We start from the raw sequence: 432150 nt of genomic DNA, 5'->3' as shown, positions 1-432150 counted from the left end.
GTTCCAGCGCTGCCGCGCCGAGCGGCCGTAGCGCGTCGTGCATCCGCAGCTGGGCGAACGCCTTGAGCAGCACACCCACGCTGCGGCCATCGGCGCTGTCGAAGCGTTCCGGGCGCGGCGCCAGGTGCGCCGCGCCCCCCATCAGTACACTGCGTGCGAGCCGGGCGTCCCCGTCTTCGTCCCCGCCCAGCCGCGCCAGCGCGTTGGCAATCTGCGCGACATGGTCGAAACCGAACGCATTCCACGCGAGCGGAGGCCGGCCCAGGCGTGCCGCCAGCAGCCTGGCCGCCTCCCGCAGGCCGGTCTCCTGCGGCCATCTGGACAGCGCATGCAGCGCCATCGCCACGGCCTGTGCGGTCATCAAATCGCGCAGCTTCTTGTCGGTGGCGACCCGTTGCGCCAGGGCCAGCACCGCGGTCCACGCATCGGGCCCCTCCGGCCACTTCGACAGCGCATTCAGGGCCTCGGCCACATGCTGCGCGCTCATCTCCTTGCGCAGCACCTCGTCGGTGGCGACGCGCTGCGCCAGGGCCAGCACCGCGGCCCGCGCTTCAGGCGCCTCCGGCCATCTGGACAGCGCATGCAGCGCCATCGCCACGGCCTGCGCGGTCATTGCCCTGCGCAGCACCTCGTCGGTGGCGACGCGTTGCGCCAGGGCCAGCACCGCGGTCCACGCATCGGGCTCGTCCGGCCATCTGGACAGCCCATTCAGCGCCATCGCCACTTCCTGTGCGGTCATCTCCATGCATAGCACCTCGCCGTCGGTGGCGACCCGTTGCGCCAGCACCCGCACCGCGTCCCGCGCATCGGGCGCCTCCGGCCACTTTGACAGCGCATGCAGGACCTCGGCCACATGCTGCGCGCTCATCGCCCTGCGCAGCACCTCGTCGGTGGCGACCCGTTGTGCCAGGGCCAGCACCGCGTCCCGTGCTTCGGGCGCCTCCGGCCACTTTGACAGCCCATTCACGACCATCGCCACTGCCTGTGCGTTCATCGCCCTGCACAGCGCCTCGTCGGTGGTGACCCGTTGCGCCAGGGCCAGCACCGCGTCCCGCGCTTCGGGCGCCTCCGGCCACTTTGACAGCCCATTCACCGCCATCGCCACTGCCTGTGCGTTCATCGACCGGCGCAGCCGCGCGTCGTTTGCGACCCGCCTGGCCAGGGGCTGCGCACCGTCGCGCGCGGCTGCCTCCTGCGGCCACTTCGAGAGGGCATTAAGCAGGGTTGAGATGCCCTGCCCGTTCAGCCTGTCGATCTGGCGGTCCGCTCGAAGATGCCCGACAAGACGCACCACCGCTTCGCAGCACATCCCGTGTTGCGCCGCCTTGGACAGCGCATTGCCCAGAAGGGCCGCCTCCTTGGCTCGGAGCCCGTTCGCCGCGTCCGGCCTCAGCACGTGCGCTGCGATACGTTCCAGCGCCAGCCGGCAGATTTCACTGTCAGCATGCTTGCTCAGCTTGTTGGCAAGATGGGCGTAATGTGCAGCCGGCAGGTCCTCGCACCAGTCGGTGTCCACGACATAGTGCGCCGCCAGTTCGACAGCCGCACGGACTTTTCCGGAGCCTGCAAACCCGTTCGGCAGTTTCTGCAGATACCGATCCAGGAAGTACACGTTGTCGTCGGCGTGCTCCGGGCGCAGAAAGACCAGCGCGCGCCCGTGGCCATTACGCTGCGCCAGCACGTTCTCCGCCGCCATCCGAACGCCATCAATCCGCCCGCCGCTGGAAAGCAGCTGTTGCTGCTCGTGCCGTTGCTCAACGAGCTGCCGGCTGAAGTCGCGTTCCCGATATTTCAGGTGTATCGCCAGACACGGGCTGCTGCGCTGTGATTCATACGGATCGATGCGTGGTCTTGTACGCTCCCTGTCATCCAGCGCATCCCCCGGATCGCGCGCCGTTCGCTTGCGCGATGGACCTGCTGCCTGAGCCTGGGACTCCTGCGCACCGCTTCCCGTCAGGACCGGCCGATGCTGATAACCTGACCGGTGGTGCGTGCCCTGAGGCCATGACGACGGGCCAGGCTGGCTCTGGCCGCGGGCCATCTTGCGCTCGTTGTCCTCTTCGGACCTCTCGCGCCGGTGCAAGTCGCGCAAGGGATACCCGGCGTTCGCTTCCCCGCCATGCGGCCGGGAGGAGAATGCCCGCTGCCGCTGGGCACCCGGATAAGGCTGCATCCTGCGCGCCTGACGACGTACGGCCAGCGGCGCCAGCCGCATGTCAACGGCCGCACCTGTGTGCCGATCCGCGCCCCCCCTTCGCCCCGCCCCGGATCGCCTGGGTGCCGACTCCTCAAGCCTTTCATTGGCACCGGCATCATATGGACTATATGGACTTGTTGGCCTGTCGGTTTTCATTGCGGCATCCGCAAGGCTTGGCAGAGCGTTGTCACGTTGGCGGTCAATGTGGTTCTGTGACCTCGATGCCGCCGAGAATGACCCTCGCACGGTGGAAGTTCTTGAATCCCAGCATCGGCCGGGTCCGGCGTTTGATAGCCCGATGGTCCTGTTCGACAATGTTGTTCAGGTACTTGATCTGACGGACCTTGATCGGCGTCTCGCGATCGGCATTCACCGCATCCAGTGCGGCCAGATTGGAGCCGCTTTTGTCGATGGTCACGGTCTCTGGCGTACCATTATGGGCGATCGCCTTTTCAAAGAACCGCCGGGCAGCGACCTTGTCCCGCCTGGCCCTGAGCAGGAATTCGACCGTGTCGCCCGCCTTGTCCACTGCCCGGTAAAGATATTTCCACTCGCCTTTCGAGGCGCTTCAGCACCTTCGCTACAGCCGGATTCAGGCTCTGCTTCATCGATCAGACCGTTCGTCCTCGGGACTTCAGCTTAGCAGATTCCGTATTGCGACAAAGCCCTTAACGTGACAATGCCCTGCAACGCCCTGGATATGCCGCAATGAAAATCGAAAGGTCAGTAAGTCTGGATGATGGTGGTGACAATGAAAGGGTTGAGGAGTCGGCACCCGGGCGCTCCCTGGCGTCGCGGCCGGAATCTGCGGATCGAGGCGCCGGTGCAGCGCCTGACATGCGGTTGGCGCCGCTGGCCGTACGTCGCCAGGCGCGCAGGATGCAGCCTGACCCGGGCACTCAGCGGCAGCGGACGTTCTCCTCCCGGCCTCATGGCGGGGAAGAGAGCGCGGGGTATCCCTTGCGCGACTTGTTCCGGCGCGAGAGGCCCGAGTCGGACAAGGAGGGGGAGATGGCCCGCGGCCGGAGCCAGCCTGGCTCGTCGTCATCGCGTCAGGGCACGCACCACCGGCCAGGTTATGAGCATCGGCCGGTCCTGGCGGGAAGCGGGGCGCAGGAGTCCCAGGCTCAGGCAGCAGGTCCATCGCGCCAGCGAACCGTGCGAGATCCGGGCGATGCGCTGGATGACAGGATGCGTACCAGGGCACGCGTCGGCCCGCATGAATTACGGCGCCGCAGCCCGTGTCTGGCGGAATACCTGACATATCCGGAACACGGATTGGGCCAGCAGGTTGTGGAGCAACGGCGCGAGCAGCAACAGCTGCTTTTCCGGGACAGGCGGGATGATGGCTTTCCGCAACGATGTTTCCGCATGGCAGCGGATAACGTGCTGGCGCGGCGTAATGGCTACGGGCGCGCGCTGGTCTTTCTGCGCCCGGAGTACGCCGACGAGAACGTGCGTTTTCTGGATCGCTATCTGCAGAAACTGCAGATAGCGCAAGGCCGCTTTGGAGGCGGCGGAAAAGTCCGTGAGGCAGTCGAACTGGCGGCGCACTATGTCGCGGACACCGACTGGTGCGAGGACCTGCCGGCTGCACATTACGCCTATCTCGCCAACAAGCTGAGCAAGCATGCTGACAGTGAAATCTGCCGGCTGGCGCTGGAACGTATCGCAACGCACGTGCTGAGGCCGGACGCGGCGAACGGGCTCCGGGCCAGGGAGGCGGCCCTTCTGGGCAATGCGCTGTCCAAGGCGGCGCAATACGGGAGGTGCTGCGAAGCGGTGCTGCGTCTTGTCGCACATCTTCAGGCTTATGGCCAGATCGATACGCTGAACAGCCAGGGCATCTCAACCCTGCTCAATGCCCTCTCGAAGTGGCCGCAGGAGCGGAGAACCTGCAGCGCAGCGCTGGCCCTGGCCAGGCGGGTCGCAAACGACGCGCGGCTGCGCCGGTCGATGAACGCACAGGAAGTGGCGATGGCGGTGAATGCGCTGTCCAAGTGGCCGGAGGAGCCCGATGCGTGGGCCGCGGTGCGGGTGCTGGCGCAACGGGTCGCCACCGACGACGAGGTGCTATGCAGGGAGATGACCGCACAGGAAGTGGCGATGGCGCTGAATGGGCTGTCCAGATGGCCGGACGAGCCCGATGCGTGGACCGCGGTGCGGGCCCTGGCGCAACGCGTCGCCACCGACGAGGTGCTGCGCAGGGCAATGACCGCGCAGGCCGTGGCGATGGCCCTGCATGCGCTGTCCAGATGGCCGGAGGCGCCTGAAGCGCGGGCCGCGGTGCTGGCCCTGGCGCAGCGGGTCGCCACCGACAAGAAGCTGCGCAAGGAGATGAGCGCGCAGCATGTGGCCGAGGCCCTGAATGCGCTGTCGAAGTGGCCGGAGGAGCCCGATGCGTGGACCGCGGTGCGGGCCCTGGCGCAGCGGGTCGCCACCGACGATGCGCTGTGCAGGTCGATGAACGCACAGGACGTGGCGATGGCCGGGAATGGGCTGTCAAAGTGGCCGGAGGCGCCTGAAGCGCGGGCCGCGGTGCGGGTGCTGGCGCAGCGCGTCGCCACCGACGAGGTGCTGCGCCAGGCGATGAGCGCGCAGCATGTGGCCGAGGTCCTGAATGCGCTGTCAAAGTGGCCGGAGGCGCCCGATGCGCGGGACGCGGTGCGGGTGCTGGCGCAACGGGTCGCCACCGACGAGGGGCTGCGCAGGTCGATGACCGCACAGGCAGTGGCGATGGCCCTGCATGCGCTGTCAAAGTGGCCCGAGGAGCCCGAAGCACGGGACGCGGTGCGGGTGCTGACGCAACGGATCGCCACCGAGGAGACGCTGTGCCAGTCGTTGAACCCACAGGACGTGGCGATGGCCGTGAATGGGCTGTCAAAGTGGCCGGAGGAGCCTGAAGCGCGGGCCGCGGTGCTGGCCCTGGCGCAGCGGGTCGTCACCGAGGAGGCGCTGTGCCAGTCGTTGAACCCACAGAAAGTGGCGATGGCGCTGAATGCGCTGTCCAGATGGCCGCAGGAGACCGGCCTGCGGGAGGCGGCCAGGCTGCTGGCCGCACGCCTGGGCCGGCCCCCGCTCGCGTGGAATGCGTTCGGTTTCGGCCATCTCGCGCAGATTGCCAACGCGCTGGCGCGGCCGGGCGGGGACGAAGACGGGGACGCCGGGCTCGCACGCAGTGTACTGATGGGGGTCGCGGCGCACCTGGCGCTGCGCCCGGAACGCTTCGACAGCGCCGAGGGCCGCGGCGTGGGTGTGCTGCTCAAGGCGTTCGCCCAGCTGCGGATGCACGACGCGCTACGGCCGCTCGGCGCGGCAGCGCTGGAACGGGTCCGGGCGCTGTGCGGTGCCGGGGGCCTGCGCGATGAACCGCTGGAGTGCGTAGGCAACCTGTGCATGGGGCTGCTGCCGCTGGCGCGCAGCGCGCAGCTGAAGCGCCACCGGGTGGGCGCGCTGCAGACCTTCGAGGCGCTGCAGCCGGTCGTGGCACGCAAGATCGACGCGTATCTGCGCCAGGCCCGCGGGGGGGCGGGCGCCCGTGCCGGGCTGCGCCTGAAGGATGGCGACGAAGCGTGCGGTACGCGCTGTGCGGCCCTGTCCCTGTATCAGGTGCTCAAGGCATACAGTCTGGTGGCCCGCCAGTGGAAGGTGAGCTACATCGGCGGCGGGCACGAGCTGGTGAAGGCGCGACGGGAGACCCTGAAGCAGTGGGTGCGACAGACGCTGGACAGGACGCGCGAGCTCATCGAGGCGGACCTGCAGGAAATGAGCTGGAACCTGATTGCGCAGATCGAGGCGGATGAGGCGATCCTGGACGCACTGGATCTGCGGCTGGCCAGCGAGGCGCATCTGGCGGACCTCACGGGGCGTTACCCCCCTCGCCGGTTCGATCTGGCAGCGTGCCACGCGAGCCTGCGCACAGCGGCGGGAAACGTGGAGCGACCCGGACCGGGTGTGGGCGACACCCGGCATGTGACGGTCGACCTGCAGGGACGGGAGCTGGAGCCCGCCGCGTCGTCCGGCGGGGAGCGGCGTGACTACTCCTTTTATGCCCGTCTGACGGGCGAGCCCCTGGTGGAGGTGCGGCTGCCGGGCGCGTTAAGCGGCTTCATGCTGGCGCGCACGTTCCAGTATAACGGCGAGCCCTGGCGCTTCGACATGTTCGGCGGCAGCCGCCTGACACGGGGGCGGCAGACGTCAGCCCGGGACCTCGCCGAGGGCCGCAGCGCGTCGGCTTCGGTGCTGCCGGCGGTGCGGTATGCCGACAGCGTCCCCGGCAGCGCCTTCATGGAGCTGGCACAGAAGCTGGCGCCGCAGCGCGAGGACTGGTCGCGCATGCAACGGGCGCTCATGGAGATGGTGCCGCATGACCATGTGGTGGAGGGCACGTTGCGGCTGGGCTGGTTTGAGGACGTGTCCGGGGCGCAGCACCCGTTCAGGCTGCAGGGGCCGCAGGGCGAGCGCATCGCGCTGTGTCCGAATGACGGCTGCGGGTTTCTGGGATGGAATGTGGCGATGCGCATTCCGGTGGTGCGCGACCATATCGAGGCATGGCAGGCAGTCCGGCAGGAACGGGGCAGCGAGGCACAGTGCAAGCTGGTGGAGGGCCAGGAGCCGGAGTTCAACGCGATGCCGCCGCAGGCGCTGATGCATTTCCCGCGGGACGAGGCGGCGCTGGGGGAAGCGCGCGAGGCGATGCAGCGCAGGCTGGACGGGTTGGACAGGCAGGTATCGCCGGAGGTGGGCCGCCTGACGCTGTACCAGCTGGCCGTCAGCGGGGGTTATCAGGGGCGGCGCATCCGCGCGGTGCCCTCGGCTGACGACAGGCTGTACCTGCCGTCGATTCCCCTGCCGGGCTTCGAGGAATTGCAGGGCGATGTGCTGGTGGGCAAGCCGCCCTACGACAAGGAGAACCTGTTGCCCATTGGGGCCGCGCAGGTCGTTACGCCCGGCCAGGGGGACGTGACGGCCCGGTTTCTGGAGCAGTGCTTCGCCATCCAGTACAGCTATACGGGATTCAATGAGGATTCGGCGGAGGGCGCCGAGATGCTGCACAGCAAGGGCATGCTGATCATTGTGCCGCCGGAATACTGGCCCAAGGAGCATGCGGGGCTGCACCTGGCCTGTTCGCGGGAGGACCTGAAGACGCTGTCGCGCTGGACGGGCGGGCGCGGGCGCGAGCGCGACGCGCTGCCGCGGCAGATGCTCAGCACGGGCAGCCTGCGGGTCAAGGACGTGCTGCTGCCGGGGCGGCTTGGGGCGCTGCCGATTGCGGAGCTGCGCAAGCGGAACATGGACACGGACGGGGACGATGCGTTCGTCTATGCGGGCTATCCGGCGCTGGCGGCCCACATCCGTCGCGTCATGGAGGCGCGCCAGGCGCGGCGGGGCGAGGAGCGCTCGTTCAAGCCGCCGAAGACGGCCCATCCGGCTCTCGATGAGCAGGGCCGCTACCACGCAGGACGGGCACGCGAAATCCTGGCCGAGCAGCGCGGGGGGGCGCTGCTGGGGAAAGCCGCCACGCTGGCGATGCGCTTTCTTGCGCAACCGGACGAGCAGCGCGAGGCCATGGCGCGACGCATGATGTTCGGCACCTACGACGGGGTGGAGCGCGAGCTGCGCAACGGGCTGCGCAAGCGGTTGCGGGGGGACGGGGATGCACCAGCGCTGGAGTGGTTGCAGGCGCAGGCAGGTGAGGCGATGGAGCGGGCCCATGAGCCGGAAGCGCACGAGGCGGCGAAACTGCTGTACGAGCTGGGCATGCAGCTGGGCGGCGACAGCGTTCAGGCACCGCCGCTTGCGCCGGCGCTGGCGCAGTGGTTCCCGGCACTGGCGAGCGCCTACGGGCAGGCACACGACACGGCCGGGCGTGTGCACGCGGTGCTGGACAACTATCCGGTGTGCCGGCTCTCGCGTACGGCGTTCCCCGGCGGGCAGCCGGGGCTGGTGCCGGGCGAGCCGGAGCTGTCCATGCGCAATCTTTTTACGATAGCGATCAAGGTGGGCACGGACGCGCTGAAGTCGGACACGGGCACCGATCTGTTTACGGGTGTCATCGAGTGCTGCGAACGGGTGGAAAGCCTCTACCCGGAGCGTCTGCGGCGGGTCCCGTACAGCAAGCAGACGGCGGCAGAAATACGCGATGGGCGTTTCGATCCACAGTGGGCGCAGACGGTGCTGCCGCACATGCCCACGATGGCAGCGGGGGTCATGCAGGACGCGGTCCACGCGCTGCAGCAGGCAAAGCTGCTCAGCGTACCGGCTACGCCGGCCGAACGGGCGCAAGAGGTTTCCCCGCAGGCGCTGCAGCGGCAGGCGCAGGCGTTGCATGAGCGCGCCCGCCAGGCCGAGCCGCAGATCACGCCGCTGCTGAAGGACATCCTGGGCCATGGCGGGGTGCCGGGGCGTGAAGGGGGGCGGCCGCATCTGGCGGGCGAACAGAAAAAGCTGAAGTCGCCGCTCTCGCTACAGGACAAGCTGGCCCGGCTGATTGGCGGCATGCCGCCGCTGGATCTGGCCCAGGCCAGCGCGCGGGTCAACGATGCGCTGCGCTACAGTGTGGTGCTGTCCCCGGATACGTTTATGGCGGACTATCGCCGGATCCTTCTGCAGCTCGAAGGGAAGGCGCATGCCCTGATGCGGTGTCAAAATCACTTCAGCCGGGAACGCAGCCCTTTCCGGGCGGTGAGCGTCACGCTGGAGGATCCGGAGGGCTTCCCATGGGAAATCCAGTTTCATACGGAGCACACGTTCAGGTGCAAGGAGCACTACCACCACCTGTACAAGCAGGCGCAACGATGTGGATTCGGTGGCGCTCACCGGGACGAGATCTGGAAGCTGCTCGGGCCGGCGCGCGAGGCCTTCCAGGCATCAGCCGTCCCGCCGGGGGTGGAGGATATCGTGGACTGGGATCCGGATCCGGATCCGGTATTGACGGTTCCGCCGCGGCCCCAGCCCCAGGCGCCAGTTGCACGGGGCATGCCGTCCCCGCTTGCGGGGCTGGCCCGTCAGATCAGAAGCCAGGCTGAACGTCTGGAGGGTACGGTCTGGCCTGTGCTGCGGCAGGCGCTGGAGGACCACGGCGCGAAGTTGCGCAAGGACCGGGACGGTGACGACTGGCGCAGCTTCATCTTCAAGAAGGAGAAAAGCATTAAAGAGAAGCTGGCCCGGATACAGCGCGAGCAGGGTCTGCAAACACCGCAGGAGGCCGCCGGGCGGGTACGCGACGGGCTGCGCTACGAGGTACTGCTCGACCCGGAGGGCTTTGCCAGAGGCGCCCAGGGCATTCTCGCCCGTCTGGAGCAGGCCGGCATGACGGTCATGCGCGTGAACAACGGCTTTACCCGTGAGGGCACCGGCTATGCGGGCCTGAATGTGAACGTGCGCACCCGCGTCCAGGGCGAAGACGCCGACTGGGAAATCCAGTTCCACACCCCTGAGAGCCTGCGGGTCAAGCAGAAGAGTCACCGGACCTACGAAAAGCTGCGCCAGCTCTCGCCTGATGCGGAGTCGCGCGAGAAGCTGGAGAAGGAACTGCGCGAGGCGGCAGCGCGCGTGGCGCGCCCGCAGGACATCGGGACGATCGGGTCCTTCGATCACTATGCGGAACCCGCCACTGCCGGTGAAGGGCCCGCTGGCCCGATGAACCCGCCATACCGCGGCGCAGCCCCGGATCAGGCACGCAATCGCGGCCTGAACACCCCGCCGCAGCCGTCCGGGCCGCACCACGCCACGCGAAGCGCGCCTGCGGTAGCGCCGCGGGCCCAGGATTCCGGCCATGCGGTTCGCAGCAGCTGGCCCCCCCGCCCCCCTGCGCGCACCACACGTGTCCAGCCGCCTGCCCGCCCCCTGGCGGGTGCCTCGCCCGCCCAGGCGTCCGTCCGCCGATCCCTGAAGGAGTTCGATTCTGCTAGCCACTATCGCAGTCTTGGCGCGTTTCTGGCGGAAGCGGACGCGGAGATGGGGGTGGCCAGCGGACTGGGAAACAATTGCCTGCTCGACACAGTTCTTCAGTTCGTGCGCAACATCAGGCGACGGCCCGGGGTGGAAACGGAGCAGACGAGGGAACTCGAGGCGGCAGCGCAGGCATTGCGAAGCGTGCTGAATAAGCAGGGCCTGGCCGATGCGCGTGACTTCATCGACATGTACACGGCTGGGGCGAGACTCGCGCACAGCCTTGACATCCGCATCCAGACCATTGAGCTCGAGCAGCGCGGGCGGGTCACAGTGCATCCGGTTGTTGGTCAGCAAGGCCCGCTTGTGCATATCCTCCACACGCACATGCCGGGTCACTTTCAGCCATTGTGGCCGCGCCCACCACGATCATAAGCGATCTGGGCTTTGTCACGTTAGAGGGTTCTGTTGCAGTAAGGGTGTCGGGACGAGAAATGTCGATATGGTAAGTATTGCTTATGACACAAGGGAGTAAAACTGCTGGGAAGCAGACGACGGGTCTTTGCCCGCACATTTCATCTGTCCTTTCCTGATCATGTGGACCTCGATGCCGCCGAGAATGACCCTCGCACGGTGGAAGTTCTTGAATCCCAGCATCGGCCGGGTCCGGCGTTTGATAGCCCGATGGTCCTGTTCGACAATGTTGTTCAGGTACCTGATCTGACGGACCTTGATCGGCGTCTCGCGATCGGCATTTATCGCATCCAGTGCGGCCAGATTGGAGCCGCTTTTGTCGATGGTTACCGCATAGCCCGGCTTCGCTCGTTTGCGCGGTTCGCCCGTCTTCAGTCTTGCCTTGTAAGGCATGAAAGCTCGCTCGTCGGATAGATCACCGGACTCTTTCTACCCGACCCACGGCCGCCGCGCAAGCGGCCCTCTTGAACAAAGCCGGGTCAGTACAGCTTCGTCAGACACGCATTCTAGCGTCCCCGCACTTATGCGACAGAACCGGTCAATCTCAGTTCATGCCTTCGCTATCCAGTCAGCCACTTCGCGTTATGTGCCGGTGGCAGGAGTGAATCATGCCAACAATAACTTGGTCTTTAACGCAACCGGAACTTGCCCATGGTCCCCCCTGTTCGCGGGATGAGCCCTGCCACGTCAGCCTTCCAGACCTCTACGGAAGAAAGCGGCAATCCCAGCAATCCCACCAGCCGGCCCACTTCGAATCCATCTCCGCAGGCAAGTGCGCCTGGTGCCTTGACCGGTTTGTTACGACTGCCGCCTGGAATAACCCAGGATATTGCAGGGCGGATCGATCCTCGCAGCCGTATCGTGCTGGCAGGCACCAACCGACAGTTGCGCTCGCAACTCAGGGATGAGCGGCAAGCTGTAAGGATTATCGTCCGGGATGCGCCGCGCGTGAGAACGAATCAGGGGTTCGATGCCGTGTTGCAGCGCATCGGGGAACTTCCGGTGTATCTACGAGGTGAGGCGCTGGAGGCACTCGGCGACCGTATCTGGTCCTTGCCGCAAGCGGCCCAGGCAACGCAGTTCGACAGGGTGTTCGGCGCCATCGGGCAACTGCCTGACCAACACCGCAGCGACCCGCTGGCCGCACTCGGTCGCCAGATCCATGCCTTGCGGCAAGCGGCGTGGTTCAAAAAGCGCGATTTTTGCGTTACACAGACGAGCGGAAGCAGCCTGCGTAAGAAAGCAGGAATAGTAAGGATTGCGGTTCAAATGGAGGCCGGCGACGACCTGCCGATATCAGGTTCGCGGCGAGGTTCAAAGCTGCGTTACACATTGGGAGGCACCTTGAGTAGAGAGCGTCAAGCAGCGTGGCCGGTCAGCGACAACTATTTTGGCCGGTCAACGGGGTAGTTGTCGGTGGTTATCAGGTCATATTTGACGTTGCTCCTTCGTAGTTGTCGTTGCGTGATAGCGTAGTTGACGCTCATCGCTACTGCGTAACGTTGCCGTCGTCGGGCAACCGGTCGCTAAACGGGTTAGCAGGGTTGTCGTCGTGTAATTGACGCCGCCGTGCATTCTGTTTGTCGCCGGCCTTGCGGCGGCGGTAACTCTCGACGTTGAGCTCGAAGATCGTCGAGTGATGCACAAGCCGGTCGATGGCGGCGACCGTCATGCCGGGGTCGGGGAACACGTCATTCCAGCCCGAGAACGGTTGGTTTGCAGTTATCAGAAGGCTTTTACGCTCATACCTCTCGGCAATCAGCTCGAACAGCACGCTGGTCTCGGCCTGGTCCTTACGCGCGTACGACAGGTCGTCAAGGATGATCAAATCGAAGCGGTCAAGCTTGGCCAGCGCAGAAGGCAACTGCAGGCTCTGGCGTGCGGCCTGCAGCTTCTGGACGAGTTCGCTGGTGCGCGTGAACAGCACGCGGTATCCGGCGTCGATCAATGCATGGCCGATAGCCGATCCCAGGTGACTTTTCCCGACCCCGGGCGGGCCGAACAGGAGAACCGTGGCGCCTTTCTCCAGCCATGATTCGCCGGTAGCCTGAGATTGACCCGCAAAAACGGACACCTATCCTTTTGATCAGGAGGTGTCGAAATGGGCAGGCATCGTACCCCGTACCCGGTGGAATTCCGGGCCCACATGGTCGAGCTGGTGAACGCAGGAAGAACGCCAGAGGAGCTGGCGCACGAGTTCGAACCGACCGCACAGACGATCATCAACTGGGTCGCGCAGGCCGATCGCGACGCCGGTGTGCGCCATGACGGGCTGACCACGGCCGAGCGGCAGGAACTCACGCGGCTGCGTCGCGAGAACCGGCAACTGAAGATGGAGCGAGACATTCTCTCGCAGGCCGCGGCCTGGTTCGCGAGGGAGACGGGAGCCGTTCCACCGAAGAGCGGTACGGATTCATGAGAGCGAACCGGGCCCGCTGGCCCGTGGCGAGGATGGCGCGGCTGCTCAGGGTCTCCACGAGCGGCTACTACGCATGGCTGATGCGTGAGCCATCGAAACGCTCGTGCAGCGATGCGCAACTGCTCGAGCGCATCCGCACACTGCATGCGAGTTCGCGCGGCACATATGGGGCGCCACGTATCCATGCGCAGCTCGCGCGCGATGGCGTGCATGTGGGACGCAAGCGGGTCGCACGCCTGATGCGCCTGGCCGGCCTGCATGGTGCGAGCCGGCGGCTCTGGCCACACACCACGCGGCAACGCGCGGGGGCACGGCGTGCTCCGGATCTGGTGCGCCGGCACTTCTGTGCCGAGGCGGTGAACGTGCTGTGGGTGGCGGACGCCACCTACATCCCGACTGACGAAGGGTTTCTGTATCTCGCTGTGGTCCTGGACGTGTTCAGCCGCCGCATCGTCGGGTGGGCGATGTCCAGCCATCTGTACACCGAACTGATGTTGCGGGCGTTGAACATGGCGTTGCAGCAGCGACGCCATGACGGTGTAATTCTACATTCCGATCAAGGCTGTCAATACACCTCCATTGCCTTCGGACGGCGCTGCCGCGAAGCCGACGTGCAACCGTCGATGGGCACGGCCGGCGACGCGTACGACAATGCGATGTGCGAATCGTTCTTCGGCACGCTCGAAGCGGAGCTGCTGTTGCGCGAACACTTTGCGACCCATGAACAGGCCCGGCAGCGCATCTTCTGGTTCCTTGAGGGGTGGTACAACGTACGCCGCCTGCACAGCAGCATTGGCTATCGTTCGCCGCTTGAATTCGAAAACATCAACGTTGAAAGGCAAACCGTGTCGCCTTGCGAGTTGCCCACCGGCGGGCAGCGTCATGGTCGTGAGATGCGACCCGCCGCCCGCCCGTGGACAACTCGCGACTCAACGCTTAACGGAGGTTAGATCACATCAAATCTCTGGCTGCAAATCCGTCCGTCGAACCGGGTCAATCTCAGCCAGCGCCGTGACATGCGCTTTTGAGACCATCGGCACGGCGCCGAAGTCGAAGGCGGCGAGCGTCTTGGTCGGGTCCAGATGCGATTCGGTGCGGTGCCGCTCGATGCGTCGTTTGGCGCGTTCGGCCAGCTCGTGCTCAAGCAGTGCGCCGAGCAGGCGTGTGGCCGGCCAGCCTTCCTTGTCCGAGCGCTCGGCGAACTCGGGCCACAACCTGCTGATCGTTGGCAAACGCAGCTCGTTGAGCATCAGGGCCAGGCGGCCACCATCATGCGCGGGCGCGTTCATGCGGCCATCTCCTCGAGCAGTTCGTCATAGACGGCAACGGGCGGCATCTGAACCTCCACCTCGGGGCACTGGGCCTCACGGGGTGCGTACTGCTCACGCAGCGCCTTGAGATCGGGAAGCTCGCCGGCTTCGAGCAACGCATCAAGCTGCCCGGCCAGTACGGCCTCCACGCCGTGCAGGCCTGCGAGCTCAAGCAGGCCGACCATCGTCTTGCATGCGTCGCGTTGTGACAGGCGGGCATCGAGTTGTTCCCAGATTCTGCGGTACGCCTCGCGCGGGAACAGCGCGTCGCGAAACGCGAGCCCCTTGAATGCCTGGGGTTTGCGCTTCAGGGACTCAATGAAGTGGCGGTAATCGAGCGCGTGGCGGTTGTCGTGCGCACGCGAGCCCCGGGCGGTGCTGTGGACCAGCACGCCGGACAGGTAACAGTCGAGCCGGTCGCCGTAGATGCGCACCTTCAGCCGGTGGCCGATCAGGCGCGACGGCGCACTGTAGAGGATGCCTCGCACCGTAAACGTGCTGCAGCGGGTCACAGGGGCCTCTTCCTCGACGAAGTCAGTGGTACGGTACTCCGGCAGATCCTGAAGCTGCTGGCGCTCGATACGGAACGCGGCGGCGCAGCGCCGGTTTCGGCGCATCACCTGTTCGCGGATGAATTCGTCGTAGGCGGCACGGTCACCGAAGTCGCGATGGCCACGCAGCATCAGGGCTTGATCGACTGCGTCCTTGAGATACCGGTGCGAGGATTCGACGCTCCCGTTCTCGTGACCCAGTCCGCGATTGTTGCGCGTGCCCTGCATCTCGTAGTGATCGAGCAGCGCCTTGTAACGGGTCGTGAAGTCCTCCTTCTCACTCAGGTTCTTGAAGGCGGCAGAGAGGCTGTCGGTGCGATGCTCGCGCGGGCAACCTCCCGCCTGCCACAGAGCATTCTGCAAGCCGTTGGCGAGCGCTTCGAAGCTCTCGCCGCCCTCGACCACGCAGGCGTACTCCCAGCGCGAGAATGCCAGTACGAAGTGATACAGCCGGTGCTCGAACGGTGCGCCGCCGATCGTCACGCACAGCTTGCTCATATCGGTGAAGTCGGACAGCCCGCGCACGCCGGGTTGATGCTCCTGGGGGAAGAAGATCTCCTGGCTGGGACCTTCGAGCGCCCGCCATTGAGAAATGCGTCGTTCCAGCGTGCGACGCATGCCGTCGGGATAGCAGCCCGGGTGATCATCCTGCAGCTTGCGCAGGATCGTGATGCCCATCAGATGTGGAGCGTTGCGCAGCAACGGCACGACCTCACTGTCCCAGACATCGGCGAACGGATCGGGACGGGTGCGCCAGGAGCGCCGCGGCTTCTGGGATGGCAACGTCGCGTCACGCTCGATGCGGCGTGCGCTGCGCACGCTTATTCCTGCCTTGGCGGCCGCGACTTCCTGCGGATGGTGTTTGCGCTTGTTCATGTAGAGGCGAACCTGTTGGTCGGTGATGCGGGTTCCAGACATGTGCTGACCGCTTCTTCTTTAAGAATCGATCAGCCATCCTATTGCCCCGCCGACGCGGCGCCGCCGGTGGTTCGTCGTCTCCGGCGGCTACGCCGCCTCCGACTCCTCACCACCGGCCAAAACAAACGTCAACGACCGGCCAAGCTAATTGTCGCCGCCCAATTGCACTTCAGGCCCTCACGCGCACCGAACCCATCAGTGTGCTGGCTGAGCGTAACGGCGTGAGCCGCCCGACGGTCTACCGACAGATCGGCACGGCCAGTGTAGCGCTGGATGAAGCCTTTGATACCACGCGGGCAGCCGACGCAGATCAGGTGCTTTTCATGCTGCCGGTCACCCGCCAATGGCTCGATCAGGTCATCGTGGCGCTCACGATGGTGGGCCACGTTTCGTTTCGCAGTACCCTTGAACTCATGCACGACCTGCTCGGCGTCTCGACCAGCCTGGGCACGATTCACACCGTTCTTCAGCGGGCCGCAAAGCAGGCCATCGCCATCAACGCCGGTATCGATCTCTCACCCATCCGGGTCGGTCTGCACGACGAACTCTTTCAGGGTTCCCAACCCGTGCTCGCCGGTATCGATGTCGCCTCGACCTATTGCTATCTGCTCGCCCCCGAAGCCCATCGCGACGGCGACACCTGGGCCATCCATCTGCTGGACCTGCAGGCACAGGGCCTCGATCCTGAGCACACGATCGCCGATGCGGGAACCGGTCTGCGTGCCGGGCAAAAAATGGCCTGGCCCGATACGCCGTGTCACGGCGACGTATTCCACATCATCCAGCAGGGTAAATCACTAGCGACGCTCTGGCATCGTGTCGCCAGTGGCGCTCGCACCGGGCGCGAGCAGCTCGAAGCGCGTCTGGCCAATCCCCGTCGACGTGGTGAGGATAGCCTCCTCGAAGCCGCGCTGGAAACGCTTCGGCGCAATGAAGCCCATGCGCACGAGCTGGCTGCCGACCTGCGCACCCTGGTTCAGTGGCTCGACGTGACATCCTGTCACTGGCTGGGCCGGACCTCGCGACGCGTCAACGGCTGTTCGATTTCGTGGTTGCCGAACTGCAGCAACGTGAAGCACGGGACCTGTCACGTACAGGGGCATACCGGCGTGCCCTTCAGAACCAGCGCGACGGCCTGCTCGCTTTCGCGGGCCTGCTCGACACAAAGAGCTATTGTCGAATCTGGTGTACAGCGGGAGCGGCGGGAATTTGAGAAGGCGGTGGCGGTCTAGCGAGAATGTTGCTTGTCAAAGGCACAACCAGCGAACCCGAGAAGGCCGGACCCGACCACCATGAAGAAGATTACGCAAGAAGCGAACAGCAGTAAAGCGCAAACGAAAAGCGTGCTAGATGAGCTGATCCAGCAAGGCGCGCGGCAGATCATTCAGCAGGCAGTCGAGGTGGAACTGGCGACCATGCTCGAACAGTACAGCAACGTGAAGTCGATCGACGGCCGGCGTGCCGTGGTGCGCAACGGCTACCTGCCCGAGCGCGAGGTCGTCACAGCGATCGGTCCGGTGACGGTTCAGGTGCCGAAGGTGCGGGATCGTTCGGGCTCGGGCATCCGGTTCAATTCGACGATCGTGCCGCCGTACGTGCGCAAGTCCGCGCGCGTGTCGGCAGCGCTGCCGTGGCTGTACCTGCGAGGCATCTCGACGGGCGACATGAGCGAAGCCATGGGCATCATGCTGGGCGGCCAGGTCAGCGGCATGTCGCCGAACGTCGTGAGCCGGCTGAAGGCCCAATGGGCCGATGAGCATGAGCAGTGGAATCGGCGTGAGCTGTCGTCGGCGCGCTGGGTCTACTGGTGGGCCGACGGCATTCACACCGGTGTGCGCAGCGACGATTCCGACGGCCAGTGCCTGCTGGTGATCGTTGGCGTCAAACCGGACGGGACGAAGGAACGTGTGGCCATCGGTGACGGCTACCGGGAATCGAAGGCATCGTGGAGCGAACTGCTGCTCGATCTGAAGAAGCGCGGCCTGCCGTCGGGGCCACTGCTGGCCTGCGGCGATGGCGCGATGGGATTCTGGGCCGCGATGGAGGAAGTGTTCCCGCAGACGAAGCATCAGCGCTGCTGGTTTCACAAGATGGGTAACGTGCTCAATGCGCTGCCGAAATCGCAGCAGGCTCGAGGCAAGAAGGCGATGCAGGACATCTGGATGGCGGCCACGCGCGCTGATGCACTGGCCGCATTCAATCACTTCGTCGACGCGTACTCGGCAAAGTACCCGAAGGTCGCCGAAAAGCTGACGGAAGATCGTGACGAGCTGCTCGCGTTTTACGATTTCCCGGCTGAACACTGGCAGCATCTGCGCACCACGAACCCGATTGAATCGACCTTTGCGACGGTGCGCCATCGCACGAAACGCACGCGCAACTGTGTATCGCGCGCGACGTTCCTCGGGCTGGCGTTCAAGCTGATCGAGTCGGCCGAAGAATCGTGGCGGCGCATCCGCGCCCCGGAAAAGCTCACTTCGATGCTTGACGGGATGACGTTCAAGGATGGAGAACCGGTGACCGACAGCACACCGGCTCAGCAATCGCTAGCCGCCTGATTACGCCGAGACCGCATACACCAGATTTGACTTTAACTCCGACACAAAACTCGACGCCATTGCACGAACGCACAACGTGGCGCGCCATCTCGTGCGCGAGGTCTGCATGCTGCATCGCAAGTCCGAAACGTCGAGTGCGTTCTGGCAAGGGTGGAATCGCCTGCTAGCCCGCATCGGCCGCCCGTTTCACGGCGTCTACGCCGCCGTATCCGGGGCGCTGCATAGCACACCACGCAGCAGCTCGCTGGTCGAAAATCTCAACTCGCGACTGCGCGTCTACCTGACCAACCGGCGTCATCTGAAGGGCGGGCGGGCCTGGCTTGGTCTGCTGCAGTTTGTCTTCAACCATCGCCGCTTTGCCCGCAGCCGATGCCCTGAGCGAACTGGAAAGAGCCCGAGGGAACTGATGAGCCGCAAGCCTCACGATCACTGGCTGACGCTGCTCGGATTCGGCCCACTCCAGCCTCAGCGAACCTGATATCGGCAGGTCGTCGCCGGCCTCCATTTGAGAGCTATTGTCGAATCTGGTGTACAGCGGGAGCGGCGGGAATTTGAGAAGGCGGTGGCGGTCTAGCGAGAATGTTGCTTGTCAAAGGCACAACCAGCGAACCCGAGAAGGCCGGACCCGACCACCATGAAGAAGATTACGCAAGAAGCGAACAGCAGTAAAGCGCAAACGAAAAGCGTGCTAGATGAGCTGATCCAGCAAGGCGCGCGGCAGATCATTCAGCAGGCAGTCGAGGTGGAACTGGCGACCATGCTCGAACAGTACAGCAACGTGAAGTCGATCGACGGCCGGCGTGCCGTGGTGCGCAACGGCTACCTGCCCGAGCGCGAGGTCGTCACAGCGATCGGTCCGGTGACGGTTCAGGTGCCGAAGGTGCGGGATCGTTCGGGCTCGGGCATCCGGTTCAATTCGACGATCGTGCCGCCGTACGTGCGCAAGTCCGCGCGCGTGTCGGCAGCGCTGCCGTGGCTGTACCTGCGAGGCATCTCGACGGGCGACATGAGCGAAGCCATGGGCATCATGCTGGGCGGCCAGGTCAGCGGCATGTCGCCGAACGTCGTGAGCCGGCTGAAGGCCCAATGGGCCGATGAGCATGAGCAGTGGAATCGGCGTGAGCTGTCGTCGGCGCGCTGGGTCTACTGGTGGGCCGACGGCATTCACACCGGTGTGCGCAGCGACGATTCCGACGGCCAGTGCCTGCTGGTGATCGTTGGCGTCAAACCGGACGGGACGAAGGAACGTGTGGCCATCGGTGACGGCTACCGGGAATCGAAGGCATCGTGGAGCGAACTGCTGCTCGATCTGAAGAAGCGCGGCCTGCCGTCGGGGCCACTGCTGGCCTGCGGCGATGGCGCGATGGGATTCTGGGCCGCGATGGAGGAAGTGTTCCCGCAGACGAAGCATCAGCGCTGCTGGTTTCACAAGATGGGTAACGTGCTCAATGCGCTGCCGAAATCGCAGCAGGCTCGAGGCAAGAAGGCGATGCAGGACATCTGGATGGCGGCCACGCGCGCTGATGCACTGGCCGCATTCAATCACTTCGTCGACGCGTACTCGGCAAAGTACCCGAAGGTCGCCGAAAAGCTGACGGAAGATCGTGACGAGCTGCTCGCGTTTTACGATTTCCCGGCTGAACACTGGCAGCATCTGCGCACCACGAACCCGATTGAATCGACCTTTGCGACGGTGCGCCATCGCACGAAACGCACGCGCAACTGTGTATCGCGCGCGACGTTCCTCGGGCTGGCGTTCAAGCTGATCGAGTCGGCCGAAGAATCGTGGCGGCGCATCCGCGCCCCGGAAAAGCTCACTTCGATGCTTGACGGGATGACGTTCAAGGATGGAGAACCGGTGACCGACAGCACACCGGCTCAGCAATCGCTAGCCGCCTGATTACGCCGAGACCGCATACACCAGATTTGACTTTAACTCTCCATTTGAACCGCATTCCTTACTATTCCTGCTTTCTTACGCAGGCTGCTTCCGCTCGTCTGTGTAACGCAAAAATCGCGCTTTTTGAACCACGCCCGCCCGCGCGTTCGTCACCCGGTACCCCGGCTTCTTGCGCTTGCGCGCTTCACCCGTCTTTAGGTGCCTCCCAATGTGTAACTCAGCTTTGAACCTCGCCAGAAATTCCTTTGGGCACCGACTTATTGACGGTACAATAATTGCAATCTATGCGGGGTTGTCAATGCCTGTCGTCTTTCGATACAACGGTATCCGGTTCTTCTTCTATTCGAACGAAGGCGACCCGCGCGAGCCGGTTCACATTCACGCCCAGCTGGGCTCAAGTGTGGCGAAGATCTGGCTCTATCCCGACGTGCGTGTGGCCAGCAGTTCAGGGTTTTCGGCGAAGGAGCAGGCGCTGCTGATGGATGCGGTGGAGCAGAACCGCGAACTGATCGAAAGGAGGTGGAATGAGCACTTCAGCTAGAGAGCTGCGGTTCGACGATTTCGCAATGTGGGTGGAGCTGGAGGACGGGCGTACGCTCGGCGTTCCGCTTGTCTGGTTTCCGAGACTGTTGCACGCAACGCCCGAGCAGCGGCTGCATTACGAAATCAGCGCAGGGGGGCTGCATTGGGACGAGATCGACGAGGACATCTCAGTTGACGGTCTGCTTGCGGGCCGTGGCGACATGACGCATCGTCACGCCGACGCGGCCTGATGCGATGGTCTTTGTCCGGATGGGTACAAGTTCCCGTGCCATGGACGCGACTATGCATTTTTGACGCAAACCGGTTTGCCGGCGTGGTTCAAAAAGCGCGATTTTTGCGTTACACAGACGAGCGGAAGCAGCCTGCGTAAGAAAGCAGGAATAGTAAGGAGTGCGGTTCAAATGGAGGCCGGCGACGACCTGCCGATATCAGGTTCGCTGAGGCTGGAGTGGGCCGAATCCGAGCAGCGTCAGCCAGTGATCGTGAGGCTTGCGGCTCATCAGTTCCCTCGGGCTCTTTCCAGTTCGCTCAGGGCATCGGCTGCGGGCAAAGCGGCGATGGTTGAAGACAAACTGCAGCAGACCAAGCCAGGCCCGCCCTTCAGATGACGCCGGTTGGTCAGGTAGACGCGCAGTCGCGAGTTGAGATTTTCGACCAGCGAGCTGCTGCGTGGTGTGCTATGCAGCGCCCCGGATACGGCGGCGTAGACGCCGTGAAACGGGCGGCCGATGCGGGCTAGCAGGCGATTCCACCCTTGCCAGAACGCACTCGACGTTTCGGACTTGCGATGCAGCATGCAGACCTCGCGCACGAGATGGCGCGCCACGTTGTGCGTTCGTGCAATGGCGTCGAGTTTTGTGTCGAGCAGGCCCGCGAAAGCGAGCAGGCCGTCGCGCTGGTTCTGAAGGGCACGCCGGTATGCCCCTGTACGTGACAGGTCCCGTGCTTCACGTTGCTGCAGTTCGGCAACCACGAAATCGAACAGCCGTTGACGCGTCGCGAGGTCCGGCCCAGCCAGTGACAGGATGTCACGTTCGAGCCACTGAACCAGGGTGCGCAGGTCGGCAGCCAGCTCGTGCGCATGGGCTTCATTGCGCCGAAGCGTTTCCAGCGCGGCTTCGAGGAGGCTATCCTCACCACGTCGACGGGGATTGGCCAGACGCGCTTCGAGCTGCTCGCGCCCGGTGCGAGCGCCACTGGCGACACGATGCCAGAGCGTCGCTAGTGATTTACCCTGCTGGATGATGTGGAATACGTCGCCGTGACACGGCGTATCGGGCCAGGCCATTTTTTGCCCGGCACGCAGACCGGTTCCCGCATCGGCGATCGTGTGCTCAGGATCGAGGCCCTGTGCCTGCAGATCCAGCAGATGGATGGCCCAGGTGTCGCCGTCGCGATGGGCTTCGGGGGCGAGCAGATAGCAATAGGTCGAGGCGACATCGATACCGGCGAGCACGGGTTGGGAACCCTGAAAGAGTTCGTCGTGCAGACCGACCCGGATGGGTGAGAGATCGATACCGGCGTTGATGGCGATGGCCTGCTTTGCGGCCCGCTGAAGAACGGTGTGAATCGTGCCCAGGCTGGTCGAGACGCCGAGCAGGTCGTGCATGAGTTCAAGGGTACTGCGAAACGAAACGTGGCCCACCATCGTGAGCGCCACGATGACCTGATCGAGCCATTGGCGGGTGACCGGCAGCATGAAAAGCACCTGATCTGCGTCGGCTGCCCGCGTGGTATCAAAGGCTTCATCCAGCGCTACACTGGCCGTGCCGATCTGTCGGTAGACCGTCGGGCGGCTCACGCCGTTACGCTCAGCCAGCACACTGATGGGTTCGGTGCGCGTGAGGGCCTGAAGTGCAATCGCTTTGCGTTTGTCGTCGTCGCTCAGTCTGCCGACGCCAGATCGGGTGTTTTGAGTCATGGATGCCGCAGAGGAAAAATGGGGGCACCATTATCGCCTGGCACTCAAGGTGCCTCCCAATGTGTAACGCAGCTTTGAACCTCGCCCGCGAGAGCGTCGCAAGCGGCGACAGTTCATATCGATGCCGGACCAGTTCCTCGATGAGGACGTTGACGATATCGGGCAGTTCAGTTTTGGTGCGGGCGGCGTCGTCCGCCACGGTATCCAGCCAGCTGTATGTCTGCGCACTGGCGGGACGGATGTTGACGAACTCACGAAGGACTTTCTGATGACCTGACTTGCTGCCCGAGCGGTCATAGCGCACGAGCGTGGCGCGCGGGACTGGGCGCACCCCGAGTACCGCGCAGACGTGGTGAAGGATGGCGGCCGGAATGTCCGATACGGGTGGCAGATAGCCAAGCCGCTGCAACAGCTTGAGCTGCGCGAGGATCAGCACGCGTATCGGTGCCTGCCGGAACTGGCCGTACACGAAACGGATTTCGGTGGCGCTGGGCGTGAAGGCGGCACGGAGTTCGCCTTCACTGATTTCGGCAGGCAGCGCCGGATAGGCGGTTTCATGGACGTGATTCATGCGCGCATAAATTGGGGCGGAATGCGGGAGTCTGCCATCTCACGCATTCCCTGGGCGAAACCCCGCTATCCGGCGGGCTTGCCCCAGCCCAGCCGGTGACGCGTCTGGGTGGCCTGATGGCGCGCATCGTCTTCCGCGTGCAGATAGACGCTGGTGGTGGCGAGCGACGTGTGCCCAAGGTTGTCGCGCACGAAGCGCAGGTCGACCTGCTGGTCGGTCATGTGGGAGCCGGCGGTGTGTCTCACCCAGTGCGCCGAGGCGGCGGCCAGCACATCCGCGCGGGCGTGCCACTCGGGTCCACGGGCCCGCAGCCGCCCGGCAGCCAGCCGGAATACCTGCTTGACGATCAGGTGGATGGCGCCGCGCGACAGGGGCTTGTCATGACCGATCAGCGGCAACAGCAGCGGACGCGTTTCACCTGGCTGCGGCGACGGCGGCAGTCCGTGTGCACGCCGGTAGCGTGCCAGTTCGGCAATCAGTTCATCCGAAGCCGGCACCAGGCGGGTCTTGCTGCCCTTGCCGCACACCTCGATCCACCACCGTTCGACGCCGGCGGCGTCGCGCCGGCAGAATGCCGCGCCCATCGGGGTGCTGGCGATCTCCGCAGCACGCAGGCCGCCGAGATACAGGGTCGTGAAGAGCCAGCGACAGCGTGCCGCGTGCAACCGCTCGCGTTCGGTGCCCACCGGCAGGTTCTCGATAGTGATCCTCACCACATCCCACAACTCGTGCGTCAGATAACGCGTGACACGGGGGCTGGCTTTGACGCCGCGGCGTCGCGCGAGCGACAGGGGATTGCCGGCGAGATAGCCGGCGTCGACCAGCCACGCGAACATCGCGTTGAGAATTGTCATCGCATGGCGCACGCTCGTGGGCGACAGCGGTCCCGCGAAGGGCCTCCAGTCGGCAGACTTGCGGCCGGGCTTCTTGCGCGAAGTCATGATCCAGCGCCACGCCGGTTGCGGATCGGCGAGGAAATGCTGATAGACGAGCAGGTCCTCGTGCGTTAGCGATGACAGGGGTTTGCCGCGCTGCATGACGGCCCATAGCAGCAGGCGTTCGGCCTCCTTGCGGTAGGTCGCCAGTGTGCCGGGCACATCGGCGTAGCGGGCCAGCCACGCGGCGCTCGCGGCCAGATCGTCCTCGGCACTGATTTGCGCGATTGAGTTGTGAGCGCGATTGGTGCCGGCAACGCCGGACAGCTCCGGCGGGATGCGCAGGCGTTCAAGCGGCGGCGCCGGGGCATCCGGCACGAGGGGGGCGAGAGGGCTGACGGGGCGGTTCATGGTGTGACGCGTTTTGCGGCGGAAGTCCGCAGTATAGTTTAGACAGAAGCAGACTTATGTCTAAACTATGCGTTTGTAATCAATATATTTTACGTATTACGTAGTAATATTTTTTGAATCGGAATCCAGAACACACCCTGCCATGACGACACACCCCGACTCCGCGCTGGATGACCAGCGCCTGCAGGCCGATATCGCAGCGTTGCGCACACGCTTTGCAGACACGCGCGAGCTCTACCGCGAAGTCTGCGCGCTGCTGTTCTTCCGCTATTGCATCACGCCCACGGCGAACAAGCTCTACAGCCTGGTGCGCAAGGGCAGCATGACGACGCCCGCCGACGTGCTGAACCGGTTCTGGCAGGATCTGCGCGACAAGACCCGTGTGAAGATCCACCATCCGGACCTGCCCGACGCCATGAAGCAGGTCGCAGCCGACGCCGTGCTCAGCATCTGGCAGGCGGCATCGGAAGCGGCGACCGGCCAGTTGGCCACACTGCGCGCCGAGGCGCGTCATCAGGCCCACGAAGCCGAAGCAGTACGCGATCAGGTCGTCGCAGAACTCGAGCTCGCCCGGCAGGCGACGGCGGCGACACAGGCTGAACTCGAAGCGACGCGCGCGCAACTCGCCAGCATGCGCGATGCGCTAGCCACCGAACGCGAGGCGCATGCGGCAACCGAGGCCCGCCTGCAGGAAATCCGCCGGCAAGTTGACGAAGCCGCCCCTCAGTTCGCGCAGGTCAAGGCCGAATTCACCGCTGAACTGGAGCGCGCACGCGACCGTGTCACCACCGCCGAGGAGCGGGCCGTCAGTCATGAGAAGCGCGCTCTGCGAGAAATTGACCAGGAACGCACCGCTCGCCAGAAAAGCGAAAAGACCGCTGAAGAGCTGCGCGTTCAATTGGGCGGTGCACGCGCTGAACTGAAGGACACAGCGCTCCAGCATGCCGACGCGCTTGCCTCCTTGCGTACCGAGCTCCGGCTTTTACAGCAGCGGGATGAAAGCGCAACGCAACAGCACCTCGCCACCATGGATGAACTGAACAGCACGCGATCGCTGCTGCAGGACGCGCTGCAACGGGCTGAGCGCGCTGATGCCGAGGTTCAGGTCACGCGCCGATTGCTAGACGCGCTGAAAAGAACGCCGTCGGCCCGGACGGTGCCGAAACCGAAAGGGGGATAACAGCACCGGCTGTAACCGGTGTGCCTGGGCAGATCCCAAAGGCCACCTTCCCGCAAACGTTGGCGCGTAAAATAGGCAGCCGTCGCGGACAACGGATGCCGGGAGGTCATGACAGGGACAGGAAGTCAACGTCTTACTCATCTCTGCCTGCCCACACGTTGCCGTCATGGCGGGTTGAACATGCATGGATGGGTCACTGATGTCGTCAGTTTTTTATGACCAGGCGCAGATCGCGCACTGGCTGGATTCCCGCACCGTCGCCCGGGCGCGTGATTACGTCCACGCGGTGTCGAAGCTGCGCTGGCAGGACAACGTACTCAGCGGCGAGGTGCAGGGGACCGCGCGTCGCCCCTATACGGTGGATGTACAGTTTTACGACACAGCGGATGGCCTGTGGGCCGAAAGTGAATGCTCCTGCCCGGTTGGATACGACTGCAAGCACGCCGCGGCGCTGCTGATCGCAGGCCTCGAAAGAATGCCGAAGCCCCAGCCAGGCCTCTGACCACGATTCGGCCGAATTGCTATCATAAGCCTCATGGTTATGAAATAACGATTCTTTATGCAAATTCGCACATAAAGAACTCGGGCCGCGAATACGCCCAAACCGCTGCGTCCACTTGACGTCCAGTGCCGGCGATTGCAAGTAAATGGACCGTGGTCGAGGCTGATACGTGAGGCAGGTTGAGTTCCGCACGGCCCTCAGTTCGATGTCCCCGGCAATCGCGCAGATTGTTGGGCTGCCCGCTTCTGGCACGCCGTAACCCAACGGAGCTTCCCAGCTAGCGCGGGATGGTCGCGTCCGTCACCGACTGGTCTGAATGCGCGCACGCTTACCCGGTCATCGTTCGCAGCAAGCTCCGCATGACATCGTCCAATGTGTCATGCCGGGGACCATCATCTGACGCCGCGATGACCCGGAGCATGTCGCCCTCGAGCCTTACCTCCCACGAGACGATGCGGCGGCGGTCATGAGGAAACCGGGTCAGCTTTTCGCCAATCAGGCGTTCGATGCCCTGCATAACCTCACGTTGTTTTGCAAGAGGCACGCTTTTGTGGAAGGTGATCTGTTCACGCAGCGCCTGGCCGCGCTCGCCCTCGGGCAGGAGGCTGGTGTTCCATGCCGCCACAATCCCCGTCAGCGCGCTTTGACATTCCTCAAGAGTCGGGTTGCCGGATACCTCCCATCCGGGCCAGGGGCCATGAGATTTTCTGCTCCGGCGGTAAATCGTTACGATCGAGAACGATCGCGTCAGGCATACCCGACTGAGCCGCTCCCTGTCGTATCATCTCCAGATCACGCGCTCCCAGCTTGCGGGCACGCGAGGATTTTTTGGGCTGGCTGGTTTTGCCCATTTTTCTGCTCCCTTCGCTGCGTTCTGCATTTGCAAATTATGGCGGTCAGATGGTTGCGCGGATTGGCGCAGGCGCAACCGTTTTGCCAGACTTCTTGCGCTACACTGGCCGCCCCATTCGAGATCTGGAATCCGGCATGGCAACCGTCGAACGTACCGCGTATCCGCGCTTTCCCAAGGGTTTTTCGTCAGCGGAGCTGCAGGCGTTCTATACACCGGACGTTGAAGAGCTGGAATGGGCACGCCGCAGCGCGCGTGGCCAGTCTTCGAGACTGGGTATGCTCGTTCTGCTGAAGGTCTTTCAGCAGATGCACTACTTTCCCTTCGTTGATGCCATTCCCGCCGTTGTCATCGAGCACATCCGGACAAGCGCGAACATCGCTGCGGGGACGGCATTCGACTACAACAGGGCAAGATCGCCCGCCTTGTTTCGGCACTATGCGGCAATCCGGGAATTTCTCGGCGTCCAGTCCTACTACGGCACCGACGCCAACGAAATTGCGGTGCGTGCCGCGCACGAAGCCGCTGAGACGATGGATCAGCCGGTGGACATCATCAACGCAACCATCGACAGCCTGATCCAGCAGCAGGTCGAACTGCCAGCGTTCTCGACTCTCGATGCCATTGTAGAACAGGTCCACGCACGAGCTCAAACGACGCTGTTCCGACGCGTCTCGCGCCGCCTTTCCGAGGAGGACAAAGCCCAGCTGGACAGGCTGATCAAGCGCGAATTCAACCAGCGTCAGAGCGCGTACAACACCATGAAGCGATACGCGCTGCGACCATCGCGCAAGCATATCTCCCTGCTCGTCGACCATCTTACCTGGCTCGATGGTTTTGGCGACTTCGCCCATGCACTGGAAGGGGTTCCCGCGACAAAACTGCGTTCCCTGTCGACGCAGGCGATGAGTCTGGATGCGGCGAATCTGAAGGAAACCCTGCCAGAACGGCGATATACCCTCATCGTCGCATTGTTGCATCAGATGCGCGTGCGCGCCCGCGACGATCTCGCCGAGATGTTCATCCGCCGTATGGGCGCGATGGCGTGGTTCAAAAAGCGCGATTTTTGCGTTACACAGACGAGCGGAAGCAGCCTGCGTAAGAAAGCAGGAATAATAAGGAGTGCGGTTCAAATGGAGGCCGGCGACGACCTGCCGATATCAGGTTCGCTGAGGCTGGAGTGGGCCGAATCCGAGCAGCGTCAGCCAGTGATCGTGAGGCTTGCGGCTCATCAGTTCCCTCGGGCTCTTTCCAGTTCGCTCAGGGCATCGGCTGCGGGCAAAGCGGCGATGGTTGAAGACAAACTGCAGCAGACCAAGCCAGGCCCGCCCGCCCTTCAGATGACGCCGGTTGGTCAGGTAGACGCGCAGTCGCGAGTTGAGATTTTCGACCAGCGAGCTGCTGCGTGGTGTGCTATGCAGCGCCCCGGATACGGCGGCGTAGACGCCGTGAAACGGGCGGCCGATGCGGGCTAGCAGGCGAGAGCTATTGTCGAATCTGGTGTACAGCGGGAGCGGCGGGAATTTGAGAAGGCGGTGGCGGTCTAGCGAGAATGTTGCTTGTCAAAGGCACAACCAGCGAACCCGAGAAGGCCGGACCCGACCACCATGAAGAAGATTACGCAAGAAGCGAACAGCAGTAAAGCGCAAACGAAAAGCGTGCTAGATGAGCTGATCCAGCAAGGCGCGCGGCAGATCATTCAGCAGGCAGTCGAGGTGGAACTGGCGACCATGCTCGAACAGTACAGCAACGTGAAGTCGATCGACGGCCGGCGTGCCGTGGTGCGCAACGGCTACCTGCCCGAGCGCGAGGTCGTCACAGCGATCGGTCCGGTGACGGTTCAGGTGCCGAAGGTGCGGGATCGTTCGGGCTCGGGCATCCGGTTCAATTCGACGATCGTGCCGCCGTACGTGCGCAAGTCCGCGCGCGTGTCGGCAGCGCTGCCGTGGCTGTACCTGCGAGGCATCTCGACGGGCGACATGAGCGAAGCCATGGGCATCATGCTGGGCGGCCAGGTCAGCGGCATGTCGCCGAACGTCGTGAGCCGGCTGAAGGCCCAATGGGCCGATGAGCATGAGCAGTGGAATCGGCGTGAGCTGTCGTCGGCGCGCTGGGTCTACTGGTGGGCCGACGGCATTCACACCGGTGTGCGCAGCGACGATTCCGACGGCCAGTGCCTGCTGGTGATCGTTGGCGTCAAACCGGACGGGACGAAGGAACGTGTGGCCATCGGTGACGGCTACCGGGAATCGAAGGCATCGTGGAGCGAACTGCTGCTCGATCTGAAGAAGCGCGGCCTGCCGTCGGGGCCACTGCTGGCCTGCGGCGATGGCGCGATGGGATTCTGGGCCGCGATGGAGGAAGTGTTCCCGCAGACGAAGCATCAGCGCTGCTGGTTTCACAAGATGGGTAACGTGCTCAATGCGCTGCCGAAATCGCAGCAGGCTCGAGGCAAGAAGGCGATGCAGGACATCTGGATGGCGGCCACGCGCGCTGATGCACTGGCCGCATTCAATCACTTCGTCGACGCGTACTCGGCAAAGTACCCGAAGGTCGCCGAAAAGCTGACGGAAGATCGTGACGAGCTGCTCGCGTTTTACGATTTCCCGGCTGAACACTGGCAGCATCTGCGCACCACGAACCCGATTGAATCGACCTTTGCGACGGTGCGCCATCGCACGAAACGCACGCGCAACTGTGTATCGCGCGCGACGTTCCTCGGGCTGGCGTTCAAGCTGATCGAGTCGGCCGAAGAATCGTGGCGGCGCATCCGCGCCCCGGAAAAGCTCACTTCGATGCTTGACGGGATGACGTTCAAGGATGGAGAACCGGTGACCGACAGCACACCGGCTCAGCAATCGCTAGCCGCCTGATTACGCCGAGACCGCATACACCAGATTTGACTTTAACTCAGCAGGCGATTCCACCCTTGCCAGAACGCACTCGACGTTTCGGACTTGCGATGCAGCATGCAGACCTCGCGCACGAGATGGCGCGCCACGTTGTGCGTTCGTGCAATGGCGTCGAGTTTTGTGTCGAGCAGGCCCGCGAAAGCGAGCAGGCCGTCGCGCTGGTTCTGAAGGGCACGCCGGTATGCCCCTGTACGTGACAGGTCCCGTGCTTCACGTTGCTGCAGTTCGGCAACCACGAAATCGAACAGCCGTTGACGCGTCGCGAGGTCCGGCCCAGCCAGTGACAGGATGTCACGTTCGAGCCACTGAACCAGGGTGCGCAGGTCGGCAGCCAGCTCGTGCGCATGGGCTTCATTGCGCCGAAGCGTTTCCAGCGCGGCTTCGAGGAGGCTATCCTCACCACGTCGACGGGGATTGGCCAGACGCGCTTCGAGCTGCTCGCGCCCGGTGCGAGCGCCACTGGCGACACGATGCCAGAGCGTCGCTAGTGATTTACCCTGCTGGATGATGTGGAATACGTCGCCGTGACACGGCGTATCGGGCCAGGCCATTTTTTGCCCGGCACGCAGACCGGTTCCCGCATCGGCGATCGTGTGCTCAGGATCGAGGCCCTGTGCCTGCAGGTCCAGCAGATGGATGGCCCAGGTGTCGCCGTCGCGATGGGCTTCGGGGGCGAGCAGATAGCAATAGGTCGAGGCGACATCGATACCGGCGAGCACGGGTTGGGAACCCTGAAAGAGTTCGTCGTGCAGACCGACCCGGATGGGTGAGAGATCGATACCGGCGTTGATGGCGATGGCCTGCTTTGCGGCCCGCTGAAGAACGGTGTGAATCGTGCCCAGGCTGGTCGAGACGCCGAGCAGGTCGTGCATGAGTTCAAGGGTACTGCGAAACGAAACGTGGCCCACCATCGTGAGCGCCACGATGACCTGATCGAGCCATTGGCGGGTGACCGGCAGCATGAAAAGCACCTGATCTGCGTCGGCTGCCCGCGTGGTATCAAAGGCTTCATCCAGCGCTACACTGGCCGTGCCGATCTGTCGGTAGACCGTCGGGCGGCTCACGCCGTTACGCTCAGCCAGCACACTGATGGGTTCGGTGCGCGTGAGGGCCTGAAGTGCAATCGCTTTGCGTTTGTCGTCGCTCAGTCTGCCGACGCCAGATCGGGTGTTTTGAGTCATGGATGCCGCAGAGGAAAAATGGGGGCACCATTATCGCCTGGCACTCAAGGTGCCTCCCAATGTGTAACGCAGCTTTGAACCTCGCCCATTTTTCTCATGTGTGCTTGCGTGGCTCCGTCCAACTTTCGAGCATCATTTTTCGTCTTCATACTCGTATAACGCATCACGCACTATTTGGCGCACATGTCAGTAACTGGACCAAATCTGCCGACGACATCCTCGTTAACGTCGAGCGATCGTGTCTACGAATTTCTAACTCGGGACACTAGTTGCACGTCAACGATAGTTCGGAGCGCTACTCAGCATTGGTGCGTGACCTGTGCGCGACGGTCGGCCTTGCGGATGCCGACAATGTGCTGCGCACTCGCTCGATCGAGGTCGAAGGCTTTGACGTCCGGCTCGAACACTTCGAGAACGATCTGGACGCGCTGTACGTGAATTTTCATTACGGCACGGTGACGTCCGGCCGCACGCTCGTCGTATTCCGGCTGATGCTTGAGGCCAACCTCCTGATCTACGCCCAGGACCAAGCACAACTCGGACTCGATACGGACACTGGAAGTATCGTGCTCGTGCTGCGCGTGCCCATGAGCGACGACGTCGACGGCGCCGCACTCGCTGATCTGCTCTCGCACTATGCCGAGCATGGCCGCTATTGGCGCAAGAGCATCATCGAATCGACGGAAGAGATGTTCGAAGGGATCGTCGCGGGAGAGTTCTCGTGGCTGCGCGCATAGTGGAGCCTCCTCAGAAAAAAAGATGAATCAAATAGGCGTTGTCACGGCCCTTGTGGTGCAAATAGCGCTCAAGGATCGGTTAGAGTGTCGCCCTGACCGATTTGAGAAGGCGCGATGAAAAAGCTGAAGAGTCTGGACGGGCTATTCGCCGGCCGTCATTTTGACCGTGAGGTGATCATTCTTGCTTTGTCACGTTAGAGAGGAGAGAAGGCAATGCTGGCAGGGGCGATCAGTTGCTCAAAAAGCGATAGACGGATTTTGGGTGAATTCGGTGAAGCGATGCCACGCAGCAAATCGCAAGGCGAGTTGTTGGCGATAGCGTGAAGCCCGTAGCCGATGTCGCTTGAGGGCAAAGTGCTGTCGGATCGGGCCGAAGTTCGACAGGAAAGCTTGAGTGCGCTCGGGCAGGCGGAAGCCCCGCATACGCCGTTCGGGCACTGTCACGTTGGCGAGGTAGTCACGTAAGATGTCACGATGAACAAAAGAAAATCGCTTTATCACGGGCACCGGTTCCCGGCGGCAATCATTAGTCTCGCGGTTCGGTGGTATTTCCGGGCGAGGTTCAAAGCTGCGTTACACATTGGGAGGCACCTTGAGTGCCAGGCGATAATGGTGCCCCCATTTTTCCTCTGCGGCATCCATGACTCAAAACACCCGATCTGGCGTCGGCAGACTGAGCGACGACAAACGCAAAGCGATTGCACTTCAGGCCCTCACGCGCACCGAACCCATCAGTGTGCTGGCTGAGCGTAACGGCGTGAGCCGCCCGACGGTCTACCGACAGATCGGCACGGCCAGTGTAGCGCTGGATGAAGCCTTTGATACCACGCGGGCAGCCGACGCAGATCAGGTGCTTTTCATGCTGCCGGTCACCCGCCAATGGCTCGATCAGGTCATCGTGGCGCTCACGATGGTGGGCCACGTTTCGTTTCGCAGTACCCTTGAACTCATGCACGACCTGCTCGGCGTCTCGACCAGCCTGGGCACGATTCACACCGTTCTTCAGCGGGCCGCAAAGCAGGCCATCGCCATCAACGCCGGTATCGATCTCTCACCCATCCGGGTCGGTCTGCACGACGAACTCTTTCAGGGTTCCCAACCCGTGCTCGCCGGTATCGATGTCGCCTCGACCTATTGCTATCTGCTCGCCCCCGAAGCCCATCGCGACGGCGACACCTGGGCCATCCATCTGCTGGACCTGCAGGCACAGGGCCTCGCGATCCTGAGCACACGATCACCGATGCGGGAACCGGTCTGCGTGCCGGGCAAAAAATGGCCGGGCCCGATACGCCGTGTCACGGCGACGTATTCCACATCATCCAGCACGGTAAATCACTAGCGACGCTCTGGCATCGTGTCGCCAGTGGCGCTCGCACCGGGCGCGAGCAGCTCGAAGCGCGTCTGGCCAATCCCCGTCGACGTGGTGAGGATAGCCTCCTCGAAGCCGCGCTGGAAACGCTTCGGCGCAATGAAGCCCATGCGCACGAGCTGGCTGCCGACCTGCGCACCCTGGTTCAGTGGCTCGAACGTGACATCCTGTCACTGGCTGGGCCGGACCTCGCGACGCGTCAACGGCTGTTCGATTTCGTGGTTGCCGAACTGCAGCAACGTGAAGCACGGGACCTGTCACGTACAGGGGCATACCGGCGTGCCCTTCAGAACCAGCGCGACGGCCTGCTCGCTTTCGCGGGCCTGCTCGACACAAAACTCGACGCCATTGCACGAACGCACAACGTGGCGCGCCATCTCGTGCGCGAGGTCTGCATGCTGCATCGCAAGTCCGAAACGTCGAGTGCGTTCTGGCAAGGGTGGAATCGCCTGCTAGCCCGCATCGGCCGCCCGTTTCACGGCGTCTACGCCGCCGTATCCGGGGCGCTGCATAGCACACCACGCAGCAGCTCGCTGGTCGAAAATCTCAACTCGCGACTGCGCGTCTACCTGACCAACCGGCGTCATCTGAAGGGCGGGCGGGCCTGGCTTGGTCTGCTGCACTTTGTCTTCAACCATCGCCGCTTTGCCCGCAGCCGATGCCCTGAGCGAACTGGAAAGAGCCCGAGGGAACTGATGAGCCGCAAGCCTCACGATCACTGGCTGACGCTGCTCGGATTCGGCCCACTCCAGCCTCAGCGAACCTGATATCGGCAGGTCGTCGCCGGCCTCCATTTGAACCGCATTCCTTACTATTCCTGCTTTCTTACGCAGGCTGCTTCCGCTCGTCTGTGTAACGCAAAAATCGCGCTTTTTGAACCACGCCCGCGAACTCAACTCGGGCGATGTCTACGTTGAGCAGAGTGATCAGTATGACGACCCTCGCGAGCATCAGGTGTCGTGGGACGAATTCCACGAGGAACTGCCTCGCTATGGCGAACTCGTCGGGCTGCCAGCCCGGTCGACGCGCGCGCCTTCGTCAACGGCCTGCGCGACCAACTCAGCACGCTGGCCGACGAAGTCGACGCGGGTTTTCCGGCGAACGACTACGTCGAGATCACCGAGCAGGGCCTCATCCTTCACAAGCTCGAGACGGAACCCGAACCGCCGAACAAGAAACTTATCGATCAGGCCATCACGGCCGCGATGCGCCCCATCAGTATTCTCGACATCCTCACCGAAACCGAGCAGCGGCTCGATCTGCATACACTGTTCGGCCCGCTGTCGGGCTTCGAGACCAAGATCGACGACCCGCGCAAGCGCTTCATTACGACGCTGTTCTGCTACGGCTGCAATCTCGGGCCCAGCCAGACCGCACGCTGTGTCAAGAATCTGAGCCGCAAGCAGGTCGCGTGGCTGAACCTGCGATACGTCACCGAAGAGCGGCTCGACAAGGCGATCGTCAGGGTCATCAATGCGTACAACCAGTTTGCGCTGCCGAAATTCTGGGGCTCCGGCAAACAGGTGTCGGCCGACGGCACGAAGTGGAATCTTTACGAGCAGAACCTGCTGTCCGAATGCCATATCCGGTACGAAGGATACGGCGGGATCGGCTACTATCACGTGTCGGACATGTACATCGCGCTGTTCAGCCACTTCATTCCGTGCGGTGTACACGAGGCTGTCTATATTCTCGACGGGTTGATCAGGAATACGTCCGATGTGCAGCCCGACACCGTTCATGGCGACACGCAGGCGCAAAGCGCACCGGTGTTCGGGCTCGCGTACCTGCTTGGAATCAAGCTGATGCCGCGCATCCGCAACGTCAAGGGCCTGAAGTTCTTCAAGGCCGACCGGAACCGAAGCTACAAAAACATCGACTCCCTGTTTCGCGCGACCGTCGACTGGGCCTTGATCGAGCGGCATGTTCCCGACATGCTACGCGTGGCCGTCTCGATCAAGGCGGGTAAAATGACGCCGTCGACGATCCTGCGACGCCTGGGGTCGGAGAGCCTCAAGAACAAGCTGTACTTTGCGTTTCGTGAGCTCGGCCGTGTGATCCGTACGCTGTTTCTGCTCAAATACATCAACGATCCCGAATTGCGTCGCACGATTCACGCGGCGACCAACAAGAGCGAACAGTTCAACGGCTTCGCGCAGTGGCTGATGTTTGGCGGCGAGGGCGTCATCGCTGAAAACCTCCGCCACGAGCAGCGCAAGGTCATCAAGTACAACCAGCTCGTCGCGAACATGGTGATCCTCTACAACGTCCAGTGGATGTCGCGCGTGCTCAAGGAGTTGCAGGCAAAAGGGCATCCGGTCGACGCCGACGTGCTCAAGGCGCTCCGCCATACCGGTTGGATCACATCAACCGGTTCGGCGACTACCTGCTGGACCTGATGAAGAAAATCCTCCCGCTCGACCCAACGATAGATTTCGCTTTCAGATCAGCCGCTTAAGGCACTTTTGGCGAAATATTAACGAATCCCGGGCGACCCTCACATACAGGCTGATCATGCCGCGCTTTCTCAGGCTCTGGTTATATGCCCGCGCGTTCGTCACCCGGTACCCCGGCTTCTTGCGCTTGCGCGCTTCACCCGTCTTTAGTCTGGCTTTATATGGCATTATTCAAGCTGGCTTCATGATGTTGCGCTTTTACACAACCCGTAGCATCTTTGCAATACCCCCATCCGGACAAAGCCATCGGGATCGACAGCCGGCGTGCCGCTTCCGATACGCCAACGCCCTGCGTCAGCGCGAGCTTGACTGCCTCTTCGCGAAATTCTTTTGTGTAGACCGCTTTCGGGATCCGATTCATCTATGCCTCCGTTCCTCTATTTTACGAAACGTTGGCATCCACTTTTTTCGGCCGCCCTCACCAAAATCCGTCTGTCGCTTTTTGAGCAACTGATCGCCCCTGCCAGCATTGCCTTCTCTCCTCTCTAACGTGACAAAGCCATCGAGACAATGCCATTGACGACTGCTCCCAACTTGATGACAACGCTCTGCAAAGCCCTGGATATGCCGCAATGAAAATCGACAGGTCAGTAAGTCCAGGTGATGGCGGTGGCAATGAAAGGGTTGAGGAATCGGCGCCCGGGCGCTCCCTGGCGTCGCGGCCGGAATCTGCGGATCGAGGCGCCGGTGTAGCGCCTGACATGCTGTTGGCGCCGCTGGCCGTACGTCGTCAGGCGCGCAGGATGCAGCCTTATCCGGGTGCCCAGCGGCAGCGGGCATTCTCCTCCCGGCCGCATGGCGGGGAAGCGAACGCCGGGTATCCCTTGCGCGACTTGCACCGGCGCGAGAGGTCCGAAGAGGACAACGAGCGCAAGATGGCCCGCGGCCAGAGCCAGCCTAGCCCGTCGTCATGGCCTCAGGGCACGCACCACCGGTCAGGTTATCAGCATCGGCCGGTCCTGACGGGAAGCGGTGCGCAGGAGTCCCGGGCTCAGGCAGCAGGTCCATCGCGCAAGCGAACGGCGCGCGATCCGGGGGATGCGCTGGATGACAGGGAGCGTACAAGACCACGCATCGATCCGTATGAATCACAGCGCAGCAGCCCGTGTCTGGCGATACACCTGAAATATCGGGAACGCGACTTCAGCCGGCAGCTCGTTGAGCAACGGCACGAGCAGCAACGGCTGCTTTCCAGCGGCGGGCGGATTGATGGCGTTCGGATGGCGGCGGAGAACGTGCTGGCGCAGCGTAATGGCCACGGGCGCGCGCTGGTCTTTCTGCGCCCGGAGCACGCCGACGACAACGTGTACTTCCTGGATCGGTATCTGCAGAAACTGCCGAACGGGTTTGCAGGCTCCGGAAAAGTCCGTGCGGCTGTCGAACTGGCGGCGCACTATGTCGTGGACACCGACTGGTGCGAGGACCTGCCGGCTGCACATTACGCCCATCTTGCCAACAAGCTGAGCAAGCATGCTGACAGTGAAATCTGCCGGCTGGCGCTGGAACGTATCGCAGCGCACGTGCTGAGGCCGGACGCGGCGAACGGGCTCCGAGCCAAGGAGGCGGCCCTTCTGGGCAATGCGCTGTCCAAGGCGGCGCAACACGGGATGTGCTGCGAAGCGGTGGTGCGTCTTGTCGGGCATCTTCGAGCGGACCGCCAGATCGACAGGCTGAACGGGCAGGGCATCTCAACCCTGCTTAATGCCCTCTCGAAGTGGCCGCAGGAGGCAGCCGCGCGCGACGGTGCGCAGCCCCTGGCCAGGCGGGTCGCAAACGACGCGCGGCTGCGCCGGTCGATGAACGCACAGGAAGTGGCGATGGCGGTGAATGGGCTGTCAAAGTGGCCGGAGGCGCCCGAAGCGCGGGATGCGGTGCTGGCCTTGGCGCAACGGGTCGCCACCGACGAGGCGCTGTGCAGGGCGATGAACGCACAGGACGTGGCCCAGCTCCTGAATGGGCTGTCAAAGTGGCCGGAGGAGCCCGAAGCACGGGACGCGGTGCGGGTGCTGGCGCAACGGGTCGCCACCGACGAGGCGCTATGCCGGTTGTTGAACCCACAGGAAGTGGCGATGGTCGTGAATGCGCTGTCAAAGTGGCCGGAGGAGCCCGACGCGTGGGACGCGGTGCGGGTGCTGGCGCAGCGGGTCGCCACCGACGAGGGGCTGCGCCAGTCGTTGAGCGCGCGGGATGTGGCCGAGGCCCTGAATGCGCTGTCGAAGTGGCCGGAGGCGCCCGAAGCGCGGGAGGCGGTGCTGGCCCTGGCGCAGCGGGTCGCCACCGACGATGCGCTGTGCAGGTCGATGAACGCGCAGGCCGTGGCGATGGCCGTGAATGGGCTGTCAAAGTGGCCGGAGGAGCCTGAAGCGCGGGATGCGGTGCTGGCCCTGGCGCAGCGCGTCGCCACCGACGAGGTGCTGCGCCAGGCGATGAGCGCGCAGCATGTGGCCGAGGTCCTGAATGCGCTGTCAAAGTGGCCGGAGGCGCCCGATGCGTGGGCCGCGGTGCGGGTGCTGGCGCAGCGCGTCGTCACCGACGAGACGCTGTGCCAGTCGTTGAACCCACAGGAAGTGGCGATGGCGGTGAATGGGCTGTCAAAGTGGCCGGAGGCGGCCGAAGCGCGGGACGCGGTGCTGGCCCTGGCGCAGCGGGTCGTCACCGAGGAGACGCTGTGCCAGTCGTTGAACCCACAGGAAGTGGCGATGGCGCTGCATGCGCTGTCCACATGGCCGGACGAGCCTGAAGCGCGGGCCGCGGTGCTGGCCCTGGCGCAGCGGGTCGTCACCGAGGAGACGCTGTGCCAGTCGTTGAACCCACAGGAGGTGGCGATGGCGCTGAATGCGCTGTCCACATGGCCGCAGGAGACCGGTCTGCGGGAGGCGGCCAGGCTGCTGGCCGCACGCCTGGGCCGGCCTCCGCTCGCGTGGAATGCGTTCGGTTTCGGCCATCTCGCGCAGATTGCCAACGCGCTGGCGCGGCCGGGTGGGGACGAAGACGGAGACGCCCGGCTCGCACGCGGTGTACTGATGGGGGTCGCGGCGCACCTGGCGCTTCGCCCGGAACGCTTCGACAGCGCCGATGGCCGCAACGTGGGTGTGCTGCTCAAGGCGTTCGCCCAGCTGCGGATGCACGCCGCGCTGCGGCCGCTTGGCGCGGCAGCGCTGGAACGTGTCCGGGCGCTGTGCGGTGCCGGGGGCCTGCGCGATGAACCGCTGGAAAGCGTAGGCAACCTGTGCATGGGGCTGCTGCCGCTGGCGCGCAGCGCGCAGCTGAAGCGCCACCGGGTGGGCGCGCTGCAGACCTTCGAGGCGCTGCACCCGGTCGTGGCACGCAAGATCGACGCGTATCTGCGCCAGGCCCGCGGGGGGGCGGGCGCCCGTGCCGGGCTGCGCCTGAAGGATGGCGACGAAGCGTGCGGTACGCGCTGTGCGGCCCTGTCACTGTATCAGGTGCTCAAGGCATACAGTCTGGTGGCCCGCCAGTGGAAGGTGAGCTACATCGGCGGCGGGCACGAGCTGGTGAAGGCGCGACGGGAGACCCTGAAGCAGTGGGTGCGACAGACGCTGGACAGGACGCGCGAGCTCATCGAGGCGGACCAGCAGGAAATGAGCTGGAACCTGATTGCGCAGATCGAGGCGGATGAGGCGATCCTGGACGCACTGGATCTGCGGCTGGCCAGCGAGGCGCATCTGGCGGACCTCACGGGGCGTTACCCCCCTCGCCGGTTCGATCTGGCAGCGTGCCACGCGAGCCTGCGCACAGCGGCGGGAAACGTGGAGCGACCCGGACCGGGTGTGGGCGACACCCGGCATGTGACGGTCGACCTGCAGGGACGGGAGCTGGAGCCCGCCGCGTCGTCCGGCGGGGAGCGGCGTGACTACTCCTTTTATGCCCGTCTGACGGGCGAGCCCCTGGTGGAGGTGCGGCTGCCGGGCGCGTTAAGCGGCTTCATGCTGGCGCGCACGTTCCAGTATAACGGCGAGCCCTGGCGCTTCGACATGTTCGGCGGCAGCCGCCTGACACGGGGGCGGCAGACGTCAGCCCGGGACCTCGCCGAGGGCCGCAGCGCGTCGGCTTCGGTGCTGCCGGCGGTGCGGTATGCCGACAGCGTCCCCGGCAGCGCCTTCATGGAGCTGGCACAGAAGCTGGCGCCGCAGCGCGAGGACTGGTCGCGCATGCAACGGGCGCTCATGGAGATGGTGCCGCATGACCATGTGGTGGAGGGCACGTTGCGGCTGGGCTGGTTTGAGGACGTGTCCGGGGCGCAGCACCCGTTCAGGCTGCAGGGGCCGCAGGGCGAGCGCATCGCGCTGTGTCCGAATGACGGCTGCGGGTTTCTGGGATGGGATGTGGCGATGCGCATTCCGGTGGTGCGCGACCATATCGAGGCATGGCAGGCAGTCCGGCAGGAACGGGGCAGCGAGGCACAGCGCAAGCTGGTGGAGGGCCAGGAGCCCGGGTTCAACGCGATGCCGCCGCAGGCGCTGATGCATTTCCCGCGGGACGAGGCGGCGCTGGGGGAAGCGCGCGAGGCGATGCAGCGCAGGCTGGACGGGTTGGACAGGCAGGTATCGCCGGAGGTGGGCCGCCTGACGCTGTACCAGCTGGCCGTCAGCGGGGGTTATCAGGGGCGGCGCATCCGCGCGGTGCCCTCGGCTGACGACAGGCTGTACCTGCCGTCGATTCCCCTGCCGGGCTTCGAGGAATTGCAGGGCGATGTGCTGGTGGGCAAGCCGCCCTACGACAAGGAGAACCTGTTGCCCATTGGGGCCGCGCAGGTCGTTACGCCCGGCCAGGGGGACGTGACGGCCCGGTTTCTGGAGCAGTGCTTCGCCATCCAGTACAGCTATACGGGATTCAATGAGGATTCGGCGGAGGGCGCCGAGATGCTGCACAGCAAGGGCATGCTGATCATTGTGCCGCCGGAATACTGGCCCAAGGAGCATGCGGGGCTGCACCTGGCCTGTTCGCGGGAGGACCTGAAGACGCTGTCGCGCTGGACGGGCGGGCGCGGGCGCGAGCGCGACGCGCTGCCGCGGCAGATGCTCAGCACGGGCAGCCTGCGGGTCAAGGACGTGCTGCTGCCGGGGCGGCTTGGGGCGCTGCCGATTGCGGAGCTGCGCAAGCGGAACATGGACACGGACGGGGACGATGCGTTCGTCTATGCGGGCTATCCGGCGCTGGCGGCCCACATCCGTCGCGTCATGGAGGCGCGCCAGGCGCGGCGGGGCGAGGAGCGCTCGTTCAAGCCGCCGAAGACGGCCCATCCGGCTCTCGATGAGCAGGGCCGCTACCACGCAGGACGGGCACGCGAAATCCTGGCCGAGCAGCGCGGGGGGGCGCTGCTGGGGAAAGCCGCCACGCTGGCGATGCGCTTTCTTGCGCAACCGGACGAGCAGCGCGAGGCCATGGCGCGACGCATGATGTTCGGCACCTACGACGGGGTGGAGCGCGAGCTGCGCAACGGGCTGCGCAAGCGGTTGCGGGGGGACGGGGATGCACCAGCGCTGGAGTGGTTGCAGGCGCAGGCAGGTGAGGCGATGGAGCGGGCCCATGAGCCGGAAGCGCACGAGGCGGCGAAACTGCTGTACGAGCTGGGCATGCAGCTGGGCGGCGACAGCGTTCAGGCACCGCCGCTTGCGCCGGCGCTGGCGCAGTGGTTCCCGGCACTGGCGAGCGCCTACGGGCAGGCGCACGACACGGCCGGGCGTGTGCACGCGGTGCTGGACAACTATCCGGTGTGCCGGCTCTCGCGTACGGCGTTCCCCGGCGGGCAGCCGGGGCTGGTGCCGGGCGAGCCGGAGCTGTCCATGCGCAATCTTTTTACGATAGCGATCAAGGTGGGCACGGACGCGCTGAAGTCGGACACGGGCACCGATCTGTTTACGGGTGTCATCGAGTGCTGCGAACGGGTGGAAAGCCTCTACCCGGAGCGTCTGCGGCGGGTCCCGTACAGCAAGCAGACGGCGGCAGAAATACGCGATGGGCGTTTCGATCCACAGTGGGCGCAGACGGTGCTGCCGCACATGCCCACGATGGCAGCGGGGGTCATGCAGGACGCGGTCCACGCGCTGCAGCAGGCAAAGCTGCTCAGCGTACCGGCTACGCCGGCCGAACGGGCGCAAGAGGTTTCCCCGCAGGCGCTGCAGCGGCAGGCGCAGGCATTGCATGAGCGCGCCCGCCAGGCCGAGCCGCAGATCACGCCGCTGCTGAAGGACATCCTGGGCCATGGCGGGGTGCCGGGGCGTGAAGGGGGGCGGCCGCATCTGGCGGGCGAACAGAAAAAGCTGAAATCGCCAGGATCACTGCAGGACAAGCTGGCCGAGCTGATTGGCGGCATGCCGCCGCTGGATCTGGCCCAGGCCAGCGCGCGGGTCAACGATGCGCTGCGCTACAGTGTGGTGCTGTCCCCGGATACGTTTATGGCGGACTATCGCCGGATCCTTCTGCAGCTCGAAGGGAAGGCGCATGCCCTGATGCGGTGTCACAATCACTTCAGCCGGGAACGCAGCCCTTTCCGGGCGGTGAGCGTCACGCTGGAGGATCCGGAGGGCTTCCCATGGGAAATCCAGTTTCATACGGAGCACACGTTCAGGTGCAAGGAGCACTACCACCACCTGTACAAGCAGGCGCAACGATGTGGATTCGGTGGCGCTCACCGGGACGAGATCTGGAAGCTGCTCGGGCCGGCGCGCGAGGCCTTCCAGGCATCAGCCGTCCCGCCGGGGGTGGAGGATATCGTGGACTGGGATCCGGATCCGGATCCGGTATTGACGGTTCCGCCGCGGCCCCAGCCCCAGGCGCCAGTTGCACGGGGCATGCCGTCCCCGCTTGCGGGGCTGGCCCGTCAGATCAGAAGCCAGGCTGAACGTCTGGAGGGTACGGTCTGGCCTGTGCTGCGGCAGGCGCTGGAGGACCACGGCGCGAAGTTGCGCAAGGACCGGGACGGTGACGACTGGCGCAGCTTCATCTTCAAGAAGGAGAAAAGCATTAAAGAGAAGCTGGCCCGGATACAGCGCGAGCAGGGTCTGCAAACACCGCAGGAGGCCGCCGGGCGGGTACGCGACGGGCTGCGCTACGAGGTACTGCTCGACCCGGAGGGCTTTGCCAGAGGCGCCCAGGGCATTCTCGCCCGTCTGGAGCAGGCCGGCATGACGGTCATGCGCGTGAACAACGGCTTTACCCGTGAGGGCACCGGCTATGCGGGCCTGAATGTGAACGTGCGCACCCGCGTCCAGGGCGAAGACGCCGACTGGGAAATCCAGTTCCACACCCCTGAGAGCCTGCGGGTCAAGCAGAAGAGTCACCGGACCTACGAAAAGCTGCGCCAGCTCTCGCCTGATGCGGAGTCGCGCGAGAAGCTGGAGAAGGAACTGCGCGAGGCGGCAGCGCGCGTGGCGCGCCCGCAGGACATCGGGACGATCGGGTCCTTCGATCACTATGCGGAACCCGCCACTGCCGGTGAAGGGCCCGCTGGCCCGATGAACCCGCCATACCGCGGCGCAGCCCCGGATCAGGCACGCAATCGCGGCCTGAACACCCCGCCGCAGCCGTCCGGGCCGCACCACGCCACGCGAAGCGCGCCTGCGGTAGCGCCGCGGGCCCAGGATTCCGGCCATGCGGTTCGCAGCAGCTGGCCCCCCCGCCCCCCTGCGCGCACCACACGTGTCCAGCCGCCTGCCCGCCCCCTGGCGGGTGCCTCGCCCGCCCAGGCGTCCGTCCGCCGATCCCTGAAGGAGTTCGATTCTGCTAGCCACTATCGCAGTCTTGGCGCGTTTCTGGCGGAAGCGGACGCGGAGATGGGGGTGGCCAGCGGACTGGGAAACAATTGCCTGCTCGACACAGTTCTTCAGTTCGTGCGCAACATCAGGCGACGGCCCGGGGTGGAAACGGAGCAGACGAGGGAACTCGAGGCGGCAGCGCAGGCATTGCGAAGCGTGCTGGATGAGCAGGGCCTGGCCGATGCGCGTGACTTCATCGACATGTACACGGCTGGGGCGAGACTCGCGCACAGCCTTGACATCCGCATCCAGACCATTGAGCTCGAGCAGCGCGGGCGGGTCACAGTGCATCCGGTTGTTGGTCAGCAAGGCCCGCTTGTGCATATCCTCCACACGCACATGCCGGGTCACTTTCAGCCATTGTGGCCGCGCCCACCACGATCATAAGCGATCTGGGCTTTGTCACGTTAGAGGGTTCTGTTGCAGTAAGGGTGTCGGGACGAGAAATGTCGATATGGTAAGTATTGCTTATGACACAAGGGAGTAAAACTGCTGGGAAGCAGACGACGGGTCTTTGCCCGCACATTTCATCTGTCCTTTCCTGATCATGTGGACCTCGATGCCGCCGAGAATGACCCTCGCACGGTGGAAGTTCTTGAATCCCAGCATCGGCCGGGTCCGGCGTTTGATAGCCCGATGGTCCTGTTCGACAATGTTGTTCAGGTACCTGATCTGACGGACCTTGATCGGCGTCTCGCGATCGGCATTTATCGCATCCAGTGCGGCCAGATTGGAGCCGCTTTTGTCGATGGTTACCGCATAGCCCGGCTTCGCTCGTTTGCGCGGTTCGCCCGTCTTCAGTCTTGCCTTGTAAGGCATGAAAGCTCGCTCGTCGGATAGATCACCGGACTCTTTCTACCCGACCCACGGCCGCCGCGCAAGCGGCCCTCTTGAACAAAGCCGGGTCAGTACAGCTTCGTCAGACACGCATTCTAGCGTCCCCGCACTTATGCGACAGAACCGGTCAATCTCAGTTCATGCCTTCGCTATCCAGTCAGCCACTTCGCGTTATGTGCCGGTGGCAGGAGTGAATCATGCCAACAATAACTTGGTCTTTAACGCAACCGGAACTTGCCCATGGTCCCCCCTGTTCGCGGGATGAGCCCTGCCACGTCAGCCTTCCAGACCTCTACGGAAGAAAGCGGCAATCCCAGCAATCCCACCAGCCGGCCCACTTCGAATCCATCTCCGCAGGCAAGTGCGCCTGGTGCCTTGACCGGTTTGTTACGACTGCCGCCTGGAATAACCCAGGATATTGCAGGGCGGATCGATCCTCGCAGCCGTATCGTGCTGGCAGGCACCAACCGACAGTTGCGCTCGCAACTCAGGGATGAGCGGCAAGCTGTAAGGATTATCGTCCGGGATGCGCCGCGCGTGAGAACGAATCAGGGGTTCGATGCCGTGTTGCAGCGCATCGGGGAACTTCCGGTGTATCTACGAGGTGAGGCGCTGGAGGCACTCGGCGACCGTATCTGGTCCTTGCCGCAAGCGGCCCAGGCAACGCAGTTCGACAGGGTGTTCGGCGCCATCGGGCAACTGCCTGACCAACACCGCCCCGCCCCGCTGGCCGCGCTCGGCCGCCAGATTGATGCCCTGCCGCAAGCGGCCCGGACCGCGCAGTTCGACAGAGTACTTAGCGCCATCGGGCAGCTGCCTGACCAACACCGCCCCGCCCCGCTGGCCGCGCTCGGCCGCCAGATTGATGCCCTGCCGCAAGCGGCCCGGACCGCGCAGTTCGACAGAGCACTTAGCGCCATCGGGCAACTGCCTGACCAACACCGCAGCGACCCGCTGGCCGCACTCGGTGACCGTATCTGGTCCCTGCCCCAGGCAGCCCGGATAGCGCAGTTCGACAGCGCGCTCGACGCCATCGGGCAGCTGCCTGCCCAACACCGCAGCGTCCCGCTGGCCGCACTCGGTCGCCAGATTCATGCCCTGCCGCAAGCGGCCCAGACAGCGCAGTTCGACAGAGTACTTAGCGCCATCGGGCAACTGCCTGACCAACACCGCAGCGACCCGCTGGCCGCACTCGGTCGCCAGATCCATGCCTTGCGGCAAGCAGGCCCGACAGCGCAGTTCGACAGTGTGCTCGACGCCATCGGGCAGCTGCCTGCTCAACACCGCAGCGACCCGCTGGCCGCACTCGGTGACCGTATCTGGTCCCTGCCCCAGGCAGCCCGGATAGCGCAGTTCGACAGCGCGCTCGGCGCCATCGGGCAGCTGCCTGCCCAACACCGCAGCGTCCCGCTGGCCGCACTCGGTCGCCAGATTCATGCCCTGCCGCAAGCGGCCCAGACAGCGCAGTTCGACAGAGTACTTAGCGCCATCGGGCAACTGCCTGACCAACACCGCAGCGACCCGCTGGCCGCACTCGGTCGCCAGATCGATGCCCTGCCGCAAGCGGCCCGGACAGCGCGGTTTGACAGCGTGTTCGGCGCCATCGGACAACTGCCTCCCGAACACCGCAGCGTCTCGCTGGCCGCATTGGGTGACGGAATCCCGGCCCTGCCTGAAGCGGCCCAGACAGAGCAGATCAACAACTTGCTCGACGCCATCAGGCAACTGCCTCCCGAACACCGCAGCGCCGTTCTGGCGGTGCTCGCTCGGGGGCGAATCGGTTAAGCGATCGCGCGGTTGGGCTTTGTCCGGATGGGGGTATTGCAAAGATGCTGCGGGTTGTGTAAAAGCGCAACATCATGAAGCCAGCTTGAATAATGCCATATAAAGCCAGACTAAAGACGGGTGAAGCGCGCAAGCGCAAGAAACCGGGGTACCGGGTGACGAACGCGCGGGCGTATAACCAGAGCCTGAGAAAGCGCGGCATGATCAGCCTGGCGAGGTTCAAAAAGCGCGATTTTTGCGTTACACAGACGAGCGGAATCAGCCTGCGTAAGAAAGCAGGAATAATAAGGAGTGCGGTTCAAATGGAGGCCGGCGACGACCTGCCGATATCAGGTTCGCTGAGGCTGGAGTGGGCCGAATCCGAGCAGCGTCAGCCAGTGATCGTGAGGCTTGCGGCTCATCAGTTCCCTCGGGCTCTTTCCAGTTCGCTCAGGGCATCGGCTGCGGGCAAAGCGGCGATGGTTGAAGACAAAGTGCAGCAGACCAAGCCAGGCCCGCCCGCCCTTCAGATGACGCCGGTTGGTCAGGTAGACGCGCAGTCGCGAGTTGAGATTTTCGACCAGCGAGCTGCTGCGTGGTGTGCTATGCAGCGCCCCGGATACGGCGGCGTAGACGCCGTGAAACGGGCGGCCGATGCGGGCTAGCAGGCGATTCCACCCTTGCCAGAACGCACTCGACGTTTCGGACTTGCGATGCAGCATGCAGACCTCGCGCACGAGATGGCGCGCCACGTTGTGCGTTCGTGCAATGGCGTCGAGTTTTGTGTCGAGCAGGCCCGCGAAAGCGAGCAGGCCGTCGCGCTGGTTCTGAAGGGCACGCCGGTATGCCCCTGTACGTGACAGGTCCCGTGCTTCACGTTGCTGCAGTTCGGCAACCACGAAATCGAACAGCCGTTGACGCGTCGCGAGGTCCGGCCCAGCCAGTGACAGGATGTCACGTTCGAGCCACTGAACCAGGGTGCGCAGGTCGGCAGCCAGCTCGTGCGCATGGGCTTCATTGCGCCGAAGCGTTTCCAGCGCGGCTTCGAGGAGGCTATCCTCACCACGTCGACGGGGATTGGCCAGACGCGCTTCGAGCTGCTCGCGCCCGGTGCGAGCGCCACTGGCGACACGATGCCAGAGCGTCGCTAGTGATTTACCCTGCTGGATGATGTGGAATACGTCGCCGTGACACGGCGTATCGGGCCAGGCCATTTTTTGCCCGGCACGCAGACCGGTTCCCGCATCGGCGATCGTGTGCTCAGGATCGAGGCCCTGTGCCTGCAGGTCCAGCAGATGGATGGCCCAGGTGTCGCCGTCGCGATGGGCTTCGGGGGCGAGCAGATAGCAATAGGTCGAGGCGACATCGATACCGGCGAGCACGGGTTGGGAACCCTGAAAGAGTTCGTCGTGCAGACCGACCCGGATGGGTGAGAGATCGATACCGGCGTTGATGGCGATGGCCTGCTTTGCGGCCCGCTGAAGAACGGTGTGAATCGTGCCCAGGCTGGTCGAGACGCCGAGCAGGTCGTGCATGAGTTCAAGGGTACTGCGAAACGAAACGTGGCCCACCATCGTGAGCGCCACGATGACCTGATCGAGCCATTGGCGGGTGACCGGCAGCATGAAAAGCACCTGATCTGCGTCGGCTGCCCGCGTGGTATCAAAGGCTTCATCCAGCGCTACACTGGCCGTGCCGATCTGTCGGTAGACCGTCGGGCGGCTCACGCCGTTACGCTCAGCCAGCACACTGATGGGTTCGGTGCGCGTGAGGGCCTGAAGTGCAATCGCTTTGCGTTTGTCGTCGCTCAGTCTGCCGACGCCAGATCGGGTGTTTTGAGTCATGGATGCCGCAGAGGAAAAATGGGGGCACCATTATCGCCTGGCACTCAAGGTGCCTCCCAATGTGTAACGCAGCTTTGAACCTCGCCCGCAAGCGCCTTTCGAAGAGCGGCAGCAGCTTGATGACCCAGCGGTACACCGTCGAATGATCCACCGCGATACCACGCTCGTCCATCATTTCCGCAAGATTGCGCAAACTCAGCGAATAGGCCACGTACCATCGCACGCACAGCAAAATCACTTCAAGCGGGTAGTGAAGGCGCTTCAGGACCTTGGCCAGGCCCGGCGCGAGTGTGGTTCGCGGTGTCTCCGTCTTCTTCATCGCACAGCTCAAAAATTCGCTACCCAATTTTAACGTGGGCCTTACTGCAACAGAACCACTGATCGCCCCTGCCAGCATTGCCTTCTCTCCTCTCTAACGTGACAAAGCCATCGAGACAATGCCATTGACGATTGCTCCCAACTTGATGACAACGCTCTGCAAAGCCTTGGAGATGCCGCAATGAAAATCGACAGGTCAGTAAGTCCAGGTGATGGCGGTGGCAATGAAAGGGTTGAGGAATCGGCGCCCGGGCGCTCCCTGGCGTCGCGGCCGGAATCTGCGGATCGAGGCGCCGGTGTAGCGCCTGACATGCTGTTGGCGCCGCTGGCCGTACGTCGTCAGGCGCGCAGGATGCAGCCTTATCCGGGTGCCCAGCGGCAGCGGGCATTCTCCTCCCGGCCGCATGGCGGGGAAGCGAACGCCGGGTATCCCTTGCGCGACTTGCACCGGCGCGAGAGGTCCGAAGAGGACAACGAGCGCAAGATGGCCCGCGGCCAGAGCCAGCCTAGCCCGTCGTCATGGCCTCAGGGCACGCACCACCGGTCAGGTTATCAGCATCGGCCGGTCCTGACGGGAAGCGGTGCGCAGGAGTCCCGGGCTCAGGCAGCAGGTCCATCGCGCAAGCGAACGGCGCGCGATCCGGGGGATGCGCTGGATGACAGGGAGCGTACAAGACCACGCATCGATCCGTATGAATCACAGCGCAGCAGCCCGTGTCTGGCGATACACCTGAAATATCGGGAACGCGACTTCAGCCGGCAGCTCGTTGAGCAACGGCACGAGCAGCAACGGCTGCTTTCCAGCGGCGGGCGGATTGATGGCGTTCGGATGGCGGCGGAGAACGTGCTGGCGCAGCGTAATGGCCACGGGCGCGCGCTGGTCTTTCTGCGCCCGGAGCACGCCGACGACAACGTGTACTTCCTGGATCGGTATCTGCAGAAACTGCCGAACGGGTTTGCAGGCTCCGGAAAAGTCCGTGCGGCTGTCGAACTGGCGGCGCACTATGTCGTGGACACCGACTGGTGCGAGGACCTGCCGGCTGCACATTACGCCCATCTTGCCAACAAGCTGAGCAAGCATGCTGACAGTGAAATCTGCCGGCTGGCGCTGGAACGTATCGCAGCGCACGTGCTGAGGCCGGACGCGGCGAACGGGCTCCGAGCCAAGGAGGCGGCCCTTCTGGGCAATGCGCTGTCCAAGGCGGCGCAACACGGGATGTGCTGCGAAGCGGTGGTGCGTCTTGTCGGGCATCTTCGAGCGGACCGCCAGATCGACAGGCTGAACGGGCAGGGCATCTCAACCCTGCTTAATGCCCTCTCGAAGTGGCCGCAGGAGGCAGCCGCGCGCGACGGTGCGCAGCCCCTGGCCAGGCGGGTCGCAAACGACGCGCGGCTGCGCCGGTCGATGAACGCACAGGAAGTGGCGATGGCGGTGAATGGGCTGTCAAAGTGGCCGGAGGCGCCCGAAGCGCGGGACGCGGTGCTGGCCCTGGCGCAACGGGTCGCCACCGACGAGGCGCTGTGCAGGGCGATGAACGCACAGGCAGTGGCGATGGTCGTGAATGGGCTGTCAAAGTGGCCGGAGGCGCCCGAAGCACGGGACGCGGTGCTGGCCCTGGCACAGCGGGTCGCTACCGACGAGGTGCTGCGCAGGGCGATGAACGCGCAGCATGTGGCCGAGGTCCTGAATGGGCTGTCAAAGTGGTCGGAGGCGCCCGAAGCGCGGGACGCGGTGCGGGTGCTGGCGCAACGGGTCGCCACCGACGAGGTGCTGCGCAGGGCAATGACCGCGCAGGCCGTGGCGATGGCGCTGCATGCGCTGTCCAGATGGCCGGAGGCGCCTGAAGCGCGGGCCGCGGTGCTGGCCCTGGCGCAGCGCGTCGCCACCGACAAGAAGCTGCGCAAGGAGATGAGCGCGCAGCATGTGGCCGAGGCCCTGAATGCGCTGTCGAAGTGGCCGGAGGCGCCCGAAGCGCGGGAGGCGGTGCTGGCCCTGGCGCAGCGGGTCGCCACCGACGATGCGCTGTGCAGGTCGATGAACGCGCAGGCCGTGGCGATGGCCGTGAATGGGCTGTCAAAGTGGCCGGAGGAGCCTGAAGCGCGGGAGGCGGTGCTGGCCCTGGCGCAACGGGTCGCCACCGACAAGAAGCTGCGCGATTTGATGACCGCACAGGCCGTGGCGATGGCCGCGAATGGGCTGTCAAAGTGGCCGGAGGAGCCTGAAGCGCGGGAGGTGGTGCTGGCCCTGGCGCAACGGATCGCCACCGACCAGGTGCTGTGCACGTCGATGAACGCACAGGACGTGGCGATGGCCGGGAATGGGCTGTCAAAGTGGCCGGAGGCGCCCGATGCGTGGGCCGCGGTGCGGGTGCTGGCGCAGCGCGTCGCCACCGACGAGGTGCTGCGCCAGGCGATGAGCGAGCAGCATGTGGCCGAGGTCCTGAATGCGCTGTCAAAGTGGCCGGAGGCGCCCGATGCGTGGGCCGCGGTGCGGGTGCTGGCGCAGCGCGTCGCCACCGACGAGGCGCTGTGCCAGTCGTTGAACCCACAGGAAGTGGCGCTGGCGGTGAATGGGCTGTCAAAGTGGCCGGAGGCGCCCGAAGCGCGGGACGCGGTGCTGGCCCTGGCGCAGCGGGTCGTCACCGAGGAGACGCTGTGCCGGTCGTTGAACCCACAGGACGTGGCGATGGCCGGGAATGGGCTGTCAAAGTGGCCGGAGGCGCCCGAAGCGCGGGCCGCGGTGCGGGTGCTGGCGCAGCGGGTCGTCACCGAGGAGGCGCTGTGCCAGTCGTTGAACCCACAGGAGGTGGCGCTGGCGCTGAATGCGCTGTCCACATGGCCGCAGGAGACCGGTCTGCGGGAGGCGGCCAGGCTGCTGGCGGCACGCCTGGGCCGGCCTCCGCTCGCGTGGAATGCGTTCGGTTTCGGCCATCTCGCGCAGATTGCCAACGCACTGGCGCGGCCGGGTGGGGACGAAGACGGGGACGCCGGGCTCGCACGCAGTGTACTGATGGGGGTCGCGGTGCACCTGGCGCCGCGCCCGGAACGCTTCGACAGCGCCGATGGCCGCAGCGTGGGTGTGCTGCTCAAGGCGTTCGCCCAGCTGCGGATGCACGACGCGCTGCGGCCGCTTGGCGCGGCAGCGCTGGAACGTGTCCGGGCGCTGTGCGGTGCCGGGGGCCTGCGCGATGAACCGCTGGAAAGCGTAGGCAACCTGTGCATGGGGCTGCTGCCGCTGGCGCGCAGCGCGCAGCTGAAGCGCCACCGGGTGGGCGCGCTGCAGACCTTCGAGGCGCTGCACCCGGTCGTGGCACGCAAGATCGACGCGTATCTGCGCCAGGCCCGCGGGGGGGCGGGCGCCCGTGCCGGGCTGCGCCTGAAGGATGGCGACGAAGCGTGCGGTACGCGCTGTGCGGCCCTGTCACTGTATCAGGTGCTCAAGGCATACAGTCTGGTGGCCCGCCAGTGGAAGGTGAGCTACATCGGCGGCGGGCACGAGCTGGTGAAGGCGCGACGGGAGACCCTGAAGCAGTGGGTGCGACAGACGCTGGACAGGACGCGCGAGCTCATCGAGGCGGACCTGCAGGAAATGAGCTGGAACCTGATTGCGCAGATCGAGGCGGATGAGGCGATCCTGGACGCACTGGATCTGCGGCTGGCCAGCGAGGCGCATCTGGCGGACCTCACGGGGCGTTACCCCCCTCGCCGGTTCGATCTGGCAGCGTGCCACGCGAGCCTGCGCACAGCGGCGGGAAACGTGGAGCGACCCGGACCGGGTGTGGGCGACACCCGGCATGTGACGGTCGACCTGCAGGGACGGGAGCTGGAGCCCGCCGCGTCGTCCGGCGGGGAGCGGCGTGACTACTCCTTTTATGCCCGTCTGACGGGCGAGCCCCTGGTGGAGGTGCGGCTGCCGGGCGCGTTAAGCGGCTTCATGCTGGCGCGCACGTTCCAGTATAACGGCGAGCCCTGGCGCTTCGACATGTTCGGCGGCAGCCGCCTGACACGGGGGCGGCAGACGTCAGCCCGGGACCTCGCCGAGGGCCGCAGCGCGTCGGCTTCGGTGCTGCCGGCGGTGCGGTATGCCGACAGCGTCCCCGGCAGCGCCTTCATGGAGCTGGCACAGAAGCTGGCGCCGCAGCGCGAGGACTGGTCGCGCATGCAACGGGCGCTCATGGAGATGGTGCCGCATGACCATGTGGTGGAGGGCACGTTGCGGCTGGGCTGGTTTGAGGACGTGTCCGGGGCGCAGCACCCGTTCAGGCTGCAGGGGCCGCAGGGCGAGCGCATCGCGCTGTGTCCGAATGACGGCTGCGGGTTTCTGGGATGGGATGTGGCGATGCGCATTCCGGTGGTGCGCGACCATATCGAGGCATGGCAGGCAGTCCGGCAGGAACGGGGCAGCGAGGCACAGCGCAAGCTGGTGGAGGGCCAGGAGCCCGGGTTCAACGCGATGCCGCCGCAGGCGCTGATGCATTTCCCGCGGGACGAGGCGGCGCTGGGGGAAGCGCGCGAGGCGATGCAGCGCAGGCTGGACGGGTTGGACAGGCAGGTATCGCCGGAGGTGGGCCGCCTGACGCTGTACCAGCTGGCCGTCAGCGGGGGTTATCAGGGGCGGCGCATCCGCGCGGTGCCCTCGGCTGACGACAGGCTGTACCTGCCGTCGATTCCCCTGCCGGGCTTCGAGGAATTGCAGGGCGATGTGCTGGTGGGCAAGCCGCCCTACGACAAGGAGAACCTGTTGCCCATTGGGGCCGCGCAGGTCGTTACGCCCGGCCAGGGGGACGTGACGGCCCGGTTTCTGGAGCAGTGCTTCGCCATCCAGTACAGCTATACGGGATTCAATGAGGATTCGGCGGAGGGCGCCGAGATGCTGCACAGCAAGGGCATGCTGATCATTGTGCCGCCGGAATACTGGCCCAAGGAGCATGCGGGGCTGCACCTGGCCTGTTCGCGGGAGGACCTGAAGACGCTGTCGCGCTGGACGGGCGGGCGCGGGCGCGAGCGCGACGCGCTGCCGCGGCAGATGCTCAGCACGGGCAGCCTGCGGGTCAAGGACGTGCTGCTGCCGGGGCGGCTTGGGGCGCTGCCGATTGCGGAGCTGCGCAAGCGGAACATGGACACGGACGGGGACGATGCGTTCGTCTATGCGGGCTATCCGGCGCTGGCGGCCCACATCCGTCGCGTCATGGAGGCGCGCCAGGCGCGGCGGGGCGAGGAGCGCTCGTTCAAGCCGCCGAAGACGGCCCATCCGGCTCTCGATGAGCAGGGCCGCTACCACGCAGGACGGGCACGCGAAATCCTGGCCGAGCAGCGCGGGGGGGCGCTGCTGGGGAAAGCCGCCACGCTGGCGATGCGCTTTCTTGCGCAACCGGACGAGCAGCGCGAGGCCATGGCGCGACGCATGATGTTCGGCACCTACGACGGGGTGGAGCGCGAGCTGCGCAACGGGCTGCGCAAGCGGTTGCGGGGGGACGGGGATGCACCAGCGCTGGAGTGGTTGCAGGCGCAGGCAGGTGAGGCGATGGAGCGGGCCCATGAGCCGGAAGCGCACGAGGCGGCGAAACTGCTGTACGAGCTGGGCATGCAGCTGGGCGGCGACAGCGTTCAGGCACCGCCGCTTGCGCCGGCGCTGGCGCAGTGGTTCCCGGCACTGGCGAGCGCCTACGGGCAGGCGCACGACACGGCCGGGCGTGTGCACGCGGTGCTGGACAACTATCCGGTGTGCCGGCTCTCGCGTACGGCGTTCCCCGGCGGGCAGCCGGGGCTGGTGCCGGGCGAGCCGGAGCTGTCCATGCGCAATCTTTTTACGATAGCGATCAAGGTGGGCACGGACGCGCTGAAGTCGGACACGGGCACCGATCTGTTTACGGGTGTCATCGAGTGCTGCGAACGGGTGGAAAGCCTCTACCCGGAGCGTCTGCGGCGGGTCCCGTACAGCAAGCAGACGGCGGCAGAAATACGCGATGGGCGTTTCGATCCACAGTGGGCGCAGACGGTGCTGCCGCACATGCCCACGATGGCAGCGGGGGTCATGCAGGACGCGGTCCACGCGCTGCAGCAGGCAAAGCTGCTCAGCGTACCGGCTACGCCGGCCGAACGGGCGCAAGAGGTTTCCCCGCAGGCGCTGCAGCGGCAGGCGCAGGCGTTGCATGAGCGCGCCCGCCAGGCCGAGCCGCAGATCACGCCGCTGCTGAAGGACATCCTGGGCCATGGCGGGGTGCCGGGGCGTGAAGGGGGGCGGCCGCATCTGGCGGGCGAACAGAAAAAGCTGAAGTCGCCGCTCTCGCTACAGGACAAGCTGGCCCGGCTGATTGGCGGCATGCCGCCGCTGGATCTGGCCCAGGCCAGCGCGCGGGTCAACGATGCGCTGCGCTACAGTGTGGTGCTGTCCCCGGATACGTTTATGGCGGACTATCGCCGGATCCTTCTGCAGCTCGAAGGGAAGGCGCATGCCCTGATGCGGTGTCACAATCACTTCAGCCGGGAACGCAGCCCTTTCCGGGCGGTGAGCGTCACGCTGGAGGATCCGGAGGGCTTCCCATGGGAAATCCAGTTTCATACGGAGCACACGTTCAGGTGCAAGGAGCACTACCACCACCTGTACAAGCAGGCGCAACGATGTGGATTCGGTGGCGCTCACCGGGACGAGATCTGGAAGCTGCTCGGGCCGGCGCGCGAGGCCTTCCAGGCATCAGCCGTCCCGCCGGGGGTGGAGGATATCGTGGACTGGGATCCGGATCCGGATCCGGTATTGACGGTTCCGCCGCGGCCCCAGCCCCAGGCGCCAGTTGCACGGGGCATGCCGTCCCCGCTTGCGGGGCTGGCCCGTCAGATCAGAAGCCAGGCTGAACGTCTGGAGGGTACGGTCTGGCCTGTGCTGCGGCAGGCGCTGGAGGACCACGGCGCGAAGTTGCGCAAGGACCGGGACGGTGACGACTGGCGCAGCTTCATCTTCAAGAAGGAGAAAAGCATTAAAGAGAAGCTGGCCCGGATACAGCGCGAGCAGGGTCTGCAAACACCGCAGGAGGCCGCCGGGCGGGTACGCGACGGGCTGCGCTACGAGGTACTGCTCGACCCGGAGGGCTTTGCCAGAGGCGCCCAGGGCATTCTCGCCCGTCTGGAGCAGGCCGGCATGACGGTCATGCGCGTGAACAACGGCTTTACCCGTGAGGGCACCGGCTATGCGGGCCTGAATGTGAACGTGCGCACCCGCGTCCAGGGCGAAGACGCCGACTGGGAAATCCAGTTCCACACCCCTGAGAGCCTGCGGGTCAAGCAGAAGAGTCACCGGACCTACGAAAAGCTGCGCCAGCTCTCGCCTGATGCGGAGTCGCGCGAGAAGCTGGAGAAGGAACTGCGCGAGGCGGCAGCGCGCGTGGCGCGCCCGCAGGACATCGGGACGATCGGGTCCTTCGATCACTATGCGGAACCCGCCACTGCCGGTGAAGGGCCCGCTGGCCCGATGAACCCGCCATACCGCGGCGCAGCCCCGGATCAGGCACGCAATCGCGGCCTGAACACCCCGCCGCAGCCGTCCGGGCCGCACCACGCCACGCGAAGCGCGCCTGCGGTAGCGCCGCGGGCCCAGGATTCCGGCCATGCGGTTCGCAGCAGCTGGCCCCCCCGCCCCCCTGCGCGCACCACACGTGTCCAGCCGCCTGCCCGCCCCCTGGCGGGTGCCTCGCCCGCCCAGGCGTCCGTCCGCCGATCCCTGAAGGAGTTCGATTCTGCTAGCCACTATCGCAGTCTTGGCGCGTTTCTGGCGGAAGCGGACGCGGAGATGGGGGTGGCCAGCGGACTGGGAAACAATTGCCTGCTCGACACAGTTCTTCAGTTCGTGTGCAACATCAGGCGACGGCCCGGGGTGGAAACGGAGCAGACGAGGGAACTCGAGGTGGCAGCGCAGGCATTGCGAAGCGTGCTGGATGAGCAGGGCCTGGCCGATGCGCGTGACTTCATCGACATGTACACGGCTGGGGCGAGACTCGCGCACAGCCTTGACATCCGCATCCAGACCATTGAGCTCGAGCAGCGCGGGCGGGTCACAGTGCATCCGGTTGTTGGTCAGCAAGGCCCGCTTGTGCATATCCTCCACACGCACATGCCGGGTCACTTTCAGCCATTGTGGCCGCGCCCACCACGATCATAAGCGATCTGGGCGTGGTTCAAAAAGCGCGATTTTTGCGTTACACAGACGAGCGGAAGCAGCCTGCGTAAGAAAGCAGGAATAATAAGGATTGCGGTTCAAATGGAGGCCGGCGACGACCTGCCGATATCAGGTTCGCTGAGGCTGGAGTGGGCCGAATCCGAGCAGCGTCAGCCAGTGATCGTGAGGCTTGCGGCTCATCAGTTCCCTCGGGCTCTTTCCAGTTCGCTCAGGGCATCGGCTGCGGGCAAAGCGGCGATGGTTGAAGACAAACTGCAGCAGACCAAGCCAGGCCCGCCCGCCCTTCAGATGACGCCGGTTGGTCAGGTAGACGCGCAGTCGCGAGTTGAGATTTTCGACCAGCGAGCTGCTGCGTGGTGTGCTATGCAGCGCCCCGGATACGGCGGCGTAGACGCCGTGAAACGGGCGGCCGATGCGGGCTAGCAGGCGATTCCACCCTTGCCAGAACGCACTCGACGTTTCGGACTTGCGATGCAGCATGCAGACCTCGCGCACGAGATGGCGCGCCACGTTGTGCGTTCGTGCAATGGCGTCGAGTTTTGTGTCGAGCAGGCCCGCGAAAGCGAGCAGGCCGTCGCGCTGGTTCTGAAGGGCACGCCGGTATGCCCCTGTACGTGACAGGTCCCGTGCTTCACGTTGCTGCAGTTCGGCAACCACGAAATCGAACAGCCGTTGACGCGTCGCGAGGTCCGGCCCAGCCAGTGACAGGATGTCACGTTCGAGCCACTGAACCAGGGTGCGCAGGTCGGCAGCCAGCTCGTGCGCATGGGCTTCATTGCGCCGAAGCGTTTCCAGCGCGGCTTCGAGGAGGCTATCCTCACCACGTCGACGGGGATTGGCCAGACGCGCTTCGAGCTGCTCGCGCCCGGTGCGAGCGCCACTGGCGACACGATGCCAGAGCGTCGCTAGTGATTTACCCTGCTGGATGATGTGGAATACGTCGCCGTGACACGGCGTATCGGGCCAGGCCATTTTTTGCCCGGCACGCAGACCGGTTCCCGCATCGGCGATCGTGTGCTCAGGATCGAGGCCCTGTGCCTGCAGGTCCAGCAGATGGATGGCCCAGGTGTCGCCGTCGCGATGGGCTTCGGGGGCGAGCAGATAGCAATAGGTCGAGGCGACATCGATACCGGCGAGCACGGGTTGGGAACCCTGAAAGAGTTCGTCGTGCAGACCGACCCGGATGGGTGAGAGATCGATACCGGCGTTGATGGCGATGGCCTGCTTTGCGGCCCGCTGAAGAACGGTGTGAATCGTGCCCAGGCTGGTCGAGACGCCGAGCAGGTCGTGCATGAGTTCAAGGGTACTGCGAAACGAAACGTGAGTTAAAGTCAAATCTGGTGTATGCGGTCTCGGCGTAATCAGGCGGCTAGCGATTGCTGAGCCGGTGTGCTGTCGGTCACCGGTTCTCCATCCTTGAACGTCATCCCGTCAAGCATCGAAGTGAGCTTTTCCGGGGCGCGGATGCGCCGCCACGATTCTTCGGCCGACTCGATCAGCTTGAACGCCAGCCCGAGGAACGTCGCGCGCGATACACAGTTGCGCGTGCGTTTCGTGCGATGGCGCACCGTCGCAAAGGTCGATTCAATCGGGTTCGTGGTGCGCAGATGCTGCCAGTGTTCAGCCGGGAAATCGTAAAACGCGAGCAGCTCGTCACGATCTTCCGTCAGCTTTTCGGCGACCTTCGGGTACTTTGCCGAGTACGCGTCGACGAAGTGATTGAATGCGGCCAGTGCATCAGCGCGCGTGGCCGCCATCCAGATGTCCTGCATCGCCTTCTTGCCTCGAGCCTGCTGCGATTTCGGCAGCGCATTGAGCACGTTACCCATCTTGTGAAACCAGCAGCGCTGATGCTTCGTCTGCGGGAACACTTCCTCCATCGCGGCCCAGAATCCCATCGCGCCATCGCCGCAGGCCAGCAGTGGCCCCGACGGCAGGCCGCGCTTCTTCAGATCGAGCAGCAGTTCGCTCCACGATGCCTTCGATTCCCGGTAGCCGTCACCGATGGCCACACGTTCCTTCGTCCCGTCCGGTTTGACGCCAATGATCACCAGCAGGCACTGGCCGTCGGAATCGTCGCTGCGCACACCGGTGTGAATGCCGTCGGCCCACCAGTAGACCCAGCGCGCCGACGACAGCTCACGCCGATTCCACTGCTCATGCTCATCGGCCCATTGGGCCTTCAGCCGGCTCACGACGTTCGGCGACATGCCGCTGACCTGGCCGCCCAGCATGATGCCCATAGCTTCGCTCATGTCGCCCGTCGAGATGCCTCGCAGGTACAGCCACGGCAGCGCTGCCGACACGCGCGCGGACTTGCGCACGTACGGCGGCACGATCGTCGAATTGAACCGGATGCCCGAGCCCGAACGATCCCGCACCTTCGGCACCTGAACCGTCACCGGACCGATCGCTGTGACGACCTCGCGCTCGGGCAGGTAGCCGTTGCGCACCACGGCACGCCGGCCGTCGATCGACTTCACGTTGCTGTACTGTTCGAGCATGGTCGCCAGTTCCACCTCGACTGCCTGCTGAATGATCTGCCGCGCGCCTTGCTGGATCAGCTCATCTAGCACGCTTTTCGTTTGCGCTTTACTGCTGTTCGATTCTTGCGTAATCTTCTTCATGGTGGTCGGGTCCGGCCTTCTCGGGTTCGCTGGTTGTGCCTTTGACAAGCAACATTCTCGCTAGACCGCCACCGCCTTCTCAAATTCCCGCCGCTCCCGCTGTACACCAGATTCGACAATAGCTCACGAAACGTGGCCCACCATCGTGAGCGCCACGATGACCTGATCGAGCCATTGGCGGGTGACCGGCAGCATGAAAAGCACCTGATCTGCGTCGGCTGCCCGCGTGGTATCAAAGGCTTCATCCAGCGCTACACTGGCCGTGCCGATCTGTCGGTAGACCGTCGGGCGGCTCACGCCGTTACGCTCAGCCAGCACACTGATGGGTTCGGTGCGCGTGAGGGCCTGAAGTGCAATCGCTTTGCGTTTGTCGTCGCTCAGTCTGCCGACGCCAGATCGGGTGTTTTGAGTCATGGATGCCGCAGAGGAAAAATGGGGGCACCATTATCGCCTGGCACTCAAGGTGCCTCCCAATGTGTAACGCAGCTTTGAACCTCGCCCGCCGATTCCACTGCTCATGCTCATCGGCCCATTGGGCCTTCAGCCGGCTCACGACGTTCGGCGACATGCCGCTGACCTGGCCGCCCAGCATGATGCCCATGGCTTCGCTCATGTCGCCCGTCGAGATGCCTCGCAGGTACAGCCACGGCAGCGCTGCCGACACGCGCGCGGACTTGCGCACGTACGGCGGCACGATCGTCGAATTGAACCGGATGCCCGAGCCCGAACGATCCCGCACCTTCGGCACCTGAACCGTCACCGGACCGATCGCTGTGACGACCTCGCGCTCGGGCAGGTAGCCGTTGCGCACCACGGCACGCCGGCCGTCGATCGACTTCACGTTGCTGTACTGTTCGAGCATGGTCGCCAGTTCCACCTCGACTGCCTGCTGAATGATCTGCCGCGCGCCTTGCTGGATCAGCTCATCTAGCACGCTTTTCGTTTGCGCTTTACTGCTGTTCGCTTCTTGCGTAATCTTCTTCATGGTGGTCGGGTCCGGCCTTCTCGGGTTCGCTGGTTGTGCCTTTGACAAGCAACATTCTCGCTAGACCGCCACCGCCTTCTCAAATTCCCGCCGCTCCCGCTGTACACCAGATTCGACAATAGCTCCGGGCGACACGGTCATCTGCAAACAGCGGGGGCGCAAGAGGATGACCCAATCAGAACCATGGCTTCGCACCAGTCGCAATACTGGGCTCGGTCCCCTCGCACCACCTTTAACCAAAGCAGCGGTCTATCTCAAATGGCTTGTGCTCCCGAAGCATGTGATAGCAGGCGCGCGCCAGTTTGTGCGCCAGCGCCTTGATCGCGACAATCCTGTTTCGTGTGTGTTTCTTGCGCTCGTAAAAGCGCCGGGCTTGTGGACATGAACGAATGGCGAAGTTGGCGGCCTCGACAAATGCCCACGCCAGATACTTGTTGCCGTTCTTCGTATTGCCTTCGCCTTTCTTCCTGCTGTTGCTTTCACGCCGGCTATCCACGCAGCGGCAGTACGAACTGAAATTGCCAACCCTGGTGAAGCGCGAGATGGTTCCGGTCTCCAGCATGATGGTGGTAGCGAGAACCGGACCAATACCCGGCACTGAGTTCAGTAATGCATAATCCGGGTCCAACTTCACCTGTTCCATGAGTCGCTTCTCGATGACCCGAATCTCCTTCTGCAAGGTCAGCATGATCGTCAGATTGGCTTGCATCGCAAGCGTCACATCGGGAGCAAAACCAAATTCGTTGACCTGCGCCTCATCCAGTTGCTTGACCCGCTCACTCTCGATCTGTCCACCACTATGACGTGCGAACAGGTTTTCAATCGCGAGGATCTGCGCCGTACGGCACTGAACCAGTTGCATCCGTTTGCGCGCAAGGTCGCGCAGCGGACGTTGCTCCACCGGATAGATGTACCCTTCGGGCAAAAGCCCGAGACGAAGCAGTTGCGCGAGATGGATCGCATCGGTGAAGTCACCGCTGTATTTCAGGCCATCATACTGCCGGATCGCTGCAGGGTTGGCCAGATGCACCCGGTAGCCGTCGCTCATCAACTCATCCACAACCCAGTACCAGTTGAACGTTGCTTCAATAACCACTCCCACGAGATCTGCACGGTGGGGTGCCAGTGCTGCGCGAATCTGGACGGGATCGTTCGGTAACCTCCGCTGGTAGAGAACACGGTCAGTTTCGTCGCTGACCACAACCACGCTGTTATTCGAGTGCAGGTCGATTCCGCTAAACTTGTCCATGCCGGCCTCCTGTGGTCAAGTGGGTCTCGCAACCTCAACTCTACGCCCGCCGCTTCACCACAACGGCGTGGGGCCGGCTATATGATTATCAGATCCCATCGGTCTGCCAGCGCCGCATGATCCGGTAGACGCGCGTGTAATTGATTTCAGGCAGGCCCTTTGCATTGTTTTCGATCGGCAGCATCTTCCACTGACAGCCGATATAGAGCGCCTTCAGGGCGTAGTTGAACATCTTGTGCAACGGTAGCGTGGGGGGGCGGTCCACGTCGGCCGCGGCCCAGGTGAGGCCAGACAAACTGCTCGAACTGCTCGACGCTCAATTTCGTGGGAATCGCCTGCCAGCATGGGTTTGTAGCCATTTTCAATCCCCAAACCCTTGACTTTAATCGATCCGTCCGCGACGAGCCCGCAACCCACTCCTGATGCGGCTCGCAGACAAATTCGGGCGCCTCGAAAAACCCGCAACCACTTGAACGTGACAATGCCTTTCTGAACCAATTCAAGTTGCCTTCGCTATCCTCGTCAACCCTTCGCATCTCTAGGGTCTTAGAGTCTCCCTGCCCTTACTATCAACGCGCGAGTGGAAATATCTTTACCGGGCAGTGGACAAGGCGGGCGACACGGTCGAATTCCTGCTCAGGGCCAGGCGGGACAAGGTCGCTGCCCGGCGGTTCTTTGAAAAGGCGATCGCCCATAATGGTACGCCAGAGACCGTGACCATCGACAAAAGCGGCTCCAATCTGGCCGCACTGGATGCGGTGAATGCCGATCGCGAGACGCCGATCAAGGTCCGTCAGATCAAGTACCTGAACAACATTGTCGAACAGGACCATCGGGCTATCAAACGCCGGACCCGGCCGATGCTGGGATTCAAGAACTTCCACCGTGCGAGGGTCATTCTCGGCGGCATCGAGGTCACAGAACCACATTGACCGCCAACGTGACAACGCTCTGCCAAGCCTTGCGGATGCCGCAATGAAAACCGACAGGCCAACAAGTCCATATAGTCCATATGATGCCGGTGCCAATGAAAGGCTTGAGGAGTCGGCACCCAGGCGATCCGGGGCGGGGCGAAGGGGGGGCGCGGATCGGCACACAGGTGCGGCCGTTGACATGCGGCTGGCGCCGCTGGCCGTACGTCGTCAGGCGCGCAGGATGCAGCCTTATCCGGGTGCCCAGCGGCAGCGGGCATTCTCCTCCCGGCCGCATGGCGGGGAAGCGAACGCCGGGTATCCCTTGCGCGACTTGCACCGGCGCGAGAGGTCCGAAGAGGACAACGAGCGCAAGATGGCCCGCGGCCAGAGCCAGCCTGGCCCGTCGTCATGGCCTCAGGGCACGCACCACCGGTCAGGTTATCAGCATCGGCCGGTCCTGACGGGAAGCGGTGCGCAGGAGTCCCGGGCTCAGGCAGCAGGTCCATCGCGCAAGCGAACGGCGCGCGATCCGGGGGATGCGCTGGATGACAGGGAGCGTACAAGACCACGCATCGATCCGTATGAATCACAGCGCAGCAGCCCGTGTCTGGCGATACACCTGAAATATCGGGAACGCGACTTCAGCCGGCAGCTCGTTGAGCAACGGCACGAGCAGCAACGGCTGCTTTCCAGCGGCGGGCGGATTGATGGCGTTCGGATGGCGGCGGAGAACGTGCTGGCGCAGCGTAATGGCCACGGGCGCGCGCTGGTCTTTCTGCGCCCGGAGCACGCCGACGACAACGTGTACTTCCTGGATCGGTATCTGCAGAAACTGCCGAACGGGTTTGCAGGCTCCGGAAAAGTCCGTGCGGCTGTCGAACTGGCGGCGCACTATGTCGTGGACACCGACTGGTGCGAGGACCTGCCGGCTGCACATTACGCCCATCTTGCCAACAAGCTGAGCAAGCATGCTGACAGTGAAATCTGCCGGCTGGCGCTGGAACGTATCGCAGCGCACGTGCTGAGGCCGGACGCGGCGAACGGGCTCCGAGCCAAGGAGGCGGCCCTTCTGGGCAATGCGCTGTCCAAGGCGGCGCAACACGGGATGTGCTGCGAAGCGGTGGTGCGTCTTGTCGGGCATCTTCGAGCGGACCGCCAGATCGACAGGCTGAACGGGCAGGGCATCTCAACCCTGCTTAATGCCCTCTCGAAGTGGCCGCAGGAGGCAGCCGCGCGCGACGGTGCGCAGCCCCTGGCCAGGCGGGTCGCAAACGACGCGCGGCTGCGCCGGTCGATGAACGCACGGGCAGTGGCGATGGCCGTGAATGGGCTGTCAAAGTGGCCGGAGGCGCCCGAAGCGCGGGATGCGGTGCTGGCCTTGGCGCAACGGGTCGCCACCGACGAGGCGCTGTGCAGGGCGATGAACGCACAGGACGTGGCCCAGCTCCTGAATGGGCTGTCAAAGTGGCCGGAGGCGCCCGAAGCGCGGGATGCGGTGCTGGCCTTGGCGCAACGGGTCGCCACCGACGAGGCGCTGTGCAGGGCGATGAACGCACAGGACGTGGCCCAGCTCCTGAATGGGCTGTCAAAGTGGCCGGAGGAGCCCGAAGCACGGGACGCGGTGCGGGTGCTGGCGCAACGGGTCGCCACCGACGAGGCGCTATGCCGGTTGTTGAACCCACAGGAAGTGGCGATGGTCGTGAATGCGCTGTCAAAGTGGCCGGAGGAGCCCGACGCGTGGGACGCGGTGCGGGTGCTGGCGCAGCGGGTCGCCACCGACGAGGGGCTGCGCCAGTCGTTGAGCGCGCGGGATGTGGCCGAGGCCCTGAATGCGCTGTCAAAGTGGCCGGAGGAGCCCGATGCGTGGAACGCGGTGCGGGTGCTGGCGCAACGGGTCGCCACCGATAAGGCACTGCGCAGGGCAATGACCGCGCAGGCAGTGGCGATGGCGCTGAATGGGCTGTCAAAGTGGCCGGAGGAGCCCGAAGCGCGGGATGCGGTGCTGGCCCTGGCGCAGCGCGTCGCCACCGACGAGGTGCTGCGCCAGGCGATGAGCGCGCAGCATGTGGCCGAGGTCCTGAATGCGCTGTCAAAGTGGCCGGAGGCGCCCGATGCGCGGGACGCGGTGCGGGTGCTGGCGCAACGGGTCGCCACCGACGGCGAGGTGCTATGCATGGAGATGACCGCACAGGAAGTGGCGATGGCGCTGAATGGGCTGTCCAGATGGCCGGACGAGCCCGATGCGTGGACCGCGGTGCTGGCCCTGGCGCAACGCGTCGCCACCGACGAGGTGCTGCGCAGGGCAATGACCGCGCAGGCCGTGGCGATGGCGCTGCATGCGCTGTCCAGATGGCCGGAGGCGCCTGAAGCGCGGGCCGCGGTGCTGGCCCTGGCGCAGCGGGTCGTCACCGAGGAGGCGCTGTGCCAGTAGATGAGCGTTGAACCCACAGGCCGTGGCGATGGTGCTGCATGCGCTGTCCACATGGCCGCAGGAGACCGGCCTGCGGGAGGCGGCCAGGCTGCTGGCGGCACGCCTGGGCCGGCCTCCGCTCGCGTGGAATGCGTTCGGTTTCGGCCATCTCGCGCAGATTGCCAACGCACTGGCGCGGCCGGGTGGGGACGAAGACGGGGACGCCGGGCTCGCACGCAGTGTACTGATGGGGGTCGCGGTGCACCTGGCGCCGCGCCCGGAACGCTTCGACAGCGCCGATGGCCGCAGCGTGGGTGTGCTGCTCAAGGCGTTCGCCCAGCTGCGGATGCACGACGCGCTGCGGCCGCTTGGCGCGGCAGCGCTGGAACGTGTCCGGGCGCTGTGCGGTGCCGGGGGCCTGCGCGATGAACCGCTGGAAAGCGTAGGCAACCTGTGCATGGGGCTGCTGCCGCTGGCGCGCAGCGCGCAGCTGAAGCGCCACCGGGTGGGCGCGCTGCAGACCTTCGAGGCGCTGCACCCGGTCGTGGCACGCAAGATCGACGCGTATCTGCGCCAGGCCCGCGGGGGGGCGGGCGCCCGTGCCGGGCTGCGCCTGAAGGATGGCGACGAAGCGTGCGGTACGCGCTGTGCGGCCCTGTCACTGTATCAGGTGCTCAAGGCATACAGTCTGGTGGCCCGCCAGTGGAAGGTGAGCTACATCGGCGGCGGGCACGAGCTGGTGAAGGCGCGACGGGAGACCCTGAAGCAGTGGGTGCGACAGACGCTGGACAGGACGCGCGAGCTCATCGAGGCGGACCTGCAGGAAATGAGCTGGAACCTGATTGCGCAGATCGAGGCGGATGAGGCGATCCTGGACGCACTGGATCTGCGGCTGGCCAGCGAGGCGCATCTGGCGGACCTCACGGGGCGTTACCCCCCTCGCCGGTTCGATCTGGCAGCGTGCCACGCGAGCCTGCGCACAGCGGCGGGAAACGTGGAGCGACCCGGACCGGGTGTGGGCGACACCCGGCATGTGACGGTCGACCTGCAGGGACGGGAGCTGGAGCCCGCCGCGTCGTCCGGCGGGGAGCGGCGTGACTACTCCTTTTATGCCCGTCTGACGGGCGAGCCCCTGGTGGAGGTGCGGCTGCCGGGCGCGTTAAGCGGCTTCATGCTGGCGCGCACGTTCCAGTATAACGGCGAGCCCTGGCGCTTCGACATGTTCGGCGGCAGCCGCCTGACACGGGGGCGGCAGACGTCAGCCCGGGACCTCGCCGAGGGCCGCAGCGCGTCGGCTTCGGTGCTGCCGGCGGTGCGGTATGCCGACAGCGTCCCCGGCAGCGCCTTCATGGAGCTGGCACAGAAGCTGGCGCCGCAGCGCGAGGACTGGTCGCGCATGCAACGGGCGCTCATGGAGATGGTGCCGCATGACCATGTGGTGGAGGGCACGTTGCAGCTGGGCTGGTTTGAGGACGTGTCCGGGGCGCAGCACCCGTTCAGGCTGCAGGGGCCGCAGGGCGAGCGCATCGCGCTGTGTCCGAATGACGGCTGCGGGTTTCTGGGATGGGATGTGGCGATGCGCATTCCGGTGGTGCGCGACCATATCGAGGCATGGCAGGCAGTCCGGCAGGAACGGGGCAGCGAGGCACAGCGCAAGCTGGTGGAGGGCCAGGAGCCGGAGTTCAACGCGATGCCGCCGCAGGCGCTGATGCATTTCCCGCGGGACGAGGCGGCGCTGGGGGAAGCGCGCGAGGCGATGCAGCGCAGGCTGGACGGGTTGGACAGGCAGGTATCGCCGGAGGTGGGCCGCCTGACGCTGTACCAGCTGGCCGTCAGCGGGGGTTATCAGGGGCGGCGCATCCGCGCGGTGCCCTCGGCTGACGACAGGCTGTACCTGCCGTCGATTCCCCTGCCGGGCTTCGAGGAATTGCAGGGCGATGTGCTGGTGGGCAAGCCGCCCTACGACAAGGAGAACCTGTTGCCCATTGGGGCCGCGCAGGTCGTTACGCCCGGCCAGGGGGACGTGACGGCCCGGTTTCTGGAGCAGTGCTTCGCCATCCAGTACAGCTATACGGGATTCAATGAGGATTCGGCGGAGGGCGCCGAGATGCTGCACAGCAAGGGCATGCTGATCATTGTGCCGCCGGAATACTGGCCCAAGGAGCATGCGGGGCTGCACCTGGCCTGTTCGCGGGAGGACCTGAAGACGCTGTCGCGCTGGACGGGCGGGCGCGGGCGCGAGCGCGACGCGCTGCCGCGGCAGATGCTCAGCACGGGCAGCCTGCGGGTCAAGGACGTGCTGCTGCCGGGGCGGCTTGGGGCGCTGCCGATTGCGGAGCTGCGCAAGCGGAACATGGACACGGACGGGGACGATGCGTTCGTCTATGCGGGCTATCCGGCGCTGGCGGCCCACATCCGTCGCGTCATGGAGGCGCGCCAGGCGCGGCGGGGCGAGGAGCGCTCGTTCAAGCCGCCGAAGACGGCCCATCCGGCTCTCGATGAGCAGGGCCGCTACCACGCAGGACGGGCACGCGAAATCCTGGCCGAGCAGCGCGGGGGGGCGCTGCTGGGGAAAGCCGCCACGCTGGCGATGCGCTTTCTTGCGCAACCGGACGAGCAGCGCGAGGCCATGGCGCGACGCATGATGTTCGGCACCTACGACGGGGTGGAGCGCGAGCTGCGCAACGGGCTGCGCAAGCGGTTGCGGGGGGACGGGGATGCACCAGCGCTGGAGTGGTTGCAGGCGCAGGCAGGTGAGGCGATGGAGCGGGCCCATGAGCCGGAAGCGCACGAGGCGGCGAAACTGCTGTACGAGCTGGGCATGCAGCTGGGCGGCGACAGCGTTCAGGCACCGCCGCTTGCGCCGGCGCTGGCGCAGTGGTTCCCGGCACTGGCGAGCGCCTACGGGCAGGCACACGACACGGCCGGGCGTGTGCACGCGGTGCTGGACAACTATCCGGTGTGCCGGCTCTCGCGTACGGCGTTCCCCGGCGGGCAGCCGGGGCTGGTGCCGGGCGAGCCGGAGCTGTCCATGCGCAATCTTTTTACGATAGCGATCAAGGTGGGCACGGACGCGCTGAAGTCGGACACGGGCACCGATCTGTTTACGGGTGTCATCGAGTGCTGCGAACGGGTGGAAAGCCTCTACCCGGAGCGTCTGCGGCGGGTCCCGTACAGCAAGCAGACGGCGGCAGAAATACGCGATGGGCGTTTCGATCCACAGTGGGCGCAGACGGTGCTGCCGCACATGCCCACGATGGCAGCGGGGGTCATGCAGGACGCGGTCCACGCGCTGCAGCAGGCAAAGCTGCTCAGCGTACCGGCTACGCCGGCCGAACGGGCGCAAGAGGTTTCCCCGCAGGCGCTGCAGCGGCAGGCGCAGGCGTTGCATGAGCGCGCCCGCCAGGCCGAGCCGCAGATCACGCCGCTGCTGAAGGACATCCTGGGCCATGGCGGGGTGCCGGGGCGTGAAGGGGGGCGGCCGCATCTGGCGGGCGAACAGAAAAAGCTGAAGTCGCCGCTCTCGCTACAGGACAAGCTGGCCCGGCTGATTGGCGGCATGCCGCCGCTGGATCTGGCCCAGGCCAGCGCGCGGGTCAACGATGCGCTGCGCTACAGTGTGGTGCTGTCCCCGGATACGTTTATGGCGGACTATCGCCGGATCCTTCTGCAGCTCGAAGGGAAGGCGCATGCCCTGATGCGGTGTCAAAATCACTTCAGCCGGGAACGCAGCCCTTTCCGGGCGGTGAGCGTCACGCTGGAGGATCCGGAGGGCTTCCCATGGGAAATCCAGTTTCATACGGAGCACACGTTCAGGTGCAAGGAGCACTACCACCACCTGTACAAGCAGGCGCAACGATGTGGATTCGGTGGCGCTCACCGGGACGAGATCTGGAAGCTGCTCGGGCCGGCGCGCGAGGCCTTCCAGGCATCAGCCGTCCCGCCGGGGGTGGAGGATATCGTGGACTGGGATCCGGATCCGGATCCGGTATTGACGGTTCCGCCGCGGCCCCAGCCCCAGGCGCCAGTTGCACGGGGCATGCCGTCCCCGCTTGCGGGGCTGGCCCGTCAGATCAGAAGCCAGGCTGAACGTCTGGAGGGTACGGTCTGGCCTGTGCTGCGGCAGGCGCTGGAGGACCACGGCGCGAAGTTGCGCAAGGACCGGGACGGTGACGACTGGCGCAGCTTCATCTTCAAGAAGGAGAAAAGCATTAAAGAGAAGCTGGCCCGGATACAGCGCGAGCAGGGTCTGCAAACACCGCAGGAGGCCGCCGGGCGGGTACGCGACGGGCTGCGCTACGAGGTACTGCTCGACCCGGAGGGCTTTGCCAGAGGCGCCCAGGGCATTCTCGCCCGTCTGGAGCAGGCCGGCATGACGGTCATGCGCGTGAACAACGGCTTTACCCGTGAGGGCACCGGCTATGCGGGCCTGAATGTGAACGTGCGCACCCGCGTCCAGGGCGAAGACGCCGACTGGGAAATCCAGTTCCACACCCCTGAGAGCCTGCGGGTCAAGCAGAAGAGTCACCGGACCTACGAAAAGCTGCGCCAGCTCTCGCCTGATGCGGAGTCGCGCGAGAAGCTGGAGAAGGAACTGCGCGAGGCGGCAGCGCGCGTGGCGCGCCCGCAGGACATCGGGACGATCGGGTCCTTCGATCACTATGCGGAACCCGCCACTGCCGGTGAAGGGCCCGCTGGCCCGATGAACCCGCCATACCGCGGCGCAGCCCCGGATCAGGCACGCAATCGCGGCCTGAACACCCCGCCGCAGCCGTCCGGGCCGCACCACGCCACGCGAAGCGCGCCTGCGGTAGCGCCGCGGGCCCAGGATTCCGGCCATGCGGTTCGCAGCAGCTGGCCCCCCCGCCCCCCTGCGCGCACCACACGTGTCCAGCCGCCTGCCCGCCCCCTGGCGGGTGCCTCGCCCGCCCAGGCGTCCGTCCGCCGATCCCTGAAGGAGTTCGATTCTGCTAGCCACTATCGCAGTCTTGGCGCGTTTCTGGCGGAAGCGGACGCGGAGATGGGGGTGGCCAGCGGACTGGGAAACAATTGCCTGCTCGACACAGTTCTTCAGTTCGTGCGCAACATCAGGCGACGGCCCGGGGTGGAAACGGAGCAGACGAGGGAACTCGAGGCGGCAGCGCAGGCATTGCGAAGCGTGCTGAATAAGCAGGGCCTGGCCGATGCGCGTGACTTCATCGACATGTACACGGCTGGGGCGAGACTCGCGCACAGCCTTGACATCCGCATCCAGACCATTGAGCTCGAGCAGCGCGGGCGGGTCACAGTGCATCCGGTTGTTGGTCAGCAAGGCCCGCTTGTGCATATCCTCCACACGCACATGCCGGGTCACTTTCAGCCATTGTGGCCGCGCCCACCACGATCATAAGCGATCTGTCGCAATAAGGCAGTCTGCTATGCTGACGGGCCTTAATGGGTGACTTGATCGATGACCGAGAAGCTTTGTCCGGGTGTGGCAAAAGTACTCAACCGGTTGCATTACCGTAAGCGGCTCGTGCCGCTCGTGCCGGCCGTTATAGACAGTGGCTGAGGGCGAGATAAGAGTGATGCACATCATTTCCAGTCTGATGGGCACCACTTAGACACACGGCGTCCATTCCTTCGCGGTCCGATACTGCTGTAGTGGTGATGCGGATCGCGTGTACGTTCATGTCAGCGTCGATCGACAGATGCATCTTGCGCCACGGCGTGCGCGCGGCCTTCTGACCGTACTTTTCCTCGTACCACTGGCTCGCCCGCCCAAAGCTCAATCCCGTGCTGTCGACGATGAGACTGATCGTCCCGCCGCGCGCGAGACGTCGGGCCAGCTGTTCGCAACGCTGCGTGACGCTCACCTCCAGTGAAGCGAACCGTTCGCCCAACTGACTGGCGCTGGGCACCGGGATGTCCAGCCCGCGAGTCTCCCAGTAGTCCTCCATATAGCCGGTGATCTGCCGCATCCCCCAACCGAACAGCCGGTAGAAGGTCAAGATCAGCTCGATGTACGCCGTGGTGTAGGTCGGCTCACGCCCCGACACGCCCGGCGTACGGATCTTTGCGTTGATAAGCTGCGCCTTCAGTGCGTATTCCACGCAAATCGAGCAGCCGTACCGCGGCAAAGCGAGCAGACATTCCACGCGAAGCCGAGCGGGGATTCCACAGCAAAGCGAGCGCTGCGGACGTGGCGACGCGGGGTGAGTTCTTTTACTCCTTCTCGTCTTCGATGGTCAAACCATTTCGGCGCTTGCGCATCGACTCGCCCGATAGTGTGAGCCGATGCGCGTTGTGAACCAGCCGGTCGAGGATCGCGTCTGCAAGCGTTGGATCGCCGATGGCGGCATGCCAGCTGTCGACTGGAATCTGGCTGGTTACGATTGTCGAACGCCGGCCGTGCCGGTCGTCGAGCACCTCGAGCAGATCACGCCGCGCCGAATCCGACAGCGGCGCCATGGCGAGGTCGTCCATGACGAGGATGTCGGTTTTCGCCCATTGCGCGAGCAGCTTCGCGTAACCGCCGCTACCGTGCGCGATGGCCATCTCCTCATTGAACTTCGGCATGCGTAGATAGCGGGCCGAGAAGCCCTGACGGCATGCCTGGTTGACCAGCGCGCATGCGAGCCAGCTTTTGCCAAGGCCGGTCGAAGCAGAGACATACTGCCCGCGAACAGCTCCCTGAGCTGGTTCGCATCTACTATCCGTTCCATCCGCGTGCCGGCGGTGAGGTCGAGGTGCTGGGGCGCTCGACGCTAGGCGCGGAAGACTTTCTCATCGTTCGCCAGCCCGACGGCACCCGCGCTTATCTTCCGCGGTGGATGACACTGCCGTCGGCGGGGAACGTGCCTACCCACTTACCGGCTCGCCTGCCGATGGCGGCGCTGCTGGCGCTGCGTCAGGAGCTCGACGTTGTTCTATCTTCTTCGGCAGGTATCCAGCCAATCGGAGGCGCCGATGAAGTCTCTTCCGCTGCGCACGCGGCAACCCGCCCCAACGGATCTGTTCGACAGTGTTCAACCGCCGCTGCCCCAGGCACGCCTGGAGCAGGTTCACGATCAACTCGTCGCGCTGCTAAGCCAACTGTTGTGGGAAGTGGTCGACAACGCCGACGCAACACGAAGCCCGGAGAACAGCGATGAGCAAGATTAGCTGTTACGTCGCAGGCTGAACGAGACTCGGCATCGCGAGATATTCGAGGCGAGACGACGCTGTTTGTCGCGAGCTGATCGGGGAGAACGCGTGTCCGGTCGAACGCGAGACGCAGCGAAGGTAGATTTGCGGGCGTGGTTCAAAAAGCGCGATTTTTGCGTTACACAGACGAGCGGAAGCAGCCTGCGTAAGAAAGCAGGAATAATAAGGATTGCGGTTCAAATGGAGGCCGGCGACGACCTGCCGATATCAGGTTCGCTGAGGCTGGAGTGGGCCGAATCCGAGCAGCGTCAGCCAGTGATCGTGAGGCTTGCGGCTCATCAGTTCCCTCGGGCTCTTTCCAGTTCGCTCAGGGCATCGGCTGCGGGCAAAGCGGCGATGGTTGAAGACAAACTGCAGCAGACCAAGCCAGGCCCGCCCGCCCTTCAGATGACGCCGGTTGGTCAGGTAGACGCGCAGTCGCGAGTTGAGATTTTCGACCAGCGAGCTGCTGCGTGGTGTGCTATGCAGCGCCCCGGATACGGCGGCGTAGACGCCGTGAAACGGGCGGCCGATGCGGGCTAGCAGGCGATTCCACCCTTGCCAGAACGCACTCGACGTTTCGGACTTGCGATGCAGCATGCAGACCTCGCGCACGAGATGGCGCGCCACGTTGTGCGTTCGTGCAATGGCGTCGAGTTTTGTGTCGAGCAGGCCCGCGAAAGCGAGCAGGCCGTCGCGCTGGTTCTGAAGGGCACGCCGGTATGCCCCTGTACGTGACAGGTCCCGTGCTTCACGTTGCTGCAGTTCGGCAACCACGAAATCGAACAGCCGTTGACGCGTCGCGAGGTCCGGCCCAGCCAGTGACAGGATGTCACGTTCGAGCCACTGAACCAGGGTGCGCAGGTCGGCAGCCAGCTCGTGCGCATGGGCTTCATTGCGCCGAAGCGTTTCCAGCGCGGCTTCGAGGAGGCTATCCTCACCACGTCGACGGGGATTGGCCAGACGCGCTTCGAGCTGCTCGCGCCCGGTGCGAGCGCCACTGGCGACACGATGCCAGAGCGTCGCTAGTGATTTACCCTGCTGGATGATGTGGAATACGTCGCCGTGACACGGCGTATCGGGCCAGGCCATTTTTTGCCCGGCACGCAGACCGGTTCCCGCATCGGCGATCGTGTGCTCAGGATCGAGGCCCTGTGCCTGCAGGTCCAGCAGATGGATGGCCCAGGTGTCGCCGTCGCGATGGGCTTCGGGGGCGAGCAGATAGCAATAGGTCGAGGCGACATCGATACCGGCGAGCACGGGTTGGGAACCCTGAAAGAGTTCGTCGTGCAGACCGACCCGGATGGGTGAGAGATCGATACCGGCGTTGATGGCGATGGCCTGCTTTGCGGCCCGCTGAAGAACGGTGTGAATCGTGCCCAGGCTGGTCGAGACGCCGAGCAGGTCGTGCATGAGTTCAAGGGTACTGCGAAACGAAACGTGGCCCACCATCGTGAGCGCCACGATGACCTGATCGAGCCATTGGCGGGTGACCGGCAGCATGAAAAGCACCTGATCTGCGTCGGCTGCCCGCGTGGTATCAAAGGCTTCATCCAGCGCTACACTGGCCGTGCCGATCTGTCGGTAGACCGTCGGGCGGCTCACGCCGTTACGCTCAGCCAGCACACTGATGGGTTCGGTGCGCGTGAGGGCCTGAAGTGCAATCGCTTTGCGTTTGTCGTCGCTCAGTCTGCCGACGCCAGATCGGGTGTTTTGAGTCATGGATGCCGCAGAGGAAAAATGGGGGCACCATTATCGCCTGGCACTCAAGGTGCCTCCCAATGTGTAACGCAGCTTTGAACCTCGCCCTATCCTGCCATTGCGCAGCGGGCCCAGGCTGAAGGAGCCGAAGTCCACTGGGGCGATGAAACCGGACTGCGCTCCGACGATGTTCGGGGCCGCGGTTACGCGCCCACGGGAAAGACACCGGTGCTCAAGGTCAACGCGAAGCGTGCCGGCCTGTCGGTCATCTCCACCGTGACGAATAAAGGACAGATGCGCTGGAAGATCTTCGACGGTGCGCTGAACACCGGCATCCTGATCGACTTCATGCGACGGCTGATCACCGGGGCGAAGAAAAAGATCTTCCTGATCCTGGACAATCTGCGTGCCCATCACGGCAAGGCCGTGATGGCCTGGCTGGACAGGCACCGCGACCGGATCGAGGTGTTCTATCTGCCCAGCTACAGCCCTGAGCTCAATCCCAACGAGATGGCCAACGCCGACCTCAAGCAAAGCGTCACACGGCGGGCGCCAACGCGTACCAGGCTGCAACTGGTCAAGGCCACCGCGCACCATTACAGGGTTGTGCAGAAGCAACCCGAACGCATCCGGCGATACTTCCAGCACGATCCTGTCCGTTATGCGGCTTGATTTCAACATTTTATTGCCGGATCAATAAAATTAGGTAGCGAATTTTTGAGCTGTGCGATGAAGAAGACGAAGACACCGCGAACCACACTCGCGCCGGGCCTGGCCAAGGTCCTGAAGCGCCTTCACTACCCGCTTGAAGTGATTTTGCTGTGCGTGCGATGGTACGTGGCCTATTCGCTGAGTTTGCGCAATCTTGCGGAAATGATGGACGAGCGTGGTATCGCGGTGGATCATTCGACGGTGTACCGCTGGGTCATCAAACTGCTGCCGCTCTTCGAAAGGAGCTTGCGCAAGCACAAGCGTCCGGTTGGGAAAAGCTGGCGAATGGACGAGAGCTATATCAAGATCAAAGGTGAGTGGAAATATCTTTACCGGGCAGTGGACAAGGCGGGCGACACGGTCGACTTCCTGCTCAGGGCCAGGCGGGACAAGGTCGCTGCCCGGCGGTTCTTTGAAAAGGCGATCGCCCATAATGGTACGCCAGAGACCGTGACCATCGACAAAAGCGGCTCCAATCTGGCCGCACTGGATCCGGTGAATGCCGATCGCGAGACGCCGATCAAGGTCCGTCAGATCAGGTACCTGAACAACATTGTCGAACAGGACCATCGGGCTATCAAATGCCGGACCCGGCCGATGCTGGGATTCAAGAACTTCCACCGTGCGAGGGTCATTCTCGGCGGCATCGAGGTCAATGGAATGAACGCCTCCCAACCGTGAACGGTGGAACTAAGGATGAGGATGGACCCTTCACGGGCCGACGGCATCACTGTGCCAATATGGAAGATCATGCAGGTCTTCACAGGCAAAACCGGAGGGATCCGAAATGAAGCTTACGCCAGTTGGGATCGACATTGCCAAGCGCGTGTTTCAGGTGCATTACGTGGACGCGGAAACTGGAGAGATTGTGAACCGGCAGATCAAGCGCGCCAAGTTTCTCGAGCACTTCGTGAACCGGGCGCCGTGCCTGATCGGGATGGAAGCTGAGTTAAAGTCAAATCTGGTGTGTGCGGTCTCGGCGTAATCAGGCGGCTAGCGATTGCTGAGCCGGTGTGCTGTCGGTCACCGGTTCTCCATCCTTGAACGTCATCCCGTCAAGCATCGAAGTGAGCTTTTCCGGGGCGCGGATGCGCCGCCACGATTCTTCGGCCGACTCGATCAGCTTGAACGCCAGCCCGAGGAACGTCGCGCGCGATACACAGTTGCGCGTGCGTTTCGTGCGATGGCGCACCGTCGCAAAGGTCGATTCAATCGGGTTCGTGGTGCGCAGATGCTGCCAGTGTTCAGCCGGGAAATCGTAAAACGCGAGCAGCTCGTCACGATCTTCCGTCAGCTTTTCGGCGACCTTCGGGTACTTTGCCGAGTACGCGTCGACGAAGTGATTGAATGCGGCCAGTGCATCAGCGCGCGTGGCCGCCATCCAGATGTCCTGCATCGCCTTCTTGCCTCGAGCCTGCTGCGATTTCGGCAGCGCATTGAGCACGTTACCCATCTTGTGAAACCAGCAGCGCTGATGCTTCGTCTGCGGGAACACTTCCTCCATCGCGGCCCAGAATCCCATCGCGCCATCGCCGCAGGCCAGCAGTGGCCCCGACGGCAGGCCGCGCTTCTTCAGATCGAGCAGCAGTTCGCTCCACGATGCCTTCGATTCCCGGTAGCCGTCACCGATGGCCACACGTTCCTTCGTCCCGTCCGGTTTGACGCCAACGATCACCAGCAGGCACTGGCCGTCGGAATCGTCGCTGCGCACACCGGTGTGAATGCCGTCGGCCCACCAGTAGACCCAGCGCGCCGACGACAGCTCACGCCGATTCCACTGCTCATGCTCATCGGCCCATTGGGCCTTCAGCCGGCTCACGACGTTCGGCGACATGCCGCTGACCTGGCCGCCCAGCATGATGCCCATGGCTTCGCTCATGTCGCCCGTCGAGATGCCTCGCAGGTACAGCCACGGCAGCGCTGCCGACACGCGCGCGGACTTGCGCACGTACGGCGGCACGATCGTCGAATTGAACCGGATGCCCGAGCCCGAACGATCCCGCACCTTCGGCACCTGAACCGTCACCGGACCGATCGCTGTGACGACCTCGCGCTCGGGCAGGTAGCCGTTGCGCACCACGGCACGCCGGCCGTCGATCGACTTCACGTTGCTGTACTGTTCGAGCATGGTCGCCAGTTCCACCTCGACTGCCTGCTGAATGATCTGCCGCGCGCCTTGCTGGATCAGCTCATCTAGCACGCTTTTCGTTTGCGCTTTACTGCTGTTCGCTTCTTGCGTAATCTTCTTCATGGTGGTCGGGTCCGGCCTTCTCGGGTTCGCTGGTTGTGCCTTTGACAAGCAACATTCTCGCTAGACCGCCACCGCCTTCTCAAATTCCCGCCGCTCCCGCTGTACACCAGATTCGACAATAGCTCATGGAAGCTTGCGGTGGTTCACAGCATTGGGCACGACAACTCACGAAACTGGGGCACGAGGTGAAGCTCATGCCGGCCGGGTTCCAACATCCGCAACAAGAGCGATGCAGCAGACGCCCGGGCGATCTGGCTGGCCGTGCAGCAGCCAGGCAAGGCCGTGGCGGTAAAAAGCGAAGCCCAGCAAGCGGTGCTGGCGCTGCACAGGATGCGCCAGCAACTGGTCAAGTTTCGTACGATGCAGATCAACAGCTTGCGCGGACTGCTGGCCGAATACGGCGAGGTGATGGGTAAGGGCCGGGCTGCGCTCGATAAGGCGATACCGGCGGTGCTTGCCGGCATAACGGATCGACTGCCGATGGTGTTGATCGACACATTGCGCGAGCAGTGGAACGGGTTGACGAAGCTCGATGACCAGATCGCCGTGATCGAACGGCGGCTGCGTCAGTGGATGCTGGAGGACAAGGCGGTCAAAGCGATTACCGCGATCCCCGGCGTTGGTGTGCTGACGGCGACTGCCGCAGTGGCGACAACGGGCGACGCGAAGTCGTTCAGGTCGGGGCGCGAGTTCGCAGCCTGGATCGGTCTCGTACCAAAGCAGACTGGCTCGGGCGGAAAGGTGACGTTGCTGGGGATCAGCAGGCGCGGCGACACGTATCTGCGCACGCTGTTGATACACGGTGCCCGTAGCGTGTTGTATCACGCGAAGGAGCCCGGCTCGTGGGTCGAGCAGATCAGCAAGCGCAGGCCACCGAACGTGGTAATCGTCGCGCTGGCCAACAAGATGGCACGAACAATCTGGGCAATCCTCGCCCACGAGCGGTCGTATCAGATGGGGCACGTGAGCGCGAAGCCGGTCTGAATAGCCAGCCTTCACGCAGAAGACTAACTTCACACAGGATGACGCGTCGAAGGTTGCGCTGGCAATCGAATGTGATGACAGAACAGGTTGGACCGGAACTCGCTAAACCTGAATGTGCATAAGAGCCTTGAGCTCGTGAGGTCAATGAGGTGCGAGTCAGCGGATTTCATAGAGGCCCGCAGCGTATGTACCCGCTGCAGCAAGGCCGTATATACAGCGGCAACCCATCCTGCCCGTTGATGATCGCCGTCGCACCCGACTGCTCAAGCAGGCGCGCCTCAAGTATCCGCAGGCCGCCATTGAAGATCTCGACACTCGCGCTGGCCGAGGCGTGGACCCGCGTTCGCTCACGAGCCTGGCACTTGGCGACTGGGTCGAAGCCGGATACAGCCTGCTCATCGGTTCAGTTCGTCGATGTGTTTCGCATCGCCGGCCACCCGCGCTTCGAGGGCGTGGATATAGCCCTGGACAGCCTGGGGTACGCGCTTGAGGTCGGATGCATTCTTCATGCGCTCCAGGATAGCGAAGCGCGGTGCACCGTGGGTTTACGTCAATTTGTAAAAGGCGCCCGGCCGTTGTTTACGTGCAACGTACCGGGCTAGCTGGCGTGTTCGTAATGGCGTGCAGGATGACGGCGAAGCGCGTCGATGTCGATGCCATCGAGCAGCCAGTGGAGTTGCTGCGTCGTCAGCTCGATCACTTCCTGATCACGTCGCGGCCACACGAAGCGGTCTTCCTCGAGCCGGCGCAACAACAGCCAGAAGCCGGTGCGCTCGTACAGCAGGAGCTTGATCCGGTTGCATTTACGGTTGCGAAACGCGTACACGGCGCGCGCGAGCGGATCCAGTCGCATCGAATTCTCAACCACGGCGGCAAGGGTATTGATACCGCACCGGAAGTCGACCGGCTCGCGATGCAGATAGACCCGCAGGTCGTCAGCGAAGCGCAGCATCACCGGCTCCTCAATGCGTCGATCATCGCTGTGAGCAGCGGCGTGTCCTGTTGCGTACATTCAAGTTCAAGACTCACCCCGTTGGGCAACTGCGCCACCAGGCGTGACGGCAACGGCGGCCGTTGTGAGGGGCGCGTCACTTCACGCGCCCGGGGCATGGGCGTCACAGCCCCGGACGCGGGCGGTCTTGAATTTGCGCGCACCGCGCGGATCGGCTACTTCTACTACGGGTACGAATTCCGCCGTGCCCGTGCCGGGCAACTCCACGCAGTCGCTGCGCACCGCCCGCCTGCGCTCCAGCAGGATCCACTTGCGCAGCTGGTTGGCATTCACGCCAGCCTTGAGCGCCAGCCCGGCCACCGACGCGCCAGGCTGCTCGCACGCCTCAATCAGTCGCCGCTTGCCATCGGGATCAAAGCAGCGCCGACCGCCTTCGTCGACGTGCGTGACTTTAAGGGGAAGGAAATCAAGTTCGTCTGAGGTCATGTTGCGTCCGCAAGTTGAGGGCGGATTCAACCGGTCGATGCAATAGTTTGGTTAAACCGCTCGGGCGAGGTTCAAAGCTGCGTTACACATTGGGAGGCACCTTGAGTGCCAGGCGATAATGGTGCCCCCATTTTTCCTCTGCGGCATCCATGACTCAAAACACCCGATCTGGCGTCGGCAGACTGAGCGACGACAAACGCAAAGCGATTGCACTTCAGGCCCTCACGCGCACCGAACCCATCAGTGTGCTGGCTGAGCGTAACGGCGTGAGCCGCCCGACGGTCTACCGACAGATCGGCACGGCCAGTGTAGCGCTGGATGAAGCCTTTGATACCACGCGGGCAGCCGACGCAGATCAGGTGCTTTTCATGCTGCCGGTCACCCGCCAATGGCTCGATCAGGTCATCGTGGCGCTCACGATGGTGGGCCACGTTTCGTTTCGCAGTACCCTTGAACTCATGCACGACCTGCTCGGCGTCTCGACCAGCCTGGGCACGATTCACACCGTTCTTCAGCGGGCCGCAAAGCAGGCCATCGCCATCAACGCCGGTATCGATCTCTCACCCATCCGGGTCGGTCTGCACGACGAACTCTTTCAGGGTTCCCAACCCGTGCTCGCCGGTATCGATGTCGCCTCGACCTATTGCTATCTGCTCGCCCCCGAAGCCCATCGCGACGGCGACACCTGGGCCATCCATCTGCTGGACCTGCAGGCACAGGGCCTCGATCCTGAGCACACGATCGCCGATGCGGGAACCGGTCTGCGTGCCGGGCAAAAAATGGCCTGGCCCGATACGCCGTGTCACGGCGACGTATTCCACATCATCCAGCAGGGTAAATCACTAGCGACGCTCTGGCATCGTGTCGCCAGTGGCGCTCGCACCGGGCGCGAGCAGCTCGAAGCGCGTCTGGCCAATCCCCGTCGACGTGGTGAGGATAGCCTCCTCGAAGCCGCGCTGGAAACGCTTCGGCGCAATGAAGCCCATGCGCACGAGCTGGCTGCCGACCTGCGCACCCTGGTTCAGTGGCTCGAACGTGACATCCTGTCACTGGCTGGGCCGGACCTCGCGACGCGTCAACGGCTGTTCGATTTCGTGGTTGCCGAACTGCAGCAACGTGAAGCACGGGACCTGTCACGTACAGGGGCATACCGGCGTGCCCTTCAGAACCAGCGCGACGGCCTGCTCGCTTTCGCGGGCCTGCTCGACACAAAACTCGACGCCATTGCACGAACGCACAACGTGGCGCGCCATCTCGTGCGCGAGGTCTGCATGCTGCATCGCAAGTCCGAAACGTCGAGTGCGTTCTGGCAAGGGTGGAATCGCCTGCTAGCCCGCATCGGCCGCCCGTTTCACGGCGTCTACGCCGCCGTATCCGGGGCGCTGCATAGCACACCACGCAGCAGCTCGCTGGTCGAAAATCTCAACTCGCGACTGCGCGTCTACCTGACCAACCGGCGTCATCTGAAGGGCGGGCGGGCCTGGCTTGGTCTGCTGCAGTTTGTCTTCAACCATCGCCGCTTTGCCCGCAGCCGATGCCCTGAGCGAACTGGAAAGAGCCCGAGGGAACTGATGAGCCGCAAGCCTCACGATCACTGGCTGACGCTGCTCGGATTCGGCCCACTCCAGCCTCAGCGAACCTGATATCGGCAGGTCGTCGCCGGCCTCCATTTGAACCGCAATCCTTATTATTCCTGCTTTCTTACGCAGGCTGCTTCCGCTCGTCTGTGTAACGCAAAAATCGCGCTTTTTGAACCACGCCAATCGGCGTGAGCTGTCGTCGGCGCGCTGGGTCTACTGGTGGGCCGACGGCATTCACACCGGTGTGCGCAGCGACGATTCCGACGGCCAGTGCCTGCTGGTGATCGTTGGCGTCAAACCGGACGGGACGAAGGAACGTGTGGCCATCGGTGACGGCTACCGGGAATCGAAGGCATCGTGGAGCGAACTGCTGCTCGATCTGAAGAAGCGCGGCCTGCCGTCGGGGCCACTGCTGGCCTGCGGCGATGGCGCGATGGGATTCTGGGCCGCGATGGAGGAAGTGTTCCCGCAGACGAAGCATCAGCGCTGCTGGTTTCACAAGATGGGTAACGTGCTCAATGCGCTGCCGAAATCGCAGCAGGCTCGAGGCAAGAAGGCGATGCAGGACATCTGGATGGCGGCCACGCGCGCTGATGCACTGGCCGCATTCAATCACTTCGTCGACGCGTACTCGGCAAAGTACCCGAAGGTCGCCGAAAAGCTGACGGAAGATCGTGACGAGCTGCTCGCGTTTTACGATTTCCCGGCTGAACACTGGCAGCATCTGCGCACCACGAACCCGATTGAATCGACCTTTGCGACGGTGCGCCATCGCACGAAACGCACGCGCAACTGTGTATCGCGCGCGACGTTCCTCGGGCTGGCGTTCAAGCTGATCGAGTCGGCCGAAGAATCGTGGCGGCGCATCCGCGCCCCGGAAAAGCTCACTTCGATGCTTGACGGGATGACGTTCAAGGATGGAGAACCGGTGACCGACAGCACACCGGCTCAGCAATCGCTAGCCGCCTGATTACGCCGAGACCGCATACACCAGATTTGACTTTAACTCTGTCGCCCGGACAACGAGCCATTCCTGACTGGCGTTGCGCACGCAACAGCCATGGTTCTGCAAAAACCCTCTGGACCTTGTCCGGCACCAACGTTTCTCTGGGGCGGCTAACCGCCAGGGCAGGCGTGAGTTCCATCACCGCATGCTTGAACCGGATGGGTGTCTGGTGCGATCCGGTTCGCAACCAGCTCGAGAAAACGGATGCGATACCCAACCTTGCAGGCGGCCGTGAAGATGACGGAAGCAATTTCGGTGAATGGTCATGACGATGAAAATGCCCATCATCATGACCATTCACCGATGGGCAGAGATTTGTGCCTTGACTTCGGCCGGCTAATGGGTGTCGCAATAAGGCAGTCTGCTAGGTTCTGTTGCAGTAAGGCCCACGTTAAAATTGGGTAGCGAATTTTTGAGCTGTGCGATGAAGAAGACGAAGACACCGCGAACCACACTCGCGCCGGGCCTGGCCAAGGTCCTGAAGCGCCTTCACTACCCGCTTGAAGTGATTTTGCTGTGCGTGCGTTGGTACGTGGCTTATTCGCTGAGTTTGCGCAATCTTGCGGAAATGATGGACGAGCGTGGTATCGCGGTGGATCATTCGACGGTGTGCAGCGTCTGATCGTTACGACCCAAGGCAGGAGCCGTATGCGGTAGTTCCGCACGTACGGATCTGTGGAGGGGGTGCTGGGTGACCGTCATTCCTACTCCGACTTGTGTCATAAGCAATACTTACCATATCGACATTTCTCGTCCCGACACCCTTACTGCCACAGAACCGGCAGCAATACCGCAAGGAACTGGAGTCGCTAGCCGTGCAGGGTGATGTGCCAGACCGGGCAGGCACGGCATTGTTGCCGGTGAATTTTATGCTTCAGCGGTAATCCCGCGACCTCCTGCGGCTAATCGACATGCGTTGGTGAAAGCGATCCAACATTCGCGTCCAAAAACTTGCCGGAGCGGCACGTCCATTAGCGCCTATTGCGGTCGCGTCTGCAACGAAACGAGCAATGTCCTCTGGATTAGTAATCCCGTGTCTCGCAATCGCGTCGTAGGGCGGCATTCCATGGCGTATGTCTTCATAGGCGCGTCTCCATACACGATACGCAGTGGGTGGTACTGTTTCCTCTGGTGCCAAACGGACCTCATTCGATGAAGTGCTATCCAAAATTACACTTCTGCCCAAGCTCTCGGCTTGCTGTCGGTAGCAGGCTTCATTAATTTTGCCGGCCTTAACTTGTTGATCTAGTGCTTCGAGGCGTTCGTAGGCCACCTCCAGCCCTACTCTTTGTGGTGATGGCGAACGGTTTGCACGCCCGCGAACAGAAGCTAGTTCAGCAAACTGCTCTGACCCGCCGCGACGACGGGGCGCGCGTGGAGACGAAGAAGCACTGGAATCCTGTAAGCTGTCGACATGCTGACTTACAGTTAGAAACGCTGAGCCTACGCTGCTATTGCGATCGATCATTTCTCACTCATGTTCTTGCGTGCTGCAATTGGCCGGGGGTTCATTCAGTGCCGCCATCGGCAAGGTTCGGGAGTCGATCTTTTCCATACTACTTCCGACCATGTGCTGCGCTCAAAGTTTCAACATTTTATTGCCGGATCAATATTCAATGCTGGCTTCATGATGTTGCGCTTTTACACAACCCGCAGAATCTTTGCAATACCCCCATCCGGACAGAGCCCTGTGCGTTGACGAGAAGAGCCAGTGCCAAGCACTCGAACGAACGCAGCCGGTGCAGCCGATGGGTCTGGGCTACCTCGAACGGGTTACGCACGACTATATCCGGCACGGCACGACAACCTTGTTTGCCGCGCTCAATGCAGCGACGGGCGAGGTCATCACGCAATGCAGGTCGCGTCACCGGCATCAGGAGTTTCTGGCCTTTCTGAAGCACGTTGATCAGGCAGTTCCGGAGGACCTCGACGTGCATCTCGTTGTCGATAATTACGCTACGCACAAGCACCCGAAGGTCAAGGCATGGCTGGCGAAGCACACGCGTTATCACATGCACTTCACGCCGACGTATTCGAGTTGGCTCAATCAGGTGGAGCGCTGGTTTGGCCTGATCACGCGGCAGGCCATCCGGTGCGGCTCCTTCAAAAATGTGCGTCAACTGATCGCCAGCATTGAGCGCTATGTTGCGCAGTACAACCAGCACAACGGCCCGTTCGTCTGGACGGCAACCGCCGATTCCATTCCTCAGAAAGTGGCGCGTCTATGTAAAGTTATTTCTGGGACGGAACACTAGGCCGCATCGCCTTCGGGAGGTGACCGACGTTGCTCGCGTACGGTGCACACGCGCCTGCTGGCGGGCATCTCAGTGCCTCTGCCTCTATCTAATGACCCAGTTCACCGTCGACCCACTGTTCTCCGGCATTTTGAAGTAGGCCGTTCGCACGGCGTAGCCACCGCAAATCTTGCCGAAAACAGATGCAGTGAAGGACCTGCCCCACCCTTCCTTGCCCAGCCGCTCACTACCGCGGGCCGGGATGTCGTGCTGCTTCCCGTCGGCATACACCCGAACGCAGCCGTTCGTCGTGTTAATGACGAGTAAGTCAGACAGGGGGCCAACGCCCCCCGTAGTGATACCGGGGAGTGGTTTCATAGAGTCACCAGAGGCGAGGGCGCTGGACGAACTGGCAGCAAAGACAGTGGCTGCGCCGATGCCGACGAGAACGGATTTCTTTGCGGCGATGGGACCGATTTTCATTTCCAAGCTCCTTGATTTTAAGGGGTGTCGAATTGCGAAGGCAAGAACTTACGGGCATCAAGCATCAAGATCGAAGGGGCAGTAGTACCGCGCGTTGATAGTAAGGGCAGGGAGACTCTAAGACCCTAGAGATGCGAAGGGTTGACGAGGATAGCGAAGGCAACTTGAATTGGTTCAGAAAGGCATTGTCACGTTCAAGGGTTCTGTTGCAGTAAGGGTGTCGGGCGAGGTTCAAAGCTGCGTTACACATTGGGAGGCACCTTGAGTGCCAGGCGATAATGGTGCCCCCATTTTTCCTCTGCGGCATCCATGACTCAAAACACCCGATCTGGCGTCGGCAGACTGAGCGACGACAAACGCAAAGCGATTGCACTTCAGGCCCTCACGCGCACCGAACCCATCAGTGTGCTGGCTGAGCGTAACGGCGTGAGCCGCCCGACGGTCTACCGACAGATCGGCACGGCCAGTGTAGCGCTGGATGAAGCCTTTGATACCACGCGGGCAGCCGACGCAGATCAGGTGCTTTTCATGCTGCCGGTCACCCGCCAATGGCTCGATCAGGTCATCGTGGCGCTCACGATGGTGGGCCACGTTTCGTTTCGCAGTACCCTTGAACTCATGCACGACCTGCTCGGCGTCTCGACCAGCCTGGGCACGATTCACACCGTTCTTCAGCGGGCCGCAAAGCAGGCCATCGCCATCAACGCCGGTATCGATCTCTCACCCATCCGGGTCGGTCTGCACGACGAACTCTTTCAGGGTTCCCAACCCGTGCTCGCCGGTATCGATGTCGCCTCGACCTATTGCTATCTGCTCGCCCCCGAAGCCCATCGCGACGGCGACACCTGGGCCATCCATCTGCTGGACCTGCAGGCACAGGGCCTCGATCCTGAGCACACGATCGCCGATGCGGGAACCGGTCTGCGTGCCGGGCAAAAAATGGCCTGGCCCGATACGCCGTGTCACGGCGACGTATTCCACATCATCCAGCACGGTAAATCACTAGCGACGCTCTGGCATCGTGTCGCCAGTGGCGCTCGCACCGGGCGCGAGCAGCTCGAAGCGCGTCTGGCCAATCCCCGTCGACGTGGTGAGGATAGCCTCCTCGAAGCCGCGCTGGAAACGCTTCGGCGCAATGAAGCCCATGCGCACGAGCTGGCTGCCGACCTGCGCACCCTGGTTCAGTGGCTCGACGTGACATCCTGTCACTGGCTGGGCCGGACCTCGCGACGCGTCAACGGCTGTTCGATTTCGTGGTTGCCGAACTGCAGCAACGTGAAGCACGGGACCTGTCACGTACAGGGGCATACCGGCGTGCCCTTCAGAACCAGCGCGACGGCCTGCTCGCTTTCGCGGGCCTGCTCGACACAAAACTCGACGCCATTGCACGAACGCACAACGTGGCGCGCCATCTCGTGCGCGAGGTCTGCATGCTGCATCGCAAGTCCGAAACGTCGAGTGCGTTCTGGCAAGGGTGGAATCGCCTGCTAGCCCGCATCGGCCGCCCGTTTCACGGCGTCTACGCCGCCGTATCCGGGGCGCTGCATAGCACACCACGCAGCAGCTCGCTGGTCGAAAATCTCAACTCGCGACTGCGCGTCTACCTGACCAACCGGCGTCATCTGAAGGGCGGGCGGGCCTGGCTTGGTCTGCTGCAGTTTGTCTTCAACCATCGCCGCTTTGCCCGCAGCCGATGCCCTGAGCGAACTGGAAAGAGCCCGAGGGAACTGATGAGCCGCAAGCCTCACGATCACTGGCTGACGCTGCTCGGATTCGGCCCACTCCAGCCTCAGCGAACCTGATATCGGCAGGTCGTCGCCGGCCTCCATTTGAACCGCATTCCTTACTATTCCTGCTTTCTTACGCAGGCTGCTTCCGCTCGTCTGTGTAACGCAAAAATCGCGCTTTTTGAACCACGCCCCGCCGTATCCGGGGCGCTGCATAGCACACCACGCAGCAGCTCGCTGGTCGAAAATCTCAACTCGCGACTGCGCGTCTACCTGACCAACCGGCGTCATCTGAAGGGCGGGCGGGCCTGGCTTGGTCTGCTGCAGTTTGTCTTCAACCATCGCCGCTTTGCCCGCAGCCGATGCCCTGAGCGAACTGGAAAGAGCCCGAGGGAACTGATGAGCCGCAAGCCTCACGATCACTGGCTGACGCTGCTCGGATTCGGCCCACTCCAGCCTCAGCGAACCTGATATCGGCAGGTCGTCGCCGGCCTCCATTTGAACCGCACTCCTTATTATTCCTGCTTTCTTACGCAGGCTGATTCCGCTCGTCTGTGTAACGCAAAAATCGCGCTTTTTGAACCACGCCCACCGCCGGCATCGCCTTATCGAGCGCAGCCCGGCCCTTACCCATCACCTCGCCGTATTCGGCCAGCAGTCCGCGCAAGCTGTTGATCTGCATCGTACGAAACTTGACCAGTTGCTGGCGCATCCTGTGCAGCGCCAGCACCGCTTGCTGGGCTTCGCTTTTTACCGCCACGGCCTTGCCTGGCTGCTGCACGGCCAGCCAGATCGCCCGGGCGTCTGCTGCATCGCTCTTGTTGCGGATGTTGGAACCCGGCCGGCATGAGCTTCACCTCGTGCCCCAGTTTCGTGAGTTGTCGTGCCCAATGCTGTGAACCACCGCAAGCTTCCATCCCGATCAGGCACGGCGCCCGGTTCACGAAGTGCTCGAGAAACTTGGCGCGCTTGATCTGCCGGTTCACAATCTCTCCAGTTTCCGCGTCCACGTAATGCACCTGAAACACGCGCTTGGCAATGTCGATCCCAACTGGCGTAAGCTTCATTTCGGATCCCTCCGGTTTTGCCTGTGAAGACCTGCGTGATCTTCCATATTGGCACAGTGATGCCGTCGGCCCGTGAAGGGTCCATCCTCATCCTTAGTTCCACCGTTCACGGTTGGGAGGCGTTCATTCCATTGACCTCGATGCCGCCGAGAATGACCCTCGCACGGTGGAAGTTCTTGAATCCCAGCATCGGCCGGGTCCGGCGTTTGATAGCCCGATGGTCCTGTTCGACAATGTTGTTCAGGTACCTGATCTGACGGACCTTGATCGGCGTCTCGCGATCGGCATTTATCGCATCCCCATTCGGTGTGCTAGAAATCGCGCTTACGAATGATCGACCGCAATCCCGCGCTCGGCCATCATCTGTTCGAGATGACGCAGGCTCAGCGGATAGGCCACGTACCACCGAACGCACAGCAACATCACGTCCAGCGGCTATTGATCCGGCAATAAAATGTTGAAATCAAGCCGCATAACGGACAGGATCGTGCTGGAAGTATCGCCGGATGCGTTCGGGTTGCTTCTGCACAACCCTGTAATGGTGCGCGGTGGCCTTGACCAGTTGCAGCCTGGTACGCGTTGGCGCCCGCCGTGTGACGCTTTGCTTGAGGTCGGCGTTGGCCAGCTCGTTGGGATTGAGCTCAGGGCTGTAGCAGGGCAGATAGAACACCTCGATCCGGTCGCGGTGCCTGTCCAGCCAGGCCATCACGGCCTTGCCGTGATGGACACGCAGATTGCCCAGGATCAGGAAGAGCTTTTTCTTCGCCCCGGTAATCAGTCGTCGCATGAAGTCAATCAGGATGCCGGTGTTCAGCGCACCGTCGAAGATCTTCCAGCGCATCTGTCCTTTGTTCGTCACGGTGGAAATCACCGACAGGCCGGCTCGCTTTGCGTTGACCTTGAGCACCGGCGTCTTGCCCGCGGGCGCGTAACCGCGGAGTTAAAGTCAAATCTGGTGTATGCGGTCTCGGCGTAATCAGGCGGCTAGCGATTGCTGAGCCGGTGTGCTGTCGGTCACCGGTTCTCCATCCTTGAACGTCATCCCGTCAAGCATCGAAGTGAGCTTTTCCGGGGCGCGGATGCGCCGCCACGATTCTTCGGCCGACTCGATCAGCTTGAACGCCAGCCCGAGGAACGTCGCGCGCGATACACAGTTGCGCGTGCGTTTCGTGCGATGGCGCACCGTCGCAAAGGTCGATTCAATCGGGTTCGTGGTGCGCAGATGCTGCCAGTGTTCAGCCGGGAAATCGTAAAACGCGAGCAGCTCGTCACGATCTTCCGTCAGCTTTTCGGCGACCTTCGGGTACTTTGCCGAGTACGCGTCGACGAAGTGATTGAATGCGGCCAGTGCATCAGCGCGCGTGGCCGCCATCCAGATGTCCTGCATCGCCTTCTTGCCTCGAGCCTGCTGCGATTTCGGCAGCGCATTGAGCACGTTACCCATCTTGTGAAACCAGCAGCGCTGATGCTTCGTCTGCGGGAACACTTCCTCCATCGCGGCCCAGAATCCCATCGCGCCATCGCCGCAGGCCAGCAGTGGCCCCGACGGCAGGCCGCGCTTCTTCAGATCGAGCAGCAGTTCGCTCCACGATGCCTTCGATTCCCGGTAGCCGTCACCGATGGCCACACGTTCCTTCGTCCCGTCCGGTTTGACGCCAACGATCACCAGCAGGCACTGGCCGTCGGAATCGTCGCTGCGCACACCGGTGTGAATGCCGTCGGCCCACCAGTAGACCCAGCGCGCCGACGACAGCTCACGCCGATTCCACTGCTCATGCTCATCGGCCCATTGGGCCTTCAGCCGGCTCACGACGTTCGGCGACATGCCGCTGACCTGGCCGCCCAGCATGATGCCCATGGCTTCGCTCATGTCGCCCGTCGAGATGCCTCGCAGGTACAGCCACGGCAGCGCTGCCGACACGCGCGCGGACTTGCGCACGTACGGCGGCACGATCGTCGAATTGAACCGGATGCCCGAGCCCGAACGATCCCGCACCTTCGGCACCTGAACCGTCACCGGACCGATCGCTGTGACGACCTCGCGCTCGGGCAGGTAGCCGTTGCGCACCACGGCACGCCGGCCGTCGATCGACTTCACGTTGCTGTACTGTTCGAGCATGGTCGCCAGTTCCACCTCGACTGCCTGCTGAATGATCTGCCGCGCGCCTTGCTGGATCAGCTCATCTAGCACGCTTTTCGTTTGCGCTTTACTGCTGTTCGCTTCTTGCGTAATCTTCTTCATGGTGGTCGGGTCCGGCCTTCTCGGGTTCGCTGGTTGTGCCTTTGACAAGCAACATTCTCGCTAGACCGCCACCGCCTTCTCAAATTCCCGCCGCTCCCGCTGTACACCAGATTCGACAATAGCTCTAACCGCGGCCCCGAACATCGTCGGAGCGCAGTCCGGTTTCATCGCCCCAGTGGACTTCGGCTCCTTCAGCCTGGGCCCGCTGCGCAATGGCAGGATAGTCTTCATCGAGCCACTTCCTGATCGCCGCCGGCGATTGCTCATAAGCCTTCTTCAATGGCTTTTGCGGGGTGAAGCCCCAGCGCGACAGATACAGCCCCATCGTACGAACCGGCACACGGATGCCGAACCGTTGTTCGATCACTTCGGCCACGCTCTGACGGGTCCACAGGGCATAAGGCATTTTCAACTGGTCAGGTGTGCGGTCCTGGATGATTTTCTGCACGACCCGCTCCTGATCTGCGCTCAGGCTGCGTCCGGTACCCGACGGACGACCGCGAGGCCCGACATCCACGGCACGCCAGCCGCCCGCCTCGTACGCCTTGCAGGCCGCAATCACCGTCGTGGGCGACATCTCGCAACGCAGCGCCACTTCTTTCAACGCTACGCCTTCGATGCGCATCTTCACCGCGCGGCGACGGCGTTCATTCAGTGCCGCCATCGGCAAGGTTCGGGAGTCGATTTTTTCCATACTACTTCCGACCATGTGCTGCGCTCAAAGTTTCAACATTTTATTGCCGGATCAATAATGCAAGCGTTTGAGTACTTTTCCCACACCCGGACTCAGCTTCTCGGTCATCGATCACGCCACGCATTAAGGCCCGTCAGCATAGCAGACCGCCTTATTGCAACAGATCCCAGAGGCATGCTGCGGTGTTCGGGAGGCAGTTGCCCGGTGGCGTCGAGCACGCTGTCAAACCGCGCTGTCTGGGCCGCTTGCGGCAGGGCATCGATCTGGCGACCGAGTGCGGCCAGCGAGGCGCTGCGGTGTTCGGGAGGCAGTTGCCCGGTGGCGTCGAGCACGCTGTCAAAGCGCGCTCTCCGGAGCGCGCGCGGCAGGGTCTCGATCTGGCGACCGAGTGCGGCCAGCGGGTCGCTGCGGTGTTCGGGAGGCAGTCGCCCGATGGCGTCGAGCACGCTGTCAAACCGCGCTCTCCGGGCCGCTTGCGGCAGGGCATTGATCTGGCGGCCGAGTGTGGTCAGCGGGTCGCTGCGGTGTTCGGGAGGCAGTTGCCCGCTGGCTCCGAGCACGCTATCGAACTGCGCTGTCTGGCCTGCTTGCGGCAGGGCATTGATCTGGCGACCGAGCGTGGCCAGCGGGTCGCTGCGATGTTCGGGAGGCAGTTGCCCGATGGCGCCGAACACGCTATCGAACTGCGCTGTCTGGGCTGCTTGCGGCAGGGCATTGATCTGGCGACCGAGTGCGGCCAGCGGGGCGCTGCGGTGCTCGGCTGGCAGTTGCCCAATGGTGCCGAACACGCTGTCGAACTGCGCTGTTCGGGCCGCTTGCGGCAGGGACCAGATACGGTCGCCGAGTGCCTCCAGCGCCTCACCTCGCAGAGACAGCGGAAGCTCCCCGATGCGCTGCAACACGACATCGAACCCCTGATTCGTTCTCCCGGGCGGCGCATCCCGGACAATAATCCTTACAGCTTGCCGTTCATCCGTAAGTTGCGCACGCAACTGTCGGTTGGTGGCTGCCAGCGCAATACGGCTGCGAGGATCGATCCGCCCTGCAATATCCTGGGTTATTCCCGGCGGCAGTCGCAACAAACCAGTCAAGGCACCAGGCGCACTTGCCTGCGGAGATGGATTCGAAGTGGGCCGGCTAGTGAGATTGCCGCTTTCTTCCGTAGAGGTCTGGAAGGCTGACGTGGCAGGGCTCGTCCCACGAACAGGGGTGACCATGGGCAAGTTCCGGTTGCGTTAAAGAAAGTCAGATACCACCGGCAAAGCCGGTGGCTTGAAATTGTGAGCCAACTGATTGCGGGTTTCAAGCGGACTGAAGTTGCATTTGATCAGTAGGACATATGTTTCATGAAATGCAGGAGTTGGCAAGACGGGCGGCGCGAAGCGGTAGTCGGATTTGCGAGGTGATCGACATGGCATCGACGCGCGGAGCCGCGACGCAATGCGCCGGCGACGTGACGACAGGCGGCCCAGAGGGGCGCGGTCAGCTGCGGCAGTAGTGCCGCAGGTTGATCATCGTATAGGCTTTGTCCGGATGGGGGTATTGCAAAGATGCTACGGGTTGTGTAAAAGCGCAACATCATGAAGCCAGCTTGAATAATGCCATATAAAGCCAGACTAAAGACGGGTGAACAACACGTGTCGATGGCGGGGCGAGGTTCAAAGCTGCGTTACACATTGGGAGGCACCTTGAGTGCCAGGCGATAATGGTGCCCCCATTTTTCCTCTGCGGCATCCATGACTCAAAACACCCGATCTGGCGTCGGCAGACTGAGCGACGACAAACGCAAAGCGATTGCACTTCAGGCCCTCACGCGCACCGAACCCATCAGTGTGCTGGCTGAGCGTAACGGCGTGAGCCGCCCGACGGTCTACCGACAGATCGGCACGGCCAGTGTAGCGCTGGATGAAGCCTTTGATACCACGCGGGCAGCCGACGCAGATCAGGTGCTTTTCATGCTGCCGGTCACCCGCCAATGGCTCGATCAGGTCATCGTGGCGCTCACGATGGTGGGCCACGTTTCGTTTCGCAGTACCCTTGAACTCATGCACGACCTGCTCGGCGTCTCGACCAGCCTGGGCACGATTCACACCGTTCTTCAGCGGGCCGCAAAGCAGGCCATCGCCATCAACGCCGGTATCGATCTCTCACCCATCCGGGTCGGTCTGCACGACGAACTCTTTCAGGGTTCCCAACCCGTGCTCGCCGGTATCGATGTCGCCTCGACCTATTGCTATCTGCTCGCCCCCGAAGCCCATCGCGACGGCGACACCTGGGCCATCCATCTGCTGGACCTGCAGGCACAGGGCCTCGATCCTGAGCACACGATCGCCGATGCGGGAACCGGTCTGCGTGCCGGGCAAAAAATGGCCTGGCCCGATACGCCGTGTCACGGCGACGTATTCCACATCATCCAGCACGGTAAATCACTAGCGACGCTCTGGCATCGTGTCGCCAGTGGCGCTCGCACCGGGCGCGAGCAGCTCGAAGCGCGTCTGGCCAATCCCCGTCGACGTGGTGAGGATAGCCTCCTCGAAGCCGCGCTGGAAACGCTTCGGCGCAATGAAGCCCATGCGCACGAGCTGGCTGCCGACCTGCGCACCCTGGTTCAGTGGCTCGAACGTGACATCCTGTCACTGGCTGGGCCGGACCTCGCGACGCGTCAACGGCTGTTCGATTTCGTGGTTGCCGAACTGCAGCAACGTGAAGCACGGGACCTGTCACGTACAGGGGCATACCGGCGTGCCCTTCAGAACCAGCGCGACGGCCTGCTCGCTTTCGCGGGCCTGCTCGACACAAAACTCGACGCCATTGCACGAACGCACAACGTGGCGCGCCATCTCGTGCGCGAGGTCTGCATGCTGCATCGCAAGTCCGAAACGTCGAGTGCGTTCTGGCAAGGGTGGAATCGCCTGCTAGCCCGCATCGGCCGCCCGTTTCACGGCGTCTACGCCGCCGTATCCGGGGCGCTGCATAGCACACCACGCAGCAGCTCGCTGGTCGAAAATCTCAACTCGCGACTGCGCGTCTACCTGACCAACCGGCGTCATCTGAAGGGCGGGCGGGCCTGGCTTGGTCTGCTGCAGTTTGTCTTCAACCATCGCCGCTTTGCCCGCAGCCGATGCCCTGAGCGAACTGGAAAGAGCCCGAGGGAACTGATGAGCCGCAAGCCTCACGATCACTGGCTGACGCTGCTCGGATTCGGCCCACTCCAGCCTCAGCGAACCTGATATCGGCAGGTCGTCGCCGGCCTCCATTTGAACCGCATTCCTTACTATTCCTGCTTTCTTACGCAGGCTGATTCCGCTCGTCTGTGTAACGCAAAAATCGCGCTTTTTGAACCTCGCCGAGGAGTCCATCGGGTTCAGGCGCATCGACTGCTCAACGAGAATCGACAGGCTGTTCATGCCGTACCGGAAATCGACGGCATCGCGGTGCAGGTACACCTTCAGATTCGCGTCGAACCGGAACACGGCATTCTCCCAAGCATCTGGACCACGGTGGCCAGTTCGTCGATGGTCGCGTCCGCGATGTCGAACTCGACACCGTTCGACAGACGCACGTGCAGGGCAAGCGTCATGGACGGCGGTGAGGGTATCGGCGTTCTCGCCGAGGCGCTTTCTTCGGGGAGCAACGCCGGCGGAACCGAAACGACAGGGACGAATGCAGATGACGTTCTCGTGGGTGATGCGGCCTTGCGCGGAACCAGAAGGTCGATGGCCACGCCATCGACCACTTCTGCCACAGGCGCCGTCTCGTGATGCTCAGCAACAGGCTCCTGTGATGCAGGCGAGATGCTTTTCTCCCGCTCCAGCAGGTATTTTGTGATCCATTTACGTAGCAGATTGGCATTGATCCCGTGTTTCTGAGCCATGCGCGCGACGGAAACGCCGGGTTGCAGCGCGGCCTCGACCAGCGTGCGCTTACCTTGCTCGTCGTAGCGACGCCGGCCATCACGGCTCTGTCGTACGACTCTTATTGATCCGGCAATAAAATGTTGAAATCAAGCCGCATAACGGACAGGATCGTGCTGGAAGTATCGCCGGATGCGTTCGGGTTGCTTCTGCACAACCCTGTAATGGTGCGCGGTGGCCTTGACCAGTTGCAGCCTGGTACGCGTTGGCGCCCGCCGTGTGACGCTTTGCTTGAGGTCGGCGTTGGCCAGCTCGTTGGGATTGAGCTCAGGGCTGTAGCAGGGCAGATAGAACACCTCGATCCGGTCGCGGTGCCTGTCCAGCCAGGCCATCACGGCCTTGCCGTGATGGACACGCAGATTGCCCAGGATCAGGAAGAGCTTTTTCTTCGCCCCGGTAATCAGTCGTCGCATGAAGTCAATCAGGATGCCGGTGTTCAGCGCACCGTCGAAGATCTTCCAGCGCATCTGTCCTTTGTTCGTCACGGTGGAAATCACCGACAGGCCGGCTCGCTTTGCGTTGACCTTGAGCACCGGCGTCTTGCCCGCGGGCGCGTAACCGCGGCCCCGAACATCGTCGGAGCGCAGTCCGGTTTCATCGCCCCAGTGGACTTCGGCTCCTTCAGCCTGGGCCCGCTGCGCAATGGCAGGATAGTCTTCATCGAGCCACTTCCTGATCGCCGCCGGCGATTGCTCATAAGCCTTCTTCAATGGCTTTTGCGGGGTGAAGCCCCAGCGCGACAGATACAGCCCCATCGTACGAACCGGCACACGGATGCCGAACCGTTGTTCGATCACTTCGGCCACGCTCTGACGGGTCCACAGGGCATAAGGCATTTTCAACTGGTCAGGTGTGCGGTCCTGGATGATTTTCTGCACGACCCGCTCCTGATCTGCGCTCAGGCTGCGTCCGGTACCCGACGGACGACCGCGAGGCCCGACATCCACGGCACGCCAGCCGCCCGCCTCGTACGCCTTGCAGGCCGCAATCACCGTCGTGGGCGACATCTCGCAACGCAGCGCCACTTCTTTCAACGCTACGCCTTCGATGCGCATCTTCACCGCGCGGCGACGGCGTTCATTCAGTGCCGCCATCGGCAAGGTTCGGGAGTCGATTTTTTCCATACTACTTCCGACCATGTGCTGCGCTCAAAGTTTCAACATTTTATTGCCGGATCAATAACTCTGAGTCTTTGTCAGCCATAGGTGTCCACCTCGAATTGAACTGACCCCGAGAAGTTGGACACTTCTGCAGGGAGTCTTGTGGGCAAGTATTCGGAAGAGACCAAGCTCGCGGTCGTCAAGGATTATTGTTCGGGAACGGCGGGGCTCAAAGTCGTTGCTCGCCGCCATGATGTGGATGTTACGTCGCTACGCAAATGGGTGGCAGGTTATCGTTCGCATGGTGCTGCTGGCGTAAGGGAAAAGGCGCGGGCCACCTATAGCTTAAAATTCAAGCTGTCGGTGTTGCGACGCATGCGTGACGAGAGCCTCTCCTATCGGCAAACGGCCGCGCTGTTTGATATTCGCAACTTCAATATTATCGCTACGTGGGAGCGCAACTACGATCAAGGCGGACTGGAGGCCTTGTGAGCTATTGTCGAATCTGGTGTACAGCGGGAGCGGCGGGAATTTGAGAAGGCGGTGGCGGTCTAGCGAGAATGTTGCTTGTCAAAGGCACAACCAGCGAACCCGAGAAGGCCGGACCCGACCACCATGAAGAAGATTACGCAAGAAGCGAACAGCAGTAAAGCGCAAACGAAAAGCGTGCTAGATGAGCTGATCCAGCAAGGCGCGCGGCAGATCATTCAGCAGGCAGTCGAGGTGGAACTGGCGACCATGCTCGAACAGTACAGCAACGTGAAGTCGATCGACGGCCGGCGTGCCGTGGTGCGCAACGGCTACCTGCCCGAGCGCGAGGTCGTCACAGCGATCGGTCCGGTGACGGTTCAGGTGCCGAAGGTGCGGGATCGTTCGGGCTCGGGCATCCGGTTCAATTCGACGATCGTGCCGCCGTACGTGCGCAAGTCCGCGCGCGTGTCGGCAGCGCTGCCGTGGCTGTACCTGCGAGGCATCTCGACGGGCGACATGAGCGAAGCCATGGGCATCATGCTGGGCGGCCAGGTCAGCGGCATGTCGCCGAACGTCGTGAGCCGGCTGAAGGCCCAATGGGCCGATGAGCATGAGCAGTGGAATCGGCGTGAGCTGTCGTCGGCGCGCTGGGTCTACTGGTGGGCCGACGGCATTCACACCGGTGTGCGCAGCGACGATTCCGACGGCCAGTGCCTGCTGGTGATCGTTGGCGTCAAACCGGACGGGACGAAGGAACGTGTGGCCATCGGTGACGGCTACCGGGAATCGAAGGCATCGTGGAGCGAACTGCTGCTCGATCTGAAGAAGCGCGGCCTGCCGTCGGGGCCACTGCTGGCCTGCGGCGATGGCGCGATGGGATTCTGGGCCGCGATGGAGGAAGTGTTCCCGCAGACGAAGCATCAGCGCTGCTGGTTTCACAAGATGGGTAACGTGCTCGGCGTGGTTCAAAAAGCGCGATTTTTGCGTTACACAGACGAGCGGAATCAGCCTGCGTAAGAAAGCAGGAATAATAAGGAGTGCGGTTCAAATGGAGGCCGGCGACGACCTGCCGATATCAGGTTCGCTGAGGCTGGAGTGGGCCGAATCCGAGCAGCGTCAGCCAGTGATCGTGAGGCTTGCGGCTCATCAGTTCCCTCGGGCTCTTTCCAGTTCGCTCAGGGCATCGGCTGCGGGCAAAGCGGCGATGGTTGAAGACAAACTGCAGCAGACCAAGCCAAGCCCGCCCGCCCTTCAGATGACGCCGGTTGGTCAGGTAGACGCGCAGTCGCGAGTTGAGATTTTCGACCAGCGAGCTGCTGCGTGGTGTGCTATGCAGCGCCCCGGATACGGCGGCGTAGACGCCGTGAAACGGGCGGCCGATGCGGGCTAGCAGGCGATTCCACCCTTGCCAGAACGCACTCGACGTTTCGGACTTGCGATGCAGCATGCAGACCTCGCGCACGAGATGGCGCGCCACGTTGTGCGTTCGTGCAATGGCGTCGAGTTTTGTGTCGAGCAGGCCCGCGAAAGCGAGCAGGCCGTCGCGCTGGTTCTGAAGGGCACGCCGGTATGCCCCTGTACGTGACAGGTCCCGTGCTTCACGTTGCTGCAGTTCGGCAACCACGAAATCGAACAGCCGTTGACGCGTCGCGAGGTCCGGCCCAGCCAGTGACAGGATGTCACGTTCGAGCCACTGAACCAGGGTGCGCAGGTCGGCAGCCAGCTCGTGCGCATGGGCTTCATTGCGCCGAAGCGTTTCCAGCGCGGCTTCGAGGAGGCTATCCTCACCACGTCGACGGGGATTGGCCAGACGCGCTTCGAGCTGCTCGCGCCCGGTGCGAGCGCCACTGGCGACACGATGCCAGAGCGTCGCTAGTGATTTACCGTGCTGGATGATGTGGAATACGTCGCCGTGACACGGCGTATCGGGCCAGGCCATTTTTTGCCCGGCACGCAGACCGGTTCCCGCATCGGCGATCGTGTGCTCAGGATCGAGGCCCTGTGCCTGCAGGTCCAGCAGATGGATGGCCCAGGTGTCGCCGTCGCGATGGGCTTCGGGGGCGAGCAGATAGCAATAGGTCGAGGCGACATCGATACCGGCGAGCACGGGTTGGGAACCCTGAAAGAGTTCGTCGTGCAGACCGACCCGGATGGGTGAGAGATCGATACCGGCGTTGATGGCGATGGCCTGCTTTGCGGCCCGCTGAAGAACGGTGTGAATCGTGCCCAGGCTGGTCGAGACGCCGAGCAGGTCGTGCATGAGTTCAAGGGTACTGCGAAACGAAACGTGGCCCACCATCGTGAGCGCCACGATGACCTGATCGAGCCATTGGCGGGTGACCGGCAGCATGAAAAGCACCTGATCTGCGTCGGCTGCCCGCGTGGTATCAAAGGCTTCATCCAGCGCTACACTGGCCGTGCCGATCTGTCGGTAGACCGTCGGGCGGCTCACGCCGTTACGCTCAGCCAGCACACTGATGGGTTCGGTGCGCGTGAGGGCCTGAAGTGCAATCGCTTTGCGTTTGTCGTCGCTCAGTCTGCCGACGCCAGATCGGGTGTTTTGAGTCATGGATGCCGCAGAGGAAAAATGGGGGCACCATTATCGCCTGGCACTCAAGGTGCCTCCCAATGTGTAACGCAGCTTTGAACCTCGCCCTGGTGCGCATATTTGCGCGCCAGGCGGTCTGGCGCGAGGATGTACAGCCGATCGACCGTCCCGAGCGCGGCGGCGTCGCGCAGGCGCTCCAATTGCGGCCTGACCAGCGTTGCACCGCTCACCCCGGCATCGACGAAGCACATGTCCTCCACAATCTGCGCCCCGTCGGCCTGAATTCGTTCTTTCAATGCAGCGATCTGGCTGTCTATCGTGCCGCGTTTGCTTTGCTGCTCGGATGACACTCGCGCGTAAAGCGCGACCATGGCAACGTTGCTCATCGTTTCCCTCGCTTCATCGCTTTCGCCGTTGCTGGCCTTGCATCCGATGCGCGCCTCGTGCTTCGGGCATCAATCGGACTGAGCTGGTCATAGGCCTTCTCCAGTTGTTCGCTGGAATAGCGGTTCGGCTCGAAAGCGAGACGCACTCGCCAGTGTTTGCGTCGTCCCCGTGTCATCGACTGGGCTCCCGGTTAGCGGGAGCAACGGCCTCAAGCACGAGAACCGCATTACTGGCAGGACATTCTCTGGACCATGGCGCCAGACACTCCCTCGATATGCGAAGGCCCCATCTTACCCGCGAGTTTGCTATGTTGTTGCCGGGGCTATCTCGCCGGTGATCGCGAATATGGCGTTGGATGGGCTTGAGGCAGCAGTCTATGCAAGCGTGGGAAGGTCCAAACTTGCTCGCAGCAACGCCCAACTCAACGTCGTCCGCTATGCCGATGACTTTATTGTCACCGGCGTGTCGAAAGAAGTGCTCGAATGCAAGGTGCTTCCGGCGGTCAGGCGGTTTATGGCTGCTCGGGGTCTGGAACTCTCGGAAGAGAAGACCAGGATCACGAACATTGCGGAGGGTTTCGATTTCCTTGGCCAGAACGTACGCAAGTACGACGGCAAGCTGCTGATCAAGCCGGCAAAGAAGAGCGTCAAATCGCTCCTCGACAAGGTCAGGGAAATCATCAAAGGCAACGCGAGCGTCACGCAAGAAGCGTTGATACAGAAACTGAACCCGGTCATCCGGGGATGGGCGATGTATCACCGTCACGTCGTGGCGAAAGCGAGCTTCTCATCGATAGACTCGCACATCTGGCAACTGCTCTGGAAATGGGCAAAGCGTCGACATCCCATGAAAGGAGCACGGTGGGTGAGGAACCGGTACTTCCAGGTCGATGGGCACCGGTCCTGGGACTTTGCTACGAAGGGTCCCGCTGATGGCAGCACCAGCGGGTTTCGGCTCTTCCGCGCAATGACGATCCCGATTACGAGACACGTCAAGGTTCGGGAACTGGCTAATCCATTTGATCCGGTGTGGACCACGTACTTCGCTCGCCGTCGAACTGCGAAGCGTTCCGTCAAGTTGTTCGGTGCCACAACGTGGTGCTGAAGAATGGCTTGAGCCGGATGCGGGGTGACTCGCCCGTCCGGTTCGGCGTGGTTCAAAAAGCGCGATTTTTGCGTTACACAGACGAGCGGAAGCAGCCTGCGTAAGAAAGCAGGAATAATAAGGATTGCGGTTCAAATGGAGGCCGGCGACGACCTGCCGATATCAGGTTCGCTGAGGCTGGAGTGGGCCGAATCCGAGCAGCGTCAGCCAGTGATCGTGAGGCTTGCGGCTCATCAGTTCCCTCGGGCTCTTTCCAGTTCGCTCAGGGCATCGGCTGCGGGCAAAGCGGCGATGGTTGAAGACAAAGTGCAGCAGACCAAGCCAGGCCCGCCCGCCCTTCAGATGACGCCGGTTGGTCAGGTAGACGCGCAGTCGCGAGTTGAGATTTTCGACCAGCGAGCTGCTGCGTGGTGTGCTATGCAGCGCCCCGGATACGGCGGCGTAGACGCCGTGAAACGGGCGGCCGATGCGGGCTAGCAGGCGATTCCACCCTTGCCAGAACGCACTCGACGTTTCGGACTTGCGATGCAGCATGCAGACCTCGCGCACGAGATGGCGCGCCACGTTGTGCGTTCGTGCAATGGCGTCGAGTTTTGTGTCGAGCAGGCCCGCGAAAGCGAGCAGGCCGTCGCGCTGGTTCTGAAGGGCACGCCGGTATGCCCCTGTACGTGACAGGTCCCGTGCTTCACGTTGCTGCAGTTCGGCAACCACGAAATCGAACAGCCGTTGACGCGTCGCGAGGTCCGGCCCAGCCAGTGACAGGATGTCACGTTCGAGCCACTGAACCAGGGTGCGCAGGTCGGCAGCCAGCTCGTGCGCATGGGCTTCATTGCGCCGAAGCGTTTCCAGCGCGGCTTCGAGGAGGCTATCCTCACCACGTCGACGGGGATTGGCCAGACGCGCTTCGAGCTGCTCGCGCCCGGTGCGAGCGCCACTGGCGACACGATGCCAGAGCGTCGCTAGTGATTTACCCTGCTGGATGATGTGGAATACGTCGCCGTGACACGGCGTATCGGGCCAGGCCATTTTTTGCCCGGCACGCAGACCGGTTCCCGCATCGGCGATCGTGTGCTCAGGATCGAGGCCCTGTGCCTGCAGATCCAGCAGATGGATGGCCCAGGTGTCGCCGTCGCGATGGGCTTCGGGGGCGAGCAGATAGCAATAGGTCGAGGCGACATCGATACCGGCGAGCACGGGTTGGGAACCCTGAAAGAGTTCGTCGTGCAGACCGACCCGGATGGGTGAGAGATCGATACCGGCGTTGATGGCGATGGCCTGCTTTGCGGCCCGCTGAAGAACGGTGTGAATCGTGCCCAGGCTGGTCGAGACGCCGAGCAGGTCGTGCATGAGTTCAAGGGTACTGCGAAACGAAACGTGGCCCACCATCGTGAGCGCCACGATGACCTGATCGAGCCATTGGCGGGTGACCGGCAGCATGAAAAGCACCTGATCTGCGTCGGCTGCCCGCGTGGTATCAAAGGCTTCATCCAGCGCTACACTGGCCGTGCCGATCTGTCGGTAGACCGTCGGGCGGCTCACGCCGTTACGCTCAGCCAGCACACTGATGGGTTCGGTGCGCGTGAGGGCCTGAAGTGCAATCGCTTTGCGTTTGTCGTCGCTCAGTCTGCCGACGCCAGATCGGGTGTTTTGAGTCATGGATGCCGCAGAGGAAAAATGGGGGCACCATTATCGCCTGGCACTCAAGGTGCCTCCCAATGTGTAACGCAGCTTTGAACCTCGCCCTGCTTTCTTACGCAGGCTGCTTCCGCTCGTCTGTGTAACGCAAAAATCGCGCTTTTTGAACCACGCCCCAACCGGCGTCATCTGAAGGGCGGGCGGGCCTGGCTTGGTCTGCTGCAGTTTGTCTTCAACCATCGCCGCTTTGCCCGCAGCCGATGCCCTGAGCGAACTGGAAAGAGCCCGAGGGAACTGATGAGCCGCAAGCCTCACGATCACTGGCTGACGCTGCTCGGATTCGGCCCACTCCAGCCTCAGCGAACCTGATATCGGCAGGTCGTCGCCGGCCTCCATTTGAACCGCATTCCTTACTATTCCTGCTTTCTTACGCAGGCTGCTTCCGCTCGTCTGTGTAACGCAAAAATCGCGCTTTTTGAACCACGCCGAAAATTCCATCATGCCGATCGAGTCAAAACCTGCAATCAGTAGCAGGAACTATCTTTTCCCACTGTGGCGTTATTCAGACGGTGAACTGTTGGCGGCAAGCGGCGACAGCCGTCTTTCAGTTCGATCGCCCGACCGGTCTTCCGGTAGCACCTGCCAGCGGCGCAGGATGCCGGCGATCTGCCGAGCGTATTCGTCTCGCAGAGCGGGCGTCGCCGAATGATAGGCGCCGACTGCGGCCCATGTATTGCCATATTTGAGCACCTGGCGACGCAACTGCCATGCCGCGATGTACACATTCTTGCAGGGCGACATCAACGCGTCCTTGCCGATGCCATAGCGCGCGAGTGCGGGAAGATGAATCGTATTGATCTGCATCAGCCCATAGTCGATCGAGCCATTTGCATTGACGTGCACTGCATCGGGATGGTTGTGCGACTCCTGCCACGCAATGGCGCGCAGGATGAGCGGGTTGACATGCTGGTACGCGGCGGCGTCATCGAAGCAGTTGGCGTGCGCCACTGGCACCGCAGCCAGACCACAAACGAACATGATGCAGCCCGTGCCTATGTGCGAGACTTTCATCGGCGAATCAGGGGAAAAGAAAAGAGCGTCATACGGTCTCACGGGGCCTAGAAATCACTCCATCCACAATATGGAATTTGCTCGCGCAGAGCGTGTCAATTAGCGAAACGTTGTCTGTGTTTGCGAATGCGTGTTATGGCTTTGTCACGTTAGAGAGGAGAGAAGGCAATGCTGGCAGGGGCGATCAGTTGCTCAAAAAGCGATAGACGGATTTTGGGTGAGTTCGGTGAAGCGATGCCACGCAGCAAATCGCAAGGCGAGTTGTTGGCGATAGCGTGAAGCCCGTAGCCGATGTCGCTTGAGGGCAAAGTGCTGTCGGATCGGGCCGAAGTTCGACAGGAAAGCTTGAGTGCGCTCGGGCAGGCGGAAGCCCCGCATACGCCGTTCGCGTTCCCGGGTTGGCTGATAACTATTCTCGGCGCGGTTGTTGACGCGGGCGCTGGCTTTGACGAACACATGCTTGACGTTCGCCAGTTCGGGGATCTCCGCTTTCGCGGCCGGATAGCTGCGCAACTGATCGGTGACAATCCTTCGTGGCGCGTCGGCACAGGCGGCCAGCACCCGGTTGAAGAAGCGCTTTGCTGCGGCCTTGTCGCGATGTTTCTGCAGCAGGATGTCGAGTTCGGCGCCGTGCTGCTCGACTGCCCGCCAGAGCAGATAAGGCTCACCGCGCAACGTAACGAAGACTTCGTCCAGATGCCATGTGCGCCCAGGCTTGCGGCGAGCAGCTTTGACGCGATGGGCGAAGCCCGCGCCGAATTTGTCGCACCAGCGGGGCTTTGTCCGGATGGGTACGAGTTCCCGTGCCATGGACGCGACTATGCATTTTTGACGCAAACCGGTTTGCCGAAGGCGTTCCACCGGTTCAGCAGGTTGGCGATGATTACGCCTTCGCCTTCCTGCGACGCAAGCTCCTGCGTCAGCAGGCGCTCGCCGATGCAGCGCTTGATGCGCGAGATCTGTGCCTCGACCAGCGAGCGCACACCGTAGCCGTATTTCTTCTGAAATGCATAGATGCCTTTGTCCTCGATGTATCCGACGATCTGGTCATGCCGGCGGGTTCGCTGCTCGCCGTGTACGACAGCGTGAGCTGGCGGTGGGATGACGGGCGTCACGCCCGCGCCTGAAAGCGCTTCGGTACGCTCGATGCTGTAGTACGCGCCATCGGCAATCACCCGGTCCATCGGCACATCAGCGGGCAGCACGGCGTCCATTCCTTCGCGGTCCGATACTGCTGTAGTGGTGATGCGGATCGCGTGTACGTTCATGTCTGCGTCGATCGACAGATGCATCTTGCGCCACGGCGTGCGCGCGGCCTTCTGGGCGTACTTTTCCTCGTACCACTGGCTCGCCCGCCCAAAGCTCAATCCCGTGCTGTCGACGATGAGACTGATCGCCCCGCCGCGCGCGAGACGTCGGGCCAGCTGTTCGCAACGCTGCGTGACGCTCACCTCCAGTGAAGCGAACCGTTCGCCCAGCTGACTGGCGCTGGGCACCGGGATGTCCAGCCCGCGAGTCTCCCAGTAGTCCTCCATATAGCCGGTGATCTGCCGCATCCCCCAACCGAACAGCCGGTAGAAGGTAAAGATCAGCTCGATGTACGCCGTGGTGTAGGTCGGCTCACGCCCCGACACGCCCGGCGTACGGATCTTTGCGTTGATAAGCTGCGCCTTCAGGCGAGGTTCAAAGCTGCGTTACACATTGGGAGGCACCTTGAGTGCCAGGCGATAATGGTGCCCCCATTTTTCCTCTGCGGCATCCATGACTCAAAACACCCGATCTGGCGTCGGCAGACTGAGCGACGACAAACGCAAAGCGATTGCACTTCAGGCCCTCACGCGCACCGAACCCATCAGTGTGCTGGCTGAGCGTAACGGCGTGAGCCGCCCGACGGTCTACCGACAGATCGGCACGGCCAGTGTAGCGCTGGATGAAGCCTTTGATACCACGCGGGCAGCCGACGCAGATCAGGTGCTTTTCATGCTGCCGGTCACCCGCCAATGGCTCGATCAGGTCATCGTGGCGCTCACGATGGTGGGCCACGTTTCGTTTCGCAGTACCCTTGAACTCATGCACGACCTGCTCGGCGTCTCGACCAGCCTGGGCACGATTCACACCGTTCTTCAGCGGGCCGCAAAGCAGGCCATCGCCATCAACGCCGGTATCGATCTCTCACCCATCCGGGTCGGTCTGCACGACGAACTCTTTCAGGGTTCCCAACCCGTGCTCGCCGGTATCGATGTCGCCTCGACCTATTGCTATCTGCTCGCCCCCGAAGCCCATCGCGACGGCGACACCTGGGCCATCCATCTGCTGGACCTGCAGGCACAGGGCCTCGATCCTGAGCACACGATCGCCGATGCGGGAACCGGTCTGCGTGCCGGGCAAAAAATGGCCTGGCCCGATACGCCGTGTCACGGCGACGTATTCCACATCATCCAGCACGGTAAATCACTAGCGACGCTCTGGCATCGTGTCGCCAGTGGCGCTCGCACCGGGCGCGAGCAGCTCGAAGCGCGTCTGGCCAATCCCCGTCGACGTGGTGAGGATAGCCTCCTCGAAGCCGCGCTGGAAACGCTTCGGCGCAATGAAGCCCATGCGCACGAGCTGGCTGCCGACCTGCGCACCCTGGTTCAGTGGCTCGAACGTGACATCCTGTCACTGGCTGGGCCGGACCTCGCGACGCGTCAACGGCTGTTCGATTTCGTGGTTGCCGAACTGCAGCAACGTGAAGCACGGGACCTGTCACGTACAGGGGCATACCGGCGTGCCCTTCAGAACCAGCGCGACGGCCTGCTCGCTTTCGCGGGCCTGCTCGACACAAAACTCGACGCCATTGCACGAACGCACAACGTGGCGCGCCATCTCGTGCGCGAGGTCTGCATGCTGCATCGCAAGTCCGAAACGTCGAGTGCGTTCTGGCAAGGGTGGAATCGCCTGCTAGCCCGCATCGGCCGCCCGTTTCACGGCGTCTACGCCGCCGTATCCGGGGCGCTGCATAGCACACCACGCAGCAGCTCGCTGGTCGAAAATCTCAACTCGCGACTGCGCGTCTACCTGACCAACCGGCGTCATCTGAAGGGCGGGCGGGCCTGGCTTGGTCTGCTGCAGTTTGTCTTCAACCATCGCCGCTTTGCCCGCAGCCGATGCCCTGAGCGAACTGGAAAGAGCCCGAGGGAACTGATGAGCCGCAAGCCTCACGATCACTGGCTGACGCTGCTCGGATTCGGCCCACTCCAGCCCCAGCGAACCTGATATCGGCAGGTCGTCGCCGGCCTCCATTTGAACCGCACTCCTTATTATTCCTGCTTTCTTACGCAGGCTGATTCCGCTCGTCTGTGTAACGCAAAAATCGCGCTTTTTGAACCACGCCCGCACCAGGCCCTGTTGATGGAGGAATTCTCCTCGTGCGGCGTACAGGTCGTGTTTCTCAATCATGCAATTGGCACGACGCCGGAAGAATCACTGCTGCTGCAGATGCAGGGCATGATAGCGGAGTACGAGCGGGCAAAAATCGCAGAGCGTCACCGCCGCGGCAAGCTTCACGGCGCGAAACGCGGTACCGTCAACGTGCTATCAGGGGCGCCTTACGGCTACCGCTATATCGGCGAGGTTCAAAGCTGCGTTACACATTGGGAGGCACCTTGAGTGCCAGGCGATAATGGTGCCCCCATTTTTCCTCTGCGGCATCCATGACTCAAAACACCCGATCTGGCGTCGGCAGACTGAGCGACGACAAACGCAAAGCGATTGCACTTCAGGCCCTCACGCGCACCGAACCCATCAGTGTGCTGGCTGAGCGTAACGGCGTGAGCCGCCCGACGGTCTACCGACAGATCGGCACGGCCAGTGTAGCGCTGGATGAAGCCTTTGATACCACGCGGGCAGCCGACGCAGATCAGGTGCTTTTCATGCTGCCGGTCACCCGCCAATGGCTCGATCAGGTCATCGTGGCGCTCACGATGGTGGGCCACGTTTCGTTTCGCAGTACCCTTGAACTCATGCACGACCTGCTCGGCGTCTCGACCAGCCTGGGCACGATTCACACCGTTCTTCAGCGGGCCGCAAAGCAGGCCATCGCCATCAACGCCGGTATCGATCTCTCACCCATCCGGGTCGGTCTGCACGACGAACTCTTTCAGGGTTCCCAACCCGTGCTCGCCGGTATCGATGTCGCCTCGACCTATTGCTATCTGCTCGCCCCCGAAGCCCATCGCGACGGCGACACCTGGGCCATCCATCTGCTGGACCTGCAGGCACAGGGCCTCGATCCTGAGCACACGATCGCCGATGCGGGAACCGGTCTGCGTGCCGGGCAAAAAATGGCCTGGCCCGATACGCCGTGTCACGGCGACGTATTCCACATCATCCAGCACGGTAAATCACTAGCGACGCTCTGGCATCGTGTCGCCAGTGGCGCTCGCACCGGGCGCGAGCAGCTCGAAGCGCGTCTGGCCAATCCCCGTCGACGTGGTGAGGATAGCCTCCTCGAAGCCGCGCTGGAAACGCTTCGGCGCAATGAAGCCCATGCGCACGAGCTGGCTGCCGACCTGCGCACCCTGGTTCAGTGGCTCGAACGTGACATCCTGTCACTGGCTGGGCCGGACCTCGCGACGCGTCAACGGCTGTTCGATTTCGTGGTTGCCGAACTGCAGCAACGTGAAGCACGGGACCTGTCACGTACAGGGGCATACCGGCGTGCCCTTCAGAACCAGCGCGACGGCCTGCTCGCTTTCGCGGGCCTGCTCGACACAAAACTCGACGCCATTGCACGAACGCACAACGTGGCGCGCCATCTCGTGCGCGAGGTCTGCATGCTGCATCGCAAGTCCGAAACGTCGAGTGCGTTCTGGCAAGGGTGGAATCGCCTGCTAGCCCGCATCGGCCGCCCGTTTCACGGCGTCTACGCCGCCGTATCCGGGGCGCTGCATAGCACACCACGCAGCAGCTCGCTGGTCGAAAATCTCAACTCGCGACTGCGCGTCTACCTGACCAACCGGCGTCATCTGAAGGGCGGGCGGGCCTGGCTTGGTCTGCTGCAGTTTGTCTTCAACCATCGCCGCTTTGCCCGCAGCCGATGCCCTGAGCGAACTGGAAAGAGCCCGAGGGAACTGATGAGCCGCAAGCCTCACGATCACTGGCTGACGCTGCTCGGATTCGGCCCACTCCAGCCCCAGCGAACCTGATATCGGCAGGTCGTCGCCGGCCTCCATTTGAACCGCACTCCTTATTATTCCTGCTTTCTTACGCAGGCTGATTCCGCTCGTCTGTGTAACGCAAAAATCGCGCTTTTTGAACCACGCCGATCGGCTCGATGTACGCCGTGGTGTAGGTCGGCTCACGCCCCGACACGCCCGGCGTACGGATCTTTGCGTTGATAAGCTGCGCCTTCAGATCGCCGCCCGGGAGTTAAAGTCAAATCTGGTGTATGCGGTCTCGGCGTAATCAGGCGGCTAGCGATTGCTGAGCCGGTGTGCTGTCGGTCACCGGTTCTCCATCCTTGAACGTCATCCCGTCAAGCATCGAAGTGAGCTTTTCCGGGGCGCGGATGCGCCGCCACGATTCTTCGGCCGACTCGATCAGCTTGAACGCCAGCCCGAGGAACGTCGCGCGCGATACACAGTTGCGCGTGCGTTTCGTGCGATGGCGCACCGTCGCAAAGGTCGATTCAATCGGGTTCGTGGTGCGCAGATGCTGCCAGTGTTCAGCCGGGAAATCGTAAAACGCGAGCAGCTCGTCACGATCTTCCGTCAGCTTTTCGGCGACCTTCGGGTACTTTGCCGAGTACGCGTCGACGAAGTGATTGAATGCGGCCAGTGCATCAGCGCGCGTGGCCGCCATCCAGATGTCCTGCATCGCCTTCTTGCCTCGAGCCTGCTGCGATTTCGGCAGCGCATTGAGCACGTTACCCATCTTGTGAAACCAGCAGCGCTGATGCTTCGTCTGCGGGAACACTTCCTCCATCGCGGCCCAGAATCCCATCGCGCCATCGCCGCAGGCCAGCAGTGGCCCCGACGGCAGGCCGCGCTTCTTCAGATCGAGCAGCAGTTCGCTCCACGATGCCTTCGATTCCCGGTAGCCGTCACCGATGGCCACACGTTCCTTCGTCCCGTCCGGTTTGACGCCAATGATCACCAGCAGGCACTGGCCGTCGGAATCGTCGCTGCGCACACCGGTGTGAATGCCGTCGGCCCACCAGTAGACCCAGCGCGCCGACGACAGCTCACGCCGATTCCACTGCTCATGCTCATCGGCCCATTGGGCCTTCAGCCGGCTCACGACGTTCGGCGACATGCCGCTGACCTGGCCGCCCAGCATGATGCCCATAGCTTCGCTCATGTCGCCCGTCGAGATGCCTCGCAGGTACAGCCACGGCAGCGCTGCCGACACGCGCGCGGACTTGCGCACGTACGGCGGCACGATCGTCGAATTGAACCGGATGCCCGAGCCCGAACGATCCCGCACCTTCGGCACCTGAACCGTCACCGGACCGATCGCTGTGACGACCTCGCGCTCGGGCAGGTAGCCGTTGCGCACCACGGCACGCCGGCCGTCGATCGACTTCACGTTGCTGTACTGTTCGAGCATGGTCGCCAGTTCCACCTCGACTGCCTGCTGAATGATCTGCCGCGCGCCTTGCTGGATCAGCTCATCTAGCACGCTTTTCGTTTGCGCTTTACTGCTGTTCGATTCTTGCGTAATCTTCTTCATGGTGGTCGGGTCCGGCCTTCTCGGGTTCGCTGGTTGTGCCTTTGACAAGCAACATTCTCGCTAGACCGCCACCGCCTTCTCAAATTCCCGCCGCTCCCGCTGTACACCAGATTCGACAATAGCTCGCCGCCCGGCACATACAGGCTGATCATGCCGCGCTTTCTCGGGTCTGTCAATTTGGCAGACTGCGTCGATGACAATTCATAACGCACAGGGGCTCAGAAGGGTACTGTCGCAATAAGGAAGCTGACCGGCGAGAGCGCCGAAATATAGAGGACTTCTCATGCAAAGAGCGAGTAAAATTGCCGACAGGCCAAACTCCCGCGCAGCAATTCTATTCACTGACTGGATAAGGAATCCATACCATATCGGACTTGGCCGACCTCTCGCTCTTACTGCGACAGAACCTCGCAAAACCCTCAATCAGTCGGTTGCTTAACTCCTCAGTCCGCCCATTGCAGCCCAGTTGAGCTCCCCACCACTAGCTACGCCATCGATGGTTCCTCGTGCGTGCGTTTCGATCTGTCGAAAGACGTCTGGGTTTTGCATCATGAATTTCGCGGCCTTTGATACATCTGGCGGCACGTTACCGTCGGTGTTTTCTGCGAGCCAATATAAACCGCCAACGTCCATTCGCTCCCAGCCGTTATTCCCCATATAAGAACTGAGCGTGCCTGCCGCGTGCTCCGAGGTCATCTTTTCTTCTCCTGATGCTGCAGCCTTACCACCGCCCGAGCCTTCTCCTGATGCTGCGCCTATGTCATCCAACAATCGCAGTATGTCTGCCGCAATCCGGTCCTGACTGGCATTGACACTCCCGGAGTCCGACTGTGTGTAGGGATCAGTAAACGTCAACTGAGCGTTTTCTCGGGGATTGGTCTCGATAGTCGCCATTGTTTTTTCTCTCTCAACTGGTTGTGGTTTCCGGGAGATTTCAGCGGATATCCGTTGAAGGTACCAATGATGCATGAAGGGCCCTGCATGGAAAGATGCGCAGGGCGAAGTGATGGTCCGAGGGGCGAAGTGCTCGAGATGGTGTCGGCACGCGTGGCCGCGGCGCAATGCGCCGGTGACGTGGCTTTGTTCAAGAGGGCCGCTTGCGCGGCGGCCGTGGGTCGGGTAGAAAGAGTCCGGTGATCTATCCGACGAGCGAGCTTTCATGCCTTACAAGGCAAGACTGAAGACGGGCGAACCGCGCAAACGAGCGAAGCCGGGCTATGCGGTAACAAACGCGCACGAGTACAACGAAAGCCTGAAGCGGCGCGGGCAACTCAGCCTGTATTGTCCCGACGGAGACCTGAAGGCCTCTGACCACGATTCGGCCGAATTGCTATCATAAGCCTCATGGTTATGAAATAACGATTCTTTATGCAAATTCGCACATAAAGAACTCGGGCCGCGAATACGCCCAAACCGCTGCGTCCACTTGACGTCCAGTGCCGGCGATTGCAAGTAAATGGACCGTGGTCGAGGCTGATACGTGAGGCAGGTTGAGTTCCGCACGGCCCTCAGTTCGATGTCCCCGGCAATCGCGCAGATTGTTGGGCTGCCCGCTTCTGGCACGCCGTAACCCAACGGAGCTTCCCAGCTAGCGCGGGATGGTCGCGTCCGTCACCGACTGGTCTGAATGCGCGCACGCTTACCCGGTCATCGTTCGCAGCAAGCTCCGCATGACATCGTCCAATGTGTCATGCCGGGGACCATCATCTGACGCCGCGATGACCCGGAGCATGTCGCCCTCGAGCCTTACCTCCCACGAGACGATGCGGCGGCGGTCATGAGGAAACCGGGTCAGCTTTTCGCCAATCAGGCGTTCGATGCCCTGCATAACCTCACGTTGTTTTGCAAGAGGCACGCTTTTGTGGAAGGTGATCTGTTCACGCAGCGCCTGGCCGCGCTCGCCCTCGGGCAGGAGGCTGGTGTTCCATGCCGCCACAATCCCCGTCAGCGCGCTTTGACATTCCTCAAGAGTCGGGTTGCCGGATACCTCCCATCCGGGCCAGGGGCCATGAGATTTTCTGCTCCGGCGGTAAATCGTTACGATCGAGAACGATCGCGTCAGGCATACCCGACTGAGCCGCTCCCTGTCGTATCATCTCCAGATCACGCGCTCCCAGCTTGCGGGCACGCGAGGATTTTTTGGGCTGGCTGGTTTTGCCCATTTTTCTGCTCCCTTCGCTGCGTTCTGCATTTGCAAATTATGGCGGTCAGATGGTTGCGCGGATTGGCGCAGGCGCAACCGTTTTGCCAGACTTCTTGCGCTACACTGGCCGCCCCATTCGAGATCTGGAATCCGGCATGGCAACCGTCGAACGTACCGCGTATCCGCGCTTTCCCAAGGGTTTTTCGTCAGCGGAGCTGCAGGCGTTCTATACACCGGACGTTGAAGAGCTGGAATGGGCACGCCGCAGCGCGCGTGGCCAGTCTTCGAGACTGGGTATGCTCGTTCTGCTGAAGGTCTTTCAGCAGATGCACTACTTTCCCTTCGTTGATGCCATTCCCGCCGTTGTCATCGAGCACATCCGGACAAGCGCGAACATCGCTGCGGGGACGGCATTCGACTACAACAGGGCAAGATCGCCCGCCTTGTTTCGGCACTATGCGGCAATCCGGGAATTTCTCGGCGTCCAGTCCTACTACGGCACCGACGCCAACGAAATTGCGGTGCGTGCCGCGCACGAAGCCGCTGAGACGATGGATCAGCCGGTGGACATCATCAACGCAACCATCGACAGCCTGATCCAGCAGCAGGTCGAACTGCCAGCGTTCTCGACTCTCGATGCCATTGTAGAACAGGTCCACGCACGAGCTCAAACGACGCTGTTCCGACGCGTCTCGCGCCGCCTTTCCGAGGAGGACAAAGCCCAGCTGGACAGGCTGATCAAGCGCGAATTCAACCAGCGTCAGAGCGCGTACAACACCATGAAGCGATACGCGCTGCGACCATCGCGCAAGCATATCTCCCTGCTCGTCGACCATCTTACCTGGCTCGATGGTTTTGGCGACTTCGCCCATGCACTGGAAGGGGTTCCCGCGACAAAACTGCGTTCCCTGTCGACGCAGGCGATGAGTCTGGATGCGGCGAATCTGAAGGAAACCCTGCCAGAACGGCGATATACCCTCATCGTCGCATTGTTGCATCAGATGCGCGTGCGCGCCCGCGACGATCTCGCCGAGATGTTCATCCGCCGTATGGGCGCGATCCACAAGCGGGCCAGGGAAGAACTCGACCAGATCCAGGCACGTCAGCGCGAGCAGATGGAAAGCCTGGTTGATACGCTTGACGGGGTCGTCAATATTGTCGATGACCACACGGACGACACCGAGCTTGGTGCGCGCGTTCGCCAGTATCTGGCCCCGTCTGGCGACCTCGAACCATTGCGCGAAAGCTGTGCCGAGGTCCGGGCCTACAGTGGCAGAAACTACCTGCCATTGCTGTGGCGACATTTCAAGGCACATCGATCAGTACTGCTACGTCTGGTGCACGCACTGGCATGGAGCTCGACCACCCAGTCCGAGGCCTTGCTTCAGGCGATGGAGGTCGTTTTCAGGAACGAATCGCTTCATCGGGAATGGATCAACGTCGAGGTCGACCTCAGCTTTGCTTCCGAGCGCTGGCGCAAGCTCGTTTGCCGCCCGCCCGGGAAGGGCGCGCCGACCAACCGGCGTTATCTGGAACTGTGCGTACTGTCGAGCATGACGAGGGAACTACGTAGCGGAGACCTGTGCGTAGACGGCTCGGATGCCTTCGCTGACTATCGCGATTACCTGTTGCCCTGGCATGAATGTGAGAAACGTCTTCCAGGATACAGCGAGAGGCTTGGCATCGCAGACAGCGGAGCCGGCTTCGTGGCCCAGCTGCGCGAATGGCTCTCGGATGCAGCGCGTCAGCTGGATGACCGATTTCCTGAGAAGTCCGAACATGTAACCATCAACAAGGCGGGCGAGTTTGTTGTCCGTCGCACCACAGCGACCGTCATTCCGGAAAGCGCGGTGGCCCTGCAGAAGGCCATCATCAAGCGCATGCCCGTGCGCAATCTGCTGGACGTTCTCACCAATATCGAGCACTGGACACATTTCACGCGACACTTTGGTCCGTTAAGCGGCAACGATCCCAGAATCCGCGATGCCGAACAGCGGTACCTGCTGACCATCTTCGCAATGGGATGCAATCTGGGGCCCGCCCAGGCCGCACGCCACATGGGTGACAGGATCACGCCGCACATGATGTCGTTCGTCAACCGCCGGCACCTGAGCCTGGAGCGACTCGAGACCGCCCAACGTGAGCTGATCGAACTTTATCTTCGACTTGACTTGCCGAAACACTGGGGCGACGGCAAAACAGTTGCAGCCGACGGCACACAGTACGACTTCTACGACAATAACCTGCTGGCCGGCTATCACCACCGCTATCGCAAGATGGGCGCGGTCGCATACCGCCACGTCGCCGATAACTATATCGCGGTGTTCCGGCATTTCATCCCGCCTGGCATATGGGAAGCCATCTACGTGATCGAAGGGCTGCTCAAGGCCGGCCTGAGCGTCCAGGCCGATACGGTGCATGCCGATACCCAGGGGCAATCGGCTGCGGTGTTTGCTTTCACCTACCTGCTGGGCATCAAGCTGATGCCGCGGATTCGCAACTGGCAGGACCTCAAGCTGTACCGTGTGGATGCAGCGACACAATACAAACATATCGATGGCCTGTTTACGGAAACGGTTGACTGGGGACTCATCGGGCGTCACTGGAAGGACCTGATGCAGCTCGCGCTGTCGATCCAGTCCGGAGCAATATCATCGCCCCTGTTGCTGCGCCGTTTCGGCGCGGCCAGTCCGAAGAATCGCCTGTCCCTGGCGGCCGAGGAGCTTGGCAAGGTGGTTCGCACGGTATTCCTGCTTGAGTGGCTCGGCAGTAACGAGTTGCGGCAGGAGATCACCGCCACGACCAACAAGGTCGAGTCCTATAATGGCTTCGCCAAGTGGTTTTCGTTCGGCGGAGATGTGTTGCCGGTCAATGACCCGGACGAGCAGCAGAAACGTCTGCGTTACAACGACCTGATGGCTTCCGCCGCAATCCTGCAAAACACGGTGGACATGATGCAGGCGTTGCGCTCGATGGTGAATGAGGGCATTGAAGTCAATCCCGACGACATTGCATTCCTGAGTCCCTACCTCACCAGCAACCTGAAACGTTTTGGCAGGTACGAACTGGATTTTGGACACGTCGAGGGCTGGATACACGATCACCTGTTCGCCGGCCCGGTCCGCTCCCTGCGGAGAAACCGATCCCATGCCCGACATTGAGACCCCCTATGGCATCGTCGATGCCAACGCGCTGCAGTCATTGCAGCATCGATACGATACGACTGTCATCCAGCAGGCCGTGGACCTTTTCGACACGATCCGTGCGCGCTGCGAGCCCGATGGGCTGCGTGACGATCTGTTGCGCCTGCACGGCATGGCACATACGGTGATCAACGGCGCGAGCCTGTCGGTCCCCGCGGACGATCTCACGCTGGTGGAACAAACCGATTGCATCCTCGATGAGCTGGAAGACTGGCAGCTTGTGCTCGACCGGATGATTCTCGCCCTGCGCCCCCTGCAGGATTTGCGATCCGAGACGGACGAATCACTGTGAAGGCAGCCTCGCACAAGTGGCAGTTCACCCAACGTTTTCGCCGTAATGCTTTCGGATGGCGCTCGGACATACCGATCCAGCGTATCAAGGAAGCGCTTACGGAGATTCGGCAGATGGCGCGCAGCGATGCAGTGCTCGCGGCCGACGGCGCCGTAAAATTCCTGGAGAAAGTTTCGCCCGCGCTGGAACACGTCGACAGTTCGTCAGGCGCCATCGGCACCGCCGTGAACCGGGCGATCGAAGCGCTGGTTCCGGTCATTGCTGGCGCATCGGTCGACACCATCACGCGCCAACGCTGGCTCGAGCGGCTATGGGAGGCCATTCAGGATCAGGGCGGCCCCTATATCGAGGGCCTGTCGGACGAATGGGGCAAACTCTGCGTGACAGCGGAGATCGCCAATACGTGGGCCGACAGGTTCGTTGATCTGGTCGAGCACGTCTGGTCCGAGGGGCCCGGCGGATATTTTGCGGGAACAACGATCTGTCTGGCCTCGCTATATGCGGCTGGACGACATGCGCAGTTGCTCGCACTGGTGGAGCACGCGCCTTTCAAGCAGTGGCACTACCGGTGCTGGGGCGTCAAGGCGCTGCTTGCGATGGGCCGGAAGGCAGAAGCCCTGGCCTATGCGGAAGACACGCGCGGTCTCAACAGCCCGGATGGTCAGATCGCGCAGGCGTGCGAAGCGATCCTGCTGTCATCGGGTCTTGCCGACGAGGCATACCAGCGCTATGCGCGCGAAGCCAACCAGGGCACCACCTACCTGGCGACGTTCCGTGCCATCGCGAAGAAGTACCCGCACATCGCGCCGGAGACCATTCTGCGAGATCTGGTTGCTGCGTCGCCGGGTGAGCCGGGGAAGTGGTTCGCAGCGGCCAAGGACGCGGGCCTGTTCAACCAGGCCATTGAACTGGCCAATGCCAGCCCAACTGATCCCCGGACGCTGACGCGTGCCGCCAGAGATTTCGCTCAGAAGCAGCCAGCATTCGCCATGGCCGCGGGTCTTGCGGCATTGCGCTGGATGTCGCAAGGCTACGGCTATGAGATCACCGGGATCGATGTGCTCGATGCAAGCCGCGCGACGCTGCAGGCAGCGGTGCACGCTGGCGCCGATGCTGAATCTGTCAGGGAGCAGATTCGCCTGTCGATTTCCGGCACCTCCCCGCACGCCGACTTCGTGAGTCGGGCCCTGCAGGCGATCTAGCCCAAAGAATTGTCGTGAAAAATCCAGACAGTCGGTGTTTTGCAATTGATACAGAGATAACCTTTATTATCTCTGTGGCATTGTCTTTGTACTAAACTCAATTGCATGAAAACGCGCCTCACGATCCCGGCTACTGCCGACATCCCGACTGACTTTCCCGACGCCGGCGCGCTGGCAGCACTGCGTGTCTGGTATGAGGGCGCATCCTCGCGTGAGGCCGCGCAGCGGTACCTGCGCGATCAACTCAGCCGCGGCCAGTCTGCTCGCGGCGTCATCGGCCAGATCCGCCGGCAACTTGCACTTCACGCCCGCAGCCGGCAGCGGGCAGATCTGGCCACGCTGTTCGAATGCCCGGCCCATAAGCGCAGGCGTCATGCCCGCGCCATCGCACAGGCTGTCGAAGCGCTGCGCAAGCTGCCTTTGCCGCCCCCGCAGATCGGCGACGACATTGCGCATTGGCTGCCGGATCGTGCTGTGCGTGCCCTGTACGCGGCCGATATCCGGACCTTGGCCGATCTCACGGTACGGATTCCGCGTCGCCGGCAGTGGTGGACCGCCATTCCGGGTCTCGGCCCGGCCAGCGCCAGAAGGATCGAGGCCTTCTTTGCCGCGCACCCGGCGCTCACCGAGCGGGCGCGCGCACTGATCGTCGCGGACCGGCAGTCCGTCGTCACCCCTTGGGAACAGCTACGGCTACCGCACGAGGTTGACGGATCGGCTGGTGCCTTCCGCGCGCCAGCGTCGAGTTGCATCCTCGGCGCGGACAACGATTACGACGCCGTCCAGGCGTGGCTTGCATTGCATGAATCCCCGGCCACTCAGCGCGCCTACCGCAAGGAAGCCGAACGCCTGATCCTGTGGGCCATCGTCGCTCGCGACAAGGCGTTGTCTTCCCTGAGCACCCGCGATGCAACTGACTACCGGGCGTTTCTGCGCAGACCGACACCGCGCGAACGCTGGGTCGGACCACCTCGACCGCGCACCTCGCCGGACTGGCGCCCGTTCGTCGATAACCTCTCGGCCCGTTCGATCGCCCATGCGCTTGCGGTGCTCAGCGCCATGTTCCGCTGGCTGGTCGAGCAGCGCTATGTCGTGGCCAACCCCTTTGCCGGCATCAAGGTGCGCGGCAGCAAACGTGCGATGGAGCTCGAGACCACGCACGCCTTTACCGAAGGCGAATGGCTGCTGGTACGCGCCATTGCAAACGGGCTCGAGTGGTCGTACGGCTGGCAGGCCGCCGCCGCGCACCGGCTTCGGTTCATGCTGGATTTTGGTTACGCGACGGGACTGCGGATCAGCGAACTGGCCGATGCCGCCTTGCGCAGTGTCGAGGCAGACGCCGCCGGCGATCACTGGCTGCACGTGACCGGAAAAGGTGGCAAGCCAGCACGGGTGACCTTGACGCCCCTGGCACGCAGCGCGCTGGACCGGTATCTGCAGGAACGGGGGCTACCTGTCAGCCGCGCGCACTGGAACCCCGCCACACCGGTGATCGGCAGCCTGGACGTCGATGCGGACGGCATCAAGCCCCTGCGTCTATGGGAAGTCATGCGACGGTTTTTCCGGAGCGCTGCGCGAATCATTGAAAGCGATCACCCGGCACTGGCTGAGAAACTCCGTCAGGCGACGCCGCACTGGATGCGGCATACCCATGCGACCCACGCGCTTGCGAAGGGTGTGGAGTTGAGCGCTGTACGGGACAACCTTCGTCACGCCTCGATTTCGACCACGTCCATCTACTTGCACGCCGACGACGTCAAGCGGGCACGACAGTTCGGTGAGGCGTTCACGGCTTGATTGGCTTATGCTGCTATTGAATAAGGAGAGGCGACTTCATAACCGCTGGGCTTATGATAGCAATTCGACCGAATCTTGGTCGTACCCCCTGAAGGCGCTGTTCATCAACGACACGCCCTACCAGAAGGGCGTGTCGGGTCAGTCTCGGACGTACAGCGATGCGTACCTCGAAGCGAACAGCAGTAAAGCGCAAACGAAAAGCGTGCTAGATGAGCTGATCCAGCAAGGCGCGCGGCAGATCATTCAGCAGGCAGTCGAGGTGGAACTGGCGACCATGCTCGAACAGTACAGCAACGTGAAGTCGATCGACGGCCGGCGTGCCGTGGTGCGCAACGGCTACCTGCCCGAGCGCGAGGTCGTCACAGCGATCGGTCCGGTGACGGTTCAGGTGCCGAAGGTGCGGGATCGTTCGGGCTCGGGCATCCGGTTCAATTCGACGATCGTGCCGCCGTACGTGCGCAAGTCCGCGCGCGTGTCGGCAGCGCTGCCGTCCCCGATGGGCGGGCAAATTCCCCCACCTGTGGGCACCTAAAATCCCCCACCTAGAGACACGCGGAGCATGACGCTGGCGCGGTCTGGCAGGACGTTACCTTACACCCCTCGAATGAAGAAAAAGAGGGGTTGTTGGAGTGAATGTCTTGAAGCCGCATCTGCAAACAACCATCGCCACGCTCATCGCCGCGGGCAAACGTCAGCGGGAGATTGCCCGGATTACGGGAGTCGACCGTAAGACGATCCGCAAGTACCAGGAGCAATTCGCGGCGGCGCAGGCAAATTCCCCCACGGTGCCCACCGGCTCCGGGCTGCAAATTCCTCCACCCTGCCCACCGGCAAAGAGCAACCAGATATCGGCCTGCGAGTCACACCGGGAGTTCATAGAGGCCCAGTTGCGGCTGCGGCGCAACGCCATGGCCATCTACCAGGATCTGGTGGACCGGTTTGGCTTTGCTGCCGGATACGACAGCGTCAAGCGGTTGGTGCGGACATTGCGCCAGCATGAACCGGCCCAGTTTGACCGGCTGGATTTCCAGCCTGGCGAAGAAGCCCAGGTTGATTATGGCGAGGGGGCCCTGACCAGGGTGCCGGGCACAAACCGTTACCGCAAGCCGCGGTTGTTCGTCATGACGCTTCGGTACTCGCGACGCAGCTTCCGCCGCGTTGTGTGGAAGTCCAGCAAACAGGTCTGGGCCGAGTTGCACGAGCAGGCCTGGCGCCAGCTGGGTGGTGTAACGCAATACGTCGTCCTCGACAATCTGAAGGAAGGCGTGATCAAACCGGACCTGTACGAGCCGGAGCTCAATCCGGTGTATGCAGCCATGCTCGCTCACTACGGCGTGGTGGCGGACCCAGCCCGCGTACGAGATCCGAATCGCAAGGGCACCGTCGAGAACGCTATCCAGCATACCCAAGGCACGGCCCTGAAGGGGCGCCGGTTCGAGTCGATCGAGGAGCAAAACGCCTTCCTTGATCAATGGGAATCGAACTGGGCGGCCAGAAGGATCCACGGCAGTACCCGTCGCCAGGTTCAGGCGATGTTCGAGGAAGAGCGCCCCCATCTGCGTGCCTTGCCGGCGCGCAACTTCGAATACTTCACCGACAAGGTCTACACGGTCTGCGACGACACGTGCGTACGGGTCGACCACAGCAGTTACGCTGCCCAACCGGCTCCCATTGGCAGCAAGGTGCTGGTGCGTAAATTTGCCCGTCACCTGGAAATCCGCAACCTCCAGACACAGACATTGCTGCGCACCCACATTCTGGCCGACAGGCCGGGAACAGTGATCCTGCCGCACGACGAGCGACCGTTCAATCCCTCCCGGGAAACGCGCCGCATCCTCGCGCAGGCCAGGACGATCGGGCCATCGGCCGAACGCCTGTGCCAGCATCTGTTCGACACCGAAGGGCGAGTCGGTCAGCGCAAGCTCTGGGGCATCGTCGGCCTGGTCCGGCGCTATCCCCGCCGCCTGATCGAATCGGCCTGCGAGATCGCAATGAGAGAAGGCATGCCCAGCTACAAACAGGTCAAGGCGCTGACCGAGCGTCTGCTGGAGCAGGCGCTGGCCGAACTGGACGCGCCCGTCCAGGGCGAACTGCCCTTGACTCAGGAACATCACCTCATCCGGGACGGCGACGACTACGCCGACCTGTTCACCCTCGGCGCCAAGCATAGCGCCGCCATGCCATCACCCAACGGAGATCTCTCTTGAGCATGAGCCTTGCCGAAATCGACCGCGCCCTGCGCGAACTGCGCCTGTCCGGCATCAGCGCGACACTGGAAACCCGGGTGCTGCAAGCCCAGGCCAGCCAGCAGCCATTCCTTGAAACCTTCTCCATGATTCTGCAGGACGAGCTCGATCGACGACAGTCCCGGCTTCTCGAACGACGCTTCCAGCAGTCCGGCCTGGACGAGCGCAAAACCCTGAGCGACTTCGACTGGTCCTTCAACACGAAAGTCCCCCGGCAGGCCTGCTTCGAGCTACACACGCTGAAGTTCGTCGCCGACAGCGACAACGCGCTGCTGATCGGCAAACCCGGCACCGGCAAAAGTCATATCGCCAAGGCTATCGCCTACAACGCCACCCTGCAGGGGATGAAGGTGCGATACGTCGAGTCCGACACCGTGTTCGCCGGCTATGCCGTGGAAACACGTGCCGATCAGGACCGGCTGCTCAAGGCCCTGGTCGAGCCCGAACTCCTCGTGCTTGACGATCTGTTCCTCGCCAAACGCATTCCCGATGCCGCGGCCGAATTGCTGCAGACACTGGTCCATCAACGCTACAAGCAACGTCGCAGCATCCTCGTCACGTCCAACCGTGTCGTCCAGGACTGGGGGCGCTACCTTCGCGACAGCACCATGGCCTCGACGATCCTTGATCGTCTGCTGCATCGCTCCAAACTCCTCGAGTTTGAAGGGAGCTATTGTCGAATCTGGTGTACAGCGGGAGCGGCGGGAATTTGAGAAGGCGGTGGCGGTCTAGCGAGAATGTTGCTTGTCAAAGGCACAACCAGCGAACCCGAGAAGGCCGGACCCGACCACCATGAAGAAGATTACGCAAGAAGCGAACAGCAGTAAAGCGCAAACGAAAAGCGTGCTAGATGAGCTGATCCAGCAAGGCGCGCGGCAGATCATTCAGCAGGCAGTCGAGGTGGAACTGGCGACCATGCTCGAACAGTACAGCAACGTGAAGTCGATCGACGGCCGGCGTGCCGTGGTGCGCAACGGCTACCTGCCCGAGCGCGAGGTCGTCACAGCGATCGGTCCGGTGACGGTTCAGGTGCCGAAGGTGCGGGATCGTTCGGGCTCGGGCATCCGGTTCAATTCGACGATCGTGCCGCCGTACGTGCGCAAGTCCGCGCGCGTGTCGGCAGCGCTGCCGTGGCTGTACCTGCGAGGCATCTCGACGGGCGACATGAGCGAAGCCATGGGCATCATGCTGGGCGGCCAGGTCAGCGGCATGTCGCCGAACGTCGTGAGCCGGCTGAAGGCCCAATGGGCCGATGAGCATGAGCAGTGGAATCGGCGTGAGCTGTCGTCGGCGCGCTGGGTCTACTGGTGGGCCGACGGCATTCACACCGGTGTGCGCAGCGACGATTCCGACGGCCAGTGCCTGCTGGTGATCGTTGGCGTCAAACCGGACGGGACGAAGGAACGTGTGGCCATCGGTGACGGCTACCGGGAATCGAAGGCATCGTGGAGCGAACTGCTGCTCGATCTGAAGAAGCGCGGCCTGCCGTCGGGGCCACTGCTGGCCTGCGGCGATGGCGCGATGGGATTCTGGGCCGCGATGGAGGAAGTGTTCCCGCAGACGAAGCATCAGCGCTGCTGGTTTCACAAGATGGGTAACGTGCTCAATGCGCTGCCGAAATCGCAGCAGGCTCGAGGCAAGAAGGCGATGCAGGACATCTGGATGGCGGCCACGCGCGCTGATGCACTGGCCGCATTCAATCACTTCGTCGACGCGTACTCGGCAAAGTACCCGAAGGTCGCCGAAAAGCTGACGGAAGATCGTGACGAGCTGCTCGCGTTTTACGATTTCCCGGCTGAACACTGGCAGCATCTGCGCACCACGAACCCGATTGAATCGACCTTTGCGACGGTGCGCCATCGCACGAAACGCACGCGCAACTGTGTATCGCGCGCGACGTTCCTCGGGCTGGCGTTCAAGCTGATCGAGTCGGCCGAAGAATCGTGGCGGCGCATCCGCGCCCCGGAAAAGCTCACTTCGATGCTTGACGGGATGACGTTCAAGGATGGAGAACCGGTGACCGACAGCACACCGGCTCAGCAATCGCTAGCCGCCTGATTACGCCGAGACCGCATACACCAGATTTGACTTTAACTCTTTGAAGGCAAGAGCTATCGACTCCGGGAAGCTGCTGCCAGGCTTGCCGTCACTGAGGAATCCGACGCATAATCCGCTCGTCCTGCCTGGGGGAATTTAGCCGCCCACAAGTGGAGGAGTTTGAACTGCCCATCGGGGCTGCCGTGGCTGTACCTGCGAGGCATCTCGACGGGCGACATGAGCGAAGCTATGGGCATCATGCTGGGCGGCCAGGTCAGCGGCATGTCGCCGAACGTCGTGAGCCGGCTGAAGGCCCAATGGGCCGATGAGCATGAGCAGTGGAATCGGCGTGAGCTGTCGTCGGCGCGCTGGGTCTACTGGTGGGCCGACGGCATTCACACCGGTGTGCGCAGCGACGATTCCGACGGCCAGTGCCTGCTGGTGATCGTTGGCGTCAAACCGGACGGGACGAAGGAACGTGTGGCCATCGGTGACGGCTACCGGGAATCGAAGGCATCGTGGAGCGAACTGCTGCTCGATCTGAAGAAGCGCGGCCTGCCGTCGGGGCCACTGCTGGCCTGCGGCGATGGCGCGATGGGATTCTGGGCCGCGATGGAGGAAGTGTTCCCGCAGACGAAGCATCAGCGCTGCTGGTTTCACAAGATGGGTAACGTGCTCAATGCGCTGCCGAAATCGCAGCAGGCTCGAGGCAAGAAGGCGATGCAGGACATCTGGATGGCGGCCACGCGCGCTGATGCACTGGCCGCATTCAATCACTTCGTCGACGCGTACTCGGCAAAGTACCCGAAGGTCGCCGAAAAGCTGACGGAAGATCGTGACGAGCTGCTCGCGTTTTACGATTTCCCGGCTGAACACTGGCAGCATCTGCGCACCACGAACCCGATTGAATCGACCTTTGCGACGGTGCGCCATCGCACGAAACGCACGCGCAACTGTGTATCGCGCGCGACGTTCCTCGGGCTGGCGTTCAAGCTGATCGAGTCGGCCGAAGAATCGTGGCGGCGCATCCGCGCCCCGGAAAAGCTCACTTCGATGCTTGACGGGATGACGTTCAAGGATGGAGAACCGGTGACCGACAGCACACCGGCTCAGCAATCGCTAGCCGCCTGATTACGCCGAGACCGCATACACCAGATTTGACTTTAACTCCGTGGCATCGAAATCATGATCGTCAAGGGGCAATTGAACGACGGCGGCGTTGGTCAAACTCCCGCGCAGCAGTTCTATTCACTGGCTGGATAAGGAATCCATACCATATCCGAGTTGGCCGACCTCTCGCTCTTACTGCGACAGAACCCACAATTTTGCGCGCAGGGCTTCGGCAACACCCGCGGAGCCCGCGCCTTCGATACCTAAGAACTTTGCGACAACAGCGAGCGCCGCAGTATCGTTGCTGTGCAGCACCTCAAGCGCGCAACGTTTCCAATCTTGATCGGCTAACCGGTAGAGACACCAACTCTGCAGCGCTGCAATTACGGGCGAACCGTAACCTTGCGCATCGATCTGCCGCAATAAGCGCAATGCGTCGAGCCAGCGCTGCGATTTGATGAGCATCCGCACCTCGCAAGTATCGACAATCATGCGACGTGGATGAATCTGACGCAGCAATAATAGTAGGTCTTCCAGATCGGTGCGCGCATCGAGATGCAGACCCTCTGAAAAAATCCACAGCAGCATGTCGAGCACTACACAGCTATGTCGACCTCTTGTCACTGCTGATGCCGCAACGAGGGACTTATCTCGTCCGTGAGGAAAAGGAGCAATCGTCAAGAGTGACGTATGCAGATCGTTCGGCATAGTCAGGCGACCAGTGCGTGAGGGCGCGGTGTACTTTCAATCACCGGAGATCTGCGTTCGAAGGAAATGCCCTTCAGAAGGGCCTCTATCTTGTCTATGCTACGGATCTTTCTCCGCGCGACCTCTTCCGTTTCGATCCGCTTGACCACCATGCCTACGCAAGTCGCGCGCGACGGGCAGTTGCTCGTGCGGCGCGTGCGATGACACGCCATCGCGAACGTCGATGCAATCGGATTTGTGGTCCGAACAGGCTGCCAGTGCACGACCGGAAAGTCATAAAATTGGAGCAACGCATCGCGATCTTTCGGGATTTTCCCAGTCGTTTTTGGATAGTTGGCCTCATACGAGTCGACGAGCGATTCTGCCGCGATAAGGTGAAGACGACCAGTTAGCCATATGATTAGATGAGGACTAGCTATGCTTTCAGCTGAGTAACATTGCGCGACTTCGGTCATTCCGATGTCGCCGTCGTTCATCTGCCATTTGGTGATCATGTGCATTTATATGAACGCCTCCCGTTTGCCAAGGCTTTCGTTTGTTGTGACGGGCAGGATGGGTTGCCGCTGTATATACGGCCTTGCTGCAGCCGGTACATACGCTGCGGGCCTCTATGAAATCCGCTGACTCGCACCTCATTGACCTCACGAGCTCAAGGCTCTTATGCACATTCAGGTTTAGCGAGTTCCGGTCCAACCTGTTCTGTCATCACATTCGATTGCCAGCGCAACCTTCGACGCGTCATCCTGTGTGAAGTTAGTCTTCTGCGTGAACGCTGGCTATTCAGACCGGCTTCGCGCTCACGTGCCCCATCTGATACGACCGCTCGTGGGCGAGGATTGCCCAGATCGTTCGTGCCATCTTGTTGGCCAGCGCGACGATTACCACGTTCGGTGGCCTGCGCTTGCTGATCTGCTCGACCCACGAGCCGGGCTCCTTCGCGTGATACAACACGCTACGGGCACCGTGTATCAACAGCGTGCGCAGATACGTGTCGCCGCGCCTGCTGATCCCCAGCAACGTCACCTTTCCGCCCGAGCCAGTCTGCTTTGGTACGAGACCGATCCAGGCTGCGAACTCGCGCCCCGACCTGAACGACTTCGCGTCGCCCGTTGTCGCCACTGCGGCAGTCGCCGTCAGCACACCAACGCCGGGGATCGCGGTAATCGCTTTGACCGCCTTGTCCTCCAGCATCCACTGACGCAGCCGCCGTTCGATCACGGCGATCTGGTCATCGAGCTTCGTCAACCCGTTCCACTGCTCGCGCAATGTGTCGATCAACACCATCGGCAGTCGATCCGTTATGCCGGCAAGCACCGCCGGTATCGCCTTATCGAGCGCAGCCCGGCCCTTACCCATCACCTCGCCGTATTCGGCCAGCAGTCCGCGCAAGCTGTTGATCTGCATCGTACGAAACTTGACCAGTTGCTGGCGCATCCTGTGCAGCGCCAGCACCGCTTGCTGGGCTTCGCTTTTTACCGCCACGGCCTTGCCTGGCTGCTGCACGGCCAGCCAGATCGCCCGGGCGTCTGCTGCATCGCTCTTGTTGCGGATGTTGGAACCCGGCCGGCATGAGCTTCACCTCGTGCCCCAGTTTCGTGAGTTGTCGTGCCCAATGCTGTGAACCACCGCAAGCTTCCATCCCGATCAGGCACGGCGCCCGGTTCACGAAGTGCTCGAGAAACTTGGCGCGCTTGATCTGCCGGTTCACAATCTCTCCAGTTTCCGCGTCCACGTAATGCACCTGAAACACGCGCTTGGCAATGTCGATCCCAACTGGCGTAAGCTTCATTTCGGATCCCTCCGGTTTTGCCTGTGAAGACCTGCATGATCTTCCATATTGGCACAGTGATGCCGTCGGCCCGTGAAGGGTCCATCCTCATCCTTAGTTCCACCGTTCACGGTTGGGAGGCGTTCATTCCATTGACCTCGATGCCTGAGAGGATGATGCGCGCGCAGCGGAAATTCTCGAAGCGCATCATCGCCCGAATGATGCGCTTGATGGCGCGATGGTCCTGTTGGCACTTAACTTTCACGTTATCGAGTTAAAGTCAAATCTGGTGTATGCGGTCTCGGCGTAATCAGGCGGCTAGCGATTGCTGAGCCGGTGTGCTGTCGGTCACCGGTTCTCCATCCTTGAACGTCATCCCGTCAAGCATCGAAGTGAGCTTTTCCGGGGCGCGGATGCGCCGCCACGATTCTTCGGCCGACTCGATCAGCTTGAACGCCAGCCCGAGGAACGTCGCGCGCGATACACAGTTGCGCGTGCGTTTCGTGCGATGGCGCACCGTCGCAAAGGTCGATTCAATCGGGTTCGTGGTGCGCAGATGCTGCCAGTGTTCAGCCGGGAAATCGTAAAACGCGAGCAGCTCGTCACGATCTTCCGTCAGCTTTTCGGCGACCTTCGGGTACTTTGCCGAGTACGCGTCGACGAAGTGATTGAATGCGGCCAGTGCATCAGCGCGCGTGGCCGCCATCCAGATGTCCTGCATCGCCTTCTTGCCTCGAGCCTGCTGCGATTTCGGCAGCGCATTGAGCACGTTACCCATCTTGTGAAACCAGCAGCGCTGATGCTTCGTCTGCGGGAACACTTCCTCCATCGCGGCCCAGAATCCCATCGCGCCATCGCCGCAGGCCAGCAGTGGCCCCGACGGCAGGCCGCGCTTCTTCAGATCGAGCAGCAGTTCGCTCCACGATGCCTTCGATTCCCGGTAGCCGTCACCGATGGCCACACGTTCCTTCGTCCCGTCCGGTTTGACGCCAACGATCACCAGCAGGCACTGGCCGTCGGAATCGTCGCTGCGCACACCGGTGTGAATGCCGTCGGCCCACCAGTAGACCCAGCGCGCCGACGACAGCTCACGCCGATTCCACTGCTCATGCTCATCGGCCCATTGGGCCTTCAGCCGGCTCACGACGTTCGGCGACATGCCGCTGACCTGGCCGCCCAGCATGATGCCCATGGCTTCGCTCATGTCGCCCGTCGAGATGCCTCGCAGGTACAGCCACGGCAGCGCTGCCGACACGCGCGCGGACTTGCGCACGTACGGCGGCACGATCGTCGAATTGAACCGGATGCCCGAGCCCGAACGATCCCGCACCTTCGGCACCTGAACCGTCACCGGACCGATCGCTGTGACGACCTCGCGCTCGGGCAGGTAGCCGTTGCGCACCACGGCACGCCGGCCGTCGATCGACTTCACGTTGCTGTACTGTTCGAGCATGGTCGCCAGTTCCACCTCGACTGCCTGCTGAATGATCTGCCGCGCGCCTTGCTGGATCAGCTCATCTAGCACGCTTTTCGTTTGCGCTTTACTGCTGTTCGCTTCTTGCGTAATCTTCTTCATGGTGGTCGGGTCCGGCCTTCTCGGGTTCGCTGGTTGTGCCTTTGACAAGCAACATTCTCGCTAGACCGCCACCGCCTTCTCAAATTCCCGCCGCTCCCGCTGTACACCAGATTCGACAATAGCTCCACGTTATCGCGACGGTCGAGTAAGATCGCGCCATCAAAAATGAGAAATCGCAGCACCACGGTCGCTTTGCACAACGAGTGGAAGCGACGCGTCGCAAGCCCGGCACCACATGGCACCTCGACGAAGTATTTGTGACGTTACACGGCAAGCTGTACATCAGCGTTTCCCTAGCAAATGCGAATTGCGCGAGACGTTCGCTGCGTTGCGCTGGATTCAGGCGGGTTGTATCGAGGCTATGGTGAGCGATTCGCGCTCGGTTATCCGGGTCGTGCAGGGCCGGAAGGTGCAGTCCAACGCAGTCTTTCTCGATGGGCGCACGTTGCAGTCGACCTGCGACAGTGGACCTCGCGCCGGTTACGACGGCTATAAACGCAAGCGCGGCAGCAAGGTCCACATGGAGGTAGATACATTGGCGCAGTTGCTTGCAGTGCATATTACGCCGGCCAACGAGCAGGAGCGTGCCCAGGTCGGCGGGCTTGCGCGTCCGGTCCAAGAGGCCACAGGCTAGACGGTCAAGGTAGCGTTTGCCGATCAGTGCTATACCGGCGAGGAGCCCGCGCAGGCAGCGCTGGATGAAGGAATCGAGCTTGAGGTGATCAAGTTGCCGGAAGCGAAAAAGGGCTTTGTGTTGTTGCCCCGTCGCTGGGTGGTGGAACGTAGCTTCGGCTGGTTGAACCGCTTTCGTCGACTCGCGCGAGATTACGAGCGCTTGCCTGAGACACTCGCTGGAATCGACTTTGTAACCCTCTCCGTTCTGATGCTCGTTCATTTCGCAAACCTAACGCTAGGTTCCTAACGCGCTCATCTAGAGAAGGGCCGCGACAGGCTGCAATGAAGCGTTTTTTCAAACTCGTGCTTGCTGCATGCTCTGAGACGCCGCGCAAAATCGTTACGGATCAGTTGCGCAGCTACCAGCGGCGAAAGCCGAGATTCCCGAACTGCCGTACGTCAGGCACGCCCTAAGCCACCGCGTGCGTCATTAACCGGGCCGACAACAGTCATCAGTCGACCTGTTACTGACTGGTGCATCAAATAGTGCCTCTTCTCAGGCTGCGTACCGGACATGTTTTTCTTTAAAGAGGTTGCGAATCATGTGAGGCTCCTTCTGTCGGCGATGCAGGTGTCGCCGGATCGCGCCGATCAGTTCCGCCTTGGTCGCCGGTCGGCTTTTGCCAAGCGCGTTGGTTTTGACGTCCTGGTTGAGCAGCTCGTCAGGATTGAGCTCGGGGCAATACCCCGGCAACCGGATCAGGCGCAGATGTGCAGCGTTATCGGCGACGTACCGCTTGACTGCTTTGGACCGGTGCACAGGATGCCCATCGACGATCAGGTAGATCATGCGCGTGGCCTGCTTGAGCAGGCGTTTCAGGAAATCGATGAAGGTCGCGTTTTTGAACGTCCCTTCGAAGACCATAAAGCTCAGTTCTTCACGATTCGTGATCGCAGAAATCATGTTGCAGCCGAAGCGCTTTCCGGTCGCCCTGACGACCGGCGTTTCGCCCTTCAGGGCAAAGCTGGTACCGCTCACGTGGTCGCTGCGCAAGCCCATTTCGTCGCCCCAATAGATGGTTGCCCCTTCCTGCTTCGCCTCTTTCGCAATGCCCGGATAGTCCTCGTTCAGCCAGCGCTCGATTTCCTCAAGCTCCGCCCGTTTTTCTGAACAAGCGTTTTCCCTGCTCCGCTATTACATCGCGAAGAAAGCTAATGTGACAGTACCGCGCCGCCCCAGGTAATTCATGCGTCGATGCACCAACCTGAAAACCAATGTCGTGATAGACACGCATTCATATCAGTACCAGCGGACGTCCGGCCTGATGGCGATAGCATGGGAACAGTGGTCGTGATAAGGCAATTCCATCTTCTTCGTCGCTTCATTCTACCCCCATATCTCCTGCAACAGACAACGCCCTTAGCGCGATAGAAGCAAGTTACTGACGAGTGCATCAAATATGGTGGTTTTTATTAGGCTGCGTAGCTGACATGTTTTTTTTGTTGAACAGATTGCGAATCACGTGCGGTTCCTTTTGTCGTCGATGCAAATGCCGGCGGACTGTGCCGATCATTTCCGCCTTGCTGGTCGGTGGCTCTTGCCGAGCGCATTGGTCTTCACATCCTGATTGAGGAGTTCGTCCGGGTTCAGCTCGGGACAGTATCCCGGCAGCCGGATCAGGCGCAGACGCTCAGCGTTATTGGCGACGAACTGCCTGATGGCAACAGATCGGTGCACTGCGTGTCCATCGACGATCAGGTAGATCTTGCGCGTGGCCTGCTTGAGCATGCGCTTCATGAATTCGATGAACGTGGCGTTCCTGAACGTTTCCTCAAAGACCATGAAGCTCAACTCCCCGCGGTTCGTAATAGCCGAGACCATTGCAGCCGAAGCGTTGTCCTGTTGCGCGCACCACCGGCGTTTGGCCCTTGAGCGCGAAGCTCGTGCCGCTGATGTGATCACTACGCAAGCCCATTTCGTCCCCCCAGTAGATCGTCGCTTTCTCACTCTTCGCCTCTTTCGCGATCTGCGGATAGTCTTCGTTCAGCCAGCGTTCGAACACCGCATCGTTACGTTCGTGCGCTCGCCGTACAGACCTCTGGGCACTCATACCCCACGCCTTCAGGTATCGACCCGCCGTCCACTTCGACACCTTGATGCCGCACTGCCTTTCGATCAGTTGCGCGACCGATCCGCGGGTCCACAGGTAGAACGGCATCGACAGTTGATCCGGCATCCGCGCGATGATCAGCTTGCGGATTCTTACGGCTTGCCGATGAGTCAGGTGGCCGCTTCCCGATCGACGGCCCCGCTCGCCCGACCTCAGCGCCCGCAGGCCGCCTTCCCGCGCAGTCTTCATCCACCTGCTTATCGCGCGCAAACTCACACGGTACGTTCGAGCGGCCTCGACTTGCGTCATCCCGTCGCGCACCGCCTGCACCACCATCTTTCTCAGGTGCGCTTGCGTCGACTGGTCCAATTTTCGAGCATCGGTTTCCCCTATAGCGAATCACGCCTTATTTGGTGCACCTGTCAGTATTTGCTGAGAGCGCTGACGATCATGCGAAACTGTTCGCCGAGACCCGACAGCACGAGCTGATCGCGAACCTCGTCAACGAAAATGCCGACAAACAGCGCAAGCATCATCACTGTGAGCGCGCCCTTCACCGGCTGGCTGAGCATCATAAGCTCGAGTTTCTGCGCCGACTTCGCCGCAAAGCCGAACGCGAAATCTGCGAGCAGCAGCATCAGCAACATCGGCGCGGCAAGCTTCGCGGTGGTCTGCATCAGTGAGTCCGTCTGTTGCAGCACAAAGCTTTCCAGCACGTTGGCGGGCACCGGCGTCGCAGCGCTGAGCGGCCACCAGTGATACGACTGGTAAAGCGCGCCGAGCAGGAATGTCATGCCGCCAAAGGTCCAGAACGCGACGCCCGCCACCTGCAGGAGAAGTGTTCCAGTGGGCGTGGACTGCCCCTCGTGCAGAGGGTTGGTGATCTGCACGTTGTTGTAGCCGGCCAGATCGTCGACGTAGATACCGGCTCCTTCCGCCACCCAGAATACTGTGGAGGCAGCAAAACCCAGCACCAAGCCGATGACCGCTTCGCGCAGGCCAATGACGAAGAACGACGTGCCGGTCAGCGACGAATACAGCGAAACGGGCTGGGCATAAGCAATAAACGAGCTGAACAGCAGCACCATGCCATTACGCACCATGCCTGGCAGGATGCCCTCTGCGGTAGGCGGAAACAGGTAGAGCATCACGAAGAGCCGCACCGAGCACACACCGAGCACCGTCAGCGAACGAATCAGCGTAGCGCCGAACTGCGGCAGCGTCGTAAGGGTCTCGTACATTATGGAATCGCTAATCACTAGAAAACCGCTGCGTCGACGCGGTCATACCACCGCGTCCTGCCCACGTGAAGAAGAACACAGACGGGCCAGCGCGGCTTCTTCGGCTTCCTCGTCGCCGGCATCCGCTGCGACGCGATCTAGCGCGACGCGCAAACCGGCAATGCGCTCTCTGCATACATCAACCCGGTTGCGATTTCGCGTGATCGCGCGCATGGCCGCAGCGAGGTCATCGGCCTTGCTGCGCAACAGCGTGTCGAGCGCGGCAAGTTCGCCTTCCATCTGCTGGACACGCACGGCGACGACGTCTGCATAGCGCATCGTCGCATTGAGATCGGCCAACTGGAACGCGTCGCCGCCTGTCATCATGTGCGCCAGCCTTGTCTGGAAACTGCGCAACTGCTCGCGTTCCGTTTCGGTGTGCGCGAATTGCGCGTCACGCTGCGCGAGTGCCTCGGCATGCGCTTCGCGCGCGGCCATCACGCCTGCCTGCAGGCGACGCTCGAGCCGCTCGTGGCGGCCGCATGTCACTTGCAGCGCGGCCACGCGACGACGTGTCTGCCCGGGATTTTGCGGCGCGCTCATTGGATCAGCCGTTCGCCAGTTGGAACAGCCGCGCCTCAGTGTCCTGCGGCGCGGCGAATTCGTGGGTCGCCTGATTGAAGAAGGTGCGGATCGCGTCGATCTTGCGAATTGCCTCGTCGGCAAGCGGGTTGCCGCCCTCCTGATATTCGCCTATCTGCAACAGCACCTCGACCTCGCGATGCCTGAACAGCAGTTCGCGCAGCCGACCCGCCGCGCGCACATAGTCGCCGGTCATGACTTGCGGCATCACCCGCGAGAGACTAGCGAGCACGTCGATTGCGGGGTACTGGTTTTTTTCGGCGATTTCGCGCGACAAAATCATGTGTCCGTCGACGATCCCGCGCACTTCCTCGGCGATCGGATCGTTGCCCGACTCGTCCTCGGTGAGCACCGTGTAGAGCGCCGTGATCGAGCCCTTCTCGCCCATGCCGGCGCGTTCAAGTAACCGCGGCAGCTCGGCGAAGATCGATGGCGGGAAGCCGCGCCTGGCGGGCGGCTCCCCGGCTGCCAGGCCGATTTCGCGCTGCGCGCGCGCAAAACGCGTGAGCGAATCCATCATCAGCAGCACGCGCTGCCCGCGGTCGCGAAAGTGCTCGGCAATCGCGGTCGCCACGTACGCGGCCTTCGCACGCTCGATCGACGAGCGGTCCGACGTCGCGCAGACAATGACAGACCGCGCCATGCCCTCGGCACCGAGAATCAGTTCAACGAACTCTCGCACTTCGCGGCCCCGCTCGCCGATCAGCGCGACCACGGTCACGTCGCATTGCGCCCCGCGCGCGAACATGCCGAGCAACGTGCTCTTGCCCACGCCCGCCGGCGCAAAAATGCCCATGCGCTGCCCTTCAGCGAGCGTCATCATGCTGTCGATGACGCGCACGCCGGTGGCAAGCGGCGTGTCGATCATGCGGCGGCTCATCGGGGAAGGCGGATTCGCGAACACCGAGCGGTCTTCGCTGGTGTGAAGCGGCCCGAGTCCGTCGATCGGCTCGCCGAGGCTATCGATTACGCGCCCCAGTAACGCGTCCCCAACCGGCACCATCAGCGAACGGCCGAGTCCCACAACGCGCGTCGAGCGCGAAATGTCGGCGAGACGCGAGAACGGCGACAGAAGTGCGACATCGCGTGTGAAGCCGATTACCTCGCCATGCTGAAGTAATTGTCCGTTCGGCGTGCGCAACTCGCACAGCTCCCCAAGCGTCACATCGAGCCCGGCTACCTTGACGAGCGTGCCGATAACCTCGAGCACCTTGCCGGTCCGCGCGATGCCCTCTGTCGACAAGATTTCCTGTTCGATCGCATTGGCGAGGCGCTGCGCGTCGGAGTGTGTGAGCAGAACGTCGTCGGGGTCGTCGACGTCGTACTTATGGCCGGTGCGGACTATGCCGGCCGCGCGCAGCGAGGTCATCGCCAACCCTCGTCGTTGTCGCCGTCCCCCGTATCGGCGAGTTCAGCGATGTGGTGACCCGCCCTTGCTTCTTCTGTTACCGGTGCATTGGCCACTGCTGTGGCCCCATACGGCAAGAGTCCGTCCAGTTCCCTTGCCGTCTGCTTTAGTGCGCGCGAGACCGCAAGCCGCATCGCCCGCATTTGCGTCGCGAGGCCTGCGTCGATTGCACCGAAATCAGACTCGCACAGGCAACTGCCGGGTGCAAGCCGCTTGTCCGCGATAACCGACAGCGGAAACGGCCTGCCGAGATCGCGCCAGCGCGCGCAGAGCCGTTCGAACGCAACACAAGCCTTGTCGTAGTCGACCGGGCTCACCGCAACGCGCAGCCAGGTCGCGCCCCCGACGATGCGGTCAACCGTCGATAGCGCCCGCTCGAATAGCTGATCGGCGTGCTGCACGTGGACGATCTGCTCGACGGCCACGGTAATGATGCTCGCGAGCCGCTCGCGCATTTTCAGTTGCGCACGGCGTTGTGCGGCACCGGCTTCCGCGAGCCGCTCAATCCAGTCTGCCAGCGCACGCTGCTCGCCGTCGCGGTAACCGCGCCTGCCGGCGAGTTCATGCTCGTCGCGCGCGACATCGCGAATCGTTTCAGCTTCTGCATGAGCCGCAGCGACGATCGCCGCTGCCTCGTCGCGCGCGGCGGCGATCGTCGCCGTGCGATCGTCGGCGAGCTGCGCGTAGGCGGCGTCCAAGTCCATCAACACCCCGAAGGCGGCGGGCGGCACGACATCCGCATGTGCGCCGACATGCCCGCCGCCGTCCGCCCGCAGCAGCCGGTCCGATCTCAACCAAATAGCCATGCCCACTCCGGAACCAGTTCGGGAAGATGCGCAAAGAAAAGCGCGGTGCCACTCCCGTCGAATTCAAGTACACCCGCGCCTGGCCATGGCGGCATGTCGCGCGGCAACGCAAGACGCAATAATGAGCATGGGCGAGGCTCGCGAGCAGGCATGGCGGACTGTGCCGCCTCATGCATGTTCCGCGCGATCAGCGCATAGCCCTCACAGGCGAGCCCTTCTTCGTCGATCTCTTCGAGCGCAGGCACCTGTCCACGCGCGACGAGGCGCGCCATATCCGTCTCGGTGGCTAAAACATGAGCCACCGGGGCGTGAGCGGTGCCTTGCCGCGGCGCCGCGCTCAGCCGCTCCAGCGGCACGCCAACCCATTGCGCGAGACGCAGGCGGCTCTGTTTGTCTATCAGACGCCGCACTTCGGCGCGACGCCAAAACAGCGCGCGCATGCGCAACACACGCAGGCCGTCACCCACCGGCAATGCGTCGAGTACGGCGGGATCCGGCGCACGCAAGCCGTCGAACTTTGGCGTGGCCGCGCCCACTGCGTGCAGCAGCGCCCATGAACAAGCGGCAAGCGAGTCGGCTTGCGCGCCCGCCAGCGCTTCACGCAATGCGTCAAATGACGCGGATATAACGGCGGCGGGCAGATCGAGCGCGGGCCCCCACCACGACGGATGCGCCCAGTGCGCGGCCTCGCTTGCATTTCGCTGCCACGCGCCGAGCGCGGCAGCGATGCGTGCGGCAGCGACACAAGAGACGGCACTAGGCGCCGCTAGCGCCACGCGCCCCGAGGCCGAAGTCGCGGACAAAGAAACCGTGGATGCCGCCATCACGCAGCCGAAGACCGCTTTGCTCGCCGCCATTTGCCGGCGAGCGCCTTGATACGGGCGTGAATCCGCGAATCAAGCGGCGCGCTTGCGCGCCCGGCCGGCATGCCACGCCGCAGCCACAGAAAGAGACTCGCGGTGCCAACGAGAAATACCAGCACCGCCGTGACCAGCGTGGGCAAGCGCAATACCTGCGCCGGCGCGGGCATTGGCAAATCGACCGGATCGGCGACTACCGCGGTCACGCTGACCGCGTCGTAGGTCAGCCCCTCGACGCTGTGCATCACGAGCGTCTTGATCTGCGACACGAGCGTGTTCACGTCGGAATCGCGCCGGTACTTGATGAATACCGATGCCGTCGAAGGCTTCATCTGCTGCGCCAGCGGATCGTTGTCCGGCAGCACAATCTGCACGCGCGCGACGATCACGCCGTCGATCTTCGAGAGCGTCGCCGATAGTTCCTGCGACAAGCCGTAAATGAACCGCACGCGCTCCTCTGTCGGCGTCGAAATGAGGCCATCCTTCTTGAATAGACTGCCCAGATCGTCGTATCGACTATGCGGCAGGCCGCGCTCGCGCAGCACCTGCATCGCGCGAACCAGTTGCCTGTCATCGACCTCGAGCACCCAAGTCTTGCCGTTGTCGGTTGTGCTTTTGGATGCGTCGACGCCCTGCTCAAGCATCGCCACCATCATTTCGTTCGCATCCAGTTCTGTAAGGTTACGATACAGCTCCTTCTGGCAACCGGCCAGTGCGATGCAGCCGACCAGCGCAGCCGCGCGGACAGAACGGGCGGCGCGCATTGTGCGAACTTCGTCCATGAGCGGCCCGACTGCCGCATTCGCCGCTTGCGTGGCCTCTGACATGACCTATTGATTCTTCATCAACGTTTCGATTGACGACCTCGACGATTTGACCACACCCATCCTGGCCTCCATGTCAAGCTGCGTGCTGGCGAGTTCCAGCGCCACCTTCATCGAGGCGGCAGTCATTTCCTGCACCGACATGCTGCTTGCCTGACTGGACAGTGCGAGCACGTCGTTCACCGACTTCTGGATCTCCGCGTCCTGCGATGCCGTCATCTTCGCGATCACATTGGCGCTCATATCGCCGCGATGATCTGGCGGCGCCATGCGCATGTTCCGCATCAGCGCCTTGAAGCGGTCGCCGGCCTGCTGCAGCGACGCATCGCGGCTGGTTGCATGCGACGCGGGCGCAGCCGCTAGCAGTGCGGCCGCGATCTGCTGGTTCGTGACAGAAAGTACCATGGTCAGCCTTTTGCGATGAGTGGTGCCTAACGACGCAGCCGTCCCGGCGGACTCAGATGCGCAGGTAGCCTTGTTGCGCGAGCCCCTGGTCCTCACTGTAGGCGGCCACGGGCGGCGGCACCACGGCGGGAGGCTCCTGCGGCAGCTCGTCGTTGAGCCTGGCGATAGACGGTGGCATCTTGAAAGCGCCGCCATTACTGCAGACCCGAATCGCCTCGCGCAGCTCGTCCCGGGCTTCGAGCGCGCGCACGAGCTGCCGCGTGTCGCGATCTGGATTCTGCGCGAGCGCCTCACTCGCACAGCGGCGCCAGCCGGCATCACCCTTCACGGACAGGCAGAGCGCGAGCAGCGCCTTCGCATACGAGAAATGTGGCGCGCCCTCGATCACTCGCGAGCACACGTGAATCGCGCCATCCCAGTGGCCGCGCTGCATATAGAACACGGCTTCCATCATGTCCAGCCCAGCAATACGCGGGCGTAACAGGCGCAACGTGTCGAGCGTCAATTCGATGTCGTACGGATCCACTTCAAGCGACGAACAATTACTTAGTAGCGCACACGATAGCGTCTCTGTCAAGCCGCCCACTATGGCCTGACTGCAGTTGAGGTAATCCGGTGTGGCGATGGCACTCATGGCGAGAACTCCTGCTGCTGGTAGTGGCGCAGTCGCGACCATGCGCGCGACTGAAACGTGGCGAACCGGATGCACGACTTTGCACGGAAGCACTATAGTACACACGATACCCGCGCACATCGGGCGCCACACACGAAACACGAAGCAATATGGATCTACGCGAAGCGCCGGCATCATTCGCAGCCAGTTCGCTTGCCCGCTGCCTGCTTCGCGCCAGTGCCTCGCAGCCCGTAGTCAGCTGCTATCGTAAGGCATGCAGCATAGAAGCTGCGCAACGATATCGGCTACCCACTATTGATCCGGCAATAAAATGTTGAAACTTTGAGCGCAGCACATGGTCGGAAGTAGTATGGAAAAAATCGACTCCCGAACCTTGCCGATGGCGGCACTGAATGAACGCCGTCGCCGCGCGGTGAAGATGCGCATCGAAGGCGTAGCGTTGAAAGAAGTGGCTCTGCGTTGCGAGATGTCGCCCACGACGGTGATTGCGGCCTGCAAGGCGTACGAGGCGGGCGGCTGGCGTGCCGTGGATGTCGGACCTCGCGGTCGTCCGTCGGGTACCGGACGCAGCCTGAGCGCAGATCAGGAGCGGGTCGTGCAGAAAATCATCCGGGACCGCACACCTGACCAGTTGAAAATGCCTTATGCCCTGTGGACCCGTCAGAGCGTGGCCGAAGTGATCGAACAACGGTTCGGCATCCGTGTGCCGGTTCGTACGATGGGGCTGTATCTGTCGCGCTGGGGCTTCACCCCGCAAAAGCCATTGAAGAAGGCTTATGAGCAATCGCCGGCGGCGATCAGGAAGTGGCTCGATGAAGACTATCCTGCCATTGCGCAGCGGGCCCAGGCTGAAGGAGCCGAAGTCCACTGGGGCGATGAAACCGGACTGCGCTCCGACGATGTTCGGGGCCGCGGTTACGCGCCCACGGGAAAGACACCGGTGCTCAAGGTCAACGCGAAGCGTGCCGGCCTGTCGGTCATCTCCACCGTGACGAATAAAGGACAGATGCGCTGGAAGATCTTCGACGGTGCGCTGAACACCGGCATCCTGATCGACTTCATGCGACGGCTGATCACCGGGGCGAAGAAAAAGATCTTCCTGATCCTGGACAATCTGCGTGCCCATCACGGCAAGGCCGTGATGGCCTGGCTGGACAGGCACCGCGACCGGATCGAGGTGTTCTATCTGCCCAGCTACAGCCCTGAGCTCAATCCCAACGAGATGGCCAACGCCGACCTCAAGCAAAGCGTCACACGGCGGGCGCCAACGCGTACCAGGCTGCAACTGGTCAAGGCCACCGCGCACCATTACAGGGTTGTGCAGAAGCAACCCGAACGCATCCGGCGATACTTCCAGCACGATCCTGTCCGTTATGCGGCTTGATTTCAACATTTTATTGCCGGATCAAATAAACTGAGATCTGCAAGAGGGCCGGTCGCGAAAGACATGAGCGAAGAAAAAACTGAACAGCCCACCGTCAAACGGTTGCGCGACGCGCGCAAGGACGGCGAAACGTCGAAGAGCGCCGACTTGGTCGACGCCGCGACAATGGGCGCTGTTGTCGGCGTGATTGCGTTTGCGGCGGCGAGCTTCAGTGGCGCGTTGCGAGCGATCGTCAGTACCGCGATCCAATTCTCATCGGGCAGCCGCGGCTCGTCGGTCATGTTCGACGCTCTGTTTGAGCTCGGCAAGCAGGCGTTGACCGTGATCGCGCCGTGCGTGGGCGCGGCGACCCTTGCGGCAGTGGTCGCGCTGGTGTCGCAAGTCGGTTTTCAGGTCGCGACCAAACCGGTCGTGCCCGATCTCAAGCACGTGAGTGCCGTCGACGGCGTGAAGCGTATTTTCTCTTGGCGCACGGTGATCGACCTCGTGAAGGCGGTGGTCAAGGCGAGCGTTATCGGCGCGGTGATGGGGTTCACGATCAGGTCGATTTTGCCGCTGATCGCGATTTCGCTGTATCAGTCGCCGGCCGGCTTGTCGAAGGTCTTCTGGTCGCTGCTGATCAAACTTTTTGCCGTCGCGGTGGCAGTGTTTATCGTGTTCGGCCTCGCCGACGCCAAGCTGCAACGCGTGCTGTTCCTGCGCAAACTGAAGATGTCGAAAGACGAAGTCAAGCGGGAACACAAGCAGACGGATGGCGCCCCGGAGATCAAGGCGGAACGCAAAAAACGGGCGCGCGAGCTCGCGACTTCGGCGGCACCCGCGCAGCGCGTGGGCCTCGCGAACGCGTTGATCGTCAACCCGACGCACTATGCGGTCGCCATCCGCTACGCGCCGTCAGAGCACCCGCTGCCGCTCGTGATCGCGCGCGGCATGGACGAGCGCGCGGCGCAATTGCGGGGCTTCGCGCGCGATGCGAATGTGCCAATCGTCGGCAATCCGTCGATCGCGCGCGCGCTCTACAAGGTCGGGATAGACGAACCCATTCCGGAGAAATTGTTCGAGACCGTCGCCGCGATACTGCGCTGGGTCGACGCAATCGGCCCACGGCGCATTGAGGACCAGGCCGGCCAGCACAACTGCGACAACCTCGGGAGCTGCCATGTTCAAGACACGTAAGCTACCCGCTGGCGGCGAAATCGGCATCGCGATGCTGGTGGTCGCTATCATTTCGCTGATGATCCTGCCGCTGCCGCCGTTTCTGATCGACGTCCTGCTCGCCGTCAACATCACGATCAGTGTGACCCTGCTCATGGTGACCATGTATGTGCCGAACGTGGTGTCGCTTTCCGTATTTCCGTCACTGCTGCTTTTCACCACGTTGTACCGGCTGTCACTCAATATTGCGTCGACCAAATCGATTCTGCTGCACGCGGATGCAGGCAACATCATCGAAAGTTTCGGCGAGCTCGTGGTGGGCGGCAACCTTGTGGTCGGCATGGTGGTGTTCGTAATAATAACGACCGTGCAGTTCATTGTGATCGCGAAAGGCTCGGAGCGTGTGGCGGAAGTCGGCGCGCGTTTTACACTCGACGCGTTACCCGGTAAGCAGATGAGCATCGACGCAGATCTGCGCGCCCATCTGCTCACGCCCGAAGAGGCGCGCCGCAAACGCGCGACGCTTGCTGTGGAGAGCCAGTTGCACGGTGGCATGGATGGCGCGATGAAGTTCGTCAAGGGCGACGCGGTGGCCGGCCTCATCATCACGCTGATCAACATAATCGCGGGCATTGCAGTTGGCGTTGCATATCACGAGATGACGGCAGGCGAAGCGGCGAACCGCTTTTCGGTTTTGTCAGTCGGTGACGCAATGGTCTCGCAAATTCCGTCGCTGCTGCTTTCGGTCGCCGCGGGCGTAATGATTACGCGCGTCTCCGACGAGAGCGACGCGCGGCCGCTGTCGCTCGGCGACGAAATCGGCCAGCAGCTTTCGGCCAGCGCCCGCGCACTTTACTTCGCGTCCCTACTGTTGCTTGGCTTCGCTGCCGTGCCGGGTTTTCCGACTTGGCTTTTCGTCCTGTTGGCGGCGATCCTCGCCTCCTGCGGTTACGAGCTCGACAGGCGCAAGCCCGCCGAAACCACGAATGCGTGCGAAGCCGTCAACGCGATGCGGCGCGCCGGCTCGAAAGCCACGACGCCGCCAATCCTTACTCGCGCGCCGCAATTCACCTGCCCGCTCGGCGTGCGCATTTCGCCCGACCTCGTCGGGCGTCTGTCGACTACGGCGCTCGACCGTTCGTTCGAAACGGAACGCGCGCGGCTGCAGGAATGTCTCGGCTTACCGTTTCCCGGCATCACCATGTGGACGGGCGACGACTTGCCCGCCTCGAGCTGCGAACTGCTGATGCATGACGTGCCACATTGCAGGATTGAATTGCCCCTCGGAAAGGTGATGCTGCCGGAGGCGGCGCTCACCGGCATGCGCGGGCCGCTTTCCGCCGATGCTGAAACGCTCGCCGCACGTGCCGGCATTCGCGGAGCAGAAAAGCGTCGCGGGCTCGACGGCGGCCCGGGCCCCACATGGTGGATAGACGAAAAGAGCCTGTCGCCCAAAGCACCAGCATGGCGCGCCGAGCAGGTGATTGCGCATGCGTCGGTGGCGTTGCTGCGCAAGCACGCGTCGCTCTTTCTCGGCATTCAGGAAGTGCAATGGATGCTTGATCAGCAGAACGCCGAATATCCGGGCCTAGTTGCCGAGGTGCAGAAGGTGCTGCCGCCGCAGCGCATCGCGGACGTGCTACGACGGCTGCTGGAAGAACAGATCCCGATCCGCAACGTGCGCAATATTCTGGAGAGCCTCGTCGTGTGGGGCACGAAGGAAAAGGACATGTTGATGCTGACCGAATATGTGCGCGGCGATCTCGCTCCATTTCTCGCGCATCGCGCGGCAGGCGCCGGCCGGCAGTTGCCCGCAGTACTGTTCGATCTGCCCGTCGAGCAGCATATCCGCCAAGCGATCAAGCAGACGCCGACCGGCAACTTCCTTGCATTGCCGCCTGACGAAATGGGCTCTCTTATCGACCAGATCCAGTCTTGTGTTGGAGATACGCCGCGTGACAGCGTCGCGCTCGTTACCTCCATGGACATTCGCCGCTACGTGCGTCGCATGATCGAGGCGCGGCTAGACTGGCTCGCCGTCTACTCGTATCAGGAACTGGGCGAGCACGTCGAATTGCAGCCGCTCGGTCGCGTGACGATCTAGTCGCGCGCGCTTACGTCACATTCACGCTCATGACTCTCATCGAACCCCGGCCGCTCCACATCATTACATCCGACCCTGACCAACGTTCCGCCGCCTGTCCGGCGCGGGCGTGGTGTCGCGATTGTGTGGTGCTTGTGCGACGCACGTGCTCGCGTGGCAGTCCCGTCTCCTTCGAAGAAGTGGCGCCGGAAGCGCAAGCGGACCGTGCATGTCAAACAAGCGCCCTGACCGAAGACGGCGTTCACGCCATTCCCTTCGATGACGGACAGGCGCGCGATTCGAGCGGCGAAACTGAAGCCGCGGCGGCGGGCAAAGCCGAGTGCGCATCCGCAGCCGCACTCGGCGCGCACAAGGCGCCGCTGCAGTGCCTGCCCGCCGCGACGATGCCCGCCGTCGACGCCCTTTTTCGCACGCAAGGCAAGTTTCTCGAACTTGCGCGCGACGTCGCAGCCTTCTGCGTCGACCCCGCGATTAGCGATGCCGGCAGTTGGGAAGTGCGGATTCCGCTCGACGCGCGCATTCTGCCGGACACAACGCTCCATCTCTCTCTTTCGCGTTTCTGGTTGTCACTTCGGTTTGACGCGCGGAGCATCGAAACGCGGCAGTTACTCTGCGACCACAGTGCGATGCTCGAACGCGAAGTCGCTGCGCTGCTGGACGCGTGGGCCACGCCACGCGACATCGAACTGACGGTGTGGTGAACCGGCCGCCTGTCGTTAATCTCGGCCGACACAGGCCGCAACCTTGAATCGAAGGCACATGAGTTATTCGATTGACGAAATGCGTAGGCCGTCTGCGGCCCAGCAGGCGGCGGATTGCTCGTGCGCCCCCGCAAAACTCTCGCCCATCGGCGTGCTGCCCGTTCCCGCCGTGCCGCCGCTCGTGGCGCGCGTAGCGCGGCTCGTCTGCCATGCCGGCGCCGCGCAATGCATCGAGCGGGAAACCCCGATCGCCCAATGGCAAGCGACGCCCGAAGCCGCCGCCGAAGGCACGTCAGGTTTTGCGCAGCCGGGCGTACTCGATCTCGCGCATCCGTCAGGTGCCATTCGCGTGCTGTTCGACCTCGGCGCGTACCCTGCTCTGGACATCGCTGTGCTGCCCGGCGGTTCGCGCGCGCCACTGCCCGGAGACGCGGCGCGCGCGTTGCGCATCGCGGTCGCCAGCGAGCTGCTTGAGCCGCTGCTCAAGCAGCTCGCTGCACTCGGCCTTGCCGGCGTGCATGTTACGCATCTCGCGCGGGACGTGACGCGCGCGTCGAATGAGCCCGATATGCTGGACGTGCGGGATGGCGCGGCATTCAGCATGACTTTTTCGGTCAACGGAACCCGGCACAGCGCGCGCGTGCTCCCAGCGGCGCCCGTGGTGGACGCGCTCGAAGCTTGGCACGCGGCGCGCACGGTCCGTCTTCCTGCCGACGCGCTCTCCCGGCACGGCTCGTCGCAGACGCAGGGCCGCGCATGGCCGTTGGGCGGCTGCAGGGTGCCGGGCCGCCTGATACTCGGCTCGCGGCGTCTGCCCGTCGACACGCTGCGAGCGCTTCAACCGGGCGCCGTCCTGCTGCGCTCGCTGCCGGACCAGCTGCGCGCGCTGCTGCCGCAAAGTGGTGCGGCCCATGTCGTCGAGGCCTGTGCAATCCACGCCGCCAACGCCTCTGCCGCGGATCCCGCCCCGGGCGCCACTGCGGCTTGGGGCTCTCCCGGGCTGATGCGCCTTCACGCGCCAGTCAACATCGAAGGCCGCAGGCTTTCACTCACGAAGGAGATCATCATGGCCGATGAGCTGGATCCCGTTCGCCCGGACGACCTACTCGCGTCAGATCAACATTCAAATCCGGTTGACATCGGCGCGCTCGATCTGCCTGTCCAGTTCGAAGTGGACACCGTCGCGCTGCCGCTCTCAGAATTGTATGCGCTGCGTCACGGCTATGTGCTCGAACTGCCGACGCCGGTTGCCGAAGCACAGATCAAGCTGGTCACGCATGGCCAGACTATCGGCTACGGCGAGCTCGGCGAGGTTCAAAGCTGCGTTACACATTGGGAGGCACCTTGAGTGCCAGGCGATAATGGTGCCCCCATTTTTCCTCTGCGGCATCCATGACTCAAAACACCCGATCTGGCGTCGGCAGACTGAGCGACGACAAACGCAAAGCGATTGCACTTCAGGCCCTCACGCGCACCGAACCCATCAGTGTGCTGGCTGAGCGTAACGGCGTGAGCCGCCCGACGGTCTACCGACAGATCGGCACGGCCAGTGTAGCGCTGGATGAAGCCTTTGATACCACGCGGGCAGCCGACGCAGATCAGGTGCTTTTCATGCTGCCGGTCACCCGCCAATGGCTCGATCAGGTCATCGTGGCGCTCACGATGGTGGGCCACGTTTCGTTTCGCAGTACCCTTGAACTCATGCACGACCTGCTCGGCGTCTCGACCAGCCTGGGCACGATTCACACCGTTCTTCAGCGGGCCGCAAAGCAGGCCATCGCCATCAACGCCGGTATCGATCTCTCACCCATCCGGGTCGGTCTGCACGACGAACTCTTTCAGGGTTCCCAACCCGTGCTCGCCGGTATCGATGTCGCCTCGACCTATTGCTATCTGCTCGCCCCCGAAGCCCATCGCGACGGCGACACCTGGGCCATCCATCTGCTGGATCTGCAGGCACAGGGCCTCGATCCTGAGCACACGATCGCCGATGCGGGAACCGGTCTGCGTGCCGGGCAAAAAATGGCCTGGCCCGATACGCCGTGTCACGGCGACGTATTCCACATCATCCAGCACGGTAAATCACTAGCGACGCTCTGGCATCGTGTCGCCAGTGGCGCTCGCACCGGGCGCGAGCAGCTCGAAGCGCGTCTGGCCAATCCCCGTCGACGTGGTGAGGATAGCCTCCTCGAAGCCGCGCTGGAAACGCTTCGGCGCAATGAAGCCCATGCGCACGAGCTGGCTGCCGACCTGCGCACCCTGGTTCAGTGGCTCGAACGTGACATCCTGTCACTGGCTGGGCCGGACCTCGCGACGCGTCAACGGCTGTTCGATTTCGTGGTTGCCGAACTGCAGCAACGTGAAGCACGGGACCTGTCACGTACAGGGGCATACCGGCGTGCCCTTCAGAACCAGCGCGACGGCCTGCTCGCTTTCGCGGGCCTGCTCGACACAAAACTCGACGCCATTGCACGAACGCACAACGTGGCGCGCCATCTCGTGCGCGAGGTCTGCATGCTGCATCGCAAGTCCGAAACGTCGAGTGCGTTCTGGCAAGGGTGGAATCGCCTGCTAGCCCGCATCGGCCGCCCGTTTCACGGCGTCTACGCCGCCGTATCCGGGGCGCTGCATAGCACACCACGCAGCAGCTCGCTGGTCGAAAATCTCAACTCGCGACTGCGCGTCTACCTGACCAACCGGCGTCATCTGAAGGGCGGGCGGGCCTGGCTTGGTCTGCTGCAGTTTGTCTTCAACCATCGCCGCTTTGCCCGCAGCCGATGCCCTGAGCGAACTGGAAAGAGCCCGAGGGAACTGATGAGCCGCAAGCCTCACGATCACTGGCTGACGCTGCTCGGATTCGGCCCACTCCAGCCTCAGCGAACCTGATATCGGCAGGTCGTCGCCGGCCTCCATTTGAACCGCACTCCTTATTATTCCTGCTTTCTTACGCAGGCTGCTTCCGCTCGTCTGTGTAACGCAAAAATCGCGCTTTTTGAACCACGCCCCTGATCGAGCCATTGGCGGGTGACCGGCAGCATGAAAAGCACCTGATCTGCGTCGGCTGCCCGCGTGGTATCAAAGGCTTCATCCAGCGCTACACTGGCCGTGCCGATCTGTCGGTAGACCGTCGGGCGGCTCACGCCGTTACGCTCAGCCAGCACACTGATGGGTTCGGTGCGCGTGAGGGCCTGAAGTGCAATCGCTTTGCGTTTGTCGTCGCTCAGTCTGCCGACGCCAGATCGGGTGTTTTGAGTCATGGATGCCGCAGAGGAAAAATGGGGGCACCATTATCGCCTGACACTCAAGGTGCCTCCCAATGTGTAACGCAGCTTTGAACCTCGCCCGCTGCCCAACCGGCTCCCATTGGCAGCAAGGTGCTGGTGCGTAAATTTGCCCGTCACCTGGAAATCCGCAACCTCCAGACACAGACATTGCTGCGCACCCACATTCTGGCCGACAGGCCGGGAACAGTGATCCTGCCGCACGACGAGCGACCGTTCAATCCCTCCCGGGAAACGCGCCGCATCCTCGCGCAGGCCAGGACGATCGGGCCATCGGCCGAACGCCTGTGCCAGCATCTGTTCGACACCGAAGGGCGAGTCGGTCAGCGCAAGCTCTGGGGCATCGTCGGCCTGGTCCGGCGCTATCCCCGCCGCCTGATCGAATCGGCCTGCGAGATCGCAATGAGAGAAGGCATGCCCAGCTACAAACAGGTCAAGGCGCTGACCGAGCGTCTGCTGGAGCAGGCGCTGGCCGAACTGGACGCGCCCGTCCAGGGCGAACTGCCCTTGACTCAGGAACATCACCTCATCCGGGACGGCGACGACTACGCCGACCTGTTCACCCTCGGCGCCAAGCATAGCGCCGCCATGCCATCACCCAACGGAGATCTCTCTTGAGCATGAGCCTTGCCGAAATCGACCGCGCCCTGCGCGAACTGCGCCTGTCCGGCATCAGCGCGACACTGGAAACCCGGGTGCTGCAAGCCCAGGCCAGCCAGCAGCCATTCCTTGAAACCTTCTCCATGATTCTGCAGGACGAGCTCGATCGACGACAGTCCCGGCTTCTCGAACGACGCTTCCAGCAGTCCGGCCTGGACGAGCGCAAAACCCTGAGCGACTTCGACTGGTCCTTCAACACGAAAGTCCCCCGGCAGGCCTGCTTCGAGCTACACACGCTGAAGTTCGTCGCCGACAGCGACAACGCGCTGCTGATCGGCAAACCCGGCACCGGCAAAAGTCATATCGCCAAGGCTATCGCCTACAACGCCACCCTGCAGGGGATGAAGGTGCGATACGTCGAGTCCGACACCGTGTTCGCCGGCTATGCCGTGGAAACACGTGCCGATCAGGACCGGCTGCTCAAGGCCCTGGTCGAGCCCGAACTCCTCGTGCTTGACGATCTGTTCCTCGCCAAACGCATTCCCGATGCCGCGGCCGAATTGCTGCAGACACTGGTCCATCAACGCTACAAGCAACGTCGCAGCATCCTCGTCACGTCCAACCGTGTCGTCCAGGACTGGGGGCGCTACCTTCGCGACAGCACCATGGCCTCGACGATCCTTGATCGTCTGCTGCATCGCTCCAAACTCCTCGAGTTTGAAGGCAAGAGCTATCGACTCCGGGAAGCTGCTGCCAGGCTTGCCGTCACTGAGGAATCCGACGCATAATCCGCTCGTCCTGCCTGGGGGAATTTAGCCGCCCACAAGTGGAGGAGTTTGAACTGCCCATCGGGGTCTACGCCGCCGTATCCGGGGCGCTGCATAGCACACCACGCAGCAGCTCGCTGGTCGAAAATCTCAACTCGCGACTGCGCGTCTACCTGACCAACTGGCGTCATCTGAAGGGCGGGCGGGCCTGGCTTGGTCTGCTGCAGTTTGTCTTCAACCATCGCCGCTTTGCCCGCAGCCGATGCCCTGAGCGAACTGGAAAGAGCCCGAGGGAACTGATGAGCCGCAAGCCTCACGATCACTGGCTGACGCTGCTCGGATTCGGCCCACTCCAGCCTCAGCGAACCTGATATCGGCAGGTCGTCGCCGGCCTCCATTTGAACCGCATTCCTTACTATTCCTGCTTTCTTACGCAGGCTGCTTCCGCTCGTCTGTGTAACGCAAAAATCGCGCTTTTTGAACCACGCCGCACAGCTCAAAAATTCGCTACCCAATCTTAACGTGGGCCTTACTGCAACAGAACCCGCTGAACAACCCGTTGAGCCGCTTCAATGCTTCATTCACCAGCTGCCGGATTGGTCGCAATGGGTGATCAGCAGGGACGAAGTCGTCCAGCTTGACCGTCGTAAACAGCGGCTCCTGCATCTCATCAATCCCGCGCATCGCACTCATCGCCCAATCTCATGAACACGATATCCATAACGGCTGTCCTTCCAACCCCGTTTACACGGGACCCAAATTCAACAGCCCGCTATGGAGCTGGTATGTCGGGGTCAAACATCGGTTCGATTACTTTGCGCCGTCTCTTCCATGCGTGGACGCCTGGCTGTCACAGCTTCGTAGTGTCCCTGCTGGTCCCAGATAACGACATGGTGCGTGAACGGGGCACTCGCGCCAGAAGCGGAAATGGTTTCCTTGCTCGTCACGGGGTATTGCGCGTCTAGGCCCGCTTCGACTACCCCGACCTGTATGTTTACGTTGTAGCGCTCATTGACAAGCCTCGTGAGGGTCTTGGCCGCTCCACCAACGCCGGTATCCAGATGCAGCATACTGTCGTTGCTGTCGGACGGATTTTTCACGTCGTACTCGCGGCGCAACTCGTTAACTTCGTTGTCGAGATTGCTGTCCTTCAAATCCGGCCTGAGGTGTTGCACCAACGCATAGATCGCGCAGTTGCTCCCCGTTCCCGGGTTGGAAATGACCTGCAGGTCATGTTTGGTCAAGTGTGCCCTAAAAGCGTTGTTGAGGTCGGCGAATCCCAACATCTGCTGCTCCCGGTTATCGTTGGAGACTTCAGACGGTTCTTCGTTCCTGTCAGCCTGAGTGACCACGGCGTTATTCGTGGGATTCAAAGTATGAGTCGTGTTGCTTTGAATGGCTTGCGGTTCAGGTTTGACCAGTATCCCGAAAGCCTTCTCCTGCAGGCTGCGTGCGATGGCTTCCTCCACCGCAGCTGCGTCGGCACTATCCATTTCGTCGGCAGTGCGGGCCTTCTTTTGTCCGACCGTGCCGTACTTAGCCAAAAGTGTTTTCTGGTCAGGGACTGCTGAGCGAACCTTTTCCATCGCTGAAGTCCCTTGGCTCGAACTCAAGTCGCGATGGGCATTAGCGCCAATATTATTAGGGGCTCTTGTCTTTAACCCTGCCAATTGACCGCTCGCGCACAAGGTGGATGCGGAATTAGGATTAGTGGGCGATTCTTCATCCGTACTCGTTGCCGTGAGATCGGTGGAAATGTTACTTGAGCTAGATACGCTGGAGATTGGCATGTCTGTTCTCCGATGATTATTGCTGTAACCTTTCTTGGCTATGTGCTGCTTCTGGGAGGCGTCCCGCGAAGAATCCTGGCCTTCATGACGAGGGACGTTGGCTTTCGGTATCTCAACCTGCTTCACTGGTGGCGGGAAATACGAGCCCGACGCCATCCGGTTCCACAACTTGTACAGATTGCCCGACAGGTTCTGCTCGAACATGGCGATCGTTTCATCGTCCACGCCTGCAGCACCCCGCTTGGCCCTCACCAGCTGATACGCTTCCCACACCGTGCGCTTCGCAATGCAAAAAGGTTTTGTTGATGTCACGTCACTCATCCCCGCAAAGCAGGTTGGCGACTTTCGTCAACGGGATAACGCTACCCCTTCGCTCCACCGTCATTACAACGGCTTCAACACTACTACGGGCAGCTCCGCCCCTCACTGTGGCATCGGTACTCTTCCTCATGGTGTCTGCCACTTGTCATTTCCCTTTACATCGACAGCAAGGTTCTCACGTTCCATATCAAAGCCTGTGCTGAGCTCATGCCGCCTTTACGCCGGCTGCCGTCAGGTCCGTAAGCAGGTCCCCTCCTGACTGATCCCGGAGCGACGAGATGGCCCCGGTTTTGACAGCGCTTTATTGATCCGGCAATAAAATGTTGAAACTTTGAGCGCAACACATGGTCGGAAGTAGTATGGAAAAAATCGACTCCCGAACCTTGCCGATGGCGGCACTGAATGAACGCCGTCGCCGCGCGGTGAAGATGCGCATCGAAGGCGTAGCGTTGAAAGAAGTGGCGCTGCGTTGCGAGATGTCGCCCACGACGGTGATTGCGGCCTGCAAGGCGTACGAGGCGGGCGGCTGGCGTGCCGTGGATGTCGGGCCTCGCGGTCGTCCGTCGGGTACCGGACGCAGCCTGAGCGCAGATCAGGAGCGGGTCGTGCAGAAAATCATCCAGGACCGCACACCTGACCAGTTGAAAATGCCTTACTGACTGGTGCATCAAATAGTGCCTCTTCTCAGGCTGCGTACCGGACATGTTTTTCTTTAAAGAGGTTGCGAATCATGTGAGGCTCCTTCTGTCGGCGATGCAGGTGTCGCCGGATCGCGCCGATCAGTTCCGCCTTGGTCGCCGGTCGGCTTTTGCCGAGCGCGTTGGTTTTGACGTCCTGGTTGAGCAGCTCGTCAGGATTGAGCTCGGGGCAATACCCCGGCAACCGGATCAGGCGCAGATGTGCAGCGTTATCGGCGACGTACCGCTTGACTGCTTTGGACCGGTGCACAGGATGCCCATCGACGATCAGGTAGATCATGCGCGTGGCCTGCTTGAGCAGGCGTTTCAGGAAATCGATGAAGGTCGCGTTTTTGAACGTCCCTTCGAAGACCATAAAGCTCAGTTCTCCACGATTCGTGATCGCAGAAATCATGTTGCAGCCGAAGCGCTTTCCGGTCGCCCTGACGACCGGCGTTTCGCCCTTCAGGGCAAAGCTGGTACCGCTCACGTGGTCGCTGCGCAAGCCCATTTCGTCGCCCCAATAGATGGTTGCCCCTTCCTGCTTCGCCTCTTTCGCAATGCCCGGATAGTCCTCGTTCAGCCAGCGCTCGATTTCCTCGTCCTTTCTCTCGTACGCGCGTCGAACAGGTTTCTGGGCGGTCATGCCCCATGCCTTGAGGTATCGGCCCGCCGTCCACTTCGACACTTTCACGCCGCACTCGCGCTCAATCAGCTTTGCCACCGATTCGCGGGTCCACAGGTAGAACGGCAGCGCAAGCTGGTCGGGCATGCGCTCGATGATAAGCTTGCGCATTTTCACGGCTTGTGGATGAGTCAGGTGGCCGCTTCCGTGCCGACGGCCACGCTTGCCGGACCTCAGTGCCCTCAAGCCACCCTCTCGTGCCAACTTCATCCAGTTGCCCACCGCACGCAGGCTAACGCCATACGTTCGAGCCGCTTCCACTCGCGTCATGCCGCTACGCACCGCTTGCACCACCATCTTCCTCAGGTGCGCCTGCGTTGCCTCGCCCAGCTTCCTTGCATCAGTTTGCGTATTCATACCTCTCTAACGCACAGGGCAGTATTTGGTGCACCGGTCAGTAACTCCAAGTGGTTGCGGGTTTCCAGGTGCTTTCAGCGGTTGTCCGCTGAAGGGAACGGATGATGCATGAAGTGCCTAGCATCGCTAGATGTGCCCTGCGAAGCAATAATCTGATTGGCGAAGCGATTGGCGGGGATCGCAGGCGCGGACCTGCAGGGTTCAACGATCAGTCTGGATGGAGGCTATGACTGCCGCGAAAACTGCAAGGCAATCTTCAACCGCGGGATGAGGCCCAACATTCCCGGGGGCTTTGTCAAGTTGACGAACGCAGCCTGTAAGCGCACCCGGTAACAGTAGTCATCCTTATTAAATAGCCTTGTGCCGATTTAGGCGGTTCCAGTCCAACCGTACCATGTGGCGAAGCGTTGCGGGAGTGCAGCCGATGACTTGCCGCTTTCATTCGATGTCTGGACAAAGCAAAGTACTGCTGGCTCGGGCCGAGCCGTGAGAGAAATGCCTGAGCGCGACGCGCATCGCGAAAGCCGAACCTCTAGCGTTCGAGTCTACGGGTCGGCTGGTGGCTGTTCTCGGCGCGGCTATTCACGCGCGCAACCGCCTTGCCGAAAACCTGCTTCACGTGAGCGATCTCTGGAATCTCGGACTTTGCTGCCGGATAGCTGCGTAGCTGGTCAGTGACGATCCTGCGCGGCACCGGGTTTGATCGCAGCACCCGCTGGAAGAAGCGCTTGGCTGCGGCCTTGTCGCGTCGTTTTTGCACCAGAACGTCAGAATGCATCGTCGCGTCCATGCACGGGAACTTGTACCCATCCGGACAAAGCCCAATTGCTTCGCCCTTCAGCTCATCACCTCGCAGTGCACATCTTGCCATGTCGGGCACTTCATGCATCATCAGCCGTTGCGCACTCAACCACGGAGCTATTGTCGAATCTGGTGTACAGCGGGAGCGGCGGGAATTTGAGAAGGCGGTGGCGGTCTAGCGAGAATGTTGCTTGTCAAAGGCACAACCAGCGAACCCGAGAAGACCGGACCCGACCACCATGAAGAAGATTACGCAAGAAGCGAACAGCAGTAAAGCGCAAACGAAAAGCGTGCTAGATGAGCTGATCCAGCAAGGCGCGCGGCAGATCATTCAGCAGGCAGTCGAGGTGGAACTGGCGACCATGCTCGAACAGTACAGCAACGTGAAGTCGATCGACGGCCGGCGTGCCGTGGTGCGCAACGGCTACCTGCCCGAGCGCGAGGTCGTCACAGCGATCGGTCCGGTGACGGTTCAGGTGCCGAAGGTGCGGGATCGTTCGGGCTCGGGCATCCGGTTCAATTCGACGATCGTGCCGCCGTACGTGCGCAAGTCCGCGCGCGTGTCGGCAGCGCTGCCGTGGCTGTACCTGCGAGGCATCTCGACGGGCGACATGAGCGAAGCTATGGGCATCATGCTGGGCGGCCAGGTCAGCGGCATGTCGCCGAACGTCGTGAGCCGGCTGAAGGCCCAATGGGTCGATGAGCATGAGCAGTGGAATCGGCGTGAGCTGTCGTCGGCGCGCTGGGTCTACTGGTGGGCCGACGGCATTCACACCGGTGTGCGCAGCGACGATTCCGACGGCCAGTGCCTGCTGGTGATCATTGGCGTCAAACCGGACGGGACGAAGGAACGTGTGGCCATCGGTGACGGCTACCGGGAATCGAAGGCATCGTGGAGCGAACTGCTGCTCGATCTGAAGAAGCGCGGCCTGCCGTCGGGGCCACTGCTGGCCTGCGGCGATGGCGCGATGGGATTCTGGGCCGCGATGGAGGAAGTGTTCCCGCAGACGAAGCATCAGCGCTGCTGGTTTCACAAGATGGGTAACGTGCTCAATGCGCTGCCGAAATCGCAGCAGGCTCGAGGCAAGAAGGCGATGCAGGACATCTGGATGGCGGCCACGCGCGCTGATGCACTGGCCGCATTCAATCACTTCGTCGACGCGTACTCGGCAAAGTACCCGAAGGTCGCCGAAAAGCTGACGGAAGATCGTGACGAGCTGCTCGCGTTTTACGATTTCCCGGCTGAACACTGGCAGCATCTGCGCACCACGAACCCGATTGAATCGACCTTTGCGACGGTGCGCCATCGCACGAAACGCACGCGCAACTGTGTATCGCGCGCGACGTTCCTCGGGCTGGCGTTCAAGCTGATCGAGTCGGCCGAAGAATCGTGGCGGCGCATCCGCGCCCCGGAAAAGCTCACTTCGATGCTTGACGGGATGACGTTCAAGGATGGAGAACCGGTGACCGACAGCACACCGGCTCAGCAATCGCTAGCCGCCTGATTACGCCGAGACCGCATACACCAGATTTGACTTTAACTCCTCAACTCGATCCACTTCGAAAACCCGCAACCAGTTGTACGCGCAACCCTCGCTGAATCTGGCGAGCCCAATGCCTGCATTGGGACGAGATCGACGAGGACATCTCAGTTGACGGTCTGCTCGCGGGCCGTGGCGACATGACGCATCGTCACGCCGACGCGGCGTGATGCGATGGGCTTTGTCCGGATGGGTACAAGTTCCTGTGCTATGGACGCGACTATGCATTTTTGACGCAAACCGGTTTGCCGAAGGCGTTCCACCGGTTCAGCAGGTTGGCGATGATTGTGCCTTCGCCTTCCTGCGACGCAAGCTCCTGCGCGGGCACTGTCACGTTGGCGAGGTAGTCACGTAAGATGTCACGATGAAGAAAAGAAAATCGCTTTATCACGGCCACCGGTTCCCGGCGGCAATCATTAGTCTCGCGGTTCGGTGGTATTTCCGGTTCCAGCTTAGCCTGCGTGATATTGAAGAACTGCTGTTCGAGCGCGGCGTCGTTGTCCGTTACGAGACGATCCGCCGCTGGTGCGACAAATTCGGCGCGGGCTTCGCACATCGCGTCAAAGCTGCTCGCCACAAGCCTGGGCGCACATGGAATCTGGACGAAGTCTTCGTTACGTTGCGCGGTGAGCCTTATCTGCTCTGGCGGGCAGTCGACCAGCACCACGCCGGACTCGACATCCTGCTGCAGAAACATCGCGATAAGCCCGCAGCAAAGCGCTTCTTCAACCGCGTGCTGGCCGCCTGTGTCGACGCGCCACGAAGGATTGTCACCGATCAGCTTCGCAGCTACCCGGCAGCCGAGGCCGACATCCCCGAACTGGCAAACATCAAACACGTCTTCGTCAAGGCTGCGGCCCGGGTGAACAACCGGGCAGAGAACAGTCATCAGCCTACGCGTGAACGTGAGCGGCGCATGCGCGGATTTCGTGACCCGAAGCGCACGCAGGCTTTTCTCTCCAGCTTCGGCCTGATCCGGCAGCACTTCGCGCTCAAGCGACACCTGCTACGGGCTTCACGCTATCGCAAACAACTCGCATCCCGATTCGCTGCGTGGCGCGAATTCACCGACATCGCTCAAAATCCGTCGACTGTCTCCTGAGCGATTGACTCTTCGCAGTAGTCCGTGCCACTGCCGACAAGTTGACAATGCCCCGATCTGGCCTTCGACCCTGAGAAAGGCAAGCCGGACGAGCGTCCTGCGGCTATTTTTCTCTTCGACGACGTGCTCACGCGTGGCGCCCACTTCGCTGCAGCAGCCCGAAAACTTCGCGAAGTATTCGGCGACGTGCCGGTGATTGGCTGCTTCATCGCGCGCACCGTCAAGACTCAAATTCGTGGGAATCGCTTGCCTGTATTGACTTCCGGTCATCCGTTACATCCGCAAATCCGGACTTTCACCGATCTGACCATGCGGACCTTTAAAAGTCAGTCCCCATGCGGCATGCAGACAAATTTACGCACTTCAGAAAACCCGCAACCAGTTGAGAGGGCGACTTTCCGGCATTGGCAATGGATTGCCCGTTTCAACCCCTTGCCCCGCGCCTAGCGGCAGCGGCCCACCGGCCGGCTGCTTTCGACGCTTCGCATTCGTCGCCCCGGCTTCGGAATGCGCGCAGCCGGTGAGAGGCTTCGGTGCAAGCATTGTCCACGTGGTGCGCGACGGCCACACGCCGCCGCCGCGCACGCGACGGGACGCCTGTCTTGAATCCATCGTCACCCTCATCGATTCATCGCGTTCGAAGAAGCTGCCATCGTGACCCCGTTCCCTGCTCCGTCTCGCGGCTGTCGCTGATGTCGATCCGCATCCAGCCCCGCTACTTGCGCGCCGCGAGCTCGCCGGGCACTGACACGCCGGCGGCGGCGGCATCGCCGGTCGCTCCCCGGCCAGCCGACGCTCGCCTGCAGGCGTTGCCCTCGCGCACGAGCCTAGCCTCGAAGGGCCTCGCGCCGCGCGGGCGCGCGCCGGGAGCCGGGCTCGGCACCCCGGCCCCGCTGGCGGCGATCGACGAAGCCCCCGAGCACGCGCCGGCGCCGGCCAAGGAGCCGGAGCCCCGCATGACGCCGGAAGGGCTGGCCGGCACGGTGCCCCGCCGTTCCCGTGATCGACTTCTGCCCGAGGAGCTGCCACATGCGGGCTACCTCCTGGCGCGCGCTGCCGTGGGGCGCAAGATCACGGGCGACGAGCGGAAACGACTGCGTCGCGCCGACATGAGCGTGCGCGAAACCCGGGCCCTGATGCCGGCCGGCCGAGGCAACGTGCGCGAGGACATCCGCGACAGCCTCGCAGAGGCGACCCGGCGATCCATGGGCGGACGGGCGAGGTTCAAAAAGCGCGATTTTTGCGTTACACAGACGAGCGGAATCAGCCTGCGTAAGAAAGCAGGAATAATAAGGAGTGCGGTTCAAATGGAGGCCGGCGACGACCTGCCGATATCAGGTTCGCTGAGGCTGGAGTGGGCCGAATCCGAGCAGCGTCAGCCAGTGATCGTGAGGCTTGCGGCTCATCAGTTCCCTCGGGCTCTTTCCAGTTCGCTCAGGGCATCGGCTGCGGGCAAAGCGGCGATGGTTGAAGACAAACTGCAGCAGACCAAGCCAGGCCCGCCCGCCCTTCAGATGACGCCGGTTGGTCAGGTAGACGCGCAGTCGCGAGTTGAGATTTTCGACCAGCGAGCTGCTGCGTGGTGTGCTATGCAGCGCCCCGGATACGGCGGCGTAGACGCCGTGAAACGGGCGGCCGATGCGGGCTAGCAGGCGATTCCACCCTTGCCAGAACGCACTCGACGTTTCGGACTTGCGATGCAGCATGCAGACCTCGCGCACGAGATGGCGCGCCACGTTGTGCGTTCGTGCAATGGCGTCGAGTTTTGTGTCGAGCAGGCCCGCGAAAGCGAGCAGGCCGTCGCGCTGGTTCTGAAGGGCACGCCGGTATGCCCCTGTACGTGACAGGTCCCGTGCTTCACGTTGCTGCAGTTCGGCAACCACGAAATCGAACAGCCGTTGACGCGTCGCGAGGTCCGGCCCAGCCAGTGACAGGATGTCACGTTCGAGCCACTGAACCAGGGTGCGCAGGTCGGCAGCCAGCTCGTGCGCATGGGCTTCATTGCGCCGAAGCGTTTCCAGCGCGGCTTCGAGGAGGCTATCCTCACCACGTCGACGGGGATTGGCCAGACGCGCTTCGAGCTGCTCGCGCCCGGTGCGAGCGCCACTGGCGACACGATGCCAGAGCGTCGCTAGTGATTTACCCTGCTGGATGATGTGGAATACGTCGCCGTGACACGGCGTATCGGGCCAGGCCATTTTTTGCCCGGCACGCAGACCGGTTCCCGCATCGGCGATCGTGTGCTCAGGATCGAGGCCCTGTGCCTGCAGATCCAGCAGATGGATGGCCCAGGTGTCGCCGTCGCGATGGGCTTCGGGGGCGAGCAGATAGCAATAGGTCGAGGCGACATCGATACCGGCGAGCACGGGTTGGGAACCCTGAAAGAGTTCGTCGTGCAGACCGACCCGGATGGGTGAGAGATCGATACCGGCGTTGATGGCGATGGCCTGCTTTGCGGCCCGCTGAAGAACGGTGTGAATCGTGCCCAGGCTGGTCGAGACGCCGAGCAGGTCGTGCATGAGTTCAAGGGTACTGCGAAACGAAACGTGGCCCACCATCGTGAGCGCCACGATGACCTGATCGAGCCATTGGCGGGTGACCGGCAGCATGAAAAGCACCTGATCTGCGTCGGCTGCCCGCGTGGTATCAAAGGCTTCATCCAGCGCTACACTGGCCGTGCCGATCTGTCGGTAGACCGTCGGGCGGCTCACGCCGTTACGCTCAGCCAGCACACTGATGGGTTCGGTGCGCGTGAGGGCCTGAAGTGCAATCGCTTTGCGTTTGTCGTCGCTCAGTCTGCCGACGCCAGATCGGGTGTTTTGAGTCATGGATGCCGCAGAGGAAAAATGGGGGCACCATTATCGCCTGGCACTCAAGGTGCCTCCCAATGTGTAACGCAGCTTTGAACCTCGCCGCGAACCTGATATCGGCAGGTCGTCGCCGGCCTCCATTTGAACCGCACTCCTTATTATTCCTGCTTTCTTACGCAGGCTGATTCCGCTCGTCTGTGTAACGCAAAAATCGCGCTTTTTGAACCACGCCCAATATTCTCAGCTAGACCGCCACCGCCTTCTCAAACTCCCCCCGCTCCCGCTGTACACCAGATTCGACAATAGCTCGCCGCCCGGCACATACAGGCTGATCATGCCGCGCTTTCTCAGGCTCTGGTTATACGCCCGCGCGTTCGTCACCCGGTACCCCGGCTTCTTGCGCTTGCGCGCTTCACCCGTCTTTAGTCTGGCTTTATATGGCATTATTCAAGCTGGCTTCAGAGCTATTGTCGAATCTGGTGTACAGCGGGAGCGGCGGGAATTTGAGAAGGCGGTGGCGGTCTAGCGAGAATGTTGCTTGTCAAAGGCACAACCAGCGAACCCGAGAAGGCCGGACCCGACCACCATGAAGAAGATTACGCAAGAAGCGAACAGCAGTAAAGCGCAAACGAAAAGCGTGCTAGATGAGCTGATCCAGCAAGGCGCGCGGCAGATCATTCAGCAGGCAGTCGAGGTGGAACTGGCGACCATGCTCGAACAGTACAGCAACGTGAAGTCGATCGACGGCCGGCGTGCCGTGGTGCGCAACGGCTACCTGCCCGAGCGCGAGGTCGTCACAGCGATCGGTCCGGTGACGGTTCAGGTGCCGAAGGTGCGGGATCGTTCGGGCTCGGGCATCCGGTTCAATTCGACGATCGTGCCGCCGTACGTGCGCAAGTCCGCGCGCGTGTCGGCAGCGCTGCCGTGGCTGTACCTGCGAGGCATCTCGACGGGCGACATGAGCGAAGCCATGGGCATCATGCTGGGCGGCCAGGTCAGCGGCATGTCGCCGAACGTCGTGAGCCGGCTGAAGGCGGCGAGGTTCAAAGCTGCGTTACACATTGGGAGGCACCTTGAGTGCCAGGCGATAATGGTGCCCCCATTTTTCCTCTGCGGCATCCATGACTCAAAACACCCGATCTGGCGTCGGCAGACTGAGCGACGACAAACGCAAAGCGATTGCACTTCAGGCCCTCACGCGCACCGAACCCATCAGTGTGCTGGCTGAGCGTAACGGCGTGAGCCGCCCGACGGTCTACCGACAGATCGGCACGGCCAGTGTAGCGCTGGATGAAGCCTTTGATACCACGCGGGCAGCCGACGCAGATCAGGTGCTTTTCATGCTGCCGGTCACCCGCCAATGGCTCGATCAGGTCATCGTGGCGCTCACGATGGTGGGCCACGTTTCGTTTCGCAGTACCCTTGAACTCATGCACGACCTGCTCGGCGTCTCGACCAGCCTGGGCACGATTCACACCGTTCTTCAGCGGGCCGCAAAGCAGGCCATCGCCATCAACGCCGGTATCGATCTCTCACCCATCCGGGTCGGTCTGCACGACGAACTCTTTCAGGGTTCCCAACCCGTGCTCGCCGGTATCGATGTCGCCTCGACCTATTGCTATCTGCTCGCCCCCGAAGCCCATCGCGACGGCGACACCTGGGCCATCCATCTGCTGGATCTGCAGGCACAGGGCCTCGATCCTGAGCACACGATCGCCGATGCGGGAACCGGTCTGCGTGCCGGGCAAAAAATGGCCTGGCCCGATACGCCGTGTCACGGCGACGTATTCCACATCATCCAGCACGGTAAATCACTAGCGACGCTCTGGCATCGTGTCGCCAGTGGCGCTCGCACCGGGCGCGAGCAGCTCGAAGCGCGTCTGGCCAATCCCCGTCGACGTGGTGAGGATAGCCTCCTCGAAGCCGCGCTGGAAACGCTTCGGCGCAATGAAGCCCATGCGCACGAGCTGGCTGCCGACCTGCGCACCCTGGTTCAGTGGCTCGAACGTGACATCCTGTCACTGGCTGGGCCGGACCTCGCGACGCGTCAACGGCTGTTCGATTTCGTGGTTGCCGAACTGCAGCAACGTGAAGCACGGGACCTGTCACGTACAGGGGCATACCGGCGTGCCCTTCAGAACCAGCGCGACGGCCTGCTCGCTTTCGCGGGCCTGCTCGACACAAAACTCGACGCCATTGCACGAACGCACAACGTGGCGCGCCATCTCGTGCGCGAGGTCTGCATGCTGCATCGCAAGTCCGAAACGTCGAGTGCGTTCTGGCAAGGGTGGAATCGCCTGCTAGCCCGCATCGGCCGCCCGTTTCACGGCGTCTACGCCGCCGTATCCGGGGCGCTGCATAGCACACCACGCAGCAGCTCGCTGGTCGAAAATCTCAACTCGCGACTGCGCGTCTACCTGACCAACCGGCGTCATCTGAAGGGCGGGCGGGCCTGGCTTGGTCTGCTGCAGTTTGTCTTCAACCATCGCCGCTTTGCCCGCAGCCGATGCCCTGAGCGAACTGGAAAGAGCCCGAGGGAACTGATGAGCCGCAAGCCTCACGATCACTGGCTGACGCTGCTCGGATTCGGCCCACTCCAGCCTCAGCGAACCTGATATCGGCAGGTCGTCGCCGGCCTCCATTTGAACCGCACTCCTTATTATTCCTGCTTTCTTACGCAGGCTGCTTCCGCTCGTCTGTGTAACGCAAAAATCGCGCTTTTTGAACCACGCCGCGAGCTCGTTACTGTAGGCGATCATCTCGGCATCCGCATCCTGCGCATGGCGCACGGCGATGGTCCAGTTCAGTGACATCACGGGACTGCTGATCGTCATTGTTGCGATCAGCCTTGTCCCTTTCGTTGCGATGGTCGTCACCTCGTACGCCAAATTGGTGGTCGTGCTCGGCCTGCTGCGCAACGCGCTCGGCGTGCAGCAGGTACCGCCCAACATGGTCCTGAATGGTATAGCTATCTTGGTGTCGTTCTACGTCATGGCGCCGGTTGGCATGCAGGCCATGCAGTCGATGCAGGGGCAGCCGATTGCCGACCAGTCCACCCAGGCTCTCATCCAACTCTTCAGCGCCGCGCGCGAACCGGTCCGCGCGTTTTTGCAGAAGCACACGAACGAACGTGAAAAACGCTTTTTCATCCGCTCAGCGAATGCGATATGGCCGAAAGACGCCGCGTCCAGTCTGCAAGAGAACGACTTTGTCGTGCTTGCGCCCGCCTTCGCGCTGACCGAGCTGACCGATGCCTTCAAGATCGGCTTCCTCCTCTATATCGCCTTTATTGTCATCGATTTGATTATCGCCAATGTGCTGATGGCGATGGGATTGAACCAGGTGACTCCGACCAACGTGGCCATTCCGTTCAAACTGCTGCTGTTCGTCGTGATGGACGGCTGGTCCACCCTCATTCACGGCCTTGTGATGACGTATCGCTAGGGCGGCCTTCCGCACGAAAAAATCGGAGAAGTCGTCAATGGATACTGATACGCTCCTTCGCTTCACAACCCAGGGCTTGCTGCTCTGCCTGTGTATCTCGCTGCCGATTGTGATCGTGGCTGCGCTCGTGGGGCTGGGCGTGTCGTTCCTGCAGGCAATCACGTCGATGCAGGATCAGACGCTCTCGCACGGCGTAAAGCTGATTTCGGTGACCGTCGCAATTGTGATCGCCGCGCCGTTTTCGGCAGCTGCGCTGCTGCAATTCGCGAACGAGATCATGCACACGGCGATGCGGCAATGACGCGCGTCAGCCGCCCCCCCACCATTGTTTCGCCGGCCATGCAGGCGGACGCGTGTCGCGAACGTTGGTCGCAGACCGACGTCGCGCGCGTCGCGGTGCTGTATCGCGGCGCGATCATGTTCAGCTATGCCCGCACGCAACATACGGACATACGCGGTTCGCTGCTCGCCCGCAAGCTCGCGGCGCTCAGCGCCAGGAGGCGCAATGCCGTGCGCCGCGCAGGCGCGAGGCAGTCCTCTAACACTGCCTGCAACCAGCCGAGCGAGCATGCGCCAGATTTCGGCAACACCGGTCGTGTCACGCGCGACGGGGACGGTGGCCGCGGCGGTGGACAGCCGCGTGACGGACGCCACGGCGATGACGGCGCGCAGCCCCCGATGCGCGTAGGACAAACGACAATCTCACGCCCCGGGCCTGGCGCGCTACAGGAATTCGTCGCTGCACAAACGCCATGCACGACTCTCGCCGATAAGCTGCCACGCCTTTGGCTTGGCGCGCTGCTTGTATTGCGCGACGAGGCCGCCGCGCGGCCGCACGCGCGGCTCGATGCGCTGCTGCACGAGCGTTTCATCGATCTGCTGACCGTCCAGTTGCAAACAGGTGCGCCCGGCGATGCCAGCATCCGCGCATGGCGGCAGCTCCTGACCGATGTCTCCGGAGCGCGAGGCATAGCGACTCATAACGCGTCCCTGGAAGCCGACGCGTCGGCGGAAATCAGCCGCGCCGGGCGTTTGAATCTGCTGATGCCCCTGTTGCTGCTTGCCTACGGCCGGCCCTCGACACCGTCCATGCGCGGGCGCGCACTGAACGTGCGCATCGTGCAGCGCGGCGCCGCGCTTATGGCTGCCGAACGTGGCTAACGCTTCGCGTGTTTGTCTGGTTTCTGTCACGCTTTCCTCGCAATTTCGCTTTCCCCGCACAGACTTCGCATTGTGTGCCGGACCGTCACCCCCCGGGGGCTAGAGTGAGGCGAGTATCGAAGGCGTGCGCGCTGCGCGCCGCATCATTCTTCAATGGATTCTCCATGACGAAGCTGCTACGTATCCTGACCGGCGTGCACGCCGGCGCGGAACTGCGTCTGAGCGTCGGCGCGCACCGGATCGCCGCGAACGACGCCGCCGACATCTGCATCACCGACTGGCGCGGCGACGACGTGTCGCTCGTCGTCGAGTCAGGCGGTGTGGTAAGCGCCCGGCGTGTGGCCGAGGGTCGTGCGGCCGCGAAGGATGGTAGCAAGAAACGTAGTAACAAGAGCCAAGGCGACGACGCCTCTCAGGGGGGCATCCATCCATGGCAAAGTGACAACGAGCCGGGCACTGTCCTACTGCTTGACTTCACGCCGATGCAGTTCGGCGAAACGGTTATTTGCATCGGGCCGGTCGACGCGCCGTGGCCGAGCGATCTCGAGTTGCTTTCCACGCTGCTCGTGAAGCCGGAGGAAACGCGGTGCGCACCCAAGCCCTTGCGCCGCCGCAGAACCACGGGCATTGTTTGCGCGTGCGCGATGCTCGGCGCTGTGTTCGTAATAGGTGCTGTGATGCTGACGACGGCCGTCAGCGGTCCCGCGTTGCCACGTGATGCCGACGATCTCGCACAACGCCTGAACCTCGAACTGGCCGCCGCGCACACGAAGGAACTGCATGTGCAGGTACGTGGTTCGACGGTGACGCTAAGCGGCATGGTCGCAACCGCCGACGAAGACGCGCAGGTACGGAAGATACTGAAGCGGATTTCGGGCGTGGTTCAAAAAGCGCGATTTTTGCGTTACACAGACGAGCGGAAGCAGGGCGAGGTTCAAAGCTGCGTTACACATTGGGAGGCACCTTGAGTGTCAGGCGATAATGGTGCCCCCATTTTTCCTCTGCGGCATCCATGACTCAAAACACCCGATCTGGCGTCGGCAGACTGAGCGACGACAAACGCAAAGCGATTGCACTTCAGGCCCTCACGCGCACCGAACCCATCAGTGTGCTGGCTGAGCGTAACGGCGTGAGCCGCCCGACGGTCTACCGACAGATCGGCACGGCCAGTGTAGCGCTGGATGAAGCCTTTGATACCACGCGGGCAGCCGACGCAGATCAGGTGCTTTTCATGCTGCCGGTCACCCGCCAATGGCTCGATCAGGTCATCGTGGCGCTCACGATGGTGGGCCACGTTTCGTTTCGCAGTACCCTTGAACTCATGCACGACCTGCTCGGCGTCTCGACCAGCCTGGGCACGATTCACACCGTTCTTCAGCGGGCCGCAAAGCAGGCCATCGCCATCAACGCCGGTATCGATCTCTCACCCATCCGGGTCGGTCTGCACGACGAACTCTTTCAGGGTTCCCAACCCGTGCTCGCCGGTATCGATGTCGCCTCGACCTATTGCTATCTGCTCGCCCCCGAAGCCCATCGCGACGGCGACACCTGGGCCATCCATCTGCTGGATCTGCAGGCACAGGGCCTCGATCCTGAGCACACGATCGCCGATGCGGGAACCGGTCTGCGTGCCGGGCAAAAAATGGCCTGGCCCGATACGCCGTGTCACGGCGACGTATTCCACATCATCCAGCAGGGTAAATCACTAGCGACGCTCTGGCATCGTGTCGCCAGTGGCGCTCGCACCGGGCGCGAGCAGCTCGAAGCGCGTCTGGCCAATCCCCGTCGACGTGGTGAGGATAGCCTCCTCGAAGCCGCGCTGGAAACGCTTCGGCGCAATGAAGCCCATGCGCACGAGCTGGCTGCCGACCTGCGCACCCTGGTTCAGTGGCTCGAACGTGACATCCTGTCACTGGCTGGGCCGGACCTCGCGACGCGTCAACGGCTGTTCGATTTCGTGGTTGCCGAACTGCAGCAACGTGAAGCACGGGACCTGTCACGTACAGGGGCATACCGGCGTGCCCTTCAGAACCAGCGCGACGGCCTGCTCGCTTTCGCGGGCCTGCTCGACACAAAACTCGACGCCATTGCACGAACGCACAACGTGGCGCGCCATCTCGTGCGCGAGGTCTGCATGCTGCATCGCAAGTCCGAAACGTCGAGTGCGTTCTGGCAAGGGTGGAATCGCCTGCTAGCCCGCATCGGCCGCCCGTTTCACGGCGTCTACGCCGCCGTATCCGGGGCGCTGCATAGCACACCACGCAGCAGCTCGCTGGTCGAAAATCTCAACTCGCGACTGCGCGTCTACCTGACCAACCGGCGTCATCTGAAGGGCGGGCGGGCCTGGCTTGGTCTGCTGCAGTTTGTCTTCAACCATCGCCGCTTTGCCCGCAGCCGATGCCCTGAGCGAACTGGAAAGAGCCCGAGGGAACTGATGAGCCGCAAGCCTCACGATCACTGGCTGACGCTGCTCGGATTCGGCCCACTCCAGCCTCAGCGAACCTGATATCGGCAGGTCGTCGCCGGCCTCCATTTGAACCGCATTCCTTACTATTCCTGCTTTCTTACGCAGGCTGCTTCCGCTCGTCTGTGTAACGCAAAAATCGCGCTTTTTGAACCACGCCGAGTATCAGAACCATAGTTTCTGCCGGCTTACGTGAAAACGCACCTAACTTCGCGTAACGCGCAGGTCGGGTAGCGCGGGCCGATAAGCTGTGCATCGGGTTCAGTTGATCAGGAGGAAGATAAAGTGGGCGGCAAGTGGTGGAATCCATGGAACATCAAACCGTTCACGCGGGACTCTGCGGAGCTTCGCGAACAGCAGGTACGACAGGAGTCGCCCCCCGTCAACTCTCGGTCAGGGTCGCCAGCGCACGGATCCGCGCAGCTGGCGGGAGTGATGCAGGGCTTGAATGACTTGCAGCTTGAGGGGGGAAGCAGGACAGCCGAACCGGTCGTCTACCGCATCTCTTATGCAAAAAAAACAGTTATTTACAATCAGGAAGACGAGGAATTCGTTGCAAACTTTATTGCCTTTATGAAGGGCCGAGAGAAAACGAATGTTGGGGTTATTGCGGTGTATGCTGACGCGCTGGCAAGATTGAGTCACGCATGCCCCGGTTTCTCGGGCCGACTTGACGCCCCCCAACTTGACGAGGTAGCCCTGCGTATCGACCCGAGAGGATTGGTACATGGCGCCTTGGTACGAGCGCGTCAATTTCGAGCCGATGCTCCACACCATGAAGATCAGGCTATTATTGACTTCATTGCAAATTCGCACGTGTCTCGTTGTACATCTGCCGTTCGCAAGTTTAGCGCGTGGCTGAGATGCAATGACTTGCCGCCAATCAGTGGGCGCATAGCCGCGTTGGATAACGACATGGGTAGGTACCTTGCTGACGCGCGCTTGAAGGGGGAGAGGCTGGAGAGAGGAATCCGCGCACTGCGGAATGCGATGAAATCGTCAGAGTCACTGCGGAATGCGATGAAATCGTCAGAGTCACTGCGGAATGCGATGAAATCGTCAGAGTTATACGAAGAAGATGCGGCACTTGCGAGCACCTTTGCGGACCACGCGCGCCTGGACTATGCGGAGCGAACGACTTACATTTACAAAGGTGCCATTGAGGCGTTCAGTAGATGGCTAAAAAAGAACAACCTGCCGCCAATTTACGGGCGCTTGGGGCCCGACGAAATTGATAGGTTGCGCAAGGATCTCGAGCGGTGCCGCTGGGAGGGAGTCAAGTCGACGCAGCGTTCCAAACAGGCAATTGATGCACTAGTGCGCATGGGTCTCGGACAGCAGGAGAAATCCGTTCAGCGTGCAGGAAGCCCGCCCCCCTTCTCGAATGCGTCATCGCGTTCGTGGCCCGATTGGGACGAAGGAGGCCCGCCCTCAACAAACCAGCCGTATGGCCATGGAGGTTTCGGCACTCCCGAATCCGACTTTTTTACGGGTCTTCCTTGGGAGCAGCCGCAGACGCCAGGCCGGGGAGCCGGAGTGTGGGAGGCGTACAACCGCCCCCAGGAGTCCGGTTCCACCTATGCCGGTCTTTCGTCGCTCCGCTACGCGGGACCTTATGGCAACCGCGAGTTCGATCCGAATACCCCGCAGTCGGTCGTCGGACCCGCGCAACCGTCTGGCTGGGGAGCAGGGGTGGAGGAGGCGTACAACCGCCCCCAGGAGTCCAGTTCCACCTATGCCGGTCTTTCGTCGCTCGTCTACGGGGTGGCTTACGGCAACCGCGAGTTCGATCCGGATACCCCGCAGTCGGTCGTCGGACCCTCGCACGTAGCAGATCCGGAAATTGTCGAGGTGGATAACTATCCGTCTCCCCAGGCTCCCATCAGCGGCGTCGCCCAGAGACTGGCGGAGGAAGACTCCTGGTTGCACGACATCGACTTCTACCATTATAGCCAGGTGCTTGCCCAGGAACTGCACGGACAACACAATGCGCACCTGCTCGGCTTTATCGACCCGCAGCAGGTCCGTCTGCTGACCGAGGGGACTCCGCGGCAGCAAGAGGCGGTTCGGGAGCGTATTGCTGGCCCGCAGATTCTGTTCCTGCCCGTGAACGTGGGCGACCTCCACTGGTCACTGCTCGTGGTGAACCGGGGGACAAGGCAGGCCTTCCACTACGATTCGGCGGTGCCACCGCAGCACGCCCATCGCGCCACCAATACACCCCAATTCCAGCAGGCAGCGCGGGTGGCTACGGCCCTGGGAGTCGGGACACCCATGGGCATGCCCACCGCGCTGCAGCCGGACAACAATACCTGTGGCGACCATGTGCTGTACGGAATGGAGACGCTGGCGCGCAGGGTCATCAGTGAGGAGGTATTCCGGCACCCGGGCATGGATCTGAGCACTATCGAGCCGGACCGGCAACATGTCATCAATGTATTGACGCAGGCCGAGCGATTCAGGGCTGAAATCGCGCAGCCGCGACAGGTGCCTGGCGGCAGCGACCTGCCGGCACCTGGCGCTTACCCGGATCTCAGCTATCACGTTGGCGGCAACTGGCAACACGGCAATCAGCGCGCCTCGCCCTTGGTCATGAATATAATGGAGAACCACGGGTTGATGCCAAGCCCTTACGTGCCCCAGACATACATGCTTATTCACGATCAGCGCTATATGGCCACCTTGCACGGAAACGAGGTCTGGCTCACCCAGACCTTGAACCTCGGCTGAGGGTTTTGTGGTTCTGGTGAAAATAGGTAAGCGGGGCTTTGTCCGGATGGGGGTATTGCAAAGATGCTACGGGTTGTGTAAAAGCGCAACATCATGAAGCCAGGAGTTAAAGTCAAATCTGGTGTATGCGGTCTCGGCGTAATCAGGCGGCTAGCGATTGCTGAGCCGGTGTGCTGTCGGTCACCGGTTCTCCATCCTTGAACGTCATCCCGTCAAGCATCGAAGTGAGCTTTTCCGGGGCGCGGATGCGCCGCCACGATTCTTCGGCCGACTCGATCAGCTTGAACGCCAGCCCGAGGAACGTCGCGCGCGATACACAGTTGCGCGTGCGTTTCGTGCGATGGCGCACCGTCGCAAAGGTCGATTCAATCGGGTTCGTGGTGCGCAGATGCTGCCAGTGTTCAGCCGGGAAATCGTAAAACGCGAGCAGCTCGTCACGATCTTCCGTCAGCTTTTCGGCGACCTTCGGGTACTTTGCCGAGTACGCGTCGACGAAGTGATTGAATGCGGCCAGTGCATCAGCGCGCGTGGCCGCCATCCAGATGTCCTGCATCGCCTTCTTGCCTCGAGCCTGCTGCGATTTCGGCAGCGCATTGAGCACGTTACCCATCTTGTGAAACCAGCAGCGCTGATGCTTCGTCTGCGGGAACACTTCCTCCATCGCGGCCCAGAATCCCATCGCGCCATCGCCGCAGGCCAGCAGTGGCCCCGACGGCAGGCCGCGCTTCTTCAGATCGAGCAGCAGTTCGCTCCACGATGCCTTCGATTCCCGGTAGCCGTCACCGATGGCCACACGTTCCTTCGTCCCGTCCGGTTTGACGCCAACGATCACCAGCAGGCACTGGCCGTCGGAATCGTCGCTGCGCACACCGGTGTGAATGCCGTCGGCCCACCAGTAGACCCAGCGCGCCGACGACAGCTCACGCCGATTCCACTGCTCATGCTCATCGGCCCATTGGGCCTTCAGGGCGTGGTTCAAAAAGCGCGATTTTTGCGTTACACAGACGAGCGGAAGCAGCCTGCGTAAGAAAGCAGGAATAATAAGGAGTGCGGTTCAAATGGAGGCCGGCGACGACCTGCCGATATCAGGTTCGCTGAGGCTGGAGTGGGCCGAATCCGAGCAGCGTCAGCCAGTGATCGTGAGGCTTGCGGCTCATCAGTTCCCTCGGGCTCTTTCCAGTTCGCTCAGGGCATCGGCTGCGGGCAAAGCGGCGATGGTTGAAGACAAACTGCAGCAGACCAAGCCAGGCCCGCCCGCCCTTCAGATGACGCCGGTTGGTCAGGTAGACGCGCAGTCGCGAGTTGAGATTTTCGACCAGCGAGCTGCTGCGTGGTGTGCTATGCAGCGCCCCGGATACGGCGGCGTAGACGCCGTGAAACGGGCGGCCGATGCGGGCTAGCAGGCGATTCCACCCTTGCCAGAACGCACTCGACGTTTCGGACTTGCGATGCAGCATGCAGACCTCGCGCACGAGATGGCGCGCCACGTTGTGCGTTCGTGCAATGGCGTCGAGTTTTGTGTCGAGCAGGCCCGCGAAAGCGAGCAGGCCGTCGCGCTGGTTCTGAAGGGCACGCCGGTATGCCCCTGTACGTGACAGGTCCCGTGCTTCACGTTGCTGCAGTTCGGCAACCACGAAATCGAACAGCCGTTGACGCGTCGCGAGGTCCGGCCCAGCCAGTGACAGGATGTCACGTTCGAGCCACTGAACCAGGGTGCGCAGGTCGGCAGCCAGCTCGTGCGCATGGGCTTCATTGCGCCGAAGCGTTTCCAGCGCGGCTTCGAGGAGGCTATCCTCACCACGTCGACGGGGATTGGCCAGACGCGCTTCGAGCTGCTCGCGCCCGGTGCGAGCGCCACTGGCGACACGATGCCAGAGCGTCGCTAGTGATTTACCGTGCTGGATGATGTGGAATACGTCGCCGTGACACGGCGTATCGGGCCAGGCCATTTTTTGCCCGGCACGCAGACCGGTTCCCGCATCGGCGATCGTGTGCTCAGGATCGAGGCCCTGTGCCTGCAGATCCAGCAGATGGATGGCCCAGGTGTCGCCGTCGCGATGGGCTTCGGGGGCGAGCAGATAGCAATAGGTCGAGGCGACATCGATACCGGCGAGCACGGGTTGGGAACCCTGAAAGAGTTCGTCGTGCAGACCGACCCGGATGGGTGAGAGATCGATACCGGCGTTGATGGCGATGGCCTGCTTTGCGGCCCGCTGAAGAACGGTGTGAATCGTGCCCAGGCTGGTCGAGACGCCGAGCAGGTCGTGCATGAGTTCAAGGGTACTGCGAAACGAAACGTGGCCCACCATCGTGAGCGCCACGATGACCTGATCGAGCCATTGGCGGGTGACCGGCAGCATGAAAAGCACCTGATCTGCGTCGGCTGCCCGCGTGGTATCAAAGGCTTCATCCAGCGCTACACTGGCCGTGCCGATCTGTCGGTAGACCGTCGGGCGGCTCACGCCGTTACGCTCAGCCAGCACACTGATGGGTTCGGTGCGCGTGAGGGCCTGAAGTGCAATCGCTTTGCGTTTGTCGTCGCTCAGTCTGCCGACGCCAGATCGGGTGTTTTGAGTCATGGATGCCGCAGAGGAAAAATGGGGGCACCATTATCGCCTGGCACTCAAGGTGCCTCCCAATGTGTAACGCAGCTTTGAACCTCGCCCGTTCGAGCATGCCCAGGTCGGTGAACGTCTTCTGCACAACCGGTTTCAGCCCGTACCCTGCAATCTCGTACAGCGCCATGTTCCCCCCTCCCCTTTTTTGACTGCTCGGTGCGGGCCGCTCACTTCCTGACGCCGGAGTTGCCCGGACTGTTCGCCACGCTGCGCCGGGCCGGCTGCTGGGGCTGGATAGCCACGACCGGGCTCAGAGCCAGTCATCTTCGCGCTGGTGTCGCACCGCGAGAATGCTGACGTACCGCACAGGTTCATCCTGCTCGTCCGCCTCGTCCTGTACCGCCGCGCCCTCCTGCTCACCCTCGATCTCGAACAGCGCGACATAACCGGAATTGCCAAACGAGATGACTAGCTCGCGCAGGAACGGATTCGCGTCGTCCACCTTGCGGCACGTGAACGGAAAATCACGCAGCACCTCGACTGCCCGGCGGATCGCCTCGAGGGCGCGTTCAGCGGCCGCAACATCGCGCCTGACCAGAAAGCCGTACAGCCGCTTCAGGTCGTCGCGCGCCGACGCGGCATAGCGCACGCGAAAGCTCACTGCGCGCGCCTCGCGGCATCAAGCATGCCCTGCAGCTCGGCATGGACGTCGTCCGCATCGATCCAGTCGTTCTCTGCGTGCGCCCGTGTGCGCGCTTCGAGCCCGCGCGCGATGAACTCGCACTGCAGGCGCCGGCGCGCGACGCTCTCGCGCAGGGCGGCTTCCATGAACGCCGACAGCGACTCGTTTTCGAGCAGTACGGCCTCCGCGGCCTGACGCAGTTCAGGATCGACCCGCAGGGGCGGCATGGTGGCGGTTTTCATGAGATTCTCCGTGCATCGCAAATGTAATACGCATGATAGCACGCGCCGGTGTGCGACGGGCATCCGTGTCGCCTGAGCCCATTGAGTGCGGGTTAACCCCATTCCCTTATACAGAAGTGTCATAACCGTCGCGCAAGATCTGGATGGTGATCACCGCATCCATGACCCGCTGCATGCCTATCCACAGCGTCTTCGCCCCCGGTTCACCGTCGCTTCTACGCCCGAGGAAACCGCCCAGTGACGCGATCATCCGTATCGTCTGGTTGAGCGTTGGTGGGCGAGGTTCAAAGCTGCGTTACACATTGGGAGGCACCTTGAGTGCCAGGCGATAATGGTGCCCCCATTTTTCCTCTGCGGCATCCATGACTCAAAACACCCGATCTGGCGTCGGCAGACTGAGCGACGACAAACGCAAAGCGATTGCACTTCAGGCCCTCACGCGCACCGAACCCATCAGTGTGCTGGCTGAGCGTAACGGCGTGAGCCGCCCGACGGTCTACCGACAGATCGGCACGGCCAGTGTAGCGCTGGATGAAGCCTTTGATACCACGCGGGCAGCCGACGCAGATCAGGTGCTTTTCATGCTGCCGGTCACCCGCCAATGGCTCGATCAGGTCATCGTGGCGCTCACGATGGCGGGCCACGTTTCGTTTCGCAGTACCCTTGAACTCATGCACGACCTGCTCGGCGTCTCGACCAGCCTGGGCACGATTCACACCGTTCTTCAGCGGGCCGCAAAGCAGGCCATCGCCATCAACGCCGGTATCGATCTCTCACCCATCCGGGTCGGTCTGCACGACGAACTCTTTCAGGGTTCCCAACCCGTGCTCGCCGGTATCGATGTCGCCTCGACCTATTGCTATCTGCTCGCCCCCGAAGCCCATCGCGACGGCGACACCTGGGCCATCCATCTGCTGGACCTGCAGGCACAGGGCCTCGATCCTGAGCATACGATCGCCGATGCGGGAACCGGTCTGCGTGCCGGGCAAAAAATGGCCTGGCCCGATACGCCGTGTCACGGCGACGTATTCCACATCATCCAGCACGGTAAATCACTAGCGACGCTCTGGCATCGTGTCGCCAGTGGCGCTCGCACCGGGCGCGAGCAGCTCGAAGCGCGTCTGGCCAATCCCCGTCGACGTGGTGAGGATAGCCTCCTCGAAGCCGCGCTGGAAACGCTTCGGCGCAATGAAGCCTAGAGAGCGTCAAGCAGCGTGGCCGGCGTGTTGCCTCACGGGATGATGTTACTCCCGGGTAATTGTCAGTCTCTGGTTGTTTTGCGATGACGGCTGGCGCTGCGTAGCGGCGCCAGCCGTCATCGCGTCGGCATCGCCGAGTATCCGCGTCACCAGTTCTCTGGCACGGTTCGATCGCCATGCCTTCACGCGGCGCTGCAAGGTGCGCAGCTGCGCGCCGGAATACATGGTGGGAGCCGGCGTGGTTCAAAAAGCGCGATTTTTGCGTTACACAGACGAGCGGAAGCAGCCTGCGTAAGAAAGCAGGAATAATAAGGAGTGCGGTTCAAATGGAGGCCGGCGACGACCTGCCGATATCAGGTTCGCTGAGGCTGGAGTGGGCCGAATCCGAGCAGCGTCAGCCAGTGATCGTGAGGCTTGCGGCTCATCAGTTCCCTCGGGCTCTTTCCAGTTCGCTCAGGGCATCGGCTGCGGGCAAAGCGGCGATGGTTGAAGACAAACTGCAGCAGACCAAGCCAGGCCCGCCCGCCCTTCAGATGACGCCGGTTGGTCAGGTAGACGCGCAGTCGCGAGTTGAGATTTTCGACCAGCGAGCTGCTGCGTGGTGTGCTATGCAGCGCCCCGGATACGGCGGCGTAGACGCCGTGAAACGGGCGGCCGATGCGGGCTAGCAGGCGATTCCACCCTTGCCAGAACGCACTCGACGTTTCGGACTTGCGATGCAGCATGCAGACCTCGCGCACGAGATGGCGCGCCACGTTGTGCGTTCGTGCAATGGCGTCGAGTTTTGTGTCGAGCAGGCCCGCGAAAGCGAGCAGGCCGTCGCGCTGGTTCTGAAGGGCACGCCGGTATGCCCCTGTACGTGACAGGTCCCGTGCTTCACGTTGCTGCAGTTCGGCAACCACGAAATCGAACAGCCGTTGACGCGTCGCGAGGTCCGGCCCAGCCAGTGACAGGATGTCACGTTCGAGCCACTGAACCAGGGTGCGCAGGTCGGCAGCCAGCTCGTGCGCATGGGCTTCATTGCGCCGAAGCGTTTCCAGCGCGGCTTCGAGGAGGCTATCCTCACCACGTCGACGGGGATTGGCCAGACGCGCGTCGAGCTGCTCGCGCCCGGTGCGAGCGCCACTGGCGACACGATGCCAGAGCGTCGCTAGTGATTTACCCTGCTGGATGATGTGGAATACGTCGCCGTGACACGGCGTATCGGGCCAGGCCATTTTTTGCCCGGCACGCAGACCGGTTCCCGCATCGGCGATCGTGTGCTCAGGATCGAGGCCCTGTGCCTGCAGATCCAGCAGATGGATGGCCCAGGTGTCGCCGTCGCGATGGGCTTCGGGGGCGAGCAGGCGAGGTTCAAAAAGCGCGATTTTTGCGTTACACAGACGAGCGGAATCAGCCTGCGTAAGAAAGCAGGAATAATAAGGAGTGCGGTTCAAATGGAGGCCGGCGACGACCTGCCGATATCAGGTTCGCTGAGGCTGGAGTGGGCCGAATCCGAGCAGCGTCAGCCAGTGATCGTGAGGCTTGCGGCTCATCAGTTCCCTCGGGCTCTTTCCAGTTCGCTCAGGGCATCGGCTGCGGGCAAAGCGGCGATGGTTGAAGACAAACTGCAGCAGACCAAGCCAGGCCCGCCCGCCCTTCAGATGACGCCGGTTGGTCAGGTAGACGCGCAGTCGCGAGTTGAGATTTTCGACCAGCGAGCTGCTGCGTGGTGTGCTATGCAGCGCCCCGGATACGGCGGCGTAGACGCCGTGAAACGGGCGGCCGATGCGGGCTAGCAGGCGATTCCACCCTTGCCAGAACGCACTCGACGTTTCGGACTTGCGATGCAGCATGCAGACCTCGCGCACGAGATGGCGCGCCACGTTGTGCGTTCGTGCAATGGCGTCGAGTTTTGTGTCGAGCAGGCCCGCGAAAGCGAGCAGGCCGTCGCGCTGGTTCTGAAGGGCACGCCGGTATGCCCCTGTACGTGACAGGTCCCGTGCTTCACGTTGCTGCAGTTCGGCAACCACGAAATCGAACAGCCGTTGACGCGTCGCGAGGTCCGGCCCAGCCAGTGACAGGATGTCACGTTCGAGCCACTGAACCAGGGTGCGCAGGTCGGCAGCCAGCTCGTGCGCATGGGCTTCATTGCGCCGAAGCGTTTCCAGCGCGGCTTCGAGGAGGCTATCCTCACCACGTCGACGGGGATTGGCCAGACGCGCTTCGAGCTGCTCGCGCCCGGTGCGAGCGCCACTGGCGACACGATGCCAGAGCGTCGCTAGTGATTTACCCTGCTGGATGATGTGGAATACGTCGCCGTGACACGGCGTATCGGGCCAGGCCATTTTTTGCCCGGCACGCAGACCGGTTCCCGCATCGGCGATCGTGTGCTCAGGATCGAGGCCCTGTGCCTGCAGATCCAGCAGATGGATGGCCCAGGTGTCGCCGTCGCGATGGGCTTCGGGGGCGAGCAGATAGCAATAGGTCGAGGCGACATCGATACCGGCGAGCACGGGTTGGGAACCCTGAAAGAGTTCGTCGTGCAGACCGACCCGGATGGGTGAGAGATCGATACCGGCGTTGATGGCGATGGCCTGCTTTGCGGCCCGCTGAAGAACGGTGTGAATCGTGCCCAGGCTGGTCGAGACGCCGAGCAGGTCGTGCATGAGTTCAAGGGTACTGCGAAACGAAACGTGGCCCACCATCGTGAGCGCCACGATGACCTGATCGAGCCATTGGCGGGTGACCGGCAGCATGAAAAGCACCTGATCTGCGTCGGCTGCCCGCGTGGTATCAAAGGCTTCATCCAGCGCTACACTGGCCGTGCCGATCTGTCGGTAGACCGTCGGGCGGCTCACGCCGTTACGCTCAGCCAGCACACTGATGGGTTCGGTGCGCGTGAGGGCCTGAAGTGCAATCGCTTTGCGTTTGTCGTCGCTCAGTCTGCCGACGCCAGATCGGGTGTTTTGAGTCATGGATGCCGCAGAGGAAAAATGGGGGCACCATTATCGCCTGGCACTCAAGGTGCCTCCCAATGTGTAACGCAGCTTTGAACCTCGCCACTTCGTTCATAGGTGTTCCCCGTAAAAATGAAGGAACCCATATGAAACCGCCAATGCGCGAGCTCGGGCAGTGAGCAAAGTGTGTGGGGTACCCGTTGCAGCGCAGACTTCGTCGTCGCGCAGCGAACGGGATTCCCCCGATCATGGGACAGCGACGCCGTCGTGATCGAGCCAGGCCATCGCTTCGCACAGTGGCATCAACTGAAGACAGGCGAGCCAGAAAGCGGCGAAGCCGACGCTGCGTCCGAGCGTTGCGAACCGGCTGCGCAGGTGGAAAGAGAAGTCACCGGAGACCGTTGACAACCATCGCCACCAGCGCCGCACGGTGTGATAGCCGAGCACCAGGATCGTGGCGGTACGACGCAGCGAAGCGCCCGCGATCAACAACTGCAGCACCTGCTGCTGCAGCGCCCAGCCATACCAGCGGCGTGGGCAGATGCACAATGGCAGGCGTGAGCACGTGCGTCGACACGACGAACATTGGAAACGCGGCACCGCAACAGGATTGAGGTCGCCATCGGCGTGACGATCGGCCTTGCGCGCGTAACAGCCGTGCCCCCAGAGGCAACTGAAGCCGCAATGCGGACAATGATCGGGGCGGTATGACTGAGGTGTGGTAACGACAGCGCGAAGATGCTGTTCGAGCGTGAGGAACGCAAATACAATTCGGTGCATGGCCAGTTTGTTCTTGATGTTCGTGCGGCGTCCGGAAAACATCGCACGATATCAGAGCAACACTGGCCATCCTCACATCCGCTGTGTCTCGCGCTACGCGCGGTGGTGTTCTGAAACTCCGCCTCGCCGATCACGCGACAAACTCATCTGCTACACCTCGAATTGTTCGCGACGTAACACCGTCGTTGAAGAGGTGGGCCTGCTCCAGCGTTCGACAGGTCTGGGCAATGCGGCGCAACTTGCCGTCGTCGGTCTTCTCGCTGCGCATGGGCTTTGTCCGGATGGGTACGAGTTCCCGTGCCATGGACGCGACTATGCATTTTTGACGCAAACCCGTTTGCCGAAGGCGTTCCACCGGTTCAGCAGGTTGGCGATGATGATGCCTTCGCCTTCCTGCGACGCAAGCTCCTGCGTCAGCAGGCGCTCGCCGATGCAGCGCTTGATGCGCGAGATCTGCGCCTCGACCAGCGAGCGCACACCGTAGCCGTATTTCTTGTGAAATGCATAGATGCCTTTGTCCTCGACGTATCTGACGATCTGGTCATGCCGGCGGGTTCGCTCCTCGCCGTGTACGACAGCGTGAGCTGGCGGTGGGATGACGGGCGTCACGCCCGCGCCTGAAAGCGCTTCGGTACGCTCGATGCTCTAGTACGCGCCATCGGCAATCACCCGATCCATCGGCACGTCAGCGGGCAGCACGGCGTCCATTCGTTCGCTGTCCGATACTTCTGTAGTGGTGATGCGGATCGCGTGTACGTTCATGTCAGCGTCGATCGACAGATGCATCTTGCGCCACGGCGTGCGCGCGGCCTTCTGGGCGTACTTTTCCTCATACCACTGGCTCGCCCGCCCAAAGCTCAATCCCGTGCTGTCGACGATGAGACTGATCGTCCCGCCGCGCGCGAGACGCCGGGCCAGCTGTTCGCAACGCAGCGTGACGCTCACCTCCAGTGAAGCGAACCGTTCGCCCAGCTGACTGGCGCTGGGCACCGGGATGTCCAGCCCGCGAGTCTCCCGGTAGTCCTCCATATAGCCGGTGATCTGCCGCATCCCCCAGCCGAACAGCCGGTAGAAGGTAAAGATCAGCTCGATGTACGTCGTGGTATAGGTCGGCTCACGCCCCGACACGCCCGGCGTACGGATCTTTGCGTTGATAAGCTGCGCCTTCAGATCGCCGCCCGGCACATACAGGCTGATCATGCCGCGCTTTCTCAGGCTCTGGTTATACGCCCGCGCGTTCGTCACCCGGTACCCCGGCTTCTTGCGCTTGCGCGCTTCACCCGTCTTTAGTCTGGCTTTATATGGCATTATTCAATGCTGGCTTCATGATGTTGCGCCTTTACACAACCCGCAGCATCTTTGCAATACCCCATCCGGACAAAGCCCATTCGAATGTAGGTCTCGTCCATCCTCCAGCTCCTGCCGACTGTCCGTTTGCACCGTCGAAACGCCTTCTCCAGGACCGGCAACAGTTTCTGCGCTATGTGGCGAACGATTCGTAAATTGCTCGATAGGTTCGCTCATGGTCGTGTGGATCGGCGCGGCGCGGTTCAAAATATGAAATTTTGGAGGAGTCCTATGTCAACGCCGATCCGTGGTTCGGGTTCGATAACGCCAGCGGAATACGTTCCACCGGCAGAGGGTGACGCATCCGCCGCACGTTCACTGTCGACCAACCGTGCTGCGGGGCTTGCAACAACCTGGCCCGCTGGCTGCGCTACAACGCCCATCTACTGGCCCCAGACAGCCCTCAAGCGACATCGGCTACGGGCTTCACGCTATCGCCAACAACTCGCCTTGCGATTTGCTGCGTGGCATCGCTTCACCGAACTCACCCAAACTCCGTCTATCGCTTTTTGAGCAACTGATCGCCCCTGCCAGCATTGCCTTCTCTCCTCTCTAACGTGACAGAGCCGTTCAACGGACTAGGCGTTCTCAACATCGGCTCGGATCCAGACTCGGCAAAACCAGAGCTGCTCGCTTCCTGGCCGTCATGTATTTTGACACCCGCTCGGTCTCGACGTCGAGACCTGCCTGGGCAAACATCCCGGCCACCTCGTTGAGACCCGCTTCGGTGCGATCTTCGTAGCGAGAGTACCGGCCCGACTGATTCGATACCACAAACTTGTCGGTGGCCGAGTTGAACTCCAATTCGCCGCAGATCCTCGCGGTGCCGCCACCGACAAGCAGGGGATGCCCCCGGTATCGCTCCCTCTGGGTCTCGGGGTCTTTGCCGGCCGGCTCGCATTCGCCGATGAACAGGCGGCCCAGCGCGCTGACGGCCCACATGTACTTCTTCTCGCCTCGCTTAAGGGCGTCGATGTCGATTGTCCCCTTGACATCCAGGCTCGTCAGGCTCGGGACGTTGCCTTGGCCGTCCGGCACGATGAGGCGCCTGGAGTGCTGCAGCGGGGCACCTGTCGGTACCCCCCCTTCCCGCTCCCATTGCTTGATGCCATCGGTGGCAAGGTTGAACGGCGGTTGAAGGCTGCCGAACAGGGCGTCAAGCGCGCCGGCCCGTCCTCGACCGATCAATTCGTGTAAAGCGGGTGCAGCGCCTTCGGGTGCAGCCATTGTTTCGGCAAAACTCGCTCGACGCCGATGCGCGGCCTGCTCTTGGTGTTCCCGCAATCGAGCGGCATTGAGTTCACCGAGTTCCTGCAGCACACCGGCGGAACTTGTCCTCCGCACCTTGACGGCCGGAGGCGCGTCGCCGGCCGCCTCGGTGGCAGACGCGTCGACATACGTATTGGTGTGGCCCTCGATCTTCATTTTCTTCCTCGATTTGCAACTGGACGCTCGCGCGTAGCAAGCGACACCGGCTTTCCCTTGAGTGGGCCATGACGATCATATGGCCGGGGCACGGCGTTCGGAATGCTTGAGGACGAACCCGCGAATCGCAATACGAAGGCAGTCGTCCTTCACACTCCGTAATCCGTCGCGTATCGATCAGGCCCTGCGCATTGCAGGGCATTGTCAGGTTAGCGAGGTGATCAGTTACTACTGATTGCAGGTTTTGATTTGATCGGCCATGATCGAATTTTCTTCATGTCGTAGGGAATGCAAATTGATTCTACAAGGCTGACGTGAGCTGGATCATGGCGCACTGCGCCGGATCTGAGAGCTGCGGCGACGCCGTTCGATTAGCTGCGACAGTAGTGCCGCAGGTTGATCATCGTGTAGGCGAGTGTCTACACAAAAGAATTTCGGGCGTGGTTCAAAAAGCGCGATTTTTGCGTTACACAGACGAGCGGAAGCAGCCTGCGTAAGAAAGCAGGAATAGTAAGGAATGCGGTTCAAATGGAGGCCGGCGACGACCTGCCGATATCAGGTTCGCTGAGGCTGGAGTGGGCCGAATCCGAGCAGCGTCAGCCAGTGATCGTGAGGCTTGCGGCTCATCAGTTCCCTCGGGCTCTTTCCAGTTCGCTCAGGGCATCGGCTGCGGGCAAAGCGGCGATGGTTGAAGACAAACTGCAGCAGACCAAGCCAGGCCCGCCCGCCCTTCAGATGACGCCGGTTGGTCAGGTAGACGCGCAGTCGCGAGTTGAGATTTTCGACCAGCGAGCTGCTGCGTGGTGTGCTATGCAGCGCCCCGGATACGGCGGCGTAGACGCCGTGAAACGGGCGGCCGATGCGGGCTAGCAGGCGATTCCACCCTTGCCAGAACGCACTCGACGTTTCGGACTTGCGATGCAGCATGCAGACCTCGCGCACGAGATGGCGCGCCACGTTGTGCGTTCGTGCAATGGCGTCGAGTTTTGTGTCGAGCAGGCCCGCGAAAGCGAGCAGGCCGTCGCGCTGGTTCTGAAGGGCACGCCGGTATGCCCCTGTACGTGACAGGTCCCGTGCTTCACGTTGCTGCAGTTCGGCAACCACGAAATCGAACAGCCGTTGACGCGTCGCGAGGTCCGGCCCAGCCAGTGACAGGATGTCACGTCGAGCCACTGAACCAGGGTGCGCAGGTCGGCAGCCAGCTCGTGCGCATGGGCTTCATTGCGCCGAAGCGTTTCCAGCGCGGCTTCGAGGAGGCTATCCTCACCACGTCGACGGGGATTGGCCAGACGCGCTTCGAGCTGCTCGCGCCCGGTGCGAGCGCCACTGGCGACACGATGCCAGAGCGTCGCTAGTGATTTACCGTGCTGGATGATGTGGAATACGTCGCCGTGACACGGCGTATCGGGCCAGGCCATTTTTTGCCCGGCACGCAGACCGGTTCCCGCATCGGCGATCGTGTGCTCAGGATCGAGGCCCTGTGCCTGCAGATCCAGCAGATGGATGGCCCAGGTGTCGCCGTCGCGATGGGCTTCGGGGGCGAGCAGATAGCAATAGGTCGAGGCGACATCGATACCGGCGAGCACGGGTTGGGAACCCTGAAAGAGTTCGTCGTGCAGACCGACCCGGATGGGTGAGAGATCGATACCGGCGTTGATGGCGATGGCCTGCTTTGCGGCCCGCTGAAGAACGGTGTGAATCGTGCCCAGGCTGGTCGAGACGCCGAGCAGGTCGTGCATGAGTTCAAGGGTACTGCGAAACGAAACGTGGCCCACCATCGTGAGCGCCACGATGACCTGATCGAGCCATTGGCGGGTGACCGGCAGCATGAAAAGCACCTGATCTGCGTCGGCTGCCCGCGTGGTATCAAAGGCTTCATCCAGCGCTACACTGGCCGTGCCGATCTGTCGGTAGACCGTCGGGCGGCTCACGCCGTTACGCTCAGCCAGCACACTGATGGGTTCGGTGCGCGTGAGGGCCTGAAGTGCAATCGCTTTGCGTTTGTCGTCGCTCAGTCTGCCGACGCCAGATCGGGTGTTTTGAGTCATGGATGCCGCAGAGGAAAAATGGGGGCACCATTATCGCCTGGCACTCAAGGTGCCTCCCAATGTGTAACGCAGCTTTGAACCTCGCCCGTGGGCCTTACTGCAACAGAACCCAGCTTACTCACTGTCGTCCGACGCCCCCCTCGAGGGTATGCGCCCGTACATGGATGGCGACGCAAATCGTGCCGATTGGTCGAATGGCTGTGAATAGTTGTCGGGGTTGGCTTCAAACTCGAACACGCGCCCGACCTGTTCACGCTGCCGCATAAGCTGCTGGTTTTCCTCCGCACGTTGACCATCAGCCCGCCCCATCATCGCATCGTAACGACCAACCGATGCCGTGATTGTATCGATGCGACCGCGGAAGTCATCCGCCCCCTCTTGCACGATACCTGCGAGTTGACTTTGAATTTGAAGTTGCAACGTACGCGCTGCCGCGTTCTGGATGCGCAGGCCTCGCGTAGATGTCTGCTGAATCAGGCGGTCAATTTCCCTGTTCATGCTGATCAGGGCGCTACTACCGATCTGTTGTTCGGCGCGCTGTGGCAACGGCGAGCGTGGAGCCGCGGGTGTCGGAGAATGCGTGCGAGGTGTACGGCGTTGCAGATGCGCCAGAGGCGATTGGCCAAATGTTTCCGCTCTGGTCGGGCCGTGGCGGATAGGCGTCGCCGATGGCGCGCCCTCGGAAGTGACATCATTATGGGACGTATTGCTAGAAAAAATACTCAAACCTCCAGAACATTGACATCCCATGGTCTTCTCCAAAGTAAATGGACCTTCATATTAGGGAAAGCGCCTACTTCACCGCGTGCGCGTATGCGAAAGCATTTGCACTTGTGCGTATTTCGGCGAGTTAAAGTCAAATCTGGTGTATGCGGTCTCGGCGTAATCAGGCGGCTAGCGATTGCTGAGCCGGTGTGCTGTCGGTCACCGGTTCTCCATCCTTGAACGTCATCCCGTCAAGCATCGAAGTGAGCTTTTCCGGGGCGCGGATGCGCCGCCAAGATTCTTCGGCGTGGTTCAAAAAGCGCGATTTTTGCGTTACACAGACGAGCGGAAGCAGCCTGCGTAAGAAAGCAGGAATAGTAAGGAATGCGGTTCAAATGGAGGCCGGCGACGACCTGCCGATATCAGGTTCGCTGAGGCTGGAGTGGGCCGAATCCGAGCAGCGTCAGCCAGTGATCGTGAGGCTTGCGGCTCATCAGTTCCCTCGGGCTCTTTCCAGGGCGAGGTTCAAAGCTGCGTTACACATTGGGAGGCACCTTGAGTGCCAGGCGATAATGGTGCCCCCATTTTTCCTCTGCGGCATCCATGACTCAAAACACCCGATCTGGCGTCGGCAGACTGAGCGACGACAAACGCAAAGCGATTGCACTTCAGGCCCTCACGCGCACCGAACCCATCAGTGTGCTGGCTGAGCGTAACGGCGTGAGCCGCCCGACGGTCTACCGACAGATCGGCACGGCCAGTGTAGCGCTGGATGAAGCCTTTGATACCACGCGGGCAGCCGACGCAGATCAGGTGCTTTTCATGCTGCCGGTCACCCGCCAATGGCTCGATCAGGTCATCGTGGCGCTCACGATGGTGGGCCACGTTTCGTTTCGCAGTACCCTTGAACTCATGCACGACCTGCTCGGCGTCTCGACCAGCCTGGGCACGATTCACACCGTTCTTCAGCGGGCCGCAAAGCAGGCCATCGCCATCAACGCCGGTATCGATCTCTCACCCATCCGGGTCGGTCTGCACGACGAACTCTTTCAGGGTTCCCAACCCGTGCTCGCCGGTATCGATGTCGCCTCGACCTATTGCTATCTGCTCGCCCCCGAAGCCCATCGCGACGGCGACACCTGGGCCATCCATCTGCTGGACCTGCAGGCACAGGGCCTCGATCCTGAGCACACGATCGCCGATGCGGGAACCGGTCTGCGTGCCGGGCAAAAAATGGCCTGGCCCGATACGCCGTGTCACGGCGACGTATTCCACATCATCCAGCAGGGTAAATCACTAGCGACGCTCTGGCATCGTGTCGCCAGTGGCGCTCGCACCGGGCGCGAGCAGCTCGAAGCGCGTCTGGCCAATCCCCGTCGACGTGGTGAGGATAGCCTCCTCGAAGCCGCGCTGGAAACGCTTCGGCGCAATGAAGCCCATGCGCACGAGCTGGCTGCCGACCTGCGCACCCTGGTTCAGTGGCTCGAACGTGACATCCTGTCACTGGCTGGGCCGGACCTCGCGACGCGTCAACGGCTGTTCGATTTCGTGGTTGCCGAACTGCAGCAACGTGAAGCACGGGACCTGTCACGTACAGGGGCATACCGGCGTGCCCTTCAGAACCAGCGCGACGGCCTGCTCGCTTTCGCGGGCCTGCTCGACACAAAACTCGACGCCATTGCACGAACGCACAACGTGGCGCGCCATCTCGTGCGCGAGGTCTGCATGCTGCATCGCAAGTCCGAAACGTCGAGTGCGTTCTGGCAAGGGTGGAATCGCCTGCTAGCCCGCATCGGCCGCCCGTTTCACGGCGTCTACGCCGCCGTATCCGGGGCGCTGCATAGCACACCACGCAGCAGCTCGCTGGTCGAAAATCTCAACTCGCGACTGCGCGTCTACCTGACCAACCGGCGTCATCTGAAGGGCGGGCGGGCCTGGCTTGGTCTGCTGCAGTTTGTCTTCAACCATCGCCGCTTTGCCCGCAGCCGATGCCCTGAGCGAACTGGAAAGAGCCCGAGGGAACTGATGAGCCGCAAGCCTCACGATCACTGGCTGACGCTGCTCGGATTCGGCCCACTCCAGCCTCAGCGAACCTGATATCGGCAGGTCGTCGCCGGCCTCCATTTGAACCGCACTCCTTATTATTCCTGCTTTCTTACGCAGGCTGCTTCCGCTCGTCTGTGTAACGCAAAAATCGCGCTTTTTGAACCACGCCCTACATTCCATAACCTAACCCTCTGTTTTCAGAAGCATTCCAAAATCATTGGGGTTTGGGCTTGGAACCCCAAAATCACTTCAAGCGGGTAGTGAAGGCGCTTCAGGACCTTGGCCAGGCCCGGGGTACCCATCCGGACAAAGCGCTACAAACTGCGGTACTACTGCCGTAGCGGATCGCGACCCGAAGGGCGGCCTGCTCTCACCTTGCCGGAGCATTGCGCCGTGGCCACGCGCGCCGATACCATCTTGATCACTTCGCCCCTCGGGGCATGACTTCGCCGTGCGCATCTTGCCATCCAGGGCCCTTCATGCATCATTGGTACCTTCAACGGAGAATCGCTGAAATCCTCCGAAACCCGTTGGTAGAAAATCTGTAAGCAGTGGGCACAGTGGCACTAGCGCGTGGCCACATTTCGGTTCGCATTGCTTGTTCGGCACGTGCCGCACCGTATCAAAATCGGTCTTACCGTGCTGCGCTTTCAATCGGCTGCATCGCCGTTCGCTGGTGAAGCTGTTTTTTCGTTCGTTTGTAGGGAGATTGGCATGGGAATCGTTGCTGATGTCGAGAAGGTTGGGGGAGCTGTATTGAAGGTGGGGGAAGATGTATTGGCAGCGCCGTTTAAAGTGGCCGCATTGCCGTTCAAAGCGTTTGGCGCAATTGGCGAGCTGCTGGACGGCGGCGCAAATGCGATTTCAGGGGGCTGGTCCGCCCAAGGCGGTAGTCCATCGGACAAAGAAGCGACTGGATTGGAAAGTGAGTTCTAATCGAAGCGCTTTCATGTCCGGGAGCATCCCCGACTCGCCAGACAGTGCTTCGCTCGCACGGGCCGTTGTCGACGCCATCAAAAGCGATCGGCTCGACGACGCGGAGGCCCGGCTTGCGCAGTTGTACGAAGTCCAACCCGCCGCACGGGAGGCGCTCGTCTTTCCAACTGTCCTCGCGATTCGGCGGGGCCATACACTGGATGCACTCCGCCACCTTAACGGCTTGCCTGAGGGCAGGCATTCGGAGTTGAAGGCGCTTTGTTTGTATTTGCTCGGGGACCAGACTTGGCATCGCTATGCAGAGGAAAAATTAGAGGACCCCGATCCGTATGTGCGCAACTCTATGCTGCGATTGCTCGGCCGTATCAACGAGAAGGACGAGCCGGTTTGAGCGCTCCAGGCCCCGCAGGCTCGGGTGGTTTAGCCGCAGTTCCGATCCATCAGTCGGTTCTGTCGCAGTAAGAGCGAGAGGTCAGCCGGCGTGGTTCAAAAAGCGCGATTTTTGCGTTACACAGACGAGCGGAAGCAGCCTGCGTAAGAAAGCAGGAATAATAAGGAGTGCGGTTCAAATGGAGGCCGGCGACGACCTGCCGATATCAGGTTCGCTGAGGCTGGAGTGGGCCGAATCCGAGCAGCGTCAGCCAGTGATCGTGAGGCTTGCGGCTCATCAGTTCCCTCGGGCTCTTTCCAGTTCGCTCAGGGCATCGGCTGCAGGCAAAGCGGCGATGGTTGAAGACAAACTGCAGCAGACCAAGCCAGGCCCGCCCGCCCTTCAGATGACGCCGGTTGGTCAGGTAGACGCGCAGTCGCGAGTTGAGATTTTCGACCAGCGAGCTGCTGCGTGGTGTGCTATGCAGCGCCCCGGATACGGCGGCGTAGACGCCGTGAAACGGGCGGCCGATGCGGGCTAGCAGGCGATTCCACCCTTGCCAGAACGCACTCGACGTTTCGGACTTGCGATGCAGCATGCAGACCTCGCGCACGAGATGGCGCGCCACGTTGTGCGTTCGTGCAATGGCGTCGAGTTTTGTGTCGAGCAGGCCCGCGAAAGCGAGCAGGCCGTCGCGCTGGTTCTGAAGGGCACGCCGGTATGCCCCTGTACGTGACAGGTCCCGTGCTTCACGTTGCTGCAGTTCGGCAACCACGAAATCGAACAGCCGTTGACGCGTCGCGAGGTCCGGCCCAGCCAGTGACAGGATGTCACGTTCGAGCCACTGAACCAGGGTGCGCAGGTCGGCAGCCAGCTCGTGCGCATGGGCTTCATTGCGCCGAAGCGTTTCCAGCGCGGCTTCGAGGAGGCTATCCTCACCACGTCGACGGGGATTGGCCAGACGCGCTTCGAGCTGCTCGCGCCCGGTGCGAGCGCCACTGGCGACACGATGCCAGAGCGTCGCTAGTGATTTACCCTGCTGGATGATGTGGAATACGTCGCCGTGACACGGCGTATCGGGCCAGGCCATTTTTTGCCCGGCACGCAGACCGGTTCCCGCATCGGCGATCGTGTGCTCAGGATCGAGGCCCTGTGCCTGCAGGTCCAGCAGATGGATGGCCCAGGTGTCGCCGTCGCGATGGGCTTCGGGGGCGAGCAGATAGCAATAGGTCGAGGCGACATCGATACCGGCGAGCACGGGTTGGGAACCCTGAAAGAGTTCGTCGTGCAGACCGACCCGGATGGGTGAGAGATCGATACCGGCGTTGATGGCGATGGCCTGCTTTGCGGCCCGCTGAAGAACGGTGTGAATCGTGCCCAGGCTGGTCGAGACGCCGAGCAGGTCGTGCATGAGTTCAAGGGTACTGCGAAACGAAACGTGGCCCACCATCGTGAGCGCCACGATGACCTGATCGAGCCATTGGCGGGTGACCGGCAGCATGAAAAGCACCTGATCTGCGTCGGCTGCCCGCGTGGTATCAAAGGCTTCATCCAGCGCTACACTGGCCGTGCCGATCTGTCGGTAGACCGTCGGGCGGCTCACGCCGTTACGCTCAGCCAGCACACTGATGGGTTCGGTGCGCGTGAGGGCCTGAAGTGCAATCGCTTTGCGTTTGTCGTCGCTCAGTCTGCCGACGCCAGATCGGGTGTTTTGAGTCATGGATGCCGCAGAGGAAAAATGGGGGCACCATATCGCCTGGCACTCAAGGTGCCTCCCAATGTGTAACGCAGCTTTGAACCTCGCCGGAAGCAGCCTGCGTAAGAAAGCAGGAATAGTAAGGAATGCGGTTCAAATGGAGGCCGGCGACGACCTGCCGATATCAGGTTCGCTGAGGCTGGAGTGGGCCGAATCCGAGCAGCGTCAGCCAGTGATCGTGAGGCTTGCGGCTCATCAGTTCCCTCGGGCTCTTTCCAGTTCGCTCAGGGCATCGGCTGCGGGCAAAGCGGCGATGGTTGAAGACAAACTGCAGCAGACCAAGCCAGGCCCGCCCGCCCTTCAGATGACGCCGGTTGGTCAGGTAGACGCGCAGTCGCGAGTTGAGATTTTCGACCAGCGAGCTGCTGCGTGGTGTGCTATGCAGCGCCCCGGATACGGCGGCGTAGACGCCGTGAAACGGGCGGCCGATGCGGGCTAGCAGGCGATTCCACCCTTGCCAGAACGCACTCGACGTTTCGGACTTGCGATGCAGCATGCAGACCTCGCGCACGAGATGGCGCGCCACGTTGTGCGTTCGTGCAATGGCGTCGAGTTTTGTGTCGAGCAGGCCCGCGAAAGCGAGCAGGCCGTCGCGCTGGTTCTGAAGGGCACGCCGGTATGCCCCTGTACGTGACAGGTCCCGTGCTTCACGTTGCTGCAGTTCGGCAACCACGAAATCGAACAGCCGTTGACGCGTCGCGAGGTCCGGCCCAGCCAGTGACAGGATGTCACGTCGAGCCACTGAACCAGGGTGCGCAGGTCGGCAGCCAGCTCGTGCGCATGGGCTTCATTGCGCCGAAGCGTTTCCAGCGCGGCTTCGAGGAGGCTATCCTCACCACGTCGACGGGGATTGGCCAGACGCGCTTCGAGCTGCTCGCGCCCGGTGCGAGCGCCACTGGCGACACGATGCCAGAGCGTCGCTAGTGATTTACCCTGCTGGATGATGTGGAATACGTCGCCGTGACACGGCGTATCGGGCCAGGCCATTTTTTGCCCGGCACGCAGACCGGTTCCCGCATCGGCGATCGTGTGCTCAGGATCGAGGCCCTGTGCCTGCAGGTCCAGCAGATGGATGGCCCAGGTGTCGCCGTCGCGATGGGCTTCGGGGGCGAGCAGATAGCAATAGGTCGAGGCGACATCGATACCGGCGAGCACGGGTTGGGAACCCTGAAAGAGTTCGTCGTGCAGACCGACCCGGATGGGTGAGAGATCGATACCGGCGTTGATGGCGATGGCCTGCTTTGCGGCCCGCTGAAGAACGGTGTGAATCGTGCCTAGGCTGGTCGAGACGCCGAGCAGGTCGTGCATGAGTTCAAGGGTACTGCGAAACGAAACGTGGCCCACCATCGTGAGCGCCACGATGACCTGATCGAGCCATTGGCGGGTGACCGGCAGCATGAAAAGCACCTGATCTGCGTCGGCTGCCCGCGTGGTATCAAAGGCTTCATCCAGCGCGGCACTACTGCCGCAGCTGATCGCGCCCCTCTGGGCCGCCTGTCGTCACGTCGCCGGCGCATTGCGTCGCGGCCCCGCGCGTCGATGCCATGTCGATCACCTCGCAAATCCGACTACCGCTTCGCGCCGCCCGTCTTGCCAACTCCTGCATTTCATGAAACATATGTCCTACTGATCAAATGCAACTTCAGTCCGCTTGAAACCCGCAATCAGTTGTGGTTACCAATCAGGCCATCCGTCGCGGCTCGTTTACCAGCGTCAAGCAGTTGGTCCAACGCATCGACCATTTCGTCACCGCGTACAACACGAACTGCCAGCCGTTTCGCTGGACTGCCACTGCGGACTCGATTCTCGAGAAGTTGCATCGACTTTGTTCACGTATTAGCGGGACAGGACACTATTGATCCGGCAATAAAATGTTGAAACTTTGAGCGCAGCACATGGTCGGAAGTAGTATGGAAAAAATCGACTCCCGAACCTTGCCGATGGCGGCACTGAATGAACGCCGTCGCCGCGCGGTGAAGATGCGCATCGAAGGCGTAGCGTTGAAAGAAGTGGCGCTGCGTTGCGAGATGTCGCCCACGACGGTGATTGCGGCCTGCAAGGCGTACGAGGCGGGCGGCTGGCGTGCCGTGGATGTCGGGCCTCGCGGTCGTCCGTCGGGTACCGGACGCAGCCTGAGCGCAGATCAGGAGCGGGTCGTGCAGAAAATCATCCGGGACCGCACACCTGACCAGTTGAAAATGCCTTATGCCCTGTGGACCCGTCAGAGCGTGGCCGAAGTGATCGAACAACGGTTCGGCATCCGTGTGCCGGTTCGTACGATGGGGCTGTATCTGTCGCGCTGGGGCTTCACCCCGCAAAAGCCATTGAAGAAGGCTTATGAGCAATCGCCGGCGGCGATCAGGAAGTGGCTCGATGAAGACTATCCTGCCATTGCGCAGCGGGCCCAGGCTGAAGGAGCCGAAGTCCACTGGGGCGATGAAACCGGACTGCGCTCCGACGATGTTCGGGGCCGCAGTTACGCGCCCACGGGAAAGACACCGGTGCTCAAGGTGGCGAGGTTCAAAGCTGCGTTACACATTGGGAGGCACCTTGAGTGCCAGGCGATAATGGTGCCCCCATTTTTCCTCTGCGGCATCCATGACTCAAAACACCCGATCTGGCGTCGGCAGACTGAGCGACGACAAACGCAAAGCGATTGCACTTCAGGCCCTCACGCGCACCGAACCCATCAGTGTGCTGGCTGAGCGTAACGGCGTGAGCCGCCCGACGGTCTACCGACAGATCGGCACGGCCAGTGTAGCGCTGGATGAAGCCTTTGATACCACGCGGGCAGCCGACGCAGATCAGGTGCTTTTCATGCTGCCGGTCACCCGCCAATGGCTCGATCAGGTCATCGTGGCGCTCACGATGGTGGGCCACGTTTCGTTTCGCAGTACCCTTGAACTCATGCACGACCTGCTCGGCGTCTCGACCAGCCTGGGCACGATTCACACCGTTCTTCAGCGGGCCGCAAAGCAGGCCATCGCCATCAACGCCGGTATCGATCTCTCACCCATCCGGGTCGGTCTGCACGACGAACTCTTTCAGGGTTCCCAACCCGTGCTCGCCGGTATCGATGTCGCCTCGACCTATTGCTATCTGCTCGCCCCCGAAGCCCATCGCGACGGCGACACCTGGGCCATCCATCTGCTGGACCTGCAGGCACAGGGCCTCGATCCTGAGCACACGATCGCCGATGCGGGAACCGGTCTGCGTGCCGGGCAAAAAATGGCCTGGCCCGATACGCCGTGTCACGGCGACGTATTCCACATCATCCAGCACGGTAAATCACTAGCGACGCTCTGGCATCGTGTCGCCAGTGGCGCTCGCACCGGGCGCGAGCAGCTCGAAGCGCGTCTGGCCAATCCCCGTCGACGTGGTGAGGATAGCCTCCTCGAAGCCGCGCTGGAAACGCTTCGGCGCAATGAAGCCCATGCGCACGAGCTGGCTGCCGACCTGCGCACCCTGGTTCAGTGGCTCGAACGTGACATCCTGTCACTGGCTGGGCCGGACCTCGCGACGCGTCAACGGCTGTTCGATTTCGTGGTTGCCGAACTGCAGCAACGTGAAGCACGGGACCTGTCACGTACAGGGGCATACCGGCGTGCCCTTCAGAACCAGCGCGACGGCCTGCTCGCTTTCGCGGGCCTGCTCGACACAAAACTCGACGCCATTGCACGAACGCACAACGTGGCGCGCCATCTCGTGCGCGAGGTCTGCATGCTGCATCGCAAGTCCGAAACGTCGAGTGCGTTCTGGCAAGGGTGGAATCGCCTGCTAGCCCGCATCGGCCGCCCGTTTCACGGCGTCTACGCCGCCGTATCCGGGGCGCTGCATAGCACACCACGCAGCAGCTCGCTGGTCGAAAATCTCAACTCGCGACTGCGCGTCTACCTGACCAACCGGCGTCATCTGAAGGGCGGGCGGGCCTGGCTTGGTCTGCTGCAGTTTGTCTTCAACCATCGCCGCTTTGCCCGCAGCCGATGCCCTGAGCGAACTGGAAAGAGCCCGAGGGAACTGATGAGCCGCAAGCCTCACGATCACTGGCTGACGCTGCTCGGATTCGGCCCACTCCAGCCTCAGCGAACCTGATATCGGCAGGTCGTCGCCGGCCTCCATTTGAACCGCACTCCTTATTATTCCTGCTTTCTTACGCAGGCTGCTTCCGCTCGTCTGTGTAACGCAAAAATCGCGCTTTTTGAACCACGCCAAAATTCGCTACCCAATTTTAACGTGGGCCTTACTGCAACAGAACCCCATACCACGCTGCGGTCCCAGTATGGCTTGCCCGATGCCGTCACGGCACCGGCCTCGCCAAGCCGACGTATCACTTCTCCGAGGCTCAGGCGCTCCAGCCCGACCCACTCGAAGATCGCTTTCACAGTGGCTGCTTGCGGCAGTTCGATAACGTACCGGGCTGGCGTCCCGTCGAGCTGTCTTCGGATATAGCGGTAGCCGTAAGGCGTCCCTGATAGCACATTGACGGTACCGCTTTCGCGCCGTGAAGCTTGCCGCGGCGGTGACGCTCTGCGATTTTTGCCCGCTCGTACTCCGCTATCATGCCCTGCATCTGCAGCAGCAGTGATTCTTCCGGCGTCGTGCCAATTGCATGATTGAGAAACACGATCTGTACGCCGCACGAGGAGAATTCCTCCATCAACAGGGCCTGGTGCGCATATTTGCGCGCCAGGCGGTCTGGCGCGAGGATGTACAGCCGATCGACCGTCCCGAGCGCGGCAGCGTCGCGCAGGCGCTCCAATTGCGGCCTGACCAACGACACCGCGCTCGAACAGCAGTTCTTCAATATCACGCCGGCTAAGCTGGAACCGGAAATACCACCGAACCGCGAGACTAATGATTGCCGCCGGGAACCGGTGGCCGTGATAAAGCGATTTTCCTTTCTTCATCGTGACATCTTACGTGACTACCTCGCCAACGTGACAGTGCCCCGTCCTGTTCAATCGATAAGGTATCGAAATCTATAAGGATTTTTTCGACCACGCTACCTATTTGCACCGGAGCCAGTTCACACACGACCTGCTGGAAAACGAAATTTCAGGGGAAGCTCACTCTGCAATTCCAAATAATGGGGCGCACCGACGCAACTTTAGTCAAGGTATGCAATGCCTCAAATAAATTTGATAGAGAAACAGGATGGATCGATGGCATCATGTTGTCGACCGTGATTGAATGAGAACATTTAGAGAAATGCTGTTTATACGTCCCGGGGGTGGTCGCTGACATCGGCGAGGACGTTGTGAAGAATAGTTCACGGGCGACCCGAAAGACCTCCGCTCTTTGCAGCATTTTGGAAATCCTAAGTACGAGTACAGGGAGTACGAGTAAGAAAGCGCAGCGCCATCAAAAACAGACACGTTCGCCGATTAGCATCACCGCGAGGAGATCGATGCACTGGGCGCCCCGCTGAGCAAGCTCGAGTGCACATCGAGTTCGCGGCGCTGGCATCGACGGTCGATACGATTGCGCCGCGACCGGTGAGCACCTAGATCCTATGTGCAGGGGGCGATAGGCTGATCGGTAGAATCAGCCTGTCGGGATGGAGCTGCTTATGGGAGAGCGTCATGCGCACACACGGAACGGATTGGGTCAACGCGACGGACGCGGTGCTGGCTGTATCGGTTGAACTGGCGGCGGCCAAGTGGAAGGTCGCGCTGCATGACGGATGTCGCGAGAGTCCGTCGATTCACGCGGTCGCGCAAACGGACCCGGCTGCCCGCCTGCAGGCGGTGCTGACGCTGATTGCAACACAAAGGCAGGCATGGCACTGCCGCACAATACACGGGTCGTCGTGAGCTACGAAGCCGGCCAGGACGCATTCTGGATCTGCCGGGTCCTGCAGGCTGTTGATTTTGCGTCCCGTGTAAAAGGGGGGGAAGGCGTTATGGATATCGTGTTCATGAGATGGGGCGATGAGTGCGATGCGCGGGATTGATGAGATGCAGGACTCGCTGTTTACGACGGTCAAACTGGAAGACTTCGTCCCTGCTGATCACCCGTTGCGACCGATCCGGCTGTTGGTGAATGACGCATTGAAGCGGCTCAACGGGTTTTTGTTCAGCGTGATCTATGCGGACAGAGGCCGGGCGTCGATTGCACCCGAGAAACTGCTGCGTGCGCTGCTGTTGCAAGTGTTACTCGGTGCGCAGCGAGCGCATGCTGATGGAACAGATGCGTTACAACCTGCTGTTCCGCTGGTTCATCGGGCTGGCGATCGAGCCCCGTGTGGGGCCACTCGGTGTTCTCGAAGAAACCGCGACCGGCTGCTGGAGCATGAAGTCGTGGAAGCGTTTTTCACTGAAGTCATGAGTCTGACCGACCAACGTGGCCTGCTTTCCAGGGAGCATTTCTCGGTGGACGGCACGCTGATTCAGGCACGGGCCAGTCACAAGAGCTCCCGTGCAAAGGACGGTTCGGACAATGGGCCGCCAGCAAGCGGCGGAGGCAATGCCGACACGGACTGGAAAGGCAAGCGGCGCAGCAACGATACGCATGAGTCGAGCAGGGATACGGACGGACGTCTGTTCAAGAGAACGAGTCCAGTCACCCTGTGCTACCACGGCCACATCCTGATGGCGAACCGCTCCGGGCTGTCGATCGTCGCTATGGTCAGTCATGCGCGCGCGGTCGCCCGGGGCGCGCTTCGTCATGCAGACCAGCAAGACCCTGCACGACAAAACGCTTTTTCCGTACATCAGGGCCTCGGCCAGCGATCGACGGTGGTAGCCGGTTGCCTGCTTCCATTCACGTTTGCTGCGTTGTGCGAGCGAATCGATGGCGGCATTGCGCCATGCCGCGCCGGGCGTGCTCTCTGGCTACCGCGTCGCGCCCTCATGCGGCGGGACAGACGGGGCAGCGCCGCGCGCCGCAATCCGTGCATGGCACGCCTTCGTGTCGTAAGCGCCGTCGCCACCGATGGTGTCGGTTGCCGCGTCAGCGGGAATCTGGTCGAGCAAATCAGGCAACACTTCGCCATCGCCTTCGTCTTGATGAGTCATCAGTGCGGCGCAGATTTGTCCAGTGTTCGGGTCCATCGCCCTATGCACCTTGCGCCAGGTGCGACGCTTGGACCGGCCATGCTTGCGCACCTTCCACTCGCCTTCGCCATAGACCTTCAGTACGGTGCTGTCGAACACGAGGTGCAAAGGTTCTTTGGGACGTTGCGCCGGCGGCGCTACCTTGAGGGTCTGCGCGCGACGGCTCAACGTTGTGTAGCTCGGCACGGGCAGGCTTGGGAAGGCAAGTTTGCGCAGACTCTGAGCGAAGCCTTGCAGTGCGCGCAGCGGCAGATGAAAGACCTGCTTGAGTTCGAGCAGCCTCTGCACGAGCGCATCCGCATAGACGGACGGTCGGCCCCGGGTGCGTACCTCGAATTTCGGTCCTGCAGCGAAAAGATCGGAGTCAATCCACATCGTTACATCCCCTCGAGCGATGAGCCCCGCGTTGCATTGCGCCCGGTTCTTGACGCGGCACTTGCCCTTGAGCTCGCCTTGCGAGTTGGCAGTATCCCTGCGAATCTTCCCGGCAAAAATCGAGAATGTACGCAGGAACCCGAATCGTTAACAGAGGCACGGCAGCCGATGCTGCGCGTATACGTCAGCACATGCACAGTGGCCCGGATTTATGCAACAACGCCCATGAGGCCGCGACCGGCTCATCGACAGCAATTGCTCCCGTGGGCGGATCGAGACCGATACGGTCAGCACGCACGGCAGTCAGCACTTCGAGAATTTCTTCGATTCGTGCACGATCGTCCAAGCCCGGGCGAGTTTTGCGATGACGTTGATGGCGGTCAGCTACGACCTATTGATTCGGCAATAAAATGTTGAAACTTTGAGCGCAGCACATGGTCGGAAGTAATGTGGAAAAAATCGACTCCCGAACCTTGCCGATGGCGGCACTGAATGAACGCCGTCGCCGCGCGGTGAAGATGCGCATCGAAGGCGTAGCGTTGAAAGAAGTGGCGCTGCGTTGCGAGATGTCGCCCACGACGGTGATTGCGGCCTGCAAGGCGTACGAGGCGGGCGGCTGGCGTGCCGTGGATGTCGGACCTCGCGGTCGTCCGTCGGGGACCGGACGCAGCCTGAGCGCAGATCAGGAGCGGGTCGTGCAGAAAATCATCCAGGACGCACACCTGACCAGTTGAAAATGCCTTATGCCCTGTGGACCCGTCAGAGCGTGGCCGAAGTGATCGAACAACGGTTCGGCATCCGTGTGCCGGTTCGTACGATGGGGCTGTATCTGTCGCGCTGGGGCTTCACCCCGCAAAAGCCATTGAAGAAGGCTTATGAGCAATCGCCGGCGGCGATCAGGAAGTGGCTCGATGAAGACTATCCTGCCATTGCGCAGCGGGCCCAGGCTGAAGGAGCCGAAGTCCACTGGGGCGATGAAACCGGACTGCGCTCCGACGATGTTCGGGGCCGCGGTTACGCGCCCGCGGGCAAGACGCCGGTGCTCAAGGTCAACGCAAAGCGAGCCGGCCTGTCGGTGATTTCCACCGTGACGAACAAAGGACAGATGCGCTGGAAGATCTTCGACGGTGCGCTGAACACCGGCATCCTGATTGACTTCATGCGACGACTGATTACCGGGGCGAAGAAAAAGCTCTTCCTGATCCTGGGCAATCTGCGTGTCCATCACGGCAAGGCCGTGATGGCCTGGCTGGACAGGCACCGCGACCGGATCGAGGTGTTCTATCTGCCCTGCTACAGCCCTGAGCTCAATCCCAACGAGCTGGCCAACGCCGACCTCAAGCAAAGCGTCACACCGCGGGCGCCAACGCGTACCAGGCTGCAACTGGTCAAGGCCACCGCGCACCATTACAGGGTTGTGCAGAAGCAACCCGAACGCATCCGGCGATACTTCCAGCATGATCCTGTCCGTTATGCGGCTTGATTTCAACATTTTATTGCCGGATCAATAAGCGGAAGAATTCACTGAAAACCGCGGGTTATTCGAAGTCCCCGATGGTGGCACTTGCAATGATCAGTGTGTAGTGGACGTGTGTGCCGACGCCCGGAGCTGCATGCGCATCAACGAGGAGGAGCGCAATGTTTTTGACATATTACTTTCCTTTGGTCGCGTCGTCGTCCGTGCAGGATCTGCCGGACGGTTTTCTCAGCAAGGTGCGCGACGGGGATATTCAACGGGCGGTCGCGCAGGCGAGCCGCTGGCGGGAGATAGCGCGAGGTCTCGAAGACTCGCCCGAGCTGCTGCGCCTGCATGCCGACATGCAGATCACTCTCGGCGTCTTCGAGGAGGCTGAAGAGCAATATCACTACGCGCAGAAGGCAATCCGCTCGTCGCGCCAGGCGATCCGCGTGGCGTCGTGCCGCAACGCTGGCTGGCAGGCGCTGTTCCGTCACCGGCCTGCTACGGCGCTGACATGCTTCGCACGACTCCTCGAGGAACCGCACGTTAGCGCGGCGCAACAGGTTGAGGCGCAGCTCGGCATCGTGGGCACGTTGCAGGAGTTCGGCCGCTCGCGAGATTCGAGCGATGCACTCGACAAACTCGCAGCCGCTATTAGGGAACCATTGCTTGGTCACTGGCGCGAGATTGTTGTCACTTTGCGTTTCGACCTCGCCGTGCAGCGCGAACTACGCGGCGCCGCATTGCTGAGCGACCACGCGTACTGGCAATCGGGCCTCGGCGCCCACCCGCTGCGCGCTGAGGACGTAGCCGGTGGTTTCGGCCTGGAAGCGTCGGCGAGCAACGAGGCCGATCTTCATGAGGTCGAGGCATTGGACGTCTGTACGCCGCTGTTGAGGCAACGTGTCGACTATTTGCGTCGGTTGCGCGCGCTTGCGGGTGGGGAACGCGCAGCGCTCGACGCCATTTTCGCGCATCTTAAATGGGCCCAGCAGCGCGGTTTCGACGGCTATCTGCGCACCACGCGGCTCGAAGCGGTACTGGCCGCGCTCACGTCCGACGCGCCGCAGTCAGCCGAGATGCTGCTCGAACCGTTGCGTCAAATCGACCATGCGACGTCGACTGGACGTCGGCAGCTTGAGTATTTGTACGCAGTTGCGAAGACGCATCAGTCGCTCGGGCGCAGCCGCGAAGCAATGCGGAACTTCGGCCGTTACGCGCTGATCGCCGCGCAGTGCCTGCGCGACGATGCGCAAGCGTTGGTATGGTACGCGGGCAACGCGGCACGGCAGGCGCCACAACTGGATGATGTCGCCACGCGCCTGCCCGCGCGTTATCGGCGCGCGTATCGCTATTTGCAGGAAAACCTCGACAGACGCGATCTCTCGGTGCGTGAAGTGGCGGCGGAGATCGGCGTGACTCAGCGTGCGTTGCAAAGCGCTTTCAGGCATTCGCTGGGCCTTTCGCCAACCGAGCTGATTCGCCGACTGCGGATGGAACGGATTCGCGGGGAACTGCTCGACGATTCTCTCAATGGCGAGCGGACGGTATTGGCCACGGCCAACAAGTGGGGTGTGCAGAATCGCTCAACGCTCCTGAACAACTATCGCAAGCAGTTCCATGAGGCGCCTTCGGAGACGCTCCGGCGCTGACGAGGCTTCGCCGCAAACGGAGATGGTGTCGCTGGGCTCTGACGTGATGGATGACTCCGGCCCTTAGGGGTATCGCATATGTCAAAGGGAGAAGTCGTGTGACTTCCACGGCAATAAGCACTAGTCATGAAGATAGCGTGTAGTTCGATGCGCCGAGCGTCGCGACGAACAGCTCCGCCTCGCGGATCTCGCCGGTGTGCGGATCAACGATACCGAGCCTGTTACCCGAGTAGTCGATGAACGGATCTGATAATCATATAGCCGGCCCCACGCCGTTGTGGTGAAGCGGCGGGCGTAGAGTTGAGGTTGCGAGACCCACTTGACCACAGGAGGCCGGCATGGACAAGTTTAGCGGAATCGACCTGCACTCGAATAACAGCGTGGTTGTGGTCAGCGACGAAACTGACCGTGTTCTCTACCAGCGGAGGTTACCGAACGATCCCGTCCAGATTCGCGCAGCACTGGCACCCCACCGTGCAGATCTCGTGGGAGTGGTTATTGAAGCAACGTTCAACTGGTACTGGGTTGTGGATGAGTTGATGAGCGACGGCTACCGGGTGCATCTGGCCAACCCTGCAGCGATCCGGCAGTATGATGGCCTGAAATACAGCGGTGACTTCACCGATGCGATCCATCTCGCGCAACTGCTTCGTCTCGGGCTTTTGCCCGAAGGGTACATCTATCCGGTGGAGCAACGTCCGCTGCGCGACCTTGCGCGCAAACGGATGCAACTGGTTCAGTGCCGTACGGCGCAGATCCTCGCGATTGAAAACCTGTTCGCACGTCATAGTGGTGGACAGATCGAGAGTGAGCGGGTCAAGCAACTGGATGAGGCGCAGGTCAACGAATTTGGTTCCCGATGTGACGCTTGCGATGCAAGCCAATCTGACGATCATGCTGACCTTGCAGAAGGAGATTCGGGTCATCGAGAAGCGACTCATGGAACAGGTGAAGTTGGACCCGGATTATGCATTACTGAACTCAGTGCCGGGTATTGGTCCGGTTCTCGCTACCACCATCATGCTGGAGACCGGAACCATCTCGCGCTTCAATGATCTTCCTTTTGGGCACTTTGATGCCGTCGGCCCGCGAGGGTCCGCCTTCTTTAGCGTGTCCCACCCGATAGGTGGGGGCGTTCATTCCATTTGTCGCTACACCGGACGCAATCATTGTCGCCCCCCATCCATGCCGGCCTCCTGTGCATCAAGTGGGTCTCGCAACCTCAACTCTACGCCCGCCGCTTCACCACAACGGCGTGGGGTCGGCTATATGATTACCAGAACCGAAAACAGTTCGCTTGCGCTGCCGTCATTTCGCTATGCGCGAGACAGGTCCTGTGACTGTGGGTCAGCATGATTTTGTCCGAGTGATCTCGCTGACACACAGCGCGCTTCTGACGGCGCGCCGCTGCGGGTCGCCCTGCCTTCGGGTAGCGGGAGAGGAAGACATGAGAATCGACAGTACAAACGGCACATCCAACGACGCGTCCTTTTCGCCTGAACAGGACAATGAGGCTACTACTGCCCAGGAGGGCGTAGCCCGGCGCCGGGCACACTCAGCTGGCGACGACGTGCTTGCCCCGTTGCGCCGCCGGACCGATTTCGGCCACGTGGAGGGCGTATTGAGACCTGTGCAGTCTTGGGTGCCTGGTCAGTCACGTCCTACGACGCCACCTGCCCAGCCTCCCAGCCCCGGACTTGCTTTGCCGTCCAGGCTGCAGCACAGTCCGGGACTGGACGCGCTCACCCATGAGCAGGAGAGGACGTTGGTTGCCGCCTGGCAGGCTCCTGTGCCGTCACATGCCGGGTTGCGTCGGGAGCCGCAATCCGACCGCTTGTCCACCGGGGCCACGTCACCATCTTTGCCCCCTAACACATCAAGCCCCGATGCGGCCGCGCAAACTTCCGCAACTGCGCACGCCCCGACCGGCTCGGCTGGTCTGCTAGCCCTAGGCTATACCAAGGAGCAGCTTCGAAAGCTCAAACCGGAAAATTCCAGTGAAATTGCGAAGTATCACGATCAGCTGACGGAACATGGGTTCACCCATGCCGAAATCTGCCAGATCAGTAACCGGCGGCAGTCGCTGAAGGTCGTGGCCCGAGACTACCAAGCCCTAGTTGCTGCGCTCCCCGGCTTGGAACGCAGTCACATCGTGACCATCGCCCGGCAGAGGTCGGGAAACCTTGCGCTGGAGGCACTGCTGTGGACAGCAGCAGATCTGGCGGCGGAGCCCCTTAGGCTGGATGTCTCGCAGATTGCAGGAATTGCTCAATACGGCGAGCGACCCGCCATCCTGCTGGTACATAAGCTGCGGGAGGAGTTCACGCGTCCGCCGCTGAATCTTACGCCGCAGCAAGTGGTGGCGATCGCCAGCAACGGGGGTGGCAAACAGGCGCTGGAGGCGGTCAAGGCGCTCCTCCCCAGGTTGGGTAAGCCACCCTATGGCCTAGGCACAGAACAGGTGGTGGCGATCGCCAGCAACAATGGTGGCAAGCAGGCGCTGGAGGCGGTCAAGGTGCTGCTCCCGGAATTGTGCCAGCCGCCCTACAACCTGAGCGCCGGGCAGGTGGTGGCGATCGCCAGCAACAATGGTGGCAAGCAGGCGCTGGAGGCGGTCAAGGCGCTGCTCCCCCAGTTGCGTGAGCAACCCTATGGCCTGAGCACCGCACAGACGGTGGCGGCCGCCAGCAACATTGGTGGCAAACAGGCGCTGGAGGCGGTCAAGGCGCTCCTCCCCAGGTTGGGTAAGCCACCCTATGGCCTAGGCACAGAACAGGTGGTGGCGATCGCCAGCAACGGAGGTGGCAAGCAGGCGCTGGAGGCAGTCAAGGCGCTGCTCCCGGAATTGTGCCAGCCGCCCTACAACCTGAGCGCCGGGCAGGTGGTGGCGATCGCCAGCAACATCGGTGGCAAGCAGGCCATGGAGGCAGTCAAGGCGCTGCTCCCCCAGTTGCGTGAGCCACCCTATGGCTTGGGCACAGAACAGGTGGTGGCGATCGCCAGCAACGGGGGCGGCAAGCAGGCGCTGGAGGCGGTCAAGGCGCTCCTCCCCAGGTTGGATAAGCCACCCTATGGCCTAGGCACAGAACAGGTGGTGGCGATCGCCAGCAACAATGGTGGCAAGCAGGCGCTGGAGGCGGTCAAGGTGCTGCTCCCGGAATTGTGCCAGCCGCCCTACAACCTGAGCGCCGGGCAGGTGGTGGCGATCGCCAGCAACAATGGTGGCAAGCAGGCGCTGGAGGCGGTCAAGGTGCTGCTCCCGGAATTGTGCCAGCCGCCCTACAACCTGAGCGCCGCACAGGTGGTGGCGATCGCCAGCAATGATGGCGGCAAGCAGGCGCTGGAGGCGGTCAAGGTGCTGCTCCCGGAATTGTGCCAGCCGCCCTACAACCTGAGCGCCGCACAGGTGGTGGCGATCGCCAGCAATGATGGCGGCAAGCAGGCGCTGGAGGCGGTCAAGGTGCTGCTCCCGGAATTGTGCCAGCCGCCCTGCAACCTGAGCGCCGGGCAGGTGGTGGCGATCGCCAGCAACGGGGGCGGCAAGCAGGCGCTGGAGGCGGTCAAGGCGCTCCTCCCCAGGTTGGATAAGCCACCCTATGGCCTAGGCACAGAACAGGTGGTGGCGATCGCCAGCAACAATGGTGGCAAGCAGGCGCTGGAGGCGGTCAAGGTGCTGCTCCCGGAATTGTGCCAGCCGCCCTACAACCTGAGCGCCGGGCAGGTGGTGGCGATCGCCAGCAACAATGGTGGCAAGCAGGCGCTGGAGGCGGTCAAGGTGCTGCTCCCGGAATTGTGCCAGCCGCCCTACAACCTGAGCGCCGCACAGGTGGTGGCGATCGCCAGCAATGATGGCGGCAAGCAGGCGCTGGAGGCGGTCAAGGTGCTGCTCCCGGAATTGTGCCAGCCGCCCTACAACCTGAGCGCCGCACAGGTGGTGGCGATCGCCAGCAATGATGGCGGCAAGCAGGCGCTGGAGGCGGTCAAGGTGCTGCTCCCGGAATTGTGCCAGCCGCCCTGCAACCTGAGCGCCGGGCAGGTGGTGGCGATCGCCAGCAACATTGGTGGCAAGCAGGCGCTGGAGGCAGTCAAGGCGCTGCACCCCCAGTTGCGTGAGCCACCCTATGGCCTAGGCACAGAACAGGTGGTGGCGATCGCCAGTAACGGAGGTGGCAAGCAGGCGCTGGAGGCGGTCAAGGCGCTGCTCCCCCAGTTGCGTGAGCCACCCTATGGCCTAAGCACAGAACAGGTGGTGGCGATCGCCAGTAACGGAGGTGGCAGGCAGGCGCTGGAGGCGGTCAAGGTGCTGCTACCGGAATTGTGCCAGCGGCCCCATGGTCTGAGCACCGGGCAGGCCGTCGCCCTAGCCTGCATCGGTGGTCGACCTGCGCTGGAGACAGCACGGCACACACAAGCGCCGATTCGGCGAATGCAAATCAGCCCGGCTTCCAACCCAGCACCCACGCCCACCAGGTATGGGCCAACGCCCGCGCAATGCGTAGCAGTCCTGCAGTTCTTCCACGACTATCTTCCACCTAGGTCATCGGCCTTCGCCGACGCCAAAGCCAAATTCCAAGTGTCAAGAGTCGATTTGCTCAGGCTGCTTGCCAGTCTCGGCGTGACCGAGGCTGAAGCGCTCAGCGGTACGCTGCCCGACGCAGGGCTGCGCTGGCAGCGTTTGCTCAACCGCCTGAACCTGCCGCCGCGGGCAGCTGCTGCGCAGCCTTCATCTGCCGGGGCCATGCAAGGTTTCGCCGAATCATTAGAGCGCTCGCTGGAATCCCCAAGCCCCGTTCGAAACTCTGCCTTGGCGCACCACGCAGCATCGACCGGGCCCGAAAACGCTGAAGGTTTCGACTTAGGCGGCTCAGGTACGCTCGAGGAGCTTTCAGCAGCGGACTTGAACTGGCTACTGGAGCTGCTGGAGCGCCCTGCATATCCGCCTAGCGGCGGTTCCGGTGCAGCCCCCTTGCCCGGCACCTCCGCAAGTGATGACGACTGGCTAGACGAAATAGTGGTTGTGCCAACATCTCCTAGTGTTCTGTCCCAGAACTAACTTTCAACTGATTGCGGGTTTCAAGCAGACTGAAGGGGTGTCAATGGAAGATGCTGCCGATCGAAACGGATGCAAAGGGGCTGCCTGAAATCCACCACACCCGCATCTACCGGATCATGCGACGCTGGCAGGCTGACGGCAGCATCGACCGGGTCTTCGCGGGCTCGGTCGATCAACTGCATCGGGACCAGCTCCTCGACCTCGCGAACATCCATGGCGACGGCACGACCACAGCGGCAAAGAAAGGCGGCGACAACCTGGGCTACAGCGGGCACAAGCATCTGAAGGGCGACAAGGTGGTGGCCTTCTGCGATCGCAACTGCAACATCATCGCGCCATTCGTGACGGCGCCGGGCAATCGCAACGCATCACCCCTGCTGCGTGACGCGCTGCCCAAACCCACCGCCATTGCGCGCGCCATTGGTGCGAACCTGCAGGGCTCAACCGTCAGTCTGGATGGCGTCTACGACTGCCGCGAAAACCGCCGTGCGATCTTCAACCGCGGCATGAGGCCCAACATTCCCGAGAACCCGCGTGGGCGCGGTCGCAGACGGCATTTCGATGCGGCCATCTTCGAGGAGCGCTTCAGCACCATCGAGCGCGTGTTCGCCTGGGAGGACACCTTCCGCCGCCTGCTGCTGCGCTTCGAACGCATCAGTGCCGTGCACTACGCGCTCAAGACGCTCGCCTACACGATGATCAACCTGAGGCACTACTGCCGCAGCTGATCGCGGCCCTCAGGGCGGCTTGTCGCTACTTCGCCGGCGCATTGCGCCATGGCCGCGCGCGTCGTTACCATGTCGAGCACTTCGCAAATCAGACTTCCGCTTCGCGTTGCCAGTCTTGCCAACTCATGTATTTCATGAAACTATGGATCGAAGCCAGCTTCCTATATTTCAGGTGGGGGGCGGTGGATCAATCAATGCGGACGTATTCAGCCTTCATTCGTCAGAAATGGACTAAGAATTATCGCCGTTCACGCCTCGCAAGATGCATACGTGCTCAATATTAAATATTGCATAAAAAAAGTATCTGAAGAGCGGGGTTTTCTTAATGAGTTTTTCGATATAAGCAATGCCATCAGCAATCATCAAGTACTCGAGGGTCATGTAATACCCACATTACGTCAGAACACCCCACATACGTTAAATAATGAACTAATTGCCATTTTTTTGGGGTACGGTCGAACTAACGGGAAGTTTTTCGGCGAACAATGGTTAAACGCTCGCGAGAGGGGGACGCAAGATCGGATGAGAAATGCAATGGATCGGCTATCAAGCGCATACCCTGGCGCGACGCATTTCAAAGTCCCGGGATTTGTCTGTGAGGATTCTGCGGAGACCAGATCTCTTCTTGCGAATTACTCGAGGGAAGTAGGAGAAATCGAAGTGCAGTACGAGAAACTGTTGAAATCTCACCCACAGCTACCATCGAATCACGTCATCGCGACAGCATTTCTCAATTCACTTTTCGAGACACCTCGGCCAATTCCGCTAGAGCGGGAAGCATTTGTCATGAAACGGCGTAATGACGCCGGGGGTGATTGGGATGATCGTCTTAATGCCGCCAGTTGGAAGTGGTGTTAAACGCAAATTCGAGCGGCCTCAAGAATGCGTTTTTTTGGATTTTGCAACCAACTGATTGCGGGTTTCAAGCGGACTGAAGTTGCATTTGATCAGTAGGACATATGTTTCATGAAATGCGGGAGTTGGCAAGACGGGCGGCGCGAAGCGGTAGTCGGATTTGCGAGGTGATCGACATGGCATCGACGCGCGGGGCCGCGACGCAATGCGCCGGCGACGTGACGACAGGCGGCCCAGAGGGCCGCGATCAGCTGCCGCAGTAGTGCCGCAGGTTGATCATCGTATAGGCCAGCGTCTTGAGCGCGTAGTGTACGTCGCTGATGCGCTCGAGGCGCAGCAGCAGGCGGCGGAACGTATCCTCCCAGGCGAACACGCGCTCGATGGTGCTGAAGCGCTCCTCGAAGATGGCCGCATCGAAATGACGCTTGCGGCCGCGTTTGTTCTGTTTGCGGTTGCGCAGATTCTCTGGGATGTTGGGCCTCATGCCGCGGTTGAAGATCGCACGGCGGTTTTCGCGGCAGTCGTAGACGCCATCCAGACTGACGGTTGAGCCCTGCAGGTCCGCACCAATGGCACGCGCCATGGCGGTAAGTTTTGGCAGCGCGTCACGCAGCAGGGGCGATTCGTTGCGGTTGCCCGGCGCACTCACGAACGGCGCGATGATGTTGCATTTGCGATCGCAGAAGGCCACCACCTTGTCGCCCTTGAGGTGCTTGTGCCCGCTGTAGCCCAGGTTGTCGCCGCCTTTCTTCGCTGCCGTCGCCGTGGATGGTCGAGAGGTCCAGGCGCTGGTCCTGATGCAGTTGATCAACCGAGCCCGCAAAGACCCGGTCGATGCTGCCGTCGGCCTGCCAGCGCCGCATGATCCGGTAGATGCGGGTGTGGTGGATTTCAGGCAGCCCCAGTGCATTCGTTTCGATGGGCAGCATCTTCCACTGGCAACCCATGTACAGCGCCTTCAGGACATAGTTGAACATCTTCTGTAGCGGCAACGTCGGTGGCGGACCGCGCCGGCCCCGGCCCAGATGCGGCAAGATAAATTGCTCGAACTGCTCAACCGTCAATTTCGTGGGAATCGCCTGTCGGCCATGGTTTGCAGCCATTCTCGCATCCGCAAAGCCTTGACTTTAACCGCTCCGGCCTCGCCAACCCCGCTGTCACTGACCGGCATATTCGAGCCATTCCGGGATCGGCGTAATCGAGCCAACGGATGATCGCCGCAATCGAGCCAGTGCATGATCGGTGCAATCGGGCCACTCGATGATCGGCATATTGGAGCCACCGCAGGATCGGCGTAATCGAGCCACGTAGCGGGCTCAATATTCTGTCGGGTGGCAGCCCGAAACGCATTTCGAATGGTTCTGTTGCAGTAAGGCCCACGTTAAAATTGGGTAGCGAATTTTTGAGCTGTGCGATGAAGAAGACAAAGACACCGCGAACCACACTCGCGCCGGGCCTGGCCAAGGTCCTGAAGCGCCTTCACTACCCGCTTGAAGTGATTTTGCTGTGCGTGCGATGGTACGTGGCCTATTCGCTGAGTTTGCGCAATCTTGCGGAAATGATGGGCGAGCGTGGTATCGCGGTAGATCATTCGACGGTGTACCGCTGGGTCATCAAACTGCTGCCGCTCTTCGAAAGGAGCTTGCGCAAGCACAAGCGTCCGGTTGGGAAAAGCTGGCGAATGGACGAGAGCTATATCAAGATCAAAGGCGAGTGGAAATATCTTTACCGGGCAGTGGACAAGGCGGGCGACACGGTCGACTTCCTGCTCAGGGCCAGGCGGGACAAGGTCGCTGCCCGGCGGTTCTTTGAAAAGGCGATCGCCCATAATGGTACGCCAGAGACCGTGACCATCGACAAAAGCGGCTCCAATCTGGCCGCACTGGATGCGGTGAATGCCGATTGCGAGACGCCGATCAAGGTCCGTCAGATCAAGTACCTGAACAACATTGTCGAACAGGACCATCGGGCTATCAAACGCCGGACCCGGCCGATGCTGGGATTCAAGAACTTCCACCGTGCGAGGGTCATTCTCGGCGGCATCGAGGTAATGCACATGATCAGGAAAGGACAGATGAAATGTGCGGGCAAAGACCCGTCGTCTGCTTCCCAGCAGTTTTACTCCCTTTTGTCATAAGCAATACTTATCATATCGACATCTCTCGTCCCGACACCCTTACTGCAACAGAACCTTTTCTTTCGTGCTTCGGCCCGATCCGTCAGCACTTCGCGCTATCAAGACATCAGATGAATGCCGCTCGTCATCGCGCTATCCTGAAAGAACGTCTCGCAACATGGCGTGGCTGGACCGTCTCAGACCCGGTTGAGATGGTTGACTGATAAGGATTACTATGCATGTGCCGAGACATTGACCTACAGCACCCAACTTGACAACGCCCCTGCCCGCTGTAGACCAGATCATTTGTCAAATGGGACGAGGCCATGTATAAGCGTGCTGCCTTTACCTGAAAGCCAAAAATCACAACACTATTTGTAATCCGGGAGGCGGCCACATAAGACCTTCCTTAGCTTCCTTGTTGCGACAGTACCGCAACCAGTTGGAAGCCTTACCTCCGTGCGCCATTGAAAACCGCTTCGCGAACTTGACAGAGCCGATGAAACAAACCTCCGCGCGACTTCGTGGTCAGACTGACAACAGTAAGATTAGTTGCGGTTGCCGCCGAAAATGCCGAGCAGCGCAAGCAGGTTGACGAACACGTTATACAGATCCAGGTAGATCGCTAGCGTCGCGGTGATGTAGTTCGTCTCACCGCCGTTCACGACGCGCTGCACGTCGAACATGATGTAGGCGGAAAAGATCACGATTGCCATGACCGAGACCGTCAGCATCAGTGCCGGCAGTTGCAGGAACACGTTCGCGACCGAAGCCAGCAGGATCACGATCACGCCCATGAAGAGCCACTTGCCGAGGCCCGAGAAGTCGCGTTTGCTGACCGTGGCAATGGTCGCCATGGCCGCGAAGATCACACCAGTGCCACCAAACGCGAGCATGATCAGCGACGGGCCGTTCGAGAAGCCGAGCACGAAAGCGAGGATGCGCGACAGCATCAGCCCCATGAAGAACGTGAAGCCGAGCAGTACGAATACGCCGACGGCACTGTCTTTGGTGCGCTGGATCGCGAACATGAAGCCGAAGGCGATCGCGAAGAACGCCAGCATGCTCATGGCGGGGCTGGTGGCGGCGAACAGCGAGAAGCCGGTGGCAAGGCCCACCCAGGCGCCGAGCACGGTCGGGATCATCGACAGCGCGAGCAGCCAGTAGGTATTCCGAAGTACGCGCTTGCCAGCTGTGAGCGCGCTCACAGCACTATCTCGGCCAAAGCTATAATTACGGTCGTTCACTGCTTCACCTTGACTGGTTGCGGGTTTCGGGGGGATTTCAGCGGTCGTCCCTTGACGGTGCCAATGATGCATGAAGGGCCCTGCATGCATCATTGGCACGGCGAAGTGAGGGCCCGAGGGGCGAAGTGCTCGAGATGGGCTTTGTCCGGATGGGTACAAGTTCCCGTGCCATGGACGCGACTATGCATTTTTGACGCAAACGCGTTTGCCGAAGGCGTTCCACCGGTTCAGCAGGTTGGCGATGATGATGCCTTCGCCTTCCTGCGACGCAAGCTCCTGCGTCAGCAGGCGCTCGCCGATGCAGCGCTTGATGCGCGAGATCTGTGCCTCGACCAGCGAGCGCACACCGTAGCCGTATTTCTTGTGAAATGCATAGATGCCTTTGTCCTCGATCTGGTCATGCCGGCGGGCTCGCTCCTCGCCGTGTACGACAGCGTGAGCTGGCGGTGGGATGACGGGGCGTTGTCAAGTTGGGTACTGTAGTTCAATGTCTCGGCACATGCATAGTAATCCTTATTAGTCAACCATCTCAACCGGGTCTGAGACGGTCCAGCCATGCCATGTTGCGAGACGTTCTTTCAGGATAGCGCGATGACGAGCGGCGTTCATCTGATGTCTTGATAGCGCGAAGTGCTGACGGATCTGGCCGAAGCACGAAAGAAAAGCCTGCGTGCGATGGGTTCTGTTGCAGTAAGGCCCACGTTAAAATTGGGTAGCGAATTTTTGAGCTGTGCGATGAAGAAGACGAAGACACCGCGAACCACACTCGCGCCGGGCCTGGCCAAGGTCCTGAAGCGCCTTCACTACCCGCTTGAAGTGATTTTGCTGTGCGTGCGATGGTACGTGGCCTATTCGCTGAGTTTGCGCAATCTTGCGGAAATGATGGACGAGCGTGGTATCGCGGTGGATCATTCGACGGTGTACCGCTGGGTCATCAAACTGCTGCCGCTCTTCGAAAGGAGCTTGCGCAAGCACAAGCGTCCGGTTGGGAAAAGCTGGCGAATGGACGAGAGCTATATCAAGATCAACGGTGAGTGGAAATATCTTTACCGGGCAGTGGACAAGGCGGGCGACACGGTCGACTTCCTGCTCAGGGCCAGGCGGGACAAGGTCGCTGCCCGGCGGTTCTTTGAAAAGGCGATCGCCCATAATGGTACGCCAGAGACCGTTCGCGGGTCGGCTAATGAGTGTTTTCGGCCCGGTTATTGACCCGCGCGCTGGCTTTGACAAAGACGTGCTTGACGCAAGCCAGTGCGGGAATCTCGGCTTTCGCCGCCCGATAGCTGCGCAGCTGGTCAGTAACGATCCTGCGCGGTGCCTCAGAGCACGCGGCAAGCACGCGCTTCAAAAACCGCTTCGTTGCTGCCTTGTCGCGGTGCTTCTGTAGCAGGATATCGAGTTCAGCACCGTGTTGATCGACGGCGCGCCACAACAGGTAAGGCTCACCGCGCAACGTCACAAATACTTCGTCAAGGTGCCATGTGGTGCCGGGCTTGCGACGCGACGCTTTCACACGGTGTGCGAAGCACGCGCCGAACTTATCGCACCAGCGTCGTACCGTTTCGTAGCTGACGATAACCCCGCGCTCGAACAGCAGCTCTTCGATATCTGAGCTGGAACCTGAAATACCAACGCACCGCGCAACTGATAACCGATACGGGAAAGCGATGAGAGTTAAAGTCAAATCTGGTGTATGCGGTCTCGGCGTAATCAGGCGGCTAGCGATTGCTGAGCCGGTGTGCTGTCGGTCACCGGTTCTCCATCCTTGAACGTCATCCCGTCAAGCATCGAAGTGAGCTTTTCCGGGGCGCGGATGCGCCGCCACGATTCTTCGGCCGACTCGATCAGCTTGAACGCCAGCCCGAGGAACGTCGCGCGCGATACACAGTTGCGCGTGCGTTTCGTGCGATGGCGCACCGTCGCAAAGGTCGATTCAATCGGGTTCGTGGTGCGCAGATGCTGCCAGTGTTCAGCCGCGAAATCGTAAAACGCGAGCAGCTCGTCACGATCTTCCGTCAGCTTTTCGGCGACCTTCGGGTACTTTGCCGAGTACGCGTCGACGAAGTGATTGAATGCGGCCAGTGCATCAGCGCGCGTGGCCGCCATCCAGATGTCCTGCATCGCCTTCTTGCCTCGAGCCTGCTGCGATTTCGGCAGCGCATTGAGCACGTTACCCATCTTGTGAAACCAGCAGCGCTGATGCTTCGTCTGCGGGAACACTTCCTCCATCGCGGCCCAGAATCCCATCGCGCCATCGCCGCAGGCCAGCAGTGGCCCCGACGGCAGGCCGCGCTTCTTCAGATCGAGCAGCAGTTCGCTCCACGATGCCTTCGATTCCCGGTAGCCGTCACCGATGGCCACACGTTCCTTCGTCCCGTCCGGTTTGACGCCAATGATCACCAGCAGGCACTGGCCGTCGGAATCGTCGCTGCGCACACCGGTGTGAATGCCGTCGGCCCACCAGTAGACCCAGCGCGCCGACGACAGCTCACGCCGATTCCACTGCTCATGCTCATCGGCCCATTGGGCCTTCAGCCGGCTCACGACGTTCGGCGACATGCCGCTGACCTGGCCGCCCAGCATGATGCCCATGGCTTCGCTCATGTCGCCCGTCGAGATGCCTCGCAGGTACAGCCACGGCAGCGCTGCCGACACGCGCGCGGACTTGCGCACGTACGGCGGCACGATCGTCGAATTGAACCGGATGCCCGAGCCCGAACGATCCCGCACCTTCGGCACCTGAACCGTCACCGGACCGATCGCTGTGACGACCTCGCGCTCGGGCAGGTAGCCGTTGCGCACCACGGCACGCCGGCCGTCGATCGACTTCACGTTGCTGTACTGTTCGAGCATGGTCGCCAGTTCCACCTCGACTGCCTGCTGAATGATCTGCCGCGCGCCTTGCTGGATCAGCTCATCTAGCACGCTTTTCGTTTGCGCTTTACTGCTGTTCGCTTCTTGCGTAATCTTCTTCATGGTGGTCGGGTCCGGCCTTCTCGGGTTCGCTGGTTGTGCCTTTGACAAGCAACATTCTCGCTAGACCCCACCGCCTTCTCAAATTCCCGCCGCTCCCGCTGTACACCAGATTCGACAATAGCTCAAGCGATGACCGTGGTACAGCGATTTTGCATTTTTCATCATGCGATCTTACCCGACCATCTCGATAACGTGACAATGCCTCGCTACGCATTGGCACGCCAAATTTCGCGCGGCACATGAACGGCGTGATAAGGGGGCTACAGTGTCAGACATGGTGGCCCGCGTCGGGTTTGCCACGTCGAATCCGGGAGAGTCCGGTCGTGAGAAGCAAAGCCATTACAGCATTGTTGACGGTGGATGGACCGGCACGCTGCTGAGCTGACTTTAACCACCTTGAATCTTCCGTCTCAGCTCCCTGTACACCGGACCCAAGCGTATACCTCGTCAACCCGAGCTAACTTTGGACGTTTGGCATCCTCCTGGCGCACATCATCGTGGAATGAAAAATGTCCAGCAGCCGAATCGACAAGAGTACGGCGACATCATCTGACTCCAACGAGCCGTCCGGCCCCGAACCTACACATGGATCGCAGAGAACCGATACGCCGCGATCGGCACCGCTTCTCGATTGCCTTCCGCGGCGGACGCGTCACGACACCGCCTCCAGCTCGTCATCCGCCACACAATATCCTGATGCGGAGCGGCATCGGCGTGCCAGCCGCCTGCCGCGGGCTGCAATTTCAACCGCAAAACCGGCTGATGACCTGACCTACCTTTGCGTTCGACTTGAAACAACGCTTCAACTAGCTCCCCATTACTCCGACGACCCTGAAAAGAAATGTCGCTTTCTGGGGCGCGGGTTTGGTGACGTGAAAAATGCAATGTCGATCGCTCACGGCTCTTCAATCAATGTAGAAGAAAGAAGCCGCTCGATAATCGACGGGATCAAGGTGGCTTCGGATCTCCTGGACGCTGTATGGCAGACATTTTTTAAATTGCGAGGTGACGTCGATTGTTTGCGCCCAACGTTAAAGGACTTTCCTGAGGATATGGACGAGTTAATAAAAGTTCGCGGCGCGTTGGATAAATTCATGACGACGCTGGACGAGATGAATTCTCATCGAGAAGCACTCGAACTATTCGCGAATTCACTAATTGATGAAAAACTTCTCAAATCAGGTATTACCGCCCACGCGACTGATAAGATCGAAACAGTTCAACCGCGACTCCGCTCGGGGGCATCGCAACTGCTGGCTCCGGTAGGGAGAGCGGTCGCCTCGTTAAACAACTACTATCTGCGCACTTTTGCCTGGCCAGTCGATGTTCGTCGATCGCTCGGAACCATTGCATCAAGAGCCGCGCCAGTGTTCAACCTCCTTGATCAATACGGAGAGGCTGACACTATTGACAATGTAGAAGAGCAAGCCCAAAAAAAATCGCAGATATTATTTGAATTACTCAGCGCACTTAAGCTTCTGGAGCTAACCGCTAACCACTTCGCCGAAACGATCGCAGAGAACTGGAGCTCAGAGGACGCTGAGAAATGGAATGCAGCACTGCGATTCGCCGAACGACTTGGCGATTTTGTGTCGCCGGTGCAAGCCATCGTTCTGCCCATGCTGAAACGCTCGCAAAACGACAGAGGGGAGCCATCGCACCGGGCGGGACTGCACGGTGCGAGCGATGCACAGGAAGCATCAGGCGTTGAAACCATTCCACGGCGTCGCCGGTCGCGCCGCCGTACTCGTATTCAACTCCACGACGTCGAGCGGGGGCGCGCGGCGGACACGGCCGGACACTCGGAAATCCTCAAGCAGGCCACAGCTCTCCTGGACAAGAGCCAACGATTGCCGCCAGACGCCATGCGTTACCCTGCCAAGGACTTGCTCGCGCTTGCTCGCCGGGTCGGATTCGACACCAGCACGATCGACACGATAAGGCGAAACGAAAACGACCCGCTCGACGTTGCTGGCATAATTCGCGATTCGGTCGCATCATGGTTCGGTCGCGTCACCGACTTGGAGCGTGCGAATAGAATGCTCGCCGCACTACCTGAGAGTCCCCAGGTCGCGGAGTGCGCCAGTAAGGTTGTGCAGCGAGAGAGCCTTCTGGCTCACATAGAAGCTTGCGTGGATCAGCAAGAGGCGGATTTGATCAAACAGCACCGCTACCCTAAAGCCAGACATCTGAACCGCCTGTTCGATTTAGACGGGATCGCCCTGGTAGGGGTGCCGAAGAGGCTGCCTTCCAATTCTGACCGTGGCAATCAAGGCACGGTGTTTGAGTTGTGCGTTCAACCTCATCCGGTCTCTGACGGCGATAACGCCGCGCCGCTGTTCGTTCATGTACATACGCGACAGCCGGTGACGGCCGAGGGATGCCTTGCACTAGACATCAAGGATTTCAACGCCATTCACGTTAAAAGCGAGAGTCAAAAGAACCTAGGGAAACGGTGGGAAAGATTCCAACGGTCTCTGGGAAGAATGGAACCGACCGTACATCGGGGCCCGGTCGATGAAAAATTGTGGCGCAGATTGAAAGAGAAGGCAATGTCAAGCTGATGGGCTTTGTCCGGATGGGTACGAGTTCCCGTACTATGGACGCGACTATGCATTTTTGACGCAAACCGGTTTGCCGAAGGCGTTCCACCGGTTCAGCAGGTTGGCGATGATTACGCCTTCGCCTCCTGCGCCGCAAGCTCCTGCGCCGGCACTGTCAAGTTGGCGAGGTAGTCACGTAAGATGTCACGATGAAGAAAAGAAAATCGCTTTATCACGGCCACCGGTTCCCGGCGGCAATCATTAGCCTCGCGGTTCGGTGGTATTTCCGGTTCCAACTTGGCCTGCGTGATATTGAAGAACTGCTGTTCGAGCGCGGTGTCGTTGTCAGTTACGAGACGATCCGGCTTCGCCCATCGCGTCAAAGCTGCTCGCCGCAAGCCTGGGCGCACATGGCATCTGGACGAAGTCTTCGTTACGTTGGGTTCTGTCGCAGTAAGAGCGAGAGGTCGGCCAAGTCCGATATCGTATGGCGTCCTTATCCAGCCAGTGAATAGAATTGCTGCGCGGGAGTTTGCCCAACGCCGCCGTCGTTCAATTGCCCCTTGACGATCATGTGCATGATTTCGATGCCACCCAGACCCAGGAGAATGCGGGCGCAACGAAATTTCTTGAACCCGAGCATCGGGCGGGTCCGGCGCTTGATCGCGCGGTGGTCCTGCTCGACGATGTTATTCAGATACTTTTTCTGGCGGACCTCGATCGGCAGATTCCGCCTGGCGTTGATCGCCTGCAAGGCAGCCAGATTCGATCCGCTCTTATCGAGCGTCACGGTCTCGCCTGCGTGCGATGCGCCTCGCGAAACCCGCACATCTGGCGTTCCCGCCTACGGGTCGGCTGGTGGCGGTTCTCGGCCCGGTTGTTCACGCGTGCGGCCGCTTTGACGAAAACGTGCTTTACCTGAGCAAGCTCAGGGATATCAGCCTTCGCCGCCGGATAACTGCGCAGCTGGTCGGTAACGATCTTGCGCGGCACCGGGTTTGAACGTAGCACCCGCCGGAAGAAGCGCTTTGCCGCGGCCTTGTCGCGACGCTTTTGCACCAGCACGTCGAGTTCGGCGCCATGCTCGTCGACCGCGCGCCACAGGAGATACGGCTCACCGCGCAGCGTCACGAATACCTCATCTAAATGCCAGGTGCTGCCGGGCTTGGGCCGCACCGCTTTGGCACGCTGAGCGAATCCAGCGCCGAACTTGTCGCACCAGCAACGGATCGTTTCATATGTGACCACAACGCCACGCTCAAGCAACAACTCCTCGATGTGTCGCGCAGGCTCAGGCTGATCCGCAAGTACCAGCGAACGGCGCAACTGATGACAATAGCAGGAAAACGGTGGCCGTGATAAGGCGATTTCATCTTCTTCATCACTTCATTTTACCGTCACATCTCCAGCAACCTGACAGTCCCATCTCGCGCATCAAGCGCTGCATCGGCGAACGCCTGCTGACGCAGGAGCTTGCGTCGCAGGAAGGCGAAGGCACAATCATCGCCAACCCGCTGAACCGGTGGAACGCCTTCGGCAAACCGGTTTGCGTCAAAAATGCATAGTCGCGTCCATAGCACAGGAACTTGTACCCATCCGGACAAAGCCCATCGCATCACGCCGCGTCGGCGTGACGATGCGTCATGTCGCCACGGCCCGCGAGCAGACCGTCAACTGAGATGTCCTCGTCGATCTCGTCCCAATGCAGCCCCCCTGCGCTGATTTCGTAATGCAGCCGCTGCTCGGGCGTTGCGTGCAACAGTCTCGGAAACCAGACAAGCGGAACGCCGAGCGTACGCCCGTCCTCCAGCTCCACCCACATCGCGAAATCGTCGAACCGCAGCTCTCTAGCTGAAGTGCTCATTCCACCTCCTTTCGATCAGTTCGCGGTTCTGCTCCACCGCATCGTAAGCGCAAACTCAAAGGCGTCCTTTCGCGTCTCGACGATTGTGCCCATGATCGCTGGCATCGGATCGTGGAGGAGCGATGGACAGAGAGTCGAAGCGACAGGATTGGGCGGCCCACCTCGCGGCTGCCGAGCGAGATGGCGTGCGGCTGTCAGTGTATGCCCGTGAGCACGGGTTAAATGCCGAGCGTTTGTACGACGCCAGGCGCCGTCAGCGGCGGCGTGCCACTGACAACCTCGACCTTGCCAGATCGCCATTCGCCACAGTACAGGTCGACCCGGCAGCTTGTGGAGTACCGGCGAAGCTCAGCGCGACGCTGCCAAACGGCGTGACGCTTGAACTCAGCTGCGGTGCGGCTGATGCAACGCTCATCAGCGCACTCATTACTTCGCTCGCGCGGACCCGATGTTCCACTTCGACGCTTCGCTGAAGGTGCTGCTGCATCGCGAGCCGGTTGATTTCCGCAAGAGCATCAACGGGCTGGGCGCGATCATCGAGCAGTCATGCTGGCTCGACCCGTTCGCCGCCGTCGTATACGGCTTCACCAACCGCCGGCGTGACCGGATCAAGCTTCTTGTTTGGGATAAGAACGGCTTCTGGCTTTTTCTGAGGCGGCTGGAAGCTGACCGGTTTGTCTGGCCCCGCCGCGAGCAGGCCATCATCGAACTGGGTGTCGAGCAGCTGGAATGGCTGCTCGAGGGCATCAATCTCGATGCGATGAAACGTCATCCGAAGCGAAGCTACCGCCGAGCGGGATAGAACGCCGGACAGACCGGCGGTCTAATACCGCAATGTCCCGCACCGTCACGCTTACCGCCGATCAGTATGACGCGCTCCTTTCGGAGCGCAATGCATTTGCTGTCGCGCGCGAAGCGTTCGCCGCTGAACGCAACGCGTGGATCGAGGAGCGCGCGAACCTGCGCACCGAACTGCGCGTGGTGACCACCGAGCGTGACCTCTATCACGAGCGCCTGAAGCTGTTCCAGCGGCGGCTGTTCGCCGCGAAGAGCGAGGCGCGCGATCCGCGCCAGCGCGACCTGTTCTTCAACGAGGCCGAGGTCCTCTCGCCGGGCGTCGAACCTGCACAGGAGAGCGTTGCCGACGGCAAGGTCGAGGTCGGCGCGCACCAGCGCAAGCGGCGCGGCCGTCGTCTGCTCGATCCGGCGCTGCCGCGCGTGACGGTGCGCCATGACCTAACGGAAGCTGAGCGCACCTGCGAACACGACGGATCGACACTCGTTGAGATCGATGTGCGCGTGCGCGAGCAGCTGGACATCGTTCCCGAGCAGATCCGCGTGATCCGCCATGAGTACCCGTTCTACGCGTGTCCCACCTGCGATCAGGGCATGCGCACCGTGCCGGCCCCGGCGCGCATCATTCCCCGCAGCCGGCGAGGTTCAAAGCTGCGTTACACATTGGGAGGCACCTTGAGTGCCAGGCGATAATGGTGCCCCCATTTTTCCTCTGCGGCATCCATGACTCAAAACACCCGATCTGGCGTCGGCAGACTGAGCGACGACAAACGCAAAGCGATTGCACTTCAGGCCCTCACGCGCACCGAACCCATCAGTGTGCTGGCTGAGCGTAACGGCGTGAGCCGCCCGACGGTCTACCGACAGATCGGCACGGCCAGTGTAGCGCTGGATGAAGCCTTTGATACCACGCGGGCAGCCGACGCAGATCAGGTGCTTTTCATGCTGCCGGTCACCCGCCAATGGCTCGATCAGGTCATCGTGGCGCTCACGATGGTGGGCCACGTTTCGTTTCGCAGTACCCTTGAACTCATGCACGACCTGCTCGGCGTCTCGACCAGCCTGGGCACGATTCACACCGTTCTTCAGCGGGCCGCAAAGCAGGCCATCGCCATCAACGCCGGTATCGATCTCTCACCCATCCGGGTCGGTCTGCACGACGAACTCTTTCAGGGTTCCCAACCCGTGCTCGCCGGTATCGATGTCGCCTCGACCTATTGCTATCTGCTCGCCCCCGAAGCCCATCGCGACGGCGACACCTGGGCCATCCATCTGCTGGATCTGCAGGCACAGGGCCTCGATCCTGAGCACACGATCGCCGATGCGGGAACCGGTCTGCGTGCCGGGCAAAAAATGGCCTGGCCCGATACGCCGTGTCACGGCGACGTATTCCACATCATCCAGCAGGGTAAATCACTAGCGACGCTCTGGCATCGTGTCGCCAGTGGCGCTCGCACCGGGCGCGAGCAGCTCGAAGCGCGTCTGGCCAATCCCCGTCGACGTGGTGAGGATAGCCTCCTCGAAGCCGCGCTGGAAACGCTTCGGCGCAATGAAGCCCATGCGCACGAGCTGGCTGCCGACCTGCGCACCCTGGTTCAGTGGCTCGACGTGACATCCTGTCACTGGCTGGGCCGGACCTCGCGACGCGTCAACGGCTGTTCGATTTCGTGGTTGCCGAACTGCAGCAACGTGAAGCACGGGACCTCTCACGTACAGGGGCATACCGGCGTGCCCTTCAGAACCAGCGCGACGGCCTGCTCGCTTTCGCGGGCCTGCTCGACACAAAACTCGACGCCATTGCACGAACGCACAACGTGGCGCGCCATCTCGTGCGCGAGGTCTGCATGCTGCATCGCAAGTCCGAAACGTCGAGTGCGTTCTGGCAAGGGTGGAATCGCCTGCTAGCCCGCATCGGCCGCCCGTTTCACGGCGTCTACGCCGCCGTATCCGGGGCGCTGCATAGCACACCACGCAGCAGCTCGCTGGTCGAAAATCTCAACTCGCGACTGCGCGTCTACCTGACCAACCGGCGTCATCTGAAGGGCGGGCGGGCCTGGCTTGGTCTGCTGCAGTTTGTCTTCAACCATCGCCGCTTTGCCCGCAGCCGATGCCCTGAGCGAACTGGAAAGAGCCCGAGGGAACTGATGAGCCGCAAGCCTCACGATCACTGGCTGACGCTGCTCGGATTCGGCCCACTCCAGCCTCAGCGAACCTGATATCGGCAGGTCGTCGCCGGCCTCCATTTGAACCGCATTCCTTACTATTCCTGCTTTCTTACGCAGGCTGATTCCGCTCGTCTGTGTAACGCAAAAATCGCGCTTTTTGAACCACGCCGGTTCCCGCATCGGCGATCGTGTGCTCAGGATCGAGGCCCTGTGCCTGCAGGTCCAGCAGATGGATGGCCCAGGTGTCGCCGTCGCGATGGGCTTCGGGGGCGAGCAGATAGCAATAGGTCGAGGCGACATCGATACCGGCGAGCACGGGTTGGGAACCCTGAAAGAGTTCGTCGTGCAGACCGACCCGGATGGGTGAGAGATCGATACCGGCGTTGATGGCGATGGCCTGCTTTGCGGCCCGCTGAAGAACGGTGTGAATCGTGCCCAGGCTGGTCGAGACGCCGAGCAGGTCGTGCATGAGTTCAAGGGTACTGCGAAACGAAACGTGGCCCACCATCGTGAGCGCCACGATGACCTGATCGAGCCATTGGCGGGTGACCGGCAGCATGAAAAGCACCTGATCTGCGTCGGCTGCCCGCGTGGTATCAAAGGCTTCATCCAGCGCTACACTGGCCGTGCCGATCTGTCGGTAGACCGTCGGGCGGCTCACGCCGTTACGCTCAGCCAGCACACTGATGGGTTCGGTGCGCGTGAGGGCCTGAAGTGCAATCGCTTTGCGTTTGTCGTCGCTCAGTCTGCCGACGCCAGATCGGGTGTTTTGAGTCATGGATGCCGCAGAGGAAAAATGGGGGCACCATTATCGCCTGGCACTCAAGGTGCCTCCCAATGTGTAACGCAGCTTTGAACCTCGCCCGCGTTCCCCGACAACCGCATCCTCGGTGCTGCCACGCTCGATCGGCTACGGCATGGCGCCTACCGTGTCGTCATTGAGGGTGAGAGCTTCCGCAAGCCGAAACCGATGCCCGAAAACGGCGAAAACGCGGTTGCCAAATCAGGCAAAAAAACGCATTCTTGAGTCCCTTCGAAATCGCGTTTCGGGGCCATTCCAGGTGGCCTCATTACGCCGATCATCCCCGGCTCGATTACGCCGATCCGTGACACCTGCTCGGTTTGCTGTGGAATCAGCGTTCGGTTTGGCGTGGAATACGCAGCCGATCAGAGTGGGCGCGGCCACAATGGCTGAAAGTGACCCGGCATGTGCGTGTGGAGGATATGCACAAGCGGGCCTTGCTGACCAACAACCGGATGCACTGTGACCCGCCCGCGCTGCTCGAGCTCAATGGTCTGGATGCGGATGTCAAGGCTGTGCGCGAGTCTCGCCCCAGCCGTGTACATGTCGATGAAGTCACGCGCATCGGCCAGGCCCTGCTCATCCAGCACGCTTCGCAATGCCTGCGCTGCCACCTCGAGTTCCCTCGTCTGCTCCGTTTCCACCCCGGGCCGTCGCCTGATGTTGCACACTAACTGAAGAACTGTGTCGAGCAGGCAATTGTTTCCCAGTCCGCTGGCCACCCCCATCTCCGCGTCCGCTTCCGCCAGAAACGCGCCAAGACTGCGATAGTGGCTAGCAGAATCGAACTCCTTCAGGGATCGGCGGACGGACGCCTGGGCGGGCGAGGCACCCGCCAGGGGGCGGGCAGGCGGCTGGACACGTGTGGTGCGCGCAGGGGGGCGGGGGGGCCAGCTGCTGCGAACCGCATGGCCGGAATCCTGGGCCCGCGGCGCTACCGCAGGCGCGCTTCGCGTGGCGTGGTGCGGCCCGGACGGCTGCGGCGGGGTGTTCAGGCCGCGATTGCGTGCCTGATCCGGGGCTGCGCCGCGGTATGGCGGGTTCATCGGGCCAGCGGGCCCTTCACCGGCAGTGGCGGGTTCCGCATAGTGATCGAAGGACCCGATCGTCCCGATGTCCTGCGGGCGCGCCACGCGCGCTGCCGCCTCGCGCAGTTCCTTCTCCAGCTTCTCGCGCGACTCCGCATCAGGCGAGAGCTGGCGCAGCTTTTCGTAGGTCCGGTGACTCTTCTGCTTGACCCGCAGGCTCTCAGGGGTGTGGAACTGGATTTCCCAGTCGGCGTCTTCGCCCTGGACGCGGGTGCGCACGTTCACATTCAGGCCCGCATAGCCGGTGCCCTCACGGGTAAAGCCGTTGTTCACGCGCATGACCGTCATGCCGGCCTGCTCCAGACGGGCGAGAATGCCCTGGGCGCCTCTGGCAAAGCCCTCCGGGTCGAGCAGTACCTCGTAGCGCAGCCCGTCGCGTACCCGCCCGGCGGCCTCCTGCGGTGTTTGCAGACCCTGCTCGCGCTGTATCCGGGCCAGCTTCTCTTTAATGCTTTTCTCCTTCTTGAAGATGAAGCTGCGCCAGTCGTCACCGTCCCGGTCCTTGCGCAACTTCGCGCCGTGGTCCTCCAGCGCCTGCCGCAGCACAGGCCAGACCGTACCCTCCAGACGTTCAGCCTGGCTTCTGATCTGACGGGCCAGCCCCGCAAGCGGGGACGGCATGCCCCGTGCAACTGGCGCCTGGGGCTGGGGCCGCGGCGGAACCGTCAATACCGGATCCGGATCCGGATCCCAGTCCACGATATCCTCCACCCCCGGCGGGACGGCTGATGCCTGGAAGGCCTCGCGCGCCGGCCCGAGCAGCTTCCAGATCTCGTCCCGGTGAGCGCCACCGAATCCACATCGTTGCGCCTGCTTGTACAGGTGGTGGTAGTGCTCCTTGCACCTGAACGTGTGCTCCGTATGAAACTGGATTTCCCATGGGAAGCCCTCCGGATCCTCCAGCGTGACGCTCACCGCCCGGAAAGGGCTGCGTTCCCGGCTGAAGTGATTGTGACACCGCATCAGGGCATGCGCCTTCCCTTCGAGCTGCAGAAGGATCCGGCGATAGTCCGCCATAAACGTATCCGGGGACAGCACCACACTGTAGCGCAGCGCATCGTTGACCCGCGCGCTGGCCTGGGTCAGATCCAGCGGCGGCATGCCGCCAATCAGCTCGGCCAGCTTGTCCTGCAGTGATCCTGGCGATTTCAGCTTTTTCTGTTCGCCCGCCAGATGCGGCCGCCCCCCTTCACGCCCCGGCACCCCGCCATGGCCCAGGATGTCCTTCAGCAGCGGCGTGATCTGCGGCTCGGCCTGGCGGGCGCGCTCATGCAACGCCTGCGCCTGCCGCTGCAGCGCCTGCCGGGAAACCTCTTGCGCCCGTTCGGCCGGCGTAGCCGGTACGCTGAGCAGCTTTGCCTGCTGCAGCGCGTGGACCGCGTCCTGCATGACCCCCGCTGCCATCGTGGGCATGTGCGGCAGCACCGTCTGCGCCCACTGTGGATCGAAACGCCCATCGCGTATTTCTGCCGCCGTCTGCTTGCTGTACGGGACCCGCCGCAGACGCTCCGGGTAGAGGCTTTCCATCCGTTCGCAGCACTCGATGACACCCGTAAACAGATCGGTGCCCGTGTCCGACTTCAGCGCGTCCGTGCCCACCTTGATCGCTATCGTAAAAAGATTGCGCATGGACAGCTCCGGCTCGCCCGGCACCAGCCCCGGCTGCCCGCCGGGGAACGCCGTACGCGAGAGCCGGCACACCGGATAGTTGTCCAGCACCGCGTGCACACGCCCGGCCGTGTCGTGTGCCTGCCCGTAGGCGCTCGCCAGTGCCGGGAACCACTGCGCCAGCGCCGGCGCAAGCGGCGGTGCCTGGACGCTGTCGCCGCCCAGCTGCATGCCCAGCTCGTACAGCAGTTTCGCCGCCTCGTGCGCTTCCGGCTCATGGGCCCGCTCCATCGCCTCACCTGCCTGCGCCTGCAACCACTCCAGCGCTGGTGCATCCCCGTCCCCCCGCAACCGCTTGCGCAGCCCGTTGCGCAGCTCGCGCTCCACCCCGTCGTAGGTGCCGAACATCATGCGTCGCGCCATGGCCTCGCGCTGCTCGTCCGGTTGCGCAAGAAAGCGCATCGCCAGCGTGGCGGCTTTCCCCAGCAGCGCCCCCCCGCGCTGCTCGGCCAGGATTTCGCGTGCCCGTCCTGCGTGGTAGCGGCCCTGCTCATCGAGAGCCGGATGGGCCGTCTTCGGCGGCTTGAACGAGCGCTCCTCGCCCCGCCGCGCCTGGCGCGCCTCCATGACGCGACGGATGTGGGCCGCCAGCGCCGGATAGCCCGCATAGACGAACGCATCGTCCCCGTCCGTGTCCATGTTCCGCTTGCGCAGCTCCGCAATCGGCAGCGCCCCAAGCCGCCCCGGCAGCAGCACGTCCTTGACCCGCAGGCTGCCCGTGCTGAGCATCTGCCGCGGCAGCGCGTCGCGCTCGCGCCCGCGCCCGCCCGTCCAGCGCGACAGCGTCTTCAGGTCCTCCCGCGAACAGGCCAGGTGCAGCCCCGCATGCTCCTTGGGCCAGTATTCCGGCGGCACAATGATCAGCATGCCCTTGCTGTGCAGCATCTCGGCGCCCTCCGCCGAATCCTCATTGAATCCCGTATAGCTGTACTGGATGGCGAAGCACTGCTCCAGAAACCGGGCCGTCACGTCCCCCTGGCCGGGCGTAACGACCTGCGCGGCCCCAATGGGCAACAGGTTCTCCTTGTCGTAGGGCGGCTTGCCCACCAGCACATCGCCCTGCAATTCCTCGAAGCCCGGCAGGGGAATCGACGGCAGGTACAGCCTGTCGTCAGCCGAGGGCACCGCGCGGATGCGCCGCCCCTGATAACCCCCGCTGACGGCCAGCTGGTACAGCGTCAGGCGGCCCACCTCCGGCGATACCTGCCTGTCCAACCCGTCCAGCCTGCGCTGCATCGCCTCGCGCGCTTCCCCCAGCGCCGCCTCGTCCCGCGGGAAATGCATCAGCGCCTGCGGCGGCATCGCGTTGAACCCGGGCTCCTGGCCCTCCACCAGCTTGCGCTGTGCCTCGCTGCCCCGTTCCTGCCGGACTGCCTGCCATGCCTCGATATGGTCGCGCACCACCGGAATGCGCATCGCCACATCCCATCCCAGAAACCCGCAGCCGTCATTCGGACACAGCGCGATGCGCTCGCCCTGCGGCCCCTGCAGCCTGAACGGGTGCTGCGCCCCGGACACGTCCTCAAACCAGCCCAGCCGCAACGTGCCCTCCACCACATGGTCATGCGGCACCATCTCCATGAGCGCCCGTTGCATGCGCGACCAGTCCTCGCGCTGCGGCGCCAGCTTCTGTGCCAGCTCCATGAAGGCGCTGCCGGGGACGCTGTCGGCATACCGCACCGCCGGCAGCACCGAAGCCGACGCGCTGCGGCCCTCGGCGAGGTCCCGGGCTGACGTCTGCCGCCCCCGTGTCAGGCGGCTGCCGCCGAACATGTCGAAGCGCCAGGGCTCGCCGTTATACTGGAACGTGCGCGCCAGCATGAAGCCGCTTAACGCGCCCGGCAGCCGCACCTCCACCAGGGGCTCGCCCGTCAGACGGGCATAAAAGGAGTAGTCACGCCGCTCCCCGCCGGACGACGCGGCGGGCTCCAGCTCCCGTCCCTGCAGGTCGACCGTCACATGCCGGGTGTCGCCCACACCCGGTCCGGGTCGCTCCACGTTTCCCGCCGCTGTGCGCAGGCTCGCGTGGCACGCTGCCAGATCGAACCGGCGAGGGGGGTAACGCCCCGTGAGGTCCGCCAGATGCGCCTCGCTGGCCAGCCGCAGATCCAGTGCGTCCAGGATCGCCTCATCCGCCTCGATCTGCGCAATCAGGTTCCAGCTCATTTCCTGCAGGTCCGCCTCGATGAGCTCGCGCGTCCTGTCCAGCGTCTGTCGCACCCACTGCTTCAGGGTCTCCCGTCGCGCCTTCACCAGCTCGTGTCCGCCGCCGATGTAGCTCACCTTCCACTGGCGGGCCACCAGACTGTATGCCTTGAGCACCTGATACAGGGACAGGGCCGCACAGCGCGTGCCGCACGCTTCGTCGCCGTCCTTCAGGCGCAGCCCGGCACGGGCGCCTGCCCCCCCGGGGGCCTGGCGCAGATACGCGTCGATCTTGCGCGCCACGACCGGCTGCAGCGCCTCGAAGGTCTGCAGCGCGTCCACCCGGTGGCGCTTCAGCTGCGCGCTGCGCGCCAGCGGCAGCAGCCCCATGCACAGGTTGCCTACGCTTTCCAGCGGTTCATCGCGCAGGCCCCCGGCACCGCACAGCGCCCGGACCCGTTCCAGCGCTGTCGCGCCGAGCGGCCGTAGCGCGTCGTGCATCCGCAGCTGGGCGAATGCCTTGAGCAGCAAACCCACGCCGCGGCCCTCGGCGCTGTCGAAGCGTTCCGGGCGCAGCGCCAGGTGCGCCGCGACCCCCATCAGTACACTGCGTGCGAGCCCGGCGTCCCCGTCTTCGTCCCCACCCGGCCGCGCCAGTGCGTTGGCAATCTGCGCGAGCTGGCCGAAACCGAACGCATTCCACGCGAGCGGAGGCCGGCCCAGGCGTGCCGCCAGCAGCCTGGCCGCCTCCCGCAGGCCGTTCTCCTGCGGCCATCTGGACAGCGCATTCAGGGCCTCGGCTACATGCTGCGCGCTCATCGCCCTGCGCAGCACCTCGTCGGTGGCGACCCGCTGCACCAGGGCCCGCACCGCGGCCCGTGCTTCGGCCTCCTGCGGCCATCTGGACAGCGCATTCAGGGCCTCGGCTACATGCTGCGCGCTCATCGCCCTGCGCAGCACCTCGTCGGTGGCGACCCGCCTGGCCAGGGCCCGCACCGCGGCCCACGCTTCGGGCGCCTCCGGCCACTTTGACAGCCCATTCAGCGCCATCCCCACTTCCTGCGCGGTCAACGACCGGCATAGCGCCTCGTCGGTGGCAACCCGTTGCGCCAGGGCCCGCACCGCAGCCCACGCGTCGGGCGCCTGCGGCCATCTGGACAGCGCATTCAGGGCCTCGGCTACATCCCGCGCGCTCATCGCCCTGCGCAGCGCCTCGTCAGTGGCAACCCGCCTGGCCAGGGCCCGCACCGCAGCCCACGCGTCGGGCGCCTGCGGCCATCTGGACAGCGCATTCAGGGCCTGCGCCACGTCCTGTGCGTTCATCGACCTGCACAGCGCCTCGTCGGTGGCAACCCGCCTGGCCAGGGCCCGCACCGCAGCCCACACTTCGGGCGCCTCCGGCCACTTTGACAGCGCATTCAGGGCCTCGGCCACATCCCGCGCGCTCAACGACCTGCGCAGCGCCTCGTCGGTGGCCACCCGTTGCGCCAGCACCCGCACCGCAGCCCACGCTTCGGGCTTGTCCGGCCACTTTGACAGCCCATTCAGCGCCATCCCCACTGCCTGTGGGTTCAACGACTGGCACAGCGCCTCGTCAGTGGCGACCCGCCTGGCCAAGGCCCGCACCGCGGCCCACGCTTCGGGCGCCTCCGGCCATCTGGACAGCGCATTCAGGGCCAGCGCCACATGCTGCGCGTTCATCGACCTGCGCAGCGCCTCGTCGGTGGCGATCCGCCTAGCCAGGGCCCGCACAGCAGCCCACGCTTCGGGCGCCTCCGGCCACTTCGAGAGGGCATTAAGCAGGTTTGAGACGTCCTGGCTGTTCAGCCTGTCGATCTGGCCGTCCGCTCGAAGATGCCCGACAAGACGCACCACCGCTTTGCGGCACGTCCCATGTTGCGCCGCCTTGGACAGCGCATTGCCCAGAAGGGCCGCCTCCCTGGCCCGGAGCCCGTTCGCCGCGTCCGGCCTCAGCACGTGCGTTGCGATACGTTCCAGCGCCAGCCGGCAGATTTCACTGTCAGCATGCTTGCTCAGCTTGTTGGCAAGATGGGCGTAACGTACAGCCGGCAGGTCCTCAAACCAGTCGGTGTCCACGACATAGTGCGCCGCCAGTTCCACAGCCTCACGGACTTTCCTGCCGCCTCCAAACCGGCCTTGCGGTATCTGCAGTTTCTGCAGATACCGATCCAGAAAGTGCACGTTCTCGCCAGCATGCTCCGGGCATAGAAAGACCAGCGCGCGCCCGTAGCCATTACGTTGCGCGAGCACGTTGTCCGTTGCCATGCGGAAACATCGTTGCGGAAAGCCATCATCCCGCCTGTCCCGGGACAGCAGCTCTTGCTGCTCGTGCCGTTGCTTCACGAGCCGCTGGAACGCGTGTTGCGGAGATGCCGGATATGTCAGGTGCCTCGCCAGGCACGGGCTGCGGCGCTGCGATTCATACGGGCCGATGCGTGCCCTAGTACGCTCCCTGTCATCCAGCGCATCCTCCGGATCTCGCAGCGTTCGCTTACGCGAAGAGCCCGCTGTCTGAGCCCGGGACTCCTGCGCCCCGCTTCCCGCCAGGACCGGCCGATGCGGATAACCGGGCTGGTAATGCGCGCCCGGACGCGATGACGAGGGCCCCGGCTGGCTCCGCCCGCGGGCCAGCTCCCCCTCCTTGTCCGACTCGGGCCTCTCGGGCCTCTCGCGCCACTGGCGCCGGGGCAACGCGCGCAAGGGATCCCCCGCGTGCTCTTCGCCGCCATGAGCCCGGGAGGAGAACGCCCGCTGCCGCTGGGCGCCCGGATAAGCCTGCATCCCGCGCGGCTGGCGACGTACGGGTAGCGCCGCCAGCCGCATGTCAAGGGCCGGACCTGTGTGCCGATCCGCGCGCCCCCCTGGCCCCGTCCCGGATAGCCTGGGTGCTGATTCCTCAACCCCTTCATTGTCACCACCATCATCTGGACTTACTGGCCTGTCGATTTTCATTGCGGCATATCCTGGGCTTTGCAGGGCATTGTCACGTTAAGGGCTTTGTCGCAATAGGCTTTGTCCGGATGGGTACGAGTTCCCGTGCCATGGACGCGACGGCGTGGTTCAAAAAGCGCGATTTTTGCGTTACACAGACGAGCGGAAGCAGCCTGCGTAAGAAAGCAGGAATAATAAGGATTGCGGTTCAAATGGAGGCCGGCGACGACCTGCCGATATCAGGTTCGCTGAGGCTGGAGTGGGCCGAATCCGAGCAGCGTCAGCCAGTGATCGTGAGGCTTGCGGCTCATCAGTTCCCTCGGGCTCTTTCCAGTTCGCTCAGGGCATCGGCTGCGGGCAAAGCGGCGATGGTTGAAGACAAACTGCAGCAGACCAAGCCAGGCCCGCCCGCCCTTCAGATGACGCCGGTTGGTCAGGTAGACGCGCAGTCGCGAGTTGAGATTTTCGACCAGCGAGCTGCTGCGTGGTGTGCTATGCAGCGCCCCGGATACGGCGGCGTAGACGCCGTGAAACGGGCGGCCGATGCGGGCTAGCAGGCGATTCCACCCTTGCCAGAACGCACTCGACGTTTCGGACTTGCGATGCAGCATGCAGACCTCGCGCACGAGATGGCGCGCCACGTTGTGCGTTCGTGCAATGGCGTCGAGTTTTGTGTCGAGCAGGCCCGCGAAAGCGAGCAGGCCGTCGCGCTGGTTCTGAAGGGCACGCCGGTATGCCCCTGTACGTGACAGGTCCCGTGCTTCACGTTGCTGCAGTTCGGCAACCACGAAATCGAACAGCCGTTGACGCGTCGCGAGGTCCGGCCCAGCCAGTGACAGGATGTCACGTTCGAGCCACTGAACCAGGGTGCGCAGGTCGGCAGCCAGCTCGTGCGCATGGGCTTCATTGCGCCGAAGCGTTTCCAGCGCGGCTTCGAGGAGGCTATCCTCACCACGTCGACGGGGATTGGCCAGACGCGCTTCGAGCTGCTCGCGCCCGGTGCGAGCGCCACTGGCGACACGATGCCAGAGCGTCGCTAGTGATTTACCCTGCTGGATGATGTGGAATACGTCGCCGTGACACGGCGTATCGGGCCAGGCCATTTTTTGCCCGGCACGCAGACCGGTTCCCGCATCGGCGATCGTGTGCTCAGGATCGAGGCCCTGTGCCTGCAGATCCAGCAGATGGATGGCCCAGGTGTCGCCGTCGCGATGGGCTTCGGGGGCGAGCAGATAGCAATAGGTCGAGGCGACATCGATACCGGCGAGCACGGGTTGGGAACCCTGAAAGAGTTCGTCGTGCAGACCGACCCGGATGGGTGAGAGATCGATACCGGCGTTGATGGCGATGGCCTGCTTTGCGGCCCGCTGAAGAACGGTGTGAATCGTGCCCAGGCTGGTCGAGACGCCGAGCAGGTCGTGCATGAGTTCAAGGGTACTGCGAAACGAAACGTGGCCCACCATCGTGAGCGCCACGATGACCTGATCGAGCCATTGGCGGGTGACCGGCAGCATGAAAAGCACCTGATCTGCGTCGGCTGCCCGCGTGGTATCAAAGGCTTCATCCAGCGCTACACTGGCCGTGCCGATCTGTCGGTAGACCGTCGGGCGGCTCACGCCGTTACGCTCAGCCAGCACACTGATGGGTTCGGTGCGCGTGAGGGCCTGAAGTGCAATCGCTTTGCGTTTGTCGTCGCTCAGTCTGCCGACGCCAGATCGGGTGTTTTGAGTCATGGATGCCGCAGAGGAAAAATGGGGGCACCATTATCGCCTGGCACTCAAGGTGCCTCCCAATGTGTAACGCAGCTTTGAACCTCGCCTTATTCCCCATATAAGAACTGAGCGTGCCTGCCGCGTGCTCCGAGGTCATCTTTTCTTCTCCTGATGCTGCAGCCTTACCACCGCCCGAGCCTTCTCCTGATGCTGCGCCTATGTCATCCAACAATCGCAGTATGTCTGCCGCAATTCGGTCCTGACTGGCATTGACACTCCCGGAGTCCGACTGTGTGTAGGGATCAGTAAACGTCAACTGAGCGTTTTCTCGGGGATTGGTCTCGATAGTCGCCATTGTTTTTTCTCTCTCAACTGGTTGTGGTTTCCGGGAGATTTCAGCGGATATCCGTTGAAGGTACCAATGGTGCATGAAGGGCCCTGCATGGAAAGATGCGCAGGGCGAAGTGATGGTCCGAGGGGCGAAGTGCTCGAGATGGTGTCGGCACGCGTGGCCGCCGCGCAAGCGGCCCTCTTGAACAAAGCCGGGTCAGTACAGCTTCGTCAGACACGCATTCTAGCGTCCCCGCACTTATGCGACAGAACCGGTCAATCTCAGTTCATGCCTTCGCTATCGAGTCAGCCACTTCGCGTTATGTGCCGGTGGCAGGAGTGAATCATGCCAACAATAACTTGGTCTTTAACGCAACCGGAACTTGCCCATGGTCCCCCCTGTTCGCGGGATGAGCCCTGCCACGTCAGCCTTCCAGACCTCTACGGAAGAAAGCGGCAATCCCAGCAATCCCACCAGCCGGCCCACTTCGAATCCATCTCCGCAGGCAAGTGCGCCTGGTGCCTTGACCGGTTTGTTACGACTGCCGCCTGGAATAACCCAGGATATTGCAGGGCGGATCGATCCTCGCAGCCGTATCGTGCTGGCAGGCACCAACCGACAGTTGCGCTCGCAACTCAGGGATGAGCGGCAAGCTGTAAGGATTATCGTCCGGGATGCGCCGCGCGTGAGAACGAATCAGGGGTTCGATGCCGTGTTGCAGCGCATCGGGGAACTTCCGGTGTATCTACGAGGTGAGGCGCTGGAGCCACTCGGCGACCGTATCTGGTCCTTGCCGCAAGCGGCCCAGGCAACGCAGTTCGACAGGGTGTTCGGCGCCATCGGGCAACTGCCTGACCAACACCGCCCCGCCCCGCTGGCCGCGCTCGGCCGCCAGATTGATGCCCTGCCGCAAGCGGCCCGGACCGCGCAGTTCGACAGAGTACTTAGCGCCATCGGGCAACTGCCTGACCAACACCGCAGCGACCCGCTGGCCGCACTCGGTGACCGTATCTGGTCCCTGCCCCAGGCAGCCCGGATAGCGCAGTTCGACAGCGCGCTCGGCGCCATCGGGCAGCTGCCTGCCCAACACCGCAGCGTCCCGCTGGCCGCACTCGGTCGCCAGATTCATGCCCTGCCGCAAGCGGCCCGGACAGCGCAGTTCGACAGAGTACTTAGCGCCATCGGGCAACTGCCTGACCAACACCGCAGCGACCCGCTGGCCGCACTCGGTCGCCAGATCCATGCCTTGCGGCAAGCAGGCCAGACAGCGCAGTTCGACAGTGTGCTCGACGCCATCGGGCAGCTGCCTGCTCAACACCGCAGCGACCCGCTGGCCGCACTCGGTGACCGTATCTGGTCCCTGCCCCAGGCAGCCCGGATAGCGCAGTTCGACAGCGCGCTCGGCGCCATCGGGCAGCTGCCTGCCCAACACCGCAGCGTCCCGCTGGCCGTACTCGGTCGCCAGATTCATGCCCTGCCGCAAGCGGCCCAGACAGCGCAGTTCGACAGAGTACTTAGCGCCATCGGGCAACTGCCTGACCAACACCGCAGCGACCCGCTGGCCGCACTCGGTCGCCAGATCGATGCCCTGCCGCAAGCGGCCCGGACAGCGCGGTTTGACAGCGTGTTCGGCGCCATCGGACAACTGCCTCCCGAACACCGCAGCGACCCGCTGGCCGCACTCGGTCGCCAGATCGATGCCCTGCCGCAAGCGGCCCGGACAGCGCGGTTTGACAGCGTGTTCGGCGCCATCGGACAACTGCCTCCCGAACACCGCAGCGCCGTTCTGGCGGTGCTCGCTCGGGGGCGAATCGGTTAAGCGATCGCGCGGTTGGGCTTTGTCCGGGTGGGGGTATTGCAAAGATGCTGCGGGTTGTGTAAAAGCGCAACATCATGAAGCCAGCTTGAATAATGCCATATAAAGCCAGACTAAAGACGGGTGAAGCGCGCAAGCGCAAGAAACCGGGGTACCGGGTGACGAACGCGCGGGCGTATAACCAGAGCCTGAGAAAGCGCGGCATGATCAGCCTGTATGTGCCGGGCGGCGATCTGAAGGCGCAGCTTATCAACGCAAAGAGCCGTACGCCGGGCGTGTCGGGGCGTGAACCGACCTACACCACGGCGTACATCGAGCTGATCTTTACCTTCTACCGGCTGTTTGGCTGGGGGATGCGGCAGATCACCGGCGGCGTGGTTCAAAAAGCGCGATTTTTGCGTTACACAGACGAGCGGAAGCAGCCTGCGTAAGAAAGCAGGAATAGTAAGGAATGCGGTTCAAATGGAGGCCGGCGACGACCTGCCGATATCAGGTTCGCTGAGGCTGGAGTGGGCCGAATCCGAGCAGCGTCAGCCAGTGATCGTGAGGCTTGCGGCTCATCAGTTCCCTCGGGCTCTTTCCAGTTCGCTCAGGGCATCGGCTGCGGGCAAAGCGGCGATGGTTGAAGACAAACTGCAGCAGACCAAGCCAGGCCCGCCCGCCCTTCAGATGACGCCGGTTGGTCAGGTAGACGCGCAGTCGCGAGTTGAGATTTTCGACCAGCGAGCTGCTGCGTGGTGTGCTATGCAGCGCCCCGGATACGGCGGCGTAGACGCCGTGAAACGGGCGGCCGATGCGGGCTAGCAGGCGATTCCACCCTTGCCAGAACGCACTCGACGTTTCGGACTTGCGATGCAGCATGCAGACCTCGCGCACGAGATGGCGCGCCACGTTGTGCGTTCGTGCAATGGCGTCGAGTTTTGTGTCGAGCAGGCCCGCGAAAGCGAGCAGGCCGTCGCGCTGGTTCTGAAGGGCACGCCGGTATGCCCCTGTACGTGACAGGTCCCGTGCTTCACGTTGCTGCAGTTCGGCAACCACGAAATCGAACAGCCGTTGACGCGTCGCGAGGTCCGGCCCAGCCAGTGACAGGATGTCACGTTCGAGCCACTGAACCAGGGTGCGCAGGTCGGCAGCCAGCTCGTGCGCATGGGCTTCATTGCGCCGAAGCGTTTCCAGCGCGGCTTCGAGGAGGCTATCCTCACCACGTCGACGGGGATTGGCCAGACGCGCTTCGAGCTGCTCGCGCCCGGTGCGAGCGCCACTGGCGACACGATGCCAGAGCGTCGCTAGTGATTTACCCTGCTGGATGATGTGGAATACGTCGCCGTGACACGGCGTATCGGGCCAGGCCATTTTTTGCCCGGCACGCAGACCGGTTCCCGCATCGGCGATCGTGTGCTCAGGATCGAGGCCCTGTGCCTGCAGATCCAGCAGATGGATGGCCCAGGTGTCGCCGTCGCGATGGGCTTCGGGGGCGAGCAGATAGCAATAGGTCGAGGCGACATCGATACCGGCGAGCACGGGTTGGGAACCCTGAAAGAGTTCGTCGTGCAGACCGACCCGGATGGGTGAGAGATCGATACCGGCGTTGATGGCGATGGCCTGCTTTGCGGCCCGCTGAAGAACGGTGTGAATCGTGCCCAGGCTGGTCGAGACGCCGAGCAGGTCGTGCATGAGTTCAAGGGTACTGCGAAACGAAACGTGGCCCACCATCGTGAGCGCCACGATGACCTGATCGAGCCATTGGCGGGTGACCGGCAGCATGAAAAGCACCTGATCTGCGTCGGCTGCCCGCGTGGTATCAAAGGTAGAGAGCGTCAAGCAGCGTGGCCGGCGCATTGACTCAAGATTTTTGCTACCAAGCGGTACCTGTTGCCTCATGTAATTTGTTACCCGTCAGAATGCTGGCGGGGACGACTTATGACGAGGCGGCTCAGCATGACAACACGACGGGAATTGACTGATGCGGTTGGCGAGCGGTATCGACGTTCTGACCGGACGGAGAAACGCCAGATCCTGGACGAATTCATTGAACTGACGGGCTATCACCGGAAGCATGCGATCCGGGTGCTGTGCCGGGATCCGCAGCCGCAAAGGACGAAGCCAGGTGAGCTATTGTCGAATCTGGTGTACAGCGGGAGCGGCGGGAATTTGAGAAGGCGGTGGCGGTCTAGCGAGAATGTTGCTTGTCAAAGGCACAACCAGCGAACCCGAGAAGGCCGGACCCGACCACCATGAAGAAGATTACGCAAGAAGCGAACAGCAGTAAAGCGCAAACGAAAAGCGTGCTAGATGAGCTGATCCAGCAAGGCGCGCGGCAGATCATTCAGCAGGCAGTCGAGGTGGAACTGGCGACCATGCTCGAACAGTACAGCAACGTGAAGTCGATCGACGGCCGGCGTGCCGTGGTGCGCAACGGCTACCTGCCCGAGCGCGAGGTCGTCACAGCGATCGGTCCGGTGACGGTTCAGGTGCCGAAGGTGCGGGATCGTTCGGGCTCGGGCATCCGGTTCAATTCGACGATCGTGCCGCCGTACGTGCGCAAGTCCGCGCGCGTGTCGGCAGCGCTGCCGTGGCTGTACCTGCGAGGCATCTCGACGGGCGACATGAGCGAAGCCATGGGCATCATGCTGGGCGGCCAGGTCAGCGGCATGTCGCCGAACGTCGTGAGCCGGCTGAAGGCCCAATGGGCCGATGAGCATGAGCAGTGGAATCGGCGTGAGCTGTCGTCGGCGCGCTGGGTCTACTGGTGGGCCGACGGCATTCACACCGGTGTGCGCAGCGACGATTCCGACGGCCAGTGCCTGCTGGTGATCGTTGGCGTCAAACCGGACGGGACGAAGGAACGTGTGGCCATCGGTGACGGCTACCGGGAATCGAAGGCATCGTGGAGCGAACTGCTGCTCGATCTGAAGAAGCGCGGCCTGCCGTCGGGGCCACTGCTGGCCTGCGGCGATGGCGCGATGGGATTCTGGGCCGCGATGGAGGAAGTGTTCCCGCAGACGAAGCATCAGCGCTGCTGGTTTCACAAGATGGGTAACGTGCTCAATGCGCTGCCGAAATCGCAGCAGGCTCGAGGCAAGAAGGCGATGCAGGACATCTGGATGGCGGCCACGCGCGCTGATGCACTGGCCGCATTCAATCACTTCGTCGACGCGTACTCGGCAAAGTACCCGAAGGTCGCCGAAAAGCTGACGGAAGATCGTGACGAGCTGCTCGCGTTTTACGATTTCCCGGCTGAACACTGGCAGCATCTGCGCACCACGAACCCGATTGAATCGACCTTTGCGACGGTGCGCCATCGCACGAAACGCACGCGCAACTGTGTATCGCGCGCGACGTTCCTCGGGCTGGCGTTCAAGCTGATCGAGTCGGCCGAAGAATCGTGGCGGCGCATCCGCGCCCCGGAAAAGCTCACTTCGATGCTTGACGGGATGACGTTCAAGGATGGAGAACCGGTGACCGACAGCACACCGGCTCAGCAATCGCTAGCCGCCTGATTACGCCGAGACCGCATACACCAGATTTGACTTTAACTCAAGCCAGGTCCGCAGCGACGTTACGACGACGAAGTGCGTGCGGCGCTGATCACGCTGTGGGAGGCTGCCGACCGGATCTGCGGCAAGCGGCTGAAGGCGCTGATCCCGACGCTGATCCACTCGATGACACGGCATGGTCACCTGTCGCTATCGAAGGACGTGCGCCAACGGCTTGAGCAGATCAGCGCCGCTACCATTGACCGGCTGCTGCGCGACGTGCGCGAGCAGGCCTTCTCCGGCCAGCGCCGGCGCGCCGGAGGAATCGGCAATGCGATTCGCCGTGCGGTGCCGATCCGCACGTTCTCTGACTGGAACGATCCGTTGCCCGGCTATCTCGAGGTCGATTTCGTCGAGCATTGTGGTGGCACCAAGATCGACGGCGACTTCGTGCACAGCTTCGTGATGACAGATATCGCGACCGGCTGGACCGAATGCCTGACCATGCCGTATCGCAGCGGGGCGTTCGTTCTCGAGCACATCGAGCGTGTTAGCCGTGCCTTGCCGTTTCCGCTGCGTGGTCTGGATTGCGATAACGATACTGCCTTCATGAACGCGGCCATGCTTGACTTCTGCAAGGCAACGGGTATCGAACTGACGCGCTCACGTGCCTACAAGAAAAACGATCAGGCGTGGGTCGAGCAAAAGAATGGCGCCATCGTGCGTCGCCTCGTTGGCTATGGCAGGTTACGCGGCCTCGAAGCCACGGCAACCCTTGCTTCCCTCTACGAGGTGTCGCGGCTGTACATCAACTTCTTCCAGCCGTCATTCAAGCTGAAATCGAAGACCCGTCACGGCGCGAAGGTGACAAAGCGCTATGAGGCGCCCTTGACGCCGCTCGAGCGCGTGCTGCGTTCTGCTTCGGTGTCAGAGGCAACCAGACGCAGACTGCGCGCCCAGTTCAGAGCGCTCGACCCACTGGATCTCTTACGTCGAATGCGCGAGGCCCAGCAGCGTGTCGCCGAATGCAGTGCTTCCGGAGCGGCGCCGACAGAGACAAAGCCATCCGGTCAAGTTCCACTCGCGGATTTCCTGGTGAGTCTTGGAACGGCGTGGCAGGCCGGAGAGGTCCGGCCGACGCATCATCGAAAAGCGCGCGTCCCCCATGACTGGCGTACCCGGGAAGATCCGTTCGAGCATACCTGGCCGAAGATACAGCAGTGGCTCGAAGCGGAGCCCGGCATTACCGCGCAAAAGCTCCATGAGCGTCTCACTTCAATGGCTCCCACCATGTATTCCGGCGCGCAGCTGCGCACCTTGCAGCGCCGCGTGAAGGCATGGCGATCGAACCGTGCCAGAGAACTGGTGACGCGGATACTCGGCGATGCCGACGCGATGACGGCTGGCGCCGCTACGCAGCGCCAGCCGTCATCGCAAAACAACCAGAGACTGACAATTACCCGGGAGTAACATCATCCCGTGAGGCAACACGCCGGCCAAGCTAATTGTCGCCGCCCACAAAGGCTTCATCCAGCGCTACACTGGCCGTGCCGATCTGTCGGTAGACCGTCGGGCGGCTCACGCCGTTACGCTCAGCCAGCACACTGATGGGTTCGGTGCGCGTGAGGGCCTGAAGTGCAATCGCTTTGCGTTTGTCGTCGCTCAGTCTGCCGACGCCAGATCGGGTGTTTTGAGTCATGGATGCCGCAGAGGAAAAATGGGGGCACCATTATCGCCTGGCACTCAAGGTGCCTCCCAATGTGTAACGCAGCTTTGAACCTCGCCGAGATTCCCATGCTCAAGCGTAGGAGCTGGCACGGTACCAGCGTCCGACTGATGGTAAATGATCGGCCCCCAAAATTTCTATAAATTTTACGCGTGAAGGCTGTGGCCTTGTAATTCCGGCCCCATTTTTTGCGACCATGCTTGGCTGAATGCTGGACTAGCTGCAGCGCCCTAGATGCGACTGAATAGCGCCTTGCGCTCGCAACGCTGCCGCCAGGGGAAGGTACGCGAAACGGCCACGAGTTTGTCCTTACTAGTGGGGTTCACCGTCAATAGCTCCAGCCGGTTCGGGGGCGACTGGCCTCTGATAAAATCTGCGTAGCGTGCAACAGTTGGGTTGCGCGCATCCGGGGAGGCGGATCGGCCGCCAGATTGCGAAACAATCCGCGTCATGCTTTGAGCATTCAATGGCGAATTACGAAAATCTTAACGCCAAGCAAGCGTTCATTTGGCGCATCGTGCATCGGCAAAACCTACCATGGCTGCTCGACAACGGTATCGTGTGTGCCAGCAGCCAGGTCCGCGACCCGAACTTCGTGGCCATAGGTAACGCTGACCTGATCAGCCGTCGCACACATCGCGAGGTACCCATTGCGCCGGGCGGGACGCTAAGCGACTATGTGCCGTTCTACTTCACCCCGTTCTCGCCGATGATGTTTAACATCTACACCGGCCGGGGTGTGCCGAAGCAGCGCAACGAAAATATCTGTATCCTGGTTAGCAGATTGCCTGCTCTGCATGACGCTGGCGTTCCGTTTGTATTTACAGATCGGCATGCCTATACGCAGATGGCCCGGTTTTTCAGCGATCTGGATGATCTGAATCAGGTTGACTGGCCGTTGCTGCAGGCGCGAAACTTTAAACGCAATCCGGACGATCCGGAGCAGATTGAGCGATATCAGGCTGAGGCACTGGTGCACGGCAAGCTCCCGGTCGAGCTGCTTACCGCCATCGTGTGCTATACCGATACGGTGAAGGGCGAGCTGGAGATAGAGTTGGCGGCACGCCGTTTGAACGTCCAAGTGCGTTCACTCCCAAAATGGTACTTCTGATGATTACTTACACCCAAGGCAATCTCCTCGAGGCGCCAGCGGAAGCGCTGGTCAACACGGTCAACACCGTTGGGGTAATGGGAAAAGGCATCGCACTGATGTTCAAGGAGCAGTTCCCGGAGAACTTCCGGGAATATGCGGTTGCCTGCAAGGAAGGTCGCGTCCAGACGGGCAAAATGTTCGTGACGGAGCGTATGGCGCTGATGGGTCCGCGCTGGATCGTCAACTTCCCGACGAAACAGAACTGGCGTGCACCGTCGCGCTTGGAATGGATCGTCGAGGGTTTGAAGGATCTCCGCAGTTTTATAGAGCGCGAGAAAGTCCGGTCGATAGCAATCCCGCCGCTCGGGGCTGGCAATGGCGGCTTGGATTGGCTTGTTGTGAAGGACCACATCGACGCGGCGCTGGGGGACGTGTCGGGCACTGAGATCCTCGTCTACGAGCCAATCGCCAAATATCAAAATGTGGCGAAAAGAGAGGGCGTCGAGAAGCTTACACCGGCGCGCGCGCTGATCGCGGAATCGGTGCGACGGTATTGGGTACTCGGTATGGAGTGCAGTCTGCTGGAGATACAGAAGCTGGCGTGGTTCCTCGAGCGTGTGATCGAGAAAACCGAAGTGCCTAACCCGTTGCAACTCAAGTTCATTGCCCACACATATGGCCCATACGCAAACCGACTCGAGCATCTGCTAAACAATCTTGACGGCAGCTATCTGCATTGCGATAAGCGCATAGCGGATGCAGATCCACTCGATGTGATCTGGTTCGACGACCGACGCAGTGATGTGTTGACCGCATATCTGAAAAGCAGCGAGATGAAGCAATATCTCGCCGCGTTAGAAGAAACGGCCTCGCTTATTGACGGATTTGAATCGCCGTTTGGACTCGAATTGCTCGCGTCTTTGGACTGGCTGCTGGCGCGCGAGGGTCGCACTGCAAGTGTGGAGAGCATCCGTGCTGGCCTCGCTGAATGGCCGGGTGGAGAATCGGCCGGTCGGCGGAAACACCGGCTGTTCGACGATAGAGCAATTCAGATCGGTCTTACCCGGCTCACCGAAATGGCGCACGCGTAGCAGGGTTCTGTTGCAGTAAGGCCCACGTTAAAATTGGGTAGCGAATTTTTGAGCTGTGCGATGATGAAGACGAAGACACCGCGAACCACCCTCGCGCCGGGCCTGGCCAAGGTCCTGAAGTGCCTTCACTACCCGCTTGAAGTGATTTTGCTGTGCGTGCTGCGATGATACGTGAGTTAAAGTCAAATCTGGTGTATGCGGTCTCGGCGTAATCAGGCGGCTAGCGATTGCTGAGCCGGTGTGCTGTCGGTCACCGGTTCTCCATCCTTGAACGTCATCCCGTCAAGCATCGAAGTGAGCTTTTCCGGGGCGCGGATGCGCCGCCAAGATTCTTCGGCCGACTCGATCAGCTTGAACGCCAGCCCGAGGAACGTCGCGCGCGATACACAGTTGCGCGTGCGTTTCGTGCGATGGCGCACCGTCGCAAAGGTCGATTCAATCGGGTTCGTGGTGCGCAGATGCTGCCAGTGTTCAGCCGGGAAATCGTAAAACGCGAGCAGCTCGTCACGATCTTCCGTCAGCTTTTCGGCGACCTTCGGGTACTTTGCCGAGTACGCGTCGACGAAGTGATTGAATGCGGCCAGTGCATCAGCGCGCGTGGCCGCCATCCAGATGTCCTGCATCGCCTTCTTGCCTCGAGCCTGCTGCGATTTCGGCAGCGCATTGAGCACGTTACCCATCTTGTGAAACCAGCAGCGCTGATGCTTCGTCTGCGGGAACACTTCCTCCATCGCGGCCCAGAATCCCATCGCGCCATCGCCGCAGGCCAGCAGTGGCCCCGACGGCAGGCCGCGCTTCTTCAGATCGAGCAGCAGTTCGCTCCACGATGCCTTCGATTCCCGGGCGAGGTTCAAAGCTGCGTTACACATTGGGAGGCACCTTGAGTGCCAGGCGATAATGGTGCCCCATTTTTCCTCTGCGGCATCCATGACTCAAAACACCCGATCTGGCGTCGGCAGACTGAGCGACGACAAACGCAAAGCGATTGCACTTCAGGCCCTCACGCGCACCGAACCCATCAGTGTGCTGGCTGAGCGTAACGGCGTGAGCCGCCCGACGGTCTACCGACAGATCGGCACGGCCAGTGTAGCGCTGGATGAAGCCTTTGATACCACGCGGGCAGCCGACGCAGATCAGGTGCTTTTCATGCTGCCGGTCACCCGCCAATGGCTCGATCAGGTCATCGTGGCGCTCACGATGGTGGGCCACGTTTCGTTTCGCAGTACCCTTGAACTCATGCACGACCTGCTCGGCGTCTCGACCAGCCTGGGCACGATTCACACCGTTCTTCAGCGGGCCGCAAAGCAGGCCATCGCCATCAACGCCGGTATCGATCTCTCACCCATCCGGGTCGGTCTGCACGACGAACTCTTTCAGGGTTCCCAACCCGTGCTCGCCGGTATCGATGTCGCCTCGACCTATTGCTATCTGCTCGCCCCCGAAGCCCATCGCGACGGCGACACCTGGGCCATCCATCTGCTGGACCTGCAGGCACAGGGCCTCGATCCTGAGCACACGATCGCCGATGCGGGAACCGGTCTGCGTGCCGGGCAAAAAATGGCCTGGCCCGATACGCCGTGTCACGGCGACGTATTCCACATCATCCAGCACGGTAAATCACTAGCGACGCTCTGGCATCGTGTCGCCAGTGGCGCTCGCACCGGGCGCGAGCAGCTCGAAGCGCGTCTGGCCAATCCCCGTCGACGTGGTGAGGATAGCCTCCTCGAAGCCGCGCTGGAAACGCTTCGGCGCAATGAAGCCCATGCGCACGAGCTGGCTGCCGACCTGCGCACCCTGGTTCAGTGGCTCGACGTGACATCCTGTCACTGGCTGGGCCGGACCTCGCGACGCGTCAACGGCTGTTCGATTTCGTGGTTGCCGAACTGCAGCAACGTGAAGCACGGGACCTGTCACGTACAGGGGCATACCGGCGTGCCCTTCAGAACCAGCGCGACGGCCTGCTCGCTTTCGCGGGCCTGCTCGACACAAAACTCGACGCCATTGCACGAACGCACAACGTGGCGCGCCATCTCGTGCGCGAGGTCTGCATGCTGCATCGCAAGTCCGAAACGTCGAGTGCGTTCTGGCAAGGGTGGAATCGCCTGCTAGCCCGCATCGGCCGCCCGTTTCACGGCGTCTACGCCGCCGTATCCGGGGCGCTGCATAGCACACCACGCAGCAGCTCGCTGGTCGAAAATCTCAACTCGCGACTGCGCGTCTACCTGACCAACCGGCGTCATCTGAAGGGCGGGCGGGCCTGGCTTGGTCTGCTGCACTTTGTCTTCAACCATCGCCGCTTTGCCCGCAGCCGATGCCCTGAGCGAACTGGAAAGAGCCCGAGGGAACTGATGAGCCGCAAGCCTCACGATCACTGGCTGACGCTGCTCGGATTCGGCCCACTCCAGCCTCAGCGAACCTGATATCGGCAGGTCGTCGCCGGCCTCCATTTGAACCGCATTCCTTATTATTCCTGCTTTCTTACGCAGGCTGCTTCCGCTCGTCTGTGTAACGCAAAAATCGCGCTTTTTGAACCACGCCCAAAATCCAAAAAAACGCATTCTTGAGGCCGCTCGAATTTGCGTTTAACACCACTTCCAACTGGCGGCATTAAGACGATCATCCCAATCACCCCCGGCGTCATTACGCCGTTTCATGACAAATGCTTCCCGCTCTAGCGGAATTGGCCGAGGTGTCTCGAAAAGTGAATTGAGAAATGCTGTCGCGATGACGTGATTCGATGGTAGCTGTGGGTGAGATTTCAACAGTTTCTCGTACTGCACTTCGATTTCTCCTACTTCCCTCGAGTAATTCGCAAGAAGAGATCTGGTCTCCGCAGAATCCTCACAGACAAATCCCGGGACTTTGAAATGCGTCGCGCCAGGGTATGCGCTTGATAGCCGATCCATTGCATTTCTCATCCGATCTTGCGTCCCCCTCTCGCGAGCGTTTAACCATTGTTCGCCGAAAAACTTCCCGTTAGTTCGACCGTACCCCAAAAAAATGGCAATTAGTTCATTATTTAACGTATGTGGGGTGTTCTGACGTAATGTGGGTATTACATGACCCTCGAGTACTTGATGATTGCTGATGGCATTGCTTATATCGAAAAACTCATTAAGAAAACCCCGCTCTTCAGATACTTTTTTTATGCAATATTTAATATTGAGCACGTATGCATCTTGCGAGGCGTGAACGGCGATAATTCTTAGTCCATTTCTGACGAATGAAGGCTGAATACGTCCGCATTGATTGATCCACCGCCCCCCACCTGAAATATAGGAAGCTGGCTTCGATCCATAGATCGTCAATGCTGCCCCAATCTTGGCCTCGTGTGCGATGCCTTGTTGGACACGATTGCCGAGTTCGTTTAATGCAACGCTCCATAGATTGGAAAAACTGCATGGATAGTCGTTCAGTTTGGGGCGAACACTGTGCTGCACCTGGGTCGGGTGCCGTTGCGTCGAATTCGCTCCGTCGGGACGGTAAACCGCAAGGGCATCGGGAATGGTCGACGACCGGTCGCCGATGCTTCGCCGGCGAGCCGGCGAGATGTCAAGTGCGGTTCCGGATCCTGATGCCGTAGGTAGCCCGGCAAGTCGCGAATCTACGGTTCGGCGCTGGAGGGGAGGCGGTTCTTGCAGTTGCTCTTGCGGTCGTTCGCCTGCACCTGACGGGGACTCTGTTTCGGGGAGTTGCAGTACGGCGGTAGGCATGCTTGACAAATTGCCCATTTTCCACTCCGAAAGTTGCGGCTGTGTCAACTGGTTGCTAGTTTCGACGCTCACCGCGCACAGGGCAGGCGTCTAAAGCGGGAGCATCAATCCCCTATCGAGCACGACGCGCCCGGGATGCGAAGATATGTTTCGGCATGCGAAAGTTCATGACGAGGGAGGTCGAGCACGATCACGGCGCGGCGCAAGCCGCCGATGATGCTCATCGTCGGTTCTCAATTCGTTCAGCCCGACACCTTAACCGATTCGCACCCGCGCTATTTGCACCTGAGCCGTCCGTCACATCAGAGCCGGTTCGCGCACGAACCAAAAACTTCGGGCCTCCGTTTCGAGAAGGGCGGCCTCGAGATATTGTGTAATCTCTAACTGGGAGAAACGGAAATGGACCTCAGGCGCATTGGTCAGGGCGGCAGTTTCGATCCCGAATTGTATTGCTCAGTTGAGAAGGAGGCTGGACCAGACAACACGGCAGAATTTGCGAACAGGCCATCAAGATCAGCAGACCGCCGACTTCTGGGTTGTCCCCCTTCTCCCGTTCGGGATTATCGCCTCGGCCTAATGCTAGGATAAGAGTCGAGTCTGATGTCTCGCCCTACACGGGAGAAAAGAGGGTTTTTGTCGAGCAGAAAGACGCACTTCATATACAAGGTAGGAACGGCCATTTTTACCCCATACCTCAGAAGTATATTTTCCCCTTCCAACGCTCACAGGGCACCTCTTTTTCCTTTACTCCGACGGGGCTAGACAGTCTCCGCAGAAAATACGACATGGTACACGGCGTGGTTCTGTTGCAGTAAGGGTGTCGGGACGAGAAATGTCGATCAACTGATTGCGGGTTTTCCGAAGGGGCCGAATTTGTCTGCGAGCCCCACCGGGAATGGCTTTCGGAGCTGGCGAGGGGGAGCGGTTAAAGTGAGGGCTTTGCGGATGCGAGAATGGCTGCAAACCATGGCCGGCAGGCGATTCCCACGAAATTGAGTGAAGCGCAGTTCGGGCAATTTGTCTTGCCGCACCTGAGCCGGGGCCGGCGCGGCCCGCCGCCGACGTTGCCGTTACAGAGGATGTTCAACTACGTCCTGAAGGCGCTCTATATGGGGTGTCAGCCTGTGCGCGCATCGCAACGAAACGGATGCAAAGGGGCTGCCTGAAATCCACCACACCCGCATCTACCGGATCATGCGACGCTGGCAGGCTGACGGCAGCATCGACCGGGTCTTCGCGGGCTCGGTCGATCAACTGCATCGGGACCAGCTCCTCGACCTCGCGAACATCCATGGCGACGGCACGACCACAGCGGCAAAGAAAGGCGGCGACAACCTGGGCTACAGCGGGCACAAGCATCTGAAGGGCGACAAGGTGGTGGCCTTCTGCGATCGCAACTGCAACATCATCGCGCCATTCGTGACGGCGCCGGGCAATCGCAACGCATCACCCCTGCTGCGTAACGCGCTGCCCAAACCCACCGCCATTGCGCGCGCCATTGGTGCGAACCTGCAGGGCTCAACCGTCAGTCTGGATGGCGTCTACGACTGCCGCGAAAACCGCCGTGCGATCTTCAACCGCGGCATGAGGCCCAACATTCCCGAGAACCCGCGTGGGCGCGGTCGCAGACGGCATTTCGACGCGGCCATCTTCGAGGAGCGCTTCAGCACCATCGAGCGCGTGTTCGCCTGGGAGGACACCTTCCGCCGCCTGCTGCTGCGCTTCGAACGCATCAGTGCCGTGCACTACGCGCTCAAGACGCTCGCCTACACGATGATCAACCTGAGGCACTACTGCCGCAGCTGATCGCGGCCCTCAGGGCGGCTTGTCGCTACTTCGCCGGCGCATTGCGCCATGGCCGCGCGCGTCGTTACCATGTCGAGCACTTCGCAAATCAGACTTCCGCTTCGCGTTGCCAGTCTTGCCAACTCATGTATTTCATGAAACATATGCATTACTGATCAAATGCAACTTCAGTCTGCTTGAAACCCGCAATCAGTTGAAAGTTAGTTCTGGGACAGAACACTAGGAGATGTTGGCACAACCACTATTTCGTCTAGCCAGTCGTCATCACTTGCGGAGGTGCCGGGCAAGGGGGCTGCACCGGAACCGCCGCTAGGCGGATATGCAGGGCGCCCCAGCAGCTCCAGTAGCCAGTTCAAGTCCGCTGCTGAAAGCTCCTCGAGCGTACCTGAGCCGCCTAAGTCGAAGCCTTCAGCGTTTTCGGGCCCGGTCGATGCTGCGTGGTGCGCCAAGGCAGAGTTTCGGACGGGGCTTGGGGATTCCAGCGAGCGCTCTAATGATTCGGCGAAACCTTGCATGGCCCCGGCAGATGAAGGCTGCGCAGCATCTGCCCGCGGCGGCAGGTTCAGGCGGTTGAGCAAACGCTGCCAGCGCAGCCCTGCGTCGGGCAGCGTACCGCTGAGCGCTTCAGCCTCGGTCACGCCGAGACTGGCAAGCAGCCTGAGCAAATCGACTCTTGACACTTGGAATTTGGCTTTGGCGTCGGCGAAGGCCGATGACCTAGGTGGAAGATAGTCGTGGAAGAACTGCAGGACTGCTACGCATTGCGCGGGCGTTGGCCCATACCTGGTGGGCGTGGGTGCTGGGTTGGAAGCCGGGCTGATTTGCATTCGCCGAATCGGCGCTTGTGTGTGCCGTGCTGTCTCCAGCGCAGGTCGACCACCGATGCAGGCTAGGGCGACGGCCTGCCCGGTGCTCAGACCATGGGGCCGCTGGCACAATTCCGGTAGCAGCACCTTGACCGCCTCCAGCGCCTGCTTGCCACCATTGTTGCTGGCGATCGCCACCACCTGTTCTGTGCCTAGGCCATAGGGTGGCTCACGCAACTGGGGGAGCAGCGCCTTGACTGCCTCCAGCGCCTGCTTGCCACCAATGTTGCTGGCGATCGCCACCACCTGCCCGGCGCTCAGGTTGCAGGGCGGCGGGCACAATTCCGGGAGCAGCACCTTGACCGCCTCCAGCGCCTGCTTGCCGCCATCATTGCTGGCGATCGCCACCACCTGTGCGGCGCTCAGGTTGTAGGGCGGCTGGCACAATTCCGGGAGCAGCACCTTGACCGCCTCCAGCGCCTGCTTGCCGCCATCATTGCTGGCGATCGCCACCACCTGTGCGGCGCTCAGGTTGTAGGGCGGCTGGCACAATTCCGGGAGCAGCGCCTTGACTGCCTCCAGCGCCTGCTTGCCACCAATGTTGCTGGCGATCGCCACCACCTGCCCGGCGCTCAGGTTGCAGGGCGGCGGGCACAATTCCGGGAGCAGCACCTTGACCGCCTCCAGCGCCTGCTTGCCGCCATCATTGCTGGCGATCGCCACCACCTGTGCGGCGCTCAGGTTGTAGGGCGGCTGGCACAATTCCGGGAGCAGCACCTTGACCGCCTCCAGCGCCTGCTTGCCGCCATCATTGCTGGCGATCGCCACCACCTGCCCGGCGCTCAGGTTGTAGGGCGGCTGGCACAATTCCGGGAGCAGCACCTTGACCGCCTCCAGCGCCTGCTTGCCGCCATCATTGCTGGCGATCGCCACCACCTGTGCGGCGCTCAGGTTGTAGGGCGGCTGGCACAATTCCGGGAGCAGCACCTTGACCGCCTCCAGCGCCTGCTTGCCACCATTGTTGCTGGCGATCGCCACCACCTGTGCGGCTCTCAGTTTATAGGGAGGCTGGCACAACTCCGGTAGCAGCGCCTTGACTGCCTCCAGAGCCTGCTTGCCGCCATCATTGCTGGCGATCGCCACCACCTGTTCTGTGCCCAAGCCATAGGGTGGCTCACGCAACTGGGGGAGCAGCGCCTTGACTGCCTCCATGGCCTGCTTGCCACCGATGTTGCTGGCGATCGCCACCACCTGTGCGGTGCTCAGGCGATAGGGTGGCTCACGCAACTGGGGGAGGAGCGCCTTGACTGCCTCCAGCGCCGATTTGCCACCAATGTTGCTGGCGATCGCCACCACCTGTCCGGCTCTCAGTTTATAGGGAGGCTGGCACAATTCCGGTAGCAGCACCTTGACCGCCTCCAGCGCCTGCTTGCCACCATGGTTGCTGGCGATCGCCACCACCTGTTCTGTGCCTAGGCCATAGGGTGGCTTACCCAACCTGGGGAGGAGCGCCTTGACCGCCTCCAGCGCCTGTTTGCCACCCCCGTTGCTGGCGATCGCCACCACCTGTTTTGTGTTCAGGCCATAGGGTGGCTCACGCAACTGGGGGAGCAGCGCCTTGACTGCCTCCAGCGCCTGCTTGCCACCAATGTTGCTGGCGATCGCCACCACCTGCCCGGCGCTCAGGTTGTAGGGCGGCTGGCACAATTCCGGGAGCAGCGCCTTGACCGCCTCCAGCGCCTGCTTGCCACCAATGTTGCTGGCGGCCGCCACCGTCTGTGCGGTGCTCAGGCCATAGGGTTGCTCACGCAACTGGGGGAGCAGCGCCTTGACCGCCTCCAGCGCCTGCTTGCCACCATTGTTGCTGGCGATCGCCACCACCTGTGCGGCTGTCAGTTTATAGGGAGGCTGGCACAATTCCGGGAGCAGCGCCTTGACCGCCTCCAGCGCCTGTTTGCCACCCCCGTTGTTGGCGATCGCCACCACCTGTTCCGTGCCTAGGCCATAGGGTGGCTTACGCAACCAGGGGAGGAGGACCTTGACCGCCTCCAGCGCCTGCTTGCCACCATTGTTGTTGGCGATCGCCACCACCTGTTCTGTCTTCAGGCCATAGGGTGGCTCACGCAACCTGGGGAGGAGCGCCTTGACCGCCTCCAGCGCCTGCTTACCGCCAACGTTGCTGGCGATCGCCACCACTTGCTGCGGCGTAAGATTCAGCGGCGGACGCGTGAACTCCTCCCGCAGCTTATGTACCAGCAGGATGGCGGGTCGCGCGCCGTATTGAGCAATTCCTGCAATCTGCGAGACATCCAGCCTAAGGGGCTCCGCCGCCAGATCTGCTGCTGTCCACAGCAGTGCCTCCAGCGCAAGGTTTCCCGACCTCTGCCGGGCGATGGTCACGATGTGACTGCGTTCCAAGCCGGGGAGCGCAGCAACTAGGGCTTGGTAGTCTCGGGCCACGACCTTCAGCGACTGCCGCCGGTTACTGATCTGGCAGATTTCGGCATGGGTGAACCCGTGTTCCGTCAGCTGATCGTGATACTTCGCAATTTCACTGGAATTTTCCGGTTTGAGCTTTCGAAGCTGCTCCTTGGTATAGCCTAGGGCTAGCAGACCAGCCGAGCCGGTCGGGGCGTGCGCAGTTGCGGAAGTTTGCGCGGCCGCATCGGAGCTTGATGTGCTAGGGGGCAAAGATGGTGACGTGGCCCCGGTGGACAAGCGGTCGGATTGCGGCTCCAGACGCAACCCGGCATGTGACGGCACAGGAGCCTGCCAGGCGGCAACCAACGTCCTCTCCTGCTCATGGGTGAGCGCGTCCAGTCCCGGACTGTGCTGCAGCCTGGACGGCGAAGCAAGTCCGGGGCTGGGAGGCTGGGCAGGTGGCGTCGTAGGACGTGACTGACCAGGCACCCAGGACTGCACAGGTCTCAATACGCCCTCCACGTGGCCGAAATCGGTCCGGCGGCGCAACGGGGCAAGCACGTCGTCGCCAGCCGAGTGTGCCCGGCGCCGGGCTACGCCCTCCTGGGCAGTAGAAGCCTCATTGTCCTGTTCAGGCGAAAAGGACGCGTCGTTGGATGTGCCGTTTGTACTGTCGATTCTCATGTCTTCCTCTCCCGCTACCCGAAGGCAGGGCGACCCGCAGCGGCGCGCCGTCAGAATGGCGCGCTGTGTGTCAGCGAGATCACTCGGACAAAATCATGCTGACCCACAGTCGCAGGGCCTGTCTCGCGCATAGCGAAATGACGGCAGCGCAAGCGAACTGTTTTCGGTTCTGGTAATCATATAGCCGGCCCCACGCCGTTGTGGTGAAGCGGCGGGCGTAGAGTTGAGGTTGCGAGACCCACTTGATGCACAGGAGGCCGGCATGGATGGGGAGTTAAAGTCAAATCTGGTGTATGCGGTCTCGGCGTAATCAGGCGGCTAGCGATTGCTGAGCCGGTGTGCTGTCGGTCACCGGTTCTCCATCCTTGAACGTCATCCCGTCAAGCATCGAAGTGAGCTTTTCCGGGGCGCGGATGCGCCGCCACGATTCTTCGGCCGACTCGATCAGCTTGAACGCCAGCCCGAGGAACGTCGCGCGCGATACACAGTTGCGCGTGCGTTTCGTGCGATGGCGCACCGTCGCAAAGGTCGATTCAATCGGGTTCGTGGTGCGCAGATGCTGCCAGTGTTCAGCCGGGAAATCGTAAAACGCGAGCAGCTCGTCACGATCTTCCGTCAGCTTTTCGGCGACCTTCGGGTACTTTGCCGAGTACGCGTCGACGAAGTGATTGAATGCGGCCAGTGCATCAGCGCGCGTGGCCGCCATCCAGATGTCCTGCATCGCCTTCTTGCCTCGAGCCTGCTGCGATTTCGGCAGCGCATTGAGCACGTTACCCATCTTGTGAAACCAGCAGCGCTGATGCTTCGTCTGCGGGAACACTTCCTCCATCGCGGCCCAGAATCCCATCGCGCCATCGCCGCAGGCCAGCAGTGGCCCCGACGGCAGGCCGCGCTTCTTCAGATCGAGCAGCAGTTCGCTCCACGATGCCTTCGATTCCCGGTAGCCGTCACCGATGGCCACACGTTCCTTCGTCCCGTCCGGTTTGACGCCAACGATCACCAGCAGGCACTGGCCGTCGGAATCGTCGCTGCGCACACCGGTGTGAATGCCGTCGGCCCACCAGTAGACCCAGCGCGCCGACGACAGCTCACGCCGATTCCACTGCTCATGCTCATCGGCCCATTGGGCCTTCAGCCGGCTCACGACGTTCGGCGACATGCCGCTGACCTGGCCGCCCAGCATGATGCCCATGGCTTCGCTCATGTCGCCCGTCGAGATGCCTCGCAGGTACAGCCACGGCAGCGCTGCCGACACGCGCGCGGACTTGCGCACGTACGGCGGCACGATCGTCGAATTGAACCGGATGCCCGAGCCCGAACGATCCCGCACCTTCGGCACCTGAACCGTCACCGGACCGATCGCTGTGACGACCTCGCGCTCGGGCAGGTAGCCGTTGCGCACCACGGCACGCCGGCCGTCGATCGACTTCACGTTGCTGTACTGTTCGAGCATGGTCGCCAGTTCCACCTCGACTGCCTGCTGAATGATCTGCCGCGCGCCTTGCTGGATCAGCTCATCTAGCACGCTTTTCGTTTGCGCTTTACTGCTGTTCGCTTCTTGCGTAATCTTCTTCATGGTGGTCGGGTCCGGCCTTCTCGGGTTCGCTGGTTGTGCCTTTGACAAGCAACATTCTCGCTAGACCGCCACCGCCTTCTCAAATTCCCGCCGCTCCCGCTGTACACCAGATTCGACAATAGCTCGGATGGGGGGCGACAATGATTGCGTCCGGTGTAGCGACAAATGGAATGAACCCCCCCACCTATCGGGTGGGACACGCTAAAGAAGGCGGACCCTCGCGGGCCGACGGCATCAAAGTGCCCAAAAGGAAGATCATTGAGGTCTTCACAGGGGCGCATTCCGCAGCCGCCATCCCCGAATTGATCCTGCTCGCGAAGCGAGGCCGATGGATCAGGTTCCCAGCGAAACGGCAGGTGTAGCTAGGAGACGGAGATGCTAAGTCCACGTGAATTCGCCACCCTCATGCTGCTCAAGGATGCGCCCGACCTGATGTGTCTGGACGGTGCGGATCTGGAGGCGCTTCTGGACCGCCAGCTCGTCACGCTGGAACAACGCGCATCCGGCCAGCAACGCCCGCTCATTACCAGCGACGGACACCTTGCTCCTCAAGGCCGCCGCTCGTGTCCCGAACGACGAATGACACATCTTGCGTAATCCGTTCCGCAGTCAAGGAGTATTCCGTGGCCGAATCGTGGACAGGAATCGCCGTCGGTCTGTTTGGGCTGACTTCCGCCGTGCTGCTGGTTGCCGCTCACTATCGACGCGAATTGATCCGGCGGCGGCAACTCAGGCAGATGGACCATCGTCATTGTTGGGACGTGATGCAGCACAGGCGCTGAATGGGCGCTTTCGGATACAAAGCGCTCTTCGAAATGTCCAATTGCCGACAGAGGCGAACATCGCCTCATGGCCGACAAGGCCCGCTCGATGTTCGCGTGACCGGTCATTCGCTGATGCGTGAGCGATTTTGCAGACAGCATCTGCAAAATTCGTTCGGTCGGCCAAACTGCCCTTCTGTTTGCAAGACGGTTTGTGGCGAAGCTGAGAGAGTGGTGATGGGAACTGACAGTTAGTTGCGATTTTGCACACCGATGCGAGTTGACAAATTTCTATCCGCAATTGAGACAGATTCAATATGTTCTACGGCATTGGAAAGCGCGAACTTCTGACGCTATACGACATTGTCGGTACGCCGATTCGGCGGCACCGTAAGGTCAAGGGTGTCGCAAACCCGTTCGACCCGCAGTAGGAAAGTTATTTCGAAGAGCGGTTAGGCTTCGCGATGATGGACTCGCTCAAGGGCCGGATGCGGCTGATCCGGTTGTGGCTCGATCAGCAGCGGTCCTGTCCAGCCTGGCATCAGTTGATCACGAAATCCAGTGGGTGGCGTCTACTTCACTTGGAACGAGAGATCGATGGCGGAAAGGACACGATTAATAACCTGACGATGCTTCACCGGATTGTCATCGGATCGCGCGTGCCCTCGGAGTCTCAGTAGTGAAACCGTTCCCGGCAATGGGGCTTTGAAAGGCTTTGGCCGTGTGCGGGGAAACCCGCATGCACGATTCTTAGGGGGCGGCGGTGCAGTAATGCACCGCTGCTACCCGACCTCAATACCAATTCAGGCAACGTCCCGAGGAAACCACGATCGGTCCCATTCCACAATTGCGTAGGAATACGAGCTATATGTTGAATCTTTCGTCTTGACAGATTTTCGTCAGGTATTGGAACTGGTCCTTTTGGTGTTCACTCGCCCGGTTAAAGCTGATTCCAGCCCCCGTCGAATCCAGGCACACGACCGCAGCCGCGGACTCTTCCCCGCATTTCGAGTTACCGGCGAGCTGCCTTGCGGCCCTGGCGCGACGCTGCGATCGCTTCGCGCAGATCCTCCAGCATCGCACTGACGTGCACACCCGCGAGATCGCGCGCGGCCTGCGCGGCACCAAGTTCGCGGCGCAGTTCACCCATTTCGGACTCGAGCTGACGGATCCTCGCACGTGCGTCCTTGAGCGTGGCCGTCGTCAGCTGCAGCTCGCGTGCGCTCTCGTCGTCCGCATTGGATGACACCCCTTGGCCGGCTCGTGCATGCAGCTGCGCGACGCTCTCGCGCAGCAGTTCGCGCAACAGTGGCGTGAGCGAGGCGCGCAGCGCGTCAGCATCGACGGTGACGGGATGTCGGGCGTCTTCACGTTTCCTGCGCTGGGCCACCGCGGACAGTTGTTTTACGGCGGCAGCCGTTGCTACGCGCGAGTCAGCAGGAAGCAGCGCGGACGCTTCGGCAGCCGCCTGTACGGCGCCACGCTCGAGCGCCTGCGCGCGCAACACCGCGGACTGGATTGTCGGCGTACTGGGGCGCCGACGTACTCCGACCTGCGGCGCGACATCCCGCAACAACCGACCGTAGGTCGTGGCGCCATAGACACGGCCCGTCGTAGCGCGTACCGCCGCAACGAGCCCGTCCAGAAAACCCGTGTTGTCCCGTGGGAAGTGACGGTCGAGCATCGCAACCGCACTCGAGATTGCGCGCACCTGCGAGTCGCTCCATTCGATCCGGGGTCGTCCCATTTGCCGCACCCTCAGAACAGCAACGCCTGGCGCGGATCGCGCGCGGGCGGCCGGGAGGCGGTGGCCCCCTTGCGACTGCGCGCGGAGGCGCGGCGCTGTGCAACGCGGCGCAGATGCGCGATCAGGGACACGATCTCGACGCCCGCCGTAAGGGTCAGCGCAAAGCGGCCAATCTCACCCGGCGCAGTCGCCGAACCTGCGCGCAGCGACGGCCGCAGCGCCAGGCGCCGCGCGCGGGCGAGCAACTGGCCGCGGCTCATTCCGGGCCAGCAGTCGGCGACGAACTGGCGGACGGTGGCGGGCAGTGACTCGGGCGCGACATCGCCAGGCAGCGCCAGGGCAATGAGTTCGAATGCATTAGCCATCGTGGAACCATCTCCTTCTATCACCTCACGCGAATCGGACTGAGCGCTGAACATGCGGTCGCCGCCAGCGACGCGTGCCTGAGGTATAAATAGTGCACATTATTATACCTCTCCTCCTCACTGCCTGGCACCGCCACCTGCCGAACGTACGCAGCCACGGACACGGGATCCCGACATTGCAATTGGCAAAAGGTGAGCTAGAATCAGGTGCATTCTTCACCGGGAGATTGCTCCCATGCAAATGGAAAGCTGGGTCCGGACAATCGAGCGCGAATGGCATCAGTTGCGCCACGCTGACCCTACACTGGATGTCGAAAAGTTCTCGCGCCACGTCATTGCGGCAAACAAGACTGGATTCCTGTCACCGGAGTCACTCGCGGCGATCGCAAATGCACTGCTCACCAGCACGTTAAACCGCGCACCCCATCTGGGCCGCTGGTTGCTGGAGCGTATTGGCGCGAACCGCCATCCCGCCTGGCGAATGGCCATGGCTATTTCTCTCGTCACACCAACAGGAGGAGAGGCGGACTTTGGCAGAGGTAACGCGATTCTTGAAGACGTGATGAAGGACGAGACCGCGGACGGTCGTCTGCGCGGCATGCAGGTGGACGCAATCCGTGCGCGCTCGCTGTACGAGCAGGCCATTGACCTGGGACACAAGGCCTTCTATGGGGAGTTGAAAGTCAAGCCCGTTCCGATAAAAACTCTCTGTTGTGCGAAGTAAATGTGCCCCGTGGCGATCCGTCGTCTACGGCCAGCCTCGAGTGGTCGCCTCTTACGACCGGACGCGAGCTGGGCGTAGACGACCCACCGTAATGGGTGCAGGTTAGGCGTAATTGCATGGACCTTCTCGCAGGTGGTCGGCATGCCAATGTCGTTCAGGTCAGGGTGGGTGATGGGACCGGCAATGGCCTTCTATGGGGAGTTGAAAGTCAAGCCCGTTCCGATAAAAACTCTCTGTTGTGCGAAGTAAATGTGCCCCGTGGCGATCCGTCGTCTACGGCCAGCCTCGAGTGGTCGCCTCTTACGACCGGACGCGAGCTGGGCGTAGACGACCCACCGTAATGGGTGCAGGTTAGGCGTAATTGCATGGACCTTCTCGCAGGTGGTCGGCATGCCAATGTCGTTCAGGTCAGGGTGGGTGATGGGACCGGCAATGGCCTGGTCGACCTTCTATCCGTGCCGGCCTGACAGACCGGTCACCTTATGCCGCATGCGCAAAGCGCTGGTGCCACCCTGTTACCGACGCGCCCCATCTCAGGCAACGGCTACCGCATGGGTAGCCCAGGCCTTGTGCGGGCGCGTTGACCTTTAGATGCCGTCGTTCTTCAACTCTCGTCAGATACTTGCCATGTTGACACCTCGCGATTTGAGGATGGCACCAGCAGGAATTTCATCATGTTCGAGATAGCGCCACAGCGCGATTGCGAGACGCCGTGCGAGCGCGACGATTCCAACGCGCCGCATCCGCTTGCCGGAGCCGGCAAAGCGCCGGTTGAACCAGTGGCTGAGCTCGCTGCCGGGCTGAAAACGTAGCCAGCTCCAGGCGAGTTCGACCATCAGCCAGCGACATCGCCGGTTGCCCGCCTTGCTAATACCGAGTTCAACCTCGCTGTTGCCGCTCGCGTACGGCGTGGGCGTCAGACCCAGACAGCCGGCCACTTCGCGGCGGTTGCGAAACTGCCGCCAGCCGAACAGCTCCCTGACCAGGGTGCATGCGCTGCCGGTACCGATGCCCACAAGCTGTGCCAGCAGCGCCATGCCGGGGTGCGCGCCGCTACGCACCTGCCGGTCCTGTTGCGCTTCGAGCATGCGGATCTGCTGGCGCACCAGTGCGAGCCGCTCACATTCGCGGTCAATCTCGGCGCGCAGCGCGGGCGCCAGCAGCTCGTGCTGACGGGTCCACCAGTGCGCCCAGATGCGACCGCCGACAGAGGTGACCCGAAGGTTGTGCAGTACCAGCAGGGAACGGATCCGGTTGATGTGCGCGGTACGCTCCTGCCGGAGGCGTTCGAGCTCGCGGTGCAGGCGCCGGTCGTCCTCCTGCTCGGGCGTGGGAATGCGTGCCACCGCCCACACGCGCCGCTCGCCCGCGTAATAGCGCATGAGCATCAACAGCAACTGGTCGCTGTCAAGCCGGTCGGTCTTGGCGCGACGCGCACGGCGGTTCACCTCGATACTGGCCGAATCCACGACGAGATTGACGATGCCCTGTTCAGTCAGCCAGCGGTGCAGCCAGAAGCCGTCACGGCCGGCCTCGTAACAGCTGTAGACGGATACGTGGGCGCCGAGCGCGCAACGCGCCCTCGCGTTCGCGACGGCGATGAGAACGGCAGTGGCATCACCAGCGGCAACGGTACATCGGCTGGGCGCGCGCTGGCCATCACCCAGTGAGAGCTTCCAGTTCTTCTCGCCCAGTTCAAAAGCCATGTACAGGCGGCCACTTGCCGTCGTATTCTGCCCGTGTAGGGCTGTGTCAGGCGTGTCCATTTGCGTGCTCCTTCGGAGAAAACGGATATGCAACTCCTGTTTTACTCCTTCGGGCTGAACTTCGACGGCCCCCCCCCATAGCATCTCGGCACACAATCTCGGACTTTTCTGGGAAGGTGTCTGGGGTGCGGAAGACAATAGCGTTGCCCGGGACCGCACAAAGGCCATGCAAAGTTATCGACGCGGTGGCGAAGATAAACGTTGCCAACGCCGTCTGGAAGCGCTGGGTTGAAACCCTGCCGGCGTGACACCCCGCGCGAAACGGTGTCTCACTTCGAATCATGGATGACGTTTCAATGACTGTTTCCTCCTTTGCGCCACCCTTTTGCGGTCAGCCGCTCCACCGCTGCAAGATAGCGGGCCTGGGAATCGTCAACATTGCCTTTCTGCCCCGCGCTCAGAACGTCGTACAGATGCCCGGCGACCACCGAGCCGATCGCGTGAATAGCATCGTGCCGCGTCAGTCCTTCGCTTATGAGGCGATGCATGGCCTGGACCACAGGGTCGAGACCCATCGCAATCTGGTTTTCCACGACGGTATGAAGCACGGCGTGTGCGGTGACATTTGGAAGTTTGACGTGCGCCGCCCGATGCCAGGCCTCGGCCAGGGCAATGCGCTCCTGTTCGTCGAGTTCGAGCCATGAGTCAGGCTCGGGCGCGTTTTGAGGGTTGTACGCTTCCATGCTTCACTCCTTTCAGTAACGGATCTGCACTGTAGATCGGCGTCGACCGCGCTGATCGATCGAGACCATCATAGCGACGGATACATGACGTCGAATTCCAACCGCAGCGATTCCGGCTGAAAGACGTAGAGGCCACCAAGTCCGACTCTTCAAACCGCACCGGTGCTCTTCCACGTTTAAGCCGGCGGTGAAGGTCTAGCTCCCAAAGAGCGTTCTTCCCATTCGTTTCTTGCCTACCGGTTCATGTCGCTCGCGAATGGAGGCGCCCCTCGCAAACCGTCTCGCTGTCTGTCGCAAAAGACTTCCATGCGTGCCGGAGTTCGAAGCTGTCTCAAGGCGCAGGGTCCGGGAACCGGAAGCGCCCGTGCGGAGCGGGAAGAGCGTTAGTTGCAAAAATGGCCGCCAAAGGCACCTTAAAAATCGGTGCCGACGATTGCGTTGAATCCGCGCTTCCACCTGCACATGTTTGTGGTTACCACGCGTGCCGCAATACACGAGGTAATTTTCACAGTCGCCAATGCTGTTTTGCCAAAGTTTGTATATCGAAAACTTTTGCATTTTGACGAGTCGAGGCGTTCTTCAGGTGCCGCGAAGAGCCTCCGCGGTTGATGCTTGAAAACCGGTTCATTGTTGTTCTCTAAGATTCGGTGGTTCACCGTTCAACATCGGGCTCACTGTCCGGTGCGTCCGGATCAGCGTGCGAGCCGCCATCCTGATCTGGACGGGATTGATCGCCCTCAGCAGGTGGCTGCGGATTACGCACGACGTCGCGCAGGTCGTCGCGCTCCCATCCCTCGCGCTCGCGCTGCGCCGTCCGGCGCTCCTGTGCCTCGGCATCGAGTGCGGCACGCCGCAACTGCCGGATGTGCTCGAGCTCCGGCTGTTCGAACACGACATGTACCGGCAGCTCGGCTGCCGCACGCGCCGCGGCCGCTTGGAAATCCCCGGGCCCGGTGAGCGACAGCGTCGAACCGAACTTCTGCTGGGCGAAGCGCAGTGCAAGCTCGATTGCCTCCCGCTCGCTGTCCCACAGGCGCAACGTGCGGCCCTCGTCGACGAGAAATGCCGTACCGTCCCGGCGGTATTCGACCTCTCCCGTAGCGAGTACCTCGTAAGTAATCGACGGACCACGGTAGATGATCTCGTTGCGACCGATCGTTGCCGGTCCAGCGCCAGCCGACGGGGGATTCAACATGACCGCCCGGCCGTCGCTGGCACCACCCGCATGATCCGTCCGCAGCCGCACCTGCTGCATTCGGCGCAGCTCGCGCAACGCACGTTCATCGCCTCCCTGTGCCCGCTCCTGCAGGAAATCCCGGTACTGATCGGTTATCGGCCGGCCACCGGCTCGCGTGAGCGCTTCACGCTCACGCGCGATGCGGTCGCGCAGCACGGCCTCGGCCTCCAGACGGGTTACCCGGGCGGCCGACAGCTGCTCCCGCCGCTCGTTCGGTCGCATATCCAGGCGGTCCGCAAGCGCATTGCGTGTGCTATAGAAGGTCGCCTTGATCTCGCCACGCCGCGTGTTCTCAAGCTGCGTCTGTTCATCCCAGGCGCGACGCATCCCGGCACGATACGTCGCGCGCCATTGCTGGAACTCGCCCCAGAGATCCCGCTCGGGAGTATGACGTGGCGCGTGTTCGGGACTACGCCCTGTCTGTGCGCGGTACGCCTCGCGCAGCAGTTGCGCGGCCTCTGCCCACGAAAGATTCATCTCCTTTGTGAGGAAATCCGACACATTCAGATTGCGTAAGCCGGCCTGGATCCGGTCACCTCCGTCCGCGCCCTTGCCGATACGGTACTTCTCGATAATCAGCCCATGGGAATGCGCGAGTGTGGCGAGCAGCCGGCCTGCATCGAGGGACACGCGGATCTCTGCGAACTCGGAGCGCTCGCGTGCGCGGCGAACGTTGCGCGACTCCACGAGGTCACGCGCGAACTGGTCGCGAACCGTATCGGCCTCCCGGCCGGTCGAGGCCCGCGCACGCACATTGAAGCGCCCGGGCGCGTTGGCGTCGGCGGTCGCGGCGGTCTCGAATGGCAGCGATCTGATCGCATCGAGCGACTGGACGTCGGCGAGGCTCCGGACCTCGTCCCGTGGCCCCAAATCCGCCGGCAGCCGGCCGCCGCCGAGTGTAGGGTTCACACCATACGGCACACGCTGGCCGAAAGGTCCGCCAGCGCGCACGAACTTGTCGGCAGCCGTCGCGGCGAGCCGCGCGCGGCCAGCATCGTCGGCCGAATCCCACCTCTCATACATGCGCGACGTGATCGCGTCCAGCAACGCATGCCTTGAGTCTAGCTGTTCTCTTCCCGTTCGCTCGCGATCGCCAGTCCATCGCAATGCGTCAATTCGGTCGGCTTGCTGGTTTCCCAGCTCCAGTAGTGCATCAGCCGGCAGAAGCATTTGAGGTCGCGTGGCGTCGCCATCCACACCGCGGCCGGGCACACCTCGCACACGGTATGGGGTTCGGGACGGCGCGCGGGGTCGATCGAAGCGAGCGTCAAGGTCGTGATCCGCCCCACGTCGCCACCGGCCCCTGACGTCGGGCCTCCCGGGCTCCGGCTCGTGCCATGGCGGCCGCCGCCAATCTCGCCAGTCCCCGGGTCCAGCATCGTTTCGTCGTAGTCGCTCATTCAGCCCTCCTGCTGCCTCATAGAACCGCTGCTCACGGTGTTGGAGAATGCGCCGCTGCTCGGCCGGCGACGCCGCCTGATAGGTTTTGTAGAAGCTGCTGCCGCTATTGAGATACTTGATCTCCCGGGCACGTGTATCGTTCCATTCGAAAAGCGCATCGAGATAGCGCCGGGTCGCACGCGGCACGCACGTTTCGATGTACTCCGCGTGAACATTGCGATCGAGCGCTTCACGCTTGCCGTCGGCGTCGAGTTCGATGAACGCGCGCGAGAACACGAACTCCTTCAGGTTCACGCCTTTCGCCGCGGCCGCCGGCTTCACGTTTTCATATTCCCCTTCGCGCCCCGCGTTCCGCGTACGTGTCACGCCGAACTCGGTCAGCATCGCCCGGAAATCTTCGTAACGTGTCACGTCGCGCGACAGTACCGCCTCGAGGATCGCGGCCTTCAGTTCGCGGTTCATCGGCTCGAACACGTCGCCCTTGTAACGGCTGATCATCTCCGACGCATCCGTAAATTTCACCCGCCGGTTATCCTTCGGACTGGCGAACCCGTAGTTCGCGTTGATGTGCTCCTGGAATGCCTCAAGAAACCGCTCGTTATGATCGACCTTTCCGAACGGGTAAAGTCGGCGCCCGGTCAGCAGGTTTATTTCCGGAATCACGACATGCACATGGACCTTGCGCTCGACGAGCTCGCCGCTGCGCCGGTCTGCGTAGCTCTTGAGCCGGGGCACGTGTGCCTCGGCGTAAAAATTGTATTCATCCGGCCGGTAAGCGGCAAAGGCGAATGCCTCGAACTCCCGGACAATCTCAACTAGAAGCTCGCGCGAAACTTCGTCTTCCTTGAACGACAGCGTGACATTGATATAGCGCTCCGCCTCCGTATCAATCGACTGAATGATGCCGTAGGTCAGATCGAGATCCCCGGCGAGAATCACGCGCTCGTCCATCTCGTCGCGCTCGAACTCGCGGTCCTGCTTCTGGCCCTGCTCCAGATAGGCCTTGATGCCATCGTGATAGCCGCGCACCCGGATCAGCATGGGGCACGTCCCATCAGCACCTCGTGCCGGGCCAGCCGCACCGGCGACACTCGACACCCGGGTACGAAATAGCCTCCCGCAGACAGCATTGGGCGGCGCTCCTCGCGCATGGTACGCACGGTGCTGCAATCGACGCGCATCAGCACTTCGTCCTCGCCTGTGGTCATCGACAGGTAAAGGCGCGTCTCAAGCAACATGACTGCCGTCGCTGCCGCCATGCTCGCGCAGACGCGCTGATGCTCCGATCGCACTGGCACCACTGCCCTCTTTTCGGTTGCGTCGGTGAGGAGCGCCCGCGGTTCCTGCATTCATCTCTCCTCGTTCTATTCGACCTTCGCGAGCGTGGCCTTCAGATATCGGGAGACCATCTGGATCTGGTTGAGCAGCTGCTCGTAGGTCGCTTCTGACAGATTGCCACTGGCGTGATCCGAGTTCGCCCGGTGAGCGATTCGGTTCAGGTTGTTGCTGGCCTGGTTAAAGATGTACAGAAGCCGCCTGCGCTCCGGACTGGCTGACGGTCGCGCGATCACCTGCGTGCGGTTTGTCAGCACCGCTTGCCTAAAGAACTCCGATTGCGTCAGCCCGCTTCGTGTCACCTTTTCAAGATAGGCCGCGCGGTCCGCCTCCGACAACCGGAACGCGATCGGTTTGCCGAGACCTGCCCCATCGGTGCTCTTCTTGCGCGGCATCGTCTACAACCCTCCGGGGTGGGTCCAGTCTGCCGACTGCCCAGGAAGAATGAACCGAGTCTCGTCGCCGTGGATGGTATGCGCGCGGAATTCGTAGCCGGGCCAATGCGCCTGACATTCGTGCAGTGCGCACATTGCCTGGTCGCCCGTCATGGGTTGTGTATAACCCGCCCACGGCAGGTAGCACGGCCGGCTGCCGCGCTCCTTCGCCCGCGGCCAGATCACAAGCTGGATTACCCATTCGCTGGTCGGAATCATCGAACATGCTTCCTTTATGCGTTTCGCATACTAGGCAGTGCTTATCGTCGATGGCAAAGCCGTCGAAACGATCGACGCGGGGCAGTGGCACGCGTCGGGGTTTCAAAGGGGCTTGCCCCTTTGGCACGCAATATTTTACGAAGCGCGTAGCGTTGCGTAAACATATTCGACGTACCCTCACCCCACAAAAATCTATAGCAAACACTCTAGCACCCATATAGCAGGTTTCAAGCATTACTTTGCATAACTAAAGCTTTATTGAAGCTTTATTCATCACGCATCTTTGACTATTTAGCACTTTTATAGCACTATCAAACGGCGTTGACTCTCCGCAGACCTCGCCATGCCGCTCACTGACCTCACCAGCGTCGCCGAAGACCTGCTCGATGCGCCCGCAACCAGCACCACCCGCTCTGAAACCGCGCAGCTTGCAGATCTCATTGAACAGATCGATGCGGCCATGGCGCGCGGAGTGTCCAGGCGCGAACTCCACGCCCGTTTGCAAAAGCGCGGCCTCACAATGAGTCTCGCGGTTTTCGACAACGCCCTGCATCGCATCCGCAAACGCATGGGCCGACGCGCACCCAACCGCACACGCACGCCCATCAGCCATCCTGCATCGCCCGCACCCACGCCTGCACCCGCCGCCCCTGTCAGGCAGATGGCACCCTCGCCGCAAGCGTACATGCCTTCCGCTTCCCCACCTCGCGAGGGCATCAGGACGCTCGACGAACTCGCTGCCGAAAACCCGCATCTCTCGCGCATGCAGTTGATCAAACTCGAAGCGCAGCAATACGACCCGCCGCTGCTTTCCAGCACTGGACTCGACGAAATAGCGCGCAAATACGGCAGCCCGCCCAGGCGCTGAGCCGTGCCGCACCGTCGATTGCGCCCGGTCAGGCGCGTGCGCGGGCAACACGCCTATTTGTGCACGCGGGCCAACTAGCATTGCAGAGGAGCCTGAGTGACCTAGCATGCGGACGCGGCTCATCTTCTCTCCCCTTCCATAGCAAAAAGCCGCCGGGGTGAAGGACCCCAACGGCTCCTGCTGGCTCATCTCTCCGTCGTTCACGCGTCTACCGCGTCCTCCCCTGCCTCATCGGTACCACTATTGGCGTCGACCTCGTCACCGGGATCTTCGTCTTCGCCGTCGTCATAACCGTAGATTCGATGTTCCGGCATCTCGCGGTTACGCAGCACTTCGGGCAGCCAACCCGACTCCGACAGCCGAAGCTGCGCAGCCGCCGCTGCAGCGCCGCCCTTCTTCATGCCGCGTAGCTCCGCTGCAGCTTCCGGTGAGAGGGCATCGCTGATCACCTCTTCGATGCGCGCCTTCGGTACGTGATCGAAGTAGCTGGCACGCGTAGGCTTCCAGTAATACGCCATGTCCGTTTCCAGCACATTTGTAACCTCGTTGATGGCGTGGGCACTGTCCGTCCCGCTGATACCGTCGAGCGTCGCCGCTACGCAGAATGGGCGAGGTTCAAAGCTGCGTTACACATTGGGAGGCACCTTGAGTGCCAGGCGATAATGGTGCCCCCATTTTTCCTCTGCGGCATCCATGACTCAAAACACCCGATCTGGCGTCGGCAGACTGAGCGACGACAAACGCAAAGCGATTGCACTTCAGGCCCTCACGCGCACCGAACCCATCAGTGTGCTGGCTGAGCGTAACGGCGTGAGCCGCCCGACGGTCTACCGACAGATCGGCACGGCCAGTGTAGCGCTGGATGAAGCCTTTGATACCACGCGGGCAGCCGACGCAGATCAGGTGCTTTTCATGCTGCCGGTCACCCGCCAATGGCTCGATCAGGTCATCGTGGCGCTCACGATGGTGGGCCACGTTTCGTTTCGCAGTACCCTTGAACTCATGCACGACCTGCTCGGCGTCTCGACCAGCCTGGGCACGATTCACACCGTTCTTCAGCGGGCCGCAAAGCAGGCCATCGCCATCAACGCCGGTATCGATCTCTCACCCATCCGGGTCGGTCTGCACGACGAACTCTTTCAGGGTTCCCAACCCGTGCTCGCCGGTATCGATGTCGCCTCGACCTATTGCTATCTGCTCGCCCCCGAAGCCCATCGCGACGGCGACACCTGGGCCATCCATCTGCTGGATCTGCAGGCACAGGGCCTCGATCCTGAGCACACGATCGCCGATGCGGGAACCGGTCTGCGTGCCGGGCAAAAAATGGCCTGGCCCGATACGCCGTGTCACGGCGACGTATTCCACATCATCCAGCAGGGTAAATCACTAGCGACGCTCTGGCATCGTGTCGCCAGTGGCGCTCGCACCGGGCGCGAGCAGCTCGAAGCGCGTCTGGCCAATCCCCGTCGACGTGGTGAGGATAGCCTCCTCGAAGCCGCGCTGGAAACGCTTCGGCGCAATGAAGCCCATGCGCACGAGCTGGCTGCCGACCTGCGCACCCTGGTTCAGTGGCTCGAACGTGACATCCTGTCACTGGCTGGGCCGGACCTCGCGACGCGTCAACGGCTGTTCGATTTCGTGGTTGCCGAACTGCAGCAACGTGAAGCACGGGACCTGTCACGTACAGGGGCATACCGGCGTGCCCTTCAGAACCAGCGCGACGGCCTGCTCGCTTTCGCGGGCCTGCTCGACACAAAACTCGACGCCATTGCACGAACGCACAACGTGGCGCGCCATCTCGTGCGCGAGGTCTGCATGCTGCATCGCAAGTCCGAAACGTCGAGTGCGTTCTGGCAAGGGTGGAATCGCCTGCTAGCCCGCATCGGCCGCCCGTTTCACGGCGTCTACGCCGCCGTATCCGGGGCGCTGCATAGCACACCACGCAGCAGCTCGCTGGTCGAAAATCTCAACTCGCGACTGCGCGTCTACCTGACCAACCGGCGTCATCTGAAGGGCGGGCGGGCCTGGCTTGGTCTGCTGCAGTTTGTCTTCAACCATCGCCGCTTTGCCCGCAGCCGATGCCCTGAGCGAACTGGAAAGAGCCCGAGGGAACTGATGAGCCGCAAGCCTCACGATCACTGGCTGACGCTGCTCGGATTCGGCCCACTCCAGCCTCAGCGAACCTGATATCGGCAGGTCGTCGCCGGCCTCCATTTGAACCGCAATCCTTACTATTCCTGCTTTCTTACGCAGGCTGCTTCCGCTCGTCTGTGTAACGCAAAAATCGCGCTTTTTGAACCACGCCCATTCTTGAGTCCCTTCGAAATCGCGTTTCGGGGCCATTCCAGGTGGCCTCATTACGCCGATCATCCCCGGCTCGATTACGCCGATCCGTGACAGACGCCGTGAAACGGGCGGCCGATGCGGGCTAGCAGGCGATTCCACCCTTGCCAGAACGCACTCGACGTTTCGGACTTGCGATGCAGCATGCAGACCTCGCGCACGAGATGGCGCGCCACGTTGTGCGTTCGTGCAATGGCGTCGAGTTTTGTGTCGAGCAGGCCCGCGAAAGCGAGCAGGCCGTCGCGCTGGTTCTGAAGGGCACGCCGGTATGCCCCTGTACGTGACAGGTCCCGTGCTTCACGTTGCTGCAGTTCGGCAACCACGAAATCGAACAGCCGTTGACGCGTCGCGAGGTCCGGCCCAGCCAGTGACAGGATGTCACGTTCGAGCCACTGAACCAGGGTGCGCAGGTCGGCAGCCAGCTCGTGCGCATGGGCTTCATTGCGCCGAAGCGTTTCCAGCGCGGCTTCGAGGAGGCTATCCTCACCACGTCGACGGGGATTGGCCAGACGCGCTTCGAGCTGCTCGCGCCCGGTGCGAGCGCCACTGGCGACACGATGCCAGAGCGTCGCTAGTGATTTACCCTGCTGGATGATGTGGAATACGTCGCCGTGACACGGCGTATCGGGCCCGGCCATTTTTTGCCCGGCACGCAGACCGGTTCCCGCATCGGCGATCGTGTGCTCAGGATCGAGGCCCTGTGCCTGCAGATCCAGCAGATGGATGGCCCAGGTGTCGCCGTCGCGATGGGCTTCGGGGGCGAGCAGATAGCAATAGGTCGAGGCGACATCGATACCGGCGAGCACGGGTTGGGAACCCTGAAAGAGTTCGTCGTGCAGACCGACCCGGATGGGTGAGAGATCGATACCGGCGTTGATGGCGATGGCCTGCTTTGCGGCCCGCTGAAGAACGGTGTGAATCGTGCCCAGGCTGGTCGAGACGCCGAGCAGGTCGTGCATGAGTTCAAGGGTACTGCGAAACGAAACGTGGCCCACCATCGTGAGCGCCACGATGACCTGATCGAGCCATTGGCGGGTGACCGGCAGCATGAAAAGCACCTGATCTGCGTCGGCTGCCCGCGTGGTATCAAAGGCTTCATCCAGCGCTACACTGGCCGTGCCGATCTGTCGGTAGACCGTCGGGCGGCTCACGCCGTTACGCTCAGCCAGCACACTGATGGGTTCGGTGCGCGTGAGGGCCTGAAGTGCAATCGCTTTGCGTTTGTCGTCGCTCAGTCTGCCGACGCCAGATCGGGTGTTTTGAGTCATGGATGCCGCAGAGGAAAAATGGGGGCACCATTATCGCCTGGCACTCAAGGTGCCTCCCAATGTGTAACGCAGCTTTGAACCTCGCCGGGCGGCCTCGACATTGTTCCACGCATCGTCGATCGAGCGGATCGTGCCGTCGGCATTGCGGCGCGCCTTGAAGAGTTGCACTTCATGGCGCTGGTGATAGCGCGACCAGCCCAGCACATAGGCGAGCGTATGGGTCGGTTTCGAGGCCGCCTTCCTTGCATTGGGCGCGGTAGTCGCCAGTTCGGCACGAAACGTCTCCAGCCAGCTAACGAGTTCATGACGTACGCCTGGCTGGGGCTTCGGCATTCTTTCGAGGCCTGCGATCAGCAGCGCCGTGGCGTGCTTGCAGTCGTATCCAACCGGGCAGGAGCATTCACTTTCGGCCCACAGGCCATCCGCTGTGTCGTAAAACTGTACATCCACCGTATAGGGGCGACGCGCGGTCCCCTGCACCTCGCCGCTGAGTACGTTGTCCTGCCAGCGCAGCTTCGACACCGCGTGGACGTAATCACGCGCCCGGGCGACGGTGCGGGAATCCAGCCAGTGCGCGATCTGCGCCTGGTCATAAAAAACTGACGACATCAGTGACCCATCCATGCATGTTCAACCCGCCATGACGGCAACGTGTGGGCAGGCAGGGATAAGTGAAGTGCTGACTGCCTGTCCTTGTCATGGCCTCCCGGCATCCGTTGTCCGCGACGGCTGCCTATTTTACGCGCCAACGTTTGCGGGAAGGTGGCCTTTGGGATTTGCCCAGGCACACTGGTTACAGCCGGTGCTGTTATCCCCCTGTCGGTTTCGGGCGAGGTTCAAAGCTGCGTTACACATTGGGAGGCACCTTGAGTGCCAGGCGATAATGGTGCCCCCATTTTTCCTCTGCGGCATCCATGACTCAAAACACCCGATCTGGCGTCGGCAGACTGAGCGACGACAAACGCAAAGCGATTGCACTTCAGGCCCTCACGCGCACCGAACCCATCAGTGTGCTGGCTGAGCGTAACGGCGTGAGCCGCCCGACGGTCTACCGACAGATCGGCACGGCCAGTGTAGCGCTGGATGAAGCCTTTGATACCACGCGGGCAGCCGACGCAGATCAGGTGCTTTTCATGCTGCCGGTCACCCGCCAATGGCTCGATCAGGTCATCGTGGCGCTCACGATGGTGGGCCACGTTTCGTTTCGCAGTACCCTTGAACTCATGCACGACCTGCTCGGCGTCTCGACCAGCCTGGGCACGATTCACACCGTTCTTCAGCGGGCCGCAAAGCAGGCCATCGCCATCAACGCCGGTATCGATCTCTCACCCATCCGGGTCGGTCTGCACGACGAACTCTTTCAGGGTTCCCAACCCGTGCTCGCCGGTATCGATGTCGCCTCGACCTATTGCTATCTGCTCGCCCCCGAAGCCCATCGCGACGGCGACACCTGGGCCATCCATCTGCTGGACCTGCAGGCACAGGGCCTCGATCCTGAGCACACGATCGCCGATGCGGGAACCGGTCTGCGTGCCGGGCAAAAAATGGCCTGGCCCGATACGCCGTGTCACGGCGACGTATTCCACATCATCCAGCACGGTAAATCACTAGCGACGCTCTGGCATCGTGTCGCCAGTGGCGCTCGCACCGGGCGCGAGCAGCTCGAAGCGCGTCTGGCCAATCCCCGTCGACGTGGTGAGGATAGCCTCCTCGAAGCCGCGCTGGAAACGCTTCGGCGCAATGAAGCCCATGCGCACGAGCTGGCTGCCGACCTGCGCACCCTGGTTCAGTGGCTCGACGTGACATCCTGTCACTGGCTGGGCCGGACCTCGCGACGCGTCAACGGCTGTTCGATTTCGTGGTTGCCGAACTGCAGCAACGTGAAGCACGGGACCTGTCACGTACAGGGGCATACCGGCGTGCCCTTCAGAACCAGCGCGACGGCCTGCTCGCTTTCGCGGGCCTGCTCGACACAAAACTCGACGCCATTGCACGAACGCACAACGAGTTAAAGTCAAATCTGGTGTATGCGGTCTCGGCGTAATCAGGCGGCTAGCGATTGCTGAGCCGGTGTGCTGTCGGTCACCGGTTCTCCATCCTTGAACGTCATCCCGTCAAGCATCGAAGTGAGCTTTTCCGGGGCGCGGATGCGCCGCCACGATTCTTCGGCCGACTCGATCAGCTTGAACGCCAGCCCGAGGAACGTCGCGCGCGATACACAGTTGCGCGTGCGTTTCGTGCGATGGCGCACCGTCGCAAAGGTCGATTCAATCGGGTTCGTGGTGCGCAGATGCTGCCAGTGTTCAGCCGGGAAATCGTAAAACGCGAGCAGCTCGTCACGATCTTCCGTCAGCTTTTCGGCGACCTTCGGGTACTTTGCCGAGTACGCGTCGACGAAGTGATTGAATGCGGCCAGTGCATCAGCGCGCGTGGCCGCCATCCAGATGTCCTGCATCGCCTTCTTGCCTCGAGCCTGCTGCGATTTCGGCAGCGCATTGAGCACGTTACCCATCTTGTGAAACCAGCAGCGCTGATGCTTCGTCTGCGGGAACACTTCCTCCATCGCGGCCCAGAATCCCATCGCGCCATCGCCGCAGGCCAGCAGTGGCCCCGACGGCAGGCCGCGCTTCTTCAGATCGAGCAGCAGTTCGCTCCACGATGCCTTCGATTCCCGGTAGCCGTCACCGATGGCCACACGTTCCTTCGTCCCGTCCGGTTTGACGCCAACGATCACCAGCAGGCACTGGCCGTCGGAATCGTCGCTGCGCACACCGGTGTGAATGCCGTCGGCCCACCAGTAGACCCAGCGCGCCGACGACAGCTCACGCCGATTCCACTGCTCATGCTCATCGGCCCATTGGGCCTTCAGCCGGCTCACGACGTTCGGCGACATGCCGCTGACCTGGCCGCCCAGCATGATGCCCATGGCTTCGCTCATGTCGCCCGTCGAGATGCCTCGCAGGTACAGCCACGGCAGCGCTGCCGACACGCGCGCGGACTTGCGCACGTACGGCGGCACGATCGTCGAATTGAACCGGATGCCCGAGCCCGAACGATCCCGCACCTTCGGCACCTGAACCGTCACCGGACCGATCGCTGTGACGACCTCGCGCTCGGGCAGGTAGCCGTTGCGCACCACGGCACGCCGGCCGTCGATCGACTTCACGTTGCTGTACTGTTCGAGCATGGTCGCCAGTTCCACCTCGACTGCCTGCTGAATGATCTGCCGCGCGCCTTGCTGGATCAGCTCATCTAGCACGCTTTTCGTTTGCGCTTTACTGCTGTTCGCTTCTTGCGTAATCTTCTTCATGGTGGTCGGGTCCGGCCTTCTCGGGTTCGCTGGTTGTGCCTTTGACAAGCAACATTCTCGCTAGACCGCCACCGCCTTCTCAAATTCCCGCCGCTCCCGCTGTACACCAGATTCGACAATAGCTCACGCACAACGTGGCGCGCCATCTCGTGCGCGAGGTCTGCATGCTGCATCGCAAGTCCGAAACGTCGAGTGCGTTCTGGCAAGGGTGGAATCGCCTGCTAGCCCGCATCGGCCGCCCGTTTCACGGCGTCTACGCCGCCGTATCCGGGGCGCTGCATAGCACACCACGCAGCAGCTCGCTGGTCGAAAATCTCAACTCGCGACTGCGCGTCTACCTGACCAACCGGCGTCATCTGAAGGGCGGGCGGGCCTGGCTTGGTCTGCTGCAGTTTGTCTTCAACCATCGCCGCTTTGCCCGCAGCCGATGCCCTGAGCGAACTGGAAAGAGCCCGAGGGAACTGATGAGCCGCAAGCCTCACGATCACTGGCTGACGCTGCTCGGATTCGGCCCACTCCAGCCTCAGCGAACCTGATATCGGCAGGTCGTCGCCGGCCTCCATTTGAACCGCATTCCTTACTATTCCTGCTTTCTTACGCAGGCTGCTTCCGCTCGTCTGTGTAACGCAAAAATCGCGCTTTTTGAACCACGCCGCGGATTCTCACGGCCTGGGTGTGATTGAGCCGGCCGAGCCGGCCACTTCCTGGTTGGCGGCCGCGCTTGCCTGGCCTCAGCGCGCTCCATCCGCCTTCGCGCGAGAGCTTCATCCATTTGCTCACCGCTCGCAGGCTCACACCGTAGATGTTTGCCGCCGCAGTCTGCGTCATCCCGCCACGCACCGCCTGCACAACCATTTTTCTCATGTGTGCTTGCCTGGCTCCGTCCAACTTTCGAGCATCATTTTTCGTCTTCATACTCGTATAACGCATCACGCACTATTTGGCGCACATGTCAGTAAGTCTCATCCACGCGCCAGCTCCTGCCGACTGCGCGCTTGCGACGTCGAAATGCCTTTTCCAGAGCGGGCAGCAACTTCCACTGACAGCCGATATAGAGCACCTTCAGGACGTAGTTGAGCATCTTGTGCAACGGTAGCGTGGGGGGACAGTCCACGTCGGCCGCGGCCCAGGTGCGGCCAGACAAACTGCTCGAACTGCTCAACGCTCAATTTCGTGGGAATCGCCTGCTACGGCGCAGCGATCGCCGAAGCGTCCTCCACCTCGACTCTTAATCACAGGTCATAACCGGCACCGAGGCCTTTTTTGGCAAGGTGACAACCAAAGCGTGAGTAACTCCATCATTCACGACCGCGCTCACGTCGAAGTAGACGTCTCCGCCACCCGCCCTGCGGAAGTCACCGAGTGTCATCGCAATCATTGTTCGACCGGGTCGCTCAGCGTACCCTCGTGCCTGCCGCTCCGCATTGGTACCAAACATGACGTTGAGAATAGGTTGCCCCAGTTCATGGGCACGCATTTGTATTGGCTCATACGGAAGTGTCCACCCCTGATAGCCACTCCTTTCCATCGCTGCGTGTCTCGGATTTTCCCTCACGGCATGGTGATTTGTAACCATCGCATACGATTTTGGATTCCCGGATATGCGACCATTCTTTACCCACTTGCTTTCACTTGCGCGATAAAAAACAGAATCGTCGGTGAGGTTAAGCGTGCGAACAGGGTCGTGAATATTGAGTAGATCATCACGGTGCACCTGAGGGATGGCATTAATTGACGTATAGTGCTTTCCGCCGATTCTAACTCGCGCACTCGCGCCAACCGTGACTGGGCGGGAGGTATCGGCCCTTTGGTTCCCCAGATCCCGTAGCCGCTGCAACTCGGGAGAGGAAGCGGCACTAATGTGCAGATGCTGCGAGGTGGACTGATGTACGGGAGCGTCTGGAGGCGAAACATGTTGGTCAAAATTATCGGAGCCACTTGATTTTGAAACAATACACCCCATAGGATTTACCTCAGAAAGAGCCGGGAACATTACTTCCCACCACCCGGCATAAGCAAACCGATGATGACTATAGTTTAGATAATACTAAATGATCTGAGGGCATCAATTTTCTGGGCGAAATTGATGACACAGGAGCGCAGCGAAGATGGGATCCGGCCAAGATACGGTCGAATTGCCATCACAAGGGCCCTGTCAGGCTGACGCAGGAGCGGGGCTTTGTCCGGATGGGTACGAGTTCCCGTGCCATGGACGCGAAGTAGCTAGTGCGGTTTCCTGACCAGCCGTATCGCGACTTGATAGCGGCTCAGGTTTTCCCTGTCGTCATTTGTCTAACGGAATGCATCGCGATACTGACCCGGCGTCATGCCCATGATCGCCTTAAAAGTGCGGGTCAGATGGGCCTGGTCCGCAAACCCTGTGGCGATAGCGATGTCGGCAAGCGAGCGCTGCAAACGCAACATTTGACATGCTTCACGGATTCTCGTCTGTATCTGATAAGCATGAGGCGTCAGTCCGACCGATTGCTGGAAGGCGCGTAGAAGCCGAAACGGCGGAACGCCCGACGTCGCCGCCAGCTCCTCCAAAGTGACCTTGTCCCCCAGATTTTCGACCAGATAATCGCGCACCAGTTTGACCGCACGGGGTTCCCGCGCGCGAGCAGGAACGGCGACCACGGCCTCCGAGTGCCGCAGCAGCAGTCTCACGATCAGCGTGACTAACCACGATTGACGCTCGAGCGTGGACGAGTCTGCCTCGGAGCAACGGTGCAATGCAAGCAATTCGCGAGCGGCATCAGGGTCGTCGAAAGTTGGACCGAGGAACGCGATGCTGGACGCGGGCGAGTTCCCTCGCAATTCCGCCGCGGTGTTGTGCACCATCCCGCGATTGATGTGGATCGTTCTCCAACGCCAGCCTCCACCATCCACCGGCGTGCCGTAGTGGGCTTCCTCCGCGTTGATCAGTGTGAAAGAGCCTGCTTTGGCAATGCCCTGATGCGAGCGCGTGCGCAAGTCGATTGCCCCCTCGAGCACCAGACCCAGGCTTATTTCCTCATGAGAGTGCCACGGATACATATGTCGAACGTAAGTACCCTTGAGCATTTCCGCGTCGTGCAGGTCCGTCATCCGCCAAACCTTGACCCTGCTGTCATGCGACATCTTTACCTCGAATCAGATTCCAGATGCGTTCCTCGACGCATGGCGTACAGGCGAGACAGATCGCCTGAGCGAGCCAATTCCTTATTGGAGAAGAGGAACCGTCACGTAAACGATACCGAATCCTTGTCGATTGCGCTGAGCGCTGGCGTAACCTCATTTTCTGCGGCGAAGCTTGTCGCCAGTTCGGGGGATCGCGTGAACTTTACGCCGCGCGTCTTCTTCAAGCTACCAGGCCGGGCATCCATCGGTCTTGAAGAATCTTGCAACCAGGCAACGTGTTGGAACGAGCGCCCTGCGGTCGCAGGATTCTTCAATACTCGCCACGCGAGCGATGGATACTGACTGGTGCATCAAATAGTGCCTCTTCTCAGGCTGCGTACCGGACATGTTTTTCTTTAAAGAGGTTGCGAATCATGTGAGGCTCCTTCTGTCGGCGATGCAGGTGTCGCCGGATCGCGCCGATCAGTTCCGCCTTGGTCGCCGGTCGGCTTTTGCCGAGCGCGTTGGTTTTGACGTCCTGGTTGAGCAGCTCGTCAGGATTGAGCTCGGGGCAATACCCCGGCAACCGGATCAGGCGCAGATGTGCAGCGTTATCGGCGACGTACCGCTTGACTGCTTTGGACCGGTGCACAGGATGCCCATCGACGATCAGGTAGATCATGCGCGTGGCCTGCTTGAGCAGGCGTTTCAGGAAATCGATGAAGGTCGCGTTTTTGAACGTCCCTTCGAAGACCATAAAGCTCAGTTCTCCACGATTCGTGATCGCAGAAATCATGTTGCAGCCGAAGCGCTTTCCGGTCGCCCTGACGACCGGCGTTTCGCCCTTCAGGGCAAAGCTGGTACCGCTCACGTGGTCGCTGCGCAAGCCCATTTCGTCGCCCCAATAGATGGTTGCCCCTTCCTGCTTCGCCTCTTTCGCAATGCCCGGATAGTCCTCGTTCAGCCAGCGCTCGATTTCCTCGTCCTTTCTCTCGTACGCGCGTCGAACAGGTTTCTGGGCGGTCATGCCCCATGCCTTGAGGTATCGGCCCGCCGTCCACTTCGACACTTTCACGCCGCACTCGCGCTCAATCAGCTTTGCCACCGATTCGCGGGTCCACAGGTAGAACGGCAGCGCAAGCTGGTCGGGCATGCGCTCGATGATAAGCTTGCGCATTTTCACGGCTTGTGGATGAGTCAGGTGGCCGCTTCCGTGCCGACGGCCACGCTTGCCGGACCTCAGTGCCCTCAAGCCACCCTCTCGTGCCAACTTCATCCAGTTGCCCACCGCACGCAGGCTAACGCCATACGTTCGAGCCGCTTCCACTCGCGTCATGCCGCTACGCACCGCTTGCACCACCATCTTCCTCAGGTGCGCCTGCGTTGCCTCGCCCAGCTTCCTTGCATCAGTTTGCGTATTCATACCTCTCTAACGCACAGGGCAGTATTTGGTGCACCGGTCAGTATCTGAAGTTGACCCGGTTCAGCGGACAGATCTGCAGTCAGAGATTGAATGTGATTTAGCCTCCATTGGGCGTTGAGTAGCGGGTTGTCCACGGACGGGCAGCGGGTCGCTTCTCTCGACCATGACGCTGCCCGGCGGTGGACAACCCGCGCTGCGATGCCGGTTGATGTGGCGCATGCAGATTTTCAAATTCGAGCGGCGAGCAATAACCGATGCTGCTGTGCAGGCGGCGTACGTTGTACCAGCCTTCGAGGAATGAGAACACACGCCGCCTTGCCAGTTCGTGGGTCGCGAAGTGTTCGCGACAGAGCAGTTCGGCTTCAAGTGTGCCGAAGAACGACTCACACATCGCGTTGTCGTAGGCGTCGCGGGCCGTCCCCATTGAAGGTTGCACGCCGGCCTCGCGACAACGTCGTCCGAACGCTATGGACGTGTATTGGGCGGATTCAACCGGTCGTCGCAACACTCGATTATTGAGCAGACCTCAGGTATTCGTCCAGTGCTTCGGCAGGTGTCTTCCAACCAAGTGTTTTCCGGGGTCTGGTATTCAGTGCATTGGCAACGGCCTGGATTTCTCGAGCGCTCCACCGGGACAGGTCTGTACCCTTTGGGAAGTATTGTCGCAAGAGACCGTTCGTGTTCTCGTTCGTGCCGCGCTGCCATGGACTGTGCGGGTCGGCGAAGAATACCTGTACCCCGGACTCGACCGTGAAACGGGCGTGATCGGATAGTTCTTTGCCACGATCCCAGGTCAATGACCGCCACAACTGGGCGGGCAGGTCAGTCACGGTCTTCTTGAGCGCATTGGCCATCGTGACAGCTCCGTAGCCAGCCAGCGCAGGACCATTCTTCGTTCTGGGAATCAGCCCGTAGCCCTCCTCGCGAGTCAGCTGGGCGAACGGTTCGCTTCACTGGAGGTGAGCGTCACGCAGCGTTGCGAACAGCTGGCCGACGTCTCGCGCGCGGCGGGGCGATCAGTCTCATCGTCGACAACACGGGATTGAGCTTTGGGCGGGCGAGCCAGTGGTACGAGGAAAAGTACGGTCAGAATGCCGCGCGCACGCCGTGGCGCAAGATGCATCTGTCGATCGACGCTGACATGAACGTACACGCGATCCGCATCACCACTACAGCAGTATCGGACCGCGAAGGAATGGACGCCGTGCTGCCCGCTGATGTGCCGATGGACCGGGTGATTGCCGATGGCGCGTACTACAGCATCGAGCGTACCGAAGCGCTTTCAGGCGCGGGCGTGACGCCCGTCATCCCACCGCCAGCTCACGCTGTCGTACACGGCGAGCAGCGAACCCGCCGGCATGACCAGATCGTCGGATACATCGAGGACAAAGGCATCTATGCATTTCAGAAGAAATACGGCTACGGTGTGCGCTCGCTGGTCGAGGCACAGATCTCGCGCATCAAACGCTGCATCGGCGAGCGCCTGCTGACGCAGGAGCTTGCGTCGCAGGAAGGCGAAGGCGTAATCATCGCCAACCTGCTGAACCGGTGGAATGCCTTCGGCAAACCGGTTTGCGTCAAAAATGCATAGTCGCGTCCATGGCACGGGAACTTGTACCCATCCGGACAAAGCCCCTCAATGACGACAATTCGCATTGTTGTGCAATGCTTCGGGTTGCCTTGCATCGGCGGCAAGATATGACGACATCATCAACGGTGTCATTGGTGGTCGGTTGCCCGCATCGGTCGCAGCGATCGGAGCCCTCGGCCCTATAAACTTTTCTAGCCGGATGAAAGCAATGCGGGTAACGCTCCCATTGGAAGAGGCGATTCTACATGCTGGGCTGGTGCCGGCGAATCGTCGTGTGGTCGTCGCGCTTATTGGTCACGCCGACACATACTGGTGGGGTGGACATATCGACAACTGGCGCCCGGATGAGACGTTGTTTTCGTCGGGATCGGCACTGACGGGTTACAGAAAGCTTGTGGATCGCTTTAAAAAGGGCAAAACGGCCAAGGCGCACATACTGATGTTTCACAATGACGGCTCGTTCGGTGCAGTGATGCTTGGCGTCGAATCGAAGGAAGAAGCGCAACAATTGCTATTCGACTCTCTGGAAGAAATTCGGATCCGGACATCGGACTGATCGGTCGTGCGTCCGCGCGCTCATGATCGCCTGGGCAGGGTGCTCGCGGTTGGCTATGGGGGACACTTGACGACATCTTCCCGCAGATGTGACATCGGCGCTGCTGAATCGCATATCAAGATTGTAAGCAATATCCCCGGGCCTTAGCGCGACAGAACCCCTCGAGCCATTACTTCGCGGGGCGCGTCTTGCCATGCGGGGCCTTCGTGCATCATTTGCCCCTTCAATGGACAACTGGAGAAAGCCCCCCGAAACCCGCAACCACTTGGGTAAAAAACATGCATAATTCGACCCGTTGCATGCTGCTTACCGGCGCGAGCCGGGGCATTGGTCACGCCACGGTGAAACTATTTCAGGAGCGGAATTGGAGGGTGCTTACGGTATCGCGCCAGCCATTTTCTGAGGAATGCAAATGGCCAGCTGCGAGGGGATCCCACATCAAGGCCGACCTAGCTGATCTCGATTCCATCGAAAAGGTCGCAGAAGAAGCGAGAAACCGGCTTCCCGATGGGAAACTGCATGCACTGGTCAACAATGCAGGTATTTCTCCGAAGGGGGAGAACCACTCGCGACTCGGCGTGCTCACAACTGATATCCACACGTGGACGACGGTGCTCAACGTCAATCTCGTCTCGAGCGCGCTGCTTGCACGGTCGCTTTTTCCTGAGCTGGTCGAGGCGAAGGGTGTCATCGTGAATGTAACATCCATCGCCGGTGCGAATGTCCATCCATTCGCCGGCACGGCTTACGCCGCGTCGAAAGCTGCGCTTGCAGCGTTGACGCGAGAGATGGCGCATGAATTGGGAGCGCATGGCGTACGTGTGAACGCGATCGCACCCGGTGAAATCGATACGTCGATCCTGTCGCCGGGCACGGAAGAGATCGTTCGTAAGTCTATTCCGCTCCACCGCCTTGGCGGCCCGCGAGAAGTCGCTGAAACAATCTACTTCCTTTCGGAACCGGCTTCATCCTACATTAACGGTGCCGAGATTCACATTAATGGTGGGCAGCACGTCTGATCCGCGCACTGGCAGGTTGCTGGAGATGTGGCAGTAAAATGAAGGGTTCTGTTGCAGTAAGGCCCACGTTAAAATTGGGTAGCGAATTTTTGAGCTGTGCGATGAAGAAGACGAAGACACCGCGAACCACACTCGCGCCGGGCTTGGCCAAGGTCCTGAAAGCGCCTTCACTACCCGCTTGAAGTGATTTTGCTGTGCGTGCGATGGTACGTGGCCTATTCGCTGAGTTTGCGCAATCTTGCGGAAATGATGGACGAGCGTGGTATCGCGGTGGATCATTCGACGGTGTACCGCTGGGTCATCAAACTGCTGCCGCTCTTCGGAAGGAGCTTGCGCAAGCACAAGCGTCCGGTTGGGAAAAGCTGGCGAATGGACGAGAGCTATATCAAGATCAAAGGTGAGTGGAAATATCTTTACCGGGCAGTGGACAAGGCGGGCGACACGGTCGACTTCCTGCTCAGGGCCAGGCGGGACAAGGTCGCTGCCCGGCGGTTCTTTGAAAAGGCGATCGCCCATAATGGTACGCCAGAGACCGTGACCATCGACAAAAGCGGCTCCAATCTGGCCGCACTGGATGCGGTGAATGCCGATCGCGAGACGCCGATCAAGGTCCGTCAGATCAAGTACCTGAACAACATTGTCGAACAGGACCATCGGGCTATCAAACGCCGGACCCGGCCGATGCTGGGATTCAAGAACTTCCACCGTGCGAGGGTCATTCTCGGCGGCATCGAGGTCAATGGAATGAACGCCTCCCAACCGTGAACGGTGGAACTAAGGATGAGGATGGACCCTTCACGGGCCGACGGCATCACTGTGCCAATATGGAAAATCATGCAGGTCTTCACAGGCAAAACCGGAGGGATCCGAAATGAAGCTTACGCCAGTTGGGATCGACATTGCCAAGCGCGTGTTTCAGGTGCATTACGTGGACGCGGAAACTGGAGAGATTGTGAACCGGCAGATCAAGCGCGCCAAGTTTCTCGAGCACTTCGTGAACCGGGCGCCGTGCCTGATCGGGATGGAAGCTTGCGGTGGTTCACAGCATTGGGCACGACAACTCACGAAACTGGGGCACGAGGTGAAGCTCATGCCGGCCGGGTTCCAACATCCGCAACAAGAGCGATGCAGCAGACGCCCGGGCGATCTGGCTGGCCGTGCAGCAGCCAGGCAAGGCCGTGGCGGTAAAAAGCGAAGCCCAGCAAGCGGTGCTGGCGCTGCACAGGATGCGCCAGCAACTGGTCAAGTTTCGTACGATGCAGATCAACAGCTTGCGCGGACTGCTGGCCGAATACGGCGAGGTGATGGGTAAGGGCCGGGCTGCGCTCGATAAGGCGATGCCGGCGGTGCTTGCCGGCATAACGGATCGACTGCCGATGGTGTTGATCGACACATTGCGCGAGCAGTGGAACGGGTTGACGAAGCTCGATGACCAGATCGCCGTGATCGAACGGCGGCTGCGTCAGTGGATGCTGGAGGACAAGGCGGTCAAAGCGATTACCGCGATCCCCGGCGTTGGTGTGCTGACGGCGACTGCCGCAGTGGCGACAACGGGCGACGCGAAGTCGTTCAGGTCAGGGCGCGAGTTTGCAGCCTGGATCGGTCTCGTACCAAAGCAGACTGGCTCGGGCGGAAAGGTGACGTTGCTGGGGATCAGCAGGTGCGGCGACACGTATCTGCGCACGCTGTTGATACACGGTGCCCGTAGCGTGTTGTATCACGCGAAGGAGCCCGGCTCGTGGGTCGAGCAGATCAGCAAGCGCAGGCCACCGAACGTGGTAATCGTCGCGCTGGCCAACAAGATGGCACGAACAATCTGGGCAATCCTCGCCCACGAGCGGTCGTATCAGATGGGGCACGTGAGCGCGAAGCCGGTCTGAATAGCCAGCGTTCACGCAGAAGACTAACTTCACACAGGATGACGCGTCGAAGGTTGCGCTGGCAATCGAATGTGATGACAGAACAGGTTGGACCGGAACTCGCTAAACCTGAATGTGCATAAGAGCCTTGAGCTCGTGAGGTCAATGAGGTGCGAGTCAGCGGATTTCATAGAGGCCCGCAGCGTATGTACCGGCTGCAGCAAGGCCGTATATACAGCGGCAACCCATCCTGCCCGTCACAACAAACGAAAGCCTTGGCAAACGGGAGGCGTTCATATACATGCACATGATCAGGAAAGGACAGATGAAATGTGCGGGCAAAGACCCGTCGTCTGCTTCCCAGCAGTTTTACTCCCTTGTGTTATAAGCAATACTTATCATATCGACATTTCTCGTCCCGACACCCTTACTGCAACAGAACCTTATTGATCGGGCAATAAAATGTTGAAATCAAGCCGCATAACGGACAGGATCATGCTGGAAGTATCGCCGGATGCGTTCGGGTTGCTTCTGCACAACCCTGTAATGGTGCGCGGTGGCCTTGACCAGTTGCAGCCTGGTACGCGTTGGCGCCCGCGGTGTGACGCTTTGCTTGAGGTCGATCCGGTCGCGGTGCCTGTCCAGCCAGGCCATCACGGCCTTGCCGTGATGGACACGCAGATTGTCCAGGATCAGGAAGATCTTTTTCTTCGCCCCGGTGATCAGCCGTCGCATGAAGTCAATCAGGATGCCGGTGTTCAGCGCACCGTCGAAGATCTTCCAGCGCATCTGTCCTTTATTCGTCACGGTGGAGATGACCGACAGGCCGGCACGCTTCGCGTTGACCTTGAGCACCGGTGTCTTTCCCGTGGGCGCGTAACCGCGGCCCCGAACATCGTCGGAGCGCAGTCCGGTTTCATCGCCCCAGTGGACTTCGGCTCCTTCAGCCTGGGCCCGCTGCGCAATGGCAGGATAGTCTTCATCGAGCCACTTCCTGATCGCCGCCGGCGATTGCTCATAAGCCTTCTTCAATGGCTTTTGCGGGGTGAAGCCCCAGCGCGACAGATACAGCCCCATCGTACGAACCGGCACACGGATGCCGAACCGTTGTTCGATCACTTCGGCCACGCTCTGACGGGTCCACAGGGCATAAGGCATTTTCAACTGGTCAGGTGTGCGGTCCCGGATGATTTTCTGCACGACCCGCTCCTGATCTGCGCTCAGGCTGCGTCCGGTACCCGACGGACGACCGCGAGGTCCGACATCCACGGCACGCCAGCCGCCCGCCTCGTACGCCTTGCAGGCCGCAATCACCGTCGTGGGCGACATCTCGCAACGCAGCGCCACCTCTTTCAACGCTACGCCTTCGATGCGCATCTTCACCGCGCGGCGACGGCGTTCATTCAGTGCCGCCATCGGCAAGGTTCGGGAGTCGATCTTTTCCATACTACTTCCGACCATGTGCTGCGCTCAAAGTTTCAACATTTTATTGCCGGATCAATAGCGTGGGCCTTACTGCAACAGAACCTCTCGTTGTACTCGTGCGCGTTGGTGACCGAGTAGTTCGGCTTGGGCCGCTTGCGCGGCCCACCCGTTTTCAGTCTTGCCTTGTAAGGCATGAAAGCTCGCCTGTCGGATAGATCACTGGGCGCTTTCTACCGGACCCACGGTCGCCGCGCAAGGACCCTGCTGAACAAAGCCACTACGCGGCAATGCACTTGACTTCGCGTAAAGTGCACGTCAGCTCTGGCGAGCGCGTAAGCTGGGTGCACTCGGTTATCTGCTCACTTGGAAGCAAAATTGGCTAGCAATTCATGGAATCCATGGGACACGGAACGATTCAATCAGGCCTACGAGCAGCTGCGCGAACAGCAGGTACGGCAGGAGCAGATCCCCTCCCACTCTCGGACAGGGTCGCCAGCGTACGGATCCGCGCAGCTGGCGGAAGTGATGCAGGGCTTGAATGACTTGCAGCTTGAGCGGGGAAGTAGGGCGGGCGAACCGGTCGTCAGCCGAATCTCTTATGCAAAAAGAACAGTTATTTACAATCAGGAGGACAAAGCATTCGTTGAAAGCTATATTAACAGCCGGCGGCGACGACCGGGTGACTGGTCTCTGGAGGTGCACGTTGACGCACTGGCAAGGTTGAGTAATGCATGCCCGGGTTTCGCGGGCCGGCTTGCCGACCCCGAACTTGACGAGATCGCCCGGAATATCGACCCGACAGGAGTGGTACAGACCGCCTTGTCAATAGCGCGCGAATATGAAGCCGGTTTCCCATACCGGGAAGATCAGGCTCTTATTGACAACTTCATTGCAAGCTCGACAGATTCGGCTCACGTTCGGAGGTTTAGCGCGTGGCTGAGACGCAATGGCTTGCCGCCAATCAATGAGCGCATGGACGCGTTGGATGGCGACGCTGATGCGTATCTTGCTCGCACGGGTTTGAAGGGGACGTCCCTGAACAGAATGCTCCGCGCACTGCAGAAAGCGATGGGCTTGTCAGGTCCATACAAAGAAGATCAGGCAGTTGCGGAAGCCTTACTTGACTCACTCTCTGCGACCGCTTATTCGGAGGAAACCGCTCAACAATACCTAAGTGCTATTATCGCTTTCAGTAAATGGCTAAAAAAGAACAACCTGCCGCCAATTAACGGGCGTCTGGGACCCAACGATGGGTTGCGCGAGGATCTCGAGCGGTGCCGCGCAGACCAAACGATAGGGGTGACAAAGGCCAAACGGGCGCTTGCTGCACTGCGCCGCATGGGTCTCGGACAGGGCGCACCCGATCAGCCTGCAGGAAGCTCCCAGCCCTTCCATACTCCAGATGAGTTCCGCGGCCTGAGTCCGTGGGAGGCGTACAACCGCCCCCAGGAGTCTGGTTCCACCTTTGCCGGTCTTTCGTCGCTCGGCTACGGGGTGCCTTACGGCAGCCGCGAGTTCGATCCGGATGCCCCGCAGTCGGTCGTCGGATCCTCGCACGTAGCAGATCCGGAAATCGTCGACGTGGATAGCTATCCGTCTCCCCAGGGCCCCATCAGTGGCGTTGCCCAGAGATTAGCTGGCGACCCCTGGTTGTGGGACAACGATCTCGTCACCTATACCGAGGTGCTGACACAGCAACTGCAGGGGCAACCTCATGCGCACTTGCTCAGTTTTGTCGATCCGCAGCAGGTCCGTCTGCTGACTGAGGGGAATCCGCAGCAGCAAACGGCTGTTCTGGCCCGCATTGCTGGCCCAAACTCCCCGCCGATCCTGTTCCTGCCCGTGAACGTGGGCAACCTCCACTGGTCACTGCTCGTGGTGAACCGGCAGACAGGGCAGGCCTTCCACTACGATTCGGCGGTGCCACCGGAGCGCGCCCGTGGCGCCACCGATACGGCCCAATTCCGGCAGGCAGCGCGGGTGGCTGCTGCCCTGGTAGTCCGGGCGCCCAGGGGCACGCCCACCGCGCTGCAGCCGGACAAGAATACCTGTGGGGACCATGTGCTGTACGGAATCGAGACACTGGCGCGCAGGTTTATCAGTGGCGAGGCACTCCAGCGCGGGGGCATGGATCTACGCAATATCCGGCCGGACCGGCAACATGTCATCAATGTATTGACGCAGGCCGAGCGATTCAGGGCTGAAATCGCGCAGCCGCAACCTCCCCGGCAGATGCCTTACGGCGGCGACCAGCCGGCGCCTGGCTCCTACCCCGATATCGGCTATTTGGTCGGCGACAACTGGCGGCACGGCAATCAACGCGCCTCGCCCTTGCTCATCAATATACTGGAGAACCAAGGCTTGATGCCAAACCCTTACGTGCCCCAGACATACATGTCTATTCAGGGTCAGCGCTATATGGCCACCTTGTCCGGAAACGAGGTCTGGCTCATCCCCTTGAACCTCGGCTGACAACTGATTGCGGATTTTCCGGAGGGATCGGAGTTAAAGTCAAATCTGGTGTATGCGGTCTCGGCGTAATCAGGCGGCTAGCGATTGCTGAGCCGGTGTGCTGTCGGTCACCGGTTCTCCATCCTTGAACGTCATCCCGTCAAGCATCGAAGTGAGCTTTTCCGGGGCGCGGATGCGCCGCCACGGCTTTGTCCGGATGGGTACGAATTCCCGTGCTATGGACGCGACTACCCCCATCCGGACAAAGCCCTGATGATCCACAATGACGGCACGTTTGGAACGGTGATGCTTGGCGTAGAGTGCGCATCCGCCGACAAGTCAAGCAAATGCGAAGCTCCTTTAATTTCAGATCACAAAGGTAATCTCGGCGAGGTTCAAAGCTGCGTTACACATTGGGAGGCACCTTGAGTGCCAGGCGATAATGGTGCCCCCATTTTTCCTCTGCGGCATCCATGACTCAAAACACCCGATCTGGCGTCGGCAGACTGAGCGACGACAAACGCAAAGCGATTGCACTTCAGGCCCTCACGCGCACCGAACCCATCAGTGTGCTGGCTGAGCGTAACGGCGTGAGCCGCCCGACGGTCTACCGACAGATCGGCACGGCCAGTGTAGCGCTGGATGAAGCCTTTGATACCACGCGGGCAGCCGACGCAGATCAGGTGCTTTTCATGCTGCCGGTCACCCGCCAATGGCTCGATCAGGTCATCGTGGCGCTCACGATGGTGGGCCACGTTTCGTTTCGCAGTACCCTTGAACTCATGCACGACCTGCTCGGCGTCTCGACCAGCCTGGGCACGATTCACACCGTTCTTCAGCGGGCCGCAAAGCAGGCCATCGCCATCAACGCCGGTATCGATCTCTCACCCATCCGGGTCGGTCTGCACGACGAACTCTTTCAGGGTTCCCAACCCGTGCTCGCCGGTATCGATGTCGCCTCGACCTATTGCTATCTGCTCGCCCCCGAAGCCCATCGCGACGGCGACACCTGGGCCATCCATCTGCTGGATCTGCAGGCACAGGGCCTCGATCCTGAGCACACGATCGCCGATGCGGGAACCGGTCTGCGTGCCGGGCAAAAAATGGCCTGGCCCGATACGCCGTGTCACGGCGACGTATTCCACATCATCCAGCAGGGTAAATCACTAGCGACGCTCTGGCATCGTGTCGCCAGTGGCGCTCGCACCGGGCGCGAGCAGCTCGACGCGCGTCTGGCCAATCCCCGTCGACGTGGTGAGGATAGCCTCCTCGAAGCCGCGCTGGAAACGCTTCGGCGCAATGAAGCCCATGCGCACGAGCTGGCTGCCGACCTGCGCACCCTGGTTCAGTGGCTCGACGTGACATCCTGTCACTGGCTGGGCCGGACCTCGCGACGCGTCAACGGCTGTTCGATTTCGTGGTTGCCGAACTGCAGCAACGTGAAGCACGGGACCTGTCACGTACAGGGGCATACCGGCGTGCCCTTCAGAACCAGCGCGACGGCCTGCTCGCTTTCGCGGGCCTGCTCGACACAAAACTCGACGCCATTGCACGAACGCACAACGTGGCGCGCCATCTCGTGCGCGAGGTCTGCATGCTGCATCGCAAGTCCGAAACGTCGAGTGCGTTCTGGCAAGGGTGGAATCGCCTGCTAGCCCGCATCGGCCGCCCGTTTCACGGCGTCTACGCCGCCGTATCCGGGGCGCTGCATAGCACACCACGCAGCAGCTCGCTGGTCGAAAATCTCAACTCGCGACTGCGCGTCTACCTGACCAACCGGCGTCATCTGAAGGGCGGGCGGGCCTGGCTTGGTCTGCTGCAGTTTGTCTTCAACCATCGCCGCTTTGCCCGCAGCCGATGCCCTGAGCGAACTGGAAAGAGCCCGAGGGAACTGATGAGCCGCAAGCCTCACGATCACTGGCTGACGCTGCTCGGATTCGGCCCACTCCAGCCTCAGCGAACCTGATATCGGCAGGTCGTCGCCGGCCTCCATTTGAACCGCACTCCTTACTATTCCTGCTTTCTTACGCAGGCTGCTTCCGCTCGTCTGTGTAACGCAAAAATCGCGCTTTTTGAACCACGCCGCCTGGCCCGATACGCCGTGTCACGGCGACGTATTCCACATCATCCAGCACGGTAAATCACTAGCGACGCTCTGGCATCGTGTCGCCAGTGGCGCTCGCACCGGGCGCGAGCAGCTCGACGCGCGTCTGGCCAATCCCCGTCGACGTGGTGAGGATAGCCTCCTCGAAGCCGCGCTGGAAACGCTTCGGCGCAATGAAGCCCATGCGCACGAGCTGGCTGCCGACCTGCGCACCCTGGTTCAGTGGCTCGAACGTGACATCCTGTCACTGGCTGGGCCGGACCTCGCGACGCGTCAACGGCTGTTCGATTTCGTGGTTGCCGAACTGCAGCAACGTGAAGCACGGGACCTGTCACGTACAGGGGCATACCGGCGTGCCCTTCAGAACCAGCGCGACGGCCTGCTCGCTTTCGCGGGCCTGCTCGACACAAAACTCGACGCCATTGCACGAACGCACAACGTGGCGCGCCATCTCGTGCGCGAGGTCTGCATGCTGCATCGCAAGTCCGAAACGTCGAGTGCGTTCTGGCAAGGGTGGAATCGCCTGCTAGCCCGCATCGGCCGCCCGTTTCACGGCGTCTACGCCGCCGTATCCGGGGCGCTGCATAGCACACCACGCAGCAGCTCGCTGGTCGAAAATCTCAACTCGCGACTGCGCGTCTACCTGACCAACCGGCGTCATCTGAAGGGCGGGCGGGCCTGGCTTGGTCTGCTGCACTTTGTCTTCAACCATCGCCGCTTTGCCCGCAGCCGATGCCCTGAGCGAACTGGAAAGAGCCCGAGGGAACTGATGAGCCGCAAGCCTCACGATCACTGGCTGACGCTGCTCGGATTCGGCCCACTCCAGCCTCAGCGAACCTGATATCGGCAGGTCGTCGCCGGCCTCCATTTGAACCGCATTCCTTACTATTCCTGCTTTCTTACGCAGGCTGCTTCCGCTCGTCTGTGTAACGCAAAAATCGCGCTTTTTGAACCACGCCAAGCCCTGCATCACTCCCGCCAGCTGCGCGGATCCGTGCGCTGGCGACCGAGAGTTGGAGGGGGGCGACTCCTGTCGTACCTGCTGTTCGCGAAGCTCCGCAGTGAGATTGACCCGCAAAAACGGACACCTATCCTTTTGATCAGGAGGTGTCGAAATGGGCAGGCATCGTACCCCGTACCCGGTGGAATTCCGGGCCCACATGGTCGAGCTGGTGAACGCAGGAAGAACGCCAGAGGAGCTGGCGCACGAGTTCGAACCGACCGCACAGACGATCATCAACTGGGTCGCGCAGGCCGATCGCGACGCCGGTGTGCGCCATGACGGGCTGACCACGGCCGAGCGGCAGGAACTCACGCGGCTGCGTCGCGAGAACCGGCAACTGAAGATGGAGCGAGACATTCTCTCGCAGGCCGCGGCCTGGTTCGCGAGGGAGACGGGAGCCGTTCCACCGAAGAGCGGTACGGATTCATGAGAGCGAACCGGGCCCGCTGGCCCGTGGCGAGGATGGCGCGGCTGCTCAGGGTCTCCACGAGCGGCTACTACGCATGGCTGATGCGTGAGCCATCGAAACGCTCGTGCAGCGATGCGCAACTGCTCGAGCGCATCCGCACACTGCATGCGAGTTCGCGCGGCACATATGGGGCGCCACGTATCCATGCGCAGCTCGCGCGCGATGGCGTGCATGTGGGACGCAAGCGGGTCGCACGCCTGATGCGCCTGGCCGGCCTGCATGGTGCGAGCCGGCGGCTCTGGCCACACACCACGCGGCAACGCGCGGGGGCACGGCGTGCTCCGGATCTGGTGCGCCGGCACTTCTGTGCCGAGGCGGTGAACGTGCTGTGGGTGGCGGACGCCACCTACATCCCGACTGACGAAGGGTTTCTGTATCTCGCTGTGGTCCTGGACGTGTTCAGCCGCCGCATCGTCGGGTGGGCGATGTCCAGCCATCTGTACACCGAACTGATGTTGCGGGCGTTGAACATGGCGTTGCAGCAGCGACGCCATGACGGTGTAATTCTACATTCCGATCAAGGCTGTCAATACACCTCCATTGCCTTCGGACGGCGCTGCCGCGAAGCCGACGTGCAACCGTCGATGGGCACGGCCGGCGACGCGTACGACAATGCGATGTGCGAATCGTTCTTCGGCACGCTCGAAGCGGAGCTGCTGTTGCGCGAACACTTTGCGACCCATGAACAGGCCCGGCAGCGCATCTTCTGGTTCCTTGAGGGGTGGTACAACGTACGCCGCCTGCACAGCAGCATTGGCTATCGTTCGCCGCTTGAATTCGAAAACATCAACGTTGAAAGGCAAACCGTGTCGCCTTGCGAGTTGCCCACCGGCGGGCAGCGTCATGGTCGTGAGATGCGACCCGCCGCCCGCCCGTGGACAACTCGCGACTCAACGCTTAACGGAGGTTAGATCACATCAAATCTCTGGCTGCAAATCCGTCCGTCGAACCGGGTCAATCTCACAGAGTCCCGCGTGAACCGTTTGATGTTCCATGAATTCCACCAGTTGCCGCCCACTTTATCTTCCTCCTGATCAACCGAGCCCGAAGCACAGCTTATCGGCCCGCGCGACCCGACCTGCGCGTTACGCGAAGCTTGGTGCGTTTTCGCGTAAGCGGGCAGAAACTGGTTCTGTTGCAGTAAGGCCCACGTTAAAATTGGGTAGCGAATTTCATCTGATAGCGCTGAGCTATCTCCAGACAGATTTCCTTCAGAACTTCGTCAACCTGGTCATCAAAGACCGCTCGTCGATACTTCGCCGGCAGCACCACGTGATACAGCAACACCGTGACGTTGTGGCTCTTGTGAATGTATTCGCTCATTCACCGCAGCATACGCCGCAAGCGGCGGGGAATCTGACCCGAAGAGATTGAACTGCCTACGCGCTGCGAACGTTCAGAACATTGAGATTGACCCGGTTCGACGGACGGATTTGCAGCCAGAGATTTGATGTGATCTAACCTCCGTTAAGCGTTGAGTCGCGAGTTGTCCACGGGCGGGCGGCGGGTCGCATCTCACGACCATGACGCTGCCCGCCGGTGGGCAACTCGCAAGGCGACACGGTTTGCCTTTCAACGTTGATGTTTTCGAATTCAAGCGGCGAACGATAGCCAATGCTGCTGTGCAGGCGGCGTACGTTGTACCACCCCTCAAGGAACCAGAAGATGCGCTGCCGGGCCTGTTCATGGGTCGCAAAGTGTTCGCGCAACAGCAGCTCCGCTTCGAGCGTGCCGAAGAACGATTCGCACATCGCATTGTCGTACGCGTCGCCGGCCGTGCCCATCGACGGTTGCACGTCGGCTTCGCGGCAGCGCCGTCCGAAGGCAATGGAGGTGTATTGACAGCCTTGATCGGAATGTAGAATTACACCGTCATGGCGTCGCTGCTGCAACGCCATGTTCAACGCCCGCAACATCAGTTCGGTGTACAGATGGCTGGACATCGCCCACCCGACGATGCGGCGGCTGAACACGTCCAGGACCACAGCGAGATACAGAAACCCTTCGTCAGTCGGGATGTAGGTGGCGTCCGCCACCCACAGCACGTTCACCGCCTCGGCACAGAAGTGCCGGCGCACCAGATCCGGAGCACGCCGTGCCCCCGCGCGTTGCCGCGTGGTGTGTGGCCAGAGCCGCCGGCTCGCACCATGCAGGCCGGCCAGGCGCATCAGGCGTGCGACCCGCTTGCGTCCCACATGCACGCCATCGCGCGCGAGCTGCGCATGGATACGTGGCGCCCCATATGTGCCGCGCGAACTCGCATGCAGTGTGCGGATGCGCTCGAGCAGTTGCGCATCGCTGCACGAGCGTTTCGATGGCTCACGCATCAGCCATGCGTAGTAGCCGCTCGTGGAGACCCTGAGCAGCCGCGCCATCCTCGCCACGGGCCAGCGGGCCCGGTTCGCTCTCATGAATCCGTACCGCTCTTCGGTGGAACGGCTCCCGTCTCCCTCGCGAACCAGGCCGCGGCCTGCGAGAGAATGTCTCGCTCCATCTTCAGTTGCCGGTTCTCGCGACGCAGCCGCGTGAGTTCCTGCCGCTCGGCCGTGGTCAGCCCGTCATGGCGCACACCGGCGTCGCGATCGGCCTGCGCGACCCAGTTGATGATCGTCTGTGCGGTCGGTTCGAACTCGTGCGCCAGCTCCTCTGGCGTTCTTCCTGCGTTCACCAGCTCGACCATGTGGGCCCGGAATTCCACCGGGTACGGGGTACGATGCCTGCCCATTTCGACACCTCCTGATCAAAAGGATAGGTGTCCGTTTTTGCGGGTCAATCTCACATCTCCGTTGAGCTGCACCGGCACGCGATGAACTTTGAACGATTGCGTAAGTCTTCCTTCGTTGCGGCTGACAGCACTTCGGCTAGGGGTCTGAAGAGAGGAGAAGGAGCGGTTAGGCTGATTCGCTTACTTAAATCGAAGCGTCGCCCACAGCCATGACCGACTTGAACCGCATTAGTCCCGGCGCTGGTGTTGATCATACTCCCTTGCAGGAACCAGCCAATGCGCGGCCTGCTTCGCCGGTCGCGCGCGCCACGCCCGCCAGCCTTGCCCGGCCTGAGGGGATGCCTGCGAGCCGTCGGGCAGTACCTGGTGGACTGTCTTTGCCACGCGCGAACTGGTCATCTGCGCAGGATTCGATCTCTTCACTGCTCAACTCGCCGGGGCTCGCCCCCACCACCCCGTCGGACGGGCAGGCACGGCTGCACTGGATGGGCGAGTCGTCCAGCTTGATGGCCCCAAACGCGCCGATTTCACCGCAGGGAAACAGTCCCCCCGGGGCCGACCGTGCCGGTGGCGCTTCAAGCCCTGCGCAGCCAGGCAACGAGCAGGCCCTGAAGCGCCTGGGCTACACGGACAAGCAGCTCAAAAAGATCAAGACCGAGGCGTACTCGCACGTGCTGGCGCATCATAACGCCTTGGTCAGCCACGGCTTCTCGCTTGATGAGATCGGCCAGTTGAGCAGCCGCTTCCAGTCGCTGGGGCTGGTGGCGGCCCACCATGGTGCCCTGGCCCAAGCGATTCCGGATCTAACGCGAGCCCAGATCGTGGACATCGGCCGCAGGCGCTCGGGTGATTGCGCGTTGAACGAACTGCTGAAAAAGGAAGCGGGCCATACTCACCCGGTGGGTGCCGAGCTTGCCGCGCCGCCCCTGCGTCTGAGTGCCGCGCAGATTGCCGCCATTGCGGCACGCGGCGAGCGTCCCGCGGTCGCGGCAGTTCATCGCCAGGGACCTGTGCTCATGAGCGAGCCACTGAACCTCAGCGTGGGACAGGTGGTGGCCATCGCCAGCAACAACGGCGGCAAGCAGGCCCTCGAGGCGGTCAGGACACAGTTGCCGGCGCTGCGTGAGCCTCCGTTTGGCTTGACCACCGAGCAGGTGGTGGCCATCGCCAGCAACGGTGGCGGCAAGCAGGCCCTCGAGGCGGTCAGGACACAGTTGCCGGCGCTGCGTGAGCCTCCGTTTGGCTTGAGCACCGAGCAGGTGGTGGCCATCGCCAGCAACGGTGGCGGCAAGCAGGCCCTCGAGGCGGTCAGGACACGGTTGCCGGCGCTGCGTGAGCCTCCGTTTGGCTTGAGCACCGAGCAGGTGGTGGCCATCGCCAGCAACGGTGGCGGCAAGCAGGCCCTCGAGGCGGTCAGGACACAGTTGCCGGCGCTGCGTGAGCCTCCGTTTGGCTTGAGCACCGAGCAGGTGGTGGCCATCGCCAGCAACGGTGGCGGCAAGCAGGTCCTCGAGGCGGTCAGGACACAGTTGCCGGCGCTGCGTGAGCCTCCGTTTGGCTTGAGCACCGAGCAGGTAGTGGCCATCGCGAGTAACATGGGTGGCAAGCAGGCCCTCGAGGCGGTCAGGACACAGTTGCCGGCGCTGCGCGAGCCTCCGTTTGGCTTGACCACCGAGCAGGTGGTGGCCATCGCCAGCAACAACGGCGGCAAGCAGGCCCTCGAGGCGGTCAGGACACAGTTGCCGGCGCTGCGTGAGCCTCCGTTTGGCTTGACCACCGAGCAGGTGGTGGCCATCGCCAGCAACGGTGGCGGCAAGCAGGCCCTCGAGGCGGTCAGGACACAGTTGCCGGCGCTGCGTGAGCCTCCGTTTGGCTTGACCACCGAGCAGGTGGTGGCCATCGCCAGCAACGGTGGCGGCAAGCAGGCCCTCGAGGCGGTCAGGACACAGTTGCCGGCGCTGCGTGAGCCTCCGTTTGGCTTGACCACCGAGCAGGTGGTGGCCATCGCCAGCAACGGTGGCGGCAAGCAGGCCCTCGAGGCGGTCAGGACACAGTTGCCGGCGCTGCGTGAGCCTCCGTTTGGCTTGAGCACCGAGCAGGTAGTGGCCATCGCCAGCAACAACGGCGGCAAGCAGGCCCTCGAGGCGGTCAGGACACAGTTGCCGGCGCTGCGTGAGCCTCCGTTTGGCTTGAGCACCGAGCAGGTAGTGGCCATCGCCAGCAACAACGGCGGCAAGCAGGCCCTCGAGGCGGTCAGGACACAGTTGCCGGCGCTGCGTGAGCCTCCGTTTGGCTTGAGCACCGAGCAGGTAGTGGCCATCGCCAGCAACGGTGGTGGCAAGCAGGCCCTCGAGGCGGTCAGGACACAGTTGCCGGCGCTGCGTGAGCCTCCGTTTGGCTTGAGCACCGAGCAGGTAGTGGCCATCGCGAGTAACATGGGTGGCAAGCAGGCCCTCGAGGCGGTCAGGACACAGTTGCCGGCGCTGCGTGAGCCTCCGTTTGGCTTGAGCACCGAGCAGGTGGTGGCCATCGCCAGCAACGGTGGCGGCAAGCAGGCCCTCGAGGCGGTCAGGACACAGTTGCCGGCGCTGCGTGAGCCTCCGTTTGGCTTGAGCACCGAGCAGGTGGTGGCCATCGCCAGCAACGGTGGCGGCAAGCAGGCCCTCGAGGCGGTCAGGACACAGTTGCCGGCGCTGCGTGAGCCTCCGTTTGGCTTGAGCACCGAGCAGGTGGTGGCCATCGCCAGCAACGGTGGCGGCAAGCAGGCCCTCGAGGCGGTCAGGACACAGTTGCCGGCGCTGCGTGAGCCTCCGTTTGGCTTGAGCACCGAGCAGGTGGTGGCCATCGCCAGCAACGGTGGCGGCAAGCAGGCCCTCGAGGCGGTCAGGACACAGTTGCCGGCGCTGCGTGAGCCTCCGTTTGGCTTGAGCACCGAGCAGGTAGTGGCCATCGCGAGTAACAACGGCGGCAAGCAGGCCCTCGAGGCGGTCAGGACACAGTTGCCGGCGCTGCGCGAGCCTCCGTATGGCTTGACCACGGAGCAAGTGGTCAACATGGCTTGCGTCGTGGGACGACCGGCGCTTGAGGCCATCCTGGCGTATCTGCCGGCCCTGCGCGAGCGCTTCGATAACGAACGACTTATGACCATCGTCAGCCTGGGCGGAGCGCAGGCACTGGATGCGCTACAGCAAGGTCGGTCCTGGGCCGCCACCAGGCAGCCGGGACGCAGGATCCGGATCGAAGACGCAGGCCCCTCGCGGGCCGTGCACATGCCCGAGCCCAGGGACATCATGGCCTTGTTGAACTTCTTTTGCACCCACCCCGAACCGCTGCAGGCCTTCTCCGACGCTCGTCGACAGTTTGGCCTGCACTCGCAAGCACTGACGCGTCGTCTGGCCCTGGCTGGCGTGACCGAGATGGAAGCGCGAGCCGGAACGATCCCGGATGCCGCGCAGCGCTGGCGCCGCCTGGTCGATAGCCTGAACGGCCGGGCTGTAGACAATGCCGCAGCTTCCTCGCCTGCGGACACGTTGCAAGATTTTGCTCAATCGCTGGAGGATTCGCTCAGGTCGGTCGACGCGGGGAACCCCGGCAGCGAAACGCTCCCAGCCGCGCGAGCCAAGCGGGCCGCTCCCACGGCGCCAACCACTTCGCGCGACGTGCGACCACGATTGGATGCAGCGCCCTCGCTCACTGCTTCAGCGACGCAGTCCGCCTGGGGTCCCCGTCAGGCACGTACGCAGCAAACCGATTCAGTAGCAATGCCTGCGGCACTTAGCTGGGGTACGCAGGCGCCGCGCTCCCAGCGCCCAGCTCGACCCGCTCAGCCAGCCGCGCCAGACCAAGCCGCCCACATGCCGACCAACGCATCGGACACCGAAGACTGGATCGGCCTGGCCGACCCAGGCACCCCGACGGAGGCCGACCTCGATCCCCTTCGTCTCCATCGCTTCTTTCCCGGACACACTGGCCCCTCCCAAAGCGAGGCTTCCAACGCGCTCATGCTGACTAACGAGGAGCTCTGCTGGCTCGACGACCTGTTCGCGTATCCGCCCGAGAATCCGTAAGCGACTCGGCCAGGCCAGTCCCCCATTCGCGCGGGTTCTGGTGCAAATCGATAAGCGGGTTGGGCGTGGTTCAAAAAGCGCGATTTTTGCGTTACACAGACGAGCGGAATCAGCCTGCGTAAGAAAGCAGGGCGAGGTTCAAAGCTGCGTTACACATTGGGAGGCACCTTGAGTGCCAGGCGATAATGGTGCCCCCATTTTTCCTCTGCGGCATCCATGACTCAAAACACCCGATCTGGCGTCGGCAGACTGAGCGACGACAAACGCAAAGCGATTGCACTTCAGGCCCTCACGCGCACCGAACCCATCAGTGTGCTGGCTGAGCGTAACGGCGTGAGCCGCCCGACGGTCTACCGACAGATCGGCACGGCCAGTGTAGCGCTGGATGAAGCCTTTGATACCACGCGGGCAGCCGACGCAGATCAGGTGCTTTTCATGCTGCCGGTCACCCGCCAATGGCTCGATCAGGTCATCGTGGCGCTCACGATGGTGGGCCACGTTTCGTTTCGCAGTACCCTTGAACTCATGCACGACCTGCTCGGCGTCTCGACCAGCCTGGGCACGATTCACACCGTTCTTCAGCGGGCCGCAAAGCAGGCCATCGCCATCAACGCCGGTATCGATCTCTCACCCATCCGGGTCGGTCTGCACGACGAACTCTTTCAGGGTTCCCAACCCGTGCTCGCCGGTATCGATGTCGCCTCGACCTATTGCTATCTGCTCGCCCCCGAAGCCCATCGCGACGGCGACACCTGGGCCATCCATCTGCTGGATCTGCAGGCACAGGGCCTCGATCCTGAGCACACGATCGCCGATGCGGGAACCGGTCTGCGTGCCGGGCAAAAAATGGCCTGGCCCGATACGCCGTGTCACGGCGACGTATTCCACATCATCCAGCAGGGTAAATCACTAGCGACGCTCTGGCATCGTGTCGCCAGTGGCGCTCGCACCGGGCGCGAGCAGCTCGAAGCGCGTCTGGCCAATCCCCGTCGACGTGGTGAGGATAGCCTCCTCGGCGTGGTTCAAAAAGCGCGATTTTTGCGTTACACAGACGAGCGGAAGCAGCCTGCGTAAGAAAGCAGGAATAATAAGGATTGCGGTTCAAATGGAGGCCGGCGACGACCTGCCGATATCAGGTTCGCTGAGGCTGGAGTGGGCCGAATCCGAGCAGCGTCAGCCAGTGATCGTGAGGCTTGCGGCTCATCAGTTCCCTCGGGCTCTTTCCAGTTCGCTCAGGGCATCGGCTGCGGGCAAAGCGGCGATGGTTGAAGACAAACTGCAGCAGACCAAGCCAGGCCCGCCCGCCCTTCAGATGACGCCGGTTGGTCAGGTAGACGCGCAGTCGCGAGTTGAGATTTTCGACCAGCGAGCTGCTGCGTGGTGTGCTATGCAGCGCCCCGGATACGGCGGCGTAGACGCCGTGAAACGGGCGGCCGATGCGGGCTAGCAGGCGATTCCACCCTTGCCAGAACGCACTCGACGTTTCGGACTTGCGATGCAGCATGCAGACCTCGCGCACGAGATGGCGCGCCACGTTGTGCGTTCGTGCAATGGCGTCGAGTTTTGTGTCGAGCAGGCCCGCGAAAGCGAGCAGGCCGTCGCGCTGGTTCTGAAGGGCACGCCGGTATGCCCCTGTACGTGACAGGTCCCGTGCTTCACGTTGCTGCAGTTCGGCAACCACGAAATCGAACAGCCGTTGACGCGTCGCGAGGTCCGGCCCAGCCAGTGACAGGATGTCACGTTCGAGCCACTGAACCAGGGTGCGCAGGTCGGCAGCCAGCTCGTGCGCATGGGCTTCATTGCGCCGAAGCGTTTCCAGCGCGGCTTCGAGGAGGCTATCCTCACCACGTCGACGGGGATTGGCCAGACGCGCTTCGAGCTGCTCGCGCCCGGTGCGAGCGCCACTGGCGACACGATGCCAGAGCGTCGCTAGTGATTTACCCTGCTGGATGATGTGGAATACGTCGCCGTGACACGGCGTATCGGGCCAGGCCATTTTTTGCCCGGCACGCAGACCGGTTCCCGCATCGGCGATCGTGTGCTCAGGATCGAGGCCCTGTGCCTGCAGGTCCAGCAGATGGATGGCCCAGGTGTCGCCGTCGCGATGGGCTTCGGGGGCGAGCAGATAGCAATAGGTCGAGGCGACATCGATACCGGCGAGCACGGGTTGGGAACCCTGAAAGAGTTCGTCGTGCAGACCGACCCGGATGGGTGAGAGATCGATACCGGCGTTGATGGCGATGGCCTGCTTTGCGGCCCGCTGAAGAACGGTGTGAATCGTGCCCAGGCTGGTCGAGACGCCGAGCAGGTCGTGCATGAGTTCAAGGGTACTGCGAAACGAAACGTGGCCCACCATCGTGAGCGCCACGATGACCTGATCGAGCCATTGGCGGGTGACCGGCAGCATGAAAAGCACCTGATCTGCGTCGGCTGCCCGCGTGGTATCAAAGGCTTCATCCAGCGCTACACTGGCCGTGCCGATCTGTCGGTAGACCGTCGGGCGGCTCACGCCGTTACACTCAGCCAGCACACTGATGGGTTCGGTGCGCGTGAGGGCCTGAAGTGCAATCGCTTTGCGTTTGTCGTCGCTCAGTCTGCCGACGCCAGATCGGGTGTTTTGAGTCATGGATGCCGCAGAGGAAAAATGGGGGCACCATTATCGCCTGGCACTCAAGTTGCCTCCCAATGTGTAACGCAGCTTTGAACCTCGCCCCGCAGAGGAAAAATGGGGGCACCATTATCGCCTGGCACTCAAGGTGCCTCCCAATGTGTAACGCAGCTTTGAACCTCGCCGGATCGTCTTACGGTCGACTCCCGTAATCCGGGCAATCTCCCGCTGACGTTTGCCCGCGGCGATGAGCGTGGCGATGGTTGTTTGCAGATGCGGCTTCAAGACATTCACTCCAACAACCCCTCTTTTTCTTCATTCGAGGGGTGTAAGGTAACGTCCTGCCAGACCGCGCCAGCGTCATGCTCCGCGTGTCTCTAGGTGGGGGATTTTAGGTGCCCACAGGTGGGGGAATTTGCCCGCCCATCGGGGGATGTTGTGGGTCGCAGAAGTAGACGGCAATGTCCGTGGCAACAGTAAAGCGTTTGTGGCTGGCCATCTCAGTGCCGCGATCCCAGGTTAGCGATTTGTAGAGTTCCTGGGGCAATTTGCAGGCATGTTTGATGAGCGCATCGGCAACCACCTCGCTGTCCTTGCTGGCAATCTTCACCAGCATCACATAGCGTGTCTGGCGCTCGACGAGCGTCGCAATCTGGCTGCTCCCGCTGCCGCAAAGCAGATCACCCTCCCAATGTCCCGGCACTGCGCGGTCCTCGATCGTGGCTGGACGTTCGCTGATCGACACCGTGTCGCGGATCCTGCCGTGGTCGCCCGTCTTCTGCGTGTAATGGCGGGAACGCCGCATGACCCGGGTACGCCGCAAATGTTCGAGCAATTCCTTCTTCAAGACACCACGGGCCTGGATGAAGAGACTGCGGTAGATGGTCTCGTGTGACACGTGGTAATCCTCGTTGTCCGGGTACGCGCGCCTGAGCCATCCCGCGATCTGCTCGGGCGACCACTCCAGTTGAAGTTTGTCTGCCACGATGCGTGCCAACATCCGGTGTTCGACCAGCTTACAGACTTTGGGCCGCTGCGCCCGATCCCAGGCAAGCTGATCGGCGTGACTTGCCCGATAGCCATCCTGCCCACTGTTGCGTTTGATCTCGCGGCAGATGGTAGAGGGAGCCCGCGCAAGCCGACTGGCGATTGACTGGATCGAATCGCCAGCAACAAGCGCGCTCGATATCTCTTCCCGCTCGGCTAATGTTAGCGCCAGCCGCGAACGATGTCGCTTTGCCGGCGGGATTCCACCGGCTTCGCCGATGATCCGCTGCACGGACGAGTGGTGGCGATCGAAGAGCTGGGCGATATGCTCGAGAGACTCACCCTTTCGCCAGCGCTCCCACATCAGCGCTTTCTGCTTCTCGCTGTAGTAAATCCGGTGTCGCTGTTTCATTTGCAACACTCCCGCCGCTCATGCAGCGTTCATTGTGTTACATCGACCGGTTGAATCCGCCGAGTGATTGCGGACGCAAGCTTGATCTTCCAACATCGCACGCGCTAGGCGGGCAGAAACTATCGCTTACGGAAATAGTGGTTGTGCCAACATCAGTTGCGGGCCTTGCTGGTGAGCGCGCCGCAGGACATCCGCGAGCGTCTTCTGAAGACAAAGACTGCCGAATGCGTTGCTAGCTGCGCACGGCTGCGCTCGTTGGGTGATACGCCTATGTTGCAGACTCTGGCAACCACGTTGCGCTTGCTGGCAAAGCGCTACCTCGCGCTCGCGGAAGAGCTCAAGACGCTCGACGCGATGCTCGAACGCCTGACCCTCAAGCATGCCAGACGGCTTCGAGAACGATTCGGCGTTGGGCCTCAAACGGCGACTGTGCTTGTTGCCGTTGCAGGCGACAATCCGGAACGCTTGAAAAGCGATGCTGCACTCGCCGCGCTTTGTGGCACGAGCCCATTGCAAGCATCCTCTGGCAAAACGGTCCGGCATCGCCTGAACCGTGGAGGCGACCGTGCTGCAAACAACGCCCTGTGGACCATCGCCATGGTGCGCATGCGCAGTGATCCGAGAACCCGGGCGTACGTCGAGCGACGAACCAAGGAAGGCATGTCGAACAAGGAAATTCACCGCTGCCTGAAGCGCTATATCGTCAGGGAGTTGTACCCGCTCATTCTGGCTGACTTGGCCGATTCGGCCCGCGCTTCTTGACATAGGAGCGTCAACGCGCCGACGGAGAGCTTCTTCAACAGCCTGAAAAATGAACGGGTTCATGCAGCGCGCTATCGCACGCATCGCGAAGCCGCAGCGGACTTGTTCGAATACATCGAAGTGTTTTACAACCGCAGTCGTCGTCATTCGTCGCTCGGCTTTGTGTCGCCGGCCCAGTTCATGCGAGACTGGCTCGTGGCTCAGCAGGCAACGGATGTAGCATAACCCCGAGCCTCTGGAAGGCGAAAAACAGAGGGAAGGTCATCGAAGAGCGGCAGCAGCTTGATGACCCAGCGGTACACCGTCGAATGATCCACCGCGATACCACGCTCGTCCATCATTTCCGCAAGATTGCGCAAACTCAGCGAATAGGCCACGTACCATCGCACGCACAGCAAAATCACTTCAAGCGGGTAGTGAAGGCGCTTCAGGACCTTGGCCAAGCCCGGCGCGAGTGTGGTTCGCGGTGTCTTCGTCTTCTTCATCGCACAGCTCAAAAATTCGCTACCCAATTTTAACGCGGGCCTTACTGCAACAGAACCACCTTCATCGTGCAACAAAACCACCTTCATCGCTTCATTTTACTGCCACATCTCCAGCAACCTGCCAGTGCGCGGATCAGACGTGCTGCCCACCATTAATGTGAATCTCGGCACCGTTAATGTAGGATGAAGCCGGTTCCGAAAGGAAGTAGATTGTTTCAGCGACTTCTCGCGGGTCGCCAAGGCGGTGGAGCGGAATAGACTTACGAACGATCTCTTCCGTGCCCGGCGACAGGATCGACGTATCGATTTCACCGGGTGCGATCGCGTTCACACGTACGCCATGCGCTCCGAATTCATGCGCCATCTCTCGCGTCAACGCTGCAAGCGCAGCTTTCGACGCGGCGTAAGCCGTGCCGACGAATGGATGGACATTCACACCGGCGATGGATGTTACATTCACGATGACACCCTTCGCCTCGACCAGCTCAGGAAAAAGCGACCGTGCAAGCAGCGCGCTCGAGACGAGATTGACGTTGAGCACCGTCGTCCACGTGTGGATATCAGTTGTGAGCACGCCGAGTCGCGAGTGGTTCTCCCCCTTCGGAGAAATACCTGCATTGTTGACCAGTGCATGCAGTTTCCCATCGGGAAGCCGGTTTCTCGCTTCTTCTGCGACCTTTTCGATGGAATCGAGATCAGCTAGGTCGGCCTTGATGTGGGATCCCCTCGCAGCTGGCCATTTGCATTCCTCAGAAAATGGCTGGCGCGATACCGTAAGCACCCTCCAATTCCGCTCCTGAAATAGTTTCACCGTGGCGTGACCAATGCCCCGGCTCGCGCCGGTAAGCAGCATGCAACGGGTCGAATTATGCATGTTTTTTACCCAAGTGGTTGCGGGTTTCGGGGGGCTTTCTCCAGTTGTCCATTGAAGGGGCAAATGATGCACGAAGGCCCCGCATGGCAAGACGCGCCCCGCGAAGTAATGGCTCGAGGGGTTCTGTCGCGCTAAGGCCCGGGGATATTGCTTACAATCTTGATATGCGATTCAGCAGCGCCGATGTCACATCTGCGGGAAGATGTCGTCAAGTGTCCCCCATAGCCAACCGCGAGCACCCTGCCCAGGCGATCATGAGCGCGCGGACGCACGACCGATCAGTCCGATGTCCGGATCCGAATTTCTTCCAGAGAGTCGAATAGCAATTGTTGCGCTTCTTCCTTCGATTCGACGCCAAGCATCACTGCACCGAACGAGCCGTCATTGTGAAACATCAGTATGTGCGCCTTGGCCGTTTTGCCCTTTTTAAAGCGATCCACAAGCTTTCTGTAACCCGTCAGTGCCGATCCCGACGAAAACAACGTCTCATCCGGGCGCCAGTTGTCGATATGTCCACCCCACCAGTATGTGTCGGCGTGACCAATAAGCGCGACGACCACACGACGATTCGCCGGCACCAGCCCAGCATGTAGAATCGCCTCTTCCAATGGGAGCGTTACCCGCATTGCTTTCATCCGGCTAGAAAAGTTTATAGGGCCGAGGGCTCCGATCGCTGCGACCGATGCGGGCAACCGACCACCAATGACACCGTTGATGATGTCGTCATATCTTGCCGCCGATGCAAGGCAACCCGAAGCATTGCACAACAATGCGAATTGTCGTCATTGAGGGGCTTTGTCCGGATGGGTACAAGTTCCCGTGCCATGGACGCGACTATGCATTTTTGACGCAAACCGGTTTGCCGAAGGCATTCCACCGGTTCAGCAGGTTGGCGATGATTACGCCTTCGCCTTCCTGCGACGCAAGCTCCTGCGTCAGCAGGCGCTCGCCGATGCAGCGTTTGATGCGCGAGATCTGTGCCTCGACCAGCGAGCGCACACCGTAGCCGTATTTCTTCTGAAATGCATAGATGCCTTTGTCCTCGATGTATCCGACGATCTGGTCATGCCGGCGGGTTCGCTGCTCGCCGTGTACGACAGCGTGAGCTGGCGGTGGGATGACGGGCGTCACGCCCGCGCCTGAAAGCGCTTCGGTACGCTCGATGCTGTAGTACGCGCCATCGGCAATCACCCGGTCCATCGGCACATCAGCGGGCAGCACGGCGTCCATTCCTTCGCGGTCCGATACTGCTGTAGTGGTGATGCGGATCGCGTGTACGTTCATGTCAGCGTCGATCGACAGATGCATCTTGCGCCACGGCGTGCGCGCGGCATTCTGACCGTACTTTTCCTCGTACCACTGGCTCGCCCGCCCAAAGCTCAATCCCGTGTTGTCGACGATGAGACTGATCGCCCCGCCGCGCGCGAGACGTCGGCCAGCTGTTCGCAACGCTGCGTGACGCTCACCTCCAGTGAAGCGAACCGTTCGCCCAGCTGACTCGCGCTGGGCACCGGGATGTCCAGCCCGCGAGTCTCCCAGTAGTCCTTCATATAGCCGCTGATCTGCCGCATCCCCCAACCGAACAGCCGGTAGAAGGTAAAGATCGGCTCGATGTACGCCGTGGTGTAGGTCGGCTCACGCCCCGACACGCCCGGCGTACGGCTCTTTGCGTTGATAAGCTGCGCCTTCAGATCGCCGCCCGGCACATACAGGCTGATCATGCCGCGCTTTCTCCGGCTCTGGTTATATGCCCGCGCGTTCGTCACCCGGTACCCCGGCTTCTTGCGCTTGCGCGCTTCACCCGTCTTTAGTCTGGCTTTATATGGCATTATTCAATGCTGGCTTCATGATGTTGCGCTTTTACACAACCCGAAGCATCTTTGCAATACCCCCATCCGGACAAAGCCATTCCGAAGTACGCGGTTGCCAGCTGTGAGCGGGCTCACAGCACTATCTCGACCAAAGCTATAATTACGGTCGTTCACTGCTTCACCTTCGAATGGTTGCGGGTTTCGGGGAGCGGGGGAATGATCGTCTGTTGAACGTGCCAATGATGCATGAAGGGCCCTGCATGGCAAGATGCGTACGGCGAAGTGAGGGCCCGAAGGCCGAAGTGTTGCCCAGCGCGTTGGTCTTGACGTCCTGGTTGAGCAGTTCGTCCGGGTTCAGTTCGGGGCAGTAGCCAGGCAGCCGGATCAGTCGCAGACGCGTGGCGTTCTCGGCGACGAACTTCCTGACGGTAGCGGACCGATGCACCGGATGCCCGTCAACGATCAGATAGATCTTGCGTGTGGCCTGCCTGATCAGCCGCTTCATGAATTCGATGAAAGTTGCATTCTTGAACGTGCCTTCAAAGACCATGAAACTCAATTCGCCGCGGTTGGTGATCGCCGAGATCATGTTGCAACCGAAGCGCTTGCCGGTCGCGCGGACCACCGGCGTTTCGCCCTTCAAGGCGAAGCTGGTTCCGCTGATGTGGTCGCTTCGCAATCCCATTTCGTCGCCCCAGTAGATTGTCGCGCCTTCCTGCTTCGCTTCCTTCGCAATCGTTGGGTAATCCTCGTTCAGCCAGCGCTCGATCGCTTCGCCCTTTCTTTCGTAGGCCCGTCGCACCGGCTTCTGCGCACTCATACCCCACGCCTTCAGGCATCGACCCGCCGTCCACTTCGACACCGTGATGCCGTACTGCCTTTCGATCAGTTGCGCGACCGATTCGCGGGTCCACAGGTAGAACGGCATCGACAGTTGATCCGGCATCCGCTCGATGATCAGCTTGCGGATTTTTACGGCTTGCCGATGAGTCAGGTGGCCGCTTCCCGGTCGACGGCCCCGCTTGCCCGACCTCAGCGCCCGCAGCCCGCCTTCCCGCGCCGTCTTCATCCACCGGCTTATCGCGCGCAAACTCACACGGTACGTTCGAGCGGCCTCGACTTGCGTCATCCCGTCGCGCACCGCCTGCACCACCATCTTTCTCAGGTGCACCTGCGTCGTCTGGTCCAGTTTTCGAGCATCGGTTTTCGGGTTCATACCCATACAACGTATCACGCCTTATTTGGTGCACCTGTCAGTAACGTGGGCCTTACTGCAACAGAACCTGACAATGTGCCCTCAGGCTTGCCTTTGCAGCATCGTCACCGGATCGACTCTTGCGGCGGTTGCCGCTGGATAAGCGCCGGCAGCAAGGCCGCACAAGAGTGCCAATCCAACTGAATAGGCCGGCGACGCGAAGTCCAGTGTCACGTCGATCCCAGCGATGGTTAGTGCCAAGTAGGCGCCGGCGGTACCCAGCGTCAGGCCAAGCGCCGCCCCGAACAGGCAAATCAGCAGGCTTTCCATCAGGAACTGCATGACCACGTCATTGACTCGTGCGCCCAATGCCATCCGAAGGCCGATTTCTTCCTTCCGCTCCGAGATCGAGGCCAGCATGACGTTCACGATGCCTAGGGAGCCGACCAGTAGCGTCACACCGCCCAGTACGGCCAAAAAGCGGGTGTAGAGCAAAGTCTGCCGTTGTCGCAGTTCACTGACCTGTCGCGCACCGCTCGCTTCGACTGTCTGAGGAAACGCGCCGCGAAGTCGAGCGGAGAGTGTAGCAGGCATGTCCGGAGCAGTCGTCCCGGCGCGGACGCGGGTCAATAGGAGCGATGCCGATGGAGATGCTGGTCCCGCCAGGCGATGCAACGACGGATAGGAGATGAATACACTGTGGTCGATTTTGAGCGACTGTAAAAGACTGTCACCGAAATATGACGTCAGCACACCGGCCAGGAAGAACGTCTTTCCGCAAAGGTTCAGTGGGCCGCCCAGTTGCACGCTGAACGATGTCCTACGTAATTCGACCGCGATGTCCGCCCCGAGTACGATCCAAGGCTGACCGGCGTCGACCGGGCTCAGGAAGCGTCCCTGCTGCAAACGAAGCGACAGAGCGCTGGGCAGATCAGGATTGGCAGCTACAATGTCAGGGCTGCCGAGCGCTGTTGCTGGCCCATCGCCGCAGCCATATCGTCGTTCCAACCGCACAACGGATTGTACTTCCGGCATAAGCCGCAACAGCACTTCGGCAGATGCCGTAGCTGCATTCAACCGAGCGCTCTCGGATTCACTCAACGGGCGGCCGTTGCGATCAGATTGCTCCGCACTCGCCGGCAGCATGGCGATCGTCACAACGTCAGCGCCCAGTCGATCGAGCGCTTTCGTGGCTTGAGTCGTCACACTGTTGCCGATGATCAGCATCGATGCCACGGCCGCGATGCCAATGGCGACGCCGACCACCGCCAGCACCACGCGGCGGCGGCTAGTCTTTACGCTTTGCCACGCGAAGCCCAACGCGCACTTCAATTCGCGCCGCAGGCACTCCATCCACTCATTCATCGTCGTGATCACTTCCCACATCAATGCTTGAATGCGCAATGGTGGAGTTCGCGGAACCTTTCAGGCTGCCGGCAACTTTCGACCTGCACGGGGTAGACCCGTCCATCGCGCGTTTCTACCCGGCGCGGCAATTGCCTCGCAATATGCATATCGTGTGTTATCACCACGAGGGCTGCTCCATTCGCTGCCGCCATTTTTCGCAATAGATCGAGGATCTTGGCGCCCGTCGCCGAATCCAGCGCGCCGGTAGGCTCATCAGCCAGCAGTAGCCGCGGCTGCCCGACGATGGCACGTGCAATCGCGACGCGCTGACGTTCGCCTCCAGACATTTCTGATGGCCGATGCAACAGGCGATGCGTTAGTCCAACTGCCGCCAACGCTTCTTGAGCGGCTTCCTGCGAAGCACGGCGCGACAGTCCCCGATAAAGCATTGGCAACTGCACGTTTTGTTGCGAATTCAAGTGTGGAAGTAAGTGAAACTGCTGGAAGATGAAGCCGATTTCCTGGTTGCGAAGGCGGGACTTCTCCTGAGCCGACATGGTGTTCGTATCCCGCCCGCCCAATCGATACTGGCCGGAGGTGGGCGTGTCCAAAAGGCCGATCAGGTTCATCATTGTCGACTTGCCGGAGCCGGAGGGCCCGACTATGGCAAGCATTTCGGCGTGGCGCAGTTGCAGATTTACATCTCGCACTGCGTCGACAGGCTGCCCAGCCACGTTGAACGACCGCGTAATGCGGCACAGATCAATCAATGGGGCCGTGCGCTGCTCCTCAGCGTGGGCGTTATGCATCTATGCTTCCCGACAACAACCGGTTCAGTGCGCCTGAGTTGTCGGATCCGCCAGTAGCCGGCAGTGCGGCAGGAACCCAAACCTCGTCTCCTGCCGATAAGCCCGATTTGACCTCGACGCTGTCCACCAGAGTCCGTTTGACTGCGATCTCCCTGATGCTGCTTTGGCCGGATGCGGAATGGCGCACGCGCACGACGGGCCGGTTCAATGTATTCCAACCTACCGCGGTCAAAGGAATTCGTAGCGTCGGCGGGCCAGGTGACGGGGTTATGGTTACGTTGACGCTGCTACCGACATGCAATAACCGCTCGGAACCAGTAGGAGGTTTGAGCAAAATCCGCACTTCGAACTCGGCCATCCCGCGGTTGTCTTGTCCATGATCATCGGCCGGTCGAGCTTGAGACGACACATGTTGCACCAATCCAGCGAACTCCGGATGGGCGCTGGTCGCCAGCACGATATGTGCGGCCTGCCCCGGTTCAACTTGACTGGCATCTCCTTCATCGACCCATGTCTTGATAACAAATGCCGATGTGTCTCCCACAGTAGCGATGACATCTTTCGGGGTAACGACAGTGCCAGACTTCAATATCTTGGGAGGAACTGTGTCGCTACCTTCAGTCGTCGGATAGAGCACCACTCCCGCGATGGGCGACAGCATGGTAGTCGCCTTCAGGCTTGCACGCAGTTCTTCCAAGTGGGCCTGTCGATTCTCAAGGTCCAGCTCAAGAACGCGCAGTGCCGCGCCCGAACGTTTGAGTTCAAGGGTGGCAATCTCGTCGCGTGCACCGTCGACCTGACTCACACTCGTATCGATTTCCTGCTTGCTGGCATCTACCTCGGTGCGCGCGATGATGCCTTTATCGAAGAGCATTTGAGCCTCCACGCCGCGGTGTCGTGCGTGGGCCAGCGTACTTTGCGCAGCCAGAAGCCGGCGCGCCGCAGCGCGATATTCGGTACTCGATTCAAGTTGCCGCGCGACGATTAGCGCCTGTTTGGCCTGGATGGCGGCGATCTCGGCCTCGCGCAGTTGGCGCATGAGTTCGCTATCGCTTACTTGTGCAATTCTTTGCCCGGTTGTCACTCTATCGCCGAATTGCACGTACTTCGCTCGCAGCACACCTTCACTCGGCGCAACGATATCGACCGAATTGACGGGGCTCAACACACCTTGAATGAGTAGCGGCTGCGCCCCTTGTTCCGTGACAGCTTTGATCCAATGCCCACTTTCTGGTGAAGATGGATGTTTCACAAGGGCCAGCCAGCTTGCAGCTAAGCCGATTAAAATCGCCGCCACCAAAGGAAGTGTAGTTCGCTTTCTAGAAAATAAATATCGCATCATCACCTCATGCACCCAGACAGATCAAGACGCAAGGGACGCGTCTTGGAAAATCGCTTGCATGTGCCACTGTTCCAGAATGTTTCCGCTGACACGTTGCAATTCGAGCTCCGCCACGAAAATGGCGAAGCGTGCCTGATACGCTTGAAACTGCGCCTGGTTGAGTGCATCTTGCGCTAGCGATAGGTCGGTCGCGCTGCTCCGGCCCGCGCGCGTCTTTTCGACCTCACTATCCAACCGCCGTTGAGCCAATTGCGCCGTGCGCTGTGCCATCTGGTACTGCAGAACGGCGGAATTGATGTTACGCACGGCATCGCTAACCTCCGCGCGGGCCACCCGTTCCAAATCCGCTCGTTCTATTTCGGCTTTCCGCAAACCGGTTCGCGCAGCACTCAAGGTCAGACGGCTTTCTGACTTTTCGAGCGGAATGGTGTAAGTCAAACCCACCGAGACATTGACTTGCCGGCTTCTTGATCCCGTGAAGCTTTCGGTCGCGCGATCGAGTCGAGCATACAAGTCGAGCTGATTGCGTGTGCCGTCGTTTGCGGCGACCACGTCGAACTCATTTGCTTTGACGGTTCCTACCGCAATTGCAAGATCAGCTCGTTTCGCCAAGGCATCTTGAACCGCTTTATCTTCGTTCGGGGCTTCCTGCGGCAAGTAAGACGTAAACGAATCGGTCAGCGTCACGTTCGTACGGTCGGGGTCGACTTCGTCCCGGCCAATGACGCGCATCAACTGTCGGCGTGCGACAAGCTCGGCCTGCTCCGACTGCATTAAACCCAGTTGGGCTTGTGCCAGGTCGGCATCGCTTTGCAGAAGCGCGATGGCTGCGATACGTCCTGCGGCCAGTAGTGCCTCATTGATCGATCTGGATTCAGCCGCGCGTGTGAGCGCAGCCTGAGCAAGCGAGACGTTTTGCATGGCCTGCTCCAGTCCAAAATAGGCCTGCAAACATAGAAATACGACGTTCCGTTGCGTCTGAAGCATGCTTTCGCGGACCATGTCCAGCGCAAGATCGGCCTGGTGCTCATTGAGCAAGATTACGTTGCTGTCCGAGCCGCGTAAAAGGGGCTGCGTAATCGAAAGCGACATAACGCGGCCGTTCACGTTCGAATTGCCTGCCGAGCCTAGGCCTGTCGCAGGGAAAGACTGGCGCGACTCGGACACGGCCAACTGCGTGCCGGATCTCAATTTCCAAGTGGAACCTAGGGTGGCATAGTTCCCGTTACCAAACACCGTGTCGCTGTCAATGGCAGAAGCCCTGTCTCGCTCCAATCCACCGGAAAAAGTGGGCTGCGGCAAGAATTCGTGCCTAGCTTGCCTCGATTGTGCTTCTTGTTGCTGCAGTTCGAGCTCGGCGGTGCGAATGACGGCAGTATGCATCAGCGCGCGCTCCAACGCTTCGTGAATACCCAGCCGCAATATCAGCGATTGCCCGCCCGCGATAACTCCAGATGACGCTTCTGGCGGCGCATTGAATCCATTCGGCAGGGTGCCGGCCCCAGCAGGCGTCCAGACCGGAAGGACGACGAGCAGAGCGGCGTAAAAGCGCAGGAGACGCACGACCATTCGATGCGGCGTCGTTTCGAAAATCAGGCATAGAGACGACATGACCTTTGTACTTTCAATCTCAGGCGATGCGGACGGACTGGGGGCGGGCGAGCGCCACCATGCGATTGAGTACACCCGCACGGATCGACACCTCAGTGGCCTGCGCACTGGTTGCTCGCGCCCACAGACTGGCGCCCGTGAGAACCTTGAGCCGGTACATCAAGGTCTCGACCAGCGAGCGCACACCGTAGCCGTATTTCTTCTGAAATGCATAGATGCCTTTGTCCTCGATGTATCCGACGATCTGGTCATGCCGGCGGGTTCGCTGCTCGCCGTGTACGACAGCGTGAGCTGGCGGTGGGATGACGGGCGTCACGCCCGCGCCTGAAAGCGCTTCGGTACGCTCGATGCTGTAGTACGCGCCATCGGCAATCACCCGATCCATCGGCACATCAGCGGGCAGCACGGCGTCCATTCCTTCGCGGTCCGATACTGCTGTAGTGGTGATGCGGATCGCGTGTACGTTCATGTCAGCGTCGATCGACAGATGCATCTTGCGCCACGGCGTGCGCGCGGCCTTCTGGGCGTACTTTTCCTCGTACCACTGGCTCGCCCGCCCAAAGCTCAATCCCGTGCTGTCGACGATGAGACTGATCGTCCCGCCGCGCCAGCTGTTCGCAACGCTGCGTGACGCTCACCTCCAGTGAAGCGAACCGTTCGCCCAGCTGACTGGCGCTGGGCACCGGGATGTCCAGCCCGCGAGTCTCCCAGTAGTCCTCCATATAGCCAGTGATCTGCCGCATCCCCCAGCCGGCAGAAGGTAAAGATCAGCTCGATGTACGCCGTGGTGTAGGTCGGCTCACGCCCCGACACGCCCGGCGTACGGATCTTTGCGTTGATAAGCTGCGCCTTCAGATCGCCGCCCGGCACATACAGGCTGATCATGCCGCGCTTTCTCGGGTCTGTCAATTTGGCAGACTGCGTCGATGACAATTCATAACGCACAGGGGCTCAGAAGGGTACTGTCGCAATAAGGAAGCTGACCGGCGAGAGCGCCGAAATATAGAGGACTTCTCATGCAAAGAGCGAGTAAAATTGCCGACAGGCCAAACTCCCGCGCAGCAATTCTATTCACTGACTGGATAAGGAATCCATACCCTATCGGACTTGGCCGACCTCTCGCTCTTACTGCGACAGAACCTCGCAAAACCCTCAATCAGTCGGTTGCTTAACTCCTCAGTCCGCCCATTGCAGCCCAGTTGAGCTCCCCACCACTAGCTACGCCATCGATGGTTCCTCGTGCGTGCGTTTCGATCTGTCGAAAGACGTCTGGGTTTTGCATCATGAATTTCGCGGCCTTTGATACATCTGGCGGCACGTTACCGTCGGTGTTTTCTGCGAGCCAATATAAACCGCCAACGTCCATTCGCTCCCAGCCGTTATTCCCCATATAAGAACTGAGCGTGCCTGCCGCGTGCTCCGAGGTCATCTTTTCTTCTCCTGATGCTGCAGCCTTACCACCGCCCGAGCCTTCTCCTGATGCTGCGCCTATGTCATCCAACAATCGCAGTATGTCTGCCGCAATCCGGTCCTGACTGGCATTGACACTCCCGGAGTCCGACTGTGTGTAGGGATCAGTAAACGTCAACTGAGCGTTTTCTCGGGGATTGGTCTCGATAGTCGCCATTGTTTTTTCTCTCTCAACTGGTTGTGGTTTCCGGGAGATTTCAGCGGATATCCGTTGAAGGTACCAATGATGCATGAAGGGCCCTGCATGGAAAGATGCGCAGGGCGAAGTGATGGTCCGAGGGGCGAAGTGCTCGAGATGGTGTCGGCACGCGTGGCCGCGGCGCAATGCGCCGGTGACGTGGCTTTGTTCAAGAGGGCCGCTTGCGCGGCGGCCGTGGGTCGGGTAGAAAGAGTCCGGTGATCTATCCGACGAGCGAGCTTTCATGCCTTACAAGGCAAGACTGAAGACGGGCGAACCGCGCAAACGAGCGAAGCCGGGCTATGCGGTAACAAACGCGCACGAGTACAACGAAAGCCTGAAGCGGCGCGGGCAACTCAGCCTGTATTGTCCCGACGGAGACCTGAAGGCGCTGTTCATCAACGACACGCCCTACCAGAAGGGCGTGTCGGGTCAGTCTCGGACGTACAGCGATGCGTACCTCGAACTGAGTTAAAGTCAAATCTGGTGGCGTGGTTCAAAAAGCGCGATTTTTGCGTTACACAGACGAGCGGAAGCAGCCTGCGTAAGAAAGCAGGAATAATAAGGATTGCGGTTCAAATGGAGGCCGGCGACGACCTGCCGATATCAGGTTCGCTGAGGCTGGAGTGGGCCGAATCCGAGCAGCGTCAGCCAGTGATCGTGAGGCTTGCGGCTCATCAGTTCCCTCGGGCTCTTTCCAGTTCGCTCAGGGCATCGGCTGCGGGCAAAGCGGCGATGGTTGAAGACAAACTGCAGCAGACCAAGCCAGGCCCGCCCGCCCTTCAGATGACGCCGGTTGGTCAGGTAGACGCGCAGTCGCGAGTTGAGATTTTCGACCAGCGAGCTGCTGCGTGGGTGTGCTATGCAGCGCCCCGGATACGGCGGCGTAGACGCCGTGAAACGGGCGGCCGATGCGGGCTAGCAGGCGATTCCACCCTTGCCAGAACGCACTCGACGTTTCGGACTTGCGATGCAGCATGCAGACCTCGCGCACGAGATGGCGCGCCACGTTGTGCGTTCGTGCAATGGCGTCGAGTTTTGTGTCGAGCAGGCCCGCGAAAGCGAGCAGGCCGTCGCGCTGGTTCTGAAGGGCACGCCGGTATGCCCCTGTACGTGACAGGTCCCGTGCTTCACGTTGCTGCAGTTCGGCAACCACGAAATCGAACAGCCGTTGACGCGTCGCGAGGTCCGGCCCAGCCAGTGACAGGATGTCACGTTCGAGCCACTGAACCAGGGTGCGCAGGTCGGCAGCCAGCTCGTGCGCATGGGCTTCATTGCGCCGAAGCGTTTCCAGCGCGGCTTCGAGGAGGCTATCCTCACCACGTCGACGGGGATTGGCCAGACGCGCTTCGAGCTGCTCGCGCCCGGTGCGAGCGCCACTGGCGACACGATGCCAGAGCGTCGCTAGTGATTTACCCTGCTGGATGATGTGGAATACGTCGCCGTGACACGGCGTATCGGGCCAGGCCATTTTTTGCCCGGCACGCAGACCGGTTCCCGCATCGGCGATCGTGTGCTCAGGATCGAGGCCCTGTGCCTGCAGATCCAGCAGATGGATGGCCCAGGTGTCGCCGTCGCGATGGGCTTCGGGGGCGAGCAGATAGCAATAGGTCGAGGCGACATCGATACCGGCGAGCACGGGTTGGGAACCCTGAAAGAGTTCGTCGTGCAGACCGACCCGGATGGGTGAGAGATCGATACCGGCGTTGATGGCGATGGCCTGCTTTGCGGCCCGCTGAAGAACGGTGTGAATCGTGCCCAGGCTGGTCGAGACGCCGAGCAGGTCGTGCATGAGTTCAAGGGTACTGCGAAACGAAACGTGGCCCACCATCGTGAGCGCCACGATGACCTGATCGAGCCATTGGCGGGTGACCGGCAGCATGAAAAGCACCTGATCTGCGTCGGCTGCCCGCGTGGTATCAAAGGCTTCATCCAGCGCTACACTGGCCGTGCCGATCTGTCGGTAGACCGTCGGGCGGCTCACGCCGTTACGCTCAGCCAGCACACTGATGGGTTCGGTGCGCGTGAGGGCCTGAAGTGCAATCGCTTTGCGTTTGTCGTCGCTCAGTCTGCCGACGCCAGATCGGGTGTTTTGAGTCATGGATGCCGCAGAGGAAAAATGGGGGCACCATTATCGACTGGCACTCAAGGTGCCTCCCAATGTGTAACGCAGCTTTGAACCTCGCCCCGTCTGGTAACGATCCATAAGTAAAAGTTGTTCGTCGTAGGCTAGGTCCACTACAAATTACGTATCATTCACTACGACAGAATCAACGGCGCCTAGACGCCATCGTTTTACGACCGCACCGATCGGCTTTTTGCTACCCCTAGCCAAAATTCGCCGTGAAACAAATGTCGGAACAGCGGGGAAGCATTGACGGACGGGGCTTCCAAGCAATTGAAAACAGTTTCGCAATGTTTCACGAAGGTACCGTATCTGCCGCCGCTATGGTTCGGGGACCCGGCTATTAGATGGGGGTCGCTGTTGGTTCCGTAACAGAAACCGGTACGGTGTTAACGGTGGCAGTTTAACTTGGCCTAAATAAAGCCGTCGGTCTCAGTCCAAGCCTTAGACCCTGCGCGACGGACCTACGCCGCAACTCTATCGCTGGGGGCAGGCTCAGGAGAAGCGTTTATCCTGCCAAACAGCACCTCGAGCACCGTTAATGACGAGCAGTGTGAACGTTTCGCCGTTAAGGAGCCAAACCGTTTTCGGCATAAAGGCGCTAGGGACTTTTCGGCGTTTAGGCGCCAGTAGATTTTCGCCGTAAAGGCGCCACTGGCGTCTGAGTCCGGCGCTCGAACTTCGCCAACCGCTACCCTCCGGGCACGCATTTGCTCCGGGAGGGTGGCTTGAAGAGGAAGTTCGAGATGTACCAATATCGACAGGTTCTGGTGCGAATGCGCCAGGGTGACTCCGACCAGGTCGAGCGTTACGCCTCGCCTGCCAAGCTCGCGATGCACGAGCGGCCAGTTGGGCAGCGGGCGTGTCCGGCTCAACGACGGCGGCGGCGGAAACATCAGCGCCTCAAGCGCCGCGTCATCCAGCGACATCGCCTTCCCGAAGTCCAGTTGCGCACGCCGCGCACGGTCCAGGTAGTCCCAGACCGTCGCGCTCGACGCGCCGATCGTCGTCGCGATCTCGCGCTGGCTGCGTTCACACACGAAGCGCAGGCGAAGCACTTCCCTGATTTGACGCATGGATAACCTTTTATTCGACATTCGGCCGCCCGACAAAATCGTCGAGCGTGCCATGGTTATCCGCGTCGCCGTCTCCCCAGCTTACTGCTCGGTTACGCGTGGAATTCGCGCTCGGGCAGCCGTGGAATCCTTGCTCGGTTTGCCGTGGAATCGGCGCTCGCTTTGCTGTGGAATCCGTGCTCGGTTTGCCGTGGAATCAGCGTTCGGTTTGGCGTGGAATACGCACCGACGTGCCGCGCCTGGGGCCGAAGGGAGCGCAGCGGATCACCGACTGGCTGGCCCTGCACGCCAGTTCCCTGCAGGCGATCCTCTCGCCGCTCGCTGCCCGCCGGGCATCCGGCGCTGACGCGCCCGACAGTGACGGCGGACATCGCGCCGCTCGAGGCCTTCGCCGTGCCGCCCGGACTGGACGGCAGCGCCGGCAGCAACCGCGCGCCGTTTCCGGCCGAAGGATCGGAATTCCGCTCGGACATCGAGGCGATCCACGCCTGGATACGCGTGCGGGGCGTGAACAGCGAACACACCGCAAGGGCCTACCGGCGCGAGGCGGAGCGGCTGCTGCTGTGGGCCGTCGTCGCAAGGGGCAAGGCGTTTTCGTCGCTCAGCGTCAGCGACGTCGACACGTACCTGAACGGTTTTCTGGCCGACCCGCAGCCGGCGGGGCGCTGGATCGGGCGCGCGAAGGCCGAGCGGTTCGACCCGGCGTGGCGCCCGTTCACCGGGCCGCTGCCAGTATCGAGCCGCGAGACCGCCCGGAAAGTCCTCTCCGCCCTGTGCGCCTGGCTCGTGAAGGTGCGCTACCTGCTGGCCAATCCGTTCGACGCCCTGCCGCGCCTGCAGGTCGCGCGCCCCGAGGTGGACACGCACGGCCGTACGCTCACGCACGCGCAGCAGCGCGACGCCTTCGCCCTGCTCTTCGCCTACGCCACGGGCCTGCGCCGTGCCGAACTGGCCCGCGCGACGCTCGCCGCGCTCGACCGCAAGGGCCGACGGCACGCTCGACGATGCGTGGACGCTCAAGGTCAGGGGAAAGGGCGGGAAGGTCCGGTACGTGCCGATGCCAGCGAGGCTGATGGACGCGCTGCGCGCCCTGCTGCAGCTGACGCCCGGCGGTCCGCTGACGCTCGACTCCGCCCCGCGCGAACTGCCGCTGCTGGCAAGCACGACCACCGGCCGGCCGATGACGGCTGACGGCATCGGGCTGCTGTTCAGGCGGATCTTTGCGCGGGCCGCGTCGCAGCTCGAACGGCGTTGTCCCGGTGCGGCAGCGGACCTGAAGCGGGCCAGCACGCACTGGCTGCGCCACACGCACGCGAACCACGCGCTCGATGCGGGCAGCGACCTGCGCGACGTCAAGGACCAGCTGGGCCATGCCAGCCTCGGTACAACGACGCTCTATACCAAGGGTGATGCGGCACGCCGCTACCAGTCGGTCGAGCGGTTTTTTGATGGCGCGCTTGCAGAAGCGGAAAAGTAGCTTTTTCGCCTGCAAAATGTGGTGCATGCATCGTGTCAGATGCCGCTCCACGCACACTTCCGCCACAGATACCTAAAGTAAACCTTCAAGTTTACGAGTTTACCGGCTATTATTCGCCGAAATCGCATTTCATCGAAGTTGGATGTTTTTCGCGTTTTTCGATGACAAACACCATAAGCAGGTAACTCATGGCTATCAAGGAACTATCGCCGCCTCGCAAGGCCATTGGCATCGACCAGCTGATCGCCATCGCTGATCGGGCCGAAGCAACGCTCGCGCAGCTGAGGGACGATCTCCTTGAGCCATGGCCGCGGAAGATGGCGCCAACGCTGACCGCGTCGCGGTTGGCAAAGTTATGCAAGCTAGAGCGTACGCAGATCCAGTACCTCTGTACGCGGGGCAACAAGGGGGGAGAATACCCCACCGGGAGTCTCACCGGCAACGGTCGGAACCGCGAGTTCACTCTTGCCGAAGCGCAACAGTTCGTACGGCTGGCAGGCCCATACAAGGGACGGCCGGACGGCGCGAAGGGCATTGCGATCGCGGTTGGCAACTTCAAAGGTGGCGTTGGGAAGACGACCAGTAGCGTCGCAATCGCCCAAGGATTGACGCTCCACGGGCACAAGGTTCTCCTCATCGACCTCGATCCGCAGGCATCGACGACCACTCTCATGGGATACGTTCCGACACCGGAAGTTACCGAAGAGATGACTGTCATGCCCTTGGTCTACGAAGAGCAGCCGGACCTGTCTTACGCAATCATCCCGAGCTACTGGGACAATCTCGACCTAATCCCCGCCTGCCCTGCCCTTTTCGGCGCCGACTTCTACCTGCCAAACCGCCAATCGAAGGACCCAGATTATCAGTTCTGGCAGGTCTTGGAACGCGCCATGGGACCGATCCGTGAAAAATACGACGTAATCGTAATCGACACGCCTCCAAGTCTCGCCTACTTGGCGACGAGTTGCTTTATGTCCAGCGATGGCCTGATCGTCCCCCTGCCGCCAGAGACGCTCGACTACGCGTCAAGTGCCTCATTTTTTAGGCAGTTCGCCGACCTCTTTAAAACGCTGGCCGACGATAGGGATGTAGCTAAGGAATTCGCCTTCATCAGCATCTTTTTGTCGAAGGTGAAACCGCGCGTGGGATCGACGGATGTTGTTAGGTCGTGGATCCAGCAAACGTATCCGGAACTGCTGGGGAGGGCCGAAATATTGGACACCGATCTGGTTAAGAACGCCGCCACCGAATTCAAAACGATCTACGACCTTCGTACATACGACGGAAGTGCGCAGACTTACAACCGCGCGATCGACTCTTTTGACGCGATGGTCGACGAAATCGAAGGGCATCTGCAAAGCGCGTGGACGATGCAGATGGCGAAGGAGAAGGTCGATGTCGAATAAGCTCAAAGACCGTCTGATGGCGCGAACGGCCGGTGTCGCGGAGCGAGCCGAATCTGCCGCAGCTTCGCGACCGCCAGACGGCCAGGCTCGAACAGCGACGATGCCGGCGCAACTAAGTGCATTCCGCCTCGAAGCCCGCGAGTATCAGAAACGGATCCAAGAGCTTCAGGAACAACTGGAAGAGGCCAAGCGCAGCGGTGGTGCGATGAAAGTGCCACTTGCTGACCTTCACGAAATAGAGGGCCGACGCCGGTACAAGACGCCGGAAGCGTATGTTGAACTGCGTGAGAACCTTCGTCACAACGCGCTCATTCACCCAGTCGTTATCCGCCCGCGCCTTGAAGGTGGCTTCGAGCTTGTCTCGGGGCACTGGCGAACTGACGCCTACCGAGAGCTCGGACGGACCGAGATCGAGTGCGTGCTAGGCGATTCGACCGAGGACGAAGCATCGGTTGGTGCCTTTTACGCAAACCTGCTGCAGTCCGATCTGACGGATTATGAAAAGTATCTCGGCTTTAGAGATATTCAGCAGCGCTTTCCCGGTATTACGCAGGCAAAGATGGCGGAGCAAGCCGGAGTCGGTGAATCGGTCGTTTCGGCGCTCATGGCATTTGTCGATTTGCCGCCAGATGTACTTGCGTTGCTCAATGAGCGTCCAGCGTTATTAGGTGCGAACTCGGGGTACGCCTTGGCTCGGCTCACGCGGGCGGGTAAATCTGAGCGAGTCGTTGCTGCAGTAGCGAAACTAGCTGCGAAGGAATTGGACGAGTCGCAGGCTGTGAAATTCGCCAGCGCGGATCCAGCGAAGGAAAAGACGAAGCCGCCCGCAGCAAGCTTCAAAATCAAGTCAGGAAGATCCACCTACTGTGACGTGCGTCAAGCCAAGAACATCGTTCGGATCGAATTCCAGACGGAAACCGAGGCACATGCGGTGCAAATCGCTTTGAAGGAAGTGCTGGAGGCCCGTGCGGCGCAAGCGCTCCAGTCTGCGCAAATCGAGGATGTCGAAAAATAAGTCCTTAAAAATCAAGGGCTTTGTATTACGAACTTCGATTATGACCTTACGAGGTAACTTCTAAGATGACGAAATAATCATACAGAAAGACAAAAGCCCTCGGCGGCAACCGAAGGCTTTTGAATTTGGGCTTGCTGTCGCGCACCCGCTGCACTTTCCCGACGTCAATCGGGCAAGAGCCAGACACTTCGAAGTGTAGCGGAAGACGATCGGCAGTCAAGCGTTGATGAATCCATTTTTTGAAAATGGACGCTGGACATGTCAATCGCGCAACACTCCGTTGCTGGCGAGGGTAGTGCTCATCCTCCGAAAGCACGAATCACCAATGTGGACGAAGACGCACAGGCACGCGCCGAGTTCACCTGCGACACCACCAATCTCCCGTGGATCATTTTTCGTGCCGCGCATCGTGCCGCGCATGTGCACGGCGTCCCTGCCCGTGCCCGCGCCCTGCTCTCCACCCTCGCCCGCACTGTCGACGCCCATCGCCCTTACGCGGCGATTTACGCGCGCCGCGAACTGCTTACTGGCCGCGCCATGCAATCCATGCGCACGTTCTATCGTAGCCTTGATGATCTCGAAACCGCCGGCCTGATCGTCCGCCCTCCACAGAGGCGCTATGGCGAGGCAGGCCTGTTTGGTCGCGCATACCTCCACCTCACTGAGCCGGCTGCCCAGTTGCTCGGCCTCGTCGAGCCGCCGGCCACCGCCACCGCCAGCGACCCCAAACCGGATCACCACGAGGCAGTCGCCCCCGCGGTCCTTTCCTTGCCGCAGCCGTCTGCCAGCGTGGCAGACGGTGCTATATATAAGGATCTTTACCCTGCTTCTTCTCAAAAGAGACAACCGGGCCAGCTCCCCAGCGACCTCGAGCGCCTTCGCCGCCTGGGATTTCATGAATTTCTGATCTTCAAACTCATGCGTGAAGCACGCGACCACCAGAAGTTGCTTTCCGATGTCGTTGACGTCGCCTGGGAACACCTCCGCAAAGCCCAGCGTCCCATCAACTACCTGCGGGCCCTGCTGCGCTCGACCGCTGATTTCGCCTGGCAGGCTCGCAACAAACGGCAGGCAGCGGTCCGACGCCACGAGACCGACCAAGAAGCGCTCCGCGTCGCCGCCGTGGTCCAGCGGAATGTCGGCGGGATCTTCTTCGACTGCGATACCTCCCGACGGATCTGCGTGGCCAGTGACGCCAGCATGGTCACCGTCCACGAATGTGGGGAGGCCGCACTACGCGTCAGCGCCGGAAACTGGCAGGTGGATTTTGTTGCCGCGATCGAAAGCGGGCACCTCGTCCGGGCCACGCCGGAGCGGGAGGCGGCATTCGAAAGCAAGCGGCAGCGGGGCACAGAAGACCGGCAGGCCGCACCTCGTCTTCAGCCCACCCAGGCGATGCCACGGATCCTCACCGAGGCGGCAGGCGAACGGCTTGCCCAGATGAAGAACCTGCTACGTGCGACGGTTGCCGGCGTTCGTGCACACTGACGCCGTGAGGGTGTGTGGATATGCCTGTCGGCGTGCGGTCGCCTTGCAGGTGTTGATGTCAAAGTGTAGGATTAAATCCTACACTCAAAAGGGAGACTTCCCGTGCGCTCAACCCAACAATTCAGCATCACTCTGCCCAACGAAATGGCCGAGGCAGTCAGGTCCAAGGTGGCGGCTGGCGAATACGCGACCGAGAGCGAAGTGATCCGCGATGGACTCCGGGCGCTGCTCGCGCGTGACCGTGCAGTGGAAAGCTGGCTGCGCGAGCAGGTCGCACCCGCCTACGACGCGCTGAAGGCTGACCCGTCGCGTGCCGTCGGGGGCGACCAGTTGCGCGCGTCGCTTGCCGCTGAACACCGCAAGGCCGTTGAAAAAGCGTAATGTCCTATACCGTCGTCTTTACACCGGAAGCGCAAGAACAGCTGCTCGAACTCTATCGCTACATTGCGATCGCAGCCTCGCCGGTGACCGCGGAACGCTATACCAGCGCAATCATTACGTACTGCGAAGAGTTACGGACGTTTCCAAATCGTGGCAATCGACGGGATGACATTCGCGAGGGACTGCGCGTCACGAACTACCGCAAGAGGGTAGTGATAGCCTTCGACGTCGACGCGGAGCAGGTCTCCGTGATCGGTATTTTCTACGGCGGACAGGACTACGAGACGGTCCTGCACGATGACACCGACGACTTCTGAAGCTGCCTGCGGGATCATGGGTCGTAGGATGCGCGCATGCTGGTTTTTTCACGGCGCCGCGAAGACGTGGAACCATTTTTGAGGACTTTAAACGGTGTCTTTTCCGATACGCCCCATCGCTTTTATTCTGGCATCTTCCAACCACGGAAGCATGATTGTCAATCGCAACGACTATCACACCAACAGCGCATATGGCGACTATGGCGTGGGGCATCAACTCCTAAACAGATCAAGTTTTGATGAACCTGAAGTAAGCCTCGCATTAGCGCTACTTGATTGCCGGCGGAAGCATTATGGTGACGGCGTTGTCGCGGTTGACGGCGGTGCAAACATTGGCGTGCATTCGATTGAGTGGGCACGGCACATGTATGGTTGGGGCCGCATTCTCGCGTTCGAGGCGCAGGAAATCGTCTACTACGCGCTGGCCGGCAATATCGCCTTGAATAACTGCCTGAACGCGCGAGTGAAGCTTGCCGCCCTCGGGGAGCAGTGTGGCGAGCTGGTTGTGCCGCAGCCGGACTATTTCAGTCCCGCCAGCTTTGGCAGTCTGGAATTGCGTCGGCGGACTGACAGTGAATTTATCGGGCAACAGATTTCCTATGATAGCGTTGCCGGCACTACAGTTCCGATGGTCAGCCTGGACTCTCTCGGACTCGGACGCCTAGACCTGGTAAAACTGGACGTCGAGGGAATGGAACTGGAAGTATTGCGCGGCAGCCGCTCCGTTCTCGCGCGCCATCAACCGGTCATGATCGTCGAAATCATCAAGTCTGACCGCGCTGCGATTGAGGCTTTCGTTACGGGGCTTGGCTATCGTACTTTCAAGTCGGGGCCAAACATCATTGCTGTCCATACCAGCGATCCGACGCTCGCCCAGATCTCCGTCAAGGATGAACAAATGTGCTTTACCGTGTGATGGGAAGGGCGATGAACGGGGTTATCAGGTCCGACTCGCCCTGAGCGCCGCCGGGCACTATGAAGCTAGCACCCGCCGACATTCGGCTGCGAGATTGTGGATTTCCGCCTTGATGTGCAGAATATCCTCGAAGTCAGGGCTGCGATGTTCCTCGCCTTCCGGCCACAAAGCATGTGCCTGGTCGGCAAGACTGTTGACTTCGGCGAGAAACCGCGTGGTCTCAACCGTGATACCGCTTGCACGAGCTAAACTGATCGCTCCCTGGCACGCAAGAAGGTCCTTGTGAAGGCGGGTTAGGCGTTGACGGATCGGTGAACTGTCGTTTGTCATGTTTGGGGGTTCGAGCGAATTAGCAGTGGCTGTGATCGTGGGGCAGGGCAGTGTATGCCCGATCATAGCGCGACTTTTGGTGAGCGAGCGCTGCACGTGTCGGCGTCAGTGCGCGCCGACAAGGCGGTCGAACACGTCAGTCCGGTTGTCGACTCGCTATACATCGGTTTTTCCGGGTTGAAAGCGTCGCTGTTGGCGCCTATTGAAGGCCTCGAACCCGCGTTCTAACGGTCGGCACATACATGGAGTCTATCTTGAGATATATAGCGTTGGTCTTGCTAGTTCTTGCATGTCTCGGTCAGGCGCAGGCACAGACCGCACAATTGACGCTCGACGTGACCGGCAATATCACGCATGTAACCGAGGCCAGTACCCATACCTATCATTTTACGCGGGCTGACCTGCTTTCGCTCGGTGTGAAGAGCATCAAGACTTCCACGAATTGGACACCCGTGAGCGTGTGGCGCGGGCCAACTCTGGAAAGCATTCTGGAAAAGGTCGGCGCACGGGGTAAGCTGCTACACGTGTACGCGCTTGATGATTACAAGCATGATGTTCCCATCTCTGATGCGAAACAGTATGGGGTGATTGTGGCCTACGAGCGCGACGGCAAACCACTGGAGCCGAAGGGCTTCGGGCCACTAATGCTAATTTATCCCCGCGATGAGCAACCGGACGAACTGAACCGCGCGTCGATCGAAGCTCGATTCGTGTGGCAAATTTATAAGATCGTTGTTGAATGACCTTCCTTCGCGCTATTGGCGTCAAAAGGGTCCTGGGCGTCGCGATTGCGCTCCTGTTTTGCGTATCCGGGGTGTGGATTTACTTCGCGTATTCGCTGCTTCTGTCATCGGCTAGCCTCAAGGCGCTCGCCGGTCCACAGGAGAATTACTATTGGCCGGTGGCCCAACTGGAAATCGCGGCCAATAAGGCCAAAAATGCGCTCCTTCTGTACAGTGCCGACCGGTCGGATTTTCGATCGGTGCAGCTGCGCTTTGACGTCCTGCAATCGAAGTACGCCGTATTGGCCACGCCGTCCGACGCTACTCAGATTTTCAACGGCAATGCTGCGTTTCGAGATGCACTCGCCCACATAGGTGCTGTGATCGAAAAAGCGAGGCCTGCCGTCGAGCAGCTACCGCAAGATCCTGGCAGGGCCGTGGACCTGTCGATTCACCTGGGGCAGATAGATGAGCCTCTGGCAATCATCGCAGATCACGTGAGCGAGGCCGAGATCGACCGGCGCGATACAGTCTACGAAGACTTGATCGAAAAGCGACACCTTTTTTTCCTGAGCAGCCTGCTGCTGTTGCTACTCCTGGCGGGAACAGCTGCGCTCGCCCTGATGCTGGGCGTCGATCGTAAGCGGCTAACGCGCCAGCAGCGCGCGGCGATAAAGGCGGAGCAGGACGCGGTTCGCGCCAAAAATGCTTTCCTCGGGATGATTGGCCACGAACTGCGGACACCTCTGCAAAGTATCGTTAGCGTGGCGGATACTCTGTTGGAACGGCGCTTTGCAGAGCGAGACGCGACGTTGATCAAGCGGTTGGCGGTAGCCGCAAGCCGGTTGGAAACGCAGATGAAGGATCTGACCGACTTCGCCCGACTGGACGCTGGAGGCCTCACATTGCGGGAACGGGAATTCCAACCCGCCGACGTTATTGGATCGATGATTGCCGACATGACGACGTCTGCCAAGGGCAAGGGGCTGGAGGTCGTCGCACAGGTCAACGACGGCGATCGCTGGTATCTCTCGGACCCCGATCGCATCAGGCAGATAGTTGGAAACCTGTTATCGAATGCGGTCCGGTATACGGATGCCGGTCGAATTCTTGTGCGTCTCGATGTGACGCCGTCCAGGGATGGGGCCGTTCTTGATATCACCGTTGAGGACACCGGGCCTGGCATTCCTGCGGCGTCCGTTAGTCAGCTCTTTCAGCCCTTCACGCAACTGGACCAGTCCAATACGAGGAAGCACGAGGGCGCAGGCATTGGCCTCGCGATCGTCAAGGGGCTGGTCGATCTGCTCGGCGGATCGATCAACATCGACACTGAACTGGGGCGCGGAACGAAGGTCGAAGTGTCGCTGCCCGTCAAGGCAGCCGCGGCTGCTACAGAGGCCGACGGGACAGAGCTGCAGGTTACGGCGATCATCGAACGGAAGAGGGTACTTATCGTAGATGACCATGAATCTGCAAGAGAGTCATTTGCGGATGTGCTGTCATCGTTTGGCGCGTATGTGGATGTTGCTGCCGATGCAGGCGAGGCTTTGGCTGCATTGAATGAGGCTGCGTATGACGCAGTATTGCTGGATGTGCAGATGCCAGGGGAAGACGGGATCGCCGTCGCTCGAAAGGTACGAGCAACGCCGGGACCGAACAGGGATGTTCCGATCATCGGCATCAGTGCGTTTTCCAGGGAGCTGCTGAAAGACAGTGGGGCGGAACTCTTCACCCAGCACCTGCACAAGCCTGTGCGGAACTCGGTATTAAAGCAGGCGTTACTGGATACGCTTGTAGCTGACAAGCCGCACTGAATTCAACCGAACATGATTGATCAATGACTATCCTTGATGAGGTATCGGCGCTGACGAATGCAGGGTCCCTGCTATCGCGAGATGGTGAGATTGTTGCCTCCTATGACCTTGAGGTGTCCGACGTGGCGGCAGAGGGCTATCGCGCGCTTTCTGCCGTGCAGGCAATCAGGAATGCGAATGTTGCACCGTTTGAAGTCGACTACTCGCGCCTGACGCGCGTTCATGTCATCAACGGAATGGGCGTCACGCTGGGGGATTCGATTATTGGACTCTCTGCGCTCGCGGCGATCAAGAAGCGGCACCCGGGAATTTCCTTTGTTATTTACCGTCCGGCTCGCGCCCCTGCGTACGTCAGGGAGCTATACCAACTGGCGGCGCCAATCTTTGGAGCCGTTGTGGATCTTCCCGTCGACGTCGATTCTCTGCCCGACGATGAACTCCGGGTCGATCTGGGCAACCATCTGTTCTGGCCCAACTTCTCGTCGATGCCCATGATAGATTTTTTCCTGTGGGCGCTTGGCATCGCACCGGCTGACGTAGGACCGAATCACAAGTCGAATGACTGGCTTCAGCGCGTAGCGTTGCCGGCGTTGGGCGCGAAGTGGTCATCGAAGGAATATACGTTGCTCTGTCCGACAGCCAGCACGCCCGTGCGCAGCATTCCGCATTCGTTTCGAGCGGACGCCGTCAACAGGCTTTGGGAAAGGTTTCACGTTCCCGTACTTGGCTTCGGCAAGGTCGATCACCCGCACTACACAGACATCAAGAGCCTGTCGACCGACACGGCCGCCTTTCTCGCATGGGTGAAACATGCCCGCTTTGTTGTGACGTCTGACACGGCCGCTGTTCACATCGCAGCTGGATTTGACGTGCCGACAGTGGCATTTTTCACTTCGATCTCGTCCGAGTTGCGCGCGCGCGACTATCCGTCGTGCAAAGCTATAAACCTTCCTCTTCCGGAAATCCAGGGAATCCAGGCGAGTGGGCGAGCGGGTGATCTGGAGATAGTCGACCGCGCGTATCAGAAGTTGACCTCAAGCAACTGGGCGCTGCACCTTCGCGATTAGCTCGATGAGCGGCTCAGTTCGTGAGAGATTTCCGAAAACAGGATGGGCATACGGACCGGCTTTTCGATCCACTTGCAGCCAAACTGCTTGATTACCCTAGCGATGTCATCGACGCGGGCTTTGCCGGTCTGCAACTGCCCGGTCAGCAGGTAAATCGGCGCTGTTGCATTCTCCGCCTTCCGGATATCGAGAATGGCGGCCTCGGCGGTGTCATCGTTGATAAGCCAGTCGATTATAAAAGCGTCAAACGCGTTGCTCTTCAGGCTCTCACGAAAGCTGGCCAGATCGTAGAACGGTATGGCGTTCAGACCGTGGTCGTTGAGATAGTCGCAGACGTTGTTGGCCGCCTGCGTTTCAGTATCGTCGTCGAGGACCGCGATCGTCGGCTTCTCAAGGTTCGGCAGGTTGGGGCGTATTTCGACCGACAACACATTGAAGATCCGACCGGCCGGAGCAATTTCGGCCGGATAGATGTTCCATGCCTTGCCCGACTGGATCGCTACCAGATCGGCTGATCGATCACCGCTCAGCTCGTCGCCGATCCACACTGAACACGGCAGTGGACGCGGGCTCACCATCAGCATCCCTTCTCCCGCAATCGAATCTTCAAAACCTTCGTTGCTTTCAACCAGAACACTCGGCGTTTCGCCGAAGTGCGTGGCAACCGCCCCGAGTTGCTTCAGATCCCATGGCAATTGGCCTTTCATCTTGCGGCTCGCAGCAGAGAAGCTGAGATTAAGGATCCGGCTTAGCTCGCTTGCCTGGGCCCGTTTTGTGACACCGTGCCGCTCCATCAAATTGCGAACGCGGCTGGCGATGGCCATTGAATCGGTCTGAATGTCGTTATCAGGCATATCCCAATACCTCCTTTGGTTGCCGACTTTATCCAAAACTGACCTGTGGCGCAAGGTTTTGGTAATTTCTTGCAAAACATGACTTGACACACGTTGTATGGCTAGTAAAGTGACGTCGTAGGTAATCTTCATTCCATTGGATGACGCGCGGGGGCAGGAGTTAGGGCGCGGTATCTGCCTGACCACGGATCACTGACGAGGCTTGATATGGCAGACGCCGTTGTGGGTAAGAGGGTTGCGAAGCGCCTGTTGTCCTTCAAGTGCGCGAAGACGCGCGACGCGCAGGCGGCTTTCTGCTGTGTCGAAGCGCGCGCAGCGCGACGCATGATATTGCCGGTCGCCTTGCTGTGCGCAGCTGCCTTCCCTGAATTTGCCTATGCGATGGACTACAGCACCGGCACTGGCCTGGTTCGTGATTTCGTTAGCTGGCTGTTCGTCGACGCGGGGCCTTATGTCTTCATGGCGATTCTCGGCATCTGTGTGCTCGGGGTACCGAAGGGCTGGATTCCGATGAAGGGCGCCGTGATTGCCGTTATCTGCTCATTTGTTTTCTTCGCGGTCCCGTCGATTGTTCGCTATGCGGCTTCGGTCGCTTCCTCGCAGATCTGAGGTGAGGCCATGCGTGAAGTCCACGAAATCCCGAAAGGCATGGTGCAGCCCTGGATGATATGGGGCTGCCTGGCTGAACTGTTTCTCGGTTCCTTCGTATTGCCCGCCGTTGTCTTCATGTTCCTCAAATGGTGGCCGGTGATGCTCGCCGTACCCTTCCTGGTCATCGGCTCCTATCTGATCACCGCGAAAGACATGTTCGCGTTCTCGGTCGCGTACCAGAGCTTTGGAGCGACAGCGAAGCCACGTAGCCTCAGGTACTGGGGCGGGGCGAAGACCTATGCCCCTCGGTGAATTTCTGGACCGTCATTTCGGCGCATCGCCATTCGTTCAGCGGAGCGAGGCAGACAAGGATGATGCGGCCGATCTGCACGCATCGCGCGAACTCCCGTTCGGCCTGAACGCGTACTACAACGGCCATACGTTGCGCACGCTTGACGGCGCACTGGTGCAGATCGTGCGTCTCCAGGGGCTGTACGCCGAAATGCTGGATGACATCGGCGTCGATGCGTACAAGCATCAGCGGAACACCGCGCTGGAGTCGATCGCTGACAGCAATGTAGGCATCTACGTGTACGAGATCCGGCGCAAGGCCAACCGGTGGCCCGCCGGCAAGTATTCGAACTGGTTTCCGAACTTCCTCAATGAAAAGCTGAAGGCGCGTTTCCAGACGCGGTCGTTGTATCAGCACGAAATCTATATTGCCATCGTGCGTTACCGGCACTACAGCGGGATAGTGGGGCGGCTCGATCGCGTTTTCAACGCGCTCAATCCCTCTGGCGCCAACGACAAGCTTGAAACGGAGTCCCGGCAGGCGCGTGACCTTGAAGAGAAGGTCAACTCGCTGATGAAATCGCTGGCCCACTACGCGCCTCGCCGGCTGGGCCGTGTCGAAGCGGAAATCGGACCCTGTTGTGAGATGGCGCGTTTCCTGCACTATCTGCTCACGCAGGAAGATGGCCCGGTGCTGGCTGACTCGTACAACCTGGCCCAGGCGATCGCGAGTTCGTATCTGCATTTCGGCCGCAATCCGATCCTTGGAAAGGACGTTTTTGAGGTCAACGGGCTCAACCATCGCCGCATCGGACAGGTGCTCGCCATGTCGCGCTGGCCCGACGGCGCTGTCGCCGGCATGGCAGACCGGTTCCAGCGGCTGCACGCCGAACTGATCGTTACGCAGAAGTTTTTCCCGATCGACAAGCTTGACGCCAGCATGGCGACGTCGACCAGTGAGGCCCGGCTGTCGCACGACCGGACGACTGCCGGCATGTCGGCGGAAATCACGGCTCTGCGCATGCGGCAGGCGGCCAACAAGGCCGTGCTCGGCACGCATCACATGAGCGTCCTCGTTCATGTGCCGGTAGAAGGGCGCTCGCAGGATGCTGCGGTGAAGGCGCTCGAGGCGCTGGATGATGCCGTCGGAAAGACAGGTGAGTGCTTCAAGAGCTGGGGTGTGAAGCCGGTCGTCGAGACGACCGGAATGGAGCGCGCTGTCTGGTCGCAGATACCGGGCGCCACGAAGCGGCACAACGGCCGGGTCGGCAAGGTCGAGACGATTCAGTTCGCCGCCTTTGCGTCGCTACACAGCTTTCCACAAGGGCGCTTCGACGGAAACCTTTGGGGTGAATGCCTCATGGTCCTGCCGACGGAAGGTCAGACCGGCTACTACCTCAACCTTCACGAAGAACGCGCCGGGATGGTGCCCGCGCACGGCAATTTTGCCGCGAAAACCGGCGCGGGCAAGACGCTGCTTGTCGCGATGATCGTGAGTCAGGCCGACAAGGTGGAGCCTCGTGTGCACTGGTTCGACCGGGAGAACGGGAGCACCGTGTTCATGCAGGCCATGGGCGGCGCCGACATCGTACTCAGTCTGTCCCGGTCCCTGGGCAACCCCTGCAAGATGCCCGACACCGAACAGAATCGCGCGATGCTGCGTGAGCTGCTGATGATGATGGCGACGTGCTATGGCTATGTGCTCAACGTCGACGACATCGATCGCATTGCCACGGCGGTCAATGACAACTTCGACGACAGCAAGACCAGGTTCGAGGATCGGCGCCTGCGGAATCTGGCCTGGCGTTTTGGAGCGAAGAATTCAGACCTGTATCGGGCGATTGCGGTGTGGCACGGCGATGGCGCGAATGCCGCGGTTTTCGACAACGAACATGACACGCTCGATGTGGCAACACACCGTCACTACCGCTATGAGATGCGGGAGTTGATGAAGGACAAGGAGGGCAAACCGGAGCTTCCCATCCTGCTCAACTACCTGACCCACCGTATCGAGCAGTCGCTTGACGGGGCGCCTGCGATCATCGTGTGGGACGAGGCCCAGACGTACATCCGCAATCCGTTCTGGCAACAGAAGGTCGAGCTGTATCGCGAGACATTCCGCCGGCGTAACTGCGCGACGCTCTTCATTACGCCGGAACCGAGCGCGCTCTATCGACCGGTGGTGGCCGTCAGGAATCAGGCGGTAACGAGCTTCTATCTCGCGAACGACAAGGCCGATCGACGGGACTACGTCGATAACCTGGACTTTTCGCAGAGCGAGTTCGAGTTCATCGAACGCGCAGCGCCCACTGACTACAAGGTGCTTATCAAGAAAGGCAATGGGGTCAGTGTGCGTGCCTCGTTTGATATGTCGGACATGCCCGAACTCGTCGCCGTGCTGTCGTCGAATGACAAGTCGGTCGAGCTGATGAACCGTGTTCGCGCCGGGTTGGGCACGACGGACCCGAGTCGCTGGGTTCCGGTGTTCATGGAGCGCGCGCTATCTGAACGGACGCACAACGTTTGAGTTGAGAGGGGGGCTTGTGATCGGGCAGATTGCAATCGGTGTACTTGGTGCGGCGAGCGTATTCCTGTCGCAGGATCGCCGTGCACACTGGCGCAAGTGGGCCTGCATCTGTGGGCTTGCGGGGCAACCTTTCTGGTTCTGGATGGCGTGGGAATCGCGGCAGTACGGCGTGCTTGCGCTTTGTTTTGTGTACGCATGGTCGTGGGCGCGAGGCTTCAGGGCGTACTGGATTGGCGAGGGAACGAGCGCAGGGAGATTGGCGAAAGCGACCTTACAACCGGAAGTGGAGGTGCAGAAATGAACGGACCATACGTAGCGGCCATCGCAGTGATGGCCATGTCGACGACAGCTTTCGCAACGGGCGTTCCGGTCGGCGACGCCGGGACGTGGACAGCGCTGGCCGCTCAACTCGCCCAGCTCAAGCAGGAATACGACACGCTCAAGCAGCAATACGGTGCGGTAACCGGCTCCTACGGGCGGGGCGGACAGGGGCTGACCGATGCAATCGACGCGTCGTCCATTGTGCCAGGCAGCTGGCAGGACGTGGTATCGCAGCAGAAGAGCGGCGTGTACGGCAGCCGGCAGGCGACGTACGAAAGGGTGATGAACACGATGTCGCCCGATGACTTCGCGGACAAGGGCGAGGGTGCGAACTACAAGATGAGTACCGACTCGGTTCGTTCGGCACTGGCTGGTGGAGAGTCACTGTACGACGAGGCGCAAACGCACCTGCGTAACTTTCAGAACCTGTCACAGCAGGTCGACACGACGCAGAACGTCAAGGATGCCGCCGATCTGCAGAACCGAATGTCGGCCGAGCTGGGCATGGCGCAGTCCGCGCAAACGAAATTGCAGGCCATCAACGCGAATCTGACGGCGAACCAGGTGAATGAAAGTAATCAGGCGACGGCGGTTCGCGCGAAGTTTTTTCAGAACGTATCGAAATGAGGAACGGCATGCGACGCATCGTTTTCTACCTCCTGCTCGTCGGCGCTACGTTTCTGGCTGGATGTGCGCATTCCGGCGCGATATCGAAATCGCCGTGCGCCTGCGATTTTCATCCGATCGGCCATCGGGTGTAACACGTGCACCGTGCGCCTTCCGGCGCACGGGCGTCTGAAACTGGAGACAGGCATATGACTTGGACAGGCAAACTTACCTGGTTCCTTCTCGCGGTCGCAGTGGTTGGATGCGGCGGTCTGACCGTTTACGTTGTGCATACCCGTAGCACGGGAAGCGACACTATCGAACCGCCCGCGCAGACTGTGCCGGCGTTCGAGCCGAACACTGAAGCGTATTACCTCGCGCATCAGGGCGAGATGAAGCAACGACTGGCTGAATGCAAGAACCACGGTATCGGGGTCGGCGCCGACACGCCGGAAGCAAGGGATTGCACGGCGGCCGCCGCAGCGCTTAACGACAGGTTCTTCGGCGCGAGCAAGTGACATGGCCGATCCGGTAGATCAATTCATCCAGACGCTGTTCGACAGCATTCCCTCGCGGACGGAAGCGTTTCTGTCGACCAACTACCCGGTGCTGGGGCACGCGGTCACGCAACCCGCGTTGTACCTCGCGATGATCTGGGTGGCGGTGAAGGTGATGCGGGTTCATTCCGGGCGCGATCCGGCGGACGTATGGCCGTTGCTGAGGATGCTGCTCACGATCATGTTCGTGTTTGCAGCATTGAACTGGGGCGGGTTGGCCGGACAGATCTTTCACTCGTTCCAAGAACTGCGCGACGACACAGTAAGTGCGCTGATGGGTGGGCAGTCGATGACGCAATATCTGGAGAACGACTACAACAAGTTTTCAGATGCATCGGGCCAGATGATGAAGCAGTCGATGCTCAATATTGGCATCGTTCTTCTCGGATTGGCGTTGCAGATCGTCAATTCAGCCATGGTCCTCATTGCTCTCGTCCTGAAGGTTGGGTCCGACATGGGGTTCGCAGTCACGATGCTGCTGTTCCCGCTGTTCGTGCCGACGTTGATGTGGAATAGCACGCGCGGATTCGGCATGAGCTGGTTCGCGGCAATGGCGAAGTTCGCTCTGGTCGGAATCCTGCTCGGTGTCATCGTAAAGTTCAGCTTCGACATCACCGACCAGTTTGTCTCGAAGATGGATCCCAATGCGATGACGGCCCAGGATGCCTTCGCCGCAATCATTATCGCCGGCGCAATAGCGCTCTTCATGGCCTTTACCATTCGCCCCCTGGCGTCCGCGCTGACATCGAGCGGCGCCGCCGGCAGCGGCATGGCGGACATGATCGGCGGATTCATGATGTCTCAAATCATGTCGAAGTTTTCCGGTGGTGGGCGAGGCGGCGCCGGCGCGAATCCCGGTGCGGCGACTGCACTGGCCAGTATCAGCAACACACAAACTGCGCACGGCAACCAGCTTGCGCGAATCGAGCGGGCGCTGTCCTCGGGCGGCGCCGCGAGCGCTTCAAGCATGTCGAGCCCGTCGGGTGCCGGGCAACCCGGCGGCCCAGGAGGCGCGGGGCCTTCGGGCGGCGCATCTGACGGAGGTCAATGGTGAGCGCGATTCTTCAGAAATCGTCCAGAACACGGAATGCGTCAGCGCTTGATGCACCACCAGCCGAATCCTATGAAGCGATTCGCTTATCCCGGAATCGGGCATATCTGCTTGCGCTGGTCGCGTGGCCGATCGCGGGCCTGGCGCTCGCGTCGATGGCCTACGACAAGGCTAACCAGGAATATGTGCCACCCGTGGTGCTAACTCTTGACACGCACAACCACGTTGCAAAAAGCGAGATCGGCACACCGGCGGTGCTCAGTTCGAAAGATGCCGTAATCGAAAGCGAGCTGGCCCGTTACGTGACGGAACGCTACACGCTCGATCGCGCGTTTCGTCAGGACCATATTGATTACGTCAGGCTGCATTCGGCATCGAACGTGGCGGACAGCTTCAACCACGAGATGGACGCGAAGAACAGGGACAACCCGTACTACAGCATCGCCGAGACGACAGTGCGCCGCGTCAAGGATGTGCGCGTGCGAATCCTCGACCGGGACGACCACAAGGCCGAAGCAACGTTCACGACCTACAACGATGGAAACGGTGACAACAAGACGGTGTACTGGCATGTGCTGTTCCGCTACGACTTCGTGAAGCAGGCGTTGACGCCGCAGAACCGCTACATCAATGGGACGGGATTCATGGTGACCGGCTTCGAGCCGAACACAGAGCCGGGTGCGCCGGCCCCATCCGGAGGCTGAAAATGGGAGCAGCCAGGATCGCTCTGACAGTAGGAGCACTCGCCACAGCGCTATCGGTGATGACGCAGGAGGTAACGGCAGCCGATCCCGTGCTGCGCGGCACGGCGGGTAATGTGCAGCGCCTGCCGTACATGCCAGACCAGATATACGACCTGAAGGTCGCTGACAGGACCTTGCTGGCGATTGATTTTCCTCACGGCGAGCATATCAAGGTCATCGCGCAGAGCACGGCACCGGTCTTTCATGTTCAGCGAACGAGCGACACGCTGCAGGTGACGGCCAACAGGCCTGGCGAAAGGATGGGGCTGAATGTCACGACGACGCGTGGCACTTACCACCTGCAGATAGCGTCGATTGACGATCCGTTGCAGGCCGCGCACATCGTGCATTTCGTGACGCCCTCGGCGTACTAACCAGTAGAGGGAGCGACATGGAAACGATTCGCCGCAGCATGCTGGCATGGTCAGTGGGTATCGCGTGCGCCGCTATGAGCGTGAATGCGCAGGTGGCCAAAAATCCGCGCTGTGTGATCACGGACAACCGGGTATGCCAGCTCCAGTTCGACCCGAATCAGGTCTACGAAATCACTGGTGTCTATGGTTATGCAACAACGATCGAGTTCGCGCCCGGGGAAAAGATCCTCAACAAGGCGATCGGCGATTCAATCGGCTGGCAGGTCCTGAAGTTTCGCAATCATCTTGTGCTCAAGCCGGTCGAGCCTGATGCAAGAACCAATCTGACGGTCACGACGAGCAACCACGTCTATTACTTCCGCCTGTCCAGTTCGAAGAATCCGGAGCGCGCGACCTATGCGGTGCGCTTCCTGTATCCGGCGGACGGAAACGATGGATGGAGCGACGATTCGGGCGGCGTCTCCGACGCATCGTATTCGCAGCCCCGCATGGTGAACAAGAATTATCAGGTGTCGGGTGACGAAAATTCGTTCGGTCTGCAGCGCGTGTTCGACGACGGGCAGTTTACTTACTTTCTGACCACGAGCGGCAAACCCAAGCCGAGCATTTACGTAGTGGACCGCGACGGTACCGAGGCGCTTGCGCCCATGCGCAGGGAAGGGCCGTACCTGGTGGTCGAGCAGATGGCTGACCGCTTCACCCTGCGCGATGGCGATCGCACCTTGTGCGTGATCCGGTCGCAACAGGGTACGGCGACGCAGGCGCAGCGCTCACCCTGGGGAGGCGGAAATTGAATACGCCTGGTAACCCGAATGATCTGCCTCATGAGGACGGGCAGCTAGGTGGCGGGGCGCGCGATGCAGGCGACAGCCTGAGCGAGCGCCGGCGCGCAGCGGATGCGCTGCGGCAGACGTCACTCGCGGCCGATCCGGCCCGCGGCCGGCGCCAGACCTTTTTCACGGTCGCCGGCGTGATTCTCTTCCTGCTGTGTGCCGGCGGGTTCTACGCGATGAAGCATGACGCGCCAGCGCCATCGAGCAGTTCCGACAAGCCGAAGATCGACGAAGACACGACGAAGGCCGCGCCGCTGGATGCTGGCCGGCAAAAACTTCCGGTGTCGATGGCGGCCGCTGCGTCGGCGCCGGCGGCAAGCTCGTCGGTTGATCCGGAAGAGGCGCGACGGGCTGCGGAGCGTCAACGTCAGGCGGCCGCAGCCGCCGAGCAGGCGCGAAGAAAAGCCGAGGCAATGCACGAGGCGCGGATGAAATCGGGCCTGTTTGGTTCCGACACGGGGGGCGATGGTCCGGACGATGCAGGTGGTGCTTCCGCTGATGCTCAGCAGGGTGAGGCAGGCCTGGGCCGTCATTCTGGCGGTGACGGTCCGAATGATCCGAATTCGGCTTTCGCGCGCAGTGTTGCGAACGCCGACGATTCGACTTTCAAGGCCCAAAAGATCGAGAACCTCCAATGCAAGATGGAGCCGGGGGCCATTCTTCAAGGCCACCTGCTGCCCCGCATCATCTCCGACCTGCCTGGCTCGATCACGATCATGCTGGATCGGGACGCCTACGGGGAGAAGGGCAGGATTGCGCTGCTGCCGTGGGGCACGCGCATTACAGGCAAACCGAACTCCTCCGTGCGCAAGGGGCAGGAACGAACCTTCATTGCAAGCGCCGTCGCCTTGCGTCCGGATGGCGTCAGGATCCATGTCGACTCACCGGTTGCCGATCAGCTCGGATCGGCGGGTATTGATGCGGACGTCGATAACCACGTTGGCCAGATCCTCGGCATGAGTGCGGCGCTGGCAATCCTTGGCGCGGGCGCATCGAATTATGGGGTGTCGTCCTCGGACCGCAATAACTCATCCGCGATGTACCGCGAGAACGTCCAGTCGTCGATGGCCCAGTCGTCGCAACAACTGCTGGGCGGCTACGTCAACATCCCGCCGACGCTCAAAAACGACCAGGGCACACGCGTGCGCATTCAGGTGGAGCACGAACTGGACTTCTCCGACTACTGCAAGCCGGACGGCGAGGAGGATTGATGGCCACAGATATCTCGCACATTCAACGCGAACTGCGCCGGCAGCTGGACGACGCGGTTGCCGATGCGTTTCAGGCACAGATATTCAGCGACTTCGCCCGGGATGGCGGAAGGTACCTGATGCTTGCGCAGGCAAAGCTTAAGGCCGTTGCCCGCCAGTGTTTCGATGCGCAGGTGTGCCTCGATCGTCCGTCCGTGCAGCAGGCCGGCGCGGTGGCTCGCGCCAAACGCATCCGGGGACACTGACATGTCGATTGTGCCGGCATTCTTCAACCGCACCGAATCCATCCGGCCGCTTTTCGACGACGCCGATGTTTCGGAGATCGCGGTGAATGGTCCAGGAATCGTGTGGGCCGGCCGCAAGGGCATGCGGTTCATGGAGCGAGTCGATACGCCAGTACTGACCGAAAGCACGTTGCGGGACTTTGCCGAGCTGGTCGCGCATTACTCGGACCAGGAGACGAACGCCCAGCGTCCGCTTCTCGCGGCCTCGATACCCTCGGAACTGACAGGGTCGGGTAATCGCGATTTCCGTATCCAGGTTGTTCAACCCCCAGCGGTGCCGGCGGGCACGATTGCGATTGCGATCCGCAAACCTTCGACACTCGATCTGGCGATGCAGTACTACGAGGAGAGCGGGGCCTTTGACCGGGTCAATGAACCGCTAGCAGACTCGGAAGACACCGACAGGAAACTGGCGGCGCTGTATCGGGATCGCGCGTGGCCGGCCTTCCTGCGACTCGCCATCAAGGCGAAAAAGAACATCGTTGTCAGCGCACCGACTTTTGCCGGCAAGACGGAGTTCATCAACATGCTTCTGAAAGAGATCTCGCCGGCTGAGCGGATCGTGACGATTGAAGACGCGCGCGAGCTGCGGCCGCCGCAGGCCAATACGGTGAACCTGCTGTATTCGCGGGGTAATCAGGGCACGGCGAATGTGACGCCAGTTGAACTGATGGAAGCGTCGTTGCGCCTGTCGCCTGATCGCGTGATTCCGGGCGAACTGCGTGGCGCTGAAGCATACGTCGCGCTCGAAATGCTGAATTCCGGTCACGGCGGCTGGATGACGACGCTGCACGCAACCAGCCCCGAGCACATGTTTGAACGACTCGCGCAGATGGTCATGCGCTTCGGCTCGACGTTGCAGCGTGCCGAGATTATCGACTATGCCCGCAGTCTTATCGACGTCGTGGTGCAGATGCATCGCTATGACGATGGGGTACGGGGAATCAGCAAGGTGCTCTATGTCGCCCATTAAATCTCTCGTCGCGCCTCTGGCGCTGGGTGTGATGCTGCTGTCCGCTCAAGCGTCACAAGCGGATATGCAGGTCGCTTCCCCATCTGTTGCCGCCTCGTTTGTCTCGCTGGCCCAGGAGTGCGCCCCTGACGTTCATCATGCGCTGTTGGGGCGCGTGGCGACAGTCGAGAGCAGCGGCAATCCGTTCGCGATCGGCGTCGTCGGTGGCCACCTTGCGCGACAGCCAAAGAACCTTCCGGAAGCGCTGGCCACCGTCAAGGCGCTCGACGCCGGCGGCTGGAATTACAGCATGGGACTGGTGCAGGTCAACGTACACAATCTGGCGCGTTACGGACAGACAGCAGAGAGCATTTTCGAGCGCTGCACGAACCTCAAGACCGGAGCCGCGATTCTTAAAGCGTGCTACGCCCGGGCGAAGCCGCAATTTGCGCAGGCTGATGACGCGGTACGCGCGACGCTCTCCTGTTATTACAGCGGCGATCTGACGCGGGGCGCCGCTTATGCCCAAAAGGTGGCGGCTGCCGTCCCGGCGTCCGCCGTGCAGGGCGCGCAGCCGATCGAGGTTGTTCCAGACGTTCGCCCTGCAGGTGAACCTGCACGACGCGCGGCGGCACGGCCGGAGCGCGCTGCAAAGTCTGCGGCCAAAGATGACTGGTTCACGACCTATGGGGACGACGACGAAGACGGTCAGCTCAATGGACAGATCAACGGCCAGGTGAGCGATACGCGTAAGGCAGTGCGGGCAACCGGAGCGGTTGATGATCAATAACCGGTATCGGACGCTCGCTGCGACCCTCGTGTTGGACGGCTATGCCGTCACTGCGGGCGTGGCGGCGTCGCAATGGTGGCATCATCAGACTGGGGCCGGGGCGCAGTTCGCGGCGCTCCTGGTGCCTATGTCTTTTTATCTGGTGGCCCGGCTGGTGCGGGAGAGCGGTGGCTGGGTCCTGCTGCCGCCCGTGCTTGTTTTGATGTGGTTGGGTGCGGTGGCCGCGTCGCCGTTCTGTTTGCCGGGTCTTGCCGTGCGCAACACGTGGATTGCCTGGCGATGCATGAGGGTCGGGCGCAAGGCGCTTAACTGGCAAGGGGGTGGGGTATGAAGATGAAAATCAGAGGTCAGCTGATGTTGCTCGTATCTACGCTCGCTTCAGGTAGTCACGCCAGTATGGCCCGTGCAGACGACGACTACGGATGCCGCATTGTGATCTGCCTGGGCAACCCGTCTTCTAACGGCGGGCCGTGGGCGCCGGCCACCTGCGGCCCGGCAATGGATCGCCTGATAGACGATCTCCGCCATGGTCGTGGCTGGCCGCAGTGTAAAGACTCGGACATGACCGTCCGTCAGAACAACACGCCCTACGATCCGTGCTCCGCTGGCACAACGGCCGCGGCGACCGGTGCCTGGGTGGTCGAAGGGCAACGCAAGGCGGGAGCCCATCCATACAGCGGCATGAGCGGTTTCGCTCTGATTGGAACGCCAAAGCCTTCCGTGGCGGATCTCAGCACCGGCTACGCGTATTACGGGCCGCAGGCCTGCGTGGGCGGCCAGGTCGGCGCATATCAGGTGTACGGCGATCCATCGGGCGATGCGTCAGCTGTGAGCTCGCGAAACGGGCGGGACGGCGGCGGATACGACGGCGATCCAGTCACCGTCACGGTGTATGACCACATCGTCTGGCAACAGCCGCAATCGTCCAATGCGATTGACGTGTATGAAGCCGGCCAGTTCCAGACGCGCATTCACTACTAAGGCAACTATGTCGGACGGTAATCTCATGCCGGGCTGGACACAGACCGGCCCTTACGAACTGGCTCACCTGAGCGGGTGGAACATCGTTGCGGCCGTCATCGGCGGCAAGCCCGGGCAGCTGCTGCGACGTGGCGACGAAGTGCGGGGGCCGTTTGCCAGCCGTGCAGCTGCAATGCGCGCTCACGCCCGCGACCCGCAGCGCGATGTGGTGCCACAACCTGACGATATTGGGCACGAAGAGTACGAAGCATGGTTGAACGACGAGGCGGTGCCGCGTGCCGGCCTGATTGACCGTATCCGGGAGCTGGAGTCGCAGGGCGACGATCAGCTGATGCTGCTCAGCGCGCTGCACCGCCGGGCCACGGAACTCGCCTTCTCCATTCGTGCGGCCGAATGTGGCGCGGTGACCGAGCCGGACTCTGATGTTTTCGAAACGGTTTTCCATGTGGTGTTCGAAATCGCCGAGCATGCCGCACGCCGCCTTGATGTCGCTGAGCGGATCGAGCGGCTCTTTGCCCATGTGTCACCGGACGCCGCCGCTGCGCTGGTGGCCATGCGCCGGTATGAGCTTCGCGATGAATGCGGATGGCCCGATGCGGCGCGGATCCATTACTTGCGCAACCTCGTGGCGCACGCGATGGAACCGGTTACGCCGTCGGGCTACCGTCGTGCCGATCTGGCGTACTGGGCGGGACTGATCGACATGTTTCCGGAGAGCGGGTTCGATATTCGCGATAGGGCGGAGCAGTACACCGTCGACGAAGGACATACCGCGTACGACGAGGGGTATGCATGCGCGCGAGCTGGCCTGGCGGCCGTCCACCAGCCGAATCCGTACCCACGCTATACCGTGCGGCACGTCCGATGGTGGAACGGTCACGAAGCCGGCTGGCTGGACTATCTGCGAGCCCTTGTTCCCGTTAAATTGTCCGTCGCAGCAACAAAAGATAAGGATAGCGAAATTGCGTAATAAAATCCGGTCGCTGTCGGGAACGTTGGCCCTGACTGCCCTGCTGTGGGCGGGGCAGGCAGGTGGCGCACGGGCAGCATGCGTGGCACCGGTCGAGCCGTCGATCGACGCTGGATTTTCTCCTGAGGGTTCCGCTGAGCGCCTGGTACTCGATGCCATCTGTTCGTCCCGACGGTCGATCCATCTCGCGGCGTACACCTTCACCTCGCCGGCGATCGTGCGGGCGTTGATTGCCGCGCGTGGGCGGGGCGTCGATGTGGCGGTGGTGGCCGACGAAAAAAGCAATCTCGTTGAAGACCGCAGCGGTAAAGGCCGTATCGCGCTCAACCTGCTGTCGGCGGCCGGTGTTCGTGTGCGCACGATTGAAGTGTATCCAATCCATCATCAAATTCATGGTGATCGACGGCGAATCGGTCGAGACGGGCAGTTTCAATTTCACGACGTCGGCCGCCAGATACAACAGCGAAAACGCCGTGGTGATGTGGCATGTGCTGGTGGTCGCGCAGGCGTACCAGCAACATTGGCAAAGCCGGTTTAACCAAGGGCGCCCCTGGTCCGGGCAGGCGTCGAACTGACGGAGGTTTTTATGTTTGAAGACACCGTACTGCGGTTTAGCGACAAGGAGCGTCAGCAACAGCTTGCCGAGCAGGAGCAGGCGCTTGCTCAGCGCCGTGCGATTATCGAGGCGCGCCAGAAGAATCTCGCATACCGGCAGGACTGGCTTAAAAGGGAGCCGCACGCTGTCGCGCAGGCGGTCGAGCGCGAGGACAAGCAACGCCTTAAAGATAAGCAGCTCGCGACCGATGCCAAGGCGCTCAAGACACGTTTCGGCCTGAAGGAAGGTGATCTGATCGACACGGCCGCGATGCGGGGCGCGCTCGAGCAGGCGTTAGCCGAAAAAGAAGTCGAGCAGGCACAACGGGCCGAGCAGATTACCGATCGGGCGTCGCTTCTGTCGGGTCTAAACAAGCTGGCGTTGATCGACGCGAAGAAGACCGCCGAGATCCTGCACGCGAACACGGATCTGAATGTGCAGCGTGAGTGGAGTCGGCAGGAAGTTGCCGACATGTTCGCGAAAGCGCAGGCGCGCGTCGACGACAAGGGTGCCACGCACACCTACCCCAAGACGCTCGATGGCTGGGCGAAATCGCTGGACGCCCGCAATCGTGAGTTGGAGCTTGCCGAGATCAAGCTCGATGCGCAGGAGCAGGCATTACGGGCGCAGGTGCGCCGTGCGATCGAGGGGTCGGAGAAGATCGCGGCGCCGCCCGTCGCGGAGCTCGTGCAAAAGGGCGCAGAACGCACGGTCGAGGTTGCGGCGGGCAAGGCTGTGGCAGCGGGCGCGAAAGAGAGCGTCAGTATTGATACGTCTTTGGAGACATTGAAAGATCCGGCCAGGTTTGCAGCGACTGTGGATACGGTCGCGAAGACCACGGGGGTTAGTGCTGAACAGGCCAAAGCCACCCTTGAAATGCTGCGTGAAACGAAAGAGGCCCACGCCGGCAGGGCGCCGGATGCGGTGGCATCTGACAAGGCCGCGATCGATGCCGCGCGCAATGCGTTCTTCGGGCGGGGCAGTGGGAAGAGCACGGCGCCGGTCGAGAAGGTAACAGAGAAGGCCGCAGCGAAGCCGGCGGCGCAAAAGTCCAATGTCGTCGAAATGGGAGCCGGCAAGCGAACGTTGTCAGCTTCGCCAGTTGAGAACAGCGCCCCGACACGGGAGGCAAGGAAGTCCGTCGACGGGATTGCGGGTTTCAACAAACTGGGTCGAAACAAGACTAAGGATGCCGCAGACAGGGGCTCTCCAGATGCCGCAAAGTCGGCTGACGCAGGGAAGACGCAGCAGGCGGAAGGCGCCAGCTTCGTGCGTGCAGAGACGGGGCCGCGCAAGAAATTTTCCGAGCTGAATGCGCACGAAAAGCTTGAGCGTCGCGCCGAGTTCTTTGGGAATCTGCGCGAGTCGGCCGGCTTTACGCGCGATGGCAAGCAGGCAGTCTCGGAGCGGGCCAGGGAGGCCGTCAGGCCGGGAAAGCAACGTGAAGGGCACGGACTCTGACCCATGCAAAAGCACGAAGTCGTGATGATGCAGTGGACAGGCGCGGTGCTCGCGCTCGTTCTTGGCATTTGCGTGTCCTTCACCCTGGCGGGGCATCCGCCGTTTCCGTTCCCGGCCGGGATCATCAATGGCTTCATGGAGGCCGAGCGTGATCCCTTGCTTTTCTGGGGCGCGGTACCGGGCGCAGCGCTTGCAGCGGGTGTCACATGGGCGTGCCACGAATACCTGTTCAGTGGTTTTGAGGGCTACCGCTATGCCAGGTTTATCCGTGGCACGAAGATGGAAAACCGGCACCAGCTGAGCAGGCGCATCGCACGGCATAACGACCAGTACCGTAAGCAGGCCGTGAAGCACGGCGATGCGCCACGCGCGCCGGTCGCCGTGTGTGGCGTCGAGATGCCGACGGATCTGGAAACGCAGAACCTGATTATCGTGGGCGCTCCCGGCACCGGAAAGAGTCAGGCGATCAATGGACTCGTCGCGTCCGCGCTGTGTCGCGATGACCGCATGGTGGTGGTCGATCCGAATGGTTCGCTCATGTCGCGTTTCTATCTGCCTGGCGATGTGGTGATCAACCCGTACGACGCCCGGTGCGTCGGCTGGTCGCTGTTCAACGAGGTCGATCACGGCTTCGACTTCGAACGCCTCGCGCATTCGGCCATTCCGCCTCAGAACGGGGATCAGGCCGAAGAGTGGGCAGGGTATGCGCGTGCGGTACTCGCGGACACGATGAACAAGCTTGACCAGGACGACATGCGCGACATGGCGACGCTCACCGATCTGCTGGTACGCGAGCAACGCCCGGTGTTGCAGAAGTATCTCGAAGACACGGATTCGGTAGGGTTCTTCGCAAAGGATGCAGACCGGGCGACGGCCAGCATCATCTTTACGCTGAACAGATACATCCGGCCGCTGCGGCGCATTCCCGATGGCGATTTCTCGATCCGGCGCTGGATGGGCGACGAGAACGGCGGGAACATCTGGATTACGTGGCGCGAGGATCAACGCACCGCGCTCGGTCCGACGATCCCGGTCTGGCTCGATCTGATTTACGCGATGATCCTGAGCGAAGCGCCGACGTTCAACCGGCGTCTGTGGGTGTACAAGGACGAACTGGCCTCGATCGGCCACCTTTACAGCTTCGAGCCGGCTGTGTCGAAGGGCCGCAAGCACGGTCTGTGCGTGGTGGGCGGTGTGCAGGATCTGGTGCAGATGGACATGCAGCTTGGCGAGCTGCCTGCGAAAGCGGTGCTGTCGTGCTTTCGCAGCCAGCTTGCAATGGGGGGCGCCAATGCCCTGACGACCAGGCGCATGGCCGAGATGATCGGTATGCACGAAGTGGAACGGCACCCTACCGGCGTGCAGGGACAGTGGCGTATCAACACGCGCGAGCGTCGCCGCGAGTCGGAGCATGTCGTCACGTCGTCGCAGATATCGAACTTGCCTGACCTGAATGGCTACCTGAAATACGGCAAGGATTGGCCGCTCGCAAAGATCAGGTTTGGTGTGCGTGACTATCCGGTGCGCGTGCCTGCCTACATCGAGGCGGCTCCGCGTGAGGTGCTTGCGTCAATCGCCGGGCCTGCACCTGTTAATCCAGCGCCTGCTCCGCAGGGCGACCTCGGGGCGACTGCAACCATCATCGGCGCGGTCCTCCCTTCAACGCAGGCGTAGCGACATAAGTAGAGGTAACGCCATGAGCGAGTTTCGATTCGACGACGTGATTGTTGCGGCTAATGCCGGCGACCTGCAGGCGTATCTCGCCGATGCGCACGGCGAGAAAGTCCGGCCGCTGTGCATGTGTACTCCCGGTGGCGTCCCGATGTATGTCGCAAAAGTCGGCGAACACCATGTGATCAAGCGCATGCCGAACACGGGGCGCGCACATGCACCGGACTGTGCGTCCTACGAGCCGCCGGCGGAACTCTCCGGACTGGGCGAGGTGAAAGGTGAGGCTATTCAGGAGAACATCGAGGACGGCATCACCACGCTCAGGCTCGATTTCAGCCTGTCGAAGACTGGGGGTAAAGCGGCGCCAGCACCTTCTGGCATGGCGGCCGACACGGTGCGCACAGACGGCGCAAAGCTGACGTTGCGCGGCACCTTGCACTACCTCTGGGAAGAAGCTGGCATGAATCGCTGGTATCCGGCGATGGAGGGCAAGCGCAGCTGGTACGTCGTGCGCAAATTCCTGCTGCAGGCAGCCGCTGGCAAGGTTTCCAGGGGGGAGCCGCTGGGGCGGTCACTGTATGTGCCGGAGTCGTTCTCGTTGGAGCATGCGGCGGGCATTACACAGCGCCGCATCGCTCACATGGCAGAGCTGGCCATCAACAGGAAAGCACGCAAACTGATGATCGCGATTGGGGAAGTGAAGGAAATAGCGGAGTCGCGCTATGGCTTCAAGATCGTCGCAAAACACCTTCCGGACTTTCCGTTCATGCTGAGTGAAGATCTGCATCGACGGCTGCAGAAGCGTTTTGCGAACGAACTGGCGCTGTGGGACAGCATCGAGGACTCGCACCTCGTGTTCATTGCAACCTTCGGGCTAAGCCCGACCGGCATTGCGACAATCGAGACGCTGGCCGTCATGGTCGTGTCGTCCAACTGGATTCCATTCGAGCATGCGTACGACAAGCTGATGCTCGATGCGCTCACGACGCACAGGCGCCGCTTCGTAAAGGGCCTTCGTTACAACCTGGCGGAAAACAAGCCGCTTGCGTGCGCGGTGCTGGCCGATGTGTTACCGAAGCCCGTTGCGCTGTATGTGCAGCCGCCCGGCGTAGAACAGGAAGACGAGGATGCGCTGTCGGTGCTGATTGATGAAAGCGACATGCCGTCGTGGATCTGGCGTGCGGGCGAGGAGATGCCGGAACTGCCGCCGTCGACGTTACGCCGCGGCGCGAAGCCATTGCGGCGTGCCGACAGAACACCGGATGAGATCAATGCGGCGGCGGTGGATGCGGCCGCTTCGTCAGGCACGCGGGAGTCTGCATGGTGAAGCGAGGCTTGCTTGTCCAGCGGCTCACCATGGTTGTTACAAATAAATGTCATGAGCCGCTTCGATTGGAAGATTTTTATTCTCTGTTCAGCAGGACTGCGTAGCGCACGACAAAACCGAACCTGCAAAAGAAAAACCCCCGCCTGGCAGCGAGGGTAGTTCTTGATGGCAGCCAGCACAGAAGTGCCAGAGACATCGAATTCAGCGAATTGAAATCGATTCTAGCAACTCTTCACTCTGTGTCAAGCGCCGTCCGTGGGCGTCCGATCGTAAAAAATGAGTGACTGCATGAATCGACGACTGGCTAAACGGGCCGGACGGCCCGTACCCGTTCCTTCCGCAACATCTGCGCCGCCCCGCCTGACAGGGGGATGCGGGCGAAAGCCGTTTCCTCTCCCGGTGTTCCTGATGCCACGTTAAGCACGCACCTGCTCCGGCATGTCGGGTCAGTTGCACGCGCGTCGCGTTGCGGCACTCCCTCCCGGGTGTCCGCCCGCCCCGAACCGGGGCGGGCGGACACCCGCGCGTACTGACCGAATTGATGCACCGGCTCGGGCGCTATCTCGATGCACCCGACGAGTGGTTGCCGAGCCTGAACCGCGCGAACGGCTCGGCGCGTCAGCAACGCACTGAACGCAGCGTCGCGTGCATACAGTTGCTGCGCGCGAGCCTCAAATACCTCGATCTGCTGACCATGCGCGTGGGTGTTCCGTCGACGGGCGGCGGCATGCAGAACCTGACGCTGCCGTTTCTGGCCGGGCAGGCCGGACTTGACCAGCGGCGCGCGGAGCGTGCAATGCGCGACCTGCAGAAGGCCGGGTTGACCTCGGTGCGCCCGCGCTGCGAGCGCGGCGATGATGGTAACTACAGGGGATTGGCTGCGATCAAGTATGTCCCGCCGGCGCTCTTCGGCGCATTTGGCCTCGCAAAATGGCTGCGGCATGAACGTAGCAAGGCGGCGCTGCGTCAGCAGAGGCGGGCGGCCGCCGACGTCAAGCAGCGCTGGCGGGATGCACGTGACGAACGTGAGCGCGCCCGTGGCCAGCTCTGGCTGGCAGGCTTGAAAAACGGTGTAGCGGAACGTGTGGACCGCTCACGCTCCGGCCGGACCGGGACCTCCTGCGGGAAGGTCGTCGATGCTAAAGCCGAGTTCGAGCGGCAGATCCAGATCCGCGCCGGCCAGATCAAACAGGCCAATCCTTCCTTGGACCACGAAACCTGTTTCAGGCTCGCGCGACAGCAGCTCGCGCCTCCGCGCCGCTAGCCTTCTTCTTCTCCCGCATGTCCAGCCTATCGCGCCCTGCGAGGCACAGGCTCGTCCGGATTTTGCTGGTCAGCGTCCGCCGTGCGCCCCCTAGACCGTTTTCGGCGGATTCGCGCACACATGGCACCGGCTGAAAGGCAATTTCGCAACTCGCCCGCAGAGTTATCCACAGTTGAGGCAATGCACTATCAAGTAAGTGTCGGGAAACCCACGATTTAACTGTCGGTTCTTAATCACCGTCTCTTTTCACTACCGACCGGTGAAAAAACGCCTGCCCTCCGGACCTGCGGTCCTTCGCCCCGACGCTGCGCGTCGGCCTGCGCGTGCTGCGCACGCTTTTATCCAGTCCTCAGAGAGGAAGGATGAACCTCAAACCGTTCGCCAGGGCTGCTACGGGGCAGGCACTAAGGGCTACGCCGGCCTGAAGGCCGCCAAATCCCTAAGTGCGCGATAAAAGATTTACGCGCGTGCCTGCGGCACACCCGTAAATCAACGCGCTCGCGTGCTCGCCTGATTGCCCTGCGAACGTTATTGCTCACCAGGGCTTCAGGAAGTCTGCAGAAAAGGCAATAATCCGCCATCACCAGAATAACAAGCGATATTGAATATTTTTATGCCGAAAAAGGAAATAAAAAATCTCACACCTGATTACGCACGGGCTGTAAAACAACGCCATTCCGCGGCAGCGAACGGGCAATAGCCCAAAATATAGGGCTGCGCTCCGATGAATTGGTTCATTCAGTGTTTTCCGATTATCCCGATAATCGGATTAACCACCGATTTCTGGCCCGCGGCGTCCGCGCGTGGTCGTACGCTCACGTGCTGGCTTATTTCGCTCAACCGGCTGGCCGGCCGCTTCACGAAGCTGGAGCTTGAACTCGTTGCGCCGAACCTGACGTTCTTCTGGCGTCAGGTCGGCGAAACGCCGGGATGTGGTGGTTGGCGACGACGCCGCTTGCCGGTGTCCGTCGCCAACCGCGGCAATGCCGGCGCGCTGCGCTCTGGCCTGCGCTACTTCGTTCACAAGCGCCGCGGCCCGCGCGGCGCCGCTGAGCTCGACGAGCGCGCGCCAGGCACGATCATCCCGCTCGACCACGTACCGGATCTCGCGACGCATTGACGGATCGAGCCTGTCCAGTTCCGCACCCGCCCGCTTCAGTGAGGCACGATCCTTCGCCGGCACCGGCTTGCCAGCCCGGTTTGCGGCGGCCGCAGCGGCGAGTGCATCGGCATACTGCCCGACGGAACGATCGAGGGTTTTTTCCGCCCGTTGCGGTCGCGGCGCATTGGAGAATTCGACGCGGCGCTGGTTTAACGTGTGCCGGTAGCCCAGTTCGGGACGGCGATCGCGCTCCGGCCGCAGTTCGTGCTGCGCACTGAACGATTTTTCGTCCGCACGCGACAGGCTGCGCATCAGCGCCGCTCCATCCGCGAACTCGTCCCGCCCGGCCGCCACAACCAGATTTTCCTTGTGCCGGGTCATCGCGACATAGGCCAGCTCGGCGTGCATGCTCTTCGTGGCCAGCACATACGCGCGATCGACCGTCACCCCCTGACTTTTGTGGACCGTGAGCGCGTAACCGTGATCGAAATGGCCGTACTGCGCCGTATCGACCGCGAGTCGCCGGCCGTCATCGAGGCGCACTTGCAGCACGACCGAAGGAAGTCCCTGTGGGACGGCGCCCGTCGTTTTCCCGTCCGCCGGCGCGTCGATCCGCTCGACGGTCGCCAGTGTTCCGTTCTTCACCTGCATCACGTATTCGTTCTGCAGGAACATGATCCGCTCGCCGGCGGCGATCGCGATGTGATGGTCTTCGGCCCGCACGGTCTGTCCGGCGCCCAGCTCGCCGGCGGCCCGCCGCAATTCGCGCACGCGTGCATTCAGCGCGCAGCGCTCCTCGTTGGTATGCGTCAGCAGCAGCTGGGTCTTGCCGGGGTCTGTCCGGCGATCATCCTGCCATTGCGCGATCAGCTGCTCGCGCGCGTCGGCAACAGTCGAATACAGTTGCACGCAGCCGTGCTCCGCATACGCGGACACGGCCGTTTGCACATCGTGCCGGGCCAGCGCGGACGTTGCTTCGCGCTGCCAGGCCTCGTCCTGCCGCTTGATCTCCGTCAGGCTTTCGAGCCGATTTGCGGCGGCCGCGTCGCGCGACACGGCGCGGAAAGCATCGCCGGCGTCGACCGCATGCAGTTGCCACGCGTCGCCCACCAGGCGCACGCGCGCCCCGGCTGCCTGCGCGTGGCCAAGCAGTTTTTCCATCTGACGCGAACCGACCATGCCGGCTTCGTCGATCACCAGAACCGTTTTCGCATCCGGCGTGATCGTGCCGCGCTCGATGCCCGACAGCAGGCTATGCAGCGTCCGGCTTGCGATGCCGGCGTGGCGCTGCATGTCGTCGGCCGTCTTGCCCTGCAGGGCTGCACCGAGCACGCGTAGGCCGTCCGCCTCGAGCGCTTCGCGTGCTGCCGCGAGCACATAGCTCTTGCCGGTGCCGGCCGCGCCGTTCACGACGACGAGCTGTGCGCCACCAGCCAGCGCGACGAAAGCCGCATCCTGCCCGGCGTTGAAGTCGCGTGTCGCGCGGAGGTTCTCGCGCACCGCCGCGTCGCCCGTTGCAGCGTCGCCGGCGCGACTCATGGAACGCGCACGCTCGACCAGCCGGACCTCGATCGCGCGCAGATCCGCCGACGTGAACCACTCGCCCTGGCGGCCGGAATCCTTGAGCGCGAGCAGCTCTTTCGAATTCATCAGCCGCGCGTTAACCTGCCGGAACTGCTCGGCACCATCGGTATTGCGAAACACGAACTGCTCGACGTCGCGTCGCGAGAAGATGGACTGATTGATCGTCAGCGCGGCGACACCGATCGCCGGATTGATGAGCAGCCGCTGGCCATTGCGGTATGCGCGCTGGCGGTTCTCTTCCAGCACACTGGCCATCACACCACGCTCGCCGGCGTAGCGCGCGACACCCACTTTCACGGACGGCTCCAGTTCGATACCCAGAGTCCGGTAACTGCGATGGTCGATGCGGGCTTCGATGCCTGCCCGTGCCATGAAGTGATTGGCCGTGACAGCCCATTCTTCACGCACGTCGCGAACAAACTGCCGGCTGCTCAGATAGCGATCCTTTCCGGCACCGCCTTTTTCAGGTTCCTGCGCATTCCAGCGTCTGAAGTATTGCGCCGGATCACGCGCGATGCCGTCGTTCACGCGTTCGGTGAACATGATGTGCGCATGCGGCTGTTCCAGTCCATCGCTGGCCGCCGGATTGTGGATCGCCCAGGTGTAGGCGTGCCGCTCGCCGAGTGTGTGTTCAACGAACTCGCGCACGAGTGCGACGCGCTGTTCATCGTCCAGTTCTCGCGGAATCGAAACCTCGATCTCCGTGTACGGGCGACCGTTTGCCCGCTCGTAGGTGTCCGCTGCCTGCCAGAAAATGCTGGCATCGTGCGCGGCCCACGCCGGCATGTTGCCGCTCTCGGTCATCTTCAGATCGCCGCGTTCCTCGAACTTGCCACCGCGGGAAATGTAGGCGTAGTGATCCTCACGCGCAATGTACCTGGCGTGTTCGCGTGCAGCGGCTTTCCGGCCTGCTTTGACGCTCAGATGATACGTGGGCACGGCGGTCTGCCTTTCGTCTTATCATCAGCTGTTTCCATGCTAGCATGGAAACGCGGAAGCGCGCTTTGACTCGCTTTGCTCGCCAGGTACGACTGGGTGGCGCCTCCTTGCTGGCTCGCTTTTGCGGTTTTCATAATCCGGAATGGCTTGGCAGAAAGGGGCCGATGGTCAGCCTGCGCTGTCGCTCGACGCAACGTAAATTTCATCCAGGAGAAAACTGATGGCAAAGGCCGAATGGCTCACGGAACACGTCCAGTACATCAAGGGTTTGAAGTCGCCCACCGCCACTCAAGCGCTGCTGGTGGAACTGGCCGCGATTCCGGCTCCGACCGCGCAGGAGTCCCGCCAGCTGGACAAGCTGGTGAGATTGGAAAAGATCAACCAGAAGGCCGACGCGATGAAAGCCGAAGCGGCCCGCATGCTGAGCGCTCGGCGCGAGGATCAGCGAAAGGCCCGCACGCGCGAACTGATCGAACTCGGCGGCATCGTCACGATGGTCGATTTTCCGGTGGATCGCGGCACGCTGACCGGTGCGTTGCTATGGGCGCTTGATCAATTCAGGACGGACGACGATTTGCAGCGGACACTCAAAAACCGTGGTGACGCCTTCATTGCCGAGCGCGAAAATGAGAAGAAGATCGAAACGCAGGGCAGCGCGGAGGTAGCGGCTAAAACGGCTGCGGCGGAGAAAGTCCCCGCGTAGTGTGCGGGTGCCCAGCCGGATCGCCCCTGCGCTGTGCTCCGGGTCGGCGCTCTCCCCGCACCTGCGGCGCGGGTCCCAGTGCGCCTCGATCCGGGCGCGACGGCGCGCGCGATAGTGCAGTGGGCCGCATGGCTTCGGGCTTGCAGAAAAGGAAACAGCGCGTCGTGGGGAACGACGCGCCGAAGGCATAAAAAGGAATGCTGGAAAATGAGCCGGGTATCGATCAGCGCCCCGGTACAGCTTTGTCCGGGGCGTGGCGCTCGGCTCGCTTAGGCGGCTTCTTCCTCGTCATCCCATACGACGGGCGTTTCCCGGCTCACCAGCACCTCGGGCAACCAGCGGGCATCGGCCAGCAACCGTTCCGCCGTCTCTGCCGCTGCGTCTTTCTTCAATTTCTCCAGCGGTGCCGCCGCTTCGGGAGAGAGCGCTTGCGCTACCACGTCAACAATACGTGCTTTCGAAACGTGGTTCAGATAGCTCGTTCGCGTCGGCGTCCAGTACTGCGTCATATCGACGTTCAGCAGATTCATCAGCACGTTCACCGGGTGTGCGTCATCCGATTCGCTTACACCGTTGACGGTCGCGGCCACGCAGAAGGCGAACAGGTTGCTCAGCACGTCTTCGCTCTGCGTCATGAGCCAGGGCAGCACGTCACTGAAACGCTTCGGCAGCAGCGCGCCCCACTTTTCGCGCTCGGCCGAAATCTCTTTCCACGCCGCGCTGACTTCCATGTCATCCGCTGTCTGCAACAGGCGGTTGTGTGAGCATGTGGCCCGCACGTCGGCAGCATGCTGGTCGTAGACGCAGACATAGCGGTCATCGAACACAACCGGGATCAGGCGGTGCATCAGTATCGCAAGTGCGGCCACCGGGTTCCGTGCAAGTTCGATCTGGACGGCGGCGGTGCGGTGTGCGGCGTGGTTCAAAAAGCGCGATTTTTGCGTTACACAGACGAGCGGAAGCAGCCTGCGTAAGAAAGCAGGAATAATAAGGATTGCGGTTCAAATGGAGGCCGGCGACGACCTGCCGATATCAGGTTCGCTGAGGCTGGAGTGGGCCGAATCCGAGCAGCGTCAGCCAGTGATCGTGAGGCTTGCGGCTCATCAGTTCCCTCGGGCTCTTTCCAGTTCGCTCAGGGCATCGGCTGCGGGCAAAGCGGCGATGGTTGAAGACAAACTGCAGCAGACCAAGCCAGGCCCGCCCGCCCTTCAGATGACGCCGGTTGGTCAGGTAGACGCGCAGTCGCGAGTTGAGATTTTCGACCAGCGAGCTGCTGCGTGGTGTGCTATGCAGCGCCCCGGATACGGCGGCGTAGACGCCGTGAAACGGGCGGCCGATGCGGGCTAGCAGGCGATTCCACCCTTGCCAGAACGCACTCGACGTTTCGGACTTGCGATGCAGCATGCAGACCTCGCGCACGAGATGGCGCGCCACGTTGTGCGTTCGTGCAATGGCGTCGAGTTTTGTGTCGAGCAGGCCCGCGAAAGCGAGCAGGCCGTCGCGCTGGTTCTGAAGGGCACGCCGGTATGCCCCTGTACGTGACAGGTCCCGTGCTTCACGTTGCTGCAGTTCGGCAACCACGAAATCGAACAGCCGTTGACGCGTCGCGAGGTCCGGCCCAGCCAGTGACAGGATGTCACGTTCGAGCCACTGAACCAGGGTGCGCAGGTCGGCAGCCAGCTCGTGCGCATGGGCTTCATTGCGCCGAAGCGTTTCCAGCGCGGCTTCGAGGAGGCTATCCTCACCACGTCGACGGGGATTGGCCAGACGCGCTTCGAGCTGCTCGCGCCCGGTGCGAGCGCCACTGGCGACACGATGCCAGAGCGTCGCTAGTGATTTACCCTGCTGGATGATGTGGAATACGTCGCCGTGACACGGCGTATCGGGCCAGGCCATTTTTTGCCCGGCACGCAGACCGGTTCCCGCATCGGCGATCGTGTGCTCAGGATCGAGGCCCTGTGCCTGCAGATCCAGCAGATGGATGGCCCAGGTGTCGCCGTCGCGATGGGCTTCGGGGGCGAGCAGATAGCAATAGGTCGAGGCGACATCGATACCGGCGAGCACGGGTTGGGAACCCTGAAAGAGTTCGTCGTGCAGACCGACCCGGATGGGTGAGAGATCGATACCGGCGTTGATGGCGATGGCCTGCTTTGCGGCCCGCTGAAGAACGGTGTGAATCGTGCCCAGGCTGGTCGAGACGCCGAGCAGGTCGTGCATGAGTTCAAGGGTACTGCGAAACGAAACGTGGCCCACCATCGTGAGCGCCACGATGACCTGATCGAGCCATTGGCGGGTGACCGGCAGCATGAAAAGCACCTGATCTGCGTCGGCTGCCCGCGTGGTATCAAAGGCTTCATCCAGCGCTACACTGGCCGTGCCGATCTGTCGGTAGACCGTCGGGCGGCTCACGCCGTTACGCTCAGCCAGCACACTGATGGGTTCGGTGCGCGTGAGGGCCTGAAGTGCAATCGCTTTGCGTTTGTCGTCGCTCAGTCTGCCGACGCCAGATCGGGTGTTTTGAGTCATGGATGCCGCAGAGGAAAAATGGGGGCACCATTATCGCCTGGCACTCAAGGTGCCTCCCAATGTGTAACGCAGCTTTGAACCTCGCCCGAAGAACCATGTCTTGAGCACAAGCCCGGACTCATGCATGAGCACCGGACCGGCTCCGAAGTCGAGCTGCGCTGCGTCCGCCGGGGCGAACTCCAGGATCGTCGTCGCTCTCGCGCCGCGCTCGGCCTTCAGGTGCAGCAGGAAGCGCCGCACTGCAGAATAGCTGCCCGTATAGCCGTGATTGCGCTGAAGCGCGTTGAAGATCGTCGTGCCCTGCACGTCGGCGTCATACCAGCCGCGCACCAGATCGCGAAACGGTTCAATCGTGGAGACGCAGCTACGCGGCAGCTTCGGATTGCGTCCGAAGATCGCTGCCAGTTCGGCGTCGTCCGGCAAGGGCCGACCGGGATCGAGCCAGCCCCGAGCGAGCGCGAGCTGCCTGACGGTCTTCAGCTTCCCACGCCCCATCAGGCGCGCGCTGGCAATGTCGCGGTCGGAATCACCCTGACGCATGCGCGCCAGTACCTGTCGATACTCAAACACTTCGAACCTCCTTCGACTCATCGGCCCTCCGGGCAAAAAGCCTGAAGGTACCGGGTTGCGGAAATTCAAAATGCGTTTCGGGCTGGCACCCGACAGAACACTGAGCCTGCTACGTGGCTCGATTACGCCGATCCTGCGGTGGCTCCAATACGCCGATCATCGAGTGGCCCGATTGCGGCGATCATCCGGTGGCTCGATTACGCCGATCCCGGAATGGCTCGAATATGCCGGTCAGTGACAGCGTCTACGCCGCCGTATCCGGGGCGCTGCATAGCACACCACGCAGCAGCTCGCTGGTCGAAAATCTCAACTCGCGACTGCGCGTCTACCTGACCAACCGGCGTCATCTGAAGGGCGGGCGGGCCTGGCTTGGTCTGCTGCAGTTTGTCTTCAACCATCGCCGCTTTGCCCGCAGCCGATGCCCTGAGCGAACTGGAAAGAGCCCGAGGGAACTGATGAGCCGCAAGCCTCACGATCACTGGCTGACGCTGCTCGGATTCGGCCCACTCCAGCCTCAGCGAACCTGATATCGGCAGGTCGTCGCCGGCCTCCATTTGAACCGCAATCCTTACTATTCCTGCTTTCTTACGCAGGCTGCTTCCGCTCGTCTGTGTAACGCAAAAATCGCGCTTTTTGAACCTCGCCCGATTTTCTTTTGTTCATCGTGACATCTTACGTGACTACCTCGCCAACGTGACAGTGCCCTTACGTGACTACCTCGTGACAGTGCCTGATTGACGCGCGCAACAGGTTGTTAATCAGCATTGCCTTGACTTCACGCTTACGCGAAAACGCACCTCACTTCGCGTAAGGCGCAGGCCGGGTCGCGCGGGCCGATAAGCTGTGGTTCGGATTCGGTTGATCAGGAGGAAGATAAAGTGGGCCGCAATTGGTGGAACCCATCGAGGTTCATGCGGGACTCCGCGGAGCTTCGCGAACAGCAGGTACGGCAGGAGCAGACCCCCTCCAACTCTCGGTCAGGGTCGCCAGCGCACGGATCCGCGCAGCTGGCGGGAGTGATGCAGGGCTTGAATGACTTGCAGCTTGAGCGGGGAAGCTGGACAGCCGAACCGGTCGTCTACCACATCTCTTATGCAAAAAAAACAGTTATTTACAATCAGGAAGACAAGGAATTCGTTGCAAACTTTCTTGCCTTTCTGAAGCGCCAAGGGCAAACGAATGATGGGGCTATTGCGGAGTATGCTGACGCGCTGGCAAGATTGAGTCACGCATGCCCCGGTTTCTCGGGCCGACTTGACGCCCCCCAACTTGACGAGGTAGCCCTGCGTATCGACCCGAGAGGATTGGTACATGGCGCCTTGGTACGAGCGCGTCAATTTCGAGCCGATGCTCCACACCATGAAGATCAGGCTATTATTGATTGGGTTGCAAATTCCCACGAGTCTTATTGTGCATCTGCCGTTCGCAAGTTTAGCGCGTGGCTGAGATGCAATGACTTGCCGCCAATCAGTGGGCGCATAGCCGCGTTGGATAACGACATGGGTAGGTACCTTGCTGACGCGCGCTCGAAGAAGAGGGCGAGGCTGGAGAGAGGAATCCGCGCACTGCGGAATGCGATCAAATCGCCAGATTTATACGAAGAAGATAACGCACTTGCGAGCACCTTTGGGGACCGGGCGCCCGCGTACGAGTATACGGAGAGGACGACTGCCGTATACAAAACTGCCATTCGGGCGTTCAGTAGATGGCTAAGAAAGAACAACCTGCCGCCAATTAACGGGCGCTTGGGGCCCGACAAAATTGATGGGTTGCGCGAGGATCTCGAGCGGTGCCGCGCGGAGGAAGCCAAGTCGATGCAACTTTCCAAACAGGCAATTGGTGCACTAGAGCGCATGGGTCTCGGATGGGGGAAATCCGCTCAGCATGCAGGAAGCGCGCACCCCTTCTCGAATGCGTCATCGCATTCGTGGCCCGATTGGGACGAAGGAGGTCCGTCATCAACAAACCAGCCGTATGGCCATGAAGGTTTCGGCAATGCTCCCGAATCCGACTTTTTTAAGGGCCTTCCCTGGGAGCAGCCGCAGACGCCAGGCTGGGGAGCCGGAGTGTGGGAGGCGTACAACCGCCTCCAGGAGTCCGGTTCCACCTATGCCGGTCTTTCGTCGCTCCGCTACGCGGGACCTTATGGCAACCGCGAGTTCGATCCGAATACCCCGCAGTCGGTCGTCGGACCCGCGCAACCGTCTGGCTGGGGAGCAGGGGTGGAGGAGGCGTACAACCGCCCCCAGGAGTCCAGTTCCACCTATGCCGGTCTTTCGTCGCTCGTCTACGGGGTGGCTTACGGCAACCGCGAGTTCGATCCGGATACCCCGCAGTCGGTCGTCGGACCCTCGCACGTAGCAGATCCGGAAATTGTCGAGGTGGATAACTATCCGTCTCCCCAGGCTCCCATCAGCGGCGTCGCCCAGAGACTGGCGGAGGAAGACTCCTGGTTGCACGACATCGACTTCTACCATTATAGCCAGGTGCTTGCCCAGGAACTGCACGGACAACACAATGCGCACCTGCTCGGCTTTATCGACCCGCAGCAGGTCCGTCTGCTGACCGAGGGGACTCCGCGGCAGCAAGAGGCGGTTCGGGAGCGTATTGCTGGCCCGCAGATTCTGTTCCTGCCCGTGAACGTGGGCGACCTCCACTGGTCACTGCTCGTGGTGAACCGGGGGACAAGGCAGGCCTTCCACTACGATTCGGCGGTGCCACCGCAGCACGCCCATCGCGCCACCAATACACCCCAATTCCAGCAGGCAGCGCGGGTGGCTACGGCCCTGGGAGTCGGGACACCCATGGGCATGCCCACCGCGCTGCAGCCGGACAACAATACCTGTGGCGACCATGTGCTGTACGGAATGGAGACGCTGGCGCGCAGGGTCATCAGTGAGGAGGTATTCCGGCACCCGGGCATGGATCTGAGCACTATCGAGCCGGACCGGCAACATGTCATCAATGTATTGACGCAGGCCGAGCGATTCAGGGCTGAAATCGCGCAGCCGCGACAGGTGCCTGGCGGCAGCGACCTGCCGGCACCTGGCGCTTACCCGGATCTCAGCTATCACGTTGGCGGCAACTGGCAACACGGCAATCAGCGCGCCTCGCCCTTGGTCATGAATATAATGGAGAACCACGGGTTGATGCCAAGCCCTTACGTGCCCCAGACATACATGCTTATTCACGGTCAGCGCTATATGGCCACCTTGCACGGAAACGAGGTCTGGCTCACCCAGACCTTGAACCTCGGCTGAGCAACAACTGGCGGTGGTTGAAAAGGTTCTGATGGGCTTTGTCACGTTAGAGAGGAGAGAAGGCAATGCTGGCAGGGGCGATCAGTCGCTCAAAAAGCGATAGACGGATTTTGGGTGAGTTCGGTGAAGCGATGCCACGCAGCAAATCGCAAGGCGAGTTGTTGGCGATAGCGTGAAGCCCGTAGCCGATGTCGCTTGAGGGCAAAGTGCTGTCGGATCGGGCCGAAGTTCGACAGGAAAGCTTGAGTGCGCTCGGGCAGGCGGAAGCCCCGCATACGCCGTTCGCGTTCCCGGGTTGGCTGATGACTATTCTCGGCGCGGTTGTTGACGCGGGCGCTGGCTTTGACGAACACATGCTTGACGTTCGCCAGTTCGGGGATGTCGGCCTTGGCTGCCGGGTAGCTGCGAAGCTGATCGGTGACAATCCTTCGTGGCGCGTCGGCACAGGCGGCCAGCACGCGGTTGAAGAAGCGCTTTGCTGCGGCCTTGTCGCGATGTTTCTGCAGCAGGATGTCGAGTCCGGCGCCGTGCTGGTCGACTGCCCGCCAGAGCAGATAAGGCTCACCGCGCAACGTAACGAAGACTTCGTCCAGATGCCATGTGCGCCCAGGCTTGCGGCGAGCAGCTTTGACGCGATGGGCGAAGCCCGCGCCGAATTTGTCGCACCAGCGGCGGATCGTCTCGTAACGGACAACGACACCGCGCTCGAACAGCAGTTCTTCAATGTCACGCGGTTCTGTTGCAGTAAGGGTGTCGGGACGAGAGATGTCGATATGATAAGTATTGCTTATAACACAAGGGAGTAAAACTGCTGGGAAGCAGACGACGGGTCTTTGCCCGCACATTTCATCTGTCCTTTCCTGATCATGTGCATTTACTGACCGGTGCACCAAATACTGCCCTGTGCGTTAGAGAGGTATGAATACGCAAACTGATGCAAGGAAGCTGGGCGAGGCAACGCAGGCGCACCTGAGGAAGATGGTGGTGCAAGCGGTGCGTAGCGGCATGACGCGAGTGGAAGCGGCTCGAACGTATGGCGTTAGCCTGCGTGCGGTGGGCAACTGGATGAAGTTGGCACGAGAGGGTGGCTTGAGGGCACTGAGGTCCGGCAAGCGTGGCCGTCGGCACGGAAGCGGCCACCTGACTCATCCACAAGCCGTGAAAATGCGCAAGCTTATCATCGAGCGCATGCCCGACCAGCTTGCGCTGCCGTTCTACCTGTGGACCCGCGAATCGGTGGCAAAGCTGATTGAGCGCGAGTGCGGCGTGAAAGTGTCGAAGTGGACGGCGGGCCGAGGCGTGGTTCAAAAAGCGCGATTTTTGCGTTACACAGACGAGCGGAATCAGCCTGCGTAAGAAAGCAGGAATAATAAGGAATGCGGTTCAAATGGAGGCCGGCGACGACCTGCCGATATCAGGTTCGCTGAGGCTGGAGTGGGCCGAATCCGAGCAGCGTCAGCCAGTGATCGTGAGGCTTGCGGCTCATCAGTTCCCTCGGGCTCTTTCCAGTTCGCTCAGGGCATCGGCTGCGGGCAAAGCGGCGATGGTTGAAGACAAACTGCAGCAGACCAAGCCAGGCCCGCCCGCCCTTCAGATGACGCCGGTTGGTCAGGTAGACGCGCAGTCGCGAGTTGAGATTTTCGACCAGCGAGCTGCTGCGTGGTGTGCTATGCAGCGCCCCGGATACGGCGGCGTAGACGCCGTGAAACGGGCGGCCGATGCGGGCTAGCAGGCGATTCCACCCTTGCCAGAACGCACTCGACGTTTCGGACTTGCGATGCAGCATGCAGACCTCGCGCACGAGATGGCGCGCCACGTTGTGCGTTCGTGCAATGGCGTCGAGTTTTGTGTCGAGCAGGCCCGCGAAAGCGAGCAGGCCGTCGCGCTGGTTCTGAAGGGCACGCCGGTATGCCCCTGTACGTGACAGGTCCCGTGCTTCACGTTGCTGCAGTTCGGCAACCACGAAATCGAACAGCCGTTGACGCGTCGCGAGGTCCGGCCCAGCCAGTGACAGGATGTCACGTCGAGCCACTGAACCAGGGTGCGCAGGTCGGCAGCCAGCTCGTGCGCATGGGCTTCATTGCGCCGAAGCGTTTCCAGCGCGGCTTCGAGGAGGCTATCCTCACCACGTCGACGGGGATTGGCCAGACGCGCTTCGAGCTGCTCGCGCCCGGTGCGAGCGCCACTGGCGACACGATGCCAGAGCGTCGCTAGTGATTTACCGTGCTGGATGATGTGGAATACGTCGCCGTGACACGGCGTATCGGGCCCGGCCATTTTTTGCCCGGCACGCAGACCGGTTCCCGCATCGGCGATCGTGTGCTCAGGATCGAGGCCCTGTGCCTGCAGGTCCAGCAGATGGATGGCCCAGGTGTCGCCGTCGCGATGGGCTTCGGGGGCGAGCAGATAGCAATAGGTCGAGGCGACATCGATACCGGCGAGCACGGGTTGGGAACCCTGAAAGAGTTCGTCGTGCAGACCGACCCGGATGGGTGAGAGATCGATACCGGCGTTGATGGCGATGGCCTGCTTTGCGGCCCGCTGAAGAACGGTGTGAATCGTGCCCAGGCTGGTCGAGACGCCGAGCAGGTCGTGCATGAGTTCAAGGGTACTGCGAAACGAAACGTGGCCCACCATCGTGAGCGCCACGATGACCTGATCGAGCCATTGGCGGGTGACCGGCAGCATGAAAAGCACCTGATCTGCGTCGGCTGCCCGCGTGGTATCAAAGGCTTCATCCAGCGCTACACTGGCCGTGCCGATCTGTCGGTAGACCGTCGGGCGGCTCACGCCGTTACGCTCAGCCAGCACACTGATGGGTTCGGTGCGCGTGAGGGCCTGAAGTGCAATCGCTTTGCGTTTGTCGTCGCTCAGTCTGCCGACGCCAGATCGGGTGTTTTGAGTCATGGATGCCGCAGAGGAAAAATGGGGGCACCATTATCGCCTGGCACTCAAGGTGCCTCCCAATGTGTAACGCAGCTTTGAACCTCGCCGCCTGGCTCGATCACGACGGCGTCGCTGTCCCATGATCGGGGGAATCCCGTTCGCTGCGCGACGACGAAGTCTGCGCTGCAACGGGTACCCCACACACTTTGCTCACTGCCCGAGCTCGCGCATTGGCGGTTTCATATGGGTTCCTTCATTTTTACGGGGAACACCTATGAACGAAGTCGATCCGAAGGCCCTGTTTCGCCTGTCGGTACTCGGTCCGCTCGTCAGCCGCGAACGGCTGGGCCACGGCGAGCTGCAGCAGATCGTCCAACAGCTCGCGCAGCAGGAATACGCCATTCCCGGCTCGCGCCGGCGTCATATCAGCGAGAAGACGCTGCTCAAGTGGTACTACGCATGGCGACGTGATGGTCTGACGGGACTCGCCGATCACGCCCGTACTGATGTGGGCCGCTCGAAGCTGCCTGAAGCCATACAGGGCGCCGTGCTGGCGGCCAAACGCGAGAACCCGCGCCGTTCGATCCGCCAGATCCGGCTGCTGCTGGAGGCCGCCGGCGTGGTGCCGCGCGACACGCTCTCGCGCTGCGCGGTGCATCGTCTGCTCAAGGCGCACGGCATCTCACGCATTGCCGGTCCCGATGTCGTGCCTGAGGAGAAACGCAGCTTCGAGGCCGAGTATGCCGGTTCAATCTGGTACGGCGATGTGCTGCACGGCCCGACGCTGTCCTTCGGCGGCAAGCGTACAAAGACGTACCTCGTGTCGCTGATGGACGACGCCTCGCGGCTGATCGCCCATTGCGCGTTCTGCACCTCGGAGACGGCGCTCGACATTGAAGGCGTGCTCAAGCAGGCGCTGCTCAGACGCGGCGTGCCGAAGACGCTCGTCGTCGACAACGGCGCCGCCTATCGTGCCTCAACGCTGCAGGGCATCTGCGCGCAACTGTCAATCCGGCTCGTGCATTGCCGGCCGTACCAGCCGACCAGCAAAGGCAAGCTCGAGCGCTGGCACCGCACGTTACGCGAACAGTTCCTTGCCGAACTCGACGCGACGCATATCCGTGACATGGCGGACCTGAACGCCCGGCTATGGGCATGGATCGAGCAGATCTACCATCGCCGCAAACACGGTGCACTTGGCGAGCACACGCCGCTCTCTCGCTACCAGCAGGACCTGCCGCGCATCCGGCAGCTCGGCACACTGGCTGCGCGGCTGGATGAACTGTTCCTGCATCGCATCTCGCGCCATGTGCGTCGTGATGGCACCGTGTCGTTCAACGGCAAGCGCTTTGAGGTCCCGTACGAGCTCACCGGACAGACGGTCGTGGTCGTGCTCGATCCGCACGCCGGCTCCGTCCTTCGCGTCGAGAGCCAGGCCGGGCAGGCGCTGGGCGCCGCCACGGAACTGGATACCGTGGCCAACTGCACGCGCCGGCGGCAGCGCCCACCGGCGCAGCCTGCCACCCATGCCGCAGCATCAGGGCCGAATCTGCTCGAGTTCGTGCATCAGCGTCATTACCGCACGGAGGGCTGACCATGTACCGACAACACTTCGGCCTGCGCTGCGCGCCGCTGGACAAGGATTCGACGGACCTGTGGGACGACGGCGCGCTTGCCCAGCTCACCGAGCGCTTCCAGTGGCTGCTCACCAGTCCCGGTATCGGCCTGCTGACGGGCGAACCGGGCGTGGGCAAGACCGCGGCACTACGCCATCTCGCTCGCAGCCTCAATCCGCATCGCTATCTCGTCATTTACCTCGCCGAAACGGAGTTCGGCCGCATCGACCTGTACCGGTCGCTTGCACGAGCGCTCGGACTGGAACCCAGCTACCGGCGTGCCGACCTGTGGCGCGAGCTGAAGCAGCGCATCACCGAGCTCGTCGAGGGCAAGCAGTTGCTGGTGGTATGGATCATCGACGAGGCGCAGAACCTGCCCATCGAGTTCTTCCGCGACTTCCCGTCGTTCCTGAACTTCGCCTTCGATTCGCGCAACCTGCTCACCGTGTGGCTGGCCGCGCATCCGAATCTGGCCACCACGCTCGAACGTGCGCCCTATGCCGCGCTGTACGGACGTATCCAGGCGCGCGTGCAATTGAAGCCCGTCATCGAGCGCGAGCGCTTCGCGCAGTTGATCACGCACGCCCTGAAGAGCGCCGGCTGCACGCATACGCTGCTGGCCGACTCCGGGCTTGAGCTGCTACGGCAGGCTTCACGTGGTCTGCCGCGACACGCCGGGCGAATCCTGCGCACCGCGATGCAGCTGGCCGTGCCCCGGGGTCTGAATCATCTGCCCGACGAACTGCTGCAACAGGCCATTGAGGAGTTCCGATGACCAGGCGCCACAAACACGCCAAGGTATCGCGCGCCGCGCTGAGGATCACGTCCCGTCCGCCTGCGTTGCCCGAACTGACAGACAATGCTGCCGCGCAGATCCAGCAACTCCTATGTGACTGGCTCCTGTGGTTCAGCGCTGCGTATGGCGAACAGATCCGTCGTTGCAACGAACCGTGGGCTGTGCCGCCACGCGAACCGCCTCCAGGTCACCGCATCGTCGACCCCTTCTAATGACACGGCCCCGGTCTCGACAACCGGGGCCGTGTTCGTTGTGCCGCCCATCAAATGCGCGACAACGCGCAAATCTACCTTCGCTGCGTCTCGCGTTCGACCGGACACGCGTTCTCCCCGATCAGCTCGCGACAAACAGCGTCGTCTCGCCTCGAATATCTCGCGATGCCGAGTCTCGTTCAGCCTGCGACGTAACAGCAGGCCATCGCCATCAACGCCGGTATCGATCTCTCACCCATCCGGGTCGGTCTGCACGACGAACTCTTTCAGGGTTCCCAACCCGTGCTCGCCGGTATCGATGTCGCCTCGACCTATTGCTATCTGCTCGCCCCCGAAGCCCATCGCGACGGCGACACCTGGGCCATCCATCTGCTGGACCTGCAGGCACAGGGCCTCGATCCTGAGCACACGATCGCCGATGCGGGAACCGGTCTGCGTGCCGGGCAAAAAATGGCCGGGCCCGATACGCCGTGTCACGGCGACGTATTCCACATCATCCAGCACGGTAAATCACTAGCGACGCTCTGGCATCGTGTCGCCAGTGGCGCTCGCACCGGGCGCGAGCAGCTCGAAGCGCGTCTGGCCAATCCCCGTCGACGTGGTGAGGATAGCCTCCTCGAAGCCGCGCTGGAAACGCTTCGGCGCAATGAAGCCCATGCGCACGAGCTGGCTGCCGACCTGCGCACCCTGGTTCAGTGGCTCGACGTGACATCCTGTCACTGGCTGGGCCGGACCTCGCGACGCGTCAACGGCTGTTCGATTTCGTGGTTGCCGAACTGCAGCAACGTGAAGCACGGGACCTCTCACGTACAGGGGCATACCGGCGTGCCCTTCAGAACCAGCGCGACGGCCTGCTCGCTTTCGCGGGCCTGCTCGACACAAAACTCGACGCCATTGCACGAACGCACAACGTGGCGCGCCATCTCGTGCGCGAGGTCTGCATGCTGCATCGCAAGTCCGAAACGTCGAGTGCGTTCTGGCAAGGGTGGAATCGCCTGCTAGCCCGCATCGGCCGCCCGTTTCACGGCGTCTACGCCGCCGTATCCGGGGCGCTGCATAGCACACCACGCAGCAGCTCGCTGGTCGAAAATCTCAACTCGCGACTGCGCGTCTACCTGACCAACCGGCGTCATCTGAAGGGCGGGCGGGCCTGGCTTGGTCTGCTGCAGTTTGTCTTCAACCATCGCCGCTTTGCCCGCAGCCGATGCCCTGAGCGAACTGGAAAGAGCCCGAGGGAACTGATGAGCCGCAAGCCTCACGATCACTGGCTGACGCTGCTCGGATTCGGCCCACTCCAGCCTCAGCGAACCTGATATCGGCAGGTCGTCGCCGGCCTCCATTTGAACCGCAATCCTTACTATTCCTGCTTTCTTACGCAGGCTGCTTCCGCTCGTCTGTGTAACGCAAAAATCGCGCTTTTTGAACCACGCCAGTTCTTTTACTCCTTCTCGTCTTCGATGGTCAAACCATTTCGGCGCTTGCGCATCGACTCGCCCGATAGTGTGAGCCGATGCGCGTTGTGAACCAGCCGGTCGAGGATCGCGTCTGCAAGCGTTGGGTCGCCGATTGCGGCGTGCCAGCTATCGACCGGGATCTGGCTGGTGACGATCGTCGAACGCCGGCCGTGCCGGTCGTCGAGCACCTCGAGCAGATCACGCCGCGCCGAATCCGACAGCGGCGCCATGGCGAGGTCGTCCATGACGAGGATGTCGGTCTTCGCCCATTGCGCGAGCAGCTTCGCGTAACCGCCGCTACCGTGCGCGATGGCCATCTCCTCATTGAACTTCGGCATGCGTAGATAGCGGGCCGAGAAGCCCTGACGGCATGCCTGGTTGACCAGCTCGAGGCACAGATCTCGCGCATCAAGCGCTGCATCGGCGAGCGCCTGCTGACGCAGGAGCTTGCGTCGCAGGAAGGCGAAGGCGTAATCATCGCCAACCTGCTGAACCGGTGGAACGCCTTCGGCAAACCGGTTTGCGTCAAAAATGCATAGTCGCGTCCATGGCACGGGAACTCGTACCCATCCGGACAAAGCCGTGTCATCGGCACCTGTAAATTGATACACCGTCGGCACTGAGGAATTGATACACCTCGACGAAGGGATAATGGCCGGTGCGCCTTTGAAATCCGCTTCGCAAACTTGACAGAGCCGTATCTAAAACTCGATGACGCGCGGTGACAGCAGAATGAGCCGCTCCATATGATCGTGCTCGTCGTCGCGATTGCGGAACAGTGCGCCGATGAGCGGGATCCTCGAAAGAACCGGCACACTGGTCTCACCATTCGTAGACTTATCGCGCCGATAGCCGGCAATCAGCAGACTCTCGCCCTGTCTGACGAACGACTCGGTATTGATCGTGCTGGTGGTAATCACCGGAATGGCGTCGACCTGGCGGGGTGTAATCTCGCCGTCCTCGATATGAACGTTCAGCTTGATATCCGTCCTGCCGTTTTCTTCCACGACGAGCGGCAGCACTCGCAGCGACACGCCGCTCGACACACTGTACATGTCCGCCGATGCGTAGCCCGCGACGCGCACGAAAAAACTTGTCTTCTGGTCCATCACGGCCTCGACATTGTTGAGCGTGGCGACTTTCGGGCTCGCGTCGATTTTGGCGAGATTGCTCTTGTGTAGCGCGTTCACGCGTGCCAGCAGATATCGGCCGGCGTTACCGAGCACGGCCGTGAACGCCCCGCCTGCACCGTCCCAAAGCGGCTGTGTGCCAAAGGGCGGATCGATGTTGGCATCGTAGCCGTTCTGCTGCGTCGCGCCCGCCAGTCTGAATATCAATGTGGCTATTCTGCGCACGCCAGTCCACGCCGAGCTGCTCAAACGCGCTGTCGTCGATCTCGATGATATGTGCCTCGATCTCAATCAGGCGCGGCCGCACATCCAGCGTGTCGATCAGACTCTGGTACTGTGCGAGACGTTGCGGGACATCCCGGATCAAGACCGAGTTCGTGCGCGGATCGGCTTCGATCACGGGCAGCGTCTGGCTGCTGCTCGCCGACGTATCGCCGCGGGCGCGCTCCTCGCCGATATTGGACAAACCAGTCGACTGCATGCCCGGGCCGCCGCCGGCAGCCAGACCGTTCAGCAACCCTCCGAGGCCCGGCTCAACGCCGCCGCTCGCCCCGTTCCCGGCTGGCAACGGGGGATTCACGCCGGTTTCGTGTCCGCCACCGTCGGTGCTGCCGGTGACGTCTGGCGTCGGTTGCAGGCGACGCATTGTCGGGTCGTTTGCCGTGCGGCTGGCCACCTGCTCGTAGCTGTCCGCACCGTTGCGCTCCCGCTGGTGGTACATGGCCGACAGCAAATCCGCGACGCCGGACACGGTCACCGTCTTACCGTCGATCTGGACATTGTGCTGCCCAGCCCACGCATGGCGCAGCGGGAACACGCGGATCATCGAGCCGGAGCTCTGTGCCGCCCTGTCGTCGAGCCGGCGCGCGATTTCGGACACTAGCTGCACATACGCTTGCGGGCCGCTCACGAGCCCGGTGCTCTGGCTCTCGTCGTAATTGATCGGGAAGCGCGAATTCTCGATGCCCAGTTGCGTGAGTGTCGCTCGCAGATCGGCGACGCTTGCGTGATCGAGTTTGATCACGCGCCGCGTAACGGTGTTCATGTCGCTGATCGACAGCACCTTTCCGTCCCAAAACCACACGAAGCCGAAGCTTGACGCCAGTGTGTCGAGAAAGCGCTGGGGCGGCATGTCGAAGCTGCCGCTCACGGTGCCATGCACGTCGCCGGAAATGGTTGCAGGAATACCTTGTCCAGCGGCGAAATCGCGCAGCACGTCTTTAACGTCCTGCCCTTCGGTGGTGACGTGGACGACAGCGCTGTGCCACCGGACGGCCGCGGCTTCGGCAGGCGTCGCGAGCAAGGCAGACAATCCGAACGCAAGAGGCGCCGCCAACCAGGCAACAAGCAGAATCCTTTTTTTCATAGTTAGACGATGTGAGGGCCGTCAGGATAGCCTTCGCAAATATCGCAGGGTAAATGGTTGGCGCGTCGGACTGAACCGATTGAGAACCGACGATGGGCAGGCTCTCGCGCCCTAGTGGCTGTTGAAAAGCACCGAGCAGCCGGTCGCGGTTCTTCGAGAAGACGAAGTGGTTCCACACCGTGTCCTCGATGGACGGCCCGACGAAACAGCAGGTTGTACCGCACCTGCTCCATCAGCATGCGTTCGCTACGCACCGACTACGACTAGAACACCTGCAACAGCAGCGCACGCATCAGCTTCTCCGGTGCAAACGAGGCCCGACCGCTGTCCGAATAGATACGTAACGCTAATCCGTTGAGTCGTTTCGGCGCCTGATTGGCCAGCAACCGGAGGGGCCGCAAGGGATGGTCGGCTGGAACGAAGCGCTCAAGCTTAATGGTCGTGAAGAGGGTTTCTTGCATCTCATCCATTCCGCGCATCGAATTCACTGCCAAAGATCATGACCACAATATCCATAACGCGCGACCACGCCCCCCTTTTACACGCGATCGAAGTTCAAGAGCCTGCTAGACGAACCGTTCCAATGCGATCGCTTTGACCGGCAACGCGATCTTTCTGCGTGTGGCTGGGTGATATTGGATTTTGCATAGCCTTCGTTATTGAAACCCGCTTACTGTATGTAAGCCGCGGCCCCGTGATGGGCCTCGCGACGAGTAGCCGGTCAGGTGCGGCGAGATGGGATGATGATCGCTCGGACAGAGCGTAGTGATCGTGTGTGGCCGGCAACGGATGGGAAAGCTCATGGCGATTCGACGGTGGAATATCGCGGAGGCCGGCGAGTGCGCCTTGCAACGTGACGCTGGTCGGCTCAGATACCGGCGGTGCAGTCGTCTGGATCGCGCCGTCCCGAGTACTTTCGATGCGACTGGCACTCTCAGCAGCCAATCCAGTAACGGTTCCTCTAGTCAAGATAGCCTCTTTAGGTTTGCGTTGGGTCGTGAAATCTATGCGGTAGCGCACGAGGAAACCTGATAACCCTGTGGGCTGGTCAGCATCATTTGCTTAAGTGCTCTGATTTCTTCGGCCTCGTTCGGAGCGCGACGAACTGGATATATTGAGAGGCACATTACGACTCCGATATTGAGTTGACCAGCGTAGCAAAAAATTGGTTGCCTTTGGCTCTGGTGGCGAAATTGCGACAACCTTGGCGAAGTGAGTATCCCTACAGTGGCGTTATTTGCACTGGACTAGCAGGCTGCTGAAGTACACTCGAGTTAAAGAGGCCCCGCTCCAATTACGTTGGTAATTGGGAGCTATTGTCGAATCTGGTGTACAGCGGGAGCGGCGGGAATTTGAGAAGGCGGTGGCGGTCTAGCGAGAATGTTGCTTGTCAAAGGCACAACCAGCGAACCCGAGAAGGCCGGACCCGACCACCATGAAGAAGATTACGCAAGAAGCGAACAGCAGTAAAGCGCAAACGAAAAGCGTGCTAGATGAGCTGATCCAGCAAGGCGCGCGGCAGATCATTCAGCAGGCAGTCGAGGTGGAACTGGCGACCATGCTCGAACAGTACAGCAACGTGAAGTCGATCGACGGCCGGCGTGCCGTGGTGCGCAACGGCTACCTGCCCGAGCGCGAGGTCGTCACAGCGATCGGTCCGGTGACGGTTCAGGTGCCGAAGGTGCGGGATCGTTCGGGCTCGGGCATCCGGTTCAATTCGACGATCGTGCCGCCGTACGTGCGCAAGTCCGCGCGCGTGTCGGCAGCGCTGCCGTGGCTGTACCTGCGAGGCATCTCGACGGGCGACATGAGCGAAGCCATGGGCATCATGCTGGGCGGCCAGGTCAGCGGCATGTCGCCGAACGTCGTGAGCCGGCTGAAGGCCCAATGGGCCGATGAGCATGAGCAGTGGAATCGGCGTGAGCTGTCGTCGGCGCGCTGGGTCTACTGGTGGGCCGACGGCATTCACACCGGTGTGCGCAGCGACGATTCCGACGGCCAGTGCCTGCTGGTGATCGTTGGCGTCAAACCGGACGGGACGAAGGAACGTGTGGCCATCGGTGACGGCTACCGGGAATCGAAGGCATCGTGGAGCGAACTGCTGCTCGATCTGAAGAAGCGCGGCCTGCCGTCGGGGCCACTGCTGGCCTGCGGCGATGGCGCGATGGGATTCTGGGCCGCGATGGAGGAAGTGTTCCCGCAGACGAAGCATCAGCGCTGCTGGTTTCACAAGATGGGTAACGTGCTCAATGCGCTGCCGAAATCGCAGCAGGCTCGAGGCAAGAAGGCGATGCAGGACATCTGGATGGCGGCCACGCGCGCTGATGCACTGGCCGCATTCAATCACTTCGTCGACGCGTACTCGGCAAAGTACCCGAAGGTCGCCGAAAAGCTGACGGAAGATCGTGACGAGCTGCTCGCGTTTTACGATTTCCCGGCTGAACACTGGCAGCATCTGCGCACCACGAACCCGATTGAATCGACCTTTGCGACGGTGCGCCATCGCACGAAACGCACGCGCAACTGTGTATCGCGCGCGACGTTCCTCGGGCTGGCGTTCAAGCTGATCGAGTCGGCCGAAGAATCGTGGCGGCGCATCCGCGCCCCGGAAAAGCTCACTTCGATGCTTGACGGGATGACGTTCAAGGATGGAGAACCGGTGACCGACAGCACACCGGCTCAGCAATCGCTAGCCGCCTGATTACGCCGAGACCGCATACACCAGATTTGACTTTAACTCCCAATTACGCGACTCTCGTCGCAAGATTTTTCGCATTGTGCAGATTCAATGCGAATTCAACGTCCCTTTAAGCGTTTTGAGGCCAATTCCTGGCCTCATTTCCGCGTTTTCCGTCACTACGGACGGACTTGTGCCAAGGATCGCAGGCGCACGAGGTTGTATGCCGCCATGTTCAACACGAACATCTGATCCACCTTCTTCAACCCACGCACCATCGCCTGGCGCATACGTCCCACGGTCTTCGCCCATCCGAAGCCTTGCTCGATCAGCTTGCGCTTTTGCTGGGAAATGGCGTAGCCCGCGCTCGAGGCAATCGTATCGGCCACCGCCGAACGCCGCCCCGAGGTGTTTTGCGCTACGTGCGGTGTGACCTTCATCTCGTGGCAGGCCTCGATGAATTCCTGTGCGTCGTAACCCTTGTCCGCGCCCAACGTGATCTCTGCGCCCGAATCCTGTAGTGCTTGCCGCGCGTCGTTGATCATGATCTTGGCCGCTTCACGCTCAGCATGCCCGTCAGCGCGTGTCACGCGCGCGTTGACCACCAGACCGTGCCGGTTATCGGTCAGCGTATGGCCCATGTATCGCAATTCGCTGCCCGTCTTGCCTTTTCGGTAGAGCCGCGCATCAGGATCGGTACTGGACTGATGCGTCTCGTTGCTGCGCTTGCTACCTTTAAAGTCGCCCGCGCTGCTGCCTTCGTCATCCTGATCGTCATCGTTCTTGCGAACGAAGCTCTTGTGTCCCGCCCACGCCTGGATCAGCGTGCCGTCTACGCTGAAGTGCTCGCCCGAGAGCAGATCCTTCTTCTGAGCGATGGCCACCACTTCGTTGAAGAATTCGATCACGGGCGAGGTTCAAAGCTGCGTTACACATTGGGAGGCACCTTGAGTGCCAGGCGATAATGGTGCCCCCATTTTTCCTCTGCGGCATCCATGACTCAAAACACCCAATCTGGCGTCGGCAGACTGAGCGACGACAAACGCAAAGCGATTGCACTTCAGGCCCTCACGCGCACCGAACCCATCAGTGTGCTGGCTGAGCGTAACGGCGTGAGCCGCCCGACGGTCTACCGACAGATCGGCACGGCCAGTGTAGCGCTGGATGAAGCCTTTGATACCACGCGGGCAGCCGACGCAGATCAGGTGCTTTTCATGCTGCCGGTCACCCGCCAATGGCTCGATCAGGTCATCGTGGCGCTCACGATGGTGGGCCACGTTTCGTTTCGCAGTACCCTTGAACTCATGCACGACCTGCTCGGCGTCTCGACCAGCCTGGGCACGATTCACACCGTTCTTCAGCGGGCCGCAAAGCAGGCCATCGCCATCAACGCCGGTATCGATCTCTCACCCATCCGGGTCGGTCTGCACGACGAACTCTTTCAGGGTTCCCAACCCGTGCTCGCCGGTATCGATGTCGCCTCGACCTATTGCTATCTGCTCGCCCCCGAAGCCCATCGCGACGGCGACACCTGGGCCATCCATCTGCTGGATCTGCAGGCACAGGGCCTCGATCCTGAGCACACGATCGCCGATGCGGGAACCGGTCTGCGTGCCGGGCAGAAAATGGCCTGGCCCGATACGCCGTGTCACGGCGACGTATTCCACATCATCCAGCAGGGTAAATCACTAGCGACGCTCTGGCATCGTGTCGCCAGTGGCGCTCGCACCGGGCGCGAGCAGCTCGAAGCGCGTCTGGCCAATCCCCGTCGACGTGGTGAGGATAGCCTCCTCGAAGCCGCGCTGGAAACGCTTCGGCGCAATGAAGCCCATGCGCACGAGCTGGCTGCCGACCTGCGCACCCTGGTTCAGTGGCTCGAACGTGACATCCTGTCACTGGCTGGGCCGGACCTCGCGACGCGTCAACGGCTGTTCGATTTCGTGGTTGCCGAACTGCAGCAACGTGAAGCACGGGACCTGTCACGTACAGGGGCATACCGGCGTGCCCTTCAGAACCAGCGCGACGGCCTGCTCGCTTTCGCGGGCCTGCTCGACACAAAACTCGACGCCATTGCACGAACGCACAACGTGGCGCGCCATCTCGTGCGCGAGGTCTGCATGCTGCATCGCAAGTCCGAAACGTCGAGTGCGTTCTGGCAAGGGTGGAATCGCCTGCTAGCCCGCATCGGCCGCCCGTTTCACGGCGTCTACGCCGCCGTATCCGGGGCGCTGCATAGCACACCACGCAGCAGCTCGCTGGTCGAAAATCTCAACTCGCGACTGCGCGTCTACCTGACCAACCGGCGTCATCTGAAGGGCGGGCGGGCCTGGCTTGGTCTGCTGCAGTTTGTCTTCAACCATCGCCGCTTTGCCCGCAGCCGATGCCCTGAGCGAACTGGAAAGAGCCCGAGGGAACTGATGAGCCGCAAGCCTCACGATCACTGGCTGACGCTGCTCGGATTCGGCCCACTCCAGCCTCAGCGAACCTGATATCGGCAGGTCGTCGCCGGCCTCCATTTGAACCGCATTCCTTACTATTCCTGCTTTCTTACGCAGGCTGATTCCGCTCGTCTGTGTAACGCAAAAATCGCGCTTTTTGAACCTCGCCGGATTTTGCAACCAACTGATTGCGGGTTTCAAGCGGACTGAAGTTGCATTTGATCAGTAGGACATATGTTTCATGAAATGCGGGAGTTGGCAAGACGGGCGGCGCGAAGCGGTAGTCGGATTTGCGAGGTGATCGACATGGCATCGACGCGCGGGGCCGCGACGCAATGCGCCGGCGACGTGACGACAGGCGGCCCAGAGGGCCGCGATCAGCTGCCGCAGTAGTGCCGCAGGTTGATCATCGTATAGGCCAGCGTCTTGAGCGCGTAGTGTACGTCGCTGATGCGCTCGAGGCGCAGCAGCAGGCGGCGGAACGTATCCTCCCAGGCGAACACGCGCTCGATGGTGCTGAAGCGCTCCTCGAAGATGGCCGCATCGAAATGACGCTTGCGGCCGCGTTTGTTCTGTTTGCGGTTGCGCAGATTCTCTGGGATGTTGGGCCTCATGCCGCGGTTGAAGATCGCACGGCGGTTTTCGCGGCAGTCGTAGACGCCATCCAGACTGACGGTTGAGCCCTGCAGGTCCGCACCAATGGCACGCGCCATGGCGGTAAGTTTTGGCAGCGCGTCACGCAGCAGGGGCGATTCGTTGCGGTTGCCCGGCGCACTCACGAACGGCGCGATGATGTTGCATTTGCGATCGCAGAAGGCCACCACCTTGTCGCCCTTGAGGTGCTTGTGCCCGCTGTAGCCCAGGTGTCGCCGCCTTTCTTCGCTGCCGTCGCCGTGGATGGTCGAGAGGTCCAGGCGCTGGTCCTGATGCAGTTGATCAACCGAGCCCGCAAAGACCCGGTCGATGCTGCCGTCGGCCTGCCAGCGCCGCATGATCCGGTAGATGCGGGTGTGGTGGATTTCAGGCAGCCCCAGTGCATTCGTTTCGATGGGCAGCATCTTCCACTGGCAACCCATGTACAGCGCCTTCAGGACATAGTTGAACATCTTCTGTAGCGGCAACGTCGGTGGCGGACCGCGCCGGCCCCGGCCCAGATGCGGCAAGATAAATTGCTCGAACTGCTCAACCGTCAATTTCGTGGGAATCGCCTGTCGGCCATGGTTTGCAGCCATTCTCGCATCCGCAAAGCCTTGACTTTAACCGCTCCGGCCTCGCCAACCCCGCTGTCACTGACCGGCATATTCGAGCCATTCCGGGATCGGCGTAATCGAGCCAACGGATGATCGCCGCAATCGAGCCAGTGCATGATCGGTGCAATCGGGCCACTCGATGATCGGCATATTGGAGCCACCGCAGGATCGGCGTAATCGAGCCACGTAGCGGGCTCAATATTCTGTCGGGTGGCAGCCCGAAACGCATTTCGAATGGTTCTGTTGCAGTAAGGCCCACGTTAAAATTGGGTAGCGAATTTTTGAGCTGTGCGATGAAGAAGACGAAGACACCGCGAACCACACTCGCGCCGGGCCTGGCCAAGGTCCTGAAGCGCCTTCGCTACCCGCTTGAAGTGATTTTGCTGTGCGTGCGATGGTACGTGGCCTATTCGCTGAGTTTGCGCAATCTTGCGGAAATGATGGACGAGCGTGGTATCGCGGTGGATCATTCGACGGTGTACCGCTGGGTCATCAAACTGCTGCCGCTCTTCGAAAGGCGCTTCCGCAAGCACAAGCGTCCGGTTGGGAAAAGCTGGCGAATGGACGAGAGCTATATCAAGATCAAAGGTGAGTGGAAATATCTTTACCGGGCAGTGGACAAGGCGGGCGACACGGTCGACTTCCTGCTCAGGGCCAGGCGGGACAAGGTCGCTGCCCGGCGGTTCTTTGAAAAGGCGATCGCCCATAATGGTACGCCAGAGACCGTGACCATCGACAAAAGCGGCTCCAATCTGGCCGCACTGGATGCGATAAATGCCGATCGCGAGACGCCGATCAAGGTCCGTCAGATCAGGTACCTGAACAACATTGTCGAACAGGACCATCGGGCTATCAAACGCCGGACCCGGCCGATGCTGGGATTCAAGAACTTCCACCGTGCGAGGGTCATTCTCGGCGGCATCGAGGTCAATGGAATGAACGCCTCCCAACCGTGAACGGTGGAACTAAGGATGAGGATGGACCCTTCACGGGCCGACGGCATCACTGTGCCAATATGGAAGATCATGCAGGTCTTCACAGGCAAAACCGGAGGGATCCGAAATGAAGCTTACGCCAGTTGGGATCGACATTGCCAAGCGCGTGTTTCAGGTGCATTACGTGGACGCGGAAACTGGAGAGATTGTGAACCGGCAGATCAAGCGCGCCAAGTTTCTCGAGCACTTCGTGAACCGGGCGCCGTGCCTGATCGGGATGGAAGCTTGCGGTGGTTCACAGCATTGGGCACGACAACTCACGAAACTGGGGCACGAGGTGAAGCTCATGCCGGCCGGGTTCGTCAAGGCATTCAACATCCGCAACAAGAGCGATGCAGCAGACGCCCGGGCGATCTGGCTGGCCGTGCAGCAGCCAGGCAAGGCCGTGGCGGTAAAAAGCGAAGCCCAGCAAGCGGTGCTGGCGCTGCACAGGATGCGCCAGCAACTGGTCAAGTTTCGTACGATGCAGATCAACAGCTTGCGCGGACTGCTGGCCGAATACGGCGAGGTGATGGGTAAGGGCCGGGCTGCGCTCGATAAGGCGATACCGGCGGTGCTTGCCGGCATAACGGATCGACTGCCGATGGTGTTGATCGACACATTGCGCGAGCAGTGGAACGGGTTGACGAAGCTCGATGACCAGATCGCCGTGATCGAACGGCGGCTGCGTCAGTGGATGCTGGAGGACAAGGCGGTCAAAGCGATTACCGCGATCCCCGGCGTTGGTGTGCTGACGGCGACTGCCGCAGTGGCGACAACGGGCGACGCGAAGTCGTTCAGGTCGGGGCGCGAGTTCGCAGCCTGGATCGGTCTCGTACCAAAGCAGACTGGCTCGGGCGGAAAGGTGACGTTGCTGGGGATCAGCAGGCGCGGCGACACGTATCTGCGCACGCTGTTGATACACGGTGCCCGTAGCGTGTTGTATCACGCGAAGGAGCCCGGCTCGTGGGTCGAGCAGATCAGCAAGCGCAGGCCACCGAACGTGGTAATCGTCGCGCTGGCCAACAAGATGGCACGAACAATCTGGGCAATCCTCGCCCACGAGCGGTCGTATCAGATGGGGCACGTGAGCGCGAAGCCGGTCTGAATAGCCAGCGTTCACGCAGAAGACTAACTTCACACAGGATGACGCGTCGAAGGTTGCGCTGGCAATCGAATGTGATGACAGAACAGGTTGGACCGGAACTCGCTAAACCTGAATGTGCATAAGACCCTTGAGCTCGTGAGGTCAATGAGGTGCGAGTCAGCGGATTTCATAGAGGCCCGCAGCGTATGTACCGGCTGCAGCAAGGCCGTATATACAGCAGCAACCCATCCTGCCCGTCACAACAAACGAAAGCCTTAGCAAACGGGAGGCGTTCATATATATGCACATGATCAGGAAAGGACAGATGAAATGTGCGGGCAAAGACCCGTCGCCTGCTTCCCAGCAGTTTTACTCCCTTGTGTCATAAGCAATACTTATCATATCGACATCTCTCGTCCCGACACCCTTACTGCAACAGAACCCGAGACCGTGACGCTCGATAAGAGCGGATCGAATCTGGCTGCCTTGCAGGCGATCAACGCCAGGCGGAATCTGCCGATCGAGGTCCGCCAGAAAAAGTATCTGAATAGCATCGTCGAGCAGGACCACCGCGCGATCAAGCGCCGGACCCGCCCGATGCTCGGGTTCAAGAAATTTCGTTGCGCCCGCATTCTCCTGGGTCTGGGTGGCATCGAAATAATGCACATGATCAGGAAAGGACAGATGAAATGTGCGGGCAAAGACCCGTCGTCTGCTTCCCAGCAGTTTTACTCCCTTTTGTCATAAGCAATACTTATCATATCGACATTTCTCGTCCCGACACCCTTACTGCAACAGAACCTCACGGTAGGCGACCGTACGGAGCGCCTCGAGCCGCTGCTGGCGGAACTGTTCCGGCGCGACCGGCGCTGGCTGTCGGGCGAACTCGCGATACGATTGCCGATGACGAAATGATCGAGCTGAGAACCAATCGGAGCGAACGGCTGCGCCTGCGCGCCGACCGGCTCAAACCGGTCGTGCGGATACTGGTCGATCTGTTCGTGGTCGACTTCCGGTGCGGTATCAATACCCTTGCCGCCGTGGTTGAGAATTCGATGCGACTGGATCCGCTCGCGCGCGCCGTGTACGCGTTTCGCAACCGTAAATGCAACCGGATCAAGCTCCTGCTGTACGAGCGCACCGGCTTCTGGCTGTTGTTGCGCCGGCTCGAGGAAGACCGCTTCGTGTGGCCGCGACGTGATCAGGAAGTGATCGAGCTGACGACGCAGCAACTCCACTGGCTGCTCGATGGCATCGACATCGACGCGCTTCGCCGTCATCCTGCACGCCATTACGAACACGCCAGCTAGCCCGGTACGTTGCACGTAAACAACGGCCGGGCGCCTTTTACAAATTGACGTAAACCCACGGTGCACCGCGCTTCGCTATCCTGGAGCGCATGAAGAATGCATCCGACCTCAAGCGCGTACCCCAGGCTGTCCAGGGCTATATCCACGCCCTCGAAGCGCGGGTGGCCGGCGATGCGAAACACATCGACGAACTGAACCAGCGCGTCGGGCAGCTCGAGGAACAGGTCCGCCTGCTGCAGGCCGAGCGTTACGCGCCGAAAAGCGAAAAACGCAAGGATCGCGTGTTCGACGAAGCCGAGCAGATCGCCCGGACCGAACCATGCGACGAGGACGACGAAGGTCTCCAGCCGGCGCTGCCTGACACCGGCTTGCCACCGGCCGGCAAGCCTGAGCGGCGCAAGGTGGGACGCAAGCCGTTGCCGGCGTACCTGAAGCGCGAACGCATCGAGTACGATCTGCCGCAAGACCAGCGGGGTTGCCCGTGCTGTGGCAATCCGATGCATCGAATCGGCGAGGACATCAGCGAACAGCTGCATGTCGAGGTCAAATGGACGGTTCACCAGAACGTGCGTGCAAAGTACGCGTGCCGGCACTGCGAGCGTCACGCCGAACATACGCCGGTCGTGCTCGCACCGATGCCGGTACAGCCGCTTCCGGGCAGCCATGCGGATGCGTCGGTGATCGCGACGGTCGCGACCGCGAAATACGTCGACGGCATGCCGTTGTACCGGATGCAGGCCGCCATGGCCCGCTGGCAGATTCCGGTGAGCCGGGGCACGCTGGCACACTGGGTCATCCGCCCCAGCGAATTGCACTACACCCGCCTGTACGACGCGCTGTACAGGACATTGCTGTCGCAGCCGCTGATCCACGGCGACGAGACCACGCTTCAGGTACTCAAGGAACCCGGCCGGTCTGCGCAGAGTAAAAGCTATGCGTGGGTCTATCGCAGCGCCGAAGACTGTCCCGAACCCGTGGTGCTGTTCGAGTACCAGCCGGGGCGCGGCCAGGAGCATCCGAAGAAATTCCTCGGCGACTACAGCGGCATGTTGGTAAGCGACGGATACAGTGCGTGGCGCACGCTGAAAAAGGCAACGCACTTCGGCTGCATGGCGCACGCGCGCAGGCTGTTCGTCAAGGCGGACAAGGCGGCGCAGAAGAAAGGGGATGACGCAAAGCCGAAGCCGCCGAACGCTCGTGTGGCAAAGGCGCTTGAATACTTCCAGGCCCTGTACCGTGTCGAGGCGCTGGCCAAAGGCGATCTGCCTGCCGGCCAGACACGTGCCGACTACACATACGACCTGCGGCAGAAACACAGCGTGCCGGTGCTCGAGGCGTTCAGGGCGTGGCTTGACGAACTGGCGCCGAAGGTGACGCCGCAGAGCCTGCTCGGTAAGGCAATCGCCTATACGCGTAACCAGTGGGAATATCTGAGCCGCTACGTCACTGACGGGCGAGCCGCAATAGACAACAACGTCTGCGAGCGCGACGTCAGGCCGTTTGCCACGTCGAGGAAAAGCTGGCTGTTCAGCGACACAGTTGACGGTGCAAAAGAGTGTTACGTCGCGAACAATTCGAGGTGTAGCAGATGAGTTTGTCGCGTGATCGGCGAGGTGGAGTTTCAGAACACCACCGCGCGTAGCGCGAGACACAGCGGATGTGAGGATGGCCAGTGTTGCTCTGATATCGTGCGATGTTTTCCGGACGCCGCACGAACATCAAGAACAAACTGGCCATGCACCGAATTGTATTTGCGTTCCTCACGCTCGAACAGCATCTTCGCGCTGTCGTTACCACACCTCAGTCATACCGCCCCGATCATTGTCCGCATTGCGGCTTCAGTTGCCTCTGGGGGCACGGCTGTTACGCGCGCAAGGCCGATCGTCACGCCGATGGCGACCTCAATCCTGTTGCGGTGCCGCGTTTCCAATGTTCGTCGTGTCGACGCACGTGCTCACGCCTGCCATTGTGCATCTGCCCACGCCGCTGGTATGGCTGGGCGCTGCAGCAGCAGGTGCTGCAGTTGTTGATCGCGGGCGCTTCGCTGCGTCGTACCGCCACGATCCTGGTGCTCGGCTATCACACCGTGCGGCGCTGGTGGCGATGGTTGTCAACGGTCTCCGGTGACTTCTCTTTCCACCTGCGCAGCCGGTTCGCAACGCTCGGACGCAGCGTCGGCTTCGCCGCTTTCTGGCTCGCCTGTCTTCAGTTGATGCCACTGTGCGAAGCGATGGCCTGGCTCGATCACGACGGCGTCGCTGTCCCATGATCGGGGGAATCCCGTTCGCTGCGCGACGACGAAGTCTGCGCTGCAACGGGTACCCCACACACTTTGCTCACTGCCCGAGCTCGCGCATTGGCGGTTTCATATGGGTTCCTTCATTTTTACGGGGAACACCTATGAACGAAGTCGATCCGAAGGCCCTGTTTCGCCTGTCGGTACTCGGTCCGCTCGTCAGCCGCGAACGGCTGGGCCACGGCGAGCTGCAGCAGATCGTCCAACAGCTCGCGCAGCAGGAATACGCCATTCCCGGCTCGCGCCGGCGTCATATCAGCGAGAAGACGCTGCTCAAGTGGTACTACGCATGGCGACGTGATGGTCTGACGGGACTCGCCGATCACGCCCGTACTGATGTGGGCCGCTCGAAGCTGCCTGAAGCCATACAGGGCGCCGTGCTGGCGGCCAAACGCGAGAACCCGCGCCGTTCGATCCGCCAGATCCGGCTGCTGCTGGAGGCCGCCGGCGTGGTGCCGCGCGACACGCTCTCGCGCTGCGCGGTGCATCGTCTGCTCAAGGCGCACGGCATCTCACGCATTGCCGGTCCCGATGTCGTGCCTGAGGAGAAACGCAGCTTCGAGGCCGAGTATGCCGGTTCAATCTGGTACGGCGATGTGCTGCACGGCCCGACGCTGTCCTTCGGCGGCAAGCGTACAAAGACGTACCTCGTGTCGCTGATGGACGACGCCTCGCGGCTGATCGCCCATTGCGCGTTCTGCACCTCGGAGACGGCGCTCGACATTGAAGGCGTGCTCAAGCAGGCGCTGCTCAGACGCGGCGTGCCGAAGACGCTCGTCGTCGACAACGGCGCCGCCTATCGTGCCTCAACGCTGCAGGGCATCTGCGCGCAACTGTCAATCCGGCTCGTGCATTGCCGGCCGTACCAGCCGACCAGCAAAGGCAAGCTCGAGCGCTGGCACCGCACGTTACGCGAACAGTTCCTTGCCGAACTCGACGCGACGCATATCCGTGACATGGCGGACCTGAACGCCCGGCTATGGGCATGGATCGAGCAGATCTACCATCGCCGCAAACACGGTGCACTTGGCGAGCACACGCCGCTCTCTCGCTACCAGCAGGACCTGCCGCGCATCCGGCAGCTCGGCACACTGGCTGCGCGGCTGGATGAACTGTTCCTGCATCGCATCTCGCGCCATGTGCGTCGTGATGGCACCGTGTCGTTCAACGGCAAGCGCTTTGAGGTCCCGTACGAGCTCACCGGACAGACGGTCGTGGTCGTGCTCGATCCGCACGCCGGCTCCGTCCTTCGCGTCGAGAGCCAGGCCGGGCAGGCGCTGGGCGCCGCCACGGAACTGGATACCGTGGCCAACTGCACGCGCCGGCGGCAGCGCCCACCGGCGCAGCCTGCCACCCATGCCGCAGCATCAGGGCCGAATCTGCTCGAGTTCGTGCATCAGCGTCATTACCGCACGGAGGGCTGACCATGTACCGACAACACTTCGGCCTGCGCTGCGCGCCGCTGGACAAGGATTCGACGGACCTGTGGGACGACGGCGCGCTTGCCCAGCTCACCGAGCGCTTCCAGTGGCTGCTCACCAGTCCCGGTATCGGCCTGCTGACGGGCGAACCGAGTTAAAGTCAAATCTGGTGTATGCGGTCTCGGCGTAATCAGGCGGCTAGCGATTGCTGAGCCGGTGTGCTGTCGGTCACCGGTTCTCCATCCTTGAACGTCATCCCGTCAAGCATCGAAGTGAGCTTTTCCGGGGCGCGGATGCGCCGCCACGATTCTTCGGCCGACTCGATCAGCTTGAACGCCAGCCCGAGGAACGTCGCGCGCGATACACAGTTGCGCGTGCGTTTCGTGCGATGGCGCACCGTCGCAAAGGTCGATTCAATCGGGTTCGTGGTGCGCAGATGCTGCCAGTGTTCAGCCGGGAAATCGTAAAACGCGAGCAGCTCGTCACGATCTTCCGTCAGCTTTTCGGCGACCTTCGGGTACTTTGCCGAGTACGCGTCGACGAAGTGATTGAATGCGGCCAGTGCATCAGCGCGCGTGGCCGCCATCCAGATGTCCTGCATCGCCTTCTTGCCTCGAGCCTGCTGCGATTTCGGCAGCGCATTGAGCACGTTACCCATCTTGTGAAACCAGCAGCGCTGATGCTTCGTCTGCGGGAACACTTCCTCCATCGCGGCCCAGAATCCCATCGCGCCATCGCCGCAGGCCAGCAGTGGCCCCGACGGCAGGCCGCGCTTCTTCAGATCGAGCAGCAGTTCGCTCCACGATGCCTTCGATTCCCGGTAGCCGTCACCGATGGCCACACGTTCCTTCGTCCCGTCCGGTTTGACGCCAACGATCACCAGCAGGCACTGGCCGTCGGAATCGTCGCTGCGCACACCGGTGTGAATGCCGTCGGCCCACCAGTAGACCCAGCGCGCCGACGACAGCTCACGCCGATTCCACTGCTCATGCTCATCGGCCCATTGGGCCTTCAGCCGGCTCACGACGTTCGGCGACATGCCGCTGACCTGGCCGCCCAGCATGATGCCCATGGCTTCGCTCATGTCGCCCGTCGAGATGCCTCGCAGGTACAGCCACGGCAGCGCTGCCGACACGCGCGCGGACTTGCGCACGTACGGCGGCACGATCGTCGAATTGAACCGGATGCCCGAGCCCGAACGATCCCGCACCTTCGGCACCTGAACCGTCACCGGACCGATCGCTGTGACGACCTCGCGCTCGGGCAGGTAGCCGTTGCGCACCACGGCACGCCGGCCGTCGATCGACTTCACGTTGCTGTACTGTTCGAGCATGGTCGCCAGTTCCACCTCGACTGCCTGCTGAATGATCTGCCGCGCGCCTTGCTGGATCAGCTCATCTAGCACGCTTTTCGTTTGCGCTTTACTGCTGTTCGCTTCTTGCGTAATCTTCTTCATGGTGGTCGGGTCCGGCCTTCTCGGGTTCGCTGGTTGTGCCTTTGACAAGCAACATTCTCGCTAGACCGCCACCGCCTTCTCAAATTCCCGCCGCTCCCGCTGTACACCAGATTCGACAATAGCTCCGGGCGAACCGGGCGTGGGCAAGACCGCGGCACTACGCCATCTCGCTCGCAGCCTCAATCCGCATCGCTATCTCGTCATTTACCTCGCCGAAACGGAGTTCGGCCGCATCGACCTGTACCGGTCGCTTGCACGAGCGCTCGGACTGGAACCCAGCTACCGGCGTGCCGACCTGTGGCGCGAGCTGAAGCAGCGCATCACCGAGCTCGTCGAGGGCAAGCAGTTGCTGGTGGTATGGATCATCGACGAGGCGCAGAACCTGCCCATCGAGTTCTTCCGCGACTTCCCGTCGTTCCTGAACTTCGCCTTCGATTCGCGCAACCTGCTCACCGTGTGGCTGGCCGCGCATCCGAATCTGGCCACCACGCTCGAACGTGCGCCCTATGCCGCGCTGTACGGACGTATCCAGGCGCGCGTGCAATTGAAGCCCGTCATCGAGCGCGAGCGCTTCGCGCAGTTGATCACGCACGCCCTGAAGAGCGCCGGCTGCACGCATACGCTGCTGGCCGACTCCGGGCTTGAGCTGCTACGGCAGGCTTCACGTGGTCTGCCGCGACACGCCGGGCGAATCCTGCGCACCGCGATGCAGCTGGCCGTGCCCCGGGGTCTGAATCATCTGCCCGACGAACTGCTGCAACAGGCCATTGAGGAGTTCCGATGACCAGGCGCCACAAACACGCCAAGGTATCGCGCGCCGCGCTGAGGATCACGTCCCGTCCGCCTGCGTTGCCCGAACTGACAGACAATGCTGCCGCGCAGATCCAGCAACTCCTATGTGACTGGCTCCTGTGGTTCAGCGCTGCGTATGGCGAACAGATCCGTCGTTGCAACGAACCGTGGGCTGTGCCGCCACGCGAACCGCCTCCAGGTCACCGCATCGGAGCTATTGTCGAATCTGGTGTACAGCGGGAGCGGCGGGAATTTGAGAAGGCGGTGGCGGTCTAGCGAGAATGTTGCTTGTCAAAGGCACAACCAGCGAACCCGAGAAGGCCGGACCCGACCACCATGAAGAAGATTACGCAAGAAGCGAACAGCAGTAAAGCGCAAACGAAAAGCGTGCTAGATGAGCTGATCCAGCAAGGCGCGCGGCAGATCATTCAGCAGGCAGTCGAGGTGGAACTGGCGACCATGCTCGAACAGTACAGCAACGTGAAGTCGATCGACGGCCGGCGTGCCGTGGTGCGCAACGGCTACCTGCCCGAGCGCGAGGTCGTCACAGCGATCGGTCCGGTGACGGTTCAGGTGCCGAAGGTGCGGGATCGTTCGGGCTCGGGCATCCGGTTCAATTCGACGATCGTGCCGCCGTACGTGCGCAAGTCCGCGCGCGTGTCGGCAGCGCTGCCGTGGCTGTACCTGCGAGGCATCTCGACGGGCGACATGAGCGAAGCCATGGGCATCATGCTGGGCGGCCAGGTCAGCGGCATGTCGCCGAACGTCGTGAGCCGGCTGAAGGCCCAATGGGCCGATGAGCATGAGCAGTGGAATCGGCGTGAGCTGTCGTCGGCGCGCTGGGTCTACTGGTGGGCCGACGGCATTCACACCGGTGTGCGCAGCGACGATTCCGACGGCCAGTGCCTGCTGGTGATCGTTGGCGTCAAACCGGACGGGACGAAGGAACGTGTGGCCATCGGTGACGGCTACCGGGAATCGAAGGCATCGTGGAGCGAACTGCTGCTCGATCTGAAGAAGCGCGGCCTGCCGTCGGGGCCACTGCTGGCCTGCGGCGATGGCGCGATGGGATTCTGGGCCGCGATGGAGGAAGTGTTCCCGCAGACGAAGCATCAGCGCTGCTGGTTTCACAAGATGGGTAACGTGCTCAATGCGCTGCCGAAATCGCAGCAGGCTCGAGGCAAGAAGGCGATGCAGGACATCTGGATGGCGGCCACGCGCGCTGATGCACTGGCCGCATTCAATCACTTCGTCGACGCGTACTCGGCAAAGTACCCGAAGGTCGCCGAAAAGCTGACGGAAGATCGTGACGAGCTGCTCGCGTTTTACGATTTCCCGGCTGAACACTGGCAGCATCTGCGCACCACGAACCCGATTGAATCGACCTTTGCGACGGTGCGCCATCGCACGAAACGCACGCGCAACTGTGTATCGCGCGCGACGTTCCTCGGGCTGGCGTTCAAGCTGATCGAGTCGGCCGAAGAATCGTGGCGGCGCATCCGCGCCCCGGAAAAGCTCACTTCGATGCTTGACGGGATGACGTTCAAGGATGGAGAACCGGTGACCGACAGCACACCGGCTCAGCAATCGCTAGCCGCCTGATTACGCCGAGACCGCATACACCAGATTTGACTTTAACTCACCGCATCGTCGACCCCTTCTAATGACACGGCCCCGGTCTCGACAACCGGGGCCGTGTTCGTTGTGCCGCCCATCAAATGCGCGACAACGCGCAAATCTACCTTCGCTGCGTCTCGCGTTCGACCGGACACGCGTTCTCCCCGATCAGCTCGCGACAAACAGTGTCGTCTCGCCTCGAATATCTCGCGATGCCGAGTCTCGTTCAGCCTGCGACGTAACACCTGCTGCCATTCAACTATGCGCGGCAGCAACAGGCCAGGAAACAGGACGGCTGACCCACCCGGCGCGCCTCGTGCCCCTATGCTCGCCCCTCACTTGCACGATTCTCCGTTCGGTGTGCTAAAGCTGCCGCTTACAAGTTGACCGCAAAGTCGCACTCCGAGTAAAAAGGCAAAACTACTCCCGCGTCGCTGCATCCTGTTTGTTCGCGATGGCGTGGAATCGCTGTTCGCTTTGCAGTGGAATCGGCGTTCGCTTTACCGTGGAATGGCTGTTCGATTTGCGTGGAATACGCAGGCGACGCGAAGTCGTTCCGGTCGGGGCGCGAGTTCGCAGCCTGGATCGGTCTCGTACCAAAGCAGACTGGCTCGGGCGGAAAGGTGACGTTGCTGGGGATCAGCAGGCGCGGCGACACGTATCTGCGCACGCTGTTGATACACGGTGCCCGTAGCGTGTTGTATCACGCGAAGGAGCCCAGCTCGTGGGTCGAGCAGATCAGCAAGCGCAGGCCACCGAACGTGGTAATCGTCGCGCAGGCCAACAAGATGGCACGAACAATCTGGGCAATCCTCGCCCACGAGCGGTCGTATCAGATGGGGCACGTGAGCGCGAAGCCGGTCTGAATAGCCAGCGTTCACGCAGAAGACTAACTTCACACAGGATGACGCGTCGAAGGTTGCGCTGGCAATCGAATGTGATGACAGAACAGGTTGGACCGGAACTCGCTAAACCTGAATGTGCATAAGAGCCTTGAGCTCGTGAGGTCAATGAGGTGCGAGTCAGCGGATTTCATAGAGGCCCGCAGCGTATGTACCGGCTGCAGCAAGGCCGTATATACAGCAGCAACCCATCCTGCCCGTCACAACAAACGAAAGCCTTAGCAAACGGGAGGCGTTCATATATATGCACATGATCGTCAAGGGACAATTGAACGATGGCGGCGTTGGTCAAACTCCCGCACAGCAATTCTATTCGCTGGCTGGATAAGGAATCCATACCATATCGGATTTGGCCGACCTCTCGCTCTTACTGCGACAGAACCATATGAACCTTCTCAACCCGCTTATCGATTTGCACCAGAACCCGCGCGAATGGGGGACTGGCCTGGCCGAGTCGCTTACGGATTCTCGGGCGGATACGCGAACAGGTCGTCGAGCCAGCAGAGCTCCTCGTTAGTCAGCATGAGCGCGTTGGAAGCCTCGCTTTGGGAGGGGCCAGTGTGTCCGGGAAAGAAGCGATGGAGACGAAGGGGATCGAGGTCGGCCTCCGTCGGGGTGCCTGGGTCGGCCAGGCCGATCCAGTCTTCGGTGTCCGATGCGTTGGTCGGCATGTGGGCGGCTTGGTCTGGCGCGGCTGGCTGAGCGGGTCGAGCTGGGCGCTGGGAGCGCGGCGCCTGCGTACCCCAGCTAAGTGCCGCAGGCATTGCTACTGAATCGGTTTGCTGCGTACGTGCCTGACGGGGACCCCAGGCGGACTGCGTCGCTGAAGCAGTGAGCGAGGGCGCTGCATCCAATCGTGGTCGCACGTCGCGCGAAGTGGTTGGCGCCGTGGGAGCGGCCCGCTTGGCTCGCGCGGCTGGGGGCGTTTCGCTGCCGGGGTTCCCCGCGTCGACCGACCTGAGCGAATCCTCCAGCGATTGAGCAAAATCTTGCAACGTGTCCGCAGGCGAGGAAGCTGCGGCATTGTCTACAGCCCGGCCGTTCAGGCTATCGACCAGGCGGCGCCAGCGCTGCGCGGCATCCGGGATCGTTCCGGCTCGCGCTTCCATCTCGGTCACGCCAGCCAGGGCCAGACGACGCGTCAGTGCTTGCGAGTGCAGGCCAAACTGTCGACGAGCGTCGGAGAAGGCCTGCAGCGGTTCGGGGTGGGTGCAAAAGAAGTTCAACAAGGCCATGATGTCCCTGGGCTCGGGCATGTGCACGGCCCGCGAGGGGCCTGCGTCTTCGATCCGGATCCTGCGTCCCGGCTGCCTGGTGGCGGCCCAGGACCGACCTTGCTGTAGCGCATCCAGTGCCTGCGCTCCGCCCAGGCTGACGATGGTCATAAGTCGTTCGTTATCGAAGCGCTCGCGCAGGGCCGGCAGATACGCCAGGATGGCCTCAAGCGCCGGTCGTCCCACGACGCAAGCCATGTTGACCACTTGCTCCGTGGTCAAGCCATACGGAGGCTCGCGCAGCGCCGGCAACTGTGTCCTGACCGCCTCGAGGGCCTGCTTGCCACCCATGTTACTCGCGATGGCCACTACCTGCTCGGTGGTCAAGCCAAACGGAGGCTCACGCAGCGCCGGCAACTGTGTCCTGACCGCCTCGAGGGCCTGCTTGCCACCCATGTTACTCGCGATGGCCACTACCTGCTCGGTGGTCAAGCCAAACGGAGGCTCACGCAGCGCCGGCAACTGTGTCCTGACCGCCTCGAGGGCCTGCTTGCCGCCGTCGTTGCTGGCGATGGCCACCACCTGCTCGGTGCTCAAGCCAAACGGAGGCTCACGCAGCGCCGGCAACTGTGTCCTGACCGCCTCGAGGGCCTGCTTGCCGCCACCGTTGCTGGCGATGGCCACCACCTGCTCGGTGCTCAAGCCAAACGGAGGCTCACGCAGCGCCGGCAACTGTGTCCTGACCGCCTCGAGGGCCTGCTTGCCGCCGTCGTTGCTGGCGATGGCCACCACCTGCTCGGTGCTCAAGCCAAACGGAGGCTCACGCAGCGCCGGCAACTGTGTCCTGACCGCCTCGAGGGCCTGCTTGCCACCCATGTTACTCGCGATGGCCACTACCTGCTCGGTGCTCAAGCCAAACGGAGGCTCACGCAGCGCCGGCAACTGTGTCCTGACCGCCTCGAGGGCCTGCTTGCCGCCGTTGTTGCTGGCGATGGCCACTACCTGCTCGGTGCTCAAGCCAAACGGAGGCTCACGCAGCGCCGGCAACTGTGTCCTGACCGCCTCGAGGGCCTGCTTGCCACCCATGTTACTCGCGATGGCCACTACCTGCTCGGTGGTCAAGCCAAACGGAGGCTCACGCAGCGCCGGCAACTGTGTCCTGACCGCCTCGAGGGCCTGCTTGCCGCCACCGTTGCTGGCGATGGCCACTACCTGCTCGGTGGTCAAGCCAAACGGAGGCTCACGCAGCGCCGGCAACTGTGTCCTGACCGCCTCGAGGGCCTGCTTGCCGCCACCGTTGCTGGCGATGGCCACTACCTGCTCGGTGCTCAAGCCAAACGGAGGCTCACGCAGCGCCGGCAACTGTGTCCTGACCGCCTCGAGGGCCTGCTTGCCGCCACCGTTGCTGGCGATGGCCACTACCTGCTCGGTGCTCAAGCCAAACGGAGGCTCACGCAGCGCCGGCAACTGTGTCCTGACCGCCTTGAGGGCCTGCTTGCCACCCATGTTGCTGGCGATGGCCACTACCTGCTCGGTGCTCAAGCCAAACGGAGGCTCACGCAGCGCCGGCAACTGTGTCCTGACCGCCTCGAGGGCCTGCTTGCCGCCGTTGTTACTCGCGATGGCCACTACCTGCTCGGTGCTCAAGCCAAACGGAGGCTCACGCAGCGCCGGCAACTGTGTCCTGACCGCCTCGAGGGCCTGCTTGCCGCCACCGTTGCTGGCGATGGCCACTACCTGCTCGGTGGTCAAGCCAAACGGAGGCTCACGCAGCGCCGGCAACTGTGTCCTGACCGCCTCGAGGGCCTGCTTGCCGCCACCGTTGCTGGCGATGGCCACTACCTGCTCGGTGGTCAAGCCAAACGGAGGCTCACGCAGCGCCGGCAACTGTGTCCTGACCGCCTCGAGGGCCTGCTTGCCGCCACCGTTGCTGGCGATGGCCACCACCTGCTCGGTGGTCAAGCCAAACGGAGGCTCACGCAGCGCCGGCAACTGTGTCCTGACCGCCTCGAGGGCCTGCTTGCCGCCACCGTTGCTGGCGATGGCCACCACCTGCTCGGTGGTCAAGCCAAACGGAGGCTCACGCAGCGCCGGCAACTGTGTCCTGACCGCCTCGAGGGCCTGCTTGCCGCCACCGTTGCTCGCAATGGCCACCACCTGTCCCACGCTGAGGTTCAGTGGCTCGCTCATGAGCACAGGTCCCTGGCGATGAACTGCCGCGACCGCGGGACGCTCGCCGCGTGCCGCAATGGCGGCAATCTGCGCGGCACTCAGACGCAGGGGCGGCGCGGCAAGCTCGGCACCCACCGGGTGAGTATGGCCCGCTTCCTTTTTCAGCAGTTCGTTCAACGCGCAATCACCCGAGCGCCTGCGGCCGATGTCCACGATCTGGGCTCGCGTTAGATCCGGAATCGCTTGGGCCAGGGCACCATGGTGGGCCGCCACCAGCCCCAGCGACTGGAAGCGGCTGCTCAACTGGCCGATCTCATCAAGCGAGAAGCCGTGGCTGACCAAGGCGTTATGATGCGCCAGCACGTGCGAGTACGCCTCGGTCTTGATCTTTTTGAGCTGCTTGTCCGTGTAGCCCAGGCGCTTCAGGGCCTGCTCGTTGCCTGGCTGCGCAGGGCTTGAAGCGCCACCGGCACGGTCGGCCCCGGGGGGACTGTTTCCCTGCGGTGAAATCGGCGCGTTTGGGGCCATCAAGCTGGACGACTCGCCCATCCAGTGCAGCCGTGCCTGCCCGTCCGACGGGGTGGTGGGGGCGAGCCCCGGCGAGTTGAGCAGTGAAGAGATCGAATCCTGCGCAGATGACCAGTTCGCGCGTGGCAAAGACAGTCCACCAGGTACTGCCCGACGGCTCGCAGGCATCCCCTCAGGCCGGGCAAGGCTGGCGGGCGTGGCGCGCGCGACCGGCGAAGCAGGCCGCGCATTGGCTGGTTCCTGCAAGGGAGTATGATCAACACCAGCGCCGGGACTAATGCGGTTCAAGTCGGTCATGGCTGTGGGCGACGCTTCGATTTAAGTAAGCGAATCAGCCTAACCGCTCCTTCTCCTCTCTTCAGACCCCTAGCCGAAGTGCTGTCAGCCGCAACGAAGGAAGACTTACGCAATCGTTCAAAGTTCATCGCGTGCCGGTGCAGCTCAACGGAGATGTTCTGAACGTTCGCAGCGCGTAGGCAGTTCAATCTCTTCGGGTCAGATTCCCCGCCGCTTGCGGCGTATGCTGCGGTGAATGAGCGAATACATTCACAAGAGCCACAACGTCACGGTGTTGCTGTATCACGTGGTGCTGCCGGCGAAGTATCGACGAGCGGTCTTTGATGACCAGGTTGACGAAGTTCTGAAGGAAATCTGTCTGGAGATAGCTCAGCGCTATCAGATGAAATTCGCTACCCAATTTTAACGTGGGCCTTACTGCAACAGAACCAGTTTCTGCCCGCTTACGCGAAAACGCACCAAGCTTCGCGTAACGCGCAGGTCGGGTCGCGCGGGCCGATAAGCTGTGCTTCGGGCTCGGTTGATCAGGAGGAAGATAAAGTGGGCGGCAACTGGTGGAATTCATGGAACATCAAACGGTTCACGCGGGACTCTGCGGAGCTTCGCGAACAGCAGGTACGACAGGAGTCGCCCCCCTCCAACTCTCGGTCGCCAGCGCACGGATCCGCGCAGCTGGCGGGAGTGATGCAGGGCTTGGCGTGGTTCAAAAAGCGCGATTTTTGCGTTACACAGACGAGCGGAATCAGCCTGCGTAAGAAAGCAGGAATAGTAAGGAATGCGGTTCAAATGGAGGCCGGCGACGACCTGCCGATATCAGGTTCGCTGAGGCTGGAGTGGGCCGAATCCGAGCAGCGTCAGCCAGTGATCGTGAGGCTTGCGGCTCATCAGTTCCCTCGGGCTCTTTCCAGTTCGCTCAGGGCATCGGCTGCGGGCAAAGCGGCGATGGTTGAAGACAAAGTGCAGCAGACCAAGCCAGGCCCGCCCGCCCTTCAGATGACGCCGGTTGGTCAGGTAGACGCGCAGTCGCGAGTTGAGATTTTCGACCAGCGAGCTGCTGCGTGGTGTGCTATGCAGCGCCCCGGATACGGCGGCGTAGACGCCGTGAAACGGGCGGCCGATGCGGGCTAGCAGGCGATTCCACCCTTGCCAGAACGCACTCGACGTTTCGGACTTGCGATGCAGCATGCAGACCTCGCGCACGAGATGGCGCGCCACGTTGTGCGTTCGTGCAATGGCGTCGAGTTTTGTGTCGAGCAGGCCCGCGAAAGCGAGCAGGCCGTCGCGCTGGTTCTGAAGGGCACGCCGGTATGCCCCTGTACGTGACAGGTCCCGTGCTTCACGTTGCTGCAGTTCGGCAACCACGAAATCGAACAGCCGTTGACGCGTCGCGAGGTCCGGCCCAGCCAGTGACAGGATGTCACGTTCGAGCCACTGAACCAGGGTGCGCAGGTCGGCAGCCAGCTCGTGCGCATGGGCTTCATTGCGCCGAAGCGTTTCCAGCGCGGCTTCGAGGAGGCTATCCTCACCACGTCGACGGGGATTGGCCAGACGCGCTTCGAGCTGCTCGCGCCCGGTGCGAGCGCCACTGGCGACACGATGCCAGAGCGTCGCTAGTGATTTACCGTGCTGGATGATGTGGAATACGTCGCCGTGACACGGCGTATCGGGCCCGGCCATTTTTTGCCCGGCACGCAGACCGGTTCCCGCATCGGCGATCGTGTGCTCAGGATCGAGGCCCTGTGCCTGCAGGTCCAGCAGATGGATGGCCCAGGTGTCGCCGTCGCGATGGGCTTCGGGGGCGAGCAGATAGCAATAGGTCGAGGCGACATCGATACCGGCGAGCACGGGTTGGGAACCCTGAAAGAGTTCGTCGTGCAGACCGACCCGGATGGGTGAGAGATCGATACCGGCGTTGATGGCGATGGCCTGCTTTGCGGCCCGCTGAAGAACGGTGTGAATCGTGCCCAGGCTGGTCGAGACGCCGAGCAGGTCGTGCATGAGTTCAAGGGTACTGCGAAACGAAACGTGGCCCACCATCGTGAGCGCCACGATTGAGATTGACCCGCAAAAACGGACACCTATCCTTTTGATCAGGAGGTGTCGAAATGGGCAGGCATCGTACCCCGTACCCGGTGGAATTCCGGGCCCACATGGTCGAGCTGGTGAACGCAGGAAGAACGCCAGAGGAGCTGGCGCACGAGTTCGAACCGACCGCACAGACGATCATCAACTGGGTCGCGCAGGCCGATCGCGACGCCGGTGTGCGCCATGACGGGCTGACCACGGCCGAGCGGCAGGAACTCACGCGGCTGCGTCGCGAGAACCGGCAACTGAAGATGGAGCGAGACATTCTCTCGCAGGCCGCGGCCTGGTTCGCGAGGGAGACGGGAGCCGTTCCACCGAAGAGCGGTACGGATTCATGAGAGCGAACCGGGCCCGCTGGCCCGTGGCGAGGATGGCGCGGCTGCTCAGGGTCTCCACGAGCGGCTACTACGCATGGCTGATGCGTGAGCCATCGAAACGCTCGTGCAGCGATGCGCAACTGCTCGAGCGCATCCGCACACTGCATGCGAGTTCGCGCGGCACATATGGGGCGCCACGTATCCATGCGCAGCTCGCGCGCGATGGCGTGCATGTGGGACGCAAGCGGGTCGCACGCCTGATGCGCCTGGCCGGCCTGCATGGTGCGAGCCGGCGGCTCTGGCCACACACCACGCGGCAACGCGCGGGGGCACGGCGTGCTCCGGATCTGGTGCGCCGGCACTTCTGTGCCGAGGCGGTGAACGTGCTGTGGGTGGCGGACGCCACCTACATCCCGACTGACGAAGGGTTTCTGTATCTCGCTGTGGTCCTGGACGTGTTCAGCCGCCGCATCGTCGGGTGGGCGATGTCCAGCCATCTGTACACCGAACTGATGTTGCGGGCGTTGAACATGGCGTTGCAGCAGCGACGCCATGACGGTGTAATTCTACATTCCGATCAAGGCTGTCAATACACCTCCATTGCCTTCGGACGGCGCTGCCGCGAAGCCGACGTGCAACCGTCGATGGGCACGGCCGGCGACGCGTACGACAATGCGATGTGCGAATCGTTCTTCGGCACGCTCGAAGCGGAGCTGCTGTTGCGCGAACACTTTGCGACCCATGAACAGGCCCGGCAGCGCATCTTCTGGTTCCTTGAGGGGTGGTACAACGTACGCCGCCTGCACAGCAGCATTGGCTATCGTTCGCCGCTTGAATTCGAAAACATCAACGTTGAAAGGCAAACCGTGTCGCCTTGCGAGTTGCCCACCGGCGGGCAGCGTCATGGTCGTGAGATGCGACCCGCCGCCCGCCCGTGGACAACTCGCGACTCAACGCTTAACGGAGGTTAGATCACATCAAATCTCTGGCTGCAAATCCGTCCGTCGAACCGGGTCAATCTCAGATGACCTGATCGAGCCATTGGCGGGTGACCGGCAGCATGAAAAGCACCTGATCTGCGTCGGCTGCCCGCGTGGTATCAAAGGCTTCATCCAGCGCTACACTGGCCGTGCCGATCTGTCGGTAGACCGTCGGGCGGCTCACGCCGTTACGCTCAGTCAGCACACTGATGGGTTCGGTGCGCGTGAGGGCCTGAAGTGCAATCGCTTTGCGTTTGTCGTCGCTCAGTCTGCCGACGCCAGATCGGGTGTTTTGAGTCATGGATGCCGCAGAGGAAAAATGGGGGCACCATTATCGCCTGACACTCAAGGTGCCTCCCAATGTGTAACGCAGCTTTGAACCTCGCCCAAGCTGCTGATCAAGCCGGCAAAGAAGAGCGTCAAATCGCTCCTCGACAAGGTTGAGATTGACCCGGTTCGACGGACGGATTTGCAGCCAGAGATTTGATGTGATCTAACCTCCGTTAAGCGTTGAGTCGCGAGTTGTCCACGGGCGGGCGGCGGGTCGCATCTCACGACCATGACGCTGCCCGCCGGTGGGCAACTCGCAAGGCGACACGGTTTGCCTTTCAACGTTGATGTTTTCGAATTCAAGCGGCGAACGATAGCCAATGCTGCTGTGCAGGCGGCGTACGTTGTACCACCCCTCAAGGAACCAGAAGATGCGCTGCCGGGCCTGTTCATGGGTCGCAAAGTGTTCGCGCAACAGCAGCTCCGCTTCGAGCGTGCCGAAGAACGATTCGCACATCGCATTGTCGTACGCGTCGCCGGCCGTGCCCATCGACGGTTGCACGTCGGCTTCGCGGCAGCGCCGTCCGAAGGCAATGGAGGTGTATTGACAGCCTTGATCGGAATGTAGAATTACACCGTCATGGCGTCGCTGCTGCAACGCCATGTTCAACGCCCGCAACATCAGTTCGGTGTACAGATGGCTGGACATCGCCCACCCGACGATGCGGCGGCTGAACACGTCCAGGACCACAGCGAGATACAGAAACCCTTCGTCAGTCGGGATGTAGGTGGCGTCCGCCACCCACAGCACGTTCACCGCCTCGGCACAGAAGTGCCGGCGCACCAGATCCGGAGCACGCCGTGCCCCCGCGCGTTGCCGCGTGGTGTGTGGCCAGAGCCGCCGGCTCGCACCATGCAGGCCGGCCAGGCGCATCAGGCGTGCGACCCGCTTGCGTCCCACATGCACGCCATCGCGCGCGAGCTGCGCATGGATACGTGGCGCCCCATATGTGCCGCGCGAACTCGCATGCAGTGTGCGGATGCGCTCGAGCAGTTGCGCATCGCTGCACGAGCGTTTCGATGGCTCACGCATCAGCCATGCGTAGTAGCCGCTCGTGGAGACCCTGAGCAGCCGCGCCATCCTCGCCACGGGCCAGCGGGCCCGGTTCGCTCTCATGAATCCGTACCGCTCTTCGGTGGAACGGCTCCCGTCTCCCTCGCGAACCAGGCCGCGGCCTGCGAGAGAATGTCTCGCTCCATCTTCAGTTGCCGGTTCTCGCGACGCAGCCGCGTGAGTTCCTGCCGCTCGGCCGTGGTCAGCCCGTCATGGCGCACACCGGCGTCGCGATCGGCCTGCGCGACCCAGTTGATGATCGTCTGTGCGGTCGGTTCGAACTCGTGCGCCAGCTCCTCTGGCGTTCTTCCTGCGTTCACCAGCTCGACCATGTGGGCCCGGAATTCCACCGGGTACGGGGTACGATGCCTGCCCATTTCGACACCTCCTGATCAAAAGGATAGGTGTCCGTTTTTGCGGGTCAATCTCAAGGTCAGGGAAATCATCAAAGGCAACGCGAGCGTCACGCAAGAAGCGTTGATACAGAAACTGAACCCGGTCATCCGGGGATGGGCGATGTATCACCGTCACGTCGTGGCGAAAGCGAGCTTCTCATCGATAGACTCGCACATCTGGCAACTGCTCTGGAAATGGGCAAAGCGTCGACATCCCATGAAAGGAGCACGGTGGGTGAGGAACCGGTACTTCCAGGTCGATGGGCACCGGTCCTGGGACTTTGCTACGAAGGGTCCCGCTGATGGCAGCACCAGCGGGTTTGGGCTCTTCCGCGCAATGACGATCCCGATTACGAGACACGTCAAGGTTCGGGAACTGGCTAATCCATTTGATCCGGTGTGGACCACGTACTTCGCTCGCCGTCGAACTGCGAAGCGTTCCGTCAAGTTGTTCGGTGCCACAACGTGGTGCTGAAGAATGGCTTGAGCCGGATGCGGGGTGACTCGCCCGTCCGGTTCTCAGGGGGCGGTGGCGCAGCAATGCGCTGCTGCTACCCGACCAGGTGCATAACGTGGACGCGGAAACTGGAGAGATTGTGAACCGGCAGATCAAGCGCGCCAAGTTTCTCGAGCACTTCGTGAACCGGGCGCCGTGCCTGATCGGGATGGAAGCTTGCGGTGGTTCACAGCATTGGGCACGACAACTCACGAAACTGGGGCACGAGGTGAAGCTCATGCCGGCCGGGTTCCAACATCCGCAACAAGAGCGATGCAGCAGACGCCCGGGCGATCTGGCTGGCCGTGCAGCAGCCAGGCAAGGCCGTGGCGGTAAAAAGCGAAGCCCAGCAAGCGGTGCTGGCGCTGCACAGGATGCGCCAGCAACTGGTCAAGTTCCGTACGATGCAGATCAACAGCTTGCGCGGACTGCTGGCCGAATACGGCGAGGTGATGGGTAAGGGCCGGGCTGCGCTCGATAAGGCGATACCGGTGGTGCTTGCCGGCATAACGGATCGACTGCCGATGGTGTTGATCGACACATTGCGCGAGCAGTGGAACGGGTTGACGAAGCTCGATGACCAGATCGCCGTGATCGAACGGCGGCTGCGTCAGTGGATGCTGGAGGACAAGGCGGTCAAAGCGATTACCGCGATCCCCGGCGTTGGTGTGCTGACGGCGACTGCCGCAGTGGCGACAACGGGCGACGCGAAGTCGTTCAGGTCGGGGCGCGAGTTCGCAGCCTGGATCGGTCTCGTACCAAAGCAGACTGGCTCGGGCGGAAAGGTGACGTTGCTGGGGATCAGCAGGCGCGGCGACACGTATCTGCGCACGCTGTTGATACACGGTGCCCGTAGCGTGTTGTATCACGCGAAGGAGCCCGGCTCGTGGGTCGAGCAGATCAGCAAGCGCAGGCCACCGAACGTGGTAATCGTCGCGCTGGCCAACAAGATGGCACGAACGATCTGGGCAATCCTCGCCCACGAGCGGTCGTATCAGATGGGGCACGTGAGCGCGAAGCCGGTCTGAATAGCCAGCGTTCACGCAGAAGACTAACTTCACACAGGATGACGCGTCGAAGGTTGCGCTGGCAATCGAATGTGATGACAGAACAGGTTGGACCGGAACTCGCTAAACCTGAATGTGCATAAGAGCCTTGAGCTCGTGAGGTCAATGAGGTGCGAGTCAGCGGATTTCATAGAGGCCCGCAGCGTATGTACCGGCTGCAGCAAGGCCGTATATACAGCAGCAACCCATCCTGCCCGTCACAACAAACGAAAGCCTTGGCAAACGGGAGGCGTTCATATAAATGCACATGATCAGGAAAGGACAGATGAAATGTGCGGGCAAAGACCCGTCGTCTGCTTCCCAGCAGTTTTACTCCCTTGTGTTATAAGCAATACTTATCATATCGACATCTCTCGTCCCGACACCCTTACTGCAACAGAACCCTTGAACGTGACAATGCCTTTCTGAACCAATTCAAGTTGCCTTCGCTATCCTCGTCAACCCTTCGCATCTCTAGGGTCTTAGAGTCTCCCTGCCCTTACTATCAACGCGCGGTACTACTGCCCCTTCGATCTTGATGCTTGATGCCCGTAAGTTCTTGCCTTCGCAATTCGACACCCCTTAAAATCAAGGAGCTTGGAAATGAAAATCGGTCCCATCGCCGCAAAGAAATCCGTTCTCGTCGGCATCGGCGCAGCCACTGTCTTTGCTGCCAGTTCGTCCAGCGCCCTCGCCTCTGGTGACTCTATGAAACCACTCCCCGGTATCACTACGGGGGGCGTTGGCCCCCTGTCTGACTTACTCGTCATTAACACGACGAACGGCTGCGTTCGGGTGTATGCCGACGGGAAGCAGCACGACATCCCGGCCCGCGGTAGTGAGCGGCTGGGCAAGGAAGGGTGGGGCAGGTCCTTCACTGCATCTGTTTTCGGCAAGATTTGCGGTGGCTACGCCGTGCGAACGGCCTACTTCAAAATGCCGGAGAACAGTGGGTCGACGGTGAACTGGGTCATTAGATAGAGGCAGAGGCACTGAGATGCCCGCCAGCAGGCGCGTGTGCACCGTACGCGAGCAACGTCGGTCACCTCCCGAAGGCGATGCGGCCTAGTGTTCCGTCCCAGAAATAACTTTACATAGACGCGCCACTTTCTGAGGAATGGAATCGGCGGTTGCCGTCCAGACGAACGGGCCGTTGTGCTGGTTGTACTGCGCAACATAGCGCTCAATGCTGGCGATCAGTTGACGCACATTTTTGAAGGAGCCGCACCGGATGGCCTGCCGCGTGATCAGGCCAAACCAGCGCTCCACCTGATTGAGCCAACTCGAATACGTCGGCGTGAAGTGCATGTGATAACGCGTGTGCTTCGCCAGCCATGCCTTGACCTTCGGGTGCTTGTGCGTAGCGTAATTATCGACAACGAGATGCACGTCGAGGTCCTCCGGAACTGCCTGATCAACGTGCTTCAGAAAGGCCAGAAACTCCTGATGCCGGTGACGCGACCTGCATTGCGTGATGACCTCGCCCGTCGCTGCATTGAGCGCGGCAAACAAGGTTGTCGTGCCGTGCCGGATATAGGGTTCTGTTGCAGTAAGGCCCACGTTAGAATTGGGTAGCGAATTTTTGAGCTGTGCGATGAAGAAGACGAAGACACCGCGAACCACACTCGCGCCGGGCCTGGCCAAGGTCCTGAAGCGCCTTCACTACCCGCTTGAAGTGATTTTGCTGTGCGTGCGATGGTACGTGGCCTATTCGCTGAGTTTGCGCAATCTTGCGGAAATGATGGACGAGCGTGGTATCGCGGTGGATCATTCGACGGTGTACCGCTGGGTCATCAAACTGCTGCCGCTCTTCGAAAGGAGCTTGCGCAAGCACAAGCGTCCGGTTGGGAAAAGCTGGCGAATGGACGAGAGCTATATCAAGATCAAAGGCGAGTGGAAATATCTTTACCGGGCAGTGGACAAGGCGGGCGACACGGTCGACTTCCTGCTCAGGGCCAGGCGGGACAAGGTCGCTGCCCGGCGGTTCTTTGAAAAGGCGATCGCCCATAATGGTACGCCAGAGACCGTGACCATCGACAAAAGCGGCTCCAATCTGGCCGCACTGGATGCGGTGAATGCCGATCGCGAGACGCCGATCAAGGTCCGTCAGATCAAGTACCTGAACAACATTGTCGAACAGGACCATCGGGCTATCAAACGCCGGACCCGGCCGATGCTGGGATTGAACTTCCTCCGTGCGAGGGTCATTCTCGGCGGCATCGAGGTCAATGGAATGAACGCCTCCCAACTGTGAACGGTGGAACTAAGGATGAGGATGGACCCTTCACGGGCCGACGGCATCACTGTGCCAATATGGAAGATCATGCAGGTCTTCACAGGCAAAACCGGAGGGATCCGAAATGAAGCTTACGCCAGTTGGGATCGACATTGCCAAGCGCGTGTTTCAGGTGCATTACGTGGACGCGGAAACTGGAGAGATTGTGAACCGGCAGATCAAGCGCGCCAAGTTTCTCGAGCACTTCGTGAACCGGGCGCCGTGCCTGATCGGGATGGAAGCTTGCGGTGGTTCACAGCATTGGGCACGACAACTCACGAAACTGGGGCACGAGGTGAAGCTCATGCCGGCCGGGTTCGTCAAGGCATTCAACATCCGCAACAAGAGCGATGCAGCAGACGCCCGGGCGATCTGGCTGGCCGTGCAGCAGCCAGGCAAGGCCGTGGCGGTAAAAAGCGAAGCCCAGCAAGCGGTGCTGGCGCTGCACAGGATGCGCCAGCAACTGGTCAAGTTCCGTACGATGCAGATCAACAGCTTGCGCGGACTGCTGGCCGAATACGGCGAGGTGATGGGTAAGGGCCGGGCTGCGCTCGATAAGGCGATACCGGCGGTGCTTGCCGGCATAACGGATCGACTGCCGATGGTGTTGATCGACACATTGCGCGAGCAGGCGAGGTTCAAAGCTGCGTTACACATTGGGAGGCACCTTGAGTGCCAGGCGATAATGGTGCCCCCATTTTTCCTCTGCGGCATCCATGACTCAAAACACCCGATCTGGGGCGAACTCTTTCAGGGTTCCCAACCCGTGCTCGCCGGTATCGATGTCGCCTCGACCTATTGCTATCTGCTCGCCCCCGAAGCCCATCGCGACGGCGACACCTGGGCCATCCATCTGCTGGACCTGCAGGCACAGGGCCTCGATCCTGAGCACACGATCGCCGATGCGGGAACCGGTCTGCGTGCCGGGCAAAAAATGGCCTGGCCCGATACGCCGTGTCACGGCGACGTATTCCACATCATCCAGCACGGTAAATCACTAGCGACGCTCTGGCATCGTGTCGCCAGTGGCGCTCGCACCGGGCGCGAGCAGCTCGAAGCGCGTCTGGCCAATCCCCGTCGACGTGGTGAGGATAGCCTCCTCGAAGCCGCGCTGGAAACGCTTCGGCGCAATGAAGCCCATGCGCACGAGCTGGCTGCCGACCTGCGCACCCTGGTTCAGTGGCTCGAACGTGACATCCTGTCACTGGCTGGGCCGGACCTCGCGACGCGTCAACGGCTGTTCGATTTCGTGGTTGCCGAACTGCAGCAACGTGAAGCACGGGACCTGTCACGTACAGGGGCATACCGGCGTGCCCTTCAGAACCAGCGCGACGGCCTGCTCGCTTTCGCGGGCCTGCTCGACACAAAACTCGACGCCATTGCACGAACGCACAACGTGGCGCGCCATCTCGTGCGCGAGGTCTGCATGCTGCATCGCAAGTCCGAAACGTCGAGTGCGTTCTGGCAAGGGTGGAATCGCCTGCTAGCCCGCATCGGCCGCCCGTTTCACGGCGTCTACGCCGCCGTATCCGGGGCGCTGCATAGCACACCACGCAGCAGCTCGCTGGTCGAAAATCTCAACTCGCGACTGCGCGTCTACCTGACCAACCGGCGTCATCTGAAGGGCGGGCGGGCTTGGCTTGGTCTGCTGCAGTTTGTCTTCAACCATCGCCGCTTTGCCCGCAGCCGATGCCCTGAGCGAACTGGAAAGAGCCCGAGGGAACTGATGAGCCGCAAGCCTCACGATCACTGGCTGACGCTGCTCGGATTCGGCCCACTCCAGCCTCAGCGAACCTGATATCGGCAGGTCGTCGCCGGCCTCCATTTGAACCGCACTCCTTATTATTCCTGCTTTCTTACGCAGGCTGATTCCGCTCGTCTGTGTAACGCAAAAATCGCGCTTTTTGAACCACGCCCACCGCCGGCATCGCCTTATCGAGCGCAGCCCGGCCCTTACCCATCACCTCGCCGTATTCGGCCAGCAGTCCGCGCAAGCTGTTGATCTGCATCGTACGAAACTTGACCAGTTGCTGGCGCATCCTGTGCAGCGCCAGCACCGCTTGCTGGGCTTCGCTTTTTACCGCCACGGCCTTGCCTGGCTGCTGCACGGCCAGCCAGATCGCCCGGGCGTCTGCTGCATCGCTCTTGTTGCGGATGTTGGAACCCGGCCGGCATGAGCTTCACCTCGTGCCCCAGTTTCGTGAGTTGTCGTGCCCAATGCTGTGAACCACCGCAAGCTTCCATCCCGATCAGGCACGGCGCCCGGTTCACGAAGTGCTCGAGAAACTTGGCGCGCTTGATCTGCCGGTTCACAATCTCTCCAGTTTCCGCGTCCACGTAATGCACCTGAAACACGCGCTTGGCAATGTCGATCCCAACTGGCGTAAGCTTCATTTCGGATCCCTCCGGTTTTGCCTGTGAAGACCTGCATGATCTTCCATATTGGCACAGTGATGCCGTCGGCCCGTGAAGGGTCCATCCTCATCCTTAGTTCCACCGTTCACGGTTGGGAGGCGTTCATTCCATTGACCTCGATGCCGCCGAGAATGACCCTCGCACGGTGGAAGTTCTTGAATCCCAGCATCGGCCGGGTCCGGCGTTTGATAGCCCGATGGTCCTGTTCGACAATGTTGTTCAGGTACCTGATCTGACGGACCTTGATCGGCGTCTCGCGATCGGCATTTATCGCATCCCCATTCGGTGTGCTAGAAATCGCGCTTACGAATGATCGACCGCAATCCCGCGCTCGGCCATCATCTGTTCGAGATGACGCAGGCTCAGCGGATAGGCCACGTACCACCGAACGCACAGCAACATCACGTCCAGCGGCTAATGCAAGCGTTGGCGAGGTTCAAAGCTGCGTTACACATTGGGAGGCACCTTGAGTGCCAGGCGATAATGGTGCCCCCATTTTTCCTCTGCGGCATCCATGACTCAAAACACCCGATCTGGCGTCGGCAGACTGAGCGACGACAAACGCAAAGCGATTGCACTTCAGGCCCTCACGCGCACCGAACCCATCAGTGTGCTGGCTGAGCGTAACGGCGTGAGCCGCCCGACGGTCTACCGACAGATCGGCACGGCCAGTGTAGCGCTGGATGAAGCCTTTGATACCACGCGGGCAGCCGACGCAGATCAGGTGCTTTTCATGCTGCCGGTCACCCGCCAATGGCTCGATCAGGTCATCGTGGCGCTCACGATGGTGGGCCACGTTTCGTTTCGCAGTACCCTTGAACTCATGCACGACCTGCTCGGCGTCTCGACCAGCCTGGGCACGATTCACACCGTTCTTCAGCGGGCCGCAAAGCAGGCCATCGCCATCAACGCCGGTATCGATCTCTCACCCATCCGGGTCGGTCTGCACGACGAACTCTTTCAGGGTTCCCAACCCGTGCTCGCCGGTATCGATGTCGCCTCGACCTATTGCTATCTGCTCGCCCCCGAAGCCCATCGCGACGGCGACACCTGGGCCATCCATCTGCTGGATCTGCAGGCACAGGGCCTCGATCCTGAGCACACGATCGCCGATGCGGGAACCGGTCTGCGTGCCGGGCAAAAAATGGCCTGGCCCGATACGCCGTGTCACGGCGACGTATTCCACATCATCCAGCAGGGTAAATCACTAGCGACGCTCTGGCATCGTGTCGCCAGTGGCGCTCGCACCGGGCGCGAGCAGCTCGAAGCGCGTCTGGCCAATCCCCGTCGACGTGGTGAGGATAGCCTCCTCGAAGCCGCGCTGGAAACGCTTCGGCGCAATGAAGCCCATGCGCACGAGCTGGCTGCCGACCTGCGCACCCTGGTTCAGTGGCTCGAACGTGACATCCTGTCACTGGCTGGGCCGGACCTCGCGACGCGTCAACGGCTGTTCGATTTCGTGGTTGCCGAACTGCAGCAACGTGAAGCACGGGACCTGTCACGTACAGGGGCATACCGGCGTGCCCTTCAGAACCAGCGCGACGGCCTGCTCGCTTTCGCGGGCCTGCTCGACACAAAACTCGACGCCATTGCACGAACGCACAACGTGGCGCGCCATCTCGTGCGCGAGGTCTGCATGCTGCATCGCAAGTCCGAAACGTCGAGTGCGTTCTGGCAAGGGTGGAATCGCCTGCTAGCCCGCATCGGCCGCCCGTTTCACGGCGTCTACGCCGCCGTATCCGGGGCGCTGCATAGCACACCACGCAGCAGCTCGCTGGTCGAAAATCTCAACTCGCGACTGCGCGTCTACCTGACCAACCGGCGTCATCTGAAGGGCGGGCGGGCCTGGCTTGGTCTGCTGCAGTTTGTCTTCAACCATCGCCGCTTTGCCCGCAGCCGATGCCCTGAGCGAACTGGAAAGAGCCCGAGGGAACTGATGAGCCGCAAGCCTCACGATCACTGGCTGACGCTGCTCGGATTCGGCCCACTCCAGCCTCAGCGAACCTGATATCGGCAGGTCGTCGCCGGCCTCCATTTGAACCGCATTCCTTACTATTCCTGCTTTCTTACGCAGGCTGCTTCCGCTCGTCTGTGTAACGCAAAAATCGCGCTTTTTGAACCACGCCGTCGCGTCCATAGCACGGGAACTTGTACCCATCCGGACAAAGCCCACGCGCACGTCTTTCACATTGTCGCTGAGATCGTGGCGCATTCGCGCAACGGCCGATTCCACCCCACGCGGGTGCCGACACGCGGCGAACCGCCTGCCGGCCCGTACAAAACGACTTTTTAGTGAGGAGCGGCACCTTTGACGGTGTCAGCTAGGTTTTTGATCATGGCCGACAACGCACCGGCCAGCGTGTTCCGCGCTGTCTCTTGTGCCGTATGCAAAGCCGTCTTACGAGTTTCTGCACCCAGCGCAGCCATCTCCTTATCTAGCAGTTCACCGTCTGCCACACTGCTCGCTGCTGCACCTGCCCCATGAACCTTTGATACCACATCCATAACCGCGTTGAACATAACAGTTCCTCCTTGTAGGTTGAAAATACCGCCATTTTTGGACGACCAGCCGCCACTCAGAGCGACCACGCGTCCGGCGCTGACGGTGCCCGCCGGATTTGTCCGCAGCCGCCCGACGATACAGCCAGCCGTGCAGCTTCGCGAGATGGGCGAGGGCGGCGGAGTACGCGAAGACCCCACGCGCCCCGAGGCCGAAGTCGCGGACAAAGAAACCGTGGATGCCGCCATCACGCAGCCGAAGACCGCTTTGCTCGCCGCCATTTGCCGGCGAGCGCCTTGATACGGGCGTGAATCCGCGAATCAAGCGGCGCGCTTGCGCGCCCGGCCGGCATGCCACGCCGCAGCCACAGAAAGAGACTCGCGGTGCCAACGAGAAATACCAGCACCGCCGTGACCAGCGTGGGCAAGCGCAATACCTGCGCCGGCGCGGGCATTGGCAAATCGACCGGATCGGCGACTACCGCGGTCACGCTGACCGCGTCGTAGGTCAGCCCCTCGACGCTGTGCATCACGAGCGTCTTGATCTGCGACACGAGCGTGTTCACGTCGGAATCGCGCCGGTACTTGATGAATACCGATGCCGTCGAAGGCTTCATCTGCTGCGCCAGCGGATCGTTGTCCGGCAGCACAATCTGCACGCGCGCGACGATCACGCCGTCGATCTTCGAGAGCGTCGCCGATAGTTCCTGCGACAAGCCGTAAATGAACCGCACGCGCTCCTCTGTCGGCGTCGAAATGAGGCCATCCTTCTTGAATAGACTGCCCAGATCGTCGTATCGACTATGCGGCAGGCCGCGCTCGCGCAGCACCTGCATCGCGCGAACCAGTTGCCTGTCATCGACCTCGAGCACCCAAGTCTTGCCGTTGTCGGTTGTGCTTTTGGATGCGTCGACGCCCTGCTCAAGCATCGCCACCATCATTTCGTTCGCATCCAGTTCTGTAAGGTTACGATACAGCTCCTTCTGGCAACCGGCCAGTGCGATGCAGCCGACCAGCGCAGCCGCGCGGACAGAACGGGCGGCGCGCATTGTGCGAACTTCGTCCATGAGCGGCCCGACTGCCGCATTCGCCGCTTGCGTGGCCTCTGACATGACCTATTGATTCTTCATCAACGTTTCGATTGACGACCTCGACGATTTGACCACACCCATCCTGGCCTCCATGTCAAGCTGCGTGCTGGCGAGTTCCAGCGCCACCTTCATCGAGGCGGCAGTCATTTCCTGCACCGACATGCTGCTTGCCTGACTGGACAGTGCGAGCACGTCGTTCACCGACTTCTGGATCTCCGCGTCCTGCGATGCCGTCATCTTCGCGATCACATTGGCGCTCATATCGCCGCGATGATCTGGCGGCGCCATGCGCATGTTCCGCATCAGCGCCTTGAAGCGGTCGCCGGCCTGCTGCAGCGACGCATCGCGGCTGGTTGCATGCGACGCGGGCGCAGCCGCTAGCAGTGCGGCCGCGATCTGCTGGTTCGTGACAGAAAGTACCATGGTCAGCCTTTTGCGATGAGTGGTGCCTAACGACGCAGCCGTCCCGGCGGACTCAGATGCGCAGGTAGCCTTGTTGCGCGAGCCCCTGGTCCTCACTGTAGGCGGCCACGGGCGGCGGCACCACGGCGGGAGGCTCCTGCGGCAGCTCGTCGTTGAGCCTGGCGATAGACGGTGGCATCTTGAAAGCGCCGCCATTACTGCAGACCCGAATCGCCTCGCGCAGCTCGTCCCGGGCTTCGAGCGCGCGCACGAGCTGCCGCGTGTCGCGATCTGGATTCTGCGCGAGCGCCTCACTCGCACAGCGGCGCCAGCCGGCATCACCCTTCACGGACAGGCAGAGCGCGAGCAGCGCCTTCGCATACGAGAAATGTGGCGCGCCCTCGATCACTCGCGAGCACACGTGAATCGCGCCATCCCAGTGGCCGCGCTGCATATAGAACACGGCTTCCATCATGTCCAGCCCAGCAATACGCGGGCGTAACAGGCGCAACGTGTCGAGCGTCAATTCGATGTCGTACGGATCCACTTCAAGCGACGAACAATTACTTAGTAGCGCACACGATAGCGTCTCTGTCAAGCCGCCCACTATGGCCTGACTGCAGTTGAGGTAATCCGGTGTGGCGATGGCACTCATGGCGAGAACTCCTGCTGCTGGTAGTGGCGCAGTCGCGACCATGCGCGCGACTGAAACGTGGCGAACCGGATGCACGACTTTGCACGGAAGCACTATAGTACACACGATACCCGCGCACATCGGGCGCCACACACGAAACACGAAGCAATATGGATCTACGCGAAGCGCCGGCATCATTCGCAGCCAGTTCGCTTGCCCGCTGCCTGCTTCGCGCCAGTGCCTCGCAGCCCGTAGTCAGCTGCTATCGTAAGGCATGCAGCATAGAAGCTGCGCAACGATATCGGCTACCCACTATTGATCCGGCAATAAAATGTTGAAACTTTGAGCGCAGCACATGGTCGGAAGTAGTATGGAAAAAATCGACTCCCGAACCTTGCCGATGGCGGCACTGAATGAACGCCGTCGCCGCGCGGTGAAGATGCGCATCGAAGGCGTAGCGTTGAAAGAAGTGGCTCTGCGTTGCGAGATGTCGCCCACGACGGTGATTGCGGCCTGCAAGGCGTACGAGGCGGGCGGCTGGCGTGCCGTGGATGTCGGACCTCGCGGTCGTCCGTCGGGTACCGGACGCAGCCTGAGCGCAGATCAGGAGCGGGTCGTGCAGAAAATCATCCGGGACCGCACACCTGACCAGTTGAAAATGCCTTATGCCCTGTGGACCCGTCAGAGCGTGGCCGAAGTGATCGAACAACGGTTCGGCATCCGTGTGCCGGTTCGTACGATGGGGCTGTATCTGTCGCGCTGGGGCTTCACCCCGCAAAAGCCATTGAAGAAGGCTTATGAGCAATCGCCGGCGGCGATCAGGAAGTGGCTCGATGAAGACTATCCTGCCATTGCGCAGCGGGCCCAGGCTGAAGGAGCCGAAGTCCACTGGGGCGATGAAACCGGACTGCGCTCCGACGATGTTCGGGGCCGCGGTTACGCGCCCACGGGAAAGACACCGGTGCTCAAGGTCAACGCGAAGCGTGCCGGCCTGTCGGTCATCTCCACCGTGACGAATAAAGGACAGATGCGCTGGAAGATCTTCGACGGTGCGCTGAACACCGGCATCCTGATCGACTTCATGCGACGGCTGATCACCGGGGCGAAGAAAAAGATCTTCCTGATCCTGGACAATCTGCGTGCCCATCACGGCAAGGCCGTGATGGCCTGGCTGGACAGGCACCGCGACCGGATCGAGGTGTTCTATCTGCCCAGCTACAGCCCTGAGCTCAATCCCAACGAGATGGCCAACGCCGACCTCAAGCAAAGCGTCACACGGCGGGCGCCAACGCGTACCAGGCTGCAACTGGTCAAGGCCACCGCGCACCATTACAGGGTTGTGCAGAAGCAACCCGAACGCATCCGGCGATACTTCCAGCACGATCCTGTCCGTTATGCGGCTTGATTTCAACATTTTATTGCCGGATCAAATAAACTGAGATCTGCAAGAGGGCCGGTCGCGAAAGACATGAGCGAAGAAAAAACTGAACAGCCCACCGTCAAACGGTTGCGCGACGCGCGCAAGGACGGCGAAACGTCGAAGAGCGCCGACTTGGTCGACGCCGCGACAATGGGCGCTGTTGTCGGCGTGATTGCGTTTGCGGCGGCGAGCTTCAGTGGCGCGTTGCGAGCGATCGTCAGTACCGCGATCCAATTCTCATCGGGCAGCCGCGGCTCGTCGGTCATGTTCGACGCTCTGTTTGAGCTCGGCAAGCAGGCGTTGACCGTGATCGCGCCGTGCGTGGGCGCGGCGACCCTTGCGGCAGTGGTCGCGCTGGTGTCGCAAGTCGGTTTTCAGGTCGCGACCAAACCGGTCGTGCCCGATCTCAAGCACGTGAGTGCCGTCGACGGCGTGAAGCGTATTTTCTCTTGGCGCACGGTGATCGACCTCGTGAAGGCGGTGGTCAAGGCGAGCGTTATCGGCGCGGTGATGGGGTTCACGATCAGGTCGATTTTGCCGCTGATCGCGATTTCGCTGTATCAGTCGCCGGCCGGCTTGTCGAAGGTCTTCTGGTCGCTGCTGATCAAACTTTTTGCCGTCGCGGTGGCAGTGTTTATCGTGTTCGGCCTCGCCGACGCCAAGCTGCAACGCGTGCTGTTCCTGCGCAAACTGAAGATGTCGAAAGACGAAGTCAAGCGGGAACACAAGCAGACGGATGGCGCCCCGGAGATCAAGGCGGAACGCAAAAAACGGGCGCGCGAGCTCGCGACTTCGGCGGCACCCGCGCAGCGCGTGGGCCTCGCGAACGCGTTGATCGTCAACCCGACGCACTATGCGGTCGCCATCCGCTACGCGCCGTCAGAGCACCCGCTGCCGCTCGTGATCGCGCGCGGCATGGACGAGCGCGCGGCGCAATTGCGGGGCTTCGCGCGCGATGCGAATGTGCCAATCGTCGGCAATCCGTCGATCGCGCGCGCGCTCTACAAGGTCGGGATAGACGAACCCATTCCGGAGAAATTGTTCGAGACCGTCGCCGCGATACTGCGCTGGGTCGACGCAATCGGCCCACGGCGCATTGAGGACCAGGCCGGCCAGCACAACTGCGACAACCTCGGGAGCTGCCATGTTCAAGACACGTAAGCTACCCGCTGGCGGCGAAATCGGCATCGCGATGCTGGTGGTCGCTATCATTTCGCTGATGATCCTGCCGCTGCCGCCGTTTCTGATCGACGTCCTGCTCGCCGTCAACATCACGATCAGTGTGACCCTGCTCATGGTGACCATGTATGTGCCGAACGTGGTGTCGCTTTCCGTATTTCCGTCACTGCTGCTTTTCACCACGTTGTACCGGCTGTCACTCAATATTGCGTCGACCAAATCGATTCTGCTGCACGCGGATGCAGGCAACATCATCGAAAGTTTCGGCGAGCTCGTGGTGGGCGGCAACCTTGTGGTCGGCATGGTGGTGTTCGTAATAATAACGACCGTGCAGTTCATTGTGATCGCGAAAGGCTCGGAGCGTGTGGCGGAAGTCGGCGCGCGTTTTACACTCGACGCGTTACCCGGTAAGCAGATGAGCATCGACGCAGATCTGCGCGCCCATCTGCTCACGCCCGAAGAGGCGCGCCGCAAACGCGCGACGCTTGCTGTGGAGAGCCAGTTGCACGGTGGCATGGATGGCGCGATGAAGTTCGTCAAGGGCGACGCGGTGGCCGGCCTCATCATCACGCTGATCAACATAATCGCGGGCATTGCAGTTGGCGTTGCATATCACGAGATGACGGCAGGCGAAGCGGCGAACCGCTTTTCGGTTTTGTCAGTCGGTGACGCAATGGTCTCGCAAATTCCGTCGCTGCTGCTTTCGGTCGCCGCGGGCGTAATGATTACGCGCGTCTCCGACGAGAGCGACGCGCGGCCGCTGTCGCTCGGCGACGAAATCGGCCAGCAGCTTTCGGCCAGCGCCCGCGCACTTTACTTCGCGTCCCTACTGTTGCTTGGCTTCGCTGCCGTGCCGGGTTTTCCGACTTGGCTTTTCGTCCTGTTGGCGGCGATCCTCGCCTCCTGCGGTTACGAGCTCGACAGGCGCAAGCCCGCCGAAACCACGAATGCGTGCGAAGCCGTCAACGCGATGCGGCGCGCCGGCTCGAAAGCCACGACGCCGCCAATCCTTACTCGCGCGCCGCAATTCACCTGCCCGCTCGGCGTGCGCATTTCGCCCGACCTCGTCGGGCGTCTGTCGACTACGGCGCTCGACCGTTCGTTCGAAACGGAACGCGCGCGGCTGCAGGAATGTCTCGGCTTACCGTTTCCCGGCATCACCATGTGGACGGGCGACGACTTGCCCGCCTCGAGCTGCGAACTGCTGATGCATGACGTGCCACATTGCAGGATTGAATTGCCCCTCGGAAAGGTGATGCTGCCGGAGGCGGCGCTCACCGGCATGCGCGGGCCGCTTTCCGCCGATGCTGAAACGCTCGCCGCACGTGCCGGCATTCGCGGAGCAGAAAAGCGTCGCGGGCTCGACGGCGGCCCGGGCCCCACATGGTGGATAGACGAAAAGAGCCTGTCGCCCAAAGCACCAGCATGGCGCGCCGAGCAGGTGATTGCGCATGCGTCGGTGGCGTTGCTGCGCAAGCACGCGTCGCTCTTTCTCGGCATTCAGGAAGTGCAATGGATGCTTGATCAGCAGAACGCCGAATATCCGGGCCTAGTTGCCGAGGTGCAGAAGGTGCTGCCGCCGCAGCGCATCGCGGACGTGCTACGACGGCTGCTGGAAGAACAGATCCCGATCCGCAACGTGCGCAATATTCTGGAGAGCCTCGTCGTGTGGGGCACGAAGGAAAAGGACATGTTGATGCTGACCGAATATGTGCGCGGCGATCTCGCTCCATTTCTCGCGCATCGCGCGGCAGGCGCCGGCCGGCAGTTGCCCGCAGTACTGTTCGATCTGCCCGTCGAGCAGCATATCCGCCAAGCGATCAAGCAGACGCCGACCGGCAACTTCCTTGCATTGCCGCCTGACGAAATGGGCTCTCTTATCGACCAGATCCAGTCTTGTGTTGGAGATACGCCGCGTGACAGCGTCGCGCTCGTTACCTCCATGGACATTCGCCGCTACGTGCGTCGCATGATCGAGGCGCGGCTAGACTGGCTCGCCGTCTACTCGTATCAGGAACTGGGCGAGCACGTCGAATTGCAGCCGCTCGGTCGCGTGACGATCTAGTCGCGCGCGCTTACGTCACATTCACGCTCATGACTCTCATCGAACCCCGGCCGCTCCACATCATTACATCCGACCCTGACCAACGTTCCGCCGCCTGTCCGGCGCGGGCGTGGTGTCGCGATTGTGTGGTGCTTGTGCGACGCACGTGCTCGCGTGGCAGTCCCGTCTCCTTCGAAGAAGTGGCGCCGGAAGCGCAAGCGGACCGTGCATGTCAAACAAGCGCCCTGACCGAAGACGGCGTTCACGCCATTCCCTTCGATGACGGACAGGCGCGCGATTCGAGCGGCGAAACTGAAGCCGCGGCGGCGGGCAAAGCCGAGTGCGCATCCGCAGCCGCACTCGGCGCGCACAAGGCGCCGCTGCAGTGCCTGCCCGCCGCGACGATGCCCGCCGTCGACGCCCTTTTTCGCACGCAAGGCAAGTTTCTCGAACTTGCGCGCGACGTCGCAGCCTTCTGCGTCGACCCCGCGATTAGCGATGCCGGCAGTTGGGAAGTGCGGATTCCGCTCGACGCGCGCATTCTGCCGGACACAACGCTCCATCTCTCTCTTTCGCGTTTCTGGTTGTCACTTCGGTTTGACGCGCGGAGCATCGAAACGCGGCAGTTACTCTGCGACCACAGTGCGATGCTCGAACGCGAAGTCGCTGCGCTGCTGGACGCGTGGGCCACGCCACGCGACATCGAACTGACGGTGTGGTGAACCGGCCGCCTGTCGTTAATCTCGGCCGACACAGGCCGCAACCTTGAATCGAAGGCACATGAGTTATTCGATTGACGAAATGCGTAGGCCGTCTGCGGCCCAGCAGGCGGCGGATTGCTCGTGCGCCCCCGCAAAACTCTCGCCCATCGGCGTGCTGCCCGTTCCCGCCGTGCCGCCGCTCGTGGCGCGCGTAGCGCGGCTCGTCTGCCATGCCGGCGCCGCGCAATGCATCGAGCGGGAAACCCCGATCGCCCAATGGCAAGCGACGCCCGAAGCCGCCGCCGAAGGCACGTCAGGTTTTGCGCAGCCGGGCGTACTCGATCTCGCGCATCCGTCAGGTGCCATTCGCGTGCTGTTCGACCTCGGCGCGTACCCTGCTCTGGACATCGCTGTGCTGCCCGGCGGTTCGCGCGCGCCACTGCCCGGAGACGCGGCGCGCGCGTTGCGCATCGCGGTCGCCAGCGAGCTGCTTGAGCCGCTGCTCAAGCAGCTCGCTGCACTCGGCCTTGCCGGCGTGCATGTTACGCATCTCGCGCGGGACGTGACGCGCGCGTCGAATGAGCCCGATATGCTGGACGTGCGGGATGGCGCGGCATTCAGCATGACTTTTTCGGTCAACGGAACCCGGCACAGCGCGCGCGTGCTCCCAGCGGCGCCCGTGGTGGACGCGCTCGAAGCTTGGCACGCGGCGCGCACGGTCCGTCTTCCTGCCGACGCGCTCTCCCGGCACGGCTCGTCGCAGACGCAGGGCCGCGCATGGCCGTTGGGCGGCTGCAGGGTGCCGGGCCGCCTGATACTCGGCTCGCGGCGTCTGCCCGTCGACACGCTGCGAGCGCTTCAACCGGGCGCCGTCCTGCTGCGCTCGCTGCCGGACCAGCTGCGCGCGCTGCTGCCGCAAAGTGGTGCGGCCCATGTCGTCGAGGCCTGTGCAATCCACGCCGCCAACGCCTCTGCCGCGGATCCCGCCCCGGGCGCCACTGCGGCTTGGGGCTCTCCCGGGCTGATGCGCCTTCACGCGCCAGTCAACATCGAAGGCCGCAGGCTTTCACTCACGAAGGAGATCATCATGGCCGATGAGCTGGATCCCGTTCGCCCGGACGACCTACTCGCGTCAGATCAACATTCAAATCCGGTTGACATCGGCGCGCTCGATCTGCCTGTCCAGTTCGAAGTGGACACCGTCGCGCTGCCGCTCTCAGAATTGTATGCGCTGCGTCACGGCTATGTGCTCGAACTGCCGACGCCGGTTGCCGAAGCACAGATCAAGCTGGTCACGCATGGCCAGACTATCGGCTACGGCGAGCTCGTTACTGTAGGCGATCATCTCGGCATCCGCATCCTGCGCATGGCGCACGGCGATGGTCCAGTTCAGTGACATCACGGGACTGCTGATCGTCATTGTTGCGATCAGCCTTGTCCCTTTCGTTGCGATGGTCGTCACCTCGTACGCCAAATTGGTGGTCGTGCTCGGCCTGCTGCGCAACGCGCTCGGCGTGCAGCAGGTACCGCCCAACATGGTCCTGAATGGTATAGCTATCTTGGTGTCGTTCTACGTCATGGCGCCGGTTGGCATGCAGGCCATGCAGTCGATGCAGGGGCAGCCGATTGCCGACCAGTCCACCCAGGCTCTCATCCAACTCTTCAGCGCCGCGCGCGAACCGGTCCGCGCGTTTTTGCAGAAGCACACGAACGAACGTGAAAAACGCTTTTTCATCCGCTCAGCGAATGCGATATGGCCGAAAGACGCCGCGTCCAGTCTGCAAGAGAACGACTTTGTCGTGCTTGCGCCCGCCTTCGCGCTGACCGAGCTGACCGATGCCTTCAAGATCGGCTTCCTCCTCTATATCGCCTTTATTGTCATCGATTTGATTATCGCCAATGTGCTGATGGCGATGGGATTGAACCAGGTGACTCCGACCAACGTGGCCATTCCGTTCAAACTGCTGCTGTTCGTCGTGATGGACGGCTGGTCCACCCTCATTCACGGCCTTGTGATGACGTATCGCTAGGGCGGCCTTCCGCACGAAAAAATCGGAGAAGTCGTCAATGGATACTGATACGCTCCTTCGCTTCACAACCCAGGGCTTGCTGCTCTGCCTGTGTATCTCGCTGCCGATTGTGATCGTGGCTGCGCTCGTGGGGCTGGGCGTGTCGTTCCTGCAGGCAATCACGTCGATGCAGGATCAGACGCTCTCGCACGGCGTAAAGCTGATTTCGGTGACCGTCGCAATTGTGATCGCCGCGCCGTTTTCGGCAGCTGCGCTGCTGCAATTCGCGAACGAGATCATGCACACGGCGATGCGGCAATGACGCGCGTCAGCCGCCCCCCCACCATTGTTTCGCCGGCCATGCAGGCGGACGCGTGTCGCGAACGTTGGTCGCAGACCGACGTCGCGCGCGTCGCGGTGCTGTATCGCGGCGCGATCATGTTCAGCTATGCCCGCACGCAACATACGGACATACGCGGTTCGCTGCTCGCCCGCAAGCTCGCGGCGCTCAGCGCCAGGAGGCGCAATGCCGTGCGCCGCGCAGGCGCGAGGCAGTCCTCTAACACTGCCTGCAACCAGCCGAGCGAGCATGCGCCAGATTTCGGCAACACCGGTCGTGTCACGCGCGACGGGGACGGTGGCCGCGGCGGTGGACAGCCGCGTGACGGACGCCACGGCGATGACGGCGCGCAGCCCCCGATGCGCGTAGGACAAACGACAATCTCACGCCCCGGGCCTGGCGCGCTACAGGAATTCGTCGCTGCACAAACGCCATGCACGACTCTCGCCGATAAGCTGCCACGCCTTTGGCTTGGCGCGCTGCTTGTATTGCGCGACGAGGCCGCCGCGCGGCCGCACGCGCGGCTCGATGCGCTGCTGCACGAGCGTTTCATCGATCTGCTGACCGTCCAGTTGCAAACAGGTGCGCCCGGCGATGCCAGCATCCGCGCATGGCGGCAGCTCCTGACCGATGTCTCCGGAGCGCGAGGCATAGCGACTCATAACGCGTCCCTGGAAGCCGACGCGTCGGCGGAAATCAGCCGCGCCGGGCGTTTGAATCTGCTGATGCCCCTGTTGCTGCTTGCCTACGGCCGGCCCTCGACACCGTCCATGCGCGGGCGCGCACTGAACGTGCGCATCGTGCAGCGCGGCGCCGCGCTTATGGCTGCCGAACGTGGCTAACGCTTCGCGTGTTTGTCTGGTTTCTGTCACGCTTTCCTCGCAATTTCGCTTTCCCCGCACAGACTTCGCATTGTGTGCCGGACCGTCACCCCCCGGGGGCTAGAGTGAGGCGAGTATCGAAGGCGTGCGCGCTGCGCGCCGCATCATTCTTCAATGGATTCTCCATGACGAAGCTGCTACGTATCCTGACCGGCGTGCACGCCGGCGCGGAACTGCGTCTGAGCGTCGGCGCGCACCGGATCGCCGCGAACGACGCCGCCGACATCTGCATCACCGACTGGCGCGGCGACGACGTGTCGCTCGTCGTCGAGTCAGGCGGTGTGGTAAGCGCCCGGCGTGTGGCCGAGGGTCGTGCGGCCGCGAAGGATGGTAGCAAGAAACGTAGTAACAAGAGCCAAGGCGACGACGCCTCTCAGGGGGGCATCCATCCATGGCAAAGTGACAACGAGCCGGGCACTGTCCTACTGCTTGACTTCACGCCGATGCAGTTCGGCGAAACGGTTATTTGCATCGGGCCGGTCGACGCGCCGTGGCCGAGCGATCTCGAGTTGCTTTCCACGCTGCTCGTGAAGCCGGAGGAAACGCGGTGCGCACCCAAGCCCTTGCGCCGCCGCAGAACCACGGGCATTGTTTGCGCGTGCGCGATGCTCGGCGCTGTGTTCGTAATAGGTGCTGTGATGCTGACGACGGCCGTCAGCGGTCCCGCGTTGCCACGTGATGCCGACGATCTCGCACAACGCCTGAACCTCGAACTGGCCGCCGCGCACACGAAGGAACTGCATGTGCAGGTACGTGGTTCGACGGTGACGCTAAGCGGCATGGTCGCAACCGCCGACGAAGACGCGCAGGTACGGAAGATACTGAAGCGGATTTCGCCTGGCCGCATTGTCCAGCACTATGGCATTGCGCAGAACGAGCTGAGCAAGATCTCGGATTCGCTCGCAATGCAGGGGCTCAAGGTCGTCTACACTGGGCGCGGAATCTTCGAGGTCAGCGGCAAGGCCGCGAATCCGCGTGAGGTTGAATCGGCCGTTGCGCGAATGCGCCACGATCTCAGCGACAATGTGAAAGACGTGCGCGTGCGCGTCGCGCAAGCGGAAGACGCTGTGCCTTCGGCGCCCTCGTTCTCTTTCCTGATGGACTCTGATGATGTGCGCTACGGACAGACGCCCAACGGTGTCAAGCATATCTACACATTCCCGGAAGACGCCGCTTCGTCGGCAGCCGCAGATGGAAATGGTTATACCCGTACCAACAGCAACACAGTCGGCAAACAGGGCGCGACAGGAAACGTCGACGAAGCACCTACCGTCGCCGCGCGCGACGGGATACCGCCGCACGAGGACATTCCCACGACGCTGCCCTTGCCCGCGCCGAGTGCGGCCAACACCAGCGCTTACCTACCGCTACCGAAGTGAGCTCCCTTAATGCTGACATCGAACATCTACGCACCACTCGAAGCGTGCGCCGCCGACTTCAACGATCTGCAGAAGACGCTCGCCGATTCCACTGGCCGACCGCGTCTTGCCGCGATACGCGAGGCGCTTGAGGCAACCGCGAAAAACGTGGGCGTTGCACACGGCGCAACCGAGCTCGATCGCAACGATCTCGCGAAACTCTATCGCGGCCTGCTCGCCGCCGCACGCATCGTCGAGCAGCTTTCGGACACGCGGGACGCGACTTGAGAGCGCGCTGCCGCGCGTCAGTTCCTGCGCACCATCGAGGCAAACGTGCCCCCCGACTGGACGTCCACTTGGTGATGAGTAACTACGGTGCGCAAAAGGCCTCCTCGATCAATACCTGGTCGGCTCGCCATCCGCGTTTCCATGCGCATTTCACCCCCACGTCTGCTTCGTGGATTAACCGGGACGAACGATGGTTTGCGACGCTCAGCCAGACATGCGTGCTCCGCGGCACCCATCGCTCCACACGGCAATTTCAAGAGGCAATTCGCCAATACATCCAGATCAACAACACTGATCCGTTTTCTTTTGCTGACCAGTGCGACAAATAGTGCGTATTTTTAAGCGGCGTAACTAACATGCTTTTCTTTGAACAGGTTGCGAATCACGTGAGGCTCCTTTTGCCGACGGTGCAGGTGTCGACGGACGTTGCCGATCATTTCCGCCTTGCTGGTCGGCCGGCTCTTGACAAGCGCATTGGTCTTCACGTCCTGATTGAGCAGTTCGTCCGGGTTCAGTTCAGGGCAATACCCCGGCAGCCGGATCAGGCGCAGGCGCAGGCGCTCGGCGTTGTCGGCGACGAAGCGCCTGACGGCCACGGATCGGTGCGCCGGATGTCCGTCCACGATCAGGTAGATCTTCCGCGTGGCCTGCCTGAGCAGGCGCTTCATGAATTCGATGAAGGTTGCATTCTTGAACGTCCCCTCGAACACCATGAAGCTCAACATCCCACGATTGGATATCGCGGAGATCATGTTGCAGCCAAAGCGCTGTCCCGTTGCGCGTACCAGCGGCGTTCGCCCTTTGAGAGCGAAGCTCGTTCCGCAGAGGTGGTCACTTCGCAGCCCCGTTTCGTCACCCCAAAGGATGGTTGCCTCTTCCTGCTTCGCCTCTTTCGCAATCGTGGGATAGTCCTCGTCCAGCCATCGCGCAATCGCTGCGTCGTTCCTCTCATAGGCACGACGCACCGGCTTCTGGGCACTCATGCCCCAAGCCTTGAGGTATCGGCCCGCCGTCGTCGCCGACACCGTGATGCCGTACTGCTGCTCGATCAACTGCGCCACCGATTCGCGCGTCCACAGGTAGAACGGCAACGCCAGTTGGTCCGGCATCCGTTCGATGATCAGTTTGCGGATTCTCACGGCCTGGGTGTGATTGAGCCGGCCACTTCCTGGTTGGCGGCCGCGCTTGCCTGGCCTCAGCGCTCTCCATCCGCCTTCGCGCGAGAGCTTCATCCATTTGCTCACCGCTCGCAGGCTCACACCGTAGATGTTTGCCGCCGCAGTCTGCGTCATCCCGCCACGCACCGCCTGCACAACCATTTTTCTCATGTGTGCTTGCGTGGCTCCGTCCAACTTTCGAGCATCATTTTTCGTCTTCATACTCGTATAACGCATCACGCACTATTTGGCGCACATGTCAGTAACTGGACCAAATCTGCCGACGACATCCTCGTTAACGTCGAGCGATCGTGTCTACGAATTTCTAACTCGGGACACTAGTTGCACGTCAACGATAGTTCGGAGCGCTACTCAGCATTGGTGCGTGACCTGTGCGCGACGGTCGGCCTTGCGGATGCCGACAATGTGCTGCGCACTCGCTCGATCGAGGTCGAAGGCTTTGACGTCCGGCTCGAACACTTCGAGAACGATCTGGACGCGCTGTACGTGAATTTTCATTACGGCACGGTGACGTCCGGCCGCACGCTCGTCGTATTCCGGCTGATGCTTGAGGCCAACCTCCTGATCTACGCCCAGGACCAAGCACAACTCGGACTCGATACGGACACTGGAAGTATCGTGCTCGTGCTGCGCGTGCCCATGAGCGACGACGTCGACGGCGCCGCACTCGCTGATCTGCTCTCGCACTATGCCGAGCATGGCCGCTATTGGCGCAAGAGCATCATCGAATCGACGGAAGAGATGTTCGAAGGGATCGTCGCGGGAGAGTTCTCGTGGCTGCGCGCATAGTGGAGCCTCCTCAGAAAAAAAGATGAATCAAATAGGCGTTGTCACGGCCCTTGTGGTGCAAATAGCGGGCGAGGTTCAAAGCTGCGTTACACATTGGGGGGCACCTTGAGTGCCAGGCGATAATGGTGCCCCCATTTTTCCTCTGCGGCATCCATGACTCAAAACACCCGATCTGGCGTCGGCAGACTGAGCGACGACAAACGCAAAGCGATTGCACTTCAGGCCCTCACGCGCACCGAACCCATCAGTGTGCTGGCTGAGCGTAACGGCGTGAGCCGCCCGACGGTCTACCGACAGATCGGCACGGCCAGTGTAGCGCTGGATGAAGCCTTTGATACCACGCGGGCAGCCGACGCAGATCAGGTGCTTTTCATGCTGCCGGTCACCCGCCAATGGCTCGATCAGGTCATCGTGGCGCTCACGATGGTGGGCCACGTTTCGTTTCGCAGTACCCTTGAACTCATGCACGACCTGCTCGGCGTCTCGACCAGCCTGGGCACGATTCACACCGTTCTTCAGCGGGCCGCAAAGCAGGCCATCGCCATCAACGCCGGTATCGATCTCTCACCCATCCGGGTCGGTCTGCACGACGAACTCTTTCAGGGTTCCCAACCCGTGCTCGCCGGTATCGATGTCGCCTCGACCTATTGCTATCTGCTCGCCCCCGAAGCCCATCGCGACGGCGACACCTGGGCCATCCATCTGCTGGACCTGCAGGCACAGGGCCTCGATCCTGAGCACACGATCACCGATGCGGGAACCGGTCTGCGTGCCGGGCAAAAAATGGCCTGGCCCGATACGCCGTGTCACGGCGACGTATTCCACATCATCCAGCACGGTAAATCACTAGCGACGCTCTGGCATCGTGTCGCCAGTGGCGCTCGCACCGGGCGCGAGCAGCTCGAAGCGCGTCTGGCCAATCCCCGTCGACGTGGTGAGGATAGCCTCCTCGAAGCCGCGCTGGAAACGCTTCGGCGCAATGAAGCCCATGCGCACGAGCTGGCTGCCGACCTGCGCACCCTGGTTCAGTGGCTCGAACGTGACATCCTGTCACTGGCTGGGCCGGACCTCGCGACGCGTCAACGGCTGTTCGATTTCGTGGTTGCCGAACTGCAGCAACGTGAAGCACGGGACCTGTCACGTACAGGGGCATACCGGCGTGCCCTTCAGAACCAGCGCGACGGCCTGCTCGCTTTCGCGGGCCTGCTCGACACAAAACTCGACGCCATTGCACGAACGCACAACGTGGCGCGCCATCTCGTGCGCGAGGTCTGCATGCTGCATCGCAAGTCCGAAACGTCGAGTGCGTTCTGGCAAGGGTGGAATCGCCTGCTAGCCCGCATCGGCCGCCCGTTTCACGGCGTCTACGCCGCCGTATCCGGGGCGCTGCATAGCACACCACGCAGCAGCTCGCTGGTCGAAAATCTCAACTCGCGACTGCGCGTCTACCTGACCAACCGGCGTCATCTGAAGGGCGGGGCGGGCCTGGCTTGGTCTGCTGCAGTTTGTCTTCAACCATCGCCGCTTTGCCCGCAGCCGATGCCCTGAGCGAACTGGAAAGAGCCCGAGGGAACTGATGAGCCGCAAGTGTTACGTCGCAGGCTGAACGAGACTCGGCATCGCGAGATATTCGAGGCGAGACGACGCTGTTTGTCGCGAGCTGATCGGGGAGAACGCGTGTCCGGTCGAACGCGAGACGCAGCGAAGGTAGATTTGCGCGTTGTCGCGCATTTGATGGGCGGCACAACGAACACGGCCCCGGTTGTCGAGACCGGGGCCGTGTCATTAGAAGGGGTCGACGATGCGGTGACCTGGAGGCGGTTCGCGTGGCGGCACAGCCCACGGTTCGTTGCAACGACGGATCTGTTCGCCATACGCAGCGCTGAACCACAGGAGCCAGTCACATAGGAGTTGCTGGATCTGCGCGGCAGCATTGTCTGTCAGTTCGGGCAACGCAGGTGGACGGGACGTGATCCTCAGCGCGGCGCGCGATACCTTGGCGTGTTTGTGGCGCCTGGTCATCGGAACTCCTCAATGGCCTGTTGCAGCAGTTCGTCGGGCAGATGATTCAGACCCCGGGGCACGGCCAGCTGCATCGCGGTGCGCAGGATTCGCCCGGCGTGTCGCGGCAGACCACGTGAAGCCTGCCGTAGCAGCTCAAGCCCGGAGTCGGCCAGCAGCGTATGCGTGCAGCCGGCGCTCTTCAGGGCGTGCGTGATCAACTGCGCGAAGCGCTCGCGCTCGATGACGGGCTTCAATTGCACGCGCGCCTGGATACGTCCGTACAGCGCGGCATAGGGCGCACGTTCGAGCGTGGTGGCCAGATTCGGATGCGCGGCCAGCCACACGGTGAGCAGGTTGCGCGAATCGAAGGCGAAGTTCAGGAACGACGGGAAGTGTTACGTCGCAGGCTGAACGAGACTCGGCATCGCGAGATATTCGAGGCGAGACGACACTGTTTGTCGCGAGCTGATCGGGGAGAACGCGTGTCCGGTCGAACGCGAGACGCAGCGAAGGTAGATTTGGGCGTGGTTCAAAAAGCGCGATTTTTGCGTTACACAGACGAGCGGAAGCAGCCTGCGTAAGAAAGCAGGAATAGTAAGGAATGCGGTTCAAATGGAGGCCGGCGACGACCTGCCGATATCAGGTTCGCTGAGGCTGGAGTGGGCCGAATCCGAGCAGCGTCAGCCAGTGATCGTGAGGCTTGCGGCTCATCAGTTCCCTCGGGCTCTTTCCAGTTCGCTCAGGGCATCGGCTGCGGGCAAAGCGGCGATGGTTGAAGACAAACTGCAGCAGACCAAGCCAGGCCCGCCCGCCCTTCAGATGACGCCGGTTGGTCAGGTAGACGCGCAGTCGCGAGTTGAGATTTTCGACCAGCGAGCTGCTGCGTGGTGTGCTATGCAGCGCCCCGGATACGGCGGCGTAGACGCCGTGAAACGGGCGGCCGATGCGGGCTAGCAGGCGATTCCACCCTTGCCAGAACGCACTCGACGTTTCGGACTTGCGATGCAGCATGCAGACCTCGCGCACGAGATGGCGCGCCACGTTGTGCGTTCGTGCAATGGCGTCGAGTTTTGTGTCGAGCAGGCCCGCGAAAGCGAGCAGGCCGTCGCGCTGGTTCTGAAGGGCACGCCGGTATGCCCCTGTACGTGACAGGTCCCGTGCTTCACGTTGCTGCAGTTCGGCAACCACGAAATCGAACAGCCGTTGACGCGTCGCGAGGTCCGGCCCAGCCAGTGACAGGATGTCACGTCGAGCCACTGAACCAGGGTGCGCAGGTCGGCAGCCAGCTCGTGCGCATGGGCTTCATTGCGCCGAAGCGTTTCCAGCGCGGCTTCGAGGAGGCTATCCTCACCACGTCGACGGGGATTGGCCAGACGCGCTTCGAGCTGCTCGCGCCCGGTGCGAGCGCCACTGGCGACACGATGCCAGAGCGTCGCTAGTGATTTACCCTGCTGGATGATGTGGAATACGTCGCCGTGACACGGCGTATCGGGCCAGGCCATTTTTTGCCCGGCACGCAGACCGGTTCCCGCATCGGTGATCGTGTGCTCAGGATCGAGGCCCTGTGCCTGCAGGTCCAGCAGATGGATGGCCCAGGTGTCGCCGTCGCGATGGGCTTCGGGGGCGAGCAGATAGCAATAGGTCGAGGCGACATCGATACCGGCGAGCACGGGTTGGGAACCCTGAAAGAGTTCGTCGTGCAGACCGACCCGGATGGGTGAGAGATCGATACCGGCGTTGATGGCGATGGCCTGCTTTGCGGCCCGCTGAAGAACGGTGTGAATCGTGCCCAGGCTGGTCGAGACGCCGAGCAGGTCGTGCATGAGTTCAAGGGTACTGCGAAACGAAACGTGGCCCACCATCGTGAGCGCCACGATGACCTGATCGAGCCATTGGCGGGTGACCGGCAGCATGAAAAGCACCTGATCTGCGTCGGCTGCCCGCGTGGTATCAAAGGCTTCATCCAGCGCTACACTGGCCGTGCCGATCTGTCGGTAGACCGTCGGGCGGCTCACGCCGTTACGCTCAGCCAGCACACTGATGGGTTCGGTGCGCGTGAGGGCCTGAAGTGCAATTGGGCGGCGACAATTAGCTTGGCCGGTCGTTGACGTTTGTTTTGGCCGGTGGTGAGGAGTCGGAGGCGGCGTAGCCGCCGGAGACGACGAACCACCGGCGGCGCCGCGTCGGCGGGGCAATAGGATGGCTGATCGATTCTTAAAGAAGAAGCGGTCAGCACATGTCTGGAACCCGCATCACCGACCAACAGGTTCGCCTCTACATGAACAAGCGCAAACACCATCCGCAGGAAGTCGCGGCCGCCAAGGCAGGAATAAGCGTGCGCAGCGCACGCCGCATCGAGCGTGACGCGACGTTGCCATCCCAGAAGCCGCGGCGCTCCTGGCGCACCCGTCCCGATCCGTTCGCCGATGTCTGGGACAGTGAGGTCGTGCCGTTGCTGCGCAACGCTCCACATCTGATGGGCATCACGATCCTGCGCAAGCTGCAGGATGATCACCCGGGCTGCTATCCCGACGGCATGCGTCGCACGCTGGAACGACGCATTTCTCAATGGCGGGCGCTCGAAGGTCCCAGCCAGGAGATCTTCTTCCCCCAGGAGCATCAACCCGGCGTGCGCGGGCTGTCCGACTTCACCGATATGAGCAAGCTGTGCGTGACGATCGGCGGCGCACCGTTCGAGCACCGGCTGTATCACTTCGTACTGGCATTCTCGCGCTGGGAGTACGCCTGCGTGGTCGAGGGCGGCGAGAGCTTCGAAGCGCTCGCCAACGGCTTGCAGAATGCTCTGTGGCAGGCGGGAGGTTGCCCGCGCGAGCATCGCACCGACAGCCTCTCTGCCGCCTTCAAGAACCTGAGTGAGAAGGAGGACTTCACGACCCGTTACAAGGCGCTGCTCGATCACTACGAGATGCAGGGCACGCGCAACAATCGCGGACTGGGTCACGAGAACGGGAGCGTCGAATCCTCGCACCGGTATCTCAAGGACGCAGTCGATCAAGCCCTGATGCTGCGTGGCCATCGCGACTTCGGTGACCGTGCCGCCTACGACGAATTCATCCGCGAACAGGTGATGCGCCGAAACCGGCGCTGCGCCGCCGCGTTCCGTATCGAGCGCCAGCAGCTTCAGGATCTGCCGGAGTACCGTACCACTGACTTCGTCGAGGAAGAGGCCCCTGTGACCCGCTGCAGCACGTTTACGGTGCGAGGCATCCTCTACAGTGCGCCGTCGCGCCTGATCGGCCACCGGCTGAAGGTGCGCATCTACGGCGACCGGCTCGACTGTTACCTGTCCGGCGTGCTGGTCCACAGCACCGCCCGGGGCTCGCGTGCGCACGACAACCGCCACGCGCTCGATTACCGCCACTTCATTGAGTCCCTGAAGCGCAAACCCCAGGCATTCAAGGGGCTCGCGTTTCGCGACGCGCTGTTCCCGCGCGAGGCGTACCGCAGAATCTGGGAACAACTCGATGCCCGCCTGTCACAACGCGACGCATGCAAGACGATGGTCGGCCTGCTTGAGCTCGCAGGCCTGCACGGCGTGGAGGCCGTACTGGCCGGGCAGCTTGATGCGTTGCTCGAAGCCGGCGAGCTTCCCGATCTCAAGGCGCTGCGTGAGCAGTACGCACCCCGTGAGGCCCAGTGCCCCGAGGTGGAGGTTCAGATGCCGCCCGTTGCCGTCTATGACGAACTGCTCGAGGAGATGGCCGCATGAACGCGCCCGCGCATGATGGTGGCCGCCTGGCCCTGATGCTCAACGAGCTGCGTTTGCCAACGATCAGCAGGTTGTGGCCCGAGTTCGCCGAGCGCTCGGACAAGGAAGGCTGGCCGGCCACACGCCTGCTCGGCGCACTGCTTGAGCACGAGCTGGCCGAACGCGCCAAACGACGCATCGAGCGGCACCGCACCGAATCGCATCTGGACCCGACCAAGACGCTCGCCGCCTTCGACTTCGGCGCCGTGCCGATGGTCTCAAAAGCGCATGTCACGGCGCTGGCTACCGGCGAATCATGGCTGGAGAAAGGCGCCACGGTTCTCCTGTTCGGCCCGCCCGGGGTCGGGAAAAGTCACCTGGGATCGGCTATCGGCCATGCATTGATCGACGCCGGATACCGCGTGCTGTTCACGCGCACCAGCGAACTCGTCCAGAAGCTGCAGGCCGCACGCCAGAGCCTGCAGTTGCCTTCTGCGCTGGCCAAGCTTGACCGCTTCGATTTGATCATCCTTGACGACCTGTCGTACGCGCGTAAGGACCAGGCCGAGACCAGCGTGCTGTTCGAGCTGATTGCCGAGAGGTATGAGCGTAAAAGTCTTCTGATAACTGCAAACCAACCGTTCTCGGGCTGGAATGACGTGTTCCCCGACCCCGGCATGACGGTCGCCGCCATCGACCGGCTTGTGCATCACTCGACGATCTTCGAGCTCAACGTCGAGAGTTACCGCCGCCGCAAGGCCGGCGACAAACAGAATGCACGGCGGCGTCAATTACACGACGACAACCCTGCTAACCCGTTTAGCGACCGGTTGCCCGACGACGGCAACGTTACGCAGTAGCGATGAGCGTCAACTACGCTATCACGCGTGTTGCCTCACGGGATGATGTTACTCCCGGGTAATTGTCAGTCTCTGGTTGTTTTGCGATGACGGCTGGCGCTGCGTAGCGGCGCCAGCCGTCATCGCGTCGGCATCGCCGAGTATCCGCGTCACCAGTTCTCTGGCACGGTTCGATCGCCATGCCTTCACGCGGCGCTGCAAGGTGCGCAGCTGCGCGCCGGAATACATGGTGGGAGCCATTGAAGTGAGACGCTCATGGAGCTTTTGCGCGGTAATGCCGGGCTCCGCTTCGAGCCACTGCTGTATCTTCGGCCAGGTATGCTCGAACGGATCTTCCCGGGTACGCCAGTCATGGGGGACGCGCGCTTTTCGATGATGCGTCGGCCGGACCTCTCCGGCCTGCCACGCCGTTCCAAGACTCACCAGGAAATCCGCGAGTGGAACTTGACCGGATGGCTTTGTCTCTGTCGGCGCCGCTCCGGAAGCACTGCATTCGGCGACACGCTGCTGGGCCTCGCGCATTCGACGTAAGAGATCCAGTGGGTCGAGCGCTCTGAACTGGGCGCGCAGTCTGCGTCTGGTTGCCTCTGACACCGAAGCAGAACGCAGCACGCGCTCGAGCGGCGTCAAGGGCGCCTCATAGCGCTTTGTCACCTTCGCGCCGTGACGGGTCTTCGATTTCAGCTTGAATGACGGCTGGAAGAAGTTGATGTACAGCCGCGACACCTCGTAGAGGGAAGCAAGGGTTGCCGTGGCTTCGAGGCCGCGTAACCTGCCATAGCCAACGAGGCGACGCACGATGGCGCCATTCTTTTGCTCGACCCACGCCTGATCGTTTTTCTTGTAGGCACGTGAGCGCGTCAGTTCGATACCCGTTGCCTTGCAGAAGTCAAGCATGGCCGCGTTCATGAAGGCAGTATCGTTATCGCAATCCAGACCACGCAGCGGAAACGGCAAGGCACGGCTAACACGCTCGATGTGCTCGAGAACGAACGCCCCGCTGCGATACGGCATGGTCAGGCATTCGGTCCAGCCGGTCGCGATATCTGTCATCACGAAGCTGTGCACGAAGTCGCCGTCGATCTTGGTGCCACCACAATGCTCGACGAAATCGACCTCGAGATAGCCGGGCAACGGATCGTTCCAGTCAGAGAACGTGCGGATCGGCACCGCACGGCGAATCGCATTGCCGATTCCTCCGGCGCGCCGGCGCTGGCCGGAGAAGGCCTGCTCGCGCACGTCGCGCAGCAGCCGGTCAATGGTAGCGGCGCTGATCTGCTCAAGCCGTTGGCGCACGTCCTTCGATAGCGACAGGTGACCATGCCGTGTCATCGAGTGGATCAGCGTCGGGATCAGCGCCTTCAGCCGCTTGCCGCAGATCCGGTCGGCAGCCTCCCACAGCGTGATCAGCGCCGCACGCACTTCGTCGTCGTAACGTCGCTGCGGACCTGGCTTCGTCCTTTGCGGCTGCGGATCCCGGCACAGCACCCGGATCGCATGCTTCCGGTGATAGCCCGTCAGTTCAATGAATTCGTCCAGGATCTGGCGTTTCTCCGTCCGGTCAGAACGTCGATACCGCTCGCCAACCGCATCAGTCAATTCCCGTCGTGTTGTCATGCTGAGCCGCCTGCGTCATAAGTCGTCCCCGCCAGCATTCTGACGGGTAACAAATTACATGAGGCAACAGGTACCGCTTGGTAGCAAAAATCTTGAGTCAATGCGCCGGCCAAAATAGTTGTCGCTGACCGGCCACGCTGCTTGACGCTCTCTAGCAATCGCTTTGCGTTTGTCGTCGCTCAGTCTGCCGACGCCAGATCGGGTGTTTTGAGTCATGGATGCCGCAGAGGAAAAATGGGGGCACCATTATCGCCTGGCACTCAAGGTGCCTCCCAATGTGTAACGCAGCTTTGAACCTCGCCGCATATTTCATCGAACAACCATAGCGGGACTTCGCATAGCCGAACTGATGTTTGATGACGCGAAACGGGTGGCGGCACTGTCACAGGATCTGTCGCAATAAGGCGATCTGTCGCAATAAGGCAGTCTGCTATGCTGACGGGCCTTAATGGGTGACTTGATCGATGACCGAGAAGCTGAGTCCGGGTGTGGCAAAAGTACTCAAACGGTTGCATTACCCGCTGGACGTGATGTTGCTGTGCGTTCGGTGGTACGTGGCTTATCCGCTGGGCTTTGTTCGGATGGGCGGTATTGCAAAGAGGGCGCGACTTGCGTAGAAGTGCGTGATGATGAATAAAGCGTGTTCAGATAATGCCATACAAGCTCAGACAGAAACAAGGCGAACCGCGCAAATGAGAGAAGGCCGGGTACCGGGTCACGAACGCTCACGCGTATAACCAGAGCCTGAAAAAGCGCGGGATGATCAGCCTGTATGTTCCGCACGGCGACCTGAAGGCGCAGTTCATCAACACGATCACGCGTACCCGTGGCGTCTGCGGTCGCGAGCCGACCTACACGGCTGGTTACATCGAGCTGATCTACACGTTTTACCGGCTGTTCGGCTGGGGCATGCGGCAGACGACGGGTTACATGCAGGACTACTGGGCCACCCGGGGGCTGGACATCGCGGTGCCCAGCTTCGGGCAGCTGTGTGACCGGTTTGCCGCGCTGGAGGCGAGCGTGACACAGCGCTGCGAGCAGATGGCCCGACGGCTTGCGCGTGGCGAAGCGGTGAGCCTGATCGTTGACAGCACGGGTCTGAGCTTCGCCCGGGCCGGTCAGTGGTACGAAGAGAAATACGGCAAAAAGGCCGATCGCACGCCGTGGCGCAAGATGCATCTATCCATCGATGCGGACATGAACATCCACGCGATCCGGATCACTACCACCGAAGTGTCGGACAGCGAAGGCATGGACGCCATGCTGCCTGCGGACCTACCGGTGGACCGGGTGATAGCCGACGGTGCGTACTACAGCATAGAGCGCGGCGAAGCGCTGTCCGGGGCAGACATCACGCCGGTCATACCACCGCCGGCTCACGCGATCGTACACGGTGACGGACAGACGCGCTGGCATGACGAGCTCGTCAGATACATCAAGGACAAGGGGATTTATGCGTTCCACAAGAAATACGGCTACGGCCTGCGCTCGCGCGTCGAAGCGCAGATCTCACGCATCAAGCGATGCATTGGCGCCACCCTGCTGACGCAGAAGATCGCCTCGCAGGAGTGCGAGGGCGTCATCATCGCCAACCTCATCAACCTGTGGAACTCCTTCGGCAGGTCGGTTTGCGTCAAAAATGGATAGGTGCGTCCACAACAAGGGGACTCCTACCCATCCGAACAAAGCCCCTTCGTACCCAAATGTATGCGCACCGCTGGGTAGTCATAGAGTTCATCTTTCATCGCCGAGAGCGTGTCGGCCCGAGCTACATCGTGCGCGACAGGCTTGGGCGTGTCCGATGCGGCCAGGAGGTCGAGCGCGGCTCGTAACTCGGCCTTGGCGCGCCGAAGTTCGCCCCAAGGCCACCCCTTCGCGCGACTCAAATGCCAGAGCCCGGCAGGGCCGCTGAACAAGCCGCTTCGGACGGCTCGACCAATCAGCCTGAATTCGTCCCATGTGGAATGAACATGTCGGCGATAGCCCGCGGAGTTGCGGAGGTCGACAGTGCGGTCGCCGGCCTTGAACACCCATTGACGCTCGTCCGCGCGAAATTGCTCCGGACTGACGCGCAATTCCGAAATCAGCTTCTTGTTGTCCGCTTTGCTCATGCGAACCTCGCCCGTGGTCGCAGTGAACACGCCGCCACCCACGATGCCGGTACCCACCGCCCCTGCTTCGGCGCCTGGGTGCAGCGCCGTCTGATGGCCGTGGGCGTCACGGGCATAAAGCGAATCGGTCAACGTGATGGCGTCGATGACCGGCAGGGCCGTTCCTGTCGACACTCCGGCGTGGAATGCCTGCACGTAGCGTTGAACGATTTGCGCGCTTTCGCCGGGCTTGCGAAGGCGTGCGGCACGGTTCGCTTGCTCGAGTTGTTTGAGGTCGTCCAGGCAACGACCGATCAGGCTATCGGCAGGAATCTCGCTCCAGCGCCCGGCATCGAAAGATTCGAAGTGCTCGACCTGCTCCTTGGCGAGATCCATCTCCAACCCGAGGCCTCGCAGGTGGGCGCGGTGCGGCCAAATTGCCCGAGTGGCCATTCCAGTGCTCTCCATGACACCGATTTTCCGCTCTAGTTCGACTCGCCTGTGCATCCATTCGCCGAGCGTGTCCTCATAGACCTCTCGAATGGCTGCCACTTGCACTTCGGATTGCGTGATAAAGGATTGCCGCAGCGCGCGCTCCGAAATGTGCTCGGGCTTCAGATCCTTGAAGTGGATGTGGGCGACGTTTTCATGCAGGAAATTGGCCCACTTGGTATTGGCGCGGAAGTTGTACCGGTGTTTGTTGCGCCGCTCATCGAGGTAGCCGGCGACCCATTGCAGCGGAATGGTGGACGCCAGAATGGCCGGTCCGACGATCTGCCCGACGACCGGCACCGTTGGCGTCAGAATCGCACCGGTGGCGGCTACGCCGTTGATCGCCATGCCCCACCCCTTGCTGTAGGTCTGCGTCCGGTTTAGGCCGATGCGTCGCCGGTATTGGTGGTCCGCCGTGTCATGCAGATCGAGGAAGGCATCGACGAGGTTACCCAACGCATTTGAATCCCTCCCGGGCGCCGCCGACACGCCCGCGAACTGCTTCGCAGCGTCGTTCAGCTTGCGACGCTTGTCCTTGAGCCGTTGCACGATCACCCCCATGTTGGGGCTCTTTTCGATCTGCGGCGCCACGACCGGCTGTCCGCCCACGCGCTTGAACGCTTCCTTGACATCCGTCACCGAACGCAAGCGGCCGGTCAGCGCAGGGTTGACGATGTTCGGCGGCAACTCGTGTGCCATCACCTTGATGGCTTTCTTGCCTGCCTTCAGTGCGTGCCCGGCCCCGGGAATCTCCGCGACACCCAAGCTGACGGCCGATGCCGCGGCCGTCACGATGCGTCCCGCCACGCTGTGTAGCCCTTCGTACAGGCCGGCTTGATGGATGCCTTGCTCATAGAGTTTGACGTCGATGTTCAAGGCTGCAAGCAGATGGTGCTGCGCGACATCGGTCAGCAAGGTTCGAGAATAGCGCTCAGGATGCGCTTCGACGTTTGCGATCAGTTCGTCGGCAGACAAGGCGGCCAGCGCCTCGAACCGCTGCCGGGCAACAGGCATGCGCGGCAAGCGGGGCGTGAACCGTGCCCATTCATTTTTCTCGCAATAGACTTCCGCAGCGCGGCGCAGCTTGACGGCAGCCAGCGCACGCTCAAGGTCGAGCTGTCGCTGTCGGGCGGCGTGATATGTCTCGAGCAGCGTTTGTCGTCTGGTGGGCGCGGCTGACGGCGGTTCCTGTGCTTTCGCCATCCCACTTGGTTCACGAACGCCCACCGGCACTGCCGGTCCGCTTTGCTCGCGGACAGTATGCGCTGGCGCAACCTGTTTCTCGTGCCTACCGCGCAGGAATGGCATGCCACAGCCCTCGTTCTCGCGGAGTGGGCTAAGCTGTTCCTCGCTGCGGCCGTGGCCAGTGCGGCCGTAGACCGCCGCGCTCACCGAGCGCAACGCCTCGTAGTGGTCCTGGAAGCGGATGATCGCAACCGGTTCCCTGCCCGTGCTCGAGCACTGCACGCGCACGGGGTACCCGTCCGCGTGCGGCTCGACCCAATGCACGTCGAGATTCGCGCCGCAGCGCTCGTTGATCCAGGCAAGCGCCGTCTTGATCGCCGGCTCGTCGGGATACAGCATCCGGTCCTGGCCCGGCGTCTCGTCAAGCGCCGCGATCTCCGAGTGCCGCGTCTTGAGCAATGCGCGGCACTCCTCGGCCTCCTGGGCCAGCCCAGGCTCGGACGCCCTGTCGTAGTGTCCCGTGGCATGCTGCAGCAGCGAGATCAGCACGCAGTTCAAGCCGCTGGCGCTGTTGTGCACGGTCTCGATCTCGTGCTCGGCCAGCCAGGCGCGCACGGGACGCGGGTCGATGTTGCGCTGCTCGATGAGCAGCGGCGCCTCGGCGGCGCCCGGCTCCAAGACGGGCCTCGGCATATAAAGCGAGGCCGACGGCAAGCCGCCCTCCGAACCGTCTGCCGGAGCCGAGAACTCCGGAATGACGTCCACCGCTTTCGCGGCCGAGTCCAGCGCCGCTTCGCGGACCTTGGTCCGGCTCAGCGCGTCGGAAAGCTGGCGCCCCCAATCCCCCGCCGCGCGCGGCGGCTCCTGGCGCGGCGACTGCGTGCCTTCGGTCCTGCCGCCGGGCTGCGCGTTCGGGCCTTGCGTGCCGCCGTCGGGCAGCCGGCGGTTGAAGTACTCCATGGTGTCGCGCATGAGATCGTCGAAATGTTTCTGCTCGGATGCCCCCGGCACGGACGAATGCTGTGACGACCCGGCGTCCTTGTCGCCGCTGTTCCAAGAGACGAGCTTGCTCAGCACATTGCTCCCGGACGAACGCCGGCTCTGCGGCCCCGTCACCGTCTTGCGCTTGCTGCTGCCGCTCTTCGCGCCGTCCGCGCCGCTTGGACCTGTCACGCAGGCGGAAATCCAGCTACTGATTTTCATGTCGATGTGCTCCCCGCCAACCTCCGCAAAACGGACAGGCTGAAACGCGCATGCGCGCCCCTGCCGAGCGGAACACGTGGAGGAGCGAAAGCCCCCGCCCTGCCCGAAACAATTGACCACAATTGTGGAAGCAGCCGGCAGCGGCCGGACCGCGGCGCGCGAAGCCGCCGCCAGTGACGCGAAGCCTACTCTTTGGGCTTTGTTCGGATGGGGGGTATTGCAAAGAGGGCGCGACTTGCGTAGAAGTGCGTGATGGTGAATAAAGCGTGTTCAGATAATGCCATACAAGGTCAGACAGAAACAAGGCGAACCGCGCAAATGGGAGAAGGCCGGGTACCGGGTCACGAACGCTCACGCGTATAACCAGAGCCTGAAAAAGCGCGGGATGATCAGCCTGTATGTTCCGCACGGCGACCTGAAGGCGCAGTTCATCAACACGATCACGCGTACCCGTGGCGTCTGCGGTCGCGAGCCGATCTACACGGCTGGTTACATCGAGCTGATCTACACGTTTTACCGGCTGTTCGGCTGGGGCATGCGGCAGACGACGGGTTACATGCAGGACTACTGGGCCACCCGGGGGCTGGACATCGCGGTGCCCAGCTTCGGGCAGCTGTGTGACCGGTTTGCCGCGCTGGAGGCGAGCGTGACACAGCGCTGCGAGCAGATGGCCCGACGGCTTGCGCGTGGCGAAGCGGTGAGCCTGATCGTTGACAGCACGGGTCTGAGCTTCGCCCGGGCCGGTCAGTGGTACGAAGAGAAATACGGCAAAAAGGCCGATCGCACGCCGTGGCGCAAGATGCATCTATCCATCGATGCGGACATGAACATCCGCGCGATCCGGATCACTACCACCGAAGTGTCGGACAGCGAAGGCATGGACGCCATGCTGCCTGCGGACCTACCGGGAGCTATTGTCGAATCTGGTGTACAGCGGGAGCGGCGGGAATTTGAGAAGGCGGTGGCGGTCTAGCGAGAATGTTGCTTGTCAAAGGCACAACCAGCGAACCCGAGAAGGCCGGACCCGACCACCATGAAGAAGATTACGCAAGAAGCGAACAGCAGTAAAGCGCAAACGAAAAGCGTGCTAGATGAGCTGATCCAGCAAGGCGCGCGGCAGATCATTCAGCAGGCAGTCGAGGTGGAACTGGCGACCATGCTCGAACAGTACAGCAACGTGAAGTCGATCGACGGCCGGCGTGCCGTGGTGCGCAACGGCTACCTGCCCGAGCGCGAGGTCGTCACAGCGATCGGTCCGGTGACGGTTCAGGTGCCGAAGGTGCGGGATCGTTCGGGCTCGGGCATCCGGTTCAATTCGACGATCGTGCCGCCGTACGTGCGCAAGTCCGCGCGCGTGTCGGCAGCGCTGCCGTGGCTGTACCTGCGAGGCATCTCGACGGGCGACATGAGCGAAGCCATGGGCATCATGCTGGGCGGCCAGGTCAGCGGCATGTCGCCGAACGTCGTGAGCCGGCTGAAGGCCCAATGGGCCGATGAGCATGAGCAGTGGAATCGGCGTGAGCTGTCGTCGGCGCGCTGGGTCTACTGGTGGGCCGACGGCATTCACACCGGTGTGCGCAGCGACGATTCCGACGGCCAGTGCCTGCTGGTGATCGTTGGCGTCAAACCGGACGGGACGAAGGAACGTGTGGCCATCGGTGACGGCTACCGGGAATCGAAGGCATCGTGGAGCGAACTGCTGCTCGATCTGAAGAAGCGCGGCCTGCCGTCGGGGCCACTGCTGGCCTGCGGCGATGGCGCGATGGGATTCTGGGCCGCGATGGAGGAAGTGTTCCCGCAGACGAAGCATCAGCGCTGCTGGTTTCACAAGATGGGTAACGTGCTCAATGCGCTGCCGAAATCGCAGCAGGCTCGAGGCAAGAAGGCGATGCAGGACATCTGGATGGCGGCCACGCGCGCTGATGCACTGGCCGCATTCAATCACTTCGTCGACGCGTACTCGGCAAAGTACCCGAAGGTCGCCGAAAAGCTGACGGAAGATCGTGACGAGCTGCTCGCGTTTTACGATTTCCCGGCTGAACACTGGCAGCATCTGCGCACCACGAACCCGATTGAATCGACCTTTGCGACGGTGCGCCATCGCACGAAACGCACGCGCAACTGTGTATCGCGCGCGACGTTCCTCGGGCTGGCGTTCAAGCTGATCGAGTCGGCCGAAGAATCGTGGCGGCGCATCCGCGCCCCGGAAAAGCTCACTTCGATGCTTGACGGGATGACGTTCAAGGATGGAGAACCGGTGACCGACAGCACACCGGCTCAGCAATCGCTAGCCGCCTGATTACGCCGAGACCGCATACACCAGATTTGACTTTAACTCACCTACCGGTGGACCGGGTGATAGCCGACGGTGCGTACTACAGCATAGAGCGCGGCGAAGCGCTGTCCGGGGCAGGCATCACGCCGGTCATACCACCGCCGGCTCACGCGATCGTACACGGTGACGGACAGACGGGTTGTGGTGCAAATAGCGCTCAAGGATCGGTTAGAGTGTCGCCCTGACCGATTTGAGAAGCCGCGATGAACAAGCTGAAGAGTCTGGACGGGCTATTCGCCGGCCGTCATTTTGACCGTGAGGTGATCATTCTTTGTGTGCGCTGGTATCTGCGCTACAAACTCAGCCTGCGCGATCTCGTCGAGATGATGGCTGAGCGAGGGTTGTCGCTGGCTCACACGACGATTCTGCGTTGGGTGCGCCGCTATACGCCCGAGTTCGTCAAGCGCTGGAACCATTTTGCCACGTCTGCGGGACGGTCGTGGAGGGTTGACGAGACGTACCTGAAGATCCGGGGCAAATGGGTTTATCTATATCGGGCGGTGGATCGGGACGGCCAGACGGTAGACTTCATGCTCAGGGCAAAGCGCGATGTGGCCGCGGCAAAAGCCTTTTTCGGCAAGGCGGTCAAACATCAAGGCCAGCCACCGGAAACTCACCCTCGATGGGTATGCCGCGTCGCACCGGGCCGTGCGTGAGATGGAAATTGACGGCCTGCTTCCCGAGGACACGAAGGTGCGCTCTTCGAAGCATCTCAATAATCTGATCGAACAGGACCATCGTCACATCAAGTCAAGAACGAACGTGATGCTTGGATTCAAACGGTTCAGAAGTGCACGGGACCTGTCACGTACAGGGGCATACCGGCGTGCCCTTCAGAACCAGCGCGACGGCCTGCTCGCTTTCGCGGGCCTGCTCGACACAAAACTCGACGCCATTGCACGAACGCACAACGTGGCGCGCCATCTCGTGCGCGAGGTCTGCATGCTGCATCGCAAGTCCGAAACGTCGAGTGCGTTCTGGCAAGGGTGGAATCGCCTGCTAGCCCGCATCGGCCGCCCGTTTCACGGCGTCTACGCCGCCGTATCCGGGGCGCTGCATAGCACACCACGCAGCAGCTCGCTGGTCGAAAATCTCAACTCGCGACTGCGCGTCTACCTGACCAACCGGCGTCATCTGAAGGGCGGGCGGGCCTGGCTTGATTATCAGATCGCTTATGATCGTGGTGGGCGCGGCCACAATGGCTGAAAGTGACCCGGCATGTGCGTGTGGAGGATATGCACAAGCGGGCCTTGCTGACCAACAACCGGATGCACTGTGACCCGCCCGCGCTGCTCGAGCTCAATGGTCTGGATGCGGATGTCAAGGCTGTGCGCGAGTCTCGCCCCAGCCGTGTACATGTCGATGAAGTCACGCGCATCGGCCAGGCCCTGCTTATTCAGCACGCTTCGCAATGCCTGCGCTGCCGCCTCGAGTTCCCTCGTCTGCTCCGTTTCCACCCCGGGCCGTCGCCTGATGTTGCGCACGAACTGAAGAACTGTGTCGAGCAGGCAATTGTTTCCCAGTCCGCTGGCCACCCCCATCTCCGCGTCCGCTTCCGCCAGAAACGCGCCAAGACTGCGATAGTGGCTAGCAGAATCGAACTCCTTCAGGGATCGGCGGACGGACGCCTGGGCGGGCGAGGCACCCGCCAGGGGGCGGGCAGGCGGCTGGACACGTGTGGTGCGCGCAGGGGGGCGGGGGGGCCAGCTGCTGCGAACCGCATGGCCGGAATCCTGGGCCCGCGGCGCTACCGCAGGCGCGCTTCGCGTGGCGTGGTGCGGCCCGGACGGCTGCGGCGGGGTGTTCAGGCCGCGATTGCGTGCCTGATCCGGGGCTGCGCCGCGGTATGGCGGGTTCATCGGGCCAGCGGGCCCTTCACCGGCAGTGGCGGGTTCCGCATAGTGATCGAAGGACCCGATCGTCCCGATGTCCTGCGGGCGCGCCACGCGCGCTGCCGCCTCGCGCAGTTCCTTCTCCAGCTTCTCGCGCGACTCCGCATCAGGCGAGAGCTGGCGCAGCTTTTCGTAGGTCCGGTGACTCTTCTGCTTGACCCGCAGGCTCTCAGGGGTGTGGAACTGGATTTCCCAGTCGGCGTCTTCGCCCTGGACGCGGGTGCGCACGTTCACATTCAGGCCCGCATAGCCGGTGCCCTCACGGGTAAAGCCGTTGTTCACGCGCATGACCGTCATGCCGGCCTGCTCCAGACGGGCGAGAATGCCCTGGGCGCCTCTGGCAAAGCCCTCCGGGTCGAGCAGTACCTCGTAGCGCAGCCCGTCGCGTACCCGCCCGGCGGCCTCCTGCGGTGTTTGCAGACCCTGCTCGCGCTGTATCCGGGCCAGCTTCTCTTTAATGCTTTTCTCCTTCTTGAAGATGAAGCTGCGCCAGTCGTCACCGTCCCGGTCCTTGCGCAACTTCGCGCCGTGGTCCTCCAGCGCCTGCCGCAGCACAGGCCAGACCGTACCCTCCAGACGTTCAGCCTGGCTTCTGATCTGACGGGCCAGCCCCGCAAGCGGGGACGGCATGCCCCGTGCAACTGGCGCCTGGGGCTGGGGCCGCGGCGGAACCGTCAATACCGGATCCGGATCCGGATCCCAGTCCACGATATCCTCCACCCCCGGCGGGACGGCTGATGCCTGGAAGGCCTCGCGCGCCGGCCCGAGCAGCTTCCAGATCTCGTCCCGGTGAGCGCCACCGAATCCACATCGTTGCGCCTGCTTGTACAGGTGGTGGTAGTGCTCCTTGCACCTGAACGTGTGCTCCGTATGAAACTGGATTTCCCATGGGAAGCCCTCCGGATCCTCCAGCGTGACGCTCACCGCCCGGAAAGGGCTGCGTTCCCGGCTGAAGTGATTGTGACACCGCATCAGGGCATGCGCCTTCCCTTCGAGCTGCAGAAGGATCCGGCGATAGTCCGCCATAAACGTATCCGGGGACAGCACCACACTGTAGCGCAGCGCATCGTTGACCCGCGCGCTGGCCTGGGCCAGATCCAGCGGCGGCATGCCGCCAATCAGCCGGGCCAGCTTGTCCTGTAGCGAGAGCGGCGACTTCAGCTTTTTCTGTTCGCCCGCCAGATGCGGCCGCCCCCCTTCACGCCCCGGCACCCCGCCATGGCCCAGGATGTCCTTCAGCAGCGGCGTGATCTGCGGCTCGGCCTGGCGGGCGCGCTCATGCAACGCCTGCGCCTGCCGCTGCAGCGCCTGCGGGGAAACCTCTTGCGCCCGTTCGGCCGGCGTAGCCGGTACGCTGAGCAGCTTTGCCTGCTGCAGCGCGTGGACCGCGTCCTGCATGACCCCCGCTGCCATCGTGGGCATGTGCGGCAGCACCGTCTGCGCCCACTGTGGATCGAAACGCCCATCGCGTATTTCTGCCGCCGTCTGCTTGCTGTACGGGACCCGCCGCAGACGCTCCGGGTAGAGGCTTTCCACCCGTTCGCAGCACTCGATGACACCCGTAAACAGATCGGTGCCCGTGTCCGACTTCAGCGCGTCCGTGCCCACCTTGATCGCTATCGTAAAAAGATTGCGCATGGACAGCTCCGGCTCGCCCGGCACCAGCCCCGGCTGCCCGCCGGGGAACGCCGTACGCGAGAGCCGGCACACCGGATAGTTGTCCAGCACCGCGTGCACACGCCCGGCCGTGTCGTGCGCCTGCCCGTAGGCGCTCGCCAGTGCCGGGAACCACTGCGCCAGCGCCGGCGCAAGCGGCGGTGCCTGAACGCTGTCGCCGCCCAGCTGCATGCCCAGCTCGTACAGCAGTTTCGCCGCCTCGTGCGCTTCCGGCTCATGGGCCCGCTCCATCGCCTCACCTGCCTGCGCCTGCAACCACTCCAGCGCTGGTGCATCCCCGTCCCCCCGCAACCGCTTGCGCAGCCCGTTGCGCAGCTCGCGCTCCACCCCGTCGTAGGTGCCGAACATCATGCGTCGCGCCATGGCCTCGCGCTGCTCGTCCGGTTGCGCAAGAAAGCGCATCGCCAGCGTGGCGGCTTTCCCCAGCAGCGCCCCCCCGCGCTGCTCGGCCAGGATTTCGCGTGCCCGTCCTGCGTGGTAGCGGCCCTGCTCATCGAGAGCCGGATGGGCCGTCTTCGGCGGCTTGAACGAGCGCTCCTCGCCCCGCCGCGCCTGGCGCGCCTCCATGACGCGACGGATGTGGGCCGCCAGCGCCGGATAGCCCGCATAGACGAACGCATCGTCCCCGTCCGTGTCCATGTTCCGCTTGCGCAGCTCCGCAATCGGCAGCGCCCCAAGCCGCCCCGGCAGCAGCACGTCCTTGACCCGCAGGCTGCCCGTGCTGAGCATCTGCCGCGGCAGCGCGTCGCGCTCGCGCCCGCGCCCGCCCGTCCAGCGCGACAGCGTCTTCAGGTCCTCCCGCGAACAGGCCAGGTGCAGCCCCGCATGCTCCTTGGGCCAGTATTCCGGCGGCACAATGATCAGCATGCCCTTGCTGTGCAGCATCTCGGCGCCCTCCGCCGAATCCTCATTGAATCCCGTATAGCTGTACTGGATGGCGAAGCACTGCTCCAGAAACCGGGCCGTCACGTCCCCCTGGCCGGGCGTAACGACCTGCGCGGCCCCAATGGGCAACAGGTTCTCCTTGTCGTAGGGCGGCTTGCCCACCAGCACATCGCCCTGCAATTCCTCGAAGCCCGGCAGGGGAATCGACGGCAGGTACAGCCTGTCGTCAGCCGAGGGCACCGCGCGGATGCGCCGCCCCTGATAACCCCCGCTGACGGCCAGCTGGTACAGCGTCAGGCGGCCCACCTCCGGCGATACCTGCCTGTCCAACCCGTCCAGCCTGCGCTGCATCGCCTCGCGCGCTTCCCCCAGCGCCGCCTCGTCCCGCGGGAAATGCATCAGCGCCTGCGGCGGCATCGCGTTGAACCCGGGCTCCTGGCCCTCCACCAGCTTGCGCTGTGCCTCGCTGCCCCGTTCCTGCCGGACTGCCTGCCATGCCTCGATATGGTCGCGCACCACCGGAATGCGCATCGCCACATCCCATCCCAGAAACCCGCAGCCGTCATTCGGACACAGCGCGATGCGCTCGCCCTGCGGCCCCTGCAGCCTGAACGGGTGCTGCGCCCCGGACACGTCCTCAAACCAGCCCAGCCGCAACGTGCCCTCCACCACATGGTCATGCGGCACCATCTCCATGAGCGCCCGTTGCATGCGCGACCAGTCCTCGCGCTGCGGCGCCAGCTTCTGTGCCAGCTCCATGAAGGCGCTGCCGGGGACGCTGTCGGCATACCGCACCGCCGGCAGCACCGAAGCCGACGCGCTGCGGCCCTCGGCGAGGTCCCGGGCTGACGTCTGCCGCCCCCGTGTCAGGCGGCTGCCGCCGAACATGTCGAAGCGCCAGGGCTCGCCGTTATACTGGAACGTGCGCGCCAGCATGAAGCCGCTTAACGCGCCCGGCAGCCGCACCTCCACCAGGGGCTCGCCCGTCAGACGGGCATAAAAGGAGTAGTCACGCCGCTCCCCGCCGGACGACGCGGCGGGCTCCAGCTCCCGTCCCTGCAGGTCGACCGTCACATGCCGGGTGTCGCCCACACCCGGTCCGGGTCGCTCCACGTTTCCCGCCGCTGTGCGCAGGCTCGCGTGGCACGCTGCCAGATCGAACCGGCGAGGGGGGTAACGCCCCGTGAGGTCCGCCAGATGCGCCTCGCTGGCCAGCCGCAGATCCAGTGCGTCCAGGATCGCCTCATCCGCCTCGATCTGCGCAATCAGGTTCCAGCTCATTTCCTGCAGGTCCGCCTCGATGAGCTCGCGCGTCCTGTCCAGCGTCTGTCGCACCCACTGCTTCAGGGTCTCCCGTCGCGCCTTCACCAGCTCGTGCCCGCCGCCGATGTAGCTCACCTTCCACTGGCGGGCCACCAGACTGTATGCCTTGAGCACCTGATACAGTGACAGGGCCGCACAGCGCGTACCGCACGCTTCGTCGCCATCCTTCAGGCGCAGCCCGGCACGGGCGCCCGCCCCCCCGCGGGCCTGGCGCAGATACGCGTCGATCTTGCGTGCCACGACCGGGTGCAGCGCCTCGAAGGTCTGCAGCGCGCCCACCCGGTGGCGCTTCAGCTGCGCGCTGCGCGCCAGCGGCAGCAGCCCCATGCACAGGTTGCCTACGCTTTCCAGCGGTTCATCGCGCAGGCCCCCGGCACCGCACAGCGCCCGGACCCGTTCCAGCGCTGCCGCGCCG

Annotated in this window: 313 protein-coding genes and 102 pseudogenes; 227 read left to right on the top strand and 188 right to left on the bottom strand. The window is 61.8% G+C overall.

What is annotated here, in order from left to right; genetic code table 11:
- Positions 1-2173, bottom strand: a 2173-nt coding sequence (locus QFZ94_RS02075) for a hypothetical protein (protein ID WP_429455425.1), incomplete at its 3' end; no start/stop codon positions are given.
- Between the two features lie 238 nt (positions 2174-2411).
- Positions 2412-2756: pseudogene (locus QFZ94_RS02070) on the bottom strand (IS6 family transposase); the annotation flags it as partial.
- A gap of 149 nt (positions 2757-2905) precedes the next feature.
- Here QFZ94_RS02070 and xopAD (QFZ94_RS02065) point away from each other — a divergent pair.
- A complete protein-coding gene (gene xopAD / locus QFZ94_RS02065) occupies positions 2906-10525 on the top strand; it encodes a XopAD/skwp family type III secretion system effector (protein ID WP_429455424.1) in 7620 nt (2539 codons plus the stop codon).
- A gap of 81 nt (positions 10526-10606) precedes the next feature.
- Here the strand turns inward: xopAD (QFZ94_RS02065) and QFZ94_RS02060 are convergent.
- Positions 10607-10897 (bottom strand): annotated as a pseudogene (locus tag QFZ94_RS02060) (DDE-type integrase/transposase/recombinase); the annotation flags it as partial.
- 453 nt (positions 10898-11350) lie between these two features.
- On the opposite strand from QFZ94_RS02060, the gene QFZ94_RS02055 reads away from it, so the two are divergent.
- Positions 11351-11974, top strand: coding sequence for a hypothetical protein (locus tag QFZ94_RS02055; protein WP_429455423.1), 624 nt, complete (start codon positions 11351-11353; stop codon positions 11972-11974).
- 79 nt (positions 11975-12053) lie between these two features.
- On the opposite strand, the pseudogene QFZ94_RS02050 reads toward QFZ94_RS02055, so the two are convergent.
- Positions 12054-12596 (bottom strand): annotated as a pseudogene (locus QFZ94_RS02050) (ATP-binding protein); the annotation flags it as partial.
- A 69-nt stretch (positions 12597-12665) separates the two neighbouring features.
- Here QFZ94_RS02050 and QFZ94_RS02045 point away from each other — a divergent pair.
- Positions 12666-13804, top strand: a pseudogene (locus tag QFZ94_RS02045) (IS3 family transposase); the annotation flags it as partial.
- A gap of 171 nt (positions 13805-13975) precedes the next feature.
- On the opposite strand, the pseudogene QFZ94_RS02040 reads toward QFZ94_RS02045, so the two are convergent.
- A pseudogene (locus tag QFZ94_RS02040) lies at positions 13976-14272 on the bottom strand (ATP-binding protein); the annotation flags it as partial.
- Positions 14269-15762 (bottom strand): IS21 family transposase, encoded by a 1494-nt coding sequence (gene istA / locus QFZ94_RS02035; protein ID WP_199126404.1) that lies wholly within the window; start codon positions 15760-15762, stop codon positions 14269-14271. The gene istA (QFZ94_RS02035) and the pseudogene QFZ94_RS02040, both read right to left, overlap by 4 nt.
- 221 nt (positions 15763-15983) lie before the next feature.
- Here istA (QFZ94_RS02035) and QFZ94_RS02030 point away from each other — a divergent pair, with 221 nt between their 5' ends.
- The 6 genes from QFZ94_RS02030 (at position 15984) to QFZ94_RS02005 (ending at position 20993) form a co-directional block, all read left to right on the top strand.
- A complete protein-coding gene (locus QFZ94_RS02030) occupies positions 15984-16994 on the top strand; it encodes a hypothetical protein (RefSeq protein WP_429455422.1) in 1011 nt (336 codons plus the stop codon).
- Between the two features lie 60 nt (positions 16995-17054).
- Complete coding sequence (locus tag QFZ94_RS02025; RefSeq protein WP_429455097.1) at positions 17055-18320, top strand: IS256 family transposase; 1266 nt, start codon at positions 17055-17057, stop codon at positions 18318-18320.
- A 76-nt stretch (positions 18321-18396) separates the two neighbouring features.
- Positions 18397-18798, top strand: coding sequence for a hypothetical protein (locus QFZ94_RS02020; protein ID WP_429455421.1), 402 nt, complete (start codon positions 18397-18399; stop codon positions 18796-18798).
- A 156-nt stretch (positions 18799-18954) separates the two neighbouring features.
- Complete coding sequence (locus QFZ94_RS02015; RefSeq protein ID WP_429455097.1) at positions 18955-20220, top strand: IS256 family transposase; 1266 nt, start codon at positions 18955-18957, stop codon at positions 20218-20220.
- 298 nt (positions 20221-20518) lie between these two features.
- Positions 20519-20761 (top strand): DUF4160 domain-containing protein, encoded by a 243-nt coding sequence (locus QFZ94_RS02010; protein ID WP_028215507.1) that lies wholly within the window; start codon positions 20519-20521, stop codon positions 20759-20761.
- Positions 20745-20993 (top strand): DUF2442 domain-containing protein, encoded by a 249-nt coding sequence (locus tag QFZ94_RS02005; protein ID WP_429455331.1) that lies wholly within the window; start codon positions 20745-20747, stop codon positions 20991-20993. Before QFZ94_RS02010 ends, QFZ94_RS02005 begins: the two co-directional genes overlap by 17 nt.
- Positions 20994-21262: 269 nt before the next feature.
- Here QFZ94_RS02005 and QFZ94_RS02000 read toward each other — a convergent pair whose 3' ends face one another.
- From QFZ94_RS02000 to QFZ94_RS01990, 3 genes and pseudogenes are all read right to left on the bottom strand, one after another.
- Entirely contained in the window at positions 21263-22684 is a 1422-nt protein-coding gene (locus QFZ94_RS02000; RefSeq protein WP_429455420.1) for a hypothetical protein, read from the bottom strand.
- A gap of 70 nt (positions 22685-22754) precedes the next feature.
- Positions 22755-23255: pseudogene (locus QFZ94_RS01995) on the bottom strand (DUF4158 domain-containing protein); the annotation flags it as partial.
- A gap of 65 nt (positions 23256-23320) precedes the next feature.
- Positions 23321-24541 carry a tyrosine-type recombinase/integrase gene (locus tag QFZ94_RS01990; protein WP_429455419.1) on the bottom strand — a complete coding sequence of 407 codons (1221 nt, stop codon included), beginning with the start codon at positions 24539-24541 and terminating at the stop codon, positions 23321-23323.
- 142 nt (positions 24542-24683) lie between these two features.
- Between QFZ94_RS01990 and QFZ94_RS01985 the strand changes: the two genes are divergently transcribed.
- Both QFZ94_RS01985 and QFZ94_RS01980 read left to right on the top strand, forming a co-directional pair.
- On the top strand, positions 24684-25721 hold the full coding sequence (locus tag QFZ94_RS01985; RefSeq protein ID WP_429455418.1) for a DNA-binding protein: 1038 nt from the start codon (positions 24684-24686) through the stop codon (positions 25719-25721).
- Between the two features lie 199 nt (positions 25722-25920).
- Positions 25921-26223 carry an SWIM zinc finger family protein gene (locus QFZ94_RS01980; RefSeq protein WP_429455417.1) on the top strand — a complete coding sequence of 101 codons (303 nt, stop codon included), beginning with the start codon at positions 25921-25923 and terminating at the stop codon, positions 26221-26223.
- Positions 26224-26551: 328 nt separating this feature from the next.
- On the opposite strand, the gene QFZ94_RS01975 is transcribed toward QFZ94_RS01980, so the two are convergent.
- Complete coding sequence (locus tag QFZ94_RS01975; RefSeq protein WP_429455389.1) at positions 26552-26848, bottom strand: hypothetical protein; 297 nt, start codon at positions 26846-26848, stop codon at positions 26552-26554.
- A gap of 362 nt (positions 26849-27210) precedes the next feature.
- Here QFZ94_RS01975 and QFZ94_RS01970 point away from each other — a divergent pair.
- Positions 27211-28116: pseudogene (locus QFZ94_RS01970) on the top strand (DUF4158 domain-containing protein); the annotation flags it as partial.
- A 564-nt stretch (positions 28117-28680) separates the two neighbouring features.
- On the top strand, positions 28681-29946 hold the full coding sequence (locus QFZ94_RS01965) for an IS256 family transposase (RefSeq protein WP_429455097.1): 1266 nt from the start codon (positions 28681-28683) through the stop codon (positions 29944-29946).
- Between the two features lie 32 nt (positions 29947-29978).
- Here QFZ94_RS01965 and QFZ94_RS01960 read toward each other — a convergent pair whose 3' ends face one another.
- Positions 29979-31166: a hypothetical protein gene (locus QFZ94_RS01960; RefSeq protein WP_429455416.1), complete on the bottom strand. Its 1188-nt coding sequence runs from the start codon at positions 31164-31166 to the stop codon at positions 29979-29981.
- A gap of 269 nt (positions 31167-31435) precedes the next feature.
- Here QFZ94_RS01960 and QFZ94_RS01955 point away from each other — a divergent pair, with 269 nt between their 5' ends.
- The gene (locus tag QFZ94_RS01955) at positions 31436-31903 is read left to right on the top strand and encodes a CesT family type III secretion system chaperone (RefSeq protein WP_429455114.1); all 468 of its coding nucleotides are present in this window, start codon (positions 31436-31438) and stop codon (positions 31901-31903) included.
- Positions 31904-32140: 237 nt separating this feature from the next.
- Here QFZ94_RS01955 and QFZ94_RS01950 read toward each other — a convergent pair.
- Positions 32141-32335: pseudogene (locus QFZ94_RS01950) on the bottom strand (IS6 family transposase); the annotation flags it as partial.
- A gap of 42 nt (positions 32336-32377) precedes the next feature.
- Between QFZ94_RS01950 and QFZ94_RS01945 the strand changes: the two are divergent.
- From QFZ94_RS01945 to QFZ94_RS01930, 4 genes and pseudogenes are all read left to right on the top strand, one after another.
- A pseudogene (locus QFZ94_RS01945) lies at positions 32378-32458 on the top strand (IS6 family transposase); the annotation flags it as partial.
- An 85-nt stretch (positions 32459-32543) separates the two neighbouring features.
- Positions 32544-33242 (top strand): hypothetical protein, encoded by a 699-nt coding sequence (locus QFZ94_RS01940; protein WP_429455415.1) that lies wholly within the window; start codon positions 32544-32546, stop codon positions 33240-33242.
- Positions 33176-34039, top strand: coding sequence for a hypothetical protein (locus QFZ94_RS01935; RefSeq protein ID WP_429455414.1), 864 nt, complete (start codon positions 33176-33178; stop codon positions 34037-34039). Before QFZ94_RS01940 ends, QFZ94_RS01935 begins: the two co-directional genes overlap by 67 nt.
- 121 nt (positions 34040-34160) lie before the next feature.
- Positions 34161-35730 (top strand): annotated as a pseudogene (locus QFZ94_RS01930) (Tn3 family transposase); the annotation flags it as partial.
- A 227-nt stretch (positions 35731-35957) separates the two neighbouring features.
- On the opposite strand, the pseudogene QFZ94_RS01925 reads toward QFZ94_RS01930, so the two are convergent.
- A pseudogene (locus tag QFZ94_RS01925) lies at positions 35958-36089 on the bottom strand (transposase); the annotation flags it as partial.
- Positions 36090-36429: 340 nt separating this feature from the next.
- Here QFZ94_RS01925 and xopAD (QFZ94_RS01920) point away from each other — a divergent pair.
- Complete coding sequence (gene xopAD / locus QFZ94_RS01920; protein ID WP_429455413.1) at positions 36430-43893, top strand: XopAD/skwp family type III secretion system effector; 7464 nt, start codon at positions 36430-36432, stop codon at positions 43891-43893.
- 81 nt (positions 43894-43974) lie between these two features.
- Here the strand turns inward: xopAD (QFZ94_RS01920) and QFZ94_RS01915 are convergent.
- A pseudogene (locus QFZ94_RS01915) lies at positions 43975-44265 on the bottom strand (DDE-type integrase/transposase/recombinase); the annotation flags it as partial.
- 528 nt (positions 44266-44793) lie between these two features.
- Here QFZ94_RS01915 and QFZ94_RS01910 point away from each other — a divergent pair.
- Positions 44794-46128: a hypothetical protein gene (locus tag QFZ94_RS01910; RefSeq protein ID WP_429455412.1), complete on the top strand. Its 1335-nt coding sequence runs from the start codon at positions 44794-44796 to the stop codon at positions 46126-46128.
- Positions 46129-46457: 329 nt separating this feature from the next.
- Here QFZ94_RS01910 and QFZ94_RS01905 read toward each other — a convergent pair whose 3' ends face one another.
- On the bottom strand, positions 46458-47951 hold the full coding sequence (locus QFZ94_RS01905) for a hypothetical protein (RefSeq protein WP_429455395.1): 1494 nt from the start codon (positions 47949-47951) through the stop codon (positions 46458-46460).
- Between the two features lie 85 nt (positions 47952-48036).
- Positions 48037-48270, bottom strand: a pseudogene (locus tag QFZ94_RS01900) (IS6 family transposase); the annotation flags it as partial.
- A gap of 180 nt (positions 48271-48450) precedes the next feature.
- On the opposite strand from QFZ94_RS01900, the gene xopAD (QFZ94_RS01895) reads away from it, so the two are divergent.
- Positions 48451-56421 (top strand): XopAD/skwp family type III secretion system effector, encoded by a 7971-nt coding sequence (xopAD, locus tag QFZ94_RS01895; RefSeq protein ID WP_429455411.1) that lies wholly within the window; start codon positions 48451-48453, stop codon positions 56419-56421.
- A gap of 126 nt (positions 56422-56547) precedes the next feature.
- On the opposite strand, the gene QFZ94_RS01890 is transcribed toward xopAD (QFZ94_RS01895), so the two are convergent.
- The 6 genes and pseudogenes from QFZ94_RS01890 to QFZ94_RS01865 form a co-directional block, all read right to left on the bottom strand.
- Positions 56548-57774, bottom strand: a complete 1227-nt coding sequence (locus QFZ94_RS01890) for a hypothetical protein (protein WP_429455410.1) — start codon at positions 57772-57774, stop codon at positions 56548-56550.
- Positions 57775-57800: 26 nt separating this feature from the next.
- Complete coding sequence (locus QFZ94_RS01885) at positions 57801-59066, bottom strand: IS256 family transposase (protein WP_429455391.1); 1266 nt, start codon at positions 59064-59066, stop codon at positions 57801-57803.
- Positions 59067-59189: 123 nt separating this feature from the next.
- Positions 59190-59363, bottom strand: a complete 174-nt coding sequence (locus QFZ94_RS01880; protein ID WP_429455409.1) for a hypothetical protein — start codon at positions 59361-59363, stop codon at positions 59190-59192.
- A gap of 202 nt (positions 59364-59565) precedes the next feature.
- Positions 59566-60051 (bottom strand): annotated as a pseudogene (locus QFZ94_RS01875) (transposase); the annotation flags it as partial.
- 232 nt (positions 60052-60283) lie between these two features.
- Positions 60284-61300, bottom strand: a complete 1017-nt coding sequence (locus QFZ94_RS01870; protein WP_429455408.1) for an IS110 family transposase — start codon at positions 61298-61300, stop codon at positions 60284-60286.
- Positions 61301-61388: 88 nt separating this feature from the next.
- Positions 61389-61565, bottom strand: coding sequence for a hypothetical protein (locus QFZ94_RS01865; protein WP_429455407.1), 177 nt, complete (start codon positions 61563-61565; stop codon positions 61389-61391).
- A 313-nt stretch (positions 61566-61878) separates the two neighbouring features.
- On the opposite strand from QFZ94_RS01865, the pseudogene QFZ94_RS01860 reads away from it, so the two are divergent.
- The 3 genes and pseudogenes from QFZ94_RS01860 to QFZ94_RS01850 all read left to right on the top strand — a co-directional run.
- Positions 61879-62217 (top strand): annotated as a pseudogene (locus QFZ94_RS01860) (IS6 family transposase); the annotation flags it as partial.
- 238 nt (positions 62218-62455) lie between these two features.
- A complete protein-coding gene (locus QFZ94_RS01855) occupies positions 62456-64645 on the top strand; it encodes a hypothetical protein (RefSeq protein WP_429455406.1) in 2190 nt (729 codons plus the stop codon).
- Positions 64646-64652: 7 nt separating this feature from the next.
- Positions 64653-70013, top strand: coding sequence for a hypothetical protein (locus QFZ94_RS01850; protein ID WP_429455405.1), 5361 nt, complete (start codon positions 64653-64655; stop codon positions 70011-70013).
- A gap of 145 nt (positions 70014-70158) precedes the next feature.
- Here the strand turns inward: QFZ94_RS01850 and QFZ94_RS01845 are convergent, their stop codons facing one another.
- Together QFZ94_RS01845 and QFZ94_RS01840 are read right to left on the bottom strand one after the other, a co-directional pair.
- On the bottom strand, positions 70159-70716 hold the full coding sequence (locus QFZ94_RS01845) for a transposase (RefSeq protein ID WP_429455404.1): 558 nt from the start codon (positions 70714-70716) through the stop codon (positions 70159-70161).
- A 112-nt stretch (positions 70717-70828) separates the two neighbouring features.
- A pseudogene (locus tag QFZ94_RS01840) lies at positions 70829-71275 on the bottom strand (ATP-binding protein); the annotation flags it as partial.
- 252 nt (positions 71276-71527) lie between these two features.
- On the opposite strand from QFZ94_RS01840, the gene QFZ94_RS01835 reads away from it, so the two are divergent.
- Positions 71528-71767 (top strand): hypothetical protein, encoded by a 240-nt coding sequence (locus QFZ94_RS01835; RefSeq protein WP_429455403.1) that lies wholly within the window; start codon positions 71528-71530, stop codon positions 71765-71767.
- Positions 71768-72016: 249 nt separating this feature from the next.
- On the opposite strand, the gene QFZ94_RS01830 is transcribed toward QFZ94_RS01835, so the two are convergent.
- A complete protein-coding gene (locus QFZ94_RS01830) occupies positions 72017-73510 on the bottom strand; it encodes a hypothetical protein (protein ID WP_429455144.1) in 1494 nt (497 codons plus the stop codon).
- 87 nt (positions 73511-73597) lie between these two features.
- Here QFZ94_RS01830 and QFZ94_RS01825 point away from each other — a divergent pair.
- From QFZ94_RS01825 to QFZ94_RS01815, 3 pseudogenes are all read left to right on the top strand, one after another.
- Positions 73598-74161, top strand: a pseudogene (locus QFZ94_RS01825) (IS630 family transposase); the annotation flags it as partial.
- A 57-nt stretch (positions 74162-74218) separates the two neighbouring features.
- Positions 74219-74863 (top strand): annotated as a pseudogene (locus QFZ94_RS01820) (IS6 family transposase); the annotation flags it as partial.
- A 124-nt stretch (positions 74864-74987) separates the two neighbouring features.
- A pseudogene (locus tag QFZ94_RS01815) lies at positions 74988-75146 on the top strand (IS110 family transposase); the annotation flags it as partial.
- 39 nt (positions 75147-75185) lie between these two features.
- Here the strand turns inward: QFZ94_RS01815 and QFZ94_RS01810 are convergent.
- Entirely contained in the window at positions 75186-76451 is a 1266-nt protein-coding gene (locus QFZ94_RS01810) for an IS256 family transposase (RefSeq protein ID WP_429455097.1), read from the bottom strand.
- 125 nt (positions 76452-76576) lie between these two features.
- On the opposite strand from QFZ94_RS01810, the pseudogene QFZ94_RS01805 reads away from it, so the two are divergent.
- Positions 76577-77435 (top strand): annotated as a pseudogene (locus QFZ94_RS01805) (IS110 family transposase); the annotation flags it as partial.
- Between the two features lie 238 nt (positions 77436-77673).
- Positions 77674-77835 (top strand): annotated as a pseudogene (locus QFZ94_RS01800) (AAA family ATPase); the annotation flags it as partial.
- Positions 77836-78033: 198 nt separating this feature from the next.
- On the opposite strand, the gene tnpB (QFZ94_RS01795) reads toward QFZ94_RS01800, so the two are convergent.
- Complete coding sequence (gene tnpB, locus QFZ94_RS01795) at positions 78034-78387, bottom strand: IS66 family insertion sequence element accessory protein TnpB (RefSeq protein ID WP_158647003.1); 354 nt, start codon at positions 78385-78387, stop codon at positions 78034-78036.
- Between the two features lie 141 nt (positions 78388-78528).
- Positions 78529-78873, bottom strand: coding sequence for a transposase (locus QFZ94_RS01790; RefSeq protein WP_429455402.1), 345 nt, complete (start codon positions 78871-78873; stop codon positions 78529-78531).
- Positions 78874-79022: 149 nt separating this feature from the next.
- Here QFZ94_RS01790 and QFZ94_RS01785 point away from each other — a divergent pair, with 149 nt between their 5' ends.
- From QFZ94_RS01785 to QFZ94_RS01765, 5 genes and pseudogenes are all read left to right on the top strand, one after another.
- The gene (locus QFZ94_RS01785) at positions 79023-80516 is read left to right on the top strand and encodes a hypothetical protein (RefSeq protein WP_429455144.1); all 1494 of its coding nucleotides are present in this window, start codon (positions 79023-79025) and stop codon (positions 80514-80516) included.
- A gap of 121 nt (positions 80517-80637) precedes the next feature.
- Positions 80638-81423: pseudogene (locus QFZ94_RS01780) on the top strand (IS256 family transposase); the annotation flags it as partial.
- Between the two features lie 26 nt (positions 81424-81449).
- Complete coding sequence (locus QFZ94_RS01775) at positions 81450-81728, top strand: hypothetical protein (RefSeq protein WP_429455401.1); 279 nt, start codon at positions 81450-81452, stop codon at positions 81726-81728.
- Positions 81729-81883: 155 nt separating this feature from the next.
- Positions 81884-82069: pseudogene (locus tag QFZ94_RS01770) on the top strand (IS6 family transposase); the annotation flags it as partial.
- Positions 82070-83135: 1066 nt separating this feature from the next.
- Positions 83136-83714 (top strand): annotated as a pseudogene (locus QFZ94_RS01765) (IS630 family transposase); the annotation flags it as partial.
- Positions 83715-83798: 84 nt separating this feature from the next.
- On the opposite strand, the gene QFZ94_RS01760 reads toward QFZ94_RS01765, so the two are convergent.
- Positions 83799-84176 (bottom strand): signal peptidase, encoded by a 378-nt coding sequence (locus QFZ94_RS01760; RefSeq protein WP_429455145.1) that lies wholly within the window; start codon positions 84174-84176, stop codon positions 83799-83801.
- 309 nt (positions 84177-84485) lie between these two features.
- On the opposite strand from QFZ94_RS01760, the gene QFZ94_RS01755 reads away from it, so the two are divergent.
- The 3 genes from QFZ94_RS01755 to QFZ94_RS01745 are packed head-to-tail and all read left to right on the top strand — an operon-like array spanning position 84486 to position 86374.
- Entirely contained in the window at positions 84486-85667 is a 1182-nt protein-coding gene (locus QFZ94_RS01755) for a hypothetical protein (protein ID WP_429455308.1), read from the top strand.
- Positions 85607-85978 (top strand): hypothetical protein, encoded by a 372-nt coding sequence (locus tag QFZ94_RS01750; RefSeq protein ID WP_429455109.1) that lies wholly within the window; start codon positions 85607-85609, stop codon positions 85976-85978. Before QFZ94_RS01755 ends, QFZ94_RS01750 begins: the two co-directional genes overlap by 61 nt.
- A 27-nt stretch (positions 85979-86005) precedes the next feature.
- Positions 86006-86374 (top strand): hypothetical protein, encoded by a 369-nt coding sequence (locus QFZ94_RS01745; protein WP_429455400.1) that lies wholly within the window; start codon positions 86006-86008, stop codon positions 86372-86374.
- Positions 86375-86492: 118 nt separating this feature from the next.
- Here QFZ94_RS01745 and QFZ94_RS01740 read toward each other — a convergent pair.
- The 7 genes and pseudogenes from QFZ94_RS01740 to QFZ94_RS01710 all read right to left on the bottom strand — a co-directional run.
- Positions 86493-86970, bottom strand: a pseudogene (locus tag QFZ94_RS01740) (IS110 family transposase); the annotation flags it as partial.
- Between the two features lie 124 nt (positions 86971-87094).
- Positions 87095-87238: pseudogene (locus QFZ94_RS01735) on the bottom strand (DDE-type integrase/transposase/recombinase); the annotation flags it as partial.
- A gap of 65 nt (positions 87239-87303) precedes the next feature.
- Positions 87304-87393 (bottom strand): annotated as a pseudogene (locus QFZ94_RS01730) (IS6 family transposase); the annotation flags it as partial.
- Between the two features lie 40 nt (positions 87394-87433).
- Positions 87434-87907: pseudogene (locus tag QFZ94_RS01725) on the bottom strand (transposase); the annotation flags it as partial.
- 39 nt (positions 87908-87946) lie between these two features.
- Positions 87947-89212: an IS256 family transposase gene (locus tag QFZ94_RS01720; RefSeq protein ID WP_429455097.1), complete on the bottom strand. Its 1266-nt coding sequence runs from the start codon at positions 89210-89212 to the stop codon at positions 87947-87949.
- A 127-nt stretch (positions 89213-89339) separates the two neighbouring features.
- Positions 89340-89906: pseudogene (locus QFZ94_RS01715) on the bottom strand (IS630 family transposase); the annotation flags it as partial.
- A gap of 104 nt (positions 89907-90010) precedes the next feature.
- Positions 90011-90988 (bottom strand): hypothetical protein, encoded by a 978-nt coding sequence (locus QFZ94_RS01710; RefSeq protein WP_429455399.1) that lies wholly within the window; start codon positions 90986-90988, stop codon positions 90011-90013.
- Between the two features lie 654 nt (positions 90989-91642).
- Here QFZ94_RS01710 and QFZ94_RS01705 point away from each other — a divergent pair.
- A complete protein-coding gene (locus tag QFZ94_RS01705; RefSeq protein WP_429455356.1) occupies positions 91643-93136 on the top strand; it encodes a hypothetical protein in 1494 nt (497 codons plus the stop codon).
- Between the two features lie 218 nt (positions 93137-93354).
- Here the strand turns inward: QFZ94_RS01705 and QFZ94_RS01700 are convergent, their stop codons facing one another.
- Positions 93355-93885 carry a transposase gene (locus QFZ94_RS01700; protein WP_429455441.1) on the bottom strand — a complete coding sequence of 177 codons (531 nt, stop codon included), beginning with the start codon at positions 93883-93885 and terminating at the stop codon, positions 93355-93357.
- Positions 93886-93909: 24 nt separating this feature from the next.
- Positions 93910-94944, bottom strand: coding sequence for an IS630 family transposase (locus QFZ94_RS01695; RefSeq protein WP_429455398.1), 1035 nt, complete (start codon positions 94942-94944; stop codon positions 93910-93912).
- A gap of 138 nt (positions 94945-95082) precedes the next feature.
- Here QFZ94_RS01695 and QFZ94_RS01690 point away from each other — a divergent pair.
- Together QFZ94_RS01690 and QFZ94_RS01685 are read left to right on the top strand one after the other, a co-directional pair.
- Positions 95083-95406, top strand: a pseudogene (locus QFZ94_RS01690) (transposase); the annotation flags it as partial.
- A gap of 129 nt (positions 95407-95535) precedes the next feature.
- Positions 95536-96357: pseudogene (locus QFZ94_RS01685) on the top strand (IS256 family transposase); the annotation flags it as partial.
- A 109-nt stretch (positions 96358-96466) separates the two neighbouring features.
- Here the strand turns inward: QFZ94_RS01685 and QFZ94_RS01680 are convergent.
- Together QFZ94_RS01680 and QFZ94_RS01675 are read right to left on the bottom strand one after the other, a co-directional pair.
- Positions 96467-97960, bottom strand: coding sequence for a hypothetical protein (locus QFZ94_RS01680; protein ID WP_429455356.1), 1494 nt, complete (start codon positions 97958-97960; stop codon positions 96467-96469).
- A 44-nt stretch (positions 97961-98004) separates the two neighbouring features.
- On the bottom strand, positions 98005-98325 hold the full coding sequence (locus QFZ94_RS01675; RefSeq protein WP_429455397.1) for a recombinase family protein: 321 nt from the start codon (positions 98323-98325) through the stop codon (positions 98005-98007).
- 346 nt (positions 98326-98671) lie between these two features.
- On the opposite strand from QFZ94_RS01675, the gene QFZ94_RS01670 reads away from it, so the two are divergent.
- The gene (locus QFZ94_RS01670) at positions 98672-99430 is read left to right on the top strand and encodes a group II intron maturase-specific domain-containing protein (RefSeq protein WP_429455396.1); all 759 of its coding nucleotides are present in this window, start codon (positions 98672-98674) and stop codon (positions 99428-99430) included.
- A 162-nt stretch (positions 99431-99592) separates the two neighbouring features.
- On the opposite strand, the gene QFZ94_RS01665 is transcribed toward QFZ94_RS01670, so the two are convergent.
- From QFZ94_RS01665 to QFZ94_RS01645, 5 genes and pseudogenes are all read right to left on the bottom strand, one after another.
- Positions 99593-101086, bottom strand: a complete 1494-nt coding sequence (locus QFZ94_RS01665; protein WP_429455395.1) for a hypothetical protein — start codon at positions 101084-101086, stop codon at positions 99593-99595.
- A 30-nt stretch (positions 101087-101116) separates the two neighbouring features.
- Entirely contained in the window at positions 101117-101563 is a 447-nt protein-coding gene (locus QFZ94_RS01660) for a hypothetical protein (protein WP_429455394.1), read from the bottom strand.
- 60 nt (positions 101564-101623) lie between these two features.
- Entirely contained in the window at positions 101624-102103 is a 480-nt protein-coding gene (locus QFZ94_RS01655; RefSeq protein WP_429455440.1) for a lytic transglycosylase domain-containing protein, read from the bottom strand.
- 225 nt (positions 102104-102328) lie between these two features.
- Positions 102329-102919 (bottom strand): annotated as a pseudogene (locus QFZ94_RS01650) (IS6 family transposase); the annotation flags it as partial.
- Positions 102920-102954: 35 nt separating this feature from the next.
- Complete coding sequence (locus QFZ94_RS01645; protein WP_429455393.1) at positions 102955-103770, bottom strand: IS5 family transposase; 816 nt, start codon at positions 103768-103770, stop codon at positions 102955-102957.
- Between the two features lie 127 nt (positions 103771-103897).
- Here QFZ94_RS01645 and QFZ94_RS01640 point away from each other — a divergent pair, with 127 nt between their 5' ends.
- From QFZ94_RS01640 to QFZ94_RS01630, 3 genes are read left to right on the top strand one after another with little or no spacing between them, the layout of a single operon-like run.
- A complete protein-coding gene (locus tag QFZ94_RS01640) occupies positions 103898-105391 on the top strand; it encodes a hypothetical protein (protein ID WP_429455356.1) in 1494 nt (497 codons plus the stop codon).
- A gap of 27 nt (positions 105392-105418) precedes the next feature.
- Positions 105419-105784 carry a recombinase family protein gene (locus QFZ94_RS01635; RefSeq protein WP_429455392.1) on the top strand — a complete coding sequence of 122 codons (366 nt, stop codon included), beginning with the start codon at positions 105419-105421 and terminating at the stop codon, positions 105782-105784.
- A gap of 44 nt (positions 105785-105828) precedes the next feature.
- Entirely contained in the window at positions 105829-107322 is a 1494-nt protein-coding gene (locus QFZ94_RS01630; protein WP_429455356.1) for a hypothetical protein, read from the top strand.
- 259 nt (positions 107323-107581) lie between these two features.
- On the opposite strand, the gene QFZ94_RS01625 is transcribed toward QFZ94_RS01630, so the two are convergent.
- The gene (locus QFZ94_RS01625; protein WP_429455391.1) at positions 107582-108847 is read right to left on the bottom strand and encodes an IS256 family transposase; all 1266 of its coding nucleotides are present in this window, start codon (positions 108845-108847) and stop codon (positions 107582-107584) included.
- 435 nt (positions 108848-109282) lie between these two features.
- On the bottom strand, positions 109283-109741 hold the full coding sequence (locus QFZ94_RS01620) for a hypothetical protein (protein WP_429455240.1): 459 nt from the start codon (positions 109739-109741) through the stop codon (positions 109283-109285).
- A gap of 265 nt (positions 109742-110006) precedes the next feature.
- Between QFZ94_RS01620 and QFZ94_RS01615 the strand changes: the two genes are divergently transcribed.
- Positions 110007-110186, top strand: a complete 180-nt coding sequence (locus QFZ94_RS01615; RefSeq protein WP_429455390.1) for a hypothetical protein — start codon at positions 110007-110009, stop codon at positions 110184-110186.
- 300 nt (positions 110187-110486) lie between these two features.
- Here the strand turns inward: QFZ94_RS01615 and QFZ94_RS01610 are convergent, their stop codons facing one another.
- Positions 110487-110783, bottom strand: a complete 297-nt coding sequence (locus tag QFZ94_RS01610; RefSeq protein ID WP_429455389.1) for a hypothetical protein — start codon at positions 110781-110783, stop codon at positions 110487-110489.
- Positions 110784-111145: 362 nt separating this feature from the next.
- On the opposite strand from QFZ94_RS01610, the gene QFZ94_RS01605 reads away from it, so the two are divergent.
- From QFZ94_RS01605 to QFZ94_RS01560, 10 genes and pseudogenes are all read left to right on the top strand, one after another.
- Entirely contained in the window at positions 111146-114151 is a 3006-nt protein-coding gene (locus QFZ94_RS01605) for a Tn3 family transposase (protein ID WP_429455439.1), read from the top strand.
- Entirely contained in the window at positions 114138-114485 is a 348-nt protein-coding gene (tnpC, locus tag QFZ94_RS01600) for a Tn3 family transposase post-transcriptional regulator TnpC (protein WP_028232002.1), read from the top strand. Before QFZ94_RS01605 ends, tnpC (QFZ94_RS01600) begins: the two co-directional genes overlap by 14 nt.
- Positions 114482-115687: a hypothetical protein gene (locus QFZ94_RS01595; RefSeq protein ID WP_429455388.1), complete on the top strand. Its 1206-nt coding sequence runs from the start codon at positions 114482-114484 to the stop codon at positions 115685-115687. The genes tnpC (QFZ94_RS01600) and QFZ94_RS01595 overlap by 4 nt, the downstream gene beginning before the upstream one ends.
- 105 nt (positions 115688-115792) lie before the next feature.
- The gene (locus tag QFZ94_RS01590) at positions 115793-117484 is read left to right on the top strand and encodes a site-specific integrase (RefSeq protein WP_028232000.1); all 1692 of its coding nucleotides are present in this window, start codon (positions 115793-115795) and stop codon (positions 117482-117484) included.
- A 130-nt stretch (positions 117485-117614) separates the two neighbouring features.
- Positions 117615-117974: pseudogene (locus QFZ94_RS01585) on the top strand (transposase); the annotation flags it as partial.
- 139 nt (positions 117975-118113) lie between these two features.
- Positions 118114-119691: an IS21 family transposase gene (gene istA, locus QFZ94_RS01580; RefSeq protein ID WP_429455387.1), complete on the top strand. Its 1578-nt coding sequence runs from the start codon at positions 118114-118116 to the stop codon at positions 119689-119691.
- Between the two features lie 2 nt (positions 119692-119693).
- The gene (gene istB / locus QFZ94_RS01575; RefSeq protein WP_429455438.1) at positions 119694-120443 is read left to right on the top strand and encodes an IS21-like element helper ATPase IstB; all 750 of its coding nucleotides are present in this window, start codon (positions 119694-119696) and stop codon (positions 120441-120443) included.
- A 79-nt stretch (positions 120444-120522) separates the two neighbouring features.
- A complete protein-coding gene (locus QFZ94_RS01570) occupies positions 120523-121788 on the top strand; it encodes an IS256 family transposase (RefSeq protein WP_429455097.1) in 1266 nt (421 codons plus the stop codon).
- A gap of 153 nt (positions 121789-121941) precedes the next feature.
- Positions 121942-122898 (top strand): annotated as a pseudogene (locus tag QFZ94_RS01565) (IS256 family transposase); the annotation flags it as partial.
- A gap of 36 nt (positions 122899-122934) precedes the next feature.
- Positions 122935-123030 (top strand): annotated as a pseudogene (locus tag QFZ94_RS01560) (IS6 family transposase); the annotation flags it as partial.
- Positions 123031-123069: 39 nt separating this feature from the next.
- On the opposite strand, the gene QFZ94_RS01555 reads toward QFZ94_RS01560, so the two are convergent.
- The 5 genes and pseudogenes from QFZ94_RS01555 to QFZ94_RS01535 form a co-directional block, all read right to left on the bottom strand.
- On the bottom strand, positions 123070-123585 hold the full coding sequence (locus tag QFZ94_RS01555) for an HrpB1 family type III secretion system apparatus protein (protein WP_429455386.1): 516 nt from the start codon (positions 123583-123585) through the stop codon (positions 123070-123072).
- Between the two features lie 2 nt (positions 123586-123587).
- Positions 123588-124085: a transposase gene (locus QFZ94_RS01550; protein ID WP_429455385.1), complete on the bottom strand. Its 498-nt coding sequence runs from the start codon at positions 124083-124085 to the stop codon at positions 123588-123590.
- A 280-nt stretch (positions 124086-124365) separates the two neighbouring features.
- Positions 124366-125374 (bottom strand): annotated as a pseudogene (locus QFZ94_RS01545) (IS110 family transposase).
- Positions 125375-125498: 124 nt separating this feature from the next.
- Positions 125499-125603: pseudogene (locus QFZ94_RS01540) on the bottom strand (IS6 family transposase); the annotation flags it as partial.
- 60 nt (positions 125604-125663) lie between these two features.
- The gene (locus QFZ94_RS01535) at positions 125664-126929 is read right to left on the bottom strand and encodes an IS256 family transposase (RefSeq protein WP_429455097.1); all 1266 of its coding nucleotides are present in this window, start codon (positions 126927-126929) and stop codon (positions 125664-125666) included.
- Between the two features lie 235 nt (positions 126930-127164).
- Here QFZ94_RS01535 and QFZ94_RS01530 point away from each other — a divergent pair.
- Positions 127165-127851: pseudogene (locus QFZ94_RS01530) on the top strand (transposase).
- A gap of 26 nt (positions 127852-127877) precedes the next feature.
- Positions 127878-128066, top strand: a pseudogene (locus tag QFZ94_RS01525) (IS6 family transposase); the annotation flags it as partial.
- A gap of 34 nt (positions 128067-128100) precedes the next feature.
- Here QFZ94_RS01525 and QFZ94_RS01520 read toward each other — a convergent pair.
- From QFZ94_RS01520 to QFZ94_RS01470, 11 genes are all read right to left on the bottom strand, one after another.
- Positions 128101-128655, bottom strand: a complete 555-nt coding sequence (locus QFZ94_RS01520; RefSeq protein WP_429455437.1) for an IS630 family transposase — start codon at positions 128653-128655, stop codon at positions 128101-128103.
- 459 nt (positions 128656-129114) lie between these two features.
- Positions 129115-129426 (bottom strand): IS630 family transposase, encoded by a 312-nt coding sequence (locus tag QFZ94_RS01515; RefSeq protein WP_429455384.1) that lies wholly within the window; start codon positions 129424-129426, stop codon positions 129115-129117.
- The gene (locus QFZ94_RS01510) at positions 129377-130024 is read right to left on the bottom strand and encodes an IS630 family transposase (RefSeq protein ID WP_429455383.1); all 648 of its coding nucleotides are present in this window, start codon (positions 130022-130024) and stop codon (positions 129377-129379) included. The genes QFZ94_RS01515 and QFZ94_RS01510 overlap by 50 nt, the downstream gene beginning before the upstream one ends.
- 53 nt (positions 130025-130077) lie before the next feature.
- Complete coding sequence (sctT, locus tag QFZ94_RS01505; RefSeq protein ID WP_429455382.1) at positions 130078-130896, bottom strand: type III secretion system export apparatus subunit SctT; 819 nt, start codon at positions 130894-130896, stop codon at positions 130078-130080.
- Between the two features lie 42 nt (positions 130897-130938).
- Complete coding sequence (locus QFZ94_RS01500) at positions 130939-131478, bottom strand: type III secretion protein (RefSeq protein ID WP_429455381.1); 540 nt, start codon at positions 131476-131478, stop codon at positions 130939-130941.
- A gap of 4 nt (positions 131479-131482) precedes the next feature.
- Complete coding sequence (gene sctN / locus QFZ94_RS01495; protein ID WP_429455380.1) at positions 131483-132886, bottom strand: type III secretion system ATPase SctN; 1404 nt, start codon at positions 132884-132886, stop codon at positions 131483-131485.
- Entirely contained in the window at positions 132883-133731 is an 849-nt protein-coding gene (sctL, locus tag QFZ94_RS01490) for a type III secretion system stator protein SctL (protein ID WP_429455379.1), read from the bottom strand. Before sctL ends, sctN begins: the two co-directional genes overlap by 4 nt.
- Positions 133716-134588 (bottom strand): type III secretion protein HrpB4, encoded by an 873-nt coding sequence (locus QFZ94_RS01485; RefSeq protein ID WP_429455378.1) that lies wholly within the window; start codon positions 134586-134588, stop codon positions 133716-133718. Before QFZ94_RS01485 ends, sctL begins: the two co-directional genes overlap by 16 nt.
- Entirely contained in the window at positions 134555-135355 is an 801-nt protein-coding gene (gene sctJ, locus QFZ94_RS01480) for a type III secretion system inner membrane ring lipoprotein SctJ (protein WP_429455426.1), read from the bottom strand. Before sctJ (QFZ94_RS01480) ends, QFZ94_RS01485 begins: the two co-directional genes overlap by 34 nt.
- A 66-nt stretch (positions 135356-135421) precedes the next feature.
- Positions 135422-135820: a type III secretion protein HrpB2 gene (locus QFZ94_RS01475; RefSeq protein WP_429455140.1), complete on the bottom strand. Its 399-nt coding sequence runs from the start codon at positions 135818-135820 to the stop codon at positions 135422-135424.
- Between the two features lie 52 nt (positions 135821-135872).
- Positions 135873-136454 carry an HrpB1 family type III secretion system apparatus protein gene (locus QFZ94_RS01470; protein ID WP_429455138.1) on the bottom strand — a complete coding sequence of 194 codons (582 nt, stop codon included), beginning with the start codon at positions 136452-136454 and terminating at the stop codon, positions 135873-135875.
- Between the two features lie 349 nt (positions 136455-136803).
- On the opposite strand from QFZ94_RS01470, the gene QFZ94_RS01465 reads away from it, so the two are divergent.
- From QFZ94_RS01465 to QFZ94_RS01440, 6 genes are all read left to right on the top strand, one after another.
- Positions 136804-137838, top strand: coding sequence for an IS630 family transposase (locus tag QFZ94_RS01465; RefSeq protein WP_429455136.1), 1035 nt, complete (start codon positions 136804-136806; stop codon positions 137836-137838).
- A 63-nt stretch (positions 137839-137901) separates the two neighbouring features.
- The gene (gene sctU / locus QFZ94_RS01460) at positions 137902-139014 is read left to right on the top strand and encodes a type III secretion system export apparatus subunit SctU (RefSeq protein ID WP_429455134.1); all 1113 of its coding nucleotides are present in this window, start codon (positions 137902-137904) and stop codon (positions 139012-139014) included.
- Entirely contained in the window at positions 138998-141097 is a 2100-nt protein-coding gene (gene sctV / locus QFZ94_RS01455) for a type III secretion system export apparatus subunit SctV (RefSeq protein ID WP_429455132.1), read from the top strand. The genes sctU (QFZ94_RS01460) and sctV (QFZ94_RS01455) overlap by 17 nt, the downstream gene beginning before the upstream one ends.
- A gap of 179 nt (positions 141098-141276) precedes the next feature.
- On the top strand, positions 141277-141798 hold the full coding sequence (gene sctP, locus QFZ94_RS01450) for a type III secretion system protein SctP (protein ID WP_429455130.1): 522 nt from the start codon (positions 141277-141279) through the stop codon (positions 141796-141798).
- Positions 141799-141856: 58 nt separating this feature from the next.
- Positions 141857-143146 (top strand): FliM/FliN family flagellar motor switch protein, encoded by a 1290-nt coding sequence (locus QFZ94_RS01445; protein WP_429455377.1) that lies wholly within the window; start codon positions 141857-141859, stop codon positions 143144-143146.
- A gap of 44 nt (positions 143147-143190) precedes the next feature.
- Positions 143191-144684, top strand: a complete 1494-nt coding sequence (locus QFZ94_RS01440; protein WP_429455356.1) for a hypothetical protein — start codon at positions 143191-143193, stop codon at positions 144682-144684.
- A 44-nt stretch (positions 144685-144728) separates the two neighbouring features.
- Here QFZ94_RS01440 and QFZ94_RS01435 read toward each other — a convergent pair whose 3' ends face one another.
- On the bottom strand, positions 144729-145055 hold the full coding sequence (locus tag QFZ94_RS01435) for a hypothetical protein (protein ID WP_429455376.1): 327 nt from the start codon (positions 145053-145055) through the stop codon (positions 144729-144731).
- 78 nt (positions 145056-145133) lie between these two features.
- On the opposite strand from QFZ94_RS01435, the pseudogene QFZ94_RS01430 reads away from it, so the two are divergent.
- The 3 genes and pseudogenes from QFZ94_RS01430 to QFZ94_RS01420 form a co-directional block, all read left to right on the top strand.
- A pseudogene (locus tag QFZ94_RS01430) lies at positions 145134-145697 on the top strand (IS21 family transposase); the annotation flags it as partial.
- A gap of 2 nt (positions 145698-145699) precedes the next feature.
- Complete coding sequence (gene istB / locus QFZ94_RS01425; RefSeq protein WP_429455436.1) at positions 145700-146467, top strand: IS21-like element helper ATPase IstB; 768 nt, start codon at positions 145700-145702, stop codon at positions 146465-146467.
- Positions 146468-146505: 38 nt separating this feature from the next.
- On the top strand, positions 146506-146817 hold the full coding sequence (locus QFZ94_RS01420) for a hypothetical protein (protein WP_429455375.1): 312 nt from the start codon (positions 146506-146508) through the stop codon (positions 146815-146817).
- A gap of 178 nt (positions 146818-146995) precedes the next feature.
- Here the strand turns inward: QFZ94_RS01420 and QFZ94_RS01415 are convergent.
- Together QFZ94_RS01415 and QFZ94_RS01410 are read right to left on the bottom strand one after the other, a co-directional pair.
- Positions 146996-147130, bottom strand: a pseudogene (locus QFZ94_RS01415) (IS5/IS1182 family transposase); the annotation flags it as partial.
- A gap of 110 nt (positions 147131-147240) precedes the next feature.
- Positions 147241-148548 (bottom strand): hypothetical protein, encoded by a 1308-nt coding sequence (locus QFZ94_RS01410; protein ID WP_429455374.1) that lies wholly within the window; start codon positions 148546-148548, stop codon positions 147241-147243.
- Between the two features lie 368 nt (positions 148549-148916).
- On the opposite strand from QFZ94_RS01410, the gene QFZ94_RS01405 reads away from it, so the two are divergent.
- On the top strand, positions 148917-149216 hold the full coding sequence (locus QFZ94_RS01405) for a helix-turn-helix domain-containing protein (RefSeq protein ID WP_429455373.1): 300 nt from the start codon (positions 148917-148919) through the stop codon (positions 149214-149216).
- Positions 149217-149241: 25 nt separating this feature from the next.
- Here QFZ94_RS01405 and QFZ94_RS01400 read toward each other — a convergent pair whose 3' ends face one another.
- Both QFZ94_RS01400 and QFZ94_RS01395 read right to left on the bottom strand, forming a co-directional pair.
- On the bottom strand, positions 149242-150276 hold the full coding sequence (locus QFZ94_RS01400) for an IS630 family transposase (protein WP_429455271.1): 1035 nt from the start codon (positions 150274-150276) through the stop codon (positions 149242-149244).
- Between the two features lie 368 nt (positions 150277-150644).
- Positions 150645-151045, bottom strand: a pseudogene (locus QFZ94_RS01395) (DDE-type integrase/transposase/recombinase); the annotation flags it as partial.
- Between the two features lie 271 nt (positions 151046-151316).
- Between QFZ94_RS01395 and QFZ94_RS01390 the strand changes: the two are divergent.
- The 4 genes from QFZ94_RS01390 (at position 151317) to QFZ94_RS01375 (ending at position 154167) form a co-directional block, all read left to right on the top strand.
- A complete protein-coding gene (locus tag QFZ94_RS01390; RefSeq protein ID WP_429455372.1) occupies positions 151317-152582 on the top strand; it encodes an IS256 family transposase in 1266 nt (421 codons plus the stop codon).
- 95 nt (positions 152583-152677) lie between these two features.
- Positions 152678-152788: a DUF2442 domain-containing protein gene (locus QFZ94_RS01385; RefSeq protein ID WP_429455435.1), complete on the top strand. Its 111-nt coding sequence runs from the start codon at positions 152678-152680 to the stop codon at positions 152786-152788.
- Positions 152789-152982: 194 nt separating this feature from the next.
- Positions 152983-153720, top strand: a complete 738-nt coding sequence (locus tag QFZ94_RS01380; protein ID WP_429455371.1) for an IS6 family transposase — start codon at positions 152983-152985, stop codon at positions 153718-153720.
- A gap of 123 nt (positions 153721-153843) precedes the next feature.
- Positions 153844-154167 (top strand): hypothetical protein, encoded by a 324-nt coding sequence (locus QFZ94_RS01375; RefSeq protein WP_429455370.1) that lies wholly within the window; start codon positions 153844-153846, stop codon positions 154165-154167.
- A gap of 887 nt (positions 154168-155054) precedes the next feature.
- Here QFZ94_RS01375 and QFZ94_RS01370 read toward each other — a convergent pair.
- The gene (locus QFZ94_RS01370) at positions 155055-156548 is read right to left on the bottom strand and encodes a hypothetical protein (protein WP_429455144.1); all 1494 of its coding nucleotides are present in this window, start codon (positions 156546-156548) and stop codon (positions 155055-155057) included.
- A 568-nt stretch (positions 156549-157116) separates the two neighbouring features.
- On the opposite strand from QFZ94_RS01370, the pseudogene QFZ94_RS01365 reads away from it, so the two are divergent.
- From QFZ94_RS01365 to QFZ94_RS01330, 8 genes and pseudogenes are all read left to right on the top strand, one after another.
- Positions 157117-157563, top strand: a pseudogene (locus QFZ94_RS01365) (transposase); the annotation flags it as partial.
- Positions 157564-157651: 88 nt separating this feature from the next.
- Positions 157652-159145, top strand: coding sequence for a hypothetical protein (locus QFZ94_RS01360; protein ID WP_429455356.1), 1494 nt, complete (start codon positions 157652-157654; stop codon positions 159143-159145).
- Between the two features lie 178 nt (positions 159146-159323).
- Positions 159324-159974, top strand: coding sequence for a type III secretion system export apparatus subunit SctR (sctR, locus tag QFZ94_RS01355; protein ID WP_429455127.1), 651 nt, complete (start codon positions 159324-159326; stop codon positions 159972-159974).
- A gap of 37 nt (positions 159975-160011) precedes the next feature.
- A complete protein-coding gene (gene sctS, locus QFZ94_RS01350) occupies positions 160012-160275 on the top strand; it encodes a type III secretion system export apparatus subunit SctS (protein WP_429455125.1) in 264 nt (87 codons plus the stop codon).
- On the top strand, positions 160272-161135 hold the full coding sequence (locus QFZ94_RS01345) for a hypothetical protein (RefSeq protein ID WP_429455123.1): 864 nt from the start codon (positions 160272-160274) through the stop codon (positions 161133-161135). The genes sctS (QFZ94_RS01350) and QFZ94_RS01345 overlap by 4 nt, the downstream gene beginning before the upstream one ends.
- A gap of 164 nt (positions 161136-161299) precedes the next feature.
- Positions 161300-161701: pseudogene (locus QFZ94_RS01340) on the top strand (secretion protein); the annotation flags it as partial.
- Between the two features lie 446 nt (positions 161702-162147).
- Positions 162148-163641 carry a hypothetical protein gene (locus QFZ94_RS01335; protein ID WP_429455144.1) on the top strand — a complete coding sequence of 498 codons (1494 nt, stop codon included), beginning with the start codon at positions 162148-162150 and terminating at the stop codon, positions 163639-163641.
- Positions 163642-164034: 393 nt separating this feature from the next.
- Positions 164035-166329, top strand: a complete 2295-nt coding sequence (locus QFZ94_RS01330) for a Ulp1 family isopeptidase (protein WP_429455369.1) — start codon at positions 164035-164037, stop codon at positions 166327-166329.
- 142 nt (positions 166330-166471) lie between these two features.
- Here QFZ94_RS01330 and QFZ94_RS01325 read toward each other — a convergent pair whose 3' ends face one another.
- From QFZ94_RS01325 to QFZ94_RS01305, 5 genes and pseudogenes are all read right to left on the bottom strand, one after another.
- Entirely contained in the window at positions 166472-167347 is an 876-nt protein-coding gene (locus QFZ94_RS01325; protein ID WP_429455434.1) for an IS256 family transposase, read from the bottom strand.
- A gap of 67 nt (positions 167348-167414) precedes the next feature.
- The gene (locus QFZ94_RS01320) at positions 167415-168908 is read right to left on the bottom strand and encodes a hypothetical protein (protein ID WP_429455356.1); all 1494 of its coding nucleotides are present in this window, start codon (positions 168906-168908) and stop codon (positions 167415-167417) included.
- 289 nt (positions 168909-169197) lie between these two features.
- The gene (locus QFZ94_RS01315) at positions 169198-169548 is read right to left on the bottom strand and encodes a type II toxin-antitoxin system RelE/ParE family toxin (RefSeq protein ID WP_321576955.1); all 351 of its coding nucleotides are present in this window, start codon (positions 169546-169548) and stop codon (positions 169198-169200) included.
- Positions 169545-169811, bottom strand: a complete 267-nt coding sequence (locus QFZ94_RS01310) for a YlcI/YnfO family protein (protein ID WP_152855018.1) — start codon at positions 169809-169811, stop codon at positions 169545-169547. Before QFZ94_RS01310 ends, QFZ94_RS01315 begins: the two co-directional genes overlap by 4 nt.
- Before the next feature lie 106 nt (positions 169812-169917).
- A pseudogene (locus QFZ94_RS01305) lies at positions 169918-170091 on the bottom strand (IS4 family transposase); the annotation flags it as partial.
- Positions 170092-170173: 82 nt separating this feature from the next.
- On the opposite strand from QFZ94_RS01305, the gene QFZ94_RS01300 reads away from it, so the two are divergent.
- Positions 170174-171010, top strand: a complete 837-nt coding sequence (locus QFZ94_RS01300) for a hypothetical protein (RefSeq protein ID WP_429455368.1) — start codon at positions 170174-170176, stop codon at positions 171008-171010.
- 45 nt (positions 171011-171055) lie between these two features.
- On the opposite strand, the gene QFZ94_RS01295 is transcribed toward QFZ94_RS01300, so the two are convergent.
- From QFZ94_RS01295 to QFZ94_RS01260, 8 genes and pseudogenes are all read right to left on the bottom strand, one after another.
- Positions 171056-171235: a hypothetical protein gene (locus QFZ94_RS01295; RefSeq protein WP_429455367.1), complete on the bottom strand. Its 180-nt coding sequence runs from the start codon at positions 171233-171235 to the stop codon at positions 171056-171058.
- Between the two features lie 128 nt (positions 171236-171363).
- Positions 171364-172446 (bottom strand): hypothetical protein, encoded by a 1083-nt coding sequence (locus QFZ94_RS01290; protein ID WP_429455366.1) that lies wholly within the window; start codon positions 172444-172446, stop codon positions 171364-171366.
- 27 nt (positions 172447-172473) lie between these two features.
- The gene (locus tag QFZ94_RS01285; protein ID WP_429455144.1) at positions 172474-173967 is read right to left on the bottom strand and encodes a hypothetical protein; all 1494 of its coding nucleotides are present in this window, start codon (positions 173965-173967) and stop codon (positions 172474-172476) included.
- 228 nt (positions 173968-174195) lie between these two features.
- Positions 174196-174729, bottom strand: coding sequence for a DUF6431 domain-containing protein (locus QFZ94_RS01280; protein ID WP_429455158.1), 534 nt, complete (start codon positions 174727-174729; stop codon positions 174196-174198).
- A 130-nt stretch (positions 174730-174859) separates the two neighbouring features.
- Positions 174860-174997, bottom strand: coding sequence for a hypothetical protein (locus QFZ94_RS01275; protein ID WP_429455365.1), 138 nt, complete (start codon positions 174995-174997; stop codon positions 174860-174862).
- A 44-nt stretch (positions 174998-175041) separates the two neighbouring features.
- The gene (locus tag QFZ94_RS01270) at positions 175042-175338 is read right to left on the bottom strand and encodes a hypothetical protein (RefSeq protein WP_429455364.1); all 297 of its coding nucleotides are present in this window, start codon (positions 175336-175338) and stop codon (positions 175042-175044) included.
- Between the two features lie 36 nt (positions 175339-175374).
- Positions 175375-176037, bottom strand: a complete 663-nt coding sequence (locus QFZ94_RS01265) for a transposase (protein ID WP_429455363.1) — start codon at positions 176035-176037, stop codon at positions 175375-175377.
- A gap of 77 nt (positions 176038-176114) precedes the next feature.
- Positions 176115-176222: pseudogene (locus QFZ94_RS01260) on the bottom strand (IS6 family transposase); the annotation flags it as partial.
- Between the two features lie 253 nt (positions 176223-176475).
- Here QFZ94_RS01260 and QFZ94_RS01255 point away from each other — a divergent pair.
- Positions 176476-176589 (top strand): annotated as a pseudogene (locus QFZ94_RS01255) (IS6 family transposase); the annotation flags it as partial.
- Positions 176590-176664: 75 nt separating this feature from the next.
- Here QFZ94_RS01255 and QFZ94_RS01250 read toward each other — a convergent pair.
- The 4 genes from QFZ94_RS01250 to QFZ94_RS01235 all read right to left on the bottom strand — a co-directional run bounded on the left by QFZ94_RS01250 (position 176665) and on the right by QFZ94_RS01235 (position 180047).
- Positions 176665-177501, bottom strand: a complete 837-nt coding sequence (locus QFZ94_RS01250; RefSeq protein WP_429455362.1) for a type III effector protein — start codon at positions 177499-177501, stop codon at positions 176665-176667.
- A 555-nt stretch (positions 177502-178056) separates the two neighbouring features.
- The gene (locus tag QFZ94_RS01245; RefSeq protein ID WP_429455109.1) at positions 178057-178428 is read right to left on the bottom strand and encodes a hypothetical protein; all 372 of its coding nucleotides are present in this window, start codon (positions 178426-178428) and stop codon (positions 178057-178059) included.
- Positions 178368-179549, bottom strand: a complete 1182-nt coding sequence (locus QFZ94_RS01240) for a hypothetical protein (protein ID WP_429455308.1) — start codon at positions 179547-179549, stop codon at positions 178368-178370. Before QFZ94_RS01240 ends, QFZ94_RS01245 begins: the two co-directional genes overlap by 61 nt.
- Before the next feature lie 114 nt (positions 179550-179663).
- The gene (locus QFZ94_RS01235; protein WP_429455361.1) at positions 179664-180047 is read right to left on the bottom strand and encodes a hypothetical protein; all 384 of its coding nucleotides are present in this window, start codon (positions 180045-180047) and stop codon (positions 179664-179666) included.
- A gap of 810 nt (positions 180048-180857) precedes the next feature.
- Here QFZ94_RS01235 and QFZ94_RS01230 point away from each other — a divergent pair.
- The 3 genes from QFZ94_RS01230 (at position 180858) to QFZ94_RS01220 (ending at position 183627) form a co-directional block, all read left to right on the top strand.
- Positions 180858-182351 carry a hypothetical protein gene (locus QFZ94_RS01230; protein WP_429455144.1) on the top strand — a complete coding sequence of 498 codons (1494 nt, stop codon included), beginning with the start codon at positions 180858-180860 and terminating at the stop codon, positions 182349-182351.
- Between the two features lie 588 nt (positions 182352-182939).
- Positions 182940-183236, top strand: a complete 297-nt coding sequence (locus QFZ94_RS01225; protein WP_429455360.1) for a hypothetical protein — start codon at positions 182940-182942, stop codon at positions 183234-183236.
- Positions 183237-183249: 13 nt separating this feature from the next.
- Positions 183250-183627 (top strand): HrpB1 family type III secretion system apparatus protein, encoded by a 378-nt coding sequence (locus tag QFZ94_RS01220; protein ID WP_429455359.1) that lies wholly within the window; start codon positions 183250-183252, stop codon positions 183625-183627.
- A 205-nt stretch (positions 183628-183832) separates the two neighbouring features.
- On the opposite strand, the gene QFZ94_RS01215 is transcribed toward QFZ94_RS01220, so the two are convergent.
- The 3 genes from QFZ94_RS01215 to QFZ94_RS01205 form a co-directional block, all read right to left on the bottom strand.
- Positions 183833-185326: a hypothetical protein gene (locus tag QFZ94_RS01215; protein WP_429455358.1), complete on the bottom strand. Its 1494-nt coding sequence runs from the start codon at positions 185324-185326 to the stop codon at positions 183833-183835.
- Positions 185327-185486: 160 nt separating this feature from the next.
- Positions 185487-185858: a hypothetical protein gene (locus tag QFZ94_RS01210; protein WP_429455109.1), complete on the bottom strand. Its 372-nt coding sequence runs from the start codon at positions 185856-185858 to the stop codon at positions 185487-185489.
- Positions 185798-186760 (bottom strand): hypothetical protein, encoded by a 963-nt coding sequence (locus QFZ94_RS01205; RefSeq protein WP_429455357.1) that lies wholly within the window; start codon positions 186758-186760, stop codon positions 185798-185800. The genes QFZ94_RS01210 and QFZ94_RS01205 overlap by 61 nt, the downstream gene beginning before the upstream one ends.
- A gap of 272 nt (positions 186761-187032) precedes the next feature.
- On the opposite strand from QFZ94_RS01205, the pseudogene QFZ94_RS01200 reads away from it, so the two are divergent.
- The 3 genes and pseudogenes from QFZ94_RS01200 to QFZ94_RS01190 form a co-directional block, all read left to right on the top strand.
- Positions 187033-187221, top strand: a pseudogene (locus QFZ94_RS01200) (IS630 family transposase); the annotation flags it as partial.
- Positions 187222-187257: 36 nt separating this feature from the next.
- Positions 187258-187875: pseudogene (locus QFZ94_RS01195) on the top strand (IS630 family transposase); the annotation flags it as partial.
- 85 nt (positions 187876-187960) lie between these two features.
- Entirely contained in the window at positions 187961-189454 is a 1494-nt protein-coding gene (locus QFZ94_RS01190; RefSeq protein ID WP_429455356.1) for a hypothetical protein, read from the top strand.
- Between the two features lie 286 nt (positions 189455-189740).
- Here QFZ94_RS01190 and QFZ94_RS01185 read toward each other — a convergent pair whose 3' ends face one another.
- Together QFZ94_RS01185 and QFZ94_RS01180 are read right to left on the bottom strand one after the other, a co-directional pair.
- Positions 189741-190121: a recombinase family protein gene (locus tag QFZ94_RS01185; protein ID WP_429455355.1), complete on the bottom strand. Its 381-nt coding sequence runs from the start codon at positions 190119-190121 to the stop codon at positions 189741-189743.
- A 13-nt stretch (positions 190122-190134) separates the two neighbouring features.
- Positions 190135-190269: pseudogene (locus QFZ94_RS01180) on the bottom strand (IS6 family transposase); the annotation flags it as partial.
- 675 nt (positions 190270-190944) lie between these two features.
- Between QFZ94_RS01180 and QFZ94_RS01175 the strand changes: the two are divergent.
- The 3 genes and pseudogenes from QFZ94_RS01175 to QFZ94_RS01165 form a co-directional block, all read left to right on the top strand.
- Positions 190945-191175 (top strand): hypothetical protein, encoded by a 231-nt coding sequence (locus QFZ94_RS01175; RefSeq protein ID WP_429455354.1) that lies wholly within the window; start codon positions 190945-190947, stop codon positions 191173-191175.
- Positions 191172-191315, top strand: a complete 144-nt coding sequence (locus QFZ94_RS01170; RefSeq protein ID WP_429455442.1) for a hypothetical protein — start codon at positions 191172-191174, stop codon at positions 191313-191315. Before QFZ94_RS01175 ends, QFZ94_RS01170 begins: the two co-directional genes overlap by 4 nt.
- Positions 191311-192000 (top strand): annotated as a pseudogene (locus QFZ94_RS01165) (IS5 family transposase); the annotation flags it as partial. The gene QFZ94_RS01170 and the pseudogene QFZ94_RS01165, both read left to right, overlap by 5 nt.
- 51 nt (positions 192001-192051) lie before the next feature.
- Here QFZ94_RS01165 and QFZ94_RS01160 read toward each other — a convergent pair.
- Positions 192052-192897, bottom strand: a pseudogene (locus QFZ94_RS01160) (IS5 family transposase); the annotation flags it as partial.
- A 344-nt stretch (positions 192898-193241) separates the two neighbouring features.
- Here QFZ94_RS01160 and QFZ94_RS01155 point away from each other — a divergent pair.
- The 6 genes and pseudogenes from QFZ94_RS01155 to QFZ94_RS01130 all read left to right on the top strand — a co-directional run bounded on the left by QFZ94_RS01155 (position 193242) and on the right by QFZ94_RS01130 (position 201684).
- Positions 193242-194275: pseudogene (locus QFZ94_RS01155) on the top strand (IS630 family transposase).
- Between the two features lie 155 nt (positions 194276-194430).
- Complete coding sequence (locus tag QFZ94_RS01150; protein ID WP_429455353.1) at positions 194431-195903, top strand: helix-turn-helix domain-containing protein; 1473 nt, start codon at positions 194431-194433, stop codon at positions 195901-195903.
- A 338-nt stretch (positions 195904-196241) separates the two neighbouring features.
- Positions 196242-196958, top strand: coding sequence for an IS110 family transposase (locus tag QFZ94_RS01145; protein ID WP_429455352.1), 717 nt, complete (start codon positions 196242-196244; stop codon positions 196956-196958).
- Entirely contained in the window at positions 196843-197259 is a 417-nt protein-coding gene (locus tag QFZ94_RS01140; RefSeq protein WP_429455350.1) for a transposase, read from the top strand. Before QFZ94_RS01145 ends, QFZ94_RS01140 begins: the two co-directional genes overlap by 116 nt.
- A 478-nt stretch (positions 197260-197737) precedes the next feature.
- Positions 197738-200956 (top strand): avrbs3 family type III effector protein, encoded by a 3219-nt coding sequence (locus QFZ94_RS01135; RefSeq protein WP_429455348.1) that lies wholly within the window; start codon positions 197738-197740, stop codon positions 200954-200956.
- Positions 200957-201006: 50 nt separating this feature from the next.
- The gene (locus QFZ94_RS01130; protein ID WP_429455346.1) at positions 201007-201684 is read left to right on the top strand and encodes a transposase; all 678 of its coding nucleotides are present in this window, start codon (positions 201007-201009) and stop codon (positions 201682-201684) included.
- Positions 201685-202786: 1102 nt separating this feature from the next.
- Here QFZ94_RS01130 and QFZ94_RS01125 read toward each other — a convergent pair.
- Together QFZ94_RS01125 and QFZ94_RS01120 are read right to left on the bottom strand one after the other, a co-directional pair.
- Positions 202787-203230, bottom strand: a complete 444-nt coding sequence (locus tag QFZ94_RS01125) for a transposase (protein WP_429455344.1) — start codon at positions 203228-203230, stop codon at positions 202787-202789.
- A complete protein-coding gene (locus QFZ94_RS01120) occupies positions 203145-203642 on the bottom strand; it encodes a transposase (RefSeq protein ID WP_429455342.1) in 498 nt (165 codons plus the stop codon). Before QFZ94_RS01120 ends, QFZ94_RS01125 begins: the two co-directional genes overlap by 86 nt.
- A 311-nt stretch (positions 203643-203953) precedes the next feature.
- Between QFZ94_RS01120 and QFZ94_RS01115 the strand changes: the two genes are divergently transcribed.
- Both QFZ94_RS01115 and QFZ94_RS01110 read left to right on the top strand, forming a co-directional pair.
- The gene (locus tag QFZ94_RS01115; RefSeq protein ID WP_429455340.1) at positions 203954-204676 is read left to right on the top strand and encodes an IS6 family transposase; all 723 of its coding nucleotides are present in this window, start codon (positions 203954-203956) and stop codon (positions 204674-204676) included.
- Between the two features lie 47 nt (positions 204677-204723).
- Positions 204724-204879 (top strand): annotated as a pseudogene (locus tag QFZ94_RS01110) (IS6 family transposase); the annotation flags it as partial.
- 324 nt (positions 204880-205203) lie between these two features.
- Here QFZ94_RS01110 and QFZ94_RS01105 read toward each other — a convergent pair.
- The 3 genes and pseudogenes from QFZ94_RS01105 to QFZ94_RS01095 all read right to left on the bottom strand — a co-directional run.
- On the bottom strand, positions 205204-205902 hold the full coding sequence (locus QFZ94_RS01105; RefSeq protein WP_429455339.1) for a Bax inhibitor-1/YccA family protein: 699 nt from the start codon (positions 205900-205902) through the stop codon (positions 205204-205206).
- Positions 205903-206082: 180 nt separating this feature from the next.
- Positions 206083-206247 (bottom strand): transposase, encoded by a 165-nt coding sequence (locus QFZ94_RS01100; RefSeq protein WP_429455337.1) that lies wholly within the window; start codon positions 206245-206247, stop codon positions 206083-206085.
- 171 nt (positions 206248-206418) lie between these two features.
- Positions 206419-206577 (bottom strand): annotated as a pseudogene (locus QFZ94_RS01095) (IS6 family transposase); the annotation flags it as partial.
- Positions 206578-206637: 60 nt separating this feature from the next.
- Between QFZ94_RS01095 and QFZ94_RS01090 the strand changes: the two are divergent.
- Positions 206638-207072, top strand: a pseudogene (locus QFZ94_RS01090) (IS6 family transposase); the annotation flags it as partial.
- A gap of 13 nt (positions 207073-207085) precedes the next feature.
- Here the strand turns inward: QFZ94_RS01090 and QFZ94_RS01085 are convergent.
- Together QFZ94_RS01085 and QFZ94_RS01080 are read right to left on the bottom strand one after the other, a co-directional pair.
- Positions 207086-207551: pseudogene (locus tag QFZ94_RS01085) on the bottom strand (IS6 family transposase); the annotation flags it as partial.
- A gap of 61 nt (positions 207552-207612) precedes the next feature.
- Positions 207613-208878 carry an IS256 family transposase gene (locus QFZ94_RS01080; protein ID WP_429455335.1) on the bottom strand — a complete coding sequence of 422 codons (1266 nt, stop codon included), beginning with the start codon at positions 208876-208878 and terminating at the stop codon, positions 207613-207615.
- Between the two features lie 509 nt (positions 208879-209387).
- Here QFZ94_RS01080 and QFZ94_RS01075 point away from each other — a divergent pair.
- A complete protein-coding gene (locus tag QFZ94_RS01075; RefSeq protein ID WP_429329579.1) occupies positions 209388-211442 on the top strand; it encodes a hypothetical protein in 2055 nt (684 codons plus the stop codon).
- A gap of 188 nt (positions 211443-211630) precedes the next feature.
- Positions 211631-211862: pseudogene (locus tag QFZ94_RS01070) on the top strand (IS6 family transposase); the annotation flags it as partial.
- Positions 211863-211917: 55 nt separating this feature from the next.
- Here the strand turns inward: QFZ94_RS01070 and QFZ94_RS01065 are convergent.
- Positions 211918-212217: pseudogene (locus tag QFZ94_RS01065) on the bottom strand (DDE-type integrase/transposase/recombinase); the annotation flags it as partial.
- Positions 212217-212803, bottom strand: a pseudogene (locus tag QFZ94_RS01060) (IS6 family transposase); the annotation flags it as partial. The pseudogenes QFZ94_RS01060 and QFZ94_RS01065, both read right to left, overlap by 1 nt.
- On the opposite strand from QFZ94_RS01060, the gene QFZ94_RS01055 reads away from it, so the two are divergent.
- Positions 212771-212986 carry a hypothetical protein gene (locus tag QFZ94_RS01055; RefSeq protein ID WP_429455333.1) on the top strand — a complete coding sequence of 72 codons (216 nt, stop codon included), beginning with the start codon at positions 212771-212773 and terminating at the stop codon, positions 212984-212986. The pseudogene QFZ94_RS01060 and the gene QFZ94_RS01055 overlap by 33 nt on opposite strands.
- A 50-nt stretch (positions 212987-213036) precedes the next feature.
- On the opposite strand, the gene QFZ94_RS01050 is transcribed toward QFZ94_RS01055, so the two are convergent.
- A complete protein-coding gene (locus QFZ94_RS01050; protein ID WP_429455331.1) occupies positions 213037-213285 on the bottom strand; it encodes a DUF2442 domain-containing protein in 249 nt (82 codons plus the stop codon).
- A gap of 122 nt (positions 213286-213407) precedes the next feature.
- Between QFZ94_RS01050 and tnpA the strand changes: the two genes are divergently transcribed.
- The 5 genes and pseudogenes from tnpA (at position 213408) to QFZ94_RS01025 (ending at position 216296) form a co-directional block, all read left to right on the top strand.
- The gene (gene tnpA / locus QFZ94_RS01045; protein ID WP_429455329.1) at positions 213408-213758 is read left to right on the top strand and encodes an IS66 family insertion sequence element accessory protein TnpA; all 351 of its coding nucleotides are present in this window, start codon (positions 213408-213410) and stop codon (positions 213756-213758) included.
- Positions 213734-214087 (top strand): IS66 family insertion sequence element accessory protein TnpB, encoded by a 354-nt coding sequence (tnpB, locus tag QFZ94_RS01040; protein ID WP_429455327.1) that lies wholly within the window; start codon positions 213734-213736, stop codon positions 214085-214087. The genes tnpA and tnpB (QFZ94_RS01040) overlap by 25 nt, the downstream gene beginning before the upstream one ends.
- A 32-nt stretch (positions 214088-214119) precedes the next feature.
- A pseudogene (locus QFZ94_RS01035) lies at positions 214120-214713 on the top strand (IS66 family transposase zinc-finger binding domain-containing protein); the annotation flags it as partial.
- Positions 214714-214803: 90 nt separating this feature from the next.
- On the top strand, positions 214804-215985 hold the full coding sequence (locus QFZ94_RS01030; RefSeq protein WP_429455325.1) for a hypothetical protein: 1182 nt from the start codon (positions 214804-214806) through the stop codon (positions 215983-215985).
- The gene (locus tag QFZ94_RS01025) at positions 215925-216296 is read left to right on the top strand and encodes a hypothetical protein (protein WP_429455109.1); all 372 of its coding nucleotides are present in this window, start codon (positions 215925-215927) and stop codon (positions 216294-216296) included. Before QFZ94_RS01030 ends, QFZ94_RS01025 begins: the two co-directional genes overlap by 61 nt.
- Positions 216297-216354: 58 nt before the next feature.
- Here QFZ94_RS01025 and QFZ94_RS01020 read toward each other — a convergent pair whose 3' ends face one another.
- A complete protein-coding gene (locus QFZ94_RS01020) occupies positions 216355-217023 on the bottom strand; it encodes a hypothetical protein (protein ID WP_429455324.1) in 669 nt (222 codons plus the stop codon).
- Between the two features lie 87 nt (positions 217024-217110).
- Here QFZ94_RS01020 and QFZ94_RS01015 point away from each other — a divergent pair.
- Positions 217111-217272: pseudogene (locus QFZ94_RS01015) on the top strand (ATP-binding protein); the annotation flags it as partial.
- 140 nt (positions 217273-217412) lie between these two features.
- Here the strand turns inward: QFZ94_RS01015 and xopAD (QFZ94_RS01010) are convergent.
- Positions 217413-224750, bottom strand: a complete 7338-nt coding sequence (gene xopAD / locus QFZ94_RS01010) for a XopAD/skwp family type III secretion system effector (protein ID WP_429455322.1) — start codon at positions 224748-224750, stop codon at positions 217413-217415.
- Between the two features lie 389 nt (positions 224751-225139).
- On the bottom strand, positions 225140-226633 hold the full coding sequence (locus tag QFZ94_RS01005; RefSeq protein ID WP_429455144.1) for a hypothetical protein: 1494 nt from the start codon (positions 226631-226633) through the stop codon (positions 225140-225142).
- 908 nt (positions 226634-227541) lie between these two features.
- On the opposite strand from QFZ94_RS01005, the gene QFZ94_RS01000 reads away from it, so the two are divergent.
- Both QFZ94_RS01000 and QFZ94_RS00995 read left to right on the top strand, forming a co-directional pair.
- Entirely contained in the window at positions 227542-228762 is a 1221-nt protein-coding gene (locus QFZ94_RS01000) for a hypothetical protein (protein ID WP_429455320.1), read from the top strand.
- A 92-nt stretch (positions 228763-228854) separates the two neighbouring features.
- Positions 228855-229190 carry a hypothetical protein gene (locus QFZ94_RS00995; protein ID WP_429455318.1) on the top strand — a complete coding sequence of 112 codons (336 nt, stop codon included), beginning with the start codon at positions 228855-228857 and terminating at the stop codon, positions 229188-229190.
- A gap of 58 nt (positions 229191-229248) precedes the next feature.
- On the opposite strand, the gene QFZ94_RS00990 is transcribed toward QFZ94_RS00995, so the two are convergent.
- Positions 229249-230580 carry a hypothetical protein gene (locus QFZ94_RS00990; protein WP_429455316.1) on the bottom strand — a complete coding sequence of 444 codons (1332 nt, stop codon included), beginning with the start codon at positions 230578-230580 and terminating at the stop codon, positions 229249-229251.
- A 413-nt stretch (positions 230581-230993) separates the two neighbouring features.
- Here QFZ94_RS00990 and QFZ94_RS00985 point away from each other — a divergent pair, with 413 nt between their 5' ends.
- Together QFZ94_RS00985 and QFZ94_RS00980 are read left to right on the top strand one after the other, a co-directional pair.
- Positions 230994-232259, top strand: coding sequence for an IS256 family transposase (locus QFZ94_RS00985; protein WP_429455097.1), 1266 nt, complete (start codon positions 230994-230996; stop codon positions 232257-232259).
- Between the two features lie 72 nt (positions 232260-232331).
- Complete coding sequence (locus QFZ94_RS00980) at positions 232332-233705, top strand: integrase catalytic domain-containing protein (protein ID WP_429455106.1); 1374 nt, start codon at positions 232332-232334, stop codon at positions 233703-233705.
- Between the two features lie 31 nt (positions 233706-233736).
- On the opposite strand, the gene QFZ94_RS00975 is transcribed toward QFZ94_RS00980, so the two are convergent.
- The gene (locus tag QFZ94_RS00975; RefSeq protein WP_429455314.1) at positions 233737-233934 is read right to left on the bottom strand and encodes a hypothetical protein; all 198 of its coding nucleotides are present in this window, start codon (positions 233932-233934) and stop codon (positions 233737-233739) included.
- Positions 233935-234427: 493 nt separating this feature from the next.
- Here QFZ94_RS00975 and darT point away from each other — a divergent pair, with 493 nt between their 5' ends.
- From darT to QFZ94_RS00960, 3 genes and pseudogenes are all read left to right on the top strand, one after another.
- Positions 234428-235072: a type II toxin-antitoxin system toxin DNA ADP-ribosyl transferase DarT gene (gene darT / locus QFZ94_RS00970; protein WP_429455312.1), complete on the top strand. Its 645-nt coding sequence runs from the start codon at positions 234428-234430 to the stop codon at positions 235070-235072.
- A complete protein-coding gene (darG, locus tag QFZ94_RS00965; protein ID WP_429455310.1) occupies positions 235072-236145 on the top strand; it encodes a type II toxin-antitoxin system antitoxin DNA ADP-ribosyl glycohydrolase DarG in 1074 nt (357 codons plus the stop codon). The genes darT and darG overlap by 1 nt, the downstream gene beginning before the upstream one ends.
- Before the next feature lie 63 nt (positions 236146-236208).
- Positions 236209-236304, top strand: a pseudogene (locus QFZ94_RS00960) (IS6 family transposase); the annotation flags it as partial.
- A gap of 53 nt (positions 236305-236357) precedes the next feature.
- On the opposite strand, the pseudogene QFZ94_RS00955 reads toward QFZ94_RS00960, so the two are convergent.
- Positions 236358-236987: pseudogene (locus tag QFZ94_RS00955) on the bottom strand (IS256 family transposase); the annotation flags it as partial.
- An 85-nt stretch (positions 236988-237072) separates the two neighbouring features.
- Between QFZ94_RS00955 and QFZ94_RS00950 the strand changes: the two are divergent.
- Positions 237073-238254 (top strand): hypothetical protein, encoded by a 1182-nt coding sequence (locus QFZ94_RS00950; protein ID WP_429455308.1) that lies wholly within the window; start codon positions 237073-237075, stop codon positions 238252-238254.
- Positions 238194-238565, top strand: coding sequence for a hypothetical protein (locus QFZ94_RS00945; protein ID WP_429455306.1), 372 nt, complete (start codon positions 238194-238196; stop codon positions 238563-238565). Before QFZ94_RS00950 ends, QFZ94_RS00945 begins: the two co-directional genes overlap by 61 nt.
- A 162-nt stretch (positions 238566-238727) precedes the next feature.
- On the opposite strand, the gene QFZ94_RS00940 is transcribed toward QFZ94_RS00945, so the two are convergent.
- The gene (locus QFZ94_RS00940) at positions 238728-239930 is read right to left on the bottom strand and encodes a hypothetical protein (protein ID WP_429455304.1); all 1203 of its coding nucleotides are present in this window, start codon (positions 239928-239930) and stop codon (positions 238728-238730) included.
- Between the two features lie 1122 nt (positions 239931-241052).
- Here QFZ94_RS00940 and QFZ94_RS00935 point away from each other — a divergent pair.
- Complete coding sequence (locus tag QFZ94_RS00935) at positions 241053-241664, top strand: transposase (RefSeq protein ID WP_429455303.1); 612 nt, start codon at positions 241053-241055, stop codon at positions 241662-241664.
- A 200-nt stretch (positions 241665-241864) separates the two neighbouring features.
- On the opposite strand, the gene QFZ94_RS00930 is transcribed toward QFZ94_RS00935, so the two are convergent.
- Together QFZ94_RS00930 and QFZ94_RS00925 are read right to left on the bottom strand one after the other, a co-directional pair.
- Positions 241865-245575: an avrbs3 family type III effector protein gene (locus QFZ94_RS00930; protein WP_429455301.1), complete on the bottom strand. Its 3711-nt coding sequence runs from the start codon at positions 245573-245575 to the stop codon at positions 241865-241867.
- A gap of 310 nt (positions 245576-245885) precedes the next feature.
- Complete coding sequence (locus QFZ94_RS00925; protein ID WP_429455097.1) at positions 245886-247151, bottom strand: IS256 family transposase; 1266 nt, start codon at positions 247149-247151, stop codon at positions 245886-245888.
- A gap of 375 nt (positions 247152-247526) precedes the next feature.
- Between QFZ94_RS00925 and QFZ94_RS00920 the strand changes: the two genes are divergently transcribed.
- Together QFZ94_RS00920 and QFZ94_RS00915 are read left to right on the top strand one after the other, a co-directional pair.
- Positions 247527-247748 carry a hypothetical protein gene (locus tag QFZ94_RS00920; RefSeq protein ID WP_429455299.1) on the top strand — a complete coding sequence of 74 codons (222 nt, stop codon included), beginning with the start codon at positions 247527-247529 and terminating at the stop codon, positions 247746-247748.
- A gap of 26 nt (positions 247749-247774) precedes the next feature.
- Positions 247775-247933 (top strand): hypothetical protein, encoded by a 159-nt coding sequence (locus QFZ94_RS00915; protein ID WP_368594271.1) that lies wholly within the window; start codon positions 247775-247777, stop codon positions 247931-247933.
- Positions 247934-248924: 991 nt separating this feature from the next.
- On the opposite strand, the gene QFZ94_RS00910 is transcribed toward QFZ94_RS00915, so the two are convergent.
- Together QFZ94_RS00910 and QFZ94_RS00905 are read right to left on the bottom strand one after the other, a co-directional pair.
- Positions 248925-249596 (bottom strand): hypothetical protein, encoded by a 672-nt coding sequence (locus QFZ94_RS00910; protein ID WP_429455296.1) that lies wholly within the window; start codon positions 249594-249596, stop codon positions 248925-248927.
- A 74-nt stretch (positions 249597-249670) separates the two neighbouring features.
- Positions 249671-250024, bottom strand: a complete 354-nt coding sequence (locus QFZ94_RS00905) for a hypothetical protein (protein ID WP_152854516.1) — start codon at positions 250022-250024, stop codon at positions 249671-249673.
- A gap of 235 nt (positions 250025-250259) precedes the next feature.
- Here QFZ94_RS00905 and QFZ94_RS00900 point away from each other — a divergent pair, with 235 nt between their 5' ends.
- Positions 250260-250748, top strand: coding sequence for a hypothetical protein (locus tag QFZ94_RS00900; protein ID WP_429455294.1), 489 nt, complete (start codon positions 250260-250262; stop codon positions 250746-250748).
- A gap of 614 nt (positions 250749-251362) precedes the next feature.
- Here the strand turns inward: QFZ94_RS00900 and QFZ94_RS00895 are convergent.
- The 5 genes from QFZ94_RS00895 to QFZ94_RS00875 all read right to left on the bottom strand — a co-directional run bounded on the left by QFZ94_RS00895 (position 251363) and on the right by QFZ94_RS00875 (position 257565).
- The gene (locus QFZ94_RS00895; RefSeq protein ID WP_429455293.1) at positions 251363-252514 is read right to left on the bottom strand and encodes an IS110 family transposase; all 1152 of its coding nucleotides are present in this window, start codon (positions 252512-252514) and stop codon (positions 251363-251365) included.
- A gap of 293 nt (positions 252515-252807) precedes the next feature.
- Positions 252808-253197: a hypothetical protein gene (locus QFZ94_RS00890; protein WP_429455291.1), complete on the bottom strand. Its 390-nt coding sequence runs from the start codon at positions 253195-253197 to the stop codon at positions 252808-252810.
- Between the two features lie 652 nt (positions 253198-253849).
- Positions 253850-256876 (bottom strand): LPD7 domain-containing protein, encoded by a 3027-nt coding sequence (locus tag QFZ94_RS00885; RefSeq protein ID WP_429455290.1) that lies wholly within the window; start codon positions 256874-256876, stop codon positions 253850-253852.
- Entirely contained in the window at positions 256870-257184 is a 315-nt protein-coding gene (locus QFZ94_RS00880) for a hypothetical protein (protein WP_429455287.1), read from the bottom strand. The genes QFZ94_RS00885 and QFZ94_RS00880 overlap by 7 nt, the downstream gene beginning before the upstream one ends.
- A 15-nt stretch (positions 257185-257199) precedes the next feature.
- A complete protein-coding gene (locus QFZ94_RS00875) occupies positions 257200-257565 on the bottom strand; it encodes a plasmid mobilization protein (RefSeq protein WP_429455286.1) in 366 nt (121 codons plus the stop codon).
- 601 nt (positions 257566-258166) lie between these two features.
- On the opposite strand from QFZ94_RS00875, the gene QFZ94_RS00870 reads away from it, so the two are divergent.
- Positions 258167-258691 (top strand): hypothetical protein, encoded by a 525-nt coding sequence (locus tag QFZ94_RS00870; RefSeq protein ID WP_429455285.1) that lies wholly within the window; start codon positions 258167-258169, stop codon positions 258689-258691.
- Positions 258692-258891: 200 nt separating this feature from the next.
- Here the strand turns inward: QFZ94_RS00870 and QFZ94_RS00865 are convergent, their stop codons facing one another.
- Positions 258892-259224 carry a hypothetical protein gene (locus QFZ94_RS00865; protein ID WP_429455284.1) on the bottom strand — a complete coding sequence of 111 codons (333 nt, stop codon included), beginning with the start codon at positions 259222-259224 and terminating at the stop codon, positions 258892-258894.
- Positions 259225-259384: 160 nt separating this feature from the next.
- On the opposite strand from QFZ94_RS00865, the gene QFZ94_RS00860 reads away from it, so the two are divergent.
- Positions 259385-260878, top strand: a complete 1494-nt coding sequence (locus tag QFZ94_RS00860; protein ID WP_429455144.1) for a hypothetical protein — start codon at positions 259385-259387, stop codon at positions 260876-260878.
- A gap of 194 nt (positions 260879-261072) precedes the next feature.
- On the opposite strand, the gene QFZ94_RS00855 is transcribed toward QFZ94_RS00860, so the two are convergent.
- Both QFZ94_RS00855 and QFZ94_RS00850 read right to left on the bottom strand, forming a co-directional pair.
- Positions 261073-262302, bottom strand: coding sequence for a hypothetical protein (locus QFZ94_RS00855; protein ID WP_429455282.1), 1230 nt, complete (start codon positions 262300-262302; stop codon positions 261073-261075).
- Positions 262303-262332: 30 nt separating this feature from the next.
- Positions 262333-262911, bottom strand: coding sequence for an SWIM zinc finger family protein (locus tag QFZ94_RS00850; RefSeq protein ID WP_429455280.1), 579 nt, complete (start codon positions 262909-262911; stop codon positions 262333-262335).
- Positions 262912-263216: 305 nt separating this feature from the next.
- Here QFZ94_RS00850 and QFZ94_RS00845 point away from each other — a divergent pair, with 305 nt between their 5' ends.
- Positions 263217-264314, top strand: coding sequence for a hypothetical protein (locus tag QFZ94_RS00845; RefSeq protein ID WP_429455278.1), 1098 nt, complete (start codon positions 263217-263219; stop codon positions 264312-264314).
- 32 nt (positions 264315-264346) lie between these two features.
- Here the strand turns inward: QFZ94_RS00845 and QFZ94_RS00840 are convergent, their stop codons facing one another.
- Positions 264347-265612, bottom strand: coding sequence for an IS256 family transposase (locus tag QFZ94_RS00840; RefSeq protein WP_429455097.1), 1266 nt, complete (start codon positions 265610-265612; stop codon positions 264347-264349).
- A gap of 164 nt (positions 265613-265776) precedes the next feature.
- Here QFZ94_RS00840 and QFZ94_RS00835 point away from each other — a divergent pair, with 164 nt between their 5' ends.
- The gene (locus tag QFZ94_RS00835) at positions 265777-266148 is read left to right on the top strand and encodes a hypothetical protein (protein ID WP_429455109.1); all 372 of its coding nucleotides are present in this window, start codon (positions 265777-265779) and stop codon (positions 266146-266148) included.
- A 58-nt stretch (positions 266149-266206) separates the two neighbouring features.
- On the opposite strand, the gene QFZ94_RS00830 is transcribed toward QFZ94_RS00835, so the two are convergent.
- From QFZ94_RS00830 to QFZ94_RS00800, 7 genes and pseudogenes are all read right to left on the bottom strand, one after another.
- On the bottom strand, positions 266207-266527 hold the full coding sequence (locus QFZ94_RS00830; RefSeq protein ID WP_429455276.1) for a helix-turn-helix domain-containing protein: 321 nt from the start codon (positions 266525-266527) through the stop codon (positions 266207-266209).
- A gap of 40 nt (positions 266528-266567) precedes the next feature.
- Positions 266568-266648: pseudogene (locus tag QFZ94_RS00825) on the bottom strand (IS6 family transposase); the annotation flags it as partial.
- A gap of 192 nt (positions 266649-266840) precedes the next feature.
- A complete protein-coding gene (locus QFZ94_RS00820; protein WP_429455275.1) occupies positions 266841-267605 on the bottom strand; it encodes an AvrPphF family type III effector in 765 nt (254 codons plus the stop codon).
- Positions 267606-267904: 299 nt separating this feature from the next.
- Positions 267905-268732 (bottom strand): helix-turn-helix domain-containing protein, encoded by an 828-nt coding sequence (locus QFZ94_RS00815; RefSeq protein WP_429455273.1) that lies wholly within the window; start codon positions 268730-268732, stop codon positions 267905-267907.
- 367 nt (positions 268733-269099) lie between these two features.
- Positions 269100-270134 carry an IS630 family transposase gene (locus QFZ94_RS00810; protein ID WP_429455271.1) on the bottom strand — a complete coding sequence of 345 codons (1035 nt, stop codon included), beginning with the start codon at positions 270132-270134 and terminating at the stop codon, positions 269100-269102.
- A gap of 97 nt (positions 270135-270231) precedes the next feature.
- Positions 270232-270570, bottom strand: coding sequence for an integrase core domain-containing protein (locus QFZ94_RS00805; protein WP_429455433.1), 339 nt, complete (start codon positions 270568-270570; stop codon positions 270232-270234).
- A 76-nt stretch (positions 270571-270646) separates the two neighbouring features.
- A pseudogene (locus tag QFZ94_RS00800) lies at positions 270647-271066 on the bottom strand (IS30 family transposase); the annotation flags it as partial.
- A 44-nt stretch (positions 271067-271110) separates the two neighbouring features.
- Between QFZ94_RS00800 and QFZ94_RS00795 the strand changes: the two are divergent.
- From QFZ94_RS00795 to QFZ94_RS00770, 6 genes and pseudogenes are all read left to right on the top strand, one after another.
- On the top strand, positions 271111-271725 hold the full coding sequence (locus QFZ94_RS00795) for a transposase (RefSeq protein ID WP_429455250.1): 615 nt from the start codon (positions 271111-271113) through the stop codon (positions 271723-271725).
- Positions 271726-271792: 67 nt separating this feature from the next.
- Positions 271793-272281 (top strand): hypothetical protein, encoded by a 489-nt coding sequence (locus tag QFZ94_RS00790; protein WP_429455252.1) that lies wholly within the window; start codon positions 271793-271795, stop codon positions 272279-272281.
- A 299-nt stretch (positions 272282-272580) separates the two neighbouring features.
- Positions 272581-273300, top strand: a complete 720-nt coding sequence (locus tag QFZ94_RS00785) for an SDR family NAD(P)-dependent oxidoreductase (RefSeq protein WP_429455269.1) — start codon at positions 272581-272583, stop codon at positions 273298-273300.
- A 101-nt stretch (positions 273301-273401) separates the two neighbouring features.
- Positions 273402-274047, top strand: a pseudogene (locus tag QFZ94_RS00780) (IS6 family transposase); the annotation flags it as partial.
- Between the two features lie 124 nt (positions 274048-274171).
- Positions 274172-275180, top strand: a pseudogene (locus QFZ94_RS00775) (IS110 family transposase).
- A gap of 280 nt (positions 275181-275460) precedes the next feature.
- Positions 275461-275547 (top strand): annotated as a pseudogene (locus QFZ94_RS00770) (IS6 family transposase); the annotation flags it as partial.
- Positions 275548-275630: 83 nt separating this feature from the next.
- Here QFZ94_RS00770 and QFZ94_RS00765 read toward each other — a convergent pair.
- On the bottom strand, positions 275631-276605 hold the full coding sequence (locus QFZ94_RS00765) for an IS630 family transposase (RefSeq protein WP_429455267.1): 975 nt from the start codon (positions 276603-276605) through the stop codon (positions 275631-275633).
- A 342-nt stretch (positions 276606-276947) separates the two neighbouring features.
- Between QFZ94_RS00765 and QFZ94_RS00760 the strand changes: the two genes are divergently transcribed.
- The 5 genes and pseudogenes from QFZ94_RS00760 to QFZ94_RS00740 all read left to right on the top strand — a co-directional run.
- A complete protein-coding gene (locus tag QFZ94_RS00760) occupies positions 276948-279056 on the top strand; it encodes a Ulp1 family isopeptidase (RefSeq protein WP_429455265.1) in 2109 nt (702 codons plus the stop codon).
- Positions 279057-279508: 452 nt separating this feature from the next.
- Entirely contained in the window at positions 279509-280690 is a 1182-nt protein-coding gene (locus QFZ94_RS00755; protein WP_429455263.1) for a hypothetical protein, read from the top strand.
- Entirely contained in the window at positions 280630-281001 is a 372-nt protein-coding gene (locus QFZ94_RS00750) for a hypothetical protein (protein WP_429455109.1), read from the top strand. Before QFZ94_RS00755 ends, QFZ94_RS00750 begins: the two co-directional genes overlap by 61 nt.
- A gap of 106 nt (positions 281002-281107) precedes the next feature.
- A complete protein-coding gene (locus QFZ94_RS00745; protein WP_429455261.1) occupies positions 281108-281980 on the top strand; it encodes a hypothetical protein in 873 nt (290 codons plus the stop codon).
- 274 nt (positions 281981-282254) lie between these two features.
- Positions 282255-283393: pseudogene (locus QFZ94_RS00740) on the top strand (IS3 family transposase); the annotation flags it as partial.
- A gap of 385 nt (positions 283394-283778) precedes the next feature.
- Here QFZ94_RS00740 and QFZ94_RS00735 read toward each other — a convergent pair.
- Positions 283779-283934: pseudogene (locus QFZ94_RS00735) on the bottom strand (transposase); the annotation flags it as partial.
- 263 nt (positions 283935-284197) lie between these two features.
- Positions 284198-285336: pseudogene (locus QFZ94_RS00730) on the bottom strand (IS3 family transposase); the annotation flags it as partial.
- A gap of 377 nt (positions 285337-285713) precedes the next feature.
- On the opposite strand from QFZ94_RS00730, the gene QFZ94_RS00725 reads away from it, so the two are divergent.
- Positions 285714-289403, top strand: coding sequence for an avrbs3 family type III effector protein (locus QFZ94_RS00725; protein ID WP_429455259.1), 3690 nt, complete (start codon positions 285714-285716; stop codon positions 289401-289403).
- Positions 289404-289619: 216 nt separating this feature from the next.
- Positions 289620-290477, top strand: coding sequence for a hypothetical protein (locus QFZ94_RS00720; protein WP_429455258.1), 858 nt, complete (start codon positions 289620-289622; stop codon positions 290475-290477).
- 58 nt (positions 290478-290535) lie between these two features.
- Here QFZ94_RS00720 and QFZ94_RS00715 read toward each other — a convergent pair whose 3' ends face one another.
- Both QFZ94_RS00715 and QFZ94_RS00710 read right to left on the bottom strand, forming a co-directional pair.
- Positions 290536-292029: a hypothetical protein gene (locus tag QFZ94_RS00715; protein WP_429455256.1), complete on the bottom strand. Its 1494-nt coding sequence runs from the start codon at positions 292027-292029 to the stop codon at positions 290536-290538.
- Positions 292030-292441: 412 nt separating this feature from the next.
- Positions 292442-293410: pseudogene (locus QFZ94_RS00710) on the bottom strand (IS30 family transposase); the annotation flags it as partial.
- A 150-nt stretch (positions 293411-293560) separates the two neighbouring features.
- On the opposite strand from QFZ94_RS00710, the pseudogene QFZ94_RS00705 reads away from it, so the two are divergent.
- Positions 293561-294172: pseudogene (locus QFZ94_RS00705) on the top strand (transposase); the annotation flags it as partial.
- Positions 294173-294184: 12 nt separating this feature from the next.
- A pseudogene (locus QFZ94_RS00700) lies at positions 294185-294397 on the top strand (IS3 family transposase); the annotation flags it as partial.
- 38 nt (positions 294398-294435) lie between these two features.
- On the opposite strand, the pseudogene QFZ94_RS00695 reads toward QFZ94_RS00700, so the two are convergent.
- The 12 genes and pseudogenes from QFZ94_RS00695 to QFZ94_RS00640 all read right to left on the bottom strand — a co-directional run.
- A pseudogene (locus QFZ94_RS00695) lies at positions 294436-294657 on the bottom strand (IS6 family transposase); the annotation flags it as partial.
- A gap of 133 nt (positions 294658-294790) precedes the next feature.
- Positions 294791-295510, bottom strand: coding sequence for an SDR family NAD(P)-dependent oxidoreductase (locus QFZ94_RS00690; protein ID WP_429455254.1), 720 nt, complete (start codon positions 295508-295510; stop codon positions 294791-294793).
- A 299-nt stretch (positions 295511-295809) separates the two neighbouring features.
- Positions 295810-296298 (bottom strand): hypothetical protein, encoded by a 489-nt coding sequence (locus tag QFZ94_RS00685; RefSeq protein ID WP_429455252.1) that lies wholly within the window; start codon positions 296296-296298, stop codon positions 295810-295812.
- 67 nt (positions 296299-296365) lie between these two features.
- Positions 296366-296980 (bottom strand): transposase, encoded by a 615-nt coding sequence (locus tag QFZ94_RS00680; RefSeq protein WP_429455250.1) that lies wholly within the window; start codon positions 296978-296980, stop codon positions 296366-296368.
- Positions 296911-297360: a transposase gene (locus tag QFZ94_RS00675; RefSeq protein WP_429455248.1), complete on the bottom strand. Its 450-nt coding sequence runs from the start codon at positions 297358-297360 to the stop codon at positions 296911-296913. The genes QFZ94_RS00680 and QFZ94_RS00675 overlap by 70 nt, the downstream gene beginning before the upstream one ends.
- Positions 297361-297520: 160 nt before the next feature.
- Positions 297521-298558 (bottom strand): IS630 family transposase, encoded by a 1038-nt coding sequence (locus tag QFZ94_RS00670; RefSeq protein WP_429455247.1) that lies wholly within the window; start codon positions 298556-298558, stop codon positions 297521-297523.
- 81 nt (positions 298559-298639) lie between these two features.
- Complete coding sequence (locus QFZ94_RS00665; protein ID WP_429455245.1) at positions 298640-299941, bottom strand: ABC transporter permease; 1302 nt, start codon at positions 299939-299941, stop codon at positions 298640-298642.
- A complete protein-coding gene (locus tag QFZ94_RS00660) occupies positions 299923-300693 on the bottom strand; it encodes an ABC transporter ATP-binding protein (RefSeq protein WP_429455243.1) in 771 nt (256 codons plus the stop codon). The genes QFZ94_RS00665 and QFZ94_RS00660 overlap by 19 nt, the downstream gene beginning before the upstream one ends.
- Positions 300686-301990: an efflux RND transporter periplasmic adaptor subunit gene (locus tag QFZ94_RS00655; protein WP_429455432.1), complete on the bottom strand. Its 1305-nt coding sequence runs from the start codon at positions 301988-301990 to the stop codon at positions 300686-300688. Before QFZ94_RS00655 ends, QFZ94_RS00660 begins: the two co-directional genes overlap by 8 nt.
- 66 nt (positions 301991-302056) lie before the next feature.
- The gene (locus tag QFZ94_RS00650) at positions 302057-303604 is read right to left on the bottom strand and encodes a TolC family protein (protein WP_429455242.1); all 1548 of its coding nucleotides are present in this window, start codon (positions 303602-303604) and stop codon (positions 302057-302059) included.
- Between the two features lie 61 nt (positions 303605-303665).
- Complete coding sequence (locus tag QFZ94_RS00645) at positions 303666-304232, bottom strand: transposase (protein ID WP_429455431.1); 567 nt, start codon at positions 304230-304232, stop codon at positions 303666-303668.
- 582 nt (positions 304233-304814) lie between these two features.
- Entirely contained in the window at positions 304815-305273 is a 459-nt protein-coding gene (locus tag QFZ94_RS00640; protein WP_429455240.1) for a hypothetical protein, read from the bottom strand.
- Between the two features lie 265 nt (positions 305274-305538).
- On the opposite strand from QFZ94_RS00640, the gene QFZ94_RS00635 reads away from it, so the two are divergent.
- Positions 305539-305769, top strand: a complete 231-nt coding sequence (locus tag QFZ94_RS00635) for a hypothetical protein (RefSeq protein WP_429455238.1) — start codon at positions 305539-305541, stop codon at positions 305767-305769.
- 231 nt (positions 305770-306000) lie between these two features.
- Here the strand turns inward: QFZ94_RS00635 and QFZ94_RS00630 are convergent, their stop codons facing one another.
- Together QFZ94_RS00630 and QFZ94_RS00625 are read right to left on the bottom strand one after the other, a co-directional pair.
- On the bottom strand, positions 306001-307395 hold the full coding sequence (locus tag QFZ94_RS00630; protein ID WP_429455237.1) for a hypothetical protein: 1395 nt from the start codon (positions 307393-307395) through the stop codon (positions 306001-306003).
- Positions 307396-307883: 488 nt separating this feature from the next.
- A complete protein-coding gene (locus QFZ94_RS00625) occupies positions 307884-308549 on the bottom strand; it encodes a sigma factor-like helix-turn-helix DNA-binding protein (RefSeq protein ID WP_429455236.1) in 666 nt (221 codons plus the stop codon).
- Between the two features lie 303 nt (positions 308550-308852).
- Here QFZ94_RS00625 and QFZ94_RS00620 point away from each other — a divergent pair, with 303 nt between their 5' ends.
- The 8 genes from QFZ94_RS00620 to QFZ94_RS00585 all read left to right on the top strand — a co-directional run bounded on the left by QFZ94_RS00620 (position 308853) and on the right by QFZ94_RS00585 (position 315495).
- Complete coding sequence (locus tag QFZ94_RS00620) at positions 308853-309686, top strand: hypothetical protein (RefSeq protein WP_429455235.1); 834 nt, start codon at positions 308853-308855, stop codon at positions 309684-309686.
- The gene (locus QFZ94_RS00615) at positions 309568-309972 is read left to right on the top strand and encodes a tyrosine-type recombinase/integrase (RefSeq protein ID WP_429455233.1); all 405 of its coding nucleotides are present in this window, start codon (positions 309568-309570) and stop codon (positions 309970-309972) included. The genes QFZ94_RS00620 and QFZ94_RS00615 overlap by 119 nt, the downstream gene beginning before the upstream one ends.
- A 188-nt stretch (positions 309973-310160) precedes the next feature.
- Positions 310161-311378: a ParA family protein gene (locus QFZ94_RS00610; RefSeq protein WP_429455232.1), complete on the top strand. Its 1218-nt coding sequence runs from the start codon at positions 310161-310163 to the stop codon at positions 311376-311378.
- Entirely contained in the window at positions 311368-312393 is a 1026-nt protein-coding gene (locus QFZ94_RS00605) for a ParB/RepB/Spo0J family partition protein (protein ID WP_429455231.1), read from the top strand. The genes QFZ94_RS00610 and QFZ94_RS00605 overlap by 11 nt, the downstream gene beginning before the upstream one ends.
- Positions 312394-312651: 258 nt before the next feature.
- Positions 312652-313881: a Replication protein O gene (locus QFZ94_RS00600; RefSeq protein ID WP_429455229.1), complete on the top strand. Its 1230-nt coding sequence runs from the start codon at positions 312652-312654 to the stop codon at positions 313879-313881.
- A gap of 102 nt (positions 313882-313983) precedes the next feature.
- Entirely contained in the window at positions 313984-314262 is a 279-nt protein-coding gene (locus tag QFZ94_RS00595; RefSeq protein ID WP_429455227.1) for a ribbon-helix-helix domain-containing protein, read from the top strand.
- Positions 314262-314579 carry a type II toxin-antitoxin system RelE/ParE family toxin gene (locus QFZ94_RS00590; RefSeq protein WP_429455225.1) on the top strand — a complete coding sequence of 106 codons (318 nt, stop codon included), beginning with the start codon at positions 314262-314264 and terminating at the stop codon, positions 314577-314579. The genes QFZ94_RS00595 and QFZ94_RS00590 overlap by 1 nt, the downstream gene beginning before the upstream one ends.
- 94 nt (positions 314580-314673) lie before the next feature.
- A complete protein-coding gene (locus QFZ94_RS00585; RefSeq protein WP_429455223.1) occupies positions 314674-315495 on the top strand; it encodes an FkbM family methyltransferase in 822 nt (273 codons plus the stop codon).
- A 57-nt stretch (positions 315496-315552) separates the two neighbouring features.
- On the opposite strand, the gene QFZ94_RS00580 is transcribed toward QFZ94_RS00585, so the two are convergent.
- Positions 315553-315825: a hypothetical protein gene (locus tag QFZ94_RS00580; protein WP_429455221.1), complete on the bottom strand. Its 273-nt coding sequence runs from the start codon at positions 315823-315825 to the stop codon at positions 315553-315555.
- Between the two features lie 54 nt (positions 315826-315879).
- Here QFZ94_RS00580 and QFZ94_RS00575 point away from each other — a divergent pair, with 54 nt between their 5' ends.
- From QFZ94_RS00575 to QFZ94_RS00560, 4 genes are all read left to right on the top strand, one after another.
- Positions 315880-316053 (top strand): hypothetical protein, encoded by a 174-nt coding sequence (locus tag QFZ94_RS00575; protein WP_429455220.1) that lies wholly within the window; start codon positions 315880-315882, stop codon positions 316051-316053.
- A gap of 95 nt (positions 316054-316148) precedes the next feature.
- On the top strand, positions 316149-316568 hold the full coding sequence (locus QFZ94_RS00570) for a molybdopterin-dependent oxidoreductase (RefSeq protein ID WP_429455219.1): 420 nt from the start codon (positions 316149-316151) through the stop codon (positions 316566-316568).
- Complete coding sequence (locus QFZ94_RS00565; RefSeq protein ID WP_429455217.1) at positions 316565-318361, top strand: ATP-binding response regulator; 1797 nt, start codon at positions 316565-316567, stop codon at positions 318359-318361. The genes QFZ94_RS00570 and QFZ94_RS00565 overlap by 4 nt, the downstream gene beginning before the upstream one ends.
- A gap of 23 nt (positions 318362-318384) precedes the next feature.
- The gene (locus QFZ94_RS00560) at positions 318385-319428 is read left to right on the top strand and encodes a glycosyltransferase family 9 protein (RefSeq protein ID WP_429455216.1); all 1044 of its coding nucleotides are present in this window, start codon (positions 318385-318387) and stop codon (positions 319426-319428) included.
- Here the strand turns inward: QFZ94_RS00560 and QFZ94_RS00555 are convergent.
- Positions 319425-320282 (bottom strand): helix-turn-helix domain-containing protein, encoded by an 858-nt coding sequence (locus tag QFZ94_RS00555; protein WP_429455214.1) that lies wholly within the window; start codon positions 320280-320282, stop codon positions 319425-319427. The two genes, QFZ94_RS00560 and QFZ94_RS00555, sit on opposite strands and share 4 nt — an antisense overlap.
- Positions 320283-320489: 207 nt before the next feature.
- Here QFZ94_RS00555 and QFZ94_RS00550 point away from each other — a divergent pair, with 207 nt between their 5' ends.
- From QFZ94_RS00550 to QFZ94_RS00535, 4 genes are all read left to right on the top strand, one after another.
- Positions 320490-320891, top strand: coding sequence for a mating pair formation protein (locus QFZ94_RS00550; RefSeq protein ID WP_429455212.1), 402 nt, complete (start codon positions 320490-320492; stop codon positions 320889-320891).
- A gap of 9 nt (positions 320892-320900) precedes the next feature.
- A complete protein-coding gene (locus tag QFZ94_RS00545; RefSeq protein WP_429455211.1) occupies positions 320901-321185 on the top strand; it encodes a VirB3 family type IV secretion system protein in 285 nt (94 codons plus the stop codon).
- A gap of 130 nt (positions 321186-321315) precedes the next feature.
- Positions 321316-323691 (top strand): hypothetical protein, encoded by a 2376-nt coding sequence (locus QFZ94_RS00540; protein WP_429455210.1) that lies wholly within the window; start codon positions 321316-321318, stop codon positions 323689-323691.
- A 96-nt stretch (positions 323692-323787) separates the two neighbouring features.
- Complete coding sequence (locus QFZ94_RS00535; protein WP_429455209.1) at positions 323788-324639, top strand: type IV secretion system protein; 852 nt, start codon at positions 323788-323790, stop codon at positions 324637-324639.
- Here QFZ94_RS00535 and QFZ94_RS00530 read toward each other — a convergent pair.
- Positions 324621-325139: a hypothetical protein gene (locus QFZ94_RS00530; RefSeq protein WP_429455207.1), complete on the bottom strand. Its 519-nt coding sequence runs from the start codon at positions 325137-325139 to the stop codon at positions 324621-324623. The genes QFZ94_RS00535 and QFZ94_RS00530 overlap by 19 nt on opposite strands.
- Between QFZ94_RS00530 and QFZ94_RS00525 the strand changes: the two genes are divergently transcribed.
- The 5 genes from QFZ94_RS00525 to QFZ94_RS00505 are packed head-to-tail and all read left to right on the top strand — an operon-like array spanning position 325138 to position 329387.
- Positions 325138-326229: a type IV secretion system protein gene (locus QFZ94_RS00525; RefSeq protein WP_429455205.1), complete on the top strand. Its 1092-nt coding sequence runs from the start codon at positions 325138-325140 to the stop codon at positions 326227-326229. The two genes, QFZ94_RS00530 and QFZ94_RS00525, sit on opposite strands and share 2 nt — an antisense overlap.
- Positions 326223-326930 carry a type IV secretion system protein gene (locus QFZ94_RS00520; protein ID WP_429455203.1) on the top strand — a complete coding sequence of 236 codons (708 nt, stop codon included), beginning with the start codon at positions 326223-326225 and terminating at the stop codon, positions 326928-326930. Before QFZ94_RS00525 ends, QFZ94_RS00520 begins: the two co-directional genes overlap by 7 nt.
- Before the next feature lie 2 nt (positions 326931-326932).
- Positions 326933-327343, top strand: coding sequence for a TrbG/VirB9 family P-type conjugative transfer protein (locus QFZ94_RS00515; RefSeq protein ID WP_429455202.1), 411 nt, complete (start codon positions 326933-326935; stop codon positions 327341-327343).
- A 17-nt stretch (positions 327344-327360) separates the two neighbouring features.
- Positions 327361-328137 (top strand): TrbG/VirB9 family P-type conjugative transfer protein, encoded by a 777-nt coding sequence (locus QFZ94_RS00510; protein ID WP_429455201.1) that lies wholly within the window; start codon positions 327361-327363, stop codon positions 328135-328137.
- Positions 328134-329387 carry a TrbI/VirB10 family protein gene (locus QFZ94_RS00505; RefSeq protein ID WP_429455200.1) on the top strand — a complete coding sequence of 418 codons (1254 nt, stop codon included), beginning with the start codon at positions 328134-328136 and terminating at the stop codon, positions 329385-329387. The genes QFZ94_RS00510 and QFZ94_RS00505 overlap by 4 nt, the downstream gene beginning before the upstream one ends.
- On the opposite strand, the gene QFZ94_RS00500 is transcribed toward QFZ94_RS00505, so the two are convergent.
- Positions 329357-329659, bottom strand: coding sequence for a hypothetical protein (locus QFZ94_RS00500; protein WP_429455198.1), 303 nt, complete (start codon positions 329657-329659; stop codon positions 329357-329359). The two genes, QFZ94_RS00505 and QFZ94_RS00500, sit on opposite strands and share 31 nt — an antisense overlap.
- Between QFZ94_RS00500 and virB11 the strand changes: the two genes are divergently transcribed.
- The 11 genes and pseudogenes from virB11 to QFZ94_RS00445 all read left to right on the top strand — a co-directional run bounded on the left by virB11 (position 329634) and on the right by QFZ94_RS00445 (position 339682).
- A complete protein-coding gene (gene virB11, locus QFZ94_RS00495; protein ID WP_429455196.1) occupies positions 329634-330644 on the top strand; it encodes a P-type DNA transfer ATPase VirB11 in 1011 nt (336 codons plus the stop codon). The two genes, QFZ94_RS00500 and virB11, sit on opposite strands and share 26 nt — an antisense overlap.
- On the top strand, positions 330631-331413 hold the full coding sequence (locus QFZ94_RS00490) for a lytic transglycosylase domain-containing protein (protein WP_429455194.1): 783 nt from the start codon (positions 330631-330633) through the stop codon (positions 331411-331413). Before virB11 ends, QFZ94_RS00490 begins: the two co-directional genes overlap by 14 nt.
- Entirely contained in the window at positions 331403-331744 is a 342-nt protein-coding gene (locus QFZ94_RS00485) for a hypothetical protein (protein ID WP_429455192.1), read from the top strand. Before QFZ94_RS00490 ends, QFZ94_RS00485 begins: the two co-directional genes overlap by 11 nt.
- The gene (locus QFZ94_RS00480) at positions 331741-332394 is read left to right on the top strand and encodes a hypothetical protein (protein ID WP_429455191.1); all 654 of its coding nucleotides are present in this window, start codon (positions 331741-331743) and stop codon (positions 332392-332394) included. The genes QFZ94_RS00485 and QFZ94_RS00480 overlap by 4 nt, the downstream gene beginning before the upstream one ends.
- A gap of 7 nt (positions 332395-332401) precedes the next feature.
- Positions 332402-333364 (top strand): hypothetical protein, encoded by a 963-nt coding sequence (locus QFZ94_RS00475; RefSeq protein ID WP_429455190.1) that lies wholly within the window; start codon positions 332402-332404, stop codon positions 333362-333364.
- 82 nt (positions 333365-333446) lie between these two features.
- Positions 333447-333689, top strand: a pseudogene (locus tag QFZ94_RS00470) (phospholipase D-like domain-containing protein); the annotation flags it as partial.
- Positions 333619-333939 (top strand): phospholipase D-like domain-containing protein, encoded by a 321-nt coding sequence (locus QFZ94_RS00465; RefSeq protein ID WP_429455430.1) that lies wholly within the window; start codon positions 333619-333621, stop codon positions 333937-333939. The pseudogene QFZ94_RS00470 and the gene QFZ94_RS00465, both read left to right, overlap by 71 nt.
- Before the next feature lie 11 nt (positions 333940-333950).
- The gene (locus QFZ94_RS00460; RefSeq protein WP_429455188.1) at positions 333951-335420 is read left to right on the top strand and encodes a hypothetical protein; all 1470 of its coding nucleotides are present in this window, start codon (positions 333951-333953) and stop codon (positions 335418-335420) included.
- A 3-nt stretch (positions 335421-335423) separates the two neighbouring features.
- A complete protein-coding gene (locus tag QFZ94_RS00455; protein WP_429455187.1) occupies positions 335424-337094 on the top strand; it encodes a type IV secretion system DNA-binding domain-containing protein in 1671 nt (556 codons plus the stop codon).
- The gene (locus QFZ94_RS00450) at positions 336985-338418 is read left to right on the top strand and encodes a DUF1173 domain-containing protein (protein ID WP_429455185.1); all 1434 of its coding nucleotides are present in this window, start codon (positions 336985-336987) and stop codon (positions 338416-338418) included. Before QFZ94_RS00455 ends, QFZ94_RS00450 begins: the two co-directional genes overlap by 110 nt.
- 541 nt (positions 338419-338959) lie before the next feature.
- Complete coding sequence (locus QFZ94_RS00445) at positions 338960-339682, top strand: hypothetical protein (RefSeq protein WP_429455429.1); 723 nt, start codon at positions 338960-338962, stop codon at positions 339680-339682.
- Positions 339683-340451: 769 nt separating this feature from the next.
- Here QFZ94_RS00445 and QFZ94_RS00440 read toward each other — a convergent pair.
- A complete protein-coding gene (locus tag QFZ94_RS00440) occupies positions 340452-343307 on the bottom strand; it encodes an AAA family ATPase (RefSeq protein ID WP_429455183.1) in 2856 nt (951 codons plus the stop codon).
- Between the two features lie 220 nt (positions 343308-343527).
- Between QFZ94_RS00440 and QFZ94_RS00435 the strand changes: the two genes are divergently transcribed.
- Complete coding sequence (locus QFZ94_RS00435; RefSeq protein ID WP_429455182.1) at positions 343528-344010, top strand: conjugal transfer protein TraD; 483 nt, start codon at positions 343528-343530, stop codon at positions 344008-344010.
- Positions 344011-344279: 269 nt separating this feature from the next.
- Here QFZ94_RS00435 and QFZ94_RS00430 read toward each other — a convergent pair whose 3' ends face one another.
- The 3 genes from QFZ94_RS00430 to QFZ94_RS00420 form a co-directional block, all read right to left on the bottom strand.
- Positions 344280-344936, bottom strand: a complete 657-nt coding sequence (locus QFZ94_RS00430; RefSeq protein ID WP_429455181.1) for a hypothetical protein — start codon at positions 344934-344936, stop codon at positions 344280-344282.
- Positions 344937-345042: 106 nt separating this feature from the next.
- The gene (locus QFZ94_RS00425; RefSeq protein WP_429455144.1) at positions 345043-346536 is read right to left on the bottom strand and encodes a hypothetical protein; all 1494 of its coding nucleotides are present in this window, start codon (positions 346534-346536) and stop codon (positions 345043-345045) included.
- A 30-nt stretch (positions 346537-346566) separates the two neighbouring features.
- The gene (locus tag QFZ94_RS00420; protein WP_429455180.1) at positions 346567-347175 is read right to left on the bottom strand and encodes a hypothetical protein; all 609 of its coding nucleotides are present in this window, start codon (positions 347173-347175) and stop codon (positions 346567-346569) included.
- 155 nt (positions 347176-347330) lie between these two features.
- Between QFZ94_RS00420 and QFZ94_RS00415 the strand changes: the two genes are divergently transcribed.
- Together QFZ94_RS00415 and QFZ94_RS00410 are read left to right on the top strand one after the other, a co-directional pair.
- Positions 347331-347633 (top strand): hypothetical protein, encoded by a 303-nt coding sequence (locus tag QFZ94_RS00415; RefSeq protein ID WP_429455178.1) that lies wholly within the window; start codon positions 347331-347333, stop codon positions 347631-347633.
- 492 nt (positions 347634-348125) lie between these two features.
- Positions 348126-350366, top strand: a complete 2241-nt coding sequence (locus tag QFZ94_RS00410) for a Ulp1 family isopeptidase (RefSeq protein ID WP_429455176.1) — start codon at positions 348126-348128, stop codon at positions 350364-350366.
- 89 nt (positions 350367-350455) lie between these two features.
- On the opposite strand, the gene QFZ94_RS00405 is transcribed toward QFZ94_RS00410, so the two are convergent.
- On the bottom strand, positions 350456-351211 hold the full coding sequence (locus QFZ94_RS00405) for an IS6 family transposase (RefSeq protein WP_429455174.1): 756 nt from the start codon (positions 351209-351211) through the stop codon (positions 350456-350458).
- 73 nt (positions 351212-351284) lie between these two features.
- Here QFZ94_RS00405 and QFZ94_RS00400 point away from each other — a divergent pair, with 73 nt between their 5' ends.
- Complete coding sequence (locus QFZ94_RS00400; protein ID WP_429455173.1) at positions 351285-351722, top strand: helix-turn-helix domain-containing protein; 438 nt, start codon at positions 351285-351287, stop codon at positions 351720-351722.
- A 58-nt stretch (positions 351723-351780) separates the two neighbouring features.
- Here QFZ94_RS00400 and QFZ94_RS00395 read toward each other — a convergent pair whose 3' ends face one another.
- Together QFZ94_RS00395 and QFZ94_RS00390 are read right to left on the bottom strand one after the other, a co-directional pair.
- Positions 351781-352152: a hypothetical protein gene (locus tag QFZ94_RS00395; protein WP_429455109.1), complete on the bottom strand. Its 372-nt coding sequence runs from the start codon at positions 352150-352152 to the stop codon at positions 351781-351783.
- The gene (locus tag QFZ94_RS00390; protein ID WP_429455171.1) at positions 352092-353273 is read right to left on the bottom strand and encodes a hypothetical protein; all 1182 of its coding nucleotides are present in this window, start codon (positions 353271-353273) and stop codon (positions 352092-352094) included. Before QFZ94_RS00390 ends, QFZ94_RS00395 begins: the two co-directional genes overlap by 61 nt.
- Before the next feature lie 253 nt (positions 353274-353526).
- On the opposite strand from QFZ94_RS00390, the gene QFZ94_RS00385 reads away from it, so the two are divergent.
- Together QFZ94_RS00385 and QFZ94_RS00380 are read left to right on the top strand one after the other, a co-directional pair.
- Positions 353527-354846, top strand: a complete 1320-nt coding sequence (locus tag QFZ94_RS00385; RefSeq protein WP_429455157.1) for a DDE-type integrase/transposase/recombinase — start codon at positions 353527-353529, stop codon at positions 354844-354846.
- Between the two features lie 2 nt (positions 354847-354848).
- Positions 354849-355643 carry an ExeA family protein gene (locus QFZ94_RS00380; RefSeq protein WP_008344716.1) on the top strand — a complete coding sequence of 265 codons (795 nt, stop codon included), beginning with the start codon at positions 354849-354851 and terminating at the stop codon, positions 355641-355643.
- A gap of 464 nt (positions 355644-356107) precedes the next feature.
- Here the strand turns inward: QFZ94_RS00380 and QFZ94_RS00375 are convergent, their stop codons facing one another.
- Positions 356108-356380, bottom strand: a complete 273-nt coding sequence (locus QFZ94_RS00375; protein WP_429455169.1) for a hypothetical protein — start codon at positions 356378-356380, stop codon at positions 356108-356110.
- Positions 356381-356389: 9 nt separating this feature from the next.
- On the bottom strand, positions 356390-356596 hold the full coding sequence (locus QFZ94_RS00370) for a hypothetical protein (RefSeq protein ID WP_429455167.1): 207 nt from the start codon (positions 356594-356596) through the stop codon (positions 356390-356392).
- On the opposite strand from QFZ94_RS00370, the gene QFZ94_RS00365 reads away from it, so the two are divergent.
- Positions 356572-357189: a hypothetical protein gene (locus QFZ94_RS00365; protein WP_429455166.1), complete on the top strand. Its 618-nt coding sequence runs from the start codon at positions 356572-356574 to the stop codon at positions 357187-357189. The two genes, QFZ94_RS00370 and QFZ94_RS00365, sit on opposite strands and share 25 nt — an antisense overlap.
- Positions 357190-357314: 125 nt before the next feature.
- Here QFZ94_RS00365 and QFZ94_RS00360 read toward each other — a convergent pair.
- From QFZ94_RS00360 to QFZ94_RS00350, 3 pseudogenes are all read right to left on the bottom strand, one after another.
- Positions 357315-357728 (bottom strand): annotated as a pseudogene (locus QFZ94_RS00360) (ATP-binding protein); the annotation flags it as partial.
- A 303-nt stretch (positions 357729-358031) separates the two neighbouring features.
- Positions 358032-359826 (bottom strand): annotated as a pseudogene (gene sctC / locus QFZ94_RS00355) (type III secretion system outer membrane ring subunit SctC).
- A 133-nt stretch (positions 359827-359959) separates the two neighbouring features.
- Positions 359960-360296: pseudogene (locus tag QFZ94_RS00350) on the bottom strand (transposase); the annotation flags it as partial.
- A 965-nt stretch (positions 360297-361261) separates the two neighbouring features.
- Between QFZ94_RS00350 and QFZ94_RS00345 the strand changes: the two are divergent.
- The gene (locus QFZ94_RS00345) at positions 361262-362527 is read left to right on the top strand and encodes an IS256 family transposase (RefSeq protein ID WP_429455097.1); all 1266 of its coding nucleotides are present in this window, start codon (positions 361262-361264) and stop codon (positions 362525-362527) included.
- Between the two features lie 155 nt (positions 362528-362682).
- Here QFZ94_RS00345 and QFZ94_RS00340 read toward each other — a convergent pair.
- Positions 362683-363411, bottom strand: a pseudogene (locus QFZ94_RS00340) (IS5 family transposase); the annotation flags it as partial.
- Positions 363412-363498: 87 nt separating this feature from the next.
- On the opposite strand from QFZ94_RS00340, the gene QFZ94_RS00335 reads away from it, so the two are divergent.
- A complete protein-coding gene (locus QFZ94_RS00335) occupies positions 363499-364992 on the top strand; it encodes a hypothetical protein (RefSeq protein WP_429455164.1) in 1494 nt (497 codons plus the stop codon).
- A gap of 326 nt (positions 364993-365318) precedes the next feature.
- On the opposite strand, the gene QFZ94_RS00330 is transcribed toward QFZ94_RS00335, so the two are convergent.
- The gene (locus QFZ94_RS00330; RefSeq protein WP_429455162.1) at positions 365319-366173 is read right to left on the bottom strand and encodes a transposase; all 855 of its coding nucleotides are present in this window, start codon (positions 366171-366173) and stop codon (positions 365319-365321) included.
- Positions 366174-366484: 311 nt separating this feature from the next.
- Between QFZ94_RS00330 and QFZ94_RS00325 the strand changes: the two are divergent.
- From QFZ94_RS00325 to QFZ94_RS00280, 10 genes and pseudogenes are all read left to right on the top strand, one after another.
- Positions 366485-367129: pseudogene (locus tag QFZ94_RS00325) on the top strand (IS6 family transposase); the annotation flags it as partial.
- Positions 367130-367253: 124 nt separating this feature from the next.
- On the top strand, positions 367254-368273 hold the full coding sequence (locus QFZ94_RS00320) for an IS110 family transposase (RefSeq protein WP_429455160.1): 1020 nt from the start codon (positions 367254-367256) through the stop codon (positions 368271-368273).
- A 280-nt stretch (positions 368274-368553) separates the two neighbouring features.
- A pseudogene (locus tag QFZ94_RS00315) lies at positions 368554-368640 on the top strand (IS6 family transposase); the annotation flags it as partial.
- A 53-nt stretch (positions 368641-368693) separates the two neighbouring features.
- Positions 368694-368999, top strand: a pseudogene (locus QFZ94_RS00310) (DDE-type integrase/transposase/recombinase); the annotation flags it as partial.
- A 60-nt stretch (positions 369000-369059) separates the two neighbouring features.
- Positions 369060-369253, top strand: a pseudogene (locus QFZ94_RS00305) (hypothetical protein); the annotation flags it as partial.
- A gap of 54 nt (positions 369254-369307) precedes the next feature.
- On the top strand, positions 369308-369562 hold the full coding sequence (tnpB, locus tag QFZ94_RS00300; RefSeq protein ID WP_429455428.1) for an IS66 family insertion sequence element accessory protein TnpB: 255 nt from the start codon (positions 369308-369310) through the stop codon (positions 369560-369562).
- A gap of 89 nt (positions 369563-369651) precedes the next feature.
- Positions 369652-371115, top strand: a pseudogene (tnpC, locus tag QFZ94_RS00295) (IS66 family transposase); the annotation flags it as partial.
- Positions 371116-371297: 182 nt separating this feature from the next.
- Positions 371298-371831 (top strand): DUF6431 domain-containing protein, encoded by a 534-nt coding sequence (locus QFZ94_RS00290; RefSeq protein WP_429455158.1) that lies wholly within the window; start codon positions 371298-371300, stop codon positions 371829-371831.
- A 131-nt stretch (positions 371832-371962) separates the two neighbouring features.
- Positions 371963-373282 (top strand): DDE-type integrase/transposase/recombinase, encoded by a 1320-nt coding sequence (locus QFZ94_RS00285; RefSeq protein ID WP_429455157.1) that lies wholly within the window; start codon positions 371963-371965, stop codon positions 373280-373282.
- A gap of 2 nt (positions 373283-373284) precedes the next feature.
- Complete coding sequence (locus tag QFZ94_RS00280) at positions 373285-373437, top strand: hypothetical protein (protein WP_429455156.1); 153 nt, start codon at positions 373285-373287, stop codon at positions 373435-373437.
- A 32-nt stretch (positions 373438-373469) separates the two neighbouring features.
- Here QFZ94_RS00280 and QFZ94_RS00275 read toward each other — a convergent pair whose 3' ends face one another.
- Entirely contained in the window at positions 373470-374735 is a 1266-nt protein-coding gene (locus QFZ94_RS00275) for an IS256 family transposase (protein WP_429455097.1), read from the bottom strand.
- A 118-nt stretch (positions 374736-374853) separates the two neighbouring features.
- Between QFZ94_RS00275 and QFZ94_RS00270 the strand changes: the two genes are divergently transcribed.
- The 4 genes and pseudogenes from QFZ94_RS00270 to QFZ94_RS00255 all read left to right on the top strand — a co-directional run.
- On the top strand, positions 374854-375519 hold the full coding sequence (locus QFZ94_RS00270; RefSeq protein WP_429455427.1) for an ExeA family protein: 666 nt from the start codon (positions 374854-374856) through the stop codon (positions 375517-375519).
- A 344-nt stretch (positions 375520-375863) separates the two neighbouring features.
- Positions 375864-377129: an IS256 family transposase gene (locus QFZ94_RS00265; protein ID WP_429455097.1), complete on the top strand. Its 1266-nt coding sequence runs from the start codon at positions 375864-375866 to the stop codon at positions 377127-377129.
- Positions 377130-377683: 554 nt separating this feature from the next.
- Positions 377684-378010, top strand: a pseudogene (locus QFZ94_RS00260) (transposase); the annotation flags it as partial.
- Between the two features lie 280 nt (positions 378011-378290).
- A pseudogene (locus tag QFZ94_RS00255) lies at positions 378291-378374 on the top strand (IS6 family transposase); the annotation flags it as partial.
- Between the two features lie 130 nt (positions 378375-378504).
- On the opposite strand, the gene QFZ94_RS00250 reads toward QFZ94_RS00255, so the two are convergent.
- Positions 378505-381645 (bottom strand): avrbs3 family type III effector protein, encoded by a 3141-nt coding sequence (locus tag QFZ94_RS00250; RefSeq protein WP_429455154.1) that lies wholly within the window; start codon positions 381643-381645, stop codon positions 378505-378507.
- A gap of 30 nt (positions 381646-381675) precedes the next feature.
- On the opposite strand from QFZ94_RS00250, the gene QFZ94_RS00245 reads away from it, so the two are divergent.
- Together QFZ94_RS00245 and QFZ94_RS00240 are read left to right on the top strand one after the other, a co-directional pair.
- A complete protein-coding gene (locus QFZ94_RS00245; protein WP_429455152.1) occupies positions 381676-381891 on the top strand; it encodes a hypothetical protein in 216 nt (71 codons plus the stop codon).
- A gap of 601 nt (positions 381892-382492) precedes the next feature.
- Positions 382493-382648: pseudogene (locus QFZ94_RS00240) on the top strand (transposase); the annotation flags it as partial.
- A 422-nt stretch (positions 382649-383070) separates the two neighbouring features.
- On the opposite strand, the gene QFZ94_RS00235 reads toward QFZ94_RS00240, so the two are convergent.
- Positions 383071-384294: a hypothetical protein gene (locus QFZ94_RS00235; protein WP_429455150.1), complete on the bottom strand. Its 1224-nt coding sequence runs from the start codon at positions 384292-384294 to the stop codon at positions 383071-383073.
- A gap of 68 nt (positions 384295-384362) precedes the next feature.
- Here QFZ94_RS00235 and QFZ94_RS00230 point away from each other — a divergent pair.
- A pseudogene (locus QFZ94_RS00230) lies at positions 384363-385501 on the top strand (IS3 family transposase); the annotation flags it as partial.
- A 178-nt stretch (positions 385502-385679) separates the two neighbouring features.
- On the opposite strand, the gene QFZ94_RS00225 reads toward QFZ94_RS00230, so the two are convergent.
- Both QFZ94_RS00225 and QFZ94_RS00220 read right to left on the bottom strand, forming a co-directional pair.
- Positions 385680-385940 carry a hypothetical protein gene (locus QFZ94_RS00225; RefSeq protein ID WP_429455148.1) on the bottom strand — a complete coding sequence of 87 codons (261 nt, stop codon included), beginning with the start codon at positions 385938-385940 and terminating at the stop codon, positions 385680-385682.
- Positions 385941-386261: 321 nt separating this feature from the next.
- Positions 386262-387400 (bottom strand): annotated as a pseudogene (locus tag QFZ94_RS00220) (IS3 family transposase); the annotation flags it as partial.
- Between QFZ94_RS00220 and QFZ94_RS00215 the strand changes: the two are divergent.
- From QFZ94_RS00215 to QFZ94_RS00200, 4 genes and pseudogenes are all read left to right on the top strand, one after another.
- The gene (locus QFZ94_RS00215) at positions 387354-387893 is read left to right on the top strand and encodes a group II intron maturase-specific domain-containing protein (RefSeq protein ID WP_429455147.1); all 540 of its coding nucleotides are present in this window, start codon (positions 387354-387356) and stop codon (positions 387891-387893) included. The pseudogene QFZ94_RS00220 and the gene QFZ94_RS00215 sit on opposite strands and share 47 nt — an antisense overlap.
- A gap of 70 nt (positions 387894-387963) precedes the next feature.
- Positions 387964-388942: pseudogene (locus tag QFZ94_RS00210) on the top strand (IS110 family transposase).
- A 280-nt stretch (positions 388943-389222) separates the two neighbouring features.
- Positions 389223-389309, top strand: a pseudogene (locus tag QFZ94_RS00205) (IS6 family transposase); the annotation flags it as partial.
- Positions 389310-389563: 254 nt separating this feature from the next.
- Positions 389564-389941: a signal peptidase gene (locus tag QFZ94_RS00200; RefSeq protein WP_429455145.1), complete on the top strand. Its 378-nt coding sequence runs from the start codon at positions 389564-389566 to the stop codon at positions 389939-389941.
- Between the two features lie 84 nt (positions 389942-390025).
- Here QFZ94_RS00200 and QFZ94_RS00195 read toward each other — a convergent pair.
- A pseudogene (locus tag QFZ94_RS00195) lies at positions 390026-390505 on the bottom strand (IS630 family transposase); the annotation flags it as partial.
- A 49-nt stretch (positions 390506-390554) separates the two neighbouring features.
- Here QFZ94_RS00195 and QFZ94_RS00190 point away from each other — a divergent pair.
- Positions 390555-391196 (top strand): annotated as a pseudogene (locus tag QFZ94_RS00190) (IS6 family transposase); the annotation flags it as partial.
- Positions 391197-391320: 124 nt separating this feature from the next.
- A pseudogene (locus QFZ94_RS00185) lies at positions 391321-391866 on the top strand (IS110 family transposase); the annotation flags it as partial.
- A gap of 1285 nt (positions 391867-393151) precedes the next feature.
- On the opposite strand, the pseudogene QFZ94_RS00180 reads toward QFZ94_RS00185, so the two are convergent.
- The 3 pseudogenes from QFZ94_RS00180 to QFZ94_RS00170 form a co-directional block, all read right to left on the bottom strand.
- A pseudogene (locus QFZ94_RS00180) lies at positions 393152-393629 on the bottom strand (IS110 family transposase); the annotation flags it as partial.
- Positions 393630-393735: 106 nt separating this feature from the next.
- Positions 393736-393897: pseudogene (locus tag QFZ94_RS00175) on the bottom strand (DDE-type integrase/transposase/recombinase); the annotation flags it as partial.
- A gap of 65 nt (positions 393898-393962) precedes the next feature.
- Positions 393963-394052: pseudogene (locus tag QFZ94_RS00170) on the bottom strand (IS6 family transposase); the annotation flags it as partial.
- A gap of 112 nt (positions 394053-394164) precedes the next feature.
- Between QFZ94_RS00170 and QFZ94_RS00165 the strand changes: the two are divergent.
- Positions 394165-395658: a hypothetical protein gene (locus QFZ94_RS00165; protein WP_429455144.1), complete on the top strand. Its 1494-nt coding sequence runs from the start codon at positions 394165-394167 to the stop codon at positions 395656-395658.
- A gap of 281 nt (positions 395659-395939) precedes the next feature.
- Here QFZ94_RS00165 and QFZ94_RS00160 read toward each other — a convergent pair whose 3' ends face one another.
- The 4 genes from QFZ94_RS00160 to QFZ94_RS00145 all read right to left on the bottom strand — a co-directional run bounded on the left by QFZ94_RS00160 (position 395940) and on the right by QFZ94_RS00145 (position 398297).
- A complete protein-coding gene (locus QFZ94_RS00160) occupies positions 395940-396170 on the bottom strand; it encodes a hypothetical protein (protein WP_429455142.1) in 231 nt (76 codons plus the stop codon).
- A gap of 227 nt (positions 396171-396397) precedes the next feature.
- Complete coding sequence (gene sctJ, locus QFZ94_RS00155; protein ID WP_429455426.1) at positions 396398-397198, bottom strand: type III secretion system inner membrane ring lipoprotein SctJ; 801 nt, start codon at positions 397196-397198, stop codon at positions 396398-396400.
- 66 nt (positions 397199-397264) lie between these two features.
- Positions 397265-397663, bottom strand: a complete 399-nt coding sequence (locus QFZ94_RS00150) for a type III secretion protein HrpB2 (protein WP_429455140.1) — start codon at positions 397661-397663, stop codon at positions 397265-397267.
- A 52-nt stretch (positions 397664-397715) separates the two neighbouring features.
- The gene (locus QFZ94_RS00145) at positions 397716-398297 is read right to left on the bottom strand and encodes an HrpB1 family type III secretion system apparatus protein (protein WP_429455138.1); all 582 of its coding nucleotides are present in this window, start codon (positions 398295-398297) and stop codon (positions 397716-397718) included.
- Between the two features lie 349 nt (positions 398298-398646).
- On the opposite strand from QFZ94_RS00145, the gene QFZ94_RS00140 reads away from it, so the two are divergent.
- From QFZ94_RS00140 to QFZ94_RS00090, 11 genes are all read left to right on the top strand, one after another.
- The gene (locus QFZ94_RS00140; protein ID WP_429455136.1) at positions 398647-399681 is read left to right on the top strand and encodes an IS630 family transposase; all 1035 of its coding nucleotides are present in this window, start codon (positions 398647-398649) and stop codon (positions 399679-399681) included.
- 63 nt (positions 399682-399744) lie between these two features.
- Positions 399745-400857, top strand: coding sequence for a type III secretion system export apparatus subunit SctU (sctU, locus tag QFZ94_RS00135; protein WP_429455134.1), 1113 nt, complete (start codon positions 399745-399747; stop codon positions 400855-400857).
- Positions 400841-402940: a type III secretion system export apparatus subunit SctV gene (gene sctV / locus QFZ94_RS00130; protein WP_429455132.1), complete on the top strand. Its 2100-nt coding sequence runs from the start codon at positions 400841-400843 to the stop codon at positions 402938-402940. The genes sctU (QFZ94_RS00135) and sctV (QFZ94_RS00130) overlap by 17 nt, the downstream gene beginning before the upstream one ends.
- Positions 402941-403119: 179 nt before the next feature.
- Positions 403120-403641, top strand: a complete 522-nt coding sequence (gene sctP, locus QFZ94_RS00125; RefSeq protein ID WP_429455130.1) for a type III secretion system protein SctP — start codon at positions 403120-403122, stop codon at positions 403639-403641.
- Positions 403642-403699: 58 nt separating this feature from the next.
- On the top strand, positions 403700-405016 hold the full coding sequence (gene sctQ / locus QFZ94_RS00120; protein WP_429455128.1) for a type III secretion system cytoplasmic ring protein SctQ: 1317 nt from the start codon (positions 403700-403702) through the stop codon (positions 405014-405016).
- Positions 405000-405650: a type III secretion system export apparatus subunit SctR gene (sctR, locus tag QFZ94_RS00115; RefSeq protein WP_429455127.1), complete on the top strand. Its 651-nt coding sequence runs from the start codon at positions 405000-405002 to the stop codon at positions 405648-405650. The genes sctQ and sctR (QFZ94_RS00115) overlap by 17 nt, the downstream gene beginning before the upstream one ends.
- 37 nt (positions 405651-405687) lie before the next feature.
- Positions 405688-405951 carry a type III secretion system export apparatus subunit SctS gene (gene sctS / locus QFZ94_RS00110; protein ID WP_429455125.1) on the top strand — a complete coding sequence of 88 codons (264 nt, stop codon included), beginning with the start codon at positions 405688-405690 and terminating at the stop codon, positions 405949-405951.
- On the top strand, positions 405948-406811 hold the full coding sequence (locus QFZ94_RS00105) for a hypothetical protein (RefSeq protein WP_429455123.1): 864 nt from the start codon (positions 405948-405950) through the stop codon (positions 406809-406811). Before sctS (QFZ94_RS00110) ends, QFZ94_RS00105 begins: the two co-directional genes overlap by 4 nt.
- A gap of 164 nt (positions 406812-406975) precedes the next feature.
- Positions 406976-408229, top strand: a complete 1254-nt coding sequence (locus tag QFZ94_RS00100) for a secretion protein (protein WP_429455122.1) — start codon at positions 406976-406978, stop codon at positions 408227-408229.
- A gap of 9 nt (positions 408230-408238) precedes the next feature.
- On the top strand, positions 408239-408496 hold the full coding sequence (locus tag QFZ94_RS00095) for a type III secretion protein (protein WP_429455120.1): 258 nt from the start codon (positions 408239-408241) through the stop codon (positions 408494-408496).
- Between the two features lie 74 nt (positions 408497-408570).
- Positions 408571-408825: a hypothetical protein gene (locus QFZ94_RS00090; protein WP_429455118.1), complete on the top strand. Its 255-nt coding sequence runs from the start codon at positions 408571-408573 to the stop codon at positions 408823-408825.
- 9 nt (positions 408826-408834) lie between these two features.
- Here QFZ94_RS00090 and QFZ94_RS00085 read toward each other — a convergent pair whose 3' ends face one another.
- Positions 408835-409875 carry an IS630 family transposase gene (locus QFZ94_RS00085; protein WP_429455116.1) on the bottom strand — a complete coding sequence of 347 codons (1041 nt, stop codon included), beginning with the start codon at positions 409873-409875 and terminating at the stop codon, positions 408835-408837.
- Between the two features lie 120 nt (positions 409876-409995).
- Between QFZ94_RS00085 and QFZ94_RS00080 the strand changes: the two genes are divergently transcribed.
- Both QFZ94_RS00080 and QFZ94_RS00075 read left to right on the top strand, forming a co-directional pair.
- Complete coding sequence (locus QFZ94_RS00080) at positions 409996-410463, top strand: CesT family type III secretion system chaperone (protein ID WP_429455114.1); 468 nt, start codon at positions 409996-409998, stop codon at positions 410461-410463.
- Positions 410464-410616: 153 nt separating this feature from the next.
- Complete coding sequence (locus tag QFZ94_RS00075) at positions 410617-412011, top strand: hypothetical protein (RefSeq protein WP_429455112.1); 1395 nt, start codon at positions 410617-410619, stop codon at positions 412009-412011.
- A 470-nt stretch (positions 412012-412481) separates the two neighbouring features.
- Here the strand turns inward: QFZ94_RS00075 and QFZ94_RS00070 are convergent, their stop codons facing one another.
- The 3 genes from QFZ94_RS00070 to QFZ94_RS00060 form a co-directional block, all read right to left on the bottom strand.
- Positions 412482-412811, bottom strand: a complete 330-nt coding sequence (locus QFZ94_RS00070; protein ID WP_007579166.1) for a hypothetical protein — start codon at positions 412809-412811, stop codon at positions 412482-412484.
- Between the two features lie 295 nt (positions 412812-413106).
- On the bottom strand, positions 413107-413478 hold the full coding sequence (locus QFZ94_RS00065; RefSeq protein WP_429455109.1) for a hypothetical protein: 372 nt from the start codon (positions 413476-413478) through the stop codon (positions 413107-413109).
- Positions 413418-414482, bottom strand: a complete 1065-nt coding sequence (locus tag QFZ94_RS00060; RefSeq protein ID WP_429455108.1) for a hypothetical protein — start codon at positions 414480-414482, stop codon at positions 413418-413420. The genes QFZ94_RS00065 and QFZ94_RS00060 overlap by 61 nt, the downstream gene beginning before the upstream one ends.
- A gap of 221 nt (positions 414483-414703) precedes the next feature.
- Here QFZ94_RS00060 and istA (QFZ94_RS00055) point away from each other — a divergent pair, with 221 nt between their 5' ends.
- Together istA (QFZ94_RS00055) and istB (QFZ94_RS00050) are read left to right on the top strand one after the other, a co-directional pair.
- On the top strand, positions 414704-416197 hold the full coding sequence (istA, locus tag QFZ94_RS00055; protein WP_199126404.1) for an IS21 family transposase: 1494 nt from the start codon (positions 414704-414706) through the stop codon (positions 416195-416197).
- On the top strand, positions 416194-417036 hold the full coding sequence (gene istB / locus QFZ94_RS00050; protein WP_199126402.1) for an IS21-like element helper ATPase IstB: 843 nt from the start codon (positions 416194-416196) through the stop codon (positions 417034-417036). The genes istA (QFZ94_RS00055) and istB (QFZ94_RS00050) overlap by 4 nt, the downstream gene beginning before the upstream one ends.
- A 48-nt stretch (positions 417037-417084) precedes the next feature.
- Here the strand turns inward: istB (QFZ94_RS00050) and QFZ94_RS00045 are convergent, their stop codons facing one another.
- A complete protein-coding gene (locus QFZ94_RS00045) occupies positions 417085-418458 on the bottom strand; it encodes an integrase catalytic domain-containing protein (protein WP_429455106.1) in 1374 nt (457 codons plus the stop codon).
- A gap of 249 nt (positions 418459-418707) precedes the next feature.
- Positions 418708-418869 carry a hypothetical protein gene (locus tag QFZ94_RS00040; protein ID WP_429455104.1) on the bottom strand — a complete coding sequence of 54 codons (162 nt, stop codon included), beginning with the start codon at positions 418867-418869 and terminating at the stop codon, positions 418708-418710.
- 248 nt (positions 418870-419117) lie between these two features.
- On the opposite strand from QFZ94_RS00040, the pseudogene QFZ94_RS00035 reads away from it, so the two are divergent.
- Positions 419118-419222, top strand: a pseudogene (locus QFZ94_RS00035) (IS6 family transposase); the annotation flags it as partial.
- Between the two features lie 190 nt (positions 419223-419412).
- Positions 419413-420300 carry an IS5 family transposase gene (locus QFZ94_RS00030; RefSeq protein ID WP_429455102.1) on the top strand — a complete coding sequence of 296 codons (888 nt, stop codon included), beginning with the start codon at positions 419413-419415 and terminating at the stop codon, positions 420298-420300.
- 23 nt (positions 420301-420323) lie between these two features.
- On the opposite strand, the gene QFZ94_RS00025 is transcribed toward QFZ94_RS00030, so the two are convergent.
- Entirely contained in the window at positions 420324-423623 is a 3300-nt protein-coding gene (locus QFZ94_RS00025) for a hypothetical protein (protein ID WP_429455100.1), read from the bottom strand.
- 385 nt (positions 423624-424008) lie between these two features.
- Between QFZ94_RS00025 and QFZ94_RS00020 the strand changes: the two genes are divergently transcribed.
- The 3 genes and pseudogenes from QFZ94_RS00020 to QFZ94_RS00010 all read left to right on the top strand — a co-directional run.
- A complete protein-coding gene (locus QFZ94_RS00020; protein WP_429455098.1) occupies positions 424009-424596 on the top strand; it encodes a transposase in 588 nt (195 codons plus the stop codon).
- 60 nt (positions 424597-424656) lie between these two features.
- Positions 424657-425922 carry an IS256 family transposase gene (locus QFZ94_RS00015; protein ID WP_429455097.1) on the top strand — a complete coding sequence of 422 codons (1266 nt, stop codon included), beginning with the start codon at positions 424657-424659 and terminating at the stop codon, positions 425920-425922.
- Between the two features lie 239 nt (positions 425923-426161).
- A pseudogene (locus QFZ94_RS00010) lies at positions 426162-426753 on the top strand (IS6 family transposase); the annotation flags it as partial.
- A 377-nt stretch (positions 426754-427130) separates the two neighbouring features.
- Here the strand turns inward: QFZ94_RS00010 and QFZ94_RS00005 are convergent.
- Positions 427131-432150 (bottom strand): annotated as a pseudogene (locus QFZ94_RS00005) (hypothetical protein); the annotation flags it as partial.

The organism is Paraburkholderia sp. JPY465, from assembly GCF_050436725.1.
In the GTDB taxonomy this organism is placed as follows: Bacteria; Pseudomonadota; Gammaproteobacteria; order Burkholderiales; family Burkholderiaceae; genus Paraburkholderia; species Paraburkholderia youngii.
The sequence above is the reverse complement of the archived record's forward strand: the minus strand, read 5'-3'. Positions and strand labels throughout refer to the sequence as shown.

Excerpts from the sequence above, each read along its gene's own strand:
- xopAD (WP_429455424.1), top strand. The coding sequence starts at position 2,906 with ATGAAAATCGAAAGGTCAGTAAGTCTGGATGATGGTGGTGACAATGAA.
- istA (WP_199126404.1), bottom strand. The coding sequence starts at position 15,762 with ATGTCTGGAACCCGCATCACCGACCAACAGGTTCGCCTCTACATGAAC.
- QFZ94_RS02025 (WP_429455097.1), top strand. The coding sequence starts at position 17,055 with ATGAAGAAGATTACGCAAGAAGCGAACAGCAGTAAAGCGCAAACGAAA.
- QFZ94_RS02015 (WP_429455097.1), top strand. The coding sequence starts at position 18,955 with ATGAAGAAGATTACGCAAGAAGCGAACAGCAGTAAAGCGCAAACGAAA.
- QFZ94_RS02010 (WP_028215507.1), top strand. The coding sequence starts at position 20,519 with ATGCCTGTCGTCTTTCGATACAACGGTATCCGGTTCTTCTTCTATTCG.
- QFZ94_RS02005 (WP_429455331.1), top strand. The coding sequence starts at position 20,745 with ATGAGCACTTCAGCTAGAGAGCTGCGGTTCGACGATTTCGCAATGTGG.
- QFZ94_RS02000 (WP_429455420.1), bottom strand. The coding sequence starts at position 22,684 with ATGACTCAAAACACCCGATCTGGCGTCGGCAGACTGAGCGACGACGAC.
- QFZ94_RS01990 (WP_429455419.1), bottom strand. The coding sequence starts at position 24,541 with ATGAACCGCCCCGTCAGCCCTCTCGCCCCCCTCGTGCCGGATGCCCCG.
- QFZ94_RS01985 (WP_429455418.1), top strand. The coding sequence starts at position 24,684 with ATGACGACACACCCCGACTCCGCGCTGGATGACCAGCGCCTGCAGGCC.
- QFZ94_RS01980 (WP_429455417.1), top strand. The coding sequence starts at position 25,921 with ATGTCGTCAGTTTTTTATGACCAGGCGCAGATCGCGCACTGGCTGGAT.
- QFZ94_RS01965 (WP_429455097.1), top strand. The coding sequence starts at position 28,681 with ATGAAGAAGATTACGCAAGAAGCGAACAGCAGTAAAGCGCAAACGAAA.
- QFZ94_RS01960 (WP_429455416.1), bottom strand. The coding sequence starts at position 31,166 with ATGACTCAAAACACCCGATCTGGCGTCGGCAGACTGAGCGACGACAAA.
- QFZ94_RS01940 (WP_429455415.1), top strand. The coding sequence starts at position 32,544 with ATGACTCAAAACACCCGATCTGGCGTCGGCAGACTGAGCGACGACAAA.
- QFZ94_RS01935 (WP_429455414.1), top strand. The coding sequence starts at position 33,176 with ATGGCCGGGCCCGATACGCCGTGTCACGGCGACGTATTCCACATCATC.
- xopAD (WP_429455413.1), top strand. The coding sequence starts at position 36,430 with ATGCTGTTGGCGCCGCTGGCCGTACGTCGTCAGGCGCGCAGGATGCAG.
- QFZ94_RS01905 (WP_429455395.1), bottom strand. The coding sequence starts at position 47,951 with ATGACTCAAAACACCCGATCTGGCGTCGGCAGACTGAGCGACGACAAA.
- xopAD (WP_429455411.1), top strand. The coding sequence starts at position 48,451 with ATGAAAATCGACAGGTCAGTAAGTCCAGGTGATGGCGGTGGCAATGAA.
- QFZ94_RS01885 (WP_429455391.1), bottom strand. The coding sequence starts at position 59,066 with ATGAAGAAGATTACGCAAGAATCGAACAGCAGTAAAGCGCAAACGAAA.
- QFZ94_RS01870 (WP_429455408.1), bottom strand. The coding sequence starts at position 61,300 with ATGGACAAGTTTAGCGGAATCGACCTGCACTCGAATAACAGCGTGGTT.
- QFZ94_RS01855 (WP_429455406.1), top strand. The coding sequence starts at position 62,456 with ATGCAGCCTTATCCGGGTGCCCAGCGGCAGCGGGCATTCTCCTCCCGG.
- QFZ94_RS01830 (WP_429455144.1), bottom strand. The coding sequence starts at position 73,510 with ATGACTCAAAACACCCGATCTGGCGTCGGCAGACTGAGCGACGACAAA.
- QFZ94_RS01810 (WP_429455097.1), bottom strand. The coding sequence starts at position 76,451 with ATGAAGAAGATTACGCAAGAAGCGAACAGCAGTAAAGCGCAAACGAAA.
- tnpB (WP_158647003.1), bottom strand. The coding sequence starts at position 78,387 with ATGCTGCGCTTCGCTGACGACCTGCGGGTCTATCTGCATCGCGAGCCG.
- QFZ94_RS01790 (WP_429455402.1), bottom strand. The coding sequence starts at position 78,873 with ATGACCTCAGACGAACTTGATTTCCTTCCCCTTAAAGTCACGCACGTC.
- QFZ94_RS01785 (WP_429455144.1), top strand. The coding sequence starts at position 79,023 with ATGACTCAAAACACCCGATCTGGCGTCGGCAGACTGAGCGACGACAAA.
- QFZ94_RS01760 (WP_429455145.1), bottom strand. The coding sequence starts at position 84,176 with ATGAAAATCGGTCCCATCGCCGCAAAGAAATCCGTTCTCGTCGGCATC.
- QFZ94_RS01755 (WP_429455308.1), top strand. The coding sequence starts at position 84,486 with ATGACTCAAAACACCCGATCTGGCGTCGGCAGACTGAGCGACGACAAA.
- QFZ94_RS01750 (WP_429455109.1), top strand. The coding sequence starts at position 85,607 with ATGCTGCATCGCAAGTCCGAAACGTCGAGTGCGTTCTGGCAAGGGTGG.
- QFZ94_RS01720 (WP_429455097.1), bottom strand. The coding sequence starts at position 89,212 with ATGAAGAAGATTACGCAAGAAGCGAACAGCAGTAAAGCGCAAACGAAA.
- QFZ94_RS01705 (WP_429455356.1), top strand. The coding sequence starts at position 91,643 with ATGACTCAAAACACCCGATCTGGCGTCGGCAGACTGAGCGACGACAAA.
- QFZ94_RS01695 (WP_429455398.1), bottom strand. The coding sequence starts at position 94,944 with ATGGAAAAAATCGACTCCCGAACCTTGCCGATGGCGGCACTGAATGAA.
- QFZ94_RS01680 (WP_429455356.1), bottom strand. The coding sequence starts at position 97,960 with ATGACTCAAAACACCCGATCTGGCGTCGGCAGACTGAGCGACGACAAA.
- QFZ94_RS01675 (WP_429455397.1), bottom strand. The coding sequence starts at position 98,325 with ATGAGCAACGTTGCCATGGTCGCGCTTTACGCGCGAGTGTCATCCGAG.
- QFZ94_RS01670 (WP_429455396.1), top strand. The coding sequence starts at position 98,672 with ATGGCGTTGGATGGGCTTGAGGCAGCAGTCTATGCAAGCGTGGGAAGG.
- QFZ94_RS01665 (WP_429455395.1), bottom strand. The coding sequence starts at position 101,086 with ATGACTCAAAACACCCGATCTGGCGTCGGCAGACTGAGCGACGACAAA.
- QFZ94_RS01660 (WP_429455394.1), bottom strand. The coding sequence starts at position 101,563 with ATGGAATTTTCGGCGTGGTTCAAAAAGCGCGATTTTTGCGTTACACAG.
- QFZ94_RS01655 (WP_429455440.1), bottom strand. The coding sequence starts at position 102,103 with ATGTTCGTTTGTGGTCTGGCTGCGGTGCCAGTGGCGCACGCCAACTGC.
- QFZ94_RS01640 (WP_429455356.1), top strand. The coding sequence starts at position 103,898 with ATGACTCAAAACACCCGATCTGGCGTCGGCAGACTGAGCGACGACAAA.
- QFZ94_RS01630 (WP_429455356.1), top strand. The coding sequence starts at position 105,829 with ATGACTCAAAACACCCGATCTGGCGTCGGCAGACTGAGCGACGACAAA.
- QFZ94_RS01625 (WP_429455391.1), bottom strand. The coding sequence starts at position 108,847 with ATGAAGAAGATTACGCAAGAATCGAACAGCAGTAAAGCGCAAACGAAA.
- QFZ94_RS01620 (WP_429455240.1), bottom strand. The coding sequence starts at position 109,741 with ATGGCGACTATCGAGACCAATCCCCGAGAAAACGCTCAGTTGACGTTT.
- QFZ94_RS01615 (WP_429455390.1), top strand. The coding sequence starts at position 110,007 with ATGCCTTACAAGGCAAGACTGAAGACGGGCGAACCGCGCAAACGAGCG.
- QFZ94_RS01605 (WP_429455439.1), top strand. The coding sequence starts at position 111,146 with ATGGCAACCGTCGAACGTACCGCGTATCCGCGCTTTCCCAAGGGTTTT.
- tnpC (WP_028232002.1), top strand. The coding sequence starts at position 114,138 with ATGCCCGACATTGAGACCCCCTATGGCATCGTCGATGCCAACGCGCTG.
- QFZ94_RS01590 (WP_028232000.1), top strand. The coding sequence starts at position 115,793 with ATGAAAACGCGCCTCACGATCCCGGCTACTGCCGACATCCCGACTGAC.
- istB (WP_429455438.1), top strand. The coding sequence starts at position 119,694 with ATGAGCCTTGCCGAAATCGACCGCGCCCTGCGCGAACTGCGCCTGTCC.
- QFZ94_RS01570 (WP_429455097.1), top strand. The coding sequence starts at position 120,523 with ATGAAGAAGATTACGCAAGAAGCGAACAGCAGTAAAGCGCAAACGAAA.
- QFZ94_RS01555 (WP_429455386.1), bottom strand. The coding sequence starts at position 123,585 with ATGCCGAACGATCTGCATACGTCACTCTTGACGATTGCTCCTTTTCCT.
- QFZ94_RS01550 (WP_429455385.1), bottom strand. The coding sequence starts at position 124,085 with ATGCACATGATCACCAAATGGCAGATGAACGACGGCGACATCGGAATG.
- QFZ94_RS01535 (WP_429455097.1), bottom strand. The coding sequence starts at position 126,929 with ATGAAGAAGATTACGCAAGAAGCGAACAGCAGTAAAGCGCAAACGAAA.
- QFZ94_RS01515 (WP_429455384.1), bottom strand. The coding sequence starts at position 129,426 with ATGGTCTCGGCTATTACGAACCGCGGGGAGTTGAGCTTCATGGTCTTT.
- sctT (WP_429455382.1), bottom strand. The coding sequence starts at position 130,896 with ATGTACGAGACCCTTACGACGCTGCCGCAGTTCGGCGCTACGCTGATT.
- QFZ94_RS01500 (WP_429455381.1), bottom strand. The coding sequence starts at position 131,478 with ATGAGCGCGCCGCAAAATCCCGGGCAGACACGTCGTCGCGTGGCCGCG.
- sctN (WP_429455380.1), bottom strand. The coding sequence starts at position 132,886 with ATGACCTCGCTGCGCGCGGCCGGCATAGTCCGCACCGGCCATAAGTAC.
- sctL (WP_429455379.1), bottom strand. The coding sequence starts at position 133,731 with ATGGCTATTTGGTTGAGATCGGACCGGCTGCTGCGGGCGGACGGCGGC.
- QFZ94_RS01485 (WP_429455378.1), bottom strand. The coding sequence starts at position 134,588 with ATGGCGGCGAGCAAAGCGGTCTTCGGCTGCGTGATGGCGGCATCCACG.
- sctJ (WP_429455426.1), bottom strand. The coding sequence starts at position 135,355 with ATGCGCGCCGCCCGTTCTGTCCGCGCGGCTGCGCTGGTCGGCTGCATC.
- QFZ94_RS01475 (WP_429455140.1), bottom strand. The coding sequence starts at position 135,820 with ATGGTACTTTCTGTCACGAACCAGCAGATCGCGGCCGCACTGCTAGCG.
- QFZ94_RS01470 (WP_429455138.1), bottom strand. The coding sequence starts at position 136,454 with ATGAGTGCCATCGCCACACCGGATTACCTCAACTGCAGTCAGGCCATA.
- QFZ94_RS01465 (WP_429455136.1), top strand. The coding sequence starts at position 136,804 with ATGGAAAAAATCGACTCCCGAACCTTGCCGATGGCGGCACTGAATGAA.
- sctU (WP_429455134.1), top strand. The coding sequence starts at position 137,902 with ATGAGCGAAGAAAAAACTGAACAGCCCACCGTCAAACGGTTGCGCGAC.
- sctV (WP_429455132.1), top strand. The coding sequence starts at position 138,998 with ATGTTCAAGACACGTAAGCTACCCGCTGGCGGCGAAATCGGCATCGCG.
- QFZ94_RS01445 (WP_429455377.1), top strand. The coding sequence starts at position 141,857 with ATGAGTTATTCGATTGACGAAATGCGTAGGCCGTCTGCGGCCCAGCAG.
- QFZ94_RS01440 (WP_429455356.1), top strand. The coding sequence starts at position 143,191 with ATGACTCAAAACACCCGATCTGGCGTCGGCAGACTGAGCGACGACAAA.
- QFZ94_RS01435 (WP_429455376.1), bottom strand. The coding sequence starts at position 145,055 with ATGACTCAAAACACCCGATCTGGCGTCGGCAGACTGAGCGACGACAAA.
- istB (WP_429455436.1), top strand. The coding sequence starts at position 145,700 with ATGAGCCTTGCCGAAATCGACCGCGCCCTGCGCGAACTGCGCCTGTCC.
- QFZ94_RS01405 (WP_429455373.1), top strand. The coding sequence starts at position 148,917 with ATGGAAAAAATCGACTCCCGAACCTTGCCGATGGCGGCACTGAATGAA.
- QFZ94_RS01400 (WP_429455271.1), bottom strand. The coding sequence starts at position 150,276 with ATGAATACGCAAACTGATGCAAGGAAGCTGGGCGAGGCAACGCAGGCG.
- QFZ94_RS01390 (WP_429455372.1), top strand. The coding sequence starts at position 151,317 with ATGAAGAAGATTACGCAAGAAGCGAACAGCAGTAAAGCGCAAACGAAA.
- QFZ94_RS01380 (WP_429455371.1), top strand. The coding sequence starts at position 152,983 with ATGAAGAAAAGAAAATCGCTTTATCACGGCCACCGGTTCCCGGCGGCA.
- QFZ94_RS01370 (WP_429455144.1), bottom strand. The coding sequence starts at position 156,548 with ATGACTCAAAACACCCGATCTGGCGTCGGCAGACTGAGCGACGACAAA.
- QFZ94_RS01360 (WP_429455356.1), top strand. The coding sequence starts at position 157,652 with ATGACTCAAAACACCCGATCTGGCGTCGGCAGACTGAGCGACGACAAA.
- sctR (WP_429455127.1), top strand. The coding sequence starts at position 159,324 with ATGGTCCAGTTCAGTGACATCACGGGACTGCTGATCGTCATTGTTGCG.
- sctS (WP_429455125.1), top strand. The coding sequence starts at position 160,012 with ATGGATACTGATACGCTCCTTCGCTTCACAACCCAGGGCTTGCTGCTC.
- QFZ94_RS01345 (WP_429455123.1), top strand. The coding sequence starts at position 160,272 with ATGACGCGCGTCAGCCGCCCCCCCACCATTGTTTCGCCGGCCATGCAG.
- QFZ94_RS01335 (WP_429455144.1), top strand. The coding sequence starts at position 162,148 with ATGACTCAAAACACCCGATCTGGCGTCGGCAGACTGAGCGACGACAAA.
- QFZ94_RS01330 (WP_429455369.1), top strand. The coding sequence starts at position 164,035 with ATGCAGGGCTTGAATGACTTGCAGCTTGAGGGGGGAAGCAGGACAGCC.
- QFZ94_RS01320 (WP_429455356.1), bottom strand. The coding sequence starts at position 168,908 with ATGACTCAAAACACCCGATCTGGCGTCGGCAGACTGAGCGACGACAAA.
- QFZ94_RS01310 (WP_152855018.1), bottom strand. The coding sequence starts at position 169,811 with ATGAAAACCGCCACCATGCCGCCCCTGCGGGTCGATCCTGAACTGCGT.
- QFZ94_RS01300 (WP_429455368.1), top strand. The coding sequence starts at position 170,174 with ATGACTCAAAACACCCGATCTGGCGTCGGCAGACTGAGCGACGACAAA.
- QFZ94_RS01295 (WP_429455367.1), bottom strand. The coding sequence starts at position 171,235 with ATGTATTCCGGCGCGCAGCTGCGCACCTTGCAGCGCCGCGTGAAGGCA.
- QFZ94_RS01285 (WP_429455144.1), bottom strand. The coding sequence starts at position 173,967 with ATGACTCAAAACACCCGATCTGGCGTCGGCAGACTGAGCGACGACAAA.
- QFZ94_RS01280 (WP_429455158.1), bottom strand. The coding sequence starts at position 174,729 with ATGCACCGAATTGTATTTGCGTTCCTCACGCTCGAACAGCATCTTCGC.
- QFZ94_RS01275 (WP_429455365.1), bottom strand. The coding sequence starts at position 174,997 with ATGCGCAGCGAGAAGACCGACGACGGCAAGTTGCGCCGCATTGCCCAG.
- QFZ94_RS01265 (WP_429455363.1), bottom strand. The coding sequence starts at position 176,037 with ATGCCATATAAAGCCAGACTAAAGACGGGTGAAGCGCGCAAGCGCAAG.
- QFZ94_RS01250 (WP_429455362.1), bottom strand. The coding sequence starts at position 177,501 with ATGAAGATCGAGGGCCACACCAATACGTATGTCGACGCGTCTGCCACC.
- QFZ94_RS01245 (WP_429455109.1), bottom strand. The coding sequence starts at position 178,428 with ATGCTGCATCGCAAGTCCGAAACGTCGAGTGCGTTCTGGCAAGGGTGG.
- QFZ94_RS01240 (WP_429455308.1), bottom strand. The coding sequence starts at position 179,549 with ATGACTCAAAACACCCGATCTGGCGTCGGCAGACTGAGCGACGACAAA.
- QFZ94_RS01235 (WP_429455361.1), bottom strand. The coding sequence starts at position 180,047 with ATGAACAGGGAAATTGACCGCCTGATTCAGCAGACATCTACGCGAGGC.
- QFZ94_RS01230 (WP_429455144.1), top strand. The coding sequence starts at position 180,858 with ATGACTCAAAACACCCGATCTGGCGTCGGCAGACTGAGCGACGACAAA.
- QFZ94_RS01220 (WP_429455359.1), top strand. The coding sequence starts at position 183,250 with ATGTCCGGGAGCATCCCCGACTCGCCAGACAGTGCTTCGCTCGCACGG.
- QFZ94_RS01215 (WP_429455358.1), bottom strand. The coding sequence starts at position 185,326 with ATGACTCAAAACACCCGATCTGGCGTCGGCAGACTGAGCGACGACAAA.
- QFZ94_RS01210 (WP_429455109.1), bottom strand. The coding sequence starts at position 185,858 with ATGCTGCATCGCAAGTCCGAAACGTCGAGTGCGTTCTGGCAAGGGTGG.
- QFZ94_RS01205 (WP_429455357.1), bottom strand. The coding sequence starts at position 186,760 with ATGCTGCCGGTCACCCGCCAATGGCTCGATCAGGTCATCGTGGCGCTC.
- QFZ94_RS01190 (WP_429455356.1), top strand. The coding sequence starts at position 187,961 with ATGACTCAAAACACCCGATCTGGCGTCGGCAGACTGAGCGACGACAAA.
- QFZ94_RS01175 (WP_429455354.1), top strand. The coding sequence starts at position 190,945 with ATGCGCACACACGGAACGGATTGGGTCAACGCGACGGACGCGGTGCTG.
- QFZ94_RS01150 (WP_429455353.1), top strand. The coding sequence starts at position 194,431 with ATGTTTTTGACATATTACTTTCCTTTGGTCGCGTCGTCGTCCGTGCAG.
- QFZ94_RS01145 (WP_429455352.1), top strand. The coding sequence starts at position 196,242 with ATGGACAAGTTTAGCGGAATCGACCTGCACTCGAATAACAGCGTGGTT.
- QFZ94_RS01140 (WP_429455350.1), top strand. The coding sequence starts at position 196,843 with ATGGAACAGGTGAAGTTGGACCCGGATTATGCATTACTGAACTCAGTG.
- QFZ94_RS01130 (WP_429455346.1), top strand. The coding sequence starts at position 201,007 with ATGCTGCCGATCGAAACGGATGCAAAGGGGCTGCCTGAAATCCACCAC.
- QFZ94_RS01120 (WP_429455342.1), bottom strand. The coding sequence starts at position 203,642 with ATGGCTGCAAACCATGGCCGACAGGCGATTCCCACGAAATTGACGGTT.
- QFZ94_RS01115 (WP_429455340.1), top strand. The coding sequence starts at position 203,954 with ATGAAGAAGACAAAGACACCGCGAACCACACTCGCGCCGGGCCTGGCC.
- QFZ94_RS01080 (WP_429455335.1), bottom strand. The coding sequence starts at position 208,878 with ATGAAGAAGATTACGCAAGAAGCGAACAGCAGTAAAGCGCAAACGAAA.
- QFZ94_RS01075 (WP_429329579.1), top strand. The coding sequence starts at position 209,388 with ATGTCCAGCAGCCGAATCGACAAGAGTACGGCGACATCATCTGACTCC.
- QFZ94_RS01050 (WP_429455331.1), bottom strand. The coding sequence starts at position 213,285 with ATGAGCACTTCAGCTAGAGAGCTGCGGTTCGACGATTTCGCGATGTGG.
- tnpA (WP_429455329.1), top strand. The coding sequence starts at position 213,408 with ATGGACAGAGAGTCGAAGCGACAGGATTGGGCGGCCCACCTCGCGGCT.
- tnpB (WP_429455327.1), top strand. The coding sequence starts at position 213,734 with ATGTTCCACTTCGACGCTTCGCTGAAGGTGCTGCTGCATCGCGAGCCG.
- QFZ94_RS01030 (WP_429455325.1), top strand. The coding sequence starts at position 214,804 with ATGACTCAAAACACCCGATCTGGCGTCGGCAGACTGAGCGACGACAAA.
- QFZ94_RS01025 (WP_429455109.1), top strand. The coding sequence starts at position 215,925 with ATGCTGCATCGCAAGTCCGAAACGTCGAGTGCGTTCTGGCAAGGGTGG.
- QFZ94_RS01020 (WP_429455324.1), bottom strand. The coding sequence starts at position 217,023 with ATGACTCAAAACACCCGATCTGGCGTCGGCAGACTGAGCGACGACAAA.
- xopAD (WP_429455322.1), bottom strand. The coding sequence starts at position 224,750 with ATGCAGGCTTATCCGGGCGCCCAGCGGCAGCGGGCGTTCTCCTCCCGG.
- QFZ94_RS01005 (WP_429455144.1), bottom strand. The coding sequence starts at position 226,633 with ATGACTCAAAACACCCGATCTGGCGTCGGCAGACTGAGCGACGACAAA.
- QFZ94_RS00995 (WP_429455318.1), top strand. The coding sequence starts at position 228,855 with ATGCCATATAAAGCCAGACTAAAGACGGGTGAAGCGCGCAAGCGCAAG.
- QFZ94_RS00985 (WP_429455097.1), top strand. The coding sequence starts at position 230,994 with ATGAAGAAGATTACGCAAGAAGCGAACAGCAGTAAAGCGCAAACGAAA.
- QFZ94_RS00975 (WP_429455314.1), bottom strand. The coding sequence starts at position 233,934 with ATGACTCAAAACACCCGATCTGGCGTCGGCAGACTGAGCGACGACAAA.
- darT (WP_429455312.1), top strand. The coding sequence starts at position 234,428 with ATGGCGAATTACGAAAATCTTAACGCCAAGCAAGCGTTCATTTGGCGC.
- darG (WP_429455310.1), top strand. The coding sequence starts at position 235,072 with ATGATTACTTACACCCAAGGCAATCTCCTCGAGGCGCCAGCGGAAGCG.
- QFZ94_RS00950 (WP_429455308.1), top strand. The coding sequence starts at position 237,073 with ATGACTCAAAACACCCGATCTGGCGTCGGCAGACTGAGCGACGACAAA.
- QFZ94_RS00945 (WP_429455306.1), top strand. The coding sequence starts at position 238,194 with ATGCTGCATCGCAAGTCCGAAACGTCGAGTGCGTTCTGGCAAGGGTGG.
- QFZ94_RS00935 (WP_429455303.1), top strand. The coding sequence starts at position 241,053 with ATGCGACGCTGGCAGGCTGACGGCAGCATCGACCGGGTCTTCGCGGGC.
- QFZ94_RS00930 (WP_429455301.1), bottom strand. The coding sequence starts at position 245,575 with ATGAGAATCGACAGTACAAACGGCACATCCAACGACGCGTCCTTTTCG.
- QFZ94_RS00925 (WP_429455097.1), bottom strand. The coding sequence starts at position 247,151 with ATGAAGAAGATTACGCAAGAAGCGAACAGCAGTAAAGCGCAAACGAAA.
- QFZ94_RS00920 (WP_429455299.1), top strand. The coding sequence starts at position 247,527 with ATGCTAAGTCCACGTGAATTCGCCACCCTCATGCTGCTCAAGGATGCG.
- QFZ94_RS00910 (WP_429455296.1), bottom strand. The coding sequence starts at position 249,596 with ATGCTCGACCGTCACTTCCCACGGGACAACACGGGTTTTCTGGACGGG.
- QFZ94_RS00905 (WP_152854516.1), bottom strand. The coding sequence starts at position 250,024 with ATGGCTAATGCATTCGAACTCATTGCCCTGGCGCTGCCTGGCGATGTC.
- QFZ94_RS00900 (WP_429455294.1), top strand. The coding sequence starts at position 250,260 with ATGCAAATGGAAAGCTGGGTCCGGACAATCGAGCGCGAATGGCATCAG.
- QFZ94_RS00895 (WP_429455293.1), bottom strand. The coding sequence starts at position 252,514 with ATGGACACGCCTGACACAGCCCTACACGGGCAGAATACGACGGCAAGT.
- QFZ94_RS00890 (WP_429455291.1), bottom strand. The coding sequence starts at position 253,197 with ATGGAAGCGTACAACCCTCAAAACGCGCCCGAGCCTGACTCATGGCTC.
- QFZ94_RS00885 (WP_429455290.1), bottom strand. The coding sequence starts at position 256,876 with ATGCTGATCCGGGTGCGCGGCTATCACGATGGCATCAAGGCCTATCTG.
- QFZ94_RS00880 (WP_429455287.1), bottom strand. The coding sequence starts at position 257,184 with ATGCAGGAACCGCGGGCGCTCCTCACCGACGCAACCGAAAAGAGGGCA.
- QFZ94_RS00875 (WP_429455286.1), bottom strand. The coding sequence starts at position 257,565 with ATGCCGCGCAAGAAGAGCACCGATGGGGCAGGTCTCGGCAAACCGATC.
- QFZ94_RS00870 (WP_429455285.1), top strand. The coding sequence starts at position 258,167 with ATGCCGCTCACTGACCTCACCAGCGTCGCCGAAGACCTGCTCGATGCG.
- QFZ94_RS00860 (WP_429455144.1), top strand. The coding sequence starts at position 259,385 with ATGACTCAAAACACCCGATCTGGCGTCGGCAGACTGAGCGACGACAAA.
- QFZ94_RS00855 (WP_429455282.1), bottom strand. The coding sequence starts at position 262,302 with ATGACTCAAAACACCCGATCTGGCGTCGGCAGACTGAGCGACGACAAA.
- QFZ94_RS00850 (WP_429455280.1), bottom strand. The coding sequence starts at position 262,911 with ATGTCGTCAGTTTTTTATGACCAGGCGCAGATCGCGCACTGGCTGGAT.
- QFZ94_RS00845 (WP_429455278.1), top strand. The coding sequence starts at position 263,217 with ATGACTCAAAACACCCGATCTGGCGTCGGCAGACTGAGCGACGACAAA.
- QFZ94_RS00840 (WP_429455097.1), bottom strand. The coding sequence starts at position 265,612 with ATGAAGAAGATTACGCAAGAAGCGAACAGCAGTAAAGCGCAAACGAAA.
- QFZ94_RS00835 (WP_429455109.1), top strand. The coding sequence starts at position 265,777 with ATGCTGCATCGCAAGTCCGAAACGTCGAGTGCGTTCTGGCAAGGGTGG.
- QFZ94_RS00830 (WP_429455276.1), bottom strand. The coding sequence starts at position 266,527 with ATGAAGACGAAAAATGATGCTCGAAAGTTGGACGGAGCCAGGCAAGCA.
- QFZ94_RS00820 (WP_429455275.1), bottom strand. The coding sequence starts at position 267,605 with ATGTTCCCGGCTCTTTCTGAGGTAAATCCTATGGGGTGTATTGTTTCA.
- QFZ94_RS00815 (WP_429455273.1), bottom strand. The coding sequence starts at position 268,732 with ATGTCGCATGACAGCAGGGTCAAGGTTTGGCGGATGACGGACCTGCAC.
- QFZ94_RS00810 (WP_429455271.1), bottom strand. The coding sequence starts at position 270,134 with ATGAATACGCAAACTGATGCAAGGAAGCTGGGCGAGGCAACGCAGGCG.
- QFZ94_RS00785 (WP_429455269.1), top strand. The coding sequence starts at position 272,581 with ATGCTGCTTACCGGCGCGAGCCGGGGCATTGGTCACGCCACGGTGAAA.
- QFZ94_RS00765 (WP_429455267.1), bottom strand. The coding sequence starts at position 276,605 with ATGGAAAAGATCGACTCCCGAACCTTGCCGATGGCGGCACTGAATGAA.
- QFZ94_RS00755 (WP_429455263.1), top strand. The coding sequence starts at position 279,509 with ATGACTCAAAACACCCGATCTGGCGTCGGCAGACTGAGCGACGACAAA.
- QFZ94_RS00750 (WP_429455109.1), top strand. The coding sequence starts at position 280,630 with ATGCTGCATCGCAAGTCCGAAACGTCGAGTGCGTTCTGGCAAGGGTGG.
- QFZ94_RS00720 (WP_429455258.1), top strand. The coding sequence starts at position 289,620 with ATGACTCAAAACACCCGATCTGGCGTCGGCAGACTGAGCGACGACAAA.
- QFZ94_RS00715 (WP_429455256.1), bottom strand. The coding sequence starts at position 292,029 with ATGACTCAAAACACCCGATCTGGCGTCGGCAGACTGAGCGACGACAAA.
- QFZ94_RS00690 (WP_429455254.1), bottom strand. The coding sequence starts at position 295,510 with ATGCTGCTTACCGGCGCGAGCCGGGGCATTGGTCACGCCACGGTGAAA.
- QFZ94_RS00675 (WP_429455248.1), bottom strand. The coding sequence starts at position 297,360 with ATGCCATATAAAGCCAGACTAAAGACGGGTGAAGCGCGCAAGCGCAAG.
- QFZ94_RS00670 (WP_429455247.1), bottom strand. The coding sequence starts at position 298,558 with ATGAACCCGAAAACCGATGCTCGAAAACTGGACCAGACGACGCAGGTG.
- QFZ94_RS00660 (WP_429455243.1), bottom strand. The coding sequence starts at position 300,693 with ATGCATAACGCCCACGCTGAGGAGCAGCGCACGGCCCCATTGATTGAT.
- QFZ94_RS00650 (WP_429455242.1), bottom strand. The coding sequence starts at position 303,604 with ATGGTCGTGCGTCTCCTGCGCTTTTACGCCGCTCTGCTCGTCGTCCTT.
- QFZ94_RS00640 (WP_429455240.1), bottom strand. The coding sequence starts at position 305,273 with ATGGCGACTATCGAGACCAATCCCCGAGAAAACGCTCAGTTGACGTTT.
- QFZ94_RS00635 (WP_429455238.1), top strand. The coding sequence starts at position 305,539 with ATGCCTTACAAGGCAAGACTGAAGACGGGCGAACCGCGCAAACGAGCG.
- QFZ94_RS00630 (WP_429455237.1), bottom strand. The coding sequence starts at position 307,395 with ATGACTCAAAACACCCGATCTGGCGTCGGCAGACTGAGCGACGACAAA.
- QFZ94_RS00625 (WP_429455236.1), bottom strand. The coding sequence starts at position 308,549 with ATGGCACGCTCGACGATTTTGTCGGGCGGCCGAATGTCGAATAAAAGG.
- QFZ94_RS00615 (WP_429455233.1), top strand. The coding sequence starts at position 309,568 with ATGGACGCGCTGCGCGCCCTGCTGCAGCTGACGCCCGGCGGTCCGCTG.
- QFZ94_RS00610 (WP_429455232.1), top strand. The coding sequence starts at position 310,161 with ATGGCTATCAAGGAACTATCGCCGCCTCGCAAGGCCATTGGCATCGAC.
- QFZ94_RS00605 (WP_429455231.1), top strand. The coding sequence starts at position 311,368 with ATGTCGAATAAGCTCAAAGACCGTCTGATGGCGCGAACGGCCGGTGTC.
- QFZ94_RS00600 (WP_429455229.1), top strand. The coding sequence starts at position 312,652 with ATGTCAATCGCGCAACACTCCGTTGCTGGCGAGGGTAGTGCTCATCCT.
- QFZ94_RS00590 (WP_429455225.1), top strand. The coding sequence starts at position 314,262 with ATGTCCTATACCGTCGTCTTTACACCGGAAGCGCAAGAACAGCTGCTC.
- QFZ94_RS00580 (WP_429455221.1), bottom strand. The coding sequence starts at position 315,825 with ATGACAAACGACAGTTCACCGATCCGTCAACGCCTAACCCGCCTTCAC.
- QFZ94_RS00575 (WP_429455220.1), top strand. The coding sequence starts at position 315,880 with ATGCCCGATCATAGCGCGACTTTTGGTGAGCGAGCGCTGCACGTGTCG.
- QFZ94_RS00565 (WP_429455217.1), top strand. The coding sequence starts at position 316,565 with ATGACCTTCCTTCGCGCTATTGGCGTCAAAAGGGTCCTGGGCGTCGCG.
- QFZ94_RS00560 (WP_429455216.1), top strand. The coding sequence starts at position 318,385 with ATGACTATCCTTGATGAGGTATCGGCGCTGACGAATGCAGGGTCCCTG.
- QFZ94_RS00555 (WP_429455214.1), bottom strand. The coding sequence starts at position 320,282 with ATGCCTGATAACGACATTCAGACCGATTCAATGGCCATCGCCAGCCGC.
- QFZ94_RS00550 (WP_429455212.1), top strand. The coding sequence starts at position 320,490 with ATGGCAGACGCCGTTGTGGGTAAGAGGGTTGCGAAGCGCCTGTTGTCC.
- QFZ94_RS00545 (WP_429455211.1), top strand. The coding sequence starts at position 320,901 with ATGCGTGAAGTCCACGAAATCCCGAAAGGCATGGTGCAGCCCTGGATG.
- QFZ94_RS00525 (WP_429455205.1), top strand. The coding sequence starts at position 325,138 with ATGGCCGATCCGGTAGATCAATTCATCCAGACGCTGTTCGACAGCATT.
- QFZ94_RS00530 (WP_429455207.1), bottom strand. The coding sequence starts at position 325,139 with ATGTCACTTGCTCGCGCCGAAGAACCTGTCGTTAAGCGCTGCGGCGGC.
- QFZ94_RS00520 (WP_429455203.1), top strand. The coding sequence starts at position 326,223 with ATGGTGAGCGCGATTCTTCAGAAATCGTCCAGAACACGGAATGCGTCA.
- QFZ94_RS00515 (WP_429455202.1), top strand. The coding sequence starts at position 326,933 with ATGGGAGCAGCCAGGATCGCTCTGACAGTAGGAGCACTCGCCACAGCG.
- QFZ94_RS00510 (WP_429455201.1), top strand. The coding sequence starts at position 327,361 with ATGGAAACGATTCGCCGCAGCATGCTGGCATGGTCAGTGGGTATCGCG.
- virB11 (WP_429455196.1), top strand. The coding sequence starts at position 329,634 with ATGTCGATTGTGCCGGCATTCTTCAACCGCACCGAATCCATCCGGCCG.
- QFZ94_RS00490 (WP_429455194.1), top strand. The coding sequence starts at position 330,631 with ATGTCGCCCATTAAATCTCTCGTCGCGCCTCTGGCGCTGGGTGTGATG.
- QFZ94_RS00485 (WP_429455192.1), top strand. The coding sequence starts at position 331,403 with ATGATCAATAACCGGTATCGGACGCTCGCTGCGACCCTCGTGTTGGAC.
- QFZ94_RS00480 (WP_429455191.1), top strand. The coding sequence starts at position 331,741 with ATGAAGATGAAAATCAGAGGTCAGCTGATGTTGCTCGTATCTACGCTC.
- QFZ94_RS00475 (WP_429455190.1), top strand. The coding sequence starts at position 332,402 with ATGTCGGACGGTAATCTCATGCCGGGCTGGACACAGACCGGCCCTTAC.
- QFZ94_RS00465 (WP_429455430.1), top strand. The coding sequence starts at position 333,619 with ATGTGGCGGTGGTGGCCGACGAAAAAAGCAATCTCGTTGAAGACCGCA.
- QFZ94_RS00460 (WP_429455188.1), top strand. The coding sequence starts at position 333,951 with ATGTTTGAAGACACCGTACTGCGGTTTAGCGACAAGGAGCGTCAGCAA.
- QFZ94_RS00455 (WP_429455187.1), top strand. The coding sequence starts at position 335,424 with ATGCAAAAGCACGAAGTCGTGATGATGCAGTGGACAGGCGCGGTGCTC.
- QFZ94_RS00445 (WP_429455429.1), top strand. The coding sequence starts at position 338,960 with ATGCACCGGCTCGGGCGCTATCTCGATGCACCCGACGAGTGGTTGCCG.
- QFZ94_RS00435 (WP_429455182.1), top strand. The coding sequence starts at position 343,528 with ATGGCAAAGGCCGAATGGCTCACGGAACACGTCCAGTACATCAAGGGT.
- QFZ94_RS00425 (WP_429455144.1), bottom strand. The coding sequence starts at position 346,536 with ATGACTCAAAACACCCGATCTGGCGTCGGCAGACTGAGCGACGACAAA.
- QFZ94_RS00415 (WP_429455178.1), top strand. The coding sequence starts at position 347,331 with ATGCCGGTCAGTGACAGCGTCTACGCCGCCGTATCCGGGGCGCTGCAT.
- QFZ94_RS00410 (WP_429455176.1), top strand. The coding sequence starts at position 348,126 with ATGCAGGGCTTGAATGACTTGCAGCTTGAGCGGGGAAGCTGGACAGCC.
- QFZ94_RS00405 (WP_429455174.1), bottom strand. The coding sequence starts at position 351,211 with ATGTGCGGGCAAAGACCCGTCGTCTGCTTCCCAGCAGTTTTACTCCCT.
- QFZ94_RS00400 (WP_429455173.1), top strand. The coding sequence starts at position 351,285 with ATGAATACGCAAACTGATGCAAGGAAGCTGGGCGAGGCAACGCAGGCG.
- QFZ94_RS00395 (WP_429455109.1), bottom strand. The coding sequence starts at position 352,152 with ATGCTGCATCGCAAGTCCGAAACGTCGAGTGCGTTCTGGCAAGGGTGG.
- QFZ94_RS00390 (WP_429455171.1), bottom strand. The coding sequence starts at position 353,273 with ATGACTCAAAACACCCGATCTGGCGTCGGCAGACTGAGCGACGACAAA.
- QFZ94_RS00385 (WP_429455157.1), top strand. The coding sequence starts at position 353,527 with ATGAACGAAGTCGATCCGAAGGCCCTGTTTCGCCTGTCGGTACTCGGT.
- QFZ94_RS00380 (WP_008344716.1), top strand. The coding sequence starts at position 354,849 with ATGTACCGACAACACTTCGGCCTGCGCTGCGCGCCGCTGGACAAGGAT.
- QFZ94_RS00345 (WP_429455097.1), top strand. The coding sequence starts at position 361,262 with ATGAAGAAGATTACGCAAGAAGCGAACAGCAGTAAAGCGCAAACGAAA.
- QFZ94_RS00335 (WP_429455164.1), top strand. The coding sequence starts at position 363,499 with ATGACTCAAAACACCCAATCTGGCGTCGGCAGACTGAGCGACGACAAA.
- QFZ94_RS00330 (WP_429455162.1), bottom strand. The coding sequence starts at position 366,173 with ATGGCTGCAAACCATGGCCGACAGGCGATTCCCACGAAATTGACGGTT.
- QFZ94_RS00320 (WP_429455160.1), top strand. The coding sequence starts at position 367,254 with ATGAAGCTTACGCCAGTTGGGATCGACATTGCCAAGCGCGTGTTTCAG.
- tnpB (WP_429455428.1), top strand. The coding sequence starts at position 369,308 with ATGCGACTGGATCCGCTCGCGCGCGCCGTGTACGCGTTTCGCAACCGT.
- QFZ94_RS00290 (WP_429455158.1), top strand. The coding sequence starts at position 371,298 with ATGCACCGAATTGTATTTGCGTTCCTCACGCTCGAACAGCATCTTCGC.
- QFZ94_RS00285 (WP_429455157.1), top strand. The coding sequence starts at position 371,963 with ATGAACGAAGTCGATCCGAAGGCCCTGTTTCGCCTGTCGGTACTCGGT.
- QFZ94_RS00280 (WP_429455156.1), top strand. The coding sequence starts at position 373,285 with ATGTACCGACAACACTTCGGCCTGCGCTGCGCGCCGCTGGACAAGGAT.
- QFZ94_RS00275 (WP_429455097.1), bottom strand. The coding sequence starts at position 374,735 with ATGAAGAAGATTACGCAAGAAGCGAACAGCAGTAAAGCGCAAACGAAA.
- QFZ94_RS00265 (WP_429455097.1), top strand. The coding sequence starts at position 375,864 with ATGAAGAAGATTACGCAAGAAGCGAACAGCAGTAAAGCGCAAACGAAA.
- QFZ94_RS00235 (WP_429455150.1), bottom strand. The coding sequence starts at position 384,294 with ATGGTGGGCCACGTTTCGTTTCGCAGTACCCTTGAACTCATGCACGAC.
- QFZ94_RS00225 (WP_429455148.1), bottom strand. The coding sequence starts at position 385,940 with ATGACTCAAAACACCCGATCTGGCGTCGGCAGACTGAGCGACGACAAA.
- QFZ94_RS00215 (WP_429455147.1), top strand. The coding sequence starts at position 387,354 with ATGTGGGCCCGGAATTCCACCGGGTACGGGGTACGATGCCTGCCCATT.
- QFZ94_RS00200 (WP_429455145.1), top strand. The coding sequence starts at position 389,564 with ATGAAAATCGGTCCCATCGCCGCAAAGAAATCCGTTCTCGTCGGCATC.
- QFZ94_RS00165 (WP_429455144.1), top strand. The coding sequence starts at position 394,165 with ATGACTCAAAACACCCGATCTGGCGTCGGCAGACTGAGCGACGACAAA.
- QFZ94_RS00160 (WP_429455142.1), bottom strand. The coding sequence starts at position 396,170 with ATGTTCAACGCGGTTATGGATGTGGTATCAAAGGTTCATGGGGCAGGT.
- sctJ (WP_429455426.1), bottom strand. The coding sequence starts at position 397,198 with ATGCGCGCCGCCCGTTCTGTCCGCGCGGCTGCGCTGGTCGGCTGCATC.
- QFZ94_RS00150 (WP_429455140.1), bottom strand. The coding sequence starts at position 397,663 with ATGGTACTTTCTGTCACGAACCAGCAGATCGCGGCCGCACTGCTAGCG.
- QFZ94_RS00145 (WP_429455138.1), bottom strand. The coding sequence starts at position 398,297 with ATGAGTGCCATCGCCACACCGGATTACCTCAACTGCAGTCAGGCCATA.
- QFZ94_RS00140 (WP_429455136.1), top strand. The coding sequence starts at position 398,647 with ATGGAAAAAATCGACTCCCGAACCTTGCCGATGGCGGCACTGAATGAA.
- sctU (WP_429455134.1), top strand. The coding sequence starts at position 399,745 with ATGAGCGAAGAAAAAACTGAACAGCCCACCGTCAAACGGTTGCGCGAC.
- sctV (WP_429455132.1), top strand. The coding sequence starts at position 400,841 with ATGTTCAAGACACGTAAGCTACCCGCTGGCGGCGAAATCGGCATCGCG.
- sctQ (WP_429455128.1), top strand. The coding sequence starts at position 403,700 with ATGAGTTATTCGATTGACGAAATGCGTAGGCCGTCTGCGGCCCAGCAG.
- sctR (WP_429455127.1), top strand. The coding sequence starts at position 405,000 with ATGGTCCAGTTCAGTGACATCACGGGACTGCTGATCGTCATTGTTGCG.
- sctS (WP_429455125.1), top strand. The coding sequence starts at position 405,688 with ATGGATACTGATACGCTCCTTCGCTTCACAACCCAGGGCTTGCTGCTC.
- QFZ94_RS00105 (WP_429455123.1), top strand. The coding sequence starts at position 405,948 with ATGACGCGCGTCAGCCGCCCCCCCACCATTGTTTCGCCGGCCATGCAG.
- QFZ94_RS00100 (WP_429455122.1), top strand. The coding sequence starts at position 406,976 with ATGACGAAGCTGCTACGTATCCTGACCGGCGTGCACGCCGGCGCGGAA.
- QFZ94_RS00095 (WP_429455120.1), top strand. The coding sequence starts at position 408,239 with ATGCTGACATCGAACATCTACGCACCACTCGAAGCGTGCGCCGCCGAC.
- QFZ94_RS00090 (WP_429455118.1), top strand. The coding sequence starts at position 408,571 with ATGAGTAACTACGGTGCGCAAAAGGCCTCCTCGATCAATACCTGGTCG.
- QFZ94_RS00085 (WP_429455116.1), bottom strand. The coding sequence starts at position 409,875 with ATGAAGACGAAAAATGATGCTCGAAAGTTGGACGGAGCCACGCAAGCA.
- QFZ94_RS00075 (WP_429455112.1), top strand. The coding sequence starts at position 410,617 with ATGACTCAAAACACCCGATCTGGCGTCGGCAGACTGAGCGACGACAAA.
- QFZ94_RS00065 (WP_429455109.1), bottom strand. The coding sequence starts at position 413,478 with ATGCTGCATCGCAAGTCCGAAACGTCGAGTGCGTTCTGGCAAGGGTGG.
- istA (WP_199126404.1), top strand. The coding sequence starts at position 414,704 with ATGTCTGGAACCCGCATCACCGACCAACAGGTTCGCCTCTACATGAAC.
- istB (WP_199126402.1), top strand. The coding sequence starts at position 416,194 with ATGAACGCGCCCGCGCATGATGGTGGCCGCCTGGCCCTGATGCTCAAC.
- QFZ94_RS00040 (WP_429455104.1), bottom strand. The coding sequence starts at position 418,869 with ATGACTCAAAACACCCGATCTGGCGTCGGCAGACTGAGCGACGACAAA.
- QFZ94_RS00030 (WP_429455102.1), top strand. The coding sequence starts at position 419,413 with ATGATCAGCCTGTATGTTCCGCACGGCGACCTGAAGGCGCAGTTCATC.
- QFZ94_RS00025 (WP_429455100.1), bottom strand. The coding sequence starts at position 423,623 with ATGAAAATCAGTAGCTGGATTTCCGCCTGCGTGACAGGTCCAAGCGGC.
- QFZ94_RS00020 (WP_429455098.1), top strand. The coding sequence starts at position 424,009 with ATGATCAGCCTGTATGTTCCGCACGGCGACCTGAAGGCGCAGTTCATC.
- QFZ94_RS00015 (WP_429455097.1), top strand. The coding sequence starts at position 424,657 with ATGAAGAAGATTACGCAAGAAGCGAACAGCAGTAAAGCGCAAACGAAA.